Here is a 461,373-nt window from a genome sequence, read left to right as displayed (position 1 = left end):
CGCGATGGCTGGCTGCCCCGCGTGCAGGTGCTCGTCGCCCGCGAGACGGCGGGCACCACACACGGCCTCACCCTGGCCGCGAAGGCGGGCCACAACGGCGAACGACACAACCACCTCGACGTCGGCTCCTACTGGGTCGCGCTCGACGGAACACCGCTGGTCGTGGATGTCGGCCAGCCCACCTACACCTCGGGCAGCTTCGGTGCGGACCGCTACGCGGCCTGGCCGCTGCGCAGTGAATGGCACAACGTCCCCGAGCCCGGTGCGGGCCAGCTGCCCGGGGCCGCCCACGCCGCGCGCGAGGTCTCCGTCGAGCAGGCCGACCAGACCACCGCGCTGCACGCCGAGCTGACCGACGCCTATCCCGCAGGCCTGCTCACCCGGTGGTCGCGGACCGTGCGGCTGGTCCGGGCCGCCGAATGGGAACCGGCCCACGTCCTCATCGACGACTCCTGGGCTCTCGGCGATTCCCGGGCTCGCGGCGACGCGACGCCGGTGCTCGTGCGACATGTCCTCACCGGCACCGTCGAACTGGCCTCCGGGCGGGCACTCGTGACCCCGGCCTCGGGGCGGTCGCTGCTGGTGAGCTGGGACCCGACCTCGCTCGTCGCCGAACTCGAACACCGTCCACTGACCGATCCGCTGCTGCGCGGCTCCTGGGGTGCGCAGCTCACCAGGCTCACCCTCGCCGCCGTCTCCCCGACGGTGACCGCCGCCCGCGTTCGACTGGAGGCCGCGCCGTGACCCTGGCAGCTCAGCGACAGGACGCCATCCTCGCGTTCGTCCGCCGCTGCGGCGGCGCCCGGCTCTCCGAGCTGGTGACGCTGCTGCGCGTCTCCGCCGTCACCGTGCGGCGCGACGTCACGGCCCTGGCCGATCGCGGGCTGGTGGTCCGAGTGCACGGCGGGATCACCCTGCCTCGGCGCGGCGCCCAGGACGCCGGGCCGCGCGGCTCCGTCTTCGGCGCGACGGTGCTGCGCACCGCCGTCGGCATGGTCGTTCCCTCGGTGGAGTACTACTGGCCGCACGTCATCCAAGGTGCGCAGGCCGCCGTTGCCGCCGCCGACGGTCGCCTCGTGATGCGCGTGACCCACTACCAGCCCGGCGAGGACCGCCGACAGATCAACGATCTCCTCGATCGGGGAGTGAAGACCCTGCTGGTCGCCCCGGTCGTCTCCGGCGACGCGGGGCGCGAACTGCTGCGCTGGCTGGGCGGACTGGCCGCATCGGTCGTGCTCGTCGAGCGTCGTCCCCCGCCGGAACTGCCGATGCTGGCGCTCGACGCCGCCACCACCGCGCACGCCATGGGCGCCGGGCTCGCCGTCCGGCATCTCGTCACGCTGGGGCACCGATCCGTGGCGCTGGTGACCTCGCGATCCAGCCCCACCAGCCGAGCCCTGCGCACCGGCTGGCGGGACACCACGGCCGAACTCGGGCTGCCGAGGTCCGACCGGATCGACGTCGAGGTCCCCGCCTACGGCACGGCAGGCTGGCCAGCCACCTACGACGACGTGCTGCTCAGTTGTCGACGGGACGGCGTCCGCGCCATGCTGGTGCACTCCGATCGGGAGGCCGTCGGGATGCTGGAACGCGCCCGTGACCTGGGGATCGACGTGCCGGGCGACCTCGCGGTGGTGTCCTATGACGACGAGGTCGCCGCCGCGTCCGATCCACCGCTGACGGCCGTCCGGCCGCAGAAGCATCGGCTCGGTCGCCTCGCTGCCGAGCTGGCGCTGGCCCGCGCGGCTGAGGGCGGGATGCGCCCGGTCCATCGGGTCGAGCTGTGGCCGACGCTGGAGGTCCGGGAATCCTGCGGGGGACTGGCCTTCTGACGACGTGCGCTCGTCGCGGGCTCGTCGTCTCCGCCGGTGTCGCTTATGTCGATCGCGGCAGCGCCGACGTCGACGCGGATTTCGCCGGGGCCTGCCACCGGGTCGGCGACGTCGTCGCGGTAGACGAATCGATCCGGCCCGCCGAAGCCGGCGAGCTGCACGGCCCGCATGACATTCTCCTAGGTATACCGATCGGTATGTTTACTGACGGCGGTATGCGGTGTCGGGGCGCGCGAAATGTCGCGATGCGAGGGAGGTCCCGATGCGAGGGTGCTCGGCTGTCGGTGACCGGCCCATTCCGATGCGGCGGTCCAGCCCTCGAGCGTGTCGTGCTGCGGATTGGCCGCGATCAGCGCCGATCATGGGGCGGCGCGGTGCTCTCGCGTAGTACGAGACGGGTGGGTACCAGCGTCCGGCCTCGTTCGACGGCCTCGCCGCGCATCTGATGCAGCACTCCGGCGACGAGTCGACGACCGACCTCGGTGAAGTCCTGGTGGATCGTGGTCAGCGGCGGCAGGAACGAGCCTGCGTCCGGAATGTCGTCGAAGCCGACGACGCTGACGTCCGCAGGCACCGCGCGGCCCGCCTCGTGCAGGGCGCGGAGCAGGCCGAGGGCCATTTGGTCGTTGGCCGCGAAGATCGCCGTGCAGTCGGGTTCCGCCGCGAGCAGCAGGCCCGCGCGGTGGCCGGAGTCGGCCGACCAGTCGCCTCGGACCGGCGGCGGGACCTCGCGCCCCTGCTCGCGCAGCACCTGCTCCCAGGCGGCGGCCCTGCGCCGGGCCGCGAAGGACTCGTCCGGCCCCGCGAGATGCCAGACGGTGCGATGTCCCAGGTCGAGCAGGTGCCGCACCGCGTCCCGGGTGCCGCCGACCTGATCGGTGTCGACGATGCTGTAGAGGTCGTCCTCACCGGACTGGGCGACCACGATCGGCACGTTGCGCGGCAGGTCCACCGTCGTCGCATCCAGCAGATGCACCTCCATGATGACGATGATCGCGTCCACCGCCAGCTCGCCGAGCCGGGTGAAGGCACCGTGCATCCCCGCCTGCGTCGGCACGCTCACCGGCAACAGGGTCACGGCATAGCCCTCGTTGGCGGCCGATACGGAGATCGCCTCCAGCGTGCGGACGTTGCCGGTGCTGGACAGGGTGAACAGGATGACGCCGATCGTGCGGAACTCGCCGCGCTTGAGGGCACGGGCCGCGCTGTTGGGCCGGTAGCCCAGCTCCTGCATCGCCAGCACCACCTGGCGCCGGGTCGACTCCATGACGCTGGGATGTCCGTTGGACACCCTGGACACCGTCTGCGAGGACACGCCCGCCAGCCGCGCGACGTCGGCCATCGACACCCGTCGTACGCCCTCGACCAACCGCCTGCCCCCTCGCCATCCGGCTGCCGCCGAAGAACCTGTCCGGCCATCGCCGACGAACACTGTAAGCGGCGGGCCTCGACGGCGAGAACCTGTCGGAGCTCGAGTCGGAAGCCGCCTGCCCAGGGTGGCCGCCTGCCCAGGGTGCGGGCGGAGGCGGCGGAGGGCGGCTGCGATCAGCCAGGACGGGCCGGGTATCTCGCAGGGCGCCCCGGGGCGGCTCAGCCGTTCGTCAGGTCCTTCTCCGCGATGATCTTGGTGGGCGTGAGACGCACCGTCATCATGCCCTCGCCCGCATTGAGCCGCCCGTACTCCTCGGCCAGCTCCTCGCCCATGTAGCGGGCGGCGTTGCGCGTCGACCAGTGCAGGACGTCGGCGGGCTCGTCCTCGGTCGCGACGGTGCCCTCCACGACGGCGAAGGAGAACGGCGGGTCGTCGTCCTCGACACACACGGCCGCCTGTGCGGTGCGGATCAGGTCATGGCCCTTGGCGGAGTGCGCACTCGTGGTGAACACGAGGTCCGAGCCGTCTAGGACGAACCACACCGGCGTGACGTGCGGGCGTCCGTCGGCACGCACCGTGGCGACCTTCGCCGTGCGGGTGCCGTCCTGGATGAAGCTCTCGTACTCGGCAGTGGTCATCGTGGTCATCGCCGCCTCCTCGTCGCTGGCCGGGTGTGTCCGGCGTCGGATGTCGTTGCGTGCGCGGGGTGCGGTCGCGGTGGTCGTCGGCCCGTCGACGGGGGCTGCCACCGATGCGCTGTCACCCGCACACCGGAGGGGTGCCCGAGGCCGCAACGGCGAAAACCGAGTCTCTGAACAGGGGAGATGTGGAGGATCGCCTCGTAGTGACCCAATCTGATAATCTGGTCACTACGAAGGGGGGCGCCCATGCCGAGACCGCTGATCCCGAATCGCTCCGCCGTCATCCTCGACACCGCGGAGGACCTGATCCGGACGCGTGGCTACGACCGCACGACGGTCGCCGACATCGCCGAGCGCGCCGGGATCGCGAAGGGAGCGGTGTACCGGGAGTACCCGAGCAAGGAGGCGGTGCTCGACGCCCTGCTCGTCCGCAGCGTCGGCAGGCTCGTCGCCGACGTGCGCGCTCGAGTGGAGGAGGACGCCGAGCCGATGGGACTGGCGGCCGTGTACCGGTTCGGCATCCAGGCGCTGCGGGGCGAGCCGCTCGTGTACGCCTTCCTCTACGGCACCTCCGACGTACTCGGTTCCTACGCCCGCGATCGAACCGACGACCGCTACGCCCTGCGTCTCGCCTGGCTCACCGAGTACCTCGCCGAACTCCAGCGGGCGGGCGCGATTCGCGCCGACATCGACTCCGACGCCGTCGCCCTCGCCCTGAGCGCCGTGACCGTCGGCTTCCTGTCCGTCGGCCCGCTGATGGGCGGGTTGAGCGAGAAGCAGCTCGACGGCGCGCTGGACGTGATCACCGAACTGGTCGAGCGGGGGCTGGACCGGTCCGAGGCGGACGCGGACCGGCAGGAGACGCAGGCGGCGCAGCTCCGGCTGCTCGATCGGGTGGCGACCCAGTTGCAGGCACCAGAGAGAGGATCGGCATGACCGACCAGCAGGATCTGTACGAGAGCACCTACGTCGAGTTCCCGGAGGGCCGCCTCCGCGTCATCACGGCGGGCGACCACGGGCCGCCGGTGCTGTTGTTGAGCGGCGCGGGCCTGGACAACGCGATGCTCAGCTGGCGACACCTCATCCCCGCGCTCGCCGCCGAGCACCGGGTGTTCGCGCTGGACTGGCCGAAGCAGGGCGGCAGTCGGGACTGGGCGGGAATCGCCGATCACTCGACGATGCTGCGCTGCATCACCGGCGTCCTCGATCACTTCGGCCTGGAGACGGTGAACCTCGTCGGCATGTCCCAGGGCGGCGGGATGACCCTGGCCTACGCCATCGAGCACCCGGAGCGGGTGCGCAACATCGTTCCCATCGCGCCGGGGGGCATCATCTCCTTCCCGCCCGGCGTGCACCAGCTGTTGTGGCTGATCGCCAAGCTGCCGCTGCTGAGCCACGGCCTGTCGACGATGATGTTCCGCAAACGCAAGGCGGTCGCCTCCCTGGTCAGGAACACCCTGATCCCCGGCCCGGTCGACGACTTCGAGGAGATCGTCGACGAGGTCCACCAGCTGGTCCTCGACGGCGGCGCCGGGTCGTCGGACTGGCAGAACGGCTCGATCGGCTTCCTGAAGATGAAGCTCGATCTGCGGCCGAGACTGGCGGAGATCTCCTGCCCGACGCTCTTCATCCAGGGTGACAAGGACGTGGGCATCCGGCCGAAGCACACGGTGGCGGCGGCGGCCAAGGTGCCGGGCGCGCGACTGGAGATGCTGGCGGGCAATGGTCACTGGTCCAATCGCCAGTCGCCGGAGCGGGTCAACGGCCTGATCATCGACTTCCTCGCCGCCGACCGAGCGAAGTACGGCAAGGCGGCGGGCTGACGGCCTCCCCACCGCAACCGGTCGAAGACCGAGACCGGTTACGGTCGGGTTCGAGGCCGCCGCGCACGATCGAGGAGATCGGTCTCGCACCCGAGCGCTTACTCCGCCGCCGCGATCGAGCAGGACCTCCGACCGGCTCGCTGCCCGACGACGTGACGACGGCGGGTGGACCGTCGACCGGGCCTCGTGCTCGGCGGCAGGCGCACCGGAATGAGCACTGCTGGATCACGCTGAGCGCGCTGCGAGTCCTCCGGGCCGCCAACTCCCCGCAACGTCGACGGCCGCTCCAACGCCCACGTACGAACCGGACCGGTCGACGAGGACCGCGACCGGGGAACCGGCCGGGGAATGAGGCGCACGGCCGGGGCTGACCAGTCGGCCCGCCCGCGCGAATCGACCGGATGATCCTGCCTGCGTCGTCGGGCACGAGGGCAGGCGCGGCCCGTCGGCCGGATCAGGCCGCCGCATCGAGGAGCGAAAGCGGCGTGCGGTCGTCCCGCGACGGCTTGCGCGGTGTTGCGGCATCGGGCAGGGCAGGCCGGAAAGGCACTCCTTTCGGGGCGGGCGCGTCGCGACCGATCGGCGTGGGGAGGTGCCAGGGTGGCTTCGAGGCTCGCCTCGGTCCCGGTCGATGCCCTGATCCCGTCCGGCCTCGTCCGCCCGATTCCGCTACCCGAGAGAGATGAGTGGTCGATGAACCCGATGATCTTCGTGAACCTGCCCGTCAAGGATCTCGGGCGGGCGACCACGTTCTATCAGGAGCTGGGCTTCACCCGGAATCCGCAGTTCTCCGACGAGAACGCCTCCTGCATGGTGATCAGCGACGCCATCTACGTGATGCTGCTCGTCGAGCCCTTCTTCTCGACCTTCACCACCAAGCCCGTCGCGGACGCCACCCGAAGCACCGAGACGATCCTGGCGTTGAGCGCCGAGGACCGAGCCGCGGTGGACCGGTTGGCCGACGCGGCCCTGGCCGCAGGCGGGGTGTCCGACACCGAGACGATGGATGAGGGCTCGATGTATCTGCGCGGCTTCCAGGACCTCGACGGTCACCAGTGGGAGGTCACCTGGATGGACATGAGCGCGGCGCAGTAGCGACGCGAACGGCTCCTCGGCTGCGATTTCGCCCTCCGCGCGGTCCCCGACATCGGTCGAGCAGGCGGAGATCTCCGGAACTCGCGCCGAAAAGGGGAGAACCGGACCGCCGCCGGGTACGAACCTCATAGGGCCTTCGGTCGGGACGCGGCCGACGGCCGGGAATGCCTGCAAGGGACCGAGGACGTGCGTCGAGGGGAGCTGTCGAGATGACCGTGGCGGAACGGAGCGGCCTGCTGCTGGACACACTGCTGGATCGGACCGTGCTCGGCGGCTATCCCCGGTGGGGCCTCGCACTGCGCCGTCGCCTGCCCGGTTGGCAGCCCGACCCGGCCCCGGACGCCTTGGCGGGCCGCTCCGCGATCGTCACCGGGGCGAACTCTGGGCTCGGCAAGGCCACCGCCGCCGGGCTGACCCGGCTCGGCGCGCGAGTCCATCTGCTGGTCCGCGACCCGGCCAAGGGAGAGCGGACCCGTGCCGACCTGGCCGCCGCCGACCCGACCGCCCGGCTGCGGGTCTGGCGGTGCGACGTGGCCGACCTCGACGACGTCCGACGCTTCGTCGAAGAGTTCCGCCGGACCGAGTCGACGCTCGACATACTGGTGCACAACGCGGGCGTACTGCCGGAGCATCGGCGGACCACCGAGCGTGGTGACGAGCTGACACTGGCCACGCACGTCCTCGGACCGCTGCTGATGACCGAGTCGCTGCGTCCGGAACTGCGTGCGGCGGGGGCCGCCCGGGTGATCTGGGTGTCCTCCGGCGGGATGTACGCGCAGCCGTCGCCGGTGGTCGATCCGGAGTACAACCGGGGCCGTTATCGGGGAGCTGCCGCCTACGCGCGCAGCAAGCGCATCCAGGTGACCCTGCTGCCCGTGCTGGCTCGGCGATGGTCGGCGGACGGCATCGCGGTCTATGCGATGCATCCGGGCTGGGTGGACACCCCCGGCATCGCCTCGGCGCTGCCGGGCTTCCACCGACGCACCCTGCGAGTGCTGCGCACCGCCGAGCAGGGCGCCGACACGACGGTCTGGCTGGCTGCGGTGGAGCCACGGCCGGTCCTGGGCCGGTTCTGGCATGACCGGCGGGCCCGTCCGGTGTCGCTGCTGCCGTGGACGAGGGAGACGGCGGCGCAACGGCAGTCGCTGTGGGAGTTCTGCGCTCGGGCGGTGGATCTCGAACCCTGATCACCAGCGGACGGACCGCCGAGCACGCGGTCGGGACGGACCGCCGATCGACAGGAGCGGATGATGAGTGAGACGAGCACCACGGACGTCACTGACGGCGCCGCGCCACGACCGGCCGACTCGGTGCGCTCGGTCGCACTGCTGATCGCGATGGTCGCGCAGGTCGCGGCGGGGGCTGTCGGCGGGATCGGGGTGTGGGGCGAGCAGATCGGCACGGTCGCGAACTCGTATCCCACGCCGCTGCTGCCGGGCGGCGGCGCCTTCGCGATCTGGTCGCTGATCTACGTCTCGACCCTGGCGCTGGCCGTGCGGGCCGCGCTGCCTGCCCAGCGCGGCCGTCGGGTGTATCGCAGGGCGGGCTGGTGGCTCGTGGCAGCGGGCGTGCTCAACGCGGGCTGGGTGCTCGTGTTCGGTCAACGCTGGATCGCGTTCGCCGAGGTCGTGATCGTGGCGCTGCTGATCTGCCTGATCATGGCGTGGGTCCGGCTCACGGAGACTCCGGCACGCGACTGGGGCGACCGACTGCTGCTGTACACCCCGGTGACGTTCTACGCGGGCTGGGTGACGATGGCGACGGTGGTGGGGGCCGCCACCACGGTCACGGCGCTGGGCCTTCGGCTGTCCGCCGGGCTCACGGCGTCGGTGGCCGTGGCCGCTGTCCTGGCGACGACCGCCGTCGTCACGCTCGTGGTGATCAACGCCTTCGCGGTGTTCGGCTTCGTCGCCTCGGTGACCTGGGCGCTGGCCTGGATCGTGCTCACCACGTCGACGGGGCTGGTCGCGGTCGCGGCGCTGGTCGGCATCGTCGTGACGCTCTCGGCGGTCGCTGTGCGGTACAAGGGCAGCGCGGCCGCCGGGCGGCGCCTGCGGATCGGCTGGGGCTGAGGACGATTCGCAGGTCGGGTGCTGCGCCCGGCCAGGCCCTCGCCCGTCTGGAGCCGGTGCGGGCGGCGAGACCGACCTCGAAGGACCGGGCCTCGGCGCCGGGCACGTCACCTGGTCGAGCCCCGGGCCCGCCCGGCCCGGACCGTCAGCGCAGCCCGTCAGTCCACGATCGCCCCGCAGGACATGTTGACGGCGGCGGAGGTGATCGTCCTGGCCCGGTCCGAGGCCACGAAGACGGCGACCTCGCCGACGTCGGACAGCGTCGCGGCCCGGTCGAGCAGGCCGGACTGGACGATGCCCTCGGTGATCTCCGCCCGCACCGCGAAGTCGACTGGGATCGACTCCGGCACTCCGCCGGTGGTGAGGGTGACGACGCGGATGCCGTGTCTGCCCAGTTCGCAGGCCCACTGCCTGCGGAGACCCTCCAGCGCGTCCAGCGCGATCTTGAAGCCGCCCAGGCCCGGCAGGGTCTGGGGGCCGGAGCCGCCGAAGGCCAGGACCACGCCGGATCCCTGCGGGATCATGTGGCGGGCGGCGGCCCTGGTCGTGAGGAAGTGGGACCGCATCGCCGTGCTGATCGGCGTGAGGAAGTCGTCCACCGAGATCTCGGTGAGGGGCTGCTGGACGTCGCCGAGACCGATGAGATTGAACGAGACGTCGACCCGGCCCGTCCGCGCGACCACGCTGTCCACGAAGGAGTCGACGGCGGTCTCGTCGAGCGCGTCCATCTCGACCGACTCCGCCGTGCCGCCTGCCGTCCGGATGTCGGCGACGACCTTCGCCATCGGGTCGGCGGTCCGTCCGGCCAGGAAGACCTGGGCGCCGTTCCGAGCGAATGCGCGTGCCACCGCGCCGCCGATCGCTCCGCCGCCGCCGTAGACCACGGCGACCTTGTTCTCCAACAACGACATCTGCTGCCCCTATCCGACATCCGAGAACCGGCCCCGGCACCGCTCGCCGCTGATCGGAGCACACGCGAAGCCCGGGTTGTCGGCAAGTCCGCCGATCACTGGCGAACCTAGCGTCGATGACCGTCAGTTCTCGGGTCGACGTACTCCGTGGCGAGATGAATCGCCTGCCGGAGTCACGGCGGAACGGCGGGGCACCGCCGTGGGTGCGGCCTGCGACTCCGGCCTCCGAGGCGGATTTCGCGCTCTCGCGGTCGGTATGGCCCGAGCGTGCCTGCTCAGGTCCCGGCGGCCGGGCGCGTGGTGGACGCGCGGGGGATCAGCGTCGGCGTGCAGACGTGGACGGCCTGCTCCCCGGCGCGCGGGGGCGCGAGCAGCAGGTTCAACGCCTCGGCCGCGATGAGGTGGAACGGGACCTTGACGCTGGTCAACGGCACGGGAAGCCTGCTGACCAGCGGGATGTCGTTGTATCCGACGACGGAGAGGTCCTCGGGAACGCGCAGGTTCAGCCGGTGGGCGGCGGCCATCACGCCGATGGCGGTGTTGTCGTTGACGGCAAAGATCGCGGTGGGACGCGGTGCGTGGGTGAGCAGGGCGTGACCGGTGTCCTCGCCCGCGTCGATGCTGAAACCCGACTCGCGGACCAGTTCGGGACCGGCGTCCACGCCCTGCTCGGCCATGGCGCGGTGGTACCCGGCCCGCCGATTGCGGGCGCTGGAGGCGTAATCGGGACCCGCGACCAGCGCGACACGTCGATGTCCGAGGTCCAGCAGATGCCGGGTGGCGAGATAGCCGCCGAGTTCGTCGTCCCCGACCGAGGAGGCGCTGACGCCGTCGGTGCGCAGCGCCAGCACGTGGGGCACGCCCCTGGCCCGCAGCTCGGCGGGGAAGTCGTCGTCGGAACGGGCGGTGGTCATCACCAGGCCGTCGACCCGTCTGCGCAGCAGGCTCTCGGCGGCGGCGCGTTCCGCCGCGCGGTCCTCCTGGGTGGTGGCCACGACCGCGAATCGGGAGCGCTGTTCGCACGCCGTCGCTAGCTCCTCGTACAGGATCGCCATGACGGTGTCGCTGAGCCGGGGGACGAGGACGCCGATGGTGTTGGTCCCCTGTCGCCGCAGACTGGCGGCGTAGACGTCGCGGGTGTAGCCGAGGGTGGTGGCGGCCTCGCGGACTCGCTGCGCGGTGGCGCTGCGGGAGGGGGGCAGGCGTTCGTCGAGTACGCGGGAGACCGTCGAGGTGCTCACGCCTGCGGCTCGTGCCACGTCGTGGATCGTGACGGGTCGCGCGGGCCGCCCCGAGGAGCCGCCCGCTGCCCCGGCGGTGCCGTCCATCGTGTGATCCCTTCCCCGACTGCTCCGTAGCCTAGGCCTCTCGCGACGCTCGGCGTCGTCACGCGGTGCGGCCCTGTCCCCGCGCGTCGCAGGGGCCGTCCGGGCCCGCCGCGTTCGCGCCGAGCCGCCCGGCTGCGCCGCACGTCGCCTGCTGCCGCCGATCCGCCTGCGCCGTTCGCGCACGCGTCCGGTGAGCGGTCGGGCCGACGCACCGCTTGAAGGCCGGCAACGCCGCTGCCTGCCCTCGCCCAGCCGGACCTCCTTGACGTGAGCCACGACACGCCGCACACTACGGGAACGTTCCCGCAATCGTTATTGGAAGGATCACGGATGTCTTCGATCGACCTTCGCGGCCTGGTGCCCGCTCCCGTCACGCCCTTCACACCCGACGGCGCCGTCGACCACGCCGCCCTCGCCGACCTGGGCCGATGGCTCGCGGGCGTTGCGGGAGTCAAGGGACTGGTCTGCCTCGGACACGCGGGCGAGGGCACGTACCTGACCTCGGCGGAGCAGCAGGCCGTCATTCGCACGCTGGTGACGGCGGTGGACGGGGCGATCCCGATCATCGCGGGCATCACCGGCGAGGGCACGCACGTCTCGGTCGAGGAGTCCAGGCGTGCGGTCGCGGCGGGTGCGTCGGCAGGGTTGGTCTATCCTTCACACGGCTGGCTGCGGTTCGGCTTCCAGGCAGGCGCTCCCCAGGAGCGCTATCGCGTGCTGCACGAGGAGTCGGGTCTGCCGCTGATCCTCTTCCAGTACCCGGACGTCACCAAGGCCTCCTACGACCTCGAGACCCAGCTGGAGATCGCCGCGCAGCCCGGCGTGTTCGCCACCAAGAACGGGGTGCGCAACATGCGGCGCTGGGACACCGAGATCCCGGTGCTCCGGCGGGAGAATCCCGAGCTGCAGATCCTCACCTGCCACGACGAGTATCTGCTGCACACGATGTTCGACGTCGACGGCGCCCTCGTCGGGTACGGCAGTCTCGCCCCCGAGCCGCTCGTCCGGCTCATCGCGGCAGGTATGGCAGGCGACTACCCCGCCGCGCGGCGCATCCACGACCAACTGCTGCCGCTGACCAAGGCCGTCTACCACCGCGGCTCGCACATGGAGGGCACCGTGGCACTCAAGCTGGGCCTGGTCGCACGAGGTGTGCTGCCGAGTGCCACCGTCCGGTCGCCCCTGCTTCCCCTGGTCGCCTCCGCGGCGGACGAGATCACCATCGCGCTGAAGCACGCCGACCTGATCTGACTCTCGCAGGCCCCGTCGACCTTCCGAGCGCAGAGTGGCCTCGGGAGATGAAGGAGGTGTCGCGATGCACGACGACGCCCGCACCACGGCCGACGCGGCGGCCGAGCCGGGAGGCGGCAACCGCCGGTCCCGGCTGCTGCGCCGACTGGCACTGATCGGCCCGGCCTTCGTGGTCGGCGCCTGGCAGTTCGGTCCAGGCAATCTCACCTCGGCCGTCCAGGCGGGCGGCCTCTTCGGCTATCGGCTGATCTGGGTCATCGTCGTGTCCACGGCACTCATGATCATGTTCACCGACATGAGCGTGCGGATCGCGCTGTCCTCCGGCGAGTCCATGGTCGAGACGGTCAAACGAGTGCTCGGCAAGGTGACCGGTGTCCTGGCCGGGATCGGCGTCTTCGGGATCAGCCTGATGTTCTCCGTGGGCAACGCGGTGGGGTCGGGGCTCGGTCTGTCGCTGGTCTTCGGCGGTTCGCCGGTGATCTGGACCCTGGTCTGCACCGTGGTGGTGGCGGTCGTCGTGCTCGCGCGCGACTTCTACACGGTGGTGGAACGGCTGCTGCTCGCCATCGTGGTGCTGATGGCCGTCGGCTTCATCGCCAGCGCGGTCCTCACCCGGCCCGACTGGGGCGACGTGGCGGCAGGCTTCATTCCCAACCTCCCGCCGGGCGTAGGCCTGCTCCTCATCGCGCTGGTCGGGACCAACTTCTCGATCAACGCCGCCTTCTACACCGGTTATGCCACGCGGGAACGCGGACTGACCCGCTCGCAGTACCGCGACGTGACGATCTCGGACACCATCCCCGGCATCGTCGCGCCCGGCATCATGACGATCCTGGTGATCGTCGCGGGTGCCGCGGCACTGGGCGGGAGCAGCGGCGGGACCCTGCAACAACTCGCGGAGGTGCTCGAACCGGTCGCGGGTCCGGCAGGCCGGATCATCTTCGCCCTCGGCTTCTTCGGCGCGGCCTTCTCCTCGATGGTGGCCAACGCAACGGCGGGCGGCACCCTGCTCTCCGACGGACTGGGCTGGGGCAACCGACTCTCGTCCCGGCGAGTGCGGGCCATGATCCTGGTGGTGCTCGCCTTCGGCGCCCTGGTCGCGGTGCTCGCGCAGGGCTCCCCGGTCGAGTTGATCATCCTGGCCCAGGCGCTGACGGTCCTGGTCGCGCCGTTCCTCGGCGTGCTGCTCTTCCTGCTGGCCAACACCAGACGACTGATGGGCGACCTGCGCAATCGGTGGTGGCAGAACATCGTCGCGACGATCGGTCTCCTCTCGATCGCGGCGACCTGCCTGCGGCTGATCACCACGTTCAGCTGAGCCGAGGGGCCGCCGATCCACGGGGCGGCGCACTCAGAGCCTGTCCTTGATCCCACTGGGCCCCGCGCAACAGGAAAGTGGGGATCACAGACAGGCTTTCAGGCCCGCGCAGCCCCGTCGATGCCGCACTCCTCGACGAGCAGGGTGCGCACCGCCTGGACGGCGGGGGAGGCCCAGCGGCTCGCCTGGCGCGCCAGCCAGAGCTGCTGGGCCGCCATCGGCGGCGGTTCGAGTTCGACGAGCCGCGCCTGCGCCGACTCCGTCTCGACGGTGAGCGCGGGCAGCAGGGCCACCCCGAGGCCTGCTTCCACGCAGCGCTTCACCGTCTCGACGCTGCCGTAGCGGGGCGGACTGGTGGTCGGGTCGACGGCGGCGAGGAGCGCGGCCAGCTCGTCGCTGTATCCGCAGCCCTCTTCCAGCAGCAGAACGCCCTCAGCGGCGAGTTCGGCGATCGTCGGAGCGCGATCGCGCGGCAGCGCGGTGTCCGGCGGAGCGATGACGGAGAGCCGCTGCGGTGCGAGTCCGACGACGTCGATGCCCGCTGCGGCCACCGCCGGTTCCATGACCAGGGCGAGATCGGCCCGGCGGTCCAGGACCGCCGTCAGCGCCGCCTTGGTCGTCGCAGGCACGAGCGAGAGCCGGACGTCCGGGTACCGCCTGCCGAGCAGCCGCAGGACGGGCGGCAGGCAGTAGGCGCAGATCGACTCGGGCGCGCAGAGCCGCACGATGCCGGCGGGTCGGAGCCCCGCCGGGCCGAACTCGGCGAGCATTCGATCCTCTCGGTCGAGGATGTCGGCGGCGTGCCCGGCGAGTCGGCGGCCCGCATCCGTGGGCAGCGTTCCGCCGGGCAGTCGTTCGAACAGCGGCACCCCGAGCAGTCGTTCCAGCGACTGAACGTGGGCGGTGACGGTGGACTGCACGAAGGACAGTTCGGCCGCCGCCGCCGTGATGCCCCCGGTGCGGACGACCGCGAGGAAGCTCCGCAACAGTCGCGTCTCCATCGACATCCTCGATCCACTCGATCGGAATCCATCGTTGGACATGATGTCACGAGGCCCGCAGCATGGGCGGCGAAGGGAGTGCGAAGCCGAGAGCCAGGGCCTGCGCCGCCGACCGGCGAGCGTTGCCGATCGGGTCTCGATCGCCGTCAGCGGATCATCGAAGGGACCGGTCATGACCCGGGCACCGGACGGCGCCTCGGCCGTCGAATCACGCGGCGTCGAATCACGCGGCGTCGAACCACATGGCGTCGAACCACATGGCGTCGAACCGCCGCGCCTCGACGCGGCCTCCGCAGGCTTCTCGCCGTCCCGGCTCGCGCGAATCGAGAGCTTCCTGGCGGCCGAGGTGGCGGCGGGCCGGATTCCCGGTGCGGTCGTCGGCATCGTCCGCAGCGAGGGACTGGTCTGGTCGGCTGCGGTCGGCCACCGCGACCCGGTTCGCCGCATCCCGATGACGACCGACGCGCTGTTCTGGATCGCCTCGATGACCAAGCCGCTCACCACGGCGGCGGCACTGACCCTCGTCGAGCAGGGTCGGCTCGATCTGGACGCGGAGGTCGGGACGTACCTGCCGCAGTTCCGCGATCGGCGAGTCGCGGACCTTCCCGACTCGGCTGCCACGCCCGGCGGCCGGGCCGAGGGCATGCCGATCCCGACCCGGCGGGCCGAACGCCAACCGACCGTGCGTGACCTGCTGCGACACACGGCGGGGATTCCGGAGGGACTGCTCGACGACACTCCGGTGCACGCCCTCTACGCCGAAGCGGTCGGCGGCGGGATGACCGACCTCACCGGAGAAGAGTTCGCCGATCGCCTGGCGGCGTTGCCGCTGCTGCACGAGCCGGGACGTCGCTGGCACTACGGGTGGGGGCTGGACCTCACCGGCTTCGTCATCGAGTCCGTCACCGGGATGTCGCTCGGCGACTTCCTCCACGAGAGCATCCTGGACCCGCTGGCCATGCGGTCGACGACCTTCGGCGTGCCTGCCGGGCAGCGCGAGCGCTACGCGGCGGCCGCGCCGCTGGACCCGCTGACGGGAAGGCCGCAGGAACTGCCCGATCTGTCGATTGCCCGGTTCGACTCCGGCGGCGCGGGCCTGGTCGGTTCCGCCGGGGACTATCTGCGGTTCATCCGGCTGCTGTTGGGCGGTGGGCAGGTCGATGGGCGACGCCTGCTGGGTCGCAAGACCGTCGAGCACATGCTGTCCGATCAGCTCGACGAGACGACCGACGTGCGGCAGCTCCAACAGCCGGGATGGAGTCCAGGACACCGCTTCGGCCTCGGCTTGGCGGTGCGGACCGCCTCGGGCGGGGCGGCGGGACTCGGCTCGGTCGGCGAGGTCAGCTGGCCGGGAGCGGCGGGCACCACCTGGTGGGCGGACCCGCGCGAGGATCTGGGCGTGGTCTTCTTCACCCACACGCTGTCGGAGCCGCTCCAGACGCGGTGTCACCGGGCGATCCGGAGTCTCGTCCTCGCCGCGCTGGACTGAGCACGGCCGGTCGGCTCCGTCCGCCTCGGCTGGTCGCCGCGAGGTATGCGGCAGCCGGCGCCCGGCCGGACTTGCCCTCGACGGGCACGCGGCAGCATCGTGATGCCGGTGACGAGCACCACGAGGAACCGACCACGAAGACAGCGTGCCGCGGACGCGGCGATCGAGGTGATCGCCGAGGACGGGCTGCGCGGGCTGACCCATCGGGCCGTCGATGCGAAGGCGGGGCTGCCCGTCGGCAGCACCAGCAGTTGTTTTCGCACTCGGCTGGCCCTGCTGTCGGGGGTGCTGGACCGGCTGGTCGAGCTGGACGAGGCCTGGGCGGAGCAGATCCCGACCACCGGGTGGAGCGTCGCCACGGCCGAGGACCAGGCCCGCATCGTCGACGTCTACACCGACCTGCTCGCGCACTGGCTGGGTCCGGCGCGATCCCGCACGCTCGCCAGGATGGAGCTGTATCTGGACGCGATGCGACGAAGCGAGCTGTCCACCGAGTTGGAGGCGGCCAGCCGTCGATTCGTGGTCCGCGCCGCCGCCGGGATGCGGGAGGTGGGGGTCACCGAGCCGGAGGAGGCGGCGCGGGTGCTGCTCGCGGGCCTCGACGGAATCCTCTACTCCGCACTGGCCCGGCCGTTCCTCGGCGGCGCCGAACGAGCCGGCCTGCGCCGTTCGGTGGAGGTGATGCTGCGAGGATTCGTGCCCTGATGGCGAGGGCGACCCGACCAGGCCGGTCTCGGGCGTCCCCGGCTCATTCGGCGGGAGTTCGCCACGCAGGCGCCCTACTCCGTGCGTCGCCGATCGGGTCTCCCGCGCTGCCGCAGGCAGGGGCACGGCCTGCCGGCGTCGGGCAGGCGCTGATCGACTCGACGCCGGGAGGCGGTCGCTCCTGACCCCGACTGCCCGGCCGATCGACGCACAGCTCCGAAGAGGACAGCCCGCTCAGGGCTGAGCGCAACCGAGACCGCAGTGCGTTCCGGACCGGGCCGGGCCAACGCGTCGGCCCGGCCGCCAGCACTCCCCGGCGATCGGCCGCACGGCGGAGTCCACCGGTGAAACTCGGGTTCCCGTCCTCGGCGCGGGCGCCCTCCCGTATCGTGATTGCTACATCTGTAGCGGAACGGGCTGGGGGAATGCGTGATGTCGGAGATCACGGGGGCGTCGGGGCCGACGATCGGCTACCGGCCGGGAGACACACTGGCGGCCATGCATCGGCGCTTCGGACCGCTGATGCGGGCGGGCGTCGGTCGGCGGGGATTCGTGTATCTGATGGGACCGGAGGCGAACTCCTTCATCTTCGCCAACGCCGGGCTCTTCCGGACGCGGGAGGCGTTCGAGGTGCTCGTGCCGGTCAACGGCGAGAGTTCGCTGCTGCTCAGTGACGGTGACGTCCACCGCCGTCGTCGCCGACTGATGGCGCCCGCGCTGCACCACCGGCAGATCGACGGCTACCTGTCGATCATGGCGGCCCATGCGGACGCGACGCTGGACGCCTGGAATCCCGGCCAGACCGTGGACGCCTACCAGGAGTTCCGCGCGGCGATCCGGCGCACCACGATCGAGTCGCTCTTCGGCCGCAGGCTCGCCGCCGACGCCGACTTCTTCGGTCGGCATCTCCAGTCGCTGCTGTCGCTGATGAACGACCTGCCGACCGTGCTGGCCCTGCGGCGCCGGTTTCGGACGGCGGCGTGGCGCCGGGCGGTCGTCGACCGTGCGGTGGTCGACGAGCGCATCTACGCCGAGATCGCCCGGACCCGGCGCGGCGAGGTCGACGGTGACGACAACGTGCTGGCCACCCTCGTCAACGGCCGAGGCGAGGACGGCGACGCGCTGAGCGACGTCGAGATCCGCGATCAGACGGCCTCGCTGATCGCGGCGGGCTACGAGACCACCAGCGGCGTGTTCGGCTGGGCGGTGCACGCCATGCTGACCGTGCCCGGCGTCTGGGAACGGGCCGCCGAGGAGGTGCGCTCGGTGCTCGGCGACCGCGTCCCCACCCGTGACGACCTGCGCAGGCTGACCTACCTCGGTGGTGTCGTCCAGGAGACGCTGCGGTTGTGGCCGCCCGCCGTCATCTCGGCGCGCAAGATCGTTCAAGACTTCGAGTTCGCCGGACGCACGGTGCACGCGGGCCCGCTGATGATCTTCAGCCCGTACGTGACGCACCGGCTGCCCGAGGTGTGGGCGGAGCCGCTGAGTTTTCGTCCGCAGCGGTGGGACCCCGCGGAACCGGGACACCGCAAGCCGGGACCGCACGAGTTCCTGCCCTTCGGCGGCGGTGCACACCGCTGCCTCGGCTCCACGATGGCCACCACCGAGCTGACGGTCATGCTCGCTCGGCTGCTGGCCAGGACGACCCTGCGTCCCGTCGCAGGCCGCGTGCGCCCCGTCAGCTTCGCGGCACTGCGCCCCAGGGACGGCATCCCGGTCGAGGTGCTCACCAGGAGTTGACGGCATCGGGCGACGCGACCCGCAGGGGACGGACACCCCGGAAGGGCGCCGACGGGGTGGGATCGCGTCGCCGGCTGAGAGCCTGTTCTTCATCCTCCGCCGTGAGCGGGGATCGGCGTGGACGAGCTGCCAGGCGACAGGCGCGAGCCATGACTCCAGTCATGGTGAGGCGACGACGACGCCGCAGATCGCCACGCAGGCCCCGCGCAACTCCGAAAGCGGGGATGAGAAACAGGCTCCAAGGGGGAGTGGCGGCCCGAGGCGGGTCGACGCGGCTGGTCGGCCGGGCCGGGCCCGACGGCCTGGACTCCGCCGCGTCGCCACGGCAGGAGGAGGGCCTGCCGCCTCGGGCCGCCCGGGACGCCGCTCCTCGGTGCCCGGTATCGACCGTCTCGCGTTGTCCTGCGGCGGCAGACGAGTCTTCGTCGCGATCTCCGCGTGTCGGGCTCGACGGTCGATGAGGCCGCGTCGCGGTGCCGCTCGACGGTCGGCGGCAGGCCGATCGCCGCGGCCCGGTCGATGGGGGCTCTCTCGGCCTGCTATGGCCGATCACTGCGGGTTCGATCACTGCGGGTTCGATCACCGTGGCGACCGATCACTGCGGCGAATGTATGCGATCGCGATTGTGTTCATCTCTCGGCGGACGAGTGCGGCGGGCGGAAGTCGGTCGTACTCGGTCTTCGCCCGAACCCGTCGACCGGCGTGATCACGTGCCGTTATTCGCTGGTGGAGGGCCTTGGTGACCAGTGCGGGACCGCCTGCGGCCGGTCGTAGGTGATCTCATCGGCGGGCCAGGTGTCCGGTGCTCCACAATCGATCGAACGCAGGTCTGTCGATTGCAATGGAAACGCGGGCCCCCGATTCTCCCGATGTCCGCGTTCCAGTCGGACCGAGAATCTGCTGGTGAACCACGAATTCGGTGCATTTCACTTCGCAGGTGTAGACCATCGGCCGGTTGATAGGGCATACTCGGGGTGCTCGATTCCGGTCAGACTTCTCCGTGCTCTCTGGTGTGCCCTTCCTCGCGTGAACCCCGTGGCGATGAAGAGCGATCCCGCCGAGAGCGGTCTCTCGCCGGGTGATCGTCGTAGGCCCTCCTCAGCTTTGTGACACCGCCGCATTGTCGGCATCTCGAGGGCCGGACGTCCCGGTGCCCGGCCGCCCTCGTCCAGGGTCGCTGCTTGCTGCCCCTTCCCGCGTACGGTGTGGGTGCTCCAGAACTGAGTGCCGCCGTTTATCGGTAAAGTCTTCGCCGGTCGTCGAGTAGCGCTCCCGGCAGTCTCGCACGAGTCGACCTTACTTTCATCAGCGAGCCGGTCACGTCTGTGACCAGCGACGATGTTCTGATGAAACGACTGATCGACCGTTGTCGAGGCCGCTTCGGAGTACTTGTCGCGATTCATCGTGCCCGTGTGTCGAGCACTCGGTCGATGAACGTGGCTGCTTATCCGACCCCGCGTCACGATATTCAGGAGTTCGCATGGCTCCGGTAGATGATCTTCTCGATCAACTGATGAAACGCGGTTTCCAGTTCTCGCGTGCACCGGGGGACGCCGCCGTTCCCTTCACATTGGTCGCCACCTTCGGCTGGCCCGGTCATATCGACGCACTACATGTCCGATCAGAGGACGACGCCACGGCCTGGCGATCCGAGGACGCCGCCCAGGGCGGAATCGGACGGGTGATCTGGAGTTTCGACGGCACTTTCCAGGACGCGGTGCTGGAACTGCTCTCGCTGCCCGATCCGAGGACCAGGGGCGCGCCCCGCCAACCGACCCGTGCGCATGACGGCGTGTACCTGCCAGGCCAGTATCGGCCGCCACGGACGCGAGGCGGGCGATGGTGAGCCCCGTTGTGGTGCGCTCGGCCGCCCCGCCGAGGAGCAGGGACGGACCCGCGTCCGGCCGCCGCGCCGGATGGTGGCCCCGGCGCGGCCGATCGACGTCAGAGCAGCCGCCGGATCTCGCCCCTCGCGCGGTAGAAGCCGCCTCGATCCGAGGGCAGCACCTCGGTGACCAGGTAACGAGCGCCGGGAACCCGGATGTTCTTGGGGAACTGGACGCGCCAGGTGGGGTCGAATCCCGGGGAGGTCACCCGGATTCGCGTGCGGCTGCCGTCCTGCACGCACTCGACCTCGACACCGCCCGCGCCGCGGGCCTGCGCCACGGTCACCGTCTCGACCTGCGCTGCCGGGGTGACCCGTTCCCAGCCGGTCGCCTTGATGTCGGCGGCCATCGGCAGGTGGCCGTCCTCTGCGTCGCTGATGGCACTTTCGGCGGCGTCGATACAGGCCAGCGTGCCGTGGGTGGTGACGACGTAGAGACGTTCCTGGTGGTACTGCATGGAGAACGCCGAACCGCAGCCGGTGCCCAGCTTCCACAGGCGGGTGCCGTCGGCGGCGAAACAGTAGATGGAGGAGTGATTGTCGCCTGCGAAGACGAAGCGACCGTCTGGTGAGGTCGCGCAGGAGTAGACGGCGGCGTCGCAGCGGTATCGGGTGCGCTCGGCGCCGTCATGCTTGGCGATGGCGTGCACCCAGCCGCGTGAGGTGCCCGCGAACACCTCGGTCTCCTCCTGCCAGCCGAACAGCACCTGTCCGACGGTCGAGGTGTGCCAGATCTGCTCGCCGTCGCGCGATCCGTAGCGCGTGACGCCCTTCTCATGGCCGTGGTAGACGCCGTCGTCGTCGCAGCGCACCATCCAGCCGCCGCTGCCGAGGCTCCGGCGACGCCACTGGAACTCGTCCTCGTGGTCGACGGTGGTGATACCGCCGAGGCGGTCGGACACGCCGAGCACCCCGTCGTTGATGTCGAGCCAGTAGATGTCGACGTCGTCGGCGATCTCGTAGGCGACGTGCGGCACCTTGCCGCCGAGGTCGTAGACCCGACCGTCGTCACAGCCCGCGTAGATCCAGAAGTCGTCGGAGACGATGCACTTCACACCGTCGGGCAGGCCGAACCGGCCGGTCACGGTCCCGTCGTGGGCGAGGGTGTAGACGTCGCCGGACTGGTTGCCGACCCAGGCGTGATCGTCGTCGACGTAGATGCCGAAGGCGGCCGCTCCGGAGTCGAACCGCCACAGGACCGGCGCCTGGTTGGCCGATGACCTGGTGCTGACGATCTCGCGTCGGGTGACCGCGCGGCGCTGCCGGACACCGCGCACCGCAGGCCCGTAGCCCTTCCGCTTCTTCTCGGCGAGTTTGCGGGCCGCTGCGGCCAGGGCCTTCTCGTGGGAGGGGAAGGAGCTGGACCGGATCTGACCCGTGTCCCCGATCCGCCCGTAGGTGATCGTCACCTCGGTACCCGCGACGCGCACCTCGTAGAACTTGTGTGCGCCGCCGCCGTCCTCGGACAGTTCCAGGTAGGTGACCTGGTCGGCGTGCGCGGCACTGCTGGGCATGATGGATGCTCCCTCGCTGCTGTCGTTCCGGCGAGGTCGGCTGACTTCCCACCCCCTCGCGGTCGATGTGGCAAGAGAGTAGGTCTGGTGACCGACAGCGGTGATCAGTTCGAGTGAACCCGAACGGATGCCCACGTGCCGACACCCTCGCGCGTGGTGATCACACGAGGGTGTCGGGTGCGGCGGTGTCCTACGTGTCGTCGAGGCGGTCCGAGCAGGCCCGTCCTTTCCGTACGGGACTCTTCTCGTCCGGACGGGACCGACGGCCGGTCGTCGCGGTCACGCGCCTCGGCCGTCCTCGGTCGGCCGCCGGAGGGCTACGGGGCAGACTCCGCAGCGGCCTCGGCTGCGGGATCGACGATGGTGACCAGGGCGTGCAGGCCCAGCGCCGAGGAGATCCGGCCGGTCGCGAGGTCCGCTACCCAGCTGATGATCGCGTAGTCGCCCGGCGGCAGCTCCGCTTCGAAGGTCATCAGTCGGTCGGGGGAAAGCGGCGACGATCCGGTCCCGTCACCGATGAAGGGCGGCTGTGTCTGCGCAGGCCGGCTGTCGTCGAGGCTCCCGAAGAACTCGTCGAGGTCCTCCGGCGTGGTGCCGGGGCGCACTGGAGCCAGAATCGCCTCGTAAGGCTGATCACCCCGGTTCAGCATGATGATCGGCCGGTTCGCGACCAGCCGTTCCGGCACCCGGAATCGTGGGCCGTCCTCGGTGTCGACCATGGTGAGCAGCGCGGGGGCCTGCTGGGGCTGGGAAACGTCCTCCGCCCGCACCGGCACGACGCGCACCGGGCGCACTCGCTCGGCGAGGTCGGGTTCGGTGGCGTCCTGGATGTCCACCAGGTAGTGGACGCCCGGGGTCACGATCGTGGTCACCGACGCCGGGATGTCGGACAGGATCGCCCCGCCCAGCATCTGCACCCCCGCCGCGATCGATCGCCTGGCGACCAGGGCGGCCTCCTCGTCGTCTCCGTAGGCCGTCCGCAGGTTGTCGAGGTAGGTCTCCAACGGCATGTCCGGATTGAGCCGGACGAGGACCAGCCAGGCGCCGTCGGGATCGTTCGTGCTGACGTCGAGGGTGACGCTGCCGGTGGGCAGCGTGTCGGGCGCGGTGATGCCGGTGGGGCTCACCGTGATGTCTGCCGTGTGGCCGGAAGCGGTCTGCGCGGCGACAGGCGGAACCTCGATGCCTGTGACCGCGAGCATGAGCAGCGCTCCGACGAGCAGGAACCGTCGTCTCATCTGTTCAGCCTCGTGTCGGGCCGTCGTCGTCGCCGGTCGAGTCGGTCCGGCCGCCGCGTCGCCGGCTTGCGCGAGCTTCGGTGCGCGCGGCCGCCCGGTTCGACGGGACGTCCCGACCCGCTGACGCCGCGCGTATCCGAGATGTCCGCTGGTGGGCCGGGGTCTGCGGCCCGGTCGCACGGAGGGCCGCCCCGCCTGCCGACCGGCACGCGACTCAGGCCCGTGGCGACCGCCGCCGGGAGAACGACCCGCCGAACGCAGCGGCTGCCCCCGACGAACCGGTGAACTTCATCCCTGACCGGATGACCTCCCGTCGGGAACGGACGGCGCGCCGACCAGGAGTGAGGGGCGGGCCGAGGACTCGCCGACACCGAGGCGGCACGGTCACGAGGTCTCCTCGACGGGCAGATCCCGCACACCACGACGGCGATCAAGGGTCGACGCCTCACTCTCGGCACGTCACGACTCGGACTCCGCGCCCGTGGCACCGCCGCCGACCGCCTACTCTCCTTGGCGGTCAGCGTCCGTGCTGGTCACGATGCCCGGGGGTGTTTCGCCATGCGGCGCGGCTTACGGCGATCCGGCGGTTCGCTGCTCGTCGCCTGCCTGTTGCTCATCGGCGCGGGGCAGGTCTGGTGGTGGTGATCCACGGCCGTTGGCTGGAGGCAGCGGGTCCCGAACAGGCGGAGGTCGACGCTGCCCGGTACTACGCCCTCGGTCATTGGGAGAGCGGCTTCGCGCTCTGGGCGCCCCCATGGACGGGCTGCTCCATCAGTCCCTGCTGCGGCTCGGCGAACTCCGGGTCGGCGAGCCCTTCGGCAGGCCGCAGGTGCAGCCGGCCCTGACCAGGGAGGTGTTCGAGCGGCCTGCGCCGGGGGTCTTCGGACTCAGTGCCCTCGCGTTGGGCGGCGGCTCGCTGCTGTGGTGGGCACGGGCCGCGATGCGCCGTCGCCGATCCGAGGCGAGCGCCTTGCGGGCGCTGCGGGCCGAGGCACTGGCGGAGATCACCCGCCTCAGTGCCCTGCTGGTCACCGTCGAGATCGCCGCGCGGGACGCCGCCGGGACTCGGCTGCTCGCCGACGCGGCCGTCGCGGCGGGCGGCACTGATGGACCTGCTGGTGTGGGTGTCGGGTGGTGTCCTGCTGCTGCTCGGCGCTGTCGCGCCCGTGGCGGGCCGCTGGTGGGCAGGCCGGGGCACGGCGGGCGCCGAGGCCCGTGCTCGATCGCGCTATGAGCGGCTCGGCCACCAGGTCGACCTGCTGGCCGCCGCCGAGACGAGCGGTGCGGACCGCGCCTCGGCGGGTGCCGTGCAGGCCCGCCGAGCACGGGAACGCTGGAACAGCACCGGCGCGATCCTGGCCACGGCGTCGAGCACCGAGGAGTTCCGGCTCGCGGAGCGCACCGCGGAGGAGGGCCTGTCGTTGGTGGTCCAGGCACGGAACGCGGCTCGCTCGCGGCGGTGACGGCGTTTCGCCGGGCTCGACCTCGTGAACCTGTCGAGACCCGGCGCGGCGCCACCTGCCTGCGGTCAGTGGTCGTGGGCGGGCGGGGTGCCCGCCGAGCCGCCCTCCTCCACCACCACGAACTGGCCCATCATGCCCCGGTCCTCGTGCTGGAGCAGGTGACAGTGGAACATGTAGGGATAGTCCGGATCGGTGTAGTCCTCGAAGCGCATCACGATCCGGGCCGTGGTGTTCGGCCTGATGTAGAGGGTGTCCTTCCAGCCGCTCAGTTCGGGTGGGGGCGGTGTCCCTTCGAGGTCGAGCACTCGGAACTGCACGTCGTGCACGTGGAAGTTGTGCGGGGTCCCACCGTTGGAGTTGCTGACCTCCCAGATCTCGGTGTCGCCGACCGTGACGACCTCGTCGATCCGGTCCATGTCCATCCGCCGCCCGTTGATGTTGTTCCCACTGAGCCGGAACCGCCTGGTCTCGCTCGCGTCCTCCGCACGGAGATCGGGTGCGGGCGCCAGCTCGGCGGCGATCTCCGCCGAGGGTGCCAGCGACTCGGCCGCCCGAAGCTGCACGAGGTCGAACGTGTCCTCGGCCCCGGTGAATCGGCTGTCCCAGGCGCCCAGACCCAGGTCGGTCGGGTGGCTGCGCAGCACCTTCTCCTCGCCGGGCGCCATCTCGACGACGATCTCGGCGCGTTCACCGGGGGAGAGCAGCACCCGATCGATCTCCAGTGGAGCGGGCAGCAGCCCGCCGTCGGAGGCGACCATGGTCACCGTGCCGCCGTCGGCGAGGCCGAAGTCGTAGAACCGGCCGCCGGAGCCGTTGAGCAGCCGCAGCCGCACCTTCTCCGTGGTCACGTCGAGATAGCCGCCGACGGTGCCGTTCACCGCGACGGTGTCGCCGAGGAGCCCGCTGGGCGCGACCATGCCCTCGTCGGTGTCCAGCGTGCCGTCGGCCGCGAACTTCTTGTCCTGGACGACGAGCGGGAAGTCGTCGACGCCGTACTCGTCGGGCAGGCCGACCTGACCCGACCGCTCGTCGTCGAGCAGGAACATCCCCGCGACGCCCCGGTACACGTGCTCCTGGGTGGAGCCGTGCAGGTGCGGGTGGTACCAGAGCGAGGCGGCGGGCTGTTCGATCCGCCAGGTCGGCGACCACGTCTCACCAGGGTCGATCATCTGGTGCGGCCCGCCGTCCATCCGCGCGGGCAGGTGCATCCCGTGCCAGTGCAGGGTCGTGGGCTCGCCGACGTCGTTGGTGACGTTGACGAGCACCTCCTCGCCCCGGCTCGCCCGCAGCGTGGGGCCGAGGTAATCGCCGTTCACTCCCCAGGTGGGTGTCGATCGGCCTGCGGTGAACTCGTGGCTGCCCTCGCGAACCTCCAGGTCGAATACCCGGCGCCCCTCGCCGTCCACCGTGGACTCCGCCAGCGGCGGCACCGACAACGGCGTGTCGAACTCCATCTCGTCTGCGGTGTCGACCACGGCGGTGGACCACAGGACAAGGGCCCCCGCGCCCACCACGAGGCCCGTTACCAGGCTCAATCCGATGAGGATCTTGAGAATGCGAAACCGGCGCCGTCTCACGCGTGCGTTCATCGATCGACCTTCATCTCGTCGAGTCACTCCTGGATCACGGTAGAACGGATTAATCGGTATGGACTATCTTCCCGAACGATCCGCTCGGCGACCACGGGGAGTGTCCCCCAGACGACCCTGAGACGGCAGGCTGATCAGCTCAGGGCCTCCCCGGACCCGCGTACTCGGCCGAGCAGTGCCTCGGTGTGGGCCGCGAGCCTGCGGGCTCGTTCCGGATCGAGCGTCGGCAGGCTCGACGGCACCGTCTTGTGCCGGTCGCGCGCGGTGAGCGGCGCCTGCGGCGGCTCGTCCAGGAAGCCCAGCACCGGGGCGATCGCCTTGTCGACGGAGCGGGCCCCGACCATGGCGAGCACTCGAATCGCCGTCCTGGTCACCGGTCCGAGCACCGAGACATCGCCGCTTCGGGTGAAGCCCGGGTGATACATGACGAAACGTGCGCGGCTCTCCGCCTGCTCTGCGAAGGCGACGCCCAACAGGTCGTTCGCCCGACCTGCCTGCAGCTGAGCCTTGATCGCGTTGTACTTGCTGGTCTGCTGCAGGTCAGAGAAGTCGATCGAGCCTGCGGTGAGCCCAACCCCGGCGATGCTGACGATCACCGGGGCCTCCGCCTGCTCGAACTGGGGGCGCAGGCCGTAGGAGAGCAGATAGCGGCTCAGGTAGTAGAGCGCGAAGACGAACTCCAGGCCCTCGGCGGTCTCCTGCCGTCGTGGGCTCTGCCGGTTCGCGCACAGGACCAGCGCGTCGACTCGCCGATGATGGTCGGCGATGTTCGCGATCACCCGTTCGTTCTCGGCGATCAGGCTCAGATCGGCCCGAAGGAAGCGCAGCCTGCTCGCGTCGGCGCCTGCGGTCTCCTGGAGAGTCCGGCCCTTCGCCTCGTTGCTTCCCAACACCACCACGGTGTCACCGCGGCGGAGCCGGTCCAGCGCCACGGCACGCCCCATTCCGTCGGTGCCTCCGCTGACGACGACGGTCTTGCCGGTCGGTGCGACCACGAGATCCTCCTGAGGAATTCTGATGTGATCGCATCATCGGCAATCGTCGACGACCAGGGAAGAAGGCATTCTGATGTCAGTAACGCACACCGATGTGCCTGCTCACGAGCGATATGTGCCTGCCGAGGACGCGATGTCGGCGGCTGACGCGACGGGCGCCGCGCCGCTCCCGTGGGTCGGCGGGTTGACGGTCCCGATGGGCCCGGTGGAGCCCGCGGTGTGTCCGGTGGGCGACGTGCTGCGGCGGATCGGCGAGAAGTGGAGCGTCCTCGTCATCGTCCTGCTCGGCGATCGGCCTCGGCGGTTCAACGAGCTGCACCGTGCCGTCGACGGCATCAGCCAGCGGATGCTGACCCGTACCCTGCGCACCCTCGTCCAAGACGGGCTGGTGCACCGCGAGGTGACCCCCACGGTGCCGCCGAGCGTCGAGTACAGCCTCACCCCGCTGGGTCGCACCCTGCTCGTCCCGCTGTCGGCGCTGGCGGACTGGGCCTTCGAGCACGGCCCGGAGATCGCGGCGGCGCGCAGCCGAGGCGTCGACGACGAGGGCTGACCGGCCGCGCCCTCGGCCTGACGTCCGGTCGCCCCGCAGGCCGGGCCCCTCGTCCGCGCCCTTCGCGGGGGCGACGGGCCGACGGTGACAACCGCACCGGAGGGGTGTCCGCTCAGGTCTCGACGACCCTGACGACCCGGCTCTCGACGACCTGCCCCTCCACGATTCGGGGCGGCTCGTCGATCTCCGTCTCCCAGGCGCCGACGTCCTCGGGCTCGTCCCGCTCCCTGGCCCGTCGCCAGGTGGTGCCGCCGGGCCCGGACCGCGCCCTCGGCCCCACGTTCGGCGCGGTCTTCTGGGCGCCGCCCGGTTCCTGCGCGGCCCGGGCGGCGGCGTCCTGGTGAGCGGCCGAATCCAGCTCGGGGTCTGCTTCGGCGCTTGCGCTCCGGTCGGACTCCGTGCCTGCGGCGGGGGCGGGTTCGCCGCTCGCGCCGTCCGACGGGACCGGCCCGAACGGGGTGATCCCGAGCCGCTCCAGCTTCGCCCACAGCGGTTGCAGGGCGACCACCGGATCGAGATGGTAAGTGGACTCCCTGACCCGCCAGAACCGCCAGCCGCAGCGCTTCAACTCCTGTTCCCGATGCAGGTCGGACCGGCGCTGCTCCGGTGTCGAGTGGAAGGCGTCGCCGTCGCACTCCACCGCGAGCCTGCCTGCGGGACCGGTCACGACCAGATCGATCCGCTTCCCGTTGGTCTCCACCTGTGGGGTGACGTGGAAGCCCCTGGCCGCGAGGTCGAGATACACGCGCTGCTCGAAAAGCGAGTCGAAGGCGCGATGTCGATCGGTCCGGTCGACGTCGGCGAGCATCTCCTGCAGCGGCACCGATCCCGTCGACTCCACGTAGGTCAACAGGGAGCGTCGCAGGTCGACGCTCCGCAGCCGCTCCGAGGTGACGGAGTGGAACAGCCAGAGCTGGTCCTGCGCCCTCGTCGCGGCCACGTTGAACCGCTGCTGGAACTCCCGACGGGTCAGTGCCTTGAACCGCTGCTCCGGCGCGACCACCATCGACAGCCAGACGACATGACGTTCGTCGCCCTGGAAGTCCGGCGGAGTGCCCACTCGGAGCTGTCGCTCCTCGAAGTCCTCGGCGTCGACCCGGTCCAGCAGCATCGTGTTGATCAGCTCGGCCTGCGCGTGACCCTGCAACGCGATGACGCCGAAGGTCCGCCCCGCGTAGGCGGGGTCCTGCAGACACGCCACCACCGAGTCCACGACCGCCTCGGCCTCCGGCCGGTTGATCAGGCGCTGACCGGTGCCCTCGACCTGTCCGTTCTCCACGTGGGTGGACCGCAGCGGCGGAAGTCGGTCGGCGCCGAACTGCCGCACCGGCTCCAGCGGGGCGTCCTGGTAGAACTCGTTCGACGACCAGTCGACGATCTCCGGCATGGAGCGGAAGTGCTCCCGCAGCCGGATGACCTGGCTGAAGCGAGTCCGCAGCAGGGAGAACGCACTCGAGCGCGGCGTGAACTCGGTACGGAGGTAGTGCGGGAGATCCGGCAGCTCGGCGTCCAGCCGCTCGAAGACGGCGTCCAGCGCGCCGCTGCCGACCTCCGACGGCGTGCACTGCCGGTCGTCGCCGACCACGATCACCCTGGGCGCCAGCCACAGCAGGAAGAGACTGGTGATGCTCACCTGACTGGCCTCGTCGATGATCACCACGTCGAAGGAGTCCGGCTGCGCGGGCACCGAGTCGAGGACCTGCCGGATCGGCATCACCCAGGCGGGCACGGCGGCCTGCGAGATCTGCATGGCCTCGCGCGCCGACCGGCGATACCGCTCGGTGTACCTGCCGGTCCCCCTACCCACGCTGCCCATCGCCGATCGATACGACCGCAGCGCCTGTGCCTGGTGTTCGGTCATCCGACCGAGACAGGCCTGCCAGGCGCGGGCGGCGACCAGCCGGGTGGTCACCAGGGCGAGGTCCTGGTCGGCGGCGGTGAGCCCGTTCTCCAGCTCGGTCTCTCTGCCGGGGGTGGTCTGCCGGTCGATCCAGCTCCGCGCGCACGCCCGCGCCCAACCCGGCTCCCAACTCGACAGCCGATCGGTCCAGGCGGGGTCGCGCGGCGCGTCGCGCAACCGGGTGAAGAGCACCGGTGCGGAGTCGCGCAGCCGGTGGGACAGCTCGTCGCAGCGGAGCTGGGCGGCCTGCTGCTCCCGCGCCGCCGACAGCGCCCGCCTGGCGACGGCATAGCCCTCGGCGTCGACATCGGAGAGCGCCCGGCCCAGCCTGGTCAGCTCCGGCGGGCGCTGATCGGCCGGGACGGCGGCCGCGAGTCGCTCCACCGCCTCGTCGAGTTCGAGCCGGGCGGCCGCCCCACGTCGATGCTCGGCCACGGCCAGCACTGTGTCGCAGGTCCGCCGCACCCCGGCCAGGCTGTCCAGCCGGGGCCGCCGGACGACTGGGATGCCGCTCAGCAGGTCGATGAGATCGTTCCTGGCGCTCAGCAGCGCGCTGAGCCGCAGACAGGCGGTGCGCAGATGCAGGAGTCGCTGCACGGCGGCACCGGGCTCGGTGGGCACGACCAGGGTGAGCCCGATGGGGACGAAGGCGGCAGTGATCTCCTGCACGATCGCCAGCAGCCGCAGGTAGGCGGCGGCGATGCTCGCGGTGCGGGCGTCGGACACCGGTTCGCCCTTGACCAGGACCGAGGCGGCGTACTGCTCGACGGTCTTCTGCTCGTTGCTGCGCAGCAGCCGCTTGGGGCGGTTGCCCGCGCCGAGATGCTCGGCCCAGCGCTCGAACGCCGGTCCTGCGGTGAAGGGATCGACGCCCTCGGTGATCTGCACGGGCACGAAGTCGAGTCGCCGTTCGGCCTCCTCGGCCTTCTCGACGAGCGCCAGTCGCTCGGCGGCCCGCTGCCAGCCGTGCAGCGAGGTCCCGCTGAGCAGGGGGTCCACCTGCTCCAGCGCCCATTCTCGATCGGCGGGCAGCCTGTCCAGCTCGGCCCAGGCGTCCATGACCCGCTGACAGACCGGGCCGAGCCGGTCCAGCCGGTCGTCGTCGAGGGTGCCGAGGGTCTCGACCAGCGCCCCGGTCTCGCCGGTCTTCGCGGCCCGGCCGATCTCGACGAGATCGGACAGCTCCGCCACTCGCGCGTCGGCGGGCAGCATGTCCGCAGGCGGGAACTGCTGGGTGCGTCGCGACTCCCGCGTCGGATCGGCGGTGGCGAACAGGTCGATCAGCTCGCGCAGCTCGCCGGTGCTCAGCGGGGGCGGCCCCTCGGCGGGGCCGGGGACCCAGCGCACCCACTCGGGATCGGCGGTCAGCGTCCTGGCTATCGCGGCCAGGGTCCCGCGATAGCCAGGCGCGACCTCGGGATGTTCGAACAGCTCGGACTCCCGCAGCGCGCGGATCTGGTCGAGCAGGTCGGCACGGTGGCGGCGTAAGGCCTCTCGGAGGAAGGTCAGCTCCTCGATCTCGCTTGCCGACGCCTGCGGGTCGTGGTCGCTCTTGCGGCCCGCGATGGTGTTGACACTCCGGTCGAAGGCGGCGTCTCCGCGCGCGGTGTCGCCGGTGAGCGCGACGCAGAGATCCTGGATCTCCGGCGGCAGCTTGTCCCGCAGTACCCGCAGTGCCTGGTTCTTCTCGCTGGTCACCAGGACCCGCTGTCCCCTGGCGAGCAGGGCGCTCACCAGGTTGGCGATGGTGTGGGTCTTGCCGGTGCCGGGCGGACCCTCCACCACCACGCCGTCATCACGGGACAGACCGTCGATGATCTTGCGCTGCTCCGCGTTGGCGGGCAGCGGGAACAGCGGCTCCTCGACGGGATCGGACACCGGCGCGGCCGACTCGCCGAACCAGGTCACCCGATCCTCGGTCTCGATCGGCTCGATCAACTGCGCCAGTCCCAGCGGGATCGGCGTCGTGGGATCGTCGATCGCCCGGGTGATGCGGTGGTAGTACTCCTGAAGCGCGAACGCACCGCGTCTGCGGGCCAGCAGGGCGGGGGCCAATGACAGCAGCGGGGCCTGCCCGGTGGGCGGCTCCCACCTGTCGGACACGGACACCTCGATCTGCGCGGCCTGCTCTGCCCAGGACCGCAGGAACTCCGGCAGTGCCGGATCGAGCACCGAGCCGACTCCGGCGACGAGCTGATGCCGCAGCACCGGATCGCGGGTCTGGTCGAACCACCTCTCGCCGTGCAGGACCTCGTCGGCCTCCAGCCGGACCGGCGTCTCGACGTCGAGAGTGCACAGCAGGTCGCCGGTCTCCTGATCCCGCTCGATGCGGACCGGCTGGCTGAGCAGGTGGATGTGCAGCGGCGGCTCGTCCTCGACGCCGGGCAGGTGCAGCAGGCCGCCCGCGAGCACCAGTTCGATGGACTCCGGCTGGTCGTTGCTCAGCTGGTGCAGCTCGAACAGTCGAATGTGGAGCTGCCGCACCGCCTCCCGACTCGCCCACGGCCGCCAGGTGCGCTCCAACCACTTCACGAAGCCGAGCGGGACCTCTGGTGCCTGCGAGATCGGCACCGCCGCGGCCGAACCCGGCGGCCTGCCCTGCGAATGCAGCGTCGGCTCCGGCGGTGTCAACCCGGACGGAAGGGGCCGCTGCACCCACCCCTGGAGGTCGTCCGGCGTCGGCGGCTCAGGCTGCTGCGCGGTGTTGGGCACCCGCAGCAGCACCCCGCCCGGTCCGGCGTCGACGGCGACGGTGACGCCGCCGATGTCGCGGATCTGCTCCAGCCACAGCAGTCTCGGATGTCGATCGACATGGCGGACGGGTTGGGATCGGGCGATGGAGAGACGACGCATGAAGGCCATCAGCCGGGAGACCTTGTCGCGTAGGGCAGGGTCGTTCCGTCGATTGAGCAATGAGGTCATCCTCGAAAGCCGTGAGCTGATCGCGATGTGCGCGGACTGCTCGGTAAGCAGGACCGGCGGGCGATCGTCGAAGGAGACAGGGCCGGGCCTGCCGGTCGGTCGGTCGGTCACCCGTTCGGCGGAACAATGATCACGCAGGTGCTACAAGCTGGTCAAGGGTCGGCTGCGATGGTAGAGGGCTGTGGGATGGGCCTGGCGTCCGGCGGGCGTGGTGGGGACTTCCGGGGTGTGGTCTGTCCCTGTGGTGGTGGTTCGGGTTCGTCTGGTGTGGTCGTAATGATTCGGGTGCTCCGCGGCAGGGGGGCGACGGCTCTTGGTCGACCGGAGGCGGGTGATCGCGGGCCGAGGTCTGTCCCGACTGGACTCTGATGGAGCGCGGATGCTGGCCGGGGTCGTGGTAGTGCGGTGTCGCCTGGTTCGGGGTGAACTCGGCTACAGAGAAGGTGATCTACGCTTCCTTCGCCAGGTCACCCGCTCAACCGAGAGACACGCTGTGCCCCGGGTGACTAGGCTATGGCTCACGGTGAGATCGACGGGCGGGGCCGTCGACAGTGTGTGCATGGGGTGGACGTGACTGACGCATACGAGCTCGACCCAGAGAAGCTGCCTCAGGCAATCGCAGACCTGGAAGCGGCGTACATTGCGGCGCAGGCACTGCTGGAGCGAAGTCGAGATATGGCGCTGATCAGGCCTGGCAATGGCGTCGACGAGGTAAGTGATAACGCTGCCGTGCAACTGAATCGACTTGCCGATGACCCGACTGTCGGTTCTCTTGCGGCTACCGGGCGAGGGCTGACGGACGCCATCTCTGAAACACGTGCGAAATTTAAAAGAATGCTTGCCGACTACCTGGAACTAGAGGACGTCAATCAGCTCCCGGATTACGACCTTTCTGCGTCCGAGGTGCCCCAGGCTACTGGATATTGGGAGCGGCAGGCGGCGCATAATGGACGCCGTGACGGCAATAGGCAGACTGCGGTCTAATGAATTACTTGATCCGAATGGGAGTCGGATGAATATCACTTCGTTGCGACGGCTTTCCTTGGTGGGACTGTATTTTCTGATACTAAGTGCCTGTAGTGTGGAAAGTGGTGGCTCGGCATCGCCGGCTGTCACGAGTGCGGCCGATGAGACCGGCGCGACTGAGCCTGATGTGTCGGGACAGTCTGCTGACCCCTCTGTTCCTGTGGTGCGGGATCCGAAGGATGCCACTGGTTTGGACGTCTGTGAACTCGTCTCCCCCGCTGCTGCTGCTACTGCCGGATTCGATCCTTCGGGGCGGCGTGACGAGGCCGAGGGCTATGAGGCGTGCCGCTGGGCCCCGCTGGATGATTCGCTTGCTGGGGTCAGTGTGAACGTCAGGGACGATCGTGGCGGTCTATCCTTGTTTTACGACCAGGAAGAACTCTTCTCTGATTTTACCGAGTTCTCGGTCGGCGGAAATCCTGGGGTGCAGGCCACGATCGGCGGGTCGGACGACTCCTCTATCTGTGATGTGCACGTTGGTCTGTCTGACTCGCAGTACATCTCGTTCCGGTCGTCGCGCGGTCCGGATCAGCCAGATGATCTAGATTCTTGCGACCAGGCATTTCGTCTAGCTGAAGCCGTTGTTCCAGAACTTCCGGATGCGTGAGTGGAGGTGGATTGATGGATGGGCCTGCGGAGCGTCTAGAGACAACAGATGTCAATTTTGAGAGTCGAACTGCGCACCAGTTGAGGCAGCAGCTCGACGCTCCTGGAAATGGCGGTGATTTCGGCGAATTGTTCCGCCAGTGGAGTGATGTAGCCGCCGACTTCGATCGGATCGGGGAGTACCTCGACACGGCGATCAAGAAGGCGGCCGCCGCCCACACCGGGACGGCCGCCGATGCCTCACAGGCTGCGGTCACGCCGCTCGCCGAGTACACCCGACAGGCGCGGGAACAGGCATTGGCGATCGGCAGCACCGTCTCGGTGCAAGGCCTCGCCCACCGGAGCGTCCGCTGGGACACACCGGAGAACCCCGCTGCCGGACCGCCCGCCAAGGAGGGTTTCGAGAGTTTCCTGCCTTCCGAATGGACCGGACACTCCGATCGGGTCGACGTCTATGAGGAGGAGAACCGAGTCGCTCGCCAGGCGATGTCCGCCTACCAGGACGAGTCCAACGCGCGTCTGCAGAGCATCCCGGCCTTCGCTCCGCCGCCGCCTGCCGACTACGCATTGGGCAGTGATGCGATCGCGACTCCGCTGGAGAACGGCGATCCGTCGCTGAGCCCGAGTTCTCCTGGGGGTGGGAACGACGGCGGGCCGGGTGGTGGCTGGACGTCGCCGAACAACGCGCTCCCCGCTGGACCTGATGGTTCTGGCGGCTCCGGCGGCAGCGGCTCCGGCTTCGGCGGCGGCTCGGGAGGCATCGCCGGCCCCGACGGTTCCAATGGCGGTGGATCACGGCCCGGCGGATACGGACCGGCGCCCGCGCCGGGCATCGGCACGGATTCGAACGCCCCTGGCGGCGGCCCGAGCGTTCCCGTCGCACCCGGCGGCAACCTTCCCCATCCCGGCGGCTACCCACCCGGTGGACCACCGCCTGGTCAAGGCGGTTTCGCCCCGGGTGGCGGGTTCGGCGGTCCTGGAGTTCCGGGTGGCGGACGAGCGGGTGGACCTGGTGGGCCTCCTGGCGGCCGGCCTGGCGGTTTCGGCCCGGGCGGGGGCCCCGGCGGCAGGGTGCCCGGTGGCCTCAACGGGGGGCGGATGCCGGGTGGTTTCGGCCCGGGTGCTGGTTTCGGGCCTGGTGGTCCCGGTAGTCCCGGCGGTGGTTTCGGTCCTGGCGGGCCGAGCGGTGTCGGCGGTTCCTCGGGTGGCCGACTGCCCGGCGGCGGGTTCGGCCCGGCAGGCGGCGGTGCGGCAGGCGGTGCGGGCATGGCAGGCGGCGGCGCGGGTGGGCGTGGCGGCGACGGCGAGGAAGACAAGGAACACCAGCGCGCGGACTATCTGCTGGAGGACGCCGATGTCTTCGGTGACGACCGCAAGGTGGCCCCGCCGGTCTTCGGCGCCTGAGAGACAGCCGGACACCGTAGCCGCAGATCGTCGGGCGGCCGCCGGGTGACGACTCGCGCCCTGCGGCACCGAGACCGCCTTCCTCGTTCGGTGCGCGCAGGATCGTCGGAGGCCGTCTCCTCGCCGGACGCCGGTCTGGCTCGCCTGGTGGTCGGCGGGACGCCGTCCCGTGAGGCGTGTCGACCTCGCGGCGGCAGCGCCTGCGGTGCCGCCGCAGCCGCGCAAGTCCGAGGCGGGCGTGACCTCGCCGAGACTCCGCCCGCAGGGTCGGAATCCGGCCTGTCGTCCGCCCCGGACGGCTGAAGCCTCGCGGTGGGTTCAGTCGGCCGAGAAGGTGATTCGCCCCGCACAGACCGTCAACGTCACCCGGTGCGCGAAGACGCGGCCGATGAACGGAGAGTTCCGGGAGGCGCTGCGTGTCTCGTCCGCCCGCACTTCCCACGGCGTGTCCGAGGCGACCAGGCAGAAGCTCGCGGTTTCGCCCACGGCAGGCGGGCGGCCCGCGCGGTCGGCGATGTCGCCGATGACAGCGGGTCGGTGCGAGAGGACGCGGGCGACGCCCGTCCAGTCCACTCCGGACTTCTCGGTGAACACCTCGGCGACCACGGCCAACGCGGTCTCCAGACCGGTCAGGCCGAAGGCCGCCGCCGCCCACGTACCACGCTTGCGATGGTCGGGATGGGGAGCGTGATCGGTGGCGACGACGTCGATGACGCCCTCGCGGAGTGCCTGCCGCAACAGCGGCGGCACGGCGGGCGGGCGTAGCGGCGGATTGACCTTCACCGAGGGGTCGGCGGTGGCGCAGGCGTCCGTGTCGAGCAGCAGGTGGTGGGGCGTCACCTCGGCCGTGACGCGGGCGCCGCGTCGCCGTGCCCAGTCCAGCACCGCGAGAGTGCCGGGGGAGGAGACATGGCAGACGTGCAGCGGTGCGTCATGCTCCATCGCCAGCAGGACGTCCCTGGCCACCACGACGTCCTCGGCGACCATCGGCCACGGGGTCAGCCCGAGCGCGCCCGCGATGCTCGCATCGATCTGGCCGCCTGCCGCCAGCGCCTCGCTCTGGGCGTGCTGGGCCAGGACACCGCCCAGCGGCCCGAGCCGTCGCAGGGCCTGATCGACCAGACGCGTGTTGTCGACGCAGCGGCCGTCGTCGGAGAACATCCGCACGCCTGCGGCTCGCAGTGCCGCCAGGTCGGTGAGCCGTTCGCCGTTAAGCCCGACCGTCACGGCGGCGACCGGGTGCACCCTGGTCGAGGCGCCGTCGGCGAGGTCGGCGAGCTGCTCAACGCGGGCGACGGTGTCGGTGACCGGCGAGGTGTTGGCCATGGCGAACACGTCGGTGAAGCCGCCCGCCGCTGCGGACGCCGTACCGGAGCGGACGGTCTCGGCGTCCTCCCCGCCCGGCTCTCGGAGGTGGGTGTGCAGGTCGACCAGGCCGGGCAGCAGCACCGCGTCCCGACCGTCGATCTCCCCGGCCCCCAGCGGGCCCGTCGACGGCTCCCCGATCGCGCTGATCCGCCCGGCGGTGACCTCGACGTCCACGGCGGGGCCGCCCAACGGCCGTACTCGACGTAGTCGCAGGCTCGTCACGTCCGCTCCCCGTCGGTCAGCGCGAAGACCGGGCCGTCGGCGCAGATGAGCGGGCTCTCGCCCTCGGTGGTGGCTGCGGCGCTCGCGCAGCCGTGGCAGTAGCCCAGTCCGCAGGCCATGTGCGCCTCCAGGGAGACCTGCACCGTCGAGCCCCAGCGGGCCGCCAGCTCGCCGCAGAGCCGCGCGAGCCGATCCGATCCACAGACCATGATCTGCTGCGGAGGGCGCTCGTCGAGCAGCGTGCGCAGTCTCCTCGCCAGGCGGTCGACGTCGCTCGTCCCCGCCTCGTCCGTCACGGTGACCGCCTCGGTGACGCCGAGCTCCGCCAGGTCCGCGCCGCCCACCAGGGCCTCCTCGGTCCTGGCGCTGAGGACGCCGGTCACCGCGACCTCGTGTCGCACCGCGTCCTCGACCACCGTCATGATCGAGCAGACGCCGATGCCGCGTCCGACCACGAGCAGTCGATCCGTCTCCGGCGACAGCGTGAAGCCCTGCCCCAGCGGGCCGGTGATCAGCAGCGACTCGCCGGGGCGGACGGCGGTCAGCGCCCGCGTGCCCGCGCCGCCCGCCCGGTAGACGATCTCGAAGGAGTCGTCGGATGCCCGTCTGCGATGGACGGCCATCGGCCTGGGCAGCACCGAGCGGGCCGCCACCCCTGCCGGGATCGTGACCATCACGAACTGGCCCGCCCGAGTGCGTTCGGAGATCGTCGGAGAGCGGAGGACCAGCCGGTGATGCGCGTCCCCGAGATGCTCGTGGCGCAGCACCGCGCACTCGTCCCAGGTCGGCGTCGGCCGCGTCGCCTCGGGCAGGGCCGCGATCCGGTCCACGATTCCCCGGGGGGTCACGGGGCCCGTCATGATCCGCCGTCCTGGGCGGGTCCTGGTTCGAGGCCGTCTGCCGAGTCCATGCCGAGGACCGCCTCGGCGAGTACGGCGGTGCCCTCGACGATCTGCTCCACCGACGTCCACTCGGCGGGGGTGTGACTGAGACCGTCGCGGCTCGGCACGAAGAGCATCCCGGCAGGCACGACGCGGTTGACCATCTGGCTGTCGTGGCTGGCCCCGCTGGGCATGACGCGATACGCCGTCCCGGTGCGCTCCGCCGCGCCGATGAGCTGCGCCCGCAGCCCGGCGGGCAGGACGACGGGGGAGGTGTCGGCCAGCAGACGATGCGAGAAGCCGACGCCGCGCCGGACGGCCACACCCGCCGCATGGTCGAGGAACTCGCGGACGGTGGCCCGTTGCCGGACGCTGTCGACGTCGCGGACGTCCACGCCGAGGACGACCGAGCCGGGGATGGTCGTCAGCGCGCCCGGCAGCACCGTCAGCCGTCCGACCGTGGCCCTGGTGCCGTGATGCCGGGAGTCCCAGGCCAACGACTCCGCCGCCAGCACCAGTTCGGCGGCCGCCGCGAGGGCGTCCGACCGCAGGTGCATCGGCGTTCCGCCGGTGTGCGAGGCCACCCCGCTCAGCGTGATCTCCAGCCGGGTGCTGCCGGAGATCACGTCGACGATCCCCAACGGCAGGTCCGAGGACTCCAGCACGCTGCCCTGCTCGATGTGCAGTTCGAGGAAGGCCAGCCAGTCGGCGGCGTCCCACCGGGCCTCGCCGGCGCGGTCCGGGGCCAGCCCGACCGAGCGCATCGCCTCGGCCATCGTGGTCCCCTCGTGATCGGTGAGCCGATCGAGGTCGGCCGAGTCGGTCAGCCCGGCGACGATGCGGCTGCCGGTGCAGGCCTGGCCGAAGCGGGCGCCCTCCTCGGCGGCGAAGACGACCACGCGATAGGGGTGACGGAGTCGGATGTCGGATTCGGCCAGCAGCCGGGCCACCTCCACGGCGGCGACCACGCCCGCGATGCCGTCGAAGCGCCCGCCCGACGGGACGCTGTCCAGGTGGGACCCGCTGCCGATCGCAGGCGCCCCGGCCACGGAGCCCGGCAGCTCGGCGATCGTGTTGCCTGCGACGTCGGTGTGCACCCGGCAGCCCAGCGCCGCCAGTTCCTCGGCGGCGTACCGGTGCGCCGCCCGTTCCAGCTCCGTGAAGGCCAGCCTGGTCACGCCAGGTCCCGGCTCGCTCAGCGTCGCGAAATGCTCGAGGTCGGCGCGAATACGATCGGCTCGGGGGGCCAGGCGACGAGGCGTGCCGGTCGGCTCGCTCACTGCTTCGACGGCCGCCGTGGCAGGCGGCCCGACGGGGGTCACGACCGCTCCGATGCTGCGGCCAGCTCGTCGGACCGGACGGCGACCACGGTCGCGACGACCTCGCCGCCGCCGCGGGTCGTGATCGCGGTGAGCGGTCCCAGATCGTGTCGATCGTCCTCGGTCGCGAACACCACGCCGAGTCGTGCCCCGTGCAGACGGTGCGCCGCGACGATCACCTGGCCGAGATCCTCGTACACCGTCACCCGCGCCACGCCGAGTTCCCGCGCCGCGATGTGGCTCAGCACGGCGTCGCGGGCGTCGTCCCAGGCGACGACGAGGTCCACCGCGTGGCTGCGCAGTTCGGCGGCCGCGATCCGGCCGAGCCGCTCGGCTGCGGCGGGCGAGCGCGAGAGGTCCAGCGTGGCGCCGGTCTGATCCTCGGCGGTGTCGATCAGCTCGCGCGCCGCGGCCACGACGTCGGCGCGTGGGATGGGACTGTTCATCGGTTCTCTCCCTCGTACGGCGGCGCGATCTGTGGTGGGGATCGCGATACGGGCGGTTCTCGCGGTCAGCTCAGCGCGTGGAGGAGGGTCGACCAGCGCGCGACGGTGAGGCGCTGCCGGGCGACCCAGCTCTCCAGTTCGAACCTCGCGGGGGCGGGGACCGCTCCGATCAGCGCGACGGTCTCGAGCCCGTGCACCTCGCCGAGGATCACGACAGGCGCGTCGGCGGCCGATGGCGCCTGCTCGGTGCCGGTCGACGTCGGCGAACCGATCGCCGCCCCCGTGCCCAGCACCGCGAAGGGGAGACCGGTGTGCAGCGAGACGGCCGTGGCCAGTGCGGCGTCCGCCGGTCGCGGGGCGATGACGCGATCGACGGATCGGGGCAGCTCGCGCGCCAGCACCTCGGCGGCGCGGCGCAGCAGCGAGGGCCGGACCACCCAGCCGGGGTCGTCGAGGGTGCGGGCCAGGGTCTGCTCCGGGGTGGGGCCCGGGACGACGGCCGTGGCGAGCAGGTCTGCCCGGAGTTCGGTCAGGTCGAGCCCGTCTGATCCGCCGTGCGCGCCTGCGCCGGACCCGGCAGGTCCGATGGCGACGCGGGTCGGGGCGTCCGGTGCCGTTCGGGTGCTCATTGCCGTCCTCTCTCCATAGCCAGTGCCTCCTCGTCCGACCAGCCGAGGCCGAGCGACAGCTCCCTGGCCGTGCGCAGGGTGATCTCGATGGCGCGGGTCCTGGCCAACGGACTGGTCATCCGGGAGGACGCCGCCGCCAGGGTGACGCTGGATGTGACCGTCTGGTCGGCGGCGATCACCGGAGCGGCCACCGCCCACACGTTCCGATCGAGTTCGTCGGAGCAGACGTCGTACCCCTGTGCCCGCACCGTCTTCAGGTGGGCCATCACCTCGTCGACGGTGCGCGGGGTGTCGGTGGTGAAGCCGGTCAGGGTGGTCGACTCCAGTAAGGATCGAACGAGGTCCTCCGGCAGGAAGGCGAGGATCGATCGGCTCGCCGCCGCCGCGTGCAGTGGCATCTCCTGGCCGATGCGGACGAACAGCCGGAGCGGGTGGCGGGCCTCCACCAGCGCGACGCACACCGGTTCCCGTCCGATCATCTCGGTGGCGAAGACGGTCTCGCCGCTCTCGGCCGCCGCCGAGGCCAGTGCGGGCGGCGGCGCGACCAGGCTGCTTCCGCCGCCTGCGGCGAAGCCGCCCAGCTTCCGTGCGGCCGGGCCGAGGAAGTACCGCTTGTTCACGGGCGATCGGCTGACGAAGTACCGATCCACCAGCGTCGCGAGCAGCCGGTGCAGGCTGCCCAGCGGGATGCCCAGCTCCTCGTGCAGGTCTTGGAGGGTCTTCCCTCGGTCCGATTCGGTGAGCGACGTGAGTACGTCGAGTGCTCTCACGACGACCTGCATGGGCTTGTCGGCGGTCATCTGCGCCCCAGTCCTTGGACGTAGTCGGTGAGCCGTGTCGCGCCCGCCGCCCTGGTCATGGCGGCGAGCTCACGGATGATCTCCACCATGATGTAGGGCTTCGTGAAGTGAGCGGTGCCGATCTGGACGGCTGCGGCGCCCACTTCGAGGAAGTCGAGGGCGTCGTGGGCCGTCTCGATGCCGCCGCAGCCGATGACGGGGATGTCGACGGCCTGTGCCGCGGTCCAGGCGAGCCGGAGTGCGAGGGGCTTCACGGCCGGTCCGGACACGCCGCCGACCCGGTTGCCGAGCACGGGACGTCGGGTGTGTCGGTCGAGGACCATGCCGGGAAAGGAGTTGGCGACGGTCAGCCCGGCCGCGCCTGCCTCCTCGGCGGCGCGGGCCACCTCCTCGATGGAGGACACCATCGGGGTCAGCTTGACCAGCACGGGCACGTCGACGCGGGCCACGACTCCGGCGACCACCGCGGCGACCGTCGCCGGATCGGTCCCGATCTCCAGGCCGCCGCCCTCCAGGTTCGGGCAGGAGACGTTCACCTCGACGGCCTCGAACCGGCCGGGCGGCTCCGCCGTTCCCGTGTCGCCCTCCGCGTCGGTCAGCTCCTCCGCCACGGTCAGGTACTCCGCGACCGTCAGGCCGCCGAGACTGACCACGACGGGCACGCCGAGCGCCCGGTACCGGGGCAGCACGTCGCGGAGGAACGTCGGGGTGCCCAGGCTGGGGATGCCGACGCTGTTGATCATCCCCGTGCTGGTCTCGGTGAGTCGGTGGGCCGGGTTCCCGCCACGCCGCCCGGAGAAGACCGTCTTGGTGACGCTTGCGCCGACCTCGTGCATCGGGACCAGCGGCGCGAGTTCGGGGCCGAAGCAGCCGGAGGCGGGCATGACCGGATTGCGCAGCCGCAGCGGCCCGAGGTCCACCGACATGTCGACGTCGAGCGCAGCGGCATCGGCGAAGAACCGGTCGCGCGCGTCGCCGTGGTGCCCGGCGACGCCGTCCTCATCGGGCAGGACGTGTGCGGGGGAAGCACTCATCGGGCCTCCGTCGGAGCCCGGCCCAGCTCGCCTGCTGCGGTCACGGCGACGCGCAGCATCCGGAGCTGCGCGGGCTCGTAGTCCTCCAGCCACTGGTCGGTGGCTCGGGAGGCATGGGCGACGAGGATGCCGCCGACCCGGAGTCCGAGTGCGGCGCCGACGACGAGCACCGTCTCGCACTCCATGTCCATGCCGTCCACCGACCGGGACTCGATCTCGGCCAGCCGGGCGGCGGCTCGACCTTCCAGGCCGGGGACGGGCCTGCCCTCGCCGACGTAGTAGGAGTCGCAGGAGATCACGCCGATGTCGTGCGGGGTCTCCCCTGCGGAGGCCGCGGCGGCGCGCAGCGCCGCGCTCACCTCGGGCGAGGACTGTGCGGGCGTGGCCGGATCGGCGTAGCACGCGGCGGCGCCGCCGTCCCGTACCGCCGTGGTCACCACGCACAGGTCGCCGGGGGCGATGTGCGCGGCGAGCGCGCCCATGCCGCCGGTCCGGATGACGGTGTGGACGCCCAGCCTGGCCAGCTCGACGAGCGCGATCTCGGTCGACGGTCCGCCGATGCCGGTCGAGCACACCGCGACCTCGACGGCGCCGACGCGGCCGACACCGAGGCGGAACTCCCGGTTCTGGCCGAGCAGCCGGAAGTCGTCGAGCACCTGACCGGCGCGGTCCACTCGAGCCGGGTCGCCCGGAAGCAGACAGATCGCGGGCAGGCCCTCCTCCGAGGAGATCGGGAGGTGCGGGGGCCTGCCGTTCAGCCAGGGATCAGCGGCACTCCGAGTCACCGGTCATCCTTCCGTCAGATGGAAGAGCATTGTTCAGATCGCACAGTCTGCGGGTGGTCGAGGTCTGGAGTCAACCGCTCCCGACTCGTTCTTCTCCGTGACGGATCGCATACATTCCGCTCTGATCAGCCAAGACGTCGCGAGTATGTCGGAGATCCACCTCACGTGGCTGCGGGCATCTCGCCGGATCTAATTTCGGGCAAACACTTCCGTAACGCGGAAGCAATGCCTATCGTCGACGCTCAATCAGCACCGAACGCGATTTGTGACCAGGTTTTGCGACGATCCCCTGGAGCTGCACCGTGACGCACAACGCCTATGCGAGCCCACCGCCCTCGTCGCCCGACACCGGGCGCGGCCTGCTGGCGGTCCGGGGCGTCAGCAAGGACTACACGAGCCTGCACGGCGAGACCGTGCACGCACTCGACGACGTCAACCTCACGGTCGACGAGGGCGAGATCATCGCGATCATCGGCCCGTCCGGCTGCGGCAAGTCCACTCTGCTGCGCATGCTCGCCGGACTCGACGACGACTACGACGGCGAGATCGTCTGGGAACGGCCGCCCCGGCCCGGACGGGACATCGGCTTCGTGTTCCAGGAGCCCGCGCTGCTGCCCTGGCGCACGGTCGAGCGCAACGTGCGCCTGGGCATCGAGGTGCAGAAGGAACGGCTCGACCGGGCCGACGAGCGGGTCGCCACCCTGCTGGAACTCGTCGGACTCAGCGGCTTCGCCAAGTCCTTCCCCAAGGAGCTGTCCGGCGGGATGCGGCAACGGGTCGCGATCGTGCGTGCCCTGGCCTACGACCCGAGGATTCTGCTGATGGACGAGCCCTTCGGCGCGCTCGACGCCATCACCAGGGACCGCCTGCACGACGACATCCTGCGCATCTGGGAGGAGACCAGGAAGACGATCGTGTTCGTCACGCACAGCGTGGAGGAGGCCGCCTACCTGGCCGACCGCGTCGTGGTGATGTCGCCTCGGCCGGGACGGCTGCAGGCGGTGCACGACGTGCCGCTGGACCGGAACCGGTCCGCTGCCACCCGTGAGCTTCCCGAGTTCGCCCGCTTCGTCGGCATGCTGCGAGGTGAGCTGCGATGACCGCGGTTCGACAGCGCATCGCGGCCCCGCAGCGCAGGGCACGAGTCCGACGACCCGGCCCCCCGGTGAAGCGGTCCCCTGCGCGGCGCGTCGCCGTCGGCCTCGGGTATCTCGCGGTCGTCCTGCTGCTCTGGCAGCTCTACGTCACCGTCGCGGACGTGCCCGCCTACCTGCTGCCCGGACCGACGGCCGTCCTGGCCTCGATCGGCGGCCTGATGACGAGCGGCGAGCTGTGGCCGCACCTCTTCTACACCCTGCGCAACATCGTCATCGGCCTGGCGGCGGGCGTGGTCATCGGCTCGTTGCTGGGCTGGCTGCTCAGCTCCTTCCGCACCGTGCGGATGGTGCTCGCGCCGTACGTGGTGATCCTCCAGGCCGCACCCAAGATCGCGCTGGCGCCGCTGCTGGTGCTGTGGTTCGGCCTCGGTCTCGGTTCGCAGCTCACCCTGATCGTGCTGCTCGCCTTCTTCCCGATGATGATCGCGATGATGCTCGGGCTCGGTGAGGTCACCGACGAGCAGCGTGCCCTCGGGCGGGTCCTGGATCTCGGTCCTGGGCGCTTCTTCACCGTCATCCAGCTCCCCACCGCCCTGCCCGCCCTGTTCTCCGGGGCCAGGATCGCCGTCGTCGACGCCATGACCGGCGCCTTTCTCGCCGAGTACATCTCGGCGCAGCAGGGCCTCGGCTTCCTGATGGTGCAGGGCCGCAGCACCTACGACACCCCGCAGCTCCTGGCGGCGGTGGTCCTCACCGTGATCGTCGGACTCACCGGATTCGCCCTCGTTGCGGCGTGGGAGAAGCGAGCGCTGCCATGGCGATGACCGCACCGTCGTCGCGACCTGCCGGGCCGTCGCGACCTGCCGAAAGGACCCGACCGATGCACCTTCCTCGACTCGGCGCGCGCGTCGTGGCCGCGCTCGGCGTCGTCGCCGCGCTGGCGGTCGGCGCGTGCAGTCCCGCCGCGATGCTGCGGGACTCCTCGCTGGCGGGCGGGGGTGACACGACCGCCGTCACGATTCAGATCGACGGCTCGGCGGTGCCCTACTACGCCCCGTTGTACGCGGCGGTCGAGCAGGGCTACTTCGCCGACGAGGGGCTGGACGTCGAGTTCAGCTACGCCAACGGCGCGGACATCGTGCAGAACGTCGCGGCGGGCAACGTCGACTTCGGCTTCCCCAACGCCGACTCGGTGATCACCGCCCGCGCGAACGGCGTCCGAACCTCCGTCGTGCACACCACCTACCAGCGCGGCATCGGCGCGCTGCTGTTCGACAACGCCTCCGGGATCTCCTCGCCCGCCGACCTGGCGGGTCGCTCGGTGGCGGTCACGGACCTGGGCAGCCCGAACTATGCGCAGCTGCAGGCCATGCTCGCCCGAGAGGGGCTGAGCCTGGACGACGTCCAGCTACGCACCATCGGGACCGGCGCGATCGTCCAGGCGTTGCAGAACGGCGAGGTCGACGCGATCGCCTTCTCGCGACTCCGCTACTTCGCGCTGCGGACGGCGGGAGTGGACGTCGGACAGATCCTCAGCGACGAGTACCTGCCGTCCTTCGGGAACGTCCTGATCACCGGGCCGGAGACGGCCTCGCTGCGGCCGCAGGTGGCGGGCGGCTTCGCCCGTGCGCTCGACGCGGGCATCCAGCACACGATCGACAACGTCGAGGAGACCGTCGACATGGCGATCGAGAAGTACGCGCCGACCTTCGAGGGACAGAACGCGGAGATCGCCGACGTCGTGCGGGAGGTCTTCGTCGCCGAGTTGTGGCAGTCCGATCAGACGAGGGAGCACGGCCTCGGCCACGGCGACCTGGACCGGTGGCAGGCCGCCATCGACTCCCAGGCGGAGTTCGGCCTGATCGAGGAGACCTTCGACGCCGCCGACCTGGTGAGGAACGCAGATGACATCGACAAGTGACCGCGTCGACGATCGGCTGACGAAGCGGAGCGGCGGCCGGTCCGGCCGCAGCGGGCCCGCGCGCGACGCCCATCACGGCGGACCTGCTCCGGTGCTCGTCGGCGCCCTGTCCCTGGCAGGCGGCGTCGCACTGTGGTGGCTGATCGCCGCGTTCTCCGGCGTCCCAGACCACATGCTTCCGACGCCCGGAGCACTGCTGACGAGGACCGTCTCCCTCTGGCAGACGGGCGGCCTGGCGATCCACCTGCTGGAGACGCTGGCCGAGGTGCTCCAGGGCGTGGTCATCGGCGGGGTGATCGGCGTCCTGATCGCCGTGCTGTTCGTCCGGGTCCAGTGGGTGGAGCGCCTGCTCATGCCCGTCATCGTCGTGGTGCAGGTGACGCCGAAGATCTCCATCGCCCCGCTGATCGTGCTGTGGCTGGGGCTCGGCATCGGATCGAAGATCACTCTGATCGCCCTGGTGACCTTCTACCCGATCCTGATCACCATGGTCACCAGGCTGCGGGGCATGTCGGAGTCCCTGCACGACCTGGCCGACGTGCTCGACATCGGCGGAACCCGCCGACTGCTGACCATCGAGCTGCCCTACAGCCTCCCCGCGATCGCCGCCGGGCTGCGCGTCGGCGTGCTCCAGGCCGTCACCGCCGCCGTCATCGGTGAGTTCATCGGTGCCACCGCAGGGCTTGGCTACCTGGAGAAGCAGGCGCAGGACAACGACGACGTCCAGGTCGTGATGATCTGTCTGATCCTGCTGTGCCTGATCGGCTGGCTGCTCTATTCACTGGTCGGACTGCTGGAACGCCGACTGACCCGGCGTTTCGGCGGCTGAGCCTCGGCCGAGTCGCTGCCGTGGTCGCGTCGGAGCCTGCGCGCCGACGTCGGACGGTCGGCGACCACGGCAGCGGCGCAGGGACTCCTCCTGCGGGTGGAGAAGGCGGTCGAGTCTTCTCCCCCGTAGGGCCCGCCCGGGTCCGGCCTCGCAGGCGATGCGGGCTGTGCTCGTCAGCGGCACGATATCGGTCATGTCGAACACACCCGGGCCGACGCAGCCCGGCCGCCGGATCGACGCGGTGGACGCGCTACGGGGTTTCGCACTCTGCGGGATCATCTTCATCAACATCCCGCAGACGCTGGACATGCTGCCGGATCTCTCCTCCGCGCCCGACGGGCTGCGTGTCTTCGTCCTCGGCCGGTTCTACCCGATCTTCTTCCTGCTGTTCGGCGTCGGCTTCGGACTGTTCCTCCGCTCGGCTGCCCGGCGCAGCGACCGACCTCGCGTCCTGTTGATCCGTCGTCTCCTGGCACTGGCCGTGGCCGGCGCGGCACACCATCTGATGCAACCGGGGGAGGTGCTGTTGCCCTTCGCGATCACCGGTCTGGTGGTCCTGCTGCCCTTGAGCTTCGCGACGGCGAGGCTTTCGCTCGTCCTGGGGCTGCTCCTCACCGCTGTGGGGCTCCTTGCCGGTGTCGGCGGGCTCGCCCTGCTGCCGGGGCTGTTCGCCCTGGGTTTCGCGATGGCCACACTTGGCACTGCCGAACAACTGCCGAGCCGCACCGGCACGCTAGCCGGGGCGGCGGCGGTGTTCGCCGTGATCGCCGGGGCCTCTTACTGGCTCGTGGTGGGCGTCGTGCCCGCCGTGGTCGGCCAGCGACTCGGCCTGGTGTTCTCGCTGACGATGTCCCTGGCCTATGCCTCGCTGTTCCTGCTGCTGTTGCGCACCCCGGTAGGGCCGGTGCTCTCCGGACTGTTCGCCCCGCTCGGCAGGCTCGCGCTCACCAACTATCTCTCCGCGACCGTGCTCTTCGTGACGTTCGGCGCGCTGCTAGGCCTGCGTGGCTCCGACGACTGGGGCACGGCCGCGCTGCTGGGCACGGCCATCCTGGTCGTGCAAGCGGTGTGGAGTCCGCTGTGGCTGCGTAGCTTCCGCTACGGTCCGCTGGAGTGGGCTTGGCGCTGTGTCACCTACTGGCGGCTGCTGCCCATCCGGCCCGCCGTCTCCTCGGACGTCGACGAGATCCGGCCGCGGACAGACGTCGGCGCAGCATGAGAAGGCACGGCGGCAACGCAGCCGAGGCCCGGCGCGGCTCGGCGTCCGGTCACGGGGATCGGACCTGGACCTGCGTCGTCGAGGTGGACGGCTACGGTCGTCGTGCCGATGACCGGGTGGGCGGCGGGACGCCGTGCCGCACCCGGCACAGTGGTGGCCGTGCCCCACACCGCTCCGAGCCCGGTGAGCCCGCCGTCGAGCTGCGCGCCCAGTTCGCGTGATCCACACACTCCCGCTCGAACCGGAACGGCGCCGATGCCGATGATCGACTTCCTGCGCTGGCCGGGGAGCCTCGGCGGGCATACGCCGTGGGGTCGGGACACGGCGGCGGCCGTCGTGGCGATCGTGCTGGTCCTGGTGGTGCGCACGGTGTTCGGTCTGGTCACCGGCGGGGGGACCTTTCCCGGTTCGTGGCCGTTGTTCGTGGTGGCGAACCTGCCGACGGTCGCGGATCTGGCGACGATCGCGATCCGTCGGCGGGCTCCTCGCATCGCGTTGGGGCTGGCGACGGCCGTGGTATTGGCGAGCTCGGCGCTGCCGACGGCATTCGCCGGGACGGGCATCGGTGTGCTGGTGTGCGCCTATTCAGCGGGGACGCTGCTGTCTCGGCGGAGCGCTCTCACCAGTCTGATCGGGTTCGGTCTTGTCCACGCGGTCGGCGGCGCGATCACAGTGTCACTCGGCGGCAGTCTGTCGACTCTGATCACGTTCCTGGGAAACGATGGCAGCACGCCGACCGACCTGGTCCTCGCGTCGCTGCTCGCCTACGGCCTTCCTGGCCTGTTCGGCCTGTACATCCAGACCCGCCGTGTCTACATCGCCGAACTTGCAGCCAGGCTCGAGCGGTCGGACGCCGAGCGGGAGCTGCGAGCCTGGGAGGCCGTCGCCGAAGAGCGCCGTCGGATCGCTCGCGAACTGCACGACGTCGCCGCACACGACCTGTCGGCCATCGTCGTGCAGGCAGGCGCGACGGACCGGCTCGTCGAACGAGATCCGGCGAAGGCGAGGGAGTCGCTGCGGGCGATCCGCGCCCAAGGCAGGGAGACACTGACGGCGCTGCGGGGTCTGGCGGGCATCATGCGAGCCTCTGGACCACACGAGTCCGAGGACCCGGCGGAGCTTGCGCCGCAGCCGACCGTGTCCAGACTTGCGGACCTGATCGCCGTTGCCCGGCGGGCGGGGATGACGGTGGAGTCCACCACCGAGGGCGAGCCGGTGCCGCTGTCTACCGTGGTCGATCTGGCCGCCTACCGCCTCGTGCAGGAGGCACTGACCAACGCACGGCGGCACGCGCCGGGCGCGGCGGTGTCGGTGCTGCTTCGATACTCCGGAGCCGAGCTGCGTGTCGTGGTCCGCAACGGACCCGGCACCGAGCCCGTGGTACTGCCCTCGGTGAGTGACGGGCACGGCCTGGTGGGGATGCGCGAGCGGGTGGCCCATGCGGGCGGCAGGCTGTCGGCGGGCCGGACGGCGGCCGGAGAATGGCAGATCGACGCACGTCTGCCGTTCGGCGAATCGGGGGTGACATGACCCTTCGGGTGGTGCTGGCCGACGACCAGGCTGTGGTCCGCGCGGGATTTCGCACGATCTTGGAGGCCGAGCCGGACATCGTCGTGGTCGGTGAGGCGAGCGACGGCAGGCAGGCGATCGACGCGGCTCGAACGCTGCGTCCCGACCTGGTCCTGATGGACGTGCGGATGCCGCGCCTCGACGGGATCGCGGCCACCCGCGAGCTGGTGGGGGAGACCGGCATCCCGGTCCTGATCGTGACGACCTTCGACCTCGACGAGTACGTCTTCGCCGCACTGCGGGCAGGCGCGAGCGGTTTCCTGCTCAAGGACGTCGAACCCGACGACCTGGTGGCGGCCGTTCGCGTCGTGGCATCGGGGGAGGGACTGGTGGCCTCGCGGGTGACCCGCAGGCTGATCGCGGAGTTCGCCCGATCTCTGCCTGCACCCCAGCCTGCGCCGCCGCCGACGGAGTTGACCACGCGCGAGTACGAGACTCTGCTGCTGGTCGCCAAGGGTCTGTCCAACGCGGAGATCGCCGAGCAGCTCGTGGTGAGCCCGTCGACGATCAAGACCCACGTCGGCAGCCTGCTCGCCAAGCTCGGCGGTCGTGATCGCGTGCAGGCCGTGATCTATGCCTACGAACGGGGGATCATCACCCCGGGTGCGGGGGAGACGAGATGACGCAGCGGCGCGCGCCGGATCTGGCGTGTGCGCCGCCCGGCAGGCGTGCAGCCACCCCGGTCCGTACCCGCCCGGACCTCAGCGTGTGACGTCTGCGTACAGCCAGCCGCCGGGTGCGCCGGGGCGGCCACCAACAGCACGCGTTCTCCCGGACGAGGGAGCTGCAGCTTGGGCACGAGACTCTGCATCGCCAGCTGCCGGTCTCCGGGAGCCCGACGAGCCCGGCGATCGGATCGAAGTCGACCAGCCGCCCGCGTCGGTGATCGAGACGACCGGGGTGAGCATCGTCGGAGCGCTCATCGCCTCAGCCCGCTCGGCATCGGCGCCCGCGTGCCACGCGCCGACCGACTCCCGGACGGCGACGAATTCTCCGCGCCGAGGAACGACCTGCTCGGCCTGCCGCAGAATCCCCTGACCACCTTGTCGGTGATCTCGACGGTCTTCTTCGCACGGCTCTTCCTCCTGCCGAACAGTCCCATGCTGACTCGTTCCCTTCGCGGTGTCGGCGATGCGAGGGGGCCGCCCGCCCCCCGTCGCTGAGTAGGCCCGTCGCCGTCGATCCTGGGCTCGCTCGATCACCTACCGATCCCAGCTTTCGCGACCGGCCGCCCGCCCTGCGACGGCGGGCCGCCGGTCCTGTCGGCCTGCCATGGCCCGCTTTCCCGGGTGCGGGGAGGACTTCCGCGCCTGACCCGATCCCCGCCTGCCGTCCCTGGTTTCGGGGGAACGGCAGTGCTAAGAAAGCGTGTGACCACTGACCCCGGCCGGAATGAGCGCCCCGACACGCCCTTCGCCGACCTCGACGACTATCTGGACCTGCCCAGGCTTGCGGGGCTCCGCCTCGCCCCGGACGGCAGCAGGCTCGTCGTCGGCGTGACCACGGTGAACTCAGCCAGGACGCGGCATGTCTCCGCCGTGTGGGAGGTCGACCCGACCGGCGTTCGACCCGCTCGCCGTCTCACGCGCAGCGCCCAGGGTGAGTCGGCGGCTGGCTTCACCCCGTCCGGAGAACTGCTCTTCCTGTCCACCCGGCCCGGTCCCGACGACGACGAACCGGCTTCGGCGGCCGCCCTGTGGCGCCTGCCCGGCGACGGTGACGCACACGTGGTGGCCGCGCCGCCCGGCGGTGCGCACGACGTCGTCGTCACCCCGGCCGGGACGGTGCTGTTCGGCTCCTCGGTGATGCCCTCGGCCGCAGACCTGGCCCAGGATGCGCAGATCCGGGCGCTGCGCAAGGACACGACGGTGTCGGTGATCCTTCACGAGGAGTTCCCGATCCGGCACTGGGATCACCACCTCGGTCCGGATCGGAACCGCCTGATCATCGCCGACGGCCGCGAAGACCTCGCCGACGCCGACGGCCGGTGGCCGCTGCGTGACCTCACCGGACACGTCGGCCGTGCCCTGGGCGACGACGTGGTCTGGGACATCACCCCGGACGGGCGCACCGTGGTGACGGGCTGGGCGGTGGCGGAGCCTCGGGCGTCGCAGCGCTACACCCTGGTCGCGATCGACGTCGAGACCGGCGAGCGTCGCACCCTCGCCGACGACGCCGACTTCGAGTACGAGTCGCCGCTGATCTCCCCGGACGGACGGCACATCGCCGTGGTCGTCCACCGCCGCTCCACACCGGAGCGGCCCTACGAGTTGGCGTTGGGAGTCCTGCCCGTCGAGGGCGGGCCGCTGCGGATGCTCGGCGAGGACTGGGACCGCTGGCCGCGCTCGGCACAGTGGACGCCCGACGGCACCGCGCTCATCGTGGTCGCGGACGACGACGGTCGTGCCCCGCTGTGGCGGCTGGACGCGACCACCGGCACGCCCACCCGGCTCACCGACGACGGCTCGTACACCGACCTCCAGGTGTCACCCGACGGCCAGTGGGTCTATGCGCTGCGGTCGGCCGTCGACAGTCCGCCCACCGTGGTCCGGGTCCCGCTGCCGGGCGGACGGACGGTGGAGCCCCTGCCCGGCCCGGCGGAGGCGCTGGGCAAGGTCGCCCCGCTGCCCGGCACGGTGACCGAGGTCGTCACCACCGCGGCGGACGGCACGCGGCTGCGGGCCTGGCTCAGCCTGCCCACGGGCGCAAGCGAGGCGACACCCGCGCCGCTGCTGTTGTGGATCCACGGCGGACCGGTCATGTCGAGCAACTCGTGGTCGTGGCGGTGGAACCCCTGGATCGCCGCAGCTCAGGGCTATGCGGTGCTGCAACCGGACCCCGCGTTGTCCACCGGTTACGGCCTCGACTTCATTCGACGTGGCTGGAACGAATGGGGTGGCAGGCCCTACACCGACCTGATGGCCGCCACCGACGCGGCGGTGCAGCGCTCCGACATCGACTCCGATCGCATCGCCGCGATGGGCGGTTCCTTCGGCGGGTACATGGCCAACTGGGTGGCGGGCCACACGGACCGGTTCGCCGCGATCGTCACCCACGCCTCGGACTGGATGCTCAAGGACGCGAACGAGGTCGGCGACATCGCCTACGAGTTCGTCCGAGAGATGACGCCCGAGACGGCGGACGCCAACTCGCCGCATCACTTCGTCGATGCCATCACCACGCCGATGCTCGTCATCCACGGCGACAAGGACTACCGGGCGGTGGTCGGGGAGTCCCTGCGTCTCTTCCGGGACCTGCTCGTGCACTCGACCTCGGGCGACACGCCGAACCCGCACAAGTTCCTGTACTACCCGGACGAGAACCATTGGATCCTGACGCCGAATCATGCGAAGGCCTGGTACGCCACCGTCTTCGCGTTCCTCGACCAGCATGTGCACGGCAGGGAGTGGGTGCGGCCGACGCTGCTCGGGTGAGGGAGGGTCCCGCAGCCTCGCCGGCCGCCTCCTCCGCTGCCGGGTGACGCGGAGGACGTCACGTCGACTCCGGCGGTCGCGGTCGACGTGACGTTGATCCGTCCCGCGTCGATCTTGTAGTCAACGCCGGGGGAGCGGCCTGCACGGACCGATGATCCTCGGACGTGGGTCGACGTCTACGGCCGCCTTCTCGGCGCCGTGCCGGGTACTGCCCGCACGAATCCGGGCCCGCGCGGCCGTGAACTCGATCTCCAGCGCCATGAACCGCATTCCGATCTCGATCCGGCGGCGCAACAGCCGGGCCTCGGGGCCGTATGACCGGGCCGCCGTCAGCAGCGGCGCCAATGCGGCGCGGCGGTCGGCCTGCCAACGCCGGTCGCGATCGAGCCGATCGTGCGCGGCCCGAACCATTGCGGGGAACCTCGCAGACAGCAGGAAGTCGCACAACTCCCCGGCGGACTCCCGCAGCAGCCGATCACCGCCGAGCCGGGACTCGCTGGTCAGGAATCGGGTGATCAGCCCGTCCGGCAGCGCGGACTCCCCGTTCGATCCGATCGTCAGCCGGTCGACCGGCATGAGTTCGAAGGCCACCAACGCGTCGAGGTCCGCCAGGGCGTTCCGGAGGTCCCTACCCTCAGCGGAGCGCAGGCTCGCCAGGGAGGCGTCGCCGTTGAGTCGGGTGAGCCAGCCGTGATCGTGATCCTCCGTAGCGCCCGCCCCGTCGGCTGCGCCGGAACCGAGGTCATGCGGGCTGCGGAGGCCGTCGCCTGCGCCGTCATCGTTCTCCACGTTCATGCCCTGGCCGCGCTCTGTGTCCGTGGCGAGATCTCCGTAGCCGGCCGCGTTGCTGCCTTCGCGCGCACAGCCGTCGCCCGCCGGATCGGCGGGCAGGCGTACCGGAGCGCCGAAGATCGTGATCCGCCGGCAGCGGTGAATGCCGTCGCCGACGGTGACATGCATCGACGGTGGAGTCTGCTGCCGTTGCGGCGCTCCTGCCGCCACCTGCTTCGAATACCCGGCCGGCCGTTCCCATGCCGCGATCGCCGCCAGCGTCTGCCGCGCGATCCGGCGGGCCCGTTCTTCCAGATCACCCGCAAGCTGCGGCAGGGCGCGGGCCTCAGCGGCGAGGCCAGCCCGGAACCACCAGCGATCGATGTCGGTGTCGGCATCCGGCCAGGTCGGCAACGGCAGCGGGGGGACGTTCGGTCGGGCGTGACGACCGTCGGCCTGCGCCAGCGCGCGCCGCGCCTGGTCAGAACCGCGGTGGAACTCCGACAGCGCTTCCTGCGCCTGTCGTATCGACTCTTCCACCGCGGTGCGCACTGCGGTGACCGAGGGACCGAGCGCAGGCATCCCGGCCGGTCGGTCGCGGCCGTCACCGATCCGCCTGCCTCGATGCGCTGACGCAGGAGGGGCGAACCTCGACCGGCCCGAAGACACCGGGTACGTCGGGTCCATTCCCACCGGCTTGAGCAGACACGCCGGCGGCTTGTCCTCGGAGTGGGCTGCGGGACTCGGACCGGGCACCGGGCCGCCCGCCTCGGTGCGGCCTGCGGTGTCCGCATCGGCCCCGGGGGCGGCGTCGGCAATGCGGGCCGCAGCTGTGTCGTTCTCGGACAGTCTCGCCACGATGTCCAGCAGTCCGCGCCAGCTCTCCGGCGTCTCGTCGGCACGACACTGTGCTAACCGCTGCGTGATCGTCTCTCGCAGCACCGCGAAGGTGATCACGGGGAGGCCGTACCGGTCCGAACTCGCGTGTCGGGGTCCCGTCACGGGGACAGATTCCGCGTGCCGGGGCCTCCCTTCCGTCGACTCCTCGGCACAGGGGACGGACGACGTCTCCGGCGGGCAGGCCGCCATTGCCGTCATCGTCGGTCCCTGGCGCCGATTTCGACGCCGTCGTCGATTTCGTTCCACGTCATATCAAGTACTTCGTCCCCCGATCAGCCGTAGTCAAGTCGCCCGATGTGGTGATCATCTTGGGCGAATGTCGTGCTCCGGTCACGCGATGCCGTCGAATCCAGCTGAGGTCCGGAGACGACATCGGCAGCGGCGCCGTCCTAGAGGTCGTGGTCGGGCCGGTCGTCCGGGCGGAGGCCGGCGGGCCGACTCGGAGATGGCTTCGATCGGTTCCTGCCGTCCTGTGGAAGCAGGCCCGTCGCAGGCGCCGCCGCGCCCCCTCGGAGTCGGGCCGCAGCCTTTCAGTACAGCGGTACGGCGTCGATCACGGTCTGCTCGATGGTGCGACCATCCTTGGCCGTCGCCGCCACCCTGGTCGACACCGCATCGGCGTTGCGGAGTCGGAGTGCCGGGATCACCGTGTGCCTGGCTCCGTCCAGGCCCGGCAGCAGCAGCTGCTCATGCCACCGCCGACCGCCGTCGGTCGAGATCCACAGCCGAACCCGAGACATCGCGGGCCGTGCACGATCCGGTCCGCTCGAGTCGACCCGCAACGACATCGGCAGCGCCCGCCCTGATCTCGCGCGGCCGAATTCGTCGACGTCGGGGCGATAGTCGAGGTCCAGCAGCGCAGGACTGAAGCCGGTCATGGTGTCCTCGGTCGGTCCGTGTGAGCGGAACTCCCATGCGGTGCTGGTTCGGGCGCCTGCCGGTAGGACCCCGTCGGCGACCGTCGCGTCCAGCTCCAGACGGAACGATGCCTCCTCCGGAGAGGTGAAGAAATGCCCGTAGGTGCTCTGCCGCTCGCCGACCAGTTCCTCGTCTCGATAGAGCCGCAGTGTGGTCTCCTCGAGTTGCTCGTGCTCCAGCAGCCCGCCATGCGCACCGTTGCCGAAGTGGATGTCCGCGACGAGGGCGGCGTCGCCCTGCCACACCGACCTGGTCACCGGCGTCAACCGCGACCGCCACGTCGACGTACGCCATTCACCCTCCCGGTACGCCGGATCATGCCGATCGCAGACCCGCCGGGTCAGCTCGGCGGGATCGATCACACACTGCTGCCAGGTCACCGACGGGTCGACACTGATCAGCTCGGTCCGGCGCCCCGGCACCGGAAGATCGTGCAGCCAGATGATCGCCGTCCCGCCGAACGGGGTGTGGTACGACCGGTACTCCAGATACTCCGCCTCAGCAGGTGCCTCGAACACGGTCTCGACTCGCGCGAGCCGCAGCGACTCGCGCCAGGTCAGCACCGAGGAGGGCGGACTGGGATAGTGATCCTCCACCGACACCAGGTCGTAGATCTCCTGCCGATCGCCGAGCCGACGTTGGCTCTCCAACCGCCAGCGGCCCTCGGTGCGGAACATGCCGCTGGTCACGGGTCTGGTCGGCTGCGCGAAGACCTGCCCGCCCGCGAAGGCGCTCAACTCGGGGAACATCAGCGCGGTGTAACTGCGGCTGCCGTCGCCCCGGCTGTACCCGAGCATGCCCTCCAGCGGCGTGGTGGGCACGCCCTGCACCGTCATCGCTCTCATCCGCTCCGCACGCCGTGCGTCCACGACGTATTCGGTGTCCTCCTCGACGAGCAGTTCTGCCGTTCCGGCCACCGACAGCGTCTCAGCCTCGCCGCCGCGCGCCGGGGTGGTCACCCGTGCCATCACGCTGTAATGCCCCGGCACCACGTCCAGGACTGCCTGACCGTGCTCGTCGAGCCGGGCCGCCGGGAAGAATCCGCCCACGAAGTCCTCGCCCCGCAACACCTCGACAACGCCGCCCGACAGCGGCTCGCCGCGCCGATCCAGCACCGAGACTCGCAGCTCGTGACGCTCGGGCTCGATCAGGAACCCGGTCGGGATGTGCAGCATCGCCCCGTCGGCGCCCGACACGGTCACCGTGCCGCTGAACTGGCCCGCGCCGAGACCCTCCTGGGCGAGGGTGACGGTGACCTGCGTCGACTCGCCCGGTGCGAGTGCGACGGTCGCCGGGGAGACGGTCACCAGCTCGGCGGGGACGGCCACCAGGTCGGCATCGGCGATCTCGTCCGTCACCGTCAGTTCGGCAGGCTCCTCACCGAGATTGGTCAGCGTGACATCGACTCGAATCGGATCGGAGGACTCGGCCCGCAGCACGCCGAGATCGAGGGTGTCCACATCGGCGACCAAGGACGTCGTGACCGCCGATTCGAGATCGATCCGTCCGCCGCCCTGCTGCCAGCGGGACCCCCAGACCGGGACGGCGGTGCCCACCAGAGCGGAGCGAAGCTGTGCCCAGCCAAGGTGCGGATGTCGCTCCCGCAGTAGCGCCGCAGCGCCCGCCACATGCGGCGCGGCCTGCGAGGTCCCCGACATCGCGGTGTACGGCTCGGCCGTCCCGCCGCCCGCGCGAGCGCCGACGATCTCCGAGCCGGGCGCGACGATCTCTGGTTTGAGACGACCGGAGCCCCGCGTCGGCCCGGTACTGGAGAAGCCGGTCAGACGGTCGTCGGCGTCGACCGCGCCGACGGTCAGCGCGTGTGCGGCGATGCCCGGCGACTCCACGGTCCCCGCATCGGGACCGGAATTACCTGCTGCCACGACGAACAGCGTGTCGCTCTCCTGCGCAAGTCGGTCCAACGCCTGGGCGACCGGGTCATCCTCGTCGCCCGCCGGTGTGCCCAGACTGAGGTTGACGATGTCGGCGCCCTGGTCCACGGCCCACTGCATGCCCTCGATCAACCAGGAGACCTGCCCGCGGCCGTCATCCCCGAGCACCTTCCCGGCGAGCAGTTGCGCGCCGTGCGCAACGCCTCGCCGCGCGCCGTCCGCCGCGGCACCGCTGCCTGCGATCACCGAGGCGACGTGCGTGCCGTGCCCGTGTCCGTCCGCAGCTGAATCCGCGGCGGTGAAGTTCTCCGCTGCGGTCACCACCCCTGTCAGGTCGGGGTGCTCGATGTCCACGCCGGTGTCGAGCACTGCCACGCTGACACCCGTACCGCTCAGCCCGGTGTCCCAGGCGGTCGGGGCCGAGATCTGATCCAGGTTGCGGTCCCACTCCGCGACGTCGACTGCGGTGTCCAGCCATACCTTCTCGATCGCCGTGGCCGCCGAGACGGCCGGGTCAGAGGCTCCCGAGCCGTCGGCAAGGGCGGCGAGCGTGTCCCCGAGTTCCGGCGCAGTCGCCTTGGTGACCTCGGCGGCTACGGCGTCGATCACCGGCAGCGACAGTGTCGAATCCACAGCGGGGAGGACTTCGGCAGCGTTGAGCGTGTGAACGGCCCCTGAATCCCGGCCTTGCAGGATCAGCGGCAGCGTGTCGCGACTCGCGTCGTCATACCCTGCGGCGATCAGCCCACTGACGTTGAACAGGGCGAGATCGAGCACATCGGGGACGAGCGCGGCCACGTCATGGGGGATGACGAAGGTGTCACCCTCGTCGGAGTGCCAGGTCTGGAAGCCGACGCCGATGTCGGTTCGCGGTGCGGGATGGATCGTCACGGTGGGTTGCCCGGTGCCTGCGGAGTCGATCGCGACGACGTCTCCGGTGAGCAGGGTGACCGCCGCGTGGGTGATGCTCGGTTCCGAGATCGCGGTGGTAGAGCTCTCGGGCTGCGCGGCGGCCATGGCGGGCAGCGTCGAGACGGCGATGGCGGAACACACGATTCCGGCGAACAGTCGGCGTGGTGATCGGCCAAGATGCATGGGGTTTTCGTACCTGGCCGCCTATCGAATCTGATACGAAATCGGCTGGCGTGTTGTCGCCACGGCAGCTACTCGCCAGCATGTCGAGATGTTGGAAGCCGTGGGTGTCAGTCCGATCGAGGAGGCGGTCTACCGGGCCTTGTTGTCTGCGCCGAGACAGACGGTGGCCGAACTGGCGCGGCGCTGCGGGCACGGCACCGACGCGGTACGGCGCGCGACGACCGCCCTGGAACGCCTCGGGCTGGCCAGCCGAGTGGCCGGTCGGCCGGTCCGGCTGATCGCTGCCCGCCCCGACGTCGCCGTGGATGCACTGGTCGCCCGACGACGGGAGGAACTGGGCCAGGTGCGACTGGAGGCCCGGCGACTGCTGAGCGAGATGCCCGCCGATCAGCAGCATCGCCCCGATCAGCTCGTGGAGATCCTGGCGGGCCGGTCTGCAGTGTCCGCCCGGTTCGCCCAGCTTCTCCAGACGACTCGCGAAGAGCTGCTGGTGTTCGACCGGCCCCCGTATGCGGGTGACTATGATCGAAGCAATCGGCAGGTGGTCGGGCTCCTGAATGTCGGAACCACGGTGCGTGGCGTCTACACCCCGGAGTCGATGGAGCTGCCGGGCGCCCTAGAAGCGGCGCTGGCTGCGGCCAGGCTCGGCGAACAATCCCGGATGCACCCCGCGATCCCGATGAAACTCGCCATCTTCGACCGTCGGGCGGCCCTGTTGCCGTTGGTGATCGAAGATCAGATGGACAGTGCGCTGGTCGTGCACTCCTCCGCCCTCCTGGATGCGCTGGTCGCCTTGTTCGAACTGGTCTGGCAGCTGGCGGTGCCTCTGGCGGGGTCGGGGGCGGGCGCGCGGCGGGGGAGGGGCGACGCGGCTTCTCGGGTCACGGCGGGGATGTGCAGCCCGATCTCGGGACAGCGAAGGACAGTGGCGGGTACCGGGCCCCGGCCTGCTTCGGTGGTGAGTCCTTCTGTGGTGAACCGTCCTGTGGTGAGTGCGGAGGCGGATGCGGCGGGTCCGTTGAGGGGTGCGTCGGAGATCGGTGTCATGGCGAGCCTCGTCGGCGGCACGGGGACTCCAGGGGAAGTCGGCCGCCCGTGGGCGCACGCTGAAGTCCACGACGACTCTGCCGTCGTCATCGACTCCGACCAACGACTGTTGACGCTGCTGGCCGCCGGGCTGAAAGATGAGGCCATCGCTCGTCAGCTCGGCGTCAGCACCCGTACTGTCAGTCGCCGCGTCGCGGACATGCTCGACGTCCTGAACTCCCGCACCCGGTTCCAGGCCGGTGTCATGGCGCAGCGGCAGGGGTGGTTGGCGGGGGCGACTGACGAATGAGCACCCGTCGGGATCAAGGCGGTTCACCGGGTTGGTTTCTGCTGCTCTCACCAGGCTGCGAGTCTGATTCCGCCCCGTCATGAGCAGCCTGGTGAGAGCCTCACGCAGGCGCCCCTCTCAGCGGTGCGGCGCCCTCGCTGCTATTTCGAGGTAAAGGTCTGCTCTCCGCCCTGCTCGTATTGAAACTGTGGATGCCGTAGCTTCATTACCCATGAATTCTGGCCTCTTCTTCAGGTCCGTCGGGCCGGGAAAGAGGAGATTCATCGTCACCTTGAGCTGATCCTTTCTTGCGGCGGCGGCTGACGACTAGCCGGTCGTCATGGGCATCGAGGAGCCGTCGGTGCGCCAGGTGGTTCGCAAGACGACGCACGTCGGCAGCACGCTCAACGAGGCGGAACGCGAGTGCAGACACGCTCACCACGTGAACATGGCCCAGTGCGATCACGGTCGCGCTGCGTGGGCAGTCGTAACGGCCCCAGTCTTCTCGACGAGATCGCCGGCCCATGGAGACGGAGGATCAAATTCAGCGGGTCCTTGGCAGCTCGAACGATCTCCACAGCGGTCGGGATTCGTCTGGATGGTCCTTGGCCGGCGCAGATCTGTTCGGGGGACCACTCGGGCGGGACCCGAACGCCGAGTCGTCCCGGCTCTGTCTGCGCGTTGGAGCGAGGGGCTCTGCTGTCATCACCGGCTGCTCGCCCAACCATTCATCGCCTGCTCCGGTTGCCCTCAGGAAACGAGGTTTCCTGCGTCGCCCCCTCAAGCGAGATCGACGATGACTTCGGCGTATACACCCGGCGGGTACGCCGTGGTAGGGCTCGCAGGTGATCGTTGACGACGGAGACCCCCGGATGAGGACGGTGGTCTCCTCACCGAGGTCGATCGGGTGGCGTGCCGTGTCGTCGGCACGCTCTTCGTCGTACCCCCCAGGGATGATCACGGCTATGGGCGAATTCCCGTGGGCTGGGCGTCGCGACTGATCGACGCGGGGGGAGCAGTGAGGACAGTGGGATATGCAGTACTGGACACGGAGACGACCGGCTTCACGCCGGGCTGGCATCGGGTCGTCGAGATCGGCGTCGTGCAGCTCGATGAGGACGGGACGGTGGTGGACGAGTGGTGCACACTGATCAACCCCGAACGGGACCTCGGACCGCAGCATGTGCACGGGATCACCTCGGCGGACGTTCGGCATGCGCCGGTGTTCGCCGACATCGCCGGTGACCTGGCCGCCCGGTTGGCGGGACGGGTCGTCGTCGCGCACAACCTGTCGTTCGACGTGGACTTCCTGGCCGCCGAGTACGGACGGGTCGGGCTCGACGTTCCCTTGGCGGTGATGCCAGGTCTGTGCACCATGCGACTCGCCAATCGTTATCTGCGAGCCTCTGCCCGATCGTTGGCGGCCTGCTGCGCCGCCGCAGGCGTGCCCTTGACCGAGGCACATTCGGCATTGCACGACGCGTATGCGGCGGCCGGGCTGCTGGTCGGGTATCTCCAGGCTGCCGGAACACCCGAGCCTTGGCGAGATCTGCTCTCGGAGGCCGCCGCCTGGCGTTGGCCCCGGCTGCCGCCTGCGACCGGTCGGGTCGCCCGCCGTGGCGCTGCCGCAGGCCCACGCGAGCACTTCCTCAGCAGGCTGCCTGCCCTCGGCGGCCATCCTGCCGACCTGGGCTCTGTCGAGGACTACCTGACCATGCTGGACGCCGCGCTGGTGGACCGGCATCTCTCGCTCAGTGAAGAGGACTGCCTGGTGGAGTTGGCGTTGGCGGCCGGGCTCAGCCGTGTGGAAGCCCTCGGTGCGCACCGTCGGTATCTCGCCGTGGTCGCCCGCGCCGCCGCCTCGCAGGCGGACCGTACGGACCTGATGAGGATCGCCGCCCTGATCGGCCTTCGTGAGCCCGACGTGGACCGTGCACTGCGCGGCTCGATCGTGCCGCCTGCCGTGCCGCCGCCTACGCCGGAGGTGTTCCCGGATGGCGCGCCCCAGGACGACTCGGACGTCGTCGACGAGGCCAGGACCGGGCCGAGCTGGGGTCGGTTCCGCCTGTGTGCAGGCGACCGCATCGTCTTCACCGGACAGACGCGGGCACCGCGTGAACGGTGGACGTTGCGGACCACGTCCGCAGGCCTCGTGGAGGTGGGGCACGTGACGAGGAAGACGCGGCTCGTCGTGGCGGCCGACCCGGATTCGTTGTCGGGGAAGGCCAGGAAGGCCAGGAACTACGGCATCCCGATCGTCACGGAGGACGCCTTCGCACTGCTGCTGGACCGCATGATGTCCGCCGGGCAGCCTCGGCCTGCGGGCGGCGCGTGACGCCGGGTGGTCGTCCGGAGGAGCCTGCGGTCTGGCGACGGCTCGGAGCAGTTGCCGCATTGCGGCTCCCAGGACATGAATCGACCGTCGGCGGAGTTTTCGGAACCGGTCCGGCGGCGCGGCCAGGCGGCGTGCCACCGATGCGAGCCGTGCGGCGGGTTCGACGGCGAGGCGGGCGGGCCCGGCGGCGGCTGAGCGGAGCCGTGCCGGGACGTCGGTGCGGGCACCGGCAAGGGGCCTGGAGCGAGCGCGGGTGCGGTTGCGCACCGAGCTGACAGACGCCGTTCCGGGCCGCGCTTCGTCCGCCTGCCACGTCGGGCATGAGGACGGCTCACGGTCCGGGGGGCAGGGGCGGCCCTGTGAGCGGCGGGAGACGAGGGTTGGGCACGTTGCCGGGGTGCGGTGGATGACCATGACACGATGATCGAACAGGTGTTCGATCAGTGCAAGATATCGATCGAGTGGAGTGTCTTGGGCGCCGACGAGGACACCCGCCCGATGCGGGCGGGTGTCCTCGGCTGACCGGCGACGTCGACGGTCGCCCTGATCGAGTCGTCGCGGTCGAGTCGTCGCGATCGGGTTCGTCACGGCCGGGCCGTCACGGCCGGTCGGACCGGTCGGCTCACTGGTAGGTGATGTCCGACTCCTCGTAGAGGCAGTGCGTGCCGTCCGGACCTTCGCCGGTCTCGTCCGGCTCGTCGCCGTCGTCATTGCCCTCGTACCGCTGGCAGATGGTGATGTCGCGGTCGTCATCGCCGATGATCGTGATGTTCGACAGCGTCGCGGTGTCGCCGTAGTTCTCGTTGATGCCGACGAGGCGATCCCCCGGCGTGTTCACGGTGATGTCGTCGAGGACCACATGCCGCTCGTACATGCTGCTGCAGTTGCCGCACGATCGGTACAGCGCACCGAAGTCCTCCACCGTGAAGCCGGTGACGGTCAGGGTGCCGGGGCCGTTGTGCTGGAACACCTTGTCCTCGGCTGCCGCGGCGCTGCCGCCCTCGACCCGGAACTGCGCGGACGCCGAGTCGGCACGGAAGGTGGCGGCGTCCTCGCCGACGTCCTCCCAGACGACGTTGCGCAGGGTGCAGCTTCCCTCGCAGTGGACGCCGTCCGCCGCCGGGCTGCCGAGCACGACATTGCTCAGGGTGACTCCGTCTTCGAGCTCGAAGAGCGGGTCGCCGCCCTCACCCTGTCCGCCGTCACCGAGGTCGCCCTCGCCGTAATACCTGGTGCCACCGCCGTCGAAATCCTCGGTGAGCACGATCGTCTCGGACACCGGCTCGTCGAGGGCCGTCGCGCTCGGTTCGGCAACGCCTGCTGCCGGACTGAGGACCAGCGCGGCAGCGGCGAGCGGGGTGGTGATCAGCGCTGCCAGCACTGATCGTGTTCGATGAGAAGCCGTCGGAGAAGACCACATCGCTGGGGCTCCTTACTCTGCTCTCGTATCGGATCGATATCCGGAAAGCGCTTTCCCGCCGCCTATGTTAGACAATCGTTATTGGTCCTGTCAACACTGTAGGCAATATGTTGGTGACTAACTATCGGAAGCTTGGTATTCGACGACTCGTCGATGGCACTTCGACGAGGGATCATCGAATGAGCATTCGTCCGACGTTGTGGAGGGAGATTTTCACGATCGGTGGGGCGGCTATCTGAACGGCGTGGTCGGCATCGGCTGCGCCGTCGTGTGACGTCCGGCCAAGGATCACGGCTCCACAAGTACGACAAGATGCCCCCACCGACCTCTTTGAGCGCTACACCCCCTTCTTTTCGATGAACTCGGGCTACTCGCCTTCAATATGACCCAGCAAGGCCTGATCGACAGCGCGGGCGACCTCGAGTGTCGGGTCCTCTTCCGGTTGATCATTATTGGACTGATCGGTCCGACGCACAGAGTAGGAGATGGTCACATTAACGTTCGTGCGCCGAAAGTTGATGGAGCGCCCGCTGTTCTCAAGTGGCGTGGCGTATGCATCGTCACCCAGGTCGGCGATATCTACTGGCGGCGGATCTGCCTGATTATTCCGCGCTCTGTTGAAGGCGGAATCTGCGATCGCGACTGCGCTCAGATCTGATGATTCTGGTGGAGTGTGAATCAGCCAGGACACGTGTAGTCTGTTCCTGGTGGGGGTGTCTTCGGAACCGACCGCCGGTTTTGAAATGTAATCCCATCTGCATGAGTCCATGTTCGTCGTTCGACCCGGCTCGCTTGGCGCGCCAGGCACCAGCCGATCTCGCAGCTCTATCGGCACCAGATCACATGAAGAAGGCAGCTCCGAAAAATCGGCGGTCGATTGGTTTTGCGCTGGCATGGGGCCTGTCGTGCACGACACCATCAGAACTACCGAGAGGCCGCCGACGAGCGCGGCACGAGTTGTCCTCTGGCTTCTAGGGCGTGACTCGATCGCGGACATTCCACCCCCCAATGTCCACCGAAGATTGCGGAATTGTCTCTGGAACCCTGATGTCGGTGACGCCATGAAGCAGACTCTGGCCAGTCCTTCGATATTCGCTAATTGCAGTGTTGAGTACTGTTATGGTTTCTCCGCACTTTCGAACAAAATCTGCGATAGCATCGCAGATTACCTCGGCGACGCCGAAGAACAATTCTGTGATTCCGGAAGCGAACCCGCCCATCGCCTCGACGATGATTCCTGCACAGGTGTAGATGAAGCTGATTCCCTCATTGTATACGTCAGTCATGGTGCTGGCAATGTCCTTGAGGTGCTCTGACATTTCTTTGAAAACATCGACTGCGGTTTGGAAGATTCCTTCGAGGTGATCCAGATAGATGGTGAAGCTGTCGTATGCGCCACCTTGCCAGTAGGCGCTCAGGTCTGCTCTGCAATTCGATATCGAGTCAAGTGACTGATCGAGCTTCTGTTTTGCGTGAAATCCCCAGGCGTCGACTCGAGTTTCAATTGCCTCCGGGTGTCCGAAGGTGTCTCGAATTGTGTTGATCATGTCTTCGACTGCGCGTTCGCCGACCTTGTTGGCATACTCGATTATTTTATCGGCGTCCGATTCGGGGAAAGGGTCCAGAGATTCGTAACTCATGACAACCTCGAATTTCGTCGGCGTCCGGCGATCAGGGCAGTTCGTTGGTCAAGTAGTCGAACTGCGCATAGAACTCGGCGTCCCGACTCTCGTAATCGTCGGCCACGTCCTTGAGCGCGGTGGCCGCAGCCTCCAGTATCTCGGATCCCTCGCCGAGTCGACTCATCGCCTCGGTCAATGCTTCTCCGTACCTTCGGGTGGCTCCCGATTCGCTGCCGAGCAGACCGAGGCCCGTGTCGGAGAGTTCCTGCCCCGTGAGGTCGTCGCGTGCGCTCGCCCAGGAGTCCGCCGCCTCCTGAAGGAATCGCACGCTGTTGCGCAGTGCCTCCGGGACGACTTCGAAATCAGTCATCGTCGGTGCCCTTCCCTGGCATCGGTCGAAGTCTCCTGGCGAAGTGCTTCGGCCTTGGCCTCCGCTCGCTTGATGGATCGAAGCAACGCGGCGGACAGACCCCGGCCGTTGGTGTAACGAAGCTCCGCCGGATTGATCCGGATTTCGTTGAGCTGGCCATAACCACTCACCACGACGGCACCCAGGTCTCCTTCGAGGTCCTCGACAACAGTCGTTTTCGCGAGTCGGGCCGCCTTCTCTTTCGCCCTCTCATATTTCTGCTGGGCCAGGACAAGACGTTCCTTGATCTGTTCGGAGGAGTCCATCACCGGTCCTCGTCCTCGAGGAAGCCCGGCATGATCTCGGCCAGGGCCGCCCGACTCTCGTCGGCGGCCGCGCGACGGGCCTCCTGAATGACTGCGAGCACCCGACCACCGATCTTCGTGGGATGGGGGGTGCGGACCTCGGCGTCCTTGATGGTGATGTCGATGATGTGTCCGGCGCCGTCCACTACGACGGTGATGAGTCCGTCGGCGGTCGTCGACTCGTGCCGCTTCTCTGCTGCGCCCAGCCGAAGCTCTCGGACCTTGTCTCGTCGTTCCGCCAGCCGTTCCAGTACTGCCTGGGTATCCGCTACCGCGTCTACCATGTTCTCCCCCTGCGATCTATTGCACCATTCGATGGCAGCAGTATGCGACCGCGTGGCCGAACTCGCCGTGGCTGCATCGGTCGTCACTGGTGGGCAGCTTAGCGGTGTTGGTCAGCGCGCCGCGAACAGGTCGGGTTGAGAGCTCTTGTTTGCCGCAGGCTGTCGACTGTTGGTGTCGGCAGCCGATCGTGCATTACGCCAAGCGGTGCAATCGTGATTCGCCACTCACTCGAATGGCGCAGCAAAGGGAGAAGTCATTCTCCCGAACGGCAGTCCCGCGCATAGCGGGCAGGCGACTGGCCGACGGCGCGAGTGAAGTCCCGGGTCAGGTGTGCCTGGTCGCTGTAGCCGAGATCGCAGGCGAGCCGTGCCCAGTTCACGATGTCACCGTCGCCTGCTCGCTCGACGGCCTCGTGCACTCGGGAGCGCAGGAGCACCCATTTCGGCGGGACGCCCACGTACTCGGCGAACAGGCGTTGCAGGGTGCGCACGCCGATGTCGAATCGCTCCGCCACCGCGTCGACGCGGACCATGCCGGGATCCTCGACGATCGACCGCACCATCTCGGCGACAACCGGAGTCATCGGGTCCTTCTCGGGCAGTCGCGGGCGGAGGAACTCGTCCGCTGCCGCGACCAGCGCACTCGACTCGGCGACGTCGAGCACCGCCCGTGCCTGTTGGTCAGCCACAGGACCGAACGACTCCGCCACCGGCAGGACCCGGTCGGTCAACGCCGAGACCGGGCCGGTCAGGAACGGTCGGACGCCCGCCGGGCGGAATCGCACGCCCAGCACGTGGCCGGTGCCGGACAGCAGCCGGGAGTAGCGGCCGCGCATCACCCCGTACAACGCCGAGCCCGCCGGATCGAAGACGAGATGCACGGTGGGGTGCGGGATCACCCATTGCCGGTGGGACCGCCCGTCGGGCAGGTCCCAGTGAATCGTCCAGTAGTACTCGACGAACGGGGCGATCTCGGGCGCGGGCAGGTGCTTGCCGAGTCGGAAGCTCTCGTGGGCGACGGCCCGGTACAGCACGCCCGCACTGCGGACCGGCGCGGCGGGAGACAGACCGGGGCGCCCTTGGCTCGAGTGTCGCTGACCTGCGGTGATGGTCATGTCGGCAGCTTATGTCCCCGGTCGGACGGTTTCCCTGGGCCGCCGCGGTGCGGGATGCGTCCGGACACCGGTCCGGCTCTGGAGCGGTCCGGCGGCACCGACCCGGCGGCTGACGTCTTTGTTCAAGAATCCCGACCCCACCGGCTCCTACTGTCGCAGGCGCACCCCCCGTGCGATAGCGATGAGGAGAGACATGGAACTGCACCCCATGCTGGCGGCCGGCGCCGACGAGCTTCGTGGAGTGGCCGAGCGGATCGAGCCTGCCGACTTCGCGTCGCCCACGCCGTGTGCGGAGTTCGACGTGCGGGCGTTGCTCAACCACGTCATCTGGGCCACGCGAATCCTGAGCCTCGCGGGCCGGAAGGAACCGTTTCCCACCGACGTCGACTGGTCTGAGGACCAGATGACGGGCGACTGGCGGGCGCGGCTCTCCGACGGGCTGTCCGAGACGGCGAAGGCCTGGAGCGAGCCTGCGGCCTGGACGGGGACGACGGTGATCGCGGGGGGCTCCGAGTTCCCGGCAACCTTCGCGGGCGAGCTGGCCTTCGTGGAGCTGATCCTGCATGGCTGGGACCTCGCCCGCGCCGCGGGACTGCCGTACGACTGCGGCTCCGCGACGGCCGATGCCGCGTTGGCGGTGATGGGCAGGCTGGCCGAACAGGGCCGGGCATCGGGCTCCTTCGGACCGGAGATCGCCGTGCACGACTCGGCCTCGTCGTTCGACCGGGTCCTCGGACTCAGCGGGCGCGATCCGCAGTGGGCCGCCTGAGAGGACACCGGTCTGGGGCGGTGGACCGGTCGGCGCGTGATCTCGTCCTGGGCTGCGTCGTCGTCGCATCGGAACGTAGTCGGCGGTCGTGGTTGGTGCCCCGTCGCGGCACGGGAGCAGCAGCGAAGCGCGCACGACAACAGTCACGAGGGCGCAGACAAAGGCTCCTCATCGAGTCTTCGCGCCAGCTCGTCGTCGACCAGCAGTGCACGAAGTTCGCGCTCGCCGATGCTTATCGGGAGTTCGACGACGGTCGTGACGACGGGCTGGGCCTCCAAGGAGCAGGCTGTCGCCGAACCCGGAGCGCGGGCGAGCGGTGCGATCAGCACGCCATCGTCGTCGGGTCGCGCCCAGATGCCCGCCGCCCGATGACAGACGACGGAGGGCAGGTAGCGGATCACGACGCTGCGGTCGTCCGCGTCGACTGCGATCAGCTCCCACGGCATCGCCACCACGTCGTCGGGCGGGCTGTCCTCGCGCGCCTGGCTGCGGGGCAGCGACTCGATCTCCGTGGCCGAGAGTTCGATCGTGCCTCGGCGCGCCGCCTCGGTGGCCGCCAGGCTCAGCGTGGTGACCAGGGGTCCTGCGGGCGGCTCGGGACGGCCGCAGCCTGCGGCGGCGAGGACTAGCGCGGCGACGGCGAGCGCGGCGACGGCGAGCCGAGTGCTGGGGCGTCGTCTCATCGTCGTACCCCGATCTGGGCGAGCGTCCGGAGCTGCCCGGGGGAGTCGACTTCGATCGTTTCACTCGGTGATCCCGCCGGCTAGCGTCCGGTCCACGGGAGGCGACGGACTTCGCTGTCTCGCCTCGGCTGCCCGCTGGTCCGGAGTCCTGCTGACCCGCCTGCGCGTCTGGCCGCCTGTGGACCCGACCCGGGTCGTCGATACCTCGGACCGACGTCGGGAATCCGTGTCCAGGATGCTGGCGAGGTCGCTCAGCGAGCGTCGTGCGGCCGGCCGGTGACGCGAGGGCGCCCTCGGCTCCGCCGGGGCACGCGGACAGACCCGTACTGCCGGCCGTAATGGGTCGCTTCTCGCCCGGCACCCGGCACACGCTTGCGTGGTCCGAAGGTCGGCCGGTTGAATCCGACGGGGTCGACCGGGCCTGTCAGGACAGGCGTGCAGCCGGGACACGGCCGAGGTGAACAGGGGAGTGGTGCAGGTGAGCGAGGGTGTGACGCCGGTTCGCTATGCGGTCGTCGGAACCGGATCGCGGGCGGACATGTACGTCGACGCGTTGGCTACCCGCTTTCCCGCGAACGCACAGCTCGTGGCCCTGTGTGACACCAACGAGACGCGGATGCGGGTGCACAATCGTCGGCTCGGCGAGCAGCACGGGCTGGCCGCCCTGCCGACGTATGCGCCTGCCGACTTCACCGAGATGCTCACTCGTGAGCGGGTCGACGCGGTGATGGTCTGCACGACCGACAGCGCCCACGACGACTATCTCGTGGCCACCGTCGAGGCGGGACTGCGGGCGGTCACCGAGAAGCCGATGACCACCGACGTCGAGAAGGCCCGCCGCATCCTGGCGGCGCAACAGCGGACCGGCGGCCGGATCGAGGTCACCTTCAACTATCGCTACAACCCCGTCCACCAGCGGGTTCGTGAGCTGCTGGCCGAGCAGGTGATCGGCGACGTCGGCTCCGTGCACTTCGAGTGGCTGCTCGACGTGCAGCACGGCGCGGACTACTTCCGGCGCTGGCACCGCAACCGGGAGAACTCCGGCGGCCTGCTCGTGCACAAGTCCAGCCACCACTTCGACCTGGTCAACTGGTGGCTCGACGACGCACCCGACTCGGTGGTCGGACTCGGGAACCTCTTCTTCTACGGCGCCGAGGGCGGCGCGCGCAACGGCTACGCCAAGGACTACCTGCGGGCTGCGGGCTCGCAGGCCGCTGCGACCGATCCCTTCGCCCTGGACATGGCCGCGTCCCCCCGACTCACCGAGCTGTACCTGGACGCCGAGCACGAGGACGGTTATCAGCGCGACCGCAACGTCTTCGCCGGTGACATCGACATCGAGGACGACATGTCGGTCCTGGCCCGGTACCGGGGCGGGGCCTCGCTGACCTATCAGCTCACCGCCTATGCGCCCTACGAGGGATATCGCGTGTCGTTCAACGGCACCAAGGGCAGGCTGGAGCTCGACGTCCTGGAGAACGACTACGCCCGGTCGCCGCTGGAGCACGGCTCGCGGATGGGAGTGTCGCCCGGTTCGGTGGAGGAGGTCGCGCCAACGCGGACGGCGATCACGCTGCGTCCGCTGTTCCAGCCTGCCGAGGTCCTGCTGGACGAGCCGATGCGCCCCGGTCACGGCGGCGGCGACGACCTGATGCTCGACGCGCTGTTCGGCCCGCCCGCCGCCGACCCGCTCGGGTTGCGCGCGGACCACATCGCCGGGGCACGGGCGTTGGCGATCGGTCTGGCGGCGACGAAGTCCTTCGGCACCGGCGGACTCGTGCGGATCGGCGATCTGCTCCCGATCTGATCGACGACGGCCCGCCGCGACGACGGTTCGACCGTCGTCGCGGTCGGGCGACCGGGACACCTCGACGACACCGCTCGGCGATGACAGGAGCACTTCAGGCAATGAGCACGGATCTGACCGCGCTGCGTCGACGTCTCGGCGGGCCTGCCTACGGCTGTGACTACAACCCGGAGCAGTGGCCGGAGGAGGTCTGGGCCGAGGACATGCGCCTGATGCGGCAGGCCGGGGTCAACCTGGTCAGCATCGGCATCTTCTCCTGGGCGAAGATCGAGCCGAGGCCCGGTAAGTACGACTTCGGCTGGTTCGACCGGTTGATGGATCTGCTGGCGGCCAACGGCATCGGCGCGTGCCTGGCCACCATGACCGCCTCGCCTCCGCCGTGGATGGCCCGGCTGCATCCGGAGACGTTGCCGGTCACCTCGACCGGCGTCCGCCTCGCTCCCGGCTCCCGCCAGCAGTTCTGTCCGTCGAGCCAGGTCTACCGCGACTACGCCGTCCGGCTCGTCGAGCAGATCGCCACTCGATATCGGGATCATCCGGCGCTGGCGCTCTGGCATGTCAACAATGAGTACGGCTGTCACATGAACGCCTGCTATTCGGACGTCTCCGCCGCCGCGTTCCGTGACTGGCTGCGCGACCGCTACGGCGATCTCGATCGGCTCAACCAGGCCTGGTACACCGACTTCTGGTCGCAGGGCTACACCGACTGGGCCGACATCGGGGTGCCCAGCCTGGCGCCGTATCACCCGAATCCCGGGCAGAGCGTCGACTTCGCCCGCTTCACCTCGGATGCGTTCCTCGGCTGCTTCCTCGCGGAGAAGGAGGTGCTCTTCCGACTGACGCCTGACGTGCCGGTGACCACCAACTTCATCACCGACGGTCCCGCGATCGACCTCTTCGACTGGGCAGGCCATCAGGATCTCATCGCCTTCGACGCCTACCCCGACCCCTTCGAGGCAGACAGTCACATCGCCGCGGGTTTTCACTTCGACCTGATGCGGTCACTGCGCCATGGACAGCCGTGGTTCCTCATGGAGCAGGCCACTGCGGCGGTGAACTGGCGGGAGCGCAATGCCATGAAGCTGCCCGGCGCGATGCGGCTGGGCAGCTGGCAGGCCGTCGCACAGGGCGCGGACGCGGTGATGTTCTTCCAGTGGCGCGCCTCGCGAGGCGGCACCGAGAAGTTCCACGCCGCGATGGTCCCGCACACCGGCACCGACACCCGGATCTTCCGTGAGGTCTGCGAGCTGGGCGCCGAACTCGCCTCGGTGCCCGCGCTCGTCGACAGTCGGGTGCGCGCGGAGACCGCGCTGCTGCTGGACTGGTCGAACTGGTGGGCGTTGGAACGCGACTCGCATCCCAGCGTCGACGTCACGCGGCACGAGGCCGAGATGGCGCACTACGCCCCGTTGTTCGAGGCGGGGGTGACCTGCGACGTCGTGCACCCGGACCGGGATCTGTCCGGCTACCGGCTGGTGGTCGTGCCCAATCTCTACCTGCTGAGCGACGCGGCTGCCGAGCGGCTCCGTGACTACGTCCGGGGCGGCGGGCACCTCGTCGTCTCCTTCTTCTCCGGCATCGTCGACGAGAACGACCACGTCCACGCGGGCGGGATGTCTCCGGCGCTGCGGGAGACCCTCGGCGTCTGGGTGGAGGAGTTCTGGCCGCTGCCCGAGGCGGGCACCATCGCCGTCACCGGGCTCGGGGCGGATCGAGTCGGAGCGGTTGCGGCGGCCGACTCCGGCGCGACGAGTGCGCCCGTGACGGGGCGGATCTGGTCCGAGCTGATCCGGTTGGCGGGTGCCGAGTCACTGGCCGAGTTCGCCGACGGCGAGCTGAGCGGCTCGCCTGCGATCACCCGACACCGGTTCGGGGCGGGCACGGCCTGGTACCTCGGCACCCGGCTGGACGCGACCTCGATGCGCGGCCTGTTGGACGTCGTCCGCGAGGCGGCAGGCGTCGGGCCCGACCTCCCGTTGCCCGCAGGCGTCCAGGCGGTCACCCGGCACGCTGCCGACGGCACCCGCTTCCTGCTGCTGCTCAATCACGGCGGCGAGCCTGTGGAGGTGGCGCTGCCCGAGCCGATGACCGACGTCCTCGCTCGGACCGCCGGGCCCGAGGCTTCGCCCATGATCGAGATTCGGCTGCCCAGGCACGGCGTCGCGGTGCTGACGTCCTCGCCGGACTAGCGATTCGCGCGACTGCGGCGCGCCGCCCGCCACCTGACGCCGAGCCCCTCGGCGTCAGGGGCGGTGGCGGCGCGGGTGGCTGGAGTCGCGGACGACCAGTTCGGGGGTGAAGACCGTGTGCTGGTGGGTGTGCTGCTCCGGTGCCAGCGTCTCGGCGATGACCAGATCGGCGGCCGTGCGGCCGATCAGATAGCGCGGCTGCCGGACCGAGGTCAGCGGGACGGCCGCTGCGGCGGCGAAGTCGATGTCGTCGTAGCCGACCAGGGCGACGTCCTCCGGAACCCGGATGCCTGCTCGCATGAGCACCTGGAGCAGGCCCAGCGCGAGGAGGTCGTTCGCGCAGAACACGCCGTCGGGCAGGGCGGGGCCGGCGAGGAGCTGCTCGGCGGCGCGCTGACCCGAGACGACGTTCAGCGCGGGGACCTCGACGGCCCGCAGCGTCTCCGCAGGCCTGCCTGCTCGCGCCAGCGCGCGGCGGGCCCCGGCGAGCCGGTCGGCGCACTGCCGGATCGACTCGGGGCCGGTGACCATGACGAGGTCCTCATGGCCGCCCGCGAGCAGGTGGGTGGTGGCGAGATCGCCGCCGATCACGTCGTCCACCGAGACCGAACAGACGTCCTGCGAGGCGGTCGGGTGGTCGAGCAGCACCACGGAGACGCCTCTGCGCTGGAGTCGTCGTACCGGGTCGAGCGAGTCGCCGACCGGCGTGATCAGGACGGCGTGGGCCCGTTGCTCGGTCAGCAGGTCCAGGTAGCGGCTCTCGCGTGCGCTGGACTCGTCGCTGTTGCAGAGGATCACGACGTGTCCCGCCTCGGTGGCGGAGTCCTCCACCCCTCTGGCGACGTCGGTGAAGAACGGGTTGCCGACGTCGAGCACCACCAGGCCGATCGTCCGCGCGGTGCCGGAGCGGAGTTGTCTTGCGGACTCGTTACGGACGAAACCCAGCTCTTCGATGGCCGCGAGCACCCGATCCCTGGTCGCGGGCGCCACCACGGTGGGCCGATTGAGCACGTTGGAGACCGTGCCGACGGAGACCCGCGCGGCGGCGGCGACCTCCCGGATACTCGCTGTCGGGTTCACCGCGTCTCCCTCGATCTGAATCGTCGTGTCCTGGGCGGAGCGCGGCGCCCGATGTGATGTTGAAACGTGTCAACGTGCGGCGGATGCTCCGCGAGGAGTATGCCTCAGATCATCGTGACCAACCTGAAATCTGTCCGGTTCTTGTCGGAAAAGGTTGACGGTCCTCGCTCCCGTGCCGCAAGCTTGGCCCAAGATGACGGCTTGAAACGATTCATTAACCCGGCTGAAATCGCCGAGGGGCCGACACCGCCGAGGAGGAGTCGAGAGTGACCGAACGGGTGTGCTTCGTGCTCCAGGTGCGAGCCGATCGCCTGGAGGAGTACCGCGAGCGGCACCGCGATGTCTGGCCGGAGATGCGGAAAGCGCTATCCGAGTCGGGCTGGCACAACTACTCCCTCTTCCTGCGCCCGGACGGGATGCTCGTCGGCTACCTGGAGTGCGAGGACTTCGCCGCCGCCAAGGCGGCCATGGACGCCACCGAGGTCAACGCGCGCTGGCAGGCCGAGATGGCCGAGTTCTTCGTCGGCCTCGACGGTGGCAACGCCGACGCCGGGATGCAGGCGATCCCCGAGGTCTTCCACCTGCCGTGACCAGCCAGCCTTCTCGGGGGTCGACGACGATCCCCGGCAGTCCTTCGAGGAGAAGCACGATGACCGACATCGACCCGTCCCGGCGTGCGGCGCTGTTCGACGTCCTGCGCACCCAGCGGATCGAGACGCCCTCCTGGGCGTACGGCAACTCCGGGACCCGCTTCAAGGTCTTCGCGCAGGACGGCGTGCCGAGGAACCCGGTCGAGAAGATCGAGGACGCCGCCAAGGTTCACGAGCTGACCGGTATCGCCCCCAGCGTCGCGCTGCACATCCCGTGGGATCGGGTGGACGACTACGCGGCCCTGCGTGCCCACGCCGACGGCGTCGGCATCACGCTCGGCGCGATCAACCCCAATGTCTTCCAGGAGGACGACTACCGGCTTGGCAGCGTGTGTAGCCCGGACGCAGGGGTGCGTCGCAAGGCCGTCGACCACCTGCTCGAATGCGTGGCCGTCGCGGAGCAGACCGGCTCCTCGGTGCTGTCGCTGTGGTTCGCCGACGGCATCAACTACCCGGGGCAGGACGACCTGCGCGCGCGGCAGGACCGGCTCGCCGAGGCACTGCGCGAGGTCTACGGCCAGATGCCCGAGGGCATGCGGATGCTCCTGGAGTACAAGTTCTTCGAGCCCGCCTTCTACGCCACCGACATCCCCGACTGGGGGACCTCGCTGGCCCACTGTCTCGAACTCGGCCCCGCCGCGCAGGTGCTCGTGGACACCGGACACCACGCCCCCGGCACCAACATCGAGTTCATCGTGGCCTTCCTCCTGCGGGCCGGGCGGCTCGGCGGATTCCACTTCAACTCGCGGTTCTACGCCGACGACGACCTGATCGCGGGTGCGGCCGACCCGTTCCAGCTGTTCCGGATCATGCACGAGGTGGCGCAGGGCGGCGGGCTCGACCGGGCCACCGGAGTCGAGTTCATGCTCGACCAGTGCCACAACATCGAGCCGAAGATCCCGGCCATGATCCGCTCGGTGTGCAACGTCCAGGAGGCCACCGCTAAGGCGCTGCTGGTCGACTCCGCCGCACTGCGCGCGGCGCAGGCCGAAGGCGACGTCCTCGGGGCCAACGCCGTGTTGATGGACGCCTACAACACCGACGTCCGACCCCTGCTCGCCGAGCTGCGTCAGGACATGGGCATCGACCCCGACCCGATGGCCGCCTACCACCGCTCCGGTTACCAGCAGCGCATCGTGGCAGAGCGCGTCGGCGGGAACGCCGCAGGCTGGGGCGCCTGACCGAGCCGCCCGTCGGATCGATCCGGTGCCGCCGGACCTGACGTGACTCGCCACCGCGCCAGCGCCGCGCACGACGACCCGCCCGCCGATCCCGTGGACACGAGAGACGAGAGATGACCACACACCCAGAAGTCGAGAAGCTGCTCCAGCGCTGTCACGAGCTCGGCTCGGACCCGCGCAACACCAACTACGCGGGCGGCAACGCGTCGGTCAAGGCCGACGACGTCGATCCGGTGACCGGGCAGCCCGTCGAACTCATGTGGGTCAAGGGATCGGGCGGCGACCTCGGCACCCTGACAGAGGCGGGGCTCGCGGTGCTGCGCACCGACCGGCTGCGCGCACTCATCGACGTCTACCCCGGGGTGGACCGCGAAGACGAGATGGTGGCGGCCTTCGACTACTGCCTGCACGGCAAGGGCGGCGCGGCCCCCTCCATCGACACGGCCATGCACGGCCTCGTCGACGCGGCGCACGTCGACCACCTGCACCCGGACGCGGGCATCGCGCTGGCCACCGCCGCCGACTCCGAGAAGCTCACCGCCGAGTGCTTCGGTGATCGAGTGGCCTGGGTGCCGTGGCGTCGGCCCGGTTTCCAGCTCGGCCTGGACATCGCCGAGATCAAGCGCGCCAACCCCTCCGCCATCGGGGTCATCCTCGGCGGCCACGGCATCACTGCCTGGGGTGACACCGCCGAGGAGTGCCGGGCCAACTCGCTGGAGATCATCGACACCGCCGAGCGGTTCATCGAGACGCGGGGCACGGCCGAGCCCTTCGGGCCCGTCGTCGAGGGCCGGTCGGCGCTGCCCTCGGCACAGCGGCGGGAGCGGGCGGCGGCGCTGTTCCCGGTGCTGCGCGGGCTCGCCTCCACCGATCGACGCCAGATCGGCCACTTCACCGACTCGCCCGCCGTCCTCGACTTCGTCTCGCGCGAGCGGATGCCGGAGCTGGCGGCCCTGGGCACCTCCTGCCCGGATCACTTCCTGCGGACCAAGGTCCGGCCGATGGTGCTGGACCTCGGCCCGGACGCGCCGCTGGACACGGTGATCGATCGACTGCGTGAACTGCACGAGCAGTACCGCGCCGACTACCGCGCCTATTACGAGCAGTTCGCCACCCAGGACTCCCCGGCGATGCGCGGTGCCGATCCGGCGATCGTGCTGGTGCCCGGGGTCGGCATGTTCTCCTTCGGCGCCGACAAGCAGACCGCCAGGGTCGCGGGCGAGTTCTACGTCAACGCGATCAACGTCATGCGGGGCGCCGAGGCGATCTCCCGCTACCAGCCCATCGACGAGGGCGAGAAGTTCCGCATCGAGTACTGGGAGCTGGAGGAGGCCAAACTGCGGCGGCGGCCCAAGGCCAAGCCGCTGGCCACTCGCGTGGCCCTGGTGACCGGCGGTGCCTCCGGCATCGGCCTGGCCACCGCGCGCAGGCTCGTTGCCGAGGGCGCCTGCGTCGTCGTCGCCGACCGCGACGCGGACCGGGCCCGCGAGGCGGCCGAGGAGCTTGGTGCAGGCGCCTACCGCGCCGCCGACGTCGCGATCTCCGTGGCCGTCGACGTCACGGACTCGGTCGCCGTGGACGCCGCGCTCGCCGAGGCCAGCCTGGCCTTCGGCGGCGTCGACCTGGTCGTCAACAACGCGGGGCTGTCCATCTCCAAGCCGCTGCTGGAGACCACCGACGCGGACTGGGACATCCAGCACGGCGTCATGGCGCGCGGCTCCTTCCTCGTGTCCCGCTCCGCGGCCCGCGTGCTCATCGCGCAGGCGATGGGCGGCGACATCATCTACATCGCCAGCAAGAACGGCGTGTTCGCCGGTCCCAACAACGTCGCCTACGGCGCGGCGAAGGCGGACCAGGCTCATCAGGTCCGGCTGTTGGCCGCCGAACTCGGCGGACACCGGATTCGGGTCAACGGCATCAATCCCGACGGGGTGGTGCGCGGCTCGGGCATCTTCTCCGGCGGATGGGGCGCGCAGCGCGCGGCCGTCTACGGGGTGGAGGAGTCCGAGCTCGGCAGTTTCTACGCGCAGCGCACCCTGCTCAAGCAGGAGGTGCTGCCGGAGCACGTCGCGGCGGCGGTGTTCGCACTGACCGGCGGCGACCTGACGCACACCACCGGACTCCACATCCCGGTGGACGCGGGCGTCGCCGCGGCCTTCCTGCGCTGAATCAGGGATGCCCGCGACCGGGAACGGCACCGCAGCACGCCGGTCCCGACAGCGACATGACGACCGCAGCACGACGAACGGCGGCGAGGGAAGGCCCAGGACAAGGAGGTCCCCATGGTTGCGTTGGCGGTACGGCCGATCACGGCCGACTCGGATCGGAGCCAGAGCAGGCTCACCCGGCCCGAGCGGGTCATCGAGGTCCGGCTGACCAGGGAGGAGCGCATGATCCTCGCGCTGCTCGCGGACGGCTATCTTCTCGACGGCATCGCCAGGCGGATGTGCACGTCGAACCGGACCCTGCGCAGGCGGATTCGCGGGGTGTGCGATCGGCTGGGCGTGCAGACGCCGATCCAGGCGGTGGCGTGGGCGGCGCGGCGAGGTCTGATCTGAGGGCGGTTCTCGGTCGCTCCTGCTCGTCGCCGCTTCGGCGAGGCGGACGATCGAGCCTGCGGGCGACGGCCTCGGCCGTGCGGCCGCTCGTCCGAGGCGTCCGACGGCGTCGGGTCGGCGTCGATGCTCGTGGTGCGCTGCCCGATGGCGGCTCATCGGTGGTGCCGCGCTCGGCCTGCGGTGCGGGCCCGGCGGATGTTCCGGTCGGGCGCGGTGGTGGCAGGGCCGCGCGTGACGGCGCGGTGGCCGCGTAGACGGTCGTCGGCTCGACTCGATCACGTCGGCCGGTTCGCCTCGAAGGCGGCCGATGCGTGCGGCGGCGTCGATGCACTCGGCGGGCACGCGACGGCCGATGCCCACCGCATCGGCAGCGCGCGGCGCGCGGCGTCAGATCGTGGCGCGTGGCAGCCACCAGCTGAACGGCTTCCGGGTTCTGGGCACCGCAGGCGGAGGGCTCCGACGGCGATGTCGGTCGCCTGCCCTCGGTGCGGTCGGTACCGGCGCGGCGAGGACGACCGCCGTCGAGGAGACCGACCGGCAGCGCAGGGTCCGCGCGGCCACCCGGCGGCGGGCCGCGTGTACGACGACACGGCAGCAGCAGGCGAGCGGAAAGGATCAGGGGTGAGCACATCGGGTGCGGTCGGCGGCGCGGTGACGGCGACCTGCGCGGCAGTCGACCTCGGCGCGTCCAGCGGACGGGTCATCCTGGGGCGCGTCGGCGCCGGTGAGTTGAGCACCACCGAGGTCGCCCGCTTCGACAACACCCCGATCCGCATCGCGCGCGGCGCGGGACGGGATCGGCTGCACTGGAACGTCCTCGGGCTCTACCGCGACATCCTCGCGGGCCTGCGCATCGCGTCGGCGTCGGCGGAGCTGCACAGCATCGGCATCGACTCGTGGGCCGTCGACTACGGGCTGCTCGACGCGGACGGCGAGCTGCTCGGCAACCCGATCCACTACCGGGACTCCCGGACGGACGGCGTCCTGGACCAGGTGCGTGCCACCCTCGGCGCCGAGCGCATCTATGCGACGACCGGCATCCAGTTCATGCCGATCAACACGTTGATTCAACTCGTCGCCGCCAGAGACACGGCCGCCCTGACTGCCGCGTCGAGCCTCCTGCTGATCCCCGACCTGCTCTGCTACTGGCTCACCGGACAGCGTGGCGCCGAGGTCACCAACGCGTCCACGACCCAGCTGCTCGACGTGCGCAGGCGGGAATGGGCCTGGGAGCTGGTGCGCGCGGCGGGCATCGACGAGACGCTGCTGCCGCCGTTGCGGGAACCGGGGGAGCGCATCGGACTCGTCGACGGCACGGCTCGGGCCGAACTCGGCGGCGGGGAGCTGCCGGTGGTGGCGGTCGGCTCCCACGACACGGCGTCGGCGATCGTCGCGGTGCCAACCGTCACCCGGCGTTTCGGTTACGTCTCCTGCGGAACGTGGTCGCTGGTCGGACTCGAACTCGACGCGCCCGTGGTCTCCGAGGCAGGCCGGACCGCCAACTTCACCAACGAACTCGGCGTCGACGGCACGACCCGATACCTGCGCAACGTGATGGGGCTGTGGCTGCTCCAGGAGTCCCTGCGCACCTGGGCGGACGCCGGTCGACCCGCCGAGCTCTCGGGACTGCTCGCCGACGCGGCCCGCGCCGAGCCTTTCCGCTCGATCGTCGACCCCGACGACCCGAGGTTCCTCGCCCCCGGCGACATGCCCGCGCGCATTGCCCAGGCCTGTCGGGAGACGGGGCAGCCGGTCCCCGAGACCCAGGCTCAGCTCGTCCGCTGCGTGCTGGAGAGTCTCGCCCTGGCCTATCGCCGCACCCTGCGACAGGCCTGCGCACTGTCCGGTCGGGAGGTCGACGTCCTGCACATCGTCGGCGGCGGCTCTCGCAACGAGCTGCTGTGCCGGTTGACGGCCGATGCGTGCGGGATTCCGGTGGTGGCCGGGCCGGTCGAGGCCACGGCGCTGGGCAACCTGCTGGTGCAGGCCAGGGCGGCGGGCGGCTCCGGCGTCGGCGATCTGACGGCGATGCGTGCGCTGGTCGCCGCGACGCAGGAGGTGCGGGAGTACGCCCCGAGCGGAGCTGCCTCGGACTTCGACGCCGCGGCCCGCAGACTGGACTGAAACGTCCTCGGTCGGGGCCTCGGCGTCGTCTGCTGCCACCCGCATGGTTCCCGTGTCCGGCAGTCCCGGGATTCTGCCGCGGTGTTGACCGGCAGTCGGTTCAGTGGTCCGACCTCGGCGGCGGTGATCGATCCGCCAGGCCCGCCGTGCCGGTCCGGCCACGACGAGACACCGAGGCGTGCGGCCGGTGACTCCTTCAAGCCTGCCTCGCGGCAGCCACCGGTCGGCAGACCCGCCGACGTGCCGGTCCCGTCGCCGCCCGTCGCCCGCCCCACACTCTCGTGGGGCGGGCGACGGAATCGGCGATCAGCTGATCAGCTGCTCGGTCTCGTTCATCAGCAGGGCGGCGCCCTCGTCGACCGTGAGCTCCCCGAAGTTGATCGAGTCGTAGACCCGGGTGAAGGTCCGCTTCACCGAGCCCCAGCCCTGCGGCGGCGCGGAGGGCGCATCGCTCAGCTCGTCGGCCATGCTCTCCTCGAAGTCGAAGAGGATCTTGTCGACCCCGTCGAGGTCTTCGGCCACGGCCGCCCGGACCTCGCTGTTGGGCGGAGTGCCTCGGACGGTGCGCAGGATCTGGCCCGCCTCGACGTCGTTCATCAGGAAGTCGATCAGCCGGGCGGCCTCCTCGGGGTGTTCCGAGCGGCTGCCGATGGCGATCTGGATCGAGGTCGACGCATAGATGCCCGTCTCGCCCTCCTCGTTGCTCGGCCACGGGGCCAGCGCCACGTCCTCGCCCATGGTCGGGAAGAGCGAGGCCGAGCTGCCCAGATAGCTCAGCTCCGCCGCGGACCTGCCGGACACCAGCGGCGAGGTGTCCACCGAGCCGTTGACCTGGCTGGTCACCTCGGCAGAGGTCACCACACCCGCGTCCCGGAGCCCCTGGGTGAAGTTCCAGTAGTCCGCGACGTCCTCTTCGGTAAAGGCGATGCCCTCTTCGGTGTACAGCTCCCGGCCTTGCTGGCGGATGAAGAACTGGAACCAGTCCACCGCCCAGCCGGGATCGGTCAGGCCGACCACCTCGCCGTCGGTGCTGTCGCTGATGATCTCCGAGGCCTCGATGAGGTCGTCCCAGGTGAAGTCGCCGACCTCCGGCGCGTCCAGCCCCGCCTCGGCCCAGATGGTCGGGTTGTAGGCCATCGTCTGGGTGCTGCGACCCAGCGGCACCGCGAATCGGCCCGCAGGCAGCTCTCCCGACCGCAGGCCAGCCGGGTCGACGGACTCGATGTCGATCTCGGTGCCGACGTGCTCGTCGAGGTCCCGCAGCATTCCGCGCTCGGCATACTCCCGCAGGTAGCCGGCGTCCATCTGCACCACGTCGGGAACGTTGCCGCCTGCCACCTGCGTGGACAGCTTCTCGAAGTAGGCGTCGAAACCGGAGAACGACGTGTTCACCGTGATGCCGGGGTTGCGCTCCTCGAACAGGTCGACGGCCTCCTGGGTGGCCTCGGCGCGACTGTCGTTGCCGTACCAGGTGAAGTCCAGCGACACCGTGCCGTCGCCGGACCCGGACCCGCCGCAGCCCGCGAGGACACCGCAGGCAGCCAACAGCGACACCGCCCCGGTCGCCAGGGTTCGGCCGCGTACTCGGCTGTCCCGCGTTCTGGTCGGCATCATCGCCCTCCACGTCGTCGAGCGGTCTCGACGTCGAGACCGCTGCCCTAGCGCCTGTCTTTTATCCCCACTTTCCTGTTGCGCGGGGCCACCGCGGCGATCTGCGGCGTTGTCGTCAGTCAACATAACTCCGTTATGTCTCTTTCCTTCGCCTTGCAGCTCATCCACGCTGATCCCGCTCACGATGGAGGGGGACCAAAGACAGGCCCTTAGATGGGAGGACATCCGACCCCGGTCTGTCGAGCAGATGACCGGATGCGGTCGCGACCCGACGTCTCGCCACTGCGGAGCAGGTCGGGGAGGCACCATCGCGGGAAGCCTTGAGGAGGTCGTCTGTTGTCACTGCCCGACGAGGACCGCGCACTGTCGCCGTTCACCGGTTGGACCCGCACGCACTGGGCTGCGGCGGCCGATCGGATGCTGCTCGGCGTCCGTCCCCATGCCTCACCGACCCAGGCCCTTCTTCGGCTGCCGGGGTCGCCGTCGCGGTCGGGTGAGTGGAGCGACGGTCTGGAGGGCTTCGCCAGGACTTTCCTCACCGCGGCCTTCCGGGTGGCGGGCAGCGGCGGCGTCGATCCGCACGACTTCCTCGGTCGCTATGCGGCGGGCCTGGCCGCCGGGACGGACCCGACGAACCCGGAGCGCTGGCCGACGTTCGCCGAGGCCGGCCAGGCCAAGGTCGAGGCTGCCTCCATCGTGATCGGACTGCACGAGACACGACCGTGGCTCTGGGATCGGCTCGACAGCGGCGTTCAGGAGCGGGTGGTGACCTGGTTGGCGGGCCAGGTCGGCGAGCCCGCGATCGACAACAACTGGATCTGGTTCCAGAACGTCACCGAGGCCTTCCTTCGATCGGTCGACGGGCCCTGGTCGCAGGCCGACCTCGATCGCAACTGTGAGCTGACCGAGTCGTGGCATCGCGGCGGCGGCTGGTACACCGACGGCGGACTGCGCAAGCACGACTTCTACACCGCATGGGCGTTCCACCTCTATCCGCTGTGGTGGTGTCGGATGTCGCCGGATCTGCCGCTCGCGCAGGAGTACCGCCCGGTCTACCTCGACCGGCTCGCCGAGTTCCTGCCCGATCACGCCGCACTGTTCGGCGCCGACGGCGCCCCGCTGTTCCAGGGGCGGTCGCTCATCTACCGGTGGGCCGCCCTCGCACCGGTCTGGGCCGCCGCCGTGTTCGACTCCGGGCCGTTCGATCCCGGGGTGCTGCGACGCTGGGCCAGCGGCACGCTGCGGTACTTCCTCGACCGGGGGGCGCTGGACGGCGCCGACGTGTTGACCACGGGCTGGCATGGGCCGTTCCCGGCGCTGGCGCAGTGGTATTCCGGGCCCGCCTCGCCGTACTGGGCGAGCAAGGGGATGCTCGGGCTGCTCCTGCCAGAGGATCATCCGGTGTGGACGTCGGTGGAGGCGCCGCTGCCGGTGGAGCAGGGTGACTACGAACTCGACCTGCCGGGGCCGGGCTGGCTGGTCTCCGGCACGAAGGCCGACGGCGTCGTGCGGGTGGTCAATCACGGGACCGACCGGGCATCGGACGAGCGACTCGCGCCGGAGCTGCCGATCTACACGGCCTTCGCCTTCTCCACCCACACCGCGGTCCATCTCGACCCTGCGGTCGAGCTGCGGCGGGGTCGAGGACTGGAGGCGATCCCCACGGACTCGGCGGTGGTCTTGCTGGATGCGCAGGGGGAGCCCTCGATGCGTCCGCCGGTGCGCCCGCTCGGCGTGGTGGACGGCGTCGCCTTCTCCCGGCACCGTGCGCACTGGCCCGTCGACCCGGCCGCCGAGACCTTCCGGGTCGGTCCGACCGTGACGGTGGGCTCGGTGCTGCGCGGATCGTGGGAGGTCCGGCTGGTCCGGGTCGAGGAGCCGACCGGGAGCGAGGATCAGGCCGAGGAGTCCGTCACCTCGGCGGGACTGCGGTTACGGGTCAGTGGTTGGCCGTTGGCGGGCGAGACGCCACCCGAGATCGAGACCGCACCCGAGGGCGAGGTGATCCTGGCAGGCGGGCTGCTGGGCCGTGCCGTCGGTCTGCTCGGGCTGGTCGGCGGCGCTCCGCTGCGCCTGGAGGGCGTCTCAGCCGTCGGCCGGTTCTCCGCGGTGTCCACACTGGTCAGTGTCGGTCCGGTGGAGCCGGGACGGATCTATGCCGCGGCGTTCGGTCTGGCCGGGCAGCAGGCTGAGCCGGGGTTGTCGGTGGCCGGGGTGGACGTCGCGGCGGCAGGCGATTCCGGGGCGACGCCCGCCGTCACCGTGCGGTGGAGCGACGGCGTCGCGCAGTCCTTCGACTGGCCGGTGTGAGACGTCCGATGCCGCCGCGACCGCAGCCGAACCCGCCCTCGCCGAGAACCGCGCAGCGCGGGCGGCGACTGCGGTTCGACGACGGTGCCGCGCTGAGTGCGGGATTACCGAGGGCGAGTCGATCCGGTCCGATCGGCCTACTCGGAGTCACCTTTTCGCACACCCATCACACTAATTGTGACTATGGGTTATGAATGGTTGATCCATTCGGCGTAGGTTTCGGTGGGTTTCCCGCCGATGAAATGACACGAACGGGTTACATCCGCTCCCGGTCGTGGAACCCACATGGTCGCTGCTTAGCATCGGTGACCTTAGACAAAACGAATCGTTTTCGACTTTGTGTCGAGAAGGAGGTGCCGTGTCTCGATCACGATGGCAGCGGACTGGTGCGATGGTGATCGCGTTAGCCGTGGGGAGCACGTTGACCGCGTGTGGAGACACCGCCGAGGACGGCGCAGTCGAGATCTCCTTCCACTGGTGGGGAAACGACGACCGGGCTGAGGCCACTCAGGCCGCCGTGGATCTCTTCATGGCCGAGAACCCCGACATCACCGTCTCGGTGTCCTTCGCCGACTACAACGCCTACGTCGAACGTCTCTCCACGCAGGTGGCAGGCGGGAACAGCCCGGACGTCGTGCAGACCGACATGCCGTTCCTGCGTGAGTTCGCCGACCGAGGTGTGCTCGCGGACCTCGGTGAGCACGTCGGCAGCGAGATCGACACCGGCGACCTCCCGACCAGCCTGATCGATGGTGCCAGCATCGACGGCGTCCTCTACGCGATTCCCGCCGGGCAGAACACTCAGACGCTGCTGTACGACGTCGAGCAGTGGGAGGCGGCCGAGGTCGAGCCGCCTTCGGCGGGCTGGACGTGGGACGACTTCGAGGAGGCGGGCAGCCGCATCCACGAGGCGACGGACGGCGAGGTCTACGGCTACAGCGACTTCGGCGGATTCTCCGACTGGTTCGACTTCTGGCTCCGCCAGGACGGGAAGTCGCTGTACGACCCCGAAGGCGCCCTCGGATTCGAGGAGGCCGACCTCGTCGAGTTCTGGACCTGGACCAAGAGCCTCCAGGCGAGCGGCGTGGTGACGCCTGCCGAGGTGACGACCACCTTCAACGGCAGCATCGACACCTCGCCCCTGGTCCTGGGACGGTCGGCGGCCGAGTTCAACTACGACTCCTCGGCGCCCAGCTACCACGCCTCGTCCGACGGCCTGGTCGAGCTGGCCCCGTGGCCGACCGACACCGACAGCACCGGAATGCTCGCCGCCTCCGCCTCGATGTACAGCATCGGCAGCTCCAGCGATCACCCGGTCGAGTCGGCGATGCTGATCGACTTCCTGGTCAACGACGTCGAGGCTGGTCAGGCCCTGGGCGTGGTGCGCAGCATGCCGCCGAACGCGGCGGTCCGTGAGGCGATCGGCACCGATCTGGACGGCGCCAACCAGCAGGTCTTCGACTATCAGGAGAGCGTCGCCGACCTGATGGGCGAGGCGCCCAACGCGCCGCCCACGGGCGCGGGCTCGGTGAAGCGATCGTTCACGGTCATCTACGACTCGTACAACTTCGGCGGGATGTCCGTCGAGGATGCGGCGGCCCAGCTCATGAACGAGGCCCGCCAGTCCCTCGACGGCTGAGCCGGTCTGTCCTCGGCGGTCGGGTCCGGCCCGGCCGCCGAGGACGAGCGGCAGGAACTGATTCGACGAGCGGTCGAGTCAGCCACGACAGTGAACACCATCCGGGATCGCCGGGTGTCCGGAGTCGATCCGCGAACGCCCGGCCGTCTCGTCGAGCGAGAGGCGTGCGTCGTGTCGAACGGTCCAGGGTCGATGTCATCGGCTGCCGAGGAGGGCATCGCGGCACCGAGCGAGGACGACGGCCCGCCGTGGCAGGCCGATCAGGGCGACGGGACGTATCGCAATCCGGTGCTGTGCACCGACCTGTCCGACCCGGACGTCATCCGCGTCGGCGACGACTTCCACCTCGTCGCCTCCACCTTCGCGGCCGCGCCGGGACTGACCATGGCCACCTCGCGGAACCTCGTCGACTGGCGGCTGACCGGTCATGCACTGCCCGCCCAGGAACCGGCCGACGTCTTCGCGCGACCGCAGCCGGGGAAGGGCGTCTGGGCGCCGTCGCTGCGGTTCCACGCGGGCCGCTACCACGTGTTCTACGGCGACCCCGACTTCGGCATCCGGGTGCTCACCGCGACGCGGCCGGACGGCCCGTGGTCGGCTCCGCACCTGATCAAGGCAGGCCGGGGACTCATCGATCCCTGTCCGTTGTGGGACGCCGACGGCTCGGCGTACCTCGTGCACGGCTGGGCGGCCAGCCGGTCGGGCATCAGCAACCGGCTCACCCTGCACCGGATGTCCCCCGATGCGACCGAGCTCCTCGACGAGGGCCGGACGCTGATCGACGGCGACGAGATCCCCGGCTGCCACACCCTGGAAGGCCCCAAGCTCTACCGGCGAGAGGGCTGGTACTACGTCTTCGCCCCCGCAGGCGGCGTCGCCACCGGCTGGCAGTCGGTGTTCCGGGCTCGGTCGATCGACGGCCCTTACGAGCACCGGATCGTGCTGGCGCAGCGGGACACCGAGGTCAACGGGCCGCATCAGGGAGCATGGGTCGACACGCCGACGGGCGAGGACTGGTTCCTGCACTTCCAGGATCGGGGCGTCTACGGCCGGGTGGTCCACCTCCAGCCGATGAGCTGGGGTGCCGACGGCTGGCCGGTCATCGGGGTCGACCCGGATGAGAACGGCTGCGGCAGGCCGGTCCTGACCCATCCCAAGCCCGCGCTTCCCGCCGCCTCGGCCGGGGCGGACGCGACCGTGCCGAGTGCTCAGGACTCGGTGGACGAGCGCTTCACCCCGGAGGGGCTCGGCCCGCAGTGGTCCTGGCAGGCGAACCCGGTGCCGTCCTGGTTCTCGCTGACGGAGGAACCGGGAGCGCTGCGGCTGTTCGCCCGGCCGGACCGGGATGCAGGCGACCTGCGGGCCGTCGGACAGGTGCTCACTCGGCGCTGGCCCGCGGAGGAGTTCGCGGTCACCGTGGACCTGCGACCGGTCGGGCGCAGCTCGGACGAGCAGTGGCGCGGCGGACTCGCGGTCCTCGGCGACGACTACGCCTGGTTGGGCGTGGTGGCCGGGCAGGCGGGCCTGCGCCTGGTGCTGCGGCGCAGGCTGGCCGGGGAGGGCGCCGAGACCGAGCTGGCGGCCCGTGATCTCGGTCCGGTGACCACGGCGACGCTGCGGATGCGACTGGAGGTGTCGTCGGGCGGCCGCTGTCGGTTCGGCGTGGCCGACGGCGACGGCGTGTTCCACCGGCTCGGCACCGGGCCGGACGCGAGCTTCGCTGCGACGGCGGGCCGCTGGGTGGGGGCGAAGGTCGGCGTGTTCGCGGTGGCCGAAACTGGGGCAGGCGGCGCCGCCGCCTCCGCACCGGGTGCCGCCGAGGACTCGGCATACCTGGCCGTCGATCGGATCGTGGTCACGGCCCTGCGGCCTCGGTTCGCGGAGTCTGCCGACCGGTGATGGGAGTGAAGCGGTGACGGCCGTCGACCGGTGACGGCCTCCATCGCGACGGCCTGACGGGTTCGAGGTCCGTCGACAGTCGGCTGACCGGCAGCAAGCCGGCCCGCAACGCATCGGGAGCGTTGCGGGCCGGGTGTCGGACGCCTCAGATCACGAGACGCCCGCGCCGTTGCTCACGAGTGACGGGATGCTCGACGCCGAGGCCGGGCTGTAGGAGTACGGAACTCCGACGAAGCTGCCCCTGGTGTTGGGCGTGCCCGAGTTGGAGTAGATGTTGTTGCGCTCGACGAGGTCGCCGGGGTCGGAGCTGGCGTAGCCGACCTCGGTGGGCGTGTCCACGCCCTGGAAGTAGTTGGCCTCGACCAGCACCGACGCATTCTCCGTTGAGGCGATGCCGTACTCGTTGCTGTTCAGGTAGTAGTTGTTGAAGACGTGCACGCCCCGGCCGTAGCGGATGCGCGGGTTCCGGGTGTTGGTGTTGTCGTAGAAGTTGTGGTGGTACGTCACCCGCAGGTTGTCGGCGTCGGCGCTGAAGCTGTCGCTGTGGCCGAGCAGCGAGGTCTTGTCCGTCCCGTCGAAGTGGTTCCAGGAGACGGTCACGAAGTCGGACTCGCGCTTGATGTCCAGCGAGCCGTCGTAGCCGGGCAGGAACGTGTTGTGGTCGATCCAGATGTTGGTCGATGCGTCCTGCACGTTGACCGAGTCGTCGGTGGCGCCCGCGAAGGTGATGTTGCGGATGATGACGTTGTGCGCGCCGTCGACGTCGATGCCGCCGCCGTTGATCCGGGCGTTGTTGATGCCGACCAGGGTCTTGTCGGAGGCGATGTCGTTCATCCCGCTCAGATTGATCGTGCCGCTCACCTGCACGATGCGCGGGCCGGACGCCTGCATGTTGCTGATGAGCGCGGAGGCCGAGGTCACCGTGACGGTGGAGCCGCCCGCGCCGCCGGTGGTGCCGCCGTTCTGCGACGCCCAGCCGATCGGGCCGGACTGCAGGATGCCGGGGTCGGCGGCGGGCACGGCCTGGTCGGCTGCGGCGGCGGTCACACTCGTCATGGTGAGCAGCAGGGCGCCGGCTGCGGCCAACAGGGCCGTCCGATTCCTGGCGGACTTCGACGTATTCGTTGAGAAAGACGACATTGTCAATCCCTTCCCGGGTCGTGATTGGGGGCAGTGCTCGACCCACTTCGGCCGACGAGCGTCTGTGCGGGAGACTCGAGGTGGGTGAGGCGGACTTGGAAAGCGCTATCCAAGTGGTGTCATTCCTACCACCGCCCGCCGAGAAGCCTCAATGCGCCGAATAGTCCAACTTGGGCGGCCGCCGGGTGTAGCCGACGACGGATCGGTCCAGATGGGAAGCGGTCAGCTACCAGGGTAGTCAGGTGTTGACCAGGTCATCAACGCGGAATACCGTGTGTGGAAAGCGCTTTCTCATGCTGTGGCAAGCCGGATGAAGGAGTGATCCGACGGGGTGGAGCCGTTCTTCGTCGTCGAGTTCACGTCGCCTCGCTCCGGCGCGACGGCAGGCCTGGAGAAAACGCGGAAGGTGCCGGTCAATTCATCGTCGAGTTTTATCGTCGAAATGATTCGATGATTTTTCTCGAGAAATTCGATCGGCGGGTCGACGAGTAGGAGAGCAGAACATGCGAAGATCGATCGGCATCCTCGTCGCGGCGGTGCTCGCCGCCGGAACGGGCGTGGTCGCCGTCCAGCCCGCCGGCTGGGCCGAGCCTGTACGGGCGGCCCCGGCATCGGGGCCGGAACGGGCGGGCGGCGGTGCGGGTGCGGCCCCGGAGTCGGCGGGCGGTTCCCGCGGCCTCGCCCGACAGGTCCTCCCGGCTCGCGACGGCTGGGCCGCCGCCGACGGCGGCACGACCGGCGGCTCGAGGGCCGCCCGGGCCGACGTCCATCGAGTCTCCGATCACGCCGAGCTGGCCGAGGCGCTGAGCGCGAGCGAGGGCAGGCCCAGCATCATCGAGATCGACGGCGTGGTCGACGCGAACATCGACGCCGACGGCGCCGCGGTGACCTGTGCCGACGACGCCGATCCCGGTTACACCCTGGACGGCTACCTGGCGGCCTACGACCCGGAAACCTGGGGGGATCAGGACCCCAGCGGCCCGCTCGAAGAGGCACGAGTCCGATCGGCCGCCGCCCAGGCGCACCGGATTCGCCTCGACGTCCCCTCCGACACGACCATCATCGGCCTGGGCCGTCGCGCCGAGCTGCGCGGCGTGAGCCTGCGGCTGGCAGGCGTCGACAACGTGATCATCCGGAACATCGAGTTCGAGGCGCCGGTCGACTGCTTCCCGCAATGGGACCCCACCGACGGCGAACTCGGCGCGTGGAACTCGGAGTACGACGCGATCTCGCTGACCGAGACGACCCACGTGTGGATCGACCACAACACCTTCCACGACGGTCGCTACCCCGACAGCGCCCAGCCCGACTACTTCGGCGTGCCCTACCAGGTCCATGACGGACTCGCCGACATCACCAACGGCTCCGACCTGGTCACGGTGTCGTGGAACGTGTTCCGGGACCACGACAAGACGATGCTGATCGGCTCGTCGAACACTCGGTTCACCGATCGAGGTCGGCTCCGCGTCACGCTGCACCACAACGTCTTCGACGGCATCCTGCAACGTGCGCCGAGGGTCCGGTTCGGACAGGTGCACCTCTACAACAACCATTACGTGATCCGAGCGGGCGAGGGCTATGAGTACAGCCTCGGCGTCGGCGTCGAGTCTGCGATCCGATCGGAGCAGAACTTCTTCCGGCTGACCGGCGTCCCGTCCTCGGACGTCCTCTACGACTGGGGCGGCACCACCGTGCACAGTGCGGGCGATCTGGTCGCCGACGAGCAGGGGCGCCGCCTGGTCGATCTGCGTGCCGCGCACAACGAGGCCTACGACAGTGAGTTCTCCGCCGACGTCGGCTGGACGCCCACCCTGCACACCAGGATCGATCCGGCCCGTTCGGTGCCCGGTCTGGTCGGTGCCAAGGCGGGTTCGGGTCGGCTGCGCTGAGGTCCGCTGACCAGGGCTGCGGGAACGCGGCAGCGCCGTGAGCCGAGCCCTGGTCGTCCTCGGTCGACGTGGCGTCCGTGCTGTCCTCGCGGGACGGACGCCGCGTCGACGGGGCAGGGCGCCTCGACAGGGCAGGGCTGGGAGTTCGGCTGCGCGGGACTTGGTCGCGCCGGACTCGGCGTGCGCATCGCCGATCGTGGCCGACCGGCGGAGCAGCAGGGCCGGGCGCCATGAGCGAGCAGGCCTGCCTCAGCCCGGCTGCCTCAGCCCGCCGGTGTCAGCCCGGCCGCTTCGCACCCCAGGGCAGATCCAGCTCGGAGAACAGCGCGAGCCGCTCCGCACTGGCGAACACCGCGTCGTCGACGCCGGTGACGACCGGGTGCGCAGCGGTGCCCTCCCCGATCATCTGGTAGTGCTCGGGCGACAGTGCCGCCGCCGGTCCGTCGAGCCGGATCGCCTCCAGGACCGACATGAACGAGTGACAGCGCGTCGCGGGCGAGAGCAGCTCCACCGAGGGGTCGGCGACGTGCTCCGCCAGATTGCGCAGCAGGCTGGACCTCGGCCAGCTGCCGCTCTCCTGCTCGACACCGTCGATCTCCAGCCGCAGCTCGTCACGGGTGTACCAGAGTCGCACGATGCCCCGACTGCCGTGCAGCGTCAGGACCGGGTCCCGGCTGGTGGCCGCCGACAGGGTGACGGCGATGGTCACCGGCACTCCGGTCGAGGTCACCACTCGCACGCACGCGGTGTCGTCGGTCTCGATCGCGCGGGACCGAAACCGTTCGACCTCGATCGATCGGAGGCTGCCGCGTTCCTCGGCGCCCACGATCCGCAGCGCGGAGGCCACGGCATGGGCGAAGGGGTTGGTCAACGCGCCGTCGGTGACGGCGACGCCGTCGAGCACCAGCCTGCCCGCCCACGCGGAGCGGGCGTAGTAGGCGGCGTCTCGAATCCAGGTTCCCGCGCCGCCGACGCCGCGCAGCTCGCCGATGCTGCCGTCGGCGATCAGCTCGCGGGCGCGATCCAGCGCGGTGGAGCCCAGGCTCTGGAAGCCGATCTGGCAGCTGCGGCCCGTCTCCGTCGCGACGGAGAGCAGTTCCTCGAACTCGGCGAGCGTGGCGGTCGGCGGTTTCTCCACCAGGACATGCGAACCGGCCCGCATCGCCTGCACGGCCAGCGGGACGTGCGTGTGGATCGGAGTGGCGATCACCACGACGTCGGGGGAGTGCTTCGCCAACAGCGTGGTCGGCGAGTCCGCCACCTCCGGCCTGCCGAGTCGTTTGATCAGCTCGGGGTCCGGCGGCCTCGGGTCGGCGACGCCGACGACGCGCACGACGCCCTGCTCGGCCAGCTCGATCTGGTGGTCCAGGTGCACCCGGCCGTAGCCGTGCGCACCGACCTGGAGGACCGTCACCGTCTTGCCGTTCACGTCCGCTCCCGTAGGGACACGGCCACCGAGGCGAACAGCACCATGCCGGTCACCAACGGCAGCATCAACCAGGTCTGTCCGATGATCACGATCGCCGCCACCAGCGCGCCCACCAGCAGCGCGCTGCCGCCCGGATCGCGCAGCGAGGTCGTCGCGCCGTCCCGCAGCGCGGTGGTCCAGCTCGACCCCTCGGACCAGACCAGGGCCGCCCGGAGGCCGACCACCGCCCCGATCGCGGCGATGCCCAGCAGCAACGGCCGGTAGAACTCGGCTCCCGGCATGCCCGCCGCCAGGGCGAGCGTGTTCAGCAGGACCACGACGAGCACCGCAGGCGGGGCCAGCAGCACGGCCTTCTGCGCCCGGACGACCTCGCCCACCCGCCGGAAGTACTGGCCGATGGTGAAGGTGCTGTCCTGGCGGATCCGGTCGCGCAGCAGGCCGGACCCGGCGGTCACCGCGGCGAAGGCGGTGACCACGGGCAGGGAAGCGAGGAACACCAGTACACCGAGGTAGAGGACGTCGGCGAACAGCACGAACCGTCCGCCGAAGATCCCGGCTCGCCCACCCGTGGTCACGGAGGCCATGATCAGCCCTTCAGTCCGGAGGTCGCCAGGCCCTGGACCAGGTAGCGCTGGAAGGCGAAGAAGAACAGCGCGATCGGCACCAGAGTCAGCACCGACATGGCGAACATCGGGCCGTAGGCCGAGACGCTGGTCTGGTCGATGAACAACCGCAGCGCCAGCGGCAGCGTGTAGTTCGAAGGGCTGCTCAGGTAGATCAACTGGCTGAAGAAGTCGTTCCAGGTCCAGATGAACGTGAAGATCGCCGTGGTGATCAGCGCGGGCCGGGCCAGCGGCAGGATGATGTAGTAGAACAGCCGCAGCGGGCCGCAGCCGTCGATCGTCGCCGCCTCGTCCAGTTCGCGGGGCAGGCCACGCATGAACTGGATCATCAGGAAGACGAAGAACGCCTCGGTGGCCAGGAACTTCGGCAGGATCAACGGCCAGAACGTGTCGACCATGCCCATGTTCTGGAAGATGATGTACTGCGGGATCAGCACCACGTGGTGGGGCAGCATGAGCGTCATCAGCATGAAGCCGAACATCAGCTTGCTCAGCTTGAAGCGCAGCCGGGCGAAGGCGTAGGCGGCCAGCACGCAGGAGACCACGTTGCCGATGACCGAGCCGCCCGCGATGAACAGCGAGTTGTACAGGAACGTGCCGAAGCTGGTGCCGCCGATGCCCGCCACGGCGTCGACGAAGTTCTGCCAGGTCGGGCTCTCCGGCAGCAGCGCGAGACTGGTGATGACCTCGTTCGCGGGCTTGAACGAGGCGCCGAGCAGCCAGGCGATCGGGTAGAGCAGCACGGCGATGAACGCCAGGATCACGGCATGCCAGGCGACGGTGCGTACCCGGCCGGGCTTCTTGCGCTTCGGCGAGGTCACGGGTGTCTGACCCCGGTCCTCCGGCGCGGTGAGCGTCGCAGTACTCATCTACTTGTCCTCTCCGGCGTAGAACACCCACCGGCCGGATGTCTTGAAGACCAGTCCGGTGAACAGCGCGATCGTCAGGAGCAGCAGCCAGGCCATCGCCGAGGCGTAGCCCATCTGGAAGTCCTGGAATCCGCGCTGGTACAGGTACAGCGTGTAGAAGAGCGTGGAGTCGGCGGGTCCGCCCTGGCCGTTGCTGACCACGAACGCGCCCGTGAACGACTGGAACGACTGGATGATCTCCATCACGAGGTTGAAGAAGATCACCGGGGACAGCATCGGCAGCGTCACCGAGGTGAAGGTCTTCCACGTACTCGCCCCGTCCACGGCGGCGGCGTCGTAGAGGTCCTGCGGGATCTGCTTGAGGCCTGCCAGGAAGATGACCATCGGCGCGCCGAACTGCCAGACCGCCAGGATGACGATGACGTACATCGCGTAGTCGGGCTGGTTGATCCAGCCGCCGGTGTTGATGCCGACGGAGCTCAGCAGCGAGTCGACCGCGCCGTCGTCGGTGAACAGCGACCGCCACACCAGGGCGATGCCGACGCTGGCACCCAGCAGAGACGGGGCATAGAAGGCGGACCGGTAGAAGCCCTGGCCCTTCCTCGGGCGGTTGAGCAGCAGGGCGACTCCCAGTGCGGCCGCCAGCTTCAGCGGCGCCGACAGGAAGACGTATTGGAAGGTCACCCCCACCGAGGACATGAACCTGTCGTCCTGGGTGAACAGCCGGATGTAGTTGTCCAGGCCGACCCATTCGGGCGCGGTGAACAGGTTGTAGTCCGTGAAGGACAGGTACAGCGAGGCCACCATCGGACCGATGGTGAGCAGCACGGCGCCCGCGATCCACGGCGACAGGAACAGATAGGCGATGCCTGTCTGCTCCTTGCTCTTCGACCCCTTGCGGGCGCGGCCCGATCCAGTCCTGCCGGGCTGCGGCGATGCCACTTCGTTGACTTGTTGCGCGACCATGACCTTACCTATCCTGGGGGTGCGGCCGTTCTCAGGCGGCCGCACCCGCACAACGGACTCTCCTCAGAGTTCTTGCTCAGCGCGTTCTAGGAACTGATCCACTGCGTCGTCGATGGACAGTTGTCCGAATCCGATCACCGAGTTGAGGCGCTGCCATTCTCGTTTAAGTGCGCTGTTGCCCGGCGGTGGTGCGGACGGGGGTTCTTCGAGTTCGTCGGCGAGGGCTTCCTCGTAGTCGTAGACGAGTTGGTCGGGTCCTTCGAGTTCGGCGCCGACGGCTTCGCGGACGTCGTTGTTGACGGGCATGCCTCTCGAGGTGCCGAGGATGAGGCCCGCGTCGACGTCGTTGAGCAGGAAGTCGACCAGGGCGGCCGACTCCTCGGGATGCTCGCTGTTCGCCGCGATGCTGATCAGCATGCCCGGCTTGGCGAACTGGCCCACCCGGTCACTGCCCTCGATGCGCGGCATCGGTGCGAGGCCGACGCCGTCCGGCAGCACGGAGGAGAAGCTGACCGCCGTGCTGTCCCAGGTGAAGTCGGCGAAGGCCGAGCCCCTGGCCAGCGGCGAGTTCTCCACGGCGCCGTCGATCTCGGAGGTGATGTTGGCCGGGGTGGCGGCTTCGGTGGTGCGGAACTCCTCGAGGAGTTCCAGATAGGTGGTGAGGTCCTCGCGGTCGAAGTCGATCTCGCCTGCGTCGGTATAGAGGTCTTTGTCCTGTTGGCGGAGCCAGACCTGGAAGGTCTCCCAGGACCAGCCGAAGTCGGTGGTCCCGTAGCGCTCGCCGTCGGTGGACTCGGTCAGAGCCTGGCTGCTGCTCAGCAGGTCCTCCCACGTCCAGCCCGCCTCGGGCAGCGGCACCCCGGACTCCGTCCAGGCCTGTTCGTCGTACGCCCACGCATGGGTGTTCTGCGCCATCGGCAGCGCGTACATCCTGCCGTCGATCTCACCGGAACGCGCCAGCAACGGCGTGATGCCCTCGGTGCCCAGTTGATCCTCGTCGAACTCGTGGAGATCGGCAAGGACGCCCCGATCCCCGTACTCCCGCAGATACGCGTAGTCCATCTGGATCACGTCCGGCGCGTTGTTGCCCGCGACCTCGGTCGCCAACCGCTCGAAGTACCCCGAGAACGCCGCATACGAGGTGTTGACCGTGATGTTCGGATTCCGCTCCTCGAACAACGCGATCGCCTCCTCGGTGATCTCGGCGCGGTCGTCGCTGCCCCACCAGGTGAACCGAAGCTCTACCTGGCCGTCGGCGTCTCCGCCGCCGGCACCACCGCAGGCCGTCACCAGCCCGGCCACCATGGCCAGGGCCAAAACAGATCTACCCCGTTGTAACGGTGAGCGTCTCTGCGCACCCATCCCGGGCCTCCTGATCTGGACAGTGCCGGCCAGGGTGACCGAGCACTCACTGGAAAGCGTTTACCGAAAAGTAGGCGTCATCTCCGGTGGTGTCAATCACACGGCCGAAACCGGACGAACTCAAACGTCAGCGCTGGTGACGGGCCTGCCGAGCGGCTGTGAACTAGGGGCTTGGCGCACGGCCGCGCACAGGTTACGGTGGAAAGCGCTTTCCTGGTCGAGAGGTAAGGACGCATGGACAGTCAAGTGCTGGGTATCGCGATGAACGGGATCACGGGACGGATGGGCTATCGCCAGCATCTGCTCCGCTCGATCCTCGCCATCCGCGAGGCGGGCGGCGTCACGCTGTCCGACGGGACTCGGGTCATGCCCGAGCCGATCCTCGTCGGTCGCAGCGAACAGAAGCTCCGAGAACTGGCCCGACGGCACCAGCTGGATCGGTGGACGACCGACCTCGGCGAGGCCCTGGCCGCCGAGGACGTGTCGATCTACTTCGACGCGCAGGTGACCAGTGCCCGAGAGGAGGCGGTGCGTCGCGCGGTCGAGGCGGGCAAGCACGTCTATACCGAGAAGCCCACCGCGACCTCGCTGGCGGGGGCCGTTGCCCTGGCCAGGACGGCCGCCGAGGCAGGGGTGAAGACCGGTGTCGTGCAGGACAAGCTCTTCCTGCCGGGCCTGATGAAGCTCAAGCGCCTGATCGACGGCGGCTTCTTCGGCCGCATCCTGTCGGTGCGCGGCGAGTTCGGCTACTGGGTCTTCGAGGGCGACTGGCAGCGCGCGCAGCGACCGAGCTGGAACTACCGCGCCGAGGACGGCGGCGGCATCGTCGTCGACATGTTCCCGCACTGGCATTACGTGCTGGAGGACCTGTTCGGCACGGTCGAGGCGGTCACTGCCAAGGCGGTCACGCACATCGACCGGCGCTGGGACGAGCAGAACCAGGCCTACGAGGCGACCGCGGACGACTCGGCCTACGGCATCTTCGAGCTCGCGGGCGGCATCATCGCCCAGATCAACTCCTCGTGGTCGGTCCGGGTGAATCGCGACGAGCTGGTGGAGTTCCAGGTGGACGGCACCGAGGGCAGCGCCGTCGCGGGACTGCGTTCCTGTCGGGTGCAGCATCGCTCGGCCACGCCGATGCCGGTGTGGGACCCGGACGTCGCGCAGTCGGAGCAGTTCCGCGATCAGTGGCAGGTCGTGCCGGACAACGGCGAGCAGGACAATGGATTCCGCGTGCAGTGGGAGATGTTCGTCCGCCACGTCTGCGAGGACGCGCCGTTCCCGTACGACTTCCTCGCCGGAGCCAGGGGCGTGCAACTCGCCGAGGCGGGCCTGGAGTCCTCGCGCATCGGCAGTCGCGTCGCCATCGAGCCCATCACGACGTGACGGGCTGACCGGTCCGTTTCGTCAGCCACGAGATCAGGAGGTCGACCAGTGCGGGTGCTCGTCACCGGAGGCAGCGGCAGGCTGGGGCGCAGTGTCCTGGCGGCGCTGGCCGAAGCAGGCCATGAGCCCGTCTGCGTCGACCTCGTCCGTCCGCCTGCCGGGCAGGTCCCCTACGAGTCCTTCGCGGTGGACCTGCTCGACACCGGCGAGTGCTACAGCGTCGTCGGCCGCTACCGGCCGGACGCGATCGTGCACCTCGCGGCGGTGCCCGTGCCGTTCCTGCGCACCGACGTGGCGACCTTTCGCACCAACACGCAGATGGTCTTCAACGTCTGCCAGGCGGCGACGGATCTCGGCGTCGGCACGGTGCTCGCCGCCAGCAGCCCCACCGTGATCGGCTACGGGAATCCGGCAGGCTGGCAGGCGGACTACCTGCCGCTGGACGAGGCACACCCGACGCGGCCGTGGCACGCGTACGGGCTGTCCAAGGTCGTCGCGGAGGAGACGATCCAGGCCTTCGCACGCCGCTGGCCGGACCGGATCGCCTGCCACGCGTTCCGTCCGTGCTTCGTGGTCTCGCCGGAGGAGTGGGACGGGGCGCCGACCCAGACCGGGGACACGATCCTCGATCGACTCGATCGGCCCGAACTGGCCGCCGTGTCCCTCTTCAACTATCTCGACGCCCGAGACGCAGGCGACTTCGTCGCCGCGTTGCTGGGCAGGGCCAAAGACATCCCGCCGGGTGAGGTCTTCTTCGTCGGGGCACCGGACGCCATGGCGAGGGAGCCGCTGGCCGAGCTGCTCGTCGAGCACGCCGGGGTGCCCGCCGCGCAGGCGGCGGGGCTGACCGGGTCGAGCCCGGCCTTCGACAGTGCCAAGGCCGAGCGACTGCTCGGCTGGCGGGCGAAGCGGAGCTGGCGCACCGAGCTTCGGTGAGCCCTCGCCACCCCGCAACGGTGGGACGAGCGCTCGGCACCGGGCCGCCCACCGAGCCCGGCAGACGGATGTCGCGGACTGAGGAGGAGATCACGGTGAGGCTGGAGCGCGTTCTCTTCTTCCCGACGACCCCGTTCGACGCCGACGGCACGGTCGCGACCGAGCGACTCGCGGAGAGCCTGCGTGCCGGGCTGGCCCACCGACCAGGCGGGATCTTCACGGCCTGCGGTACCGGCGAGCTGCACGCGCTGACCGTGGCGGAACACGAACTCGTCGTCCGCACCACCGTGGCGGTGGCGGGCGAGGAACCTGCGGCGGCCGTCCCGGTCATCGCCGGAGCGGGCGGACCGCTGCCGGTCGCGATCGCTCAGGCACGCAATGCCGCGCGGGCGGGCGCCGATGCGATCCTGCTGCTGCCGCCCTACCTGGTCAAGGGCCCGGAGGCCGGTCTGATCGCCTACGTGCGGACGGTGGCCGAGGCCAGTCCCGTGCCGGTGATCTTCTATCAACGGGCCAACGCGGTCCTCTCCGTCGCCGCCTCGGTGACCGTCGCAGGCATCCCCGGCGTCATCGGCATCAAGGACGGGGTCGGCGATCTCGACCGGATGCACGGGATCGTCATCGCCGTCCGAGCGGCGATGGGACCCGACTTCCTGTTCTTCAACGGCCTGCCGACCGCCGAGCTGACGGCCGCGGCGTACCGGGGGATCGGCGTCGAGCTCTACTCCTCGGCTGCCTTCGCCTTCGCCCCCGAGGTGGCCTCGGCGTTCCAGCGGGCCCTCGCCGCCGGATCGGCCCAGGTGGATGCGCTGTTACGCGGCTTCTACCAGCCGTTGGGGCGACTGCGCGACGCCGTGCCCGGCTACGCGGTCGCCCTGGTCAAGGCGGGCCAGCGACTGCGCGGGTTCGACGTCGGGGGCGTTCGGCCGCCGCTGGTCGACCTCACCGAGGCACACCTCGAGGATCTGCGCGCCATCCTGGCCACCGGACTCGACCTGGTGGACGCTCGGCCGAGGCAGCCGGAGTGAGTCCTGGCACGATCCTGCCGCCTGGCCGGCTGCCGCTGTCTCGATGACCGGCGTGGCGTCGGCCGAATCCGCTTCGCTGCCCCCGAGGCTCGCAGCAGGCCGGGCCGTCGGTCCCGGCCGGTCGCCGGCGTGTCGGCAGCCGGCTTCCTCGACCGCCGCCGAGCACATGACGAAGCCCGTCGCACCGGGACGACGCCGGGCGGACGGGCCAGAAGAAGGAAGGGAACGCGATCCGATGCGCATCACCGAGCTGACCAGCGAGGCGTTCACCGTGCCGTTGGACCGGCCCTGGGGGCCCGGGGTCGACCAGCAGCACCTGATCGTCACGACCCTGCGCACCGAGGACGGCTCGACCGGCACCGGATTCAGCTGGACGCCGCTGGTCGGGGCGCACGCGGTGCTCGCCATGCTGGAGCACGATCTGCCGAGGCTGATCGTGGGTGGACAGACGGCTCCCGCCGGGGTGTGGTGGGACCGCCTGTGGGCCGGTCTGCACGAAGGCGGCTCGGGCGGCATCACCGGCATGGCCCTCGCGGCGGTCGACATCGCCCTGTGGGATCTGCGGGCGAAGGCCGCCGGACTGCCGCTGACCGACTTCATCGGTAGGCGTCGTGAGACCGTCGGCATCTACGGCAGCGGCGTCAACCTCTTCTACGAGCTCGACGAGCTTGCGGACCAAGTCCGCCGGTTCGTCGCGGCGGGCCATCGGGCGGTGAAGATCAAGGTCGGCTCCCCGGAACTGGCCAGGGACCTCGAACGGGTCGCCGCGGTGCGCGAGATCCTCGGTCCGGACCGCCTGCTGATGATCGACGCCAACCAGCGTTGGGACCACCCCACGGCGGTGCGAGCGATCCGTGCCCTGTCCGCCTACGACCCCTACTGGATCGAGGAGCCGCTGCTCGCCGACGAGCTGCCGGGGCTGGCCCGACTCCGCGCGGCCGTCGACGTCCCCATCGCGGTCGGCGAGAACCTGCGGACCGTGTATCAGTTCCGGGATGCGCTGACGGCGGGCGCGGTCGACTTCGTACAGCCCAACGCGGTCCGGGTCGGCGGCATCACGCCGTTCCTGCGGATCGCCGAGCTGGCCGCGACGTTCGGCGTGCCGACCGCCCCGCACCTGCTGCCGGAGCTGTCCGCGCAGTTGGCGATGTGCGTGGGCTCGGTGTCCATGGTGGAGGACATCGATCGCGCCTCCTTCGGCGCGCTCGGCGCGCTGGCCGAGCCGAGCGGGGTCCGCCTGGAGCCGCCGTCGGCGCACACCGCGACCGCACCGGGCCACGGACTCGTCTTCGCCACCGAGAAGCTCACGCCGCTCGTCGGCTAGCGCCCGGCCGGGTCGCCGCGTCGGGTCGCCGGGCCAGGTCGCAGACCACGGCGCAGTGCGCGCAGGTCGGTTCGCCCGCGGCGGGGCCTTCCCGCCGGACCTTTCCGCAGATCCGGCGAGGTCCGACGCGGGGCGTGGTGGCGCAGGCCGGGCCGGGGAAGCGGGCCGCCAGGAGACCGTCGTCGGCGGGTGCGTCCGGTCAGCCGTCCTGGCCTGCGGACTTCACCGCTGCCCGGAATCGTTCATCGCGGTCGTCGACCGTCGGATCCTCGAGGTCGCCGACGAACACCGCGATCGCCTGGCCGTCGTTGTGCGCCAGATCCGTTCGGATGTCGCGCCACGCGGCGAGATTGGGGTGGTCGTAGTCGGAGCAGGCCTCTGCGGGGCTCAGCATCATGATCGCCTCGTCCAGGCCGGCCGCGTCCAGTTCGTACACCGCGGTGCCCGCCGAGTGCCCGCACACCGTGGCCAGCACCACGGCCGGGAGGAAGTGCTCTCCGACGTTGACCACGGGGAACACGGCGTCCCCGTCGACCAGGTGGCCGAGGCCGTATGCGGCGGGGCGCCGCCATCCCGGTAGTGCCTGCTCCAGCAGGCCCCTGGCGGTCGCGATCGCGTCGGGAGTCGACCACTGCTCTGCCATGCCACGTCCTCTGCTCGATTGACGGCCCAGCCTAGGGCCGTCGTCGTCCGCCGTGGTGCGGAGCCCGTTCCCTCCGAGCTTGGCGGCCGTGACTCCGGCTGCGCTCGGGAATGATCTCGACGACCGGCGGCCTGCCCTGCCTGCCGGGACGCCGCGCGCATCGTGCGCCGCCTGCCGCCCTCACTCGTCACCGGGTCGGCGGCAGGCGAGAACGGGTGCGTTGACGGGGCCGTCGCGCCTCGACGATGATGGCGGCAGTCCTCGCGAGTCGTGGCGCGTCCGGTCCGCCCACCGCATCGGGCCACCGCCTGCCCGCCGTGGCGATCCGTTCTGGACCCGTCCGGCTCGCTAACGTAGGTGACGCGCAACCGGCTCGACGTCCGATCAGATGTGGTACAGGTAACCCTGGCCCGGCCCACCGGTCGTCGGTCCCGCGCGTCTAGTGCTTGTCAGGGAGATCGTGCTTTCGCTCGGGGGCGATCCACGATAGCGGCCTGCATGACCGGAATCCGGCCACTGCACGGCCTTGGCGATCCGGCTGTCGAGGAGAGGTCCACATGCGCATCGGAAGACGGACAGCGGTCCTGTTCGGGGTCGCGGTGCTGGCCGGCAGCAGCCTGGCCGCCTGTTCGAACGGCCGGGCGGCCGCCGAGGAGGCGGCGACGGAGTTCGCCCAGGCCTGGCAGTCGGGCGACCTCGGCACGATCTCGTATGCCGAAGTCTCGGGCGACGAGGCCCAGGAGTGGTACACGGGGATCACCGAGGGCGTGGCGGGCGAGGTCCGCGAGGTGACCGTCGGCGAGGTCACGGTGGAGGACGCGGCGGGCGAGGCCCGGCTCGACGTCTCCTGGGAGCTGGCCTCGGGCGACGAATGGGAGTACCAGACCACACTGGACCTGCGTCAACAGGGCGACCAGTGGCAGGTGGTCCTCGATCCCGGCGCCGTGCACCCCGATCTCGTCGAGGGCGAGACGCTGCGCAGCAGGCACACGCCCGCGCAGCGCGGCGAGATCGTCGACGTCGACGGCGAGCCCATCGTCACCGCCCGGCCGGTGGTCGTGGTCGGCGTGCAGCCGGCCAACGTCACCGACCCGGCCGGGCTCGCCCAGACCCTGGGCAGCGCGCTGGCCGACGACGGGGTGGACACCTCGGGGCTGCCCGATCGCATCGCAGCGGCGGGCCCGGACGACTTCGTCGAGGTCGTCACCCTGCGGGAGGAGCGCTATCAGGAGGTGCGCCCGCAGGTCTACGAGCTGCCCGGCACCGTCTTCCGCGAGGAGACCAGGGAGCTGGCCCCGACCCGCGAGTTCGCCAGGGCGTTGTTGGGCAGCGCGGGCCCGGTCACCCAGGAGATCATGGACGACGACCCCGGCCGATATCGGGTCGGGGACATCGTGGGCCTCAGCGGCCTGCAACGCACTCTGGACGACCGGCTGCGGGGGACCGGGGGCGTCGCGGTCGTCATCGACGGCACCGAGCGCGAGTTGTTCAGCTCAGAGCCCGTGCCGGGGGAGACGGTCACGCTGACGCTGGACCCCGCCGTGCAGAACGCCGCCGATCGCGCGCTGGCGGCGGAACCCCGAGCCAGCGCACTGGTGGCGGTGCGGATCAGCGACGGCCACGTTCTCGCGGTCGCAGGCGGGCCGGACGGCGGCAGCGGCGATGTCGCCCTCAACGGCTGGGTTCCGCCGGGCTCCACGTTCAAGATGGTCAGCGCGATGGCGCTGCTCGACGGGGGCGACGTCACGCTGGACCAGCCCGTCGACTGCCCGTCGACGATCGAGGTGGACGGACACACCGTCAAGAACGCCTTCCCCGAGGCATTGGGCGAGGTGCCGTTCCGCGAGAACTTCGCCCGGTCCTGCAACACCGCCTTCGTCGCGCTGGCGCCGAACCTCGGCTCGGACGGGCTCACCGATGCGGCGGCGAAGCTCGGCATCGGCGGCGACTGGGACATCGGGGTGGGAGTCTCCACCGGATCGGTGCCCCCGGCGGACGGCGCGTCGGCACAGGCGGCCTCGGCCTTCGGCCAGGGCCAGACCACGGTGAGCCCGATGACGATGGCCGCCGCCACCGCCGGAGTCGCCGCGGGACAGTGGAAGCAGCCGAGGCTGGTCGTCGAGCCGGAACAGGCCGAGACGCCGGTAGAGACCCGCGAGCCGCTGGACACCGACTCGGTGGACGCCCTGCACACGATGATGCGCGAGGTCGTCACCGACGGCACCGCGACGCGGCTGGCCGAGGTGCCCGGCGACCCGGTGCACGGCAAGACCGGCACGGCCGAGTACGGCACCGAGGACCCGCCGCGCAGCCACAGCTGGTTCGTCGGCTGGCAGGGCGACGTGGCGTTGGCGAGCTTCGTCGAGGACGGCGGCGACGCGGGCGGGCCCGCGACCGCTGCGGCGGAACGTTTCCTGCGCGACCTCAACGAATGACCATCGGGACGGGACAGCGGGACGCACCGAGCTGAGGGGACGGCCGGCCGCAGGCGCGGTCGCTGCGGTGAGCAGGCCACCCGGTGTCTGGTAGCGCCGGCAGTCGGGTCGAGAGGGCCTGCCGCCGTCCGCGCGGCGGGGCGGTCGGGCTCGGCGCGCTCGGATTGTCGGCTCCCGCCCTGGTACGACTTCGAGGCGGCTCGGACGCTCTGACGGTCGGCCGTGCGCCGCTGATTCGAGGGAGGCCGGTCCGCGGAGCGCGCACGGCGCCTGCGATCCAGGCCCGAGTCGCCGACCGGCTCGCGACCGGCCGCATCCACCGCCAGCCGCTCGCGACTCCGCGGGACGAACCGCCCGAGGACCAGCGGGGCCGCCTGCCTGCGGCCGACCCCCTGCCTCGGCCCGCTACCCGTCGGCTCCCCCCGACGCAGCGGAAACAGGTGCCCAGGATCAGGTGCCGAGACGGCGAGAAGCCCCGCCCCACCACGATCTCGGGCGGGGACGGGGCTTCTCGGCAGTCCGGCCGCCACCCGATCCGGGCGGCGACGGCGCGATGCGTGGGTCAGCCTGCGGCCGACGCCACCCCCGGCGCGTGGAAACGAGCCTGGTTGACCTGCTCGGCGATGCCGCTCCGGTCGAGATACGGCGTGATGCCGCCCAGCCAGAACGGCCAGCCCGCACCGAGGATCATGCACAGATCGAGGTCCTGCGCCTCGGCCACCACACCCTCGTCGAGCATGATCCGGGACTCCTCGGCCAGCGCGGACAGCGCCTTGTCCCGCACCTGTTCCTCGGTGAGCACCGTCGAGCCCTGCTGCCAGAGATCGGCGACCTCGGGGTCGATGCGCTGGGTGCCCTGCTCGTCCCAGGTCCACACGGCGGCCTTGCCCGCAGCCACGAGCCGCTGCATGTTCTCGCTGACGCCGAAGCGCTCCGGGAAGGCTTCGTGCAGGGTCCCCGCGACGTGAGTGGCCACGGCGGGACCTACGAGCTGCACCAGCACCAGCGGGCTCATCGGCAGCCCCAACGGCGCCAGGGCGCGATCGGCGACGTCGAACGGGGTGCCCTCGTCGATGGCCTTGATGACCTCGCCGAGGAACCGGGTCAGCAGTCGGTTCACCACGAAGGCAGGCGCGTCCTTCACCAGGACGCAGGACTTCTTCAGGTTCTTGCCGGTGGCGAAGGCCGTGGCCAGCGCCGCGTCGTCCGTGCGCTCGCCCCGGACGATCTCCAGCAGCGGCAGCACGGCCACCGGGTTGAAGAAGTGGAAGCCCACGACCCGCTCGGGGTGCTGGAGCTTGGCGGCCATCTCGGTGATCGACAGCGAGGAGGTGTTCGTCGCCAGGACCGCCTCGGGGGAGACGTGCTCCTCCAGCTCGGCGAAGACCTGCTGCTTGACCGACAGCTCCTCGAAGACGGCCTCGATGACGAAGTCGGCGTCGGCGAAGGCCGCCTTGTCCAGCGAGCCGGAGACGAGCGCCTTGAGCCGGTTCGCCTCGTCGGGGGAGACACGGCCCTTGCCGAGGAGCTTGTCGACCTCGGCGTGGACGTAGCCGACGCCCTTGTCGATCCTGGCCGCATCGACGTCGGTGAGCACCACCGGCACCTTCAGCCGTCGCACGAACAGCAGCGCCAGCTGGCTGGCCATCAGGCCCGCGCCCACGATGCCGACCTTGCTGACGTTGCGGGCCAGCGACTTGTCCGGCGCGCCTGCGGGACGCTTCACCCGTCGTTGCACGAGGTCGAAGGAGTAGAGCCCGGCGCGGGTCTCGTCGGACATCAGGACGTCGGACAGCGCCCGCGTCTCGGCGGCGAAGCCGGCGTCGAGATCGTTCTCCCGCGCCAGCGTGAGTAGGTCGACGGCGTGCTGAGGGCCGGGTGCGGCGCCCTGGGTCTTGCCCGTGACGAGGGCCTGCGCTCGCGCCACCGCCGCGTCCCAGCCCGCGCCCCGGTCGATCTCCGGCCGCTCGACCGTGATCTCGCCGCGTACCACCTGCGCCGCCCAGGACAGCGACTGCTCGAGGTAGTCGGCGGAGTCCAGCAGCACGTCCGCGATGCCCAGCTTCGCTACCTGGGCGGGCTTGAGCATCCGGTTCTGGTTGAGGGCGTTCTCCACCATGACGGTGACGGCCGCGTCCGGGCCGATCAGGTTCGGCAGGAGCTGGGTGCCGCCCCAGCCCGGGAACAGGCCGAGGAAGGTCTCCGGCAGGGCGATGACGCCCGCGTTGGAGGCCACCGTGCGGTAGTGACACGAGAGCGCGAGCTCGAGGCCGCCGCCCAGCGCCGCGCCGTTGACGAAGGCGAAGGTCGGCACGGCGGAGTCGATCAGCCTGCGGAAGACGGCGTGGCCGGTCTCGGCCATCCAGTTCGACTGCTCCCAGGCGGTGAGCCTGCCGATCCCCGAGAGGTCGGCGCCTGCGGCGAAGACGAACGGCTTTCCGGTCACCGCGATCGCGGCGGGCTCGGCGGCGAAGGCCGTGTCCAGCGCGTCGTTCAGACTGACCAGGCCCTGCGGGCCGAGCGTGGAGGGCCTGGTGTGGTCGTGGCCGTTGTCGATCGTGATCAGCGCGATCGGCTTCTCCAGGCCGGGTACGCGCACCAGGCGGGTGATCGCCCTGGTGACCACCTCGTCGGGCATCGCGGCCTTGAGGTCCTCGATGGACAGTGTGGTGCTCACTTGTCGCCCCCGTTCCAGGCCGGGTTCTCCCAGATCACGGTGCCGCCCATGCCGATTCCGATGCACATCGTGGTGATGCCGTAGCGCACGTCGGGGCGCTCGGCGAACTGGCGGGAGAGCTGCGTCATCAGCCGAACTCCCGAGGCCGCGAGCGGGTGGCCGCACGCGATCGCGCCGCCCCACTGGTTGACCCTCGGATCGTCGTCGGCGATGCCGAAGTGGTCGAGGAAGGCCAGCACCTGGACGGCGAAGGCCTCGTTGATCTCGAACAGTCCGATGTCCTCGATGCTCAGACCGGCACGGGACAGCGCCTTCTCGGTCGCGGGGACCGGCCCGACGCCCATGACCTCCGGGTCGACACCCGCGAAGGAGTAGCCGACCAGTCGCATCCCGACCGGCAGGTCCAGTTCGCGTGCGACGTCCTCGGCGGCGAGCAGGGCACTGGTGGCGCCGTCGTTGAGGCCTGCGGCGTTACCCGCGGTGATCCGGCCGTGCGGCCGGAAGGGCGTCCGCAGCGTGGCCAGCGCCTCCACCGTCGTGCCGGGGCGGGGCGACTCGTCCTCGGTGGCCAGGCCCCAGCCCAGCTCGGCCGAGCGGGTCGCGACCGGAACCAGGTCCTGGCTGATCGACCCGGCCTTGACCGCCTCGGCGAACCGCTCCTGACTCGCGGCGGCGTAGGCGTCCGTGCGGGCCTTGGTGATGGTGGGGAAGCGGTCGTGCAGGTTCTCCGCCGTCTGTCCCATGACCAGCGCGGAGGGGTCGACGAGCTTGTCTGCGAGGAACCGGGGGTTGGGGTCGACGCCCTCGCCCATCGGGTGACGGCCCATGTGCTCGACGCCGCCCGCGATGGTGATGTCGTAGGCGCCCAGCGCGATGCCGCCCGCCGTGGTGGTCACGGCCGTCATGGCCCCGGCGCACATCCGGTCGATGGCGAAGCCCGGCACGGACCGAGGCAGCCCGGCCAGCAGCGCGGCGGTGCGGCCGATGGTCAGACCCTGATCGCCGATCTGCGTCGTCGCCGCGACGGCGACCTCGTCGATGCGCTCCGGCGGAAGCTGGGGGTTGCGGCGGAGCAGTTCCCTGATGGCCTTGACGACGAGGTCATCGGCTCGGGTCTCCGCATACATGCCTTTCGGGCCTGCCTTGCCGAACGGCGTACGCACGCCGTCGACGAAGACCACGTCCCGAAGTGCACGTCCTGCGACGTTTGCGGCCACGGCGTGCTCCTCCTGAAAGCTCGGGGGTCGGCTGGGCGGACGGCACCGCGACCGAGGCCACCTGTGCTACCCGCCGGTAACAATCACTCTAGCCGCTGCTACCGACTGGTAACCAGTGGCTGGACCCGGGGCAGTCGAGATTCCACGACTCCCCGCGCCGACCACCGTGAGCTCTGAGGCTTTCCGCAGGTCGAACGAGGGTCCTGCGTGACGAGGGTCAACCTGGTGTCGAGACGTCGCCCACGGCCTCACCCCGTCTTGCCTCCCGGCGCGCCGTCTTCTGCTGATGATCGACCACGAGGAACACTCCCGCGCCGATCACCGGCACGGCCAGCACGACCAGCGCCCAGATCAACGTCTGCAGCACGTTCCATCGATCGGTCGTGATGACGATCAACAGCGCGAGGATGATCAGCGCGCCGCCTGCGCTGACCAGCCCTGCGATCACGAGTGCCGAGGTGTCCACGATGACTCTCCCGTCGACGTGTTCGGACACGGCATCGTCTGTGTACCGGACACCGTGGTCTTGACCTTGATGTCTACCCCGCTGAGACAATCATGAAACGGTCCGCGAGGTCCATGCCCCACCAGCGTGCAGGCCGCCCCGCTCGGAGGGGCCTGCCGGGCGGCCCCGTGCCGTCGACGGCGGTGCGAAGATCAGGCGGCGGGCGGTGCAGGGGCCGCCAGCGCTGTGCTCAGCGGCTCGGCGGCCAGCTCGATCTGCCAGGGGCGTGCGCCGCCCGCCCGCAGCGCGGCGGCGGTGCCCTCGACGGAGCGGTCCTCCTGCGGCGTCCAGCACGTCCGACGCACCAGGTCCGGCTGGAGCAGGTTCTCCACGGGCAGCGTGTGTCGTTCGGCCAAGGCGGTCAACGCCGCTCGAGCCGCCGACAGCCGCGCGGCGGCCTCCGGATCACGATCGGCCCACCGGTTGGGCGGCGGCGGGCCGTCGGAGGGCGGCGAGGAGGCAGGCAGCTCAGAGTTCGGCAGCTCGGCCGCCTCGCGCAGCGCCGCCATCCAGACGTCGGCCCGACGACGCTGGGCCCGGCCGCCGAAGATCGGCAGCGCCACCAGCGCCGTGGAGTCGGCGGGCTGGGTCTGGGCCGCTTCGATGATCGCCTTGTCCGGAAGCACGCGGCCCGGCGCGATGTCCCTGGTCCTGGCCAGCTCGTCCCGCGCCTGCCACAGCGCACGGACGGCGGCCAGCTTGCGAGGTGCGTGGAGCCGGTGGATGCCGGAGGTGCGTCGCCACGGCTCCGGCCTCGGTCCCGGCGGCGGCGCGGTGCGCACGGCCTCGAACTCCTGCAATGCCCAGCCGAGTTTGCCCTGAGCCACGAGTTCGGCCTCCAGGGACTCCCGCAGCTGCAGTAGCAGTTCGACGTCCAAGGCCGCGTAGTTCAGCCAGTCGGCAGGCAGTGGACGTCGGGACCAGTCCGCGGCGCCGTGGCCCTTCTCCAATCGGTACCCGAGCTGCTGCTCGACCAGTGCCCCGAGCGCGACCCTCGGATAGCCGGCGAGCCTGCCCGCCAGCTCGGTGTCGAACAGCGCGGAGGGACGAAGATCGAGTTCGGCAAGACACGGCAGATCCTGGGACGCCGCATGCAGCACCCACTCCTGGCCCCCGATGGCGTCGATCAGCGGCGCAAGCCTGCCGCGCAACGGGATCGGGTCGACCAGCACCGTGCCCGCGCCCGCCCGGCGCAGCTGCACCAGGTAGGCCCGAGCGGAGTACCGGTACCCGGACGCACGCTCGGTGTCCACCGCGATCGGCCCCGTGCCTGCCGCGAGGGCCTCGGCGGCCACTCGCAACGCGGCGGGGTCGGTCACCACCGGCGGCACGCCCTCGGCGGGCGCGGTGAGCTCGGTGACCCCCGGGACTTCCCGGACGTCCCGCCCAGGCTCGATCTCGGGCTCGGCGGCGGGTTCGGAACGGTGTGCATCCACGGCCGCTGACCCTACGTCGAAGTCGTCGACGACGGCGCGCAAGGTCGATCGACACGAGGTGCGAGCACCTTCTGGAGTCGCGTGACACCGCACGGACTCCAGAAGGCGCCGGACTTATCTGATGACACCTGCGCGCATTGCCAGAGCGACCATCTGCGCACGGTCTCCCGTGCCCAGCTTCCGGCCGATCCGCGACAGATGGCTCTTCACTGTGAGTGCGGACAGATTCAACGCCTCGCCGATCTCCTTGTTGGATCGACCGTCGGCGACTAACTGCAACACCTCGACCTCGCGTGCGGACAGCTCACGCGGCGTGTTGTCCGTGCCCGGCACACGAGTGCCCGCAGCAAGGACCGGTGCCACGCTCGGGTCGGCATAGACGCCGCCGTCGAGGACCCTGCGCACCCCGTCGGTGACCACCATCGGCGAGGCGGACTTCAGCAGGTACGCCTGAGCGCCTGCCTGAAACGCCGCCCGGACCGCATAGGGGTCGTCGGAGGATGCCAGGACCACGATCCGCGGCCAACCGTGGCCACGGAGTTCCGTGACCAGGTCGATGCCACTCCCGTCCGGGAGCCCGAGATCGAGGATCGCGAGGTCGCACGGACCTGTCGCCAGGGCTCGCGCCCTGGCCTCGGCCAGCGATGCGGCCTCGTGCACGGTGCCTGCGCCCATCTGCTGCAACCGAGCGGCAATCGCCTCTCGGAGTAGCGGATGGTCGTCTACCACCAATACCGAGAACAGCTCTTCCCGCGGGTGCGGGACCATGTTGGCCGGCAAAGCACCGGCTGGCGTGGTACGAACGGCCTGACCTAAGCCGACGGCAGCCACGTCACTACCTCCCTGGAGTCGGTCGTGCCCCCCGACCGGCACCGGGACTCTCGGACAATCAGCCGCGCCACTGATCGACCGAAAGTGGTGTCGACTGGGGCAGCGTAGCCGCCAAACGGCGCCAGCGGGACGATCAATGTGCGATCTATCCCGATCGGGTTGTCACAAGGGTGGCTTGTGATAACACGATCGGGGTACAAGCCCGTGGCTTGCTAACACCGAGCAGTGTTCATGCGACATTCAGGGTTTGGCATTGGTTCAGACCTGAGAAGAGAACGGTCCGCAGGGAGTCCTGGCGGCCACCCGATGAGCCCAGTCGGGCCTCCGCCGACCGGACCAGTGACCTCGGCGTCTGTCGTCGCAGCCCGTCCACTCGCGCCCTGTAGGAACCATCGGCAGCAGCAGGCTCCTTCGCTAGGCCGGTCGGCCGAGTGTGATGCAGCCGACTATCTGCCGCACGCAGGGCCGTCCGGGCGCCCGTGGCGGTCGGCCGACCGTCGATGACGGGGCACGGCGGGCCGAGCGGCTCTCCGCGTCGGGGCAGGGCGGCGTCCGAGGGGTCGCAGGCGGCAGGCATCGTCCACCGCTGCGGAGCCGTCGGGGCGTCCGCCGATCGGTCGCCGTCGTTGATCGGTCACTGTCGTTGATCAGCCGCCGTCGTTGATCAACCGCAGTCACTGATCACCGCAGTCGTTGATCAACGACGCCGATGGATCGCAGTCGGGAGGAGAACGGCCCGGTGCGGCAGCCCGGCCGAGCGATCAGAAGAGGCCGTCGGGATCAGGTCCGGGATCGATCCGTTCGGCCGCACCCGTCGACGTGTCGTGATTCTCGCGCGGCTGCGCCATCGCCGGTCGGGACCACCGCCATCCCGCAGATTCGACGCCCGAGCCTGCGCCGCGCGCTCGCGGATGCACCAGACGTCGAGCGATGTTCTCCGCCGCCTACCGGGGCCGGAGTTCGACCACGCCGATCGGCGGCAGACCTGCCGCACTGGCCAGCACCTCGCACAACGCCTCGCCGTGCGCGGCCAGTTCGGAGTCCGACGCCGTCCAGGACGCCCGCAGTTCCAGGTCGTGGGTGTGGGCGGGGCCGTCGATCTCGCCGAATCGCGCGGAGGACGTCACGGTGACCGTGCCGCCCAAGGTCGTCCAGCGGGCCCCGCAGCCTTCGAGCGCGTCGGTGAGCCATGACCAGCCCACCTGCGGCAGCAGCGGGTCGCTGGCGAACTCCGAGTCCAGCTCCGCCTGGAGGTACACCACCACGCGCAGCTCGCCGTTCCAGACGTCGATGTTGTCGGGATCATGGAGCACCACGAGCCTGCCGGAGGCGAACTCGTTGGTGGGACCCGTCACCTCGGCACTCAACGCATAGGCCCACGGTGCGAGTCGCTGCGGCGGCCGGACCTCCTCGAAGGTCAACTCCGACCGAGGTCGGACCGACTTCAAGGTGCTCACGGCGTGCCGGAACACCTCAGGTACTGGAGTCATCCCGGTCACGAATCGCGACTGTAGAGGCAATCGGGGATGATGCGGGGTTCGCCACGCCGAAGGGACCCAGTCGATCTTCGGCGGACCGCGGCGGAACGCCCCTCGCGATCTCATCGGCATCGGGTGGCCGAGAACCGCCGGTCCGCCCCGAATCGCCCCCTGGTCACCCGAACACGGTCGGGTCCGCCCGGCGCGGGCCTGCGCGCAGGCGCGCGGGCCCGCGCGTCACGCGGGTGAGCGCCCTACCTCACATTCGGTGCCGGTCGTGCCGCACGGCCTGGACGCCTCGTGGGAAAATGGTCGGCGAGATGACGAACGCTGCGCTGGTGCCCGCTCGTAGGGACCTCTCCGATGCCCCGTTTCTGATCGCCGCACAGGGCGGTCGTCCCAGCCGTACGCCCGTGTGGTTCATGCGGCAGGCCGGTCGATCCCTGCCCGAGTACCGCAAGGTGCGCGCGGGGATCCCGATGCTTGAGGCGTGCCTGACCCCCGAGCTGGCCTGCGAGGTCACTCTTCAGCCGGTCCGCAGGCACGGCGTCGACGCCGCGATCCTGTTCAGCGACATCGTGGTGCCGTTGTTCGCCGCAGGCGTCGACCTGGACATCGTGCCAGGCACCGGCCCGGTGATCGCCGACCCGGTGCGCTCGGCCGCCGACGTCGCCGCGCTGCCGGTCTTGCAGGACGAGCAGGTGGCGCCCGTCGCCGAGGCGATCCGGCTCGTCATCGCCGAGTTGGGCAGCACGCCGCTGATCGGGTTCGCAGGCGCTCCGTTCACCGTGGCCTCGTACCTGGTGGAGGGCGGCCCGAGCCGCAACCACGAGCGGACCAAGGCGTTGATGCACGCCGAGCCCGAGACCTGGCACGCCCTGCTCGACCGGCTTGCCGACCTCACCCTGAGCTTCCTGCGCACGCAGATCGCCGCAGGCGTGGACGCCGTCCAGCTCTTCGACTCCTGGGCGGGTGCGCTGAGCGAACGCGACTACCGCGAGTTCGTCCTCCCGCACTCGGCCAAGGTGCTCGGCGGGCTGGCCGAGGCAGGCGTGCCCCGGTTCCATTTCGGCGTCGGCACGGGTGAGCTGCTGCCCGCGATGCGCGAGGCGGGTGCCGACGTGGTCGGCGTCGACTGGCGGACGCCGCTGGACGCCGCCGCGCGCAGGCTGGTCGCCGCGGCTCCCGCCGAACCCGCTCCGGTGGTGCAGGGCAACCTCGACCCGGCCGTGCTCTTCGCGGGCGTTCCCGCGATTGAGAGCGAGGTCGACCGAATCCTCGCCGAAGGACGGCGGACCGGCGGGCACGTCTTCAACCTCGGGCACGGGGTCCTGCCCGACACCGACCCGGACATGATCACCAGGGTCGTCGAGCTGGTTCATGAGCGCGGCGTCAGCTCGGTCGAGTCCGACGGGGCGGGCGTGGAAGCCGAAACTCGGTGACCAGACCGCAGCAGGTACCGCACATCGCGGTGATCGGCGGCGGGGTGTCCGGCCTCACCGCCGCCTACGAACTGCGCAGGCTGCTCGGTCGAGCCGCCAGGATCACTGTGCTGGAGCAGAGCCGTCGTCTGGGCGGCAAGCTCTCCACCGCGCAGCTCGGCGGCGGCGCCTTCGACGTCGGGGCCGAGGCCTTCCTGGTGCGCAGGCCGGAGGTTCTCGATCTCCTCGGCGACCTGGGCGCCATGAGCGAGATGGTCCACCCCACGACGGCCGGACCGACGGTCCGGGCGGGCGGCCGCACCGTGCCGATGCCGGTCGGCGGCACCGTGCAGGGCGTGCCCGGCTCGGTGGAGGCGCTGCACGGCGTGCTGTCGGAGCAGGCGCTCGCGACGGTGGCCGAGGAGCCTGCCGCCCCGCCGCTGCGGCTGGGCGGCGGTGACGTCTCGCTGGGCAGGATGCTGCGGGCGCGATTCGGTGACGAGCTGACCGACCGTCTCGTCGATCCGATGCTGGGCGGGGTCTACGCGGGCGACGCGGACCGGCTGGGCCTGCGCGCGACGATGCCTGCTCTCGCCCGCGCCATCGACGAGGGCGACGGCTCGGTCCTGCACGCCGCCGCCACCCTGCTTCCGCCCGCCCTGCCGTCCGGCGCGGTCCGGCAGCCGGTGTTCGGCACGCTGCGCGGCGGACTGATCCGGCTGATCGACCGGTTGGCGGAGGCGGCGGGCGCGACGGTGCGACTCGGCCTGCCGGTGCACGCGCTGACCAGGGGCGACGTCGGTTGGCGGTTGGCGTTCGGCGCGGTGCCGAGCCCGGAGCTGCTCGAGGTCGACGCCGTGCTGCTCGCCGTGCCGCCGCCTGCGGCCCGGCGGCTGCTCGCGGTGACGGCCCCGGCGGCCGCCACCGCCTACAGCGCCATCGACGTCGCCTCCACCGTCGTGGTCAGCCTGGCGCTGCCGCCGAGCGTGCCGCTGCCCGACGCCAGCGGGGTCCTCATCGCCCGAGGCGAACGGCACGACGACGGGACCGACTTCACCGCGAAGGCCTTCACCTTCTCCAGCCGCAAATGGGGTCACCTCGGCGCCGACCGCGATCCCTCGGCGCCGCTGCTGGTGCGCGGTTCCATCGGCCGGTTCGGCGAGATCGAGACCATGCAGCGCGACGACGACGAATTGATCGGCGCGGTCCGGGCGGACCTCGCCGAGCTCACGGGCGCCCGTGCCGAACCGGTCGACACCCTGGTGACGCGCTGGGGCGGTGCGTTGCCGCAGTACGGCGTCGGTCACATCGACCTGGTGCGGCGGATCAGGGCCGAGGTCGCCGGGCTGGCAGGCCTCGAGGTCACCGGGGCCGCCTTCGACGGCATCGGCCTGGCCGCCTGTGTGGGGGGCGCCCGCCGGGCCGCCGCCGCGTTGGCGGCGGAGCTGACCTCCACGACGATCCTGCGCGACCCGGTGCGAGGATGAGCCCATGTCTGGCGTGAACGTGGCTGAGATCAACTCGTCCATCCGATACACCATGTGGTCGGTCTTCCGTATCGAACAGGGCGCGCTGCCCGTCGATCGGGCTGAGACGGCCCGTGAGGCGGAGGAGTACCTCGCCGGGCTCGAAGGACGGGGAGTGGTCGTCCGGGGCGTCTACGACGTCTCCGGGCTGCGGGCCGACGCCGACTTCATGATCTGGTGGCACGCCGAGGACGTCGAGGCCGTGCAGGCGGCCTACACCGGCCTGCGGCGCACGGTTCTCGGTCAGGCCAGCGAGCCGGTGTGGAGCAGCGTCGGGCTGCACCGGCCCGCCGAGTTCAACCGGTCGCACATCCCCGCGTTCCTCGCGGGGGAGGAGCCGCAGAAGTACCTGTGCGTGTACCCCTTCGTGCGGTCTTACGACTGGTACCTGCTGCCGGAGGACGAGCGGCGCACGATGCTCGCCGACCACGGCAAGGCGGCCAGGCCCTTCCCGGACGTGCGGGCCAACACCGTGTCCTCGTTCGCGCTCGGCGACTACGAGTGGCTGCTGGCCTTCGAGGCGGCCGAGCTGCACCGGATCGTCGACCTGATGCGGGAACTGCGAGCCACCGAGGCACGTCGGCACGTCCGTGAGGAGCTGCCCTTCTACACCGGCGTCCGCGTCTCCGTCGGCGAACTGGTCGACCGGCTGCCCTGATCTGCACCACGGAGTGGTCCCGTGCGAGTGCGGCACGGGGCTGCTCCGGCGGAGCGTTGTTCGGGCGGGAATGTCTGACGGGCGCCGCGGTCCGGCGGCGCTTCGCGCTCAGACCTCGACCAGCGTGTGCTCCTCGGTGACCCGAACCCCGGCGGCCGCGCCGCCGACGCCGCATTCGGGACCATTGGGGTAGACGTCCTCGACGGTCACCGTGATCCTCTCGGTCAGGACCTCCGTGCCTGCCTGGTCGAGGAGCGTCACCGACACCTCCGCGGGCCCCGAGACCAGCTCGGGAAGCTCGACGAAGCCGTGCAGTTCGCCGTTGGGCACCGAGGAGGCCGAGCAGACGCCGTCCGCACAGCCCTGGTCGACCGTGTCCGTGCCGGGCCGCAGACCGTCGAGCTCGCAGTCGTCCCCGCAGGCGGGCAGGTCGGTCTCCGTACAATCGTCGTCCTGGCAGAGCCGCACCGCCGCCGCGTCGACGTCCGGGGCGAGCTCGGCGGCGATGTCCAGGCCTAGGCCGGTGCGGGCTCCGATGGCCGTGCATTCCATCCCGATGCCCGAACCTGGCGCACCGCAGCCGGTCAGAACGATCAGGCCGAGCGCGACGAGCAGCGGCCGAGACGATCTCCTCATGGAGGTCAGACGTGGCCGCCGCGTCGATTCGTTGCATCGGGACCGGGTTTCGACCTTCGCGCTCGCCGGGCCTGCCGTCGAGCGGGCTCGTCCGGCCGGCGGCGGCGACCTGCGCTCGACGCGGCGTCGCGCCGTCCGGCGGGGTCCTACCCGGCGACTACTCGCCCTCGGGCAGCAGCCGCATGGACACCGAGTTGATGCAATACCGCTGGTCGGTCGGGGTCTGGTAGCCCTCGCCCTCGAAGACGTGCCCGAGGTGGCTGTGGCACGTGGCGCACAGCACCTCGGTGCGGCGGGTTCCGTGGCTGAGGTCCTCCCGCAGGATCACGTGGTCGGCGTCCGAGGGGGTGTAGAACGAGGGCCAGCCGCAGTTGGACTCGAACTTCGTCTCGCTGCGGAACAGCTCCGCGCCGCAGGCACGGCAGACGTAGACGCCCCTGGTCTTGGTCTCGGTGTACTCGCCGGTCCAGGCGGGCTCGGTGCCCGCCTGTCTGAGCACCGCGTACTCGACCGGCGTGAGTTCCTCCCGCCACTCCTCGTCGGACTTCACGACCTTGGGAGTGGTGCCCCGGACTGGTTCCATGCCTACAAAATAACCCTGTCCGGCCGCGGTCGGCGCGTGACGCGGCTGCGGTGGTCGTCACCCGAGGCAGGCCGAGGTCACCCGAGGAAGACGGTGGCGGCGAGCACCAGGATGTGCCAGACGAGCAGCAGGAACGCCGTCAGGATCAGGGTGACCACGACCACCGCGACCAGCCGTCTGCCGCCGCCGACCCGATTGGCCGAGTCGGTGAACTCCCGCAGCGCCGCCAGCGAGCCCTCGATCGTCATGCTCGGCCGGTCGCGTTCCATCCGGTCGAGATGTGCGGCGAAGGCCTTCGCCTCCGGATCGTGGGGGTCGAGTCCGATCAGGTCCTCCGTGAAACGGTCCGAGGGTGTCGTCGGGCCGCCCGCGCTCATCTCGCGGCGACCGCCGTCGTCGGAGTCCCTCGGCCGACTGCTCTCACCCATGCCTCCCACGGTAGCGGTTTCGCCGCTTCCCGCCCGCCACGTGCACCGGCTCCTCCGTTCCACGGCGGGGGACGCCCGCTCCGGGCGCGCGGTGCGCACACCGCACTTACGCTGGCCGGATGGCCGATGCCGTCGAGATCGTCGTCCCAGGGCCGCAGGGGGACCGACGCGTGCGGGTGACGAACCCCGACAAGGTGTACTTCCCGGAGCCGGGGATCACCAAGCGTGAGCTGGTCGACTACTACCTGACGGTCGCCGAGCCGCTGCTGGCCGCGCTGCTGCATCGGCCGACGACCCTCAAACGGTTCCCCGACGGAGTGGAAGGGGAGCCCTTCTACGCCAAGCGCGTGCCGAAGGGCGCGCCGAGCTGGATCGAGGGCGTGGAGATCACCTTCCCCTCGGGCCGTACCGCCGTGGAGGTGTGCCCGACGGAGCCCGCCGTGCTCGCCTGGGCCGCCAACCTCGGCACCTTCGACTTCCACCCCTGGCCGGTCCGCCGCTCCGACGTGGACCGCCCGGACGAGCTGCGCATCGACCTCGATCCGCAGCCCGGCACCACCTTCGACGACGCCGTCCGGGTGGCGCTGGTACTGGCGGAGGTGCTCGCCGACGCGGGCGTCGTCGGCCATCCCAAGACCTCCGGCGGCCGGGGCGTCCACGTGCTGGCCAGGATTCGTCCCGAGCACGACTTCGTCGGAGTCCGCCGCGCGGTGATCGCCCTGGCGCGCGAGGTCACCCGGCGGATTCCGAGCCTGGCCACCGTCTCCTGGTGGAAGGAGGAGCGGGGCCGCCGGGTCTTCCTCGACTTCAACCAGACGGCACGGGACCGCACGATCGCCTCGGCCTGGTCGGTGCGCGGCACCCCGCGTGCGACCGTCTCCACGCCGCTGCGCTGGGATCAGCTCGACTCGGTGCAGCCTGCCGACTTCACGCTGCGCACCGTGCCCGACTGGCTGGCCGAGCACGGCGACGCGCATGCGGACCTCGATGATCACCCGCAGGCCATCGACACCCTGCTGGAGTGGGCGGATCGTGATGCCCGAGACCACGGGCTCGGCGACCTGCCCTATCCGCCCGACCACCCCAAGATGCCGGGCGAGCCGCCCAGGGTGCAGCCGAGCCGGGAGCGTCGCCCGCCGAAGAGCTGACCCGCGCCCGAGGCCGAGCATGCGGCCGGGCCGGGCGGTCGCCGTCGTGAGCAGTCGCCCGCCTGCGGACCACGAGCGCCGCGCCGTCGGCGGCAGCCGGTGCATCGGGTCCGTCTCCCGCATCGCCTGCCCCCGCCCCGTCTCCGCCGACGGGCGGCCCGGCGGGTTCGGCAGGGTTCGGCGACCGCCGCTGCGTGCTCGCCACGGAGGGAGCGCCGACGTCAGGGCCTAGGATTCAGCGCGGTGCCCGCCCGGTGTCGCGGCAGGCGCCATGACCTGGTTCGTAGCGCAAGGATGATCGGTGAAATCTGACAACAGCCCCCCGAGGGGCACCCGTGACCTGCTTCCCGCCACCGTCGCCGATCGCGATCATGTGCTGGCGGCCATCACGGAGGTCTACCGGCATCACGGCTACCACCGCATCGAGACCCCGGCGCTGGAGGACATCGGCAGGCTCACCGGCGGGCAGGGCGGCGAGAACGAGAAGCTGATCTACCGGGTGCTGCGGCGGGGCCTCGCCGAGCCGCTCGCCGAGGGCGTCGGGCTGGCCGACCTGGTGGACCTGGGGCTGCGGTACGACCTCACCGTTCCGCTCACCCGCTTCTACGGCGCGCACCACGCCCAGCTTCCGCTGCCGTTTCGATCGTTCCAGTTCGGGCCGGTCTGGCGGGCGGAGCGGCCGCAGAAGGGCCGTTACCGGCAGTTCTACCAGTGCGACATCGACATCATCGGTGAAGAGAGCGTGCTCGCCGAGATCGAGCTGATCGAGGCGACCGTGGCGGCGCTGGACGCGATCGGCCTGGCGGGCACGACCGTCCGCATCTCCGACCGCAGGCTGCTCGCCGCCCTGGCCGAGCACGTCGGGCTGCCGCCGGAGACCTGGGACGGCTTCTTCATCACCCTCGACAAGCTCGACAAGATCGGCTGGGACGGCGTCACCGCCGAACTGGTGGAGTCCCGTGGCCTGGCGGCCGAGGCGGTCGGGGTGGTGCGCACCCAGATCGAGCGGCTGAAGTCCGTGCCCATCGACAGCGTGGTGGACACCCTGGCCGACGCCCTGCCGGCCCTGGCCGAGCAGACCCTGGCCGACCTCGGCACGACCATCGCGGGTCTGGCCCCGCTGGCCGAGTCGTCCGGCTCGACCTGGGAGTTCGACCCGACGCTGGTCCGGGGGATGGGGTACTACACCGGGCAGGTCTTCGAGATCGTGCACCCGGACAGCGCGTCGTCGCTGGCGGGCGGCGGGCGCTATGACCGGTTGATCGGACGGTCGCTCGGCCGGGAGGTGCCCGCCTGCGGCTTCTCCATCGGATTCGAACGGATCGTGGACCTGCTCGGCGGGGCCCGGCGTGGCGAGCAGGTGGCGGTGCTGCACGAGTCGGAGGTCCAGTCGGCCGAGGTGCTGGCCGTCGCGCGCGAGCTGCGGGCGGCGGGGAGACCGGCCGCTCCGGTCCGCAGGCGCGGCAAGTTCGGTGCCCAGCTCGACCGACTCACCGAATGGGGATTCACGTCGTTCGTGCACCTCGGCAGCCGTCGTGACCCCGATTCGCCGTTGGCGGAGCGGTCGCTCGGCGAACAGCAGAACCGGTAACTCGGCCCGGCCCGGCCCGCCCGATCCGCACTGTCGGGCGGGCCGGGCATGCCAGCCTTGGCGACCGGCGCGAGGCCGCCCGCTCGGCGCCCGGTCGCGTCGAGGTGGCCGGTCGCCTGTCCCGACAGTCCGGCGGAGCCGACTCGGCACGGTGCGACGCATCGAGGACAAGGCGGGTCGGGTCCGGCGGCCGCGAGTGTGGTGCCGAGCGTGGGCGGCCGCCTCGCGCTACACCTCGCCCGCACCGATCGAGCCTGCGACGACAGGTGTCGGCCCCTCCCGCCGCCCTGCCTCCTCGAACGCCGAGCCGGGTTCGCGGTCATCGGCAGGCAGGCGGAGGACGCTGCTCCGGCGCGTTCTGCGGCCCGGTCGGGCCTCGTCGCTGGCCCGCGACCCTGCCTGCCGAGGCCCGCGCGCTCGGTGATCGATCCCGCCCCGCATTCACTCATACGCATAAGCTGATGGCCCGTATCGCCACCCGGCCCGGTGGATCACGCTGACGCCGAAAGGCCAGTTCAACGCGCTGATCTGACATCGTGGCCTGCTTTGCGGCTCGACCTTGCGTCCGAATGGTGAGACGGCAGGGGCGGGGCGATGTCACGGTGTGTGGCAGGTTCGACGACTCCGACGTGGCACCTCTTCAATCTGGCGGTGGTGCCGGGGCCTTCGGTGCGTACAGCAGCATCGACAGGCGTCCGGCACACCAGCGTCCCCAGGAGGTCACCATGGAGAGTGTTCGAACCCTGCCGCCCGGTCTCGATGGATGCGGATGCTGCTCCGGGTGCACCGGACCCGGCTGCGGTTGCTGCAAGGGCTGCTGACCGGCCGGCCGACTTGTCTCCGACCGCGAGCCCGCGCCAGGCCTGCTGTCGGACCCGGACGAGACGTGGCGGCGGGCGCGGCCCTTCCCGCGCTCACCGCCTGCCCCGGTTCGACGGCGGTGAGCCTCGGTTCCGGCTTCGCCGCCCGCCGGGCGGTGTCAGGGCCGAGGAGACGGATCGCTCATACCCGGCGGCCTCGTGCCGTGCGGTGGTCTCGTTCCCGCCCGCTGCGACTCCGAGGTCCCCGATCTGCTGCGCGCCGGGTCGCGGATCGAGTGCCTTCGGGGGGACACCCGAAGGGCTCGACTGGACCACGCACGATGGTCGACGCTCCTCACCCGGAGCCGGCCGCCGACCGAGGCAGGCGATGTCGTGACCCGTCGTGGGCGCCGAACCGTCACGGCGGGCAGACCACCGTGTCCGCAGGCACCTCGCCGTGCAGGAGATAGTCCTCGGCGACCCTGGTGGCACAGGTGGAGACGCCCAGTGCGCCGTGTCCCGCGCCCTGCCAGTCCACCAGTACGGAACCCGAGAGCGCCTCGGCCGCCTTCGCGCTGCCCAGCCCCGGAGTGACCGGGTCGAGCGCCGTCGCGATCAGCGGGATCGGCGGCAGGCCGTCCACGTCCGGCGACTCGGGCTCGTCGGTGGGAATCGGCCAGGAGCTGCACAGCATGAGGCGCTGCGCCGCCAGACCGCCGAAGTACGGATGGCGCTGCGTCCACTCGGAGGCCAGCTCCGCCACCCGGTTGGGCGGAATGCGGTCCCGGGTGTCGTTGCAGCCGCTGATCAGCATCGCCTCGAAGCGGGGCTGATCGCCGCCCGCCGACGTCAGGAGCGGCTCGACCAGCGCAGCCAGGTCCTGTCCTCGCCCGTCGACCGCGCCTGCGATCCGGTCGGCCAGCTCGGGCCAGCTTGCTCGGTCGGCCAGCCCGAGCAGGATCGCGTTGGTCGCCAGACCTCGGGTCAGCGGCGCTCCCTCGGTCGGCGCCGGGCTCGCGGCGAGTTCGTCGAGCAGCGCGTCGAGTGTCTGCCGAGGGTCCGGACCCAGCGCGCAGTCCGGGCCGTTCGCGCAGTCGGTCAGGAAGGCGTCCAGCGCGGACTCGGCGGATCTGGCCTGTTCCTCGGCCAGCCCGACGGCATCGAGATTCGGATCCGGCACGCCGTCGAGCACCAGCCTCCCCACCGATCCGGGGAAGCGCTGGGCGTAGGTGGTCAACGTCTGCGACCCCTCGCCCCGGCCGATGGCGTGCAGTCTCTCCAGGCCCAGCTCGCCGCGCAGCTGTTCGAGATCGCCTGCCGTGCGAAACCCGTCGAACGCCCTGGTCAGCTCATCCAGGACGAGGGTGCACTCCTTGGCCGCGCTCTCGGTGGCCGACTGGAGAGCTCGCAGCTCCTCGGTGGTGGTCGCGGCGGGGTCGTAGGACAGCACGGTCTCCCGGTCCTGCGGGCGGACGCAGCTCGTGTCGAAGGACGTCCCGGTGCCGCGCCGGTCGACGCCGATGAGCGAGAAGGTCGTCAGCATCTCCGGAGACAGGCTCTCGGCCAGCTGTGCCGCGAACAGCGTGCCTGGCACGCCTGCGGCGTCGTTGACCACGACCAGCGGCGTCGGACCCGTGCCGACCCGCAGCAGGTTCACCGGGGTCGAGCCGAGACCGGGAACCCCCGGCGCCTCCAGCGGCGCCACCAGCTGGGCGCACTGGTACTCCGCCGAGGTGCCTGCGGCGGTGCCGAGCCGGTCGACGGTCGCGGCCGTGCAGTCCGACCACGCCAGCATGCCGGCGGGCGTCTCCAGCTCGGGGACGGGCACCTGGCCGTCCGGGCCTGCGGCGTCGGGCGCGTCGTCCGAGCCCTCGATCAACAGCGGCACCGGCGGTCGCTCGGAGCCGCCCGCCGTGCAGGAGGCGGCGGTGAGGATCACGGCGAGCGCGGCGCACAGCACGGCGACCGTCCGGTCGATGCGCGGCACGGCGTCTCCTTGCTCTCGAGGCTGTCGTCAAGGTCTGGGATCTCGGCGATGTCGGGAGGTGCCCGGACCTCGCCTGACGTCGGTCGGGTGTCGTCGTCGGTCTCGGCCGGTCGCACGGGGCGGCCGGACCCTGCGGCTGCTTCAGCCTGGCTGCGGCGCCGAGCTGCGGCACTCGGCCTGCCGACACCGCTGTCTTCCGGGTCGGCTCGGCGGGCTCGGACTCGTCCGAGCCCAAGGCTACGCAGTCAGCCTGCCTGTCTCCTCGTGAGGCGCGCATAACGGCCGATGGTCATGTGATCAGCGCCGCCGTCGAGCAGCCGCACGGCGGGCCGTCGGGAGGCTGGGCAGTCGGTGACGATGCAGGCGGAGTCCGCTCCGAAGTCCGACGCAGGCTCAGGGAGAACCCGGCTGCCGGACCTCGCCCGCGAGCACTCCGGCCAAGTCGTAGCGGACGGGCTCGTCGAGCTGATCGTATCGACAGGATGCCGGATCACGATCCGGGCGCCAGCGACGAAACCGGGCCGTGTGGCGGAAGCGGGCGGGCTGGGCGCCTTCGGTGTGGTCGTAGGCAACCTCCACCACGCGCTCCGGCCGCAGGGGCACCCAGTCGGCGCTCGCCTTGCGCCAGCGGCTCTCGCCCCCGGGCACCCGTTGCCCGTCGGCGGCCTGCTCGCCGAGCCAGGGATGCTCCTCGGAGTCGGCCACGTGCAGCTCGGCCAGCTCGGCGGCCAGCGAGCGCCGGACGGCGCCGGTGAAGGCGCCGACGACGCCGACGTGATGCAGGACGTCCCGATCGTCGTACAGCCCGAGCAGCAGCGAGCCCACCGAGGTGCCCGGTTCGGTCTTGGCGTGCCAGCGCAGCCCGGCCACCACGCAGTCGGCCGTGCGCTCGTGCTTGAGCTTGATCATGGTCCGGCGGCCGGGTGTGTAGGCGCCGTCCAACAACTTGCAGACGATCCCGTCCAGGCCTGCGCCCTCGAACAGGTCGAACCAGGTCATGGCGGTGTCCGGGTCGGTCGTCGCGGGCGTGATCCGCAGTCCGGCGGGTTCTCCCCGCGATCCGAGTTCCACGAGCAGTTCGCGGCGCTCATGGAGCGGAGCGGCGAGCAGATCGCGCGAGCCGAGCGCCAGCAGATCGAAGGCCAGGAACTCGGCGGGCGTCGTCTCGGCGAGCATGCGGACCCTGCTGTCGGCGGGATGGATTCGTTCGCCGAGCGCGTCGAAGTCGAGCCTGCCGCCTCTGGCCACCACCAGTTCTCCGTCCAGGACGATCTCCTCGGGCAGGATCTCGACGAGACGCCGCATCACCTCGGGGAAGTAGCGATTCAGCGATCGGCCGGTGCGAGACTGCAGGAGGATCTCGTCCGCCTCGCGGAACACCAGGCAGCGGAAGCCGTCCCATTTCGGCTCGAACAGCCAGTCACCGGCGGGCAGTTCGGCGGCGGGACTCGCCAGCATCGGCTGGATCGGCGACCTCAACGGCAGTGCCATCCCGACATCGTCTCCCGGCGGACGGCGCCTGGCATCTCGACTCGACGCCGTGGTCGACGACCTCGCCTCGTGCCTGGTCAGGTCACGCGGGCGACCGGCGCCGCGTCGAACTCCAGGTGGACGGCCGCAGGCAGGACGCTCACCCCCAGCGAACGGCGAGCCCGCTCGACGACGCCACGATCCAGCTCGGTCCAGACCGTCGGCAGGTCGCTGCCCTCGCGCAGCGCCAGCGTCAGGCGCAGCGTGGGACGGCGCGTGCTCCCGACGACGGCCGCGCGCGCCCGACTGACACCGGGGATCGCCTCTGCGTCGGCGCGGACGGCCTCGGCGACGGCGGAGGCGGTGATCACGAGCCGGTCCCGGCTGTCGTCGGTGAACACCAGGTCGGGATGGTGCTCGGGCCGCAGGGCGATGAAGACCGCGCCGACGCCGGTCAGCAGGAGCAGCAGTCCCAGCAGGATCGCCGCCGTCCTGGCACCGGTCGGGTGCGCGCCGAGCCAGTCGAGTGCCAGCGGATCGGCCAGCGGTCGTCGGCCCCGGAAGACGCCGAACAGCCCGCCGCCCGTGAGCAGAGCGATCAGACCGATCGCGACGCCCAGCAGTCCCGCAGTCCAGACGACGGCGCGTTCCCAGTCCGCCGACCGGGCGTCGAGCGGACCTCGTCGACGGCTCATCGGGGCTGCCGCTCGCCGCGCACGTCCACCGCGATCCGAGGCTGTTCTCGCAGCGGGAGGTCGGCGACCAGCTTGCGGGTCACGTCGAGGAGTCGGGGGCGCAGCTCGCGCGACCCCGGCCGGGAGCCGACGACCCGCACCCTGATCCGGCGGCGGTCGGCGTGCACCGCGACGTCCGCGACGTCGCCCTCGGCGCGGAGACGATGCACGATGAGCCGCGCCACCGACCGACTCGACGTGGTGACCGACACCTCCGGACACAGATCGGCCAGCGGCAGCTCGCGTCGCCGCGCGGCGGACGCCGCCGTACACAGCAGCAGACCGGCCGTGATCGTCAGCAGTGAACCGGCCAGCACCTCCCGATCGGCCCAGTCGAGCCGGGTGCCGTGCTCGAGCCAGGTCCGCCAGGGCACAAGCAGCGGCGCGCTGCCCGGCCGCAGCCAGGACCAGCTGACCTCGACGACGAGCAGCACGCCCGCGACGGCGAGCCCCAGCCCGACGAGTGTGGCGAGCAGTCGCACGAGCAGTCGCATCGACCAGGCCTCCCAGCGTCGAGGTCTTCGGCGGTGCACGGCCTCGTCCGACGTCGGCGACGGACGGAGGCTGGGCGAGTCGGCTCAGCGCACTCGGGGGACGGTCCTGCCGCGAAGGCCGTGGACGATGATGTCGACCGAATGAACAGGGGTTCCGGTGAGTCTGCCGACCTCGGCGATCACGCGTTCTCGGATTCGCCAGGCGGTCTCGCGGATCGAGCACGGATACCGCAGCGCCAGGCTCAGTCGAACTCGAACAGCGTCGGCTGCCTCGGTGCGCGGGCCGTCGCCGCCGCGCGACGGGGCGGCGGTTCGACGTCGATCACGCCTGCCGCCGCGTCGTCCACGGGAACCGGCCGCCGGGCCGCCGTGGTGCCGGACCCGCACGCCTCGACTCCCGTGGCGGTCGGGCAGGACCTCGGGGATCTCCTCGGCGGCGTGCCTGACCAGCTTGCGGAAGACGACCGGAGCGATCGTCAGGGCACCTCGGTCGCCGGGCAGGCCCGCCGACCCAGTGTCGTCGCGGCCAGCATCCCGGTGCACGGGGTGCCGGACCGGACGCCCGTCGCCTCGGCTCGCGACGGTGCTCACCGTTCTTCGCCTCGATCCCGACCGAGCATCTCCCGGAGATCCAGCTCCCCGTCGAGGGCCCGCCCCACGAAGAGGCCGATGGCCCCGACGACGAGGCAGATCACGAATGCCGAGAAGCCGCCGAGGGAACCGGCCAGGCCGAGGACCAGGCCGGCGATCAGCCCGGTATGGGTGGTGGTCATGGGGAGCCTCCTGACGGGCGGGACCGGATTCATCGGACGCGGGACGGGCGCCGTCGCCTGCCCGCCCAGCAGCGGAGGCGACGCATCAGCCTGGTGCCGGCCGTGTCGCGCCTGCGAACGACGATGGGGGCGTCGAAGCGATCAGCGGGCGAGGGCCTGCCTGCGGGGTCGGCGCGATGACGTCCGGACGCCTCGAGGCCGAGTTCGGCCCGGCGACGGGCCTCCTGGAGGCTGCGCAGGCCCTCGGCGAATCGGTCGGGATCGCCGCCGAGGTCGGGATGGTGCTCGCGGACGAACGCGCGGAGTGCCGCCCGCTCCGCCGACGCAGGCCGCCGGGCGGTCATCGGCGGCTCCGATCGGCTCTGGGCCTCTCGGACGGCGGCGCACCACCGGGACCGTCGTCCGCTCGTCGGCGCCGGGTCGAGCCGTCCGCTCGATCCGCGCGTCGCAGGTGCGATGCCGATGGCGCTGCAGCGGGCGGCCCGGCGGACGGCCCGGTCATTCGACTCGGGGAGAGGCGGGCTCCGGCCTCTCCTCCTCGGGGAGCCGGATGTCGTTCACCGCGATGTTGACCTCGATCACGTCGAGCCCGGTCATGCGCTCGACGGCGGTCACGACATTGCGACGCACCGCCCTGGCCAGTTCGGCGATGGACATGCCGTACTCGACGATGATGTCCAGGTCGACGGCCGCCTGCCGTTCACCGACCTCGACCTGCACACCTGCGGTGGCCGAGGTGCCGCCGCCGGGAATCCGCTCGCGCAGCGCCCCGAACGCACGGGACACCCCGCCGCCCATCGCGGCCACGCCTGCGATCTCCCTGGCCGCGATGCCCGCCACCTTCTGCACCACGGCGGGGGAGATGCTGGTCTTGCCCGCCTGTCGCTCGCCGGCCGCCCAGGCATGCGTCGGCCCAGACAGCAGGCTCACATCGATCGTGCCCGGCTCGTCGTTGCGAGTCACCCCGCTGCTCGCTGCCATGGCAGTGGTCCTTTCGTCGCCCGACCGTGCCCCGGTGCCGCCTCGCCGGGGCCGGGCTGACACCGGTCTTCCACCGAGGCAGGGCGCGCATGGTCTGTCCGCCCGTGGTGCCCGCGAGGGACCAGACCTACCCGACCCCACCCCATCGGGTGGTCCCGGACTCACCCGTCCGAAGGGCGCCTGCGAAGCGGCCGGCGGTGTCCCAGGGCGAGGCCGGCTGCCCGGCATCGGCATCGAGCCGCGCCGGGCGAGGCGATGAGCCGACGGCCGGATCAGCCCTGAGTCCGCGCGTGGCGGAGGAAAAGCTGGCCGTCGGCGTGCAGTACCGAGCGCAGGGTCATCGCGCTCGGCGGCCGGACGGTCGGCGCGGCGGCCGAGATCCGGGGCGCGGTGCCGCCCTCCAACAGCGGTGCGACGGTGAGGCACAGCTCGTCCACGACGTCGGCGGCGATCAACGAGCCGAACAGCCGAGGACCGCCCTCGCAGCAGACGCGGCGCAGGCCTCGCCCGTCCAGCTCAGCCAGCAGGGCGACAAGGTCGACGGCCTGGTCCCCGACGATCACCACGTCGGCGCCCGCGCTCGTCAGCGCGCGTCGGCGGTCCCGCCCGACGGCGTCCGTGGTGAAGACGATCGTCGGCGCGTCGACCGAGGCGTCGCCGAACAGCCCGCTCGCCGGGTCCAGATCACCGGTGGCCGTGACGACGGCGATCGGCGGGAGGGAGGTAAGCCCCAGCCTGGCGCGTCGCTCGGCCCGGCTCTCCTGCGGCCGCACCGCCCGGTACCCCTCGGCCACGGCGGTCCCGGCGCCGACCAGGATGACGTCCGAGAGGTCACGGAGCAGGGCGAGCATCCGGCGGTCGGCCGGGCTGGACAGCGAGCGGGAGCGGCCGTCGACCGCGCTGGCGGCGCCGTCGAGACTGGTGACGAAGTTGACCCGCAGCCAGGGCCGGTCCAGCGGCTCCGGATAGGCGTAGACGGCCTCGACGTCGAGTTCCGACAGTGCCCGGCCCGGCTCGGCGGCCTGGGCGGCGCCGGGCCCGACTGTGGTGCTGGGGGTCTCCGTCGTGGCGATGAAGAGGCTCTGCACGATTCCATCCTGGTGCGAGGATTAGGCTCAAGGGCATGCCCGCCACCCATCTGACCGACCGCTCCCCTGAGGTCGGACCGGACGAGCTGGTGGCGGCGATGTGTCCGCCGCCGAGATTCGACGGCGTCCGCTTCGACACCTACCTGCCCGACCCGGCGCAGCCGAGCCAGTCGGCGGCGCTGACGGCCTGCCGCGAGTTCGCAGGCCGAGTCGGTGCGGGCCGCGCGCGCCGGTCGTGGTGGCAGGCGCTCACCGGAGCCGACAGGCCACAGGCGGGCAGGCCAGGACTGTATCTCGACGGTGGTTTCGGCGTCGGCAAGACGCACCTGCTCGCGGCGATCTGGCACGAGGTGCCCGAGCCCAAGGCCTTCGGCACCTTCGTGGAGCTGACCCACCTGGTCGGAGCGCTGGGCTTCGGCGAGACGGTGCGCAGGCTCTCGGAGTACAGCCTGCTCGCGATCGACGAGTTCGAGCTGGACGATCCCGGTGACACGATGCTGGTCACCAGGTTGATCGCCGAGCTGACCTCGGCCGGGGTCTGCGTGGCGGCGACCTCCAACACGCTGCCGGACCGTCTCGGCGAGGGGCGCTTCGCCGCAGGCGACTTCCTGCGGGAGATCCACGCCATGGCGGAGCGTTTCGAGATCGTGCGGGTCGACGGCGCCGACTATCGGCACCGCGGCCTGCCCGACGCCCCGTCGCCGGTGTCCGATGCCGTGCTGCGAGAGCGGGCCGACGCCCTGGCCGGTGCGAGCATCGACGACTTCGACGAGCTGTGCACGCACCTCGGCACGCTGCACCCTTCTCGATACGGCAGGCTCGTCGACGACGTGAGCGTCGTCCACTTGCGGGGCGTGCGTCCCGCCACCGGCCAGGATGTGGCGCTGCGGCTGGTGTCCTTCGCCGACCGGCTCTACGACCGGGCGGTGCCGGTGGTGGTCTCCGGCGTGCCGGTCTCCGAGCTGTTCACCGAGGAGATGCTGCGCGGCGGCTACCGCAAGAAGTACCTGCGGGCGATCAGCAGGCTGATCGCGCTGTCTCGGGCCTCGACCGATCTGGATCAGGACGCGGCGCCCGCACTGGCCCGGCGGAGCAGGCCTGCCTGATCGGCGGATCGGCGGCCGCTGATCGGCGCGCGGCCGAGGCAGGGCGGCTCGGCTCGGCGATGCTGGTCGGGCGGGCAGCGGTCCGCCCGACTCGGCCGTCGGCGGCGGGCGGTGATCGTGACGACGGTCGTCGGAATGCGTTCTCCGGCGGGGCGGCGCTGTCGCGGTCGCGCCTCGGTGCGCAGCCGCACACCGCGACGCGCGAGCCGCCAGGTTGGCGATCAGCGCCGCCGCTGCAGCAGTCGTGGTGCGGAGGGTGTCGAACAGTCGAAGAAGGCGGCGAGCAGTCATGATTCGATGATCGAACAGGTGTTCGATCTTGGCAAGATATCGATCGAGTGGCATACCGGCTGCGCCGCAGCGCGGCAGTACTCGACCGAACCCGGCTTCGCCCGCCCGCCCCCACTCCCGCGATCAGCGCGACAGGACCTCGCCGACGGCGTCGACGCCCTCGTCCAGCTCCGACTCGGTGATGACCAGCGGCGGCGCGATCCGCAGGGTCGTGTCCTGAGTCTCCTTGCACAGCACGCCACGCTCCAGCAGCGCCGCCGTCGCCGCCCGTCCGGCGGGGCCCTCCGGGGCGATCTCCACCCCGGCCCACAGGCCTCGGCCGCGAACCGCGCTGACCCCGTGCCCGACCAGCTCGCCGAGCCGCCGATGAAGGTGCGCGCCCAACTCGCGGGACCGCTGCTGGTACTCGCCGGTGGCCAGCAGGCGGATGACCGCCCGGCCGACGGCGCAGGCCAGGGGGTTGCCGCCGAAGGTGGACCCGTGCTCGCCGGGGCGCAGGACGCCGAGGACCTCCCGGCGCCCGACCACGGCGGAGACGGGCACGATCCCGCCGCCGAGCGCCTTGCCCAGGGTGTAGAGGTCGGCGCGAACCCCGTCGGCGGAGCTGGCGAGCAGCTCGCCGGTGCGGGCGAGCCCCGACTGGATCTCGTCGGCGATCAGCAGCACGCCGTTGTCGTCGCAGATCCTGCGCAGCTCGGCCAGATAGCCCGCCGGGGGGACCACCACGCCCGCCTCGCCCTGGATCGGCTCCACCAGCACGGCGGCGGTGTGCTCGGTGATCGCCTCGGCCACTGCCTGCGCCGAGCCGTAGTCGACGACCACGAAACCCGGGGTGAACGGCCCGAAGTCGGCGCGCGCCGTCGGGTCGGTGGAGAAGGAGACGATCGTGGTGGTGCGGCCGTGGAAGTTCGACCCGGCGACGATGATCTCGGCCCGACCGTCCGGCACGCCCTTGACCTGATAAGCCCACTTGCGGGCGACCTTGACGGCCGACTCGACGGCCTCGGCGCCGGAGTTCATCGGCAGGACCAGCTCGGTCTCGGTGAGTTCGGCCAGCTCACGGCAGAACAGGCCCAGCTGGTCGTGGTGGAAGGCGCGGCTCGTGAGTGTGACGCGGCCGAGCTGCTCGACCGCCGCAGCGACGAGGTCGGGGTGCCGATGGCCGAAGTTCAGCGCGGAGTAGCCGGCCAGGAGGTCGAGGTAGCGCCTGCCGTGCACGTCGGTCACCCACGCGCCCTGTGCCTCGGCGATGACCACCGGCAGCGGGTGGTAGTTGTGCGTGCTCCACTGCTCGTCGAGGGCGATGTGCTCGGCGGCGGCGAGGCCTGCCTGGGCGGTGCCCGCTGCTGCGGAGTGTGTCTCGGCGGCGCCGGTCGCGGAGGGACTGATCGCCGAGTTCTCGGTGGTGGCCGTCATGCGCCTCAGGCTAGAGGCCGCACGGGCGAATATCAGTTCGCGAATCCCGGTTGACCTGCGCGGTCTGTTGCGTATCCATCCGTTTCAGCGACGCCTTGTTGTGTGATCGGCTCGTGCGGCGATGCAGATCGCTTCGGCGAGGTCGTCCGGTCCGCGGTGGGGGTGCTGTGGTGCGCTGCAGGCGATCCTGCAGGGCAGGCGCCTGCCGAATATCGCCGTGGTCCCGTCGGCGGGTGTCGCATGAACCGCTCGGCGTTCCCGATCCGGGTCCGCCGCAATTGTCATAATCTCTTCACATTGCCAACACATGGCCCAGCCAGGTAGCCCCTCAACGGGTGAGGCCTAGCGGGGCGGTGTCACCGACTGTCGGTCGATTCGCCGCCTGATCTCTGCCTGGCCGGGTGGTCCTTGGTCCAGACGGTCAGACATGGTGTCGGAAACTTCCTCCCCGAATAGGTGCGTGGTACGTAGTGATCTCACGTATCTACTCGGAGGTAACCGTGCGTTTTGCTCGCATAGCCAGCGCTTTTGCCGGTGCGCTGATCGCCGTCTCCTTGGGGGCACCGGCCGCGTCGGCCGAAGAGACGGCCCCTGCCGCCCCCGTCGACTACGTCGCCCTCGGCGACTCCTATGCCTCGGGAACGGGGATAGGCGACTACGACCCGGACAGCGGCTCGTGTCTGCGAAGCCCCGGCGCCTATCCCGAACTCTGGGCCGCGGCGAACGAGGTCTCCTCCTTCACCTTCGCGGCCTGTTCCGGCGCGGTCACCGACGACGTCGTCGCCAACCAGCTCGGCGGTCTGGACGCCGACACCGACCTGGTGAGCATCTCGATCGGCGGCAACGACGCCGGATTCGTGGAGGTGATCACCACCTGCACGATCCTTGGCACCGCAGGATGCCGCGACGCGGCCGCCGAGGCGAACGCCTACATCCAGACGGAGCTGCCCGCGCAGTTGGACGCCACCTACGCGGCGATCCGCAGCGCGGCGCCCAACTCCTCGGTGGTCGTGCTCGGCTACCCGCGCCTCTTCCACCCGACCGGGGCCTGCATCCTCTCCCAGGCGTCGCGCGCACTGCTGAACGACACGGCCGACCTGCTCGCCGACGTCACTGCGGCCCGCGCCGGGGCGGCGGGCTTCACCTACGCCGACGTGCGGACCCAGTTCGACGGCCACGGCGTGTGCGCGAGCACTCCGTGGATCAACTCGATCGCCTGGCCGATCAACGAGTCCTTCCACCCGAACGCGGTCGGACACGCCCAGGCCTACCTGCCCGCGTTCAGCAGTGTCGCGCCGAGTTCGACCGCCGTCCTCGCAGCGGGCTGACCCGGCGACGACGTAGCGAGAGGACGCACCGAGCGGACGGCAACGACCGACCTCGCCGACCACCACCGTCGTGACCGCCGGAACGTGCCGTCGGGCTCCGCTACCGGAGCCGACGGCACATTCGCGCGATCTACTGTGGGGCTCCGGCGCCATGGCCTCGGTGAACGCACCTGATGAGACGTCCGACGGGCGAAGGCGCCGCTGCCTTCAGATCTCGGCGAGGCTGATCAACCCGTCCTGTAGGGCCCTGGCGAGCAGGTCGGTCTTGGTCGAGGCAGGCCTGCCCGCGTGCTCGTACTTGAACCTGATCCGCTCCAGATAGGAGCTGACCGTTCGAGCCGAGAGCTGAAGTTCGGTGGCCACCGAGGACTTCGACCGGCAGCGCAGCCAGGTACGCAGGACGTCGACCTCGCGAGGCGAGAGCGCCGGGATCGCGACCACCGGCAGCTGCGACGTCGTGCCGCCGCGCGCCGCCAGCCGGGTGGCACTCACCAGCTGGCCCCTGGTCACCCTGCGCGGCAGACACCGCACGCTCGCCGAGTCCGTCTCGGCCCACGGCCAGGTGCCCGCGTGCAGCAGGACTCGCCGTCCCGCCTGTGCCAGTCGCCGCACCTCGGCCGCGCGTGCCGTCGGCTCGCCGTGCTGCAGGCCGAACAACACGACCTCGGCGCTGAGTCCCGGACCGGTCCAGGCGACCGACGGGTCGGGCCCGCCCGCCACCACCGAGATCGCGGGGCTCGCGAGCTGGTACCAGGCGGCGAAACCCGCAGTGATCGCGGGCTCGTCATGGATGATCACGACAGTGATCGGTGCATTCGTGTTGACGACAGCAGTCTCGGACACCCGCGCCTCCCGGCCGCATCGAATCGCGGCGTCCGAGGACTCCTCGTCCCCGCCTCGTCCGCGAACACGGCGTGAACCCGTGTTAGGCCCTGACACTAGGAAGCGGCGGTAAATAATCGGCTGGTGTCGGACGTATGCACTGCGCCTGACGGCGGCCAGATGTTCGGCCGTCGTTCCACGGCTCGGCGGGGGCAGGCCCGAGAAGCTGCTCAGACCGCGGGTGGACATCGTGTCGGGCCCGGTCGAAGGGCGCTGTCGGTGCGGGCCGGTTCGCTGGTCAGGCCGCGTCGGTCACGTCTCGACCGTCACCGACACCGCCGGGCCGGCGAAGCTCAGCATGCCCACAGCCGGTCGTGCCTCCGCGAGCGGCTCGGGATAGCTCCACGCCACGTCGTCGGCATCTCCCGCATCGGCCCGGAAGTGGAAGTAGCTCGCCTCTCCCTTGTACGGGCAGGTCGTGACGGTCTCGGAGGGGGCCAGGAGTTCGGTCGCCACGTCATCGGCGGGCAGATACCAGCGAGCGGGCAGTCCGGTCTCGAACAACACGACGGCATCGGTGCTCTCGCCCACCGGCACGTCGTGGATGCGCACCGTCACCCGTCTGCCTGACCTCCGTGCGTCCACTCGGTGGAACGGATCGCGCGGGTGTGCCGGGAGCCGCTCGTCCTCCTCGAACCAGGCGTCGAGCCGATCATGGTAGAAGGCGACCAGCCCTCGGAGGTCCGGGCAGCCCGGCACCGGCTCGGGGTAGGACCACACCGCGTCGTGGACCACCCGATCGCCGACACGCAGGTGCCAGTACCGGGCGTCGCCCTTGAACGGACACCGCGTCCGGTGCTCGCTCTCGACCAGCACCCCTGGAACGACGTCCTCGATCGGCAGGTACCACTGCGGCAGCAGCCTCGTCTCGTGCAGCATCCTGGCGCGGACGGTGTCCACCACGATCTGCCCGGCGAACTCGCCCCTGATCCGGCGATCCAAATCATGCACGTAGAGCACGTGTCCCGGCGCGGCGGCACTCAGATCGAAGTTCAACTCGCCTGCGAGGGGCTTCGCGAACGGACCGTTGCCCATAGTGAGTGACATGTGATCGACGATAGTGACCGAGGGGTCTCCTGTCCGGTTCGCGACGGGCGAATCGCCGGGACGACGCGGCTGCGGCGGTATAGGGACGACAGAAAGCCGCCGCACCTGCGGCGTCGACGGCCCGTCGTGAACCCGACAGCGGGGATCAGCTCTCCTCGGGTGCACTCCCGCTCTGCGCGTGAGCCCGCAGAGCCGCCAGCGCCTTGTCGGCATGCACCGACATGCGGATCTCGCTCTTCACCACGGCGATCACCCGCCGGTCGACGCCGATGACGAACGTGTGCCGCTTGATGTCCATCGGACCGAACCGGCGGCGGACCCCGAAGAGGCGCGCCACGTCGCCGTCGGCATCGGAGAGCAGCGGATAGTCGAAGGTGTGCTTCGCGGCGAACTCCTGCTGCCTGCTCACCGAGTCGCCGCTGATTCCCACCCGCACCGCACCCACCTCGCGGAACTCCGCCCCCAGATCGCGAAAGTGACAGGCCTCGGTCGTGCAGCCGCTCGACATCGCCGCCGGGTAGAAGAAGAGCACCACCGGGCCGTCTGCGAGCAGCTCGGTCAGGGAGCGTGCCGTGCCCTGTTCGTCGGGAAGCGTGAAATCAGGTACCAGGTCTCCGGTGTTCACCTGTCGACTCGCTTTCTCTTCGGCGGCAGCGGCAGAAAGCCGCTCGTGGTGGTGACGTAGTGGGCGTAGCCGGGACGACGCAGGCGAAGCTGTCGCTCCAGCAGCGGCTTGCCGGTCCCGCCGGCCAGGAGGAAGGTCATCAGCAACGGGGCGGGCAGGGTCAGCAGCGCGGGCCAGCCCTGGCAGGCGACGAGGAACAGTCCCCACCAGACGGTGGCGTCGCCGAAGTAGTTCGGATGTCGGGTGTACCGCCACAGACCGGTGTCCAGCACCTGGTGGGCGTTGGCCGGGTCTGATCGGAAGCGGGTGAGCTGGTGGTCGCCGACCGTCTCGAAGAGGAAGCCGATCAGCCACAGCACCACGCCCGCGACCAGCAACGGCGTCATCGGATCGGCCAGGAACTGCCCGACCTGAACCGGCGTCGAGACCAGCCACAGCACCAGACCCTGTGGCAGATAGACCACCCGCAGCAGATGCAGGCGCGGATCGCCCGCCGCGCGTTCGCGGATCTCCACGTAGCGCCGGTCCTCTGGCTCGCCTCGGGAGCGCCGCGCGATGTGCGTCGCCAGTCGCAGACCCCAGACGGAGGTGAGCACGGTCGACAGAACGCGGGTCAGCTCCTCGCCGTGCCCCCGCGACGATGCGAAGGTCACCAGTGCGATCACGACGAAGCCCGCGCCCCAGACGACGTCGATGCCGTCGTGGCGTCCGCGCCGCAGGCCGATCAGGAAGGCGCCGAGCATCACCGCCGCGATGACGGCCGCGTTCACCCCGAGCGTGAGGAGCAGCGGGCCCACCGCCTCCGGACTCATGCGGCGAATCCCCGTTCCAGGCTCGGCACCAGCTGATCGCGTCGATCGGCGGGCATCAGACCGTCCCCTGCGGGGGTCGGCCGCACCGCGAGGATCTGATCGACACCCATCTGGTTCTCGGCGAAGGCGAGGCCGTCGCCTGCGAGGTACAACCGCCAGACTCGGCAGCTCTGCGGCCCGATCAGTCGCGTCGCCCGAGCCCGGTCCGTCTCCAAGGTCCTGGCCCAGGCGTCGACCGTCGTGACGTAGTGCTTACGCAGCGACTCGACGTCGCGCACTTCCAGTCCGGCCCGTTCCAACAGTCCGATCGTGCTGCCCGACGGGCGAATGTGCATGTCCGGCGTGATGTAGGACTCGATGAAGGCACCGCCTCCCGGCGCGTTCGCGCCCCGGCTCATCTGTCGGAGGAGCAGCCTGCCGCCGGGCCGCAGCAGGCGATGCAGCGTGGTGACGTACACGGGGTATTGGTCCTCGCCGACGTGTTCACCCATCTCGATGCTGGCGACGGAATCGTAGGGCTGATCAGCAAGCTCCCGGTAGTCCTGGGGCCGCACAGTCACCCGAACGGTGATGCCCAGTTCGACGATCTGTCCCCCGACGTGATCGAACTGTGACAGAGACAGCGTCACGCCGGTCACGTGCACGCCATGCCATCGCGCGGCGTGCAGGATATGCGAGCCCCAGCTTCCGACAGGCCAGCTCCAGCTTGTCGTACTGGTCCTGCTCCAGCGCGGCCTCGGCCTGGTCGGGGGTAGGGGCGACGGCCGGTGCGGCGATGTCGCCGTCGGTCGTCGCCCGCGCGGCGGAGATCGATCCGGAGTCCCGGTCGGGCCGGTCTCACTGCCGTCCCAGGCGCGAATGCGCAGCGGGGGCACGGTGCCGATCAGCCGCTCGACCAGCATGCGGATGCGTCGTGCCGTGGAGTCCTGTCCAGTCGTCACCGCGCCGTTCACCACGTCGTCTCCTTCGTCTCGTCTCCAAGACGTTCGGGACACGACCCGGATCGGATCGTTCGGTGGCCACGGGGCCGAGCCGCTGAGGCTCTGTCGGCGGCGATCGGCTACGGAGGACAACACGACGTCGTCTCGGTGCTCTCGCTCTCGACGGTCCGTTGGCCAGCACTGAGCCAACGGGATCGCCTGGCAGCAGAAGACGATCTGCACGACGCAGACGACCGTAGGAGCCAGGCGGGGCCGCCGGACGTGTCGTCGCACGATGTCACGATGTGACGGTGCGGCGACGGACTGTGCTAGGTGGTGCTGCGGCGGTGGTCGCGGGGATGGTGACGGGAGAGGCGACAGGTATGGCGGTGGGCGAGACGACTCAGGTCGCGGGCGATCGTGGCTGGTGGTGGGGTGCGGCCTCGTCGTCTGTGCAGGATGAGGGGGCCTCGCCTCGGGACGACTGGTCTCGGTGGGAGGAGGCAGGGAAGGCCCCGGCGTCCGGGGCGGGCACCGGGTTCCGGGAGCGGTACCGCGAGGACCTGCGATTGATCCGGTCACTGGGGGTGACGCGGTATCGGACGTCGGTGTCGTGGGCTCGAGTGGTTCCGGAGCCGGGTCGGGTGGACCGGGCGGAGGTCGAGCACGTCCGGCGGGTCCTGACCGCGGGGCGGGAGGCGGGTCTGCAGATGTGGTTGACGCTGTTGCACTCGGCGATACCGAGGTGGTTCGCCGAGGAGGGCGGGTTCGCCGGGCCGACCGCGGCGGCTCGGTGGCGGGAGTGGGTCGAACTGGTCGCGGCGGACTTCGGCGGCGAGGTCGACGGCTGGATGCCGATCAACAATCCTGGCTCCTACGCGATGAAGGCATACCTGAACGGGACGTTCCCGCCCGGGGTGCGGGACCTGGAGGTGTTCGCGCGGGCGCTGGAGGTCATGCATCGATGCGATGCGCAGGCCGCGGTGATGTTGCGGGAGGCGACCGGACTGCCGGTGACCTCTAACCAGTCGTTGGCGCCGTTGTGGCCTGCGGACGACAGCGCGGCGGCCGTAGCGGCGACGGCGCGGTTCGACGCGTTGCTGTGGTCCTGGCTGCCTGCCGCTGCCGCATTTGATCAGATCGGATTCTCCTACTACTACGGTGCGGCGATCGCCGGGGACGGATCGCTGCGGCCGTGGCCCGCGGATCGGGCGCCGGGGCCACTGGGGTACGTGCCCTGGGCAGACGGGCTGGGGATCGTGCTGGATCGGCTGCACACCGCGCTGCCAGGTCGGGAGCTGGTAATGGCTGAAGTCGGGTACGGCGGGAACGACGACGCCGCGCGAGGGGAGTACCTGCGGGCCGTCGACACACAGCTGCGTGCGGCACGGGCGCGCGGCATGAATCTCACGGGCGCGTATCTGTGGACGCCGATCGACAACTATGAGTGGCTGGCGGGCTATGACGTGCCGTTCGGGGTGTTGGACGCTCATCGGCGGGAGCGATCGTCGGCGCGAGTGTTGCGCGAGCTGATCGGCTGAGCCCGGCCCGGACCACCGACGGGCGGGGCACCGGGTCGGTGGCGGCCGAGGCCAGGCCGCGCGAGGGGTGCAGCGGCGGCTGCGTCGGCGGTCCGCCAGATCGGGGGCCACGGGGAGCGCAACGCGGATGCGGATCGCCTCGACGGCCCGGGGCTCGGCGTCGGCGCTGAGGAGGATCTGGACGTCAGACGGGTCCGGCGCTCGGCTCGTTCGGGCCGCGGGCCCGGTCGAGCCCGATCACGGCTCCATACCGTGGGCGTTGACGAAGTGCAGCGGAACCTGCGGCGGGTCCGACGGTGGCGGCCGTCGGACCCGCCCAGTGCGCCCCTTTTCGGGCGTCGTCGGCCAGGCGGCGGATCAGAGCACGTGCTCGATGTACCTGGCCGCCGTCAGCTCCGCGATCTCGAGGGCGTCGGCATCCCAGATCTCCTGATTGAAGATCTCGACCTCGATCGGTCCGGCGTAGCCCGCCTCGTCGACGGCCTTGCGCATCCGACGCAGCTCGATGCAGCCGTCGCCCATCATTCCGCGACCGAGGAGCACACCCGCAGGCAGCGGCGTGATCCAGTCGCACACCTGGAACGCCGAGATCCGACCCGCGGCCCGCTCGATCGCCTGATAGACGGTCGGGTCCCACCAGATGTGATAGGTGTCCACGACGACGCCGACCTGCTCGGCGGGGAAGTGACTCGCGAGGTCGAGAGCCTGGGCCAGTGTCGCCACGACGCAGCGGTCGGAGCAGAACATCGGGTGCAGCGGCTCGATCGCCAGCCGCACCCCGCGCTCACCGGCGTACGGAGCCAGTTCGGCCAGCGAGTCCAGTACCAGCGACCGCGCCCCGTCGACGTCCCGGCTGCCCTCGGGGAGTCCGCCGGAGACCAGCACCAGTTCTGGCACGCCCAGTTCGGCGCACTCGTCCACCGCCGCCCGGTTGTCGGCGAGGTCCTTGATCCGCTGGTCGGAATCCGGCGAGGTGAAGAATCCGCCCCGACACATCGAGGTCGGCGTCAGGCCCGCCTGCCGGAGCAGCGCGCCGGTCTTGCGCAGTCCGTACTCGGCGACCGGCTCGCGCCACAGCCCGATTCCCGGGATCTCCGCGCGCAGGCAGGCGCTGACCGCCTGTTCCATTCCGGCGTACTTGATGGTCGCCTGGTTGAGGCTCAGTCGGCTCAGGTCGCTCATTGCGGCACTCCCGCCAGATCGAGGAACTGCCGCATCCGACGTTCCGCCAGCTCCGCGTCCGGCAGCAGTCCGGCCTCGTCGGCCAGCACGTACAGCCGGGCGAGGTGCGGGACCGACCGAGCGCTCTCCAGACCACCGACCATGCGGAAGTGCTCCTGATGTCCCGCCAGCCAGGCGAGGAACACGATGCCCGTCTTGTAGTAGTACGTGGGCGTGCCGAAGATGTGCCGGGACAACGGCACGGTGGGCGCCATGATCTGGTCGTAGGACTCGACGTCGCCTGCGTCCAGCCTGCGCAGCGCGGCGGCGGCGGCCGGGGCGATCGCATCGAAGATGCCCAGCAGCGCGTCGCTGTGTCCCTGGTCGTCGCCCTTGATCAGTTCGGGGTAGTGGAAGTCGTCGCCGGTATAGCAGCGGACTCCGTCGGGCAGCCTGCGTCGAACTCCGATCTCCCGATCGGCGTCCAGCAGCGACATCTTGACGCCGTCGACCTTGTCGGAGTGCGCCTTGATCACGTCGAGGAAGACCTCGGTGGCCAGGTCCAGGTCCGTCGAACCCCAGTAGCCGGTGAGCGCGGGGTCGAACATCGGGCCGAGCCAGTGCAGGATCGCGGGGGAGTCGAGCTGTTCTAACAGTGTCGAGTAGACCCGGTGGTAGTCCTCCGGCCCCCGGGCGACGGCGGCCAGCCGCCTGCTCGCCATGAGGATCACGGTGGCGCCCGCGTCCTGCACGACCGCTGCCTGCTCGACATAGCCCGCGATGACGTCGTCGAGGCTCGTGGTGTCCTCACGGACCTGATCGGTGCCGACGCCGCAGGCCAGCAGCCCGCCCAGCTCCTTGGCCTCGGCGCCACTGCGGCGGATCAGTTCGGCGGCGGTGGGCCAGTCCAGCCCCATGCCGCGCTGTGCGGTGTCCATCGCGTCGGCGACGCCGAGCCCGTGTGCCCACAGGTGTCGGCGGAAGGCCATCGTCGCCTCCCAGTCGGGCCGAGCCGGCCTGCCGGGAGTGTTGTCGGCGAGCGGGTCGGCCACGACGTGCGCGGCCGCGTAGAGGACCCGGCTCGTCGGACTCGGGCCTCTGGCGTCCAGGGCGCCCGTCGATCTGGGGACGTAGTCGAGGAACTCGCCGGTCGAGGTGGGCAGCTTCAGAGTCACAGGGTCCGCTCCATGTCCACGTCGTCACCACGCCCCGGGGCCTCCTTGGCGAAAAGGACCGAGACAAAGGCTATAGAAAGCGCTTACTGTGACCGTAAACTAAGCGCGCCAGTACGCGCTGTCAATAGCCTGCGCACCGCGTGGACGAGCGGGCACTGTTCGTGATCGGAGGTCGAGCGTGGCGCCGACGTTGGTCGATGTCGCTGCGAGAGCCGGGGTTTCCACCGCCACCGTCTCTCGTGTGCTCAACGGCAACTACCCGGTCTCGCCGGGGACGAAGGCTCGGGTGCTCGCCGCACTGCACGAGCTCGACTATGTGGTCAACGGTCCGGCCAGGGCCTTGGCCGCGGCCAGTTCGGACATGCTCGGCGTGATCGTCAACGACGTCTCGGACCCCTTCTTCGGAATCCTCTCCAGCGGGATCCAATGGGAGGCGGGCGGGGCCGAACTGCTCGCGGTGATCTGCAACACCGCAGGGTCGCCGGAGGACGAACTGAAGTACATGCAGCTTCTGCTGCGACAGCGGGCCAGGGCCATCGTCCTCACCGGCGGCGGCCGAGAGGACCCCGACCATGCCGAGCGCGTCGCACAGCTGATCCGTCAGTGTCACGAACGCGGCGCCCGCGTCGTCTTCTGCGGTCGGCAGGCCCCGCCGGACAGCGAGGCGGTCAGCATCCTGTTCGACAACAGGGGAGGGGCGCGGACACTCACCCGGCATCTGCTGGCGATGGGACACCGCAGGATCGCTTACGTCTCCGGTCCGGAGGCCAACACCACCACCAGCGCGCGGGCGGCCGGGCACCGCGATGCGCTGCTGGCCGCCGGGCTCGACCCGGCGGCGGGGGCGGCTCTGCGCGGCGACTTCTCGCGCGCCTCGGGTTTCGCCGCAGGCATGGAACTCGTGCGGCGGGGCGTGGACTGCACTGCGGTGGTGGCGGGCAACGATCTCACCGCCCTCGGCGTGATGGCCGCGTTGCGCGAGCAGGGCGTGCGCGTGCCGGAGGACGTCTCGGTGGCGGGCTTCGACGATCTGCCCGTCGCGCTGGACGCGGCGCCTGCGCTGAGCACGGTGCGGCTTCCGCTGCGCGAGGCGGCGGCGCGGGCGGGCAAGCTCGCCATCGGGGCGGACGACATGCCGGGTCCGGACGGGCTGGTGTGGCTGTCTTCCGAACTGATCGTCCGCGAATCGGTTGGCCCGCCGGGACGAGGACTCTCCTCGGCACAGCGGCCGTGATCCCTGCGGCACGACGGCGCGGCCCGGCTGCGGACTGTCGTGCGCGGTGTGGCGGTGATCCCCGGCCGTCCCGGTGCGTGCGGGCGGGGAACACGTCTCGTCCCGGTGCGAGCACGGCGTGCGTCGGTCGGTGTCCTGGCGGCGGAACCCGGTGCCCGCGCCGGGTTCCGCGAGCCTGCGCGCGCTGACGGGCCCGGTGTCTCCCGAGGCGTCTTGCAGGCGCTTCGCGGCCGGGCGGCAGGTCCCTGTGGGACTCGACCCCTGTACAAGGCGCAGTGCTCACCGCCTGCGAAGGCACGATGTTCACCGCCTGCGAAGGCGCAGTGCTCGCCGCGCGCCCGGCGCTCGGCCGAGGCGGGATCGCGATCGACGTCGGGTCGTGGGCCCGCGATCGTGTCTCCTGCGGCTGAACCCAACGGCCGGGCACTCGCGGCGACGGCACGCCGCCAGAGATGTCCGGCGTGGCGGCGAACCCGGTACGGATCGGCCTGTCGTCGAACCGGAGCCGATCGGCGGCCTGCACCCGGTATTGCCGGTGGTCCCGGCCGCGACGAGATCACTCGGGCGGGCTCGGGATTTTCCCAATCACCACCCGCCGCCGCCGATCGCGGTGGGTAGGCAATGCCTAGCCGATAGCGATCGGGCGGGCCGCGAAACCGGGCTTGTGTGATGTAGCACAAAGTCCGCGTGGGGTGGTGAACCGGTCACCGAGTCCGGTTATGAACTCGCGGACACCGGCCTGCAATGAAGATCGGCTTATCTCGTCCGCTTTGTCTGTGCCTACCTGTCGCTCATTTGGCTACTCGTCTTGGAGTAACGCTCGACTGCTCTACCCGCGCCGGATCATTGCCCGCAGGCGAGCGGATCAGCGTGATGCGGCGGAGCCGTTTGATCGTCACTCGATGCGCGCGACGCCTGTTACTCGCCCGCGTCCCGGCACTGGTGCTGGCCGAGCGATGTCCTACTGGTGCCGGGACGGGCGCTGCTGGAATCTGGTTCAGCTCTGCTTGTCGTATGCCTCGATGACCTCCGCCGGGATGCGACCGCGATCGGAGACCTTGAGACCCTGGGTCCGGGCCCACTCCCGAATAGCCTGGTTGCGCTCCCGGTCGGCCTGCCCGGACGGCGCGCCCGCGACTCGGCCGCGACCCGGCCGCTTACGGCCGCCGGTACGACGAGCGTTGTCCATGAACGGGGTCAAAGTCTCGCGGAGTTTGTCGGCGTTGGTGGTCGAGAGGTCGATCTCGAACTCCATGCCGTCAAGTCCGAACTTAACCGTCTGCTCGGCGACGGTGCCGTCGATGTCGTCGAGTAGTTGGACGGTGACCTTCTGCGCCACGGGGACTCCTTAAATGTTCGTCTGTCATTCGGATGCCTATGCGTTGACCGTGAGGTCCGCGCGCGTCAAGGTATCCCACTGGCGACAATCATAAACATGGTCGGGTGCTGATGTCGCTTCACCGCTTGTGTAAGCCCGCTATCGGGGTCGTCGCACGCTCGCCGGGCGGGTGTGCCTATAGGTCGCCGAGGCGGCATACTTCCACCCTGCTCAGCGTGGCGGCGGCGGTTTCGGTCGCCCCCGTCGATTAGGTTAGAATCAGGGACGTCGCCGCAGGTCGTAAGCGGCGGCTACGTGGTACCACGGGAAAGACTAGGTGATCATGGCCGAGCGTGTCTGCGTCGAACTGGTTGACGACCTCGACGGAGAGCCTGCCCAGCACACGGTGCAGTTCGCCTTGGACGGGGTTAACTACGAAATCGACCTCTCCGAACGCAACGCTACTTCGCTGCGCGAACTGTTGGCTCCCTATATCACGCACGGTCGTCCGGTCTCACACCGCGTCGAGACAGAGGACCCGGTGCAGGAGCGAGTCGAGCGCAAGAAGGTCACCGACCAGATTCGCGCGGTAGCCCAGCGTTCCAAGGAGCAGCACCGGGCTCGGCTGGAGGCGGCTGCGGCGGCCAGAGAGGCCGAGGTCAGGCGGGTGGCCGAGGAACGGGCGGCGGCACGCGGCGAGATCCCGCTGGACGTGTCCGCATTGAACCTCGAGGTCGCCAAGCCTGCGCAGGAGCCCGCACAGGTGGAGGAGTCCAAGCCTGCGGTGTCCCTCCCGCGATTCAGCTCCGCGAACAACTGACGTGGGGAACCGTGCCGGGAGGCCGCACCTCCCGGCACGAGGCGGCGCGGCGGCGTCGACCCGGCGGCACTTCGCGAGAGCTGTACTCGGTGATCTCCGGCACCGTGAATGATGGTCGGACGGCCTTCGGCGGGTTCTCGAGCCGACCGTGTGGAGTGCGTGCGGTATTGCCCGACGCGTGGCGAACGGCGCAAGCCGCCCGGCGCACATCTTCGGAGGCAGACTGATCTCCGGACGGAGAAGACCTCGGTGACCGCTCCGTCACTCTCTCACTCGATACGTGCGCTTCTTGTCACTCTTGTGTGGACAGGGTGTCCCGTAGCGCCCCAATGTCGGTTACTGCCGTCCATTCCGGACGATGGGCCGAGATCGACCGCCACCTGGGTAAGCGGTAGCCGTCCCGGTCCGTCTACTCCGGTTCTCCTGAACGGCGGCGCCGGGTTCGAGGCAGGACGGCATCGCCGGTCCGGCGGACGCGGGCAATGACCCGAACGGCCTCTGAACGGTGTGGCCCCGGCCGATCCGGCCTGTCGAGTGCCACTCGCACCGGGTGGGACGTCGTGCGTCGAGTCGGGGTCTGAGGAGGCAGACCGTGCGACTGTGGCGCCGACCGAGTCCTTCGTCGTCTGTGGCCGTCGCTGCCTGCGGAGTGCTGGTTCACCGGCCGTCGGCATGACGGTGGACCTATGCGGTCGATCGAAGGAAGTCGGTGTCTGAATCGCGCGGCATTCGAGCTCCGCCCCGCCGACTGGACCGCTCCGCGGCGGCCCGTGGATCACCGCCTCGGGGGCTCTGCGGCCAGTGGACCGACAGCCGCCGTCCGTCGAGAACCGATGAGACCCCGGCTGCCCGGCCTCACCCGCCGCCCGTAAGGAGACCAGGAAGGCCTCAGGCGACCTGGACGGCGCAGTCCGGGCCCGTGCGGCCGGAGTTCCATCGTGAGCAGGCTGTCGTCCTCTGCCGAGGCGCCTCACGCCTCGATGTCGGTGCCCGGACCGGCCTTCGGCGTGCTGGCCCGGATCACGACCTCGCCTCGGACTCGTCGAGTGCGAGGCTCGGCGGGTTCCGGATCGAGCACCAGGCTCACCGCCATGGCGCCCAGCTCCTCCAGCGGAACCCGCACCGTCGTCAGCGCAGGCGTGACGTCGCGCAGCGTGGCGATATCGTCGAAGCCCGCCACGGCCATGTCCTCGGGGAGCCTGCGGCCGAGGTCGCGCAGCGCCGCCATCGCCCCGACCGCCATCACGTCGTTGACGGCGAAGAGACAGTCCACGTCGTCTCGTCGGCTCAGCAGCTCACGAAGGGCGTGATAACCGCCGTCGCGGGTGAAGCCGCCGTGTACCACGAGTTCGTCGGGCAGTTCGGCGCCGTGATCGGCTAGTCCTTCCCGGAATCCCGCCAGGCGATCGCGAGCGGTGACGAGTTCCTCCGGCCCGCCGAGCACGCCGAACCTGCGATAGCCGCCTGCGTAGAGGGCCCGAGCCAGCGCACGTGCCCCGGCGTGGTTCTCCAGCGTGATCGTGTCGACCTCGATGCGTCGCTGGCTGATCATCGCGACTCGACCGCCTGCGGCCTGGAAGCGTGCCAGCTCGTCGCCGAGGCGATCCTGGAGCGCCTGATCGGTCACGCGGCTGCCCGCGAGCACCACAGCCTGCGCGCGTTGGGCACGCAGGGCGGCGACGTATTCCACCTCGCGCTCCGGCCTGCGCAGCGTGCTCGCCATCGTGACGATCAGGCCGTTGTCCTCGGCATGCCGCATCACGCCCGCCGAGATCGACGAGAAGTACGGGTCGGCGATGTCGTGGACCACGAGTCCGACCACGTTCGTGTGGCCGCGGGCCATCGCCTGGGCCTGCGCGTTCGGCGCGTAGTTCAGCGCCGCCGCCGCCTTCATCACCCGCGCCCGCAGGTCCTCCCTGACCTTGCGCGGGCTGCCGTTGAGCACCCTCGACGCGGTGGCCAGGGAAACCTCGGCCGCCCGCGCCACATCGACCAGAGTTGCGATGCCGGTCGATGGCTGATCGAACATCGAGACTCCTGCCGTGGCCGACCCTGCGCCGATCACCAGCCCAGACAGGCAGGGGTGCGCTTTTCATTCGCAAGCGTAAGCAGGCGCATCTGGATGGGTCAAGCCACGACCTGGTCGTGCCCGCGTGTCGTCGCCGGTGTGGTGTTACTTGGTGGTGATGCGGTGTCCGGTGGTGGGGTGGAAGAGGTGGGTGTGGTCGGGGGTGGTGAGGGTGGCGGTGACTTGTTGTCCGATGGTGGGTGGGGTGCGGGAGTCGACGCGGACGATGAAGCGTTCGGGGGTGTCGGCGGTGGTGGTGCCGTAGACGTAGGCGTCGGCGCCGAGTTCTTCGACGAGGTCGACGGTGAGGGTGATGCCGGGTTCGGTGGTGGTGAGGTGGAGGTTTTCGGGGCGGATGCCGATGGTGACGGTGTCGGTGTCGAGGGTGGTGCGGGTGGTGGTGGTGAGGGGGATGGTGAGGCCGTCGAGGTGGGCGCCGTCGGGGTGGAGTGTGGCGGTTTTGAGGTTCATGGCGGGGGAGCCCATGAAGCCGGCGACGAAGGCGTTGGCGGGGGCGTCGTAGAGGGTGCGGGGGGTGTCGCATTGTTGGAGGAGGCCGTCTTTGAGGACGGCGACGCGGTGGCCCATGGTCATGGCTTCGACCTGGTCGTGGGTGACGTAGATGGTGGTGGTGTCGAGGCGTTGTTGGAGGGCGGCGATGTTGGCGCGGGTTTCGACGCGGAGTTTGGCGTCGAGGTTGGAGAGGGGTTCGTCCATGAGGAAGACGGAGGGTTCGCGGACGATGGCGCGTCCCATGGCGACGCGTTGGCGTTGTCCGCCGGAGAGGGCTTTGGGTTTGCGGTCGAGGTAGGGGGTGAGGTCGAGCATGCGGGCGGCTTCGTCGACCTTGGCTTTGATCTGGTCTTTGGGGATGCGGCGGAGTTTGAGGGCGAAGCCCATGTTCTCGGCGACGGTCATGTGGGGGTAGAGGGCGTAGGACTGGAAGACCATGGCGATGTCGCGGCCTTTGGGTGGGGTGTGGGTGACGTCGCGGCCGCCGATCTGGATGGCGCCTTCGTCGATGTCCTCCAGGCCGGCGAGCATGCGCAGGGCGGTGGACTTGCCGGAGCCGGAGGGGCCGACCAGGACGAGGAACTCGCCGTCGGCGACCTCGAGGTCGAGCTGGTCCACGGCCTTGACCGGGGGCGTTCCCGCGAACACCCGAGAAGCACCCCTGTAAGCCACATCGGCCATCGCGATTCTCCCTTAGTCGGCACACGCCCGCGCGTGGCCCTGCTGGCAGGCCGGGCGACGCCGGAGAGATTCCTGCGCAGACCCGCCCTTGGGTTAGAAAGCGCTTACGACCGTAGGAGTGCGATCCGTCACTGTCAATGAGGGATGGCCGCACCAGGCCATCGTTAGTTCGGCGGTCAACGGAATGGGAGGCCCGTCCAGGGTGCGGACGGACCGGGCAGACTCACGGTGATCGACTGCACCGGACCGGCACGCCGCGCGTGTGAAAATTACTCACTGTAGCGAATATGGCGATAATTGGCTACCTTGGGTAATCGAACTGGAGGAGTGTGTTGACCACGATGACCTATGACCCCGCTGCCGGGGCACGATGAAGATCGCCGTGCTCGACGTCGGCTCGGTAGCGGCGAAGTTGGAGATGCTCGAGTGCAGCCCCGGTGTGCCGCCCGCGATGACCAGGATCGTCCGCGTCAGCACGCGCCTCGCCGAATCCACCACGCGGGACGGTGAGATCCTTCCCGCGGGTCTGGATCGCGTCGCCGAGGCGGTGCGCCGCTGTGTGCTCGCGGCACGCGAGCTCCGGGTCACCGCGCTGCTCGCCTATGCCACCTCGGCCGTGCGCGACGCGCTGAACCAGGAGGCGGCGAGCAGGCGGATCCGCGAACTGAGCGGCGTCGAACTCGCCTTCCTGCGTCCCGAGGACGAGGCGCGGCTGTCGTACTTCGCCGCCCATCGATGGTTCGGCTGGTCCTGCGAACAGCTCACGCTGATCGACATCGGCGGCGGCACGATGGAGCTGGCGCTCGGCGAGAACGAGGAGCCGAGCCTCGCCGCCTCGCTGCCGCTGGGCGCGGCGCGGCTCACCAGGGAGTTCCTTGCCGACTCGCCGTCGGCGCCGCAGACGGAACTGCTGACGGCCCATGTCCGCGAGGTGCTCGAACGTGCCTTGCGGGGCCCGCGCCGCAGGCTGACGGGACAGACCCGGTTCGTCGGAGCGTCCAAGATCCTCACTCAGCTCAACCGGCTCGCCGCGGGAGCGGGACACGACCGGGAGCCGCGACCGCTGCTGCGTGCCGATCTGCGCCGCTGGATTCCGCCGCTCGCCCGGCTGGACCCCAAGCATCGCGCCGTCCTGCCCGGCGTCTCGTCGTCACGTGCGGCGCAGATCCTGGCGGGAGCGGTGGTGGCCGAGACGGCGATGGAGCTGTTGGACAGCGACCGCCTCGACATCTGCCCCTGGGGTCTGCGGGACGCCATCCTGCTGCGGCTCGCCGACGCCCATCGCCTGGTTCCCGACCTGGTGGAGCAGTGGACGAAGGAGGACGAACTCGCGAGGGTGCTCGGGGTCCGCCTTCCCGTGGTCTCGCCGACCGTCGTCGGCGGCCCTCGGGAGTCGATGGAGGCCACCGGTTCGATGACGACGGTCTCCGTTCGGCAGGCGTCGGAGCATGCGGGTCGCGTGACCGAGAAACGCTCGTACTGACCTCGCCTCGGCGGCACCGGCTGCGGTGTTCGACCGGCCGAACGCCGTGGGTCGCGCGGCCTCGTCACTCATGCTCGGTCTGCGTCGGTGCTGGTCGACTGCCGCATCCCCGGCTGGACGGGCAGGCTGGCGGCGGGAATCCCACGGCTGCGGCCCGTCGGGGCATGCCGTGTCGGGATTGCCGTGGCGGGGTGGGCGCGGCCGGGAGTTCCGGTCAGCCGGTCGCCGAGGCCGCGTGCGCGGGCGAGGCCACGATCGACGCGAGCGGTTCGGTCGTCCTGCGCGGCCGTCGGTCAGGCGATCGACCCAGCGTCGTGACCGAGGCGCAGCGCCGTCCCGCCGGAGCCCGGGAGGATTCCTGGCCGCACCGGACGCTCAGCTGGCGCAACGATCGATCCGGGACACCGGATCAGCCCTTCGGACACGTCTCTCTGCCACGAGCCTCCCGCCCGCCCAGGGCGAATTCGCTTGCGAGCGGTGTGGCGGCGTCCCGCACAGCAGGCCTGCGCCTCGAGCCACCCGGCTCCTCGCGTGGTCCGTCCGGCCATTCCGGAGTGCCGCACGCGGCCGATGCAAGAAGGTCGGCGGACGACCTCGCTCCGGAGTCCGGTACCCGCAGAACGGGTCGGCACTCGAGAACAGCCGCCGCGTGGACCGCGCGCGGTCGGACCTCAGTCGAGGCCTCGGTACACGGTGGGCAGGTCGGCGCGTTGAATCTCGTCGTCGTCGGTCGGAAAACTCGTCTCCCCGCCTTCGGCGGAATCCGGGGAGGACCGACCTCCTCGGCCTGCTCCGCCGCCTTCAGCGGTGGGACGAGGCTGCGGAACTCCCTGCGAGGCATGTCCGAACATCGCGATCCCCTTCTGGTGGCACTCGCGACCTGCCTTGTCACGGTCGCCAAGGTCACCTGGTCGCGATTCTTCGCCGATTACCCCGTCATCGCCCGCTCAATCTCGGGTTGCGATGAGCACGCTCTCGACCTCGTTGACGACTCGAGGCTCGAGGACAGTGGACGCCGCAGACCCGCGATAGCCCAGGTCGTGCAGCACCTGGAGGACCTGGGAAGGGCACAGGCCGAGCCGCTCGGCGACGCAGTAGGCACGCTCTCCGCTCAGCCGGTCCGCGTCTTGACGGAGTTCGTCGGCGGACCGGGATCGAGCCTGCGAGTGGCGATCGGCCATCGCTGCCTCCTGACGGAATCGCGGCTGGATACCAGGACTGCATCGTCGCTCTTTCCAGACTGCATCGGTCGAGTGAGAAATCGCCACCGCCAGCTGGCTTCTCCGCCGATGTGATGACCCCCGTCCCTGAGCGTCACGCACCGTGTTCACGTACGGGGGCTCGTGCCTGGCGGGCGGCTGGTCCCCGGCCAGACACGGGGTAATTGGCGGCGAATCCGCCGGGGCCTGCGGCGCGCTGCGCGTCATCTTGCACTCTTTCGGGTAAATCGCTCCGTGACGGCGCGACAGAGCGTGCTGACGGAGGAGGACCCATGATCGGCTCCAACACGCCTGCCAAGGCGGCGGATCGGGCTCGGCGCAACACGGCGTTACAGCTCTTCGGCCGGATCGGCTCGGTCTGTCACGGGATCGTGCACCTGGTGATCGCCTGGCTGGCGGTCCAGGTGGCAGTCGGCGGCAATGACGATCAGGCGGATCAGGACGGCGCCGTCCAGGTCATCGTGGCCGGGCCCTTCGGTCGGGTGCTGGTCGGGGCGCTGGCCGTCGGGCTGATCGCCTTCGGTCTCTGGCAGCTGTCGTCCTCGGCGACGGGCTTTCGCTGGGCGGCCGGTTCGACAGAGCGCACCAGGCGCCGGATCGCCGCGGCGGGTCGCGGCGTGGCGGGACTGGCGTTGGCGGGCGTGGCGATCCGGGCACTGCTCGGCAGCGGCCAGTCCGGTGACCAGTCTCAGCAGGAACTCACCGAGGGACTGCTCGCCCTGCCCGCCGGCCAGATCCTGGTCGCCGTGCTGGCGGCGATCGTGCTGGCCGTCGGCGTGGCATCCGTCGCCAACGGCGTCACTCGCCGATTCCTTGCCGAACTCGACATCGGCCCACTCCCTCAGGGCAGCGCCCGGTGGGTTCGACGGGTGGGAACGCTCGGCCACGTCGCCAAGGGCGTCGCGGTAGGCGTGGTCGGCTTCCTCATCGGCCTCGCGGCACTCACTCGTGACCCGGAACAGGCGGGCGGCCTGGATGCGGCCCTGCGCACGCTGGCGAGCAGCCCGTTCGGGGCGACACTGCTCCTCGCGGTCGCCGCAGGCTTCGCCGCCTACGGCGTCTTCGCCGTCGTCCAGGCCCGCTGCCTGCGCAGCTGACGCCGGCTGGGCCGATCGGTGGCATCCGGCCCGCCGTTCGGCCCAATCGATCTCGCAGGACGTTTCAGCGCGATCGGGTTCGGGGACCAGACCGCGAGTCGAGAGACCTTCATCCCGATACCTAGGAGGCCGGTGTGACAACCGTGCTGACCGTCGCCGCCGTCGTCATCGCGATCCTGGTCGCCGTCATGGTGGGATTCGTGATCCGCGAAAAGCTCCGGCGAGATCGACTTCGTCGCCGATTCGGCCCCGAATACGAGCGGGAACTGTCGGAATCCCATGATCATCGTGCCGTCGAGCGCGAGCTGACCGATCGGGAACGGCGACACGCCGGATTGGAAATCCACCCGGTGCCCGCCGAAGTACGACACCGCTATGCGACCCGCTGGACCGAGGTACAGGGCCGTTTCGTCGACTTTCCCGGACCGACCGTCATGGATGCGGATCGATTGGTCACGAGCCTGATGGCCGAGCGGGGTTATCCGACGGAGGACTACCGGCAGCAGTTGGCGGACCTCTCCGTCGAACATGCCAAGAATCTTGATCACTATCGCGAGGCGCACCGCGTGATGGAACGCAGCGTCGCGGGCGAGGCGTCCACCGAGGATCTACGGCTCGCAATGCGGCACTATCGCGTGCTCTTCGAGGATCTCCTCGGCCCCGAGCCCGACCAGCGGGCCGCCGGTGCCGTCGACGGCGATGCGACCGGGGCTCGGTCGCCGGGAGCGGAATCGCCCGCGTCCGGCGGACGTCCAGCTCGCGCGGGCGCGGCACCTCGGCTGAATGGCACGCCGAACGCCGCGACCAGGCCGTGAGTTCTCAGAGCCTGTCTTTAATCCCCGCTTTCCTGTTGCGCGGGGCCAGCGCGGCGATCTGCGGCGTTGTCGTCAGTCGACATAACTCCGTTATGCCTCTTTCCTCCGCCTGGCAGCTCATCCACGCTGATCCCCGCTCACGACTGAGGGGGATCAAAGACAGGCTCTCACGGCCCCACCCGAATCGAACGGAGCTCATGATGCGCCGAATCCATGACAGGGAATCGCAGCCCGGGTCGACGAACGGGAGTACAGCTTCGTCGCCGGTCGGCCAGGACGGCGCCGACGGCTCCGCGTCGGCCGCCCCGATTCCGGACGAGAGTCGCATCGCGGCGAATCCGACCGGGACGCCTGCGGCCGAGGCGTCGACGGAGAAGTGGATCGAGGAGCCCAGGCCGCCTGGCCTGGGGCGCAGGCCCGTACGCGGCGGGAAGCCCGTCGTGGACTCCACCTCGCTGATCGGCGGCCCGGTCGGCGGCCCGGCGGCCCACGCAGGCCCGCCGGATCGGCTCGACGACGTGGCGGCCGAGATCCGGCAGCCCGGCGGCCCGCCGCAGCACGCTTCCGGCCGGGATGCGGACTCGCCGCACTCTGCACCGCAGGCTGTGCCGACGCACCGGCCGACCGGCGAACCGGACGCGGCCGCAGGCCTGCGGGGAACCGGCTCGGACACCGCGCGGCCCGGCGGTGTGGCCGACTCGTCGGTGCGGGGGAACGAACCGGCCGACACGGCAGACGTGGACGGTGCGGTGCCGCTGTTCGACCACGAGGAGGAACGACGTCGACATGCCCAGTGGCAGGACCTCCAGGTCTCCTTCGTCGACGATCCGCGGCGCGCCGTCGGCGATGCCGACGCCCTGCTGGCCGAGGTGCAGCGCTCGCTGAGCAACGCCGTCGACGAGCAGCGTCGCGAGCTGCGGTCCCGGTGGCAGCATGACGGCGAGGTGCCCACCGAGGACCTCCGGCTGACGTTGCGGCGTTATCGCTCGGTCGTTCATCAGCTCCTGCAACACTGACTCGTCGCCGGAGCCGGGCGCCCCGGCGGCCTCGAAGCCCTCTCGCCGCCGGACCCGCGCCGAGCCGGTCCGAGGCTGCCGCCCTGGCCTGGCCGAAGCCCGGCCGGGCCAGGGCTCCGAGCCCCTGGGCGCGGTGGGCGGGCTGACCGGCCACGAGAGGCGCCAGGCATGCGCGGAGCAGCCACGTGCGCTGCCCGCCGTTCTTGTCACCAGCCCGTCACATCGGCTCAAACGCCGGGCAACAGCACCGGGTCACCCTGACGGCACGGCCGAAGGGGGAGTCCCATGACGAGCAGCCTCATCACACCGGTCCCTGACCCGGCAGAACTCCTGATCTCCGGCGCGCTGGTCGACGCGCCGCCTGCGCACTCCGGGTTCCCCACCGACCTCGCCCTCGGCCCCGGGGTCGGCGTGGTGGCGCCCTTCGACTTCGCCCTGGACCGCGAGCTGTGGCGGTGGGTGCCTGACGAGATCTCGCTGTATCTGACTCGACTGCCGTTCACGCCGCTGCCGATGACCGTCGAGCTGGCCTCGGTCCTCGCCGAGCCCGACGCGGTGGTCCGGGCGACTCGCGATGTGCTGGTTCCCGAGCCGTCGGCGGTCACCTACGCCTGCACCTCCGGCAGTTTCGTGGCGGGCTCGGCAGGCGAGCGCAGGCTGCGGGCGGCCATGGTCGCAGCGGGGGCGCCCGTCGCCACCACCTCCTCCGGCGCGCTGATCGAGGCACTCGGCCTGCTCGGGATTCGACGGGTGGCGTTGGCGACGCCCTACGTCTGCGGCGTCACCGACCGGCTGCGCGAGTTCCTCGGCGAGCATCGCGTCGACGTGGTCGCCGAGCGGAGCCTCGGCCTCATCGATCGGATCTGGCAGGTCTCCTTCTCCGAGGTCGTGCGAGCGGTGCAGGCGGTGGACACCCCCGATGCCGAGGCTGTCTTCGTGAGCTGCACGAATGTCCGGACCTATGAGCTGATCGCCCCGCTGGAGGCCGCGCTCGGCAAGCCGGTCCTCACCGCCAATCAGGTCACGATGTGGGCGACCCTGCGCGCGATCGGCGTCGCGGCGCGCGGCCGGGGGCAGGCTCTCCTCGATCGCACCGCCGAGCCGTTGCCCGCCTGCTGAGCCGGTCGAGCCGTCCCGGGGCGGGCCGCCTGCCGCCGACCCGAGCCGTCCGCACCCGCCTCACCCGAAGCGCCGTCGGCGCCTGCTCGACCTCGCACCCCGTCCCAGGCCCGAGACCCTGTCCTGCCGTCACCGGCGGTGGTCGACCGTCGCGCTTTCGGGCGTGCCCCGCCCGGTTTCCCCGGAGGGTTGCTCGACACACGAGTGGGGTAGCCGAGTCGGGAGCCAACGAAAGGCGGCGATCATGAATCCTGATACGAAGCAGGGCTACGCACGACATCATGACGATCGTTCGACGGCGGAGCTCATGGGGGATCTCTCGACCCAGCTCTCCCGGCTCGTCCGCGAGGAGATGCAGTCCGCCACGGCCGAGCTGCGGAGCAAGGGCAGGCGGCTGGGTGCAGGCGCCGGGCTCTTCGGCGCGGCGGGCGTGCTCGCCCTGTACGGCGGCGGCGTGCTCATCGCCACGCTGATCATGCTTCTCGCCCTGGTCCTGACGCCCTGGATCGCGGCGCTCGTCGTGGGCGTCGTGCTGCTGGCGGCGGCAGGCATGTGCGCGGCGATAGGGCGAGGCCAGACCCGTCGGGCGACTCCGCCGGTCCCGGAACAGACGATGGCGAGCGTCCGCGACGACCTTCAGACGATCAAGGAAGGGACGCACCGATGAGCAGTCAGCAACGGCGGCCGGACTACGGCAGGCCGCTCGACGAGCGTACCTATTCGGCGTCGGGGGAGGTCCCCTCGACACAGGCCCGGCCGGACGGCCCGAGTGAACCGGGAGATCTCCGGCTGGACATCGAGCTGACGCGTGAGGAGCTGGGCGACACGGTGGAGGCACTGGCCCAGAAGTTCGACGTGTCCAACCGGCTCAAGGGCGAGTTCCACGGTCGCACGGATGCGATGCGTGCCTCCGCGACGCATCTCGGGGAGCAGGCCGACGAATGGGCAGGCCGAGTGTCCGAGAAGCTTCCGCCCTCGATGGCCCGCAGGTTCGACCAGGCGGTGAGCTCGGTGCGGGAGCATCCGGGGCCCGCAGCGGCGGCCACGCTGGTGGCGATGCTGATGCTGCGCCGGGTGACGAGGCGGCGGAAGCGATGATCGGCCGACTGCTCTACCGGCCGCTGGGAACGCTGCTCGGCATGCTCGGCGGATTGGCGGCGAGCACGATCTTCCATCGGATCTGGCAACGGTCGACCGGCCACCAGGACGCTCCCGAGGCGACGATGGAGGAGTACGGCTGGCGGGAGGTCCTGGCAGCCGCCGCACTGCACGGAGCGGTGTTCGGCGTGGTCAAGGCGGCGGTGGATCGTGGTGGGGCGGCGGGATACCGCCGAGTCACCGGAACCTGGCCTGGCAAGGCCCGCCGGACGGCGCAGCGTTGAGCCGTCGAGGCCGCCGAACCATCGAGGCCGCCGAGCCGCCCAGGCCGCTGAGGCGCTGAGCCGCTCCATCGACACCATGGCCGATCCCCCAGGGCGGGGGCGTCGCGTCCGACGACCACACCGGTCGAGCGCGATGTACTCCCGCCCTTTCTCATGCCCTCGACGTCTCGTCATAGCCTCGGCACGTTGACGTCGTCCGGCGCCGCGTTCCCTTCGAACAGCTGGGGTCGAGCACCGGACGGCGGCGACGGGGTCGGAAGCAGCGGAAGCGCACGGCAGGGGCCGGGCGCGAAAGCCGCCCGGATCACGCTCAGGTGGGTGAGGACTCCGGTTCGTCCTCGCCGCCGGTCGAGCCGCGATCCCCGGCCCTGCCCGCCGAGGTCCTCGCGTCGCGCGCCGAGGACTCCCCGTCCGGATCTCCCTCGTGATCGGCGGGATCGTCATCGCGTCTGCCGCGTCGCTGCCAGGTTCGGACCATCGCCCGCAGCGAGGTCAGCAGCGGAACGGCGAGCAGTCCGCCGATGATGCCCGCCTGCGACAGACCGATGGTCAGCGTCAGTGCCACGGCCAGCGGATGCAGTCGCATCGTCCGCCCCATGATCCAGGGATGCAGCACGTTGCCCTCGATCTGCTGGACCAGCAGCACGATGCCGAGCACGAGTAGCGCGGCCACCAGCCCTTCGGAGGCCAGCGCGACCAGGATCGCCGCGCCGCCGGAGGCCAGCGCGCCGATGAGTGGGATGAACGCCCCGAAGAACACCAGCGCGGTCAACGGCAGGGCCAGCGGGATTCCGAGGATGAGGAGTCCGAGCCCGATGCCGACCGCGTCGATGACGGCCACGATGGCGGTCGCCCGGATGTAGTCGGTCAACGACCGGAAGGCGTTCTGGCCTGCCTGGTCGGCCAGCGCGCGGCGACGCCTCGGGACGGCGCGCAGCATGAAGCGCCAGATGATCGGCCCGTCGCGCAGCAAGAAGACCAGGATGAACACCACCAGCACCAGGCCGGTGACGAATCCCCCGACGCTGGTGACCGTGGTCAAGGCGCCGGAGAAGACTCGTTGCTGATTGTTCTGCAGTGCCGTGCCGAGTTCGCTGATCGCGTTGTCGATCTGAGCGGACTCTAAAGCGAGCGGTCCGTCGGTGAGCCAAACCCTGATCGAGTCCAGGCCTTGGATCAGACTGGACTGGAGGTCCGCCAGACCGCCGACGAAGGTGGCGACGATGACCGTCAACGCCGTGCCGAGGACGGCCACGCCGCTGACCATGACGATCGCGGTGGCGGGTCCTCTGGCCATTCCTCGTCGGTGCAGCACTGCCATGGCGGGTTCGAGCAGCGCCGCGAGCAGCAGCGCGATCGCCAGTGGGATCAACACGATGCTGATCCGGGTGACCACCACGCCCAGCACGTAGAGGGCGGCCACTAGGACCAGGAGTCGCCAGCCTCCTGCCGCGCTCACACGGAGCCAGCGGGGGAGGGAGCGCGTCGCGTCGGCGTCGGGATCAGTACGTCGATCGGCGATGGTCATCACCCTGTCAAGGTCTACCCGATTTCCGAGCGGAACGGGCATGTGTGAACAGTGGACTACGAGCCGACCTGCCTGCGCCGACGGCAGACCGATGCCCTCGCCTGTTCCATCGTGCCCGCATCACCGGAGATCCGCTTGACGATTGACTCGGTCCCGACGACCCGGCCCTGGCCCGCCAGGCGGCCCGGTCTGCCGAATCCGGGCCCGACCCGGCGGGCCGGACGTCCTGATCTCGACGCGGTCCAGCCGCCGAGCGGACGTCCGCGAGGCGGATCGGCGTCAGATGCCGACGTTCTGCGCGGAGTCGGCTGCCTTGGCGAACTCGGCCACCAGCGTCGAGCAGAAGACGGGCAGATCGTGGGGGTTGCGGCTGGTGATGAGCCGCTGATCGACGACGACCTCCTCGTCCACCCACGTCGCGCCCGCGTTGCGCAGGTCGGTCTGCAGACTCGGCCACGAGGTCAGGGTGCGGCCCCGGACGGCATCCGCCTCGATGAGAGTCCACGGCGCGTGGCAGATCGCCGCGATCGGCCTGCCCTCCTCGACGAACGCACGGACGAAGGCCACGGCCTGCACGTCGGTGCGCAGGAAGTCGGGATTGGCCACGCCGCCGGGCAGCACCAGGGCGTCGTAGCGGTGCGCGTCGACCTCGCTCACGACGCGGTCCACCGGAAAGCGGTCGGCCTTGTCGAGATGGTGGAAGCCCTGGATCTCGCCCTTCGCGGTCGACACCAGCTCGGGCGTGCCGCCTGCGGCACGAACCGCTTCCCACGGCTTGGTCAGCTCGACCTGTTCGACGCCTTCCGGCGCGACCAGGAATGCCACGGTCTGATTCGTGAGTCGCTCGGCCACGGGTTCTCCTCTGTTCGACTCGTGTCGTGTTCTGGCGCGTGCTCTGCTCCGGCCCGGTCGGTCCGGGCCGTACGGGGTGGCGTACCCGGCTGCACGGCATCTCACTCGGCTGAGCCTCGGCCTGCCGCTGTTTGACTGATCGTCACGACGGGTACCTCGTCGCGGTCCGACCTTTCGCAAGGGCAGGGAGAGGAGGCGACGCATGCGGAACCCAGCGATGAGCACCTCCCGCACGCTCGACGTCTCCTGGCCCGACTCCGTTCCGGTGCATCGACCCGGCAGGTGCGCGGTCCGCCGAGCGTCCTCGACTGCGCGCCGCTGCGACCACGAGGGCGGCCGACGGTGACGGATCACGTGATGGTGTTCGCCCCCTCGCCTCAGCTCACGGTGACCGTGGAGGACCGAGGCGACGAGCCGGATCTGCATCTGCACGCGGGAGGCCAGGGCGTCTGGCAGGCGAGGATGATCGCCTCGCTCGGCGTCCGGGTCGTGCTGTGCGCGGCGCTCGGTGGGGAGACCGGCGCCGTGCTGCGCCATCTGATCGTCGAGGACGGTCTGGAGTTGAAGCCGGTCGATGTCAGCACCCGCAACGGCGGCTATGTGCATGATCGGCGGGGCGGCGTGCGCAGCGAGATCGTGGACGCTCCCGGTGAGCCCCTGTCCCGGCATGAGCTGGACGATCTCTACGAGCTGGCCTTGGTGCACGGACTGGACGCTCGGCTGTCGGTGTTGAGCGGTCCGGCGCGACTCGGCATCATTCCGGCGGACACCTACCGCAGGTTGGCCGCCGATGTGACCGGCAACGGCGGGCTGGTGCTCGTCGACCTGGCGGGGGAGCAGCTCGACGCGGCCCTGGCGGGCGGCGTGTCGGTGGTGAAGATCAGCCACGAGGAGCTGATCGCGGACGGCAGAAGCCGCGACGACGACCGGGACTCGCTGATCAAGGCCGCCAGGGAGCTGAGAGCGGCCGGACCGGGTGCCGTGCTCGTCTCGCGGGCCGCCGAGCCTGCGTTGGCCCTCCTGGACGACGTCGTCTACGAAGTGCATCTTCCGGTGCTGCAGGCTGCCGAGACGCGGGGCACCGGCGACTCGATGGCGGCGGGAGTCGCCGCGGCGCTGGTGCGCGGCGAGTCGTTGATGGAGGCGGTGCGGCTCGGTGCGGCGGCAGGCGCGGTGAACGTCGTCCGGCGCGGGCTCGGCACGGGCCGGGACGAGAGCATCGAGGTGTTGGCGGCGAAGGTGGAACTGCGGGAGATCTGAGGCAGCCCACTGCGGGCGCAGGACGGAGCGGAACAGGTGCGCGTGCTGATCACGAACGACGACGGTGTCGAGTCACCGGGTCTGCACGCCCTTGCGGCGGCGGCGTTGGAGCAGGGCTGGGACGTCCTGGTGGCGGCGCCCGCGCACGAGTCCAGCGGCAGCAGCGCCGCGATCACCTCGGTCCAGCACGACGGCCGGGTGGTGGCGGACCCGCGGCGGCTGCCGGGGCTCGCGGGCGCCCAGTGCTACGCCGTGCAGGCCGCGCCCGCCTTCATCGCCTTCGCCGCCTCGCGCGGCGCGTTCGGCGCGGCCCCCGACCTCGTCCTCTCCGGCATCAACCTCGGCGCGAACGTCGGCCGGTCGGTGCTGCACTCCGGCACCTTGGGCGCCGCCATCACCGGAGCGATGCAGGGCGCGCGGGCACTCGCGGTGTCCTTGGACGCGGTCGCGCTCGACGCTGCGACGACGCGGGTCTCCGGCGAGATGTGGCGTGCCGCCGCGATCGGCGCCGGACTCGCGCTGCCGCCCCTGCTGGCGGCGCCGCGCGGCACGGTGTTCAACGTCAACCTGCCTCCGACGGAGCGGCCCGCCGTCATGCTGCACCGCGCCACGCTGGCCCGGTTCGGTGCGGTGCAGGGCCACGTCGACGCACTGACCGACGGACGGCTGCGCGTGACCACGACCCGGATGGAGGCCGAGGGCGGCGACGGTTCGGACGCGAGCCTGCTGGCCGACGGCCTGGCGACCATCACCGAGGTGACCTGGATCAGGGAGGCCGACACCGCACGGCTTCCCGAGCGCGTCGGCCCGGCCGCTGCCGAGGCGGATACGGCGGCCGTGTCGTCCGAGACGGGCCCGGTCTGAGGCCGCCTGGGCCTTCCTGCCTGTCTGCGGTCGCCGGTGCACCGGTCCCGACGCCGTCGGGAGCGAAACCGTGGGCTCGGCCTGCGCGGCCCGCCGTCCCGGCTCGGCTCCGCGCCAGGCCGCCACGCCGGTCGCCGACCCTCCGTCGTCGACAGGCAGGCTGCTCGCTTCTGCGGCAGACGCCCGCCTCCCGGAGCACCGGGCCCGCCTTTAGAAGCGCGGACGGTTCCTGGGATCGGTGTAAGGCGGCGTCGGGCCCATCGGCGTGCCGGGGGTGCCCGGTGCCGCATCGGCCGGGTTGTCGTACAAGGAGGTCTCCGCCTGCGCAGGCCGGGCGGCGGGCACGTCTGCCTCGGTGGGCCAGACGGGTTCCGGTTCGGTCTCGTCGAACCTAGCGCTGCGGTTCACCGGTCCCCGCTCGGCCCGTTCGGCGAGCCGGTGGGCGGACTCGGCGAGGGCGGCAGCCACCCAGTTGTCGACCACGCCGAGATAGTGCGTGACCTGCTGGCCGACGGAGCGGGGACGCCAGGCCACGCGCACCCGTACCTGGCAGTTCTCCTCGTCGATCGGCTCGAAGGTCACGATGCCTGCGTGCTCCGGCGTGTCGTCGCCGGACCGCCACCGCAGTTCGCGGGCGGGCCTGCCGCCGAGCTTCTCGATCTCCCACTCGGTGTGCTCTCCACTGCCGATCGCGAGCCGCCACGTGCTTCGGCTCCCGCCGTCGGAGACGACCTCCGTGACGTCGGGAAGCAGTTCGGCCAGCCGTTGCGGCCTGGCCCACCAGCGGTAGGCGGTTGCTGCGGACACGGGAACGTCCGTCGACCTGTCGATGACGGCCACCTGCTGCTCCTCTGTCGGCGGGGCCCGGCATGGAGTGCGGTCCTGTCTCCTGGCACGCGCGCCATGCCTCGGCGTGATGGTGTCCGGTCTGTGAGCCTGTCCTTGATCCCTGCTCTCCTGTTGCGCGGGGCCTGCGTGGCCACCAGCGGCGTTGTCGTCGGTCACCATAACTCCGTCATGGCTTCCTCCTGTCGCCGTGCAGCTCATCCACGCTGATCCCCGCTCACGACGGGGCGGGACCGAAGACAGACTCTGAGCAGTGCCTGGCGACGCTTCCCTCCGGTGGTGATACCCGAGATCTCCTCACACTGCACCTGTGGTCGTCCGGGGCGGCTGTCGGGCCGAGAGTTCCTCGGGTCGGATCGCCTTCGCTCGCTCTCCGACGAACGGCAGGAGTCGTCCGACGGCGTGGCCTGCCCGGCCCGGTCGACGACGCACGCACGCCGCCTCGCGCTCGGGCGACCGGGGCATGGCCACTCTGCCGGGGGGTTTCCGCCCTACTGATCACGCACCGCCGGTCGCGGGCCAGGTCGCCGTCCGCCGCAGGTCGCCGCGTCAAGACGACTCCGGCGCCCCTCGCACGTCGCGGGGGCGGTCTCCGCGTCGTCGGCCGGCGCGGCCACGCCCGGCGTGCCGCGCTCTCGTCGAGGTGTACCGCGCTCGCCTGCGGGTATTCGGGGACCTCGACAGCAGGAGGCGCGATGCTCGACGGGTTGTCCGGCTCATTGATCACGACGACAAGACCGGTGCTGCTCGAACAGGCGGCGCGGGAACATCTGCGAGTCCACAGCCCGGTCGACGGAGCGCTGGTCGGTCTGCTCCCCGTCGCCGACGAACCTGAGATCACGCATGCCGTGCGCACCGCCAGGTCGGCCCTCGCCGCCTGGTCCCGAACCTCGGCCGCCGATCGGGGGCGCCGACTCCGCACCGCGGCGGCGGCGGTGCGTGCCTCGGTGGACGAACTCGCCGCGCTGCACAACGCCGAGACCGGCCGTCCGGTGTCCGAGGCCAGAGCGGGAGCGCTTGCGGGCGCCGACGTCCTGGAACAGTACGCGGAACTCGGCCCGGTCCATCGGGGCCGAAGTCTCCTCGGCAGGGATGCCGCCGTCGACCTGACGGTGCCGCAGCCCCGTGGCGTCGTGGTCGTGCTGACCTCGTGGCACGACCCGGTCGGCGTGTCCTGCGGGCTGCTCGGCGCCGCGCTGGTCACCGGCAACACCGTGGTGTTCAAACCAAGCGAGCGGGCGCCGCACGTCGGTCGGTTCCTGACCGAGACGCTGTCCTCGGTGCTGCCTGCGGGCGTGCTCATGATGATCTCCGGCGACGATCGCACCGGTGCCCGACTCGCGGCCGACCCGGGCGTCGACCTGATCGCCCACCTGGGCTGTTCCGAGGCGGGCCGCAGCATCGCCCGGTCGGCGGCGCGGACGGGCGCCGCGGTGCTGCTGGAGAACGGCGGCAACGACGCGTTGATCGTCGATGCGGGCGTCGACGTGGCCTGGGCTGCGGAACAGGCGGCGGTGGGCGCGTTCAGCGAGACCGGCCAGCGGCGTGGCTCCATCGAGCGGATCTACGTGCACCGGGCACTGGCGGATCAGTTCCAGCATCGCCTGGCCGCGCAGGCTGCCCGGCGGGTCGCACGGCCCGCTCTGCCTGGCGACGTCGAACTGGGTCCGCTGGTGGACCGGCGACGGCGCGACCAGGTGCACGCACAGGTCAGCGAGGCGATCGGCCGGGGAGCCTGGGCGCTGGCGGGCGGCCGGGTGCCGCGCGGGCCGGGGGCCTTCTACCCGGCGACGGTCCTCACCGGCTGCGTTCCCGACATGCGGGTGATGCGGGAGGAGACGTTCGGTCCGGTCGCGGCGATCCGGATCGTCGAGGACTTCGACCAGGCGCTCGCCGAGGCGGCCGAGGATCGCTACGGCCGGGCCGCCACCGTGCTCACCGCGTCGATGCGTCGCGCGCAGCGTGCCTGGCAGGAACTGCCGGTCGGCACCGTGCGGGTGAACTCGTTGGCGGGCGAGGTCGGGCGCGGTGCGGTGCGACATCGAGGAGGCTGCGACACCGGATTCCACTTCGGCCCCGAGCTGTTGGACGAGATGACTGTGGTGAAGGTGGTGCATCTGGGCCTCGCGGTTCCAGGTGGCCGTCGGAACAGAGGTCCTGACCAGGTGTACGGCGGCGAGGAGGAAGTCGATGCGTGACTTTGGGAGCGAGACCGTTCGATCCGGTGGCCCGCTCGTCGTCGAGCACGGCCCGCCGGGTGGTCCCGCCGTGCTGGTCCTGGACCCCGCAGGGGAGGCCAACCATGGCGGCCTGCCGGGCACCTGGCGCTCGCTGGCCGAACGGGTGCGCGTGATGTGGTGCAGGCTTCCCGCCACCGAGGCGGGCGTGGAGTCCAACGCGGAGCTGCTGGACGAGCTCGCCGAGTACGGCATGCCCGCCTACCTGGTCGCGAGCGGCACCGCGACGCAGGACGCCCTGCTCCTCGGTGCCGTGAAGTGGCGACTGGTCCGAGCCGTGCTCCTGATCGAGCCCGACCAGGAGGCGGCGGACCTCGACTCGCCGGTCCCGGAGGGCGCCGTCGACCGGCTCGTGCGGGAACTCGCCGCGCGAGGCGTCCCCACCCGGATCATCCGACGGGATCCGGCCCACTCCGGAGACGCGGTGGGCGCGCCGCTGCCGCTGGGACATCCCGAGGTGGTCGACCAGATCATCACCACGATGGCCGAACTGGAGTCGGCGGCGAGTGAGCTGGGCGGTCCGGGCGAACGACCGGCGCTGACGCCGCAGGACTGGAGTCGGATGCGGAGCGGCCTGGCCGACGAGCTGCGCCGGGTCCGCCGACGGCGACGTTAGCGGCCCCCTCGATGATGCGGGCAGGCGAGCAGGCCGACAGGACCGGCATGGTCGGGTGGCGATCCGGAGTCCGGGTCCGACCCGGCCCAAAGCCGACCGCCTCGGCCGAGGCGGTCGGCAGTTCCGGCCCGGCCCGCTCGGCCGAACCGCAGCCGACGCCCGCGCACCGGGGACGGCCCGACGCCGCCACGGCCGCCGACCATCCCGCCGTCCCGCCGCCGGACGGACGCCCCGGCCTGGTCACCGTCGGACACGGCACCCTCGATCGCACCGAGCTGGCAGGTCTACTCCACGGAGCGGCGGTACGGGCGCTGGTCGACGTGCGCACGGTCCCCGGCAGCCGCCGCAACCCGGACACCGCCCGCGACGTCATGGGCGAATGGCTGTCTGCCGAGGGCATCTCCTATCGCTGGGACCAGCGGCTCGGCGGCTTCCGGCGACTGGCCGACCACTCGCCGGACACGTTCTGGCGTAACACGAGCTTCCGGGCCTACGCGGGACACACCCGCACCCCGGAGTTCCTCACGGCGATGGCCGAGCTGCTCGAGGAGGTCCGGCAGCGCACGGACGGGCGGGTGAGCGTGCTCTGCGGCGAGACGGTCTGGTGGCGCTGCCACCGCCGCATCATCGCCGACTACGCCTGGCTCGTCGCGGGCATTCCCGCCTGGCATCTGATGCACGACGGCAGGCTCGTCGAACACCCGCCGACACCGGGGGCCCGCGTCCAGTCCGACGGACTGCTGGTCTACGACGCCGACCCTGGGTGATGCGGCCCGACTGCCCATCGCGACGGTTCTGGGGACCGCGCGGTCGGTCGCGCGCCTGTCCACACCACGCCTACCGGTCCGGACGCCTCGACGATCAGCCGTGGCCACCGTGCGGTCGATCGGCCGGGCCTGCTGCGCGATGACGTCTCACGCCGACTGCTCGGTGTCCGGCCGCGCGGCGTCGGGGCGCGCCCCGATCGACCCGTCCCGAGGCGGACCGGGCCCGTCCTGGCGGCGACGGCCTCGCGGACCGCTCGATCCCCGATCCCACTGCTCGACCAGCCCGCGATCACGGTCGAGGCGCTCCCGCCGATCGGCCGCCCCCGCCTTCGGAGCCTGCGGGTCGGAGGCTTCCGACCCGCCGTCCGGGCGCCTCGACGGCCGGGCGGTCTCCGAGTCCTGGGTGGTCCCCGAGTCCTGGGTGGTCTCCGAGTTCCGGGTGTGCTCCGGGTACCGACCCCCACCGTCGGGCGGCGGCTCGATCGATCCGTCTCGCCGACCCTCTGCCGACTCCCGGCGGTCGAACGCGGCGGCGAACTCGTGCAGTCCGCGCAGCAGGGCGGTCCGGCCCTGACGGCTCATCGTCGACAGCACCGCACCGAGATCGGCCCGGCGGGTCTCGCGCAGTCGGGACAGCAGCCGGACGCCGTCCGGGCTCAGCACCAGTTCGATCTCGCGTCGATCGAGGGCTCCGGAGCGTCGTTCCAGCAGTCCGGCCGCCTCCAGTCGATCACAGAGTCTGCTTGCGGAGGAGGGCATCGCGCCGAGGACCTCGGCAAGGCCGGTCAGGTTGATCGAGTGGTGCCACTCCACGACCTGGAGGGCGCGGAGCTGAGCGGGGGACACCTTCGGGCGGACCGTGTCGCCCGCCCTGCCCAACAACAGGGTGAGCGACTCGGCCGCGACATCCGTCGCGCGGGTCTCCACCGGGTACGCCCCCTCGGAGGGCGAGCCGGGAGGCTGTCGCTCGGCTGCCATACCCCACTGTGACATAGCCGGTGATTCGGTACCGAAAGCCTCGCCATGGGTACCGTCGAGTCGGCGGTCCTCCCCCGCCTGAGGAGGAACGATGACGGCATGGCCTGCTATCGCCCTGCTGGAGCAGGCGCTCCGCAGACATCCGGTGCATGATCTCTTTCGAGCGCTGCCCGGACTGCTGGCGCTGCACGCGGGATTCCTCGACGCCACCGTGCGCCTTGCCGATTACCGCGTCGAACAGCTGCTGCCGCTCGGCGGCCACGACGCCGTCGCCGTCCCCGTCACCGGCTCACTCGACGGTGCCGCCTTCCGCGATCAGCGGCCGGTGATCGCCGACGCGGCGGCAGGCCTGGTGCACGTTCCGTTGTCCACGCGCGGGAATCGGCTCGGGGTGCTCTCGGGACGCGTCGAGGAGGAGATCACTCCCACGGTGCTGGACAGGCTGGCGGAGGTGGCCGACGCCGTGGCGCACGCCGTCGCCATCGTCGAGACCTCCACTGATCAGCCTGCGCGGGCTCGCCGGGACCGGCGCCTGACCCTGGCCGCCGAGATGCAGTGGGAGCTGGTGCGCTCCTGGGGCCTGGAGTGCCCGGAGTTCACCATCGCGGGTCAGCTCGAACCGGCCTACGCGGTGCGCGGCGACAATTTCGACTGGAGCGCCGATCCGGGGCTGCTGAGCATCGCCGTCACCAACGGCCTCGGCGAGGGACTCGACGCCGCGCTGCTGACCAACGTCGGCATCAGCGCGCTGCGGAACAGCAGGAGGTCGGGCCTGCCCCTGACCGAGCAGGCCGCCCTCGCCGATCAGGCGGTCTGGGGCCAGCACGGCGGCGATCGACACCTGGCGGCCCTGCTGATCCAGGTCGAGCTGGCCACCGGGCGGATGACCATCGTCGACGCGGGATCGCCTCGGCTGTGGATCATCCGGGGTGATCACGTGCGGCGTGTCGAGTTGGAGGAGCAGCTTCCGCTCGGCATGTTCGACGGGACCTCCTACGAGACCCAGGAGGAGCTGCTGCTGCCGGGCGACCGACTGTTCGTGGTCAGCGACGGCGTCTACGACTCGTCCAACGGCACCCGCACGTACGGGGAGACGTCGTTGTCCCGCATCGTCCGATCCTCGCGCGGCCTGCCTGCGGGCGAGTCGGTCCGAGCGGTCCTGTCCGACCTCGCCGTCTTCCGCGAGCACACCGATCTCGACGACGACGCGGTGGTGGTGTGCCTGGACTGGCACGGGCCGACGTCGACGTCGGCGGGCGGTCGGACGGCGCCGGACGGAGGCTGATCGGGGCGGGTGCGGCCGAGCTGATCGGGCGGGTCTGAGCCGGTCGCTCGGAGTTCGTCCGAAGTGGTCAAGGAAGCCGAGTCGGTCCCGTGCGCGGCGGAGCGCGGGCGGTCGCATCGGAGTTCCGGCGGGATCGCGTCGGCGTCGGTGGGTGCGTGGAAGCACGGCGCCTGTCGTCGCGGCGGGCGGATCGACGTGTGAAGGAGGCGACGTCCCGCAACGGTCCGGGCGGTCGGACGACCTTGCCTCGGCAGCAGGCCGTCCTCGTCCCTCGCGGTGTCCGTGCCGGTCGTCGCCGCTCGCCCGCCGTGCCCCGCCAGAACGTCGGCGACCTCGTCGTGCGCGGCTGCCGTCGCCGTCGCCGTCGCCGTCGCCGTCGATCCGTCGCGCCCGCCCGACCTCGACGAAGGGCGCGTCATTCGATCATGCGGACCGCCGCCTAGGCGTCGGGCGTGCGGCGTGCCTGTGCTGGTATCTGGAACTCGGCCCAGACGCACTTGCCTGCGCCGTCGGTCTGGAAACCCCAGTCGGAGCTGATGGCGGCGACGATGAGCAGACCTCGACTGCGCTCGCCCAGCGGGTCCGACCAGGAGATCTGCGGTGAATCGAGACTTCGGTCATGGACGCGGAGCGTTATCCGCGTCGTACTGCGCTCGACCTCCAGGCGGATCGGTGCCGCACCGTGCTCCACGGCGTTGGTGACGAGTTCCGAGGTGGCCAGCAGGACGTCGTCCACCAGTTCCCCCTCCAGCCCCCATCGGCCCAGCGCCGTGCCCACGGTGTGGCGTGCCTCGCCTGCGGCGGCGACCCCGCCCGGCGTCTCCATTCTGATCAGTGCACGCGTCTCCATCGTCCGATGCCTGCCCACCCTCGCCGTCGTGCGGCCGGTGCCGCTCTGCCGCGACGACGAGTGCTCGATCAGGAGCACTCGTGCGCCGTGTGCGTCGGCCTCGCCACCGCTGAAACCGTGTCCGCCTCCGGTCGTTGCGCCGTCGAGGATCATCCGTCCTTCGGCTGCCTCATCGACGCATCCGAGCCGGCCGACCGTCGGCATTGCGGGAGACCAGCCGCGCATCGCGCTCGCTGGTCTCCACTCCGCCTCGTCATGGTGGCTCACGCCGGTTGGTTTACCCAGCCGTTTCGCGAATCAATCAGGAGACGATCAGGACTGGGTGCCGGTCGTTCCGGCTGCCCGCCCTCCTGACGACGACGCACCGAGACCCAGGACCTCGGCCAGTCCGGTGATCTCGATGATCTTGCGCAGCTGAGACTGCGGGTTCACCACGGTCAGGCGAACGCCGTGCTCCTCGGCCTGTCGGAGGCCTCCCACCAGGACTCGCAGGCCTGCCGAGTCCATGAACGAGACCTCGGCGACGTCGACGGTCACCTCCTCGGCGTCCGTGGCGGTGATCGCCGTGCCGAGTTCCTGCTCCAACTCCGGCGCGGTGCTCAGGTCCACCTCGCCCGCGACGCTGAGTCGTGTCGAGGGGTGTCCTTCGGCGGTGATGCGCAACATCACAATCCCTTCCTTGCCTGGATCGTCATGCCTGGTGGCGAGCCTGGCATGTCACGGTGAGCCCGCGGAGAACGGTCGTGCACGCATGATAGTTGTCCTGCGACAAAGAACTACCATCCGCCATCTCGCCTACCACGCAGCCTGCATATCACGATGCATGTGCCCCGGACGACGTGGAGTAGATCACTCTCAGGCCGCCGTTTCACCCCCGGCGGGTCGGGTACCTCACCGCTGCCGACGGCGTGTCGCCCAGGGCGGCGAACGACGAGATCACGTCCTGCCCTGCGCACGGACCCGTCGGCGCGTCCTGCTGTAACTACCTCGGGAGTCATCATGGCTGAGACCGGACGTCTGCCCACGCCGGTGACGGAGCACTGGGACTGGCAGCTCGACGGCGCCTGCAGAGGTGCCAACAGCAGGCTGTTCTTCCATCCCGAGTCCGAACGCGGCCATGCCAGGGAGAAGCGGGAGAGCCGGGCGAAGGCGATCTGCCGGTCCTGCCCGGTGCTCACCCAGTGCCGCGAGTACGCCCTGACCAGCCAGGAGGCCTATGGGGTCTGGGGAGCGATGGGAGAGGGCGAACGTCGGGAACTCCTTAAGAGCCGTCGCCGAGAACTGCGGATGGCGCTCTGAACTTGGTGGGGGACGAGGACGATCGGCACTTGGTGGGGGACGAGGACGATCGGCGGTAAGTCATTCGCCGCCGCCCTCGACGTCGCCGATGCCCGCGCGCAGCCTGCTGAGGATGCTCGCCAGCAGTCGCGAGACCTGCATCTGTGAGACGCCGACGCGCCGGGCGATGTCGGCCTGACTCATGCCGCCGAAGAAGCGCAGCACGACGATCTTGCGGTCACGTTCGGGGAGCTTGGCCAGCAGCGGATGCAGCAGCCTGCGGTTGTCCACCTCGTCCATCTCCGGGTCGGCCGAGCCTAACGGCGCATTCGGCGAGTCCTCCAAGAGTCGGTCCAGCGAGGAGCCCTGCCGTCCGCCACTGGCGACGAGTGCCTCGAAGACCTCCTCGCGGGAAATGCCGAGGTGTTCGGCGAGCTCGCTCGGCTTCGGCGTGCGGCCGAGCGACTGGGTCAGCTCGTTGCGGGCCCCGATCACGGAGGCGCTCAACTCCTTGAGCCTGCGGGGCACCCGGACCGACCAGCTCGAATCACGGAAGTGACGGCGCAGCTCGCCCATGATCGTGGGCACCGCGAAGGGCAGGAAGGCGGCACCCCGATCCGCGTCGAAACGGTCGACGGCGTTGATGAGGCCCACCGTCGCGACCTGCACGAGGTCGTCCAGCGGTTCGCCGCGACGATCGAACTTGCGTGCGAGGTTCGTGGCGAGCCGAAGGTGCCTGCTGACGAGTTCGTCCCGGACCGCCTTGCGTCGGTCGTCGTCTTGGTCGAGCGCGGCCAGCCTGGCGAACAGCTCCTCGTTGGCCGGCTCGTCCGTGCCTGCGGTCGGTTCGGTCTGCTGCGTCGTCATCGGTTCGCCTGCTCGCCTCTACGGCGGACCAGCTCGATCCGAACGAGATCATCCTCGCCCGCCTCCTCGACGTGATCGGTCACCTCGTCCGTCAGCGCCGACAGCACCTGCCAACCCATCGCCTCCTTGAAGTCGGCCCGGTCCCGGCGGGACCGAACCTCCGCGGTGATGGTGATCTCCTGCTCACTCGGCAGGAAGACGCAGGTCAGCCGAGCCTCGGGTGTGGCGATCGAGACGAGCAGCGAGCAGGCCTCGTCAACCGCCATCCGCAGGTCGTCGATCGCGTCGAGCTCCAGGTCTTCGCGCATCGCGATGTCCGCCGCCACGGTCCGCAGGATCGGCACCTGGGCGGCCACGGCGCCCACCTGCACCTCGACCAGGCCTGCGGACGCCGTTCTTGCGACGGTCTCTGGCTCTGTCACGGTTCATCTCCTCAGTAACCTGGCGACATCGCCGCCGCACCCATGTCGAGGCATCTCGCTCCTGGAACCTAGTGGCACGCGGGACTCCGGTGGGAACGGCGATGCCCGTCGGTTCCCATCCGCCTACGACGCCGACGGGTTCGCCGGAGACCGGGGACGCCGGTGTCCGGGGGCAGTGCAGGCCCACCTCAGTCGGGCCTGCCCTGCGCCACAGTAGGCGAGACGAGTGCTCAGATTCGATGGGCGGCGACATAGCGGGCCGGGTCGCCCGCGAGATCGCCCTCCCAGCGGGCCAAGGTCTCCTCCGCGAAGGTCCGGCCGCTCTCGATCACCTCGACGAGCGGATCGAGATAGGCCACCACCTCGGGGCGTTCCAGCCCGGCGCGCACCCGCGCCGCCAGACCGTCCGAGGCCAGCCGGAGCAGCTCCGCGCCGAGTTCGCGGACCGAGTCGCCCGCGATGCGCGCCGACAGGCCGTGCTTGATCAGGTCTTCGGACGCTGCGCGCAGATCGGCGGGCCGATAGGCCTTCAACAGGCTCCAGGCGGCGTCTCTGGAGGGACGGTGGTAGCTCAGTCCGGTCCACAGCGCGGGGATCGCCGGGGAGTTCGGCCAGGCAGGGCCGTCGGCCGCGCGCATCTCCAGGGTCTCGCGCAGGCGCACGTCGGTCCAGATCTGTGACAGGTGGGCCTGCCAGTCCGCGAGGTCGGGCAGCGTTCCATCGGCGAACCCGGCCACGAGCAGCTCCCGGAACGGCCGGTCGGAGCCCCGCTGGTAGTCGTCGTCGGTGACCCGGTGGTACATCATCGGCAGGGCCGCCGCCCAGTCGACGAAGTCCTGAACCCGCATGTCGTCCCGGAGGGCGGGCGTCAGCACGCCGCAGCGGGTCGGATCGGTCTTCTGCCAGCACTGCCCCCGACGCGACAGCACGCCGGTGGGCGCCCCGCCCTCGATCGGCGAGTTCACGAACATCGCCGCGACGACCGGGGACGCCGCCACCTGCATCCGGATCTTCTCCCGCAGGTCGTCCTCGTCGAGATAGTCCAGCGTCACCTGGGTGGACAGCGTCATGGTCATCACCGTCGGGCCCCACCTGCCGACCTCGCCGAGCGAGTCGAAGTACTCGGCCATCCGATCGCCCCTGGTCTTGGGCACTCTCCTGATCTGGTGGACGAGGTCGAACGGCAGATTGCCGCCCGGCATGACCGCCATGCCGAGCTGTGCGGCGACCTCGGAGACCCAGGTCAGCGACTCGCGCATCCGCCCGACCACGGCTGCCAGATCACTGCCAGGAGCCGAGGAGTACTCCAGCGCTCCGCCGTGCTCCAGGGTGATCGAGAGGCCCGAGGGCTGGGTGAATCCGGTGAGGTGGCCTCGATCGCGAATCGGCTCGCCGCCGATCTCGGCGAGCAGGACCTCCAGGAGACGTTCCATGCCGTACTCGCCGAGATAGGGGACCGCCCGGCCCGTGGCCGGGTCGACGACGGCGGTCTCGATCTCGACGCCGATCAGCTCGGCCGCATCGGGAGGCCTGCAGAACAGCGACCGCAGGTCTGTCTCGGTCAGCGGCTCGGATGTCGACACGCTCATGACCTCTCCTTTGCTCGCCCCAGCGGATCGATCGCCGTCGTCAGCTCCGAGTGGGTCCTCCAGATCTGTCCAGACCGGGGTCCAGGACTCGACTGCGCGGACGACGCCACGGCCCCCCTGTTCGGGGAACGCACACTCGTGCCTCCTCGCCTGGCCAGATCGAGATATCCCCACTGACAGTAGTCGGTTGACTGCGAATCACTCCTGTGGCGAGTCCGACAGTCGTCGTGTCGTCCAGTGGATGAGAGCGCGTGCCTGCTCCGCTGATCGGGTCCCGGTGACGCGGTGTCGATCAGCCTGCGGGGACGGTGTCCACGTGGTCGACACCGGAACTCCGGTAGCCAGCGACCTCGGCGAGGACCTGGTCGGGGCTCACGATCTCGTCCTTCGCGTGATACACCCAGTCGACCTGCTGCTCCCAGGTACGGGACTCGGAGCTGTCGAGGAGACCGGTCTCGATGAACCACTGGTTGAAGTGGATCGCCATCGGAGTGTCCGGATACACGGCACCGTTGTGCTCGGCCACCAGTCGACCGTCGAGGTAGTACCGCAGGCTCGTCCCGTCGGCCTGTACGACGAGGTCGTGCCAGCCCGCCTCGCTGCCGGGGACCGCGGTCGACTCGTTGAGCGAACCACCCGCCGGGTCGTAGGTCTCCCAGCTGGTGAGGAACAGTGCCGAGCCGGACTGCCCCCAGCCGCCGTTGGGCAGGTACTCGAAGTCGAGTTCCCCGTATTCGGGGTCGTACGGAAAGCGCAGCGGTGTGATCGTGAAGAAGGCCTGGACCAGCTCGTCACCGTCCGGACCGGCCACCGGCGTGTCGGAGAACCGCACCCTGGCCGCGTAGGTGCCGTGGTGGAACTTGCGCTGGTGCAGGATCTCCGCCTGTGCGGTGCCCGCCTGGGTGCCGTCGGTGGTGGCCGACAGCCGCAGGACGCGGCCGCCCTCGCCGTCGGTGAAGCCGACGTTCTCCGGCGCCCAGGTGTCGCCGCCCATGCCGGGCCCGCCGCCGTAGGAGCGGACCGTCCAGCCGCGTTGGCCCAGCCGCGAGTCGGTGTGGGAGGTGTAGTCGAAGTCGTCGAACAACACGGGAGTCTGGGCCGTGCCGTTCTCGTGTCCTGCGGGGAGCGCGGCGCCGGGCGTCGTGGCGGTGCCCGCCTGTGCGGTGCCCAACGGGACGAGTCCGACGACGGCGACGGCGAGCAGGGAGCGCAGCGCTCCACGTCGCAGGCTCACGGATTTGATCATGATCGTCCTCTCCTGCGGCCCGTCGGCGACACCGCGTCGGTGATGTCGCGGCCGGGCGACGAGCCTGCCCGACGCCCCTGGTCCGCGCTGCACGGAATTCCTGCGCCAGCCGTCGCCGGGTTTCGGTATTTCCGAGGAGGCCGAGAATGGCGACTTCGCGCCGACCCTAAAGCACCCGATCTTCGTTCGGCAATGCGCGCGGCCGAGGATTCCGGCGTCGAACAGCCCTCGATCCCGGAATCGGTCCTCGGGTGTTCCTGATCAGGCCGTGATCTGCGCAGCAGAGATTGCCGGTGACATCGTGGTCGATGGCCTGGGTCACGTCGGTCGATCGGCGGCGCGGCTGATGAGCGGGATCGGCAGGCGTCCGGACGTCGATGCTGCCGACGGCGCAATGCGATCGGCCATTCGGCGCAGCAGGAACGGCGGTCGTCGTTCCCGATGGTGCGGCGGTGTCCGACGAGACGTCTGCCGGGAAACTGCTCGACGTTCCATCGAACTACCGAGATTCGCCTGTGATCGTTCTCGCCGATGGCAGGGTGCCCATTGCCTGCGCAGCCGAACCGCCGGTTCGGCATGATCCGAGGCAGCCGCCGAAAAGATCGGTCCACAGTCGTGGCCGGGCGGCGATCGAAGGCCCGAGAAATCGCCTCGACGCCGCAGGCCTGGGCTGCGACACCGGTAGGACGACGCCCGGTTCGGCCGGGCCCCGGCGACCGGCCTGCTGCCGTAGGCGCGACCGAGTCGCGTCGGACGCCGAGATCGGGCTGCCGCGCGGGCCGCCGGCTCACGCTGCGTCGTCGACGGGCCCGGAGAGAGCAGAGCTGTCGAGTCAGCCGGTCGGCCTGCGTGTCATGCACCAGGTGCGGGGGCCGCCGTCGGGCAGCTCGACGTCGGCCGTGACGACGAAGCCGAGTTGTTGGTAGAAGGCCACGTTGCGCTCCGTGGAGGTCTCCAGGAAGGCGGTGACGCCTGCGGCCTCGGCAGCGTCGATCCCCGGCCGGAGCACCGCCCTCCCCAGTCCTCGGCCCTGCCGGTCGGGATGAACCCCCACGGTGCCGAGGAACCACACCGGCTCCGTCGGCCGATGCGGGGCCAGGGCGGCCTCGGCCGACGACGCGGCAGTCGCGCGCTCGCCTGCCAGCTCGGCGAGCTCCGGGCCGAGCCCGGCGAGGACCTCGCCTGCATCGGGTGCGTCCGGGACGGTCCATGCCGCCACCGCATCCCCGCCATCGGCCACCCACACCCGGCCGTGCGGCATTCCGAGCTCGACCAGGAACAGCTCCTGAAAGCGTGTCACCCGGCGCAGGTGGTCCCTGGCGTCGACGACATGTCGCAGGTACGGGTAGTCGCGGAAGGCGGCGCCGAGGGTCTCCACCGCACGAGGCAGATCCGCCTCGGTGATCGGGCGGACGTCGGGCGGCCTGGTCATGCACTTCCTCCGAGGTGACGATCTGCGGAGGCCAGATGTTACCTGCGGAGTGCGATTCGTTTGTTCGGAACCAGGGAGATGCGGGAGGACGGCTGGGTTGCAGCTTGTCTTCGACGATCTCGCGCCTTCTCGGGTTTCAACTGCGCCCTCTGGAAGGTCGAGGAGCATCGACTTGATAGCGTCGAGACGTCCGTCACATCGGAAATCGTGTTCGCGTTCGGGGGAGTGCGTTCGCGGTGCGAGTTCGCTACCCGCGCCTACTGGTGCGGGGCCCAGGAGACAGGGGACGTTGATGTACACCGCCGAGATCAGCCGGAAGCATCCGGCCTGCCTTCTGCTGCTCATCGACCAGTCGTACTCAATGGGTGAGACCTGGCCGGACGTCGGGGGGTCGAAGGCCGAATACCTGGCGCTGATCGTCAACCGGGTTCTCGGCTCCGCCTCGCTGTTGTGCAGCAAGGGGGACGACAGGTTCCACGACTACTTCGACGTCGGCGTCATCGGATATGGCGGAACCGTCGACTCCCTGTTGCACGGTGCGGACTTCGATCGTCCACTGCTGCCGATCAGCGAGGTGGCGAACAACCCACGGCGCATTGACCAGATCCTGAAGAAGATTCCAGACGGGGCTGGCGGTGTTGTCGAGCAGACGATCTCGAGTCCTGTCTGGATCGATCCGGAGACCAACGGCGCCACTCCCATGGTCGCGGCACTGGCAGCTGCGGAATCCGTCGTGACTCAGTGGTGTGCTGCCCATCCGGCGAGCCTTCCGCCGATCGTCATTAATCTCACCGATGGGGTGAGCACAGACGGCGACCCCGCTGAGGCCGCAGCACGGTTGCGGACGGTGATGACGGATGACGGCCCCGTGCTGCTGTTCAACGTGCACATCTCTGCTCTGTCGAACCACCAGGTTCTGTTTCCTGACTCTGCTGCCGGGCTGCCTGATCGGTACGCCGTGAAGCTCTTCGACATGTCCAGCGTCCTGCCCGCAGGCATGAAGGACGCTGCTGCAAGCTTCGGATACTCGATCGCTCCAGAGTCACGAGGATTTCTATACAACGCGCAAGCGGCCGTCGTCACGGAGTTCTTGGACATCGGCACGCGGGCGGCGACGCCGACCGGACTGCGGGAACTCACCGACGGCACGTCGGCAGCGGGCTGATCTCGATGAAGTCGGTGCATCGAGCGTTCTCCTACTCTGTGCCCAAGAACGGCAGGGAGGAGTCGGAGAACGAGGATCAGGTGGGCTACGACGAGGCAGCGGGCCGCTTTGCCGTCGCGGACGGGGCATCCACGGCCGCCCGATCCGAGGTCTGGGCGCGCATCCTCGTCGAGTCGTTTCTCTCGGATGGGACGGACCCGTCTGCGACGAACGTGCTGCCGCTGCTTCGGAAGAGGTGGGAAACGGAGACCGCTGCGCAAGCCACGTCCTGGGTCGCGCAGGAGAAGCTCCGGCAGGGCAGTGCAGCGGCGTTCGTCGGCCTGAGCCTCCGCGACGGTGGCTACCAGGTGATTGCCGTCGGCGATGCCTGCTACCTCCATCTGCGGAATAACCGAGTCGTCAGGTTCGGGCCCGTTGCCTCGGCGGCGGAGTTCACCCGGTTCCCGAGCCTGGTGCGCACCGACGGCGGGCCCCGATCAATCGACCAGCGCGGTGAGTACCGCACGGGCGACCGGTTTTTGCTGGTGACCGATGCGTTGGCGGCATTCCTGATGCGGCGGCTGGAACGGAGCGGTCCGAAGATCAGACTGCCCCGCTTCGCCAAGGCCGACTGGACGGGAGATCAACAGGCCTTTGCTGCGATCATCGCGGGTTATCGAGACGAGGGTCTCGCCAACGACGACACTACCGCGTGCGTGATCAGGACATGAACCTGCCCAGTTTGCTCGACTACTCCGAGGCCGTCCAGAATCCCGCGACCTCCTTCCTCGATCCAACGCTGAGGCGGGGGCGCGCGAGGTTGAATCCGCAGCAGGGCCCGACTGCGGCCACGGGCGGCTTCGCCGTCACCTTCGACATCACCTCGGGGGCGCAGCGCTACGCGGTCCGCTGCTTCCACAAGCATAAGCAGCACCTGCGAGAACGCTATGAACAGATCGCGGGATTCGTCGCCGGGGCGAGCGAGGCGGACTTCCTGGTCAGTGTGGAGTACCTGGCTCGGGGCATGCGGATCGGCGGAGAGACCTTCCCGATCGTGCGGATGCCCTGGGTTACCGGCAGTCCACTGCACTTCTGGCTTGAGGACAACCTCCGTGATCCCACTGCGATCGAGGCGGTTCGGCAGCGATTGGCGGAGGTGGTGCGGGCGCTGCGGCGACGCGGGGTTGCGCACGGCGACCTGCAACACGGCAACATCCTGGTCGGCGATCGAGGTGAGGTGCGGCTGGTTGATTACGACGGGATGTATCTGCCTTCGCTGCGGACGTTCGGCTCGCCTGAACTAGGTCACCGCAATTACCAGCACCCTGGGCGAGCCGAGCATTTCGACGAGTCCCTCGACGTCTTCGCCGCCGCCGTCGTGGATCTCTCACTGCTGGCGTTGCGGTGGCATCCGGAACTGTGGGACGAGTTCAACACCGGTGAGAATCTGATCTTCTCCGCTGTGGACTTCACCAGCCCCAGACAGTCGTCGCTGTTCGCGAGGCTGCTCGACATCCGGGAGACTGCCGCCGACACCCGCCGTCTGATGACGGCCTGTGAGACAGCCTTCGCCGACGCCCCTGCCGTGCTGCACAGCGTCGATGTCGTGCATCGATCTGCAGTCCCCGTTCGGTACGAGCCCCGCAGCGGGCCACATGTCCTGCCTGCTGCGAACGCTGCGGAACTTCGTCGTCGCCAGGGCGAGGAGATCACCGTCTTCGGGCGCGTCAAGGACTTCAAGTGGATGTCCCCGACCTTCACCATCGTCAATCTTGGGCGATGGCAGCATGCTGGCTTCGCGATCATCTGCTTTGGTCCGACCGGCGACGGACTGCGTCGGATGTACGGCGAGGACCTGGCCGGACTCGTGGGGAGCTGGGTCTCGATCACCGGAGTGATCCAGCTTTACCGGGGGAAGGGGCGTCCGGCCATGACGCCACAGATCCAGTTGCCGACGGCCAAAACGCTGCACGTCCTGACCGATGCACGGCTCGCCGAGTTGAGGGCGGCAGGAGATACCGGTTCCGCGGCTCCCGGCCGCCTGCCGCCGGCGGCAGGGCCGTCCATCACCGCGGCACCTCCCGCCGAGGTTCCCGACCGGACCGCCCCGGCGGTCGCGGCCGAAGGGCAGGCGGTTCGTGCACCGTCGGCTGCTGCGAGACCACCCGCCCCCGCTGTTCCCACGTCCGCTGCCTCGGCGCCGGGCACCTCGTCGAGCAGTGCACCCAGCAGGAGGCCCGGCGACGACAGCGACGAGCGGCTGAGCAGGCTCTACGGGTCGAGTGGCGTCGCGAAGAACGCACCGAGGGTCGCCGCGTCGCCGACCCCGGCGGCATCCGCGTCGCCGGGCTCCCGGCGGTCCGAGGCCGCCCCGGGCGCCAGGACCTCGCCTCGACCGGCCCGCTCCAATCCAGTGTCGTCGGAGACGGTCGCTCCGCAGAGCAGCGGCGCCGCCGCAGACGTGCCGTCGACCGCCGCCTCGCCTGCGCCGCCCGCCGCGCAGAGCGGTGTCTACCGACGACGCGCGGGTGAGCTGTCCCTCGAGGTACCGGGCCGACCGGTGTCGTCCGCGTCAGCCGACACGAGCCCTCCTTGGCATGCGTCGCAACCTCAGCCTGGCGGCTCGATCGAGCCGCCGCCCGCGGCGGCGAAACGGGGAGTCATCGACTGGATCAGGCGCCGTCTCGGCCTCTAAGCGCAGCGGAGGGAGACCTGGTCGCCCATCGCCGTTGATCGTGTCGGCCCGGGCGGACCGCGAGCGGGATCCGTTCGCCGCGACACCGTCCTGCGGCCGAGCCGACGTGGTGCCGCTCCGCCTCAGACGAGCGCCGCCGCACCACGGTCCTCCCTCACACGGCACTGTCCGAGTCGACCCGGGTGTGCAGGCCGGACAGCACGGCGGGCAGGTCGCCGGTGTGCAGGACGCCGAGCCGTCGGGTCGTCCTGGTGATGGCGACATAGAGGTCGTTGAGGCCGCGCGGCGACTCGTCGAGGATCGCCTGCGGTTCGACGACCAGGACCGAGTCGAACTCGAGGCCCTTGGCCTGTTCGACCGTGAGCACCGTGGTCTGCGCCGTCAGATCGCCGGACGCTCCCGGAGTCGACACCGCCGACGGCTCGTCCGCGAGTGCGGCCGTGAGCTCGTTAAGGTGTGCCGCCGGGACGAGCACGGCGATCCGCCCGTCGTCGACCTCGTCGACCTCGTCGGCCACCAGCCTGGTGAGTGCCTGGGGCGCCGTGCCCGGCGGTACTCGGAGCGACCACGGCGGGACTCCGGTGTCCCGGACCGACTGCGGTGCGCGGAGGTCGGGGTCGATCGCGGCGGCGACGTCGGCGGCGACGGCCATGATCTCGGTGGGCGTCCGGTAGTTCACCGTCAGCTCCTCCAGTCGCCAACGCTCGGCGACATAGGGGCCAAGGACCTGCGACCAGGAGTCGGCACCGCCCTCGGCGCCGGTCTGGGCGACGTCGCCGACCAGCGTCATCGACTTGCTGGGACAGCGGCGCATCAGCACCCGCCACGCCATCGCCGACAGCTCCTGCGCCTCGTCGACGACGACGTGACCGTAGGTCCAGGTCCGGTCGGCGGCGGCCCGCGCGGCCGTGGTCTCGTATCGCCGTTCCTCTTGGCGGGAGGCCAGCTGGGCGGCGTCGACGATGTCCACCGCGCGCAGCAGCTCGGGGTCGAGGTCTTCCTCCATGTCGAGGATGTCCAGCACGCCCTGCGCGTAGGCGATCTCGGCGCGACGGGCCTGCTCCTCCTGCTTGCGGGCCGTCCTGGAGTCCTCGCCGAGCAGTTCGTCGGCCTCGTCGAGCAGCGGGATGTCGGCGGCGGTCCAGCCGTCGCCGTCCGCACGCAGCATCGCCGCGCACTGCTCCTCGGTGTACAGCCGTCGGGCCGCCGTGGCCAGCCGCTTGGGCGAGCCGAACAGTTCACGCAGTAGTCGCTGCGGCGTGAGCGTGGGCCACAGCTCGTCGAGGGTGGCGCGCACCCCGTCGTCCGAGGACAGCTCCTCCTTGATGTCGTCGAGGTCGGCACGGTCCAACAGGTGCCTGCCGAGCCGGTCCGCGATCTGCAACGTCATCGCGGAGAACATCTCGCGGAGGAAGATCTCCTTGGCGTCGTTGTGCGGGCGTCGGGAGCGTCTGGCCCGGCCTCGGGCCTGAGTGACCATCGCGCGATCGATGACGACCGCCTCCCGATCGACCTGAATCTCGATCGGCTTCCTCGGCACGGTCTGGCGGTCCTTCACGGCGGCGGCCATGAGTTTGATCATCGCCGCGTCGCCCTTGAGCGCGGCGACGGCGGCCGACTCCTGCCGGGTCGCGGTGATGCCGGGATACAGCTCTGCGACGGTCGACAACACCACGCCCGTCTCGCCGAGCGAGGGCAGGACCTGACTGATGTAGCGCAGGAACGTCGGGTTCGGCCCGATCACCAGGGTGCCGCGCTTGGCGAGCTGATCACGGTGGGTGTAAAGCAGATAGGCGGTGCGGTGCAGTGCGACGGCCGTCTTTCCGGTGCCCGGCCCGCCCTGGACGACCAGGACGCCGCTGCGGGGCGAGCGGATGATCCGGTCCTGCTCCTGCTGGATGGTCGCGACGATGTCGGTCATCCGGCCGGTCCGGCTGCGGCTCATCGCCGCGAGCAGGGCCGCCTCCCCGGTGAGGGAGCCCGACCCGGCGCTCTCCGCGGCGGCGAGATCGAGCACCTCGTCGTCGATCGTGAGGACCTTGCGAGCCCGAGTCCGGACGTGGCGCCGCATCCGCACGTCCTCCGGTGACGCGGCGGTGGCCGTGTAGAAGGGGCGTGCCGCCGGGGCACGCCAGTCCATCAGCAGCGGCTCGTAGTCGTTGCCGTCGGAGGGGTCCTCGCTGTCGTCCGAGAGCCCCAGCCTCCCGATGTGCCGCCGTCCGCCGCTCGCCAGGTCCAGCCTGCCGAAGTAGAGGCCCTCTTCGACGTCGCGCAGCCGGGTCAGCTCCTCGGCGTACATGGCGGCGGCTATGTCGCGTTCCAGCCAGGCCTGCGGCGTCCCCGCGTGTTCCTGGCCGAGCACGGCGGCATGACGGGCGGTCGTCTCCTTGCGCAGTTCGTCGACGCGGCCGTAGAGCATCGACACGTAGTCCTGTTCGCGACGGATGTCTTCGCACTGCGAGCCATCGTTCGGACCATGCGAAGAATTTGACAACGGGTCCATCCCTTACTACGATCGAAATTACTCTTTGGCTCTCGTTACGCCTCTGTGTGCGGCCGGGAAGAGATTTTAGCAGCACTCCTCGCTGATTCCGTGCGTGTACCGGCAGCGGGCTCTCGGCATACCCTCGGTCCTCGTCGCACGCTGCGCAGCCGAGGAGGAGTCGGGTGTGGGTCGGGTCGTAGTCGTCGCCATCGCCTCGTCATGACGACCGGCGGGCGACGTTCATTCCCTCAGCTCAGAAGAGCCCGCCCCGATACTTCTTGTGCACTGCCTGCTTGCTGACGCCGAGCGCGGCCGCGATCTCCGCCCACGTCCGCCCGGCGACCCTGGCCCGCCGTACCTCGACGGCCTCCAGCCGTTCCAGCTCCTGCCTGGCCTTCGACGTCGCGGCCAGCGCCTCGATGGGATCGTCCTCACCTGCCTGGCGCAACAGCGACGTGATCCGGTCGAGGTCCATACGGTCAATATATTTTGACGGCCCTGGTCTTGTCGATCGCGCCGGGGGCCTGCGGCCGACCGCAGGCGCGGCCGACCGCCGTGCCGCCCGGTCTCGCCCTCCAGTCCGCTCGGCCACGGGCTCCGCCGTCCCGTGGCCCGCATCGTCGGCGGCGGCGACACCGAAGATTTGGCGGTCGGCTATTCGGGCTTCGGCGTGGCCTGCGCGTCGGCCAGGCGCTCCCGTGCCTCGGCGAGGTCGTCCTCGGTCGGGGCGTCGTCCTGGGTGCGGGCGAGCCGCCAGTGCCCGGTGAACTCGACGGAGTGCCTCGGCAGCCCGCGCTCACCGATGAGGTGCCTGCGTAGTGCGCGCACCTCGCTCGCCTCGCAGGCGAGCCAGGCGAGCAGTCGACCGCTGGGCAGCTCGGCGCCTCGGACGGCGTCGAGCAGCAGCCCGCTGCGTCCCGGTGGGGCCTCGCCCCGGTGCAGCCAGTGCACGGCCACCTCGCCGAGGGTGTCGAACCGCTGTTCCTCGGCCGCGTCGGCGACTTCGAGATACGCGACGGCGCGGCTGCCGCCGGGGAGTGATTCGAGCAGCGATCCGATCGCGGGCAGCGCCGTCTCGTCGCCCGCCAGCAGTACGAAGTCGGCCTCGGCGACGGCCGTGCGCAGCGGGATCGGCCGGGCGAAGTCGGCCGAGGGACCGAACATGGCCAGGGCGTCTCCCGGCCGGGCGGCCTGCGCCCACCGGGTGGCGGGGCCCGCGTGCTCGTGCAGGACGAAGTCGACGTCGACGAGCCGTCGATCGGGGTGGTGCGCGCGGAGCGTGTAGCTGCGCTGCCAGGGCTGTTCGTCCTCGGGGATCGCGGTGAACTCCTGATACCAGCGGTAGAAGTCGCCCTCGGCGCTCGAGTCGGGCAGTCGTGGCACGGTCTGGCCCGGCTTCGGGAAGTAGAGCTTCACCTGTTGATCGGGCTCGTCATAAGCGAGGTCGGCGAGGTCGTCGCCGCCGAAGGTGACACGGGCCGTCCTCGGGGTGATCTGCTGCACGTCGGTGACGTGGATGAATCGGATCGGCAGTGCTGCCACGTGGTGCCTCCAGCGAGGGTTCGGGAGAGGGCGAAACAGTGCAGGAAGCCTGCGGGCGCCGCAGGGCCCGCCGGGCGTGGGTCGTGGCGAGGACGCCTCGGCTGCTCCACCCGATGAACGGGTGCCTGACGCTGCTGGTCGCAGCGAATTCACACGGGCCCGGCTGATAGCTTTAGGCTGTAAGGAGATGTCGGGCGAGATTACTTTATGCCGTAAGGAGATGCAAGTGGTGGTCTTTGCCGGGCAGGGCGACGCGCGACGCTCGATGGCCCTGCTGTGGCGGACCGACGACGAGCCGCCGCCGCGTACCGGTCCGGGGCCGAGACCGGCGCTGAGTGTCGACGCCATCGTGGACGCGGCGATCGTCGTCGCCGACGCGGAGGGGATGACGGCGCTGTCGATGCGCGCGGTCGGGAACCGGCTGGGTCGGACGGCCATGGCGCTCTACACCTACGTGCCCAGCAAGAGCGAGCTGATCGACCTCATGTACGACCGGGTGCTGGCCGGGTTGTTCGTCGGGCCGAGCCCGGCTGCGTCGGAGGTCGGCTGGCGATCGGCGGTCACCGGGTGGGTCGACGACGTCCTCACGTGCTTCGTCCGCCATCCCTGGGTGTTGCAGGTGTCGCAGGCGCGGCCGGTGCTCGGGCCGAACGAGTACCTCGTCCTGGAGACGCTGCTGCGCATCCTCGCCACGACCGGCCTGGGCGCCCGCGAGGTGCAGGCCATCGTGGCGACGCTGTTCCACTTCGTCCGGGGCGCGGCGAAGACGATCGCGGAGGCCCGGCAGGCACCGACAGCGACCGGGGTGACCGACGAGGAGTGGTGGCAGGCTCGATCGACGCTGCTGCCCGAGTTCGCCCCCGACTTCGCGGAGCGCTTCCCCTTCGTCGCCCGGTTCCAGGCCGCGAGTGCGCGTGTGGCGCAGCAGTCCGGATCGGCAGCCCGCCCCCAGGCGGGGGACGAGCCCTACCTGGAGGGCGAGGCGCGCACGAGTGTCGCGGTCGGCCTCGCCGTCCTGCTCGACGGAATCGAGGCGACGATGCGGCGGGCGCGAACCGGCGAGGGTTGAGGAGCGAAAGCGCGTCATGCCACTCGGCCGGACGCGCGAGCGGTGGAGGCGAACCATGACCGCACACGGCGGCGGCCTGCTGTGACGGCCCAGCCTGCTCCCGGCGGAGCCGACTGGGCCGGACGGTCACTGCGGTAGTGCGTACTTGACCACGATCTGTCCGCCGCTGTAGGCGCGGGACTCGACGAGCTCAAGACGCCGCACACCCAGGTCGGGTGTGGTGAAGGTACGGCGCCCGCCTGCCAGGGTCGGCACGATTCGCAGGCGGAGGACGTCGACTTCTCCGGCGTCGAAGAGGCCTGCCGCCAGGGTGAGACTGCCCCACAGCACGATCTCGCCCGAATAGTGGGCCTTCAGCCTTCGGATCGTGGCGACACCATCGCCTCTTTCCACCGTCGCAGGTGCGAAAGCACCCCAGGGCGCCTCGGTGAGACTGTTCGACACGACGTGTTTCGGTCGCGTGTTGAGAATCGAGGCGAGGAGATCCTGGTCTTCGGTGACCTGCGGCCAATGACCGGAGAAGAGACGATAGGTATTCGCACCGAGGACGACTGCCTCGACATCGGCCAGTCGTGCGCGCTGGTCGACGTCGCAGCCGCCGTCGTCCACGGTCGAAGGGACATGATTCATGCCGCCGTCGGCGTCCTGCGCGGAACCGTCGGCCGACACGATCTGCTCGATGATCAGACGTCCCATGACGTCCTCCGTTTCAGCTGTCGTCCGTCGCGTCGGCCTGCTGGGCGGTCACGTGTTCCGCAAGGTTGGTGAGCGCTTCGTCCCAGCCGTCGTGGACGTCGCCGTCGCCTCGGTGCCCGGCGATGCCTCGCAGGTGAAAGGTCATCTCGGTGCGCTGATCCTGGGCAGCGAAAGTCACCGTCGCCACCGGCGACGCCTCGGGGAGGTCATCCGGCTGTGCCCACGTGAACACGAGTCGTTCGAAAGGCACGACTTCGAGGAACACACCGCCGACGGTATGCGCCTCGCCACTGTCGGAATCGACCATCGTGTATCGATAACGCTCGCCCTCGCGCGCGTCGAAAGAGATCGACTCCTGCGGCGTGTGCAAGCCGTTCGGATGGAACCAGTGTGTGAGGTGCGCTGGATCCACCCAGGCCTGCCATACCAGTTCTCGCGGTGCGTCCAGGGTGCGGACGATGGTGAACTCGGGAACGGTCCCGGTGCTATCCATTGTTCTTCTCCTCTTTCATGACGGCCAGGTGCTCATCGAGCAGGGTGAACCGCTCGCCCCATTCGCGTCGATGCCGCTCCACCCATTCCGACGCCGTGTCGAGCTGTTGGCGGCGAAACGTCAGTGTGCGCCACTGAGCACTCGTAGTCCGTTCGACGAGCCCGGCACCCTCGAGCACTTTCAAGTGCTGAGAGATCGCCGGTGCGCTCATCGCAAAGGGTTCGGCGACCTCGCCGACGGTCGCAGGCCCGCGGGACAGGCGCGTCAGTATCTCCCGACGCGTCGGGTCGGCGAGCGCGGCGAAGATCAGGCTCAGTGCATCCTTCGCAGTCAATGAACCCACTCCTTAATTAAGTATCTGTTTAATCGTAGCCTGCGATGCCGGGCTGTCAAGGACCAGGTCGCGGGCATGGCCACGGCCTCTGCCCGTGTCGCCGAGGGCTGCCCGAGGCGCGTGGTTCGGCTGTCCGGGCGCGTCCGATCCGCGTGCAGGCGTCAAGTCGGTCTCGTCGTCCTGCTCGACGGCGATCGAGACGGGGCTCCGGTCAGGCTCGATTCGGCAGCCCCCGAGTCGGCGCCGAAGAGAGCAACATTATCAAGGCGGTTTACTAAAATAACATTAATCTTTTTATCAAGTCGCCTGATTATTTCCTGATATGATGTTCCGAGAAATCGGTGGCGAGGAAGGTCGACGATATGAGCGCACCGGAGGCGAGCGCGGCGCGGCGACCGCCGATGCCGTTGCTGCTCGCCGGCGCGAAGGATCGGACACTTCGACTCCTGCATGAGCGGCTGGCCGAAGAGGGCTTCGGCGAACTGCGGTACAAGCACGGCGAGGTCTTCCGGCTCATCGACGAGGAGGGCTCCAGGCTGACCGATCTCGCCGATCGATCCGGAGTCACCAAGCAGGGCATCGGCGAGACGATCGGCGAGCTCGAGCAGTTCGGTTACGTCGAGCGCGTGCCCGCCCCGGACGACCGGCGCGCGAAGATCATCCGACTCACCGCCCGGGGAAGGCGGGCTCAGCTCGCCGCCGCCCGCATCCTCGGTGAGATCGAGCGGGACTGGGCGGCCCGCTTCGGCGAGGATCGGGTCATCGCGCTGAGGCACGTCCTACAGGAGATCGTCGGCGAGTAAGGCGTGCCCGGCGAGATCGCGGGCGCGCGGTGTCGCGACTGGGTGGCGGTCGTGGCTGTGGTGAAGGCCCGCTGATCGCATCAGGTAATCGGTCGCTCCCCGCGCTCAGCAGGAGTGTTCGGGCCCGAAGATCGGTCGCGGCCCGCTCGCGTGGGTGTCTGTGGAGCTGCGTGATCGTGGTGTGCCCGCGTCGTCGGCGGGGGAGGGCGTCGGCACACCGCCGCCGACGCCCTCCCTGCTCCGACTCGCGTCATCCCTGGACACTCTCTCATTTTAGTCAGGTGGCTTGATGAAAGTAGCCATTTGCTAGTAAAGTGACCTTACTAATAAGTGCTCGGTAGGGGAGAGATCATGAGCAGTGTCAAACCACCCGTCGAGGTCGCAGACATCGACGCCGCCGAGATCGCCGCCCTCGCCGCGCGGGTGAAGGGCCCCGTGCTCACCTCGGCGGATGAGGACTACGACGCGGAACGCACCGGGTACCAGCTGGCCCGCCGACATCGGCCCGACCTGGTGGTGGGCGCGACCGGAGCCGCCGACGTGCAGGCGGCGGTGGCGTTCGCGACCGGCCACGGGCTTCCGATGGCGGTGCAGGGCACCGGGCACGCATCGGCAGGCATCGCGGGCTCGGGCGGCGTGCTGATCAACACCTCCCGGATCGCAGGCGTCCGGGTGAACGCCGAGGCGGGCACCGCCTGGGTGGCAGCGGGGACGCGCTGGGACCAGGTGATCCACGAGGCGGCGCCCGCGGGGCTCGCGCCGCTTTCTGGCTCCTATCCCGGCCTCGGTGTGGTCGGCTACACGCTCGCGGGCGGGCTCAGCCTGCTGTCTCGGCGTTACGGCTACGCCGCCGACCATGTGCGCAGCCTCGACGTCGTCACCTCGGACGGCAGGCTTCGACACGTCACGGTGGACTCCGACCCGGACCTGTTCTGGGCTCTGCGTGGCGGCCGGGACAACTTCGGCGTCGTGATCGGGATCGAGATCGACCTCATGCCGGTCGGCACGCTCTACTGCGGAGGCCTGCAATTCCCGGGAGAACGGGCCGCCGAGGTCCTGGCGGCCTACCTGGACTGGACCGCCACCGTGCCGGACGGACTGAGCTCGTCGATCGCGCAGATGTCCTACCCGGACGCCCCGGTGTTCCCGCCGGAGCTGCGTGGCCGCGAGGCCCTCCACATCCGCATCGCCTACTCGGCAGACGTCCTGGCCGACGCCGATCGGCTGGTGGCGCCGCTGCGGGCGCTCGGCCCGACGGACGACACCCTCCGCGAACTGCCCTACACCGAGGCCGGGTCCATCTACAACGACCCGCCCTTCCCCGGCTCCATCGAGGCGGGGACCGCCCTGCTCGGCGAACTCGACGCCGACGCCGTGCGGGTGATCTGCGCTGAGGTACCGCCACAGACGGTGCTGCCGCACCTCTTCGAGCTACGCCACCTCGGCGGGCGGCTCGCGCACCCGCCTGCGGTGGCAAACGCGGTCGGCCACCGCGACGCACGGTTCCTGTTCAACGTCGTCTCCCGGCGGGAACGCGCTGACATCGCGGAGATCCGCCCCGCGCACCGACGCATCCTCGACGCGGTCGCGCCGTGGCGCACCGGCGGCCGGCTGCTGAACTTCATGAACGGCGAGGACGCAGGCGCCCAGGTGCGCTCGGCGTACGACCCGGCGGACTACCGGCGACTGACCGAGATCAAGGCGGTCTACGACCCGGGGAACACGTTCCGGCTCAATCACAACATCCCGCCCGCAGGCCCGCTCGACCCAGAGGCATCGTCTGGCTATTGCGATTAGTTTTTAAGCTATGTAGAGTAGCCGCATGGTCAGTTCGTCAGACGTGCAGTACCTGGAGCGCCCCGGTCAGGGGCGGTTGGCTTTCGATGTCCATGGGTCGGGGCCGCTGGTCCTCCTCGTTCCCGGAATGGGGGAGCTCCGATCGACCTATCGCTTCCTCGTCCCGGTCCTGGTGGACGCCGGGTACACCGTGGCGACCTGCGATCTGCGCGGCCACGGCGAGAGCGACGCCTCGTTCGCAGGCTACGGCGACGTCGACACGGCGGGAGATGTCGAAGCGCTGCTGCGTGAACTCGGGTCTCCTGCGGTGATCGTGGGGAACTCGATGGCCGCAGGCGCTGCGGTGATCGTCGCCGCTGAGCATCCGGAACTCGTCAGGGGGCTGGTACTGGTCGGTCCGTTCGTGCGTGACCCTGCCGCAGGCTTCGTCAAGAAGCTGCTGTTCCGAGTGCTGATGGCACGCCCGTGGGCCGTGGCCGCGTGGAAGGCCTTTCTGCCCACGCTCTACACCGGAGCCAAGCCCGCCGACTTCGCCGACTACCGGGCGCAGGTGATCGCGAGTATGAAGCGGCCTGCTCATCGGCGTGCGTTCAGCATCACCACGCGCACCGACCACGCAGCGGCGGCGTCGAGTCTCGCTCGGGTGACCGCGCCGTCCCTCGTGGTGATGGGCGAGCGGGACCCGGACTTCCCGAGCCCCGAGGCCGAAGCCGACTGGATTGCTCGAGAGCTGCGCGGGACGGCCGCCGTGATCCCGGACGCCGGGCACTACCCGCACGCACAACAGCCTGCACACACCGCAGACGTCGTCATCCCCTTCCTTGCCGGCTTGGACAGTCGTGCCTAGGGCCGGGCTGGACGCCGCTGCGGTCATCGAGGCGGCGGCGCGGATGCTCGATGACCGCGCACCGGAAGGGCTCAGCCTCGCTGCCCTTGCGGAGCGTCTCGGCGTCAAGCCGCCGTCGTTGTACAAGCACGTCGACGGCATGGCGGGACTCGAACGCGGCATCATGATCCGCGCCAAGTCGGGCCTGGCTCAGGCGATCGGCCAGGCTGCGATCGGACGGTCCGGGACGGAGGCGATCAAGCGGATTGCGCACGCCTACCGACGCTGGGCGCTGGCGCATCCGGGGCAGTACCCGCTCACGGTGCGTCCCCCCGCCCCCGGCGACGAGGCCGATCAGCAGGCGTCCTCCTCGATCGCAGTCGTGATCTTCACCGTCCTGGACGGCTTCGGCATCCGGGACGCCGAGGCCGTCGACGCGACACGTTTCCTCCGCTCGTCCCTGCACGGGTTCGTCGACCTCGAGACCCGTGGCGCGTTCGCGCTGCCGGTCGACCTCGAGCACAGCTACCAACGGCTCGTCGAACACGTCGCGACCTCGCTGTCCGGCTGGAGCAGGTCATGACCCGTGCGGTGACCGCGACCCCGACCCGGCAGCCGCCGGTCCCCTTCGCGCCGCTGGGCCTCGTTCACCGGGTCGAAGGCGGGCTGATCGCGGCGACGGCGGCCGTGTTCTTCGTCCTTGCCGGGTTCGACTGGTGGTGGCTGCCTGCGTTGTTCCTGGTCTTCGACCTGTCGTTCCTCGGGTACGCCGTCAGTAATCGGGTAGGAGCGTTCTCCTACAACCTCGTCCACAATTTCGCCGCACCCGCGATGCTGGTCTCGGTCTACGGAATCCTGATCGTCAACGGCATCCCGGCGGCGCCGCTGATCTTCATCGCAGGATGCTGGTTCTTCCACGTCGGTGCCGACCGCGCCCTGGGCTACGGCCCGCGCCCGTCACGCTGACGAACGCTCCGCCGTCGCCCGCCTCGGTGACCCTCAGGCCCGGCCCCGGTGAACCAGGTGTCCGGCGTCCTAGGCGGGGCGGGCGAAAGGAAGGCGTGGCCGTTGCGGGGCGAGGCGGGAGGACGGCAGGCGCATGGGCGAGGACCAAGGAACCGGTCTTCGTCACTCGGCTCCTGAATGCTGCGGCGTCTCCTACCCGTTTCGCGGCATGAATGCGCGCATCAGATCCGCACTCGGACTGCCGTCGGCATTCCGGCCCTTCTCGATCACCGCCAGGTTGTGGTAGACGTGCAGTGCCGTCACTTCTTGATCGGTCGGCACGGCGGTGCGGGAGTCCCCGAGAAACTCCTCGTGATGCAGCCCGTCGATGAACTGCTTGAGAAAGCCGAATGCGTGATCGGGCCGGGTGAGATCGTCCTCGCTGCCGCCGAACACGGGGGCCCACAACGCGGCCTGCAGATCCTCGATGAAGTACAGGCCGTCCTGCCGCAGCGAGGGGAACAGCGCCTGGAACGACGCGATGATGTGTGCACTCACGTGGCTGCCGTCATCGATGATGACGTCCGGCCGTCCGATCTCGTCGATGACGGCCAGCAGCGAGTCCCGATCGGACTGGTCCGCCTGGAAGATCGAGATCCGAGGCTCGGCCAGCGCGCGCTTGTCCACGATGTCCAGGCCGCACACGACGGCCCTGGGGAAGTAGTGCTTCCACATCCGCAGCGACTCGCCGCCGCTCTGAGGGTCGTCATAGCCGCCGACGCCGATCTCCAGGATCGTGAGTCGCCGGTCCCGCAACGGTCCGAGGTGCTGCTCGTAGCGAGGCGTGTACCGATGCGCAGCCCCCCACTTGTCGGTGCCGTAATAGACCGCGAGCCTGCCGAGATTCTCCTGGTCGCGGCGGTCGAGCACGTCGAGGATTCGCTGGGGTGACCCCGCCCACCGGCCCGGCAGCGGCTTCTTCGCCCACGCTCGCTGCGCCAGCTCGGTGCCTGGCCAGCACACGGTGCGGGTGTCGGCCGAGACCGATTCACGCGGGCCGTAGAGAGCGAGGATCGTCTCGGCCGCGTCCTGGGTGATGACCACGGCGGGCAGGTCGCCACCTCTGGGCTCCGCCTGCACGGTGAACTCCGCCTTGTGGCCCGCGTGGACGAGGATCAGCGTGGTGGCCGCGTGACCATGACCGGCGACCTCGTCGATGCGCGCCCGGAACAGGATCTCCTGGAACAGCAGATCCGCGACGGATTCGAACCCGATGGCGGAAATCGTCGCCGCCACGATATCGGCCGAGCGGGTCTCGGCGGCATCGAGCAGTGTGTCGATCCGATTCATTCGAGCGCCCTCTCGGCCCGGCAGCAGCAGAAGAACAGATTCGGCAGCATACAGACTGGCGGGTCGCCGGGAAAAAGCGGTCGATCGCACCGGCGATGCCGAGAAATAGGTGAAATTTCGCATTCTTTGGGGATCGGTTCGACACCGTTGCAATTCTCGGCTTGATCTCCCGGCGGACCACGCCGATATCTCGGCAGATCCGCCCCTCGCACCTGCATCCTCGACGCGGTCACGCCGTGGTGCACCGGCCGCATGCCGCTGAAGCTTCGCGACCGGCGAGGACGCGGCGCCGAGGTGCACTCGGCGTACGCCCAGCAGGACAACCGGCGACTGACCGAGATCAAGGCAGGCCACGCTCCGGGGGACGCCTGCCGTACTCCCGGAGACCGACGATCACGGAGCCGGGCCGCCCCGTCATTCCCGCCTGCCTGCCGTGGAGACGGACGGCGACCATCCGGGTATCGATCAAGCGAGCCCGAACGGGGCGGAGCAGTCCGTGCGACCGCTCCGCCCCGGCTCCGCAGCTCAGGGGTAGTAGATCTTCGGCTGCTTCGGGCGCTCCATGCCGTAGCCCAGGAAGTAGCTCGTGTGCGGCGGCTGGTTGTAGGCGACGTTCTGCCATGCGATGCCGAGGCGGTAGACCGGGTCGTGCATCAGCGTGGTCAACCGGTGCTCGGTCGGATACGGGGTCGCGAAGATCCGCAGCGCCGTGCTGTCGGTGGTCGGCCAGATCACCTCTTCCCGCCAGTCGCCGAGGATGTCGGCCTGGAGCGTCGGATTGCCCTTGGTGTCGTTGTTCGACCGCGTGCCCGTCGGCATCAGCAGGTTCGTCGTCGTCTCCGTCGCCGGGTCCCACTTGTCGATCCGGCCGACTCCCGTGCGGCCTTCCTCGGTGAAGTCGTGGTCGAGGATTTCCCGGCCGAGGTCGCCGTCCCACCACACCGCCGCGTTGGCCGCCGGGATGGTTTGGGAGATCAGCTCGCCGGCTGAGCTGTGCAGCCAGCCGGTGGTGCTGTTCCACTCGCCGTCGATCGCCCAGCTCTCCGCGCCGGGATGCCGAGGATCGATGTCGGCGGCGAGCCCCCGGCCGGTGTCCCGACCGGTGTGGACGCCCCAGATCGCCTCGCCGGAGCCCGCGTCGCGGAACTCGACGCCGAGCGGGGAACTGGCGCTCTCGTGCACGGAGAACACCTCGAGGCCCGGACGGTGCGGATCGAGGTCGCCGAGGTGCATCGCGTCCCCGTGGCCGAGGCGGGTCGTGTAGAGCCCCGTGCCGTCGTCGTCGACGGCCATCGCGCCGAAGACGATCTCGTCGCGGCCGTCGCCGTCGACGTCGCCGACCGAGAGATTGTGATTGCCCTGCTGGGCGTAGCCCTCATTGCCCGGTGTGTCGCTGTCGAAGGTCCAGCGCTCGGTCAGCTCGCCGTCCCGCCAGTCGTAGGCGACGAGCATGGTCTTCTCGTAGTAGCCGCGCGAGAAGATCACGCTGGGGCGCACCCCGTCCAGATAGGCCACCGCCGCGAGAAAGCGGTCACCGCGATTGCCGTAGCAGTCGCCCCACTGGCAGATGTCGCCGCGAGCAGGCGAGAAGTCGGTGGTGGCCAGTTCGGTCCCGGTGGACCCGTCGAACACGGTCAGGTACTCCGGCCCGGTCAGCACATAGCCGTTCTCGGTGCGGTGGTCGGCCTCGGCGTCGCCGACGACCGTCCCCGCCGCGTCGACCGAACCGTCACCGGTCTTCACCACGACTTCGGACCTGCCGTCGCCGTCCAGGTCATACACCATGAGCTGGGTGTAGTGGGCGCCCGCGCGGATGTTCGGACCCAGCCCGATCCGCCACAGGTTCTCGCCGGTCAGGGTGTAGGCGTCGAGGAACACCTCGCCGGTGTGACCGGCCTGGGAGTTGTCCTTGGAGTTCGTGGGGTCCCACTTCAGGACGATCTCGTAGCTGCCGTCGCCGTCGAGGTCGCCGATGCTCGCGTCGTTGGCCCGGTACTCGTAGGCCACCCCGTCGGGGGTGGTCCCGCCCTCGGGGCGGTTCAGCGGCACGTCCAGGTGTGCCTGCTCCCACGGCGTCGTCGTCTCGGCGTGCCGGGGGCCGCCGTGCGCCCCTCTCGGCACGAGGCGGTACTCCGAGGTGGTGGTGCCCTCGGCGTCCAGCAGGTTCGTGCGATCACGGATCGGACCGCGGTTGAGCTTGCGGCCGTCGCGGTAGACGTCGAAGCCGAGGTCGGCACGATCGGTGCCCAGCAGCCGCCAGCTCACCAGCACGCCGTCGTCGGTCGGCACGGCGAGGAGGCCTCGATCCAGTCGTTCCGCCTGCCTGCGGTGCTTCGCCGTCGTCGATGGTGCGGATTCCGCAGTGACCGTCGGCTCCGCAGTGACCGTCGGCTCCGCCGAGGCGACGCCGAGCCCGCCGATCGGCACGACGAGGGCGATGCCGAGACCGAGCGTCAGGGCGGTTCTTCGTGCGCGCCGCATGAAGGGCTCCTTTGTCCGGAGAAGGCACGTCCGGCGTCGGCCGTCCGACGCTGCGACGCGCGGTGAGGCGTCTGCAACCCTGGCAGGGCCGCACAGGACGTGTCACCGTCGGCGGCCGCTTCCGGCCGGCACCGGTCGGGCCTGCGCCGGTCGGGCAGCGAGCGGGTGCGCGGGGAACCGGCTGCGGGGGAGACCGACGCCGAGACGCAGCGCTCGCCGCCCCGGCTCGTCACTCGGCGTCCGTCCTTACCGGACTCTCGGCGATCCCGGCGCGCACGACAGCCGCGCATCGACGGCGATGCGGCTCGACGCGCAGGGTTCATGACAGTTGTCATAGGGATTGGTGACAACTGTCATGGCGAACTCGTGACAGTTGGCACTACCTGCGGCGTTGGTCGTCCGAAATGATCTGCGGCATGACCTCGCATCCTGTCCCGTCGCAGTCGCCTTCACCGCCGTCGTCTCCGCCACAGATGTTTATGCCGCCCGCCGCGTCGCTTCTGCCGTCGGGCCGGTTACGGCATCGGTGAGCGGGCAGCTCCGGGACGTCCGCCCGCCGTCGCGTCGGCCCAGCCATCCGTGTCCGCCGGCCGTCGTGTCCGCCCGCCGTCGCGTCAGTCGGTGGGCGCGGGACGGAGTCGGAGCACCGGGAGGTCGACGGGCAGACGGCCCGCCGTCGACGGTCTCGCGTCGTCGCGGTGGGCTGTGGTCCGCTGGGCGGGGGAGGGTGCCGGGCCTCGGTGGCCGGGTTCGCGGGTGCCGAGCGGCCGATGATCATCGACCGAGGTGAGGAGGCGGAGAGGGCCGGGGCCGCTGGTGTCGTGGACGGGGCCGAGGGGACTGGCCGCGCCGCCGTGCTCGGTCCGTCGGTGAACCCGAGGTCGCGTGTCGGCGGTGCGGCGCGGCCCCCGATGCTGCTCGGCCGCCGGTGGCAGGCCGCCCGTGGCCGGATGCGGCGGATCGGCCAGCACGATGAGTCCGACGTCCGGCGGCACCGGGCCGATCAGCGAGGCGGTCGTCTCGACGGGGGTCAGCTCGCCGGGCGCCGGCTCGGCCTGCGGATGCCACGAGGGCAGGGAGTGGAAGAGGAACTCGACCTGTTCCCGCCACTCGGCGGCCTCGGCGGCCTGCTCGACCGCGCCGGGCTGCCGTCCGATCCGGGCGGGGGAGGGTGTGGTGGAGCCGCCTGCCAGCGTGCGGCGCGGTCGGATCGCGGGCACCACCGAGTCCGGCTCGCCGGTCTGCCTGGCCAGCCACAGCGTCCGGCCCGCCGTGCGCAGTCCGGCGTACAGCGCGAGCAGGTCGCAGGCCTCGGGAGAACCGACGAACTCCGCATCCCGACCCGCGCCGAGCCGGGCGACGATCCAGTCCGTCTCCAACGGCAGCACGGGCTCGTCGAGCAGGACCGCGGCCTCACGGCGGGTCGCTCCGTCGGCGTGGCGCCGCCGCAGCGGCCAGTGCGGGAACAGCGGGCGCGGCCACACATAGGGCAGTCCGGTCTGCGCGTCCGGGAACACCGGGCGGTAGTGCTCCGGGTCCTTGCCGACCAGCGCGGAGCGATGGGAGACGTGCAGCGCGGGCATGCCGAGCCAGGGCGGCAGCATCCCGAACTCGGCCAGCGCCCACTGCTCGTCGCGAACGCCGCCGGTGAACTTCAACAGCTGAGGAAGGACGGTGTCCTGACCGCCGAGAGACCGCCAGTGCTCACAGATCGTGACGCCATAGCAGACCAGCGCCCTGGTGAAACCACGCCACATCCCGACCGCCGGATGGTTCTTCCAGCCGTAGTCCGGCCAGGTCAGGGCACGCAGGATCTGTAGCACCTCGACCCGTTGCCTGCCGAGCCGTCGCGTGTCCAGCACGGCGGCGCAGTCGTCGAAGTCCACGCACGGCAGGAAGGTCTGCACGGCGGCGGGATTCCCTGCTTAGGCCCGCTCCACGCCCGGCAGGGGTATTGCGCTGCGTTCGACCTGGTCACGTCGCTGTTCGGCAGGTGAGTCGGTCGCGGGCCAGCGCGGTGGACCTGGTGGCCGGTCGAGGCCGTCCTCCCGGTCGGGTGACGACGGCCCGCACGCCTGCGCCCTGATCGGCGCCGAGGAGGAAACTCGCGGCGGAACACGGCCGGCAGGTTTAGCCACCGCATCGGGTGAGGACTCTCCAGGGAGCGAACCCTGAGAGGCAGGTGCCTGCGGACATGTTGAACATCTTCGTCATCGGACTCGACGAGCCCAACCACGACGTACTTCGCTGCGTCCCGTCCGCCGAGCGATACCGGTTTCACCCGTTGCTGAGCATCGCGGAGCTGCAACACGGCGAGATTCCCATCGCCGACCTGCTCGCGGAGGCCGAGCGCAGGCTCACCGACTTCGACGGCTCGATCGACGCGATCGTCGGATTCTGGGACTTTCCCGTCAGCACCATGGTCCCCATCCTGGCCAGGCGTTTCGGCACCAGGGGTGCCGACCTCACCTCCGTACTCAAGTGTGAGCACAAGTACTGGAGCAGGCTCGAGCAGCAGAAGGTCATCGACGAGCATCCTCGCTTCGCCCTCGTCTCTCCTGCGGACGATCGTCCGCCCGCCGAACTGCGGTACCCGATGTGGTTGAAGCCGGTGAAGTCCTTCTCCTCCGAGCTCGCGTTCAAGGTCGAGGACGACGCGGAGTTCCGGACGGCCGTCGACCAGATCGCCAAGGGCATCGGGCGAGTGGGCGGGCCTTTCGAGCACGTCCTCGCGCAGGTGACGCTGCCGCCGGAGATCGCGGCGGTGGGCGGCCAGGCGATCCTGGCCGAGGAGGCGCTGCGCGGGGTGCAGGTGGCGGTGGAGGGCTACGGGTGGGACGGGAAGGTCGAGGTCTACGGGACGCTGGACTCCGTCGACTATCCCGACAGCTCGTGCTTCCTGCGGCACCAGTACCCGTCGCAGCTGCCGGACTCGGTGCAGCGACGGCTGGCGGACGTCTCCACGCGGGTGATCGAGCACATCGGCCTGACCGGCGCCACCTTCAGCATCGAGTACTTCTACGACCCCGAGACCGACGAGATCGGGCTTCTGGAGATCAACAGTCGACATTCGCAGTCGCACGCCGAGCTGTTCGCCCACGTGGACGGGGTGCCCAACCATCACTGCATGCTGGCGCTGGCCCTCGGTGAGGACCCGGCCCTGCCGCATCGACTCGGCGAACACGGCATCGCCGCGAGGTGGTACCACCGCAGATTCGCGGACGGGGTGCTTCGCCGATGCCCCACCCGGGACGAACTGGACCGCATCGAACGCGAGATCCCCGGCGTCGTGGTGTATCCGACGGCCATGGAGGGCGGTCGCCTCTCCGAACAGATCGGGCAGGACAGCTACAGCTTCACGCTGGCCGAGGTCTTCGTCGGCGCCCGGGACGAGGCGGAGCTGATCGACAAGTACGAGCGCTGTGTCGCGGCGCTGACCTTCGAGTTCGAGGACGAGGCCGTTGAGACGGCCCGGATTCAGGGGACCGACGGGGTCTGCACGACCGACGTGGTCCACGTGACGGAGCAGGTCCGAGCGGCAGGCCGGGCCGAAGAGAAGGATGAACGCTGATGCGGACGGTGACCTCACTACCGGCCACGGTCATGACCGATGACCACGTCTGGATTCCAATGTCCGACGGGACGCGGCTCTCGGGCCGAGTCTGGCGGCCGACGTCCTCGGACGGCAGGCCGGTCCCCGCGATCCTGGAATATATCCCGTATCGCCATCGCGACCTGACGGCGTTGCGCGACTCGATCAACCATCCCTACATCGCAGGCCACGGCTACGCCTGCGTCCGGGTCGACATCCGAGGCACCGGCGACTCCGACGGCGTGCTCGTGGACGAGTACCTGGAACAGGAGCAGATCGACGCCGAGGACGTGCTCGCCTGGCTGGCAGCACAGCCGTGGTGCGACGGACAGACCGGGATGATGGGCATCTCCTGGGGCGGGTTCGCGGCCCTCCAGGTCGCCGCGAGGCGGCCGCCCAGCCTCCGCGCGGTGGTCATCGCCAGCTTCACCGACGACCGCTACGGCGACGACATGCACTACATGGGCGGATGCATGCTCTCGGACAACCTCGCCGAGTCCTCGACGATGTTCGCCTACGCCACCTGTCCACCCGACCCGGCCGTGGTGGGCGACCGCTGGCGGGACATGTGGCACGAACGCATGGACAGCAGCGGCCCGTGGGTCGCGCAGTGGTTGGAGCACCAACGCCGGGACGACTACTGGCGGCATGCGTCGATCTGTGGCGACTATCAGGCCGTGGAATGTCCGGTGTTCGCGGTGTGCGGCTGGGCGGACGGCTACTCCGATGCGGTGTTCCGGCTGCTGGAGAACCTCGACGTGCCACGCAAGGGGCTCATCGGTCCCTGGTCGCACAAGTATCCGCACCTGGGCGAGCCGGGACCGGCCATCGGATTTCTTCAGGAGGTGGTGTGCTGGTGGGACCACTGGATGAAGACCGACGCCTCGCGGGATGACGAACTCGACTGCGTCTCCATGCCCGGCGAGCCGATGCTGCGGACCTGGATGCAGGACAGCGTGCCGCCGTCGACGTCCTATGAGGAGCGCCCCGGCCGGTGGGTCGGCGAACCGTCGTGGCCCTCGCCGCACATCCGGCAGGAGCGGTACCTGCTGGCGCCCCATCGCATCCTCCCGGTGGACGAGGAGGCCGAGGAGCACGAGCTGACGGTGCAGTCACCGTTGTCGGTCGGCCAGTTCGCAGGCAAGTGGTGCTCCTACAACGCGCCGCCCGACCTGCCCTACGACCAGCGGGAGGAGGACGGCGGTTCGCTGGTGTTCGACAGCGAGATCCTCGAGGAGTCGTGCGAGATACTCGGCGCCCCGGTCGCGGAGCTGGACGTCACGGCGACGCAGCCGGTGGCCATGATCGCGGCCCGACTCTCGGACGTGGCTCCGGACGGCAGCGCCACGCGCGTCACCTACGGGCTGCTCAACCTGACGCACCGCGACGGCCACGACGAGCCGACGCCGATGGAGCCGGGCAGACGCTACCGGGTGTCCGTGTCGCTCAACGGTGTCGCGCAGTCGTTCCCGCCGGGACACCGCATCCGCCTCTCGCTGTCCACCTCGTACTGGCCGCTGGCCTGGCCGCCGCCTCGGCCCGCGCTGCTTCGCCTGCACACCGGGTCAAGCGGGCTGCTGCTGCCGGTGCGGCCGATCACCGAGCCGGACGGCGTCTCGCTGCGGCCCTTCGACCCGCCGGAGGGCGCCCCGCCGATCGCCACCACGAGTCTGCGACCGCCGGATCAGCGATGGACCGTCTCGCGAGACCTCGTCACCTATCGCTCCGCGCTGGAGGTGCTGAAGGACATCGGGCTGGTTCATTTCGAGGGAGTCGATCTCGACGTGGGCCGTCGTGCCTTCGAGCGCTACGGCTGGATCGCCGACGACTTCTCCTCGGTGCGCGGCGAGACGGAATGGGTCATGGAGTTCAGTCGGGGCGACTGGCGGGTGAAGATCGTCACGCGCACGATCCTCACCTGCACGCCGGACGACTTCCTGCTGCACGCCAGGCTCGACGGCTATGAGGGCGACGAGCGGGTCTTCTCGCGGAACTGGCAGCACGTGGTGCCTCGCGACCTCGTCTGAGTCTCCCCAGGCGGCGGGCCCGCCGCCTGGGGACAGCCGGGCAGCAGGCAGCTCGGAAGATCGCACGCCGGGATCAGCTGCGTCGTCGTCGACTCCGCCGGTCGAGGTGCGGGCACGGCCTGGCGGGCGCGACCGGCGTTCGTGCTCGGCAGGAGGAAGCCGTCGCGGTCGGCGGGGCCGCCGACGGGGCCGAGAACGGGGCCGCCGCCGAGGCCCTCGTGCGGGACGCCTGTGTCGGACCGGGGCTCGGTCGCGTAGCCGCTTGGCGTCGACTCGCGGACCCGGACCTCCGGTGCCCGGTCGAGTTCGGCGCGCGTGCGCAGGTACAGGACGGCCGTGCCGGTCGCCGCCCCCACCGGGGCCAGGGTCAGCGGCAGGAATCGAAGGACGTACGGATCGATCGCCGCGCCGGTGGCCGAGCGCACCGCGAGGTCGACGACCTCGGCCAGCAGCAGGCCGACGAGGAAGCCGAGAAACAGACCGATCAGGACGGTCAGGGCCGTTCTCACGAGCGTGCCTCCCCTTCTGACGACGACCACGGCGCCGCGTCGTCGTGTGCCGAATGGCGACGGACCTCAGTCAGCCGGTGGCGACCGCCGGCCCGAACGCGGCGAACACCTCGCGGTAGGCCGCATCCCGTCCGACCAACTCCTCATGCGGGCCGTGCGCGACGAGCAGGCCCTCGTCGAGGACCGCCACGGCGTCGAACATGTCGAGACACTCGGCGCGATGGGTCACCACGATCGTCAGCCGGCCTGTTCTGGCCGCGAGGACGGCCGCCAGCACGGTGTCGGCCGCCGCACCGTCGAGTCCCTCCGTCGGCTCGTCGAGCAGCAGCAGCGGCGGGTCCGCCAGGAGCGCGCGCGCCAGCAGCAGCCGCTGCCGTTGTCCGCCGGACAGCCCGTGGCCGCCCTCGCCCACCACGGTGTCCCAGCCCTGCGGCAGTGCCTCGATCACCGGAAGCAGCCCGGTCCGCGCCGCGGCCGTCCGCAACGCCTCTTCGTCGGCGTCGGGGCGCGCGAGCAGCAGGTTCGCTCGCACCGTCGTGTGGAAGACATGTGCGTCCTGGGTCATCGAACGCGACTCCGGGGTAGTGACGACGCCAGCGGCCGGTTCGACCTGGCCCGCGAGGACGTCGAGCAGGGTGCTCTTGCCCGCGCCGCTGGCCCCGACCACGGCCGTGGAACGGCCCGGCTCGACGTGCAGACTCACCCCGGCCAGCGCGGGCCGCGCGGCGTCGGGGTACCTCGCCCATAGATCGGTGACCGTGACGCCCGCCGTGGGCGGCGCGGCGCCGCGCGGCGGCGACGCGGCGGGGGTCCGCAACAACGCGGCGACCCGCCGTGTCGACGGCAGCAGCTCCACGAACCGATGTGCCGCCTCGACCAGCGGCCCGACCGTCTCGAAGGCGGCCAGTGCGGTGAGGGCGAGCACCGCCACCAGCACCTCGTCGGCCCCCGATCGCAGTGCCGCCAACGCCACCAGCACCGCCGAGCCGCCCTGGACGATCAGGCAGGCGGCGGTGGCCGTCGTCGTCACCGCTGCGGCCCGCCGCTCCAGGGCGGACACCCGGGCCAGCCGCCGGTCGGCCTCGGCACCCGCCCTGGCGGTTGCGCCGAAGGCCGCGAGCTCCCGCGCGCCGTCGACGAGGTCCAGGGCATGTTCGGCCAGCGCCGCGCGGGCCCTCGCCACTTTGGCACCGGCCCGGCGCAGGGCCAGCGCGGCGCAGACCGGGATCACCATGCCTGCCAGCAGCAGCCCCGCCACCAGCGGAACCGCGGCCTCGGGCAGCAAGACGAGGAACACCACGACCGAGCCGCCGCCGACCGCCGCCGCGGAGACCGCCGGGAGCAGCACCCGCAGGAGCAGGTCTTGCACGCCGTCCACATCGGCGACCATGCTGGTCAGCGCGTCGCCGTCCCGGCGAACGGCGCCGCGCACCACCGCCTGGTAGACGCGCGAGCGCAGGCGGGCCACGGCCCGCAGCGCCACGTCGTGACCGGCGAGCCGCTCCACATAACGGAACCCGCCCCGGAAGATCGCGAACGCGCGGACCGCCACGACGGCCGAGCCCAGTGCGGCGAGCGGCGGCTGCTCGGCGGCTCTGGTGATGAGCCAGGCCGCCGTCGCGGTCAGGGCCACCGCGCAGACCTCGGCGGCGATTCCGGCGAGGGCGGCGAACAGCAGCCGCCAGGTGCGCGCGGTGCGCAGGATCTCGATCACGGGCCCGCCTCCGCTCCGCCGATTCGTGCAGGTGAACGATCGTCCCGGCCGGTCGCATCCGGATCAGAGCTGTCTGGGGCGGGTTCTCGGCCGGTCGTCTCGACTCGCCTGGTCTCGGCGCCTGCTCCGGCGGCCTGCGCCGTCTCGCCTGGTCGTGGCGTGGCGGCCTCCGCGCGGGGAGTTGCCGCTCCGTCGGCCGCCCGGCCGTTCGTCAGGGTGACGACCCGGTCGGCGATGCCCGCCAGGGCCGGTCGATGCGCGACGAGCAGTGCCGTGCGGTCGGCGAGCAGCCGGGCCGCCGCCGTGACCACCGCCGCCTCGCTGCGCAGGTCGAGTCGGGCCGTCGGCTCGTCGAGCAGCACGACCGGCGCGGCACGCAGGAACGCCCGTGCCAGGGCGATCCGCTGACGTTGACCCGCCGAGACGCCCGCACCCCGCTCGCCGAGCACAGTGTCGTATCCGTCGGGCAGGGCCTCGATGAAGCCTGCGGCCTCCGCGGTGGCGGCGGCCGCCCGGACCTGGTCAGCACCGGCCTCGGGGCTGCCGAGTCGGATGTTGTCGGCGACGGAGGTGGCGAACAGATGCGGCTGCTGCGGCGTCCAGGCGATCCGACCGCGCCACCGGGCGATGTCCTGGTCGGCGAGGTCGACCCCGTCGATCAGGACCCGCCCTTCGTCCGGGGTCACGAAGCCGAGCAGTAGGTGGAGCAGCGTGGACTTGCCCGCGCCGCTGGGCCCGACCACCGCCAGCCGTTCGCCCGGCGCGATCGTCAGCGACACCCGGTCCAGGGCGGGCCGATCCCGGCCGGGAAACCGGACGGTGACCTCCTCCAACCGGATCTCCGGCGGATCGTCGCGGTCCGACTCCCGGCGCTCGTCGGGGCGGCGGCGATCCGACGCGGTGATCCGCAGGCGATCGGCCGGTTGCGGCGGGTCGGCAGGCGGCGGATCGATGTCGTCGAAGCGGACCGGGTCGCCGACGCCGACCCGACCGGCGGCACCGGCCGCCGCGCCGTCCTCGCGCGGTGAGAGCCGCCCACTGCCTGCCGAGCCTGCCGAGACCGAGACCGCCGTGGCAGGCTCGTCCGCCCCGGCAGACTGGTCCGCGAGGACGGCCCGCACCTCATCGGCCACCGTCATCCCCTCCGCCGCCGCGTGGAACCGGGTGCCGAGCGCCCGCACCGGCAGCAGGGCCTCCGGGGTGAGCAGCAGGACCACCAGCGCAGGAGCCAGATCGACGTCGCCCGCGATGAGGCGCAGCCCGATCGGCACGGCCACCAGCGCCACCGTGATCGAACAGACCAGCTCCAGGACCAGGGAGGACAGGAACGCCACCCGCAGCGCGCCCATCGTCGCGCGGCGATGTCCCTCGGCGATGTCGCGGATCACCAGCGCCTGGTGGTCGGTGCGTCCGAAGACCCGCAGGGTGGACAGTCCGACGAGGACGTCGCGGAAGTGGCCGCCGAGCCGCTGAAGCTCCTGCCAGCGATGGTCGGTCAGCTCACGGGTGCGCAGACCGATCAACGCGCCGAACACCGGGATCAACGGCAGTGCCGCCACCACGATCACCGCCGAGATCCAGTCGGCCATGCCGATCCGGATCAGCACCAGCGGCGGCACGACGACCGCCGTCACGACCTGCGGGAGATAGCCGCTCAGATACGGGTCCAGGGCGGCGAGGCCCTGAGTGAGCAGGGTGCTGAACTCGCCGCCTCGACGCCGGGAGTCCGCGCGGCGTACCAGCCTGCCGCCCAGATCCTGGCGGACCGCGATGCTCGCCCGTCGGGCGGCCGCGCCGAAGGCGCGCGTCACCACCGCTCGCAGCGCGACGACCCCGGCCAGCCAGGGCAGCATTCCCGAGTCCAGCCCGGCGATCGTCCTGGCCAGCAGTTCGGCCTGCGCGATGATCAGCAGGGCCTGGGCGAGGGCGTACAGCGCCCACCTGCCGCGCTCGCGACGCGGCATCAGGTCGTCCTGTCGTGTCCTCACAGGTAGGACGGCCTGTCCACCCGGTGACGGAACAACCACCACACCCAGCCCTGCGCGGCGACCAGCAGCGGAGTCAGCACCACCAGCACCGGCACCAGAAACGCGAGGGTGGCCGCGTCGGCGGCGGACTCCGCCAGCGGAAGCCGCGCTCCGACGGCCAGCACCGGCACCGCCATCGCCGCCGAGGTCAGGATGAAGGTTCGCACCTCGCCGGACTCGCCGGACAGTCTGCGGGCTCGTTCCCGCTGAGTGCCCGCCAGCCGGAGGGCGGCGAAGGCGAGTCCGTGTACGGCGAACAACGCGGCGATGCCGACGGCGGCCAGCCCCGCGCCGGGGCCGGTCACGGGCCGGTCGATGATCCCGGCCAACAGGCCCGCGAACATCCAGCCCCAGCTCAGTGCGACCGCCCAGCTGCCGAGGACGATCGCCCCGTCACACAGCCCCCACCAGATGCGCCCGGTCTCCCTGCCCCGCAGCCACAGGCCCATGTCGCGGATCACCCAGCCCGCGAGCAGCATGATCACGACGGGGAAGAGACTGCTCAGCAGGGCGCCTTCCAACACGGGGAAGCCGCCGATCAGGATGCCCGCCGTGGCCACCAGCCAGACCTCGTTGCCGAGGAAGAACGGTGCGATGGCGGCGATCCCCACCCGGCGTTCGGCGGCGTCGCGCCCCAGGAAGGGCAGCAGCATGCCCACGCCGATGTCGGCGCCGCCGAGGATGAAGTAGCCGACGGCGAAGAAGCCGAGGGCCGCGATGGCGATGATCTCCATGGTCAGCTCCGCTTCTAGAAGGTCGCCGTCGGGGCGGGCTCTGGACGGTGCTCGGCCTCGGGCCTGCCGAGTGCGACCTCGTCCGGTCCTCGGGCCGCCTGCCGCGCCAACAGCCAGTAGTTGACGAGGATCAGCACGCCGAACAGCACCGAGAAGGTGATCAGCGACCCGAGCATCGCCCCAGAGGACACCGGGGAGACGGCGTCCTCGACGCGCAGCAGACCGTTGACCACCCAGGGCTGCCTGCCCATCTCCCGGAACACCCAGCCCGCGATCATCGCGATGAAGGGCATCGGGATCGCCGCGATCAGCAGCAGATGCCACAGCCGGAAGCGCAGCACGACGGGGCGGAACCACATGAGCAGGAAGCTCGCCGCCGACAGCATCAGCATGAGTCCGAACATCGCGAGCATCGTGGTGGCACCCGCCTGCACCCATCCCACGGGCGGCAGATAATCGCCGGGGCCGTACTGCGCGACCATCTCGGCCTGCAAGCGGTCCAGTTCGGCCTGATCCCCGGCGTAGGCGGCCATCTTCATCGGCTGCGACTCGCCGGTGGGGGCGAACTGGATGCCGCCGATCGTCGCCGTGAACATCAGCGCAGGCAGACCGACGGCCACTCCGATTCGCAGCGACCGACGGAAGAACTCCTGCTCGGGGGTGCGGCGGAACAGGTGGAACGCGCTGATCCCGGCCATGAAGAAGGCCGCGGTCACCAGCGCGCCGCCGAGGATGTGCCAGAAGGGCAGGATCGTGCTGTGGTTGGTCAGCAGCGCCCCGAGATCGGTCAGGACCAGGCTGTCGCCCTCGACGCGATAGCCGACCGGGTTCTGCAGGAAACCGTTGGAGACCAGGATCCAATAGGCCGAGGCGTAGGCGGTCAGGGTGACGACCCAGATCAACGCCAGATGCGCCCAGCGGTTGAGCCGATGCCAGCCGAAGATCCACAGGCCGAGGAAGGTGGACTCGATGAAGAACGCCACCAGCGTCTCCATGGCCAGGCTCGCGCCGAAGACGTTGCCCGCGAAGTGGGTGAGGCCGCTCCAACTCAGGCCGAACTGGAACTCCATCACCAGCCCGGTGACGATGCCGACCGCGTAGTTGATGACGTAGAGCTGCCCCCAGAACCGCGTCATCCTGGCGTGCACCTCGCTGCGCGAGAACGTCGCCCTGGTCTGGAGACACGCGACGATCGTCGCGAGACCGAGGGTCAGCGCGACGAACAGGAAGTGCGCACCCGCCGTGATCGCGAATTGCAGGCGCGCGAGTTCGAGGGTCTCGGCATTCACCCGATGAGGATCGTCGTGGCGTTCGGTCGCTGTCGTCACCCGCAGGCGGGTGATCGAGGTACCTCCGTGGATGTACGACCCCGACGACCCTGACACCGAGGGATGGCCGTCCCGGAGGCTCGAGTCAGGGTCGGGGCTCGCCTCGAGTCGGCTTCGACCGCCGCCGGAGTCGGCCGGGAGGGCGGGTCCTTGCGCGGCGCGGGCGGCCGGACGCGGGCGGCGCGGTGCGCCCTCGGTCTGCCGCCTGGCCCGCCGGACGGGGAGATCAGGCCAGCCAGCGCGGGGTGATCATCCCGGACTCGTAGGCCATCACGACGAGCTGGGCGCGGTCCCGCGAGCGCAGCTTGGTCATGATCCGGCTGACGTGCGTCTTGGCGGTGGCCGGGCTCAGCACCAGCCTGGCCGCGATCTCGTCGTTGGAGAGCCCCTCCGCGACCAGGGCGAGCACCTCCCGCTCGCGGTCGGTCAGTCCGTTCAGCACCGGACTCGGCTCGGGGGCCCGCCTGCGTCCTGCGATCTCGGCGATGAGCCTCCTGGTGACCGCCGGGGCCAGGAGCGCGTCGCCGCGCGCGACCACCCGCACCGCGTGAATCAGCTCCATCGGCTCGGTGTCCTTGACGAGGAAGCCCGCCGCGCCCGACCGCAGCGCGTCGTAGACGTAGTCGTCGAGGTCGAAGGTGGTGAGGATGACCACTCGGACCTCGGCGAGTCGCGGATCGGCCGCCAGCCGTCTGGTCGCCTCCAGCCCGTCCAGCTCGGGCATCCGGACGTCCATGAGCACCACGTCGGGCCGGTGCTCGGCGGCCAGCCGCAGCGCACCGTGGCCGTCGGCGGCTTCGGCCACCACCTCGATGTCGGGTTCGCCGTCGAGGATGGAGCGGAAGCCCGCCCGGACCAGATTCTGGTCGTCGACCAGCAGGACGCGGATCACCGGCCTGCACCCGTCGGAAGCCGGACGGTCACCCGGAGGCCGCCCTCGCGCCTGCTGCCCACGGCGAGTTCTCCGCCGAGCGCCCGCGCTCGCTCGTCCATGCCCCGCAGGCCGTTCCCCGGCACCGGGACACCGCCTCGTCCATCGTCGTCGACCGTCACGCGCACATCTTCGCGCTCGTACCCGATCGTCACGTGAGCCGTCCCCGCATTCGCGTGCCGGGCCACGTTGGTCAGTGCCTCCTGGATGATCCGGTAGGCGGCGCGATCGACCTCGGCGGGCAGTTCGCGCGCGGCACCGGTCACCTCGACGGTCACCGCCAGCCCTGTCGACCGAGCCTGGGCGGCGAGTTCGTCGACGCGGTCCAGGCTGGGCGAAAGGATCGCGGGGGCGGCCTCGTCGACCTGCCGCAGCATCCCGAGGGTCGCGCGCAGCTCCCGTAACGCCGAGCCGCTGGCCTTCTTGACGGCGTCGAGGGCGGCTCTGGCCTGGGCCGGGTCCTCGTCGAAGCGATGCAGCGCCGCGCTGGCCTGGACGTTGATCAGCGAGATGTTGTGCCCGAGAGCGTCATGCAGCTCCCTGGCGATCCGTAACCGTTCCTCGCTGGCCTGCCTTCTGGACTCCTCGACTCGACCGCGTTCGGCGACGGCGGCCCGCTGCTCGACCTCGTGGAGGTAGGCGAGTCGATTGCGCTGCACGGCGCCGATCGAGATCACGGCCACCAGCCAGCCTGCGAGCAGGAACATCGTGGCGTCGTCGACGTTGCGGTACTCGGCCCCCGCCTCGCCGTAGCCGACCGCGAGCATGGTGCCGACGGCCATGAGCACCGCCACCGTCAGGTGGCCGCGCGCGGCCACGGTGTAGAGGCCCACGGCGAAGGTCACCATCAACGGCCCGTCCACGGCGAACACCGGGTAATACACGCAGCAGGAGGCGAGGGCGAGCAGCGCGACCGTGACGGGGAAACGGCTGCGCACCAGCAGGGCCGCACAGGCCAGCAGGATCAGCAGCCACCCCCAGACATTGAGGGCGTCGGGGTGACCGGGGTCGTGATCGTCGAACAGGGTCCCGGTGACGACGATGATCGTGACCGCGAGGGCGATCAGCCCGTCGTCGTGCCGACCGCTCCGTTGTCCGCGGCGTCTCCCGCCGACGACTGCCATGCGCCGGAGTCTAGAACCCGCGCTCCGATGCTCGGCGATCTTCGGCGTCGGCCGTACGGCGGGAGCCGCGCCGGAGCGGCCCGTCGGGATCGATGTGCGCTAAACTTCCCTATCTATACCTATTCTGCGTCATTGAGGGACTGATGAGTGAGGATATGCTCTCGGTGGAACAGGTGGCGGATCGGCTCGGTCTGCACGTCCGCACCGTGCGCGGCTACATCCGCTCCGGCAGGCTGCCCGCGGTGCGGATCGGCAAGCAGTACCGGATCGCGCCCGCCGACCTGCAGGCTCTGCTGGGGCGTCCCGAGCCCCGGCCCGCCCGAGTCGCCGCCCCGGAGGTCTCCAGCATCGTGCAGATCGACGGGGTCTCGCCCGCCTCGGCCGATCGGCTGGGCACGCTCGTCCTGGCCTCGGTGAACACCGCCCGCGACCCGGCGCGCCCGCTGCGCCTCCAGACCGTCTACGACCAGGAGCGACACCGTATGAAGATCGTGATATTAGGTTGCCTCGCCGAGAGCGCCGAGGTGCTGCGCCTGCTCGACAGCGTCCTCGACGGCGACAACGGGCTGCTGACCTCGGAGGTGGACGGTGACTGACGTGCTGGAGCAGCGCGCAGGCGTCTCGGTCCTGGTGTGCGATCCGGCGGGGCCGACGGTGACCACGATTCAGGACGCCCTGGACCTGGTCGGCGCCGCCTTCCTCGGCGCCAAGGCGGTGGCCGTCCCCGCCGGGCGGCTGGACGAGAGCTTCTACCGCCTGCGCACCGGGTTCGCGGGCGAGGTCATGCAGAAGTTCGTCAACTACAACGTGCGGCTGGCCGTCATCGGCGACATCGCCGCGCACCTGGCGTCGAGTTCGGCGCTGCGAGCCCTGGTCGAGGAGTCGAATCGGGGTCGTCACGTGTGGTTCCTCCCCGATCTCGACGCGCTCGACGCCCGGCTGGCCGCCCTCGCCTGAGCCCGTCGCCGCCGGGTGCGGGCTGCCTGTGCGATCCGCCGCCGTCGAGCAGGAGCCGGGACGGCTCCTGACCTCGGCGGACCGGCCTCGCGCCTGACGCCGGGAGTCCGAGCGCCCGGCGGCTCTGCGGCCCGTCCTCGGTGCCTCGGCCGATCCTCGACCGAGTGGGCGACACCCGACGGGGTTCCGCTTCGACCCCCGACCGCGCACGGGACGGTCCTTCGCGACGGGCGGCCCGCTGCGTGCCATGTCAGGCTGCCTGCAAGACCGCGTCGACCACGCCAGGCGTGGGGCCAGCAGAAAGGGGGAGGCCGGTGTCCGGTCGTCGGGAGCATCCGCCCGCCATCGACCGTGCCGACGCCGACCTGGCCCTGATGGGCCGCTGGATCGTCGACGGACCGGAGAAGCAGACCCGCGCGGCGGAAGCGCTGCTCGCCGAGCGGTCCGGCTGGGGGTGGCTGGACGGCCTGATCTCCATCAGCTGCTACGCGAGCCTGGACGGCCGAGGGATGCTCACGTACTCCCAATGGGTGGACGAGAAGTCACTGCGTCATTTCATCGCCGTGGAGCGACCGTCGATGCTGCGCTTCGTCGATCGGGTGGTCCAGGGGATCGAACGGCCGGGGGCGGTTCCGTACCGGGTGTACCGGTCCGCTGTGCTGCGCGACCCGAGGCCGCACTTCGAACGGATCAGCATCACCGTCTACGAGACGGCAGGACCTGATCAACAGCACGAGTTCTGCGACATCGTGATCGGTGTGTTCGAGGAGAGCAGGCCTGCGGGCCTGCTCGCCGTGTACATGCACGCCAGCCTCGACGGGCACCGGGTGTTCCAGTACATGGAGTGGGCCGAGCACGGTGCCTATGACGAGTTCGTCGGCATGACCGCGAACCGGGAACAGCTGCGGATGCTGGCCCGGTTTCCCGGCGCCTGGCTGATCGAGGTGGGCCAGTACCGATTCCTGGGCGGCGTCGAGACGGTGGGGTGAGACCGACACACCGCCGGTTCGGTGCTCCAGTCGACGGACCGATGTCGTGTGAGGAGGACGTCCCCTCGGTTCCACGTTGGAGTGATCGGAATCGAGAACCGTCCGAGAGGAACGGCTCATGAACACGATCGATCCCCAGCCTGGTGTCGCGGATGCCGACGGGCCGGGACTGGCGCGATCGATGGCAGGCACGGGGGTTCGTGCCCGCTGCAGGCGGCGGCGATCCTGTGGCCGACACCGATGTCCGGCCCGGTCGAACGGTTGCCCGGGCTGTGTGTCCTCATGCTCGTAGCCCGGTGATGATCGCCGTCAGGACAACCCCGCCGCGACAGGTCAGCGCGAGTTCGTCGTAGCGGGTCGTGAGGCCGCGCCACTGTGGGGCGCTGCAGAATCCGCGTTCGACGAGGTGAGGGCCACGGTGGTCGATGCGGTCGACCGCCGGTGGCCGCCCCGCCGCAGCCCTGTAGGTAGCGTGATCAACAGTCGCGAACTACAGATGAGGAGCCGGATGTGACTGCAGTGTTCCTGCACGGGGTCCCGGAGACGGGCGTGATCTGGAACGGCGTGCGTGCGCGGTTAGCGGACGCCGGGGTGCCGAGCGTGGCCCTCGACCTGCCCGGTTTCGGTGCGCCGAGGCCCGCCGGTTTCGGCGCCACGAAGGACGAGTACGCGCAGTGGCTGGCCACGGAGCTGCGGGGGATCGACGGCCCGGTCGACGTCGTCGGGCACGACTGGGGAGCAGGCATCGTGCTGCGGGTGGTCACCGCGTTTGACGTCCCGGTGCGCAGCTGGGCGGTGGACTGTGCCTCGGTGACGCACCGCGACGTCGTCTGGCACGACATGGCGCAGATCTGGCGCACTCCCGGTCGCGGCGAGGACTGGATGGCGGCGTTCGTGGCCGCGTCCGCCGACGCAGGCGGTCGCCCCGGTGAACCCGGCTGGATGAAGACCGCGCTGCTGGCGTCCTGCCCGACACCGACGGACGCGGCACAGATCGAGAAGGACATCGACGACACGATGGGCGAGAGCATCCTCGCGCTCTACCGGTCGGCGACGCCCAACATCTTCGCCGACTGGGGTGCCGAGATGTCCCGGCCCACGTCGGCGCCCGGCCTCGTGCTGCGGGCGACCGCCGACGACTCCGACGACCCGGCCCGATCCAGGGAGATGGCCCTCGGGCTCGGCGCTCGTACGGCGGAGCTGGCGGGGCTCAACCACTGGTGGATGATGGAAGGGCCGGACGCGACGGTCACGGCTCTGCAGTCGTTCTGGGCGTCGTTGCCGTAGGCGCCGGGTCCGGTCAGAGGGGCCCTGCCTGCACTCGGGTGTCGCTCGGCTACCGGTAGAAGAACTGCGTCCGGCCAGGCGGATTCCGCTGGGATGTGTGGATTCGGCAGGCTGATTCGTGTCGACCGGTGCGGTCCTGCGCCGGCTGGAACGGCTGCTGCCTTCGTCGGATGGCCTACCGGGTCGGCCGTTCGCTGATCACCGCCGGGTGGCCGAGGGGATCATCTACCGGTTCTGGTGCGGGCTGGCCTGTCGCGATGTGCCGGTCGAGTTCGGGGGCGTGGCAGACGTGGTGGAAACGGCACCGCCGTTACGGTGGTGACGGCACGTGGGATTCGTTCCAGCAGGCCGCCGCACAGCAGCCGGTCGCGGACGGCGGCAGCACGCCGGACGCCGGACCCCGCCGATCAGCCGCCCGGACCGAGGGAGACCCGGGCAAGCGCCCCGGACTCCAACGCCGCCCAGAGCGCGCCGTCCGGGCCGAGGGCGATGCCGTGCGGCTCGGAGGCCGGAGTCGGCAGCGGGAACCGCTCGGTCCGGCCGCCATACTCGATGCGCCCGATCCCGTTGCCACCCCACTCGGTGAACCAGCAGGCGTCGTCCGGGCCCGCGACGACGGCATGGGGACGGGCGTTCGAGTCGGGCAGCGGGAACTCGGTGATCTCGCCGTCGACGCTGATCCGGCCGACGGCGCTCACCCCGATCTCGACGAACCACAGGGCACCGTCGCCGCCGAGGGTGATGCCGACCGGCGCGGCGGCGGGCGTCGGCAGCGGTCGAAGCGTGACGGCGCCGCGCAGGTCGATGCGGCCGATCGCGTTCGCCTGGTTCAGCGTGAACCACAGCGCGTCGTCGGGACCGGCCGTGATCGCCGAGGGCATGGCGTCCGGGACGGGCAGCGGGAACTCGGTGACCTCGCCGTCGACGGTGCAGCGACCGATGCGGTTCGCCGCCAGTTCCGTGAACCACAGCGCCCCGTCGGCCCCGGCGGCCACGCCGTACGGACCCGCCTCCGGCGTCGGCAGGTCGAACTCGGCGACCTCGCCTGTGGTGGTGATCCGGCCGAGCCGGTGGCCTCGATACTCGCTGAACCACAGGGCGCCGTCCGGGCCGGGGACGATGACGGTGGGGCCGCCCGTCGCCGAGGACAGCGGATGTACCCGGACCTCGCCGTCGGTCGCCACCCTCGCGATGGCGCCCGCGTGGACGAGGGTGGTCCACAACGCGCCGTCCGGCCCGGCGGCGACGCCGTACGGGCCCGCCGCCGACGTCGAGACCGGGAACTCCTCGATGACGACCCGCGTCGTCCCGTCGTCGGCCCGCATCCTGGCTCCCCTCGTCGTCGGCGATCGACTCCGCCGGAAAGGTAGCCGCGCGACCGCCCGCCCGCATCCGGATATCGCAGCCGACCCGACCACCCGCCGGACTCCCGTCGACCCGTGGTCTACTGCGGACCCGCCGCCTCGCCGCGCCCGAGGAGACCTTGCCCGTTGCGACGGGTTCGTTCACCGGGTCGTCGGCAAGACCCGGCCATGCGGTGACCGTCACGTGAGCCCCTTCGCCAGTCGTCGCGCCATCGCGCCGACCACGTCGGTGCCGGTCGCTGATTCCAACCAGTCGAACTGCGGTCCGGAATCGGCTTCCAGGAACACCCGTTCGCCGTCCGGGCGGACGATGAAGTCGGCTCCGGTATCGGTGCGCCCCATCCGGCGCGTGAGCCGTGAAAGTCCTTCGCGGACGCTGGTCGGCAGCCCGACGAACGAGTACCTCGCGCCGTTGGGGTCGGCACGACAGTCTTCCCGGCAGTCTTCCCGGCAGCCGTCCCGGCATCGATTCGGATCGGCAACCACTCCTCGCCGATCGGTGCCGGCCATTGACCTGAACCTTGGTTCGGCTTGCAGGATGATCGTGTTCCCCCCCCGACGTGATGAGCGGAGCTTTTGACATGACCACAGGACGCCAGTCACGACGCGTGGCGAGCCGATCTGACGTAGGAACGATCCTGATCAGTCCGTGGATCGTCGGATCGCCACAGCGGCAGCGCGCCGCATCCGACTCGCTGATCGGCGAATGGGAGCAGCCGCCCTGGCCTGCCGGGTTCCTTGCTCTCACCTGCCTGCTGAGCCTGGACGGCACCACGGTGCTCAACTACGCGCAGTGGCGGAGCGACCCGGATCATCTGGCCTTCATGCGAACCCGGCGTCCGGCGATGGTCCGGAGCATCGATGAGGACGTTCCCGGCATAGAGCGGCCGGGCGTGGTTCGCTACCGGCTGCACCGCGCCATCGGCGCGGGTGCGACGACGGCAGGCGTCGACCACCGTGCGGCGGGCAGCATCGAGATCACCACGATGCGGACCGAGGACGTCGAGGCACAGGCGCGGCTGCTCGACGCGTGGACCGACGCGGCCGCCAGACCGGTGCCGGGACGGACGGCGCTCTACCTGCATCGCAGTGTGGACGGCACCAGAGCACTCGCCTACTCGCAGTGGGTCGACGATGCGGCGCGCGAGGCGTTCCACGCGGGACCGCTGCCCGATCCGCTGTCGCCAGAGGAGATCGAGGGAACGAGTGGGTGGGAGAAGGCGGCCTATCGGCGGTACCGCGACGTGGTGCCTGCCGAGGTGCCGGGCTGACTCTCGTCGGCGGGCACCGCCTCGGCCGCGGCGTGGGCGGGGAAACCCGGGTCACAACCCACGCTGGATGGTCGCCGACTCGGGGCGCAGTCAGGCTCAGTGTCGGCGAACGAGAATCGACCTGACGATCACCGAGACTGATCAGCGCGGGGGACGCGGCGGCCTGATTCCACGGGTGCGCGGTGACCGCCCGGCCGCCGCCCCCCAACGTGATCTACTGCGGGCCGGACTATTGCGAAGCACGGCGGCACGATGGAGGGAGCACGCCCGATGGCACCGATTCGAGTGATCGTCGACACCGATCCGGGGGTGGACGACGCCGTCGCACTGCTCTATCTGGCCGCCCAGCGCGACCGGGTGGAGATCGTCTCGGTCGGCAGCGTGCACGGCAATCTCGCCGCTCGGCCCGCTGCGGAGAACGCCCTGCGCATCCTGGAAGTCGGCGGACTCGGCGCGGTGCCGGTCGCCGTCGGCGCCGAACTGCCGCTGGATCGGTCGGCCCTGTCCGGCGGCGGGTTCGTGCACGGCGACGACGGCCTGTCCGGCGCCGCCGGACCCGCCGCCTCGGCGCGGCCGGTCGACGAGCACGCGGCCGTCCGACTGGCCCGGCTCTGCCGCGAGAACCCCGGCGAGCTGTCGATCCTCGCGCTCGGGCCGCTGACCAACCTCGCACTCGCCCTGCACCTCGAACCGGCCCTGCCGCGCCTGGTCCGCTCGGTGATCTGGATGGGCGGCGCCTTCCATCGGCCTGGCAACATCACGGCCCACTCGGAGGCCAACGCCGCCCACGACGCGCAGGCCGCCGACCAGGTGTTGAGCGCCGGCTTCCCGCTGATGATCGTGCCGGTGGACGTCACGCTCCAGGTGTGGGCGGGCGCGCCGTGGTGGGAGACCGTCGCCGCCGCGCCCGGTGTGCGCGCCCGCGCCATGACGGCGTGGGCCCGCCGCTATCGCGAGGCCTACGCGGTGTACGAGGGCAAGGGCGAACTGGGCACCGTCATGCACGACCCGCTGGCCGCCGTGCTGCTGCTGGAACCGGACCTCGCCGAATACGAGGAGCATCCGGTCGTCGTGGAGCAGGCGGGCAGCCGGACTCGGGGCGCGACCCTGATCGACCGGCGCGGCTATACCACCGAGGTCGACCCGGGCCCGAACCGCCCGGCGGTCCGGGTGGTCACCGAGGTGGACGTGCCTGCGGTGCTGACACGCATTCAGGCGGCACTTCTGGTGGAATGACGACTAGGCGCCTGCCGCCGGGCCGCTCGGGCGGACCGCCTGTCACGACGTGGGCGTCGCTGGTGGTCCGCAGCGGTTCGGCCAGACCGTCAGTCGATACTCCGCGTACGGCTCGCGCCCTGTCGTCGCAGCGAAACACGACCGCATCAGGCATGCCAGGCCGCCCGCCTGCGGGTCGTGCGGGCGCCGGTCGGATCGTCGTCTGCCGTGCCCGCGACTCCGTCCGGCATCTACGGCATCGCCTCCTTGGTGGGCAGGCGGGGGACCTCGAACGCTGCCCGGTGGCCTGCCACACGGGGACCAGTCACCCGACCGCCGTGCGCCGCGACGGCTCCCACCACGATGGACCGACCCGCCCCGTCTGCGTCCTTTCTGGACAATGGGGCTGAGCCGCCGTGCCCACCCCGAACCGAGCACGGCCGGTGCCGAGCGGAGAGCCGAGTGCGGGCCGCGCACGCCGAGCTGGTGGGATGGGTCGATGGCTGAACTGAGTGTCGAGGCGTCGAAGCGACTGAACACCGAGCGCACCACAATGCTGTGCACGGTGCGTCCGGACGGATCGCCGCATGTCGCGCCCGTCTGGTTCGTCTACCGGGACGGCACCTGGTGGGTCAGCACCGGGGAGGGCAGCCGCAAGGCGCGCAACCTGATCGCCGAGCCGCGAGTGTCGCTGGCCCTGCCGGACGGCGAGGCCCCGGTGGTGGCCGAGGGACGGGCCGTCGTGCACCGGGTGCTCCACCCGGAGATCGTCGCGGCCTTCGCGGAGAAGTACGACGGCTGGGATCTCACCGAGCCCGGTTACGGCGTGGACACGACCGTGCTCGTCGAGGTGGAGGCGACCCGCTGGCTGTTCGGCGGCGCGGCGCACTGATCGACAGGAGGCCTCGCGACCGGGACGCGCCGACGGCGGGCGGCGCACCGGTCGCGGGCCGCAGCGCGGCAGAATGCACGGCGACCGTGACGCAATGGAGGCGGGCTCTAACAGTGACGACGTCCATTCATTCCAAGATCGCCGACGAGCTGGGTGTGCGGGAGACCCAGGTGCGCTCGGCGGTCGAGCTGCTTGACGGCGGGGCGACGGTGCCCTTCATCGCCCGATACCGCAAGGAGGTGACCGGCACCCTCGACGACGTGCAGCTGCGCAACCTGGAGGAGCGACTCCGCTATCTGCGCGAGTTGGAGGAGCGCCGGACCGCGATCCTGGACTCGATCCGATCGCAGGGCAAGCTCGACGAGGCGCTCGAGGCCAGCATCATGGCGGCGGACTCCAAGGCACGGCTGGAGGACGTCTATCTCCCGTACAAGCCCAAGCGGCGCACCAAGGCGCAGATCGCTCGCGAGGCCGGGCTCGAACCGCTCGCCGAGCGCCTGCTCGACGATCCGTCGCACGATCCCCAGGCCGAGGCGGCGGGCTTCATCGACGCGGACAAGGGCGTTGCGGACGTCCAGGCCGCGCTGGAGGGTGCCCGCTCGATCCTCGTCGAGCGCTTCGCCGAGGACGCCGATCTGATCGGCGGACTGCGCGAGCACATGTGGACCCAGGGCCGACTGTCCGCCCGGGTCCGCGAGGGCAAGGAGGACGCGGGCGCGAAATTCTCCGACTACTTCGACTTCTCCGAGCCGCTCACCCGGCTGCCCTCGCACCGCATCCTGGCGATGTTCCGAGGCGAGAAGGAGGAGATGCTCGACCTGGTCGTCGATCCCTCCCCGACGGACCCGGCCGAAGAGCAGGCCGGGACCCGACCGGGACCGACCGAGTACGAGACGCGGATCGCGGCCCGGTTCGGCATCGCGGACAAGGGACGGCCTGCCGACCGCTGGCTGAACGACGCCGTGCGCTGGGCTTGGCGGACCCGCATCCTGACCCACCTCGGCATCGACCTGCGGATGCGGCTGCGCCAGGCGGCCGAGGAGGAGGCGGTGCGAGTGTTCGCCGCCAACCTGCGTGATCTGCTGCTCGCCGCCCCGGCGGGCAGCCGGGCGACGATGGGACTGGACCCCGGTTTCCGGACCGGAGTGAAGGTCGCCGTGGTCGACGGCACCGGCAAGGTCGTCGCGACCGAGACCATCTACCCGCACGTGCCCGCGAGGAAGTGGGACGAGTCGCTGGCCGTCCTGGCCCGCCTCGCCCAGCGGCACGGGGTCGACCTCATCGCGATCGGCAACGGCACGGCCTCGCGGGAGACCGACAAGCTCGCCGCCGAGCTGATCACGCGGCATCCGGAGCTGAAGCTGACCAAGGCCGTCGTGTCCGAGGCGGGCGCCTCGGTGTACTCGGCCTCGGCCTACGCCACGCAGGAGCTGCCCGGCATGGACGTGTCCCTGCGGGGCGCGGTGTCCATCGCGCGGCGCCTCCAGGACCCGCTCGCGGAGCTGGTCAAGATCGATCCGAAGTCCATCGGCGTCGGGCAGTATCAGCACGATCTGGCCGAGGCTCGGCTCTCCCGCTCGTTGGACGCGGTGGTCGAGGACTGCGTGAACGCCGTGGGCGTCGACGTCAACACCGCGTCGGCGCCGCTGTTGACCAGGGTGTCGGGCATCGGGGAGGGCCTGGCGGAGAACATCGTGGCCCATCGCGACGGCAACGGGCCGTTCCGGTCGCGCAAGGCGTTGAAGGACGTCGCCCGCCTCGGCCCGAAGGCCTTCGAGCAGTGCGCGGGCTTCCTGCGCATTCCCGGCGGGGAGGACCCCCTCGACACGACCAGCGTGCACCCGGAGGCGTACCCGCTGGTCCGCCGCATCCTGGACGCGGGAAAGACCGAGATCGGCGCCGTCCTGGGCAACGGCCGGGCGCTCGCCGCCGTCTCCCCGGAGCAGTTCGTCGACGAGAAGTTCGGTCTGCCGACGGTCACCGACGTCCTCAAGGAACTGGAGAAGCCCGGCCGCGACCCCCGGCCCGCCTTCGTCACGGCCACCTTCAAGGAGGGCGTGGACAAGATCGGCGACCTCGTGCCGGGGATGCTGCTGGAGGGCGTGGTCACCAACGTCGCGGCCTTCGGCGCGTTCGTCGACGTCGGCGTCCATCAGGACGGACTGGTCCACGTCTCGGCGATGTCGAACGACTTCGTCAGCGATCCCCGCGAGGTGGTCAAGTCCGGGGACGTGGTCCGGGTGAAGGTCCTCTCGGTGGACGTGCCGCGCCAGCGGATCTCGCTGACCCTGCGCCTTCAGGACGAGGTCGACGCGCGCGGCGGCAACGGATCGGGCGGCAACGGCCGACGCGATCGGGACGGCGGGAACCAGAACGGCGGCGACGGCAGGCGCGGCGCCGGCCGTGGCCGGTCGGGCTCCGGCGGCCACACGGCTCGGGGCGGCAACGGGAACTCCGGCGGCGGGCGTGGCGGGAACGGCCGCGACCGGGATCGCGCGGGTTCCGGCGGCGGCGCGATGGCCGACGCCCTGCGCCGCGCAGGTCTGGACAAGGGCCTCGGCGGACGCTGATCCGGCGGAGGTGACCGAGAAGGCGGGCCGTCCGATCCCGGTGGGGATGGGGCGGCCCGCTCGTCGTTCCGGGTCCTGATTTCACTCGAACGAGTAGAGATCAGCCCACATGGTGGACATGGTGGACCGGCTGTTGGGAGCAACCTAGCCTCGCCGACAGGATGGCGACGACGTCACGACCGGTGGCGTTCGGCCGCCACCGTCGATCCCGGCCGCGCGCCGAGGCGGTGCGGACACCGGTCGATCCGGCGTCCGACCCGGCCTGACGTCGTGGCGGCCGCGTCCCCAGGAGGAGTCCACCGATGACCGTCGAGGCACCCGACACGACCCCCGTCCCCGAGCCGTCGGCACCGGACACCGCAGGCTGGTCCTTCGAGACCAAACAGGTGCACGCGGGCGCGGCGCCGGACCCGGCCACCGGGGCGCGGGCGACGCCGATCTACCAGACCACGTCGTTCGTCTTCCGCGACACCCAGCACGGCGCCGACCTGTTCAGCCTCGCCGAGCCCGGCAACATCTACTCGCGCATCATGAACCCGACCCAGGACGTCCTCGAACAGCGCATCGCCGCGTTGGAGGGCGGCGTCGCGGCGGTGGCCTTCGCCTCCGGCTCCGCGGCGACCACGGGCGCGATCCTGAATCTGGTGAGCGCGGGCGATCACCTCGTCTCCAGCCCGTCGCTCTACGGCGGCACCTACAACCTCTTCCACTACACGCTGCCCAAGCTCGGCATCGAGGTCACCTTCGTCGACGACCAGGACGACCTGGCCGCGTGGCGGGCCGCCGCCCGGCCGAACACGAAGCTCTTCTTCGCCGAGTCGCTGGCCAATCCCGGCAGCAACGTGCTCGACATCCGCGCGGTCGCCGACCTCGCCCATGAGGTGGGGGTGCCGCTGGTGGTCGACAACACCGTGCCCACCCCCTACCTGCTGCGGCCCATCGAGCACGGCGCCGACATCGTGGTGCACTCGGCGACCAAGTACCTCGGCGGGCACGGGACGACCATCGCGGGCGTGGTCGTCGACGGCGGCACCTTCGACTTCGGCGCGGGCGAGCGGTTCCCCGGCTTCGTCGAGCCCGACCCGAGCTACCACGGCCTGAAGTACTGGGAGGCCCTCGGACCCGGTGCCTTCGCCGCCAAGCTGCGCGTGCAGGTGCTCCGCGACACCGGGGCGGCCATCGCCCCGCTGAACGCCTTCCTCATCCTCCAGGGGATCGAGACGCTGTCACTGCGCCTGGAGCGGCACGTCGCGAACGCCCAGGCGCTGGCCGAATGGCTGGAGTCGCGGGACGAGGTCGCGACGGTCTACTACGCAGGCCTGTCGAGCAGCCCGTTCCACGACGCGGCGCAGACGTACCTGCCGCGCGGCGCGGGCGCGGTCGTCTCCTTCGAGCTGCGGGGCGGCGTCGAGGCCGGTCGCGCGTTCGTCGACGGCACCGAGCTGTTCAGCCAGCTCGTCAACATCGGCGACGTCCGCAGCCTCATCGTCCACCCGGCCAGCACGACGCACAGCCAGCTGTCCGAGGTCGAACAGCGCTCCTCCGGCGTGACGCCCGGCCTGGTCCGGCTGGCCGTCGGGCTGGAGGGCGTCGACGACCTGCGAACGGACCTGGAGGCAGGCTTCCGGGCGGCCGAGGCGCACCTGTGACCCGTGCCCCAGCTGGATCGCCCACCCCGGTCGGCCGGTTCTGGCGAGACGGCGACGATCCCGGCGGCCGGCGGTGGGCGGCGCTCGACACGGCACTGCGGTTGGAGTCCGGGGTGCTGCTGCCCGGCGTGCGGCTCGCCTACGAGACCTGGGGCACGCTGAATGCCGACCGCTCCAACGCCGTGCTCGTCCTGCACGGCCTCACCGGGGACAGCCACGTCGTCGGCCCGGCTGGCACGGGTCACCCCACGCCGGGCTGGTGGGAGGGCCTCGTCGGTCCCGGGAGGCCGCTCGACACCGATCGACGATTCATCGTCGCCCCCAACGCCCTCGGCGGCTGTCAGGGCAGCACGGGACCGTCCTCTCCCGGCCCGGACGGCAAACCGTGGGGGGCCCGCTTCCCCCGGATCACCGTGCGCGACCAGGTCGCCGCCGAGTCGCGCCTCGCCGACGCGCTCGGCATCGACGTCTGGGCAGCTGTCCTCGGCGGTTCGATGGGCGGGATGCGGGCCCTCGAATGGGCCGTCGGCCTGCCGGATCGCGTCGACGCGCTGCTGGCGCTGTCCTGCCCGGCGGCATCCTCCGCGCAGCAGATCGCCTGGGCGTCGACCCAACTGCACGCCATCCGCGCCGATCCGCACTGGCACGGCGGCGACTATCACCGCCACAGCACCAGCCCGGACGCAGGCCTGGGCGTCGCGCGGCGCATCGCGCACACCACCTATCGCGGCGAGGGCGAACTGGCCGAGCGGTTCGGCAGGCGGCCGCAGGCCGGGGAGGAGCCCGGCCGGGGCGGGCGGTTCGCAATCGAGTCCTATCTGGACCATCAGGCCGACAAACTGCTGCGACGGTTCGATGCGGGCAGCTATGTGGTGCTCGTCGAGTCGAAGAACTCCCATGACGTGGGGCGCGACCGGGGTGGGATCGACGCCGCACTGTGCAGGATCACGGCCCGGACGCTGGTGGCAGGCGTGGACACCGATGCGCTCTACCCGGTGGCTCAGCAGCGGGCCTTGGCCGAGGGCATTCCCGGCGCGGCCCTTCGGCTGATCCGATCGCCTTACGGCCACGACGGCTTCCTGGTGGAGACGGAGCAGGTGGGCGGGCTGGTACGGGATCTGCTGGGGGAGCCGTGCTGACGGGTCGCGCGGCGGACCGCCTGAGAGGACAGGGTGCGGTCTCCAGGCGAGGCGGCCAGCGCGGCCCCTCCGCCGTTCCCGTGGCGTTCTTCGGGCGCACGCATCGCATTTCCGACAGAAAGATGCGGCGACAATAATCGAGTCGATCAACGATTGAACCGACGATTCGCTGTTCAGCGCCGAACACCGCCGATATGCCGCGCGACGCCGCCGAGTCGTTGCCGATGAAGATCGACTTTTGACGGACTTCGGTGCCTGCCCGGCCATGATCCGGGCGGGTGATCTGCTTGGCCTATCACCTTGCTCCGAAATCCTCCTCCGCTACCTGCGATCGGATACGTTGAGCGGCGGGGAGCGGTATAGGGGGGCGGCATGAACACAGCCGGCGACAGTCCGAAGGCACCCGTTGATCCGGCGGTGTGGCACGAACCAGAGATGCGCGCGTCCTTGGCGGTCCGCGATATCGGCGCGGTCTATCGGCAGCTCAAGCGGCGCGGCGTCTCACAACGCAGGATCGCGGGACTCACCGGCCAGGCGCAGCCGGAGATCTCCGAGATCATGAACGGTCGGCAGGTGATGGCTTATGACGTGCTGTCTCGTATCGCCGACGGTCTCGGTGTGCCACGCGGATTGATGGGTCTGGCATATGACGGTGTGCAGGCCGTCGATCTGCGAGAACAGACGGAAGGAGACAGCGACATGGAGCGTCGAGGCTTTCTCGGCCTGGTAGCCAAGGCCGCCGTCGTGGGTTTGAGCGCCAGCGAACTGGAGAGTATTCGCGTGCTCCCCGAACCGGGGCCGAGGCCGAGCCGAGTCGGAATGCAGGACGTCGCGAATCTGGAGGCGACGATCGGCTTCTTCCGTGCTCAAGACGATCGATACGGCGGCGGTTCCGTCCGCTCGGCGGTCACCGCGCACCTGGAATGGGCGGACGGGCTGCTGGAGGCCGCCGCGAGCGACGCGGTGCGCACTCGATTACAACAGACCCTCGCGGACCTGCATTCACTGGCGGGCTGGGTGTCGTTCGACCTCGGGTCGACCAGACACGCGGTCCGCCATTTCGCCAACGCGCTGGTGCTGGCCAAGGAGAGCCGGGAACACGCGCTGGCGGCGAAGGTGCTCTTCCAGATGGGGCGGGTGTATCTGCACGACGGCGAGCCGGGGAACGCACTGAAGGTCTTCCAGCTCGGGCAGATGTCGGCCCAGGACGCGAACTCCCCGCGCGCGGTCGCCCTGCTGCATCTGAACGAGGCATGGGCCTACGCGGAGCTCGGCAACGCGGGGCAGACGAGGGTGCAGCTCACCAGGGCCGCCGAGGAGCTGGCCAGGGAGTCCGATCAGGACGTGCCGTCCTGGCTCGCCTTCATGAGCGAGGCCGAGATCGAGGGCATCGCCGGGATGGCCTACACCGCACTGTCGGCTCGGGACCGCTCGTTCTCCGGGGCGGGCCTCGAGCACGCCACCCGCTCCTTCGACATGAGAGCGGAGACGGACGCGCGGTCCCGCACGTCCGATCTGATCGCGATCGCGGTCAACCGGCTTCGGGCAGGCGAGGTCTCCGGCGGGGTCCGGGCAGGCGCCGAGGTGCTACAGCGGATGGACGGCGTCAGATCCTCGCGGCTGCTGGACCGCCTGGGGTGGGTGCAGCAGGCCGCTGAACTGCATGCCGGGCAGGGCGACGCCCGCGACCTGGCCGAACAGGTCTCCCGTCTCCGATCCGCCTGATCGTGCCTGCGGCGTGGATCAGGCCCGCCTCGACCGGCGCCTTCGGTCGCGCGGTTGGGTCGGGACTATCGGCTTCACTCCTCGCCCGCCCGAGCCCCAGACCGCCACGCTTGTCCGGCGTGGCGCCAGTGAGGGGAGTGATCGCGATGTCCTGGTCTCCGCAGCCGAGGGTCTCGCCGACCATGAGACACCCGGTGTCGGCCGCCCGAGTCTCCGGCCGGCGTCGGGTAGACCGAACCCGACATCGGTCCTGCCGGTGCGGGGGTCCTCGATGTCGATCCGCCTGCCACTCGGCACGGCCGTCGTCGACGATCACCGCTGCCCGGACCGTCGCCTGCCTGCCGATGCCCGGTGAAACCAGGCCGTCGCGTCGAGCAGTGCGCGGTCCGCGATGAACTCTGGGCGCGGCTCCGAGCCGGCCGGTGGAGGCGGTCGTCGTTGGATCGGCGTCTTCCGCAGCCTGGAACACCGGATGGACCCCAACTATCATTCGGTGACCGTGGCGGTCTGTGGTGCGGCATTACGTCCGGCGGACGCGGCGACCCCGATGTCCCCGTGTCCGCTGTGCTTCCCGCCCGGGGGCTCGGCGGGGGAATCCTCGACCGGGCAGTCCGGGAAGCCGCGTTCGCACCTGGGGCACGACCGTCCCGCTGCGCCCGCAACCCGTCCTGCGGCGCCTCCCCGGTCTTCGGCGGGTGTCGGGCTGCCGCGATCGACCCCGATTCGTCGGGCCGCACCGATCATCGACGGGGCTCTCCCGGCGTCGACCCGGTCGACCGGGTCGATCTCGGGCTCGCGCCGCTGAGCAGAGGAGACGACGTGCGATCACCGAGGGGGGACGGGTGGCCGTCAGATCGAGTCCGACAGACCCGCCGAAGGTCTGCGGGAGTGCCCACGACGGGCGAGCGATACCACCAGGACACGCTGCCGAGGTTCGGCCTGCTGCTGGACCGGCATGTCCTCCTCGGGTGCAGGCCGCCGCCCGGCGTCGAGGCGACCACGGTGTGCGGGCGGGTCGTGGCGATCCGGCCGGGGCCGTTCGAGGTCGAGCCGGGAGTGCCTGCCGTGGGCGTGCGGGACTGTCTCGAGTGTCAGGACGTGCTCTTAGGCCCGCCGCAGGAGGAACTGTCGGAGCGCAGCGGTGCGCCGCTGGTGTTGGCTCGGTTGACGAGCCGATCCGACGTCATCGGCATGGCTCGGCGGGTGGTGCATCTCTGCACACCCGAGGTGCCCGAGGGCTCGACGCTGCTGGCTCGCTGCGGGACCAGGCTGCCGAGCGCTCAGGCGGAGACCGTCGCCCCCGGCGAGGGGATGCCCTGTACCGCCTGCCTGCTCGCGGGCGAGTCGCCCGCCGTCTCGGCTGACGTGGCGGCCGAGTTCGGCCGGACCGCCTGCGGTTGAGGACAGGCAGCGGCGGGCCGGGTGCTGGCGCGGTAGCCGGCCCGCCGTCGCGAGGTGACTGAAGGCTCCGGTGGTCAGAGGCCGTATCGGCTGCGCAGATGTCGCCAGAAGTCCTTGAACATCCAGGCGTCGAACTCGGTGACCTGCGAGGCGGTGCCCGCCTTCATCAGGAACCCGCCCACGCCGGTGGGAGTCCAGTCGTAGAAGTCGTCCAGCCCGAAGGTGTGGCCGATCTCGTGCAACAGGATGTGGATGTTGTCCTGGCCGAGCGAGTTGACCATGTACTCGCTGCCGATGCGCTGCCCCCAGTCGCCGCCCGCGCCGCCGCCCATGCCTGCGGTCAGCCACAGCGACTGGTCGTAATGCCGCGCCGCGCCGCCGGGGCATCGTGAGTAGTCGCCGTTCTGGTTGAAGAACCGTCCGCAGACCTCGGCGCACTGCGGGGCGTTCTCGCGGATGTCGTTGACGTAGATGTCGACCGAGTCGTCGTTCCACTGCAGGGTCGACCGGTCGCGGACCGCCCAGCCGACGATGTTCACACCGACCTCGGCATAGGGCCAGCCGAGCACGCCCTGCTGCATGGTGCCCATCCACTTGGACACCTGTCGCCGCAGCGCGGTGTGAATCTGGTCGCGTAACTGCGCGGACACCGGCGCGGCGGAATCCCAGCGGACGCAGTAATTGATCTGACCGTTGTTCGCCACGAGTTGATCCCAGCCGTAATTGCGGAATCCGTACAGATCCGGGTAGGTGGTCTCCACGTGATTCCAGACCTCGGCCAGCGGCTGCACCAGATGACCCGGCGGATTCCAGTCCTGGGCGAGGTCCGCGCGATCGGCCGCGACCGCGCCGTCTGCTGAGCCCGTCGGAGCGGGAGTCTCGGCTGATCCCGTCGAGGTCGCGACCTCGACGGGCGATGGGTCCTGTTCGGCGTAGCCTGCCGGCGAGAGCGTGGTGATCAGCGCACCTGCGGCGACGATGCCGAGTAGTGGGCGAAGACGTCGATGGAGCATCTGCTGGACTCCTCACGAATCGTGCTCGGCGATGTCACGCGCCTGGCGATTCTCGGACGTCGGCACTGTCCCTCGCGTGACACGGCGGTCTGACCGGGGCGACGACCGCGCGTCGGCCGAGTCGATGAGCGCCCAGGCTAAAAGCGGTCGGTCGCCTGCGGCAATCATTCGGCTCGGTTTCCGGAATCGCCGTCGACACCGGCGTGATTCGACGACATGACGCGGCGCAGAATCGACGACGCCGAATTCGATCGCATCGACGGCGCCGAACCGGTGGGGCACCACTCCACGCGGGTGCGGAACGGTCTCGGACGTCATGCTGCGGCGTCGACCGAATCAGGTGACACCCCCACGAGCGTGGGGACATGGCCTCGGCTGCGGCGGTTCGGCTGCGCCCTCTGGCTCACCCTCACTCCTGGCGTGAGGAGCCGTCCGCATCGCTCGCAGTCCGGATCACGCCTGCGCCGACGGCCGCCTCCGGTGAGACCCCCACCGGCGTGAGGAGATGTGTCCTTCCGGGGAACTGACGCTCCCGCCGTGCGGAACACCCCCACTGACGTGGGGAGCGGCGAGCCGACCGTCGGCCTTGCTGTGTACCTCCGTGACACCTCCACCGGTATGGAGATGACAGTGACGAGACGCGGCGCGTCGCCGGGTGTGACGCGAGTTCGACCCGATTTCTTCGATCGATCTCCGTCCCGCCGCCGTCACCCTGCGGAGGAACCCGGTACTGGACAGGAGAACCCCCACGAGGGTGAGGAACGAGAGCTCGTCCGATGCTGGTCGCCGATGCGGACTGGGGTGCACCCCCACGAGGTGAGGAGACGACCGGACGGGAACGTCAGCGCGGACCGGTGCCCGACTCGGCCTCTCGGTCGTGCCCGGGCACCACCGGGATCAGGAACGCGACCTGGCCGGTACCACACTGAGCAGCCCGCAGCCGTAGGCCCGTGCCCGACCGATGCCGGAGAGCACCGCGTTGCGGAGCAGTTCCGCGTCCACCACCCTGGCGACGCCCTGGAAACGGGTGCGGGCATGGCGTATCGCCGTCCGGTCTCTGCTGCGCGGTGCCGTCACGGCGGTCGCCTCCGCCGACGCCAGTGCCAGGCCGTGCTCGGCGCTGCGTCGATGCCACCAGTCCAGGATCTCGTCCCCCTTGAGTGAGACGAGCTGTCCTCGACGATGTCGGTCGGTGTCCTTGGCCAGTCGTTTGCTGGTGTTGGCGACCAGTCGATAGTGCACGATCATCGTGTCCTCCAACGCATCGAGCAGCGCGGTCAGCTCGGTGGTCCGCAGCGTCCCGTAATCCGGCGGCAGGCGGGCGGGCTCCGGACGCAGGCTGCTCTGCACCAGCAGCTGATCACCGGCCGGGCCGGAGTCGACGCGGAACAACGCTCCCGCCTGCCTGCGGGGCATGTCGCCCAGCTCCTCCGGGAACAACGACATGACGGTCCGGTGCAGCCCGACGAAGTCGTGCAGATCCGCCCTGCTGCGCGAATTGCTCAGGTTCGGCTGGATTCGGGTGAGCCATGTGGTCATGGTGCGGAGATCCCAAGGTAGACGGCCAGGGTGTCGAGATAGTCGGCGCCGATGCCGCCGCACAGCTCGGCGGGCAGCGCCTCGGTACGGACCACGACTCGTCGGGTGTGGTACGTCCGTCGATGCGGATGGAACGAGATCGGGATGTCGTCCAGCTCCTCGCCGTGCTCCATGCCGGTCTGGTCGCCGTGGGCGGACCGGATGAAGTCGACGTCGACCCGTTCGACGGGATGGTCGGGCCGGGAGCGGGCCAGCGGCACGTGATACAGCTCGGCCTCGGCATCCTCGATCGGCTCTCTGGTCAGCAGCATCGGCTGATCGGCCGGGCACGAACGCCTGCCGAGATAGGGCGCCCAGTGCGGCACCCGGAGTGCGGCGGCGGCGCGGTCGGCCAGCTCGTCGGGGCCGTGAGCGGCCACGACGAATGCCGCGTCGCTGAGGTAGTGCCGCCGGGACACCAGGGTCGCGGTGGCCTCGGACCGTCGTCGACCCTCCGAGGTCGGCACGGTCCTGCTGCGTGGATAGCCGCCGCCGACCGTGTGGAAGTCGACCAGTCGGGTGCCGGGCCGGTCGACCCGCACGGTGAACTCCAACGCAGCCCAGGCCGGATCGAGGTCGTCGCCACGGGCCCGCCCCTCGGCGGCGAGGATCATGCCGAGCAGGGCCGATCTCGTCGGATGGCTTCTGGTGTCGCGTTCGGCGAAGGCGGCGGCGGTGCCCCAGGCCTGCAGCGGCCCCGCGAGTCGGAGCAGTACGCCGCTCATGCTGGCAGCCCGTTCACCGCACTCAGAGCGCCCGCGACCAGCTCCGGGAAGCTGCGCTGCCTGCTCCCCAGCGCGTGGAACGGCCCGTCGTCCAGGGTGGCGTGACCATGGAAGGCGATCTCGACGTCGCCGAGCAGCAGGCCGATCTTCGCGTTGTAGTCGTCCAGCCGCCGCCGGGAGGCCTTCGCGAAACCCGCGCCGTCGCGGGTGGAGACCGCGTCCTCGAAGGCGGCGGCCAGCGAAACGGGGCGGTCGCCGCGCACCGCGACGTAGGCGAGGTCCGGGACGGTGAACGGTGCGGTGCTGGTCTTCTTCGCGTTGGGCAGCGCGCTGAGGAAGGCGGTCACGAACGCCTCCGTCACGGCGGAGACCTCGGCCCGGTCGCCGCCGAGGTTCGAGGTCAGGTCCGCGAGGTTGAGGCTGGCATAGCGATAGAAGACCCCGGAGCTGAACTCGGCCGTGTTCAGATGTCCGCCGCCGGTGGCCTCCACGGGGTTGAGGTCGTCCACGGCGGTGAAGAAGTCGATCTCCGGCTCCGTGGCGTGCGTGGTGAAGGCGTGTGCGAGCTGCACCGCCCCGTCGACCTTGGACTCCGGCAGCTCGGCGAGCATGCGACCGAACAGCGCGGTGATGCTGTTGCGCCCGCCGATCAGCTCCTTCACCTGGGCGGCGGGCAGGACGCTCTCGCCCTTCTTCGCCTGCGGTCGCGCCCGACCTCTGAGCGCGATGAGCGCGGCGTCCAGGTCGCCGCGATGACGGACGCACAGCTCCACCAGCTCGTCGACGGCTCGAGCGGGCAGGAAGACGAGCACCGTCAGATCGTCCTTGTCGACGCCGAGACCCGCCGCCGCGGCGACGTGCCTGCCCGCGAACTCGGCGAGCTCGACGGGCCAGTCGTGTCGGTCGGCCAGTGCCCTGGCGACCTCGACGGGCAGCCGACGGGTGCGGACCGCCGCCTCACCGACGCCGCTCTCCACTTCGAGTCGCACCGCGCGCTTCCAACACTGACTGGACACCCTGGTGCGCGGCGTGCCGCCGAAGAGCAGCGACTTCGGGGAGCCGAGGTCGTCGCGGTTGAGATTGGAGTAGGGCAGCGTGTGCAGGATGTGGATGTCGAGATGACGGGGAGCGGACGCGGTCATCGCTCTGCCTCCTGGCTAGCGGGGTGGATGTCACGCGGGAGGGTCCGGTAGAACGACTGGAGCCAGCGACGCGCCACCATGCGTGGCTCGTCTTCCCAGGTGAGCAGGTCGGCGAGCAGTCGGGACCAGTCGATCTGCTGGTCGAGGTCGTGCAGCCGCCGGACCACGGCGGGCAGATGGCGGTGAATGCCGGTGAGACCCTGCCTGGACAGCAGGTGCAGGTGCTTCTCCGCGTTGCTCACCGGCATCGGTCGCCGTTCGCCTCGGCCTGCCACCGTGGCTCGGGCCAGGGCGTGACCGAGGTCGGGATGATGCGGTGCGGCCGGGTACGGTGCGGCCGACTGCTCGATGGCCGGGGCGAACGAGACCGGTTCGAATCGGACGTGGTCGAACGAGGCGGGGACGGCCCCCGGCCTGCGTGCGGCAGGCAGGAGAGCCGTCGCCGTCGCGTCGGCCACCCGCGCGTCGACGGTGCGGACGTCGAGGGCGCGCGGTTCGGTCGTGCCGCGCTCCGAGACCGCGACGAGGCCGATCGCACCGGGACTGCCGGGCCCGCCTGCCTGATCCGGAGTCGTCGTCCAGGGTCGGGCGGCGATGAGGCCCGCGATCGTGTAGAACGCCTGCTCGGTGCCGGGGGAGGCGTGCGGGGGCAGCCTCCTGGTCACGGCGGCGTGCACCTCGGGTGCCATCCGTTCCGGCCTGCGGCCCGCGCAGGCACGTAGGGCGGAACGGACCCGCGTCGACTCGGCGCACAGTCGCAGCACGTGCGCGACGAACTCCTCCCGTACCTCGCGACTGGGCTGGGTTCGGATCACCGGGTCTCCTTCGTGAGGACTCGGCTCAGTCGGCGCCGGGCGAGGTCGACCGCCCGCGCGATGCGCAGATCTGCCTCGTCGGTGGGACTGAGCGCGGCGTCGATCGCGCGATGGGCCAGCTGCTGGAACACCCACGGGTCGGCGTCGACGTCTCCGGTGCGCAGGCGGGACCAGAACTCGCGCTCCGCCGACGGCCAGTAGTGCTGCGCGGCGCGCACCGGCCAGGGACCACCACGGTCCTTCTCCCGAGACGCCGCCGACGTGACGTCGCGCCACGCGTCCCCGAGACAGTGCTGGAGCCTGCGGCCGACGGCCTCGGCGGCACGGCGCAGTTCACCGATGTGGATCGCCGTGATCGGGTCGTGCTCCTCCAGATGACGCAGAACGGGCGGTATCGAGGCGGAGAACCACTGCCGGTCGCGGGTCTGGCCGTCCTGGTCGAATCCGTAGGCGGCGAGACGCAGTCGGTCGCGCACCTCGCTCGGCAGCCTCGCCAGCCCGTCGAACAGCGCGGGCCTGCGCGGCGCCGCACCGGAGTCGACCGAGGCTCGCAACAGCAGGGAGTCCAGGTCTCGCCACACCGCTCGGTCACTGGACGCGGGGCGGGGGTAGGCCCGGCCCTCTCGGCTGGTGTCGTAGACGAGATAGGGATCGCGGGCCTCGACGGAGGGGGCTCGCCATGCCCAGGTGAGATAGGCGTCGGTGACGAGCGTGCCCGTCGCGTCGGGTACGAGCAGGACGGCGTGGCGACTGCGTCCGGTCAACAGGCCGCCGGGCCAGGTCGGCTCTGGCGGCGGACCGAGCGGGTCGAGGAGCGGCTGTTCCCACCCGCAGCGGTCGATACTCGCGTCCGCATTCGCCGGGGGGCCGGGCACGCCTGCGACGAGCGACTCGAACAGATTCGCCCCGATGGGGTGAAAAGAGGTTGTCGAGCGAAGCACGCCTTTCGTGCTGTTCGATTCGGCGTGCCCGGCGATCCGGCGGGCGGTGCACTTTCCAGCCGGTCCGTAATAAAGCTGTACCAGCAGGTGCAGGACTGCTTCGCCTGCGGGTATCGGTTGCGGTTCGACATCGCTGAAGTGGCCGAACCAGACCTGATTGTTGCCTGCGGGCCTGCCTGCCACGAGCTTGTTGACGCCGGACGCAACTAAACATTCCTCGATGAGTCGCGGCTCCTGCATCCAGGGACGATCCGCGTGAAAGAGGTAGAATTTTGAACGATTGCTCGTGAAGTGCTCCGCGACGAGTTCCGCACTCAGCGCACCCCGCTCCAGCACGGCGTTCCTGGCGGCCATCCAGCCGTCGACGTCGGGATCTGAGCTGTTTAACGCCGTGTTCAGCCCGGTGATCTGTGCCGTGATCGCATAGAGGACTCGCCAGAGCGCGGCGGCTGCGGGCGGGATGGGCACCGCCAGATCCTCGATCTCATGGGCTTTTTCGAACAGCTCTCGTAAACCGATACGGCGGACCGTTCCACCGGTACGTACCGGAATCCAGGGCTGTTCGGTCAGGTTGAAAGTCGACCGGTTGTCGACCATTACTCGACTCCTGTTCACTGCGTGCCGTTAGGTCGGCACGGTACATTCTGTTCGAGCATCGTCCGTCTGCGCGACCCCGTTACGGCGTCCGGGTGATTGTCGACCGGGTATTCCGCTGCCGCTTATTCGGCCGCAGGCTTCTGGCCGGCGTCGACTATTGCGGGTTCGCGGGCGGCGTGAACTGCTGTGACCCGTTCAGTGGCGGCCTTCGACCCTGCCGGGGGTTCCGGAGCCTGCCGAGTCGGCTGTTCTGTCGGCGGCCCGACCGACGCGGGCCCGGACCTCGGCGGCCCCCGGCCCGCAGGACGTGGGTTCGTCGCAGGCCGCCACGGCGGTGGGGTTCCCGCGACCGCGTCGCCCGACGGGCTCTGCGCCATTGCTCCTCGGCTGCGGAAGCCGGGCCAGGGCGGTGCGTCGAGGGGCCGAGGCGGCGAGGCCCGGGCCGATCGCCTCGACGCCGCCGCGCGGCGACGGCACCGTTCGACCAAGGGCACTGCCGGGGAGCGCGGGACGCGCAGGCACGACGGCGCCGACCATGGCGACGTCGATCGCGACGTCGATCGCGACGCACTCGGCGTCGCCGCCGTCCGCCACGCAGTGTTCGGGCACTTCGGAGCGGGCAGGTGCCTTCGGGCCGACGGTGCCCTCCGCGCGGACGAGGACCTCGCGACCGGCCTTGGGCTCGGGTTTCTCCCGAGTCTGGGGCCGCTCGGTTCCCGCTGGGCTCTCAAGGTGCTCCGCGACCGAGCGCGTGTCCTGCTCGGGGCCGGCAGCCGTCGGGTGAGAGGTCGTCTCGTCCTCGGCCCCGGCCGCGATCGAGAGGACGTCGGGCAGGCTGCGCCTGCCTGCCGGGCCTCGGTGCAGCCGCGGCAGCCTGCCTGCGGGCGGATCGGCGGCCTCGTCGTTCGCGGCTGGTGCGGGTAAGCGCCGAGAGATCGGTTCGACGGCCGGGACGGGCCGGTGCACGGTGTTCGACGACGTCCCGGTCGCGCCGGACCCGCCGACGGGTTTCGGTGCGACGGTGATCGCCGCCCGGTCCCTCCCCGACGGGGCGAGACGGAGATCGGTTGACTCAGACACCTTCGCTCGTGACCAGAGGACTGCCTCTGTCTCCAGACTCACGATGACTCCACCCTGCTGATCCATCTCCCCGCACACAGCTTGTTCACTGTGCTCACAAGATGCAGCAGCTTCGGCAGACATCACTCGATCAGGTGAGATTCCGTCGCTTCAGCCTGGTTCGCTCGGCGGCGTGACGCGGCGAACGTCGACCGGGGCAGGTCGTCGCCTGCCTGTCCCGGGGTGACAAGCAGTCAGCTGCTTGATGTACCGGGATCGCGTGCCTCGGTGACGTCCGTCCGGGCTCCTGCCGGGGCGGATCGGGGCGAACAGTGACGATCAGTGAGTTCTTCGGCCGTGTCGCCCAGCCTAATGTCACCTGATCGGCGGAGTCAGGTACGTCGAATGTGCGCCGATTTTCTGGGTACCTCCTTACCGGCCCCGGCACTGTCCATTCGTGTCGGGGCCGTGGCTTGTCCGGGGGCGGCCGTCCCTTGTGCACTCCGGCGCCTCGGCACTCCGGCGCCTCAGCCTCGCCCGGCCGCGTTGCTGCCGGTCGACCCGGCGTCCGGGTCGTCCCGTCGGCGCTCGACGTCCCGAGGTCTTGCGAGCACGAACGAGGCTGCCTGCCGTCGACGCGGCCTCCGACGGCCGCCGGTCGGCTGGCTCGCCCCAGAGCGCCCGGTCGATCCGGTGCTGTTCGCGGCGGTGATCCGTCGGGTCGTGGCCGACACCGCCCTGCCGCGCATCCGCCTCGCCAAGCAGCACGGCACACTCGCTGATCGCCCAGGCCGATCCGCAAGGCCCGCGCCCCGGTCGACGCGGCGCAGGCCTTGCGTGGTCTCAGCCTCGAATCCGCCCGAGGGCGGCGTAGGTGCCCGACCGCTCCGGCTCCTCGCTGAGCAGTTCCTCCGGGCCGTCCGGGCGCCACTGGGGCGTCCACACGATGCCCGGCTCGATCAGGTCCACCGGGGACAGCAGCGAGGTGAGGTCCGCGTGGCTGCGGTGGGTCACCGGACTGGAGGTCGAGGCGAAGAGCTTCTGCATCTCGGCGGCCTGCACCGGGTCGACGGCGTCCACGGTGGTGTGGGAGACGGCGAGGAGGCTGCCCGGTGCGAGCGGCTCCAGATACTTCGCGAGCAGCCCGGCCGGGTCGTCGTCCGGCGAGACGTAGTGCAGCACGGCGACCGCGAGCAGCCCGATGGGCTGGGAGAGGTCGAGCATCGCGGTCTCCGGGGCGCCGAGCACCGACTCCGGCTGCCGGATGTCGGCGGCGACCATCTCGACGCCGTCGATCGAGTTCAGCAATCGACGCGAGTGCGCGACCGCGACCGGTTCGTTGTCCACGTAGACCACTCGCACGTTCGGATCGACCGAGCGGGCGATCTCGTGGGCATGGCCCTGGGTGGGGATGCCGGAGCCCAGGTCGAGGAACTGGCGGATGCCTGCCTGGACGCAGTACCGCACGGCCCTGCGCAGGAACGCCCGGTTCGTCTGGCCGACCAGCGCCGCGTCGGCGTCGATGGTCAGGAGCTTGTCGAACGCCTCGCGGTCGACGGCGAAGTTGTGTGCCCCGCCCAGCGCGTAGTCGTACATCCGCGCCGGATTGGGCCAGTCCAGATCGATCCCGAGCAGCGGCTCTTCCTGGTCGGACATCATCGGCCTCCTGGCTGGCACGCTCGTTCGTCGGTACGGGGGCCGCCCGCCCGACCTTGCTGAGCAGGCTCGGGATGACGGAAGGCTCACCGTATCGGGTGATCGTGTGATCTGTTCGAGTGTAATGACCAGCGATGTCCGGGCTACCCGAGCCGCTAGGCTGATCCGATCGGATGACGGCGCTGCTTCCAGGCGGGAACTCCTCGAGGCTGCCGGCCCGCCGTCTCCCGCCGTGGCCGTCGGATCACGACTGATCTGCTCGTTTCCCTTTGTGCCGGCGGGCGACCAGGCAGGATGACTTCGTGGATCTTCCGCACACTCTCGCGGCTCGGCTCTACCTGCTCGCCTGCGACGTCGACCGCGAGCGGTTGATGCACCGGTCCCGGCTGGGACTCGTCCTTCGTGCCGCCGCGCTCGACGACCTCCTTCGCCGGGGACTGCTGACCACCGACAGCCGGGGGCGACCCGCGGTGGCAGGCACCGGGCGGACCGGCGACCCGCTGTTCGACGAGGTCCTCGGCGCCGTCGCCGCCGGGAAGCCACGCCCGTGGCGAGCCTGGGTGACGGAACGCGCGAAGGCGGCCGTCGGCCAGACCGGCCGCAGTCTGGCCGATGACGGGATGGTCCGGCAGTCGTCCCGCCGAGCGTTACTGCTCTTCCCGGTCCGTCGCGTCCGGGTCTCGCATCCCGAGGTCGTCGGAGAGCTGCGCCGCCGGGTGCGGCGGATTCTGCACGGCTCCGTGCGGGTGCAGCAGCTCGACCGTCGGGACGCGGCGATGGTGTCGCTCGCCGCCGAAGGCAGGCTGGCGGGCGTGTTCCACCCCGAGTCTCTCGGCAGCCACGACGTCCTCCTCCGGAAGCTTCGTGCCCGCGTCGGCCCCGTCGCGTGGGCGTTACGCGGAGCAGTCGAGGCGCGACGTCGGTCCTCGGGCGGCGGCGACGGCGGCGTCGGCGGAGACAGCGGGCACGGCGGTGACGGCGGCTGGGGTGACAGCGGTGGTGGTGACGGCGGTGGTGGTGGCGGCGGTGAGTGACCCGCCCGGACCGTCGACACCCCGCGCGGGGTACGGCGCAGTGGCGGCCGGTCGGGGCTAGGTGATCCCGGCCCGTTCCGCACGCCGAACCGGGGTGATCTGCGCTCTCCTAGACGAGGAGCCGAGAGGACGGGGCACCATGGGTGGTGTGGACGTGCGCGATGCTCTCGCCTCCCGGTTCTATCTGCTCTCCTGCGACCTCGCGGGCGAGCGCCTGACTGCGCGAGCCGAGCTGGGCTACGCACTCCATGCCGCCACGCTCCACGAGCTCTTCCACGCCGGACTGTTGAGGAACGAACGGGGTAAGCCCGCCGTGCGACGCTCGTGCCGGACCGGCGACGCGGCGAAGGACCGGTTTCTCACTGCCATCGGCCGACTGCCGCCCCGGCCGTGGAGCTGGTGGATCGGTCGCGGCCTGCCTGCGGCCGTCCGGCTCACGGGCGAGCGCCTGTCTGACGCGGGTCTGGTGCGGCACTGGTCCGGCCGAGCGCTGCTGATCTTCCCCACCCGACGGGTCCAGGTGCTGCGCCCGGAGGTCGTGGCGGACCTGCGGCGCAGGGTGCACGGCGTTCTCCAGGACGGCCTGCCGGTGCAGCGGATCGCCTGGCGAGACGTGGCGATGGTGTCGTTGGCCGCCGAGTGTCGGCTGCGGTCGGTGCTCTCCGAGCAGCAGTGTGCTCGCCACGACGCCCGGCTTCGGGAGCTTCGTGGACACGTCGGACCGGTCGCGTCGGCACTGCACGAGGCCGAACTCGGCAGGCAGGCTGCGGCAGCAGTGGCGAACCGGGTGGGCAGTGGTGGCGCAGGTGGCGGCGGCGGTGGCGGCTGCTGAGCACGGGAATGCACTGATCCTCGTGTTCTTCGGCGCCTGACCGGGAAACACGTCAGGATCGGGGCCGTGGATGCTCCAGAATCTCTCGCACCCCGCCTCTACCTGCTCGCCTGCGACCTCCAGCGTGATCGGCTGGTGAATCGGGACCAGCTCGGGCTGACGCTGCGGGCGGCCGCGCTCGACGACCTGCTCACGCACGGCCTCCTGACCGACGAGAACGGGAAGCCCGCCGTGGCTCGGTCCGGGCCGACCACGGCGGACCGACTCCAGGACGACCTGCTCGCCGCCGTCGAGGCGGAGAAGCCTCGGGCCTGGAAGTGGTGGGTGTCCCGCCGAGGCGGGGCCGCAGTCGATGCCGTCGGCGAGCAGCTGGCCGACGCCGACCTCATCCGGCACTCGACGGGCCGCACGCTGCTCGTCTTCCCGGCTCGGCAGGTCGAGGTGCTGCATCCCGAGATCGCCGAGGACCTGCGGCGCAAGGCGATCGCGATCCTGAAGGACGACCTGCCGATGGACCGGATCGATCGCCGGGACGCCGCGATGACCTCGCTCGCCGCAGAGGGTCAGCTTCGCACGGTGTTCTCCGGCGCGGAACGTCGTCGACACCGGGCCCGACTTCGGGAGCTTCGGGAGCACGTCGGCCCCGCCGCTGCCGCACTGCGCAAGGCCCTCTCGGAACGTCAGGCCGCCATCGCCTCCAGCGGTGGAGGCGGCTGATCCGTCGGGCGGGCGACGGCCGGTTCGGCGTGGTGGCGGCCGGAGCCCGCGAGACGGCGCGTGCTGTCGCGGCCCACCGGCGCCGATGGCTCGTCGGCAGCCTCGGAGTCTCCGAGAGTCGAGACCGGCGGCGACCGGTGGACCCCGCAGCCCGACAGCGCGGCGGTGCCTGCGGCCGGATCGTCCTGCCGCAGGCGGTCAGGAGGCGGCGTCGGGCAGATGCCACGCCGTGGTCAGCGACGACGGCAGCAGGTCGAGACTGAGCTCGATCGCCTCGCAGAGGCTGGTGACAGCCGTGCCGCCCCGGCCGCACCAGATGCCGTGCGCCACCCGGACTGCCGTGGTGAAGGCACCCACCGCCAGCCAGGCTCGCACCTCCACCTCCTGACTCGGCCTGCCGGTGCGTTCGACGATCTCGTCGACGAGCATCGCCTGTCGGTCGTCCCGCCGCCGAAGCTGCGCCGCGAGCAGCGGCGGGTTCTCCTCACCGAGCCGTGCCGCCAGTACCTGTCGCTCGGCGGCTGACTCGTTCAGGCTTCCCCAGGTCGCCAAGGCGGCGGCTCGCAGAGAGAAGAGGGGATGCTCCTCGACCGGGCGATCCCGGAACCGGTGCAGGAACTCGTCGTCCACCGCGTCCTCGACTGCGGTGACGACGTCTTCCTTGCTGTTGAAGTAGCGGAAGAAGGTTCGCTGGGACACCTCGCACGCGGCCGCGATCTCCTCGGTGGTGGTCGCGGCGAAGCCGTGCTGCGCGAACAGCCGCAGGGCCGTGTCGATCAGCGCCTCATGAGTCCGCGCCTTCTTGCGTTCCCGAAGGCCGAGGGCTGCGACCGAATCCTCCATTGGACATCGCCTCCTGGGTAGGAGCCTAACCCGTCGATCAAGATGTGGCATCCTGTGTCAAGAGTCAGCGATTGCCACTTCGCGCCTGACGGCTCTCGAAAGTGAGGACGTTCATGAGCCTGCCCACCACCGATGCGCACGTGCCGCCGAGGGCGTCCAAGGCCAACCCCTGGGCGACCCTGGTCGCGATCAGCTTCGGGGTGATGATGGTGGCTGTCGACGGCACCATCGTCGCCGTGGCCAACCCGGCCATCGGCGCCAGCCTCGGCACGACGCTCGCCGAGCTCCAGTGGGTCACCCATGGTTATCTGCTCGGGCTGGCCGTCTTCCTGATCACCTCGGGGAAGTTCGGCGACCGCTTCGGTCACCGCCGCGTCTACTTCATCGGCGTGATCGGTTTCGGTCTCACGTCCTTGGCGATCGGACTGTCGCAGGGCATCCCGGCCCTCATCGGGCTGCGCATCCTGCAGGGCGCCTTCGGCTCCGCGATCATCCCCTCCGCCCTGGGCCTGCTGCGAATGAGCTTCCCGAAGGAGAAGCTCAACCGGGCGATCGGCGTGTTCTCCGGTCTGATCGGCGCCTCGACGGCCGCCGGGCCGATCGCGGGCGGCGTCCTCGTCTCGGCGGTGAACTGGCAGGCCGTCTTCTTTGTCAACGTCCCTATCGCGGTGCTCGCCGTCACTCTCGGCCTGCGCCTGCTGCCTGCCAATCACGCCGTCGACCCGGACTCGCGGTTCGACGTCGTGGGCATCCTGCTGCTGTCCCTTGCGATGTTCGGCGTGGTCTTCGCACTGGTGAGCGCGCCGGAAGAGGGCTGGACGCATCCGATGACGCTCGGGTCGGCCGCCACCGGCCTGGTGCTGGCCGCTGTCTTCGTCTGGTGGCAGAGCAGGGTTCGCGAGCCGTTGCTTCCGCTGAGCATCTTCCGCTCCGCCTCGCTGTCGATCGGCACGATCCTGATCCTGCTGATGGCGCTGGCGATGTTCGGCTCGATGTTCTTCCTGACCTTCTACTTCCAGGGCGTCCAGGGACTCACCCCGCTGGAGACGGGGCTGCGGATCATGCCGCTGTCGGTGATGCTCGCTTTCGGGCCCCCCGTGGCGGGCCGCGTCATCGAGCGGTTCGGCATCCGGGTGCCTGCCGCGCTGGGCCTGCTCGCCACCGCCGTCGCGCTGTTCGGGATGTCCCTGGTGGACGCCGACACCGGTCCGGTCATGACAGGACTGCTGTTCCTGCTGCTCGGCGGGGGCCTCGGCGTGGTCATGGTCGCCGCGACCGATGCGATCGTGGGCAACGCGCCGATGCGGCTCTCCGGTGTCGCAGGCGGGATGCAGCAGGCCGCGATGCAGCTCGGCGGCTCCCTGGGTACCGCAGTGCTCGGTGCCCTGTTGGGCGGGCGGGTGGCCGCCACCCTCCCGGACCGTTTCGTCGAGGCCGGGCTTCCCGCGCCCAGCGGCGGGGAGATCGAGGGCATGCGCAGCCAGGTGTCCCAGGCGGTTCCGGTGATCCCGGACGGCGTGAGCGCCGACGTCGCCGCCGCGACGGCCTCGGCGAGTCACGCCGCCTTCCTCGACGGGATGGGCTTCGCCTTCACCGTCGGCGCGGCGGTGGCGCTGGTCGCGGCGGGCCTGGCGCTCTTTCTCAGCCGAGGCGAGACGGCGAACGGCCCGGTGGTGCACGTCTGAGCCGTGCGGCGGCGGATCGCCTGGTGGGGGAGGCGACCCGCCGCCGCGGTCTGAGAGCCTGTCTATTGATCCCCACTGTCCTGTTGCGCGGGGCCAGCGCGGCGATCTGCTGCGTTGTCGTCAGTCGACATGACTCCGGTTATGTCTCTTACCTCCGCCTGGCAGCTCAGCCACGCTGATCCCCGCTCACGACTCCAGGGGGATCACAGACAGACTCTGACACGGGCCACGGCAACCAGGACTCGGCGTGGGGCAGGGGTCGACGTCGAGTCCGTCGTGCTCAGCCGGTCCCGTCGTGGCCCGGCTGCGGCCGGCGGCCGCGCCCGGCAGGAGGAACGCTCCCGATCCGGTCACCGTGCCGATGCCGAGGTCGCCTTTGGCGTCGAGATCGCGGCCGTGAACGTGGTGACCATGGTGCCCAGCGTCGCCTCCACCCGCACCGTGCCCGGCATCGGCCCGCCCGTCAGTTCGACGGCGGCCTCACCCTGAAGGTTCGTGCGTACCACCGTCCGAGTGGATGCCGACTCGGTGAAGCGGGCGCCGGAGGTGGTGTCCCCGACGATCGCGAACGTGATCGGCGCGGCGAGCACCGGTCCTTCTCGCAGCGTGACCCGCACGACGAGCGGCCGAGGGAAGACGGCGGCGGGCGCGGGACGCTGGCCGTCGCCGCTGATCGCCAGCAGCCGGTCGAACAGCATGATCTTGCGAATGCGGTGGCTGCCGGTGTCGGCGACATACATGTTGCCGTACTCGTCCAACGCCACACCGTTCGGCGCATCGAAGGGTGTCAGCACCGCTCGTCCACCGACCCCGCCTCGTCCCGGCGATCCGGTGCCCGCGATCGAGTCGACGATCCCCGAGGTGACCTTGCGGATCCGATGACATCCGGTGTCGGCGATGTAGACGGCCCCCCGGCCGTCCACCGCCACGCCGTTCGGACGGCTCAACCTCGTACTGCCTCGATCCGAGGCCGCCCCCGCTCCGGCGATCACGGTGACCAGCCCGGTCGTCCCGATCCGGCTGACCCTGGCCGCACCACGCTCCGCGACGTAGACCGACCCCGCCCGATCCACGGCCACTCCGACCGGTTCCGAGAACCCGCCGCGCGATGTGCTGTCACCGGGTTCTGCGGCGCCTGCGACGGTGGTGATGGTTCCGTCGGTGTCGACTTTGCGGATGCGGTGGTTTCCGGTGTCTGCGATGTAGAGGGTGCCGTGGTGGTCGACGGCGACGCTGGTGGGTGTGGTGACGCGGGCTGCGTTGGCGGGGCCGCCGTCGCCGTCGAAGCCGGGATCTCCCGTTCCTGCGACGGTGGTGATGGTTCCGTCGGTGTCGACTTTGCGGATGCGGTGGTTTCCGGTGTCTGCGATGTAGAGGGTGCCGTGGTGGTCGACGGCGACGCTGGTGGGTGTGGTGACGCGGGCTGCGTCGGCGGGGCCGCCGTCGCCGTCGAAGCCGGGATCTCCCGTACCCGCCACGGTGGTGATCGAACCGTGGTGGACGCGACGAACCCGATGATTGCCCGAGTCGGCGATGTAGAGGATCTTGCGAGCCATATCGATCGTGACACCGGTCGGGTGGTGAAGCCGAGTGTGGACGGCTCGTCCGTCCGCATCCTCGCCGAACCCGCCGATGCCGCTCCCGGCGACGGTGGTGACCACCGCATCCACCGTGCCCGTCGATCCCGGCCTTACTGTCGTCGAGCTTGTCATGACTGACACTCCCGTTGCCTCGGCGCGTCTCGACTGGCGTGACGCGCGATGAACGGACGCGCCGAGTCGATCGGCGCGTCCCGGCGAGGAGCGCAGGGCCCTGGCAGCACCGAAGCCGCCGCCCGCGCTTCTCCTGCCATCGAAATCGTGGGGTGCCGGGACCGTCGACAGCAGGTTTCTCGGCCCAAGATCACCGCAACGAGTGGCGGACCCGCCCCGAACCGGGGGCCGAATTCGGCGTGGCGGCGGCAGTGGCGGTCGGTGCGACCGGGATCGCATCCCGCCGTTCGCTGTGGTGCGATCCCGGTCCGCGCGCGACGCGCCATGCTGCGGGAGACGGTGATGAGCCGATGCCGCCGAAGCCGCGAACGCCCCGACCGCTGGCGACCAGGGGAAGGGTGCTCGGCGAGCTGCACCCGCACACGCTGAGCGTCCGGAACAATCTGGCCCAGGTGCTCGCGGGCCTGGATCGACCCGCCGAAGCCGAACGGCACCTCCGGGTGGTGCTGGACGGGCGAGTACGCCTGCTCGGCGATGACGACCCCCTCACCGCGAGCACCCGGCACGGCCTTCGCCTGCCGTTGTCCTTGTCCTTGTCCTTGACGACGCCTCGCGACCGAGCCAGGCCCGCTCGCAGTCCGAGCGGCAGGCGCGCACCACCTCGGTGCGCGTCGGCATCGAGCGCCGCCTCGTGAGCGCGCTGCGGCCGAGCCGGACACGGAACAGACAGCGCACTGGCGGGCGTCGGGGATCGCCGACTCGGATGGGCAGGCGGCGCAAGAGAAGCAGCCGCTTCTCCCGTGCGGACCCAGGCTTCTCGGGTCGGTCACGACCAGGTTCGATCGGGAAAGACCTGCTTGGTGACCTCCTGGACACCGCGGGGAAACAGGCGACGAGATCGGCACAGCGTCGGGGAGCGCGTTCGCGCACCTCTTCCTGGTGGAAAGGGAAGGGCTGGACCCGAAGCGTTGAGGACACCGGTGGCAGCCGTGATGCTCCGTGAATTCGTCGTCCTGATCGTGGAGGTGGTGGCACCAGTGGCAACAGGCCGTGCGAGAACCTGGGCGAATGTGGACCTAGGTCACCCGGTGACGTATCGGGATGTCGTCACAGCTCACCTGCAGCTGTTGGCCGAGACGATCGATCCGACGATCGAGGCCGCCGCAAGTCAGGCAGCTGTCGCGGGTTCGCTGCTGGGGGAGTGGGCGGACGAGCCCGTCGAGCGGTTCGACGACCATCACTCGTTCGCGTCGAACGATGGCTCGCCGGTGGAGTTCTCGCTCGCGATGACCCGGTCCGCCGCGGAGGCGCGGGCGCTCTTCGAACCGCTGAACTCCGCGTCGGACCCGTCGTCCCCTCGGCGGGAGGGACGTCGCTTCGTGGAGCGACTGGACGAGGCCCTGAACGTCGACGTGCACCGGTTCCGCCTCATCGCCGACCTCTTCGACGAGACGAGCGGCACGTACTCGATGCTCGGCTCCGCGGCGCTGAAGACCGGCGGCACTCCGCTGTTCAAGGTGTATCTGAACCCTGCCGCTCGCGGGCTGCGGCCGCAGCAGGTCGTCGGCGAGGCGATGGGCAGGCTGGGACTCAGCACGCAATGGGAATTCCTCAGCGAGCGTCTCGGTCGCGATGGATTCGACCGACCACAGCAGGAGATCGCGTTGTTCGCGCTTGATCTCGGCGACTCGCCCGATGCCAGGGTGAAGCTCTACCTTCGGCACTCCGATTGTGGACCGGACGAGATCGAGCGGGCCGCGAGCCTGGCACGGGACTACCAGCCGGATGCCTTCACCAAGATCCTCGGCCGGTTCTACGACGACCCCGTCGAGCACGCGGCAAAGGCTCCGATCACCTGTCTCGCCTACCAGGGAGGCGGTCCGGAACCCGCCTCGGCCACGCTGTACTGCCCCCTTGACCCGAATCTCGACGACGATGCCGAGGCGCGCACGCGGGTCGTGGACGTGCTGACGATGTCGGGGATCGCACCTGACCTGTTCGACGACGTCGTCAGCGCGATCTCGGGTACCGACCCGTCCAGCGGGCACCGACTCAGCTGGATGAGCTGCAAACGGCCTGCCGATCCGGTGGTGACCGTCTACGCCGGTCTTGGCGGCACGCCGAGGTGACCGACATGACCACGGCGACGGATGACCGAGGAAACCCGGAACTGGTCGTTCTCCTCGACGATCAGTACGCACGGACAGGCACGGCACCGAAGGCGAGCATCCACACCAAGGACACGCCGCTGCACCTGGCGTTCTCCTGCTACGTCTTCGGGCCGGACGGCCGCGTGCTGCTGACCAGGAGGGCGCTCGGCAAGAAGACCTGGCCCGGCGTCTGGACCAACTCCTTCTGCGGGCACCCCGGCCCAGGGGAGTCCATACAGGACGCCGTCGCCCGACGCGGGCGACAGGAGCTCGGCATCGCGATCGCCGACCCGCGCACCGTGCTCCCAGACTTCCGGTACACGGCGACCGACGCGAGCGGGATCGTCGAGAACGAGTTCTGCCCGGTATGGACCGCCACCGTTGACTCGGACCCGAATCCCGAACCCGCCGAGGTGTGTGAATGGCGCTGGGCGGACTGGGCCGACCTGGTGACGGTCGCCGACCGCATGCCGTACCTCCTCAGTCCATGGGCTCAGCTGCAGATCCCTCGGCTGAGCCAGAACGGGACTCTCCCGGCGCCTCGGTGAGAAGCCGCGATCCGATCTGCGGCGACGGCCGGGCCGGGTCGGCGGCATCCGGCCTTCGCAGGTCCGGCCCGCTGTGTCCGGCCCGACGACCCGGACGACGGTGAGCGCGGCCGACCGGCGACCCGGTCGCCTTCGAGGCGCTGCGCCTCACGGATCGCCGGACGCACAATGGACCTGCGATCGACGTGGATCACCCCAGACGAGGGGGGAGCAGGCCGCCGGCCCGCTCCGCCCCGTCCGACCAGGTCAGCGTGCGTACACCGTCGGCCTCGGCGGGCTGCTCATGCCGTCGCCGATGAAGAAGCTCGGGTGCGGGGGTTGGTTATAGGCGGTGTTCTGCCAGGCGATCGCGACCCGGTACTGGGTGTCGTGCATCAGCGTCGTGATCCGGCGGTCGGTCTGGTGCGGGGTGCTGTAGATCCGCAGCGCCCGATTGTCGGTCGTCGGCCAGATGACCTCCTCGCGCCAGTCGCCGAGTAGATCGCCCGACAGCGCGGGCGTCGACTTGGTCCCGTTGACCGAGGTGACGCCGCTGCCGGTGAGCAGCCTGGTCTCGCCGGAGGTCCCGTATTTGTCGATGCGGGTCCCGTCGAGCAGCTCCCGCACCGGGTCGCCGTCCCACCAGGCCAGGAAGTTGATCGACGAGGGCTTGCGGCCCACGTTCTGACCTTGCGGATTCCGGATCTGGCCGTCGCGCGCCGACCACGACTCCGCGCCGGGGCTGCCCGCCCAGATGTCGCCGGAGACGCCGCGCCCGTTGTCGCCGCCGGACGCCGTGCGCCACAACGTCTGGCCGGTGCGGGCGTCGGCGAGCCAGGAGCCGGGCTGACTCGTTCCCTCGTTGACCTTGAAGTACTCCAGGCCAGGCCTGCTCGGGTCGAGGTCCCCGACATGACCTGCGTCGCCGTGGCCGGTGCCGTTGACCCACAGGCCGCGCCCGTCGTCGTCGACGGCCATCGCGCCGTAGAGGATCTCGTCCCGCCCGTCGCCGTCGACGTCGGCGATGGACAGGCTGTGATTGCCTTGGCCCTCCCACTGCGGGCCGTTGGTGGAGCTGTTGCTGTCGAAGGTCCACCGTCGGGTCAGCGAGCCGTTGCGGAAGTCCCAGGCGACGACGACCGAGCGCGTGTAATAGCCGCGAGCCATGATCAGGCTCGGCCGGGCACCGTCGAGGTAGGCGGTGCCCGCCAGGAATCGGTCGACCCGGTTGCCGTAGTTGTCGCCCCAGCTGCTGACGTTCCCTCTGGCAGGCACATAGTCCACGGTGGACAGGGCTCGCCCCGTGGTGCCCTCGAACATCGTGAGGAACTCCGGGCCCGCCAGCACGTAGCCCGAGGAGTTGCGATGATCGGCACCCGAGTTGCCGATCACGGTGCCCACGCCGTCGCGGGTCCCGTCGGCGGTCTTGGCCGCGACCTCGGCTCGGCCGTCCCCGTCATAGTCGTAGACCTGGAACTGGGTGTAGTGCGCCCCGGCTCGGATGTTGCGCCCGAGGTCGATGCGCCACAGGCGCGTCCCGTTCAGTTCGTAGGCATCGAGGTAGACGTTGCCGGTGGTCCCGGACTGCGAGTTGTCCCTGGCGTTGGTCGGGTCCCACTTCAGCACGATCTCGTACTGTCCGTCGCCGTCCAGGTCACCCACGCTGGCGTCGTTGGCCGCGTAGGTGTAGCCGCTGCCGCCTGCAGGCTGCTGGATCGGCACGTCCAGATAACCAGCGCCGAACTGGAGCGCGGGCGGGGATGCAGGCTGCTCCGAACCGTTGACCACGGCCCGGACCGTGTAGGTGCTGCCCGCCGCCGCACCCGCGTCCAGATAGTTGGTCGAGTTCGTGACGGGGGAGGAGTTGAGCCGGGTGGAGCCTCGATAGACGTTGAAGCCCACCGAGTCCGGATCGGTGGCCAGCCAGCGCCAGCTCACCAGGTTGCCGTTGCCGGAGCGCACGCTCACCACACCCCGGTCGAGCGCCTCCACCTGACGCCCCGCCTGCGACGGCTCGGGATCGGCGGCGGTCGAGGTCTCGGTGATCGTGTCGGACCGGGCGGCGTCCGCCGGGGAGGGCTGATAGGCGTTCGCGGTCGGGGCGGCCAGCGCGACCGAGGCCAGCGCGGCGAGCGCGGGGAGGGCGCTGCGGCGTAATCGTCGTGATCTCACGCAAAGATCTCCTTTGATCTCCAGTGGCTGACGGCGGCTCGTCGCGTGTGGGCAGTGCTGACTGCGTTGACGCAGCAGAAGTCCGCCAGATCGACGCATCACCCGGCTCGGCCTTGCACGCCGCTCCCTGCGCTGTGCTGTCACCTCATGTGCGGTGTCGACCCGAAGAATGATTACCACGACTATTCGGTCGGCGGGATGCGGCGACTGATCTTGGCCGATTCCGGCGATTCCTGTGGCGTCCGATCGGTGTTCGATGCGGTGCGTCAACGCCGTCAGGATCGGCATCGCCGCAGGTGAAGTCGATGGTTCTCGGGTCAGTGTGGCAGACGGTAGGGGGTAGACGTCATGTTTCTTCGTTCGACGGACTCCGCTCTGCTCGAGTCGGTCGTCGAATTCATCGAGCCGAATTCGACGGTCCTGGGCTGATCTGTCGAGCAGGATTCAGCCAAGTGGCGGAATCGAGGTCATCCTGCCGAAGTCGGCCCCGCAGAATCGGGAGAATCGACCGGCTCCGGTCCGCCGCCGGACGTCTTGTCCTCGCCGCGTCTGCGGAAGAAGGCGAAGCCGGGAATGCCGAGCACCGCCTGCCGAACCTCGTCCGCCACGCTCAGCAGTTCGTGGATGTCGGGGCCGACGCGGTCGAGCGTCGAGAGGATCGGCAGAATGTCGGTGAGCAGGTGTTCGGTCAGCGTCGGCAGCTGATCGATGAGTCGTATCGCCGCCTCGACCTCGCGATGCGAGAGCTCCTCGGTGAACTGCGTCGCCATCGGAGCGAGCCGGTGGGCGAGCGGCTGATAGAGCGCCAGGATCTGTTGCGCTCCCTTCGACGCCTGTTCTGCCTCGGTGACCACGGCGGCGGCCACCCCCGCCACCTGCTCCGCGTCGCCGACCGTCCCCGCCGCCCTCGTGACGATGCCGTCGGTTCGGCCCACGAGGGTCTCGGCCTCCGCGACCACGAGGCGGGTCCGCGCCAGCAGGTCGTCGGCGGAGTCCACGACCGTGTCGATCCGCACGACCAGCGACTCGACGGCATCGAGAAGTCGGATCACCCGGCCGGGCAACGCGACGACGGCAGCGGCCGCCTCGACGGCCCAGCCCGCTGTCCTGGTCACCGTCGTACTCAGCCGTTCCGCCATCGCCACCGGATCGAGTCCCCACGACACCATCTGGTCACTGTGCACCCCGCACGCCTGGGAGGCGACCCGATGGCCGGTCGCATCGATGCCGGGGACCACCGGCTGTCGTACTCCGTCGGAGACCCGGCCCCGTCGCTCCGGCCTGGTCGTTCCGGGCATGATGAGCCCATGCGCGACGTGGAGATCCAGGACGACAGCATCCGGCTGGGCCAGTTCCTCAAGCTGGCCGACCTCGCGGCCGACGGCGGCGACGCGCGCGAGCTGCTCGGCGCGGGCGAGGTGACCGTCAACGGCGAGCCGGAGTCCCGGCGCGGCAGACAGCTCGTCCCCGGGGACGTCGTCACGGTCGGCGAGGACGGCGTGCGGGTGTTCGCACCGGGGGCGTGAGGTCCTTCGCGACGGTGGATCGTGGTCCTGGTCGGGTGCACCCGGCCGGCGATCGGGCGCTGAGTTCGCCGTCCGGCCGGTCCGGGTCGTCGGGCCGAGCCGGTGGCGTCTGACGTCAGATCGCCGCGATCCGCCGGTGAGAACGGACCCGAGAACTGCTGCTGATCGACGGCGACTGTGTCCGATGATTCCGAAGTCCGAGGCCAGTTCGGATTCACGCCCTAGATTTCCTGCGGAAAAGGGACTGATCAACCGCTTTTCTGCGGAGGCTCACCGCTGGTGCGACCCTGATTGTGTGAGCAGGCAATAATCTCACTGGTCACTCGGATGGGTGACATTCTCGGTTTTGGATGGAGTTTCTCGAAATCCATCCTCGAACTGTCGGTCCGGCCCTCTAGCTTCCTCGGCGTGATCGATGATCCAGCCGATTCCCTGCCGAGCCGTCTGCTGGTGCGCAATCCCCGGCGCGATCCCGGCCGGGACCGCGACATCCTGCGACTCTGGGCCAAAGCAGGCAAGGAAGCCACGCCCCATCCGCTGATCTGCCACGCGGTTGACACGGCGTCGGTCGCATTTCGGCTGTTCGACCTGTTGCTGGGGCCGACGATCCGTGCGGAGCTGATCACGGCGTTCGGTGATTTCGAAGGCTCCGGTGATCGCGATGAGAACGCCCGGCGCTGGGTTGCCGTCCTCTGCGGACTCCATGACCTGGGCAAGGCCTCACCAGCCTTCCAGGCGTTACGACTGGACCTGGCAGTGCGCCTTCACCAGGACGATCCGGTGACGCGATCCGCGCTTCATCGCGCTGCCGAGAAGTGGCACGGGCGACGAGTGGAGGCGCCGCACGGCTGGCTCACTCAACTCCACCTGAGCCGAGCGCTGACGGCGGCAGGCGCACCGCATTCGGTCGTCGAGGCCGTGGCACACGGGCTGGGGGGACATCACGGCCTCATCCCCGACGGCTCTCGACGGCGGGCGACGGAACACTCGATCCAGGACCACGGTGGAAAGTCGTGGGCGCTCCGAGTCGACGAGCTGGTGGACCGGCTCATCGAGTTGTGTGAGTTGTCGGGATGGGAGTCGCGTCCGTGGCCCTCGGCCCGGATAGGCGTGGCGGGTGCGGTCGGTCTGGCCGGTCTCGCGTCGGTGAGCGACTGGATCGCCTCGGACTCGACGAACTTCGAGTGGGCTGGAACGGGCATCGACCTCGTCGACTATGCGAAGACCGTCGACGGACTCGCGGCCAAGGCGATCGACCGGCTGGACTGGACCTCATGGACTCCGCCTGCGGACACGCGGTTCAGTGCGTTGTTCCCGGGAACGCCCGCCGATCCGACCGTGCCGCGACCTGTGCAGACGGCGGCCGAGGAGCTGCTCGAAGACGTCACCGGTCCCGGTCTGTTCGTCGTCGAGGCGCCCACCGGCGAGGGTAAGACGAAGCTCGCCTTCCAGGTCGCGGCGGGTCTGGTTCGCAGGTTGAGTCTGTCGGGGATGTACATGGGGATGCCGACGCGGGCGACCGGGAACCAGGTCTTCGACGAACTCGACGATCTCATCAGCAGTCATCAGGCGGGCCTGCGTCTGCGGCTACTGCACGGCGCCGCCGAGCAGTACCTGAAGGCACGGGGAAAGCCGGTCGAATCGTCGAGCAGGCAGCCCGTCCGCCCTGCGGGCGTCGGCGAGGATCACCCCGAGGAGGACCTGGCCGAGGTTCGCGACTGGTTCGCGGGCAAACGCGGGATCATCGTGCCCGTCGGCACCGGCACGGTCGACCAGGCACTGATGGCGGCGATCCGTTCCCGGCATGTGTTCGTTCGCCTCGCAGGCCTGTCGAACAAGGTCCTGATCATCGATGAGGTACACGGCTACGACGTCCACACGTCCACGCTGCTCGACCGGCTGCTTCAGTGGGCAGGCAGGCTCGGCGTCCCGGTCATCCTGATGTCCGCCACGCTCCCCTCGGTGCGCAAGGGCGAGCTGATCCGCGCCTGGCGTGCCGGACGGCTGAACCTGCCGATCGAAGCGGTGTCCTCCGTCGAGCCGGGAGCGGCGTACCCGGAGCTGACCTGGGCCGACCACGCCGGGGTTCGGACGTGGAGCGATGCCGACACCGCCGCCTCGCATCGGGTGTCGGAGCTCAACGGCAACCGGATCATCACGGTGGACCTCACCGCGCTCGCCGGGGACGACGTGGCGGCCCGCGCGGAGTGGCTGCTGGACGAGATCGAGAAGGCCGACGGCATCGCGGTGATGCACAACCTGGTGCGCCGCGTGGCGGAGACTCGCGATGCACTGCTGCGGGCATTGCACAGGCGCGGCTCGACCCGGTTCGACATCGACGACCTCATCACGATCACCGGGCGGTTGACCATCGCCGAACGAGCCGAGATCGAAGCCCGACTCAAAGACCGGTTCGGGCGAGGTCGCAGGCCTGCTCGGCCCACGATCGTGATCGGCACCCAGGTTCTCGAGCAGGGCCTGGATCTGTCGTTCGACCTCGTCGTCAGCGATCTGGCACCGATCGACAGTCTCGTCCAGCGAGCAGGACGGATTCGGCGACACGAGGCGCACGGAACCGAACCTCTGCGGGTGCGGCTGGTGATCACGGGCGCGACGGTGGAACCGACCGGAGTGGAGCTCCCTGCCTACACCAGCCTGGTCTACCCGAGGCTTCTCCTGCTGCGTACCTGGCTGCTGCTCGCCGACCGGCCGGACATCCGCTGCCCGGAGGACCTGCGGGAGCTCGTGGACAGGCTCTACGACGACGAGTTCGTCCTGGACGTACCCGAGGGCTGGGCGACGACCTGGCGGGAGGCGGGCGCGGCCGTCGCCAGACGGCGGGCCGACGATCGGCGCCGATCCGAGATTCTCCGGCTGCCCATGCCGCACAACCCGAAGGCATTCCAACGGTTGACCTGGCAGCCGACCGCCGCGAATCAGACCCGCAAGAAGGGACGGCCGGATGACAGCCGTTGATCCGATCGACGACGACCGAGCGGAACCCGCGGAGATCCGGATCGTCGTGCTCCACGGTGTCGCATCGCCATCGGGCGGGACTTCCTCCGGGACCTATGCCGTGCCCCTCGAAGGGGACGAGCCCGTGGACCTGACGCGAACGGGCGAGCTGTCGGCGTCGATGGAGGCAGCACTGTGGAATTCCGTGGTCCGGCTCGTGTCGCCCTTCGAGATCCCGTCGTCGGTGGTCGATGCCCTGCTGGAGCTGTCACCGCCTCCCGCATTCGAGGGCTCCCCTCGGCTCGCCCGGCATCGGGCATTGGTTCTCGGCGCGGAGGGAACCGAGGTCGGCGGCGCCGTCCTGCGGTATCAGCGCGGAGTCGGGCTGGTGGTGCGGCATGACGAGGGCGCGGACCACTGAGCAGGTCGGCACCGTCGGCGTCTCCAGCCGACGTGTGGCACGAGAAGAAGCGAAGGAATTGGATTGGTCTTCGATCTGATCAGCGAGAAGTGGCTGCCGGTCGTGACGACCAGCGGCCAGACCGACGAGATCGGTCTGGCGACCCTGTTCTCCTCGGCAGGGGAGCTGCGGCGACTGGTCGGCCAGACACCGACGATGACCGCTGCGTTGCACCGCATGGTGCTCGCATTGGCGCACCGCGCGCTCGGGCCTGCCACCGAGGATGACTGGGCCGTGCTCTGGCGGCGGGGCGACTTGTGGACCGACGATGTTCGGCGGTATCTACGGGACGACCGAGAGCGTTTCGATCTCTTCCACCCGGACCGGCCCTTTCTGCAATGTCGGAGCCTGGCGACCCGGGAGCCGTCGGGCATCGCCAGGCTGGTCCCGTTCCGGGCCAGCGGAAGCAACGCGACCCTCTTCGATCACACCACCGCCGGGGATCGACTGCGGCTGACCCCCGCCGAGGCAGCGCGATGGCTGGTGACCTTGCAGTGCTATGACCCCGGCGGGCTGAAGACGGCTGCCTTCGCCGGTGCGGCGAGGGCCTCGGAACGTGCGCCTGCCAACAACTTCGGCTGTGTCCTGGTCGAGGGCGCGACCCTGAAGGAGACGGTGCTGCTCAATCTCCTCTGCTACGACCCCCTGGCAGGCGAACCGCCCCTGACCTACGCCGACGACTGTCCGAACTGGGAGGACCCCGGCTCGGCGCAGCCGAGGCCGGACGAACGCCACCCACGGGGCTGGACCGACGTCCTCACATGGCCTGCCAGGCGCGTGCTTCTGAGTACCGGTGACAGTGCCGAGACGCCGATGGTCGACGGTGTCGTGATCACGCCGGGGACGCGGCTCCGATCCGCTTCTGCGGATCAGCAGGACGAGCGAATGGCCGCGTTCCGGCGGCCGATCATGCGCGGCACCAAGCGAGGGCGGTTCGAGCTTCGGCCGGTCAAGCTGGAGGAACAGCGGGGCGTCTGGCGACATGCGGAGGAACTGCTGTTGCCCAGTGACCAGCGAAGCAGCATCGACCAGAGTGATCGGCGGCGGCCTGCGGCCCTCGATGCCATCGCCGATCGCACCGATTCCGGTCTTCTGCCTGATGACGCCGTGTACACGCTGCGGGTCTACGGCCAACAGCTCGACAGCAAGGCCGCCGTGGTGCAGTTCTGGCAGGAGGAGTCGGTGCCTGCCCCGGTCGCGCTGCTGCGGGCCGGTGTCGGGAGCGCCCGGATGGGCGACGTGATCGGCTACTCCTGTCGGCTCGCCGACGATGTGGGCTTCCTGTTGCGGCGTCTGGACAAGGGCTACCGCGAGGAGTTCAAGGCGACGCCGCCACCGGAACTAGAGCTGTCCTACTGGCCGCACCTCACCGGCCCGTTCCACACGTTCATCGTCGCGTTGGGCAAGGCAGTGGCCTTCGTGACGGGCGAACGGGAGCACACCGCCGTGGAGGCCTGGCGTGGTGCGGTTGCTCAGATCGCCCACGCGGCGGCCGATCGGTGGGTGTACGGCGCCGCTCGGCTCGGCGCTCGAGAGTTGTCGATGGCGGGAAAGCATGACGGCACCTTCCGCCACAAGCTCGACGAGCGGCTCGCGCTCCATCGCATCGAGGTGAGCCGGTTTCTGCGCCCGGAAGATGGAGAGATGATGTGACGACGGAATCGATCGCCGTACGGCCGCCCCGGAATCGGGATGTGTTCGTGGCCTCGTTGTATCGGCTGCACTCCGGGCTGAACTCGACCAATGCGCACCGGGTCGCGGATGCGCGCAGGGTGTTGGCAGCGCTCCGGCGAAGCCTGGTGAGTCCACATCAGGCGTCGGCCGCCTATGACCTGGTGTTCGGCGCCGAGCCTGCGCCGGGGGAACAGGATGCCTGGCTGTTGACGGCAGGTCTGTTCGGCATCCACCCGCAGGCGCGGGCATCAGGTCGCACTCTCGGTATCGCCATGCGAGACCTCAAGGGTGATGGCCAAGGCATGATCGATCGACGGTTCGAGCAGTTGCTCGCGGTCGATCGTCGGAACCTTCCCCACTATCTGCGGCAGGCCGTTCGACTGTTGAAGAGCAAGCAGATCGCGCTCGACTACGGGCGATTGTTGGACGACGTCGCCGTCCTGCTTGATGCAGGGGCCGCCGAGGAACAGAAGCGGCGCGTCCGTCTCGCCTGGGCGAGGGACTTCCACAAGCCACGCCACGCAGCGGTCGTGCCTGCGACAGGTGATGACTCCGCAGACGACTCCGAGGAATCAGCGCACGTGAACAACACGAACGACACGGAGAACTGAATGATCATCGAGCTGCACCTGCTCCAGTCGTTCCCGGTGAGCAATCTCAACCGGGACGACGTCGGCCAGCCCAAGACAGCCACTTTCGGCGGTGCCGTGCGCGGCCGGATCTCCAGCCAGTGTCTCAAGCGCTCTGCCCGCCAACTCTTCACGCTGCACGGCCTGAGCGAGGACGAGACCGGGGTGCGTACCAAACGGCTGCTGCATCAGGCTGCCGTGATCCTCGCCGATAAGGGGCTGGGCGAGGAGGAGCACACTCGGCTCGTCGTCGAGGAGGGCTTGGCCGAGCTGGGCTTCCACGTCGATCGCAACACTCGGCTCACCGAGTATCTGCTGTTCGTCGGTCGGGGCGCGACCACCTTCCTGGTCGACTACTGCATCGCGAAGTGGACCGACCTCTCCGCCAGGGCGGCCAAGAAGCTCGCCGCCGCCGCGAAGGCCGCCGAGAAGAAGGACGGTGCGAAGGCATCGGCCAAGGCGAGCGAGAAGGCAGCGAAGTCGAAGCCTTCGAAGGAGGTCCTGGCCGAGGCGGCACGAATCCTGGACGCGCGGCGTGTCGCCGACGTCGCACTCTTCGGGCGCATGATCGCCGACAACAAGGGCTTCAACGTCGATGCAGCCTCGCAGGTGGCGCACGCCATCTCCACCCACGCGGTGGCCACCGAGTTCGACTACTACACGGCCGTCGACGATGCCAAGCCGGACGACGCCTCGGGTGCGGACATGATCGGCACCGTCGATTTCAACTCCGCCTGCTACTACCGCTACGCCAACGTCGATCTCCACCAGCTCGACAGGAACCTCGACGGCGTCGAAGACCTGGTCGCGCGGACCGCGAAGGCCTGGCTGTACTCCTTCGTGCATGCCCGTCCCAGTGGGAAGCAGAACTCGATGGCGGCGCTGACCATGCCGCACACCCTCCTCGGCGTGGTGCGGGACAACGGGTCCTGGAATCTGGCGAACGCCTTCCTCAAGCCGGTCGACAGCCTCGACGTCATGGCCGACTCGACGGACCGGATGACACAGCACTTCGACTCGCTGCGGCGGTTCTACGGCAGCGCCGGAATCCGGTCCGTCACCGCGGCCGCCGTCGCGGGCACCCTCACCCACGTCGACCAGGAAGACGTCGTGTCCAGTCTCGACGACTTCGCAGGTCGCGTCCTCGCGTCGGCGAGCGTCGGCACCGGGGTCTCGGTGCCGTGAGTCTGTCGCTCGCCCTGTGTTTCGACGCGCCGATGCAGTCGTGGGGTGCCCGGTCCCAGCACATCCATCGGGATACCGCTCGGGAGCCGACGAAGTCCGGCGTCGTCGGTGTCCTCGCCGCAGCCATGGGTGTTCCTCGGGAGGACACCGAGAAGATCACCGCGCTCGCCGAGCTGAGTCTCGGCGTCCGCGTCGACCGGGAAGGTCTCGTGGAGCGTGACTTCCACACCGCGCAGAACGTGCCCAACACCGAGGGCCTCGGACATCGCACCGTGATCAGTCACCGCTACTACCTCTCGGACGCGGTCTTCCTCGTCGTGCTCGAAGCCGAGGGGGCCGACCAGGAGGCGCTGCTGCGGCGGGCGGAGGCAGGCCTGCGGGCACCGGCGTGGCCCCTGTACTTCGGCCGGAAGGCATTCGTGCCCGCACGGCCGCTGCTGCACGCGTCGGAGCCTGCGGACCGACGGGACCACCCCTCCGGATGGGGCCTGTCCGACCTGCCGCTCCGCACCGTCCTCATGACGCACCCCTGGCTGGAGGCCGATGACAGTCCACATCGGCTCGACGGTCGACCCCGTGGCGAGGATGCGCCCCGCCCACTCCGCGCCGTCATCGACTGCGACGCCACCGACGAGCGAGCCGAGATTCGATCCGACCATCCGCTGTCCTTCGCGCGAGGCGATCGACGCTTCGCCAGCCGATCATTCAAGACCCTCGACATCCCGCTCACCCCAGCCATGATCTCGCCGGGAGACCGCTCGTGTTCCTGAGCCGACTCACCGTCGACGTGACCTCGCGGAACTTCCGCCTGGACTACGCCGACGTCCATCAGATGCACCGCACCGTGATGTCGGCCTTCCCCGACCTCGACGCGAAGCGGACCGCGCGGGCACACTGCGGGGCGCTGTGGCGGCTCGACGAGCACGAGCGCGGCTTCGTCCTGCTCGTGCAGAGCAGGCTGGAGCCGAAATGGGCGGCGCTGCCCGCCGGTTACCTCACCGCTCCGCCGGACGTCCGCTCGCTCGATCCGTTCCTGCGGCTGATCGCCCCGGGGCGCAAGATCAGTTTTCGGCTGGTCGCCAATCCGACGCGAGCGATTCATCCCCCCGGCTCCGTACCGGGGACTCGGGGGCGCGGCAGGCCCGTGCCGCAGCGGCTGCCCGCCAAGCAGGTGGAGTGGCTGGCGCGGAAGGGCGAGCAGCACGGCTTCGTGCTCCCGGTGGGCCGCGACGGCCAGGCGGACGTCGCGCCCGCGCCCCGGCCGGGCCTGCGCGGTCGATCGGACGGCAACACGATCACCATCGAGCCCGTTCGCTTCGACGGGCACCTCGTTCCGACCGATGTCGAGGCATTGCGTGCCGCGGTGCTCGCCGGGATCGGGCGGGCCAAGGCCTACGGGTGCGGGCTGATCAGCCTCGGTCCCGCACGTGAGGCGGGGTGAGCCGAGGTACTCCGCCGGTGCCGTCGGGCGACACGTTCCGGCGGCACCGCTCGGTTTCGCGTCGACCATGATTACCACCGTGCTTGGCAATGTCGAATCGTCGTCGAAGACGCCCATTTGTTTTCCGGAGAACTCAATCGCATCGACGGTTCCCCCGCGTGTATCAACGACATCGTGGATTTCATCACTATGATCGTCAGCGCAGCCACGGTCGGGTGATGGGTGGCTGCGGCACGGTGGGCAGGCGGGTTCCGCCGGGCCCACGGGTGGTGGTTGGGGGGTCATGGAGGAGGATTCCGAGCAGCAGAGCATCGGCGTGGCGAATGCCCTCTCCGGCGCCGTCTTCGGCACCGCAGTGCAGGCCGGGCCGATACACGGCGGAATTCATCTGCACACCGCTGAAAGGCCGAATCGAGTCGCGATTCCCCGGCAGATGCCGTTCGGGTCGAGCCGCTTCACGGGTCGGGCCGAGGAACTTCGGCTGCTCGACAGAATGCGATCCGACAGTAGCAGTCGATCATTGACCGTCGTGTCCGGCCTGGGCGGCGTCGGGAAGACGACGCTGGCCGCCCAATGGCTGCAGCGCATCACCGAGGAGACACCGGACGGGCAGCTCTACGCCGACCTCGGCGGCTTCGGCGTCGACGCGGTCCTGCCCGAGCGGGTTCTCGCCGCCTTTCTGCGGGCACTGGGAGCCTCCGACCAGCAGATCCCGGACGAACTGCCCGAGCGAACGGCGTTGTTCCGGACGATGACCGCGGACAAGGCCGTGGCGGTGCTGCTCGACAACGCGGGCACCGCCGCACAGGTCCGGCCACTGCTTCCGACGTCCGCCCAGTCCATCGTGGTCGTCACCAGCAGGGTCCGGCTCATCGGACTGGGGATGGACGGCGCCCGGTTCCTCGCGCTGTCCCCGTTGGACGAGGAGAGCGCGGTCGAGCTGCTGGCCAGCTTCGTCGGCTCGGAACGGGCGGCGGCGGAGCGGGACTCCACGTCTCGACTGGCTCGGCAGTGCGGCTGTCTTCCGGTGGCCTTGTCGGTCGCGGGCGCCCAACTGGCCGCCCGGCCGAGGCTGCGGATCAGTCGCGTGGTGACCAACCTCGACGACCAGGAGAGTCGGTTGACGCGGCTGTCCGCCGAGGCGGTGTCGGTGGAGAGCATCTTCGATCTGTCCTATGGCGGTCTTCCGTCCGATGCCGCGCGGTTGTATCGCAGGCTGGGGTGGCATCCCGGTCGCGAGTTCGGCCTCGCCGCCGCGGCCGCTGCGGCGGGGGAGTCCGAGGACGAGACGGACGAACTGCTGGAGACGCTCCTGGAGTCGAATCTGCTGGAGGAACGTGCCGAAGGCAGGCTCCGCTTCCACGACCTGCTGCGGCTGCATGCGCGCTCGCGGTGTGCTGTCGACGAGGGTGCCGACGCGGCGCGGGCCGTCGTCGAGCACTATCTGCGCGCGGCGGTGCGGGCCGACCTGGTCCTGATGCCGCTGCGTCCGGCGGAGGGCCCGATGTTCGATGCCGTGCGTCCGGAGCCCGCCGCGTTCGCCTCCCCGACGGAGGCGCTCGCCTGGCTGCTCGTGGAGCACGACAACCTGACCTCGGCGCTGCGCCAGGCGATCGAGCGGGGCTGGGACGACCTGGCCTGGCAGTTCAGCCAGGCCATGTGGGGGCTGTATCTCAACACCCGGCGATTCCGCGAGTGGATCGACAACCACCGACAGGGGGTTGCGGCCGCCCGGCGGCTCGGCGATCCGCTCGTCGAGGCGCGGCTGCTCGTTCAGCTGACGGTCGCGTTGTCTCGCGCGGGCCGGTTCGACGAGGTCGTCGAGGAGGCTCGACGTGCGCTCCGGCTGGCCGAGGAACTCGACGCGCCGACCATTCAGTCCACGGCGCTGGCTCACCTCGGCGAGGCAGCCCGACGGCGACACGACGGCGAGGAGGCACTGCGGCTGCTGCGGCGGGCGCTGTCGATCGAGGAGCAGGCGGAGTCGGGAACCGAACGCGGGGCGGCCTTGCGTCGTCGACTGCTGGGCCGGGTGCTTCTCGACCTCGGCCGCTATGACGAGGCGATCACCGAACTGACCAAGGCGAAACTCGTGCTGATCGGCTTGTCCGACGTCCCGAATGCCACGCGGGCCGCCGTGGTTCTCGGTGATGCCCACGCCAGGGCTGGTGACTTCGAGGCCGCTCAGGCCGAACTGACCGCCGCGTTGGCGGCCGTCGACCAGACCAGTTCGGTGTTCGTCCGCGCCGAGGTGCATCGGGGCCTGGGGGAACTCCACCACCGTCGTGATGAGTTCCCCCAGGCCCGTGTGCATCTTCAGCGTGCCCTGGTGTTGCTCGGGGAGGAGAACCCCGAGGACGCCGCCGCAGTGCGCGAGCGGCTGTCCGCCATCGCCGCCGAGGCGGCCTTCGCCACCGGGTCCCCCGATGGCGAAGGCGCGCTTCCTGGTTCAGGACCCGAGCTCGGCACGTAATCGCACCGGTTCGCCCTGCTCGTTCCTGCGGACCACCAGCCGCGCCGAGGCGAGTGCACTCAGCGGATGCTCGGCGAGCAACCACGGATAGCCGATGGCCGCCCACGGCCGAGGCGTGGACGAACCGATGTCGGCCGACACCACGACCCGCTGCCGATCGCGGGCCGTGAGCTGGACCCGCCGCCCATCGAGCGAGACGACGACGAGCGCTGCCGCGCTGCTCGCGAGCAGTTCCTCCGCCAGCTCCGGCGATGTCGACTCCTGGCCGGAATTCGCGACGAGGACGTCTGCCAGCTGCCGTCCCCGTGCGGTCAGGTGGTCGAGGTCACCGACGACGAACCGGCCTCGGGTACGCGGCGGGACACCGGCCGTTCCGGGGATGCTGCACCCAACGAGGTGGATGCCAGGTTCGTCGGGGTCGTCGGCTCGCACCGGCCAGGCCGACACCGAGGCATGCGGCGGTCTCGACGGGCGAGTCGCCGGGTGATCCGGTAGTCCGGTCATCGCGGAATGCTCCCATCCTGCGGCAGCGGATCGGGTAGGGGCACCGGCGAGACGGGGACACCCCTGACGGGCTCGTCGAGGCCCAGCAGCCGGTACATCATCTGACGCAGGATGCCGCCTGCCTGGTCGGGGCGTGAGGTCACCTGAGCCGCGAGGCTGCCCGCCTGTCCCGCCGGATGTGTTCGGATCGCCTGCTCTACCTGGTCGCGAATCGGGCCGTCGAGCCGCAGTCGCCCGGCTCGTCTCGCGACGGACGCGGCGAGGCCGTCGGGCCTGAGCTGAAACTCCGGGCAGGCCGCGAGCAGCACTGGTCGATCAAGGGCGGCCCCGTAGACGGTCACCGAGCCGTGATCGCCGATCACACAGTCCGCCGCGATCAACGCCGCGTGCCACCCGCGCTCCGGCGGCAGCAGCACGAGCCCCGCGTCCAGCGCGTCACCGAGCCAGGCCCGCACCTGACTGCGGCCGTGCTGCGTCCAGGTGTTCGGATGCAGCACACCCACCACGAGGAATTCGTCGCGGGGCAGCCCGGCGGCCACCCGATGAAACAACTCGGCATGTTCGCCGAATCCGGACTGCTCGGTCCAGGTCGAGCTGACGACCACGAGCGTGCGACCGTCCTGTGCACCGAACGCCCGCCGGTACTCCTCGCGGAACGGCAGCGAGGCCCGCAGCCGGTCGAAGCACAGATCGCCTGCGACCACCGCCGTGGGCAGCGCCTCGGGGCAGGCCTCGGCCAAGGCGTCGAGTTCGTCGTCATGGGTGAGGGCGAGTCCGGCCTGGAGCAGTCTGCCGTTGTAGGTCAGATACTGGCGGGACAGCCCGTGTTCCGGATGGTAGCCCCGGCCGGGATCGGCCGGACGCAGTCGGGACTTCAGCAGGCTCGCGCCGTGCGGCAGTGCCAAGACGGGTCCCTTGACGTGTTCCAGATCCTCTCGGGTCGCCGCGAGGACCAGATCGAACCGGGTCTGCGTCGCCTGCTGCCACGGCAGCCGCACGAAGCCCTGCGCGTCGGCGAAATCCCTGGCACCCGGCCAGACCTGACTGTCGCCCGAGGCGGTCATGAACAGTTGAATCCGGTGATCGGTCTCCAGCAGCGGCAGGACGTCCAGCAGCCGGACACCCGCGACCAGCGTCGGGACCAGCACCAGGACCTGCTTGCAGCCGCTGCGGGTCAGCCACCGTTCGCCACCGAGGCTGACCGGCCCGCGAATCCACGCTTCTCCGAACATGATGATTCCCTTTCCTCCCCGACCGGCGCGTAACGCTCGGGTTCTCCGAGCCGACACACCCCGCATCCGGTCGACACCAGGTTCGGAGCCGATGTGGACACGCCGGGGGCACGGCGGGGGACGGTCGAGGGGACACAGCGGGGACAGGCCGGGGACACGGCTGGTCCGGCCCGGTGCGGAAGATCTTGAAAATCTCGGCAGGCCGGCTTGACAGGGTGGCGCGAGGGACGGCCTGTTCGCCGGTGCCCGATATCCAGCGACCACGTGAGTCTCTGCGGCGGTGGCCGTTCGCCCCGCGGGTCCCCAGACAGATTCGGCGGATCGACTGCACCTATCGAGGGAACGCCCTCCGCCGCTCGGGGTAATTCGGGCCGTTCGACCGAACCACTTCGGGTGAAGGTCTCGATTGTGATCCGTGTCTCGATGAGACTGGTGGCGAATCCGGTGCCAGCGGGAGGGCGGGGCTGGGTGACAGTCGAATTCAAGATCTTGGGGAAGACACGAGCGGTCGTCGACGGTTCTCCGGTGCTCTTGCCCAGGGCCAAAGTGCGGGCGATCCTGGGTCTGCTGATGTTGCATCCGAACACAAACGTCAGCAGGTCGAAAATCATCAGAAACGTGTGGAGGCCAGCGGAGTTGGGCAAGGCCGCAGCACACCCTGGTGGGCGAGAAGCTGGCCTCCGGAATCTCGTCGAGACGCATATCAAGAAGGCTCGGGGAGGATTGCGCGGGCAGCAGGCGGAGATCAAATCCGCTTCGGACGGCTATCAACTGCTGATCGACAAGAAGCTGATCGACTTCCATCGATTCCGCGCGGAGGTCGAGACGGCCAGAACCCGTGCATCGGCCGGTGAACACGCTATGGCACGTGGGCTTCTCGCGGATTGCGTCGAGCTGTGGAACGACCAGTTGCTGGAGGATCTGAACGGTGCGGAGGCAGAACGTACCCGGTCTCTGATGATTGCCGATCACTTCGTGCCTGCCTGCCTCGCTCTACTGGACAGTCGACTCGCCCTCGACGAGCACCAGGAGGCGTTCGGGCTGCTGAACAGGCTGGTGGACGAGCACCCGAAGAACCAGCAGGTGGCGATGCGCCGCCTGACCGTGCTCGCGGCGGTCGGCCGAGTCGACGAGGCGAAGGAGCACTACGAGCACTTGGTCAGGGTGCTCGTGCAGGAAGGAGTTCCTGTCCTGGCAGAGCTGCGGGGGTTGTACGGCCGGCTGAAATCTGGCGGGTTGAACCGGGCGGCCGTACCAGGAGAAGCGGGACGCACGCCGCCTCCATCGGCGCAGGACCTCACTCGCCCTTCGATACAGCAGTGGCCGCCGAACCTCCTGGTGGGACGAGAGCGGCTGCTGAAGCGGCTCGACTCGCTGTTCCCCGTGACGGATCGCCCGCAATCGGGTGTGGTCGTGCTCCACGGGGTGGGAGGGGTGGGTAAGACCGCACTGGCTCTCACCTGGGTCGCTCGGATGGTGGCGCGAGGCCGTTTCGCCGATGGTCAGCTCTTCGCCGACCTGACCGGTTACAGCCCTCTCGGGAAGAAGGAACCTGCGGAGGTGTTGCGCCGGTTCCTGCTTGACTTCGGGATCGAGCCGGACCGCATTCCGACGACCCTCGACCGGTCCGTCGTCCGCCTGCGAGAGTTGACCGTCGGACGCACGGTGGTCGTCGTCTTGGACAACGCGCTGGACGAGGAGCATGTCCGGCCGCTGCTCGCCGCGTTGTCCGGCTGCCTCGTCCTGATCACCAGCCGCAATCGGTTCGAGAATCTCATGGTGCACGGTGGCGCCGATGACGTCGAGGTTCCGCAGCTCGACCAGGAGGAGGCCGAGCGGCTGCTGCGGCGAGTGATCTCGGAGAGCCGGCCGGCGCTGGACAAGGACGGGCTTGCCCTGCTGATCGAACGAGGTAAGGGCATCCCGTTGGCGCTGCGAGTCATCGGAGCCAGGGTGAAGAAACAGAGCCGGGTACCGCTTGCCGTCATCGCCCGCGAGATGCGGGGAAACCAGTTGCTCGATGTGGGCGACAAGACCTCCCTGGCGGCGGTGTTCTCCTACTCATACATCGCGCTGGCCGAGGAGTCTCGCCGGGCATTCCGGCTGCTTGGCGGCCACCCCGGTGCCAGCTTCGGCGTCGGGGTGGCCGCAGCCGTGGTCGATCTGACGGCAGCCGAGGTGCGTCGCCACCTCGACGTCCTGGTGAGTGGTCATCTCCTCAGTCAGGGTGCCGACGATCGCTACGAGTTTCATGATCTGATCCGTGAGTATGCGATCAGTCGACTGGAACGAGATTCCCTCGCTCCTGAGCGCGGTTCCTCGTTACGAAGGATGTTGGACTGGTATCTCCTGACTGCGCGGAATGCGTACCGACACATTCATCCAGAGGAGGACCCGCCGCCTCCGCCGCCTGCATGTACCTACGTTGTTCCATCCGAGCTTGATGGAGTAGATCAGTCATTGTCCTGGTTCTCTCAGGAGTGGGAGAACCTGTCAGGCGCGGTCGGCCTGGCTCATCGAGAGCGGTTGAATGGTCACGCTTGGCGGATAGTGGCGACATTTGAAGATGTTTTGTATCGATTCGGTAGGGCGGCTGAACTGATTCCGGTGCTCAAGATCGGCATAGCTGCCGCCCGCGAAGTGCGGGAGATCGAGCCTGAGGCCGAGGCTGGACTGTTGAATAATCTGGCCTTCACGTACATGAACGAGCGTCGGTATGACGAAGCATTGGTCACATATCGTTCTTCTTATGTGCTTGCCGTAGAGCGTGGGGACCGGGTGAACCAAGCTCTGGTTCTGGGCAACATGGCATACTTCGAATTTCGACTCGACCACCCAGACCGTGCGGTTTCCTTGGCCGAGGAGTCGGTGGCGATCTATCGCTCGCTGGGAGTGGGGCCGAAGATCGGCAACGCACTCGTCGTACTCGGCGTCGCTCGCCGAGCGGCTGGTGACTTCCTGGGCGCTGCCCGGGCCTTCAATGAGGCAGCGAGGGCAGGCCGCAAGGCCCAGAGCTTGAAGATCCAAGGCGATGCACTCGCCGAGCTGGGGGCTCTTTATTATCACGTCGGCGATCTCGACGAAGCCATTCAGGCAGCACTTTCTGCAATTCCACTACTTGAGAAAGCAAAGCTTGACCACCGCTGCGGATACGCACACCTTGTCGTTGGGCGGTGCCATTATGCTCGACTGGAGGTCGACGAGGCGATCCGACATTACGGCGCAGCAGTGCTGTTGTATCGCCGCCGGCCTGATCGGGTCGCAAGCGCCGAGGCGTTGACGTTCCTCGCGCAGGCGTTGGCAGCGGCGGGTCGGAACTCTGAGGCGGAACATAGTCTGGTACTTGCCTCGGAGGTCCTGGATGGCCGGGACGAAGCGCTCGATACGCAGATCAACACACAGTTCTCGCTCCTCTAGGCCCGGGGTGCGCCGTATCGCGTTCGCCGCCGAGGAACTGCCGCACTAGCCCAAGCAGCTCCATATCACTCGTTCGGGTCGACTTTCGCCCATCGGATTGACGAGGCTTCGCGCTCGCGGTAACGGGCGCCGCCAGCTTGCTCGTACGGGCCACTCGTCCGTACTGATATCGGGCACTATAGAATGATCAACAGCGCGATCGTCGATCGCTCTTAGTGGCCAGAGTCTGGGGAGAAGGGTATTGGCTAGAGCCCCGTAACGAGATCAAGGACCCGAATATGCCTCACCCCGAATGGGGCGCGAGCGGGGTCATGGGAGTATTTTTCCTGACCGCGTGGCTGATCTTAGTTCACTTCCCGCTGTAGCGCTGTGGGGAGGAGAAACAACCCTGACGCCGCCTAAACGCCAGGGTTACTTCTCCTCCCCGATCCCTTGCGGGCGGGTCGGACTATGGGGCAAGAGTGGTCAGTGGCTTGCCCGGCCGATTTTCATTCTGGTCAGTGGATCAAGATCTGGCTAGGTCCGATCGGTCGAGTTCGGACCGCAGATGTCCGAGCTGACTGGTTACTGACGGTAATCATTTTTTGATGTGCGGGATGCAGAGTGCGTGAACTGCATATGTTGATGTTTCTGTTGCTTCAGTGCTGATTTTACTTTGTTCTGCCCGTGCAGTCAGGGCCGATGTTTCAGTCCAAGCTGTAGGCCCTACTTCTGTCAGCCCACAGTTGGTGCCCGTCCATCACGAGCCTGCGAAGTGCCTCCGAGTAGCTGAGGTCCTCGGCCTCGGCGCGGTCGGCGATGGTGGCGACCGTGGTGGGGTGCAGCAAGAGAGCTCGGGGTTGTGCCTCCGTCTCGGGGTCTCGGAGCGGGATGCAGTCGCCCGTGCCGGTGCTCGGTCGGCTGTCGACGCTGTCGAGTGCGCTCATCGTGTCCTCCTGATCGGGTTGCGTGGGCTCGTAGTCCTCTGTGGACGTCGGGGCCGAGCGTCGTGGTCTCACGAGGCGAGTGATCCGAACTGCGCCGGGCAACTCACGGGGTGATCCGGACCTGGCGCTCGCGGCAGCTGGGGTGGGCACACCGGAGTCGGCGCAGCCGCGTGTGGCCGATGGTCTCGGCGTCGACGACCTGCCAGGCGTGCCGGTGATCGGGTTCTCTCGCGTCATCGTGGAGCTGCGGAAGCAGCGAGGTCTCGTCGTCGCGGTGGTCCATTAGGCGCGATGCCTGGCCGGTGTCACCCCGATCGCCGGCCGGGCGGGTGACAGGGCCGGTGCGGTGTGAGAAGGGAGCGGGCCATCGAGGATTCCTTTCCTGGCAGGGAAGGAGAAGGACGGGCTGGGTGCCGGGTGCTCCGCCGGAGTCGGGGCGCGTCGGAGCACCCGGCGGTCGGTGGGCGCGGTGTGCTCAGCGCGGCAGCCAGAGCCGCGAGCGCAGGAGACGCGGTGCGCCGGGTCGGTCGGGATCGGGGAGTTCGCGGAGCGCGTCGACGCAGTCGGTGAGCCGGCCCTCGTGTTTCCGGAGAAACCCGCCGCGCTCTCCGTCGATCATGCGGACGGCTGCGGCCGATCCCTGGTGGTGACGTACAGGGCGTCGAGATGACCTCTCGGCCGTCGGAACCCGACCAGCGCGGTGAGTTCGCCGTCCTCGTCCCGATCAGTCGTCCAACTCCAGCCCGCGCGCCGCAACGCCAGCAGCCCGGCGAGTTCGGGATAGCGCCGCAGCGCCTCGGCCTCGGTGATCAGGGCAGGCCGCTCGCCTGCGGACGCCGTTGTCATGCCGCCTCCCGAAATCCGGCCACGGGCAGCGATCCGGCGAAGGCGAACACATAGCCGGTGGGTTCCGGCCGGGGCCGGTACATCGGCGCTGCCGACGGCGAGGGGTGCCGATGTCGGCAGCGCGCCGTGGTTGTTGCGCGGCGGCCCGGCGTCGTGCCGCGTGCCTCGCGGCCGACCGTGGCTTGCCCCGCCGCTTGGGACGTCGCCGCCACCCGGCGAGTACCTGTGTCATGGGTGACGGGGTGGTGCGTGGCGGTGGGGATTGGAGTGCGAGGGAGTGCGATCCACACCGCCGGAAGGCCGCCCGAGTGGGGGAGGACGGCCTGGCTTCGACGAAGTTCCTCCGCTGCGCAACGAGCCAGGATCGCCGCGACGGAGTTCGGCGACGAGGCGTCGTCCGGTTGCGACCGTGCACAACGGACCAACGCCAGGCCGGAGAGCAGCAGTAGCCCGCTCGCGTAGATACCTGGGTGCATCGGGACCTCCTCGGTGAGGGGACCCGCCCCGCGCCTATGCAGGCGAGCGAGCGGCGCGGAGCGGGCGGTGTCGGCAGGAAGCTGCCAACGAAGGAATGTTATCGAGGAATGTTCCTGAGATACATGACTCGTCTGGGTGATCTGTCTCGTCAGCAGGTTGAGTCGCGCGCAAGACTGTCCCGGAAGATCTACGTCGAGGGGGTATCGATGTCTCAGAAGCCTGGACGCACGGTGCAACGACGCCTGCTGGGTGGCGAGTTGCGACGGCTACGTGAGTCTGCGGGGCTCACGATCGAGGAGGTGGCCAGCTTCGTCCGGATGAGCACCTCGGTCATCTCGAAGATCGAGAACGGCAAGCAGGCCATCCTGCCGCGTAACGTCACACTGCTGGCGCTCTGCTACAAGCTGGATGAGGAACTGTCGTCGTCACTGATTCGGCGAGCCGAGGAGATGGAGAAACCGCCGGGCCTTTCGCGTGCCCTCGCTGACACCGTGCCTGGCTGGTTTGATCGGTATGCCGATCTTGAAGGCGACGCCAGCGCGATCACCAGCTACGACTCTGAACTGATCCCAGGGCTGTTGCAGACGGCCGACTACATCACGGCGATCACCCGCGCCTCACGGCCGAATGTGTCCGATGAGGAGGTCTCCCGAGCGGTTGAAAGTCGACAGCAGCGCCAACGCCGAATCCTGGTCCCAGGAGGCCCCGCGCTCCGAGTGATCATCAATGAGGCTGCCTTGCTGCGGTTGGTCGGCGACAGCGGTGTCATGCGGCGTCAAGTTCAACATCTGAGCACCTGCGCTGAGCAGGCTGACATCCGCATCCTGCCCTTGAGCGTCGGGGCTCACCCAGCCATGGGCATGACCTTCCTGCGGCTTGCCTTCACCGACTCCGATCTTGACTTCGTCTACCTGGAAGCCGATTGCGGAGCCTTCTACCTCGAGGATGCCAATGACGTCGTCCGCTACGACGCTCTGCTTGAGCGCGTCAGCGACATCGCGTTGACCAGGGAAGACAGTGCTTCTTGGCTCGCTACAGTGGTCAGGCAGGAGTGAAGGCGAGCGAAGGAGCATCAAGATGACCACTCTCCAACCATCGGGTTGGCGTAAGTCCTCGCGAAGCAACGGCCAGGGCGGAGCGTGCGTCGAGGTCGGGTCTGCGCCGGGCACGGTGGGTATTCGGGATTCGAAGAATCCCACGGGTGGGACGTTAGTCGTGGATCGCGCGGTGTTCACTGTGTTCCTCGCGGCGATCAGAGATCGATGACGGGGGGTCATGCAGTGGATCTTCCCCAGTGGCGCAAGAGCCGACGGAGCGGGAACAAGAACGCCTGCATCGAGGTCGGTTCCGCCCCTGGTGTGGTGGGCATCCGGGACTCGAAGAACCGGGACGGTGGGATGCTGGTGGTGGATCGTGCGGTGTTCGGCGCGTTCCTCACGGCAGTGAAGAGCCGCTGAGCCCTGGGCAGCCGGCGTCCGTGGCGCGTCAGCGAAGGGGCGCCGGCTGCTCGGCGCACTGCCTCAGCGTCCCAGATGGACGAACCGGTGTTGCCAGGTCAGTTCGATGTAGGTGTCGCGACAGTGATTCTCTGCGGAGCGCTCCTCGTGTCTCGGTGGTAACGGATGTCAGCGTTGGGGCGCGCGCCCCGTCGTGATCTTGCGGTTCCTTCCCAGGGGTGAGTCGACCGCTGGTCAACTCGATGTCGAGTCGCGGCAGATTCGTTGCGCCGACTACCGGGGGTCACGGTTTGCCAGGACAGCCGTAGACGTCCATCTTGGCTAGGCGGTAGCGGCTCAAGGTCGTCGGTCGAGAGCTGCCGTTGGGACATGGCGACCTGTCAACCCGGTAGGGCCGGGGGGATGACTCGGGTCGGAGTTGCTTCGGCGAAAGCGTTCCACAGCAGGTTGAGCGGGTGGTCGTAGGCGTATCGCTCCCGTTCGCCTTTCCGAGCGAAGATGCCGGTGACGATCTCTAGCCGAGGGGTGTAGTCATCGGCGAGCTTGATCTTACGAAGACCTTGGCCGGGTAGGCTGCCATCGAGTGCCGCCGCCGCGACGCGTTCGGTGGTGAGCAAGCAGCCGTGCAGTAGGTCGCTAGTGAGAAGGTTGAGTCCGTAGTTGAGAGAGTCGATGTCGGCGATGACGTCGAGCACGCCGCGGTAGTCGGGGCCGTACCAGCGGCTGAGGAACTGGGCGAGCAGACCGGAGGTCGGGGCGAGTAGCGGCAGACCGGGCAGTCGGTTGGCGGTAACCGGGTTGTCGGGAAGTTCGCGTGCGCTGAGATTGGTCAGTAGAGCGACGCCTTCGCGATGCCATTCCAGGAAGTCGTAGTCCAGTGTGGGTGGTCGGCCAGGTTCGGCGGCGAAGCTGCCGCATACCAGATCGACCTTCTTGCCGTCGAGCTTGCGCCATAGGTCTCGGGTGCGGACATGCTCGATCTTGAGGTGCACGTCGCGGCGCTCGAAGTCCTCGCGCATTGCGTGCCACACGACGCCGAGGAACTGCACGGTGAACTCGGTGGTGCCGAAGGTGACCGTGGAGCCGAGCCGACGTCGACTGCTGTGCAGGCTGTCGGTGACCGCCAGCAAGGTTTGCTTAGCAAGGGCGACGACCTCTTCGCCGGACGGGGTGAACAGGAAGTCTTTACTGCGGCCTTGTTTGACCACGAGCGCCTCGCCCACCAGGCGGGTAGCGGTCTTGTTTAGGCTGTCGAGTTGTTTCTGCACGCTGGACTGCTCCCGCCCCAGCACGCGGGCGGCGCGCTGCGCCGTGCCGGTGGTGCGTACGACGGCGAGGGTTCGCAGTTGATCGAGGCTGACGTCGAGCATTTCAGGCGGACAGCCTAGAAGCGTGGTCAGCACGTCCGCTGCGTCGGCGTCATCGTTGATGTCCGGCACCGCTCCTCCTAGCTTTCGGCCTAGGACGCCAACTGCGACATGGGAATTGTCTGGTCGGACAGTTGGGTTGTCGTTGATCGCAACTCCCCCCAGGTTGTCCAAGAAATGTTCGCTTGAACACTTCTAGTCACGATACTGTTCGGCCGAACATTTCTTGGTGGCTGGTCCGGGCCGAACCTGTGGTGATCGGCCGAGCCAGCCTGGTCCGTCTTGGAAAGCTTGGAGGTTCGATAGTGACCGCTCGCAGCATCGTGACCGGCGGCATGGCCGCGTCCTGCTACTTCCGTACGTCCGTTGAGCCGCCGTTTCGTAAGGCGCTGGTGCAGATCAACGAGGACTGCAACCTGCGCTGTGCTCACTGCTTCGTGTCCGCGACCAGGGTCGGCAAACAGATGCTGTTGACTGAGATAGTGGACAAGGTGGTCCCTCGTCTGGCTGCTGCCAGGGTCCAGCGGGTCACACTCACTGGCGGGGAGCCATCGATCCACCCGGATTTCCTGGACATCGTCCAGGCGTTCCGGACGGCCGGGATGGACGTCGGAATCTGCACCAACGCGACCACCCTGGACATGGTCCAGATTGCGACACTGGTCGAGCTGGGTGTGCATTGCAATGTCTCTCTGGACGGGTTCGCCGCCGACTCGCATGGAAGGTTCCGCGGTGACCGGGCCAGCTTCGCCGTCACCGTAGCTACCGTCGAACAGCTCGGCAGGGCTGGCATCCTGCAAGGGCTGCTATGTACGCCGAACACGTTGGCACAGAACGAGGAGTATGCACGGTTGTGTGCGTTCGCCCGTGAGAACGGCGCTCGCTACGTGCTGCTCAATCCGCTGGGGAGTATGGGCCGTGGGGTCAAGTCACGCGGCGTACTGGCCAAGACGACGTTGCACATGAGGGAGATATTCGAGCTGACCGCACCTTTCGACGGGCCGGAACTGGACATCGCGCACATCCGCTTTCCCAACACCCCGGGGCGGCCGTTGGCCGGATGCGAGGCTAGGACGATCATCTATGTATTCACCCCGGGCGAGGTGACGGTGTGTCCGTACCTGGTGTTCGCCGCTCGCACTCCGCAGTCGCGGCACGCCGCAGGCGAGTTCATCGTTGGCAACATCTTCACCGACATTGATGTTGCGCAGCGGCTCGATGACTATCGCTTCCATGATCGCTACCAGGTTGGCGACAATGCTACCTGCGGGGGATGCTCGATGAACTCCGGTTGCGGCAAAGGCTGCCCCGCTGCGGTGGTTGCTGCGGGTGGCCGGATCGGTGACGTCGACACAGAACAGTGCCCGGTCGTCGGTGAGACACACATTGAAGGGCGTCGGTTGCTGCCGCTGAGTCCCGCATGACCGGACCGGTCCTCGATGGGGGGCGCCGCCTGCCCGGCGTGTTGATCACGCTGGATGGGCCGGGGGGCGTGGGTAAGTCCACCACCACGTGCCTGGTCGTCGAGACTCTGGACATGCGCAGGATACCGGTGCACGCGACGACTCAGCCGTCCCGCGCGGCGGTAGGCGAACTGGCACGGCACGGTACGGATAAGTACCGTGGCATGGCCTTAGCCTGCCTATGTGCGGCTGATCGGCACCACCAGCTTGCTACCGAAATCATGCCCGCCCTGCGCGAGGGCAAGGTGGTGGTGTGCGACCGATACGTCGCCTCCTCGATAGTCTTGCAGGGTCTCGATGGTCTCTCCTCTGAGGTCGTGTGGCAGCTAAACCATGGCGTATACCGCCCCGATCTTTCGATCATCCTCAACGGCGACCCGAAGGTGATCGATGCGCGGCTACGGGCGCGCGGCGGGCACAGCCGCTTCGAGCGTGCAGAGGACAACAGCGACATGGAGGCCGGGCTGTACGTCCACGCCGCAGTCGACTTACAGAACAAGGGCTGGACTGTGGCCACGCTCGACTGCACCACTGACCCGCCCGCCAGGATCGCCGCCACAGTCGTGTCCCGCATTCAGCGCATTCTGACCGAGAAGAGTCCGACATGTCTCTGAGCCTGATTACCGTAAACGTCGGTGCACCCTCCCTCGACCGTGCCCGGCGCCAGCTTCGGTGGCTGGCCGACCGTCCCGAGGACGTTCTCATTCTCACCGAGACCAAAGCCACTGCGGGCAGCCAGTTCCTGGCCGATGCGTTCGCTGCCGCCGGCTACGATGTGACTTTCCCCCAGCATGCTTCCGGCGAGCTCGGCGTGATGATCGTCAGCAAGTCGTCCACTACACCCGACCCGCTCAGTGCGGCGATGGATTACCTGCCCTCGCGCGCTGTCGGAATCGTGGTCGACACCACCGACGGGCCGCTGCGTGTCGCAGGCGCCTATGTGCCCTCCCGCGACACCAGCGTGAACAAGACTGCGCGCAAGAAGACCTGGATTCAGCGGTTCCAGGAAGCCTTGGAGAGCACAGCGAGCGACGCTCCGCTGCTGCTGCTCGGCGATCTCAACGTTCTCGAACCCACACATACGCCCCCGCATTCCGGCCAGTTCGCGCCGTTCGAGTACGGCTTTTACACAGGCCTGACCGAGCGACACGGTCTGGTTGACCTGTTCCGCCATCTGCACCCCGGTCGGGTCGAACATAGTTGGGCGCGCCGCGCTGATCTGGGTTACCGCTACGACCACGCCCACGGCTCCCGTGCTCTGGCGGAGCGGCTCACCGCTTGCGAGTACGTCCACGAGACCAGGGATTTCGGTTCTGATGGCGCGCGGCTGACCGACCATTCCGGACTCACCGTGTGCCTGACGCTGACCGCGGCCTCGCCGCTGCTAACGTCAGACCCCGCCATGGCGGCCACGCACGGCGAGCCGGAGCCGACGCTGTTCTAGCTCGCGCGGCCTCCGCCCCGTCGTCGTCGGCTGCCGGTGCATCTGCCCGTCAGTCGACCGCGAGGACCCGCCGCAGGATGCCCACTCCGACCAGCACCGCTTCCCCGCGCATCGGTGCCCGCGTGCTGTTGCTTGATCCCACCGACCGCGTGCTTCTCATCCATGCCCTCGACCCCGGTGATCCCGAGCATCACTGGTGGGAACTGCCCGGCGGTGGCCTGGACGAGGGTGAGGACCTCCGTGCCGCTGCCCGCCGTGAGCTTGCCGAGGAGTCAGGGATCATCGTCAGCGACCTCGGCCGTGAGCTGTGGGTGCGCGAATCCCGGTTCCGCTATCGGGGCCGTGACCACCACCGCATCGAGCATGTGTTCCTCGGCCGCACCCCGAGTACAGCGCCGCAGGTCGCACTCAAGCCCACCGCGAACGAGAAGGCCGGTCTGATCGAGCGTCGTTGGTGGTCGGCGCCCGAGCTACGGCAGTGCCGCGACAAGCTCTTGCCTGCCGAGCTCCCCGGCCTGCTCGACGATCTGCTGGCGGACCGGTTCAGCCGCACGCCCCGGACGATCACCGGCTGATCGCAACGCCGATGATCTGTCGCGCCGCCGAATACCTCGTGTGGCTACGCGACGAAACCCGTCAGACCGAGTCTTAGCTTTTCGGCCTGGCGAGAAGTTGCTTGGTCAACTGACGGAATCCGGGAACCTCTGCACATCCCTACCGCGTTCTGCTATGGATGGTCGGACATCTCGGCCGATCCGAAGCGCCTCTTCCGATCCTGCGCCGCTCACGAGTGAGGACGACTCATGCCTCCCGTCCCGCCGCCCTTCGGTACGAGCTGGTCAGGTGCCCGACCGCGTGACTGATGCAGTCGGACGCTATCTGAAGCGTATGAATCTGGCCTACGCCGGGTTCGATTTCGTGGTCACTCCCAAGGCCGGATGGGTCATGTTGGAGGCCAATACAGGACCGCAGATCGGCTGGCTCGAAGCGGCGACCGGTGCACCGATCACGGCGGCGATGGCCGCCATGCTGGAGAAGGGACTGACATGACGACTTCGAGCAACGCCACGGGACTTCACGCGGTCGTCGACTGGCCTGTGCGTGCCGCCGCGCTTGCCGAGGAACTGGCCGCCGTGGGCAAGCTGGCCTCTGCTGCCTGGCGCGCTGCGGTCGAGTCGGTGCCTCGGCACATGTTCGTTCCGTCGTTCTACGTCCGCCGCGACGGTCGGATGGTCGCCGTCACGGCCGCCGATCCGGCCACCAGGACTGAATGGTCGGAGCAGGTTTACGCGAACACCGCGCTGGTCACCAAGATCGGTCAGGACGAGGCAGGCGGACCTCCGATGTTCCTGTCCTCCAGTTCTACGCCGGGGTTGATGACGCGCATGCTGGAGGCTCTCGACGTGCGCGACGGAGCTCGGGTCTTGGAGATCGGCACCGGCACCGGTTACCACGCCGCGCTGCTCTGTCACCGGCTCGGCGATGAGCAGGTGTTCTCCGTCGATGTGGAGCCGGACCTCGTCGACACCGCCCGTGCTCGGTTGGCCGAACTCGGCTATCGCCCCACCCTGGTTGCCGGGGACGGTGCCGCTGGACTGGTTGCGCATGCTCCATTCGATCGCGTCATCGCGACCTGCTCGGTGCCTGCTATCCCGTTGCCGTGGGTTGAACAGACCCGGAGCGGCGGGGTGATCCTGGCCGACGTCAGAGTCGGCCTGGCCGCTGGAAACCTCGTCCGGCTCACCCGCACTGCGCCCGATCGGGCCGAAGGCATGTTCGACGCCGGGCAGGCGGCGTTCATGGAACTGCGGCACGCACCCGGCGCGGGCGAACGAATGTCCTACGCCCGGCGCTCCGACGACCTGCCGGTCACCAGGTCTGTCACGACGCTGGACCCACGGACGCCGTGGTCGAACCCGGTAGTGTGGTTCCTCACTGCGCTGCGCATCGGCGGCCACTACCGGCTCGGCTACGCAGGCGTCGATTCCCGGAACGGTCCCGATGCGGTCAGTATCACCACCCCGGACGGCTCCCGTGCCGAGATCACCCTCGCTGTCATCGACGGGGAGCACATCGTGGCGGAATCCGGCCCGGTACGACTCTGGCAGCACCTTGAACATGCTCATCGGCAATGGGAACAGGCCGGCAGGCCGAGCTGGCCGCGCCTTGGTCTGACCGTCACCACCGATCATCAGTCGGTTTACGTCGACGAACCGGGCAACCGGCTCGCTGTGCTGACCGGCAGGCAATAGTTGGGCGCGCCGCGCTGAGCTGGGCTACTGCTACGACCACGCCCACGGCTCCCGTGCTCTGGCGGAGCGGCTCACCGCTTGCGAGTACGTCCACGAGACCAGGGATTTCGGTTCTGATGGTGCGCGGCTGACTGACCATTCCGGACTCACCGTGTGCCTGACGCTGACTGCGGCCTCGCCGCTGCTCACGTCAGATCCCGCCATGGCGGCCACGCACGGCGAGCCGGAGCCGACGCTGTTCTAGCTCGCGCGGCCTCCGCCCCGTCGTCGTCGGCTGCCGGTGCATCTGCCCGTCAGTCGACCGCGAGGACCCGCCGCAGGATGCCTACTTCGACCACGATCATCGGCTGACCACAGCGATACCGGGACCGCCCACCGGGCAGGCCGAATCACGCCATGCGGAACACCTCGCCGGGAGCGGCGTGGTCGACCCGGCCCGGGTAGTGGGCCGCTGCCCGCGTCACGGCCTCCGGCGGGGTCAGGAACGGGCTCAGGTGGGTGACGATCAGCTTGCCCACGCCCGCTTTCGCGGCGGTCTGGCCTGCTTCCTCGGGGGTGTGGTGGACGGGCGGCTCATCGGTCGACGCCGTCGCGCTGTCGGCCTCGCAGAGCAGGACGTCGCAGCCCTGCGCCAGGGTCGTGAGCGCCGCGCAAGGCGCGGTGTCGCCGGAGTAGACCAGCGACCGATCTCCGCTGCGCACGCGGAGGGCGAAGGCGGGCATGCCGTGGTCGACGGCGCGCGTGGTCAGCGTCAGACCGCCTACCTCCGCGTGGTGTCCGTCGGTCAGTTCGGTCACCGCGAACGCCGACTCGACGGGGCTTCGGGTCGGGCCGTTGGTGAGGAAGCCTGCCAGCCGGTCGGTGCTGCCCGGCGGGCCGAAGAGCGGGATCGGGGCGTCAAGCCGGACGTCGGCGTAGAGCAGGGCGTAGTAGGCGGTGAGCAGGTCGGCGCAGTGGTCGGCGTGCAGATGCGAGAGCCAGATTCCGTCGAGGTCCGTGAGCCGCGTGTGCCGTTGCAGTTCGGCCAGGGTGCCGGTGCCCGCGTCCACCCAGAGTCGCGTGTTCGCCGTGGACACCAGATAGCCGGAACACGGGTTGTCGGGGCGGGGATACGGGCTGGCGCTCCCGAGCACCGTGACGGCGAGGCTGCTCATCCGGGCAGCGTAGGAGTTCGTCGGCTGCCTCGGCCGGCCCCGCTGTCGCTTCGAGCGGCCGACGGACTGAGCATTTATCGGCCCCCGCAGCGGTTCCGTCGAGCAGCCGCCGGACCGGACGCCGGGCCGCAGGGGCCGACTCGCCGCGCTGATGCGGCTTCGGGAAGTGCGTCCGGCCGAGTCAGCGGGCTGTCGCGCCGCTTTCGAACCCGCATCGCCCGAGCCCCACCTCGACCATCCCCGTGCTCCACGCCGGATCGCGAGCCGATTCGCCCGCAGTAGACGCTCGACGCAGCGGCGGCGGCCGACGTGCCGCGACGCCGCGGTCGGCGCCAGGATGTTCAGTTCATCGAGACCCGGAGGAGACCGACGAAGCGACGCCTCTCGTTATGATAGTCACTGTTCGTGTAGGTTCCTATTCGGATAGTGACAGCATTTCAGGTCAATCCTGCGTGCATGAAGGAGCATTCCGTGGCGGTCCCTGTCCAGTTGTCCGTCGAACATGCCAGGCCGCTCCACGTGGATCCGGTGCTCCGCCAGTTACAACACCTGAGTCCCGTCCACCGGGTCCGCACCGCCTCGGGGGGTGAGGCGTGGCGAGTCACCGGTTATCGCCAGGTACGGCAGCTGCTGGAAGACTCCCGGCTCGGTAGATCGCATCCCGACCCCGACAACGCCGCGCGCACCGGCGAGGCTGCGATGCTGGGCAGACTCCGTACCAGCCACGAGACCGAGAAGGCCGACCACCTCCGGATGCGCACCCTGCTTCGTCCGCAGATGGCGCCCGGCCGAATGCGAGCCGCCCGGCCGCGCGTGGAGGAGCTCACGGCCGAGCTGCTCGACCGGCTCGCCGCGCAGGACCGGCCTGCCGATCTGCACGCCGCTCTCGCCCAGCCACTGCCCGGCACGGTGATCGCCGAGCTGCTCGGTGTGCCGCTGGCCGACCGGGACAGGTTCCAGGCCTGGACGCACGCCGCAGGCTATGTGAAGGATCACGCTCATTCCGAGCAAGGGCTCGCCGCACTGGTCTCCTACGGCCGTGAGCTGGTCGCCCGCAAGCGTCGCGAGCCCGCCGACGACATCATCTCCCGACTCTGCGCCGCCGATCCCGTCGACGGCGTCGACCTCGACGACGAGGCCGTGGCGGTGTTGTCCATGACGTTGCTGTTCGGCGGCGAGGCCACGGTGATGGCCATCGGCCTCGGCGTGCTGACGCTGTTGTCCAACCCCGCCCAGTGGCAGGCGCTGCTGGCCGAACCCGCCCTTATCCCTACCGCGATCGAGGAGATCCTGCGCGGAATGGACAAGGGCGGCGACGGGATCGTCCGCTATGCCCAGGTCGACGTCGAGGTCGGGGATGTCACGATCCTGGCCGGGGAACTCGTCCTGCTCGACACCGGCGCCGCCAACCACGATGACACGGTCTTTCCGGAGCCTGATCGGCTGGACGTCACCCGGCAGGTCTCGTCGCATCTCGCCTTCGGGCACGGCGTTCACTACTGCATCGGCACCGCCCTGGCCCGGCTCGAACTCCAGGTCGTCCTCGCCCAGCTGATTCCGCGCTTCCCCGCGATGCGACTGGCCGTTCCCGTCGAGGAGCTGCGGATCGACCGCGACATCCTGGCGGGCGGCCTCGTCGCGCTTCCGGTCACCTGGTGAGCCGGTGTCCGGCCTGATCGACGCTGCCCGCCTGCGTACTGCGGCGGACGTCGATCGCCGCAGACTCGCGGTACGGCGCGCAACGGCACGCCGGAGAAGGCTCGTCGCGCGCGGGGTCACGGGCTCCGACCCGCGTGCATCCTCGCGCCACGGGGCAGCGTCGGCTCACCGGCGGGCAGCGCGCGGAACACCGCTCGGTCGGGCGGCCGATCGCGGTCCGCAGCCGATGATCTCGGTGGGCCGGTGCGGCTGCCGGTTTCTCGGCAGGCGATGGTCGGTTCGGCTGCTCGACGTTCGAGAGTGCACATCGGAATCAGGCTCATCGGCGGGCGGATCACGGACAACTCGATGGAGTGACAAACGTCGGAATCGTGCCGAACGCGACGAATTCGTTGCTATCGACGATTTCCCGCGCGTTTCCTCGATCCCGGCGTGGTCGGTCGGCCTGCGGCGAGCCGCCATGCGTGAGAGGCGCGGTCGCCGAGGCCGTCGACAGACCCCGGCCTCGCGTGCCGGGCGCCAGGTCGGCACCGTCTGATCCGGGTCGGGCACCGGTATCTGCCTGCATGATCACCGGCCTGCGACCGCTACGGTCCGGCGCCCACCACCGCAGCGGCCGAGGCGGACGATCCCGGCTGGCCTGCTCGTGAGTCGCCGGTCCGGACCCGGAATCCGGGGCAGGCACGGGATTCCCCCGATCGAGGTGATCTGTCCTGCGATGACTGCGAGACCGCGCTATTCGGCGTCATCCTGCTAGTGTTGGCGCCATTCGCTGGTGAACCGGCGGTAGTATGCAGGCGCCGCCGAGGGAGATCCTCGTCAATAGGCGGGGCACCACGATCTGTCGATTCCGCGAAGCAGCGATCTCATGGCCCACGACGTCAACGGACATCCGTATTGTCCCCATCGGGACCCGTGCCGGCGATGGTGGTGCGTGCACCGATTCCTGGTCGTCCTGCTCACGATCTGGACGTTGATCATCGGCCTCGTCGCGATGACCGGCGGCCCGACCCGCAGTCTCGAGCGGGGCGCGATGATCTGCCGCGATCTCGACGGTGACGGAATCGTGGACTCGGCCTCCTGCCGACAGATCTGGTGACCTGCTCTTCGACCACCGCCGTTCGATGCCGTGCTCGACCGCGTGGGGCGACTGCGACGTTGCGGGCCGCTGTGACGTCTCGATCGACCGCGCTTGAACGCCCCACGCTCCGACGACGGACTCAGGGACGTAACGCGTCCGGCCGACAGTCGTCCGACGATTCTCGGCCTGATCGCCCGTCGTCGTGCCTGTCCGGCTCCTCGACCTCGTTCGCACCGACGAGGTCGAGGAGTCCGCCGGTCGTCGCAGCCGTCGAGGACCCGGCGTCGAGGACCCGGCGTCGATCCACCGGGCGCTCGCCGCCTGCCCGACCTCAGTGCGCGGCGATGGTCCGCCTCGCGGTGTCCACCACGTGCTCCATCAACGTGGTGAGCACCTTCTTGCCGGAGTCCCGCTCGCGGGCGTCGCACATCTCGACGGGAATGCCGGGATCGAGGTCCAGTGCGTCGCGGACCTCCTCGTCGGTGTAGACGTCGGCATCGTCGAAGCAGTTGACGCCGACGACGAAGGGAATCCGGTTGCGCTCGAAGAAGTCCACCGCCGGGAAGCAGGTGTCCAGTCTGCGGGTGTCGGCCAGCACCACGGCACCCAGCGCACCCATGGCCAGCTCTTTCCACATGAACCAGAACCGGTCCTGACCAGGGGTGCCGAACAGGTAGAGGATCAGCGACGGGTTGATGGTGATTCGACCGAAGTCGAGCGCCACGGTGGTGGTCGTCTTGTTCTCCACACCAGAGAGGTCGTCGGTGCCGACGCTCATCTCGGTGAGGTTCTCCTCGGTACGCAGCGGCGAGATCTCGCTGACCGCGCCGACCATCGTCGTCTTGCCGACCCCGAAGCCGCCTGCGATGAGAAGCTTCGCCGACGTCACGCCGATGGTCGAGGATGGGGGTCTGTCAGAGGTCACGGAGGCCATTCAGTACCGCCTGGAGTAGGTCCATGTCGGGGGTTTCCACCGGAGGTGGCGGGTCCTGGAAGATCAGGTAGTCGTGGTCGATCAGATCGCCGATCAGGACCTTCGCCACCGCGAGGAGCACGTCGAGTCGGGCGGAGATCTCGGCGATCGACAGCGGGCGTCGTTGGCACATCCGCACGATCTCGGCGGACTCCCGATCGAGTGTGACGGCGTCGGAGTCCGGCTTGATCGCGACCACCAGCGTGATCATATTCAGCTCGTGGCGACCGCTCGGCGCACGGCCTCGGGTCATCGCGAAAGGCCGGACCAACGGACCGGCCTCCTCGTCGAACCAGGACTCGCTCCCGTCCATGATCACGGCGTCGGGTCAGGCTGTAGATCCTCCAGGGCGTCCCGGCGTGGACTTGCCGTGAGATTCGTGCCGACCTGCTGCACCATCACGTTCATCTCGTAGGCCACCATGCCCATGTCCGCCGTGTCGGCGGCGAGCAGGGCGAGGCAGGCGCCGTCGCCCGCAGCGGTCACGACCAGGTAGGCCCGGTCGAGTTCGATCACGGTCTGCCGAACCTGGCCCTTGTCGAAGTGGCTGCCCACTCCGCGCGCCAGGCTCTGGAAGGCCGAGGCCATCGCCGAGAGATGCTCGCCGTCCTCGCGCGACAGGTTCTGCGAGCGGCCGATGAGCAGTCCGTCCGCGGACAGCACCACCGCCTGCTCGGCACCCACCAACCGCTTGACCAGGTCGTCCAGCAGCCAGTCCAGATCGTTCGTCTCGGGTTTGACCATCGTGTCCTCGTCCGCTTTCTTCATCGGCCCGTTCACAGATCGGGGTTGGTCGGGTTGTCTCGGCCCTCTTTGCTGCCTCGGACGAACGCCGACATCGCGGCGCGCGCCTCCTCAGGGGACCGAGCGGGGCGCACGTCGGTCGGGCCTGCCGGGCCTGGGGATCGGATCTCGCCGGTCAGCTGCGGGGCGAGGTTGCGCTGCCTGCGCCGTCGGGGCAGGGGGGCTCGGGTGTCCGTCGCCGACGGGGGTGTCCCCGTGGACGGTTTGCGCACCGGCAGCGCGGCACCCGGCTCCTCCCGGCGCGGCGTGGGAGAGTGGCTCGGCGGAGTCGGCTTCTCGGACGACATGTCCTCCTCGGGCCAGTGCACGGCCGCTGTCGAGACCTCGCCCTGCTCGGCCGAGGACGTTGCTGGGACAGGCCGGTCGGTCGAGGCCTGTGGGGACCCGGACTCCTTTGTACTCGCCGAGCCGTTCCGCGTGGCGGACTCGGCGGGCCGTCCGCTCACCGCCGCGCCCTCGTCCGCAGCGGAGGGGGCGGCCGCCGTTCCGTCGGTCGCCGGAGTCGACGCCGAACGCGCTCGGCCTCCCTCGCCGTCGCCGGCGGCCTCACGAGTCGTCGTGGCGTCGCCTGTCCCCGCCTCGCCGGGGGCATCCGCAGCAGGAACGACGGCTGCCGGGGAGACGATGGTGTCGGCGTCGCCTGGTTCGTAACGGGGACGCTGGTCGAGTCCCTGCCGGGGCAGTCCGCCCGGCAGCACGCGGCGCCGGGGCAACTCGCCGCGCTGATCCGCCTTCTCGTCCGTCCGCTTCGCCATCAGCGTGGCAGGCAGCAGCACGATCGCGTGGACTCCGCCGTACGCGGACTCCGCGAGGGTCACGGTCACGCCGTGTCGATGCGCCAGCTGGGCCACCACGAACAGACCCAGACGCATCCGTTCGGACAACGTCATGACCTCGAAGTTCGGCGGATCGTGCAGCGTGGCGTTGAGCCGCTCGCGTTCCTCCTCTGGAATGCCGAGGCCCTGGTCCTCGACCTCGACCACGACGCCCTTGCCGACGAGGTTGCCCCGCACCTCCACCCGCGAGTCCGGCGGGGAGAAGGACGTGGCGTTGTCCACCAGCTCGGCGAGCAGGTGGATGAGGTCGGCCACCACGCTGCCCTCCATCGGCACGTCGGGCAGCCGCAGCGCGTGCACCCGCGCGTAGCCCTCGGTCTCCGAGACGGCACTGCGGACGATCTCGTCCAGCGGCACCGGATTCCGCCAGCGGCGTCCCGGTCGCTCGCCGCCGAGGATCACCAGGTTCTCGGCGTTGCGGCGGGCGCGCGTCGCCAGGTGGTCGAGCTTGAACAGCAGCTCCAGGTGTCGGGGGTCTTCCTGCCTGCTCTCGGCCTCGTCGAGCACCTCGAGCTGACGACGTACCACGACCTGGCTGCGGTGGGCGATGTTGAGGAACACCGCGTTCATCCCGGTACGGGTCTTGGCCTCCTGGACGGCGGCCGCGACGGCGGCCCGCTGCGCGGAGTCGAAGGCCTCGGCGACCTCGCCGATCTCGTCCGAACTCGGGTCGGTCGGCGGGAGATCGGTCTCCGGCGAGATCTCCTCGCCCTTGCGCACCCGTTCCATCACCGCGGGGAGCCGGACCTCGGCGGACTTCAGCGTCTCGTCCCGCAGCCGGTGCAGTCGACTGATCAGCCGGTTGGACATCCGCGCGGCCACCAGCATGGCGGCGATGGCGGCGGCGAGCACGACCACGCCCGCGATCAGCGAGTTCACGAAGGTGCGCTCACTGCTGGCGCTGGCGAGTTCTTGTGCGTGTCGATGCTGTCCGATCCAGATGTCCAGCAGCGACTCGGACACCGTGCGGGCGGACTCCTGCCAGGCGTCGATGTTCAGCGGCAGGCCTGCATCCTGCGGGTCCGTCGCGAACGCGCCACGGTCGATGATCGCGTTCTCCACGGAGGTCAGCCTGTTCCACGGCTCGCTCGCGAGCAGTTCGGAGTGCGCGGCCCGGCCCTCCGGGGTCAACGTGGGCAGCACCTGGTCGATGCCGACGTGGTACGCGTCGACCTGCCTGCGGTACTCCTGGCTGTCCAGGACGGACATCCCGCCGGAGGCGACACCGCCGACGCCGAGGGCGTTCGATCGCGACATTCCCTCGAGGAGGTCGAAGAGGTCGGCGGCGGTCGCCTTCGCGCTGGCCGCCTCGGGGGCGCGCGCCGTCTGCGCGATGCCGTCCAGCACGAGTCCGCTGATGCCGATCAGCTGGTTGTAGAAGGCGTAGGCCTCGCGCTGGGGAAGCGATCCGTCGTCGACGCCCTGGCGGATGGCGGGCAACTGCTCCAGCGACTCGTTGTACCGCTCGCTGGCGGCGCCGATCGCCTCCGGGTTCGCCCGAATGAGACGTGCTTCCAGTTCGGGTCGCTCGGTGAGGACGTCGTCGACCTGCCTGCGCTGCCGTTCGAGACTGCTGAAGTCGTCGTCGCCCGCCAGTCGCAGCAGGCTGAGTCTTCGCTCCTCTTCCAACGTGGTGATGAAGCGCAGCTCCGGTTCGATCGACTCTTCGACGAGGTTCGACCACTGACGCTCGGAGTTGCCTTGGACCAGCAGGTAACCTGCGGCGCTGAATCCCAGGACGAGCAGTGCGATGCTGGGAATGAGGGCGATCGTCAGAACTCGAGACCGGATCGTTCGGCCTCTGCCCAGCCAGGTCGGAATTCGCGTCATTGATCAACTCCGGCTGCGCTTCGTTGGACGGCTACGGACCCGGGGGAGCGTGGTCACTCGCCCGTGGCCACCTCACCCGGCTGCCCATTCTGCATTACGCCGCAAGGGTGAACACCAGTAACCAGGTGAAGTGGTTGGCTTTGTCCGGTCGAACTGGACCCATGGCGGGGACCGGTGCATTCTCGGCGCCTCACACCGCGAGGAAATCGGTCCCTTGTGGACTTGCATACCCTCTTCCACGTCTAGTAAAGGGCTGGGCCCGTTCCCCGCCTGCGCACTGTCGCCGCCGGTCGGAGGGCTGTGGACCCTCCACGGCAGACCTGCGCTGCTGCTCGGCCTCCCGTCAGTGCAGCCAGGATGATCTACTCCTCGGCCGCCGATCCGCCGACTGCATCCCCGTTCTGTCACCGGGGCATCAGCGGCGTCCAGTACACAGTGGAGGGATGCGGCACGCCGAGACGAACACGAAGGAATGACAACCTTCTCGCGCGACGAGCGCGATAGCTCCGATCATTCGCTCGGGTGATCGCATCGCGAACCTCGGGAGGGCACACCCCGCCGCCGCGCGGTAGCCGAGGCCTGCCCGGCCGCCCGCCGGACCTGCTCAGCGGGGGAACTCCGTGAGTCGGTCGAGCTCCTCGGGGGTCAGCGTCACGTCGACGGACGACAGGAGCAGATCGAGCTGATCTCGGGTGCGGGCGCTCGCCACCGGGGCGACGACGCCGGGCTGCGCCCGAACCCAGGCCAGCGCCACTGCCCCGAGGGCGACGCCGCGGTCCCGTGCGACGGCGGCCAGCTCCTTGACCGCCGCTTCTCCTCGCAGGCTCGCCCGCCGATAGGCCCGAGCGACCAGGGCGTTCGCGCTCACGCCGTCGAATCGCGGATCACTGATCCGGAAACCGAGCGACAGGAGAGGTTCGTAGGGCAGCACCGCCAGCCCGTGTCGGGCGACCTTCTCGGCGAGAGCATCTTCATAATCCCTGCGTCGGACGAGGCTGTACCCGGGCGGCTGCACCGCGACATAGGCGGCCAGGCCGTCCCGTTCGGCGGCCGCCATCGACTCCGCGAGCCGCTCGGCCTCGATGAAGGCGGCACCGATCTGGCGTACCTTGCCTGCACGGACGAGCCGGTCCAGCGCGCCGAGGAGTTCCTCGACGGAAACACGCCGGTCCTCGGCCTTCTCGGCCTCCTCCGGGTCAGCGGTGACGTCCTCGGTATAGAGCAGGTCCAGGTGATCGGCCCGCAGCCTGCGCAGCGAGGCCTCGACCGAGGTGCGGACGGCGGCGGCGGAGAGCCCGTCGCCGTCGCGGAGGCCGTCGCCGCCGGGGAGGCCGCCGACCTTCGTCGTGAGGACGATCTCGCCCCGACGCCTGCGGGCCTGCCGCCATCGTCCGATGACCGTCTCGGATTCGCCGCCCACGATGCCGCCTGCGCTGCCGTGCCGGACGCGGGTGTCCACCATGGTGCCGCCGGAGCCGACGAAGGCGTCGAGCAGCGCGAAGGACTCCGCTTCGTCCAGACGCTCGAGGGCGGCTCCGCCGAGGGCGAGGGGGACCTCCCGCAGTGTCGTCGCACAGTGGAGGCCGTTGCCGCCGGGCCGGGAGCCCGTCGAGTCCTTGAGCATGACTCTCCTGACGTCCGCCTGCATCCGGCGGTTCCGGCACAGGACTCGTCGTGCCAGGCCCGCCCGGCCCCGGTGTCCGCCGAGCGGCCGCGAGACTCCCGGCGCGCTGCGGGGTGCACCGTCGAAGCGGGCGCGCGGACCGCACCCGGTCTCGGCGGCAGGGCCGTCGGCCCGGCGCGGCCTCGGTCAGTCGCTCGCCGCCGTGAGCAGCGAGACCTCGTCGGAGTCCAGGACCAGCGACACCGAGTCGAGCAGTGTCGCAAGCTGCGCGACGGTGCGGGCGCTGACCACCGGGGCGGCCACCGTGCGCTGCGCCCGCAGCCAGGCCAGCGCCACGGCCGTCACCGAGACCGCCCGCTTCTCGGCCACCGTGTCCAGGGCGGCCAGTACCTGCTGCCCCCGCGCCGAGACCAGGTGCTCGCCCGCCCCGCCGCTGCGCGGGCTGTCCACCTCGACCCCGGGCCGGTACTTGCCGGTCAGGAAGCCTGCGGCCAGGGCGTAGTAGGGCAGCGCGGCGAGGCCGTGTCGGGCGGCGCTGTCGGCCAGCGAGCCCTCGTAGGTGTCCCGGGAGACGAGGTTGTAGTGCGGCTGAATCGCCACGTAGCGGGCGAGCCCGTCGCGGTCCGAGGCGAGCAGCGCCTCCTCCAACCGCTCCGCGCTGATGTTGGACGCCGCGATGTGGCGCACCTTGCCCTCCCGGACGAGGGCGTCCAGCTCACCGAGGAACTCTTCGACCGGCACGGACGGATCGTCGAAGTGGGTGTAGAGCAGATCGACGTGGTCGGTCGCCAGCCTGCGCAGCGAGGCCTCGGCAGCTTTGCGGATCGCCCCGGCGGACAGCCCGGTGGCGTCGGGATGGCCGCCGACCTTCGTCGCCACCACGACCTCGTCCCGGTTGCCCCTGGCCGTCATCCACCGGCCGATGATCTCCTCGGACACCCCGCCGGGATTGCCCGGCGCCCACATCGAGTAGACGTCTGCGGTGTCGACGAAGTCGCCGCCCGCCGCCGCGTAGGCATCGAGGATCTCGAAGGACTGCTGCTCGTCGGCGGTCCAGCCGAAGACGTTCCCACCCAGGTTGAGGGGGAACACGGTGAGGTCGGAGTTGGCGAGCTGGATTCTGCTTTCCGCCGGGGAGGTCATCTTTCGCCCAACCTGTCCCGGACCGGTGGTATTCCAGGCCTGCCGCCCCCTCGCGGGCGGCGACGGTCCTGCCACCGCCGCCCCTTCGAGGTCGCCGCCTGCGGCCGGGCCCGTTTCCCGGCACGACACCGGGAGGACGTCGCCGAGGCGGTCGGTGTGGACCAGGCCGACTTCGCGGCTGTTCGATCACGCCCGCCGACGCCTCACCCGGCTGCGACCATGATCCCCGAGATGGCGTCTTGCTCGCCGCCGCCCGCGCAGCCAAGGTGATCTCTCGCGGCGGAGATCTACTCTCGCGAGGCGGATTCTTCCCCGCCGAGGCGGGCGGCTCTCTCGCCGGTCGGGCGAACAGTGAGGTGATGCGAGTGAACCGGGGCGACTGGCCGGTGGTGGTGACCGACCGCTGCGCGCACAGCTGCGCGGAGGCGATGGGCTTCGCCGACCAGGACGAGGCCAGGGCCTGGCTGCACGAGCAGATCCGCGCCAGGGGAGCCGTCACCGATCGGCTGCCCGCCGCCGTGGCGGGCCGACGCAGCCGATCCGGCTACTTCGTGGTCATCGAGGACGAGGTGCTGCTGCCGCTGGCCGAGGACCGCGACGGCGCCGCGCAGTGGATCGCGACCAACTGCGTGATCTTTCCCAGCCGACGCGGCTCCTCGGCGGCGCCGCTGTCGTTGTCCGGGAGACGCCTACTGGCGGAGATCGAACTGCTGCCGCACGCGGTCGAGCGGTTCCAGCAGTACTGCGGCGGATCAGCCGATCCGGCGGCGGCGCGTCGGGAGCTGTACGAGGTCCTCGCCCCGACCGCCCGCGCGACCAGCAGACCGCCGCGCTGGTCGGGCACCCGGCACGCCGATTTCTACCTGGTGGCGGGCGTCGAGGGCGAGTACGTGCTGCCGTGTCGGATCGGCGGAGGTCGACGGCCCTTCGACGCCACCACCTGCATCCATCGCTCCAGGGACCTGTTCGAACTCTCGGGTGACCGGCTGCTCGCGAGGTGTGGGCTCGGCGCGGACGCGGTTCCCGCCCGCAGCGCGGGCCGGGCACTGATCGAACGGGGCGGTGCGTGTCACGCGCGGCTGGCCTGGCATCGGCCGTCCTGGGCACCTGCGCGTTCGGAGGCCCGTTGGTGGCTGGTGCTGGCGCCTCGGCTGGCGGTCCCGGTGGCCTGGCGGCCGGAGCGGCGGAGTCGGCCCTTGATCGCGCTCGGCCTGATCGACCGGCGTCCCGTGCTGGTTCGGCTGCTCGACCGGCTGCGGGGTCTTGCTCGTCGCCGAACCTCGGCACCGAAGCGGCCGGGCGCCTCGCGAGGGCGCGGGAGTACGGGCGGACGTCCGTCTCGAACTCCCGCCCGGAGACGCTAGCGCCGTCGAGGTCCCGTCGACCGTGATGGTCGTCGTCGGTCTCGGTCCGGGCCTCGGAATCGGCCCGCTCATCGGCGCGGCACTGCGGGACGTCCCGCTGCTGGTCCCGGTAGTTCGGAATCACGACCGCCCGGGCCGTCAGCGGAAAGACGGACCGGTGTCGCCCGGAGCGAATCCCCGCCGGTACGTCGGTCGGCGGGCCGACCGTGCTGCGGCCCGGTATCCGCGCGAGATGCCGTCGAAGGGGTGTGCAGGAGAGCCTCGGCGGTGTAGATCAGTAACCTACGGCTCCCGCACCGACACCGAATGTCAGGCGAGGCGTCGGGGAGGGGAGCGTGGCCGATGGGTGTTGAGGTGGCGATCACGCCGGGGACGAGTCGGTACGACCCCGACGACCAGGGGTGGCACGGTCAGGTCGGGACGCTGTACGCGATGCTGCGCGAGGACGTCGGCGACGTCACGACTCGCGGCACCACGGTGCCTGGCACCAAGGGCGCCCTGGACACCACGCTGATCGCGCTGGCATCTTCTGGCGCGCTGACGGCCGCCGTGGCCTGCTTCCGGTCCTGGCTGACCCGCGACAAGACGCGGACGCTCACACTCACGTGGACCGACGGCTCCGGAGCCGAACAACGAATCAGTGTCGCGGGCGACAACATCGACCGGGTGTCCCTGCAGGCGCTGGTCCGCGCCGTCGGTGAGCGGATCGGCGACCCGAGACCCGACGGCGGCGATCCGGGTCATGCCAGGCAGGTCGACGACGGGGCCGCGTGATGGGGGCCGATCGGCGTTATCGCGCCCTGCTGATCGGCAACGGCGACTTCCCGAACGATCCGCACGGCCTGCCTGCGTTGCACGGCCCGGCGGCGGATGTCGCACTGCTGAGACGCGCCCTTGTGGACGGGGACGGGGCACTGTTCGCGCGGGAGGACGTCCTCGTGCTGCCGGACCGACGGGTGCAGCGGCTGCGGGAGAGCCTGGACGGGTTCTTCGCCTCGGCGGAGCGTGATGACGTCCTGCTGCTGTACTACAGCGGCCACGGCAGGCTCGATCTGGACAATCGGCTGCACCTGTGTGCGAAGGACACCCGCACGGCCAGCCTGCGGGCCACCGCGTTACGGGCCGAGGACGTCAACGAGATGATCAGCTCCTCGCCTGCGCGCAGCACCATCGTGGTGTTGGACTGCTGCCACAGCGGTGCGTTCAAGGGCGCGGACGTCCTGCGGGGGATGGAACCGCTCGCCGGTCCGGGCGGGGTCGGGGGCTCGGCGGGTTCCGGCGGCTGGACTTCGGGGGCTTTCCGCCCGGGCTTCGCAGCGTGGCTGGGCGGGCTCGGGGGACGAGCCGGCGGAGTAGGGGGGCGGACGTCGCGCTCGCCTCGCGGGGCCGATCCCCGTCGGCCCGCGTGGAATCCGACGGGCGCGGCCGACGCCGAGGGCAGTTCGTCGGGCCGGACCCCGCATCGCGGCCGGTACGTGCTGGCGAGCAGCCGGTCGACGCAACTGGCTCAGGACACGACCGAGCCGGGCCGGGCCAGCCCCTTCACCGCCGCGCTGGTGCGCGGGCTGACCGAGGTCGGCCCCGGCGAGGAGCTGACCGTGCCCGACCTCTACCGGCGGGTGCATCGCCGGGTCGGCGCCGGGAGCGGTCCGACGCCGCAGCTGCGGTTCTCCGGCGAGGGGGAGTTGGTGATCGCGCGGCGTCCGGGTCCGCTCGCGTCGGACGCGGCTCAGTCGCCGGATGGTGCCGGACGAGGCGGTGCAGGTCCGTCGGCCGCCCACGCGGCATCCACGCCGTTCGCCGGGACTGCGGCGGCGACCGACGGCGAGCAGGACACCGAACAGTGGCGATGCCGCCGCATCCGGGACAGCGGAATCGACTGCCTGCTGGAGGTGCGCCGGGGACTGCACCGCCACGTCGTCGAATATCGCTCGGTCCCGAAGCATCGCGGGCAGGTGTTCCTGGACGGGCGCCGAATCTATCAGGGGTCCAACCTGGTGGACTGCGAGTTCATCCTGGGCAGGCACGGCTCCCGAGCTCGGTTGGTGGTCGCCGAGACCGACATCCGGCTCGACGTGGACGGACAGGAGGTCTACGGCCTCGGCCGCGCCGCACCCGGCTCGCCCGATCATCTGGAGGAACGGGCGGCGGCGATCCGCGCGAGCCTGCTCGGCCGCTTCGGCGGCATCGTCAAGGAACCGGAGATGCGACTGCGGGTGACACCGAGGCTGCGGCTGTCCGATGTGAACGCGGTCCGGGTCCGGACGAGCCGGTCGGCGCGTGCGGCGGAGATCGCGCCGATCATCGCGGTCATCACCCATCGGTATGCGGGCGACACCACCGAGCACATCTGGTTCACCGATCGGGCGATGCACGTGCGCGGGCAGAACCGAACCCTCGTGGTCCCCTACCCTCGGCTCGCCGAGATGACGGTGTCGTATGGGAAGGCGAGGCTGACCCTCGGTGAAGACGAGGTGTCCTTCCGAGGTCACGAGTCGATGCGGCGTATCGGCGAGGTGATCGACACCGTGCGGGCCGCCGTGGTCTACCAGGACACCGGCCTGGGTGATCCGCCGCCGCTGGCCAGGCACAGCGGCGGGGACGTCCTCGGCGGCGGCACGCGGCAGTACGGGAACTCGGGTCCCGAGTCTCCCCGTGACCCGCAGTCCTGGCTGCTGGCGATGGCGATCGGTCTCGGAGTCGCCCAGGTGTTCTTCGCGTCCGGGTCTCGGGACGTCGAGCTGTTCCACTACGGCGTCGGGCTCGTCTCGGTCCTCGCCGGGCTGCCGTGGCTGATCGCCGCCCCGCTCCTCGCCCGGACTCGTCTCTTCCGGAGCTTCGGCGGCAACCTGACCCTCACTGCCTTGTCTGCCGTCGGCTACGCCGCCGCCTTCAACTGGGTGCCGGTCCTCGGGAACGCCTGGGCCAGGTCCGCCGGCGATGAGGAGATCCCCCTATACGGCTGGCTGATCCGCCTCGGCGACAGCGGCATCGCCATCGGCGGCGTGGACACCGGGGCGCTGGGGGAGTGGCCTCGCGTGTGGGGCACGTTGTTGCTGGCGGCCGTCGCCTTCGCGGTGGCGTGTACCGATCTCATCCTGCTGCACCGCGAACGACGCCGAGCGGAGCGGGAGCGGTAGGTCCGGGGTCCGTGCGGGTTTGCGTCACGAGGACGACGCCCTCCGCCGCAGCCCGAACCGCGTCGGGGACCGTGGGGAGAACTGCGGAAAAATTGCGGGGACGAACCTGACGGCCGGTCGTCGTCGCCGCGAGCCTGTCCGCGCCGGCCGTCGAGTACAACCGTGCGAAAGGCCCGGCACCGCCCACAGCGCCGGGCCTTTCGGTTCCGCACCGGACTCCGGCCTACTTGACCGCGCCCATCGACAGGCCCCTGACGAGCTGCTTCTGCGCGATCCAGCCCGCGAGCACCACCGGCAGGGAGGCCAGCGTGGCCGCCGCCGAGAGCTGCGCCCAGTACAGGCCCTCACTGGTCATGAAGCCCACCAGGAAGACCGGCACGGTGGCCGCGTTGGCCGCCGTCAGGTTCACCGCGAAGAAGAACTCGTTCCAGGAGAAGATCACGCAGATCAATGCCGTCGCCGCGATGCCGGGTGCCACCACGGGAAGCAGCACCCTGCGCAGCGTCTGCGGCAGCGTCGCCCCGTCCACGTGCGCGGCCTCCAGGATCTCGACCGGCACCTCCATCAGGAACGACCGCATCATCCACACCGCGATCGGCAGGTTCATCGCCGTGTAGAGGACGGTCAGCGTCCAGATGTTGTCCGCGATGCCGAAGGTCTGCGTGGTGACGTACAGGGGCACGATCACCGCTGCGGCGGGCAGCATCTTGGTAGAGATGAAGAAGAACAGCACGTCGCTGGTCTTGCGCACCGGGCGGATCGACAGGGCGTAGGCCGCCGGGACCGCCAGGACGATCACCAGCAGCGTCGACGCCGTCGTGGCCCACAGCGAGTTCAGCAGGTAGGGCCCGACGCCGCGCTCGAACACCCCGGCGTACTGCTCCAGGGTCGGCACGAAGAACAAGGTCGGCGGCGACTGGAAGGCCTCGGCCTCGGTCTTGAACCCGGTCAGCACCATCCAGAGCACCGGGAAGAAGAACGCGAGCCCCAACACCCAGGCCAGCGTGGTCAGCAGCACCCCGCGCACCGTGCGACCGGTGCGCGACGGCGGGCCGTCGGAGGAGGACGCCGAACGTGCCGCCGAGCCTGCACGCTGTGGGGACTCACCGGTGATGACGCTCATGCTTCCTCCCTGCCGAAGGTGCGGAAGATCATCCGCAGCGCCACGGTCGCGACGATGATCGTCCCGGCGACCACGACGACGCCGAGTGCGGCGGCCTGACCGACGTCGAAGCCGAGGAACGCCCGCTGGTACAGGTAGAACGGCAGGTTCGTCGTGTCGGTGCCGGGGCCGCCCTGGGTCATCATGTAGATCGTGTCGAAGGTGTTGACCACGTAGATCGAGCCGAGCAGCAGGCCCAGTTCGATGTAGCGGCGCAGGTGCGGGATGGTGATCAGGCGGAACGTCTGCCAGGCGGTCGCACCGTCGGTCGCCGAGGCCTCCAGCTGATCCTTGGCCTGGCTCTGCAGCCCGGCCAGCACGAGCAGCATCATGAACGGCGTCCACTGCCAGACCAGCGCCACGATGATCGAGGCCATCGGGAACTGGCTCACCCAGGCCACGCTGTCCACGCCGAAGGGGCTCAGCACGAAGTTCAGCAGGCCGAACAGCGGGTGGAAGATCGTCGTCTCCCACAGCAGCGCGCCCGCGACCGGCATGATCAGGAACGGCGTGATCAGCAGGGTCCGCACTACGCCCCGGCCTCGGAACGGCCGGTCCAGCAGCATCGCGAGTCCGATGCCGAGCAGCATCGCGATGATGACGCAGCCCGCCGTGATCAGCACGGTGTTCAACGCCGCGGTGCGGAAGGTGCTGTCGGTGAACACCGCGACGTAGTTGGCCAGTCCGACGAACTCCTGTGAGCCGGGCCGGACCAGGTTCCAGGACTGGAGGGAGTAGAAGATCGTCAGCAGGAAGGGAAGCTGCGTGACGATGATCGCGAAGATCAACGCGGGCAGCAGCGGAGCCCGCCGGACCCAGCCCTGCTTGCGGGCGGCCGCGCGGCGTTGCGTCGACGTCGGTGGTCTCGGTCCGGTCGCCGTCGTGGCGTCGAGAGTGGTCATCTCGGGACGGCCCTCAATTCTGGTAGGTCTGGCCGACGGTCTCGGCATAGCGCTGCGACTGCTCCAGCGCCTCGTCCACGGTCACCGATCCCGCGATGGCCGCCGAGATCTGCTGACCGACGCGGGTTCCGAGATCCTGGAACTCCGGAATCCGCAGGAACTGCACGCCTTCGTACGGCACCGGCGACACGCTCGGATTGCGCTCGTCGGCGCTGGCCAGCGCGTCCAGCGTCGGCTCCGCGTAGGCCTGGGCCTCCGCCGCGTACTCCGGGATCTCGTAGGTCGACTCGCGGGCGCCCGGCGGCACCCGAGGCCAGCCGAACTCCTCGCCGACCATGCGCTGGTAGTCCTGGTCGGTCATCCAGGACACGAACTCCCAGGCGAGGTCCTTGTTCTCCGAGGTCTCCGGGATCGCCAGCGCCCAGGTGAACAGCCAGCCCGAGGTGTCGGTGTCCACCACGGGAGCGGGGGCGTAGCCGCTCTCGCCGACCACGACGCTGTCATCGGGGTTCTCCACCGAGGCCACCATGGCCGAGGCGTCGTACCACATCGCGGCCTGCCCCTGGCTGTACCGCGTGATGCAGTCGGAGTATCCGCTGGTCGCCGCGCCCGGCTGACCGTGCTCGCGCACCAGGTCCACGTAGAACTGGACGGCCTCGCGCACCTCGGGCGAGGTGAGCTGCGCGTTCCACTCCTCGTCGAACCATCGGCCGCCGAAGGTGTTGATCACCGAGTTGAGCGGCGCCAGGTTCTCGCCCCAGCCCGCCAGGCCGCGCAGACAGATTCCGACACGTCCCTCCTCAGGCGCCTTGAGGATCTCGGCGAACTCCGCGATCTCCTGCCACGTCGGGTTCGCGGGCATCTCCAGCCCGGCCTCCTCGAACAGGTCCGCGCGGTAGGCGAGGAACGAGGACTCGCCGTAGAACGGTACCGAGTACATGTCGTCCTGATAGGACAGTGACTCGCGCACCGTGGGGATGAAGTCGTCGTGGTCGTACTCGGGCGAGGCGTCGATCGAGGGCTGCAGATTGGTCAGCCAGCCGTTCTCCGCCCACATCTTCGTCTCGTAGTTGCTGACCATCACGACGTCGTACTCGCCGCCGCCGGTGGCCACCGAGGCGGTGATCTTGGCTCGCGCCTCGTTCTCGGCCAGGCTGACGAACTCCAGGTCGACGTCGGGAAACTCCTCCTCGAATCGCGGAGAGAGCGCGATGGCGTCCTGCATCTGCGGGTTGGACACGATCGCGACGGTCAGCCTGGTGCGGCCGTCGCCGCCGCCCAGGTCGCCCGCGCCTGCGCAGCCTGCCAGCAGGGTCGTCGCGGTGAGCAGTGCCGCTGTTCTCATTCGGCGGCGGCGGGGGTCTCGCGGTGAACCGGCGGTGGACACCGATGTCCTCCTTCGCGTCAAGGTCTCTCGCGGATGCCTGACTACGGCTGCCTTGCTAGGTCGTCCCCGGAGTCAGGGAGCGATCTGGATCTTGACTCCCGTGCCCGCGCGCACCATCCCCACGGCCTCGGGAAACTCCTCAAGGGGGAGGGTGTGGCTGATGAGTCCCTCGCTGCTGACTTGCCCGGTCTCCAGCAGTCGCAGGGCGGGTTCGAAGCTGTCCAGGACGGCCATCGAGCCCACGATCTTGATCTCGTCGTTGTAGATGCGGAACGGGGAGAGGCTGATCCGTGCGGTGTCGGCGGCCACGCCGAAGATCTGCAGCCTGCCGCCGCGCCGCAGCGCGTCGAAGGCGTCCTCGATGGCCTTCGGCGCCCCGGTCACGTCCACCGATGCGTCGAACGGCGCGGCGTCCAGCTCCGCGACGCTGACGGCGACGTGCTCGGCACCGAACTTCGTAGCCAGCGGCAGGCGGGCCGGATTGCGGTCCACTACCGACACCCGCGCACCGCTGCCCGCCAGCAGCTGAGTGAGCAGCAGCCCCATCGTCCCGGCGCCGACGACGAGGATCCGCTCGCCGATCTGGGCGCCGAAGACGTCGAGCCCGTGCACCGCGCAGGACAGCGGCTCCACCAGCGCGCCCTCGCCCATGCTCAGCGAGTCCGGCAGCCGGTAGGCGTTGACGGCGGGCACGGCGACGTACTCGGCGAAGGCCCCGTCGACCGTGTCGCCGGTCGCGCCCCAGTTGGCGCACAGGTTCCCGTGACCGGTTCGGCAGGGCGTGCAGTACCCGCAGAACAGGGAGGGGTCGACGGCCACCCGGTCGCCGACGGCGATGCCGGTGCGGACGTCGGAACCGATCTCCACGACCTCGCCCGCGAACTCGTGCCCCGGCACCAGGGGGAACGGGGCAGGCGGGAACTCACCGTCCGCGATGTGCAGATCGGTGCCGCAGATGCCGCAGGCGCCGACCTTGACCACCACGTCCGAGGCACCAGGAGTGGGGTCGGGAACCTCGCCCACCCGTAGCTTGCCCGGTTCGTCGATGATCGCAGCTCGCATGACCACTTCCTTGTGTCGCTCATATGAGCACGGTTCTGCTCGTTTGTTTAGGGAGTGAATACCCTGGCGTATGCGCATGTCAACAGCTGACGGACAGGAGCATCGATGGACCGAAGCGGAGTGAGCGGCTGCGTAGGATGGCGCCGATGACCGAGCGCCCCGTGACCGTCGAGCCTGGTGACATCGGTCCAGTGGAACTTCTGCTGACGACCTCGGTGGCGCGACGCTTCTATCTGGAGTCCCGTTCGAAGGTGCAGATCGCCGAGGAGTTCGGCATCAGCCGATTCAAGGTGGCTCGGCTGCTGGACTCGGCCAGGGCGGCGGGCCTGGTCCGCATCGAGATCGGCAGACCGGCAGGCGTGGACCCCGAGCTCTCGGAGCGGCTGCGCACCGCATTCGGGCTGCGCACCGCCGTCGTCTCGGACGTCTCCGGACAGACCGATCCGGAACTGCGTGAGCACGTCGGCGGCCTGGCGGCCCGGCTGCTCGGCGAGGTCGTCGAGGAGGGCGACGTGCTCGGCGTGGCCTGGGGTCGGTCGCTGCAACGGATGAGCGCGCGGCTCACCGTGCTGCCGCGCTGCACGGTCGTGCAGCTCTGCGGCGCCGTGCCACAGCCCGACGTCGAGGACCATTCACTGGAGCTGACCCGCCGGGCGGCACAGGCGGGCGGCGGGACGGCGGTGACCTTCTACGCGCCGCTGGTGATGCCCGACGCCTCCAGCGCCGCCGCGCTGCGCGGCCACTCCGACGTCGCCAGGGCGATGAACCGCTGCGGCGAGTTGACCTCGGCGGTCGTCTCGGTCGGCGGCTGGTCGCCCGGCACCTCCACCGTCTACGACGTCCTCGAACCCGCCGAGCGGGCCGTCTTCGCCGAACGCGGCGCGGTGGCCGAGATCTGCGGAATCCTGTTGGACGCCCAGGGACGGCCACTCGCCGACGGGCTGCAGTCCAGGGCGGTCGGCGTGACCTTCGAGCAGCTGCACCGGACGCCGGACGTCGTCGCGCTCGCCTACGGCGCGGGCAAGGCCGCCGCCGTCCGCTCGGCGCTGCGTGGCGGCCTGATCACGACGCTGGTCACCGATGCGGCGCTGGCGAGGGACCTGCTGGCGAAGTAGTGCCGCCCGGTGCCCTCGAGGGCAGCGAAGTCGAGTCGTACGGGCAGGCTTGGGCTGCCCGAGATTCCCCCGCCGCTGACGCGGTCACGTGGCCCGGCGTCCGCGTTCCCCGGCGCATACGGGCGGGGCGACACCGGTCTGCGGGGGCTTTCTTCCCGGGGCCTGCCGGGTGGTGCGTGAGGTCGTCTCAGGTGCGGTGCGGCCGAGGCTCGGGCGGGCTCGGACTCGGCGGCCGACGTCGCAGGCCTGCGGGTCCGAGGCCGCCGCACGGGTCCGGCGTCGGCGGGCGGGCCGGCCCCGTGCGTCCTCGGCTAGCGGGCGCGCGCGATCACCCCGATCGGAACCCGGCCGTCGCCGGTGGCCGCGATGACCTCGGCCTGGACCTTCGGATCGATCCCGCCGTACAACTCGATCAGCCGGGCGCCCGCCGCCGCCTCCGACGCGGCGACCGTGACCGCCGCCGCCGCGTCGGGCACGGCGATGAAGTTCGTCCGGCCCGACTCGTCCTCGACGGTCATCCGGTCGGTTGTCGGGTCCGCGCCCGGCTGGAGGTAGATCATGGAAGCCGTCAGGTCCTCGCCGAGTTCGAAGCCCGCCTTGAAGCTCTGGACGCTGTCCAGCGACTCGAAGCCGTAGAGGATGACGCCGACCGACGCCCGATCGCCGACCGAGGCGAGCACCCGCGCCTGCCAGACCGGGCCGGTGGCCCCGCACAGCTCGATGGAGTCGGCGCCCGCCTCGACGAGCGCGACGGCCTTGCGCGCGGCGGCGTCGGGATCGGGTGCGGTGGCGATGGTCGTGCGATGGCTGCCCTCGCCGGTATGGACGTCGTCCTTCGCCGCTTCGTTGAGGATGATCCCGAGGTGCGACATGAGCTGCTCTCCTTCGTGTCCTGACTCGGCACCGAGCAGCTCCTGCGGGCTCCCCGGTGCCTGTCCGTCCCACGCAGTCTCAGACCTCAACCAAGATTGATGTCAAGCTCGGGGCGCCCGGGACGGCTTGTCGAGAGCGGCCCGGTGGCAGGCGGCGGCTCGACGAGAGGCAGTTCCGTCGGCGATGACGGCTCGCACCTGACCGGCGCGAGCGAGCCGGCGGGCGAGGCATCGAGCGACGGCGCATCCGGCTGGCCGCCTCGCGTCCTGTGGGTCAGGAGCCGCCCTTCGCCGCCTTCTTCGCCGCCTGTTTCGTGGCCCTGACCTCGCCGAGAGAGGCGGCGTCGACGACGTCGGCGACGCTGCGACGGGAGCCCTCCTCGCCGTAGGCGCCCGCCGCCTCGCGCCAGCCCGTCGGTCGGACATCGCGCTGCTTGCCCAGCAGGGCGAGGAAGATGCGGGCCTTCTGTTCGCCGAAGCCGGGCAGGGCCGTCAGCCGCGTGAGCACCGTCGCGCCGTCGGGCTCGTCGCGAGTCCAGATCTCCTCGGTCCTGCCGTCGTAGTGCTCGATCAGATGGTGCGCGAGAGCCTGGAGGCGCTTGGCCATCGAGCCGGGGAACCGGTGGATCGCGGGGGTGCGCGAGGCGAGCGCGGCGAACTCGTCCGGGTCGGCCTCGGCGATGCGGCGGACGTCGAAGCCGCCCATCCGCTCGGCGATGTCCCTGGGCCCCTTGAACGCCTTCTCCATCGGAACCTGCTGATCAAGCAGCATCCCGCAGAGCAGCGCGAACGGGTCCGAGGAGAGCAGGGCGTCGGCGTCGGAGTCCTGGGCTAGGCAGAGCGTGCGGGTCATGGCGGACAGCGTCGCACGGCCCGACCGCCCGGCGGGTCCGGCGGCGGGTCGTGTCGCGGCGGCGAGCCGCTGTCGGGCGGTCGCCGCCGTCGGCCTGCCCGGCTCGGCCCGGCGGGTCCGCCGCCTGCGCCGCTGTGGGCCGGACCCACTCCTCAGGCCTCGACCTGGTCCTGGTCGGCCTGCGGCTCGGGAACAAGCGCCCGGATGCCCGCGACGACGTCCTCGACCGGCGGCATCGACTCCGGATCGATCAACGCCTGCACGATGAAGCCGGTGACCAGCGCATAGACCACCGAGCCCAGACCTGCGGCGGCACTGTGCTCGATCTCGTCCGGTTTCTGATCGAGCATCATCGAGGCGAAGGCGCTGCGTCCCTCGCGGAACCCCTGGGCCAGGGCGCTGCGCATCGACTCGTCGAAGTCGGCCTGCGCGAAGGCCTGCACGCTCGCGACGAGCAGGTCGCGTTCGCCGGGGATTGCCTCGAACAGCTTCGTCACCAGGGTCGCGAAGCGGTGTGACGGCTCCTCGGCGTCCGCAGCGCGGACCGCCGACTCCATCGTGTCGCCCCATTCGCTGGTGGCCGCCAGCACGGCGGCGTTCATCAGCGCGTCCTTGGACCCGAAGTGGTACCCGATCGATCCGAGGTGAGCCCCGGAGGCCGCCACGATGTCGCGCGCCGTGGTGGCGCTGTAGCCCTTCTCGGCCAGGCACTTCTTCGCGCCCGCCAGGAGGTCGTCCCGCTGACTCATGCCGCCATCCTAGACGTCTTGAACGGACGTACGTATTGACAGTGATTTGAACGCACGTACGATCAAATCATGGCTTCTTCGACTCCGACCCCGGTCCGCGCGACCGCGCGAACGTGGTGGGCGCTGCCCTTCCTGCTGCTGCCTGCGCTGCTGACCTCGATGGACATCTCGATCCTGTTCGTCGCCTCCCCGGCGATCACCGAGGCGCTCGATCCCACGGCCACCCAGTGGCTCTGGATGATGGACGTCTACGGCTTCGTCATGGCCGGACTGCTCATCACGATGGGCAGCCTCGGCGACCGGATCGGCCGCAAGCGGCTGCTGCTCATCGGCTCGGTGCTCTTCGGCGCCGCCTCCGTCGGAATCGTGTTCTCCTCGACCCCGGAACAGCTCATCGCCGCCCGCGCCCTGCTCGGTGTCGGGGCGGCCACCCTGGCGCCCTCGACCTTGTCGCTGATCAGGAGCATGTTCACCGACCCGCGTCAGCGGCAGGCGGCGGTGGGTGCCTGGACGGTGGCCTTCACCGGCGGGGCCGTCGCGGGCCCGATCGTCGGCGGCGTCCTGCTGGAGTACTTCTGGTGGGGCTCGGTCTTCCTCATCAACATCCCCGTGATGCTCGTGCTCCTGCTGACCGTGCCGTTCCTCATCGAGGAGTCGCGGAATCCCGACGCGCAGGGCTTCGACATTCCCGGCGCGGCCACCTCGCTGATCGCGATCGTCAGCCTCGTCTTCGCCGTCAAACACCTCGTCGAGTACGGGATGGACCCGCTCGCGGGTGCGGCGCTGGCACTCGGCCTCGTCTTCCTCACGGTCTTCCTCTGGCGGCAGCGCAGGGCGAGGTACCCGCTGGTCGACCTCACTCTCTTCCGCAGCGCGCCGTTCAGCGCCGCTGCCTGCGCGAACGGCGTCGTCTCGTTCTCCGCCGCCGGGCTGGGGCTCCTCGCGTTCACCTTCCTGCAGACGGTGCACGGCCTGAGCCCGCTGAACGCCGCGCTCTGGGCCCTGCCCACCTTCGTGGGCACCCTCCTCGGCGCGACGCTGGCCGCCGTCCTGGCGGCCCATGTCCGTCCGGCCGTCCTGCTCGCCGCCGGACTGCTCATCGGCGCCGCGGGATTCGCGCTGGTCGGCGTCATCGAGCCGGGGACGACGCTGGTGCTGTTCATCAGCGGTTACGCCGTGCTCACTTTCGGCATCGGCATCGTGGGCACACTGGCGAACTCGCTCATCCTCACCACCGCGCCGCCCGAACGCGCCGGTGCCGCCGCGGGGATCTCCGAGACGAGCAACGAGCTGGGCGCGGCGTTGGGCATCGCCGTTCTCGGCACGGTGTCCACCGCCGTCTATCGCGCCGCGATGGACTCCTCGGCCGTCGAGACGACGCGCGCGGCGGAGGAGACCGTCGCGGGTGCGCTCGTCGAGGCGGGCGCGCGCGGCGAGCCTGTCGCAAGCGAGCTGCTCGCCGTCGCGTTCGCGGCCTATACCGACAGCGTCAACGCGGCGGGACTCGGCGGGGCGGTGGTGCTCGTGCTGGTGGCGGGCTTCGTCGCCGTCGCGCTTCGCCGGGTCCCCGCCTCGAACGGTGACGACGGGACCGAGCGAGCCGAGGCCGCCGAGGTCGAGGCTGCGACGCCGGCCCGCTAGCCCCCGCCGCGCCGCCGAAGGGGGACGGCGGCGCGGTGGCGGCTCGCCCGGCCTGCGGCGAGAGTCGGGACCCGGCGGCGGTGCCTGCCAGTCGCCCGGCCGGGTGAGTGGGTGGTCCCCTCAGCGTTCCGCCGCCCGTCCCTCCTCCTCCGTCGTGGGCTGTGCGTCGCCTGCGTGCGCCGCACCGGTCGGCGGCTGTCCCCGGAGCAGCCCGGACACGACGACGGCCAGGACGCCGAGCACGGCGGCAGCCGTGGCCGTCGAGGCGGACATCCCGTCGACGAAGGCGCGCCGGGCCAGTTCGAGCAGCGGTTGGCCGACCTCGGCGGGCAGCCGGTCGATCACGCCGACGGCGGCGCCGAGACCGGACTCGACGACCGAGACCGCCTCCGGGGGAAGCTCGGCGGGCAGCCCGTCCTGGACCCCGGACCGGTAGACCAGGGCGCCCAACGATCCGAGTATGGCGATGCCCACGGCGGCGCCCAGTTCGTTGGCCGTCTCGGCGAGTGCGGAGGCCGCTCCGGAACGCTCGGGGCTGACCGACGCGACGACGACGTCGGTGGCCAGCGTCGTGATGGGACTGATGCCGCCCGCCGCGAGGAAGGCTCCGATGACGAGCTGCGCCAAGCCGTCCTCGGCCGGGCTGAGGCTGATGACGATCATTCCGGCGGCGGCGAGGGCGGCGCCGACGCCGAAGATGGGGCCGGGGCCGACGCGGCTCGCCAGCACGGAGGTGACGGCGGCGCCGAGCGTGATCGCGGCCGTGATCGGCAGCAGCCATAACGCCGAGGTCAGCGGGGTGAACCCCAGCACGAGCTGGAGGTGCTGGCTGAGGAACATCGTGAGACCGGCCAGCGAGAACATCGCCAGCAGCCCGGCGACCACGGCACCGCTGAACCGTCGATTCCGGAACAGGGCGACGTCCACGAGCGGACTGGTGAGCCCGCGCTGCCGCAGCAGGAAGACGACGGCCGCCAAGACGCCGATCGCGGCGGCGGCGATGCTCGGCAGGGTGATCGCGAGCGCCTCGGCGGCGGACTTGACCGCCCACACGACCGGCAGGATCGCGGCGAAGGAGAGCGCCACGCTGAGCAGATCCATCGGTTCCGGGCTCCCGTGTCGGTACTCGGGGATCACCAGCGGCGCGACGGCGAGCAGCACCAGGATCACCGGCACGTTGACCAGGAACACCGAGCCCCAGGCGAAGAACTGGAGCAGGACGCCGCCGATGATCGGCCCCAGCGCCACGCCGCCGGCCAGTGCCACCGTCCAGACGGCGATCGCGCGGGTCCGCTCGGCCGGGTCGTCGAACATGTTCCTGATCAGCGACAGCGTGGAGGGCATCAGGGTCGCGCCGCCGACCCCCATCAGAGCCCGACCCAGGATCAGCAGCTCCGGCGTGGTGGCGAAGGCCGCCAGCACGGACGCGGCGCCGAAGGCGGCGGCGCCGATCAACAGCAGCCGTCGGCGCCCCATGCGGTCGCCGATGCCGCCCATCAGGATCAACAGGCCTGCCAGCAGGAACCCGTAGACGTCCAGGATCCACAGCATCTCGCCGGAGCTGGGCGCCAGATCCTCGGTGATGGCGGGGATCGCCATGTGCAGGATCGAGATGTCCATCGAGGTCAGCAGGACGGGCAGCGTCAGGACGGCGAGCCCCAGCCAACGTCTGGAGGCTGCCGTCGTGGTGTGCGGGTGCATCGGGCTCCTTATGCGTACGCCGTACTCATCCGAATGGGTACACCGTACGCCGGCTTTCGGGCCCGTGCGTGATCCCCCTGGAGTCGTGGGCCGAGACCAGCGTGGCTGAGCTGCGCGGCGACCGGATGAGGCCATAACGGAGTCACGGTGACTGACGACAACGCCGCAGATCGCCGCGTCGGCCTCGCGCAATAGGAAGGCGGGGATCAAGGACAGGTTCTTAGGATGGCGTGCAACGAGGAGGGCGGTGCACGCACGATGAGCAGGACGGCGCGGGAGGGTCAGGGGCTCAGCCGGGAGCGGATCGTCGCCGCGGCCATCGAGATCGCCGACGCGGAGGGGCTGGACGCGGTGTCGATGCGGCGGATCGCCGACCAGCTGGGCTCGGGCACCATGTCGCTCTACCGCCACGTCGCGGGCAAGGACGATCTGACCGTGGCCATGACCGACGCGGTGACGAGCGCCTACGCCTACCCGGCTGCCGACGGGCTCGATTGGCGCGAGCGGATGTACGTCCTGGCCAGACACGACTGGAACATGTACGAGGCGCACCCCTGGCTGCTCTTCGCCGACATGACCGCGACGCCGCCCTTCGGGCCCGCCGGTCTGCGGGCGATGGAGTGGGCGTTGTCCGCGCTGGAGCCGCTGGGCCTCCCGCTGGAGGAGTCCGCGCGCGCGATCATGACCATCAACAAGTTCCTCCAGGGCAGTGCTCGGTCGGAGCTGAGCGAGCGGACGGGCGGCACCCGGCCCGAAGCGGACCCCGTGGACCCCGGCTCGCGGTGGCAGGCTCGGCTGGCGGGCGTGGACCTGACCGACCATCCCCGGCTGCGCGAGCTCGCCGCCCTCCAGGGAGTCGGCGCCGGGCGGCCGTGGTTCGACTCCGGTCTGGAGCTGATCCTGGACGGCATCGAGGCGCGAAGCCGGGCCGTCGCGGGGCCCTCAGGCGCCACGGGTTAGCCCGTCGTCGGCGTTTCCCCTGCGATCGGAGTATTCGCCGGTGCTCCGCTCGTCCACTCGGTTCGTCTCATCGGCTTGCGGTGCTGCGCAAACAGGTCAATGACCTTGTCGGTTGATCGACAGCGCGAGAAGACTTGATCTCGCGCATCACCGCCGAGGGGAGTGCCGATGTCTGATCGAGTCGTGTCGCTGATCCGGACCGTGATCCCGGTGTGGTGGGGATCGATTCTCGCCTGGCTGGTGAGCCTCGGCCTGCCAGACGGCATCGCCGGGGCCGCCGCCGACCTCGGGCCGTTACTCGTCGGTCTCACCATCGCGGGCTGGTACGCCCTCGCGCGCTGGCTGGAGTCCCGGCTGCCGACCTGGCTGGTCCGGGTGCTCTTCGGCTCGAGCCGGGCCCCGTCCTACCCGGCGGCCCCGAGCGGTGCAGGGCCCGCGACTCCGGATGCGGTGCCGACTCCCGCCGCCGCGCAGCCCGCGACGGCGGGGAACGGCGCGCAGACCACGGATGCCGCACCGGGCGCGGACGCCGCCGAGGGCGGGAGCAGCACGGACGGCCGCGCGGGATGAACGAGCCGACGGAAGAGGAACTCGACGTCACAGGCGGCGTGCTGACGCCGGGCCTGTGGGAGTGGCGACGCAGACGGATGTTCGCCGACGTCGAGCCGGTGCGCATCGTCTGGATCGGCTCGTCCACCGTGGGCGGCGAGGGTGCGCGCACGCAGGAGGGCACCGCGGCGGCGCTGGTGGGCCGGACACTCGGCGAGGCAGGCACGCACTACCCGGTCACCGGGATCGGCGGCTGGACGATGCTCGGCCACCCGGAGATCGTCTTCGCCGATCTCGCGCTGCGCTCGGTGAAGCTGATCTCGGGCGACGAGATCCGGCGGACGCTGCCCGACTGCGATCGGATCACCGTGCAGTTCATGCAGGGCGTCGGTGCCACCGAGTTCACGGTGTGGATCGACGACAGCGCGTATTCGGTCGTTCCCGACGCCGCCGGATCGTCTCGGCGGGCCGACGGAAGCTGGCTGTCGCCGCTGCTGCCCCGCGCCGACCACGTCATCAGCATCAGCACCCGGGGCGCCGTGATCGTCAACGGCGCCTACGCCCATCGCGCCCCGCACGGCCGAGGCATCGAGACCTACAACGCGGGCCGAGGCGGGACCCGGGCGTCGTCCTACGGCCGGTCGCCGGAACTCGGCCAGATGTGTCGCAGGATCGGACGGCTCGATCCCGCCCTGATCGTGCTCGTGGTCGGCAGCAACGACTACTCCGTCGGAGTGCAGCCCGCCGACTACCGGGCCCAGGTCGCCGACCTGGTCGCGCGACTGCGGACGGCCTGCCCCCGCAGGCCCTCGATCCTGCTGGTCCATGCCGCACGGCGGTCCGACACCCAGGCCCCCTTGCATCCGTGGTCGGCCTACCGCGATCAGCTCCGCCAGATCGCCGAGCTGATCGACGACGTCGCCTTCCTCGACGTCTCGCCGCACTGGCCCGTCGGCCTCGACGCCGACGAACTGGGACTGCTGGTTCCCGACCGCATCCATATCGGCCCTGCCGGTCATCGCTGGCTCGCCGAGCTGGTCAGCGCCGCCCTGACGGCCTCGATCACACCTGCCTCGGCCCCGGTGCTCGCCGAGGAGCCCGTGCCGGGCGGTGATCCGGCCACCCTGCCCGGCGTGATCTCGGCGTGGCGGGCGAGCACCCTCGCAGGCGGCGCGGGGACGCCGGTCACGCGCTGGGCGCCCCATGCAGGCCGTGAGACGGCGCCGCTCGCCCAGGAGCTGCCCGCGTCCCGACCGTTGCTGCGGGTCGACGGGCCGGGCCGACAGCCCTATGTCGAATGCAGTCGGGCGGCCGGGCGTTGGCTGCGGACCGAGGACTGGGCGGCCGAATACGACCTGCCGATCAGCGTGCTCATGGTGGTGCGGCAGCCGAGGGACCTCCTCGGCAACGTCTACAGCGGCCGGTCCGGTCGGTATGTCTGGCTCGGACACATCACCGGGCAGGACACCGACGGATTCCAGACCACCGGCGCGGGCGGCACCGGTCCGCCGAACGCGGCTCCGGTCTGGACCGGCGGTTCACCGGGCTGGCAGCTCATGGCGCAGGTCCACGACGGCGCCGCCTCCCGACACCACGTCTTCGGGCTGCCGCCGGAGGGCTTCGCGGGCGGCACGATCACCGGGCTGCCGGGCCTCACCCTGGCGAACAGCTCGACGGGCGGGGTCGCGAGCAGCCATGACGTCGACCTCGCCGAGATCATCCTCGTCGACCGGGCCTTGACGGTCGTGGAGGTGGAGCGGGCGTTCGCCTGGCTGGCTCGTCGCTATCGCCTCGACCGGTCCGGACGCAGCCTGAGCTGACGCGCGTCGGAGCCGGTCCGGCTTGATCAGCCTGCTGCGCTGTGCGTGCGCGATTCGATCTCCGACCGGGGCCAGGCGACACAGCGGCGGGCGGGCGCGGACCGAGGACCCGTCCGGCGTGGCCGGGGCGGCCGACGCTCAGCTACTGGTGACGTCGTGGCGGCGGGCCTGCCCTGTCGAGCCCCTGCCGCCGGGGCGGCGGACGCGCCGCTCCGCCGCTGCCTGCCACTCGACTCAAGACTCGGGTGTGCGCGATCGGACCGCCGTCGGCGCGATCCTCCGAGACAGCGGGGCAGTCACCGACGCACCGATCCATCGGGACGTCGAGGGCTCGCGGCACGGCCGACGCGGACGGGACGGGGCGTCCCCGAGACCGACTTCCGGGGTGATTCTCCGCGTCGATTCTGCGCGGTGCGGCTGATCCCTTCGACAGGAGAAGTCCACCCGTTCGGTGCACAGTCTCGCGGCCGACTCCCGAACAGACACTTCCGACCTGCTGATCTTCGTCGCACGGTGCTCTGAGTCGGTCTCGCATCTGTTGCCGTCCGCAGCGGGCTCGGTGACGATGAGTGGCGAACCGCTGCTCAGAGCTGCGGACGCGAGGTCGCTCTGGAGCGAACATCGCGCCGGGTTGACACTCAGGAGACGTTGAATGGCACAGGGTTTCTCTCGCGAGCCGGGTACCGAGGGGCCGCTTTCGGGAATCTCTCCCGAAGGTCACCGCAAGGTCTGGCGATGGGGATTCATGATCGCCATCGGCGGTTTCCTTTTCGGTTATGACACCGGGGTCGTCTCCGGCGCGTTGTTGTTCATTCGGCAGGAGTTCGAGCTCAGCTCCTTCGAACAGGGCAGCGTGGTGAGCGTGCTGCTCATCGGCGCGATCGTGGGCGCACTGGTCGCCGGGCGCACCGCCGACCGGCTGGGCAGGCGGATGACGCTCGGCCTGGAAGGGGTCATCTTCGTGATCGGGACGGTGATCGCGACCTTCGCCGTCGACTACGAGATGCTGCTGGCGGCCAGGCTCGTGCTCGGCCTCGCCGTCGGGGCGGCCTCGGCGACCGTGCCGATCTATCTCTCCGAGGTCTCGCCCGCCGAGATCCGGGGCCGCATCCTCAGCCTCAACCAGGTCATGATCACCACGGGCATCCTCACGTCCTACCTGGTCGACCTCGCGTTCTCCTCGACGGAGAACTGGCGCGCGATGTTCGGTACCGGGCTGGTCCCGGCGGTGGCGCTGGTGTTGGCCGCGATTCTGCTGCCGGAGTCGCCGCAGTGGCTCATCCGGCGCGGCCGGGCGGACAAGGCCAGGAAGCTGATCATCTCGATCGCCGACGAGGAGGCCGCAGACCGGCTGGTCGAGCGGGTCGAGCATCGAGACCAGGCCGAGGAGCATCCCGAGGGCACGCAGACCCGACACGGCTGGCGGCTCCTGCTGGACGCCTCGGTCCGACCCGCGCTGCTCGTCGGTCTGACGCTCGCCGCCGTCCAGCAGTTCGGCGGCATCAACACGATCATCTACTACGCGCCGACGATCATCGAGCAGACCGGGCTGACGGCGTCGAACTCCATCTTCTACTCGGTGTTCATCGGACTGATCAACTTCCTGATGACCCTGGTGGCGCTGCGACTGATCGATCGGACCGGCCGCCGCGTGCTGCTGCTCGTCTCCCTGGGGGTCATGTTCGTCTCGCTCGTGCTGCTGGGGCTGAGCTTCGCCCTCGGGTTGAGCCCGGTGCTGTCGCTGGTGTTCATGGTCCTCTACATCGCCGCCTTCGCCTGCGGGATGGGGCCGGTGTTCTGGGTGCTGATCGGCGAGGTGTTCCCGCCGTCGGTGCGGGCGGTGGGATCGAGCGCGTCAACCATGGTCAACTGGCTGTCGAACTTCATCGTCGGGCTCAGCTTCCTGCCGCTGGTGGACGCGATCGGTCAGGGACAGGCCTTCTGGATCTTCGCCGTGATCTGCGCACTCGGCTTCTGGTTCGTCGCGCGGCGGGTTCCCGAGACGGCGGGGCGCGAGTTCGACGAGGTCGACGCGGCACTGCGGACGCGGTTCAAGCGGGGACGGCAGGCAGAAGACCAGGACTGACTCGCGCCGCCTACTGCGCGGTCCGTCGTCCCGGCGCCCGGCCGAGGACGGCGTTCGGAGCGGCCACTCGCGCGACGGCCCGGTCGACTCAGTCGGCCGCCGACTTCTCCGTCGGGAGCTGCCTGCGCTGGTAGTGCCGGGCGGCGCGAGCCCGGTTGCCGCACGCGGGCTTGCAGAACTCCTGTCGCCCGTGGGACTGGAGGAAGTAGCGCACGCAGCGCGGCGCCGGGCAGGCCCGGAGGCGCTCGCGATCCGGTCCGGTAAGGAAGTCGATCGCCGCCGCCGCGAGCGCTCCCGCCAGTCGGGTCACGGCATCGGGCTGAACCGGGCGGCGCCGCGCCGTGGGCGGTCCGTCGTCGGGCCAGCTCAGGGCCGGTGCGACGGGGGCGAGCGCCGCCGCGGTGTTGATGCGCTCGACCGCCTCGGCCACGGGGAGCAGCCGGTGGGCGTCGGCGCGAGAGGGCGCGCCGGGGACGCTGCGTGCGAGCAGGGCACCCGTCGCCGCGCGCAGGGCGACGACGGCCGAGCGGGCCCCTTCGTCGGCGCGGAAGCTCGCCGGGTCGACGACGTCGTGCAGGAGGTCGTGGTTCTCCGCGAGCCAGTCCGCCAGGCCTGCGGGCTCGGTCAGGTCGTCGGCCACCCCGCCCGTGCCGTCATGGCGGATGGTGCCCGCGAGTCGCAACGCCGATCCGCCGTTCAGCGCAGGGAATTCGGTCGAGTGGGCTATGCCACGAACGCATCACGACCGAGACGATCTGGCACTGCCGCGCTGGCCCGATCCCCGGCATGATCAGAGGTATCGGGCAACGAAGCCCGTCGGGCGACGGTCGTTCCTCATCGAGGAATGCGACCGACCCGAAGCTGTTCACGGATCGACGAGTCACTGCGTGGTGGCGGCCGGGCATTCCCGGCGGTGCAGGGCATGTCGATCCGACTGGGGTGCGGCTGTCGAGGTACGCGGTCTTCTCGCGTGGTCGACGGCTGCTGATTCACCGGCTGATGTCCGATCGGTGCCGAGAATCCATGGTGGACCGCCGATGAACCGTGCGGTTCATCGGATCTCCCGCCGTCCGTGCGCGAGACGATTCATCACCGATGCACTCCACACAGTGCATCGGCGATGTGACGTGTCAAGGAGTAGAAGAGATGGCCGAATCCGCATATAACCCTGCCCGAGATTCCGCGATCATCGGCGACACGGCGATTCCCGCACGCCGGGAGGCCTGCGTCGTCGGCGACCGATTCGTCGCGCTCACCAAGATCGAGGAAGTACAGACCGTCAGCCAGTTCGTGGCGTCGCTGCGTCGCGGCGGACCCGTTCCCGAGCGGGTCCTCGCGGTGCAGGGGGTGTCGCAGTTCGAACTCGACTACCTGCGGGAGGAGCTGAACAAGCGGCAGGCCGCGGGGACCGAGATCGTGCCGCCGGTCTCGCCCCGGTTGGGACGAGACATCGTCCACAAGCAGCGGGAACCCAACGTCCTGCTCGCCGATCTCACCCGCACCGGCTCCGACGCCTACACCGCCGGGCTGTGGCTGCACGCCGACAACGAGCTGTTCGGCGATCACCAGACCGGCCAGCACGTTCAGGGACTGGTGATCATCGAGGCGATGCGCCAGATGTTCATCGCCGTCTTCGAGACGGCCTATGGCCGACACAACAGCCATCGGGACTTCTATGTGGTGTGGGACTCGATCGACATCACCTTCCAGTCCTTCCTCTTTCCACTGCCCGCCTCGATTCATTGCGAGATCCTCGAAGAGGACCTCTCCGACGAATCGCGGGCCGGTTATCGGATGCGGATGCGGGTGTTGCAGAACGAGGTCTGCGCCGCCGACGCCACGGTGCGATTCGGCGGTTACGACCAGAGCCGCATCGAGGCGGCCGAGACGAAACGCGCCCGCCGTGCCGTGCACGAGTACCTGCGCGCCAGGGCGGCCGCGACCGAGCCGGTGGGGGTGACCTCATGACTCGGGCCCCGAAGATCGCCGCCGTCTACGACGTCGACGAGACCCTGCTGTCGGTCAAGAGCATGGTGGACTTCCTCCGGTTCTATCTCGCCGAGACCGAGATCCCACCGGACTCGGACCAGGCACGGCGGCTCGCCGAGTTCCAGACCGCACTCGGCGCGGACCGCGAGCCGCGCGAGCAGCTCAACCGGCGCTATTACCGGGTCTACACCGGGGAGCGGGCCGACCGGCTCGCCGAGCTGGGGCGCCGCTGGTTCGCCCTGCGCCGGGCCGAGAGCGGCTTCGTGAACGCGGTGGTCGTGGCAGGCCTCCTCCGGCATCGGCTGGCGGGCCATGTCGTCGTCGCGGTGTCCGGGTCGTTCGGCGCCTGTCTCGATCCGCTGCGGGAGGCGCTGGCCATCGACCACGTCCTGTGCACGGAGCCCGTGGTCGACGCCGACGGCATCCACACCGGGGAGATCACCCGGAGCCTGATCGGCGCGGGCAAACCCGCCGCGCTGCGTGAGCTGGCGGCGGCCGAGGGCCTCGCCCTGCCGTTGAGCTTCGGCTACGCCGACCACATCAGCGACGTCCCGCTGCTGGAGCTGGTCGGCCATCCGGTCGCGGTGCACCCGGACGAGAAGCTTGCCGAGCACGCCGACCGGGCAGGCTGGGCCCGGATGCAGCGCGCTCTGTGGTGACCGAGACCGAGCACTGCGGGTGCGGCTGTGCGGTGGCGGCCTGGTCGCTCGGCCCAGCCCGGTCGAGCCGCCGGAAGTCGGTGGCGGGTGTCCGACGACGGGCGGCGGGCTCGGCGGCGCTGCCGATCTCGATCCCGGCGCGATCGTCGGACGCCGACTCGGCGGGTGCCGCGGGCTCGGCTCGACGGCCCGGGGCAGGCGCCTCTCGGCGCACTGGTTCCGATGCTCCCCGACCGGCCGCCGAGCCGCCGCGACGACTCGCCGTCGTCCGTGCCGACCTCCCCGGGCGGCAGCATCCGTCGTTTCCCCACGATTACGGGCTCGATCCGCTCGCCTTCGACGAACTCGATGAGCTGGAGGACCACCGATGACCATGACCCTGCCCTCCCGAACCCTGCCCGATCGCCTCACGACGGAGATCGGGACGCTGGGCTGGGGCGCCTACCTGCCGGAACGGCTCGTCACCAACGAAGAGGTCGCCCTGCCCGCCGGAGTGGACGCCGGCTGGATCGAGCGCAAGACCGGTATCCGGCAACGTCGCCGCGCCGCCCCGCACGAGGCCGCCTCCGACCTGGCGACCGACGCCGCGCGCACGGCCCTGGCCCAGGCGGGCGTGCGCGCCGAGGACCTCACCGCGATCGTCCTCGCCACGTCGACCCCGGACCACCCGCAGCCGCCCACGGCCTGCCTCGTTCAGGAGCGGCTCGGCGCCACCTCCGCCGCCGCCTTCGACCTCAACGCGGTCTGCAGCGGATTCGTCTTCGCCCTCGGCGTCGGCCGGGACATGCTCGCGGCCACCGGCGGTCTCGTGCTGGTCATCGGCGTCGACGTCTACTCCCGCATCCTGGACCCCGCCGACCGCAAGACCGCCGTGCTGTTCGGCGACGGCGCGGGCGCCGCCGTCCTCGGCTCGGTGCCCGGCGGCCGGGGTGTGCAGTCGATCCGGCTGCTCAGCTCCGGGTCGGAGAACCAGCTCATCCGGGTGCCTGCGGGCGGAAGCAGGATTCCCGCCTCGGTGGACTCCGTTCGAGCCGGACAGCACTGGTTCACCATGGACGGACGCGGCGTCCGGTCCTTCGTGGAGGAGCGGGTGCCCTCGGCGTTGGCGGAGTTCCTCGCCGATGCCGGGGTGGCGCCCTCTGAGGTGCGGCATCTGGTGACCCACCAGGCCAACGGCCGGATGATGGACGACCTGTTCCCTCGGCTCGGGCTGCCCTCGGCGGTCGTCCATCAGAGTGTCCAGCGCTACGGGAACACCGGCTCGGCATCCATTCCGATCACCCTCGCCGAGGCGGCTCCGAAGATCGCCGAAGGCGACCTGGTGTTGATGGCGGGCTTCGGCGGCGGGATGGCGATGGGGTTCGCGCTGCTGCGGTGGTGATCGGCCTTCGTCGGCCGTGCCGGGGGCCCGCAGGCCTGCTCCGGCGTGGCCGAGCCCGACCCCGGGCGGGCCTCGGTGCCCGCCGACGAGCCCGCGATCCGGTTCGGCCGGGAACCGAGGGTCCGCCCGATCCGACGCGCCACGCGCCCCTGCGGCGTGGCACGGACTTCACGGTGCCGCGACCGGGCCGGAATGCCGAACGAGGTCGACGCGCGCCTGCCGAGGCGGCAGGCGTCCCGGCACCGGGCGCGCGTCCCGCCGCGTCTGGTGCGCGACGCCGTCTCTCCCCTGCACCCGGCGCGGGGGAGAGACGGCGCACCGCCTTGCGAGCCCGCCCGGCCGGATCGCTCGGCCGGGCCGCTCGGCGGCTCGCAGAACAGAGAAGTCACGACGAGCACCGCACGAAGGCGAGACTCGGCCGGCCGACCCGGCGGGAAGGAGATCCACGATGGACGTCTCTGCACACCCCGAGGTACTGGTGATCGGAGCGGGTCCGAGCGGCCTGCTCGCCGCCTGCGAACTGCTCCGGCGGGGCGTCCGGGTGCGGCTCGTCGACGCCGCACCCGCCCCCGTCACCTATTCGAAGGCCCTGCTGCTGTGGCCGCGCACCGTCGACGTCTTCGAGAACCTCGGAGCGGGTCCGGCGGTGGAGAAGCACAGCGTGCGCATCAACTCCTTCCGCTACTACTCCTCGCGACGGCAGCTCGCCGACGTCCGCTTCCCGTCGGAGCTGGCCGCCCGCGCGCTGCCCCAGCGCTACACCGAGGACATCCTGCGCGAGACCCTCGCCGGTCTCGGCGGCCGCATCGAGTACGGCAGCCGGCTGCTCGCGCTGGATCGGATGGACTTCTCCGGCGACCCGGCCGCCACCGAGGGGGTCACCGCCGTCTTGGAGCACGCCGACGGCACGGTGGAACGCTGCACGGCCGACTGGCTGATCGGCGCGGACGGGGCGGGCAGCGCGGTGCGCGCGCAGCTCGGCCTCGCCTTCACCGGCTCCACCTATGCCAGCCGGTTCGTCCTCGGCGATGCGCGGGTGGAGGGCGACCTGGCGTCGGACGAGGCGCACTACTTCCAGTCGCCCTCGGGGGTGCTGGTGGTGGTGGCGCTGCCCGACGGCCTGTTCCGCTTCTTCGCCAGCGCGCCAGCCGAGCAGCAGACCGGCGAGGTGGACCTGCCGCTGATCCAACGACTGGTCGACGAGCGCGGCCCCGGTGACCTGCGGCTCGTCGATCCGCAGTGGCTCAGCGGATTCCGCGTCCACCGCAGGCAGGCCGACCGCTTCCAGCTCGGCCGGGTCTTCCTGGTGGGCGACGCCGCCCACGTGCACAGCCCGGCGGGCGGACAGGGGCTCAACACCGGTCTTCAGGACGGACACAACCTCGCCTGGAAGCTCGCCTCGGTGATCCGGGGCGCGGCGCCGATGACGCTGCTGGAGAGTTATGGGCCCGAACGGCACGCGGTGGCGGCGCAGGTGGTGCGCGACACCGACATCCAGACGCAGGCGTGGATGGCGCGCAACCCGGCCGTGGTGGCCGGGCGCGACCTGCTGTTTCACGCGGCGGACCGGGTCGGACTCATCGAGCGCGGCTACCTGCCGATCATGGCGGGACGGCGGTGGCGGTACCGCCCGGCGGAGTCGAGCGCGCTGCTGCGCCCGGCGGCGAACGAGGATCGGGGAGCGCTGAGGGTCGGCACTGCGGCGGGGCCGATCCTGTTGTCGCACCGGGACGAGGAGCGCGACACCAGCTGGACGCTGCTGACCGAGGGCGTGTCCTGCCCGGCTCCGGCGCCCTCGGTGCGGGTGCTGCCCGCGCGGGGCGTGTGGTCGCGGCTGCCGGGCTGCGCCAAGACCGCGTTCGTGCTGCTGCGTCCGGACGGCGTGGTCGCGGCGCGCGGCCGGGTGTCGGAGCTCGGCGCGGCGTGCCGATGGGTGGCGGACCTGCTCGGCGAGTCAGGGCGGGTGGCGGCGGGCGGGTGAGGTGAAAGGTCGGCGGCTGAGCACCGCCGGGGCGCCCGGCGTGTCTTCGGCCTCCCGCAGCGATTCCTGAGTGGGCCGTTCGGTCATTCCCGTGACCGAACGGTCCACTCAGTCGTCTTTCCCGGTGTGTCGGCGTTCGGGATGATTCAGGCGGCGTCGGATTCTTCACTCTCGTCGTTCTCGTCGAGGGCGGTGACCCTGTCGGGGTCATGCCAGACGATCCGGGCGTCGACGTGGTCGTCCTCGCGACGGAAACCGCGCAGGGCGTTCTCCGGCCTCTCCAGGACCATGCGGCAGGTGTGGTCGGTGGAGACCAGCTCGGCATGGCCTGGAAAGGCGAATCCCCAGGCCGCGATGCGGGCGTCGGCGCGCTCGCCGTACTCCTGGACGACGGCGAACAGTCGCGGTGCCTCGTCGGCGACGATCTCGGTGAGGATGCGGGCGAACGTCTCCTCGTCGCAGAGGGGGCGAATTGACGTCGCTGCGCGGGAGGTGGTCGCGGCGTTGGCGGAGGTCTCGTCCTTCGCGTTGGGCTCGGTCATGTGCACTCCTTGATCGTGTGACCCGATCGTGTTAGCGATCTTCCTGATACGGTCGAGTTACCGTAGCTTGAGTTGGGAAACCCATAATTGGCAATGGGTAACCCATATCCTTCACTCCGATGGATGTAAAGCTTGATCAATTCGAGGAGGGTGGCCGACGTGAACTCGGGAGTCAGTCCTACGCTGCGGCTCTGGCAGGTCGCCGAGTCGTGCAAGAACTATCGAGACGCTGCGGGCCTGACCATCGAGGAGGCGGCCGATCGGCTGAAGCCGCGCTCACCACGCTGGTCGCGATCCAAGATCCAGCGGTTGGAGACTCGGCTCTACGCACCGCAGCCCGCCGAGATCGAGCAGCTCACCGCAGGCTACGGCGTGCCTGCGGACGAGGCGGCGGCGCTGGTGCAGATGGCTCGCGAGGCCCGGCAGAAGGGTTGGTGGCAGACCAGCGCGATTCCGAAGAAGTTCCAGACCTTCGTGGGGCTCGAAGCGGCGGCGACGGAGATCCGAGGATTCGAACTGGCCCTGATTCCTGGTCTGCTCCAGACCTCGGACTATGCCCGCGCCTTGATGTCGGCGATCGAACCTGCGACTCCGCCGGATGTCCTGGAGCATCTCGTCGCCGCTCGGATGGTCCGTCAACAGGTGCTTCTGCGTCCGGAGCCGGTGAAGTTCTCGGTGATCTTGAGCGAGTCCGTGCTGCGCTGTCAGGTCGGCGGCAGGCGGGTGATGCGTGGTCAGCTCGAACGACTGGTGGAGGTTGTCGACGAACTGGGTGTCGTGCTCCAGATCGTTCCGTTCAGCGTCGGACCGCACGCTGGGATGGAGGGCTCATTCATGGTCTTGTCGCTGCCGGACCTGGCCTCTGACGTGGGATATGTCGACGGCACGGTCGGTATCGTGTACCTGGAGACCTCCGACGACGTCCGCCGCTGCTTGATGCGCTTCGCCGCCTTGAGCTCGATTGCATTGTCGCCGGGAGACTCGCTCAAGATGGTGTCGTCAGCGCTGGCTGACTATCGATGAGCTATCGGATGAGGTGTGTCATGGCCGGACGGCGTTCGACGGCAGGGCAGTGGCGGAAGTCGAGCCGCAGCGGCGCCGCGAGTGGTGGTGGGCAGTGCGTCGAGGTCGCCTTATTCGGCGGGGACGATCTCGCCATCCGCGACAGCAAGGCCCCGGAGGCTGGGATGCTGTCGCTGACCAGCGTGCAGTCCGCTGCCTTCCTAGCCGGTGTCAAGGCGGGCAGATTCGACGTACGCAGCTGAGCCCGGTCGGTTGCGTACGCATGATGCGGTGCGGTCGGCGGACCCCGCCGACGAGCGTGTGCCCAGTGCTGTCGGTGCGTGCTCAGTCCTGCGCCGAGAATCGGTACTCCACGATGTAGGCGTTCGCGTCCAGCGTCATCTCGTTGACCTCGACTGCCTGGTCCGCATCCGTGTAGGCCGTGCGAACGATGACGATGACCGGCGTCCCCTGTGTCAGACCGAGCGCGGCTGCCTCCTCGCTGTCGGGCACCCGGGCACGAAGCTCTTCTCGGAAACGAACGGGTTCGTGGCCGAGGTCGCGGAGCCGGGCATAGGAGCCGCCGGGTCCGGTGTCGGCCTCGGTGATCGTCGATCCGTCGACGAGATCGGCCGGAAAGTACGAGGTTGCGAGTTGCACCGGTTCGTCGTCGACGAGGAACCGACGGCGACGCACCCACACCTGACGATCCTCGCTCAGGCCTAGGACATGAGCGACGTGGGCGGGTGGTGTCTCGCGAGAGGTCGCCACAGCTGCGACCACCTGATGTCGGTTTTCGTCCGTACTCCAGATCGGCTGTCCCGAACTCCAGACCGCGCTTCGTAGGCGGTCCGGCGAGACTCGGCGGATCGGACGGAACTCACCTGAGTGGATCGTATCGACGATAGCCCGGACTTCGGTCTGGTGATCTCGGCGCATCTGGCCTCTCCTACCGGTAAGCCTCGTGCAATGCACGTCGTCTGCGGCGGGCGTGCGACCTGAGTCGGTGAAGCGGACGCACGCCCTATGATGTCACGCAAGGTGAGGAGGCCGTCATTGTCCGTCGCTGAGGTGCTCGCTGCGCTTCGCCGTGCGCACGCTCGGCTGAGTGAGGCGCGCGTGGAAACCGGCATCGCCGCCACCGCGATCGCGGACGGGGCTGCGCACTTCGCCGCCGCGACCGCCGGTTCCGCGCAGTAGGAGGTCAAGCAAGCCGACCATGCTGTTCAGGCCGCAACTGAGGATGTGCGCGCTGCGCAGCTGCTCATCAGGCAGGCCCAGGACGTGATTGACGCCTATTGTCATGCTGTCGTCGGGCACGGCGTCGCCGACGTTTCGCCGCTCGTGGCGCCCGAACCTGACCGTGCATCTCCGCAGGCGCCTGCCCGTTTGCCGTCGGAGCCGCAGCAACAGCCGTCCGCCGAGCGTCATTACGCTGACTGCATCGCGGAACTCCGCCGCAACAAGGCCAAGATCAACACTGCTGAGGTCGTTCGCATAGCCAGGCATCGGGCGGGGCATCTTGTCTGGCTGGAGACGGGGGATTCGGAGATATCTGGGCAGGAGCACATATTGAAGTCGGGGCGGAAGAAGAGTTTCGAGGATATTGGAATCCCGGCCGATCGCATCATTGACTTCATCTTTAACAGAATTGAGAATGAAGAGCCGGTGGGATACTATGGAAACGGAGGCGAGGTGCATGAGATCGAGATTGGGGGCGCCAGTAGAAGGGTGGTCATCGTCATTGGAGGCAACGGCTACTTGGTGACAGCGTACCCGTTGAAGAAACGACATAAAATTCGGCCGCGACAGAAGAGAGAGTGAGGCGGCATGGGTAAGAAAGTGCTCCTGCTGGCGGGGTTCGTGCAGGGCCCCTTCTTCTATCATGATCAAGATGGCGACTGGATGAATCACCTGGTAGACGAGGCGGGGGAGGACCTCGGGCTCAGTGCGGAGCTGGTGGCAGACCTGACCCGGTGGGACGAGGAGTACCAGGACATCTACGATTCCGGCCATCCGCCGGACTCCGCATTCCCGACCGCCGAGGCGAAGCTCGCCTGGACCGAACGAGGCAGGGCGTTGGCGGCACGCATCAAACAGGAGTCCTCGATCGCGGTCGAGGTCGATTATCAGGCCAACGGATCGATCCCGGAGGGAACCTGCGTCTTCTGACTGGTGCGGTAGGCCGAACTCGAACCTCACCCCTGCCGCGCCCGCCCTCACTCCTCGAGCAGATGCCGCAGGAATCCTTCCGGCTGCGCGAGAAAGCCTCGGGTCAGGGCCACCGGCTCGGCCTCGTCGTAGGTGACCTCGTCGATCTCGCCGTCCGAGTCGATCTGGAGGATCTGCGCACCGGGCACGGCCAACAGGATCGGCGAGTGCGTCGCGATGAGGAACTGACAGCCCTGCCTGGTCAGGTCGCCGATGCGAGTGATCAGCGCCAGACAGCCGCGCACCGACAGCGCGGCCTCGGGCTCGTCTAAGACGTAGAGGCCGTCGGGTCCGAAGCGGTGGGTCATCACGTCGAGGAACGACTCGCCGTGCGAACGCTCGTGCAGCGGCACCCCGCCGTAGGCGTGCCCGACCTCGAGACGCTCGATCTCCGTTGCGACGTTGTAGAAGCTCTCGGCGCGGAGGAAGAAGCCGGTGCGCGGCTTCCTGATGCCCCAGCGCATGATCAGGTGATCGCCCAACGACGATTCGCTCGCGCGGGTGGCGAAGCGGAACGACTGGGTGCCGCCCTCGGCGTTGAAACCGGCCGCGACCGCGGCGGCCTCGATGAGGGTGGACTTCCCCGTTCCGTTGTCGCCCACCAGGAACGTCACCTGCGGATGCAGATCCAGTTCACGGCGGCGGGTGAGGTGGCGGACGACGGGGAGGGTGAAGGGGTAGCGGCCGGTGTCCGATGCCGGGTCGAGCTTGATCTGTTGGATGAACCCGCCCGTGCTGGTGCGGGCGGTTCCGTTGCGGCTCACCGGTTGTCGCTCCCTGCCTGCGTCGAGTCGGGGCGGTCCGTCGATCGCCGAGGCGGGCGGTGCGGAAGTCCTCCCTCGTCGGAGCAGCGTAGTGCGCCGGCCGCCCGACTGGGGGAGGGGCGGGCGACCGGCGCGATTCGAGGCGACGCGGGGTTCAGCGGCCCGCGATCACCCCGCTGGTGTGCCACGCCGCCGTGGCGGCGCGCACGGTCTGACCTGCGGCGAGTCCGCCTGCCGCTGCCGCACGGTTGACCGCCGACACCACGCCGTGCTGCCAGGTGTCGTCGGCGTCGCCGATGCGCGCGGTGTCGTTGTCGACGACCGCGCAGGCGGTCTCGGCCGCGTCGAGCAGGTCAAGGGCCGCCGCCCCCGCGCGGTCCTTGCCCATGCCCGCGTCGTTGAAGAAGATCAGGCCCGGCAGGAACCTGGTTCCCCACTCCGCCGAGCTGCTGCCGCCGTGCGAGCCGGTGACCGCCACCGACCCTCGGTCGTCGAGGCTCAGCGAACTCACCGAGTCCACCAGCACCACAGGCGATCCCGTGGCGTCCCGCACCGTCGTTCGTAGCATCGGACGTCCTCCTTGTTCGGCAGCAACCGGGTGTCGTGGGTGGAAGCGGGTGACACGGACTTGATCAGGCGGTATCGCGCTCGCCGTCCGGTGCGGCAGGCTTCGTGGCCGGACGGCGAGCGCGGGGGTCCGGCCGTTCGCCGCAGCGGCCGCCGCCGGACCCCGGCTCGGTGTCGGGTGCCGAGCCGGACTCCGGGATCGTCGCTGGTCCGGCGCCGATCAGAACCGGGTGCCCACCGGCGCGGGGAGGCCGTCCAGCTCGGCCAGATCGCCGGGGGTGAGTTCGATGCTCAGGGCGCCGAGGTTCTCGGTGAGGTGACCGACCACGGTGCAGCCGGGGATCGCGACGAGGTTCGGGTCCTGCGCCAGCACCCACGCCAGCGCCACCTGCGACGGCGCCGCGCCGTGCCGCCGGGCCACTGCCTCGACGCCGTCCAGGATGCGCATGTTCTGCTGGAGCGCCCCGTCCTGGAACCGGGGCATGGCCGCCCGGAAGTCGGTGTCGGACAGCACGCTCGTCTCCCGCACCGCACCGGCGAGGAAGCCCCGGCCCAGCGGCGAGAACGCGATGAAGCCGACGCCGTGCGCCACACACCAGGGCAGCACCTCGTCCAGGGTGTCCCGCGACCACAACGACAGCTCCGACTGGAGGCTGGCGATCGGCGCGACGGCCGCCGCCCGCTCCAGATCGGCGACGCCCGCCTCGGACAGTCCGATGTGGACCGCCTTGCCTGCCGCCTGGAGCTCGGCCATCGCGCCCCAGCTCTCCTCGATCGGCACCTGGGGGTCGACTCGGTGCAGCTGGTACAGGTCGACGTGGTCCACGCCGAGCCTGCTCAGGCTGCCGTCGATCGACTTCCGAATATGCTCCGGCGTCCCGTTCGGCGTGACCTTGACGGTCTGCGGGTACAGCGTCATGTCGGGCACCAGGCCGCACTTGGTGGCCAGGGTGATCTCGTCGCGCCTGCCGCGCAGCGCCTTGCCCACCAGCACCTCGTTGGTGAACGGCCCGTACAGGTCGGCGGTGTCGATCAGGGTGACGCCGTTGTCCACGGCCGCCTGGATGACGCGCACGGACTCCGCGTCGTCGCGCGAACTCTCGTCATAGACCCAGCTCATCCCCATGCAGCCCAGGCCGAGGGCGGTGACCTCCAGCCCGCTGCGGCCCAGGGCGCGACGGTGGGCGGGCGACCCGGCGGCGGCGGGGACGGTCTGCGTGCTGCTGTCCACGTTCACTGGTGTCCTCTCACTTCGATGCCGCGTGCTGCGGCGGTGTGCGGCGATGGGGGAGCGGGGCGCTCACGGTGCGTCGGGACCGGCGGTCACCAGGCCTTGCGCGGGACCCGTCGCGGATTCGGCCCCGTCTGCGAAGATGCGGCGCGGGTTCTCGACGAGCATCGTGTGGACGTCGGCGTCGGTGACCCCTAGGCGCCGCAGCGCGGGGATGACGTCGTCGTGAATGTGGGTGTACTCCCACCGGGGGAACAGCTCGGGTCGTCGGTCCGCCGCGAGGTAGTCGATGAAGCAGCAGGTGTCGTGGGAGAGCACCATCCGGTCGGCGTGGCCGCGCCGGACCAGTTCGGCGACGATGGCGATCCGCTGCTCCAGCGAGGCGATCGGGTCCATGCCGAAGCGGTCCATGCCCAGGTAGCAGCCGCCGTCGATCAGCCGAAGCAGGTAGTCGACGTCCTCGGTGTCCCCGGAGTGGCCGATGATCACGCGCGACGGGTCGACGCCCTCGGCGACCAGCAGGTCGAGTACCTGATTCCCGTTGCCCACCACCGAGTTCGTGTGGGTGGTGATCGGCACTCCGGTGGCGAGGTGCGCCCGCGCGCTGGCCCGCAGGATCTCCTCGGTCGCGGGCGACAGCTCGGGGTCCTCGTGCGCGGCCTTGATCACGGCGGCGCGGACTCCGGTGTCGCCGATGCCCTCGGTGATGTCGCGGATGAACATCTCCGTCATCGGGTCCGGGCCGCCGAAGAGGGTGCCCGGACCCTGGTAGAAGAAGTACGGCGGCATCTCGCGGTAGGCGTAGACGCCGGTGGCGACCAGGATGTTCACCGGGCTCTGCGCGGCGATCCTGGCGATGCGGGGGATGTAGCGACCCTGGCCGAGTGCGGTCACGTCGACCACGGTGCGGACGCCGCGCTGGTAGGCGGCCTGCAAGCGCGCGACGGCGTCGGCGACTCGTTCCTCCTCGTCCCAGTCGAGCTGGTAGTTCTGTTGAAGTTCGGAGCTGAGCACGAAGATGTGTTCGTGCATCAGGGTGGGGCCCAGTTCTGCGGCGGGAACTGACCCGCGCGCGGTGGGAACTGTGGACACGTCGCCTCCAGATCGGGGTTGTTCGAGAGTCAGTGCAAGCCGACGGCGCCGGCGTCGGGCAGGCGCCGGTTCGTCGGTGCCGTGGCCGTCGCCGACGAACCGGGAGCGGGAGACGCCGCCCGTGCGGTCGCGGCCGGGCCGGCCTGCGGGACGGCGTCGGGGCGAGCGGCGGCCCGCCGGTCGCCTGCGGAGCGGAAGCGGTCCACGAGCCAGACGGCGACCGCGACGGCGATCATCCCGGCGGCGACGGCGCATGCGCCGATCCAGCCCCAGTGCTGATAGGACAGCGCGCCCAGCGCGGTGCCTGCGGAACCGCCGATGAAGTAGCTGGTCATGTAGACCGTGGTCAGTCGGGCGGGCGCCTGGGCGGCGAGTCGGTAGACCTCGCTCTGGTTGAGCAGGTGGACGCCTTGGATGCCGAAGTCCATCAACACGATCCCGAGCACCAACGGCACCACGTGGAAGCCGCCCGCATAGACCAGGCCGAACGAGGCCAGCGTCAGCACCAGCAGGCTGATCGTCGCGGGTGCCTGGAGACCTCGGTCGGCGAGTCGTCCGACGCGGGCCGCCGCGAGCACGCCGCCCAGACCCGCGAGTCCGAGCAGGCCGATGCCGGTCTCGCTCCAGTTGTACGGCGGCCCGGCGGTGAGGAACGCCGACGACGTCCAGATGGCGTTGAACGCGCCGTAGCAGAGCGCGCCGTAGAGCGAGCGGCGGCGCAGCACGGGCTCGGAGGTGACGAGTTCGCGGATCGAACCGAGCAGCCGCAGATAGGGGACGGCGGAGTCCGCCGGTCGATCCGGCAGCGCTCGGTGCAGGGCCAGACCGCTGAGCAGCATCAGCACCGCCGCGACCGCGAAGACCGAGCGCCAGCCCGCGAGGTCGGCAAGCAGGCCCGAAACAGTTCTGGAGAGCAGTACTCCGGTGAGCATTCCGGTCATCAGCGTGCCGACGACGCGCCCGCGTCGATCCCCGCTGAGCACGGCGAGGTAGGCCACCAGCACCTGGACGAGCACCGTCGTCACGCCGACGGCCGTCGCCGCGACCGTGAGCACCGTGAGTCCGGGAGCCAGCGTCATGACCACGAGGCCCGCAGCAGTGAGGACGGTCAGCACGACGACCAGCCGCCTGCGACGCAGCACGTCGGCCAGCGGAAGCAGCAGGAGCAGGCCCAGCGCATAGCCCACGTGCATGGCGGACAGCGAGGATCCCGCCTGGCTCACACCGGCGTCGAACTCCCGGCCGATGGTGTCGAGCAGAGGTTGCAGGTAGTAGAGGTTGCCGACCGTGACACCGCAGATGACGGTCAGCAGCCACAGCATCGGGATCGGTGGGGCGCCGGTGGTCACCCCCGGGCCCGGAGGGCTCGCTCGACGTTCGTCTGCCATCACAGCATCCTGACTACTATAAGAACCTTGATTCGAATCAGAACCTATGGCAGTTCGGGCAGTCGGTCAACCCTTCTCGGGGTTGCGGGGACATGTCGGCGAGGTGTCGCAAACGCCGGCGCCGGATGGCTGTGGGCGGCGCTGGGCGCGGCGGCCCGCGCGGCCAGATTCGGGCTGAAAAACGCCGACCTGGCGTCACACTGAGTAGTATCACCTAGTCGTGCGTTGCTACGCGGCGGTAACAACGGTCCGGGTCGGCGCTCTCAACCGGTCGTCCTGGTTCATTCGGCGGCGCCCGGCGGCCAGCGGTGCCGGATTATCGACGGCGGGGTTTGTGGTGTCAATCGGCCGGTCCGGGGCTTGGCTGTCGACTGGGACTCACAGAAAGTGCGTCAGAAAGTCATCCGTCGCGAGTATTGTGACGTTACCGTGGCAACTACCCTGCGGAAGGAGTTCTGGTGGATCTGGAGACTCGGCATCTGAAACTGCTGCAGATAATCGCCGAGGAAGGCAGTTTTCGACGGGCCGCACAGCGCTTGGGGGCCTCGCAGCCCGCTTTGTCACGGCAGATCTCGCGACTGGAGAAGTCGTTGGGCGCCAATCTGCTCGACCGGGCTGCCAGCGGGGTGCGCCTGACCCAGGCCGGGCAGCTCGTCGTCGAGGCGTCCAGGAAGGTGCACTCCGAGATGGGCAGCCTGCTGACCAGCCTCGGTGCGCTGGTGGGGCGCGGTGGTCAACCGCTGCGTCTGGTGGCCTCGTTGAACCCGTCGGTCACGGTCGCCAGGCTGATGGCCGACGGCCATCAGCTGGAGATCATGCGGTATCCCGACGGCGACGCGCTCGACATGCTCGAACGGGGGCGAGCCGATCTGGCGCTGGTGGTCGAAGATCCGGTCTCGCGATTTCGACCGAAAGCCAACATCGGAATGACGACGATCATGCAGACGCCGTTATGGCTGTGCGCGCTGCGCGGCAGGCCGGAAACAGCGGTCGATTCGGTCTCGTTGGCCAGTCTGCGGAATGCGCCGTGGATTCTGCCGGAATCCGGGTCGTCGAGATCGATCGTGGAGAACCTCTGTCTGCTCGCCGGATATCTGCCTGCTCCGATTCTGGTCGGGGATGACGACGTCGTGTTGTCCGGATTGGCGGCCGGCGTCGGCGTCGCTTTACGCGGACCATTATTCGGGCTCTCCGCCAATCGGGACTTCGTCACCCGGCCACTCGAACAGGAGGCGCTGGAGCATAAAATCTGCGTGTGGCGGCGGGATCGAGTGCCGGAAAGCCTGGTGGGAACGGTCGTGGACGCCCTGCAGCAGCAGCATCTGGCACTGGCAGTCCGCCATCCGGAGTATTGGGACTGGCTGGAGAAGCACCCGGAGGCCGTTCCCGAGTACTCCACTCGGGTGCCGTTGCAGGCCGTCTCGGGGTAACGGCGTCGGCGGTGAGAACGGCCCGTCGGCATCGGCCGACGACGGGGGGAGGATCTTCGTCGATGTGTCGCGGACGTCGCAGGGAAGCGACGCCTCGGCGCCTCGACGTCACTCCGCCGCCATCCGAGGCGACGCCGTGCCGCCGACTCGTCGCTATGCGTGTCGACGCATGGGATGCTCAAGACGTGCTCGTGCCCTGATCGAGGCGGAGTTCGAGGATTGTCGCGAAACCGCCGATTCACCACGCTGCGCGTGCATTGTCGCTTCCGAGCGCAACGACATTCGAGCCCTGCTATTCCACCGGGCTCGAATGGTTATCACGACCCTGTGTGCGGCCTCTACACTGGAGCCATGACGCTGTCGATCAGTGACCGGATCGGACATCACCTGAAGCGGGTCGATCAGGAGCTGATCGCCGCCAAGAGCGCGGTCCTGAGCCCGCACGGCCTGACCGTGCCGCAGTACACCGTCCTGCTCGCCCTGTTTCAGGAGCCGGGCCTGTCCGGCGCTGCGCTGGCGCGGCGGTGCCTGGTCACCCCGCAGACGATGTCAACGGTCATCGCCACCCTGGAGGGCAAGGGCCTGGTCGACCGGCAGAGCCACCCCGTGCACACCCACGTGCAGGAGGTCCGGCTGAGCCGCAAGGGCCGCACGGTGCTGGCCAAGGCCGACGAGGCCGCCGTCGAGGTCGAACGGGAGCTGTCCGGGCGCTTCACCCCGGAGGAGAGCGCCCTGCTGCTGGAGTTCCTCGGTCGCTGCTCGAGTGCGCTCGGCGAGGTGCGCAAGCCCCCGCGCGGCACCGCTCGGTGACCCACGGGTCGGTCTCTCGGCAGGCTCGACGGCCGTTCTGGTGCAGAACGAAAGTCAGCGTGACGTCGACTCCCGGTGCGAAGGAGCGGACGCCACGCTGACTCGGTGGGCGGCAGCGGACGGGACTCAGCGCGTCGGCGTCACCGCCGCAGGCGGCAGCGGCTTGCGGACCTTGCCGAACACGGCCAGCAGGAGCGCCCCACCGACGGAGACGATCGACGCGACCGCGAAGGTCCCTGTCCAGCCCAACGACGAGTCGACCAGATACCCGGTGATCATGGGCGCGAGGATCGACGCCGTCGTGGCGAACATCTGGACGGCGCCCGACACCGAGCCGTACACCGGGCCCGGCACCGCCTCGCCGACGATCAGCCAGTACTGCGCGCCGGTGAAGTACAACAGGAACACCACCACCGTCATCAGCGCCACCGCGCCGAAGGTGCTGCTGACCAGGCCGATGCCGCCGAACAGCAGGCCGGTCGCGGTCAGGCAGATCACCACCGTCCACCGCCGAGGCCCCACCGAACGGCCGGTGCGCCGGACGAGGATGTCGGTGAAGACGCCGCCCAGCGCCAGACCGATGCAGCCGCCGATCCACGGGATCGCGCCCGCCACGGCCAACTCGCTCAGGTCGATGCCGCGCTCGTTGACGAGGTAGGTGGGGAACCAGTTCAGGAAGGTCCACAGAATCCACGCGTAGCCGAAGTACGCGACGGCGGTGGTCCACACCGCAGGCCGGGTCAGGTATCGCCACCACGGCGGCGCTTCGGCGACGGTCGCGTCGTCCGCCCCGTCGCCGACCTCGGCGGCGGGTGCGGCGTCCTGGCGGATGTAGGCCAGCTCGGCGGGCGAGACGCGGGAGTGCTTCTCCGGAGTGTCGCGGACGATGATGAACCAGCCGATGGCGAAGAAGACGCCCAGCACGCCGAAGATGATGAACGGCACTCGCCAGTTGCCCTGGGTGGCACTGAGGATCGCCACGACCGCCGGGGTGCCGATCGCACCGCCCAGCGGTGTGGCGGCGTTGGCGATGCCCACGGCGGTGCCGAGTTCCTTCTTCGGGAACCAGTTGTGCATGATCTTCGCCGTCACCGTGGCCTGTGGGCCCTCACCCGCGCCGAAGAGCAGCCGGATGATCAGCAGGCTGACGAATCCGACGCCTGCGGCGGTCAACGCGGTGAAGCAGGACCAGAAGATCGCCGCCCACCCCATCACCTTCGCCGGACCGTACTTGTCCGCCAGCCAGCCGCCGATGAAGCCGAACGGCGAGTAGGTGAAGGCGAACGCGGCGAGGATCAGCCGAAGGCCGCATTGGAGAACCCGAACTCGTTGATGATCAACGGTGCGGCGACGCCGATGACGGCGCGGTCGGCGTAGTTCAGGGAGAGGATCACGAAGTTCGAGGCGAGGATGGCGTACCGGGTCCTCGATCTCTTCTCGCCCGTCGGTGTGGCGGCGGTGGGGGTAGGGGCGGTCACGGGACGTCCTTGTCGACTTGAGGGATCAGAAGTAACAGCGGGCCACCGAGACGACGACGTCGTCATCCGTCGCGATGACGGCGGTGAGCCAGCGGTCGTGTGCGGTGCACGGATGGGAGATGCCCAGCCGCACCAGGTCGGAGGGCGCGAGCTGCGCCTCCGGCGGGACGGTGACGAAGGCGTGCTGGTCGTTCAGCGCGGTGACCGTCCAGCCCTCGGCGGGGCGTGCCGATCGGCCCGCGTGGTCTCGGGCCTCGATCGGCACCGGCATCCCCTGGTCGAAGTTCAGGTCGCGCCTGCCTGCACCGAGGATCGCCAGGCCGGGTTCCGGCCTGCTCAGCACCGGCGCCCAGACCTCGATGGACGGGGTCAGCCGCTGTGCGGGATCGACGGCGGTGCCGCCGCCGTCCAACGGAGACCGCGCCTCGTAGATACCGTTGTCGTGCGTGAGATAGGCCCCCGGCCTGGCGATCAGCCGTACCGGCCGCTCGCCGGTCACTCCGCCGAGTTCGGCGGCGACCACGTCGAAGTAGAAGCTGCCGCCCGCCGAGATGACGTGTTCGGCGAGTCGCGGATCAGCCTGCGGCAGCACCAGTTCCATGGCTCGACGCACCGAACGCAGGTACTCGGCGACGGCCGCCAGGCCCGCCTCGTCCCTGGAATGGCTCACCGAGCCCTCGTAGCCGGAGACCCCTGCCAGCGCGAGCCCGTCGGCGGCGGCGACCGCGTCCCGCACGGCGGCCACCGTGTCGAGGTCGCGGCAGCCCGCCCGGCCGCCCGCGTGTCCGATCTCGATCAGCACCGGCAGCGGACGGGCGGCGGGGGAGCCGTCGAGCGCCTCGGCCAGCACCGCGACGCCCGCCACGGAGTCGACGTAGCAGTAGAACTCCCTGGCCTCGTCCTGCGCGAGCCATTCGACGACCTGACGGGCGAAGTCGCGATCCACCAGCTCGTTGGCCAGCAGGATGCGGCGGTGACCGGCCGCCATGAACACCCGTGCCTGGTACGGGGTGGCGACGGTGACTCCCCAGGCGTCCTCGCGCAGTGCGTACTCGGCCAGCTCCGGCGAGGTGGTCGTCTTGAGATGCGGGGCGAGGGACATGCCGTGCTCTGCGGTGTACCGGGCCATCAACGCGGCGTTGTGTCGCAGTGCCGACTCCCGCAGCACCAGTTGCGGCCAGGAGAACCCGGCGTCGAACAGTCCTCGGCCCAGTGCGCTGAACTCGCCGAGGGTCTGCGCGGCGGCGTCGGCGGGCATTCCCTTGAGCCGCCAGCCGATCGGGCCGTCCTCGATCAGGCCGGGGGAGGGAGTCGGGAAATCGGATGTCGTGGTCACGTCGTCTCCTGAGTCAGGCGATGGACTGGCGCAGCAGGGCGTCGATCACCCCGCGTGCGGCGTTCAGTTCGGACAGTGGCACGAATTCCGCCGGGGTGTGGGCCTGCGCGATGGCTCCGGGACCGAAGACGACGCACGGGATGTCGTCCCACGCGATCTTGGAGGCGTCGGTGCCGTGCCCGACGCCCTTGGGCTCCGGGTTCTGGCCCGCCGCCGCCAGTACGCGGGCGACCGCTTGAACGAAGGGGGCGTCCGCGCTGGTCTCCAACGCGTAGTCGACGATGTGCGGCTCGGCGATCTCGACGCCCGCAGGCCAGCGGGCCAGCAGCTTCTCCCGCAGGTCCCGCCAGACCGCATGCGGGTCCTCGCCCGCCACGGTGCGTCGGTCGATCGTCAGCGTCGCGCTCTCGGGAAGCACGTTGGGGCCGGTCCCGCCGCTGAGCATCGTCACGGCCAGGGACGGGGGCCCGACGAGCGGACGGGCCTGGGCGTCCAGCGACGGGGCGTACTCGTCGGTCAGGTAGTCGACGATCCGGGCGGCGGTGGCGATCGCGTTGGTGCGGCCCCACGGCTCGGAGCTGTGACCGCCGGGGCCGCGAGCGGTGATTCGGCAGCGCATGCAGCCCTTGTGCGCGGTGACCATCCGCAGCGAGGTCGGCTCGCCGATCACCGCGCCGATCACCGGTCCCGTCGTGGTCACGCCCGCCTCGCGCAGCCCGAGGACACCCCGGTAGACGTGCTCCTCGTCGACGACGCCCGCCAGCGTGATGGTGTGCGGGCGGGGCTCGCCGCTGGCGGCCAGATCGGCCATCGCGGTCAGGAACACCGCGAGCGGTCCCTTGGCGTCGCAGGAGCCTCGGCCGTAGAGCAGACCGTCGACGACGGTCGGTTCGAACGGCTCGACCGTCATGCCCTCCGTTTCGACGGTGTCCAGGTGCGTCTCCAGCAGGATGGTCTCCGCGCTCTCACCGGGCAGTGTGACCAGGACGTTCTTCCGGCCGTCGAGCACCTCGTGCAGGGTCGCCGTCAGTCCGTGCGCGCGAGCCCAGTCGGCGATGAACTCGGCCAACGGCGTCTCGGCGGGCTCGGCGCGTCCCCTCGGATTGACGCTGGGAATGCGGATGAGCTGAGCGAGCAGCTCCTCGACGTCGGTCACGACGATCTCCTGACTCCGTGTGGCGGGTGGATGCTGGTTGCGGTCGGACCAGACGGCGAGCGTCGGCCCGACCGGGCGTTCGGTCGCTCCAGCTGGGCCTGCCGAGCGTGGTCGGCCTCGGCTGTGGCGCTCGTGCCGGTGGTGGCGACGGTGTTCGTGGCGGTGGTGCCTGCGGACCTGCTGTCCACGGCGGGTCCGCCGGACACCGGCCCTCCGTGGAGTTCGGGCTCTCCGTGGGGTGTCGGTCCGCTGTCGGTAGGGGAGCGGAGGTCCGCGACCGTCGCGACCTCGGGGCGACCGCCGATCGGCCTGCGGTGTTCGCCGCCGCGGCTGCGTCGGGGATTCACGGGCTCACCGCCCGGACGAGAGCCCGAGCCCGGTCGGTGATCTGCGACCAGTCCCCGGCGGCCACTGCTGGAGGCGACACCACATCGGCGCCCGCCGAGACCGCGACGGCACCTCGGGCGAGGTAGTCGGCGGCCGTCTCGACGGTGACTCCGCCGGAGGGCACCAGCCGGGCTTCGGGAAGGGGGCCGAGCAGGTCGGCGAGGTACTTCGGGCCGAGCCTGCCCGCCGGGAAGATCTTGACCGCGGCGACGTCGAGGTCCAGCGCGGCGAGCACCTCGCTGGGGGTGAAGGCACCGCCCAGCAGCGGCGTCCCGCTCTGGCGGGCAACATCGGCGACGTCCCGGCGCAGGCCGGGAGTGACGAGGAACCGGGCGCCCGCATCGACGGCCTGACGAGCCTGGTCACCCGTGCGCAGCGTGCCCGCGCCGACGACGCCGCCCAGCCACTCCATCGCCTCGGCCGCGACGGTGAGGTGCGAGAGGACGTCGGGGGTGGTGAAGGTGAACTCCACGGCGCGGATGCCGCCCGCCACCAGCGCGGCGCACAGCTCTGCCGCGTCCGGGATCTCCGGCGCGCGGACGACCGCCAGCAGCCGATCGGCCTCGATGACTCGCATCGCGGCGGCGTCGATGCTCATCGTCGGCCGCACCCTCGGACACCCTGAGTGTCGATCGCGTCCATCTGTCGCTCCTCTGCGGACTGGTCCGGTTGACCCGGCACCGGTCGGTTGTGCGCGTGGGGCCGGCCGACACTCGGCCGATTCCGCCACCCGAACGGCTTCGTTGCGCATTTTGCAACGGCCGTTGCGTAATTCGATGGAGAGGTTGTAGCATTCGCTCGCATCGAGGTCAATGACTCGGCGTAGTCGGCGCCCTCGACGTGATCCGGGTCTCTCGGCGCAGTCCCTCCGGTCGGCCCCGACTCGTAACCGTCTCCACGCCACGTGATCAGGGAGCTGCGCATGCCGACATCGCCGCCGGAGCCGAGGGCCGTCTGCCTCGGCGAGTCGATGATCGTGCTGGTTCCGGATCAGGTCGGTCCGCTGGAGGACAGCGCCGTGTTCCACCGGTCGGCAGGCGGCGCGGAGTCCAACGTGGCGGGAACCCTCGCCGGGTTGGGCATCGCCACGAGCTGGCTCTCCCGACTCGGCGCGGACGGCTTCGGTCGTTACGTGCTCGCCGACATCGCGGCCAGGGGAGTCGACGTCTCCGGCGTCGAATTGGACCCGCTGCGGCCGACGGGCCTCTACGTCAAGGAACGGGCCGCGCCGGCCGCCGGAAGCGGACTCGACACCGAGCAGGCCGGGGAGTCCGGCGGCACTGATTCCGGCGGCGGACGGCGGGCCGACGGTGACGGCGCGGCGGACGGCCCGGACGGTGTCGGCCCGGACCGTGATGGCCCGGACACTGTCGGCCCGGACGGTGTCGGCCCGGCGGCCGATGCCTCGGCGGGCGGTGTCTCGACTGGCGATGCCTCGGCGGGAGACGGCGCGGACGGGCCGGGCGCGGACGGCCGTGGCGCGAACCGCCGCAGTGGGGCGGGGCAGGGTGACGTCACGCGTCGCCGGATGCACTACTACCGTTCCGGCTCGGCGGCCTCGGTCATGTCACCCGCGTTGCTGGCAGGCGGCCCACAACGCGAACTGCTCGCTGCCGCAGACCTGGTGCACGTCACCGGCATCACCGCCGGGATCTCCGACTCGGCGGCGGAGCTGCTGTTCACACTGCTCCGCCAGCCTCGCGCAGACACCCTCGTCAGCTTCGACCTCAATTGGCGACCGATCCTCTGGCACGACCGCGATCCCGCGACACTGACCCGGCTCTGCGCGCTCGCCGACATCGTGCTGCTCGGCTCCGACGAGGCCGAGGCGGTGCTGGGCGCCGCCGATCCCGCGCGACTGCGGGAGATCCTGCCCGAACCGCGCACGCTGGTCGTCAAGAACGACGCACACGATGCCGTGGCCGTGGACCGCGACGGCGCTCAGACGACGGTGCAGGCCCTGCGTGTCGACGTCGTCGACACGGTCGGCGCGGGTGACGGCTTCGCTGCCGGATACCTCGCCGCCACCCTGCGCGGCCTGCCGCCGCGACAGAGCCTGCGCTTGGGGCACCTCTGCGCCGCGCTCGCGTTGACGGTGGCAGGAGACCACGGTCCACCGCCACCGCCCGAGAGCGTCGACGCGCTGTTGACCTGCACCGATCAGCAATGGGCGAGCATCGTGGTCGGCGCAGACGGCATCCGGACCTCGCCCTGACGGCGGTAGCGTACGGACGCCTCGGCGGCGACTGCCGAGGCGGACGAGCGCGTCATGAGGAGCGGAAGAAGTGAGTCAGAGCCTGACCAAGGCATTGCGCATTCTCGTCGAACTCGGTGAGCAGGCACGCTCGCTCACCGAACTCGCCGAGCGTCTCGACGTGCACAAGACCACGGTGCTACGACTGCTGCGGACGATGGAGGATGAGCGGTTCGTCTTCCGCGACGAGAGCCATCGCTACCACCTCGGCTCGCGGCTCTTCGCGTTGTCCAGCCTCGCCCTGGAACAGCGCGAGGTCCGTGGCATCGCCGCCCCGCACCTCGCCGACCTGAACCGGCGCACGGGACAGACCGTCCACCTCGCCACCTTCGAGGGCGGTGAGGTCGTCTACGTGGACAAGTACGACTCGCGTCATCCGGTGCGGATGTACTCCAGGATCGGGCTGCGGGCGCCGTTGAACTGCGCGGCGGTGTCCAAGGTGATCCTGGCGGCGATGCCTGCGACGCAGCGTCGCCAGGTGATCGACGGGATCGACTTCGTCCGCTTCACCGACCGCACGATCACCGATGCCGCCGCCCTGCACGACGAACTGGATCGCGTCGCCGCCCAGGGACACGCCGTCGACCGCGCGGAACACGAGTCGTTCATCAACTGCATCGGCGCACCAGTCCACGACGCGGGCGGCCGGGTCGCCGCCGCCGTGTCGGTCTCGGTGCCCGACGTCGTCCTGGGCTATGAGCAGGTGTTAGAGCTGCTGCCCGACCTGCTGGCCACCGCCGCGTCGATCTCCCGTGACTGCGGCTTCCATCCCTGACACCCGAACCGACCGTCGGTGCCGGGCTCGCCCGCACCGAAGACCGATCGAGAGGAACCCGTCCCATGTCGCACCCCAAGACCGCTCTCCGCACCGATGCCGCACCTGCGCCCGCCCACACCTTCTCGCAGGGCGTTCGCAAGGGCCCGATCCTCCAGGTGTCCGGGCAGGGGCCGGTCGACCCGGACAGCAACGCCTACGTCTTCCCCGGCGACGTCCGGGCGCAGACCACCAGAACGCTCCGCAACATCGAGGCGATCCTGGCGGCGGCCGGGGCGAGCTTCGACGACGTGGTGATGCTGCGGGTCTACCTGACCACTCGCGACGACTTCGCTGCGATGAACGAGGCCTATGGAGAGTTCGTCTCGGCCCGTGTCGCCGGGGGTGTGCTGCCTGCCAGGACCACGGTCTTCACCGGCCTGCCTCGGGAAGAGATGCTGGTCGAGATCGACGCGATGGCCGTGCTCGACTCCTGAGCGGATCTGCTTTTCTGAGCGTGCCTGCCTCCAGAATGGGTGTGGGTCGTCGGGGTCGTCGTCTGCGGGAGCCGCGCCGACCTCACCGCCGTCCGCCGCTCAGCCGGGGTGCCGCCCGCCGGTACGAGTACGGCTTTCTGAGTGCCTGATGCCGTGACTCGGCGCGGCGGCCCGCTCGGCGGGCGAGTCGGCCGGACCGCGACCCGACGGCCGAAACTGTCTTCGATTATGTCTGACGTCTACCCATGTGGACAGCGTCTGGTTAGACTGCACCGGTATCCATCGATCGCCGACGATCGCAGTCGGTCGACTCCTCGGAGGAGCCTTGGTGCCCGAGAGCGTGACAACCGAGCCGCATCGCATCCGCGAGGTCCGGGTGACCCCGGTCGCCTTCCGGGACCTGCCGCTGCTCAACGTCGTCGGCGTCCATGAACCCTTCGCGCTGCGCGCGATCATCGAGATCGTCACCGACTCCGGACTCGTCGGACTCGGTGAGACCTACGGCGACGCGGGTCACCTGGATCGGATTCGCCTGGCCGCCGCGCAGCTCATCGACGTCGACGTCTGGGACGTCAACGAGATCGCGCGACGAGTCCACGCCACCCTGGCCGCCGACACGTCCAAGGCGGGACACGGCATGAGCGGCATGGTGACCGGCAGCAGCACCGCCGACCGTGTGCTCTCTCCTTTCGAAGTCGCCTGCCTGGACATACAGGGCCACGCCATCGGGCGTCCGGTCAGTGACCTGCTCGGTGGTGCGGTGCGGGATCGGGTCGACTACAGCGCCTACCTCTTCTACAAGTGGGCAGGTCACCCCGGCGGGGCCGAGGACCAGTGGGGCGCCGCCCTCGACCCGGACCAGCTCGTGGCCCAGGCCCGCCGGATGATCGACGAGTACGGCTTCAGCGCGATCAAGCTCAAGGGCGGGGTGTTCCCTCCCGAAGAGGAGATCGAGGCGATTCGGGCGCTGCGCCGAGCCTTCCCCGACTACCCGCTGCGCATCGACCCCAACGGCGCATGGACGGTGGAGACGTCCATCCGCGTCGGCAAGGAGTTGGACGGGGTCCTGGAATATCTGGAGGACCCGACCCCCGGCATCGAGGGCATGGCCAGTGTCGCCAGAGAGGTCTCGATGCCGCTGGCGACGAACATGTGCGTCGTCGCCTTCGACCACGTCAAGCCCGCCGTGGCACAGGATGCCGTCGGCGTGATCCTCTCCGATCATCACTTCTGGGGCGGTCTCGGCCGTTCACGGGTGCTCGCGGGCATCTGTGACACCTTCGGGATGGGACTCTCGATGCACTCGAACTCCCACCTGGGCATCAGTCTCGCCGCGATGACGCATCTCGCAGCGGCCACGCCGAACCTCAACTACGCCTGCGACACGCACTGGCCGTGGAAGTCGGCCGACGACGACGTGGTGGTGCCCGGCGTGCTGCGCTTCGAGCAGGGCGCGGTGCCGGTGCCCACCGGCCCGGGCCTCGGCGTCGAGCTGGATCGTGATGCGCTGGCCAGGCTGCACGAGCAGTACCTGAGCAGCGGGATTCGGGAGCGCGACGACACCGGCTACATGCGCAGGGTCCAGCCCGACTTCGACCCCACGGCTCCGCGCTGGTGACGACGTGCCCTCGGCGCGTGCGGCGACCCGAAGGCAGGCCCGGCGGCCGGCAGCCCTGCGGCGGCCGCCGGGATCGGGTATGGGCGGCAGTCGGATCGGACGCCCACCCGATCGCGCAGGCCGGGAGGTGTTGACCGAGCCGGCGCATGGACTCCCACGGCGCGACCGGGAGCCCGGGCAGCGTGGTGTCGGCCGCGGCGCGCCCATATCGCCCGACCAGGCCGCCGAATGTGGTGCAGACGGCCACTGCGGTGAGTGCCGTGAACGCGGCCACTGCGGTGAACGCGGCTACTGCGGTGAGTGCGGTGAGTGCGGTGAGTGCGGTGAGTGCGGTGAGTGCGGTGAACGTGTGAATGACCATGACACGACTATCGAACATGTGTTCTATTTGGGCAAGATATCGATCGAGTGGAGTGTGGATCGCGCGGTCCGGCGGCGGCGCCTGACCCGGCGGCGCCTGACCCGACCGCCCTCGGCCTCGAGCGCGCCGAGCAGCCCGCCGGGCGAGCGTCGCAGGTCCGCATGCCGAAGCCGTTCAGCGGCGCCGCCGATCCCTGGCGATGCCGCGCCGTCCGCAGCAGCGAACGGGATACCTGCGGACCGACACACCAGGTCGGCTGGGCCACCGGCAGACGGCGGGTATGAACCGGCACCCGGACCACGGCCCGCCACCGCGACCCTGCCACCCAGCCCCTGCCCCTGCCCGAGAGTGCTGCCGAAACTCCGCACGAGACCTCGCCACCAGGAATCCATCCAGAGAGGACCCGTAACCGAGTTCCGTCCACTGAGGACCCGTCTACTGAGGACCTCACCGCCTAGACCCGCCGCCTAGACCCGCCACCCAGACCGGCCGCCGAACTCCGCGCGAGACCCGGCCGTCCAGACCCGGCCCGAGTCCCTGCCACCAGCACCCCGCCACCGACACGGCGATCCCGAGGAAGGACCCTGTAGGCGATGAAGATCGTCCTGACCGATCCGGTGCTGACCCGGTTCTTCACCCCCGAGCTGACCGCTGCGGGCGCCGACGGCCATGACTGGCGGCTGCTGGCCGGTCGCCAGGACGACGAGGTGGCCGAGGAACTCGCCGACGCCGACGTGCTGGTGGCCGCCAGGATGACGCCTGCGATGGCCGAGCGGGCCGAGCGGCTGAGGCTGGTGCACGTCACCGGCGCGGGCTACGACCGCATCCCGTTGGACGCGTTGGCCGCTGGCGTGACGGTCTGCAACACCTTCCACCACGGCCGATCCATCGCCGAGCACGTCGTGATGGTCACCATGATGCTCTCGCGTCGGGTCCTGCCCGTCGAGCGTCGGTTCCGTGCGGGCGAGTGGGAGTCCGTGGTGTTGGACTCCTCCGCGCCGTTGGGCCTCGGCCTCGCGGGCCGTACGGTCGGCGTCATCGGGCTGGGCGAGATCGGTCAGCAGGTGGTGCGGGCGACGACCGCGCTGGGAATGCGGGCCCGTGCGGTCCGCCGGAATCCGCAGGCCCCGCTACCAGCCGACCTGCGACTGGATCATGTCGGCGGCGACGATGACCTCGACACGCTGCTCGGCGCCTCCGACGTCGTGGTCGTCACGGTGCCCTTGTCGGCGGCCACCACCGGCCTGGTCGGCGCCGAGGAGATCGCCGCGATGCGTCCCACTGCGCTGCTGGTCAACGTCGCGCGCGGCCCGATCGTCGACGAGGACGCGTTGTACGAGGCGTTGGAGCAGCGGCGGATCGGCGGTGCGGCGCTGGACGTCTGGTGGTCGCATCCCAAGGACGGCGTCGGCACCCGAGGTCATACCCGGCCGTTCCACACGCTGGACAACGTCGTGCTCACGCCGCACCACTCCGGGCACACGGCGGAGACCTTCGGCGGCCGGGCGACCGAGATCGCGGCGAACATCGGGCGGCTGGCGGCGGGGGAGCCGCTGACGAACGTGGTGCGCGCGGGGCGGTGACGGGCAGGCCGCCGCGCCCGTCGACCGGAGAAGACGCCCTGCCCGGGTCCGGCAGGCTGGACCGGCCGACGAGAGCCTCACCGACGCGGTGGGAGTTCGTGGCGGCTCGGGAACGGCTGACGTACCGCCCCGCGTTCACCCCCGGCGGCGTTTCGGCAGGTTCTTCGGAGCAGGCTCGCAGGCAGGACAGGTCTCGGCAGCTCAACAGCTCGGCAGCTCAACGGTTCGGCGTGCGCCGGGTGATTGCGGCGTCGCGCCGCGCCAGTCGCCCCTCGCCGCCCTCGCCCGCGCCGATCGCCTGAGGACGCGGTCGGAACTCCCGAGCTCGCCGCGCGGCGAAACCCGCGCGATCATCCGACGAGAGCCTGTTGTGCTCCGGCGGGTCCATACTCAGGATCGAACCCGCAGGCGCGGCTGCGACGTCTCCCGAGGCGGCGTGTCCTCCCGACCGGCCGCGGCGGTGGAGGCGTTGCTGCGGTTCATCCCGTTGGGCCGGAACTGGATGAGCGCGGCCCTGGCTGCGGGCTGGTTCGGCCTGGTGAGCGGGTTTCCGCTGGGACGGGGGACCTATGACCCCGGGTCGTCCGGCCATCGCGCCGACGACGGGTCGGCGATCCTGATGCGAGGGCAGCCCGAACGCTGACGGCAGATCGGTGCGGCAGCGCACCCCGGGCGGACCGGGGCGGAACGGCCCGATCTCGACGACCCTGGCAAGGAACCGGCGAGCGACGCGGGGCTGCCGGGCGTCGATGTGGATCAGTCGGGTAGTGCCCTCCCCCGGTCGTCGAGCACGGCGCGTACCCGGCGGAGGCGGTCCCGCCACCACCGCACGCGCTCGGGATCGGTCGGCTCGTAGGTCGCCAGCAATGCCGGATCGGGCGCGACGGGCTTGCGGGGCACCGGAAGCCAGCCGCCGACGGGCCGCAGGGACGACGCCTCGGCGACCACGTCGCCGCGCAGCAGCGACAGCGTGCCCAACCCGCAGGCCAGATCCAGGGCGGGCAGCGCACCTGCGAGCGCGAGTTGGGCGCCGAGCCCGACGCTGGTCTCCAGCGCGGAGGAGATCACACACGGCAGCCCGGCAGCCTCGGCCACCCGCAGCGCGCGCCGGACCCCGCCGAGCGGCGTGCACTTGAGCACCGCGATGTCGGCCGCTCCCGCCACGGCCACCCGCAGCGGGTCCTCCGCACGCCGGATCGACTCGTCGGCGGCGATGGGGACCGTCACCCGGCGGCGGACGGCCGCCAGTTCCTCGATGGTCCGGCACGGCTGTTCGACGTACTCCAGGCCGCCTGCCGCCGTGTCGAGCAGGCGGATGCCGGTCACCGCGCCGTCGACGTCCCAGGCCGCGTTGGCGTCCACCCGGATCGCGCCGTGTGGGCCTAGGGCGTCGCGAACCGCTCGTACCCGAGCGAGGTCCTCGGCCGAGGAGTCGGGGTGGCTGGCCACCTTGACCTTCGCGGTCTCGCAGCCTGCGGCCTCGACGATCTCGCGAGCTCGCTCGGGGCCGACGGCGGGGACGGTGCAGTTGACGGGAATCCGGTCGCGTACCGGCTCCGGCCAGCCCTCGGTGCACTGTTCGACGGCGGTGGCCAGCCAGGCGGCCGACTCCAGGTCGTCATACTCCGGGAACGGGCAGAACTCGCCCCACCCCGAAGGCCCCTCGAGCAGCATCCCCTCTCGCACGGTGATGCCCCGGAAGCGGGTGCGCATCGGGATGGCGTAGACACGCGCGTTCTCGAAGTCGATCTCGTTGGTGCTCACCCTGGTGGCTTCCTCGGCTCGACGACAATGGCGGGCTGCGGATCTGGCGGGGGCGCCCTCGGTGCGGGACCTCGGAATCCGCATCGCAGTCCGATTCGGACGGACGATGAGGACGATGCCGGCAGGTGTATCGAGCTCGCCCCGACCGACGTCGTCCAGCGCGACCGAACTCGGCGTCTCGCGCGCTGAAACCGGCCTCGGCCTGCCACCGAAGTCCGTCGCCAGTGTGCCGAGCCTAGTGATCGACCCGGCGGAGCGGGTGCCGTGCCCCGCTCGATCCTGTCGTGCAGGCAGCGGCGTTCCCCGATGCGGACACCGACCGGCGGCCGCGAATCGGGGCGTCAGGACTTGGGCCGCCGGCCCCCGCAGGCAGCCCGCGGCAAGGCTATGGCACGACTACGGCGAGGCAGGCCGCAGCCGAACAAGCCGCAGTCGAACGGGCAGGCAGGTTCGCCGGACGCCGGTCACCGCAGCACCCGGTAGGTCAGGTGCTGCGCGGCGGGTGTGGCCGTCGAGTCGAGCAGCTCCAGACGCACGGCGGCGGCCGTCGACGTCGGGAACAGCGGGGTGCCCGCACCGAGCACGACGGGAGCGACGTGCAGTGCGAGGACGTCGACGAGCCCGGCGCGAAGGAACTCGTTCGCCAGCGCGCCGCCGCCCATGATCACGACGTCCCTGCCTGCGGCGACGGCCTGCGCCTCGTGCAGGGCCTGCTCGAGACCTCCGGTGACGAAGGTGAACCGGTCGGCCAGTCGCACCGTCTCCGGTACCGAGTGGGTCACCACGAACGCAGGCGGCGGGGCCGACTGGTCGCGCTCCCCGCCGTAGCCGAGGTCGCCCTGCCAGCCGTGCGGTCCGTCGACGACGTCGAAGGTGCGCCGTCCCATGATGGTCGCGCCGGTTCTGGCGACGGAGGCCGCGATCAGTTCGGCCGTCTCCTCGGTCTGCTCGCCCATCACCCAGGCGTGCAGGACCTCGCCGCCGATGCCGACTCCGTGCTCCAGGTCGGCGCCGGCAGCGGTGACGTATCCGTCCAGCGACATCGAGATGTCCACGACGACCCGACCGGCGGAGGCCGACTCGGGCGGCGTCTCGACCGGCAGCGTCTCGGCGAGCCGGTCCATCGAGTCCCGGACGCCGTGCGCCATGCCCGCGTCGATCGCGGCGTCGCGGGCCTCGATCGAGGGGAACACGGAGCGGGTGCGCAGCCGAGTGCGGCCGCCGAGGTCCTCGAGTTCGGTGGTCTCCAGGCTGACCTGGCCCGGGGCGCCTTCGTACTCGAAGGTCTTGATGATCAGGGTGTTCGCGACGACGGTGTGGAAGACGCCTCGGAAGGCGTAGTGACCGCCTGCCGCGTCGCGGTGGACATAGCGGTAGGCGCCCGCCTGTCGTGCGTCGTACTCCTCTACCCGCAGGTCCAGTTCGCGCGGGCCGAGCCACCGGGCGACGAGGTCGGGCTCGGTCGAGGCGCGGAAGACCTGCGCGGGCGTGGCGTCGAACTCTCGCTCGATGTCGATGAACGGGGTGTGGGGTTCGGACGTGATGGTGGTGGGTTCGCGGCTCGTCATTCCTGCTCCTTGAGGGTGTCGAGGACGGCGTCGAGACTGCGGTGGCGTCGCTCGACGACCAGTCGGTGCGTGTCGATCCAGCTCGTCAACGCCTCCAGCGCGGCCGGATCGAGGTGGCAGGGGCGGCGTTGGCCGTCCCTGCTGCGGGTGATCAGTCCGGCGGCCTCCAACACCTGGATGTGTCGCGAGACGGCCTGCTTGGTGATCGAGAACGGCTCGGCGAGTTCGTTCACCGTCGCGTCGCTGCGGGACAGCCGCGCGATCAGCGCCCGGCGGACGGGATCACCCAACGCGGTGAACGCCCGGTCCAGGCGGTCCTCCTCATCGGCAGACACGGTGAGATCAACCAATCTGTTGTTCAACAAGTTAGTTGACTATAAGCTCCGGCCCGGCGGCGTAGGCAACGGGGTTCGTCGCGGCGACCGCGCCGTCTGCCGTCCCACCGGCCTCGGCCGGGCCTCTGATCGGAGGGCAGGCTGGCGCGGACCCGCGTCCGAGGCGCTCAGGTCGTCGACGCGATTCGGGCGGTCGGGCGATGAGGGAACGGACGGCGATTCCCGAACACGATCAGCCGATGGTCAGCCGTCCGGGTGTCCCGGCCGTGCAGCGGCGTTCCGCATGCGGATGCCGCTGAACCCGAGCGTGCTCGTCACGACCGAGTCCCAGAAGCCCCACAGGTTGTCGAGCACGCGAAGTTGGATGCCCGCCGACCGGTGAAGTTCGAGGAGATCACCGACGAGTTCCGGCGGGCCGAGCGGCTCGACGGGCTCGACCGCGACCATCGCGCTCGGCTCGGGCTCGCCGAAGGGCGTGAAGTGCTGTGCGGAGAAGCGATAGGCGAACAACCGGACGCCGAGGAACTCGGCCACCCGGCTGTACTCGATCGCGTGGACGCGGTCCCCGCCACCGGGGCCGAGGATGCGCTCGCGGTCGGCCGCCGACGTCGTGGGCAGCGTCCATGCCATCGCGCGTGGACAGTCCCGGGGGAACCAGTAGGCCGGGGCGCGAGGGTCGTCCACCGCCCAGACATAGGCGTTCGGCTGCCTCGCCGTGACGGCGACGTGCGGCACGAACCTCCTGATCGAGGGGTCCTCGGAGAAGTGCAGCACCTGTCCCGGCTCGGGTCGCATGCCCTACTTCTAGCGCATCGGCGACCCGAGGTGCCCGCGAATTCCGGGCAGGCGGCGGCCCGACTCGGTCGGCGCAGGCAGGGCTCGACGCCGCGCCCCGCGGCCTGCGGACTCGCCGCCGCCGTCGATCAGACGAACTGCTGGACGATCAGCACCACGGACCCCAGCACCGACACCGTCAGCACCACGTATCTGATCCGGCGGACGTCGAGCCTGCGGGCCAGCGGGCGGGCCAGCAGCAACCCGAGTGCGGCGGCGGGCAGCAGCAGCGCGGTGTTGGTGACGATCTCGGCGGTGACCTGGCCTGCCACCGCCAGCGCGACCAGGCTCATCACCGAGCCGACCAGGAAGAACGCGCCCATCGTGCCGCGCAGCGCCGGTCCGACCTTGCCCTGCCACACCAGGGCCATCGGCGGGCCCCCGATCGAGGTCGCGGTGCCCATGAGGCCGGAGGCCGCCCCGGCGGTGATCACCGCACCCGTCGTCGGTCGTGGGGCGAAGCCTCGGATCGTGATGAAGACGCCGAGCAGTACGACACCCGCCAGGAACAGACTCAACGCCTGGGTCGGCAGCACGGCGACCAGCGCCGCGCCCGCGATCACGCCCGGCACCCGGCCCAGCAGGGCCCAGCCCGCGCCCCGCAGGTCGAGGTGTTCGCGCTCCAGCACCACGGTGGCGGCCGTGACCCCGGTGGCCAGCAGCATCACGCCGACCGGCACCAGACTCGGCTCCACCAGCGCCATCACCGGTCCCGCCAGCATTCCGAGGCCGAAGCCGATGGACGCCTGAAGGAAGGCGCCCACCAGCACGACCACGCCGAGCAGGACCAGCTCGGCGACGCTCACGAGTGAATGGGCGCACCCGAGGCGTCCAAGGGGAAGTGACAGAGACCGAGGTGTTCGACATGGCGTGGATTCACAGCAGCCGAACCTAGTCCGGCCGCAGCGGCCGACGTCGCGGTGGGCTGCTCGACGTCGTCGGCGACCGGCGTCGTCGGCGAGTCGACCGATCCCGACACCGATCCCGACACCGATCCCGCCACCACCGGCGCGGGCTCCACCTCGGCACAGCGTGCGGCCGCGTACGGGCAGCGGGTGCGGAATCGACAGCCCGACGGCGGATTCAGCGGCGAGGGCACCTCGCCCTCCAGCAGGATGCGCTTGCGGCCCTGCGCCGCAGGCGACCGGTCCAGCGTCGGCGCGGCCGACATCAGCGCCGCCGTGTACGGGTGCAGCGGGCGGTCGAAGACGTCTTCGGTGGGGCCCTGCTCGATGACCTTGCCCAGGTACATCACCGAGACCCGGTCGGCGACATGGCGCACCACCGACAGGTCGTGGGAGATGAAGACGTAGGAGACGCCGAGTTGCTGCTGGAGATCGGTCAGCAGGTTGAGCACCTGGGCCTGCACCGACAGGTCCAGCGCGGACACCGGCTCGTCGCAGACGATGATCTCCGGGTCCAGCGCCAGCGCGCGGGCGATGCCGATCCGCTGGCGCTGCCCGCCGGAGAACTCCTGCGGATAGCGCTCGGCGTCGCCCTCGCGCAGCCCGACCAGGTCGAGCAGCTCCCGAACCCGGGCGGCGCGGGCCGAGGCCGTCGGCATCACGTCGCGGTGGGTGCGCCAGGGTTCGGCGATGATGTCGGCGGCGGTCATCCGCGCGTTGAGCGACGCGTACGGGTCCTGGAAGACCATCTGCACCCGGCGTCGCCACGCCAGCAGTTCCCGACCCTTCAGCGCGAAGGGATCGACGCCGTCGAACCGGATCTCGCCGGAGTCCGGGCGCTCCAACAACAGCAGCACGCGGGCGAGCGTGGACTTGCCGCACCCGGACTCGCCGACGAGGCCGAGGGTCTCGCCCCGGCCCAACCGCAGGTCGACGCCGTCCAGCGCCGTCAGTCTGGTGTTGCCGGAGCTGTTCCTGGCGACGCGGAACGTCTTGGTGACTCCCGTCGCCGAGAGCAGCGGCCCCCGGTCGGCGGCGGAGCGGCGGGGGAGGGTGGCGGTCTCAGACACGGGCGAGCTCCTCCGAGAAATGGCACGCGGCGGCGCGGCCGGGGCCGGTGGGCGCGAGCACCGGACGTTCCTCGACACAGCGGTCCCTGGCCATCGGGCATCGGGCCTGGAACACGCAGCCGGTGGGCACGGCGCTGAGCTGCGGCGGACTGCCCGGCACCGATGGGAGCCGCTCGCCCTTGGCGACCCGCTCCGGGACCGAGTCGAGCAGGCCGCGCGTGTACGGGTGACGGGGGCTGGCGAACACCTCGTCCACCAATCCCGTCTCCACGACGCTCCCGGCGTACATGATCGCGACGTCGTCGGCGTGCTCGGCGACCACCGCGAGGTCATGGGTGATCAGCACGACCGCCATGTCCTGCTTGACCTGGAGGTCCTTGAGCAGCCGCATGATCTGGGCCTGCACCGTGACGTCGAGTGCGGTGGTCGGCTCGTCGGCGATCAGCACCGCCGGATTCAGCGCGACGGCCATCGCGATCAGCAGCCGTTGCCGCATGCCGCCGGAGAACTGGTGCGGATAGGACCGCGCGCGGACGTGCGGCTCCGGGATGCCGACGAGGTCCATCAGCTCCACGGCCCGCTTGCGTGCCTCGCGGCGGGACGCGCCCTCGTGGATGCGGAACGGCTCGCCGAGCTGGGCGCCGACCGTCTGCACCGGGTTCATCGCCGTCAGCGCGTCCTGGAAGACGATGGACAGCACCGGGCCGGCGAGCTTGCGCCTGCTGCGCCGATCGAGGCCGATGACGTCGGTGCCCGCGACGCGGACCGAGCCGCCGGTGACCTCGGCGACCGGATCGAGCAGACCGACGACCGCCTGGGCGGTGATGGACTTCCCGCAGCCGGACTCGCCGAGCAGGGCCAGCGTTCGCCCGGAGTGGGCGGCGAAACTGACCTGATCGACGGCGCGGACCTCGCCCGCAGCGGTGCGCAGGTCGACGCAGAGCCGCTCGACCTCCAACGCCGCTCCGTCCGTGGTGCCGCCCTGCTGGCGTGCGGAACGAGTCGTGACGCTCATGAGGTGACCTCCGGGGCGGCGGGGCCTGCACCGCGCTTTCGGCGCGGCAGGGTGAGTCGCCACCGCTGGCCGGGATCGGTGGCGAGCCGGACCCAGGCGGCGAGGATGGTGGCGGAGACGGTCGTGACCACGATCGCGACCCCGGGCAGCACGGCGATCCACCAGGCGGTCTGGAGATACTGCCTGCCCTGGGCGACCATCAGCCCCCAGCTCACCTCGGGCGGCTGGATGCCGATGCCCAGGAAGCTCAGCGACGACTCGGTGAGCATCACGAAGCAGAAGTCCAGGGTCGCGACGGTGAGCAGGGTGGGCAGCGCGATGGGCGCGACGTGCCGGACGAGCGTCGGACCGGTCCTGGTGCCGAAGGTGCGGGCGGCGTCGACGAACAGCCTGCTCTTCAACTCCGCCGCCTCGGCGCGGGCGGTCCGCAGATAGACCGGGATGCGGGCCACGGCGAGGATGGCCACGATGTTGGCCACGCTGGGCTCGAACACGTACAGCACGACCACGGCCAGCAGCAGCGACGGGAAGCTGAGGATGACGTCGGCGACGCGCATCGAGACGTTCTCCCGCCAGCCGCCGCTGTAGCCCGCCCACATGCCCCAGGACGAGCCGATCAACAGCGAGAGCAGCACGGCGGGGATGGCGACGGACAGGGTGGTGCCGCCCGCCTCGATCAACCTCGCCAGCACGCTGCGGCCGAGGACGTCGGTGCCGAGCAGGCCGAAAAAGCCGTGATCGAAGGACGGCGGACGCAGCGAGTCACCGAGGTCCTGCCGGACCGCACGGTCGCCAAGGAACAGCGGTGCGGCGGCCGAGACCAGCACGATCCCGCCGAGGAGCACGGCGGCGACGGCGGCGAAACGGTCCCGGCCGAGCAGGGTCCACCATCGCGTACGACGTCGGGTGCGGGGCGAGGCCGCCTCGGCCCGCGCCGGGTCGTCGAGAGACTGGGTCATCGAGAGTGGCTCCTTCCTCACGCGGGGACGGTCTGGCGGACGCGGTTGTCGAGCAGGGCGTAGCAGACGTCGATCACGATGTTCAGGACGAAGATCGTCACCGCCGTCAGCAGCACGGCGGTCTGGAGGACGGCGAAGTCACGTTGGAGGATCGAGTCGATCATCAGCTTGCCGATGCCCGGCCAGCCGAAGATCGTCTCGACCACCACGGCCCCGTTGACCAGACCGATCGTCAGGTCTCCCGCCACGGTCAGCGCGGGCACCGAGGCGTTGCGCAGGGCGTGGCCGAACACCACCCTCGGCTCGCTCGCTCCCTTGCTGCGGGCCACCTTCACGTACGGCGCGGACAGCGCGGCGACCATTGCGCCGCGCACGACCTGCACCAGCACGCCGAAGGGCCGGATGAGCAGCGTCGCGATCGGCAGGATCCACACCTCGAGGCCGCCGTCGACGCCCGAGGTGGGCAGCCACTCCAGACCGACGCCGAGGATCAGCACGCCCATGATGGCGAACCAGAAGTCCGGGATGCTGGCGGCGGTCATCGACAGGAAGCTGGCCGAACGGTCGGCGGGGGAGTTCGGCCGGTAGGCGGCCAGGCTGCCCAGCAGCACCGCGCCGACGATCGCGATGAGCATCGTGACGGCGGCGAGCTGAAGCGTGGCGGGGAAGGCCGCGAGCACCATGTCGCCCGCGGGCTGCCCCGTGCGCAGCGAGACGCCGAAGTCGAAGCGGATCACCTGGCCGAGGTAGTCCCAGAGCTGGACGTAGATCGGCTGGTCGAATCCGTTCGCGGCGGCGAACTCGGCACGCTGTTCCGCCGTCGCGCTGACCGGCAGGTAGAGGTTGGTCGGATCGCCGGTGAGCCGGGCGAGGAGGAAGACGCCGAAGACGACGACGACCAGCGGGATGGCGCTGGAGATGATGCGCTTGCGCAGGAAGGTCAGCATGGTGAGTCCTCTCAGCGCTCGGGCCGGACGTCGGCGAGCCGCAGCTCGTCGCCGGTGGCGGAGTTCGGCTCGTAGGAGACCCGAGGGGAGATGCCCAGCAGTCCCTGCATGTGGGCTAGGTAGGCGTACTGCGCAAGGGTGTCGTTCTGCTCCGCGAAGACCCCGGCGAAGGCGTCCTGCCGATCGTCGCCTGCGGTCTGATCGGCCTCGGCGATCAGCTCGTCGAGCTCCGGGGTCCCGAAGGTCGACTGTGGACCATCGGAGAGCAGGTACTGGCTGGTGGTGAATCCGGCGTCGCCCGCCTGGTTGCCGTGCATGATCAACAAGGCGACGGGGCCCACGTCCTCGGGGAGGGGCCGGAGCTGATACTCCAGGTGGGCGGCGGTGTCGGCCATCTGGATGCGTACCTGGAGGCCTGCCTGGGCCAGCTGGTACTGCAGGGCCTCGGCGGTCTCGGCGACCTTGGGGAACTGGCCGTTGCGGGCGATCAGCGTGATCTCGCGGTCGACCGGGACGCCGTCGGCGGCGGCCTCCTCGACCAGGGCGCGGGCCGCGTCTGGATCGGCGGCGCCCACGGTCAGCTCCGAGTTGTGGCCGACCACCCCCTCGGGCACCAGTTGCGCGGCGGGCACGGCCATGCCGTCGAAGAGCGCGTCGGTGATGCCGTGTCGGTCGATGGCCAGATCGATCGCGCGGCGCACGCGGATGTCGTCGAGCGGGGCCTCCCGGCCGTCCAGCCGCAGCGCGGTCGTCTCGTTGTTGGGGTAGGGCAGCGAGTTCTCCGGCGTGGCGTCCTCGGGGTTGAGGCCGGTGGCGATGTCGGCCTCGTCGGTGGCGATCATCGCCGCGCGCACGCTGGACTCCGTCCGCCAGACGTACCGGACGCGGGCGAAGGCGGGTGCCTCGCCCCAGTAGTCGTCGTGGCGGCGCAGGCTGATGGAGACGCCGGTGTCCCAGGCCGCGACGGCATAGGGGCCGGTGCCGATCGGCTCCCGGACCTTGGCCTCGGTGCTGGTGGTGCGCGGGACGACCTCGATGAAGCTCAGCCGCAGCGGGAGGATCGGGTCGGCCACGTCGGTGGTGATGGTGAGGGTCGTGTCATTGACGACCTCCAGGCCCAACTCCTGATCGCCGAAGACGTAGCCGTCCACATTGCACGCGAGCGCGGAGTTGTTGACGGCCCGGTCGATCGAGAACGCGGCGTCCTCGGCGGTGAAGGCGGCGCCGTCGTGGAAGGTGACGTCGTCGCGGACCTCCATTCGCCACTCGGTGTCGGTGACCTGTTCCCAGGCGGTGGCCAGCAGGGGCTCCAGCTCGCCGGTGGTCGGGTCGCGCTCGATGAGCGGCTCGCTGATGTTCGAGCGGGTGACCACGCCGGTGGACGTCAGCGACGCCTCACACGGCTCCAAGGTCGGCGGCTCCTGGTCGAGGACGATGCGCAGGGAGTCCCCGGCCTCACCCGCGTCGCCCGTGCTGTCGCTGTTGGCCACGGTGCAGGCACTCGTGGCGGCGGCGAACACCAACATCGCGGCGAGGCCGCTCCTGGCTCGGGACCGTCCGATGCGGACGGGGCGGTGCACGGAAGACAACATCGTCTCTCCGAGAGTCGTGGTGGGTGCTGAACGGGCCGATCTGGCGCCAGAGTGTCTACAAACGCGCACTTGGTCTGTATGGGTAGACAGACCGTAGGCCTGCCACCGGAGAGCGTCAAGACTTCGACGAGATCAGAGAGCGGTCAGCCTCAGCAGCGCGTCCAGCGCCGGATCGTCGTGGTCACTCCGCCAGACACAGTGCGCCTCCACCAGGTCCGGCGCAAGACCCGCGATCTCGGTGAACGCCAGGTTGGGCAGCCGGAGCCGGGAGGACGACCTCGGCACGAGCGCGACGCCCAGGCCCGCGTCCACTAGGGCCAACAGGCTCTGCACCTGCCCGACCCGCTGGACGTAGCGCGGCTCGACGCCCGCGTTGCGGAACACCGTGATGATGAGTTCGTGCAGGTAGCGCGCCTCGACGGGGCTGTAGGTGATGACGGCGTGCTCGGCGACGTCGGCGAGCCTGGGCGGGCGGCCGAGTCGGGTCAGCGGATGGTCGCCGGGACAGGCCAGGATCAGGCTCTCGGCGTGCACGCGCCGCACGCTGAGCACGTCGGTCGGGGTGACGCCCCTGGCCAGCCCGACACTGAGCTCCCCGGCCAGCAGGGCCTCCACCTGGTCCCTGGTCACCATCTCGGTGAGGGTCAGCCGGACGGCGGGCAGATGAACGGCCGCCGTCTTGATCCAGCTGCCGAGCACGGTCTGGGCGGAGACGGCGGTGAACCCGATGCGCAGCACACCCGTGGTGCCCTCGGCGGCATGCTGCGCGGCCAGCGGCGCGGCGTCGACCAGGCTCAGGATGCGCCTCGCCTCGGCCAGAAAGGCCTCGCCCGCCTGCGTGGGGATCACGGCCCGCGCGGCGCGGACCAGCAGTTCCACCCCGAGTGACCGCTCCAGCTTCTGCACCTGACGGCTCAACGGCGGCTGGGTCATCCGCAGGCGGGCGGCGGCCCGGCCGAAGTGGGCCTCCTCGACCACGGCGACGAAGCCTCGAAGCTGATCCAACGTGAACGGCGCGGCCACCGGGTCTCCTCTCGATGCGTTGAAGGTATCAATCGATGCGTATTTCGTGTTAGACAGGTATTGGTCGAACTCCTTAGCCTCGGCGGGAGTCCCTCGACACTGGAGCCTGAGCCATGACGCTGTTCACCCCAGAGGATCTGCGGTCCGTCCTCGGGACTGGCCTGCTGACCTTCCCGGTCACGCACGCGACACCTGACTTCGCCTTCGACGAGGACGGCTACCGCGAGCACGTGGCCTGGCTCGGCACCTTCGCCGCCTCTGGCGTCTTCGCCGCAGGCGGCACCGGCGAGTTCTTCTCCCTCCTCCCCGACGAGGTCGGCCGCGTCGTGCGCGCCGCCGTCGCGGCCACCCCCGACGGCAGGCCGGTGATCGCCCCGGCCGGCTACGGCACCGCGCAGGCCGTCGCGATGGCCCGCGACGCCGAGGCAGCAGGCGCGCACGGCGTGTTCCTGCTGCCGCCGTATCTCACCGAGCTGTCCCAGGAAGGGCTCATCGCCCACGTCAAGGCGGTCTGCGAGGCGACCTCGCTGGGCGTGGTGGTCTATCACCGCGCGAACGCCGCCTTCGGCTTCGACGCGGTGCGCAGGCTCGCCGACGAGTGCCCCACCTTCATCGGCTTCAAGGACGGCGTCGGCGACGTCGACCTGATGACGCGCATCTACTCGGCCCTCGGCGACCGCCTGCTGTCGATCGGCGGACTGCCCACCGCGGAGACCTACGCCCTGCCGTACCTGGAGATGGGCGTCACCACCTACTCCTCGGCGATCTTCAACTTCGCGCCGGAGTTTGCCGTCGAGTTCTACGACGCGGTCCGCGCGCGGGACGCCGCGACGGTCTACCGCAAGCTCGACGAGTTCGTGCTGCCCTACCTGGACATCCGCAACCGGCGTGCCGGGTACGCGGTCTCCATCGTCAAGGCGGGCCTGACCGCCATCGGGCGCGGCGCAGGCCCGGTGCGGCCGCCGCTGACCGACCTGACAACCGCCGAACTCGACGACCTCACCGCACTCGTGACGAAGGTGATCAAGGCATGACCTCCTCCGACTCCGCAGGCCCGCCTGCGAACCCCACGGCCGTCAGCGGGGCGATGCTGATCGGCGCCCAGGACGTGCACGGCGAGCACGGCGAGGTGCGCGGCGTCGATCCGCGGACCGGCGAGTCCCTCGAACCCGCCTACGGGCTCGGCGGCACGGCCGAGGTGGAACGCGCGACCCGGCTGGCCCAGGAGGCCTTCGGCGTCTACCGCCAGACCTCGCCCGAGGCCCGCGCGGCCTTCCTGGACAGCGCAGCGAGCAACATCGAGGCCCTCGGCGACGTGCTCGTCGGCCGGGTCGTCGCCGAGAGCGGCATCCCGGAGGCGCGGGTGCGCGGCGAGCTGGCCCGCACCACCAACCAGCTTCGCCTGTTCGCCGCGACCGTGCGGGCGGGCGACTGGCTCGGCGCCCGGCTGGACACCCCCGACCCGACCCGCGCGCCGCTGCCCAAGCCGGACCTGCGCCAGCGCAAGATCCCGCTCGGCCCGGTCGCGGTGTTCGCCGCGAGCAACTTCCCGCTCGCCTTCTCCGTCGCGGGCGGCGACACGGCGTCGGCGCTGGCCGCCGGGGCCCCGGTGGTCGTGAAGGCCCACAGCAGCCACCCCGGCACCTCCGAGCTGGTCGGCCGCGCGGTGCGCGCGGCGGTGGCGGAGCACGGTCTGCCCGAGGGCACGTTCTCGCTGCTGTTCGGCGCCGGTCGCGACCTGGGCACCGCCCTGGTTCGGGACCCCCGGATCGCCGCCGTCGGCTTCACCGGCTCCCGCTCCGGCGGCCTCGCGCTCGTCGAGGCGGCGGCCGGGCGCGCGGTGCCGATCCCGGTGTACGCGGAGATGTCCAGCGTCAATCCGGTCGTGCTGCTGCCCGGCGCGCTGGCCGAGAAGGGCGCCGCGCTGGGCGCTGAGTTCATCGCGTCGGTGACCACCGGAGCGGGCCAGCTCTGCACCAGTCCCGGCCTGGTGTTCGCCGTGGACGCCGATGCGGCGGCGACGGACGCCTTCCTCGCGGCGGCCGCCGCCTCGGTGGAGCAGGCGCCCGCTGCGGCGATGCTCACCACGGGTATCGCCCGCGCCTACCAGGAGGGCGTCGACCGCCTGGCCGCCCGACCCGGCGTCACCGCCGTGGCCGCCGGAGCCTCCGACGAGTCGATCGACGCCTGCGGCCGGGTGGGCCTCTACGTCACCGACGGCGCGACGTTCCTGGCGGACGAGTCGCTGCGCGACGAGATCTTCGGCGCCACCTCGCTGGTCGTCCGGGTGCGCGATCTCGACCAGCTCCGCGAGATCCTCGACGGGCTGGAGGGCCAGCTGACCGCCACCGTGCACGCGGTGGAGTCGGATCACCCGACGGCGGCCACGCTGCTGCCGACGTTGGAGCTGCTCGCGGGGCGCGTGCTGTTCGGCGGCTGGCCGACCGGCGTCGAGGTCGGCCACGCGGTCGTCCACGGCGGCCCGTTCCCGGCGACCTCCGCGCCGGCCACGACCTCGGTCGGCACCAGGGCGATCGAGCGGTTCCTGCGCCCGGTGAGTTACCAGAACGTGCCCGACGCCCTGCTGCCGTCGGAGCTGCGGGCCGACAATCCACTCGGGATTCGACGGCGGGTCGACGGCGAACCCGGTCGGGTCTGATCAGGGGCTCCGGCGGAGTCGGCCGTCTGCCGTGCTGCGGGGCGAACCCGCCCGCGCCGCTGCGCACGGCGTGACCTCGGCTCCGCCGGGCCGATGTCGACCGCGCCACAGGCGTGCCCTCGGTCTCGACCGGTTCGGCCGCCACGACTCGAGGTGGCGGCGGTGACCTCCGATCCCGCCGCCACCTCGCCCCACCCGCCTCGCCGAACCCCGCTAAGAGGAGGGTGCGGTGAACGCCGACGGACACCACCACGTGCCGCCGCAGGACGGGACCGCAGGCCCGAGACACGCAGGAGCAGTGATGAACCCCCCAGCACCGAACGGCACGGTCCTCCAGGTCAGCCCGCTGCTGCCCTCGCTAACGGCGGCGCTCGCCACCGGGCATCGCACCGTGGTGCTCGGTGAACAGCCTGATCCGGCGGCCTACCTCGCCGAACACGGCGCCGAGGTGGTCGCGGCCGTCACCACGGCACGCATCGGCGTCGGCAACGACCTGATGGACGCCCTGCCCAACCTGGGTGCGATCGTCCACTTCGGCGTCGGCTACGACACGACCGACGTGATCAGGGCACGCAGCCGGGGCATCGACGTGTCGAACACTCCGGACGTGCTCACCGACTGCGTGGCCGACCTCGCGGTGGGCGCGTTGATCGACGTGCTGCGCGGGCTGTCGGCGGCGGACCGCTACGTGCGGCGGGGCGACTGGCAGCGAGGTGCCTACCCGCTCACCACCAAGGTCAGCAGGAAGCGCGTCGGAATCCTGGGCCTCGGCCGGATCGGGCAGGCGGTCGCTCGTCGACTCGCGGGCTTCGACGTCGAGCTGAGCTATCACTCGCGTCGTCCGGTGTCGGCGGTGCCGTACCGACACGTCGAGTCGGCCACGCAACTTGCGGCTGACTCGGACATCCTGGTGGTCACCACGTCGGGAGGTGCGGAGACCACCGGGCTGGTGTCCGAGGAGGTCTTGGCCGCCCTAGGGCCGTCTGGTTACCTCGTCAACGTCGCGCGAGGCAGCGTCGTCGATGAGAAGGCGCTGGTCTCGGCGCTGGTGGAGCGGCGGATCGCCGGGGCGGCGCTGGACGTGTTCGTCGACGAGCCGAACGTTCCCGCCGAGCTGCTCGACCTGGACTCCGTCGTGCTCCTGCCGCACATCGCCAGCGGCACCCACGAGACCCGGGAGGCGATGGGCGACCTCGCCTATCGCAACCTGCACCAGTTCATGACCGACGGGACGCTGGTGACTCCGGTGCCGCGCGCCTGAGACGCGCGGTCGACACGGGCTGATCAGGCAGTGTGCCGGTGGAAGCCGGTGCTCGCTTCCGGCGAGTGTGCCGCGATCGGCCCGCCGCCGTCGGCTACCGATTCCGGAACTGATCCCGGGCGGCCGTTTCCGCCGGGTTCAGTTCCTCCAGGACGATCTGGATGGCGCCCGTCGCCGAACCCGTCTGCATGGCGAAGCGTGCCTGGGAGATCGGCCGGGTCAACGGATTGCGCAGATGGGCCTCCGCCGCCTTCTCCGCCGCCTGGATCGCCCGGACCGCGGATGCGAGACGCCGTTGGAGATGCTCCGCCTCGGGGTCGAGCAGCTCCACGGCGCAGGCGATGACCCTGTCGGCGGCGCCGTCCAGTTCGCTGGCGCGATGGATGCAGGCCGGGGTCTTGAAGGTCATGAGCAGGTCGCGGACCTCGCGGAGACTCGCTTCGGCATTCGTGGTCACCCGGCCAGTATGCCCGCGTCCGGCGGCCGGCGGTCCGGAGTCGTTCGCGGTCGGACGCCTGCTTCGGTGCAGGCGGCGGACTCGACGTCGTCCGATGTGGACGAACGCGTTCGTCGGTCCCGGCGGACCAGGACACGCCGCCTGCCGACGCCGACGAGCAGGCCCGGCAAGGGCCGTCGTCACGTCCGGTGCGTCCGCTGGACACGGGCCGGTCGGCCGACGACGGGTTCCGTCGTCGACTGGTGCAGCCTGCTCCGGGGCGGCCTGCGGCTCATCGTCGGACGAGGTCGTCCACCTCGGCGGCGAAGAGCTGTGCGGGGTCGAAACCCATGGCGGTGAAGTGGCCTGCGAGTTCCAGGGAGAGGACGCCGTGGAGTCGGGTCCAGAAGGTCAGGGCCCGATGCAGCACCTCAGGTGACGCCCAGTGGCCTGCCGCCCAGTGCCGATGGTCGTGGAGGTGGATGGCCAACGGTGTCGGGGGCCGTCTCGGCAGCGTGACATACGCGTCGAGCAGGACGCTCATGATCTCGCCGGAGATGGCGGTGGTGTCGGCGGGGGCGTGGTATCCCGGAATCGGGGTGCCGTAGATCAGCAGGTATCGGTGGGGGTCGGCCAACGCCCAGCGTCGCAGGGTGTGGGCGAGGGCCCTCGGGTCGGCGCCCTCGGTCGCGGCGGTCTGCTGGACGGCGTCGGCGAGGCTGCGGTAGGCGTCTCGGATGAGTTCGGTGATCAGCTCGTCGCGGCTGGCGTAGTACCGGTAGAGCGCGGGGCCGCTCAGGCCCATCTGCTTGGCGATCGCGTTGAGGGAGAGCGCGGAGGTGCCCGCAGCGGCGATCTGCTGCCGCGCGTGGTCCTTGATCTCCTCGCGTACCTGAGCGCGGTAGCGCAGACGGGGGGTCGTTGCCTCGGTGTCGGCCATGGCCCGCCTTCTCCTAGTCGGCTGATCGACGCTCCCGCCGCGCTCCCGGCTCATCACGCCTGGTGGGAAGCTATCAGGAAAGTTACTGGTTGTTAGGCAGGCGTGCCGATGCAACTCTTCTCAGGTCAGTGACGGCCTCTCACTATTGCTTGACTCCCTGACTGCTCCGCCCGCCAACCGGCCGCGCCTGCGCACTCCATCGGGAGACCGCGCCGGGGCCAGGTCGCGGGCCTCGAATCGCGGCTCGCCTGGTCGGCGGCGTGGTCGTCAGCTGGTTCGCGTGCCTGCCGGCCGGCTCGCGTCGGCGCTGCCGAGCTGCCGCCGCTCGACGGTGCGGGCGGGGGCGAGGTCCCAGGCGGCGGTGACGTAGTCGTGGTCGGAGACGGCCTCGGCATCAGAGGGACGATGCACCCGATACGAGCCTGCTACCAGCGTGCCGGGGACGGCCGTGGAGGCCATGATCCGGTCGATGCGCATCGAACAGTTCTGCTCGTGAGTCGTGGGTGTCGGATCGTCGGCCAGCTCGCCGAAGTCCCGGAACTGCAGGTCGTGGCGCAGGTAGTCAAGCTGGGCGGTGTCGACGACCCACCGCCCGGACGTGGTGTCGTAGCGGCCCTTCTGGAGGGGCTTCCACCACGATCCGCGCTCGAGATGCGCGGCGCCCCAGTCGGTGGGGCGGATGTCCTTCTCCCACGAGCTGGTGGCGTTGAAGTCCCCGGCGATGATCGTGGGCTTCACCGACCGCTCGGTCAAGATCGCGGCCTGCCGGTCGAACTCGGCCCGGCCGGCGCCGCCGGGCCAGTGGATCGACGACAGCCACATCGGCACGCCGAGCACCCGAGCACGGAGGAATCCGGCCACCGAGTAACCGGTGTCGGCGACCATCGGGTCGTGCCACTGCACGGGCTCCACGACATCCGAACTCACCAACAGCATCGGATGGTTCTTCCGTCCGACGCGCTGAGAATAGAACGGCAGATAGCGGGCCGAGCCGCCGAGGAGTTCGGACAGTCGGTTGGTCGCCTCCCACAGCGGCCGCTCCCCGTCACGGCGATACTGCGGACACTCCCCGAGCATCAACACATCCACCGGACATCGAGCAATCGTCTCGATCAACGGACCAAGCTCGATACGACCATCCTCCCGCAACCCACCGTTCTCATAATTGAACGTACCGATCGTGAACACACCACTCATGAACAGTCCTTTCGCGATGATGACGTACGAGTTCGCCGAGCAGGACGGCGCGGGCCGCAGGACGTCCCGCGCCGCCCGTCGGCCCGACCTACGCGGGGGTGCGCGTGGGAGGAAGGCCGGGCCGCCCGTCTCCGGGGAGTGCGATCGGAGACGGAAGAGGGGGCGGGAGGCCGACCGACGGCGACGACGCACCCAGACACGCACCGCAGAACAGCGCGCCGAGGCGCTGTCTGTCCAGCAAGGACTGCGCCCGCCGACCGCACCGCGTGCGAAGCAGGTTCGCCTCCGCCGAGGAGTCCTGGCAGAGGTGCGCCACCAGTGCCCCGTCCGCTGCGGCGGGCACTTCGACGAGCAGAAGGGGCGTCGGCTCGGTGGGCGCCGTTGGTGGGGGACGGTGGCCGGTCATGACGTCGTGGCAGTGCCAGCAGGGCCGGACCGCCTGGAATGCCACCTCGTCGACGTCGACCTCCGGTGGCGGTCCCACGAGCATCATCCGTCCGCACAGCGCCACGACCGGGCGTCCGTCTGCCGGCCGGTGCCCGACGATCAGATGTCGTTCCAGACAGAGACCGGCCTGCGGGCGGGTGTCCTGGGTGAACCACGGCTGGTCGTCGTCGTTCATCGCGCCACCGTCAGGGTCGGCCGCCGGGTGTGGGCGGGCCGGTGGAGTGTGGCGAGACAGTCCGCGCAGGACTGGTCGTCGTAGTAGAGGTCGTGCAACGGCAGGTGATTGAGCGGCGTGAACCGGGCGGACGGCTCGCAGGCAGGCCGGACCTGCCTGCGCCCGTCCCAGTCGGCGTCGCCGAGGTGGGTGTCACCCATGCGCACCGAGCGCACGAACCAGGCCGAGGCGATCATGGGGCGACCCCCGGCGGGAAGCACGCACGGCAGCGCAGCAGACGCAGGTTCTCGGCGGCGACGGTGATGACGCAGCCGCACACCGACACGGCCGTGTCCTGGTAGACGGGGTCGCGGCGATGCTCGATGCGGCGGAACCGACCCATCCACCGGATGTCGTGCTGCGCGGTCTCCGGCGCGGCCGTATCGGCTGCCACGGGCTTTTGCACGGCGGCGGGGGCGGCGGCTTCGGCGGTCGGCACCGTGGACGGTGTCGACGGTCGGCTTCGGCCCCGGCGCGTGTCGTTCATCGGGCACGTCCCCAGGTCCGATGCCATACGTACGGCCGGATTCGCGACGACCGCGCCGTGGGCACCCGCCAGAACGGGGACACCCGAACTCGGACGGCCGAATTCCCGCCCGTGGGCGGGGCGGCAGGCGGCCGACCCGCGCACGGCCTGCCGCTTCGCCGACAAGGCAGCAGGAAGACGAGTGTCTCGGTGATCGCCCAGATCACGGCCCGCCTCACCGCAGGCTCCCCGAGAGCACCCGAACCCACCCGTCGGCCGGCGCGGGTACGGCCACGCGGTCGGCGGTGTGGCGGCTGCCGGCTGTTCCGGAGCGCGTCGGGGTGGCGGGACGGCGAGGTGCCGCCTCGGCGAACCGCGTCGGTGTGCAGGGCTGCGGCAACGCGGGGGATGCGCCACTCGACACCAGACGCGGCGACCCGGCGACCGCCGCTGCTGCCGCCTCCGCGTGAACACGGGCGATCACCAGCCGCGCGGAGGAACGAGAGTCTGCCTGCGCAGCCCAGGGGCGGCGGGCTTGGGAACGTCGTTCGGCGGCGCGAATCCGTCGCCAGTCCTTTGTGGACGGCGGACGGCGTGGCGGATGTCGCGCGCGCCACCAGCGCCACGCCAGGTCGAGACCGCCGAAGATCATCAGGGAGGCGCCTACCCAGGTGAGCACCGACAACAGGTGTTCCTCCAGCAGGCTCCCGCCCCGAATGCTCGGACGGTCCGTGACTAGGATCGTCACGGATTGTGATGCGACGTTCATGGCGTCGCTCCTCTCCATCAGAGGGGGTCGGGCGGCCTGGCAGTGGCCCGGCCCCCTCGTCCTGTGTGGACGCAGGACGACTCAGCACTTCGATTTCGAGCACCGGGTGCTCCCACACCTGCGAAAGCCGGAAGCACCCGGCGGTCGGCTGGGCCGACTGTACGAAACCTACTAGACGAAATTTCGTTGCGCGATGACCTGATTGGATGAAGGTTCGTGAGAGCGGTTTCGTCCAGGATGCAGACTGTCGCCACGACTCTTCAGAAGGAGCAGCAGTGCCCGGACCAGCTATTCGCCGTCGTCAGCTCGGCGGAACCCTTCGGCAGCTTCGTGAACAGCGCGGCATCAGCCCGAAGGACGCGGCGAAGTACCTCGGTGTGGCGCTCTCGACGATCAACAAGATCGAGAAGGGCAAACAAGCCGTGCAAGTGGCGCACGTCCGGCTACTCGCGATCTTCTATGAGATCGGGTCGCCAGACCTGGATGCGCTCCTCCGGTTGACCGAGGAGGCGAACGAACGTGGCTGGTGGGCGACCTACGGAGACACTGTGCCGCAGTGGTTCCGCGACTACATCGGCCTCGAATCGGATGCTTCGGAGCTGCGCACCTGGCACCCGGACCTCCTGCATGGTCTGTTGCAGACGCCCGCGTACATGCGTGCGGTGATCACCGCGAGCCGTCCGGACCATCCGCCGAGCGAGGTGGACCGTCTGGTCGAGCTTCGCCGGGCACGGCAACGCATCCTTACCAGGCACCCGGCACCGCTCAAGCTGACTGCGGTGATCGGCGAGGGTGCTGTCCGGCGGCTCGTCGGTGGGGAAGCGGTGATGCGCGAGCAGTTGGAGCATCTGATCGAACTCGGAGACGGCGCTCAGATCGCCATCCGCGTGTTGCCTTTCACCGTCGGTGCGCATGCGGCGATGGTCTCGCCGTTCACACTGCTGGCCTTCCCTGCGGAGGACGGGGAGCCCGATGCGGGACCCGAAGCCGTCTATCTGGAGAACGAGCGCGGTGGGCTCTTCCAGGAACGGCCGGGTGACATCGGCAGGTACCTCACCATCTGGCGTCGGGTGGAGCAAGCAGCCCACTCGTCAGCCGAGACTCGCGAGCTACTGGCTAGCCTGACCGCACACCTGCGAAAGCACTGAAAGGAGCGAGGCATGATCGACACTTCAGCGCTGTCTCGCGCGAACTGGCGAACCAGCAGTCACAGCGGCGGCAACGGCGGCGAATGCGTCGAGATCGGCCATGCCTCCGGCCTCGTCGGCATCCGAGATAGCAAGCACCGCAAGGGCGGGACGCTCGCGGTCACGCTGGAGACGTTCGGCGCCCTGATCGTCTCGATCAAGGAAGGGCACCTGGACTGAGGCCACGGCATGTGCCCCGGACGCCAGTTCATGGTGTCCGGGGTTTGCCACTAAGTCTCGACTCATTCCAGGTGAATGCGAATCCTGTTACCCACCAGTAGGAGCCCAGGTCGGCAAGTGTCGTCCCCGCGTATGCGGGGCTGCGCCACAGCTCGCATCACGTTGCCCCCGAGTACGCGGGGTTTTGCTTGTCGCTCGATCAGGCGGCACCTGGTGTCGAAGCGCGCCGGATGAGGCGCACGTCACCTTCCTCCGCTGTCATATCTCGGCGGGCTGTCCGGTCAGAGAGGTGTCACCACGGACAACCACAGGGAGTGCACCATGAGTGCTCGCTTGAACCTCTTCGACAACCCGGTCTCGGCCAAGGCGCTGCGGCACATCGTCGGGGCAGGCAAGGCGGTCGCGGATTCGACGTTATCCGCCGAGACGCAGGAATTGGTGAAGATCCGCGTCAGCCAGATCAACGGCTGTGGCTTCTGCACCGACATGCACACCAAAGAGGCCGCGCACGCAGGGGAGACCGCGCAGCGCCTCCACCTGATCGCGGTCTGGCGGGAGGCGACGGTGTTCACCGACGCTGAGCGCGCCGCCCTGGCACTCTCCGAGGAGGCCACCCGCATCGCCGACGCGGCCGGTGGTGTCTCGGACGACGTCTGGGCGAACGCCGCCAAGTACTTCGACGAGGATCAACTCGCCGCACTGGTGTCGCTGATCGCCTTCATGAACGCCGTGAACCGGCTGAACGTGATCGTTCAGCAGCCCGCAGGCGACTACACGATCGGCCAGTTCGGCTGACGAGAGATCAGCTGATCAGACCGCCGGGGCCGTCGCGCACCAGGACTCTCCTCGAACACGCTGTCCTTTGCCGGGGAGGTTTTCTGGTGCGCAGGCGGTCCGGTTGATCCTTGCGGGTCGGTCTTAGCCGCTTCCTCCTGACGGTGTTCGCGGTGCTGCTGGCAGCCACGATGACCGAGACCTCGTCGAGCATGAGGATGGCGGCGCGTTTGAGCGGCATGGTCGGCGACAACCCCGCCCAGTCATCGTCCAGACCGACGAGGAAGGCTACGAGCCCCTCGGACATGCAGTCGATGGCGCGGTAGCTCCAGTCCAGCCCCAGCGCGATGTAAGCGGCGCGGTGCAGGGGAGAGGGTCTGTCCGATCGGGGAGCCATGGACAGCGAGCTGCTTCGGTTCCCTCACGTTGGGAGGTCGTGCTCGGCGAAGGCGCCGCCCATGAAGCGGTCGGTAAGCGGCCCGGTTTCGGGATGCTGGGCGGCGTTGTCGGCGGGCTGGTAGCCGAGGACGTCCCAGCCAGTGCGCGGCCACCAGGACTCCGTGTTACGCGAGGAGCCGTACACGGTAAGGAACGGGGAGTTCAGGGGCCGGGTGGCGGCGGAGTACAGCAGGGCGGTGGCGTCCCGAGAGCTGAGCCAGGTCGCCCGGTGGCGGGGCTCGGTGGGCTGGGAGCGGTAGCTGCCGATACGAACGGCGACGACCTGTATGTCGGTCTTGTGGGCGTAGAGGTGGCCCAGGGCCTCGGTGGTGACCTTGCTGACGGCGTAGAAGCTGTCTGGCGCCAGCAGCGCCGAACAGCCGACGGGGCTCAGGCCGGTAACGTGGTGGCTGCTGGCCAGCACCACCCGCAGCACCCGCTGTCGGCGGGCCGCTTCCAGCACGTGGTGGGTGCCGGTGATGTTGTGCTCGACCATCTCGGCGAACGGCCCCTCCTGAGTGACACCCGCGAGGTGGATGACTGCAGAGCACCCGGAGGCAGCCTGCTCCACCACGGACTGCTCACGCAGGTCGGCCTGGATGAACTCGGCACCCTCTGGCGGACCGGCGTCCGGGAGCCGCCGGTCCAGCAGACGCAGGGGTATCCCCTGGGCGGCGAGGTCGGCGGCCACGTGGCTGCCGATGGTCCCGCAGGCCCCGGTGATCAGCAACGTCACGGCCGGTGGTGCAGCATCGCCGCCACGCCCTCGTCACTCGGCACGTAGGACACGCCGCGCAGGACGGCGACCGGAGCGCCCCGGCCGCGCTGCCCGAGGATGAGCCCGGCCGCCGCGGCGATCAGGTCGGTGAAGGTCTCCTCCTGCCGCTTTCCGCCGTGCTCGGTCGTCCGCAGGGGGCCTACGCCAGCCGCTCCGATGGAGATGACGGTAGCGCCGCGCCGGTCGGCGCGGCCGTCCGAGTCCGCGACCACCACGGCGATGACCGCACCGGTGTAGGTGGTCAGGGCATCGCGCAGGGCGCGGGCGGAGGCGTCCGGGTCCACAGGCAACAGCCACGCGCCCTCGGTGCCGACGCGGTCGATCCCGGCGGAGGTGAGCTCGTAGCCCAGGGTGTGCCGGGCGATGATCGGGCCGCGTTCCGTGGCCAGGAAGTGCTGTGTTGAGTTGTCCAGGATCAATTGCACGATCTCGGGGGGCTTGCCGGTCCGGGAGGAGATGCCCAGGGCCTCGGGGCTGGGAGTGATGCCGGCCAGGTCGGCGTAGCGCTTCTCCGCGATGGACACCACCTTGCTGGCGACGACGACGATGTCCCCGTCGCGCAGTTCGGTTCCGGTGCGGGTAAGCACGTCGCTGATGGTGCCCGCCAGGTCGTCACCGGGTTGGAGCTCGGGGAAGGGCTCCAGCCCGAAGGCGGAGAAGCCGGAGGTCGGGACGGCAGTCATCGGCGGGCTCCTGCGGGAGTGCGGACGGCGGTATGTAGGTGGGCGTGCGCGGCGGCGAGTGTGCCGGCCCGCTGCCGAGTGGTGGCGTGTCGTGCGCCCGGCGACCCTGACCTGTCGGTCTCAGCCGGTTCCTCCTCGCGTCCGAGCCCGCACGTGCCGGCGTTCAGAAGACGCAGGTGCCGTTCTCGTAGCAGCCGTTGGCCTGGTAGTCGACGCTGGCCACGATCGAGGAATCCTGCTTGATCCGGGCGGCCAGTTCCTTGCCGCGCTCGATCCAGGCACGTTTCGCTTCGGGGCTGGGAAAGCGGGAATCGGGCGGATAGGTGTGATCCAGCGTGCGCTGGTACTCCTGATCCCAGTCCTCCAGGTCGGTGGCGGTGGCCTTGCTGAGACCGAGGTAAGAGGCTGCTTCAGCGACGGTGTGGTTGCACCGCATCGTGTCGTCCATGTCGAAGAAGAGCGGTCCCTCGCCGTAGCCTGCGAGCATGGACACTGTGATCGTCATCTGGGTCATCATGTCCGTTCGTGGTGTGAAGCGGATCAGAGGACGTAGGTGCCGTCCTGATAGTGGCCGTCGGCCTGATAGTCCACGCTGGCGACCAACGGGAACTCCTGTTTGACGCGGGCGGCGAGTTCCTTACCGCGCTCGATCCAGGTCGTCTCGGCTTCGGGGGTGGGAAGGCCGAGTCCGGCGGGTAGCTTCCGTCGTAGGTGTCGGCGTCCCAGGCCTCCAGGTCTGCGACGAGGCCGGCGCTGAGACCAAGGTCCTGCGCCGCATGCTGGACGGCGTGGTTGGTGGAGAACACGCCTGGCACACGGTAGAAGAACGGACCTTCGAAGAAGTCGGTCAGAATCGCGACTCTGAAGTGCCTCCAAGTGAAATGATGCCTGCGGAGTCTGCGGCGTGCGTCAAGATGAATGTCATCGCTGTGCCTGAAGCTCATCGAGGGCGGTGTTGATCAGTGATACGGCCGCCACCCCGGTGACTGCCTGCCGGGCGAGTTGCCGAAAAGCCTTATCGTAGAGTGCGATTTCTCGTGGCTGACTTATGCTCAGTTCAGCTGAAATCGTCTCCACTTGAATGAGGTGTCTGTCGAAGATGATGAATTGATTTGTCGGTGTCCGGTATTCGGCATTGTCTGGGATAATTCCGAAACTGACGCGAGGAAGTGACCGTGCGGTCAAAAGTCGATTCAGCTGGCCGATCATGGTCTCGGTGCTGCCCACCGTCGTCCTCAAGGCCTGTTGGCTGATGATGAAATGAAAGCGGCGATCGTCACGCCGGAGAATCTTTTGCCGTTCCATGCGTTCCTCGACACCCGAGTCGAGATCATCCGGGACTGCGTAGAACTCGATCACGGGACGCATGACTTCGCGGGCATACTCGGCCGTCTGTAGCAGTCCCGGTATGAGGACCGGTTCGTACCATCGCATTATCCTGGTACTCGACTCCAGTCGTCGCGACGCGCTTTGGCGGCGGCGCGTCCCAGTGCGCAGCACTCGCCGCCATTCTACGTACATTGACTCGATGTTGCGGACGGCGGCGATCAGATCAGGAATCTGGCTGTCGGCTGAGCTGTGCTGACACCAGGCGCGAATGTCTTCCTCGGATGGGGTCTGCCCGCCATGTTCGATCTTGGAGATCTTCGAGCTATGCCAACCAGCGAGGGCAGCCAGGCCTCGGCCGGTCAGCCCCGCGTCTTTGCGTAGATCACGTAGCTGCTGGCCGAGGGAGCGTCGTGCTTCGTGGAGGGCGTGCGTCACTAGACCGGGTCCTACGTCGTGACGTGATCGGTATCCCGGTATTGACGGTGCGGGATCGCTGCCTGCCAGACTCGATCGCGCACCGCGCGGCAATGGTCCACGATGACGGAGTCGCTCGTGGCCGCGCCGCCGCCGAACCGACCGCCGGGTTCGAAGACCGTGAACACCACGAGCGAATCGTCGAAGAGCCAGAAGTCGTCGGCCGACAATCTACCGGGGTCGATCATATGGCGAGGAAGCCACCGGATCTCCTCGCCGGCGGCGATATTGTGCTCGGCCACGGTGAGGCCCCACCTCGTGTAGTCGGCGTGCGGCACAGTCACCACTCGTGCTCGACGAACGACCCGCCCTGCTGCGGTCGCCGTGCGGACCAGGTCGAGCCATGGTTGAAACCAACCGAAGTCATCGGCCTGGCCGGTGAGAAACTGATGGAAAGGCCCCGATTCCTCCGGCGTGTGGTAGGCGTCCTGGACTTCCAGGTGAAACGCTTCCCGTGCGAAGTCGCGGAAGAGCGCGTCGAACGCCTCACCCTGTAGCAGCTCCACTGACCCAAACCTCCTTGCTCGTCGGAATCTCGACGCACGTCTCGTGTCCAGGGATGTCCAGCTGTGCCAACGTCTCGGCGTCGGTCACGGGCTCCCCGGAGAGGATGAAACTTCCACGGCCGGTGTCGTCGAGTCGGGTATCCAGGCATTTTCCCTTCTCGACGTGTCCTAGCAGGCGATGGGGGATCTCGACTCGTGTCGCGTGTCCGCTGACCTTCCATCCTTGCACCACGTAGGTGCCTCGGTCGGTCGCGTACAGGGCAGGAGAGCCTCCGCCCTGTGTCTCCTTGCCGAGGAACATCAGCTGCATGACTACACCTTCCACCAGGGACGTGCGCGGGGTGCTGGGTGACTTCATGGTCGTCGTGCCTGGGATATTCCGTCAAGAAATCACCCCAGGAGAAGGTATCGGCGAGCAAATCCGAGCAAACTTCTGGCCCCGTCGTCGCGCCGGTCGCTACAGTCGGCGCCAGCCATGGTGATCAGGGCATCGACTGGACGCGGAGCCTCGGTCAACCTCGCTGACCGAGGTCGGGCGAAACGGGGGTTCGGACGAACGGACAGGTAGACGGTCCGAAACTGGGCCGATGAGTGATCGGACGTCCTGGGCGCATCTCATATCTGGTCCCTCGGCTCAGCGGGTACGGACGCCGTGTGCATCGCGATGTTCGAGCGCTTGTGGTGATTTCCTGCAAGCAGGACAGATCGCAGTTGTCTCCACTACGGTGGGACGCCGCTCGACGCGATGCGAGATCAAGCAGGGTGCCGTACCTACGGATCGCCGTCGGCGAGGATGGATCAGCCCGTCGAGAAGTGTGACGGCGGGAGAGCATCAGCCTAGTGGCAGGTTCAGCGGACAGATAACGGATACAGGGAGAAGAGCACGATGTGGGACATCGGCCGGATAGAAAGTGAGGACTTTTTGTGAAATCTTCGATTGTGCCCTCCGGTTTGCCCGTGCGCCCGTCTGACCTCACGATCTCCGAGGATGAACCGAGTATCGGCGACGCGCGTCCGTTCGGCCTGACACGTGTGGAGGCGGCGGATGCCGACATGATCGCGGTGAACGGAATCACCTACGACCGGTCTCGGCAGCTCAACGTCGACGGTCGCGACCAAGCGGTTGTCAACGCCGATCGTCCGATTCACGCGGCCACTCATTACGATACAAAATTCGATATGACCTGGGTCACCGACAAGGACTGACCGGAGATGACTGCCGCTACCATCGCTGTGATCACCCGAGACCAGGACATCACGGCAGATCTGGTCATCGCCGAACTTGCTGCCCGTGGGGTTGCGGTCACCCGGTTCGACGTCGCGGCGTTCCCCGAGCGCCTCGAACAGGTTTCCTATCTGGAGCCCGGTCACCGGGAGTGGACGGGAACGCTACGTGACGATCTACATGAGCTGGACCTGTCGGTCCTCCGCGCGATCTGGTATCGGAAACCCGCGCCCTTCGTGCCTTACCACGGGCTGTCTTCGACAGAGCGGAGATGGGCCGTCGCAGAGGCTTTTCACGGCTTCGGCGGCCTGCTTGCCTCCCTCAACGTGCACTGGATCAGCAGGCCGGATCGCATCGCAGCTGCCGGCCACAAGCCGCTGCAGATGGCTCTCGCCGCAGCTGCCGGTCTGACGGTTCCCCCGTCGTTACTCACCAACAGCCCGGACGCGGCTCGGGAATTCTGCGTCGCGCACTCCGGAGGCGTGATCTACAAACCGTTGGATGGCGGACCCGGCAGCGAATCCGGCCGTCGTGTCGCTCTCCGCGCGGCGCCTGTCACTGCCGACGACATCACTGCAGGCGTCCGTCGCACCACGCATCTGTTTCAGGCGCGGGTTCCCTGTGCCTATTCGGTGCGGCTCGCCGTGGTTGGACGACGGTTCTTCGCCACCCGGATCGATCTGCCTGCTGGTACGGACACCGTGGATTGGCGTGCTGAGCACGCCCGTCTTCAGTACACGCCCATCGGCGTACCCGACGATGTGTCGGCTGGGGTCAGCTGCATGCTGAAGGCCCTCGGACTGAACTTCGCAGCGCCTGATTTCGTCGTCGACCACGACGGACGGTGGCACTTCCTCGGCGACCTCAACCCCAATGGCCAGTGGGCGTGGATCGATGCCCTTCGTGGACCCGTCACTGTCGCCATGGCCGACGAACTCATCGGAGAAGGACCATCATGACCACCCTTGACGACAACACCTCCCGGCTTCGGACTGGTCTCGCGGAGGACCTGTCGAGCGTCCTGACGTCTGACGTCTGGCGCAGTGCATTCCTCGCAGTTCCCCGGCACCTGTTCGCCCCGCGTTTCGCCGTGTACGACGCAGTCCACAACTCGTTCGACCAGCACGACGTCCAGGATGATGATCCGGTGCGCCGGGCGAAGGCGATGACTGCGGCCTACCGCGACGACACGCTGATCACGCGGTTCGACGACGACGGAGTCCCCATCAGTTCTTCCACCGAACCCAGCCTCATGGCAGCCATGCTGGAGCAGCTCGACATCGCTTCAGGCGGCCGCGTCCTTGAGATCGGGACCGGAACCGGCTACAACGCTGCCCTGCTCTGCGTCGGCCTTGGTGACGACGTCGTCACCACCATCGACGTCGATCCCGACCTGGTCGCCGATGCCAGGACTGCCCTCGCCGCCTGCGGCTACACACCCGACACGCGTTGCGGCGATGGGGCCGTGGGAGTGGGCGACAGAGCCCCGTTCGACCGGATCTTGGCCACGTGTGGGGTCGACCGCGTGCCGTCTGCCTGGCTCGCGCAACTGTCCGAAGCGGGTGCGATTCTGGTCAACGTCAGCAAGGGCATTGTGCTGCTGCGTCGTGACGGCAGCGGGGTGTCCGGCCGGTTCCTGAGTCAGGCGGGGTTCATGCCGCTGCGTTCACCGCACGCCGCCGATCCGATTTCGACGTCGCCCCGAGACGTGCTGGCGGCTACAGAGATCACGCCGGACAGCGTGGACTCGATGCCTGCTTCTGCCGTTGCTGGCCTGCCCTTCGTGATGGCCTCGTTCTTCGCCGCACTCGTCGCAGAACGCAGCAGGCTGGTCTCCTCCGGGGCGGAGGCAGACGCACCCGACGCTTACCACTGGACTCATGTCGCGTCGGGCTCCTGGGCCAGGGCGGATCTCGACGCCGACGGCGTGACCATTCGCCAGGCGGGACCGAGGCGACTCTGGACCGAACTCGTGCCCATCCTCGATGCGTGGCATGCGGCAGGCCGCCCCGGTATAGACCGATTCGGGCTGACTGTCACAGCGGGTGGGCGCCACACACTCTGGCTGGACGAACCCGCGAATGTCCTCCGCGATCTCGGCTGATCAACTGGGCCGACGCGCACGGGCCGACTTTGTAGCCTGTGTGTTCCCCGTGATCTTGCGCCGGTGGCTCCGGGCGATCGATGCAAGAGCGAGGGTCGCGAGGAAGGCCGTCGGCGATATTTCGGTGTCAGCGCCGCCGTTCCGGATGGCCCGTTAGACTCGATCCGAGTGAACGAGAATCCTGTTACTCGCGAGTAGAGTCCCAGGTCAGCAAGTGTTCTCCCCGCGCACGCGGGGCTGTTCCGTTGGCGTAGATCCGGTGGGCCAGGGCGCTGTCGTTCTCCCCGCGCACGCGGGGCTGTTCCCGTCAGGTCGTAGAAGCCGTTCGCCTGCGGCCCGTTCTCCCCGCGCACGCGGGGCTGTTCCCATTAGGAAGCTGCTCAGCGGCAAGCGCGACGGGTTCTCCCCGCGCACGCGGGCTGTTCCTCAGGAAGGAAGCTGCGGTGGCTGGCATGTGCCGTTCTCCCCGCGCACGCGGGGCTGTTCCGCAGAACGCGGGGAGCTGCCCCGCCGGTAGTCCGTTCTCCCCGCCCGCAGGGCTGTTCCCGCTGCGAAGGCCACCGGGATTGTTGAAGAGGATCATCCGCACAGCCAAGGCAACCCCGACCCGCCGGCTACCCCCAGCGGCGCGAATCAGGCCGTGCCGGCCAGGGAGCGGCCGACTCGCCCGGGCGAACCCCACGGCAGCAGCGGAACATCCGCCCTCCGGATCGCCCCGGCCTCAGATTCCGCCCGCGATGCCCATCGCGACCGACGTCGCCGAGCGTTCCATCTCCTCGCGGGCCCGGCGCATCGCGGCGACGATGTCGGCCTCGCGTGCGGGAGTCAGTCGGGCCAGGGGGACCGAGCAGCTGATGGCGTCCAGCGGCGGGGTCGCGTAGCGCATCGGCAGCGCGACGCAGTGCAGGCCGACGCTGTTCTCCTGCTGGTCGACGGCGTAGCCGCGTTCCCTCGTGTGGGCCAGGTCCTCGACCAGCGCCTCCCGGTCGGTCAGGGTGTGCGGGGTCAGCGCGGCCAGGGTCGGCGGCAGATGATTCGCCAGCTCCTCGGCGGGACGTTCGGCCAGCAGCGCCTTGCCGAGCGACGTCGAGTAGGCGGGCAGTCTGCGGCCCACCCTGCTGTACGGGCGGAGGTACTGACCCGATTCGCGGGTGGCGAGGTACACCACGTCGGTGCCGTCGAGCCTGCCGAAGTGGAAGGTCTCGTCGAGCTGCTCGCCGAGGTGGTCCAACACCGGCTTGGCGATCCGCAGATACGGATCGGTGTCCAGGTAGCTCGTTCCCGCGATCAACGCCCGGATGCCGATGCCGTACATCGTCCCGGAGGTGTCGGTGCGCACCCAGCCGTACTTCGCCAGCGTGCGCAGCAACGCATAACAGCTGCTTCGGGGCATCCCGAGCGCCTCGCTCAGCTCGCGAAGCCTGGCGGGCCGGTTCTGTCTTGCGGCCAGCAGTTCGAGTAGTTCTAGCGTGCGGGCGGCGGACTTCACGTCCCGCACGCCGCCTGGTCGCTCGCTGGACTCCGGCTCGGGCGCGCCCTCGGCCTGCCGTGCCTCGTCGGGAAGGTCGGCCGGTGCAGCCATGACGAGCCTCCTGATCGCGACTGATCCACCCGTGACGGTGCGGACCCCGAACGGACTGCCGAACGGTCGCACAACGTTACCTCTGAGTACCCGCACGCCTGGCAGGGCGGCTGGACAGCAGGCAGCAGATCGCGCACCGGGCGTCGGAAACCGATCGCCGTCCGGTGGCCGAAAGGTCCCCGTCCGGCTGGCGGAACTCCTCAGGCCCTCGCCTCGGCCGGGGCCGAACGGGCGTCGGACTCCTCCTGCGCGGCCAGAATCGCGGCGCCGTTGTCCTCCGACCAGCGGGTCAACACCCTGATGGGCTCGATCAGCGTCTGACCCAGCTCGGTCAGCTCGTACTCGACCCTCCTCGGCACTTCGCGGAACGCATGCCGTTCGACGAGGCCGTGCCGGGCGAGTCTGCGCACCGTCTCGGTGAGCACCTTCTTGGAGATTCCGCCGATCAGGTCGATCAGCACGCCGTGCCGCCGGGGGCCCTTGCTCAGGGCGTAGAGCACGACCACGGCCCATTTGTCGGCGATGATCTCCACGGCCAGCCGGGCGGGGCAGTCGGCGAGGAAGACGTCGTTGGAGGTGTCGAAGTCGTCCACACCAGGCAGGTTACCCAGCGGTGCCCATGGCGGTTCCTACGCTCGCAGGCATGACGAGCCTCGTGCTTCCCGAGAGCACCCACCGCCTGTTCGACCGAGCCCTCAACGTCGTCTTCATCACCATCGATCCCGACGGATCGCCCCAGGCCAGTCTGATGTGGGTGTCTCGCGACGGCGACGAACTCGTGTTCGGCGTCGAGAGCAGCAGGCGCAAGGTGCGCAACCTGCGTCGTGATCCGCGGGTCACGCTGGTGATCGAGGACGAGGAGGACTCGCCGGTCGGCCTGCGCCAGCATCTGGTCGTCCATGGCACGGTGCGGTTCGAGGGGCCGGGCATCGCCCAGGAGTTCGCCGCCTTCATGGACCGGCAGGCTCGGCGGTACTACGGCACCGACTATCCCTACCCCAACCGAGAGTCCGACACCACGCTGATCGGCCGGATCGGTCCGACTCGTATCGGCGGCATCGGCCCGTGGGCGGGCTGAGCTGCGCCCAGGGAGGTTCGACTGAGCGCACGAGATCGATGATCTGACGGAAGGGCAGGCAGGCGGAAGCCGACAGTCCTCAGTGGATGATGCGTCGCCTCGGCGGCGGGCGCGGCCTCGGATCACGATGCGACCAGGCGGTTCCGGCGTTCTGACCGGTCGCCATGCCGGGACGGACATCGCAGCCATCCACAATGGACATCTTCACCGGCGTCCATCCGCATCGGACGCGGATCAGGTCGGGCGACCCGACATGGGCCGCCCGGCCCGACGCTTCTCCTCGCCACGCACCGCCTTCGACGGGCTGCTCGGCGACGAGCAGCCCGGGTCGGGGAGATCGCCGGAACGCACCCTCGCCGCCGTCCTCAGCGGCACCGCGAGGCGAGACCTCGCCATCGCGGTGTCGGCCGTCCCGCAGGCAATCCGCCTACCGTAGCGTGCGCGCCCGCCCGCTCAGCTCGGCTGTGACGTCCGCAGCCTGGCCTGCTTCTCGCCGGCCTCCACGGCCACCGCGATGCGGTGTCCCGCAGGCGGCAAGGGGCAGTTGAAGTGCGCGGAGAACGCACAGGGCGGCAGGTATGCGCGGTTGAAGTCCAGCCGCACCGACACCGGTTCGCCCGGCGCCGAGTCGGGCAGCGCGACGCGGAGGAACCGGCCGGGGCGGTAGGTGCTCACGCCGGTCGTCTCGTCGGCGAACACGAGCAGCAGCAGGCCGCCGGAGAGCATCGGCGTGGTGGTGTACTCCTGCCCCGCCACGGTGAACCGCAGCTCGCCGGGCACGTTCGTCGGCGTCGGCGAGTCCTCCAGCATCTTCTCGTAGTCGACAGTGGTGGCCTCGGCGAAGCGGGTGAAGGTGCCGGTGAGCTGCCATTCGGGGGCGAAGTCGAAGGCCTCGACGTCCTCGAAATCCGCCACCGCCGGGGCCTTCGGGTCGAATCGGCGGATGCCGAGTTGATCGCCACGACGGACCACCGTCGCACTGCCGCCGGGGAACTGCACCCACGGCGAGGCCGTTCCGTCGGCGTGGGAGACGGGGATCTCGCCGTCCACGACCTCGTCGCCGACGCGCACCTCGTCGGCGGCCGTCGCGGTGAGCCAGACCCGATCCGCCCGCACGGTCCAGGTGCCCGGCAGCTCATCGAACACGGAGTCCGTCTCGGGCCAGTAGGTGTCCACGAGCGCGAGGTTGCCCTGCGGGCCCGTGAGCGATCGGCGACGCCCCGCGCGCCAGTCCTGCCAGTACCGCCGGGCGTCCTGGTCGCTGATCGTCTCCGTCATGTCGTGCTCCGTTCCTCGTCGGCCGGTGCGCCCGGCGCGATGGCGTCGCTGCGGGATGGTGCCCGCTGTCCGGCGGGTGCCTGCGCGGTGTCCTCGGCGGTGGCGTCCGGCGAGGTGGCCGGGACCGCCGCCCCGCCCTGCCCCGCGTCGTCGAGACCGGCGAGCACCCCGGCGGGCAGCCGGGGGATCGCCGCGAGCAACCGCCGCGTGTAGTCCTGCTCCGGCGTCGAGTACACACGTTCGGTGGGGCCGGTCTCCACCACCCTGCCCTGATGCAGGACCAGCACCCGAGGACACAGCCGTCCCACCACCGCCAGATCGTGCGAGACCAGCACCAGCGTCATGGCGTGCTCGGCCGCCAGACCCGCGAGCAGATCGAGGATCTGGGCCCGCACGGACACGTCCAGCGCGCTGACCGGCTCGTCACCCACCAGCACCCGGGGACGCGGTGCCAAGGCCCTGGCGATGGCGATCCGCTGCCGCTGCCCGCCGGAGAACTCGTGCGGGTAGCGGTCGGCCGCGTCCAGGCCGAGGCCCACCTCGCCGAGCACCTCCCGCACGCGCGCGGCGTGGTCGCCGGGGATGCGCAGGCTGCGCAGCGGCTCGGCGACGATCGCCGACACCGGCATCCTGGGGTTGAGCGAACCGCGCGGGTCCTGGAACACCACCTGGACGTCCCGCCGAAACGCCCGCAGGCTCCGCCGATCGGACCCGAGCGGGGCGCCCCGGTAGTGCAGTTCGCCCTCGTCGGGCCGGTCCAGGGCGAGCAGCAGCCGCAGGAGCGTGGACTTGCCTGCGCCGGACTCGCCCACGATGCCCAGCGCCTCGCCCTCGCGGATCGTCAGGTCCACATCGGACAGTGCGGTCCGCGTCGTTGCCCCTGCCCGACCGACCCCGGACGACCTCGCCGTTCGGGGCGCCCGGAATCGTCTGGTCAGGCCGCGGGCCTCCCACAACACGGCACCCGCCGCCGTCTCCGTACCTGCGGTCTCCGTCGTCGGACTGGTCATCGACCTGCCTCCCATCCCGGATCTCCCGGCAGCCTGCCCGCCGCCACCGCCGAGGTCAGCAGCTCCCGTGTGTAGGGGTGCTGCGGAGCGGCGAGCACCGGCTCGACCGCGCCCTGTTCGACCACGGCGCCGTCGCGCATCACGGCGAGTCGATCGCTCACCGAGGCGATCACCGGCAGGTCGTGACTGATGAACAGCAGCCCGGCCCCCTCCGCCGCCACCGATTCGAGGATCAGCTCCAGGATCTCGGCCTGCACGGTGACGTCGAGAGCGGTGGTCGGCTCGTCGGCGATCAGCAGCCGAGGCCGACAGGCCAACGCCAATGCCAGCCCCACCCGCTGCCGCTGCCCGCCCGAGAGCTGATGCGGGTAGGCCCGCGCCGACTCGGCAGGCTCCGGCAGCCGGACCCGGCGGCACAGCTCGACCGCCTCGGCGTCGGCCTCCCGACGGTTGAGACCGCGATGTCGGCGCAACGGGCCCGCGATCTGCCTGCCCACCCGCATCAGCGGGTCCAGCGCGGTCAGCGGCTCCTGGAACACCATCGCCACCCCGCTGCCGCGCACCCGCGTCATCGCCTGCTCGGACAGCTCCAGCAGCTCGACGCCGTCCAGCCGCACCGAGCCCGAGACGGTCATCCCCTCGGGCAGCAGACCGGCCACGGCCAGCGCGGTCAGCGACTTGCCGGAGCCGGACTCGCCGACCACGCCGAGGCGGTCGCCCTCGGCGAGATCCAGATCGACGCCCGCGATCAGCTCGTGGCCGTCGCGGCGCCGCACCGTCAGATCCCGCACCCTCAGCAGGCTCATCCTGACCTCCTCCTGCCGATCGAGTTCCCGGCGCCGACCTCGCGCGCGCTCATCGGGACAGCTCCGGATCGGCGTACTCACGCAGGCCGTCGCCGAGCAGATTCAGGCCCAGCACCGTGATCACGATCGCCAGGCCGGGGAACACCGCAGGCCACAGCTGCACGCCGAGCACCGCCTGTGCGTCGCGCAGCATCTGGCCCCAGGACGGGTTCGGCGGCGGCGAACCCAGGCCGAGATAGGACAACGCCGCCTCGGCCACCACCGCGAGACCGAACTCCAACGAGAGCTGCACCAACAGGATCGGATAGATGTTGGGCAGCACGTGCCGCAGCAGGATGCCGAGACGGCCGGTGCCTGACGCGGTCGCCGCCAGGACGTAGTCCTGCACGAGCACCCGACGGGCGGCGATGCGCGTCACGCGGGCCACCACGGCCGACGTCGCCAGGCCGATCGCCAGCACGGCGGTGAGCGTCGACGCGCCCCGCACCGCCACCAGCACCATCGCCAGCAGCAGCGTGGGGAACGCGATGAGCACGTCGATGCCGTGCACCACGGCGTCGTCGGCCTTCCTCGGCGCCAGCGCCGCCAGCAGCCCGAGGGTGATGCCCAGCACGGCTGCGATCAGCACCGACGCCGTCCCGATGCCCAAGGCAAGCCGAGCCCCGACGAGGAACTGGCTGAACACGTCGCGACCGAGTCGGTCGGTGCCCATCCAATGGGTCGCGCTCGGCGTCTCCAACCGGCCGCCCACACCGGTCGCGTCGTGGTCGAAGGGCGTCCACACCAGGGAGACCAGCGCGGCCAGGACGACGAGTCCCACCAGCACGGCGCCGGTGATCAGCGCGGGTCCGCGTCTGCGTCGAGTACGGGCCCGGACTCGGGAGGCGGCGACGCGCGGGGTGGGCTCCGTCCCGCCGGGAGCCGAGCGCAGCGCGGGGGTCATCGGGCCGCTCGCAGTCTCGGGTCCAGCGCGCGCTGCGCCACGTCGACCAGGAAGCCCACCACCAGCACCACCGCCGTCATCAGGAACACGGTGGCCTGCACCTTGACCAGGTCACGGTTTCCCACGTCGGTCAACAACATCCTTCCCAGTCCCGGCAGCGTGAAGACGCTCTCCACGATCACCGCCCCGAGCAGCGAACCGGCCAGCTGCACGCCGAGGACCGACAGCACCGGCACGCACGCGTTGCGCAGTCCGTGCCGCCACAGGGCCTGCGAGCGCGTCCAGCCCACCGATCTCGCGGTGCGCAGGAAGTCCTGATCGACCACGTCGAGCGTGGCGGAGCGGACATAGCGCAGCAGCGCGGAGGCCTGTGCCACCGCGAGGGTCACCACCGGCAGCACCAGTGACCGCACCGCCTCGCCCGGCTCGGCCCAGCCCGCGACGGGGAATCCGCCCGGCGGCGCCCAGCCCAGGTTCAGGGCGAACACCGCCACCAGCAGGATGCCGATCCAGAAGATCGGCACCGCCACGCCGAGCTGGCTGATCGCCGAGACGACCACGCCCACCGGGCTGCGGTGTCGCAGGGCGGCCCACACGCCCAGCGGCACCGCGATCAGCACCGACAGCACGAAGGCCGACAGCCCCAGGGGGACCGTCACCGTCATCCGGTCCAGGATCTCCGGCCCGACCGGCTGTTGACTGACATAGGACCGCCCCAGGTCGCCGGTCAGCAGATCGCCCAGCCAGTGCAGATAGCGGATCGGCGCGGGCTGGTCGGTGCCGAGCTGCCGACTCAGCTCCGCCACCTGCTCCTCGGTGGCCTCCACGCCGAGCATCGTCCGCGCGGGATTGCCGGGCAGCAGGGACAGCAGCAGGAACGTCAGCGCGCTCGCCGCGATCAGCGAGCCCGCCAGCAGCAGCACCCGCCGCAGCACGTACCGGATCATCGGCGGCGGACCTCCCGGCGGGCGCCCCGGCGCGTGGACGGCGTCATCGCTCAGCCCGCCTTGGTGATCTCGGGCAGGTACAGGCTGTCGGCCAGTGCGGTCTCCGGGTAGCCGGTGACGCCGTCGCGGGCGACCCGGACCAGCGGGTTGAGGAACAGCCAGTCGCTGGCGGCCTCCTCGGAGATCCGCTCGCCGACCTGCCGGAGCAGCTCGACGCGCTCCTCCTCCGTCTCGGCGACGTCGGCCTGCGCGACCCATTCCTGAACCTGCGGGTCGTCGTAGCGCCAGTAGAAGTCGGGGTTGGCGTACCAGAAGACGTCGTGCGGGTTGACGTGGTTCTGGATGGTCAGGTCGTAGTCGACCTGGGTGAACACCTTGTCGTACCAGGTGGCGCCCTCGATGGCGTTGAGGTCCACGGTGACGCCGACCTCGGCGAGCTGGTCCTGCACGAGCTGGGCGACGGTGAGCAGCTTGTCCTCGGAGGGGACGTCCAGGCTCAGTGTGAGGCCGTCCTCGTGGCCCGCCTCCGCGAGCAGTTCCCTGGCCAGCTCGGGATCGTGTGCCACGTTGGCGGTCAGGTCCTCATACCAGGGGTCGGTGGGCGGGATGCCGCTGCCGATCAGCTGGCCGTAGCCGTCCCACACCGCGTCCAGCACGGCCTGATGGTCGATCGCGGCCCGCAGCGCGCGGCGCACCCGCGAATCGGTCAGCGGCTCCCGCTCGTTGTTGAACGCCAGCAGCGTCTTCGTGTTGGACGCGCCTTCGGTGATCACGAACTGCGGATTGCCCTCGAAGGCCGCGAGCAGCTCGGGGGAGGGCACCGAGGCGAGCAGGTCGACCTGGCCGCCCTGGAGCGCGTTGCTCATCGCGGTCGCGTCGTCGAAGTAGCGGAACACCACCGAGGCCGAGGCGGCGGTCTCGCCCCAGTAGTCGGGGTAGCGGCTCAGCGTGATGCTGTCGCCGCGCTTCCACTCGTCGAAGGTGAACGGGCCGGTGCCCACCGCCTGCTCGGCCAGATCGGCGGCGTCCTCCTGGAAGATCAGCCCGGCCGAGGTGGTCAGGCCGAACAGGAACTCGTTGCTGCGCTCGCCGAGGCTGACCGCCACGGTGTCGGGGTCCTCGGCCGTCACCGAGGTGATGCCCGCCAGGCTCTGCTTCTTCGGGTTGACCGAGTCGGGGGCGATGGTGCGTTCGATGCTCCACACGACGTCGTCGGCGCTGAACTCCGTGCCGTCGTGGAAGGTCACGTCCGGCGCCAGGTGGAAGGTGTAGTCGAGACCGTCCTCGGAGACGTCCCAGGACTCGGCGAGCGCGGGCACGATCTCGCCCTCGTCGTCCAGGGCCACCAGGCCTTCGTAGACGTTGCGCAGCAGCACCTCGGACAGCCCGGAGGAGCCGCCGACGTTGGAGTCCAGGCTGGTCGGCTCGTTCTGTGAGCCGATGACCACGACGGCCTCCGGATCGGGTTCGCCGGTGGAGGTCGCGCCGCCGCCCCCGCCGCACGCGGCGGCGAGCAGCAGAGGCGGGACGGCGAGGGCGGTATACAGCGCGCTGCGGCGCATGGCGGCGCTCCTTGTCGCGGGAGATGCCGGGCGGGAAACCGGCCGGGAGTGGTGTCGGTCGGGAGGTGGTGTCGGTCGGGCACCGGGGGCGCCGACCGGGGGTGCTGCCGGACGGAATGACGCCGGAGTCTCGGCGGGGCCCGTGCAGCCTGCGCGGAGCGGGCACGCGGATCGGGCGATCAGCCCGCCGAGCCCGTGCGTGCCAGGGGGCGGCCCCGACTTACGCGGTACGAGACCACGGGACGGGGCGCGGGGACGGCGACGGCGCAGATCGGACAGCGATCGATCCGCCGCAGGATCGACGGCGCGGAGCCGGGCAGGAAGCCTGCCTGGTCGTCGCGGTCATCGTGGGGCGGGAGTCGAGAACTGCCGGGCGGCCGTCGTCCTGGCCGAGGCAGGGATCAGCGCGGGCCTGCGCCGGAGGTCGCGGCCCGCAGACGACAGGCGCTGCTGCACACCCGCAGCAGGTCGACGTGTCGCCGCGAGACGGCGTAGAAGTGTTGGCCCACGACGCGAGTATGCCCGTCGGCCCGCACCGTCGTCGCTCCTTGTAATGAGAATGACATTCTCGCTGGTGGGATGCCCTAGTTAGGGTGGCTAACGGTTGCCATGTCGACACTCTGCGTGAGATGTCGGGGCGTGGTGGTCCTCGGAGCGACACGATCGGCGAGGCCGGGGGCGCGCCCGGCTGCCCCGCGACCGGTCCGGCCGACGGGGGCTCGATGTCCGTCCGACGGACGCGTGCGCGTCCCGGCCCCGGCGCAGCGAGATCCGGCTGGGGCGGGGACGCACCGCCAGCCGGCCCGGCGCCGAGGCGGCGCCCTTCGTCCGACGGCCGGTGAGAATCGGCCGAGCCGTCGTCCGGACCGGTGTCGGGAATAGGTCGACCATCGAACCAGAACCGCGCGATGTCGCAGCCCGCAACGGAATCACCGTTCGTCCTTATCGGACGAAGATCGCCATTCTCCTTCGTCGCCGGAAAAACCACCCCCTCGATCGCGGAGGCGATAAGATCGAAATGCGCGCGGTATTCCTGAAAGAGTCCGACCTGTGGGGGCTGATCCGAGGACTCGAATGCCGTTCGCCGACGTCGAGGAGCAGCAGAGACCGTGAACGACTCCGCCGCGCAACGCCAGGCCAAGATCGACGCCCTGAAAGCCGTTCTCGGCGTCGACAGCCACGACGACGACGCCCGACTCCAACTGATCGAGGTGCTGATCGATGACGGCCGGACCGAGGAGGCGATGCGCGGGCTGGTGGAGATCCTGGCCCGTGACCCGTCCTCGGCGGCGGCCACCGACCTGATGCGCAGGCTGGTGAGCCCGACACCGGCCGCCCCGGAACCGACCGCCTCGACGCAGGTCCCTCCGGCGTCCGGTGCCGCACCGCCGCTCTCGACCGAGGCGGCCTCGCCAGGGCCCGGCGACGTGGAGCGGGTGCCGGTGACGGCCGCCCCGCCGGACGGAACCGACGCCGAGACTCTCGTCGACGTGCGATCCGAGGCCGTGCGACTGGCCGACGTCGCCGGGATGGAGAGCGTCAAGGAGCGGCTGGAGGCGGCCTTCCTCGCCCCGATGCGCAACCTGGAGGTCGCCCGCGCCTACGGTCACTCGTTACGGGGCGGCCTGCTGCTCTACGGCCCGCCGGGCTGCGGGAAGACGTTCATCGCCCGAGCCGTGGCAGGCGAACTCGGCGCGAAGTTCCTGTCCGTCTCGCTGGCCGACGCCCTGGACATGTGGATGGGCGCCAGCGAGAAGAACGTCCGGGCGATCTTCAACACGGCCAGGGCGAGCGCGCCCTGTGTGCTGTTCATCGACGAGATCGACGCCATCGGCGGCAAGCGCGCCGCCATGGCGCACAGCCCGATGAAGAACGTCGTCTCCCAGCTCCTCACCGAGATGGACTCGGTGGACTCCGACAACAAGGGCGTCTTCGTCCTCGGCGCCACGAACCATCCCTGGGACATCGACTCCGCGCTGCGCAGGCCGGGCAGGCTGGACCGGATGCTGTTCGTGACGCCGCCCGACGAGTCCGCGCGGCTGGCGATCATTCGGCTGAACATGCGTGGTCGTCCCGTCGGCAGTCTCGACTACGCCTCGCTGGTGCATCGGACCGAGGACTTCTCCGGCGCCGATCTGACCTATCTGTGTCAGGCCGCTGCCGAACGCGCGATGCTCGACTCGATTCGTACGAATCGGATTCGCGACATCGAGACGTCGGACTTCACCACGGCGCTGAAAGACGTGAAGCCGTCCACCAAGAGCTGGTTTCACGCCGCCCGGCAGGTCGCGCAGTTCGCCAATCACGACAACTCCTATGACGAGCTGATCAGCTATCTGCGTCGTCGCCGGGTGGTGTGACGAGATGGACGAGGATCAGGGCGAACGCGCGATGCTGCTGCTGTCGGCAGGCAAGCACGACGCGGCGATGCGGTTGATCGGCGAGGCGCTGGCCCGCGACCCCGACGACGGCGAGGCCTGGGCGCTGCGCACCTCGGTGCACCTGGCGCGCGGGCAGAACCAGGAGGCGCTGCACGCGGTCCGTGAGGCGCTCGCCGCCTTCCCCGACGACGGCGAGGCCCATGCGCTGCACGCGCAGGTGTTGGTGGAGACGGGGGAGTTCGCCGAGGCCCGGCTCGCCTCGGCCATCGCGGTGGGTCTGTGTCCGGAGGACGCCTGGTGCCACTCGGTTCGGGCGCAGACCCTCGCGCTGGGGATCGTCCAGGGCCTGGACGGGCACTCGGCGGCGGAGGTGATCGCCATGGCCGAGCGGGCCCTGGCGCTCGACTCGCCCGTGAGCCCGGTCGTGGCCGCGAACGTCGGCATGGCCCTGCTGCTGGTCGGCAGGCGGATGCAGGCCGTCGAGATCCTGGAGGCGGCCGTCGCGCGTCACCCGCAGTCGCCGCAGCTGATCACCGCGCTGGGCATGAGTCGGGACCCGGCCGCCCAGCCCGCCCACGCCTGGCGCCTGTGGGAGACGGCCAACTCGCTGGACTCCTCGGCGCTGCGCAATACCAGGGTGCCGATCGTCCTTCGGCTGATGCAGCTCGTGGCGCAGTATCTGGTGCTCGGCGGTGCCCTGCTGGTGACGGCGGGCGTGCTGAGCTGGTTACAACTGAGCGCGGACTGGTCGGCGGTGCCTCGCCTGGTGACCGGCGTCGTCGTCGCGGTGCTGCTGTCTCCCTCGGCCATCGGCCAGCTGACCATGCCCCGGCAGACCCGACGCTTCCTGCGCGACGCGGTCCCCAGGGAACCGCTGTACGTCTGGTCGGGCGGGCTGACGGCGGTGTGCGGGATCACGGCGTCCGTGGTGCCCGCCTCGGTGGTCTGGCTGCCGATCGGCGTCGGCGTGCTGGCCTACGTCACCGCCGTGTGGGCGCAGGTCCGGGTGCGACGCAGCCTGCTCACCGAGGTGCCTGCGAACGTGCTCTCGGTGGGCTCGTGGCGCCAGCAGGAGAAGTCCATGCTCTGGACGGCGGCCACCGTCGTCGTCGTCGTGCTGTTGACGCTGCTGGGCTGGGAGTCCGCCGCCGTCGCGGTGGGGGTGATGACCGCGGCGCCGGTCGCCCTCGTGCTGCTGAGCCTGCCCGCCAACCCCCGCGCCGAGGAGCAACTGCGCTTTCCCGGCCGGATCGCCATCGCCGCCGCGAACGCCTCGATGGCCACGGCGGCCGGGCTGCTGGCCTGGGGACCGGGATCGGGCTGGGGCATGGCGGGCGGCCTGCTGCTCATGCTGTCGTCGGTGTTCTGGGCCGTCGGCCGTCGACAGAATGCGCGGGCGGGCTCCGGCTGGCGAGCATCGAACCAACCGGGATCCTGACCATGCGGGGCATTGACCACGCGGGTCCTCTACTCGCCACGCACCCAGTCGGGCAGCTCGCCCCCGGACTCCGACCGCCAGGCCTCGGCCAGGGCGTCCGGTGCGGCCGAGTACAGCCGGGGCAGCTCCCGGCGTAACGCGGTGTGCGCCTGCTCGATCCCGTCGGCCGTCGCGAGTCGCCAGGCATGCGCCGCCATCGCGCTCGCCGCCTCGGGCCTGCCCACCGACCGCAGCACGGCGGCCCACTCGACGGCGAGGTTCGCCACGGCCGACCGGCCCCGTTCCGGGTGCTCGGCGGCGAGATCGGACCGCAGGAGAAAGGCCCGCTTGAACAGGGGCAGTGCGGTCTCGACCGTGCCTGCCGCACGACGAAGACGCGCCAGCTCGACCAGAGCGACGGCCAGCTCCTCCCGATGCCGCCCGAGCCCGCGATCGGACACGAGCTGCTCCCAGCAGGCCACCGCCTCCTCGGCGGTCTCGGCGGCCTCGGCGGACAGACCCGCCGCGCTGCGACACCGGGTCAGCAGGGACAGCGCATCCGCCAGCTCGTCGCGGTGCCGTCGGGGGCTTCGGCGGGCCAGCCTGGTGCTCAATGCCAGCGCCTCCTCGGCGGAGGTGAGGCCCGCAGGGCCCTGACCACCCGCGATCAGCCAGCGGACCATCGTGTTCATCGCCACCGCCAGTGCGGGCTCGTAGCGATCCGGCTCCCGTTCGCTCATCATCTGGAAGGACTCGACGGCGGCTGCCGCATGGGAGATCGCCACGTCGAAGCTGCCGGAGGCCCCGTAGCAGTCGGCGAGGTGCCTGCGCGCCTCGGAGGCCGAGGGCAGATGCGCCAGGATGTCGTCCTCGCCGAGTGCGTCGGCCAGCTTGCCTGCCTCCTCCGCCGTGTTCAGCGCGGTGAGCAGGTCACCCTGGCGCAGGGCGGCGGCGCTGTGGGTGAGCAGAGCCGACACCAGTCGCCCGCTGCCCGCCGATTCGTCCTGCTCGGCCGGCCGGAGGAAGGCGACGACGCGAGTGATGTGCTCTTCGGCCTCGGCAGGCCGGTCCGCGAGCAGCAGGGCGACGGCCTTGCGATGAATCACCCCGACGATGACGGCGTCGTACCGGTCCGGCCATTCGTCGCTCAGCACCTCGTACAGCGCCATCGCGGTGTCCAGATCGCGCACGGCGTCGTCGGGACTGCCGACCTCGCACAGGTGATCGGCCCGGTCGGTGAGGCACTCGGCGAGCGGCTCCCGGTGATCGCGCGGGTTCTCCCGGTACAGCCCCTCGTACAGGGCGACGGCGCGGTTCGACATGAAGGTGCTCAACCCGTCGTCCGGGGTGTCCTGGAGGATGCGGGCATAGCAGGCCAGCAGCCGAGCCGACACCGGACGATGTCGTGGACCCTGCTCGCCGAGCCCGTTGAACACGGCAAGGGCGCGCTGGATGGCGAGCATCGCCGCCGAGGTCAGCCCGACCTCGGCACAGCGAGCCGCGGTGACCGCGCCCGCCTCGACCAGGTCCACCGCGAACCGGGCCGGGTCGAGGGCGGCCAGGCTCCCGTAGACGGACTCCGCGCGGCCCGCGGCGTCCAGCGCCTCGGAGGCGCGATCGGTGTTGACGAGCTGGACGACCAGCTTGCGCAGCGACTCGGCCAGCACGGCCTGCGCGGCGATCGTGTTCGCGCCCGACGTGCCGCCTGCCGGTGCCGTGGCGTTCGCGGCGGCGGGGTCCGCGTCCAGTGCGTCGATCATCCGGCGGGTCGCCTCCACCGCCGGTTCCGCCAGCGCCAGCGACCGCTCCGGCATCGCCTGGTGCAGCGCGGCGATGAGCCCGTGGTCCGCCTCCTCCCGCAGCACGGCGCTGAGCGCCTCCGCGATCGGCCGGGGATATCGCGCGGAGGGGGCCACCGCGACGGCGGCGACGGCGAGTTCGTGCGGGAAGCTCCTGATCAGGTCGCCGATGCGTCTGCCGAGCCACGGGAAGAACTCCGGATGCTCTGCGGCCCGGGCGATCTGGGTCAGCAGCCGGACCGCCGAGGCGCCGTCGATGCCGGGGATGATCGCGGGCAACAGATCGTTCTCACTGGCGAGCAGCTCACCGAGGAAGTGCTCCATGAGCAGGTCGGGGTGGAAGCCGCCCAGATATCCGTCACTGGCGTCCTCCGGCGGATACAGCGCCCGTGCCCACTGGGCGATCTCCCGGCGGTCGCCTGCGTCGGGCACGTTCATCATCGCCCGTCCGACGAGCGTCATCGCCGTCTCGGAGTCGGCGGGGCGATGCAGCAGCAGTGCGGCGACGGCCCGTTCCCGCAGCGACGCATAGCCGATGCCGTGCTGCACGGCCATCCGATCCCAGTACCGCCGCTCGTGGTCGATGAGGCGCTGCGCGGGATCGGCCGCGCGCGAGTCGCCCGCGAGGACGAGCGACGCCTCGCCCGCTCGGCCGTCGGTCGTCGTCGCGGCGGATCGGGCGGTCGGGCGGCCTCCTGCCGTGCCGATGTCGTGCGCCCGGCCCGATCCGCTCGCGAGAGGATCGCTGCGACCCGGCCCGGCGGGGGCTGTCTCGGCTGCCGTGGCGGCGGGTCCGGACGAGGCCGTGCCGGTGGTCGACACGGCGGTGACCCGCTTCTGCGCCGCGCGCCCGGCGGCCGAGGCCGTCGTGTCGTCGCGCTCCGATTCGCCTCGGGCGGGATCGGCCCGCCCACCGGGGTACGCCGCCGGTCGGATCACCGGGCCGGGGCCGCGATCCGTCGTGGCGGGGACGGTGCGGCCGTCACGCAGCAGCGCCACCAGCGCGGCGATGTGGATCGTGAGCACGCGACCGTAGGCGTCGCCCGCGAGATCCGGTGTCCACTCGGAGGCCGCCGAGTCGACGGAGTGGTGCGGCAGATCCGGTCGATCGGACAGCCGGGCCGCCAGGGCCTGCACCGCCTCGTCGAACGCTCGGCGACGTCCTTCGACGGTCGGTTCCATCTGGGCCAGCGTGAACATCGGCCGGGCGGGCAGCGCGTCGCTGAGGAAGTCCTCCCGGCGGCGCAGGTGCAGCCACCAGTCTCCTGCGGAGCGCGCCAGCAGCAGCAGGCGGACCGGCCGGAGGTCGACGGTGTCCGTCAGTGCCCGGACGAACTCGTGCACGTACTCGACGCGGGTCTCCGCGTAGTCCAGGACGAGCAGCACCGGATGCGCCGTGTCGCGCAGTGCGGCGAAGGGCGTCCGTGCGGCGGGGACGGCGGTGGTGAGGACGCCGCAGACCCAGCCCTGTTCCCGCTGACGATGCAGCAGCTCGTAGGCCAGCCTGGTCTTGCCCTGCCCGCCGCCGCCGACGATCAGGGCGACCCGCTGCGCATCGGGATCGGCGCACCAGTCGGCGAGGTCGGCCAGTTCGGCGTCGCGGCCGTAGAAGGGCACCGAGGCGAACTCCGGGCGCAGCAGTGCCACGGGGGAGCTGCGCGCCGAGGGACGCCGCAGCGGCCGGAGCAGCTCGGCCAGCTCGACGGACTCCGCCGTGTCGTCGAGCAGCGACTCCCGCAGCAGCGCCGTGAACTCCTCGTCGGCCAGCAGCGTGGTGATCGGGGTCGCCGAGAGGCGGCGGCCGTCGAACTCCCGCTCATCGAATCGGATCACCCCGATCACCCGGCCGCCCGCGACGACCGAGGCGCCCGACATCCCGCTCCACGGCGACCGTTCCTCGGCGGCACCGCCCGGCCAACTCTCGACGTCGACGACCTGCCTGCCCCGCGTTCCCAGGGTGATCGGGTTGATCCGCCCGTCGAGCTGCTCCGGGGCAGGCTGTCCCGCCTCGTCGTTGAACAGCGGAAACCCGACGGCCGTGCAGCGGACCCCCGGCGCGCGGCCGGTCAGCCTGCCCCAGCGCACGGGCGCGGCGGCGGGCGGCTCGGCAAGCCGCACCACGGCCGCGTCGCAGCCCTCGTCCAGTCGCCGCCACACCGTCGAGCCGCTGCGGGTGCGCCCGAGCCCGCCGGAGTCGTCCAGCAGTCGCACTCGGACCGGCCGGTCGCCCACCACATGCGCGGCGGTGAGGACCAGCCCGCCGCCGACGGCGTAGCCGGAGCCCGCGAGCCGCCAGCGCCCGTCCGACCGACGAGTCCAGATCGCCGCGACGCGCTCCCCGACGACGGTCATGTGCGCGCGACTGCCTGCGGCGAAGCCCGGCGGCGGCGTGCGGCCCGGCCGTGGGGGCCCGCCGCCCGAGGTCGCCGCATCGGCCCGCCGTCGGGATCGAGGTGTCGCGGCGCGGCGGCTTCGGTCTCGCGGCGGGCCCGCATCGGCGGGCGGCGGTCTGTCGTCCGACGGCCGCCTGCTCGCTCATCCGGCGTCCGCGTCAGATCGGGTGTGCCGGTGCTGCCCGGCGGACGAGCCGATGCCGAGGTCCACAGTGGTCCCGAAGTCCACTGTGGTCTGTCGAGTACGACCGAACCCTCGCGCACGGCACGCCTCCCGACCTCGACGACGTCGACCGCCGGGCCGTCCGCGTCTCCTCGGCCGCCCACGGGGGTCGCGGTTCTCAGCCTAGCCGGCTGGCGGCGGTCAGCGGGTCCGCGCGCGGCGGCTAGAGCAGACCGGCCGCCGCAGCTCAGGGAGCGAGCCGCTCCGCCAGTCGATCCAGGAACACCCGCTGAGCCGCCACGATCCGTTCTGCGGCCTCGGGCAGCGTGAACCACTGGACGCGATCGACCTCCGGGAACTGCCGGACCCGGCCCGAACCCCGAGGCCATTCCAGGTCGAAGGTGCCGGGCACCACCCGATGCGGGTCCACCTCGCCCGCCACGGCCCAGGCGGTCACGATCTTCCCGCCGGACTGCCGCACCTCCCCGAGGGGGAGCAGTTCGCCGGTCGGGGCGGGCAGGCCCAGCTCCTCCTGGAACTCGCGTCGCGCCGCCGCCTCGGGCGGCTCGTCCTCGAGGTACTCGCCCTTGGGCAGTGACCAGGCGCCCGCGTCGCGGCGGGCCCAGAACGGCCCGCCCATGTGACCCAGGAGCACCTCGACGTCCGGCCCTGGCGTGCGGAACAGCAGGAGTCCGGCGCTGTGTCTGCCCGTCATCCCGCCGAGTGTGCCGCCTGCGCGGACTCGCCGCGCGTGCGGCGACCGCGTCGGGCGGGCGGGGCGCCGAGGGGACGGGCCGGGGCGTGCCGCCGGGCGGGTGCACGGTCGTCAGGAGGCAGCAGGCAGCCCGGTGTCCGACACTCGCCACGTGACTCTCACACCGTGTGAGGCCGTATCCCTGAGGTCGTCATGTTCACCATCGGAGACTTCGCCAGGCTCGGCCGCGTGTCGGTGCGGATGCTGCGGCACTACGACGCGATCGGGCTGCTTCGCCCGGCCCGCGTCGACGAGTGGAGCGGCTACCGCTATTACGACGCCGCTCAGCTCGCCAGGCTCAACCGCCTCATCGCACTGAAAGACCTGGGCTTCACGCTGGCACAGGTGGCCGCGATCCTCGACGAGAAGATCGACGTGACCGAGTTGCAGGGCATGCTGCGGCTGCGTCGCGCCGAGCTGGCGGCGGCGGTGGCGGCGGATCGGGCGCGGCTGGCCAGAGTCGAGGCGAGGCTCTTCGTGATCGAGAAGGAGGGACTCATGTCCGTCGACGAGGTACTGGTGAAGCACGTCCCCGCCGTCCGGGTGGCCGAGTTGAGCGCGGTGGCGGAGAGCTACGCCGCGCAGGACATCGGCCCGGTCATCGCGCCGATGTTCGACGAGCTCCACCGCAGGCTCGTCGAGGAGGGCCTGCACCCGATCGGGCCGGGCATCGCCTACTACGAGCCGCTCGGCGAAGGGGTGCGGGTGCACGCAACCTGCCCGGTCGCGGCGGCGGAACCGCGGCCTGCCGCTCCCGGCGCGCTCGCGGTGGTGGACCTGCCCGCAGTCGAGGCCGCGACCATCGTGCATCGCGGCTCGATGACGGAGGCCGACGCCGTGGTCCAGGAGATCGCCCGCTGGATCGAGGCGTCGGGACGGGTCGGCACCGGGTACGCCCGCGAGGTCTACCTGGAGACCTCGGCGGACGAGTCCGCCTGGGTCACCGAGTTCCAGGAGCCGTTGCTGGCCGAGGGCTGACGCCGGGCCGGACGCTACGCCTGCGCTCGACGACGGCAGGCGACCTGCCGTAGTGCGGCGCGATCACATCCGCCAGGGGACCCGTTTCGTCTGAGCGGGTCCCCTGCGCGTGTTCCGGCCGGCTCCGCCGGGAAGACATGACCCGTTTCACCGAGGACGCGACCAGCTCGGTCGAACCTGTCAGGTCGGGTGTCGGGTGGCACCGGCGAGCGGCAGGGCGGCGAGGGAGCCGCCGTGCGGCGCAGATCGAGTGCAACCTCGTTCTCCTGCGGACTCGTCGGAGCCCCTCCTTGTTTATAACCCCTAGTGGGGTTATAACTGGGGTCATAGTCTTCGAGAAGTGACGAGGGTGATCGTGATGCCGAAGATCAATATCTATCTGCCGGACGAGCTGGCCGAGGGGGTCCGGGAGTCCGGCATCCCCGTGTCGGCGATCTGCCAGCGGGCGTTGGAGACGTCGGTGCGGCGGGTGAACGCGATTCGCGGGACCGTGCTGGACAACCTGGACGGGGACGATCCGACGGCTCGGCTGTCCCGGTTCACCGATCGTGCTCGCACGGTGATCTCGCTGGCGATCACGCGGGCCCGCGAGCAGCGCGCCGCGACCGTCGGCACCGAGCACCTGCTCGGCGGAATGCTCGCCGAGGGCGGCAACCTGGCGCTGCCGGTGCTGCGGGTCATGGAGATCGAGCCCGATCGGATCGGGCGGGAGTTGGAGCGGGTCTCGGCGACGGTCGGCGACGGTGCCGAGCGGCCCGCCGCGCTGCGGTTCAGCGGTTCCGCCGCCAACGCCCTGGAACTGACGGTCACCGAGGCCATCGCGCTGGGACACGACTACGTCGGCTGTGAGCACCTGCTGCTCGGCCTGGTCGCCGAGTCCGACGGCGCGGCGGGGGAGGTCCTCCGGGGGCTGGGCGTCGATCTGCGGTCGACCCGCCGGGCGGTCACCGCCGCACTCACCGGGTATGTCCATCTGCGTGCCCAGACCGCAGCGAACGCGCAGGCGGCCCCGGCCTCGGCGGACGTCGGCGCCATGCTGGCCACGGCGGTCCGCCATGAGCTCCGGCCGATCCTCGACCGGCTCGACCGCCTCGAACAGCGGGCCGACGTTCCGGCGACGGAGGATTGATGTCTACTTCGGACAGGAGTGGACGCCGTCCAAGCTTGGTTCGATCGACTCGGACCGTTGCCACGCCCGGATGATTCGGCCGCCTGAAGTCGCCTCGGTCCGCCTTGACGCAAAATGCGGCGAGGCGCGGTTGGCGGCTGGATCGACGTCGTCGAAGACACGCTGGACTGCCGGAAGGCCGTCCCCGGTCCGTCTCGGCGCCCTGCGGCCGCGTGTCCTTCGACGCCGGGGCGGTCAGCCCGCCGCCGGGAGCTGCGGCACGTCGTCGCCGAGGACGGCGCGGAGGCGGTCCCGATCGGCCTTGCGCAGCCCGGCGACGACCCGCTGGTAGGAGTGCACGGTCATCTCCACCAGCTCGTCGTCGGGGACCGTGCCGTCCAAGAGGATCGTGTTCCAATGGCGCTTGTCCGTGTGGTAGCCGGGCGTCACGCTCGGGAACTGCGCGCGCAGCTCCACGGCGAGGCTCGGTTCGCACTTCAGGGTAATCCGGGACGGCTCCTCGGCGGGCCCGTCGGCCAGGATCGCGAACGACTTCTCGGCGACCTTGTAGACCAGTGCGCCGGGGCCGTAGGGCTGCGTCTCGGTCGACTCCGGGAACCACAGCGCGATGTCGATGAACTCCTGCGGTGTCATGTGCGGCGGCCCTTCGGCGACGGTCGATCGTGGACGGCGTCCTCGGTGCGGAGAGTACGGCGAGAACGCACGGCGTCGCCGGCGCCCTTGACGGCGCGACGGGCCGACCCTCACTCGCCGCCGCGATTGTGGATGATGAAGTCGTCGAAGCGGTGGACGCCGGGACGCCCGTCGATCTCGGCGACCGCGCGACGCAGGTCCCCCAGCTGATCGACGGTCATCGCCAACGGCGGCTCGGCAGGCTGGTGGGTGGTGCCGCGCGGATAGTCGACCCCCGGCGTGGTGGTCATCTCGATGTGACAGCCGAGGATGCCGCTCACCGAGCGTCGGGCGCAGAACTCCGTGAGCCGGTCGACGGTGGCCGCGAAGGCAGGCCAGTCCTCGACGTACAGCCTGCCGGGATAGAAGGTGTCCCCGGTGAACAACAGCCCGGTGTCGCGATCGTGGAACACGACGGCGGCTGCCTGATGGCCCGGTCCGGGGATCACGTCGATCAGTCGGTCGCCCAGGTCGAACTCGCCAGTGACGGCGGGCCAGTCCCGGAGCCCGAAGAAGCCGACGACGTCGGCCAGTTCCCGACCCACGATCGTGGTGTTCGGGCGGTCGACGAACTGCGGGTCGCCCGCCACATGATCGCCGTGGCCGTGGGTGTGCGCGACCACGAGGGCGTAGTCGGGGCGATGTCGGATCCGATCCGCCAGCAGGGAGTCGACCACCCGTCGCAGGGGGAAGTGCTCTGCCGCCTCGGTCGCCCCGGTGTCGAGGAGCAGGGCCCGGTCCGCCCCGAGGAGCAGGAACAGGAACGGGGCCTCGAAGTGCACCGACATGTTCTGCCGCAGGATGACGGTGCGCTCGTCGTAAGCGTGCACCTGGATCTCCGGAGCCGGATCGTGCTTGGGCGACGGCCAGCCCGCATGCCAACCGACGTCGAGGTCTCCGCTGGTCGACGCGGGCTTCGTGACACGGCTCATCCGCGCACGGTATCCCGCAGGCGCCCGGTTGCGGCACCGGACGGCGGCTCGGTCGGGCGGGACGACGGTCGAACCACCGGCAGGTCCGGCCCCGTGGCCGTCCCGGCCCGCCGTGGACCCTCTCCACGGCCGATAATCGCTGGTGCGGGCGATGGGCGGTATGACAGCCTCAGCCGCGTGGTCGATCACCAGTTCGCCGATGCCGGTCTCGCCGCGCTCTACGACCGGCAGTACACCTGGGAGCGCCGCGGCGACTTCGGCTTCTACCTGCCGTTGGTGCTGGCCGCCGATGCGGTGCTCGACGTCGGCTGCGGAACCGGCACCCTGCTGCACCGGGCGCGCGACGAGGGCCACACCGGGCGGCTCTGCGGCCTCGACCCCGCCGCCGGGATGCTGGCCCAGGCCCGCACTCGCGAGGACGTGGAGTGGATCGAGGGCGACCTCGGCTCGACGTCGTGGGATGGCGAGTTCGACCTCGTCGTCATGTCCGGCCACGCCTTCCAGGTGTTCGTCACCGACGAGGAGCTGCGCAGCTCGCTCGCCGCGATCCGCGCGGCGCTGACCGAGGGCGGCCGGTTCGCCTTCGAGACGCGCAATCCGTCCGCCCGCGCCTGGGAACGGTGGACCGACGAGTACGTCCGGGAGATCACCGGCCCGACCGGCGCGACGATCCGGACCTGGAACCAGGTGGACACCCCCGTCGACGGCCGGACGGTCAGCTTCACCACCACCTTCGTTTCCTCCGACCGTGCGGAGCCCGAGACGAGCCGGAGCACGCTGCGCTTCCTGGACGTCGAGGAGCTGGCGAGCTTCCTGACCGAGGCGGGGCTGGTCGTCGAGGAGCAGTTCGGCGACTGGGACCGCAGCCCGGTCACCGAGCAGAGCATCGAGATCATCACCTTCGCCCGCCGGGCGGGCTGAGGCGAGGCGGCGCCACCGGCACCGGGTCTTGCGGGCCTCGGGCGCCTCGCCGGTCTCGGCGCCCGTCGAAGGTCAGGCGGAGCGGTCGTGTCGCTCGGACCAGAACGCGGGCCGCGATCGGGACCGCAGCGTCGGATCGACCTTGGCCAGCACGGTGTCTCGGGTGATGACCACCGTGGACACGTCGGCTCGGCTCGGCACCTCGTACATCGGGTCGAGCAGGACCTCCTCCAGGATCGCCCTGGCCGCGCGGGCGCCGGTGCCGCGCAGCAGCGCCTGCTCGGCGACCGCGTGCACGGCGTCCTCGGTGAACTCCAGTGTCACGCCGTCGATGGCGAAGAGGCGTCGGTACTGCTTGATCAGCGCGTTGCGCGGCACGGTGAGCACGCGGGCCAGCGCGGCGGTGTCCAGCGGCTCGAGCAGCGACACCACCGGAATCCGGCCGATGAACTCGGGGATCAGCCCGAAGTGCTGGAGATCGGCGGGCAGCACCTCGAGAGGGGCCCTCGCCTGCCGGGGGCGGATGTCGACGCCGAAGCCGAGGCCGCCGCCGGACCGCGACTCGACGATCCGGTCCAGCCCGGTGAAGGCCCCGCCCAGGATGAACAGCACGTTGCTCGTGTCGAGTGCGACACGCTCGTCACCCGGCCGCCCGCGTCCGCCGTGGAGGGGGACCTCCGCGATCCGGCCCGCCAGCAGGCTCAACAAGGCCTGCTGGACCCCCTCGCCGGACACGTCCCGCGTGGTTGACGGATGCGCACTCCGCCGGGCGATCTTGTCGATCTCGTCGAGGTAGACGATGCCGCTCTCCGCCCGCTCGACGTCGTGATCGGCGGCCCGGATCAACGCGGCCAGCATGGTCTCCACGTCCTCGCCGACGTAGCCCGCCTCGGTGAGGGCGGTGGCATCGGCCATGGCGAACGGCACGTCGAGCGCGCGGGCGAGCGTCTGGGCGAGATGAGTCTTGCCGCAGCCGGTGGGGCCGATCAGCAGGACGTTCGACTTGCCGAGTTCGACGGTGTCCTTCTCGGCGGCATGACGTCCGACGGAGGCCGTCCTCGTGTCGATCCGCTTGTAGTGGTTGTAGACCGCGATCGAGAGGACCCGCTTGGCCTGGTCCTGCCCGACCACGTACTGATCGAGCAGCGCGTGGATCTCGTGCGGCCTCGGGCGGGGCGGCCGCGCACCCGCGGGCCTGCCGTCGGGCTCGACGGGTCCGGCGCCGTCGGGGGCGGACTCCGCGTCGTCGGCGACCAGCTCGGTGCACTGCGCGACACACCCGTCGCAGATCGCCACGCCGAGGGGTCCCGCGATGAGCCGCCGAACCTGTCGGCGGCCCTTTCCGCAGAACGAGCAGGTCGGCTCCTCGCTGATCTCAGGCACTCGGGCGCGTCTCCTCGGCTGGGCGGGTCGGGTGGGGTCGTGGGTGGTCGGGGCCGGTCCGGGGTGGACGTCGGCGCTACCGGCGCCGCCCGGGTACGACGTTGCGGGATCTGCGCGACCTCGGCCGTGTTCCGCGCCCCGCTTCGGTTCCCGGCTGTCGTGATCGACCCGACAGCGGAGTGCCGGGGCGGGCGTCCGTCGGGCACGACCGTCGACCGGCGGGCAGCACGCCCGCCGCGCCTCGGCGGCTAGAGAGGCTAGAGAGGCCGGCCCCTGCCCTCCTGTCGCGCGGGGGCCTGCACGGCGATCTGCGGTGTCGTCGCCGGTCGCCAGCACTCCGTCCTGGCTCCTGCCGGTCGTCGTGCAGCTCGTCCACGCCGTTCCCGCTCACGACGGAGCGGGATCGGCGACAGGCGCCCCGAGCGTCACGGGCAGGGCGGCCAGTCGCCAGTTGCCGGGATCGGGCACGCGCTGCGGGGTGCCTGCCGACGCCAGGTCGGGGAATCGCCGCAGCAGCGCGCCGAGCGCGACCTCGGTCTGCACGCGGGCGATCGACGCCCCGAGGCAGAAGTGCGGACCGTGCAGGAAGCCGAGGTGTCCCGCCGCGCCCGGCGTCCGCTGGAGGTTGAGCCGGTCGGGGTCGGCGTACACCCGAGGATCGCCGTTGACGGCCGCCAGCGCCGCCGTCACCCGGTCCCCCCTGCTGATCAGCGTGCCGTGGATCTCGACGTCCTCCCGTGCCTGCCGGGGGATCGCCAGCAGCTGCGGGCCGCACCAGCGCGTCAGCTCCTCGACGGCGCCGGGCAGCAGTGCGTCGTCGGCGCGGAGCGCGGCGAGCTGCTGCGGGTGGTCGAGCAGGGCCGCCACGGAGTTCGCCACCAGGTGCGTCGGGGTCTGGCCCGCGAGCACGACATTCCAGATCAGGGTGACCAGCTCGACGTCGTCCAGTCGGTCGCCGTCCTCGGACTGGGCACGGAGGAGATCGGAGACCAGGTCGTCGGCGGGCTCGGCGCGTCGCACCGCGACCGCCGCCGTCGCGCCCTCGACGATGCCGGGGATCGCCTCGGCCAGCCCGGCACCGTGACCGGCGGCGATGATCGCGCCGTACTCCCGCCACCGGGGCCGGTCCGACTCCGGGATGCCGACCAGCTCGCAGATCACGTCCATCGGCAGCGGCCGGGTGAAGTGCCGTTGCAGGTCCACGGTGCCGTCCGCGACGTGGTCCGGCAGCTCGTCGAGCAGACGGTGGACGATGCGCTCGATCCTCGGCCGGAATCGCGCCGCGCGCCGCGCGGTGAACGCGGGTGCCACCAGCCTGCGGAGTCGGTGGTGTTCCGGTCCCTCCAGCTCCTGCATGGTCCGCAGGTAGGGCAGGTATTCCTCGGCGACGGCCGGTCGATGGGCGAAACTGCCCGCATTGAGCTCGAATCGCGGGTCGCTCAGCATCGCCCTGGCGCCGTCGTGTCGCAGCAGGGCCCACATCGTGCCGAGTCCGGGGATCAGCAGTCGAGCCAGTGGTGATCGCTCGCGCGCCGCCCCGTACCGGGACCAGGGGTCCCGCATCAACTCCGGATCGGACAGGTCGATCTCGGGGATGCGGTCCTGGGCACTGACGGCTGCCATGCGCGCTCCAATTTCAGATGCTTCAATCAGATGTTCTCATCATATACATGCCGTCGGTATCTTGAACCGACGGGCGAACGACGGATCGTCGGGACGAGGAGCACGATGGCCAGGCTCAACCGGGCGGAGATGCAGGAGCGCAACCGGGCCAGAGTGCTGGCGGCGGCGCGCGAGGAGTTCGCCGATCGCGGGTTCCGCGACGCGAAGGTCGACGCCATCGCCGAGCGGGCCGAGCTCACCCGAGGCGCCGTCTACTCCAATTTCCCCGGCAAACGGGCCCTGTACTTCGCCGTCCTGGCCGAGATCGCCGGGCAGCAGCCCGCACCGTCCTATCAGGAGCCCGGCCGCACGCCCCGCGAGGCGCTCGGCGCCCTGGCCCGCGCCTGGGTCGCCCGACTTCCGCTCGCCGACACCGAGGAGCCCCACGGCTCGGCACGGCTCGGCATGGAGCTGTTCTCCGAGATCCTCGTGGAGCGGCGGACCAGGCAGCCCTTCGCGCAGCTCATGCAGCTGGACGCGCTCCTGCTGGGGCTGGCGCTGGAGAACCTGACCCGCAAGGATGTCGCCGCGCGACGACCGGCGCTGCGGGGTGCGCGACCGGGCAGGCTGGTGCGGGTGGCGGAGACGGTGCTGACGACCCTGCACGGCGCGAGCCAACTCGCCGCCGCCGCTCCCGGCTTCCTCGAACCGTTCAACGTCGTCAAGGCCTGTGAGCAGGCGGTGGATCTCGATCTCGACGACGGCTGGACGGTCCCGCCGTTCCTCACTCAGGCCGAGCCGGTCGACGCCTCGTGGTCCCCTCCTGCGTCGATCGACCTGGTCCGGGACGTTCCCGCCGAGTTCGGCGACGGGGTGGTGGCCGTGCTCGGGCTGCATCGCCTCGCCGCCGCCGAGGACGCCGTGCGTGCCGTGCCTGCCGGTACGCGCGTCACCGCCGTGCTGGTCACCGGGGAGACGGGCGAGTTGGCGCCGTTGGCCAGGCTGGTGCTCGCGGACCTGGCGGGCTGCCTTCGGCAGGCCTTCCCCGAGTCCGCGTGGCCCCGGCTCCAGGTGGTACTGGACGAGTCGGGCGCCCTGGCCTCGGCCGCCGGAGTGCCTGCGGTCAGCGACGGGACCGAGATCGCCGTCCGGATCGAGTCCGGCCGGATCGTCGCCCGGGCCGACGGCCGAGGCGCCTGCCACGTCGTCGCCGCGCCCGACGACTCGCGGCACGGCGGGCCGGGTGTCGAGAGTGGTCCGCCGTCCTGGCTGTGACGCTCTCCGTCGTCGTGATGACCGAGGGCGTGAGGCAGGCTGGGTCTGGTCGGGGTGGCGCTGTCAGCGGGGCCGGAGGCCGCGACCGTCGATGCTGGCCTCGGTCGCAGCGGATGACCTTGCCGCTTGCGATGACGTGCCTCCTGCGGGCTCGCCCCCGACGGGGTTTCGCATGACGGAATCCCCGCGCGAACTCCGCCCTGCGGTAGCCACGGCGGCCTGCCCGCATCTCGGCAGCGCACGCAACGGGGCCGCCACCCGCCCTCAGCCTCGGAGGAGGCCGAGCCCGGGAGTCACCTCGTAGGCCGGACCCCATCGGCAGGCACGGACGATGTCGAGCCCGGCCGACGGCGCTCACCGAGCCTGGAAGTGCTCCACCAGCCGCGAGTAGCTGTCGTCCGCGTGACCCGCGTCGAGCGCCCGGCCGACCAGGTCCAACGTGTACTCCGGCAGTTCGTGGTCGATGCCGCGTGCCCGGCTCTCCCGGACCAGGTCCTCGATCGACGGCAGGTGGTGCCGCAGCGCACCGTACGGCGTGGCGTACTCGCCCCGGTCTACCTCGGCGGCGATCGACGGCAGGGTGGCGAGCAGCGCGGACACGGAGGGTGCCGCCTGCTCGAGGAATCGGGTGACCTCGATGCCCTCGTTCGACAGCAGCGCCGCCGCGTGCAGGAATCCGTTGAGCGTGCCCCACATGGTGCCGTGCACGGCCATCCCGTACAGGGTCGGCACTCCGGCGTCGGCCGAGACCAGCGTTCCTCGACCGGCCAACAGCGCCAGCTCCGACCGATGCCGCTCGTAGACGGCCGCCGAGCCGCCGTAGAAGATCACCGACTCGGCCCGGCCGATGCCGGGTGCGATCGTCAGGATCTGTCCGTGCAGGTACTCCGCACCCTGCTCCGCAGCCCAGCCGGCGACCGCCCTGGCCTCGGCCGAGGTGCCGTCGGTCAGGTTCACCACCGCCCGACCCACCAGATCCGCACCCGCCGATTCCAGGATCTCGCGTGCGGTCGCGTTGCCCTTCACGTTGACGATCACCAGCGGAGCGGCCGCGACGGCCTCCCGAGGTGTCGCGGCCTGCCGTGCTCCCCGCTCGACGAGCGCCCGGGCCTTGGCCGCCGTGCGGTTCCACACCGTGGTCGGGTGCCCACCGCGCACGAACGCCTCGGCGAGCGCCGTGCCCATCTCGCCGAGACCGAGCACGGTCACGGACGAGAATGGGCCGGGCTGGTCAGCAGTAGTCGTCATGAATGGCGTGCCTCTCTGCTCCGCCGCCTACGGCTGTCGCCGCAGCGGCGTGGTGTGTCCGATGCGCAGAATCTAGAAGCAGAACCAAGGTTGAGGTCAAGGCTCGATCCTGGGCCTGCGCTCTGCCGAGCCACCCGGCGACTTCCGCGTCGCCGCGCTGGGCGGCAGGGCCGATCGCGGCGAGACTCGGTGCGGGGCGGCTCGCGTCGCCAGAGCCGGGCTCCGGTCGGGGCAGGCGTGAACATCGACAGCCGCAGGCGCGCGCAGCGCCGGCGGCCCGCCTCGGGGTATCGACGATCCGTCCCTCGGCCCGGTCTGCCCTTCGACTGCGGGCCGGGCGGGGCGAGCGTCGGCCGGGGCGCGACGACTGGCGGACCAACCGGATCAGACGACCTCGAAGTTGGCCATCATCATCATGTCCTCGTGCTCGAGGTTGTGACAGTGCAGGACGTACCTGCCTCGGTAGCCGTCGAACCGGATGAGCAGTTCGGCCTGCCCGCCGTTGTCGAGATTGACGGTGTCCTTCCACCCCTGGTTGTAGGGGCCCGCGTCGTCCTTCCCGCCGGTGTTGAGGACCTGGAACGGCGCGAGGTGAATGTGGAAGGGATGTTCGACGTTCAACGCGCGGATGGTCCATCGCTCGACGGTGCTCAGCCTCGGCCGCGCCGCGATGGCGTCCGTGCTGAACGGCTCGCCGTTCACCGTCCACAAGGTCATGCCGTGTGCCTCGGCGCCGCCCCTGGCGAAGACGAACTGTCGCTCCGTGACCACGTCCTCTTCGGACAGACGTTCCAGCTCCACGAGCTGATCCGGGATGGCGCTGTCGTCCGATTCCCGCCGCGTCACGACGAAGCGCATCACCAGGTCCGTGCCGTCGCGGCCGTGATCGTTGACCATGGTGATCTCGTCGCCGACGTCGTGCCCGGAGAAGTCGATGATCACGTCGAACCGCTCGGCCTGGGCGATGTCGATCGCCTCGTGTGCCGTCGGTTCGGCCAGCAGCCCCAGGTCGCTGCCGATCTGCACGAAGGGTCCGCCGCCTTCCAATCGCAGTCGGTACCGGCGGGCATTGGATGCGTTGAGGATGCGGAACCGGTATCTCGTGTCGGACACCGCCAGCACCGGCCACGGCGCGCCGTTGACCAGGATGCAGTCCCCGAGCACACCGCTCATGTATTCGGCGGTGACTCCCGGCGTTCCGTTGAGGCTGGGATCGACCGAGGGATACTGGAACGCCCCGTCCGAGGCGAAGGAGCGATCGGCGATCATCAGGGGCACCTCCCGCTCGCCGCGCGGCAGGGGCAGCGCCTCCTCCTCGTCGTCGCGGATCAGATGAAAGCCCGCCAGACCCCGATAGACCTGCGGGCCGGTGAAGTCCATCCGATGGTCGTGGTACCACAGGGTCGCGGCGGGCTGGTCCAGCTCGTAGACGTAGTCCCGGCTGCCGACGACGCTCGCCCCGGCGTGCTGCTGGTGCGCTGAGTGATCTCCCCCCATCGGGAGGATCAGGTCGGTGGGGTAGCCGTCGTGCTCCGGCGCGGTCCGGCCGCCGTGCAGGTGGACCACCACCGGCACCGTTAGCTCGTTGCGATGAGTCACCACGGTGCGCCGCCCGCGACGAGAGACGATGGTGGGGCCGGGGAAGAGACCGTTGTAGCCCCAGATCTCCGTCGACAGTCCTGGCAGGATCTCCATCCGCTCCGCGCGCTGCACGATCTCGTAGTGGTCGGTGCCGTCCTCGCCGCGCACCGGCTCCAACACCGGCAGGATCGGCAGCGGGACCTGGAAGGGCTCGGGCAGCGGCGCCTCGCTGCGGAGCAGGGTTCCCGCGCTGTTCTCGCTGCTGTTGTTGCCGCCGCGGACGAACAGGCCGTTGCCGCTGCACCCGCCGAGCGCGGTCGGCAGCACCAGGGCCGCGACGGCGGCGCCGCCGGTGGTCAGGAAGGCTCTTCTCGACGGCATCAGCAGGGAACTCCAGTCTCGTGCGGGGTGCAGGCCTGCCTACGGGCCTCGGCGGTGACCGACGGCGCAGGCTCGTGACATGTCGGGACGCGGAGTCTGCCTCGGCGGCTCGGGCGGCTCACCCGGCCCGCCTGACGCGTTGCAGGGCGGCGGCGAGTACACCGCACACCGCACCCCAGACGATGTCGGTGAGCAGGATTCCGAGCAGCGCGACGGGCGCGGCGACCGCGCCGCTGAACGGATCTCCGGCCACCACCATCGAGACGAGGGCATAGATCAGGCCTGCGAGGACGAGCGTGAGCACCGGTCGAGCAACCCCGGTGAGCCCGACGAGCAGAATCCACGCGATCGAGATCCCGGCGAACAGCAGGATCGGCGTCGCGGGCCTTCCGAACAGGTCCATCAGGCCGACCAGGCCGAACAGCGGCCTGATGAGCGCGATGGCGGCGAGACCGATGATCAGCGGCCAGTTGAGGGCGCGAGTCCGGGGCAAGCCTGCCTGCGACGCCGGTGAGTTCGACATGCCGGGAACGCTATGGCGGCCGGGCGGTCCGTCGCGTCGGTCCAGAATCGTCATCTCGCCGAGCGTCCCCGTACGTCGGGAGGCGACTCCGGATGTCGCCTCCCGGCTACTCCCGTCCGCGACGGCGGACGTGTCACGATGACTGCCGTCTCCGCCGAGGCGCTCGGCGGAGACGGGCGAACGGGGTGGAATGCGGCGAGCTGAGAGCGAGGAGAGCGACGAGGTCCCGGCGTGGGTCCTGCTCGTCCTCACCGCCGTCGGGCAGGCCGTCGTGCTCTCGCTCCTCGTCGCGATCGGCACGCCGGGCGGGGCTGCGGACGCCGGGGCGTACCTGTTCGCCTGCGGTCTCGGCGCGGTACTGCTCGCCCGTCGCCACGCGCCGGTCGCGGTGCTGCTGACGACGCTGGCGGCGATCTTCGGTTACTACATCCTGGACTACCCGCCGATCGGCATGGCCGTGCCCGCCGTCGCCGCGCTCTACTTCGCGGCCGAGAGCGGGCAGTTGCGCTGGGCGATCGGCGCGGGCCTCGTCCTGCTCGGCGTGTCCGGGTTCTTCCGAATCGCTCCCGAGAACGAGCCCGCGCAGGTCCTCGCCTACGACCTGCTCACCAACGCAGCGCTCGTCGGCTGCTCGATCGCCTTGGCCGTCACCGTCCGCAGCCGCAGACAGCTTCGGGAACAGCAGCGGCGGATCGTCCACCTCGAACGCGAACACGCCAGGGATCAGGCCGAACAGCGCATGCAGGAGGAGCGGCTCCGAGTCGCGCGCGATCTGCACGACACGGTCGGCCATGCACTGACGGTCGTGTCCGTCCACGCCAACGTCGCCCGCGAGGCGATCGGCGTGGACGAGGACGCCGCGATGCGGTCGCTCGGCAACGTCACCGACGCGACGTCGCGATCCCTGCGCGAGCTGCGCTCGACGGTCGCCATGCTCCGCGCGCCGGGAGCCCACGAGGACGATGCCCGCGCGCCGCTGAGGCTCGCGGGCATCGAGGACATCCTGGACAGCGCGCGTCAGGCAGGCCTCGAGGTGACGGCCGAGCTGATCGCCGAGCCCCCGCGGGTGCCCGCCACCGTCGCCGCCACAGTCCATCGCATCGTGCAGGAGGCCGTGACCAACGTGATCAGACATGCCGACGCGACCGGTGTCATCGTCCTGACCAGGATCGAGGACGACACACTCCGCCTGCGCGTTCAGGACGACGGCAGGCGGGGGACGCGGTTCGGCGGCGACGGCGGGGAGCAGCCGTCGGGTCGAGGCATCGCCGGGATGCGGGAGCGGGCCGCGCTGTTGGGCGGCACGGTGACCGTGCGGCCGCAGGCAGAGGGCCTCCTCGTCGAGGCGACGTTTCCACTGGCCGGACCGCCGCCTGCCCGACCGCCGCTCGGGAGGCCGTCGTGATTCGCGTCGTCATCGCCGAGGACGAGCCGCTGCTGCGCTCGGGTCTGCGTGCGCTGGTCGAGCGAGACGGCGACATCACGGTGGTGGCCGAGGCGGCGGACGGCGTGGTTGCCGTGCCACTCGTCCGCGAGCATCGGCCCGACGTCGTGCTGATGGATGTCAGGATGCCTCGTCTCGACGGCATCGAGGCGACCCGGCTGATCGTCGACGACGCGACGCTCGACGACGTCAGGGTGCTCATCCTCACCACCTTCGACGAGGACGAGAACGTGTTCGCCGCGATCAGGGCGGGTGCCGCCGGATACCTGCTCAAGGACATCGGACCGGCGGAGCTGCGCCACGCGGTGCGCGGCGTCGCGGCAGGGGAGTCCCTGCTGTCGCCGTCGATCACCGCGAAGGTCATGCGCGCCGCGGCCGTCGGCAGGCGGCGGGGCCGCCCAGAACTCGTCGCGAGCCTGTCGGCTCGGGAGCGTGAGGTCCTCGCGAGGATCGGACGCGGGCTGAACAATCAGGAGATCGCGGAGGTCTTGTTCATCAGCCCGGCCACCGCCCGCACGTACGTCAGCAGGCTGATCACCAAACTCGATGCCCGCGACCGGGCGCAGCTCGTCGTGCTCGCCTACGAGAGCGGTCTGGTGGACCTCTGAGGACGCCCCAGCGGGCCCCGCAAGGCTGCGGCCCCCGTCGGGAATCGCTCGGCTACGTCGGCGCGAAGGAGGATCGGGACGCCGGTGAGCGGATGCGGCGATCGGCGGGAACGGGGTCCGGTCGCCGTGGCGGTGGGCGGGCCCGCCGCGTGCCGGGCGGCGGCAGGCGCAGGTTGTACTCGGGTCGCGCGGCCGGAATCTCGGCGAATTCGCTGCGGGCCTGCCGGACACGCGTGCAGCGGGATCACTGCGTTCCGCCAGGCGAGGTCGGCCCGGCCTCGTGACCGGGGGGCGGGACGGCGCGCGATCCGGCCACCGAATCCGCTCCGGGGCCCGGCGCCTCGACGGGTGCAGGGCTGAACACACCGATCCCGCCACCGAATCCACCCCGCAGGACCGAAACAGGCATCGCAGGCGAGCATCCGACCCGAGACGGTCCGCACCGTCGAGGCCGCCCGGCTACTCCGCCATCCGGTGCAGGATGAAGACGCCGTTGACCAGCGGCCGGTCCCGGCGCTGGTAATCGGTCTCGATGTACTCGTGGAGGACTGCGTGGATGCGGGCGTCCAGCTCGTCGACCTCTTCCGGGGACAGGTGCAGCGCGAATCGCTCGTAGGCTCGGAGCGATTCGGGGCCCGCCTCCCGCAGCTCCTCCTGGAAGGCCTCGATCGGGGCGCCGACGGCGTCCGTGCCGCTGAGCGGACCCTCCAGCCACCAGACCGCGCCGTCGTAGGTGTACGGCTTCTCCAGGGCGCCGCTGGTGCCGGTGCGGACGGGCGCCGGTGTCAGCAGGCCTGCGGCGACGAGCTGACGGACGTGATACAGCACCGTGCCGGGATCGCGATCGAGCCGGTCGGCGAGCTCCTTGTTCGTCAGCTCGCGGTGCCCGCACAGCCGCAGGATGCGCAGTCGCAGCGGGTGCGACAGCGCCTTGACCTCCTCGGGGGTCGCCTTGCGCCGTCTCCGGTCCGCATTGGGCGCTCCGGGTTCGTCCGTGGCCCGACTTCTCGGTCGGCGGCGGTCGTCGTCGTGATCGCCCATGCCGGGCAGGGTAGTCGGCGCGAATCGATGGAGTTTACTCAATCGATTTGTGATACTCCATCGGTGACCGATGCCGTGACACCCGAGGCCCCCGACACCCCCGCTGGCCGTGACCCCGTTGCCGGGCCCGACCCGGCCGGAGGGCGCTCGCTCGGCCGGAGCTACTGGCAGCTGTGGACCTCCTCGGGGCTCTCCAATCTCGCCGACGGGGTCCTCAAGGTCGTCCTGCCGCTCATCGCCGTCCGCTACACCCAGTCGCCCGCGTTGATCGCGGGCCTGGCTATCGCGCTGACCCTGCCCTGGCTGCTGTTCGCCTTACCGGCGGGCGCGCTGGTCGACCGGCTAGACCGTCGCCGGGCCATGCTCGTCGCGAACCTGGTCCGCGCGGGGCTGCTCGGGGTGCTCTCGATCTGCGTCGGACTCGACATCGCGTCGATCTGGCTGCTCTACGTCGTCGCGTTCGGCGTCGGCATCACCGAGACGATCTATGACACCTCGGCGCAGTCGATCCTGCCCAGCGTCGTGGCGCGCGATCAGCTCTCCCGGGCCAACGGGCGGCTGTACGCCGCCGAGCTGACCACCAACCAGTTCATCGGCCCGCCGCTGGGCGGTCTGCTCATGGCGGCGGGCGCGGTGATCGCCGTCGTCACCCCTGCCGCGGCCTGGCTCGTCGCGGTAGGCGCTCTGCTGCTGGTGCGTGGTTCGTTCCGTCCCGTTCGGGAGCGGCGCTCCACGATGCGGGCCGACATCGCGGAGGGCCTGCGCTTCCTGTGGGGCAATCGGATTCTTCGCACGCTGGCCTCCATGACCGGGGTCTTCAACCTCGCCACGAGCGCGACCGGCGCCGTGTTCGTCCTCTACGCGGTCGGCCCCGGCTCTCCCATGGGGCTTTCCGAACCGATCTTCGGCTTGCTGTTGACCTCCACGGCGGTCGGCAGCCTGCTCGGATCGTTCATCGCCGAGCGCGTGGAACGGCGGCTCGGACGTGCCCGCTCGCTGGCCTTGTCCGTCATCGGCGGGACCGTGCTCGTCGGCATCCCCGCCGTCACCACGCATCCTGTCCTGATCGGGGCGGGCTTCGCGCTCGGCGGAGCCACGACCGTCATCTGGAACGTCATCGTCGTGTCGCTGCGGCAGCGGATCACCCCGGACCGGCTCCTCGGCCGGATGAACAGCGCCTATCGGCTCCTCGCCTGGGGGACGATGCCGGTCGGCGCGGTGCTCGGCGGGGTGCTCGCGGAGGTCTTCGGGCTGCGCACGGTGTTCGCGGTGATGGCACTGGTGCTGTTCACTCTGCTCGTCGGCATGCGGATCTTGACCGATCGGGCCATCGACGCCGCCGAACAGGCGGGCGCGCCGACGTGATGCCGGGCGGCGGCCCGGCCTGCCCGCCGCCCGCTGTTCCAGCGAAAGGCGGGCCGATTCGGCGTGCCGGAGTCGTGCGCACTCCTCGCCTTGGCCTACGCGCTCTGGTCGACGGGACGGAATCGGATGTCGTGCCTGCCCTCCTCGGCTGCGGCGAAGCGCAGCAGCCGCGCGCCCTCCTCGGTCAGCGCCGTCTCCTCCGCGCTTGTCACCGGGGCGAAGAGCCGAACGTCCAGCGTCGCGAGCCCGCCCTCGCGTCGGATGCTCCACACGCCCCGGACGAAGCCGTCCACGGTCACGGCCGCCTCGACGATGACATGTCGACGTCGATCGTCGGTCATCATCCGCGACCGGTCGGTGTGGGCGAGGACCACGTTGTCCAGGGCGGCGAGGAAGCGGACGGGGGCGGGCACGTCAGGGTCGGGGCGCGGTGCCTCGGGCAGGTCGAACAGCTCCCGGCCCGCCTCGTCGCGGAAGACGCGCAGCCGTGGGCGGAGGTCGTCGACCGGTTCGCGGAGTCGGGTCAGTCCGCTCCACGCCTGGACGTCCTTGACGGTGGCCGGGCCGAAGGCCGCCAGATAGCGCTGGATCAGGCGGGCAGGCTCGGGAGCGTCGGCCAGGCTGCGGCCGAGCCAGTGTTCGGCGAGGACGAACGGCGTCGCGCCGCGCCGCCGCCAGGTGCCGTCGGGCGGCGGGTGGATCACCGGCAACAGCCCCTGCACGGAGCGGGCCAGCCCGACCGGGTCGCGGCCCGGCCACTTCTCGGCCAATGCCCGACCCAACACGGGCCTGGTCACGACGTCGTGCCCGAGAAACACTCGTGCTGTGGCGGCCAGCTCGGCGAGATCGAGACCGGCGGTCGCCCGGCCGAAGGCACCCCGCTGCCAGCGCGCCAGCATCGGCTGCAACAGCGGGCGAAGCCACCGGTAGTCCTCGGCGGTCACCAGATGCTGGGTACCCCGGAACAGCGTCGCGCGGACCACGGTGCGCTCGTCGAGCAGCCGCGTCAGGTGGTCGAGCTCGAATGCGGTGAGTCGAGACCACAGACCGAGGTAGGGCGGATCGGGGTCCTGGGCCTGGAGGCCGACGAGGTGTTCGATCACCTCGGGCGCCGAGGCCGAGGTCCGCGCCAGCAGGAACTGTCGCGCCGACGTCGCCCGGTTGAGGGCGCGGCGGGTCAGGAGCGTCATGAAGTCCCCTCGACGGCGGGCGGGTGGCGGTCCGCGAGCGGCGGGTGAACGACGCCGCGCGCCGCCGCGATCCGGGCTCGCGAACCGATGTCGGCGTCGACGCGGTCAGCCGCCGAACGCCTCGGCGTTCTCCCGAACCCACTGCGCGAAGGTCCGCGCAGGCCTGCCGGTGACCTGCTCGACGGTGGGCAGCACGGTGCGGCCCGCCGCAGGCGTCTCAGTCCGCATGGCCAGGAAGAACTCGACGTCGGAGTCCGAGTATCCGCTCTGCCGCCACTCGGCGACGACCTCCTCCCGGCTCAGCTCGACATAGCGCACCTCGCGGCGGAGGACCTCGCCGATGATGCGCACCTTGTCGGGCGGCGTCAGCACCTCGGGCCCGGTCAGCCAGTGCTCCTGCGCGGAATGGGCGTCGTCGTCGCTGGTCAGCACCGTCGCGGCGACGGCGGCGATGTCCGCCTCGTGGATCATCGCGCTCTGGGACTCGGCGAAGCCCTCCCGGACGACGCCTGCGCGGCGCACCGACTCGGCCCATTCCAGGGCGTTGGACATGAACTCGACCGGAGCCAGGTAGGTCCAGGTCAGGCCGCTCGCCTCGACGGCCGCCTCGAACGGTCCCGTCGTGATGTCACCGCGAAGCACGGTCACTCGGCGGACGCCCGCCTGCTCCGCGAGGGCGACGATCTCCGGCCCGGTGGTGAGCGGGGAGAAGTCCGCGCCGTCGAAGCTGATCAGGTGCGCGGCGTCGACGCCGTCGAACACTCCGTCGAGTCCTGCGACGTCGGCGAGGTTGCCTGCCACCGCCTCGGCGCCTGCGGGCAGGTCCGCCTTGCGGGGGTCTCGGGTGAGGGCGCGGACGCGATGGCCTGCGGCCAGGAGCTGTTCGACGAGGGGACGCCCGACAGTGCCGGTGGCGCCTGCGACGAGAATGGTGCGGGAGGCTGCTTCGGTCATGGCGCAGACGGTAGGAGCCTTCGCGGTCAGCCTTCGTCCTCGATTGTTGCCAGACTGGCCGAATGTTGGCCACCTCGGCTCGGCTGCTGCGGCTGCTCGGCCTGCTGCAGACGCATCGGGACTTCTCCGGCGCCGATCTCTCGGCGCGCCTCGGGGTGAGCCCCAGGACGGTGCGACGCGATGTCGACAAGCTCCGGGGCCTGGGATATCCCGTCAACGCCGTCGGCGGGGTCGGCGGTGGCTACCAGATGGCCGCAGGCGCCTCGCTGCCGCCGCTGCTGCTCGACGACGACGAGGCGGTGGCGATCGCCGTGGGACTGCGGATGGCCTCGGTCGGGGCGATCACCGGCATCGCGGAGACCTCCGTCCAGGCGTTGACCAAGCTCGACAAGATGCTGCCGTCGCGACTGCGTTATCAGGTCAGCACGCTCAGCGCGGCGCTGGTGACGATGCCCTTGCTCGGCCCCACCGTCGACCCGGCCACGCTGACCGCGATCGCCGCTGCGGTGCGCGACCGGCAGCGGCTGCGGTTCGACTATGTCTCTCACCAGGGGACGACCACCCTGCGCGACGTGGAGCCCTACCGGCTGGTCCACAACGGACAGCGCTGGTACCTCTTCGCCTGGGACACCCGGCCTGCGGACTGGCGGACGTTCCGCGTCGACAGGTCCACGCTGCGCATCCCGACCGGCCCCCGATTCGTGCCGAGGGCACTGCCGCCCGGCGACCTCGCCGACCACGTCGCGCTGGGCACGACCACCGCCGTCCGGTACTACCAGGCGGTCCTCACCATGCACGGCTCCGCCCAGGACGTCGCCGACGAGGTGCCGCCCACCCTCGGCCTCGTCGAGCCGATCGACGAGGAGACCTGCACGCTGCGCATCGGCTCGGACAGCCTCGATCAGCTCGCGGTGTGGGTGGCCGCCTTCGGCTTCGAGTTCGAGGTCCGCGAACCACCCGAGCTGGTCGAGCACCTCCGCACCCTGACCGCCCGGCTGAGTCGGGCGGCCTGGCCGACGGGGCGTGAGGGGTGACGTGTGGGTCGATCGGGCCGGTCGATCGGGCGCAGGACGACATGTCGGCCGATTCCGTCTCCTCCTCTCGTCCGCCGGCCGGTCGGCCCCGGCCGCCTGTCTCGGACTGTTTCAGTCGGCGTGGTCGGCGGGCTCGGGCGACGATGGCCCGATGTCGGAGGGCAGCGGTGCAGGCAGGCAGGCGGAGCGTCTTCCCGTGCTCCGGCCCATGCTCGCGACCGGCGGGCAGCCGATGCCGACGGGTCCGGACTGGGCCTGGGAGTTCAAGTTCGACGGCGTGCGGGCCATTGCGGCAGGCGATCGGGCGGGCGTCCGCCTGACGAGCCGAAACGGGAACGACATCACGGCGACCTACCCGGAGCTGACGGTGCTCGGCGAGATCCTCGGCGCGCAGCGGGCCGTGCTGGACGGCGAGATCGTCGCCATGGACGACAAGGGCAGGCCCTCGTTCGCGCTGCTGCAACGTCGAATGCACGTCCAACGGCCGACCGCCCGACTGACCGGGGAGATCCCGGTCGCCTGCTTCGTCTTCGACCTGCTCCACCTCGATGGCGTCTCGCTGCTCGGCGAGTCCTACCTCCGGCGGCGGGAGCTGCTCGACGGCCTGGCGTTGGACGGTCGGTCCGCTCGGGTCCGAGTGCCGCCGAGCCACCGGGACGTCGACCCCCGGCGGCTGCTCGACATCGCCCGCGACAACGGACTGGAAGGCACGATCGGCAAGCGGGTCGCGTCGGGCTATCGGCCAGGAGTCCGCAGCCGCGACTGGTTGAAGTTCCCGCTGATCAACACCTATGAGGTGGTGATCTGCGGGTGGCAGCCGGGCGGGGGACGGCGGGCCGGGCGGATCGGCTCGCTGATGCTCGGCGCCCATGACTCGGCAGGCGAGCTGCGGTACGTGGGGCACGTCGGAACCGGGTTCACGGAGCGGATGCTCGCCGAGCTGCTCGGCATGCTCCAGCCGATCGAACGGCCGACGAGTCCGTTCGCCGGGCCGGTTCCGCGCGAGTACTCCCGCGCCGCGCACTGGGTCGAGCCTCGGCTCGTCGGGGAGGTCGTCTATCGGACGTGGAGCCCCGACGGCAGGCTCCGGCACTCGGCCTGGCGCGGCCTTCGCCCCGACCGGGACGCACGGGAGATCAGCCTGCCCGCCTGGTAGTCCGCCCATCGCGTGGTGCCTCGGTCGCTCTCGTCGGGGGCCAGGTTCGCGCGGCCGGGATCGCGGGCTCGGGCGCGTATCGCCACGTCACGGGGTGCCCTGGTGGCGGATCGAAGACCCGGGCTGCGAGAGCAACAGGCCTGGCTCGCCTTAATTTTGACAAGTCTGTCAAAGTTAATGTCGTTGGGTGGCCGAGCCGTGCTCGCCCACCGTGGAATCGACGACTGGGAGTGAGGCCATGCGGGCCGGACAGGACTTCGCGAGCTGGATCGCCGAGAACGCGATCACGTCGCACTCGCTGGACCCGGCGGCGCCGCCGGACGATCTCGAACCCCTGCGCGAGCTGATCGGCGATGCCCGCGTCGTCGCGATCGGCGAGAGCTCCCACCACGTCGAGGAGTACTACCGGCTGCGACACCGGATGCTGCGCTTCCTCGTCGAGCGCTGCGGGTTCACCGACTACGTCTTCGAGGCACCCCTCACCGCGTCGAAGGCCGTCGACGACTGGATTCGGGGCGGCGCAGGCACGGTGACGGCGGCCGTGGCGGATGCAGACCTGGACCTGTGCCGATGCGGGGCGATGCGTGACACCCTGGCCTGGCTGCGGGACCACAACCGGGACGCGGCTCGCCCGGTGCGATTCACCGGCGCCCTCGCCGGTTCCGGCGGCTCCTCGCTGGCGGACCTGCATGAGGTCGCCGCCTACCTGGGGGCGGACGATCCGGACGCGCTCCCGCTGGTCGAGCGGGCGATCGACGCGATACGGCACTATCACGACGACGTGCTGCTGCGGTCGATCCAGAACTACGCGAGCGTCGAGGAGCCCATCCGAGACGCGCTGACCGCCGCGCTGAGCAGGCTGTCGGCGCGGATGCTGAGCATGACCGGCACGCAGGCAGATCGCGGACGCGGTGCCGAGCATCGGGCGGCATCGTTACTGGTCCAGGGCGCCTGGCGCCTGGACCACCTGCATCGCGACGTGTCCGGGTCCGGTCTGGCGATCGGCAGCACGTCGCTGGACGCCTTCATGGCCGAGGTGGTCCTGCACCGCCTGGCCGAGGGCGGACCCGCCGCCCGCGTCGTCCTCGCCCTGCACAACGTCCACCTCCGCGCGACGCCCGTCGCCCACGACGGGCCCGCAGGCCTGCATCCGACGGGCCGCGTGCTGCGGGAGGCCCTCGGCGACGACTACGTGGCGATCGCCGTCACGACCGACGGCGGGCAGGCCGTGACCGGCGAACTCGACCCCGACGCGCCGCTGGGAATCTCGCTCACGGCCGGTGCGGTTCCACCGTTGCTCGAGGGCTCGATGGAGACCGCGTTCCGCGACGTCGACGCCCCGCTGACGATCGCCGACCTGCGGGCCGCCCGAGGCCGGGTCACCGACGTCGGTTCGTTCCACCGCATGCGCAGCGAGGACGGCTTCCTCGGCGTGCCCGTCTTCGAGGCCTTCGACGCCGTTGCCCGCCTGCACCGCACGAGCTGCACCGAAGACGTCCCTCTCGGCTGAGCGAGTGCCGGGAGGTCGCCGCCATCGCACCGAGGTCCGGTGCCCGCCCCGGACCTCGCGGCGGCCTCGTGCTCTCGACGGGCGGGCCGAGCGCGACCCCGGTGGCGGCGGTCTCGGGCGCGCATCCCGAGCGGCGCTCCGCCGTTGGCGCACCCGGCGGGGCGGCGTCGTTCGAGGCGGGACGCGATCACTCGGGTGGCGTGGTCGGGCCGGTCGCCTCGGTCGTGGGCTCGGGCAGCGGCGCGGATGCCGATTCGGCGGACGAAGGGCCGCCCGGTGGCGCGGTCGGGGACTCGGCAGGCTGCCCGGTCGCGCCCAGCAGCCGCAGCAGGCTGGTACGGAGCAGCGCCGACGCCTCGTCGGCGTCGAGGCGCCCGGCATCCACCTCGCTGCCCGCCGTGTGTCCGAGGCTGATGATCGCGGCGGCCGACCAGTCGGCAGGCAGCCGTTGATCGAACTCGCCTGCGCGCTGACCGCGCCGGATCACCCGGATCAGCCGGTCAGTCACCGGGGCGTGCCGTCGCCGATCGGCCGCCGCATCCGGTGCGGTCTGGTCCGCCTGGCGCAGGCCGGGATGCCGGTCGGCGAGGCGGCCCGCCACGTCGATCAGTCTGAAGAGCGCGGCCGTGGGCGGACCCGTGTCGAGATCGGCCGCGTCCATCGCGGCCACCGCCGTCCTCGTGACCTCGTCGAGCGCTGCGGCGAGCAGATCCCGGCGCGACGGAAAGTGGGCGTAGACGGTCTGGCGGGTCACGCCTGCCGCTGCGGCGACGGCCTCCACTCCCGCCTCCGGTGAGGCGGTGAGCACCTCGACGGCTGCGGCCAGCACGGCCGCCCTGCTGCGTTCCGCGTCGGCGCGGCGGCGTCGCGGTGCCTCGGAAGACGTCACACTCACCTCGTCGCATCCGCGCCCGGCCTGGGCTCTCCCGTGTCCGAGACCGTAGCGGGCGCTGCGGCGACCACGCGCGAGGCCTCCCCGAGGCGGGGCACGTGATCATCCCGCCACCGGGTACGAGCCCCGATGATTCTGGTACGCGTGCGGCACGCCGGTCGGCAGCCGCGCGGTCGCGAGCGGCCTCAGCCTGCCAGCAGGTCGCCGCAGAAGGACCGGATGGCGCGGTGGACCACGGCGGGCTTCTCCCACGGCATGAAGTGCCCGGCGCCCGACACCCAGAACGGGCCGACGGCCTGCGGATACGCGATCGCGCACCTCGCCTCGATGTTCTCGCCCAAGGTCACCTGATCCCGGCCGATCAGCACCAGGGTCTGCTGCTGCACCGGCCGGTCGATGAGTTCGGGAGCGGACAGGGGCCGGGTGCCCATCACCACCTCGTAGTCGGCGAAGGAGGCCCGCAGCCGGTCGGCGTCGGCGTAGGGCTCGGTGAGCAGTGCCAGGTCGGCCTCGCCGAAGGCGTTCGGCGGACACCACATCCGGTGACCGAAGAACTCGGCGATGTAGCGTCGCCGCCGCTCCGGGGTGTTCAGCTCGGCCACCAGTTCGTCGGCGTGCCTGCCCTGTCGGTCCTGGTAGTCGTAGAGGGCGGGCTTGGGCGTTCCCGGCGGGATGCCCGCCGCCGCGAAGGCGTCCGGCAGATCCGGCATCGAGTCGTCGAGGATCACCAGCCGGTCGATCCGGTCCGGATGGCGGTTGGCCAGGTCGACGGCCACCATCGCGCCGAGGTCGTGTCCCGCCACGACGACGCGGTCCCAGCCGAGGGCGTCGAACAGGCCGATCAGGTCGGTGTTGAACGCCGCGAAGTCGTAGAAGTCGTCCGGAGCGAAGTCCGAGTCGCCATAGCCGCGAAGATCCGGCGCGGCGACGTCGAAGCCCGCCTCGGCCAGCGGCTCGATGGTGTGCGACCAGATCAGGCTGGTGCACGGGAAGCCGTGCAGCAGCAGGAGCGGCACCCCGTCGGCCCGGGGTCGTCTGACCGCCAGTCGGTGTCCTTCTCGGACCGTGACCAGGGTGGGAGTGACAGTCATGGCTCATCCTGACACGCCCGGCCGACGGGATCGGGCGCCCTGCGGGGCCGACGGCACGACGGCAGCCGACGGCGTGCGGGCCGTCGGATGCCCGGCGTGCCGGGGTGTCGCCCGCCCGATCCGCAGACCGGCGTGTCAGCGGGGCGCCGGGCCGCTCGGTGCGCAGTCGACGAACTACACCCCGAAGGCCGCCGGATACCGGACGACGCCGGTCGGGGCGGGCCGGTCGGCGTCGAGGGTCAAGGCGAGGAAGGCCTCGTCGGGCGCCTCGAACGGGGCCCGGACGCCGAACCCGGAGGCCGGGGTGAAGCCGAATCGCGGGTAGTAGGCGGCGTGGCCCAGGACGATGACGAGGTTCTCGCCGAGGCGGCGGGCGGCGTCGAGTCCGGTGCGGACGGCGGCGGAGCCGACCCCTCGGCCCTGGTACTCGGGCCGGACGGCGCAGGGCGCGAGTGCGAGCGCCGGTGCGCCGTCGACGTGGCAGCGGGTGAGCAGGGCATACCCGACGACCTCGCCGTCCTCGGTCTCGGCCACGACGGCGAGACCGTCGATCCAGGCCGTCGGGTCGGCGCGCAGTGCGTCGACGAGGTCGGCCTCCTCCGCCGTCGGGAAGGCCGCGACGTTGACGGCGTGGACGGCCGCGATGTCGGCCTCGTTCTCGGATCGGGTGGTCCACATGGGCTGATCGTCCTTCTCAGTCGGGTGCACAGACGTGTCCCGCAGGCGGCGTGGTCGGCCGGTTGCCGGGTCGGAGGCCGCAGCCGTCGATGTCCGGGCGCCTGCACCGAGACGGCCCCGGCTCCGAGTCGTCTCGCCACGGCCCTCCATCGTGCCGCACGTCGGCACCCGTCCCGCGCCGTGTCCCCCGCGTCGACGTGCCCGGACGTGCTCCGCGAGCGGCGGGGCGGCGCCGGGCGCCGACGGTGGGAGACGCCGGAGATCGAGCGGGCCGCCGCTCCCGGCGCACGGAGAAGGTGACCGGTCCGCTCCCGAGGCAGCGCGCCCGGCGTTCGCTCGAATCGGCGTCCGTTCCAGTCCCGCAGTGTCGCCGGTCCACACGCTCCACCTGCGGCAGTCGCCACCCACACGCGCCGCATCGCTCCCTCACCACCCGCCGGTCACGCCAGCAGGCCGATGCTCCTCGGCCCGGCCATGCTGGCAGGTCAGGCGTGCCCGTTCGGCCTGCGGCGCTGTACCGGTTCACCGGCTGCGAAGGGCGGCAGAACCGCACAGCCCTCTTGCGCCGCGCGGGTTCGCATGGCTAGGTTTGCGGCGCCGAAGATGGAATCGGATTCCGCTCAGCGGGATTTAACTGGTCACGGGGATTCCGTCTTCGCTCTCGTAGGTCAGCGTTGATCGGCCAGGCGTACCTGGCACGCAGATGGAGGTGTGACTCATGGCGGAGTCTCCGACGGGAGCGAGCGCGGCGACCGCGTCGCCCGTCCCGAAGGCGAGATGGACACGGGTCGGCCTGCTGCTGTTCCTGATCTACCTCGTCTGTTACGCGGATCGCTCGAACATCAGCATCGCGGTGCCGGACATGGTCGAGCAGCTCCGCCTCTCCGGGACGGTCGCGGGCGTGCTCCTGTCGGCGTTCTTCTGGGGTTACGTCATCACCCAGATCCCCGGCGGCTGGGCGGCGAACCGGTTCAGCCCGAAGAAGGTCATCGTCATCTCGCTGATCGTGGTCGGCATCACGGCGTGCGCGACCGGTCTGACCAGCGACTACACCAGCCTGCTCGCGATCCGGTTCACCATGGGACTGGCCGAGGGCGCGGTGTTCCCGTCCTTCGCGGTGATGTTCCTGCGCTGGTTCCCCAGCCTCGAGCGCGGTCGGGCGGTGAGCTTCACCCAGTACGCCCTGCCGGTCTCCTCGGCCCTGATGGCGCCGCTGGCGGGCTGGATGATCGACGTCTGGAACTACCGCACGATGTTCATCCTGCAGGGCCTGCCCGCGTTCTTCCTCGCGCTGGCCTTCTGGCTGCTCGTCGCCGACGACCCGGTGGGCGACCGCAGGCTGGACCCTCGGGAGCGTGAGCTGATCCTGCGCGAGCGCGACGAGGAGACCAGCTCCGAGAGCACCTTCCTCGAAGGCCTGCGCAAGCCGGTGCTGTGGGCGCTGTGCCTGACGTACTTCCTGTGGATCACCGGGATGTACGCGTTCGGTCTCTGGCTGCCCTCGGTGATCTCGCAGTTCTCCGCCGCAGGCATCGGCGCGGTCGGCTGGCTCACCGCGCTGCCCTATGCCGTCGCCGCCGTCGCCCTCTACCTGTTCTCTCGCGCCTCGGACAAGTCGAGCCACTCGCGTGGCTGGTTCGTGGCGGGCGCGATGACCATCGGCGGCCTCGCCCTGCTCGTGCAGCACGTCGTCGGCGACGCGGTGTGGACCAACATGACGCTGCTGATCCTCACCGCGATCGGGATCTACGGCGCGCTGGGCACGTGGTGGACCTGGGCGCTGAGCAAGGTGCCGCGCAACCAGGCCGGTGCCTCGATCGGCCTGATCAACCTGTGCGGGAACTTCGGCGGCATCGTCGGCCCGATCCTCATCGGCGCGGTGTCCGCGCCGGGGGAGGGTCCCGGCAGCGGCTTCTACATCCTCGGCTTCGTGCTGTTGGGCGCGGCGGTGCTGGCCGCCGTGATCGCGGTGCGCAGCGACGGCCCCGCCGCCAGGTCGCGGCTCGTGGCCGCAGCGGAGCCCCCGACCACCCCGCGATGACCGGCCGGTCGTCGTCCGCTCATCGAGATCCGCAGGAGGTGCGATGCCCACGCTCGACGTACCGGGAGCCACGCTGTTCTACCGCGACAGTGGTCCGGCAGACTCGGCAGGCACGGCCGTCCTCCTGCACTCGCTGTTCTTCGACGGCTCGATGTTCGACCCGCTCTGCGCGGCACTCGGCGAGGACCTCCGGTTCCTGCGGCCCGACCACCGAGGACAGGGCCGGAGCAGACCGACCTCGACGGCACCGGACATGGATCGGCTCGCCTCGGACACGGTCACGTTGATCGAGTCCACGGGCGGCGGGCCCGTCCACCTCGTCGGCAGCTCGATGGGCGGCTATGTCGCGCTGCGCATCGCCGCGCGGCGGCCGGACCTCGTCGCCACCTGCACCCTCCTCGGCTGCACGGCGGCGGCGGAACAGCGGCCCGAGGTCTTCGCCGCGCTGGAAGGGCGGCTTCGAGAGCACGGGCCCGCGGCGAGTGTGGCGGAGCTGGCCTACACGATGTTCGGCGACGACTTCCTCGCCGACCCGGCGAAGGCGGCGGCGCGCGAGCACTGGGAGAACCGCTTCGCCGCCCGCGACACCGACGTCGCCGACGCCCTGCGCGGGGTCTACCAGCGAGACGGCGTCCTCGGCGAGCTGGCGGCGATCCGCGTCCCGCTGCTGCTCATCGCGGGCGAGCAGGACCATGCCAAGCGCCCTGCCGACCTGCGGGCGGTGGCCGACCGAGTGCCCGGCAGCCGACTCGTCGTGCTGCCCGGCGCCGGACACACCCCTGTGGTCGAGGAGCCCTCGACGGTCGCCGCCGAGCTGGCCCGCTGGTGGCGGCGGCCCACGCGCGACGTCGACCGCACCGACGCCGCTTCGGCCGGACTCTCGAACCCGTCGGCGGCTGCGCCGCAGTCGGGGCACCCGAACACGCCGGGGCCCGCCCACCGGCAGAAAGAGAGGTCGATCGTGTCCACCGCGCGTGAACAGGCCACGACACCGAGACCGCCCTGGCCCGATCAGGCTTCCGAGGCGGCGCCGGTGTCCCTGGCCGACGGCGCACTGATCGGAAACCGCTGCACCGCCTGCGGCCACCGCTTCTTCCCGGCCCGACGCCTGTGCTTCGGCTGCGGCGGCGACATCTTGGAGGAGGTGCTACTCCCCCGCGAGGGGACGCTGTACTCCTACACCCGCGTGCACGTCTCCTCCGCGATGCCGCCCCCCTACACCCTCGGCTACGTCGACCTGGCCGAGGACGTCCGGGTGCTCGCCCGCATCGAGGGCGACCCCGACGACCTGCGTTGCGAGCAGCCGGTGCGGCTGCGCATCACCGAGGACGGCGCCTGGTCGTTCGCCCCGACCGGGCCCGAGGAGGGCGACCATGCGTGACAGCTTCATCGTCGGTGCCGGGATGATCCCGATGGGCAGGCACCGCGAGTCGAGCTACCCGGGCCTCGCGGTCCCTGCGGTGCTCGACGCACTGGAGTCCGCCGGGCTGCGCCGCGCCGAGATCGGCGCCGTCTACTGCGGCCACGCCTTCGGCGGGATGCTCACCGGACAGCGCATCGTCAAGGAGATCGGCATCGGGGGCATCCCCGTCACCAACGTCGACAACGCCTGCTCCGGCGGAGCCACCGCCCTGCACGAGGCGCACCGGGCCGTCGCCGATGGGCACCACGAGGTCGTCCTGGTGATCGGCGTCGACAAGCTCACCCAGTTCGGCGGCGGCACGCTCCCGCTGGTCACCGAGGACTGGGAGGTCCAGCAGGGCATGGTGATGCCCGCGCTGTACGCGATGCGCGCCCGCCGCTACCTGCACGAGCGGGATGCCTCCGTCGAGGACCTCGCCTCGGTCAGCGTCAAGGCGCGGCGACACGGCGTCGCCAATCCCTACGCCCAGTTCCGCGCCGAGGTGACCGTGGAGCAGGTGCTGGCCGCCCGGCCCATCGCCGACCCGCTAACCCTGCTCCAGTGCTGCCCCACCGGGGACGGCGCCGCCGCCGTGCTGGTGGTGTCCGACGCGGTGCGGCGCAGGCTCGGCGGGCCCGCCCTGCGCATCGCCGCATCGGTGCTGCACTCCGGCCAGGTCATCGGCGGCTTCCGCGACATGCTCCGCCCCGAGATCACCTTCGAGTCCGCCCGCGAGGCCTATGAGCAGGCCGGTGTCTCCCCACGGGACATCGACGTCGTCGAGCTGCACGACGCCTTCTCCATCGCCGAACTCGTCTACTACGAGGCGCTGGGGCTGTGTCCGGTCGGCGAGTCCACCGGCTTCCTACGCTCCGGCGCCACCACCTACGGCGGCGAGGTCGTGGTCAATCCCAGCGGCGGACTGCTCGCCAAGGGGCATCCCGTCGGTGCCAGCGGAGTCGCACAGGTTGTGGAAGTCTTCTGGCACTTGACAGGCACTGCAGGCACCCGCCAGGTCGACGGGGCGCGGCTAGGCCTCACCCATGTGACCGGGGGCGGCATCTCCGGCCTCGACCACGGCGCGTGCACGGTGCACATCTTCGAGCACGTGGGGTGAGTCGATGACGAGCACGTCGAACAGGCAGACCGGGTCCGCCGAGAGCGTCGGAACGGTGGCCCGCACCGTCCGAGTCCTCGCGGCACTGGCCGACGCGGACGGCCGGGTCGGCGTCGGCACGCTGGCCGAGGAGCTGGGCCTGGCCACCTCGACGGTGCATCGCATCCTCCAACTGCTCAAACAGGAGGGCTTCGTCGCGGGCGAGTCCGACACCAGGCAGTACCACGTCGGACCGCAGTTCTACCGCGTCGCCGCCAGGGTGGTCGCCTCGCTCGACGTGGTGGACCTGGCGCGGCCGCACGTGCAGGACCTGGCCACCCAGTTCGACGAGAGCGTGCTGTTCGCGCTCTACCACCAGGAGTCCAAGTCGCTGTCCTTCGCGGTCCGCGCCGACGGCACCAAGGCACTCCAGTACCGCATCGACCTGAACCGGCCGTTGTCGCTGGTCTGGGGCGCGTCCGGCAAGGCCATCCTGGCCTGGCTGCCGGAACTGGAGGTCTTGGAGATCCTCCGACAGGAGGCGCCGTCCCCGGCCACCGGGGCGGAGGTGCCGTCGCGGGGCGAGTTGTTCGCCGAGCTGGAGCGGGTGCGCAGTACCGGCTACGCGGTCAGCGGCGGCGAGAAGCTGCCGGAGGCGCGCGGCATCGCCGCCCCGGTCTTCGGGCCTGCGGGCGTCCTCGGCTGCCTGTGCCTGACCTCCCCGAAGGACCGCACCCCCAACCGCAGCATTCCCGCGATCGGCGTGGCCGTGCAGGCCAAGGCCGTCGCGCTGTCCAGGGAACTCGGCACCAAGCCGCATCCCGAGTAGACGAAAGGGTGAACAGACATCGACTCGCGACCGTCTGAGAACGGCCCCGGCAGCTCCGGCGACACCGGCCCGCTGCACGGGATCACGGTGATCGACTTCACCACGTTTCTCTCCGGCCCGTACTGCACGCAGATCCTGGCCGACCTCGGGGCCAGGGTCATCAAGGTCGAGCCACTGACGGGTGATTCGAGTCGAGCGATTCCGCCGTACTTCGTCGACGGCGACAGCGCCTACTACCTCGGGAACAACCGCAACAAGGAGAGCGTCGCCCTCGATCTCAAGACGCCCGACGGGCAGCGACTGGCCCGGCAACTCGTCGCGGCGGGCGACGTCGTGGTGGAGAACTACCGGCCGGGGGTGGCTCGTCGGCTGGGCATCGACCCGGCGGAGCTGCGCGAGGGCAGGCCGGAGCTGGTCTGGGCGTCGATCAGCGGCTTCGGCCAGGACGGGCCCTGGCGAGACCGCCCCGCCTACGACATGATCGTGCAGGCCCTCTCCGGCGTCATGAGCCTCACGGGGGAGGCGGGCTCATCCGCGATGCGACTCGGCATCCCCGCAGGCGACCTGGTGGCCGGGCTGTTCGCCGCCATCGGCGTGCTCTCCGCCGTGATCGAGCAGCGCGGCACCGGACGGGGCCGCCACGTCGACATCTCGATGCTCGACGGCCAGCTCTCCATGCTGTCCTACCAGGCCGTCTACGCGATGATCAGCGGACTGGCCCCGCAGCCCCAGGCCGCCCGCCATGACTCCATCCCCACCTATCGCTCCTTCACCGCGGGCGACGGCCGCGAACTGGTGGTCACCGCCAACACCGAGCGGATGTGGCGAGGACTCTGCACAGTGCTGGGTGTGGACGAGCTGATCAGCGATGAACGCTTCATCGACGGCGGAGCGCGCCTCCGCCACCGCGACGAACTGTGGGAACTCCTGGAAGCGGAGTTCGCCCGCGACAGCGCACAGGCCTGGGTCGGCAGGCTCGTGGAGCACGGCGTGCCCACCGCGCTGATCAAGACCGTGCCCGAGGCCATCGACGACGCAGGTCACGCGGGCCGCGACATGGTCGTGGAACTGGAGTCCGATTCGGGAGAGCAGGTGCGGGTGGTGGGTAATCCAGTGCGTTTCACCGACGGCGGGCACATCCCGCTGCGGTATCCGCCGCGACTGGGCCAGGACGGTCCCGGCGTGCTGCGCGAGCTGCTCGGGCTCGACGAGCACGAGATCGGCAGGCTCCGGGCGGACGGCGTGCTCGGCGTGCAGGAGGCGGACCGATGACCGTGCCCCCGTCGTCGCCCACCCGCCGCACCGTGCGGCGCGGCGCGGTCGACATCGCGTTCTGGACCAGCGGCCCGCCCGAGGCGCAGCCGATCCTCCTGCTGCATCCGATCGGGCTCGATCACCATGCCTTCGACGCGGTGGCGGAGCGAGTGGTCGACCGCTTCCGGCTGGTGCTCCCCGACCTGCGCGGACACGGCGAGACCCGAGCCGACGCCACCGAGGTGCGGCTGCCCGCGATGGCCAGGGACGTGCTCGCCGTCCTGGACGCCTTCGCCGCACTCGACACGTTCGGGCCCGACCGGCTCGTGCACCTGGCCGGCCATTCGATGGGCGGCGTCGTGGCGGCGCTGGCCGCCGCGAGCGCCCCGCGCCGCTTCGCCTCCCTGCACCTCATCGCCACCCCCGCCGAGGGCGGACCGGTGTTCCGCGAGCGGGGGCAGGCCGCGCTGCGCTCGGGGATGCCGGGCGTCGTCGAGTCCACGCTCCGCCGCTGGTTCACCCAGGAGAGCCTGACCGAGGGGCTGCCGGGGGTCGAGTACGCCAGGAGCCGGGTGCTCGCCATGGCCCCGGAGGCCTGGGCGGCGGCGTGGAGTTCGATGGCAGGCTTCCCCGGCTTCGGCGAGATCGGCGCCCGGCTGCCGCGCACCTACTGCGTCTCGGCGGGCCAGGACGTCTCCACGCCGCCGTCGGTGCTGACGCAGGTCGCGGATGCCATCCCGGCCAGCGTCGCCCATCACGTCGTTCCGGGTGCCGGACATCTGCTGACGCTGGAACGGCCTGCCGCCGTCGCGAGCCTGCTCGCCGACGACTGGGAACTGTCCGGGCAACCCGCCGGAGGAACGGGAGAACTGGCATGACGGACTTCGCAGGCCGCGTCGCGGTCGTCACCGGCGGGAACGCGGGGATCGGAAGAGCGGTCGCCGAGGTCCTGCGCGCTCGCGGTGCCGTGGTCCACGTCCTCGATCGGGACGTCGAAGGCCCCGCCGAGGGAGTCACCGCGTGGCGGGCCGACGTCACCGATCAGTCCGAGGTGGATGCGGCGCTGGCCGGGATCGGCGATCGGGAGGGCCGGGTCGACGTCCTGGTCAACAACGCGGGCGTCAGCTTCGTCGGCACCGTCGAGGACGGCGGGCTCGACGAGTGGCAGCGGCTCTACGACGTCAACGTGCTCGGCTACGTCCGCACGATCCGCGCCGCACTGCCGTTGCTGCGCAGGGGATCCGACGCGGCGATCGTCAACGTCTCCTCGTGCACCGCGGCCAGCGGGCTGCGCAGCCGGGTGGCGTACTCCGCGACCAAGGGGGCGATCCAGTCGATGACCAGGGCGATGGCCGCCGACCTCGTCGCCGAGCGCATCCGCGTCAACGCCGTCGAGCCGGGCACCGTGGACACGCCCTTCATGACCGCGCTCGCCGAGGCGGCCCCGGACCCGGCCGCCCGCCGCGCCCAGTTCGAGGCCCGCCAGCCCACCGGCCGCATGGTCGACCCGCGTGAGGTCGGCGAGGCGGTCGCCTACCTGGCGAGTCCATGGGCCCACTCCACCGTCGGCACCGTGCTCACCGTCGACGGCGGGATGGCGGCCCTGCACCTCACCGAGGCCTGAGCACGCCGCAGCCCATCGGCCCGGCAGAACCGTCGCCGAGTCGGTTCGCCCGAACTCGGCGCCCGCCGCCACGGCAGCGCCGCCACCGCCCGACGGGCCTGATCGGCCCGCCTGCGGACCGGGGCCACGACATGGGCCGACTCGAACCGGGCCTCGCACCCACCGAGGTCCGACATCGCTGTCACCCGACAGTGCCAGAGGAAACGGGGCCCGAACCCCGACGAGAGACAGGAAGAGACAATGACGTTCTCCGATCGAGTCGCCGTCATCACCGGCGGCGGACAGGGCATCGGCCGTGCCTACTGCCTGGCGTTCGCCGAGCGCGGTGCGGCCGTGGTGATCGCCGACCTCAACGAGACGAAGGCCCGCGAGGTCGCCGAGGAGATCACCGCCGCAGGCGGCCGGGCCCTCGCGGTGACCACCGACGTCTCGGACAAGGCGAGCGTGGATGCCATGGTCCGACAGGCTGTCGCCGAGTTCGGCACCGTGGACATCCTCGTCAACAACGCCGCCGTTTTCTCCACTCTGAAGATGCGCCCCTTCGACGAGATCTCGGTCGAGGAATGGGAGCACGTGTTCGCCGTCAACACCCGGGGCGTGCTGCTCACCACGCAGGCCGTCGCGCCGGTGATGAAGGCGAAGCGCTACGGGAAGATCGTGAACATCTCCTCCAGCGTGGTGACGACCGGCCGGGCGAACTACGCGCACTACGTCGCGTCGAAGGGCGCCGTCGAGGCCTTCAGCCGGGCGGTCGCCACCGAACTCGGCGCCTTCGACATCAACGTGAACTCGATCCGGCCGCACGGCATCGTCACCGAGGTGCCGCGCGAGACCATCACCGAGGACCAGTGGGACGGGATCATCGCCCAGCAGGCCCTGAAGCGGAAGGGCAAGCCCTCCGACGCGGTCGGCGCCGTGCTGTTCCTGGCCTCCGACGAGAGCGACTTCATCACCGGGCAGTCGCTGCTGGTGGACGCGGGTCTGCGCTTCAACTGACCCCGACCGCACCACGCCGTTCGACGGCGGTGCGGTGGTTCGGCGGCCTGCTCCGGTGGCGGGCGGCAGGCCTGCCCGGCAGCGGTGGCGTGCTCGGCTGCGACGGCCGATCCTCCCGGGAGCGCCGACCGACGAGCCCGCCGCCGGACCACCGCGCCGCGCCGATCCTCTGCCCGCGGGCGACGAACCGCGAGAGACCAGGACACCCAGATCATTCGCCACGACGAGGAGCTGCCCATCATGACCGACGACGCTCACGAGTTTCGGATCGTGCGCCGAGGCGACCGCGATCATCGCATCGCCGTGATCGACGGACCGAACATGTCCAACCTCGGCGCGCGCAGCAGGAAGGTCTACGGCGACGTCGGCTCGCTCGACGACCTCAAGGCCTATGTGGCGGGCTTCGGCGAGCGCCTCGGGGTGACGGTGGAGAACTTCTCCTCCAACTACGAGGGCGCCATCCTGGAGTACATCCACGAGTCGGCCGAGCGCGTCGACGCCTACATCGTCAACCCGGCGGGCCTGACGACCGTCGGCGAAGGCGTGCGGCACGCGTTGGAGGAGACCGGGCGGCCGGTGGTGGAGGTGCACTTCTCCAACATCCAGGCAGGCGCGGGCCACGGACGCGGGCTCGGCGGCGGCCCCATTGCCTCCAGCTTCACCCACACCGCGACGGGCCTGACCATGGGCATGCGCCAGTACAGCTACATCGGCGCGCTGACGGCCCTGGTCGCGGCCCTGGACGACGGGTACTTCCTGGGCGAGGGCGTGGCGGGGGACTGAGCCGGGCGGCACGAGGAGATCGAGCCGGACCCGCTGTCTACTGGAGCGGGCCTGCTCGATCTCTGGTGTCCGCTCGCGCGGCGACCCGGCGACCCGGCGAGTCGCCGTCGAGTCCGGTGTGCGGCCGGGCGGCGATTCGCCCTTCTTCCGCCGGAGCCGACGCGGCGGGCGCGGTGCCGCCCGCCGCGTCCTGTTCTTCTCACCTGAGAAACGCCTCGTTGCACTCGCGCTGCAACGCGACGTCGGCCCACATCGGGTGCTGCGGCGCGGCGTTGGAGCAGACCACCGTGCCCAGGGCGCCGACCCGTACGGACTCCGCGACGGCGCGGCGGCAGAAGTTCGCGCCGATCGGGCCTTCCTCGAAGGTGCCGTACAGCGGCGTGTAGCCGATCCAGCCCTCGCCGAACACCAGTGGGATGCCCCGCTCGGCGGCCCAGTCGGCGGCGGCCGCGATCCAGGTGGTGAGCCGTTGCTCCATCGCGAGCCGGTGGACGGCATAGCGCTCGTACAGCCAGGCGTCGAAGGCGACCGGATCACACCAGTCGTGTAGGTAGACCTCGCGGTCGCCGACGACCGTCGCCTCCTGCCGCCACCGGTCCGCCTCGGGCGGGGCCCAGTCGGCGAGGCCTGGCGCGCCGGGGCGCAGCAGCTCGCGGCGCGCCCGCTCCTGCGGGAACGGGCGCGCCGCGTCGCGCAGCGCGAAGACCTCCAGCATCTCGTCGAGCACCCCGTACACATACGGGTGGAAGACGGCGATGTCGATGTCGCGGGGGATCCCGCGCAGCGAGCCCACCGGAACCTCGGCGTAGTTCACCGTGACCGGCCGATCGGGGTGACGCCGCCGGAATCGGGCGATGCCCCGCTCCAGCCGGGGCCGCAGCGCGACGACTCGGTCCACGGCGGTGTCCAGGCCGTCCGCGAGGTGCCCCGCCTGGACCTCGTTGTGCAGCTCGGTGAAGGCGATCCGGTCGTCGAGGCCGTGCTCGGCGAGGAAGTCCACGAGGTCGGCGAGCGCGTCGGCGAGTGCCTCGGCGCGATCCTCGGGGTCGACGGCGTTCACCGCGTCCAGCCAGGCCCGGTCGGCGGCGAAGGCGGGACTCTGCTGATACTCCCAGCTCGACAGGATCACGTGGCAGTCGTGCCGCCGCGCCGCCTCGAACAGGGCGAGCAGGTGCGCACGGCCGTCGATCTCGGTGGTCTTGCGGACGTCGTACCAGCGCACCCGCTGTCCGTACTCGCCGCCGAGTGGGCCGAACCGCAGCGCACTGGTGTCGAGGCCGCTGCCGAACAGCAGCAGCGGCATGGCGCAGATCCGGATGGTGTTGTACCCGCGTTCGACGGCCTGGGCGAAGGCGGCGTCGAGGTCGGCGAAGGGCTCGCCGGGGCCGGTGCGGGTGTACCAGCTGAAGTCCCACAGCGAGATGGTCAGGCGGGGCGGGAGGTTCGCGGGCAGTGGCGTCGGCACGGTCGGGACTCTCCTTCGTTCGATGCGTCGGGGATTGGATGCGTCGAATTTCTCGGCGCGGCGGGGATTCGTCGGCGGCGGAGGAGACTCAGCTCTTGACCGCGCCTGCGGTCAGCCCCTCCAACAGCTGCCTGCGCAGCAGGAAGAAGACCAGCAGGCTCGGCACGGCGGCGAGCACCGAGGCCGCGAGCACCAGGTCGTACTGCCGACCGGTGGCGCCGAAGAGCGCCTGGATGCCCAGCGGAAGCGTGTAGTCGCCAGGTTCGCTGATCACGATCAGCGGCCAGATCAGGCTGTTGTAGCTGTTGAGGAACGACCAGACGCCCAAGGCCCCGAGCGCGGGCCGCAGCAGGGGAAGCACCACCCGCCGGAACAGGCCGAACTCGGTGCAGCCGTCGATTCGTGCCGCGTCGAGCAGTGCGTCGGGGACGGCCTGCTCGGCGAACTGGCGCATCATGAAGATGCCGAAGGCGGGCGCGATCCAGGGCACGACGAGGGCGAAGTAAGGCTCGGTGAGCCGCGCCTTGGCGATCATGATGAACAGCGGCACCACGATGACCGCGAACGGCACGGCCAGCGAGCTGAACATGATGTTGAACAGGATCGTCTTGCCGCGAAAGCGGTGTTTGGCGAAGGCGAAGCCCGCGAGCGAGCACAGGCCCACCGCCAGCACCGTGGACAACAGGGCGACGACCGTGCTGGTGACGAACCAGCTCCAGAACGGCTGCTCGGCGAGCAGCGTCCGGTAGTTGTCCAGCACGGCGGGCGCGGGCAGCGGCTGCGGGGGATAGCTGAAGATGTCGGATCGGCTCTTGAACGACGAGGACAGCGCCCACAGCAGTGGCAGGGCGAAGACCAGCAGCAGGCTGATCAGGAACGTGTAGAGCAGCACCCGTCCGCCGGTGACCCGGCGGGGACGGTCATCGGTTGTCCCTTCCCACCCCGAGCGCGCGATTGGCGAGCAGCCCCAGCGCGAAGACGACGACGAACAGCAGAACCCCTGCGGCGGCGGCATATCCGAGCTGTTGTCGCTGGAATCCGGCGCGGTAGATGAACATCGCGACCGACAGCGTCGACTCGCCGGGACCGCCCTGGGTGAGCAGGAACGGCTCGTCGAAGATCTGCGCGGTGTTCACCAGGACGGTGACGGCGATGAACGCGGTCACCGGTCGCAGCGAGGGCAGCGTGACGTCGACGAACCGGCGGACCGGCCCGGCCCCGTCGATCGCCGCCGCCTCGTACAGCTCCCGAGGCACGTTCTGCAGCCCGGCCAGGAAGAAGATGGTCAGATACCCGGTCCAGCGCCACAGCACCAGCACGGTGACGCTGACCTTCGCCCACAGCGGATCGCCGAGCCAGTCGATGCCGCCGAAGCCGAACACGGCACGGAGCAGCCCGTTGACGATGCCGAACTCGCGCTCGAAGAACAGTCCGAACACCAGCGTGATGACGATCGGCGAGATCACCACCGGCATGAAGTAGGCGAGCCGGAACATGTCGCGGCCCCGAAGGCCGCGTGCGTTGAGCGCCTGGGCGATCAACAGCGCCGCAGGCACCACGACACACATCGTGAACAGCACGTACACGGCGGTGTTGCCCACCGAGATCCAGAAGCTCCGGTCGCCGAGGAGGTCCTGATAGTTGCGCAGGCCCACCCACTGCGGCGTGCCGAGCCCGGCCCACTCCGTGCCGCTCAGATACAGGCCCACCAGGATCGGGACCAGGAAGAACAGGCCGTAGAGGAGGAAGAACGGCGAGATGAACGCATACGGCGCCAGTCGCAGCTGGTTGCGGGACCACCAGGTGGCGGGCTTCTCGGGCTCCTCGGCCGTCGGGCGGGGGACGCTCGGCCGGTGTGCGGTCTGGTTCGTCATCGCTTGACCTGCTCTCGGTAGGCGACGATCGCCGCCTCGATCGCGGCGGCGGGCGAGGTGCGACCGCGTACCGCGTCCAGCACTGGGCCGCCGAGGACGTCGGTGAGGATCTGCATGGCGGGGGCCTGATGGAACAGCGGCAGGTCCTCGGCGGCGGGGGCGTAGACGTCGAAGACCCGCTGGCCGCCGAGATACTCGTCGCGGACCTCGACCAGTTCGGGATCGCGGTAGAGCGACCGCAGGGTGGGCAGGAAGCCGCCGGAGCGGTACCGCAGCAGCTGTCCCTCCCGGGTGAGGAAGACCCGGCTCAGCAGGTCCAGCGCGGCGGCGGTGCCGGGCTTGTCCTTGAGGACGGTGAATCCGGTACCGCCGAGCGTGGATGCCAGGTGCCCGCCCGCGTCGAATCGCGGGAGCGTGCGCATCCGCCATCGACCCTGCTGATCGGGGACGTTGGCCTGGAGGCCGTAGGCGTTGTACCAGTTCGGCATCGCGATGGCGGCCAGCCTGCCGGACTTCAGCGCGGCGGCGGCCGCACTGCTGTACGGGTCGGGCAGCCCGAGCAGGAACCCGCTCCGGACGCCCTCGGTCATGAACTCCAGCACCTCGACGGCCTCCGCCGAGTCCAGCGCGAGTTCGCCCGCCGCGTCGAACACTTGGCCGCCGCGTTGCAGGAAGAACTGGAAGAAGCTGTTGGCCACCGCGAGGTTGTCGCCCGTCGAGACCACGCCGAGGCTGATCTCATGGTCGCGGCTCAGCCGTTCGCCGTGCTCGGCCAGCTCCTCCCAGGTCGCCGCGTCCTCGGGAACCCCGTGGTCGGCGAACAGGTCCTGCCGGAAGTAGAAGACGGTGATCGAGTTGTCGGCGTCCAGGCTGTAGGGGCTGCCGTCGACGGTGTAGGGCGCCAGCTTGAGCAGCTCGTCGCCCAGCGGCGCCACCACGTCGGTGAGGTCGACGAAGAGGTTCTCCGCGATGGACGAGCCCATCACCCTGGCGAACTGATCGATGACCAGGCCGACCAGATCGGGCGTGTTGCCGTCCGCGATCGCCTGCGTGATCATCCGCGTGATGATGTCGGGCGGGGCGGCGTTGGTGACGTCGAGTCGGAACTCGAACTCGGAGTCGCCGACCAGGCCCGGCTCGCCGATCGCCGTCTCGAAGGTGGTGACGTAGCCGGGGTCGTGGGTCCACAGCCGGATGCCCACCGGCCCGGCGGTCAGCGGCGTGCGATCGGCCGCACCGCAGCTCGCCAGCAGCGGGGCGCCGAGCAGGCCGAGCCCGGCGACGCCCATGCCGCGCAGCAGCGCGCGGCGGTCGAGGTCAGGCATCGCGCCCCTCCCACTCTGGTCGTAACGTGATCCGGTGCGTCCGGCTGAGCCGGACATGCTGGATCTCGGGCCGAGCACCGGGGGCGGCGAAGCGGTGACGCACGGCGGGATCGACGTAGACCCGGGCGTCGGTCGCGCGTGGCAGCACCCGGATCTCGATGCCGTGCCTGCGGACCTCGGCAGCGATGCGACGCAGGCCCACGTCCCAGTCCGGCCCGAACCAGAAGTGATCGGCGACCAGTCGACCTCCGACGTAGGCGCGGGCCGCGTCCCCGGTGTAGGTCAGGCGGAGCAGCAGCTCGGCGGCGTCGTCGAAGGCCCGTTCGTCGACGGTGACGTGGAAGACGGCCGCGTGTTCGAAGTCCTCGTCCGTCGGGGCCGAGGCACGGCCGTGCGGGCCGCCCGTTCGGGTCTGCGGGGTGCGCGGCCCGCCCGCCGAGCGCACCAGTCGCGGTCGCGGCGGCGCACCCGCCGTCGTGATCCGCCAGGCGCTGAAGACCCCGTCGTCGTCGGTCCGCTCGGCGCCCGCCAGCGTGGTCGGGGCGGGCAGCATCGCCAGGGTGACGTCGTCGTCGGTCCCGTCGATGCGCAGGGCTTCCCCGTCGACGATCACCGGGTCGTCGCACAGGATGAGGACGTCCGTCCCGGCGATCTCCACCCGCTGGAAGCGCAGGGCGTCGACCTGGCCGAGCACGTGCACCGTCGCGGTGCCCCCGGCCTCGTCGGTCACCGAGAACCGTGCGTCGGTGCCCGGCTGCGACACGGTGGCGACGGTGCGGCCGTCGACCTCGGTGATCTCGGCGGCACCGTCCACGGAGACCGGGCCCGCGAAGGCGAACTGCGCGGGGATGCCATCGGCGGCGACGAAGACGGAGGTCGGGACGCCGTCGATCGCGAGTCGGGCGAGGGGCTGGGCACTCGCCCAGTCGAGCCGCTGCCCGCCTGCCAGCCCGAAGCCGATCGGCCAGACGAAGTGCGCCCCGGTGGAGATCGTCACGGGCTCCGCAGGCAGCCGGACCGTCCGATCGGCCAGCCGCACCTCGAAGCGGACGCCTGCGTGGTCGGGCAGCGGCTCGTGCGGCTGATGGTTGTTGACGAACAGGAAGCCGGTGCTGCCGTCGGACCGCACCGACCACCGCACGGTCTCGCGGTCGTCCAGACCCGAGGGCGAAGCGTCGGGCAGCTGCACGGGCAGCTCCGCGAGGTCGGCCCCGGAGTCGCGGAGGAAGAGATGCTGGACGCGCAGGGCATGGAAGGACGGCCGGACCTGGCCGTACTCGCCGAGCGGCGCCTGGAAGTCGTAGTTCACCACGGGCAGGTCGTTGGGGTATCCGCAGGCGTGCGACTCCTGATTGGGGGTCGGGAGGTCCAGCCGTTGCGAGCAGCCGTGATAGAGGTAGTAGCCCTGCCACACCGAGCCGCTGCCGAGCTTGGCCAGCGCCAATGCCGAGATGTCGGCGGCGGGCACCAGCGGCCTGCGGTGGTAGGCGATCGCCATGCCGCCGCCCAGTTCGCAGGTGGCGTACGGGTACCGGCGGTCGTCCGGCGGAACGTGGTCGATGCTCGCGCCCTCGGGGGTCGCGGGACGCAGATCGGCGCCGATGGCGTGATCGTCGCGGATCGACGTGAAGAAGTAGTGACACCGCATCTGCCGGGCCCACCCGTCGGTCGCGTCCGCCCAGAACGCCTCCGGGTAGCCGCCGTACAGCGGCAGCAGGACGTCCGCCGGCAGCTGCGGGGCGCCCCAGCCGGTCGCGGTCCACAGCGGTGCGGTGATGCCCGCGGCCTCGGCCATGGTGCGCAGCGTCGCCAGGTGGCCCGGCTGGTCGTACAGCTCGTTCTCCACCTGCACCGCGACGATCGGCCCGCCGTCGGCCCAGCTCAGGCCCGCGAGCTCCCGACCGATCCGCTCGTAGTAGGCCGCGACCAGGGCCAGGTAGGCGGGATCGTCGGTGCGGGGCACGCAGTCGACGTCGGCGAGCCAGTCCGGGAACCCGCCGTTGCGGCACTCGCCGTGGGACCACGGCCCGATGCGCACGGCCACCGCCAGGCCCGCCTCGCCGCACAGCCGGACGAATCGGCCGATGTCCCGCGAGGAGTCGAAGCGGAATTCGCCGCGCGTCGGCTCGTGGTGATTCCAGAACAGATAGGTGGCGACGACGTCGATGCCGCCCGCGCGAATCCTGTCGAGTTCCGTCCGCCATTCGTCTTCCGGATAGCGACTGAAATGAAATTCCCCCATGACGGGCAGCCAACGCCGACCCGCTCGACTGATGGCGCGGCCGTCGACCGAAATCGAGCATTCGGCGCCGTCCGGCGTGCCCATCGGCAGATGACCCGACAGGGGTGGGGCGTGGTCAAGCACATGCAGGGACAGCATGTCCGGCTCCTGAACTCCGATGGTCAGCGGCGGACTCATCTTGAGCAGCACTCCGACGGCTGTCAAGATGTATTAATAATTAATGGCCACGGCTAGGCTGCGGTGCGTTCTGGCGTCGATGATCTTCGAGGAGCGCTTCGTGGCCCGTTATTCCGGTCGGGGCCTGCACTACCAGGTGGTGCGGCACCTCGGGACCCGCATCGTCGACGGCCGCTTCGCCGAGGGCGAGGTCTTCGACCTGCGTGCGCTCGGCGCCGAGCTGGACGTGAGCCTGACCGTGCTGCGCGAGGCGTTCAAGGTCTTGGCGAGCAAGGGCCTGGTGGACGCGCGGCAGCGGCGCGGGACCTTCGTGCGGGCCCGGTCGGCGTGGAACCTGCTCGACGCCGATCTCCTCGACTGGCGGGTCGACGGCGGCGACGCCGAGACGCTGCTGCGCGACCTCGCCGACCTGCGGTCCGTCATCGAACCCGCCGTGGCGGGTCGGGCCGCGCTGCGCCGCACCGAGGCCGATCTCGCGGCGGCGGAGGCCGCGCTGACGGCGATGGCCGAGGCGGGTGACGACGCTGTGGCCGCCGCCGAGGCCGATGCCGCGTTCCACCGGGCGCTGCTGCTGGCCACCGGCAACGAGCTGTTCGCCAGGATGGATCTCTTACTCGAACCCGCCCTGCGGGCCAGGGATCGCCTCGTCCACGCGCACCTGAGCGCCGACGATCCCGTGCCCGCCCACCGCCTCGTGCTGGCGGCGGTCCGCGATCGGGACGCGCCGCGAGCGGAGGCGGTGATGCTCGAACTCCTGGCGAAGGCGACCGAGGATCTCCATCTCATGGGCACGATTCCGGCCGAGTCGCGCTGAGAGCCTGTCTTTGATCCCCACTGTCCTGTTGCGCGGGGCAGGCAGCGGCGATCTGCGGCGTTGTCGTCAGTCGACATCACTCCGTTATGTCTCCTTCCTTCGCCTGGCAGCTCAGCCACGCTGATCCCCGCTCACGACTCCAGGGGATCACAGACAGGCCCTGAGAGGTCGGTGGCCTGATTCGGCCGGCGGCGGGCACTGGCCGCCCCGCGGGACCGTGTCTCCGCGCCTGCGCTCGTCGTGGCGGAGAGCCGGGACCGGCCGGGGTCGGAAAGCGGCGTCGGAGCCGTTGAATTCGTTCCCGCTGATTCGGATTCGGCGTGATTCGATCCCAAGAATCGGCGTCACCGTGATTGCCGTGCCGCGGTCGAGACGGCTGAATTCGTCGCCCGCGATCAAATCACGACCGGTGGCCTGCGGTCAGCCCGCGCTCGACTCATCCGGCGTCGCAGCCGAATTCCGTCGTAGTCGTCGAGCGAGTCGGCCGAGGCCGCCGAAGACGAATCGTTGCAGCGAAGCGGGCAGACCGGCGACATACCCGTCCTGTAGCTCCCACAGCAGGCCGAGATCGAGCGGATTGATCGGCAGCCCGGCCCGGGTGGTGCGGCCCCGGCGGTCGAGCTGATGCCAGAACTCGAACATCCGGCGGTGCTGGAGCGGCGGGCGGGCCACGTAGTCGAGCACCAGGTCCGGTGCCTCACTCCAGAACTCATGGACCTGGCGCGGCAGCACCGTCAGCTCGTCGCCCGGCCCCGCGTGGTGGTCGCGGCCGTCGACGCGAAACCGCATCCGGCCCTGCACCACCCGGAAGTGCTCGCGCAGCACCGGATGCCAGTGCGGGCCCGCGAGCCGTCCACTGGTCGGCCAGCGATGCTCGATCCGTAGGAACTCGCCCTCGTCGTCGGTCCCCTGCTCCACGAACCGCACGCTGTGGCCGTCGCGGAACACCAGCTCGTCACTGTTCATAGATGAGAAGGTAGCCTTCCTAATTATGGATGCGCCAGTGGGTCACCCGACGTTGCTGCGACAGCTGGTCGAGACGGTGCGTGCGTTCGAGCAGCAGCTCCACGCGGGCCTGCTGGACGCGGCAGACGACCTCCGACCCGCGCACTACGCCGTGTTCCGTCACCTGGAGCCCGACGGCAGCCGGATACGCGACCTGGCCTCGGCCGCCGGGATGACGCCCCAGGCGATGGGGGAGCTCGTCGCGCACCTGGCTGCCTGCGACTACGTCGAGATGCGTCGTCATCCCACCGACGGCCGGGCGCGGCTCGTGGTGCCCACCGCGCGGGGGCATGCCGCGTTGTCGCGCGCCGCCGCCCGACTCGGTGATCTCGAAGGAGCGCTTGCGGCCCGGCTCGGCACGGAGCGCGTGCACGGACTGGGGCACCTGCTCGCCGAGATGCTGCCGCTGTTGTCCGACCCGGAGCTGGCGCCGGTCGCGGGCTCCTGCGGCGCGGCCGCAGACCGGCCCGCGCGGTCGGACTCGCGGTCGGCCGCCGGGCCGCCGAGGGAGCCCTGAGCCGGTGCCTTGGTCTGCGCGGCTCGTTCTGCCTGGTCGGCGCGGTGGAGGCCTGGCGAGGCCTGCCCGTGCCGGGACGAGGGAGAATGAGGCGTGGACATCGAGGAGGAGCTGGACGGCATCCGTCGTCAGCGGGCGCGTTTCACCGACTTCATGCTCGGTTACAAGTTCGCCATAGACGAGATGATCACGAAGATCAACATCCTTCGTGAGGACTTCAACAACACCAACGAGTACAACCCGATCGAGCACATCAGCTCTCGGCTGAAGACGCCGCAGAACATCGTCCGGAAGGTGCGCAGGAAGAAGTTCCCGCTGAGCTTCGACAGCATGCGGGACAACATCCTCGACATCGCGGGCGTGCGCGTGACGTGCAGCTTCATCTCGGACATCTACAAGATCCGCGACATGATCGCCGATCAGGAGGACGTGACGATCTTCGAGGAGCGCGACTACATCGCCCGTCCCAAGGCGAGCGGCTACCAGAGTCTGCACCTGCTCGTCGAGATCCCGGTGTTCCGCGCGCGCGGCACCGAGCGCATCCCGGTCGAACTCCAGATCCGCACCATCGCGATGGACTTCTGGGCCAGCCTCGAACACAAGATCTACTACAAGTACGACGGGCACGTCCCCGACGACCTGCAGCGCGAGCTCATCCAGGCCGCCGACGTGGCGAGCAGGCTCGACCGGACAATGGAGGGGCTGCACGAGTCGGTTCGACAGGGCGAGGTCGTCCACCTAGCCGACGAGGCGACTGATCGGGAGGCGGCTGATCGGGAGGCGGCTGATCGCGAGACGGCTGATCGGGAGGCAGAGGAGCGGTTACGGGACGCCGAGGCCGCCGAGTTCCTGGACCTGTTGGATCGCGAGACCGCGTCCGCGGCAGGCTGATCGGCTCGCGGTCCTCGACGCGGGGCCGCCGCGCTCAGACCGGCGTCGATGCGCGGTGGTTCGTCCGGGCGGAGCCCGAGTCCGGCGGCCCGAGGCCCATGCCCGAGTCCTATGCCCGGAGTCCGGCAGCCTGCGCCCGGCATTCGACGCAAGGAGTCCTCTCGGCGGGCGCGCGCCGGGGGGACGCCGGGTGCGGAGGGCGGCCGGGCCGGGTTCGTCGTCCGCACCCGGCATCCCGGCGCGCCGTCCGTCATCCGAGCGACGTGCTCCTCGTCAGCTGATGTTCACGTCGATGCACGCATAGAAGGCCATCGGCGTGTCGGCGATGTTCCAGACCGCGAGCACCTTCTGCCTGCCGCTCACGTTGCCGAAGTCGACCTGGTGCGAGACCGTCTCACCCGGCCGGGCGCCGCCGTCGTTGAACTCGGCGACCTTGGTGCCGCCCGCGTAGTACTGCCACGTGGTGGTGGCGTGCGAGACGGTCAGGGTCCAGTTGAAGCTGGTGGAGCGTCCGACCGGGGTGACCGTCCAGCCCTTGCCGTCGTCGTCGAGTTCGCTGAACCGGCTGTTGCCGCCGCTGCAACTCGTCAGGCCCTTGGGGCCTTCCACGCTCTGCGGCTCCCATTGGATGTCACCGCACGGCACCGTTCCGGCCGCGCATTGCGCCTGCCTGCTCGGCGGGTTTGACACGTATCCATGGGCGTTCGCCGTGCCCGCCGGAATGCTCACGAAGAGAAGTGGTGCGATTGCGGCGCCGATCACGGCTGCCGAGAACCTTTTCTTGCGCATGTCTACTCCCTCATCGAGGACGCCGCAGGCAACGGGCCGGACCCGACGTCATCGACACCGGAAGCCCTTGTCGGCGGCTGCAGGGGACGTGAGGAGGAGAGCTCCGTCGGAGCCGTGACCGAGGCATCCCGACGGCAGTCGACTGCCATTCGGCCTGTTCAGCCCCAACTCCGGGGAACTTGGTCTAGACCTTAGCAGTCGAATGGTCCGGGTCAATGGTTTGTTCGTGACGCATTCACGCCATTCGCCGACTCGGCTCGCGATGCCACTGATGATCATTGCGGGGAAGGCGCTTCCGGCCACTGTCGGCGAAATTTCGGACGCCCGGGCAGTCCGCATTCTCGGCGGCCATGACACGCCCGGAAGCCCGTCGCCGCCCGCTCGGTCGCCGGATCACGGGTCGATATCGGTCCGGTCGACGGACCAAGAGAAATCGGTGGCGGGCCGTCCGGGTCGGGGCGCGTCGGTGATTTCCGCGCGCCGCCCCGATCCGCGACGGGGCGCTCCGTCCGTCACGGTGCCGCAGGGCCGTCGACGGAGCCTCTCGTCTCGTCGAGACGGCAGGCGGGCCGTGCGAAACGCCGAGATGACGCGCCGAAACGGTCACTACCCAGAGATCACGATCATTGCTAAGTTGATAACGATAACCCTTGCCGAAAACTGAAGCATCATCGGGTATCGAGGTCACGACGAGAGGACGGATCTGTCCCATGTCGCATCCTGTGAGGCCAACCGCGCGGCGACGGGCACGTCACGTGCTCCTCGCCGTCGCGAGCGTCCTGACCGTCGCCGCGTGCGGCGGCGTCGCGGAGCCTGCTCCCACGGCGGCGGGCTACCCGCTGACGGTGGACAACTGCGGTCGCGAGGTGACCATCTCGGCACCGCCGAGCAGGCTGTACGTGATCGGGGGCGAGGCAGGCACCCTGGTGCACGCCGCAGGCGGCGTCGACCGGATCAGCACCTTCTCCCCGCTGATCGGCGAACCGCTCGGGGCCGCGGCTGGGCCGCTCGGTGCGACGGAGCAGGTACCCATCCAGAGTTCGCGGGACATCTCGCGTGAACTGATCATCAACGCGATGCCCGACCTGGTGGTGAGCTACGGCCTCAACGACTTCGACCCGTCGGACCTGGCCGCAGCGGGCATCCCGACACTGATCATCAGCGGCTACTGCGGCGGCTTCGGCGCCGGACAGTCCGAGGTCGATGACCCGCTGGCGGGCGTCTACGCCGACATCGCGCTGCTGGGCCGCGTGCTCGAGACCGAGGCCGAGGCGTCGGCCGCCGTCGCCGATCTGCAAGCGCGGGTCGACGCGGTCCGCGACGCGGCCGAGGCGGCCCCGCCCGACGAGAGCACGACGGCGGCGGTGTTCGTTGCGGGGGCGGACAGCCCGCTCGGGGCGTACGGCCGCCGCAGCATGATCCACCAGCAGCTCGACTACGCCGGGCTGTCGAACGTCTTCGAGGACACCGACGAGCGGCTGTTCGAACCGAACACCGAGGCCCTGATCGACGCGGCTCCGGAACGGATCATCGTGCTGTACGAGCCCGGCGACGTCACCGAACAGGTCGTCCGCGACACGATCACCTCGCGGCCCGAGCTGGCGGGCATCCCGGCGGTCGGCGCGGGCGAGGTCCTGACGCTGGACTTCTACCACTCCGGCCACGGCACCCTCGCGGTGGACGGGCTGGAGCGGCTCGGCGAGCAGATCGGGGGACGAGGCTCCTCGTGACCGTCGTGCCGCGAACCCCGTGCCGTCGCCCGGCTCTGCCGCGGCGCCCTGCCGCGCAGTCGTCCCCTCGCCCGCGCATCGACAAGTCGGGTCCGGCGGGCTCGATCGACCCGGAGGAACCGCGATGACGCAGGTGTCCGCTCGCGACACCCCACAGCAGACCGGCTCGGCTCCCGACCGCCTGGACCACCGGCGACGCGTTCGACGCTCCGCGCTGTGGATCGGCGGCCTCGGCGTGCTGCTGCTGATCAGCATCCCCGTCGCCGTCGGGCTCGGACCGGTCTCCGTCCCGCCGGGGACCGTCGCCCAGATCATCGTGGGCCACGTGTTCGGGTCCGGGGCAGGCTCCGGCCTGCCCGCCGACGACATCATCTGGCTGGTCCGCGTGCCGCGCGTGCTGCTGGCCGTCGTGGTCGGGGCGGCCCTGGCGATCTCCGGGGTCGCACTGCAGGCCCTGGTGCGCAACGTGCTGGCCGAGCCCTACCTGCTCGGTGTGAGCGCGGGCGCCTCCACGGGCGCGGCGTTGAGCATCCTGTTCGGCATCGGGGTCTCGACCGGGGCGACCTCGCTCACCGGCAGCGCCTTCATCGGGGCGTTGCTCGCGACGGCGGTGGTGTTCCTGCTGGCGGGCAGCGGCGGTCAGATCACCTCGGTCCGGCTGCTGCTCTCCGGCGTCGCGGTCGGCTACGTGCTCAACGCCGCGACCAGCTTCCTCATCTTCGCCTCCGACACCCCCGAGGGCGCCCGCGCGGTGCTGTTCTGGCTCCTCGGCTCGCTGACCAGGGCCGAGTGGAGTGCGGTGGCGATTGCCGGGCTGCTGGTGGCAGGCGCGTTCGTGACGCTGCTGCTGTGGGCCAGGAACCTGGACGCCCTCACCCTCGGCGACGACACGGCGCACGCACTGGGCAGTCCGCCCGCACGGGTCCGGGCTCAGACGCTGGTCGTCGTCGCCGTCTGCGTGGGAGCCGTCGTCGCCGTGTCCGGCGGGATCGGCTTCGTCGGCCTGGTCGTGCCACACGTCGCCCGGCTCTGCGTGGGCGGGGTGCACCGTCGGCTGCTGCCGGTCGCGGCGCTGATCGGAGCGACCTTCCTGGTCTGGGCCGACGTCATCGCCAGGATGGCCTTCGTGCCGAGGGAACTGCCGCTGGGGATCGTCACGGCGGTGGTGGGCGCTCCCTTCCTGCTGTTCCTCGTTCGTCGACTGCGGTCGGCTGCCTGACTCGAATCGGATCAGCGCGACGGGAGGCTCGAGTCCACATGGTCCATGCACCGTTGATCGTCCTGCTCGGCAACGATGACGACGACGACGATCACCGCGTCCTGTTCGACGAGATCCGGCGCATCGGCGGCGCGGCGCGGCGCGTCCATCCCGACGAGCTGGTGATCGAGGTGACCGCCGAGGGCACCCGGTTTCACACCGGCGGGGCCGAGCTGCGGCCCGATCTGCTGTTCGGCTGGGTGTACGAGGACTACCTGGTCCTCGGCATGAACCAGCTGGAGACCGCGCGGCTCGCCGGGATACCCGTGGTGAACTCGGCGATGACCCTGTGGCAGGGCCAGTCGAAGTACCTGAACTCGGCCCTGCTGCACCGCGCGGGCATTGCTCACCTCCCGGTGCTGTGGGGTCGGGACGAGGAGACCCTGGTCTCCTGGACGGCCCGGCGCGGCTATCCGATGGTGACCAAGCCGATGATGAGCTCCCGAGGTCGGGGGATGGCCTGCCTGACCGACGAGGCCGCCGTGCGTCGGCACGTCGCCGCGCTCGATCCCGCCCCGGAGCAGTACTACGTGCAGCCGTTCGTCCCCGCCGGGCATCGCGACACGCGAGTGCTCTGCGTGAATCACCGGGCCGTGGCGGCGGTGACGCGCACCGCGCCGCCGGGAACCTGGATCTCCAACGCGCCCGGCGGCGGCCGGAGCCTCGCCGAGCTGGATCGCGACGTCTGCGAACTGGCCGAGCGGGCCGCCGAGGCCGTGGGTGCGCTGTTCGCGGGGGTGGACGTCGCCCGCGACGAGCGGACCGGTGATCTGCGGGTGTACGAGGTCAACACCTGTCCGACCTGCACCGCGACCTTTCGCGAACTCGGGCTGGACCCGGTCCCCCTGACCGAGTTGGCCGCGTTCCTGGTCGCCGCCGCGCGTGACTTCGACGAGGCCCGCCGCCACTGGCGTCCGTCGGTGACGGTTCGGCCGGGCCTGACGGTCCGGCCGGACTCGCGATCCAGCAGCACGACGATCTAGCCGGACTCACTCTCTAGAAGGACACGATGCTCTCGATCCTGCGCAACCGGCGTTTCCGGCTGGCAGTCCTCAGTTACACCGTCTCCGGCGCGGCGACTGCGATCACCCCGGTGGCGCTGACCCTGTTTCTGCTCGACACCCACGGCGGCGTCGAGGTCCTCGGCCTGGTGCTCGGCGCCCGGACGGTGGGCTTCGTCGCGGGCGCGGTACTCGGCGGCGTCGTCGTCGACGGGTATCCGCGTCGGACAGTGCTGGTCCTGGCCGGTGCGGTGCGCGGGACGGCGGTCCTGGCCGCGATACCGGCGTTCAGCGGCTCGGTGGCGATGGTCTGCGCGGCCGTCCTGGTCGCGGGGGTCGGCGAGGGCATCTTCCGGGGCGCCTATCAGGCGCTGGTCGGCGAGGTGGTGGGCGAGGCCGACCGGCAGCGGGCGAACGCCTTGTCCACGCTGAGTTCCCGACTGCTGCTGGTCGGCGGCCCGACCCTGGCGACCTTGCTGTACCTGCTGATCGGCGGCGCCGCCACCCTGTTGGTGACGGGCCTGCTCTGGCTGGGCTCGGCCGGGGTGGCCCTGCGGCTCCCGCGCGGGGTGCGCCCCCCGTCCGACGCCGCCCGGCGCCGCCCGTTCGCCGACTACCGCGAGGTGCTGCGGGAGGCGGGTCGGCACCGCTGGTTCCTCGCCGGACTCGCCTCGCTGGTCGTCTGGCTCTCCCTCGGATTCGCCGTGCAGCAGCTTGCCCTGCCGCTGATCAGCCGCGATGAACTGGGCGGCAACGCCTTCCTCGGCGTGGCGCTGGGCTGCTACTCGGCGGGCGCGGTGATCGCCGCACTCGTGCTGGCGCGCTGGACCCCGAGAAGACCCGGCACGGTCGCCTTCGTGGGGCTGAGTCTCTATGGACTGGTGCCGTTGGCGCTGACCCTGCCCGCCGTGTCGCCCCAACTGGGCGCGGTGCTGGTGTTGACCGCCTACTTCCTCGGCGGCATCGGCATCGAGGCCTTCAACGTTCCCTGGTTCAGCGCCATCCAGCGAGAGGTGCCGCCGGAGCGGATGGGCAGGCTGTTCTCCTTCGACTTCATGGTCTCGCACGGTGTCGCGCCGCTCGGACTGATCCTGCTGCCGTATGCGCTCACGGAGATCGGCCGGACCCCGGTGCTGCTCGCCTGCGGCCTGCTCACCATCGGCGCCGCCCTGGCCGCCCTGGCCGTGCCGGGCGCACGCGATCTCGCCGATCCCGAGCCGCGCCGCCGGTCCCGGCCGGTTCCGGCCGCCGCGCCCGCGCCCGTGCTTCCTCCGATGCTCGCCGACCACGGTCACCCGGCCGCGCAACGGAACCCGAGCCGCAACCCAGCAGAGGACTCCTCCTCGCCCGTGCAGTAGGAGAGGTGTGACGTGATCAGTGCAGCGGACGTGTCCTTCGCATACGACGGAACCCCGGTGCTCGCCGACGTGGCGCTCGACGCCCGCTCCGGCGGCGTCGTCGGCCTGATCGGTCCGAACGGCAGCGGGAAGTCGACGTTGCTCCGCATCCTCTACGCGGCGCTCGCCCCGCGTCGGGGCACCGTGTTGATCGACGACACCCCCGTCGCCTCGCTGCCGCGTCGTGAGGCCGCCCGGCGGATCTCGGTGGTGGCGCAGGAGGCCTCGCCCGAACTGCCCGTCTCCGTTGCGGAGATGGTGCTGCTGGGGAGATCCCCGCATCGGTCGGCATTACAGGCTTACACCGCCGAAGACCACCGCATCGCCGCCACCGCGTTGACGCGCGTGGGCATGCGGGACCTGGCGGATCGCAGCTTCGCCACGCTGTCCGGCGGTGAGAAGCAGCGGACGCTCATCGCCCGTGCCCTCGCACAGGAGGCGGATCACCTGCTGCTGGACGAGCCGACCAATCACCTGGACGTCCGGTATCAGCACGAGGTCCTGCACCTGGTGCGCACGCTCGGCATCACCACGGTGGTCGTGCTGCACGACCTCAACCTGGCGGCTCGCTACTGCGATTCGCTGGTGCTGCTCGATCGTGGCAGCGTGGCCCGGTCCGGGCCGACCCCGGTGGTGCTCACGCCCGAGGTCGTCGAGCCCGTCTACCGGGTGGCGGTGCGCCTGGTGGACGACGGGGACTGCGTACAGCTGGTGTTCCGTCCGCAGGTCGACGCCGCGTCGCCGCAGGACGCCGAGCGACTGGTGGGGCCCGGCTGACCTGTCGACTGCGTGGGCGGCCACGTCTGCGCGGCTGTCCGCCGTGGTGGCTGCTCCGCCCCGCGGATCGGCGCCGCCGGAGCCAGGTCGGCTCTCGACGCGAACTGGCTCAGAAACGGAGGATCAGCTGAGGGAACGACCCGATCTCGGCTTGGTGCTGTTCACCCATCGCTTCCCCGGTCAGGACGATGGCGAAGTGCTGCACCTCGCGTTGGAGCTCGCCGACCTGGCGGAACAGGTGGAGTTCGACGCCCTCTGGACCACCGAACATCACTTCATCTCCTACGGGGTGAATCCCTCCGCGCTCACGTTGGCGGGCCACCTGCTCGGCAGGACTCGCCGACTACGGGTCGGCACGGCGGTGACGATCCTGCCCTCGCATCCACCGGTCTACGTCGCGGAGCAGACGGCGCTGCTGGATCAACTATCGGGCGGCCGCTTCGATCTCGGGATCGGCAGGGGCGGTCCGGTGGTCGACTACGCGGTCCTGGGCCGGAGCATGGACGACTGGCGAGACGGCCTGCCCGAGGCCCTGTCGTTGCTGCTGGACTCCTTCACCGGCACCGTCGCGAGCGATTCGGAGCTGTATCGCTTCCCCGAGGTTCGTCCCGGCCCGACGCCGCTGACTCGGCCTCATCCGCCGGTGTACGTGGCTGCGACCTCGCCGCCGTACGCTGATCTCGCGGCGCTACGCCGGCTGCCGATGCTGTTCTTCTTCCATCAGGACGTCGCAGCCCAGGCCGCGCTGGTGAGTCGACATGCCGAGCGATGTGGGCTTCCCGCGACCTCGTTCACCCACGGTGCTGCGATGATCGCGCAGATCACGGACTCGGCTGCCGAGGCCGACACGCTGATTCACGGGACCACGGTCCCCTTCTTCACCCACGCGCAGTCCGAGTACGTGATGCTCGAGGAGCGGCCCGGTGGGCAGCCGCCGCCGAAGGCGCTGGCGGAGCTGTTCCTCCAGACCCAGGCGATCGGGCCGGTCGAGCAGTGTGTCGACCGGGTGGTTGCGGTACTGAGCACGCCGGGGCTGCGACGGGTGCTGCTGCACGCGGAGTCCAGCGGCGACCACGATGCGATCCTGCACAACGTCCGGCGGCTGGGCACCGAGGTGCTACCGGAGGTGCGCAGGCGATTGGCGGCGGGCGCAGGCTGACCCGCAGTCGCCTGCCGAGCGCCTGATCAGGCACGTCGCCGTCTCACCTGGGGTGGCGGGTTCGCCTTCGCGCCAGCGCCGACGGTCGCAGCTCCTCGATCAGGAATCGGCGCGGCGTCCGGAGGCCAGGATGGTCGGATGCACGAGGTAGTAGCCCGCCTCGTCGAGGACGTAGCGCGGGCTGCCCGGTGTCAGCAGCGCCTCGGCCTCGGCGATCTCCTCGTCGATCATGCCTGCTGCACGTCCTCGGGACCGCGCCGATTCGAGCAGCTCCGGCCAGACCGCGCTCTCCAGATACGGCCGGACGGTCGGATCGTCGTCGATCGCCGAAGCCGATGCGGAGGTATGCGGCCTGCCCGAGTCGGGGAGTGACGGGGCGGGACGTCGCGGGCTGCGCTTGGCGCCCGTTCCGGGGGCGGTCAGTCCCGCCGGTACCGGGCGCGGAGGTGGAACCGTTCCCCCTGCGGGCCGAGGATGCTCAGGTACTCCACGGGCTCGGCGTCGGCATTGCCGAACCAGTGCGGGAGGTGGGTGTCGAACTCGGCGACCTCGCCTGCGGAGAGCACCAGATCCTGCTCGCCGAGCACCAGCCGCAGTCTGCCGTCGAGGACGTACAGCCAGTGGTATCCCTCGTGTGAGCGTGGATCGGGAGTGCGGTCGCTCGGCCCGCCCGGAATGATCTGTTTGTACACCTGGAGGCCGCCGGGCCTGCTGGTCAGCGGCAGGATGGTCATGCCGTGCCTGGTCACGGGCTGCGGGTACAGCCGTGGATCTCCCGTCGGCGGCGCGTCCACGAGCTTGTCCAGCGGAACCTGGTAGGTCTTGGCCAGCGGCAGCAGCAGCTCCAGGGTGGGCCTGCGCTGTCCGGACTCCAGCCGGGACAGGGTGCTGATCGGGATGCCGGTGCTCGCCGAGAGCGCGGACAGCGTCGCACCGCTGCGGCGGCGAAGCTCCCGCAGCCGGGGGCCGATCGCGCCGAGCACCGCGTCGAAGTCGTCGGTCATGCGGCTATTGCAGTTTCCGCAAATTAGTTTGTCAACTCGCGGGAGGGGTGAGCAGTATCGGATGCGGAGGCGGTCTCGACGGCCGGTACCGGGCAGTCGGCGGCGACCGGCCCGGCGCGCTGATTCCGCTGGTCCGAGACAGGCCGGCCTGCGGAGTGTCTCGTCGGCGATATCTCCGCACGCTGCCTGATCGGCGAGTCGGACCCGGGTGATCGGAGTCCTCGGAGGTTCTGCGGCGAGCGCCCGCCGAGGTACGCGCGTCCGCAGCCACCACCGCCGTGCCCTGCGCCGTCGACCCGGCACACCGAACTCTTGAGGAGACGAGATGAAGGATCAGCGGTTCTGGGACGACCTCTACGGCAGTCGCGAGCAGCTCTTCAGCGGCAACCCGAACGGCGTGCTGGTCACCGAGGTGTCGAGCCTGCCCGCAGGTCACGCGCTCGACGTCGGGTGCGGCGAGGGCGGCGACGTCCGGTGGCTGGTGGAACGCGGCTGGCGAGTCACCGCCGTCGACATCTCCCAGGTCGCGCTGGATCGGGCGGCCGAGGCCGTCGGCGATGACGACGTGCGGTGGGTCCGGGCCGATCTCGGCACCGCGCCGCCCGCGGCGGGCGCGTACGACCTCGTGTCGTTGCAGTACTTCCCGCTCGTGCGGGACGACGGGCACCGGGCACTGCGCGGCCTGCTGGCCTCGGTGGCGCCCGGCGGCACGCTGCTCGTCGGCGCCCACGACATGGCCGACTTGGCGGCGCACCACGAGGGCGCTGGGCACGGCGAGGGTGTCGGGCACGGCGAGGAGCCGGCGCGGGAGAAGCCCGACTTCGACCTGGACAGCATTTACCAGCCCCACGAGATCGCCGCCCTGCTCGACGACGACTGGGAGATCGTCGTTCACGAGACTCGGGCGCGCACCGCGCCTGCGCCCGAGGGCACGCAGCACGTCCGCGACATCGTGCTGCGGGCGAGGCGCCTGCGGTGACCTGATCTCGCGCGGGCTGTGCCGGTGCCGGACCGGCCTCGATACGGGGGCATCGCGTGACTCCGGCTCCGGCGGGGCCGTCGCCCGGGTTGCCGCGCTGCACGCTGTCGGCGACGGCGGCGCCCTTTCGGGCGGCTCGCGGCGGCGCGGGCGGGCGGTGTGGCCGCACCCGAGGCGGACCCGGCGCGCCACGATGCTGAACGCTCGTGCAGTATGGTGAACATGTGTTCAGCCAGGGTCGATGACCGAACGATGAAGGCCCGCATTCGCGACGCGGCCATCCTGCTGTTCGGCAGGAACGGCGTGCCGGGGACCAGCGTGCGCGCCGTCGCGGAGCAGGCGGGGGCGAGTCCGGCGCTGGTCATGCATCACTTCGGCACGAAGGATGCGTTGCGCGCGGTCTGCGATCAGCACGTGCTTGATGCCGTCTTCGATCAGAAGGACGACCTCGCCTCGGGCGGAGCAGACGCGGTGATCGGCTCCTGGCTGGCCGACCTGGACGGCTCCCGGCCCCTGCTCGACTACCTCGCCCGGATGCTCGTCGACGACACCGAGGCGGGCGCGTCGCTGTTCGACCAGCTCGTCACCCGCACCGAGTCGATGCTGGCGGCGGGGGTGCGGGACGGGACCATGCGGCAGAGCAGCGACCCGCCCGCGCTCGCCGCCGTGTTGGCCGTCCAGGGCGTCGCCCCGCTCCTGCTGCACCACCACCTGCGGCGCGTGCTGGGCGGGGTCGACTCGCCTGCGGACGTCATCCGCCGCCTGACGGTTCCGTTGGTCGAGCTCTACACCCGAGGCCTCCACACCGACGAGACGATCCTCACCGCAGCGCGGCGGGCGAGTGCCGCCGATGACTCCGCGCGCCCATCCGCCCGCGACCGTGCGACCGACGGGACGGCCTGATGCCGACACTGGAGACGAACGGCACCTCCCTGTACTTCGAGGTGCACGGCGAGGGGCCGCCGCTGCTGCTCATCCATGCCATCAGCGCCGGGGCGAACATGTGGCGCCCGCAGGTGGACCACTTCGCCGCGACGCACCGCGTCATCACCTTCGACGCCAGAGGGGTCGGCCGATCGGGGCCGATCCAGGGCTGGCGAGGCGTGCTGGCGACCATGGCGGCGGACGTCCGCGCCCTGCTCGATCACCTGGGCGTGCGACGGGCGGCCGTCTGCGGCGTGAGCTTCGGCGGCGTCCTGGCCCAGCAGTTCGCCACCGCCCACCCGGACCGGGTCGAGCGACTCGTCATCGTCGACTCCTACAGCGACTCGCGACCCACGAGCCTCGGCCGGGCGGCCTGGCTCGCCTCCGTCTACGCGGGTGCCTGGTCGAACCTGCTGCCCGCCGGGGTGCTGCGGTCGGTGATCGAGCGGCAGTATCGACGGTGGCCGGTCGCCGCGAACGTCCTCGGCGAGGCGGTCTCGCGACTCCGGGGGGTCGATGCGCTCAAGACCCGCCTGGCGATCAACCTGGTGAACTTCGTTCCCGGCCTGCGGGCGACGACCTTCCCGATCCTGGCGGTGGTCGGGGAGGACTCCTGGCCGCGCTCGATCACCTTCGTCGAAGAGCTGCGCCGCCGGGTGCCGCGCACCACCGTCGCACGCATCCCGGACTCGACCGACCCGAGTTCGCTGTGCAGGCCTGCGCTGTTCAATGAGGTGCTGGGGCGTTTCCTGCGAGACGAGCCCGTGGCGACGGCGCGGGGATGACGAACGGGATCTCCTAGTCCACAGTCGACGGTGTGGGCGCGGGATGTCCTGTGCGCGTCGGCTGCCTGCTGTGGGCGGACCTCCTCGACGGTTCCGCCCCTCCGTAGGCGCGCGCCGACACCGAGCGCGATGCAGCGCGGCTCGGGCGTCCCGGTTCGCGGCCGTCGCCCCCCTGCCGTACCCGCCCCGTCGTGATCAGCGACGGCGGGACGACGCATCGGCGCGGACGGTGCTGATCACCAATGCGGGGTGCCTCGCCGTACTCATCGGCGGGACTCCAGCCGGGATGACCGCCGCCTGCCTCCGGGTGCGTCTGCTGGGCCTCAGGCCCCGGTCATCCGGCGGCACGAGATCGCCGGGCCGCCGGACCTGCCGTGCCGACGGCGGGCGCCGCGCTGCCCGCGAGCTCCGCCGGCCCGCCGATCGCACCCGACGTGGCGGACGTCGCCCCGCACGGAATGACAGTGCTGCATGCGCTTGCAGTATGGTGAGACTCGCCGCCGGTTCGTCGGCCGAAGCGAACGTCTCAGGAGGATTCCCGTGCCCGAGCCCATCCGCCAGTTCACGGCCGCAGCCCTTCCGGTGGAGGTGTACGCCTCCGAAGCGGAGATGGGGCGAGCCGCCGCGCGCAGTGCCGCGCGGGTCCTGCGCGAGGCCGTCGCCGCCCGAGGATCGGCGCGGGCGGTGATGGCGACCGGCAACTCGCAGTTCGCCTTCACCGACGCGCTGCGCGCGGAGGACGTCCCCTGGGACCACGTCACCGTCTTTCACATGGACGAGTACGTCGGCATCGACCGCGAGCACCCGGCGAGCTTCCGTCGGTGGATCGGCGAGCGGATCGAACGACGCCTCGGTCCTGCCCTGGTGGAGTACATCCACGGCGACGCACCCGACGCCAAGGCCGAATGCGACCGCTACGAGGAACTGCTTCGCTCGGCCCCGATCGACCTGGTCTGCATGGGGATCGGGGAGAACGGCCACCTCGCCTTCAACGAGCCGTTCGAGGCCGACTTCGACGACGACCGCTGGGTCCGCGTCATCACGCTGCTGCCGGAGTCGCTGACCCAGCAGGTCGGCGAGGGACACTTCCCCGACATCGACGCGGTGCCGCCGACGGCGATCTCGCTGACCATCCCCGCGTTGCTGGCCGCCGCTCACGTCCAGGTCTGCGCCCCGGAGCAGCGGAAGGCGGCGGCCGTCGCGGCCGCACTGCGCGAGGAGATCAGCACCGCCTGTCCGGCCACGATCCTGCGCCGCACCCCCCATGCCACGCTGTACCTGGAGCCTGCCTCGGCCGGGGCGCTCGGGGCCGACACGCCGGTCGCGGGCTCGTCCTGACAACCGCTTGCAGGCTTGCGGTGGATCGGAGGCGACGGGAATGATCGAGTCCACCCGACTCGTGCTCATCGGCGGAGCCGTGGTGCTCCCGGACGGCGTGCGGCGCGGGCTGGGGGTCCACGTCGAGGGCGGCCGGATCGTCGACCTCACCGACCGGGAGCCGCCCGTCGGAGCGCGAGTGATCGAACTCGACGGTCGACTGGTCACCCCCGGCCTGATCGACCTGCACGTGCACGGCGGCGCGGGTTACTCCTTCGACCGGCCGAGCCGGTCCGTGGAGGGGCGTGCCGCCGAGGGGGCGGCGGCGTGGTCGGGCGGTGCGACGGCGGGAGCCGGGGGACCGGACGCTCACGCCATCTCCATGGGTTCGGGGTTCCCAGACGCTCATTCCATGGGGGACGGGGAATCCGACGCTCACGCCTTGGGTGGTGGAGGGCCCGATACTCACGCCTTGGGTGGTGGAGGGCCCGACGCTCACGCCTTGGGTGGCGGAGGGCCCGACGCTCACTCCATGGGCGTCGGGTTCCCCGACGCTCACTCCATGGGCGTCGGGTTCCCCGACGCCGTGACCCTCGTGTTGCGGCACCTCGCCCGCGCCGGCGTGACGAGTGCGCAGGCGAGCCTGGTCTCCTCGGACGTGCCCGACCTCGTCTCCTGGCTGGACGATCCGATCTGGACCGCCGCGCGGCCTGCCGACGCGGCCGAACTGCTCGGCGTCCACCTCGAGGGCCCGTTCCTCGCCGCCACCCAGTGCGGTGCCCACGATCCGGCCGTCCTGCGGGCGCCGAGCCGAGACGACGTCGCCGCGCTGCTCAGCCACCGCGAGCTGATCCGCATGATCACGCTGGCGCCGGAGCTGCCCGGCGCGATCGAGGCGGTCCGCCGATTCGCTGAGGCGGGCATCGTCGTCGCCGCCGGACACAGCGAGGCGACGGCGGCCGATCTCGCCGCCGCGACGGACGCGGGCCTCACCCACGTCACGCACCTGTGGAGCGGTCAGTCGACCACGACGCGACGCGGCCCGTGGCGGGTGCCGGGTCTGCTGGAGGCCTCCCTGGCCGCCACCGGACTCACCGCCGAGGTCATCGCCGACGGGCATCACCTGCCGCCGGAGCTGTTGGAGATCGCCCGTCGCTGTCTCGGCGACCGCCTGATCGTGGTCTCCGACGGCACGCCGGGAACCGGACTGCCGACGGGCAGTCGGTACGACCTCGGCACGGTGCGCTGTGAGGTCGGCGACGGGGTCGGCATGGTCGTCGGCGCCGACTCGTTCGGCGGCAGCACCGCCACGCTGCCGCGACTGCTCGCCCACCTGCACGACGAACTCGGCTGGCCGCTGACCGAGGTGGTCACGGCCGCGACGAGCAGGCCCGCCGCGGTCGCGGGCGTCGCCGACCGTAAGGGAGTCGTCGAGGTCGGCATGGACGCCGACCTCGCCGTCTTCGATCCCGGCTTCCGCCCGTGGGGGACCGTGCTGCGCGGTCGGTGGACTCCGAACGCGCCTACCGCACCCGATGACAGGAGATCCTCATGACGACCGGCACACCCCGGCTGCTGCGGCTGCGTCCGGACGACGCGGTCGCGGTGAGCCTCGATCCGCTGGCCGAGGGCACGCCGGTCACCGAGACGGTCGCCGCCCGGGCGCCGGTGCCCGCCGGGCACAAGGTGGCGCTGACCGCCGTCGCCACGGGCGGGGCCGTCACGAAATACGGTCAGGTCATCGGTTACGCGACCGAGGACATCGTGCCCGGCGACCACGTGCACCTGCACAACCTCGCCTTCGCCGACACCACCGAGGCGCCGACCGCGCTCGGCACCGGGATCGCCCCGGCGGCGCAGGAGCCCGAGACCTTCCAGGGCATCGTCCGCGCCGACGGGCGGGTGGCGACCAGGAACTACCTCGGCATCATCACCTCGGTCAACTGCTCGGCGACGGTCGCCAAGCTCATCGCCGACCAGGTGCGATCCTCGGGGATGCTGGCCGCGCACCCGAGCGTCGACGGGATCGTGGCCATCACGCACGGCAGCGGCTGCGGACTGGCCTCCGACGGCGAGGGCCTGGCCCTGCTGCGCCGGACGCTGTCGGGCTATGCCGATCACCCGAACTTCGGCGGCCTGGTGGTGCTGGGCCTCGGCTGCGAGGTCAATCAGGTCTCCGAACTCGACCTGCCCGCGCACACGCCGGTGGTCGGCATGACCATCCAGGAGGCGGGCGGGACGGCCGCCGCCGTCCGGGCCGGGGTGCGGGCCGTCGCGGAACTGGTGGAGCGGCTCGACGTCGAGCGCACGCCGGTGCCCGCCTCGGAACTGGTGCTGGGCCTCAAATGCGGCGGGTCCGACGGCTATTCGGGCATCACCGCTAACCCCGCACTCGGCATCGCCGCCGACCTGCTCATCGCCCAGGGCGGCACCGCGATCCTCTGCGAGACACCGGAGATCTACGGCGCCGAACACCTGCTCGCCGCCAGGGCCGACGACCCGGCGGTGGCCGAGGCGCTGTTGGCGCGCATCGCCTGGTGGCGCGACTACACCGCCCGACACGGCGGCTCGCTGGACAACAATCCCTCGCCAGGCAACAAGGACGGCGGCATCACCACGATCCTGGAGAAGTCCCTCGGCGCCGTGGCGAAGTCCGGGACGACTCCGTTGCGTGCGGTGCGGCAGTTCGCCGAGCCGACCGGCACCCGAGGTCTGATCTTCATGGACACGCCCGGCTACGACCCCGTCTCGGTCACCGGCATGGTCGCGGGCGGCGCGAACGTCGTCTGCTTCACCACCGGCCGAGGCTCGGTATACGGCTGCAAGCCGGTGCCCAGCCTGAAGCTCGCCACCAACACCCCCGTCTACGAGCGGATGACCGAGGACATGGACCTCAACTGCGGCTCGGTGGCCGACGGGGCGGTGACCTTGGCGGACATGGGGCGGCGCATCTTCGAGTTGATCCTGGCCACGGCGTCCGGCCGGTCGACGGCCAGCGAGCAGTTCGGCTTCGGCGACGAGGAGTTCGCGCCGTGGCAGCTCGGCGCGGTGATGTGATGAGCACGCTGTCCCGAGCGATGGCGGGCGACCTGCCGTCGGCGGCCCGGCCGCTGCTGTCCGGGCCCGCTCCAGAACCCGGCATCGTCCACTTCGGTGCGGGCGCGTTTCACCGCGCTCACCAGGCCTGGTTCACCGAGCGGGCCATGGCGGCCGACGGTGATCGCTCCTGGGGCATCGTCCTGGTGGCGCCGCGCTCGCCGGGCGTGGTCGGTGCGCTGACCGACCAGGACGGGCTGTTCACCGTCCTGGAACGAGACGGCCTGCGGCGCAGTGCCCGCGTGGTCAACGCGGTCAGCGCGGCCCTGCATGCGCCGAGCGCGGGACCCGCCGTGGTGGAGCGCCTCGCCGCGCCGACCACCGGGGTGGTGACCCTGACCATCACCGAGAAGGGATACCGGCGTGATCCGGCGACCGGCGGGCTGCTGATCGACGAGGCCGTGCGCGCCGATGCGGCGGCCGTCGGCGCGGGTCGGGTGCCGTCGACGGCGCTGGGACTGCTGACGGCCGGTCTCCAGAGTCGGGCCGCAGGCGACGGCACCCCGCTGACCGTGATCTCCTGCGACAACCTCACCGGAAACGGACGGCAGCTCGCCGCCCTGATCGGCGAGTTCGTCAGCCTGCTCCCCGGCACGATGGCGGCGGAGACGGCCGCCTACCTGGGCGAGGCGGTACGGTTCCCGCCGTCGATGGTCGACCGGATCGTGCCTGCCACCGCCGCGCGCGACACGGCAGCCGTGCAAGAGCTGATCGGGCTGCGGGACGACGCGGCCGTGGTGGCCGAGCCCTTCGGCCAGTGGGTGATCGAGGACGACTTCGCCGCCGCGCGCCCGGCCTGGCATCGGGCGGGTATCGAACTGGTCGCCGACGTCGCCCCGTACGAGACCGCCAAGCTCCGGCTGCTCAACGCGGCCCATTCGACGATCGCCTACCTCGGCGCGCTCGCGGGCCATGCGGGCATCGCAGCCGCACTCGCCGATCCCGACATCGAGGCGGCGGTACGCGGAGTGCAGGCCGAGGCCGCCGCCACGGTGACGCCGCCGCCGGGCTGGGACCTGGACGCCTACGGCGAGTCCGTGCTGAGCCGTTTCCGGAACGAGGCCCTGGGACACCGCTGTGATCAGGTGGCGGCCGACGGGTCGCAGAAGCTCCCGGTCCGGGCGATCCCGACGCTGCGCGCCGCGCGGGCACACGGTCGTAGTCCACAGTGGACGGCACTGCTCATCGCGGCATGGGTCCGCTTCGTCGTGCACGGCCGAGACGACGACGGTCGAGAGCTGACCGTCCACGAGCCGCTCGCCGCCGCGCTGCGGGCTGCCGCCGAGGGCGTCGGCGCCGCCGAGGTCGCCGGTGTCGTGACTCGACGGGCAGGCGTGCTCACCCCGGAGTCGGCCGCCGATCCGGTCACCGCCGAGCTGGTGTCCCAGGCCTATCTCGACCTCGACGGACACGGCGTCCGCGCCACCTGTCGCGCCCTGGTCCGGCGGGGGAGCTGACCGTCGGGCCGGGCGGGCTCGGCAGGCCTCGGGTCGATCGGCGGGCGACCTTCGGCGGGCGACCTCCGGCGGAATCCGACCCCGCGGCTCTCGCGGTGGGGCGCTGCGGGGGAGACCGTCCGATGTGGACTGTCCTCTGCGGCCGATCGAACTCGGGCGGCCGCAGCCTTGACCGGCCGAGCCGGGCCCGGTCGGCCGTGGCCCCCGCCGAACCCCGTCGAACCGAACCCGCCACTGCGGTAACCACCCGGCGCGGCGGGCCTGCCTCAGCCGGGCACCGGACTGGTCGACCCGCGCACGATCAGCCGGGTCTCCAGCTGGCGGACCGGCGGCGGCGCGTCGTCGGGGGCGTCGGCGAGATCGAGCACGATGTCCACCGCCGCCGCACCCGCCTCCGCGCCCGGCACGTGGATGGACGTCAGCGTCGGGTACGCCATGCCCGACATCGGGCTGTCGTCGATGCCGATGACGCTGATGTCGGGGCCCACGCGGATGCCGCGCTCGTTGAGCCGGGCCATCAGGCCGAGGGCGATCATGTCGTCATAGGCGATGACCGCCGTCATCCCGCTGGCGTGCACGAGGTCGGCGGCGCGGACGCCCGCCTGGATCTGCGGCTCGAACGGCCCGAACTCCACCAGCTCCGCGCCCTGATCGGCGCAGGCCTGCCGGACGGCGTTCTGCCGCTGGATGTTCGACCAGGAGCGTCGAGGACCGTTGAGATAGCCGATCCGACGATGACCGAGCGCGGTCAGGTGCTCGACGGCCTCCCGCATCCCGTCCGAGTTCTCGATGATGACGCTCGCGGTGCCCGGCAGTTCGCGGTTGACGAACACGATGGGCCGGAGCTCGGCGAGTGCGGCGAGCTGATCGTCCGGCGTGCGCGGCGAGACGACGATCAGCCCGTCGACGCGCTTGCGCATGACCCTGGCGCGGTGGAGTTCGTCGGCCGGATGCTCGTCGACGTCCGCGATGAGCACGGTCTTGCCCTTGCTGGTCGCCCGAGCCTGCACGGCCTTGATGATCGGCGGGAAGAAGGGATTGGCGATGTCGGGGACGATCAGCCCGACGATGTCGTTGCGGCCCGCCGTGAGCGAGCGGGCGAGGAGATTCGGCACGTATCCCATGTCGCGCGCGATCTTGCGGACGCGTTCGCGAGTGGACGGATTGACCTTGTCCGGGTCCGACAGCGCACGCGACACGGTGGAGGCGGACAGGCCGGTCGCCTTGGCGACATCGGCGAGAGTGACACTCATCTGTGGCTTCCTCCAGCAGTTCGTGCAGCAAACGCGCCGAGGCTACCGCAAGCCTCGACCTGGGCAATCGAGGCTTGAACCTGGCATGACCCGACCCATTCCATGGTGCTTGCGGCAACCGATTGCATCCCGTAACGTCGCTGCTCATGGTATTTCGGTCAGCAGGACCGCCGCTCCGTATCGGAGTGGTCGGCAACGGTAATCGCGGCATCATCGCGAAGACGGCCGCCGAGCTGGACGGCGATGCCCGCGTCGTCGCGGCGTGTGATCCGCTGCCCACGGCGCACGCGCGCGCGAAGGAGCGGTTCGGCCCCGACGTGCTGACCACCTCCTCGCTGTCCGAGCTGATCGCGACCGGGCTCGACGCCGCGTTCGTGACCTCGCCCGACCATCTCCATGCCGACCAGGCCTGCGCCCTGCTCGAAGCGGGCGTCGCGGTCTTCGTGGACAAGCCGATGGCGACCACGCTCGAGGACTGCGACCGGATGCTGGCCACCGCGCGTCGCACCGGCAGCCGCCTCTACGTCGGGCACAACATGCGGCACATGCCGGTGATCCGATTGATGCGCGATCTCGTCGTGGACGGTCGGATCGGCGAGGTCAAGGCGATCTGGTGTCGCTACTTCGTCGGCGACGGCGGCGACCGCTTCTTCAAGGACTGGCACGCCGACCGCTCCAAGGTGAACTCCCTGCTGTTACAGAAGGGCGCGCACGACATCGACGTCATCCACTGGCTGGCGGGCGGCTACACCCGCCGGGTCAGCGCGATGGGCGGCCTGTCGGTCTACGGCGGCATCACCGACCGGCGCGACCGCACCGGCGAGCTGATCACCGACTGGATCGACCGGAAGAACAACTGGCCGCCGCTGGCGCAGACCGGACTCAATCCCGTCGTCGACGTCGAGGACGTGTCGATGATGACCATGGCGCTGGACAACGGCGTGTACGCCACGTACTCGGAATGTCATTTCACCCCGGACTACTGGCGCAACTACACCGTCATCGGCACCGAGGGGCGCATCGAGAACTTCGGTCTCGGGCACGAGGGCGTGGTGCGCCTGTGGAATCGGCGCACCGAGTTCGACGCCGAGGGGCACGAGGAGTTCCCGATTCCCGAGGCCGAAGGCGGGCATCACGGCGCGGACCCCGCGCTGCTGCGGGAGTTCCTGGCCTTCGTCCGGACCGGCGTGCCGACCGACACCTCCCCGGTGGCGGCGCGGGAGGCCGTCGCGGCGGGCGCACTGGCGACCGAGTCGATGCGCACCACCGGCTCCGCGCTGGACGTGCCCCCGCTCGACCCGGAGCTGGTCCGCTATTTCGAGGAGGGACAGCGGTGAGCGAGACGACATCCGGATCGGACCTCGACGTCGGTGTGCAGCTCTACTCGGTCCGCGAGCTGCTGGCGACCGACCGGGCCGCGACCTTCGCCGCGCTGGCGGCGGGCGGGATCGGTTTCCTCGAGCCCTACGACGTGATCTCGGACCCTGGCGGACTCCGAGCCGACGCCGAGGCGGCAGGTCTGGCGATCCGCAGCGCGCATGTGAAGATCCCGGCCGACCTCGCGGAGCTGCCCGCGCTGGCGGACACCGTCGCCGGGCTCGGCGCCGACACCCTCGTGGTGCCGCGCTCGGAGCCCGCCGAATGGTCGACCTCGGCCGACATCGGGCGCGTCGCCGATCGGCTGGCCCTGGTGATCGACATCGCCGCCGGGGCGGGACTGCGCGTGGCCTATCACAATCACCACTGGGAGGCGGGCCCGCTCGCCGACGGCCGCAGCGGGCTGCTGGAGCTGCTGGCGGCGGCGCCGAGCGAGCTGCTGTTCCAGCTCGACCTCTACTGGGCCCACGTGGGCGGCGCGGACGTCGTCGAGCTGATCCGCGCGCTGGGTCCCCGGCTGCACTCCGTGCACGTCAAGGACGGTCCCGGCATCGTCGAGGGCGATCAGACGGTGCTCGGCCGGGGCGTGCTGGGGCTGGCCGCGATGCTGGCCGAGGTCCCGGCCTCGGCCGCGCGAATCCTGGAGATCGACCGGTGCGCCGATCCGGTCCTGGATGTGCTGGTGGCTAACAGGGCGGCGCTGCCCGCCATGGACTCCCGGGTGTCGGAGGTGTCGTCATGACTCAGGCAGGTGCGGATCGGCTGCGCGTCGGCGTCGTCGGCTGCGGCACGATCAGCCGGGCCTATCTGGAGAACCTGATCAGGATTCCGTCGGTGCGGGTGGTCGCCTGCGGCGATCTCCTGCCGGAACGGGCCGCCGAGGCGGCGGCCCTCGCAGGCGTCGACGTCTGGGGCGGGCCCGAGACCGTCGTCGGCAGTCCCGACGTCGACCTCGTCCTGAACCTCACGATCCCCGCCGTGCACGCCGAGGTGGCCGAGGCGGCGCTCGCCGCCGGGCAGCACGTCTACGGCGAGAAGCCGATCGCGAATTCCCGCGCGGAGCTGGCCGGTCTCGTTGCCGCCGCCGAACGGGCGGATCGGCGGCTGGGCAGCGCCCCGGACACGTTCCTCGGGGCGGGGGTCCAGTCCGCGATCCGCTTCATCCAGGCGGGCGGCATCGGCCGTCCACTGTCGGCGGTCGTCAGTTGCCAGGGACCGGGCCCCGAGAGCTGGCATCCGGCACCGGAGTTCCTCTTCGCGGCGGGCGGCGGCCCCTTACTCGACATGGGCCCGTACTACGTGACCGCGCTGGTCGCGATGCTCGGGCCGGTGGAGCGGGTCTCCGCGGTGGCGCGGCAGGCCTGGTCGGAGCGGGTCATCGGGTCGGGCCCGCGTGCCGGGACGAGGTTTCCCGTCGTCGCGCCCACCCACACCTCCGCGCAGATCGAGCTGGCCTGCGGCGCGGTCGTCACCGCCGTCTTCAGCTTCGACACCGCCCTGCGTCGGCAGGGGGTGCTGGAGGTGAACGGGACCGAGGGGACGCTTCGACTGCCCGACCCCAACCGCTTCGACGGAGTGCTGCGACTACGCAGGCCGGGAGCGCAGGAGTGGGAGGACCTGCCCACCGTCGGTGCGACGCTCGGGCGGGGGCTCGGCGTCGCGGAGATGGCCGAGGCGATCCGAGCGGGCAGGCCGCATCGGGCGGACGCCCGGCTGGCGGGGCACGTGCTCGACACGCTGTTGAGCATCGGCGAATCGGCGGAGCAGGCGCGGTTCGTGCCCGTTACGTCACGGTGTGCGAGCCCTGCGCCGCTCGGTGACGACTGGAGTCCGCTCGCGGGCGCGGACCCGACGCCGTAGGCAACGAGCCCGACGCCTCTTCGTAACGCAAGAGCCCGGTGCTGCTATTGCGGCAACCGTTTGCGGTCGGTAGGTTCACTGCATCGTCCGGTCATGGGAACCGCGTTTCTACTGCGAGTTCAGGAAAATCATGTGACTGCGGGCTTGCCGGGTGGCGACAAGGATTGTGCGAGCCAGCGCCGTGTCGACGTCGATGCAGCAATGGTTTGGCACAGGTATGGAGGAGTCTCGATGACAGAGCGGACCACGGTATCGCGCAGAGCGCTGCTGAAGTTCGGTGGCGGGGCGACGGCCGCCGTCGCACTGTTCGGGATCTCGGCGTGCACCGGCGATGAGGCCCCGAATCCATTCGGCGACACCGCAGGCGGCGACCCGGACGCGCTGGAGTCGCCGCTGCTGGCCGAGCGGGTCGCGGCAGGCGAGCTGCCGCCGCTGACCGAGCGGCTTCCGGTCAATCCGCTGGTGGTGGAGCCCTGGGAGAGCACCGGACGCTTCGGCGGCACCATCCGGCGGGCCCAGACCGACGCCCTGGACAACGGAATCCTCCAGGCCTTCGCGGGCGTCGGGCTGTTGGAGTGGAACAAGGCGGCCGACGCCTCCCAGCCCAGCCTCGCCGAGACCTTCGAGAAGAGCGACGACAACCGCGTCTACACCTTCGTGCTGCGCGAGGGCCTGCGCTGGTCGGACGGCGAGCCCTTCACCTCGGCGGATGTGCTCTTCACCGTGGACCGCTTCCTGAAGAACGACGTGTTCTGGCCGGGCCCGCCGTTCTGGTTCTCCGACGCGGGACAGCAGCGCCCCGAGGTGGAGACGCCCGACGAGCGCACCGTCGTCATCACCTTCGAGCGGCCCTTCGCGCTGTTCGAGAAGTTCCTCTGTCATCCGGCGGTGAGCTACCAGTTCATCAAGCCCCGCCACTACCTCGAGCAGTTCCACCCCGACGTCACCGACCGGGCGGTCGTCGACGAGGCCGCCTCGGCGGCGGGCTTCGACTCCTGGGACCAGTACTTCGCCGACCGGGACAACTGGTGGACCAACCCGGAACGGCCGGTCATGGGCGCCTTCATGGTGACCAGCTCCGCCTCGGGCGGCAGCGGCACCGCCGAGCTGGAGCGCAACCCGTACTACTACAAGACCGACCCGGACGGCAGGCAGCTGCCGTACGTCGACCACGTCCAGGTCCAGGTGCTCGAACAGGACGCACTCGACCTGCGCGCCGCCAACGGCGACCTGGACATGCAGGGACACTTCCTCGGTTACAACACCACCCAGGTGTACGTGCAGAACGCGGAGAGCCGGGGCTTTGAGGTCCTGCGCTGGCAGGCGACGGCCAGCCTGCTGTCGATCTGCCCGAACCTCTCGCATCAGGACCCGGTGCTGCGGGAGGTGCTCGCCGACGTCCGGGTGCGGGCGGCCCTCTCCCACGCGATCGACCGCGAGGAGATGAACACGACCCTGCTCGGCGGGCTGGGCGTCGCCCGCCATCCGCTCGCCACCGAGGACTCCGACTACTACGTCGAGGGCGGCGGGCAGCGCTTCCTCGACTACGACGTCGCCGAGGCGGAGCGGCTGCTCGACGAGGCGGGCCTCGCCGACCGCAACGGCGCCGGGACCAGGCTGCTGCCCGACGGCAGGCCCTTCGAGCTGGTGCTGCTGTACGTCGCGAACGACTCGGGCGTTCCGCAGACCGACGCCTTCGAGATGGTCCGGCGCAACTGGGCCGAGATCGGCGTCTCCATCGTCGTACGGCCGGTCGACGGCACCCTGTACACCGAGCTGCGGGCGAGCAACGACTTCGACCTGGACGGCACCACGATGCCGGAGAACGACTGGGACCTGGAACCGGTGTGGTTCATCCCCACCGCCAGCAACAGTCACACCGCACCCGGCTACGGCCAGTGGTACTCCAGCGGCGGCACGGAGGGCATCGAGCCGACCGACGAGATCAAGCAGCTCATGGACGAGTGGGACGCCCTGCGCACGGCCGAGAACGACGAGGCCCGCATCGAGTCCGGCCGCGCGATCATGCGGCAGCACGACGAGAACGTCTACGCGATCGGACTGCTCAAGCTGCCCTTCCAACCGATCGTCGTGAACAACGGGCTGCGCAACGTCCGCGACGACGATCCGGCGCTGTCGTTCTATTACGGCAGAGAGGGCATCTCGAAGCCGGAGCAGATGTACTTCTCCGAGCCGACCTCCTGAGCGGATCTACTGATGCTGCGCTTCATCATCATGCGGGTCCTGCATGTGATCCCGACGCTGGTCGCGATCTCCGTGATCGCCTTCTTCATCATCCAACTCCCGCCGGGCGACTTCCTCACCACGCAGATCGCCTCCCTGGAGGCGCAGGGACAGAGCCTGGACCCGGCACAGCTCGACGCACTGCGCGCCAGGTACGGCATCGGCGATCCGTTCTGGGTGCAGTACTGGAAGTGGATCAGCAACATCCTGCTGCACGGCGACTTCGGCCTGTCGTTCCAGTTCCAACGGCCGGTGTCGGCGCTCATCGCGGAGCGGTTGCCGCTGACCCTCGCACTCGGCGTCGCCACCCTGCTGTTCACCTGGGCGATCGCGCTGCCCGCCGGGGTCTACTCGGCCATGAAGCAGCACTCCTTCGGCGACTACACGATCTCGGGCATCGGCTTCATCGCCCTGGCGGTGCCGAACTTTCTCGCCGCGCTCGTGTTGGCCTACCTGGGCTTCGAACTGTTCGGGCAGAGCGTCGGCGGACTGTTCTCGCCGGAGATGGTCAACGCGCCGTGGAGCATGGCGAAGTTCGTCGACCTGCTGGAGCACCTGTGGATTCCGGTGCTGGTCATCGGCCTCGCGGGCACCGCAGGGGTCATCAGGGTGACCAGGGCGAACATGCTCGACGAGCTGAACAAGCCCTATGTCACCACGGCTAGGGCCAAGGGGCTCTCCGAGGGGCGGCTCGTGACCAAGTATCCGTTGCGGATCGCGATGAACCCGTTCATCTCGACGGCGGGCTGGCATCTGCCCTCGCTGTTCGACGGCGAGATCATCGTGGCCCAGGTGCTGGCCCTGAGCACCATCGGGCCGCTGCTGCTGACCGCGCTGAGGTCGCAGGACATGTACCTGGCGGGCGGCATCATCCTGATCATCGCCGTGCTGACGGTGATCGGGACGCTGCTCTCCGACATCCTGCTCGCGGCGGTCGATCCCCGCGTCCGATTCGGAAAGGCGTGAGGCCGACATGACGAGCGGACCACCGCCCGAGGACGTCGAGACACCGGACGAGATCGCGACCCAGACCGGCAGGAGCGCGGGAGAGGTCACCGCCGCCTCGCAGTGGAAGCTGATCTGGTGGCGCTTCCGCAAGCATCGGATGGCGATGGTCGGCCTGTACGTGATGGTGGCGATGTACCTCGTCGCCGCCTTCGCGGGCTTCTTCGCCCCGTTCTCCACCGACTCCTACAGCGCCGAGCACGCCTACCAGCCGCCGCAGCTGCCCAAGTTCTCCTTCTCGGAGGGCCTCTACGTCCATCCGACCTCGGGCTCCACCGATCTGGAGACGCTGGCCCGCGTGTTCGAGGAGGACACCAGCCGCGTCGTCGAACTCGGCTTCTTCGTCCGGGGTGACGAGTACTCGATCCTCGGGCTGTTCGACGCCGACATCCACCTCTTCGGGCCGACGGACCCGACCGAGCGCTTCTACCTGCTCGGGGCCGACCGCTCGGGCGCCGACCTCCTGTCGAAGATCATCTACGGCTCGCAGATCTCCCTGTCCCTCGGCTTGGCAGGGGTGGCGATCTCCCTGCTGCTGGGGCTGATCCTCGGCGGGATATCCGGCTACTTCGGCGGCTGGATCGACACGGTGATCCAACGGCTGATCGAGCTGATCATGTCGATTCCGACGCTGCCGCTCTGGTTGGGACTGGCCGCCGCCGTCCCGCCGCAGTGGGGGCCGGTCCGCACCTACTTCATGATCACGATCATCCTCTCGCTGCTGGGCTGGACCAGCCTGGCCAGGGTGATCCGAGGCAGGCTGCTCCAGACCCGCAGCGAGGACTACGTCATGGCGGCCCGCTTCGACGGCGTCAAGACCCGACGCATCATCTCCCGGCACATGCTGCCGTCCTTCGCCTCGCACATCATCGCGACGGTGAGCCTGGCCGTGCCGACGATGATCCTGGCCGAGACCTCGCTGTCCTTCCTCGGACTGGGGCTGCGGGCCCCGGCCGTCTCGTGGGGCGTGCTGCTTCAGGACGCCCAGAACGTGCAGACGGTCGCGACGGCGCCGTGGCTCATGCTCCCCGGCCTGGCGGTGGTGGTCGCCGTCGTGGCCTTCAACTTCGTCGGCGACGGGCTGCGTGACTCCGCCGACCCCTACGGCAGGAGAGCACCGTGATCTGGCGACGGAGATCAGCCGAGGAGGACCGTCGCGGCGGTCTGCGCGCCGCGACGGTGCCCGCGTCGGAACTACGCGACCCGGCCGCGATCCTGGACATCCAGGGCCTGCGCACCACCTTCCACACCGACGAGGGCGCGGTGCACGCCGTCGACGGGATCGATCTCCTCGTCCGGCGGGCGAAGACGACCTGCATCGTCGGCGAGTCCGGCTCGGGCAAGTCCGCCACCGCGCGATCGGTGATCCAGGTGGTCGACAACCCCGGGCGGATCGAGGCGGGCCGCATCCTGCTGCGCGCCGAGCCCGACGGCGACGTCGTCGACATGGCGGCACTGGACCAGAAGGGACCGGCGATCCGCTCGATCCGCGGCCGGGACGTCGGACTCGTCTTCCAGGAGCCGATGTCCTCGCTGAGTCCGGTGCACACCATCGGCAACCAGATCAGCGAGATGCTGGCGATCCACGAGAAGGTCAAGCCCAAGACGGTGCGGGACCGGGTCGTCCAGGAGCTGGAGCGGGTCGGCATCCCCCGCCCGGAGGAGCGGATCGACGCCTACACCTTCCAGCTCTCCGGCGGGATGCGGCAACGGGCCATGATCGCGATGGCGCTGGCCTGTCGTCCCTCGTTGCTCATCGCGGACGAGCCGACCACCGCGCTCGACGTCACGACCCAGGCGCAGATCCTCGACCTGCTGGCCGAGCTGAAGGAGTCGATGGGGATGACGATGATGTTCATCACCCACGATCTCGGCGTGGTCGCCGAGATCGCCGACGAGGTCGTGGTGATGCGGCACGGCAGGGTGGTCGAGCAGGGCAGCGTCGACGCGATCTTCCACGATCCGCAGGCCGAGTACACCAAGGAGCTGCTCGCCTCGCTGCCCGGCCGCTCGTCGGCCTCGGCTCGGCGTGCGGCCGACGGGCCTGCCGCTGGGGAGCCTGCTGCTGCGGAGCCTGCTGCTGCGGGGTCGGCTACAGCGGAGCCGGACGCGCCGGAGCGGGCGACGCGGCAGCCTGCCACGCCGGGCCCCGCGATCGTCGAGAACCGGGACGCACCGCAGGTCTCCGGTGCAGGCGGCGAGACGACGGACGTGCCGTTGCTGCGCATCGACGACCTGGCGATGGAGTTCGGCGCCGTCTCCGGCTCGGTGTTCGGCGGCAGGCGCCGCCGCGAGGTGGTACGGGCCGTGGACGGCGTCTCGCTCGACATCCCGGAGGGGACCACCGTCGGCCTCGTCGGCGAATCGGGCTGTGGGAAGACGACGCTGGGCCGTTGCGTCATGCGCGCGTATCAGCCGACCAGGGGCAGGCTGCTCTATCGCCAGGACGACGGCACCCAGGTCGACCTGGCCACGCTGAACGAGAAGCGCCTGCTGCCCTACCGGCGGCAGATCCGCATGGTCTTCCAGGACCCCTACGGCTCGCTCAACCCCCGGATGACGATTCGGCAGGTGATCGGCGAGCCGCTGCGCGCGGCGGGAATCGCCTCGGGTTCGGAGCTGTCCGACCGGGTCGAGGCGATGCTGGAGCGCGTCGGGCTGAAGCGATCGGTGATCAACCGCTATCCGCACGCCTTCTCCGGCGGGGAACGGCAGCGGATCGGCATCGCCCGCGCGCTGATCACCGAACCCCGCCTGGTCATCGCCGACGAGGCGGTGTCCGCCCTGGACGTGTCGGTGCGGACCCAGATCCTGGAGCTGCTGGCCGACCTCCAGTCGGAGTTCGGGCTGACCTACCTGTTCATCTCCCACGACCTCTCGGTCGTCGAGCGGGTCTGCGATCGCCTCGCCGTCATGTACTTCGGCACCATGGTGGAACAGGGCGTCGCCGCCGAGGTCTTCGAGAACCCGAGGCACGACTACACGCGCGCGCTGCTCTCGGCGGTGCCGGTGGCCGATCCCCGGCTTCGGGGTTCGCGGCAGCGGATCGTCTATCGGCCCGACGGAGCGGAGTCGGCGGCCTGATCGGCGCCGGACGGCCCCCCGGACCGGAGCGTGTCGATCAGGGTGTCGGCCAGCACGCGATGGCCCGCTCCACCGGGGTGGATCGGATCGGCCAGCCACTCGTCGAGACGCGCGGTCGGGGCCGTCCAGGTCGCGTGGTGGTCGACCAGCAGGCAGCCGTGCTCGGCGGCGAGCGCGCGCACGGCCGCCGCGTAGGCCGCGATCGACGGGGCCTGCACCGCCGAGGACGACACGCCGGGCGGCGTCTGGAGTACCACGGCGCCGCCCTGTTCGTGGATGCGCTGGATGACCGCGCCGTAGTCCCGGCGGAAGTCCGCGAGTCCGACCGCGCCCTCCCTGGCGTCGTTGGTGCCGAGGCCGATGACGACGACGTCGGGGGAGAACCGCAGCACGGCGTGGTCCAGGGCCGCGCGCAGCGCGGGAATCCGCCAGCCGCTGACGGCCGTGTTGATCACCACGTCGGCACGGCGCGCCGACGTGTACCGGAGCCACTCGGTGAACAACTCGACATAGCCGCGTTCGACTCCCGTCCAGTGGACGGCGGCGACGATGCTGTCTCCGGTGAAGACCCAGTCCAGCGGCGTGCCGTGCGCCAGCGCGGTCCTGATGCGTCGCCCGTCCACGCTCATCGGTCGGCCGTCCGCAGCCGGTCGCCGAGCATTCGCTCCAGCCTGCGGGTCGAGGCGATCCCGGCCAGGCCGGGCACGAGGGCCTGCCACCCGCCGCGCCCCTCGTCGTGCAGGCGCTCGGTGCGGATGCGGTCGGTGTCGACGATCGGGTCGGTCACGGTCACGGAGGCGACGGCGGGATCGACCACGGCCGCCAGCAGGGCATGAAAGGCGCCGAGGCCGTAGCCGTGCAGGTGGACGGGACTGTGTTCGGTGAGTCGGGGATGTCTGCGGCGCAACGGCTCCTCCCTCCGCAGCACGTCGACGGCCCGCAGCACGTCGAAGGTGCGGGCGGCGGCCAGACTGTCGTCGAGCCACAGCAGGTCGCAGCCGAGCTTGTAGACCGCGCTCGCCTGATCCTCGGCGGGCAGGCCGTCCCGGTCGTGGACGGCGAGCGCACCCTGTCCGCGCACGTCGACGACGACGACCAGGCCGGCCAGCCTCGTCACCGGATGGTCGGCGGTGAGTTCGGCGGTGCCCTCGTGCAGCAGCACCACGTGCAGCGGCCCCGGCGTGTCGGGCCGGGCCGGTAGTACCACCCCCGCACCCCAGAGGTCTCGCTCCGCTCGCCAGAAGACGTGGTCGGTGCCCTCGGGGCCGGGCAGCCACCGGGTCTGCGGTCGGGGCGGCACGTCGCGGTGCGCCTGCACCCTGGCGGTGAGCCAGTCGCGTACCTGCTCGTCGGCGAGCGGCATGGCCTGCGCCGGTGCCGTGGTCCGCGTCAGATCGGGCAGGAGCCGAGCAGCGCCGCCCGGCTCCAGTGCGAGTTGCCCGCTGTCCGTGCAGCGCAGCGACGCCGGCGGCAGGACGGCGGTGGGTGTGGGGAGCGGTGCGGGGTCCGTCGAGGTGACCTCGGGCCGGGAGTCGCGGGGCCGGGTCTCGTCGTCGCGGCCCCGCCCGGGTGCGCCCTCCCGTGCGGTGTCCGTCGCCGGAGCCGACAGCACCTCGGTGAAGAACGCCACGGCCGCTGCCGCCAGCTGCGACCCGTACCGGTGCGTCGTCGGCGCCGTGACCAGCCGCAACGCCTCGGCCGCACCGAGAAGATCGTAGATCCGCCGGGCGCGGGCCACCGACTCCACGGTCGCCTCGTAGGGGAAGAAGTCGTACTCGGCGGCCAGCACGCACACGGGCCGAGGCGCCATGACCGCCAGCAGGTCGTCGTGGTCGACGCCCGCCTCGGTGCCGCCGAGCAGGATCTGCTCGGCGTCCTGCCGCTGGCCGGACCACAGATAGCCCCGCCTGCCGCAGACGTAGGTGCCGGGCGCCGCCGCCGCGATCCGGGGTTCCACGGCCATCAGAAGCGTGCACAGCATTCCGCCGCCGCTGTTGCCCGTCACGCCGATGCGCGCGGGATCGACCTCGGGCAGCGAGGCGAGCAGATCGACGGCGCGGCGGGCGTCGTGGACGAAGTAGCGGGCGGCCGACTGGCCGAGCCACCAGCTCTGCACCCCCGCATAGGTGTGCTCGGCGGTGCCCGGCGCGACGGCGGCGGTGCCGTCCGGTCGCAGGTATCCGTGGCGCTCGCCCTGCCCGAACGGGTCGAAGATCAGAACGACGAATCCCGCGGCGGCCAGGCTGCGGCAGACGTGCTGATATTCGGGATCGGCCTTGGCGAGATCGCTGTGACCGCAGGTGACGAGGATCGCGGGCCTGCGGGCCGTCGCGGTCCCGCCTGCGGTCGTCGGCTCGGCCGCATCGACGAGCCCGGTCTCGGCGGGGCGGTACAGGGTGGCGGGGACCACGACGCCCGGCAGGCTCTCGAAGGTCAGCCGGTCGATGCGACACGACTCGGCGTCGACGGAGCCGAGCCACCGGACGCCGAGCGGATGCTCGGAGACGGGCAGTCCGCCGACGCCTCGGTGGACGGCCGCACGCACCCGCTCCTGATACGCGGCGACGTCGGCGGGCGTGGCGACGCCGTCGGTGACCGCCCGCCACTCGTCGATGCGGCGCTCGGTGCGGGCGTACACCTGGCGTAGCAGGTCCAACGAGGCGTCGTGATACCCGTCCAGGTTGGGTCTGAACCCGAGATCAGTCATCGCCGAGGACGATACCGCAACCGCTTGTTTAATCAATAGGACCAGGTAGTGTGCCATCCGTTGACGAACGGCACTGACATGCCAGCACGCGTTTGCAAGGGAGTGTCCTCAGTGGTGTCCCACCGGAGATACGTCGTCTGCGGCCTGTCCAACCGAGGCCTGGCCAGCTTCGTCCGACCCCTGCTCGGCGCGAGGGGAGGCAGCGACTCCGTCCTCGGCTTCGGCGCGGGCGACGAGGACTTCTCCGCGCACGGCGACCTGGTGGGCATCGTCGACCCCGACGCCGCTCGCGTGGCGGCCTTCAACGACTCCCTGCTGCCCGCCGGTCATCCGCCCGTACCGAGGTTCGCCCCGGACCGCTTCGACGAGATGGTGCGGCAGACCTCGCCCGACGTCGTCATCGTCACGGCACCGGACCACACCCACGTCGACTACATCGTGGCCGCGCTGGAACGGGGGATCGACGTCGTCGCGGAGAAGCCGATGGTCTCCACCGCCGCCCAGGCCGCGCGGGTTCTCGCGGCCGAGAAGGCGTCGTCCGCGACTGTCCTGGTCACCCACAACCTGCGCTACACCCAGCGGCATCGGCAGATCAAGAAGCTGATCCGCGCGGGCGCGGTGGGCAGACCGACCCACGTGACCCTGGACTACCACGTCGACGTCCGCCACGGAGCCAGCTACTTCCTGCGCTGGAACCGGCGCCGCGAGTACTCCGGCGGGCTCTCGGTGCACAAGAGCACCCACCATCTGGACCTGGTGTCCTGGTGGCTCGACGACACCCCCGAGCAGGTCTTCGCCCTCGGCGGGCGCAACTACTACGGGCCGGACAGCCCGCACCGGCCTCGGGACGCCGAGGGCCAGCCGTACGAGGGGGCGCAGCTGCGGGCACACGACCCCTACTACCAGGCCCAACTCGGCAGCGGCGCCTTCCACGCCGACGCCGAGTCGGACCGGCTCGGACTCTTCGGCCTCGGCTACGCCCACCAGTACCCGGCGGGCCGCGATCTCTACCTGTACGACGAGGAGATCGACATCGAGGACACCTACAGCGCGCTGCTCGCCTACCGGCGCGGGGCCAGCCTCGCCTACACGATCGACTTCTCCTCGCCATGGGAGGGATATCGGCTGGTCGTCAACGGCACCCACGGACAGCTGGAGACCACCACGGGACGGCTGCCCGGCGGCGAGCCGCTGCCGGGGTCCTCGGTCATCACCCACCGCCCGCTCTTCGGCCCGCCCTCGACGATCGACGTCGACACCGTGAGCGGCGGACATGAGGGCGCCGATCCGCTGCTGCGCCACGACGTCTTCGTCGGCCCGACCCGCGAGTCCGTCGAGCTGGGCCTGGTGGCCTCCGCCGAGGAGGGCGCCTCGGCGGTCGCAGCGGGCGAGGCGGTGTGGCGTTCGATCGCCGAGCGACGCCCGATCGCCCCTGCGGAGCTGCTGCGCACGGCGGGATAGTCCTCCTCGCGGGATCGGCCCCGAGCATCGTCGCGTCGACCGAAGTCCACACTGGACTGAGCAGGCGAACGAGCGGACGACGCCGAGGTCCCGGCAGCCGGGTGAGATCGATCGCGGGAGCCTGTCGATTTCGCGCCGCCCCGTTCGTCGTCGAAGTGGGACGACAATGAGGGAAGGACAGCCTGATGGCTCAGTACGCGGTACTCATCTACGAGCGTGAGACGCCGAACGGGGTCGCAGACATGCCGCCGGAGGTCATGGCGGCGCATGTGCGGGTTCCGGAGCGGATTTAGGAGCTCGGGGGCCGGATCGTCAGCTCCTACGCGACGCAGCCGACCGCGACCGCCACGTCGATCCGCGCCGACGCGGCTCGGCAGACGTCGGGAGGCCGCCGACTCCTCTCGCGCCGCGTGGGAACTGGCGGACAACGATGCGGAGCGGGACTATCTGGCCGCTCGCTGGGAAGCATGTCGACCCGGTGATCCGCGTGCTCGGCGGGTGCTCGTGGGCGATCCGCCGGGCACGGCGGCCCCGGCAGATCACCGTCACCCGACCTGCCTGCTGACGGCACCGACCCCGGTCGGCACCGGCGCCGATCTTCGTCGACGTGGCCGTGGGCCGCCGCAGGCGAGACCGGCTAGCCGACGGCCGTCGGCAGAGGTCGGGACCGAGGCCGGAAGAGCAGCAGCGCCGCCACCGCGCAGCCCAGGAAGAGCACCGCGCTCGCGAGGAAGGGCACGGCGAGCCCGAAGACGCCCGCGAGGACGCCGCCGAGCGCGCTGCCCAGCGCCAGACCGAGGAGTCCCAGCAGCTTGGATGCCGCGTTGACGCGGCCCCGGTAACGGTCGAGCACGAGCCGTTGCCGCAGCGAGCTGACGCAGACTCCCCACAGCACGGCATGCAGGATGTACGCGGCCAGCAGCACCGCCGCGAGCCAGGGTGACGTCGTCCCGGCCAGCCCCGCCATCGAGGCCGCGCCGAGCAGCAGGCTTCCGGCGATCGTCCATCGGTAGCCGATCCGGGCCCGGATCGGCGC

Annotated in this window: 412 protein-coding genes (2 of these 412 running past the window's edge); 206 read left to right on the top strand and 206 right to left on the bottom strand. The window is 70.3% G+C overall.

Features of this window, described 5'->3' with window-relative positions:
* Nucleotides 1-744 carry the final stretch of a heparinase II/III domain-containing protein gene (locus tag UA74_RS33805; protein WP_232237413.1) on the top strand. 1,407 nt of this gene lie to the left of the window's left edge, so the window shows 744 of its 2,151 coding nt (coding positions 1,408-2,151); the start codon falls outside the window, past its left edge; its stop codon occupies nt 742-744.
* Nucleotides 741-1,832 carry a substrate-binding domain-containing protein gene (locus tag UA74_RS24260; RefSeq protein ID WP_075742310.1) on the top strand — a complete coding sequence of 364 codons (1,092 nt, stop codon included), beginning with the start codon at nt 741-743 and terminating at the stop codon, nt 1,830-1,832. Before UA74_RS33805 ends, UA74_RS24260 begins: the two co-directional genes overlap by 4 nt.
* 349 nt (nt 1,833-2,181) lie before the next feature.
* Here the strand turns inward: UA74_RS24260 and UA74_RS24255 are convergent, their stop codons facing one another.
* Nucleotides 2,182-3,174, bottom strand: a complete 993-nt coding sequence (locus UA74_RS24255) for a LacI family DNA-binding transcriptional regulator (protein ID WP_075744176.1) — start codon at nt 3,172-3,174, stop codon at nt 2,182-2,184.
* 248 nt (nt 3,175-3,422) lie between these two features.
* Entirely contained in the window at nt 3,423-3,851 is a 429-nt protein-coding gene (locus UA74_RS24250) for a PPOX class F420-dependent oxidoreductase (RefSeq protein WP_075744175.1), read from the bottom strand.
* A gap of 240 nt (nt 3,852-4,091) precedes the next feature.
* Here UA74_RS24250 and UA74_RS24245 point away from each other — a divergent pair, with 240 nt between their 5' ends.
* The 5 genes from UA74_RS24245 (at nt 4,092) to UA74_RS24225 (ending at nt 8,835) form a co-directional block, all read left to right on the top strand.
* The gene (locus UA74_RS24245; RefSeq protein ID WP_075742309.1) at nt 4,092-4,781 is read left to right on the top strand and encodes a TetR/AcrR family transcriptional regulator; all 690 of its coding nucleotides are present in this window, start codon (nt 4,092-4,094) and stop codon (nt 4,779-4,781) included.
* A complete protein-coding gene (locus UA74_RS24240) occupies nt 4,778-5,668 on the top strand; it encodes an alpha/beta fold hydrolase (protein WP_075742308.1) in 891 nt (296 codons plus the stop codon). The genes UA74_RS24245 and UA74_RS24240 overlap by 4 nt, the downstream gene beginning before the upstream one ends.
* 693 nt (nt 5,669-6,361) lie before the next feature.
* On the top strand, nt 6,362-6,763 hold the full coding sequence (locus UA74_RS24235; RefSeq protein ID WP_075744174.1) for a VOC family protein: 402 nt from the start codon (nt 6,362-6,364) through the stop codon (nt 6,761-6,763).
* Nucleotides 6,764-6,972: 209 nt separating this feature from the next.
* The gene (locus tag UA74_RS24230; RefSeq protein WP_075742307.1) at nt 6,973-7,950 is read left to right on the top strand and encodes an SDR family NAD(P)-dependent oxidoreductase; all 978 of its coding nucleotides are present in this window, start codon (nt 6,973-6,975) and stop codon (nt 7,948-7,950) included.
* A gap of 60 nt (nt 7,951-8,010) precedes the next feature.
* Entirely contained in the window at nt 8,011-8,835 is an 825-nt protein-coding gene (locus UA74_RS24225) for a tryptophan-rich sensory protein (protein WP_232237409.1), read from the top strand.
* A 158-nt stretch (nt 8,836-8,993) separates the two neighbouring features.
* Here UA74_RS24225 and UA74_RS24220 read toward each other — a convergent pair whose 3' ends face one another.
* Together UA74_RS24220 and UA74_RS24215 are read right to left on the bottom strand one after the other, a co-directional pair.
* Entirely contained in the window at nt 8,994-9,746 is a 753-nt protein-coding gene (locus tag UA74_RS24220; protein ID WP_075742306.1) for an SDR family NAD(P)-dependent oxidoreductase, read from the bottom strand.
* A gap of 275 nt (nt 9,747-10,021) precedes the next feature.
* Nucleotides 10,022-11,074, bottom strand: a complete 1,053-nt coding sequence (locus UA74_RS24215) for a LacI family DNA-binding transcriptional regulator (RefSeq protein ID WP_075765550.1) — start codon at nt 11,072-11,074, stop codon at nt 10,022-10,024.
* A gap of 330 nt (nt 11,075-11,404) precedes the next feature.
* On the opposite strand from UA74_RS24215, the gene UA74_RS24210 reads away from it, so the two are divergent.
* Nucleotides 11,405-12,325 (top strand): dihydrodipicolinate synthase family protein, encoded by a 921-nt coding sequence (locus UA74_RS24210; RefSeq protein ID WP_075742304.1) that lies wholly within the window; start codon nt 11,405-11,407, stop codon nt 12,323-12,325.
* 64 nt (nt 12,326-12,389) lie between these two features.
* On the top strand, nt 12,390-13,643 hold the full coding sequence (locus UA74_RS24205) for an Nramp family divalent metal transporter (protein WP_075766330.1): 1,254 nt from the start codon (nt 12,390-12,392) through the stop codon (nt 13,641-13,643).
* Between the two features lie 98 nt (nt 13,644-13,741).
* Here the strand turns inward: UA74_RS24205 and UA74_RS24200 are convergent, their stop codons facing one another.
* Nucleotides 13,742-14,644, bottom strand: coding sequence for a LysR family transcriptional regulator (locus UA74_RS24200; protein ID WP_075766329.1), 903 nt, complete (start codon nt 14,642-14,644; stop codon nt 13,742-13,744).
* A 172-nt stretch (nt 14,645-14,816) separates the two neighbouring features.
* On the opposite strand from UA74_RS24200, the gene UA74_RS24195 reads away from it, so the two are divergent.
* The 4 genes from UA74_RS24195 (at nt 14,817) to UA74_RS24180 (ending at nt 20,427) form a co-directional block, all read left to right on the top strand.
* Nucleotides 14,817-16,133: a serine hydrolase domain-containing protein gene (locus tag UA74_RS24195; protein ID WP_198042851.1), complete on the top strand. Its 1,317-nt coding sequence runs from the start codon at nt 14,817-14,819 to the stop codon at nt 16,131-16,133.
* 108 nt (nt 16,134-16,241) lie between these two features.
* Nucleotides 16,242-16,838, top strand: coding sequence for a TetR/AcrR family transcriptional regulator (locus UA74_RS24190; protein ID WP_232237408.1), 597 nt, complete (start codon nt 16,242-16,244; stop codon nt 16,836-16,838).
* Between the two features lie 432 nt (nt 16,839-17,270).
* Nucleotides 17,271-18,581, top strand: a complete 1,311-nt coding sequence (locus UA74_RS24185) for a cytochrome P450 (protein ID WP_075742301.1) — start codon at nt 17,271-17,273, stop codon at nt 18,579-18,581.
* Between the two features lie 1,480 nt (nt 18,582-20,061).
* The gene (locus UA74_RS24180) at nt 20,062-20,427 is read left to right on the top strand and encodes a hypothetical protein (RefSeq protein WP_075742300.1); all 366 of its coding nucleotides are present in this window, start codon (nt 20,062-20,064) and stop codon (nt 20,425-20,427) included.
* 98 nt (nt 20,428-20,525) lie between these two features.
* Here UA74_RS24180 and UA74_RS24175 read toward each other — a convergent pair whose 3' ends face one another.
* Entirely contained in the window at nt 20,526-21,980 is a 1,455-nt protein-coding gene (locus UA74_RS24175) for a WGR domain-containing protein (RefSeq protein WP_075742299.1), read from the bottom strand.
* Between the two features lie 317 nt (nt 21,981-22,297).
* Entirely contained in the window at nt 22,298-23,218 is a 921-nt protein-coding gene (locus UA74_RS24170) for a hypothetical protein (RefSeq protein WP_075742298.1), read from the bottom strand.
* Between the two features lie 754 nt (nt 23,219-23,972).
* Between UA74_RS24170 and UA74_RS33800 the strand changes: the two genes are divergently transcribed.
* Nucleotides 23,973-24,452, top strand: a complete 480-nt coding sequence (locus tag UA74_RS33800) for a hypothetical protein (protein ID WP_232237406.1) — start codon at nt 23,973-23,975, stop codon at nt 24,450-24,452.
* Nucleotides 24,385-24,681 carry a hypothetical protein gene (locus UA74_RS24160; protein ID WP_232237404.1) on the top strand — a complete coding sequence of 99 codons (297 nt, stop codon included), beginning with the start codon at nt 24,385-24,387 and terminating at the stop codon, nt 24,679-24,681. The genes UA74_RS33800 and UA74_RS24160 overlap by 68 nt, the downstream gene beginning before the upstream one ends.
* 65 nt (nt 24,682-24,746) lie before the next feature.
* Here UA74_RS24160 and UA74_RS24155 read toward each other — a convergent pair whose 3' ends face one another.
* The gene (locus UA74_RS24155) at nt 24,747-26,270 is read right to left on the bottom strand and encodes a multicopper oxidase family protein (protein WP_157434419.1); all 1,524 of its coding nucleotides are present in this window, start codon (nt 26,268-26,270) and stop codon (nt 24,747-24,749) included.
* A 134-nt stretch (nt 26,271-26,404) separates the two neighbouring features.
* Complete coding sequence (locus UA74_RS24150; RefSeq protein WP_198042850.1) at nt 26,405-27,265, bottom strand: SDR family NAD(P)-dependent oxidoreductase; 861 nt, start codon at nt 27,263-27,265, stop codon at nt 26,405-26,407.
* 73 nt (nt 27,266-27,338) lie between these two features.
* On the opposite strand from UA74_RS24150, the gene UA74_RS24145 reads away from it, so the two are divergent.
* On the top strand, nt 27,339-27,818 hold the full coding sequence (locus UA74_RS24145; protein WP_269466408.1) for a winged helix-turn-helix transcriptional regulator: 480 nt from the start codon (nt 27,339-27,341) through the stop codon (nt 27,816-27,818).
* Between the two features lie 112 nt (nt 27,819-27,930).
* On the opposite strand, the gene UA74_RS24140 is transcribed toward UA74_RS24145, so the two are convergent.
* Nucleotides 27,931-32,631, bottom strand: coding sequence for an AAA domain-containing protein (locus UA74_RS24140; protein ID WP_198042849.1), 4,701 nt, complete (start codon nt 32,629-32,631; stop codon nt 27,931-27,933).
* 579 nt (nt 32,632-33,210) lie between these two features.
* Between UA74_RS24140 and UA74_RS32395 the strand changes: the two genes are divergently transcribed.
* The 3 genes from UA74_RS32395 to UA74_RS34135 all read left to right on the top strand — a co-directional run bounded on the left by UA74_RS32395 (nt 33,211) and on the right by UA74_RS34135 (nt 35,676).
* Complete coding sequence (locus tag UA74_RS32395) at nt 33,211-33,624, top strand: hypothetical protein (protein WP_157442320.1); 414 nt, start codon at nt 33,211-33,213, stop codon at nt 33,622-33,624.
* Nucleotides 33,625-33,652: 28 nt separating this feature from the next.
* Nucleotides 33,653-34,273, top strand: a complete 621-nt coding sequence (locus tag UA74_RS24135; RefSeq protein ID WP_198042848.1) for a DUF3558 domain-containing protein — start codon at nt 33,653-33,655, stop codon at nt 34,271-34,273.
* 80 nt (nt 34,274-34,353) lie between these two features.
* A complete protein-coding gene (locus UA74_RS34135; protein ID WP_157442319.1) occupies nt 34,354-35,676 on the top strand; it encodes a hypothetical protein in 1,323 nt (440 codons plus the stop codon).
* 318 nt (nt 35,677-35,994) lie between these two features.
* Here UA74_RS34135 and UA74_RS24125 read toward each other — a convergent pair whose 3' ends face one another.
* The 8 genes from UA74_RS24125 to UA74_RS24090 form a co-directional block, all read right to left on the bottom strand.
* Entirely contained in the window at nt 35,995-37,266 is a 1,272-nt protein-coding gene (locus tag UA74_RS24125) for a dihydroorotase (protein WP_075765534.1), read from the bottom strand.
* Complete coding sequence (locus UA74_RS24120) at nt 37,263-38,126, bottom strand: iron-sulfur cluster-binding protein (protein ID WP_075765532.1); 864 nt, start codon at nt 38,124-38,126, stop codon at nt 37,263-37,265. The genes UA74_RS24125 and UA74_RS24120 overlap by 4 nt, the downstream gene beginning before the upstream one ends.
* On the bottom strand, nt 38,123-39,427 hold the full coding sequence (locus tag UA74_RS24115; RefSeq protein WP_075766328.1) for a Zn-dependent hydrolase: 1,305 nt from the start codon (nt 39,425-39,427) through the stop codon (nt 38,123-38,125). Before UA74_RS24115 ends, UA74_RS24120 begins: the two co-directional genes overlap by 4 nt.
* A 38-nt stretch (nt 39,428-39,465) precedes the next feature.
* A complete protein-coding gene (locus UA74_RS24110; protein ID WP_075742287.1) occupies nt 39,466-39,912 on the bottom strand; it encodes a hypothetical protein in 447 nt (148 codons plus the stop codon).
* A 65-nt stretch (nt 39,913-39,977) separates the two neighbouring features.
* Nucleotides 39,978-40,541, bottom strand: a complete 564-nt coding sequence (locus UA74_RS24105) for a hypothetical protein (protein ID WP_075742286.1) — start codon at nt 40,539-40,541, stop codon at nt 39,978-39,980.
* Entirely contained in the window at nt 40,538-41,341 is an 804-nt protein-coding gene (locus UA74_RS24100; RefSeq protein ID WP_083683573.1) for an IclR family transcriptional regulator, read from the bottom strand. Before UA74_RS24100 ends, UA74_RS24105 begins: the two co-directional genes overlap by 4 nt.
* Entirely contained in the window at nt 41,338-42,375 is a 1,038-nt protein-coding gene (locus UA74_RS24095) for a dihydroorotate dehydrogenase (protein ID WP_083683571.1), read from the bottom strand. Before UA74_RS24095 ends, UA74_RS24100 begins: the two co-directional genes overlap by 4 nt.
* Nucleotides 42,372-43,160 (bottom strand): nucleoside phosphorylase, encoded by a 789-nt coding sequence (locus UA74_RS24090; RefSeq protein WP_083683570.1) that lies wholly within the window; start codon nt 43,158-43,160, stop codon nt 42,372-42,374. The genes UA74_RS24095 and UA74_RS24090 overlap by 4 nt, the downstream gene beginning before the upstream one ends.
* A gap of 302 nt (nt 43,161-43,462) precedes the next feature.
* On the opposite strand from UA74_RS24090, the gene UA74_RS24085 reads away from it, so the two are divergent.
* The 9 genes from UA74_RS24085 (at nt 43,463) to UA74_RS24040 (ending at nt 53,229) form a co-directional block, all read left to right on the top strand.
* On the top strand, nt 43,463-44,260 hold the full coding sequence (locus tag UA74_RS24085) for an ABC transporter ATP-binding protein (RefSeq protein ID WP_232237399.1): 798 nt from the start codon (nt 43,463-43,465) through the stop codon (nt 44,258-44,260).
* Nucleotides 44,257-45,081: an ABC transporter permease gene (locus UA74_RS24080; RefSeq protein WP_075742285.1), complete on the top strand. Its 825-nt coding sequence runs from the start codon at nt 44,257-44,259 to the stop codon at nt 45,079-45,081. The genes UA74_RS24085 and UA74_RS24080 overlap by 4 nt, the downstream gene beginning before the upstream one ends.
* Nucleotides 45,082-45,137: 56 nt before the next feature.
* Entirely contained in the window at nt 45,138-46,178 is a 1,041-nt protein-coding gene (locus UA74_RS24075; protein ID WP_075742284.1) for an ABC transporter substrate-binding protein, read from the top strand.
* On the top strand, nt 46,162-47,007 hold the full coding sequence (locus UA74_RS24070; protein WP_083683568.1) for an ABC transporter permease: 846 nt from the start codon (nt 46,162-46,164) through the stop codon (nt 47,005-47,007). Before UA74_RS24075 ends, UA74_RS24070 begins: the two co-directional genes overlap by 17 nt.
* A gap of 193 nt (nt 47,008-47,200) precedes the next feature.
* Nucleotides 47,201-48,226, top strand: a complete 1,026-nt coding sequence (locus UA74_RS24065) for a DUF418 domain-containing protein (RefSeq protein ID WP_075742282.1) — start codon at nt 47,201-47,203, stop codon at nt 48,224-48,226.
* Entirely contained in the window at nt 48,223-48,447 is a 225-nt protein-coding gene (locus tag UA74_RS33105; RefSeq protein WP_075742281.1) for a hypothetical protein, read from the top strand. Before UA74_RS24065 ends, UA74_RS33105 begins: the two co-directional genes overlap by 4 nt.
* 34 nt (nt 48,448-48,481) lie before the next feature.
* A complete protein-coding gene (locus UA74_RS24055; RefSeq protein ID WP_075742280.1) occupies nt 48,482-49,756 on the top strand; it encodes a sensor histidine kinase in 1,275 nt (424 codons plus the stop codon).
* A complete protein-coding gene (locus UA74_RS24050; protein WP_075742279.1) occupies nt 49,753-50,418 on the top strand; it encodes a response regulator transcription factor in 666 nt (221 codons plus the stop codon). The genes UA74_RS24055 and UA74_RS24050 overlap by 4 nt, the downstream gene beginning before the upstream one ends.
* Before the next feature lie 747 nt (nt 50,419-51,165).
* The gene (locus UA74_RS24040; RefSeq protein WP_075742277.1) at nt 51,166-53,229 is read left to right on the top strand and encodes a S9 family peptidase; all 2,064 of its coding nucleotides are present in this window, start codon (nt 51,166-51,168) and stop codon (nt 53,227-53,229) included.
* Between the two features lie 120 nt (nt 53,230-53,349).
* Here UA74_RS24040 and UA74_RS24035 read toward each other — a convergent pair whose 3' ends face one another.
* Both UA74_RS24035 and UA74_RS24030 read right to left on the bottom strand, forming a co-directional pair.
* Entirely contained in the window at nt 53,350-55,002 is a 1,653-nt protein-coding gene (locus UA74_RS24035; RefSeq protein ID WP_075742276.1) for a hypothetical protein, read from the bottom strand.
* A gap of 428 nt (nt 55,003-55,430) precedes the next feature.
* On the bottom strand, nt 55,431-58,805 hold the full coding sequence (locus UA74_RS24030; RefSeq protein WP_075765530.1) for a S8 family serine peptidase: 3,375 nt from the start codon (nt 58,803-58,805) through the stop codon (nt 55,431-55,433).
* An 88-nt stretch (nt 58,806-58,893) separates the two neighbouring features.
* Here UA74_RS24030 and UA74_RS24025 point away from each other — a divergent pair, with 88 nt between their 5' ends.
* Together UA74_RS24025 and UA74_RS24020 are read left to right on the top strand one after the other, a co-directional pair.
* Entirely contained in the window at nt 58,894-60,141 is a 1,248-nt protein-coding gene (locus UA74_RS24025; RefSeq protein WP_075742274.1) for a helix-turn-helix transcriptional regulator, read from the top strand.
* A 1,006-nt stretch (nt 60,142-61,147) separates the two neighbouring features.
* Nucleotides 61,148-62,455: an exonuclease domain-containing protein gene (locus tag UA74_RS24020; RefSeq protein WP_198042847.1), complete on the top strand. Its 1,308-nt coding sequence runs from the start codon at nt 61,148-61,150 to the stop codon at nt 62,453-62,455.
* Nucleotides 62,456-63,077: 622 nt separating this feature from the next.
* Here the strand turns inward: UA74_RS24020 and UA74_RS24015 are convergent.
* The 7 genes from UA74_RS24015 to UA74_RS23990 all read right to left on the bottom strand — a co-directional run bounded on the left by UA74_RS24015 (nt 63,078) and on the right by UA74_RS23990 (nt 67,610).
* Nucleotides 63,078-63,875, bottom strand: coding sequence for a pectate lyase (locus UA74_RS24015; RefSeq protein WP_075765528.1), 798 nt, complete (start codon nt 63,873-63,875; stop codon nt 63,078-63,080).
* Nucleotides 63,876-64,242: 367 nt separating this feature from the next.
* Nucleotides 64,243-64,566 (bottom strand): hypothetical protein, encoded by a 324-nt coding sequence (locus tag UA74_RS32390; RefSeq protein WP_157434416.1) that lies wholly within the window; start codon nt 64,564-64,566, stop codon nt 64,243-64,245.
* A 280-nt stretch (nt 64,567-64,846) separates the two neighbouring features.
* Nucleotides 64,847-65,515 (bottom strand): WXG100 family type VII secretion target, encoded by a 669-nt coding sequence (locus UA74_RS24010; RefSeq protein WP_075742272.1) that lies wholly within the window; start codon nt 65,513-65,515, stop codon nt 64,847-64,849.
* 31 nt (nt 65,516-65,546) lie between these two features.
* Entirely contained in the window at nt 65,547-65,867 is a 321-nt protein-coding gene (locus UA74_RS24005) for a hypothetical protein (protein ID WP_075742271.1), read from the bottom strand.
* Nucleotides 65,864-66,172 carry a YbaB/EbfC family nucleoid-associated protein gene (locus UA74_RS24000; protein WP_075742270.1) on the bottom strand — a complete coding sequence of 103 codons (309 nt, stop codon included), beginning with the start codon at nt 66,170-66,172 and terminating at the stop codon, nt 65,864-65,866. Before UA74_RS24000 ends, UA74_RS24005 begins: the two co-directional genes overlap by 4 nt.
* Nucleotides 66,172-66,495, bottom strand: a complete 324-nt coding sequence (locus UA74_RS23995) for a YbaB/EbfC family nucleoid-associated protein (protein WP_075742269.1) — start codon at nt 66,493-66,495, stop codon at nt 66,172-66,174. Before UA74_RS23995 ends, UA74_RS24000 begins: the two co-directional genes overlap by 1 nt.
* Before the next feature lie 254 nt (nt 66,496-66,749).
* Nucleotides 66,750-67,610, bottom strand: coding sequence for a helix-turn-helix domain-containing protein (locus UA74_RS23990; protein WP_083683564.1), 861 nt, complete (start codon nt 67,608-67,610; stop codon nt 66,750-66,752).
* 193 nt (nt 67,611-67,803) lie between these two features.
* On the opposite strand from UA74_RS23990, the gene UA74_RS23985 reads away from it, so the two are divergent.
* Nucleotides 67,804-68,379 carry a TIGR03086 family metal-binding protein gene (locus UA74_RS23985; RefSeq protein WP_075742268.1) on the top strand — a complete coding sequence of 192 codons (576 nt, stop codon included), beginning with the start codon at nt 67,804-67,806 and terminating at the stop codon, nt 68,377-68,379.
* Between the two features lie 143 nt (nt 68,380-68,522).
* On the opposite strand, the gene UA74_RS23980 is transcribed toward UA74_RS23985, so the two are convergent.
* Nucleotides 68,523-69,062: a hypothetical protein gene (locus UA74_RS23980; RefSeq protein ID WP_075742267.1), complete on the bottom strand. Its 540-nt coding sequence runs from the start codon at nt 69,060-69,062 to the stop codon at nt 68,523-68,525.
* A gap of 478 nt (nt 69,063-69,540) precedes the next feature.
* On the opposite strand from UA74_RS23980, the gene UA74_RS23970 reads away from it, so the two are divergent.
* Both UA74_RS23970 and UA74_RS23965 read left to right on the top strand, forming a co-directional pair.
* The gene (locus tag UA74_RS23970) at nt 69,541-70,869 is read left to right on the top strand and encodes a Gfo/Idh/MocA family protein (protein WP_232237397.1); all 1,329 of its coding nucleotides are present in this window, start codon (nt 69,541-69,543) and stop codon (nt 70,867-70,869) included.
* A gap of 101 nt (nt 70,870-70,970) precedes the next feature.
* Entirely contained in the window at nt 70,971-73,058 is a 2,088-nt protein-coding gene (locus UA74_RS23965) for a beta-galactosidase (protein ID WP_075742265.1), read from the top strand.
* Between the two features lie 54 nt (nt 73,059-73,112).
* On the opposite strand, the gene UA74_RS23960 is transcribed toward UA74_RS23965, so the two are convergent.
* The gene (locus tag UA74_RS23960; RefSeq protein ID WP_075742264.1) at nt 73,113-74,138 is read right to left on the bottom strand and encodes a LacI family DNA-binding transcriptional regulator; all 1,026 of its coding nucleotides are present in this window, start codon (nt 74,136-74,138) and stop codon (nt 73,113-73,115) included.
* Between the two features lie 266 nt (nt 74,139-74,404).
* Between UA74_RS23960 and UA74_RS23955 the strand changes: the two genes are divergently transcribed.
* The 5 genes from UA74_RS23955 (at nt 74,405) to UA74_RS23930 (ending at nt 80,651) form a co-directional block, all read left to right on the top strand.
* Nucleotides 74,405-74,728 carry an L-rhamnose mutarotase gene (locus tag UA74_RS23955; protein WP_075742263.1) on the top strand — a complete coding sequence of 108 codons (324 nt, stop codon included), beginning with the start codon at nt 74,405-74,407 and terminating at the stop codon, nt 74,726-74,728.
* Nucleotides 74,729-74,787: 59 nt separating this feature from the next.
* Nucleotides 74,788-75,969, top strand: a complete 1,182-nt coding sequence (gene rhaI, locus UA74_RS23950; protein WP_075742262.1) for an L-rhamnose isomerase — start codon at nt 74,788-74,790, stop codon at nt 75,967-75,969.
* A gap of 113 nt (nt 75,970-76,082) precedes the next feature.
* Nucleotides 76,083-78,137, top strand: coding sequence for a bifunctional rhamnulose-1-phosphate aldolase/short-chain dehydrogenase (locus tag UA74_RS23945; protein ID WP_075765526.1), 2,055 nt, complete (start codon nt 76,083-76,085; stop codon nt 78,135-78,137).
* 114 nt (nt 78,138-78,251) lie between these two features.
* Nucleotides 78,252-78,527 (top strand): helix-turn-helix domain-containing protein, encoded by a 276-nt coding sequence (locus tag UA74_RS23940; RefSeq protein ID WP_075742260.1) that lies wholly within the window; start codon nt 78,252-78,254, stop codon nt 78,525-78,527.
* Between the two features lie 621 nt (nt 78,528-79,148).
* Complete coding sequence (locus UA74_RS23930; protein WP_232237395.1) at nt 79,149-80,651, top strand: rhamnulokinase; 1,503 nt, start codon at nt 79,149-79,151, stop codon at nt 80,649-80,651.
* A gap of 306 nt (nt 80,652-80,957) precedes the next feature.
* On the opposite strand, the gene UA74_RS23925 is transcribed toward UA74_RS23930, so the two are convergent.
* Complete coding sequence (locus tag UA74_RS23925; RefSeq protein ID WP_198042846.1) at nt 80,958-82,265, bottom strand: ABC transporter substrate-binding protein; 1,308 nt, start codon at nt 82,263-82,265, stop codon at nt 80,958-80,960.
* 333 nt (nt 82,266-82,598) lie between these two features.
* Here UA74_RS23925 and UA74_RS23920 point away from each other — a divergent pair, with 333 nt between their 5' ends.
* The 3 genes from UA74_RS23920 (at nt 82,599) to UA74_RS23910 (ending at nt 88,110) form a co-directional block, all read left to right on the top strand.
* Entirely contained in the window at nt 82,599-84,572 is a 1,974-nt protein-coding gene (locus UA74_RS23920) for a DUF2264 domain-containing protein (protein ID WP_075765523.1), read from the top strand.
* Between the two features lie 358 nt (nt 84,573-84,930).
* Nucleotides 84,931-86,211, top strand: coding sequence for an ABC transporter substrate-binding protein (locus UA74_RS23915; RefSeq protein WP_157434415.1), 1,281 nt, complete (start codon nt 84,931-84,933; stop codon nt 86,209-86,211).
* A gap of 192 nt (nt 86,212-86,403) precedes the next feature.
* Nucleotides 86,404-88,110: a glycoside hydrolase family 43 protein gene (locus UA74_RS23910; RefSeq protein ID WP_083684143.1), complete on the top strand. Its 1,707-nt coding sequence runs from the start codon at nt 86,404-86,406 to the stop codon at nt 88,108-88,110.
* Nucleotides 88,111-88,260: 150 nt separating this feature from the next.
* Here the strand turns inward: UA74_RS23910 and UA74_RS23905 are convergent, their stop codons facing one another.
* The gene (locus UA74_RS23905; protein ID WP_075742256.1) at nt 88,261-89,250 is read right to left on the bottom strand and encodes a pectate lyase family protein; all 990 of its coding nucleotides are present in this window, start codon (nt 89,248-89,250) and stop codon (nt 88,261-88,263) included.
* Between the two features lie 331 nt (nt 89,251-89,581).
* Between UA74_RS23905 and UA74_RS34065 the strand changes: the two genes are divergently transcribed.
* Both UA74_RS34065 and UA74_RS23900 read left to right on the top strand, forming a co-directional pair.
* Nucleotides 89,582-89,704 (top strand): hypothetical protein, encoded by a 123-nt coding sequence (locus UA74_RS34065; RefSeq protein WP_257787486.1) that lies wholly within the window; start codon nt 89,582-89,584, stop codon nt 89,702-89,704.
* Between the two features lie 49 nt (nt 89,705-89,753).
* Nucleotides 89,754-91,139, top strand: coding sequence for a pectate lyase family protein (locus UA74_RS23900; RefSeq protein ID WP_083683557.1), 1,386 nt, complete (start codon nt 89,754-89,756; stop codon nt 91,137-91,139).
* Between the two features lie 277 nt (nt 91,140-91,416).
* Here UA74_RS23900 and UA74_RS23895 read toward each other — a convergent pair whose 3' ends face one another.
* The 5 genes from UA74_RS23895 to UA74_RS23875 form a co-directional block, all read right to left on the bottom strand.
* Nucleotides 91,417-92,568: a Gfo/Idh/MocA family protein gene (locus UA74_RS23895; RefSeq protein ID WP_075742255.1), complete on the bottom strand. Its 1,152-nt coding sequence runs from the start codon at nt 92,566-92,568 to the stop codon at nt 91,417-91,419.
* Entirely contained in the window at nt 92,565-93,143 is a 579-nt protein-coding gene (locus UA74_RS23890; RefSeq protein ID WP_157434414.1) for a hypothetical protein, read from the bottom strand. Before UA74_RS23890 ends, UA74_RS23895 begins: the two co-directional genes overlap by 4 nt.
* 11 nt (nt 93,144-93,154) lie before the next feature.
* Nucleotides 93,155-94,060 (bottom strand): carbohydrate ABC transporter permease, encoded by a 906-nt coding sequence (locus tag UA74_RS23885; protein WP_083683556.1) that lies wholly within the window; start codon nt 94,058-94,060, stop codon nt 93,155-93,157.
* Nucleotides 94,061-95,026, bottom strand: coding sequence for a carbohydrate ABC transporter permease (locus UA74_RS23880; RefSeq protein WP_083683554.1), 966 nt, complete (start codon nt 95,024-95,026; stop codon nt 94,061-94,063).
* 63 nt (nt 95,027-95,089) lie between these two features.
* On the bottom strand, nt 95,090-96,388 hold the full coding sequence (locus UA74_RS23875) for an ABC transporter substrate-binding protein (protein ID WP_232237394.1): 1,299 nt from the start codon (nt 96,386-96,388) through the stop codon (nt 95,090-95,092).
* A gap of 234 nt (nt 96,389-96,622) precedes the next feature.
* On the opposite strand from UA74_RS23875, the gene UA74_RS23870 reads away from it, so the two are divergent.
* The 4 genes from UA74_RS23870 (at nt 96,623) to UA74_RS23855 (ending at nt 101,062) form a co-directional block, all read left to right on the top strand.
* Nucleotides 96,623-97,774, top strand: a complete 1,152-nt coding sequence (locus UA74_RS23870; protein WP_075742252.1) for a Gfo/Idh/MocA family protein — start codon at nt 96,623-96,625, stop codon at nt 97,772-97,774.
* A 48-nt stretch (nt 97,775-97,822) separates the two neighbouring features.
* Nucleotides 97,823-98,710, top strand: coding sequence for an NAD-dependent epimerase/dehydratase family protein (locus UA74_RS23865; RefSeq protein WP_075742251.1), 888 nt, complete (start codon nt 97,823-97,825; stop codon nt 98,708-98,710).
* A 95-nt stretch (nt 98,711-98,805) separates the two neighbouring features.
* Nucleotides 98,806-99,738 carry a 5-dehydro-4-deoxyglucarate dehydratase gene (locus UA74_RS23860; RefSeq protein WP_157434413.1) on the top strand — a complete coding sequence of 311 codons (933 nt, stop codon included), beginning with the start codon at nt 98,806-98,808 and terminating at the stop codon, nt 99,736-99,738.
* Nucleotides 99,739-99,973: 235 nt separating this feature from the next.
* Nucleotides 99,974-101,062: a mandelate racemase/muconate lactonizing enzyme family protein gene (locus UA74_RS23855; RefSeq protein WP_075744156.1), complete on the top strand. Its 1,089-nt coding sequence runs from the start codon at nt 99,974-99,976 to the stop codon at nt 101,060-101,062.
* A gap of 199 nt (nt 101,063-101,261) precedes the next feature.
* Here UA74_RS23855 and UA74_RS23850 read toward each other — a convergent pair whose 3' ends face one another.
* Complete coding sequence (locus UA74_RS23850) at nt 101,262-101,705, bottom strand: hypothetical protein (RefSeq protein ID WP_075742250.1); 444 nt, start codon at nt 101,703-101,705, stop codon at nt 101,262-101,264.
* A 557-nt stretch (nt 101,706-102,262) separates the two neighbouring features.
* On the opposite strand from UA74_RS23850, the gene UA74_RS23845 reads away from it, so the two are divergent.
* On the top strand, nt 102,263-104,140 hold the full coding sequence (locus UA74_RS23845) for a penicillin-binding transpeptidase domain-containing protein (protein WP_075742249.1): 1,878 nt from the start codon (nt 102,263-102,265) through the stop codon (nt 104,138-104,140).
* A gap of 562 nt (nt 104,141-104,702) precedes the next feature.
* Here the strand turns inward: UA74_RS23845 and UA74_RS23840 are convergent.
* The 6 genes from UA74_RS23840 to UA74_RS23815 all read right to left on the bottom strand — a co-directional run bounded on the left by UA74_RS23840 (nt 104,703) and on the right by UA74_RS23815 (nt 112,305).
* Entirely contained in the window at nt 104,703-106,778 is a 2,076-nt protein-coding gene (locus UA74_RS23840) for a 3-hydroxyacyl-CoA dehydrogenase NAD-binding domain-containing protein (protein WP_075744155.1), read from the bottom strand.
* A gap of 35 nt (nt 106,779-106,813) precedes the next feature.
* Nucleotides 106,814-108,034, bottom strand: coding sequence for a thiolase family protein (locus tag UA74_RS23835; RefSeq protein ID WP_075742248.1), 1,221 nt, complete (start codon nt 108,032-108,034; stop codon nt 106,814-106,816).
* Between the two features lie 217 nt (nt 108,035-108,251).
* Nucleotides 108,252-108,530 carry a PLDc N-terminal domain-containing protein gene (locus UA74_RS23830; protein WP_075742247.1) on the bottom strand — a complete coding sequence of 93 codons (279 nt, stop codon included), beginning with the start codon at nt 108,528-108,530 and terminating at the stop codon, nt 108,252-108,254.
* A gap of 161 nt (nt 108,531-108,691) precedes the next feature.
* Nucleotides 108,692-109,936 carry a ribonuclease D gene (locus UA74_RS23825; protein ID WP_075766322.1) on the bottom strand — a complete coding sequence of 415 codons (1,245 nt, stop codon included), beginning with the start codon at nt 109,934-109,936 and terminating at the stop codon, nt 108,692-108,694.
* Nucleotides 109,937-110,089: 153 nt separating this feature from the next.
* Nucleotides 110,090-110,806, bottom strand: coding sequence for a response regulator (locus UA74_RS23820; protein ID WP_035272912.1), 717 nt, complete (start codon nt 110,804-110,806; stop codon nt 110,090-110,092).
* Between the two features lie 944 nt (nt 110,807-111,750).
* Nucleotides 111,751-112,305, bottom strand: a complete 555-nt coding sequence (locus UA74_RS23815; protein ID WP_075742246.1) for a DUF3000 domain-containing protein — start codon at nt 112,303-112,305, stop codon at nt 111,751-111,753.
* 299 nt (nt 112,306-112,604) lie between these two features.
* On the opposite strand from UA74_RS23815, the gene hemE reads away from it, so the two are divergent.
* The 3 genes from hemE to hemQ are packed head-to-tail and all read left to right on the top strand — an operon-like array spanning nt 112,605 to nt 115,889.
* On the top strand, nt 112,605-113,726 hold the full coding sequence (gene hemE, locus UA74_RS23810) for a uroporphyrinogen decarboxylase (RefSeq protein ID WP_075744153.1): 1,122 nt from the start codon (nt 112,605-112,607) through the stop codon (nt 113,724-113,726).
* Nucleotides 113,723-115,192, top strand: coding sequence for a protoporphyrinogen oxidase (gene hemG / locus UA74_RS23805; RefSeq protein ID WP_075765521.1), 1,470 nt, complete (start codon nt 113,723-113,725; stop codon nt 115,190-115,192). The genes hemE and hemG overlap by 4 nt, the downstream gene beginning before the upstream one ends.
* A 4-nt stretch (nt 115,193-115,196) precedes the next feature.
* Nucleotides 115,197-115,889 (top strand): hydrogen peroxide-dependent heme synthase, encoded by a 693-nt coding sequence (gene hemQ / locus UA74_RS23800; RefSeq protein WP_075742244.1) that lies wholly within the window; start codon nt 115,197-115,199, stop codon nt 115,887-115,889.
* 108 nt (nt 115,890-115,997) lie between these two features.
* Here the strand turns inward: hemQ and UA74_RS23795 are convergent, their stop codons facing one another.
* The 3 genes from UA74_RS23795 to UA74_RS23785 form a co-directional block, all read right to left on the bottom strand.
* A complete protein-coding gene (locus tag UA74_RS23795) occupies nt 115,998-116,525 on the bottom strand; it encodes a hypothetical protein (RefSeq protein ID WP_083683551.1) in 528 nt (175 codons plus the stop codon).
* A 157-nt stretch (nt 116,526-116,682) separates the two neighbouring features.
* Nucleotides 116,683-117,108, bottom strand: a complete 426-nt coding sequence (msrB, locus tag UA74_RS23790) for a peptide-methionine (R)-S-oxide reductase MsrB (protein WP_075742243.1) — start codon at nt 117,106-117,108, stop codon at nt 116,683-116,685.
* A gap of 77 nt (nt 117,109-117,185) precedes the next feature.
* Complete coding sequence (locus tag UA74_RS23785; protein WP_232237392.1) at nt 117,186-117,536, bottom strand: hypothetical protein; 351 nt, start codon at nt 117,534-117,536, stop codon at nt 117,186-117,188.
* Nucleotides 117,537-117,655: 119 nt separating this feature from the next.
* On the opposite strand from UA74_RS23785, the gene ligD (UA74_RS23780) reads away from it, so the two are divergent.
* Entirely contained in the window at nt 117,656-118,684 is a 1,029-nt protein-coding gene (gene ligD / locus UA74_RS23780; protein ID WP_075765519.1) for a non-homologous end-joining DNA ligase, read from the top strand.
* A gap of 301 nt (nt 118,685-118,985) precedes the next feature.
* Entirely contained in the window at nt 118,986-120,275 is a 1,290-nt protein-coding gene (gene hisS / locus UA74_RS23775; RefSeq protein WP_075742240.1) for a histidine--tRNA ligase, read from the top strand.
* 1,218 nt (nt 120,276-121,493) lie between these two features.
* Here the strand turns inward: hisS and UA74_RS23770 are convergent.
* The 9 genes from UA74_RS23770 to UA74_RS23730 form a co-directional block, all read right to left on the bottom strand.
* On the bottom strand, nt 121,494-123,062 hold the full coding sequence (locus UA74_RS23770; RefSeq protein WP_075765517.1) for an alpha/beta hydrolase: 1,569 nt from the start codon (nt 123,060-123,062) through the stop codon (nt 121,494-121,496).
* Nucleotides 123,063-123,455: 393 nt separating this feature from the next.
* Nucleotides 123,456-124,553, bottom strand: coding sequence for an ATP-dependent DNA ligase (locus UA74_RS23765; RefSeq protein WP_075742237.1), 1,098 nt, complete (start codon nt 124,551-124,553; stop codon nt 123,456-123,458).
* Nucleotides 124,554-124,630: 77 nt separating this feature from the next.
* A complete protein-coding gene (locus UA74_RS23760; RefSeq protein ID WP_075765515.1) occupies nt 124,631-125,227 on the bottom strand; it encodes an Asp23/Gls24 family envelope stress response protein in 597 nt (198 codons plus the stop codon).
* Entirely contained in the window at nt 125,224-125,760 is a 537-nt protein-coding gene (locus UA74_RS23755) for a DUF6286 domain-containing protein (protein WP_075765513.1), read from the bottom strand. The genes UA74_RS23760 and UA74_RS23755 overlap by 4 nt, the downstream gene beginning before the upstream one ends.
* Nucleotides 125,761-125,844: 84 nt before the next feature.
* Nucleotides 125,845-126,351, bottom strand: coding sequence for an Asp23/Gls24 family envelope stress response protein (locus tag UA74_RS23750; protein WP_075765511.1), 507 nt, complete (start codon nt 126,349-126,351; stop codon nt 125,845-125,847).
* Entirely contained in the window at nt 126,348-126,533 is a 186-nt protein-coding gene (locus tag UA74_RS23745) for a hypothetical protein (RefSeq protein WP_075742233.1), read from the bottom strand. Before UA74_RS23745 ends, UA74_RS23750 begins: the two co-directional genes overlap by 4 nt.
* A gap of 29 nt (nt 126,534-126,562) precedes the next feature.
* Nucleotides 126,563-126,877 (bottom strand): hypothetical protein, encoded by a 315-nt coding sequence (locus tag UA74_RS23740; protein ID WP_075742232.1) that lies wholly within the window; start codon nt 126,875-126,877, stop codon nt 126,563-126,565.
* Between the two features lie 154 nt (nt 126,878-127,031).
* Complete coding sequence (locus UA74_RS23735; RefSeq protein ID WP_083683549.1) at nt 127,032-127,514, bottom strand: Asp23/Gls24 family envelope stress response protein; 483 nt, start codon at nt 127,512-127,514, stop codon at nt 127,032-127,034.
* Between the two features lie 272 nt (nt 127,515-127,786).
* On the bottom strand, nt 127,787-128,602 hold the full coding sequence (locus UA74_RS23730) for a pyrimidine reductase family protein (RefSeq protein WP_083683548.1): 816 nt from the start codon (nt 128,600-128,602) through the stop codon (nt 127,787-127,789).
* A 35-nt stretch (nt 128,603-128,637) separates the two neighbouring features.
* Between UA74_RS23730 and zapE the strand changes: the two genes are divergently transcribed.
* Nucleotides 128,638-129,708, top strand: coding sequence for a cell division protein ZapE (gene zapE, locus UA74_RS23725; RefSeq protein ID WP_075765509.1), 1,071 nt, complete (start codon nt 128,638-128,640; stop codon nt 129,706-129,708).
* Between the two features lie 414 nt (nt 129,709-130,122).
* On the opposite strand, the gene rocD is transcribed toward zapE, so the two are convergent.
* Nucleotides 130,123-131,415, bottom strand: coding sequence for an ornithine--oxo-acid transaminase (rocD, locus tag UA74_RS23715; RefSeq protein WP_083683546.1), 1,293 nt, complete (start codon nt 131,413-131,415; stop codon nt 130,123-130,125).
* A gap of 500 nt (nt 131,416-131,915) precedes the next feature.
* Here rocD and UA74_RS23710 point away from each other — a divergent pair, with 500 nt between their 5' ends.
* On the top strand, nt 131,916-132,743 hold the full coding sequence (locus UA74_RS23710; RefSeq protein WP_075742229.1) for an SGNH/GDSL hydrolase family protein: 828 nt from the start codon (nt 131,916-131,918) through the stop codon (nt 132,741-132,743).
* Nucleotides 132,744-132,950: 207 nt separating this feature from the next.
* Here the strand turns inward: UA74_RS23710 and UA74_RS23705 are convergent, their stop codons facing one another.
* From UA74_RS23705 to UA74_RS23685, 5 genes are all read right to left on the bottom strand, one after another.
* On the bottom strand, nt 132,951-133,586 hold the full coding sequence (locus UA74_RS23705; RefSeq protein WP_075742228.1) for a helix-turn-helix transcriptional regulator: 636 nt from the start codon (nt 133,584-133,586) through the stop codon (nt 132,951-132,953).
* A gap of 291 nt (nt 133,587-133,877) precedes the next feature.
* On the bottom strand, nt 133,878-134,672 hold the full coding sequence (locus UA74_RS23700) for a DUF427 domain-containing protein (RefSeq protein WP_075765507.1): 795 nt from the start codon (nt 134,670-134,672) through the stop codon (nt 133,878-133,880).
* A 145-nt stretch (nt 134,673-134,817) separates the two neighbouring features.
* The gene (locus UA74_RS23695) at nt 134,818-135,297 is read right to left on the bottom strand and encodes a peroxiredoxin (RefSeq protein ID WP_075742226.1); all 480 of its coding nucleotides are present in this window, start codon (nt 135,295-135,297) and stop codon (nt 134,818-134,820) included.
* Complete coding sequence (locus UA74_RS23690) at nt 135,294-136,109, bottom strand: DUF1295 domain-containing protein (protein ID WP_075742225.1); 816 nt, start codon at nt 136,107-136,109, stop codon at nt 135,294-135,296. The genes UA74_RS23695 and UA74_RS23690 overlap by 4 nt, the downstream gene beginning before the upstream one ends.
* Nucleotides 136,106-136,738: a class I SAM-dependent methyltransferase gene (locus tag UA74_RS23685; RefSeq protein WP_404799949.1), complete on the bottom strand. Its 633-nt coding sequence runs from the start codon at nt 136,736-136,738 to the stop codon at nt 136,106-136,108. The genes UA74_RS23690 and UA74_RS23685 overlap by 4 nt, the downstream gene beginning before the upstream one ends.
* A gap of 680 nt (nt 136,739-137,418) precedes the next feature.
* Here UA74_RS23685 and UA74_RS23680 point away from each other — a divergent pair.
* Entirely contained in the window at nt 137,419-138,570 is a 1,152-nt protein-coding gene (locus tag UA74_RS23680; RefSeq protein ID WP_198042845.1) for a family 1 glycosylhydrolase, read from the top strand.
* Between the two features lie 357 nt (nt 138,571-138,927).
* Here the strand turns inward: UA74_RS23680 and UA74_RS23675 are convergent, their stop codons facing one another.
* On the bottom strand, nt 138,928-139,752 hold the full coding sequence (locus UA74_RS23675) for a sugar phosphate isomerase/epimerase family protein (RefSeq protein WP_075742222.1): 825 nt from the start codon (nt 139,750-139,752) through the stop codon (nt 138,928-138,930).
* Entirely contained in the window at nt 139,749-140,906 is a 1,158-nt protein-coding gene (locus tag UA74_RS23670) for a dihydrodipicolinate synthase family protein (protein ID WP_075742221.1), read from the bottom strand. The genes UA74_RS23675 and UA74_RS23670 overlap by 4 nt, the downstream gene beginning before the upstream one ends.
* Before the next feature lie 178 nt (nt 140,907-141,084).
* Here UA74_RS23670 and UA74_RS23665 point away from each other — a divergent pair, with 178 nt between their 5' ends.
* Nucleotides 141,085-142,140: a LacI family DNA-binding transcriptional regulator gene (locus UA74_RS23665; RefSeq protein ID WP_075742220.1), complete on the top strand. Its 1,056-nt coding sequence runs from the start codon at nt 141,085-141,087 to the stop codon at nt 142,138-142,140.
* Nucleotides 142,141-143,137: 997 nt separating this feature from the next.
* On the opposite strand, the gene UA74_RS23660 is transcribed toward UA74_RS23665, so the two are convergent.
* Nucleotides 143,138-143,479 (bottom strand): histone-like nucleoid-structuring protein Lsr2, encoded by a 342-nt coding sequence (locus UA74_RS23660; protein WP_075742219.1) that lies wholly within the window; start codon nt 143,477-143,479, stop codon nt 143,138-143,140.
* A 322-nt stretch (nt 143,480-143,801) separates the two neighbouring features.
* Between UA74_RS23660 and UA74_RS23655 the strand changes: the two genes are divergently transcribed.
* A complete protein-coding gene (locus UA74_RS23655; protein WP_075744148.1) occupies nt 143,802-144,278 on the top strand; it encodes a histone-like nucleoid-structuring protein Lsr2 in 477 nt (158 codons plus the stop codon).
* Between the two features lie 970 nt (nt 144,279-145,248).
* On the opposite strand, the gene UA74_RS23650 is transcribed toward UA74_RS23655, so the two are convergent.
* Together UA74_RS23650 and UA74_RS23645 are read right to left on the bottom strand one after the other, a co-directional pair.
* Complete coding sequence (locus tag UA74_RS23650) at nt 145,249-146,307, bottom strand: LacI family DNA-binding transcriptional regulator (RefSeq protein ID WP_075744147.1); 1,059 nt, start codon at nt 146,305-146,307, stop codon at nt 145,249-145,251.
* 144 nt (nt 146,308-146,451) lie between these two features.
* The gene (locus tag UA74_RS23645; protein WP_075742218.1) at nt 146,452-147,540 is read right to left on the bottom strand and encodes an ABC transporter ATP-binding protein; all 1,089 of its coding nucleotides are present in this window, start codon (nt 147,538-147,540) and stop codon (nt 146,452-146,454) included.
* 370 nt (nt 147,541-147,910) lie between these two features.
* Here UA74_RS23645 and UA74_RS23640 point away from each other — a divergent pair, with 370 nt between their 5' ends.
* Nucleotides 147,911-149,023, top strand: a complete 1,113-nt coding sequence (locus UA74_RS23640; RefSeq protein ID WP_075765505.1) for a Ppx/GppA phosphatase family protein — start codon at nt 147,911-147,913, stop codon at nt 149,021-149,023.
* Nucleotides 149,024-149,694: 671 nt separating this feature from the next.
* Here UA74_RS23640 and UA74_RS32385 read toward each other — a convergent pair.
* Both UA74_RS32385 and UA74_RS23635 read right to left on the bottom strand, forming a co-directional pair.
* The gene (locus UA74_RS32385) at nt 149,695-149,874 is read right to left on the bottom strand and encodes a hypothetical protein (protein ID WP_157434408.1); all 180 of its coding nucleotides are present in this window, start codon (nt 149,872-149,874) and stop codon (nt 149,695-149,697) included.
* 96 nt (nt 149,875-149,970) lie between these two features.
* Nucleotides 149,971-150,204: a hypothetical protein gene (locus tag UA74_RS23635; RefSeq protein WP_075742216.1), complete on the bottom strand. Its 234-nt coding sequence runs from the start codon at nt 150,202-150,204 to the stop codon at nt 149,971-149,973.
* Between the two features lie 311 nt (nt 150,205-150,515).
* Here UA74_RS23635 and UA74_RS23630 point away from each other — a divergent pair, with 311 nt between their 5' ends.
* The 7 genes from UA74_RS23630 (at nt 150,516) to UA74_RS23600 (ending at nt 155,672) form a co-directional block, all read left to right on the top strand.
* Entirely contained in the window at nt 150,516-151,340 is an 825-nt protein-coding gene (locus UA74_RS23630; protein ID WP_075742215.1) for a DUF1206 domain-containing protein, read from the top strand.
* A gap of 134 nt (nt 151,341-151,474) precedes the next feature.
* Entirely contained in the window at nt 151,475-152,155 is a 681-nt protein-coding gene (locus UA74_RS23625) for a hypothetical protein (protein ID WP_198042844.1), read from the top strand.
* Between the two features lie 197 nt (nt 152,156-152,352).
* A complete protein-coding gene (locus UA74_RS31160; protein WP_083683541.1) occupies nt 152,353-153,171 on the top strand; it encodes a hypothetical protein in 819 nt (272 codons plus the stop codon).
* A gap of 285 nt (nt 153,172-153,456) precedes the next feature.
* Nucleotides 153,457-154,290, top strand: a complete 834-nt coding sequence (locus UA74_RS23615; protein ID WP_198042843.1) for a maleate cis-trans isomerase family protein — start codon at nt 153,457-153,459, stop codon at nt 154,288-154,290.
* 244 nt (nt 154,291-154,534) lie between these two features.
* Nucleotides 154,535-154,957, top strand: a complete 423-nt coding sequence (locus tag UA74_RS23610) for a phage holin family protein (RefSeq protein WP_075765503.1) — start codon at nt 154,535-154,537, stop codon at nt 154,955-154,957.
* The gene (locus tag UA74_RS23605) at nt 154,954-155,388 is read left to right on the top strand and encodes a DUF3618 domain-containing protein (protein ID WP_075765501.1); all 435 of its coding nucleotides are present in this window, start codon (nt 154,954-154,956) and stop codon (nt 155,386-155,388) included. Before UA74_RS23610 ends, UA74_RS23605 begins: the two co-directional genes overlap by 4 nt.
* On the top strand, nt 155,385-155,672 hold the full coding sequence (locus tag UA74_RS23600; protein WP_075742212.1) for a DUF4235 domain-containing protein: 288 nt from the start codon (nt 155,385-155,387) through the stop codon (nt 155,670-155,672). Before UA74_RS23605 ends, UA74_RS23600 begins: the two co-directional genes overlap by 4 nt.
* A gap of 310 nt (nt 155,673-155,982) precedes the next feature.
* Here the strand turns inward: UA74_RS23600 and UA74_RS23595 are convergent, their stop codons facing one another.
* On the bottom strand, nt 155,983-157,242 hold the full coding sequence (locus UA74_RS23595; RefSeq protein ID WP_157434407.1) for an AI-2E family transporter: 1,260 nt from the start codon (nt 157,240-157,242) through the stop codon (nt 155,983-155,985).
* A gap of 237 nt (nt 157,243-157,479) precedes the next feature.
* A complete protein-coding gene (locus UA74_RS23590; RefSeq protein ID WP_232237389.1) occupies nt 157,480-158,052 on the bottom strand; it encodes a type 1 glutamine amidotransferase domain-containing protein in 573 nt (190 codons plus the stop codon).
* A 342-nt stretch (nt 158,053-158,394) separates the two neighbouring features.
* On the opposite strand from UA74_RS23590, the gene UA74_RS23585 reads away from it, so the two are divergent.
* Nucleotides 158,395-159,312, top strand: a complete 918-nt coding sequence (locus UA74_RS23585; protein ID WP_232237388.1) for a 1-phosphofructokinase family hexose kinase — start codon at nt 158,395-158,397, stop codon at nt 159,310-159,312.
* 36 nt (nt 159,313-159,348) lie between these two features.
* Entirely contained in the window at nt 159,349-160,176 is an 828-nt protein-coding gene (locus UA74_RS23580; RefSeq protein WP_075742210.1) for a 5'/3'-nucleotidase SurE, read from the top strand.
* A 210-nt stretch (nt 160,177-160,386) separates the two neighbouring features.
* Here the strand turns inward: UA74_RS23580 and UA74_RS23575 are convergent, their stop codons facing one another.
* Nucleotides 160,387-161,016: an SRPBCC family protein gene (locus tag UA74_RS23575; protein WP_075765499.1), complete on the bottom strand. Its 630-nt coding sequence runs from the start codon at nt 161,014-161,016 to the stop codon at nt 160,387-160,389.
* 701 nt (nt 161,017-161,717) lie between these two features.
* Here UA74_RS23575 and UA74_RS23570 point away from each other — a divergent pair.
* Genes UA74_RS23570 through UA74_RS23560 form a run of 3 tightly spaced genes read left to right on the top strand, consistent with a single transcriptional unit; the run spans nt 161,718 to nt 164,642 of the window.
* Entirely contained in the window at nt 161,718-163,220 is a 1,503-nt protein-coding gene (locus tag UA74_RS23570) for an aldehyde dehydrogenase family protein (protein ID WP_083683538.1), read from the top strand.
* Nucleotides 163,213-163,875, top strand: a complete 663-nt coding sequence (locus UA74_RS23565; protein WP_075742208.1) for a hypothetical protein — start codon at nt 163,213-163,215, stop codon at nt 163,873-163,875. The genes UA74_RS23570 and UA74_RS23565 overlap by 8 nt, the downstream gene beginning before the upstream one ends.
* 11 nt (nt 163,876-163,886) lie before the next feature.
* Nucleotides 163,887-164,642 carry a DUF488 domain-containing protein gene (locus tag UA74_RS23560; RefSeq protein ID WP_232237387.1) on the top strand — a complete coding sequence of 252 codons (756 nt, stop codon included), beginning with the start codon at nt 163,887-163,889 and terminating at the stop codon, nt 164,640-164,642.
* A 147-nt stretch (nt 164,643-164,789) separates the two neighbouring features.
* On the opposite strand, the gene UA74_RS33100 is transcribed toward UA74_RS23560, so the two are convergent.
* Nucleotides 164,790-165,620, bottom strand: a complete 831-nt coding sequence (locus UA74_RS33100; protein WP_075742207.1) for a MarR family winged helix-turn-helix transcriptional regulator — start codon at nt 165,618-165,620, stop codon at nt 164,790-164,792.
* Between the two features lie 91 nt (nt 165,621-165,711).
* Between UA74_RS33100 and UA74_RS23550 the strand changes: the two genes are divergently transcribed.
* Nucleotides 165,712-166,905, top strand: a complete 1,194-nt coding sequence (locus UA74_RS23550; protein ID WP_075742206.1) for a PP2C family protein-serine/threonine phosphatase — start codon at nt 165,712-165,714, stop codon at nt 166,903-166,905.
* A 439-nt stretch (nt 166,906-167,344) separates the two neighbouring features.
* Here the strand turns inward: UA74_RS23550 and UA74_RS32380 are convergent, their stop codons facing one another.
* Together UA74_RS32380 and UA74_RS23540 are read right to left on the bottom strand one after the other, a co-directional pair.
* Nucleotides 167,345-167,908, bottom strand: coding sequence for an ATP-binding protein (locus tag UA74_RS32380; protein ID WP_198042842.1), 564 nt, complete (start codon nt 167,906-167,908; stop codon nt 167,345-167,347).
* 159 nt (nt 167,909-168,067) lie between these two features.
* Nucleotides 168,068-168,421 carry an STAS domain-containing protein gene (locus tag UA74_RS23540; protein ID WP_075742205.1) on the bottom strand — a complete coding sequence of 118 codons (354 nt, stop codon included), beginning with the start codon at nt 168,419-168,421 and terminating at the stop codon, nt 168,068-168,070.
* A gap of 333 nt (nt 168,422-168,754) precedes the next feature.
* Here UA74_RS23540 and UA74_RS23535 point away from each other — a divergent pair, with 333 nt between their 5' ends.
* Nucleotides 168,755-169,054, top strand: a complete 300-nt coding sequence (locus tag UA74_RS23535; protein WP_075742204.1) for a WhiB family transcriptional regulator — start codon at nt 168,755-168,757, stop codon at nt 169,052-169,054.
* Nucleotides 169,055-169,114: 60 nt separating this feature from the next.
* Here the strand turns inward: UA74_RS23535 and UA74_RS23530 are convergent, their stop codons facing one another.
* The 5 genes from UA74_RS23530 to UA74_RS23510 form a co-directional block, all read right to left on the bottom strand.
* Nucleotides 169,115-169,900: a SigB/SigF/SigG family RNA polymerase sigma factor gene (locus UA74_RS23530; protein ID WP_075742203.1), complete on the bottom strand. Its 786-nt coding sequence runs from the start codon at nt 169,898-169,900 to the stop codon at nt 169,115-169,117.
* Nucleotides 169,897-170,322, bottom strand: coding sequence for an ATP-binding protein (locus UA74_RS23525; protein ID WP_075742202.1), 426 nt, complete (start codon nt 170,320-170,322; stop codon nt 169,897-169,899). Before UA74_RS23525 ends, UA74_RS23530 begins: the two co-directional genes overlap by 4 nt.
* A gap of 230 nt (nt 170,323-170,552) precedes the next feature.
* Nucleotides 170,553-171,911, bottom strand: coding sequence for a glutamate-cysteine ligase family protein (locus UA74_RS23520; protein WP_075742201.1), 1,359 nt, complete (start codon nt 171,909-171,911; stop codon nt 170,553-170,555).
* Between the two features lie 292 nt (nt 171,912-172,203).
* Nucleotides 172,204-173,157, bottom strand: coding sequence for a glycoside hydrolase family 16 protein (locus UA74_RS23515; protein ID WP_075742200.1), 954 nt, complete (start codon nt 173,155-173,157; stop codon nt 172,204-172,206).
* Nucleotides 173,158-173,989: 832 nt separating this feature from the next.
* The gene (locus tag UA74_RS23510) at nt 173,990-174,589 is read right to left on the bottom strand and encodes a GNAT family N-acetyltransferase (RefSeq protein ID WP_075742199.1); all 600 of its coding nucleotides are present in this window, start codon (nt 174,587-174,589) and stop codon (nt 173,990-173,992) included.
* 292 nt (nt 174,590-174,881) lie between these two features.
* Here UA74_RS23510 and UA74_RS23505 point away from each other — a divergent pair, with 292 nt between their 5' ends.
* The 3 genes from UA74_RS23505 to UA74_RS23495 are packed head-to-tail and all read left to right on the top strand — an operon-like array spanning nt 174,882 to nt 178,428.
* Nucleotides 174,882-175,754, top strand: a complete 873-nt coding sequence (locus UA74_RS23505; protein WP_075742198.1) for a vWA domain-containing protein — start codon at nt 174,882-174,884, stop codon at nt 175,752-175,754.
* Nucleotides 175,755-175,759: 5 nt separating this feature from the next.
* Complete coding sequence (locus UA74_RS23500; protein WP_075742197.1) at nt 175,760-176,464, top strand: protein phosphatase 2C domain-containing protein; 705 nt, start codon at nt 175,760-175,762, stop codon at nt 176,462-176,464.
* A complete protein-coding gene (locus UA74_RS23495) occupies nt 176,461-178,428 on the top strand; it encodes a protein kinase family protein (RefSeq protein ID WP_075742196.1) in 1,968 nt (655 codons plus the stop codon). The genes UA74_RS23500 and UA74_RS23495 overlap by 4 nt, the downstream gene beginning before the upstream one ends.
* Before the next feature lie 154 nt (nt 178,429-178,582).
* Here UA74_RS23495 and UA74_RS23490 read toward each other — a convergent pair whose 3' ends face one another.
* The 3 genes from UA74_RS23490 to UA74_RS23480 all read right to left on the bottom strand — a co-directional run bounded on the left by UA74_RS23490 (nt 178,583) and on the right by UA74_RS23480 (nt 182,455).
* A complete protein-coding gene (locus UA74_RS23490; protein ID WP_232237386.1) occupies nt 178,583-180,847 on the bottom strand; it encodes a HelD family protein in 2,265 nt (754 codons plus the stop codon).
* A gap of 319 nt (nt 180,848-181,166) precedes the next feature.
* Nucleotides 181,167-181,388: a hypothetical protein gene (locus UA74_RS23485; protein WP_075742194.1), complete on the bottom strand. Its 222-nt coding sequence runs from the start codon at nt 181,386-181,388 to the stop codon at nt 181,167-181,169.
* Between the two features lie 179 nt (nt 181,389-181,567).
* Nucleotides 181,568-182,455 (bottom strand): siderophore-interacting protein, encoded by an 888-nt coding sequence (locus UA74_RS23480; protein WP_075742193.1) that lies wholly within the window; start codon nt 182,453-182,455, stop codon nt 181,568-181,570.
* Nucleotides 182,456-182,681: 226 nt separating this feature from the next.
* On the opposite strand from UA74_RS23480, the gene UA74_RS23475 reads away from it, so the two are divergent.
* Nucleotides 182,682-183,524, top strand: coding sequence for a TetR/AcrR family transcriptional regulator (locus UA74_RS23475; RefSeq protein ID WP_075742192.1), 843 nt, complete (start codon nt 182,682-182,684; stop codon nt 183,522-183,524).
* Between the two features lie 126 nt (nt 183,525-183,650).
* On the opposite strand, the gene UA74_RS23470 is transcribed toward UA74_RS23475, so the two are convergent.
* From UA74_RS23470 to UA74_RS23460, 3 genes are read right to left on the bottom strand one after another with little or no spacing between them, the layout of a single operon-like run.
* Nucleotides 183,651-184,220, bottom strand: a complete 570-nt coding sequence (locus UA74_RS23470; protein WP_075742191.1) for a dihydrofolate reductase family protein — start codon at nt 184,218-184,220, stop codon at nt 183,651-183,653.
* Between the two features lie 13 nt (nt 184,221-184,233).
* Nucleotides 184,234-184,713, bottom strand: a complete 480-nt coding sequence (locus UA74_RS23465; protein WP_075742190.1) for an SRPBCC family protein — start codon at nt 184,711-184,713, stop codon at nt 184,234-184,236.
* On the bottom strand, nt 184,706-185,047 hold the full coding sequence (locus tag UA74_RS23460) for an ArsR/SmtB family transcription factor (RefSeq protein WP_075742189.1): 342 nt from the start codon (nt 185,045-185,047) through the stop codon (nt 184,706-184,708). The genes UA74_RS23465 and UA74_RS23460 overlap by 8 nt, the downstream gene beginning before the upstream one ends.
* A gap of 362 nt (nt 185,048-185,409) precedes the next feature.
* Here UA74_RS23460 and UA74_RS23455 point away from each other — a divergent pair, with 362 nt between their 5' ends.
* The 5 genes from UA74_RS23455 to UA74_RS23435 all read left to right on the top strand — a co-directional run bounded on the left by UA74_RS23455 (nt 185,410) and on the right by UA74_RS23435 (nt 189,439).
* Nucleotides 185,410-185,850, top strand: coding sequence for a MarR family winged helix-turn-helix transcriptional regulator (locus UA74_RS23455; RefSeq protein WP_083683535.1), 441 nt, complete (start codon nt 185,410-185,412; stop codon nt 185,848-185,850).
* 351 nt (nt 185,851-186,201) lie between these two features.
* Nucleotides 186,202-187,647, top strand: a complete 1,446-nt coding sequence (locus UA74_RS23450) for an FAD-binding oxidoreductase (RefSeq protein WP_075765495.1) — start codon at nt 186,202-186,204, stop codon at nt 187,645-187,647.
* Nucleotides 187,648-187,672: 25 nt separating this feature from the next.
* Entirely contained in the window at nt 187,673-188,494 is an 822-nt protein-coding gene (locus UA74_RS23445; protein ID WP_075742187.1) for an alpha/beta fold hydrolase, read from the top strand.
* Nucleotides 188,487-189,056: a TetR-like C-terminal domain-containing protein gene (locus UA74_RS23440; protein ID WP_075742186.1), complete on the top strand. Its 570-nt coding sequence runs from the start codon at nt 188,487-188,489 to the stop codon at nt 189,054-189,056. The genes UA74_RS23445 and UA74_RS23440 overlap by 8 nt, the downstream gene beginning before the upstream one ends.
* Nucleotides 189,053-189,439: a DUF4260 family protein gene (locus tag UA74_RS23435; protein ID WP_083683533.1), complete on the top strand. Its 387-nt coding sequence runs from the start codon at nt 189,053-189,055 to the stop codon at nt 189,437-189,439. The genes UA74_RS23440 and UA74_RS23435 overlap by 4 nt, the downstream gene beginning before the upstream one ends.
* A gap of 192 nt (nt 189,440-189,631) precedes the next feature.
* Here UA74_RS23435 and UA74_RS23430 read toward each other — a convergent pair whose 3' ends face one another.
* From UA74_RS23430 to UA74_RS34210, 3 genes are all read right to left on the bottom strand, one after another.
* Nucleotides 189,632-191,122 (bottom strand): hypothetical protein, encoded by a 1,491-nt coding sequence (locus tag UA74_RS23430; protein ID WP_157434405.1) that lies wholly within the window; start codon nt 191,120-191,122, stop codon nt 189,632-189,634.
* Nucleotides 191,123-191,293: 171 nt separating this feature from the next.
* Nucleotides 191,294-193,249 carry a rhamnogalacturonan lyase gene (locus UA74_RS23425; RefSeq protein WP_198042840.1) on the bottom strand — a complete coding sequence of 652 codons (1,956 nt, stop codon included), beginning with the start codon at nt 193,247-193,249 and terminating at the stop codon, nt 191,294-191,296.
* A 614-nt stretch (nt 193,250-193,863) separates the two neighbouring features.
* Nucleotides 193,864-195,156: an MSMEG_6728 family protein gene (locus tag UA74_RS34210; RefSeq protein ID WP_075742184.1), complete on the bottom strand. Its 1,293-nt coding sequence runs from the start codon at nt 195,154-195,156 to the stop codon at nt 193,864-193,866.
* Nucleotides 195,157-195,443: 287 nt separating this feature from the next.
* Here UA74_RS34210 and UA74_RS23415 point away from each other — a divergent pair, with 287 nt between their 5' ends.
* Nucleotides 195,444-196,820: an ATP-grasp domain-containing protein gene (locus UA74_RS23415; RefSeq protein WP_083684137.1), complete on the top strand. Its 1,377-nt coding sequence runs from the start codon at nt 195,444-195,446 to the stop codon at nt 196,818-196,820.
* On the top strand, nt 196,820-198,868 hold the full coding sequence (locus UA74_RS23410; protein WP_075742182.1) for a CocE/NonD family hydrolase: 2,049 nt from the start codon (nt 196,820-196,822) through the stop codon (nt 198,866-198,868). Before UA74_RS23415 ends, UA74_RS23410 begins: the two co-directional genes overlap by 1 nt.
* Here the strand turns inward: UA74_RS23410 and UA74_RS23405 are convergent.
* The 7 genes from UA74_RS23405 to UA74_RS23375 form a co-directional block, all read right to left on the bottom strand.
* A complete protein-coding gene (locus tag UA74_RS23405; protein ID WP_157442317.1) occupies nt 198,802-199,377 on the bottom strand; it encodes a DUF5957 family protein in 576 nt (191 codons plus the stop codon). The genes UA74_RS23410 and UA74_RS23405 overlap by 67 nt on opposite strands.
* A 70-nt stretch (nt 199,378-199,447) precedes the next feature.
* Nucleotides 199,448-201,091: a thiol reductant ABC exporter subunit CydC gene (cydC, locus tag UA74_RS23400; RefSeq protein WP_157434403.1), complete on the bottom strand. Its 1,644-nt coding sequence runs from the start codon at nt 201,089-201,091 to the stop codon at nt 199,448-199,450.
* On the bottom strand, nt 201,088-203,055 hold the full coding sequence (locus tag UA74_RS32375) for an ABC transporter ATP-binding protein/permease (protein ID WP_157434402.1): 1,968 nt from the start codon (nt 203,053-203,055) through the stop codon (nt 201,088-201,090). Before UA74_RS32375 ends, cydC begins: the two co-directional genes overlap by 4 nt.
* 20 nt (nt 203,056-203,075) lie before the next feature.
* Nucleotides 203,076-203,852: a cytochrome d ubiquinol oxidase subunit II gene (locus UA74_RS23390; protein WP_075742179.1), complete on the bottom strand. Its 777-nt coding sequence runs from the start codon at nt 203,850-203,852 to the stop codon at nt 203,076-203,078.
* 14 nt (nt 203,853-203,866) lie between these two features.
* The gene (locus UA74_RS23385) at nt 203,867-205,141 is read right to left on the bottom strand and encodes a cytochrome ubiquinol oxidase subunit I (protein ID WP_075744134.1); all 1,275 of its coding nucleotides are present in this window, start codon (nt 205,139-205,141) and stop codon (nt 203,867-203,869) included.
* Between the two features lie 265 nt (nt 205,142-205,406).
* Nucleotides 205,407-206,072, bottom strand: coding sequence for a response regulator (locus UA74_RS23380; RefSeq protein WP_075742178.1), 666 nt, complete (start codon nt 206,070-206,072; stop codon nt 205,407-205,409).
* Nucleotides 206,069-207,235 (bottom strand): sensor histidine kinase, encoded by a 1,167-nt coding sequence (locus tag UA74_RS23375; RefSeq protein WP_083683532.1) that lies wholly within the window; start codon nt 207,233-207,235, stop codon nt 206,069-206,071. Before UA74_RS23375 ends, UA74_RS23380 begins: the two co-directional genes overlap by 4 nt.
* Nucleotides 207,236-207,378: 143 nt before the next feature.
* On the opposite strand from UA74_RS23375, the gene UA74_RS23370 reads away from it, so the two are divergent.
* The 4 genes from UA74_RS23370 (at nt 207,379) to UA74_RS23350 (ending at nt 210,468) form a co-directional block, all read left to right on the top strand.
* The gene (locus tag UA74_RS23370; protein WP_198042839.1) at nt 207,379-207,831 is read left to right on the top strand and encodes a helix-turn-helix domain-containing protein; all 453 of its coding nucleotides are present in this window, start codon (nt 207,379-207,381) and stop codon (nt 207,829-207,831) included.
* Nucleotides 207,824-208,192: a DUF4180 domain-containing protein gene (locus UA74_RS23365; protein ID WP_075742176.1), complete on the top strand. Its 369-nt coding sequence runs from the start codon at nt 207,824-207,826 to the stop codon at nt 208,190-208,192. The genes UA74_RS23370 and UA74_RS23365 overlap by 8 nt, the downstream gene beginning before the upstream one ends.
* A gap of 314 nt (nt 208,193-208,506) precedes the next feature.
* Nucleotides 208,507-209,181 (top strand): hypothetical protein, encoded by a 675-nt coding sequence (locus UA74_RS23360; protein WP_075742175.1) that lies wholly within the window; start codon nt 208,507-208,509, stop codon nt 209,179-209,181.
* Between the two features lie 510 nt (nt 209,182-209,691).
* Entirely contained in the window at nt 209,692-210,468 is a 777-nt protein-coding gene (locus UA74_RS23350) for an alpha/beta fold hydrolase (RefSeq protein ID WP_075742174.1), read from the top strand.
* Nucleotides 210,469-210,875: 407 nt separating this feature from the next.
* Here the strand turns inward: UA74_RS23350 and UA74_RS23340 are convergent, their stop codons facing one another.
* On the bottom strand, nt 210,876-211,793 hold the full coding sequence (locus UA74_RS23340) for a Vgb family protein (protein WP_075765489.1): 918 nt from the start codon (nt 211,791-211,793) through the stop codon (nt 210,876-210,878).
* 219 nt (nt 211,794-212,012) lie between these two features.
* The gene (locus tag UA74_RS32370) at nt 212,013-212,174 is read right to left on the bottom strand and encodes a hypothetical protein (RefSeq protein ID WP_157434401.1); all 162 of its coding nucleotides are present in this window, start codon (nt 212,172-212,174) and stop codon (nt 212,013-212,015) included.
* 239 nt (nt 212,175-212,413) lie between these two features.
* On the opposite strand from UA74_RS32370, the gene UA74_RS23330 reads away from it, so the two are divergent.
* From UA74_RS23330 to UA74_RS23295, 8 genes are all read left to right on the top strand, one after another.
* Complete coding sequence (locus tag UA74_RS23330) at nt 212,414-213,103, top strand: antibiotic biosynthesis monooxygenase (protein WP_198042838.1); 690 nt, start codon at nt 212,414-212,416, stop codon at nt 213,101-213,103.
* Between the two features lie 270 nt (nt 213,104-213,373).
* Entirely contained in the window at nt 213,374-214,339 is a 966-nt protein-coding gene (locus tag UA74_RS23325; RefSeq protein WP_198042837.1) for a nucleoside hydrolase, read from the top strand.
* Nucleotides 214,340-214,817: 478 nt separating this feature from the next.
* A complete protein-coding gene (locus UA74_RS23320; RefSeq protein WP_075742169.1) occupies nt 214,818-215,210 on the top strand; it encodes a pyridoxamine 5'-phosphate oxidase family protein in 393 nt (130 codons plus the stop codon).
* A gap of 113 nt (nt 215,211-215,323) precedes the next feature.
* Nucleotides 215,324-217,780: a Tex family protein gene (locus UA74_RS23315; protein ID WP_075742168.1), complete on the top strand. Its 2,457-nt coding sequence runs from the start codon at nt 215,324-215,326 to the stop codon at nt 217,778-217,780.
* Between the two features lie 302 nt (nt 217,781-218,082).
* Nucleotides 218,083-219,429: a bifunctional o-acetylhomoserine/o-acetylserine sulfhydrylase gene (locus tag UA74_RS32365; RefSeq protein ID WP_075765485.1), complete on the top strand. Its 1,347-nt coding sequence runs from the start codon at nt 218,083-218,085 to the stop codon at nt 219,427-219,429.
* Entirely contained in the window at nt 219,426-220,568 is a 1,143-nt protein-coding gene (gene metX / locus UA74_RS23305; RefSeq protein WP_075765483.1) for a homoserine O-acetyltransferase MetX, read from the top strand. Before UA74_RS32365 ends, metX begins: the two co-directional genes overlap by 4 nt.
* Before the next feature lie 372 nt (nt 220,569-220,940).
* Nucleotides 220,941-222,293, top strand: a complete 1,353-nt coding sequence (locus tag UA74_RS23300) for a helix-turn-helix domain-containing protein (RefSeq protein WP_075742165.1) — start codon at nt 220,941-220,943, stop codon at nt 222,291-222,293.
* A gap of 888 nt (nt 222,294-223,181) precedes the next feature.
* Nucleotides 223,182-223,694, top strand: a complete 513-nt coding sequence (locus UA74_RS23295) for a hypothetical protein (protein WP_075742164.1) — start codon at nt 223,182-223,184, stop codon at nt 223,692-223,694.
* A 74-nt stretch (nt 223,695-223,768) separates the two neighbouring features.
* Here UA74_RS23295 and UA74_RS23290 read toward each other — a convergent pair whose 3' ends face one another.
* From UA74_RS23290 to UA74_RS23250, 8 genes are all read right to left on the bottom strand, one after another.
* Nucleotides 223,769-224,707 carry a hypothetical protein gene (locus UA74_RS23290; protein WP_232237385.1) on the bottom strand — a complete coding sequence of 313 codons (939 nt, stop codon included), beginning with the start codon at nt 224,705-224,707 and terminating at the stop codon, nt 223,769-223,771.
* An 897-nt stretch (nt 224,708-225,604) separates the two neighbouring features.
* Nucleotides 225,605-226,246, bottom strand: coding sequence for a type I-E CRISPR-associated protein Cas6/Cse3/CasE (cas6e, locus tag UA74_RS23285; protein ID WP_075742163.1), 642 nt, complete (start codon nt 226,244-226,246; stop codon nt 225,605-225,607).
* Nucleotides 226,243-227,010 carry a type I-E CRISPR-associated protein Cas5/CasD gene (cas5e, locus tag UA74_RS23280; RefSeq protein WP_075742162.1) on the bottom strand — a complete coding sequence of 256 codons (768 nt, stop codon included), beginning with the start codon at nt 227,008-227,010 and terminating at the stop codon, nt 226,243-226,245. Before cas5e (UA74_RS23280) ends, cas6e (UA74_RS23285) begins: the two co-directional genes overlap by 4 nt.
* Nucleotides 227,007-228,152 (bottom strand): type I-E CRISPR-associated protein Cas7/Cse4/CasC, encoded by a 1,146-nt coding sequence (cas7e, locus tag UA74_RS23275; RefSeq protein WP_075742161.1) that lies wholly within the window; start codon nt 228,150-228,152, stop codon nt 227,007-227,009. Before cas7e (UA74_RS23275) ends, cas5e (UA74_RS23280) begins: the two co-directional genes overlap by 4 nt.
* Nucleotides 228,149-228,967 (bottom strand): type I-E CRISPR-associated protein Cse2/CasB, encoded by an 819-nt coding sequence (gene casB, locus UA74_RS23270; RefSeq protein ID WP_075742160.1) that lies wholly within the window; start codon nt 228,965-228,967, stop codon nt 228,149-228,151. Before casB (UA74_RS23270) ends, cas7e (UA74_RS23275) begins: the two co-directional genes overlap by 4 nt.
* Nucleotides 228,964-230,505, bottom strand: a complete 1,542-nt coding sequence (casA, locus tag UA74_RS23265; RefSeq protein WP_075765481.1) for a type I-E CRISPR-associated protein Cse1/CasA — start codon at nt 230,503-230,505, stop codon at nt 228,964-228,966. The genes casB (UA74_RS23270) and casA (UA74_RS23265) overlap by 4 nt, the downstream gene beginning before the upstream one ends.
* A gap of 195 nt (nt 230,506-230,700) precedes the next feature.
* Nucleotides 230,701-231,585 (bottom strand): hypothetical protein, encoded by an 885-nt coding sequence (locus UA74_RS23260; protein WP_157434399.1) that lies wholly within the window; start codon nt 231,583-231,585, stop codon nt 230,701-230,703.
* 822 nt (nt 231,586-232,407) lie between these two features.
* Nucleotides 232,408-233,223, bottom strand: a complete 816-nt coding sequence (locus UA74_RS23250) for an SAM-dependent methyltransferase (RefSeq protein WP_232237384.1) — start codon at nt 233,221-233,223, stop codon at nt 232,408-232,410.
* A gap of 299 nt (nt 233,224-233,522) precedes the next feature.
* Here UA74_RS23250 and UA74_RS33090 point away from each other — a divergent pair, with 299 nt between their 5' ends.
* From UA74_RS33090 to UA74_RS23235, 3 genes are all read left to right on the top strand, one after another.
* Nucleotides 233,523-234,254: a GOLPH3/VPS74 family protein gene (locus UA74_RS33090; protein ID WP_075742156.1), complete on the top strand. Its 732-nt coding sequence runs from the start codon at nt 233,523-233,525 to the stop codon at nt 234,252-234,254.
* 139 nt (nt 234,255-234,393) lie between these two features.
* A complete protein-coding gene (locus UA74_RS23240; protein ID WP_083683527.1) occupies nt 234,394-235,086 on the top strand; it encodes a GOLPH3/VPS74 family protein in 693 nt (230 codons plus the stop codon).
* A gap of 66 nt (nt 235,087-235,152) precedes the next feature.
* Nucleotides 235,153-235,803: a GOLPH3/VPS74 family protein gene (locus UA74_RS23235; RefSeq protein WP_075742154.1), complete on the top strand. Its 651-nt coding sequence runs from the start codon at nt 235,153-235,155 to the stop codon at nt 235,801-235,803.
* Between the two features lie 198 nt (nt 235,804-236,001).
* On the opposite strand, the gene UA74_RS23230 is transcribed toward UA74_RS23235, so the two are convergent.
* Nucleotides 236,002-236,646, bottom strand: coding sequence for a TetR/AcrR family transcriptional regulator (locus UA74_RS23230; protein WP_075742153.1), 645 nt, complete (start codon nt 236,644-236,646; stop codon nt 236,002-236,004).
* A gap of 113 nt (nt 236,647-236,759) precedes the next feature.
* Between UA74_RS23230 and UA74_RS23225 the strand changes: the two genes are divergently transcribed.
* Complete coding sequence (locus tag UA74_RS23225; RefSeq protein WP_075765479.1) at nt 236,760-238,331, top strand: MFS transporter; 1,572 nt, start codon at nt 236,760-236,762, stop codon at nt 238,329-238,331.
* Between the two features lie 350 nt (nt 238,332-238,681).
* On the opposite strand, the gene UA74_RS23220 is transcribed toward UA74_RS23225, so the two are convergent.
* A complete protein-coding gene (locus UA74_RS23220; protein ID WP_198042836.1) occupies nt 238,682-240,043 on the bottom strand; it encodes an NHL domain-containing protein in 1,362 nt (453 codons plus the stop codon).
* A 350-nt stretch (nt 240,044-240,393) separates the two neighbouring features.
* On the opposite strand from UA74_RS23220, the gene UA74_RS31140 reads away from it, so the two are divergent.
* The 3 genes from UA74_RS31140 to idi all read left to right on the top strand — a co-directional run bounded on the left by UA74_RS31140 (nt 240,394) and on the right by idi (nt 242,741).
* Nucleotides 240,394-240,738, top strand: coding sequence for a tetratricopeptide repeat protein (locus UA74_RS31140; RefSeq protein ID WP_083683521.1), 345 nt, complete (start codon nt 240,394-240,396; stop codon nt 240,736-240,738).
* A gap of 393 nt (nt 240,739-241,131) precedes the next feature.
* On the top strand, nt 241,132-242,172 hold the full coding sequence (locus tag UA74_RS23210) for a tryptophan dimethylallyltransferase family protein (protein ID WP_198042835.1): 1,041 nt from the start codon (nt 241,132-241,134) through the stop codon (nt 242,170-242,172).
* A 5-nt stretch (nt 242,173-242,177) separates the two neighbouring features.
* Nucleotides 242,178-242,741 carry an isopentenyl-diphosphate Delta-isomerase gene (gene idi / locus UA74_RS23205; RefSeq protein WP_075744130.1) on the top strand — a complete coding sequence of 188 codons (564 nt, stop codon included), beginning with the start codon at nt 242,178-242,180 and terminating at the stop codon, nt 242,739-242,741.
* A 246-nt stretch (nt 242,742-242,987) separates the two neighbouring features.
* Here the strand turns inward: idi and UA74_RS23200 are convergent, their stop codons facing one another.
* Both UA74_RS23200 and UA74_RS23195 read right to left on the bottom strand, forming a co-directional pair.
* Nucleotides 242,988-244,892 (bottom strand): rhamnogalacturonan lyase, encoded by a 1,905-nt coding sequence (locus UA74_RS23200; protein ID WP_157434398.1) that lies wholly within the window; start codon nt 244,890-244,892, stop codon nt 242,988-242,990.
* 467 nt (nt 244,893-245,359) lie between these two features.
* Nucleotides 245,360-246,190 (bottom strand): hypothetical protein, encoded by an 831-nt coding sequence (locus UA74_RS23195; protein WP_198042834.1) that lies wholly within the window; start codon nt 246,188-246,190, stop codon nt 245,360-245,362.
* A 9-nt stretch (nt 246,191-246,199) separates the two neighbouring features.
* On the opposite strand from UA74_RS23195, the gene UA74_RS23190 reads away from it, so the two are divergent.
* The 8 genes from UA74_RS23190 (at nt 246,200) to cas6e (UA74_RS23155) (ending at nt 254,762) form a co-directional block, all read left to right on the top strand.
* Nucleotides 246,200-246,418 (top strand): RNA-binding S4 domain-containing protein, encoded by a 219-nt coding sequence (locus UA74_RS23190; protein ID WP_075742148.1) that lies wholly within the window; start codon nt 246,200-246,202, stop codon nt 246,416-246,418.
* Between the two features lie 408 nt (nt 246,419-246,826).
* Nucleotides 246,827-249,394: a CRISPR-associated helicase Cas3' gene (cas3, locus tag UA74_RS23185; RefSeq protein WP_198042833.1), complete on the top strand. Its 2,568-nt coding sequence runs from the start codon at nt 246,827-246,829 to the stop codon at nt 249,392-249,394.
* Nucleotides 249,381-249,794 carry a hypothetical protein gene (locus UA74_RS23180; RefSeq protein WP_075742147.1) on the top strand — a complete coding sequence of 138 codons (414 nt, stop codon included), beginning with the start codon at nt 249,381-249,383 and terminating at the stop codon, nt 249,792-249,794. The genes cas3 and UA74_RS23180 overlap by 14 nt, the downstream gene beginning before the upstream one ends.
* Before the next feature lie 63 nt (nt 249,795-249,857).
* Complete coding sequence (gene casA / locus UA74_RS23175) at nt 249,858-251,486, top strand: type I-E CRISPR-associated protein Cse1/CasA (protein ID WP_075742146.1); 1,629 nt, start codon at nt 249,858-249,860, stop codon at nt 251,484-251,486.
* A complete protein-coding gene (gene casB, locus UA74_RS23170; protein WP_075742145.1) occupies nt 251,483-252,118 on the top strand; it encodes a type I-E CRISPR-associated protein Cse2/CasB in 636 nt (211 codons plus the stop codon). The genes casA (UA74_RS23175) and casB (UA74_RS23170) overlap by 4 nt, the downstream gene beginning before the upstream one ends.
* Nucleotides 252,119-253,321 carry a type I-E CRISPR-associated protein Cas7/Cse4/CasC gene (gene cas7e / locus UA74_RS23165; protein WP_075742144.1) on the top strand — a complete coding sequence of 401 codons (1,203 nt, stop codon included), beginning with the start codon at nt 252,119-252,121 and terminating at the stop codon, nt 253,319-253,321.
* Nucleotides 253,318-254,091, top strand: coding sequence for a type I-E CRISPR-associated protein Cas5/CasD (gene cas5e / locus UA74_RS23160; protein ID WP_075742143.1), 774 nt, complete (start codon nt 253,318-253,320; stop codon nt 254,089-254,091). Before cas7e (UA74_RS23165) ends, cas5e (UA74_RS23160) begins: the two co-directional genes overlap by 4 nt.
* Nucleotides 254,082-254,762: a type I-E CRISPR-associated protein Cas6/Cse3/CasE gene (gene cas6e, locus UA74_RS23155; RefSeq protein ID WP_075742142.1), complete on the top strand. Its 681-nt coding sequence runs from the start codon at nt 254,082-254,084 to the stop codon at nt 254,760-254,762. The genes cas5e (UA74_RS23160) and cas6e (UA74_RS23155) overlap by 10 nt, the downstream gene beginning before the upstream one ends.
* Nucleotides 254,763-254,958: 196 nt before the next feature.
* On the opposite strand, the gene UA74_RS33085 is transcribed toward cas6e (UA74_RS23155), so the two are convergent.
* Nucleotides 254,959-255,150, bottom strand: a complete 192-nt coding sequence (locus UA74_RS33085; protein ID WP_198042832.1) for a hypothetical protein — start codon at nt 255,148-255,150, stop codon at nt 254,959-254,961.
* A 132-nt stretch (nt 255,151-255,282) separates the two neighbouring features.
* Here UA74_RS33085 and UA74_RS23150 point away from each other — a divergent pair, with 132 nt between their 5' ends.
* Nucleotides 255,283-257,235: a tetratricopeptide repeat protein gene (locus UA74_RS23150; RefSeq protein ID WP_198042831.1), complete on the top strand. Its 1,953-nt coding sequence runs from the start codon at nt 255,283-255,285 to the stop codon at nt 257,233-257,235.
* Here the strand turns inward: UA74_RS23150 and UA74_RS23145 are convergent.
* Both UA74_RS23145 and UA74_RS23140 read right to left on the bottom strand, forming a co-directional pair.
* Nucleotides 257,212-257,739 carry a hypothetical protein gene (locus UA74_RS23145; RefSeq protein WP_157434397.1) on the bottom strand — a complete coding sequence of 176 codons (528 nt, stop codon included), beginning with the start codon at nt 257,737-257,739 and terminating at the stop codon, nt 257,212-257,214. The two genes, UA74_RS23150 and UA74_RS23145, sit on opposite strands and share 24 nt — an antisense overlap.
* On the bottom strand, nt 257,736-258,971 hold the full coding sequence (locus UA74_RS23140) for a hypothetical protein (protein ID WP_075742139.1): 1,236 nt from the start codon (nt 258,969-258,971) through the stop codon (nt 257,736-257,738). Before UA74_RS23140 ends, UA74_RS23145 begins: the two co-directional genes overlap by 4 nt.
* 468 nt (nt 258,972-259,439) lie before the next feature.
* Here UA74_RS23140 and UA74_RS23135 point away from each other — a divergent pair, with 468 nt between their 5' ends.
* Entirely contained in the window at nt 259,440-262,388 is a 2,949-nt protein-coding gene (locus tag UA74_RS23135) for an AfsR/SARP family transcriptional regulator (RefSeq protein WP_198042830.1), read from the top strand.
* A 686-nt stretch (nt 262,389-263,074) separates the two neighbouring features.
* Here UA74_RS23135 and UA74_RS23130 read toward each other — a convergent pair.
* Nucleotides 263,075-263,314, bottom strand: coding sequence for a hypothetical protein (locus UA74_RS23130; protein WP_075742137.1), 240 nt, complete (start codon nt 263,312-263,314; stop codon nt 263,075-263,077).
* Nucleotides 263,315-263,393: 79 nt separating this feature from the next.
* Between UA74_RS23130 and UA74_RS32355 the strand changes: the two genes are divergently transcribed.
* Nucleotides 263,394-263,600, top strand: coding sequence for a hypothetical protein (locus UA74_RS32355; RefSeq protein WP_157434396.1), 207 nt, complete (start codon nt 263,394-263,396; stop codon nt 263,598-263,600).
* A gap of 329 nt (nt 263,601-263,929) precedes the next feature.
* Here UA74_RS32355 and UA74_RS23120 read toward each other — a convergent pair whose 3' ends face one another.
* Complete coding sequence (locus UA74_RS23120; protein ID WP_075765477.1) at nt 263,930-264,160, bottom strand: hypothetical protein; 231 nt, start codon at nt 264,158-264,160, stop codon at nt 263,930-263,932.
* Complete coding sequence (locus tag UA74_RS32350) at nt 264,157-264,636, bottom strand: hypothetical protein (RefSeq protein WP_157442316.1); 480 nt, start codon at nt 264,634-264,636, stop codon at nt 264,157-264,159. The genes UA74_RS23120 and UA74_RS32350 overlap by 4 nt, the downstream gene beginning before the upstream one ends.
* Before the next feature lie 207 nt (nt 264,637-264,843).
* Here UA74_RS32350 and UA74_RS23115 point away from each other — a divergent pair, with 207 nt between their 5' ends.
* The 3 genes from UA74_RS23115 to UA74_RS23105 are packed head-to-tail and all read left to right on the top strand — an operon-like array spanning nt 264,844 to nt 266,094.
* On the top strand, nt 264,844-265,692 hold the full coding sequence (locus UA74_RS23115) for a helix-turn-helix domain-containing protein (RefSeq protein ID WP_075744127.1): 849 nt from the start codon (nt 264,844-264,846) through the stop codon (nt 265,690-265,692).
* Nucleotides 265,693-265,714: 22 nt separating this feature from the next.
* Nucleotides 265,715-265,903: a DUF397 domain-containing protein gene (locus UA74_RS23110; RefSeq protein WP_075742134.1), complete on the top strand. Its 189-nt coding sequence runs from the start codon at nt 265,715-265,717 to the stop codon at nt 265,901-265,903.
* Nucleotides 265,900-266,094 carry a DUF397 domain-containing protein gene (locus UA74_RS23105; RefSeq protein ID WP_075742133.1) on the top strand — a complete coding sequence of 65 codons (195 nt, stop codon included), beginning with the start codon at nt 265,900-265,902 and terminating at the stop codon, nt 266,092-266,094. The genes UA74_RS23110 and UA74_RS23105 overlap by 4 nt, the downstream gene beginning before the upstream one ends.
* A 380-nt stretch (nt 266,095-266,474) precedes the next feature.
* Here UA74_RS23105 and UA74_RS23100 read toward each other — a convergent pair whose 3' ends face one another.
* Nucleotides 266,475-267,533, bottom strand: a complete 1,059-nt coding sequence (locus tag UA74_RS23100) for a LysR family transcriptional regulator (protein WP_075742132.1) — start codon at nt 267,531-267,533, stop codon at nt 266,475-266,477.
* 233 nt (nt 267,534-267,766) lie between these two features.
* Here UA74_RS23100 and UA74_RS23095 point away from each other — a divergent pair, with 233 nt between their 5' ends.
* The 6 genes from UA74_RS23095 (at nt 267,767) to UA74_RS23075 (ending at nt 272,620) form a co-directional block, all read left to right on the top strand.
* Nucleotides 267,767-268,885 carry a radical SAM protein gene (locus UA74_RS23095; RefSeq protein ID WP_075742131.1) on the top strand — a complete coding sequence of 373 codons (1,119 nt, stop codon included), beginning with the start codon at nt 267,767-267,769 and terminating at the stop codon, nt 268,883-268,885.
* Nucleotides 268,882-269,538, top strand: a complete 657-nt coding sequence (tmk, locus tag UA74_RS23090; RefSeq protein ID WP_075742130.1) for a dTMP kinase — start codon at nt 268,882-268,884, stop codon at nt 269,536-269,538. Before UA74_RS23095 ends, tmk begins: the two co-directional genes overlap by 4 nt.
* Nucleotides 269,529-270,368: an endonuclease/exonuclease/phosphatase family protein gene (locus UA74_RS23085; RefSeq protein WP_075742129.1), complete on the top strand. Its 840-nt coding sequence runs from the start codon at nt 269,529-269,531 to the stop codon at nt 270,366-270,368. Before tmk ends, UA74_RS23085 begins: the two co-directional genes overlap by 10 nt.
* Nucleotides 270,369-270,445: 77 nt before the next feature.
* Complete coding sequence (locus tag UA74_RS23080) at nt 270,446-270,943, top strand: NUDIX hydrolase (protein ID WP_075742128.1); 498 nt, start codon at nt 270,446-270,448, stop codon at nt 270,941-270,943.
* A gap of 280 nt (nt 270,944-271,223) precedes the next feature.
* Nucleotides 271,224-271,418, top strand: a complete 195-nt coding sequence (locus UA74_RS32345) for a hypothetical protein (RefSeq protein ID WP_157434394.1) — start codon at nt 271,224-271,226, stop codon at nt 271,416-271,418.
* Nucleotides 271,415-272,620, top strand: a complete 1,206-nt coding sequence (locus UA74_RS23075) for a methyltransferase domain-containing protein (protein WP_075742127.1) — start codon at nt 271,415-271,417, stop codon at nt 272,618-272,620. The genes UA74_RS32345 and UA74_RS23075 overlap by 4 nt, the downstream gene beginning before the upstream one ends.
* A gap of 389 nt (nt 272,621-273,009) precedes the next feature.
* On the opposite strand, the gene UA74_RS23070 is transcribed toward UA74_RS23075, so the two are convergent.
* Nucleotides 273,010-273,774, bottom strand: coding sequence for an MBL fold metallo-hydrolase (locus UA74_RS23070; RefSeq protein ID WP_075742126.1), 765 nt, complete (start codon nt 273,772-273,774; stop codon nt 273,010-273,012).
* A gap of 471 nt (nt 273,775-274,245) precedes the next feature.
* Here UA74_RS23070 and UA74_RS23065 point away from each other — a divergent pair, with 471 nt between their 5' ends.
* Nucleotides 274,246-275,433 (top strand): cytochrome P450, encoded by a 1,188-nt coding sequence (locus UA74_RS23065; RefSeq protein WP_232237383.1) that lies wholly within the window; start codon nt 274,246-274,248, stop codon nt 275,431-275,433.
* Between the two features lie 934 nt (nt 275,434-276,367).
* Nucleotides 276,368-276,532: a hypothetical protein gene (locus UA74_RS23060; RefSeq protein WP_157434393.1), complete on the top strand. Its 165-nt coding sequence runs from the start codon at nt 276,368-276,370 to the stop codon at nt 276,530-276,532.
* A gap of 313 nt (nt 276,533-276,845) precedes the next feature.
* Here UA74_RS23060 and UA74_RS23055 read toward each other — a convergent pair whose 3' ends face one another.
* The 6 genes from UA74_RS23055 to UA74_RS23030 form a co-directional block, all read right to left on the bottom strand.
* Nucleotides 276,846-277,448: a GTP-binding protein gene (locus UA74_RS23055; protein ID WP_075742123.1), complete on the bottom strand. Its 603-nt coding sequence runs from the start codon at nt 277,446-277,448 to the stop codon at nt 276,846-276,848.
* On the bottom strand, nt 277,429-277,800 hold the full coding sequence (locus tag UA74_RS23050; protein ID WP_075744126.1) for a DUF742 domain-containing protein: 372 nt from the start codon (nt 277,798-277,800) through the stop codon (nt 277,429-277,431). Before UA74_RS23050 ends, UA74_RS23055 begins: the two co-directional genes overlap by 20 nt.
* Before the next feature lie 2 nt (nt 277,801-277,802).
* Nucleotides 277,803-278,231, bottom strand: coding sequence for a roadblock/LC7 domain-containing protein (locus UA74_RS23045; protein WP_075744125.1), 429 nt, complete (start codon nt 278,229-278,231; stop codon nt 277,803-277,805).
* A gap of 32 nt (nt 278,232-278,263) precedes the next feature.
* Nucleotides 278,264-280,957, bottom strand: coding sequence for a sensor histidine kinase (locus UA74_RS23040; protein WP_075742122.1), 2,694 nt, complete (start codon nt 280,955-280,957; stop codon nt 278,264-278,266).
* 604 nt (nt 280,958-281,561) lie between these two features.
* Nucleotides 281,562-282,581 carry an aldo/keto reductase gene (locus UA74_RS23035; protein WP_075744124.1) on the bottom strand — a complete coding sequence of 340 codons (1,020 nt, stop codon included), beginning with the start codon at nt 282,579-282,581 and terminating at the stop codon, nt 281,562-281,564.
* Nucleotides 282,582-282,767: 186 nt separating this feature from the next.
* Complete coding sequence (locus UA74_RS23030) at nt 282,768-283,724, bottom strand: aldo/keto reductase (RefSeq protein ID WP_075742121.1); 957 nt, start codon at nt 283,722-283,724, stop codon at nt 282,768-282,770.
* Nucleotides 283,725-284,083: 359 nt separating this feature from the next.
* Between UA74_RS23030 and UA74_RS23025 the strand changes: the two genes are divergently transcribed.
* From UA74_RS23025 to UA74_RS33080, 3 genes are all read left to right on the top strand, one after another.
* Entirely contained in the window at nt 284,084-285,088 is a 1,005-nt protein-coding gene (locus UA74_RS23025; protein ID WP_157434391.1) for a hypothetical protein, read from the top strand.
* A gap of 342 nt (nt 285,089-285,430) precedes the next feature.
* Entirely contained in the window at nt 285,431-285,862 is a 432-nt protein-coding gene (locus UA74_RS23020) for an effector-associated constant component EACC1 (RefSeq protein ID WP_198042829.1), read from the top strand.
* The gene (locus UA74_RS33080) at nt 285,862-288,228 is read left to right on the top strand and encodes a caspase family protein (RefSeq protein WP_075765475.1); all 2,367 of its coding nucleotides are present in this window, start codon (nt 285,862-285,864) and stop codon (nt 288,226-288,228) included. Before UA74_RS23020 ends, UA74_RS33080 begins: the two co-directional genes overlap by 1 nt.
* A gap of 223 nt (nt 288,229-288,451) precedes the next feature.
* On the opposite strand, the gene UA74_RS23010 is transcribed toward UA74_RS33080, so the two are convergent.
* The 4 genes from UA74_RS23010 to UA74_RS22995 form a co-directional block, all read right to left on the bottom strand.
* On the bottom strand, nt 288,452-289,351 hold the full coding sequence (locus UA74_RS23010) for a carbohydrate ABC transporter permease (RefSeq protein ID WP_075742117.1): 900 nt from the start codon (nt 289,349-289,351) through the stop codon (nt 288,452-288,454).
* A complete protein-coding gene (locus tag UA74_RS23005) occupies nt 289,348-290,292 on the bottom strand; it encodes a carbohydrate ABC transporter permease (RefSeq protein ID WP_075765473.1) in 945 nt (314 codons plus the stop codon). The genes UA74_RS23010 and UA74_RS23005 overlap by 4 nt, the downstream gene beginning before the upstream one ends.
* Nucleotides 290,293-290,305: 13 nt before the next feature.
* The gene (locus UA74_RS23000; protein WP_075765471.1) at nt 290,306-291,637 is read right to left on the bottom strand and encodes an ABC transporter substrate-binding protein; all 1,332 of its coding nucleotides are present in this window, start codon (nt 291,635-291,637) and stop codon (nt 290,306-290,308) included.
* A gap of 114 nt (nt 291,638-291,751) precedes the next feature.
* Nucleotides 291,752-292,741 carry a zinc-dependent alcohol dehydrogenase family protein gene (locus tag UA74_RS22995; protein WP_075766314.1) on the bottom strand — a complete coding sequence of 330 codons (990 nt, stop codon included), beginning with the start codon at nt 292,739-292,741 and terminating at the stop codon, nt 291,752-291,754.
* A 146-nt stretch (nt 292,742-292,887) separates the two neighbouring features.
* Here UA74_RS22995 and UA74_RS22990 point away from each other — a divergent pair, with 146 nt between their 5' ends.
* A complete protein-coding gene (locus tag UA74_RS22990; RefSeq protein ID WP_075744122.1) occupies nt 292,888-293,856 on the top strand; it encodes a sugar-binding transcriptional regulator in 969 nt (322 codons plus the stop codon).
* 311 nt (nt 293,857-294,167) lie between these two features.
* Here UA74_RS22990 and UA74_RS22985 read toward each other — a convergent pair whose 3' ends face one another.
* The 3 genes from UA74_RS22985 to UA74_RS22975 all read right to left on the bottom strand — a co-directional run bounded on the left by UA74_RS22985 (nt 294,168) and on the right by UA74_RS22975 (nt 296,330).
* A complete protein-coding gene (locus tag UA74_RS22985) occupies nt 294,168-294,818 on the bottom strand; it encodes a DUF6506 family protein (protein WP_157434390.1) in 651 nt (216 codons plus the stop codon).
* Between the two features lie 184 nt (nt 294,819-295,002).
* Complete coding sequence (locus UA74_RS22980; RefSeq protein ID WP_075742113.1) at nt 295,003-295,581, bottom strand: HhH-GPD-type base excision DNA repair protein; 579 nt, start codon at nt 295,579-295,581, stop codon at nt 295,003-295,005.
* Nucleotides 295,582-295,733: 152 nt separating this feature from the next.
* Entirely contained in the window at nt 295,734-296,330 is a 597-nt protein-coding gene (locus UA74_RS22975; protein WP_075742112.1) for a TetR/AcrR family transcriptional regulator, read from the bottom strand.
* 69 nt (nt 296,331-296,399) lie between these two features.
* Here UA74_RS22975 and UA74_RS22970 point away from each other — a divergent pair, with 69 nt between their 5' ends.
* Nucleotides 296,400-297,971, top strand: coding sequence for an MFS transporter (locus tag UA74_RS22970; RefSeq protein WP_075742111.1), 1,572 nt, complete (start codon nt 296,400-296,402; stop codon nt 297,969-297,971).
* A gap of 120 nt (nt 297,972-298,091) precedes the next feature.
* Here the strand turns inward: UA74_RS22970 and UA74_RS22965 are convergent, their stop codons facing one another.
* Nucleotides 298,092-299,672 carry an MFS transporter gene (locus UA74_RS22965; RefSeq protein ID WP_075765469.1) on the bottom strand — a complete coding sequence of 527 codons (1,581 nt, stop codon included), beginning with the start codon at nt 299,670-299,672 and terminating at the stop codon, nt 298,092-298,094.
* Between the two features lie 225 nt (nt 299,673-299,897).
* Here UA74_RS22965 and UA74_RS22960 point away from each other — a divergent pair, with 225 nt between their 5' ends.
* From UA74_RS22960 to UA74_RS22940, 4 genes are all read left to right on the top strand, one after another.
* The gene (locus UA74_RS22960; protein WP_198042827.1) at nt 299,898-300,632 is read left to right on the top strand and encodes a TetR/AcrR family transcriptional regulator; all 735 of its coding nucleotides are present in this window, start codon (nt 299,898-299,900) and stop codon (nt 300,630-300,632) included.
* A 168-nt stretch (nt 300,633-300,800) separates the two neighbouring features.
* A complete protein-coding gene (locus UA74_RS33075; protein WP_198042826.1) occupies nt 300,801-301,202 on the top strand; it encodes a hypothetical protein in 402 nt (133 codons plus the stop codon).
* A complete protein-coding gene (locus UA74_RS22950; protein WP_075765465.1) occupies nt 301,199-303,001 on the top strand; it encodes an SGNH/GDSL hydrolase family protein in 1,803 nt (600 codons plus the stop codon). Before UA74_RS33075 ends, UA74_RS22950 begins: the two co-directional genes overlap by 4 nt.
* Nucleotides 303,002-303,653: 652 nt before the next feature.
* Nucleotides 303,654-305,087: a sugar porter family MFS transporter gene (locus UA74_RS22940; protein ID WP_075765461.1), complete on the top strand. Its 1,434-nt coding sequence runs from the start codon at nt 303,654-303,656 to the stop codon at nt 305,085-305,087.
* Between the two features lie 88 nt (nt 305,088-305,175).
* On the opposite strand, the gene UA74_RS22935 is transcribed toward UA74_RS22940, so the two are convergent.
* A complete protein-coding gene (locus tag UA74_RS22935; protein WP_198042825.1) occupies nt 305,176-305,769 on the bottom strand; it encodes a CGNR zinc finger domain-containing protein in 594 nt (197 codons plus the stop codon).
* A 464-nt stretch (nt 305,770-306,233) separates the two neighbouring features.
* Between UA74_RS22935 and UA74_RS22925 the strand changes: the two genes are divergently transcribed.
* From UA74_RS22925 to UA74_RS22905, 5 genes are all read left to right on the top strand, one after another.
* Nucleotides 306,234-307,055, top strand: a complete 822-nt coding sequence (locus UA74_RS22925; protein WP_075742103.1) for an AfsA-related hotdog domain-containing protein — start codon at nt 306,234-306,236, stop codon at nt 307,053-307,055.
* Entirely contained in the window at nt 307,052-307,735 is a 684-nt protein-coding gene (locus tag UA74_RS22920; protein ID WP_075742102.1) for an HAD family hydrolase, read from the top strand. Before UA74_RS22925 ends, UA74_RS22920 begins: the two co-directional genes overlap by 4 nt.
* Nucleotides 307,732-308,106, top strand: a complete 375-nt coding sequence (locus tag UA74_RS22915) for a hypothetical protein (RefSeq protein WP_157434389.1) — start codon at nt 307,732-307,734, stop codon at nt 308,104-308,106. Before UA74_RS22920 ends, UA74_RS22915 begins: the two co-directional genes overlap by 4 nt.
* Nucleotides 308,103-309,116: a 3-oxoacyl-ACP synthase III family protein gene (locus tag UA74_RS22910; RefSeq protein ID WP_075742100.1), complete on the top strand. Its 1,014-nt coding sequence runs from the start codon at nt 308,103-308,105 to the stop codon at nt 309,114-309,116. Before UA74_RS22915 ends, UA74_RS22910 begins: the two co-directional genes overlap by 4 nt.
* Nucleotides 309,117-309,564: 448 nt before the next feature.
* The gene (locus UA74_RS22905; RefSeq protein WP_075765457.1) at nt 309,565-311,097 is read left to right on the top strand and encodes an FAD-dependent monooxygenase; all 1,533 of its coding nucleotides are present in this window, start codon (nt 309,565-309,567) and stop codon (nt 311,095-311,097) included.
* Between the two features lie 146 nt (nt 311,098-311,243).
* Here the strand turns inward: UA74_RS22905 and UA74_RS22900 are convergent, their stop codons facing one another.
* A complete protein-coding gene (locus UA74_RS22900; protein ID WP_232237381.1) occupies nt 311,244-311,639 on the bottom strand; it encodes a hypothetical protein in 396 nt (131 codons plus the stop codon).
* 159 nt (nt 311,640-311,798) lie between these two features.
* Here UA74_RS22900 and UA74_RS22895 point away from each other — a divergent pair, with 159 nt between their 5' ends.
* Nucleotides 311,799-312,662, top strand: a complete 864-nt coding sequence (locus UA74_RS22895) for a helix-turn-helix domain-containing protein (RefSeq protein ID WP_075744119.1) — start codon at nt 311,799-311,801, stop codon at nt 312,660-312,662.
* 20 nt (nt 312,663-312,682) lie between these two features.
* The gene (locus UA74_RS22890) at nt 312,683-312,904 is read left to right on the top strand and encodes a DUF397 domain-containing protein (protein ID WP_232237380.1); all 222 of its coding nucleotides are present in this window, start codon (nt 312,683-312,685) and stop codon (nt 312,902-312,904) included.
* 82 nt (nt 312,905-312,986) lie between these two features.
* On the opposite strand, the gene UA74_RS22885 is transcribed toward UA74_RS22890, so the two are convergent.
* Entirely contained in the window at nt 312,987-313,412 is a 426-nt protein-coding gene (locus UA74_RS22885; RefSeq protein WP_075742097.1) for a GntR family transcriptional regulator, read from the bottom strand.
* Nucleotides 313,413-313,694: 282 nt separating this feature from the next.
* A complete protein-coding gene (locus UA74_RS22880) occupies nt 313,695-314,342 on the bottom strand; it encodes a hypothetical protein (protein ID WP_157434388.1) in 648 nt (215 codons plus the stop codon).
* Between the two features lie 129 nt (nt 314,343-314,471).
* Between UA74_RS22880 and UA74_RS22875 the strand changes: the two genes are divergently transcribed.
* Nucleotides 314,472-314,813 carry a hypothetical protein gene (locus UA74_RS22875; RefSeq protein WP_157442314.1) on the top strand — a complete coding sequence of 114 codons (342 nt, stop codon included), beginning with the start codon at nt 314,472-314,474 and terminating at the stop codon, nt 314,811-314,813.
* A gap of 47 nt (nt 314,814-314,860) precedes the next feature.
* On the opposite strand, the gene UA74_RS22870 is transcribed toward UA74_RS22875, so the two are convergent.
* From UA74_RS22870 to UA74_RS33780, 5 genes are all read right to left on the bottom strand, one after another.
* Nucleotides 314,861-315,616 (bottom strand): AAA family ATPase, encoded by a 756-nt coding sequence (locus UA74_RS22870; RefSeq protein WP_157434386.1) that lies wholly within the window; start codon nt 315,614-315,616, stop codon nt 314,861-314,863.
* 154 nt (nt 315,617-315,770) lie between these two features.
* Entirely contained in the window at nt 315,771-316,184 is a 414-nt protein-coding gene (locus tag UA74_RS22865) for a hypothetical protein (protein WP_075742094.1), read from the bottom strand.
* 219 nt (nt 316,185-316,403) lie between these two features.
* Entirely contained in the window at nt 316,404-317,414 is a 1,011-nt protein-coding gene (locus UA74_RS22860) for an aldo/keto reductase (protein ID WP_232237379.1), read from the bottom strand.
* Between the two features lie 69 nt (nt 317,415-317,483).
* On the bottom strand, nt 317,484-318,506 hold the full coding sequence (locus UA74_RS22855) for a phosphotriesterase family protein (protein WP_075765451.1): 1,023 nt from the start codon (nt 318,504-318,506) through the stop codon (nt 317,484-317,486).
* Between the two features lie 29 nt (nt 318,507-318,535).
* The gene (locus UA74_RS33780) at nt 318,536-319,894 is read right to left on the bottom strand and encodes an MFS transporter (protein WP_232237377.1); all 1,359 of its coding nucleotides are present in this window, start codon (nt 319,892-319,894) and stop codon (nt 318,536-318,538) included.
* Nucleotides 319,895-320,352: 458 nt separating this feature from the next.
* Here UA74_RS33780 and UA74_RS22845 point away from each other — a divergent pair, with 458 nt between their 5' ends.
* The gene (locus UA74_RS22845) at nt 320,353-321,324 is read left to right on the top strand and encodes a LysR family transcriptional regulator (RefSeq protein WP_075765447.1); all 972 of its coding nucleotides are present in this window, start codon (nt 320,353-320,355) and stop codon (nt 321,322-321,324) included.
* Between the two features lie 351 nt (nt 321,325-321,675).
* A complete protein-coding gene (locus UA74_RS22840; RefSeq protein ID WP_075742090.1) occupies nt 321,676-322,134 on the top strand; it encodes a MarR family winged helix-turn-helix transcriptional regulator in 459 nt (152 codons plus the stop codon).
* Between the two features lie 126 nt (nt 322,135-322,260).
* On the opposite strand, the gene UA74_RS22835 is transcribed toward UA74_RS22840, so the two are convergent.
* From UA74_RS22835 to UA74_RS22815, 5 genes are all read right to left on the bottom strand, one after another.
* Nucleotides 322,261-323,376 (bottom strand): MFS transporter, encoded by a 1,116-nt coding sequence (locus tag UA74_RS22835; RefSeq protein ID WP_232237869.1) that lies wholly within the window; start codon nt 323,374-323,376, stop codon nt 322,261-322,263.
* 53 nt (nt 323,377-323,429) lie between these two features.
* On the bottom strand, nt 323,430-323,612 hold the full coding sequence (locus UA74_RS33775; protein ID WP_232237376.1) for a hypothetical protein: 183 nt from the start codon (nt 323,610-323,612) through the stop codon (nt 323,430-323,432).
* A gap of 25 nt (nt 323,613-323,637) precedes the next feature.
* The gene (locus tag UA74_RS22830; RefSeq protein WP_075742088.1) at nt 323,638-324,948 is read right to left on the bottom strand and encodes an alanine racemase; all 1,311 of its coding nucleotides are present in this window, start codon (nt 324,946-324,948) and stop codon (nt 323,638-323,640) included.
* A 13-nt stretch (nt 324,949-324,961) separates the two neighbouring features.
* Nucleotides 324,962-326,104, bottom strand: coding sequence for a M20 family metallopeptidase (locus tag UA74_RS22825; RefSeq protein ID WP_075742087.1), 1,143 nt, complete (start codon nt 326,102-326,104; stop codon nt 324,962-324,964).
* Between the two features lie 343 nt (nt 326,105-326,447).
* Nucleotides 326,448-327,089: a bifunctional 4-hydroxy-2-oxoglutarate aldolase/2-dehydro-3-deoxy-phosphogluconate aldolase gene (locus UA74_RS22815; protein ID WP_075742085.1), complete on the bottom strand. Its 642-nt coding sequence runs from the start codon at nt 327,087-327,089 to the stop codon at nt 326,448-326,450.
* Between the two features lie 324 nt (nt 327,090-327,413).
* On the opposite strand from UA74_RS22815, the gene UA74_RS33770 reads away from it, so the two are divergent.
* The 6 genes from UA74_RS33770 to UA74_RS22775 all read left to right on the top strand — a co-directional run bounded on the left by UA74_RS33770 (nt 327,414) and on the right by UA74_RS22775 (nt 334,201).
* Nucleotides 327,414-328,706, top strand: coding sequence for a sugar kinase (locus tag UA74_RS33770; RefSeq protein WP_232237375.1), 1,293 nt, complete (start codon nt 327,414-327,416; stop codon nt 328,704-328,706).
* 70 nt (nt 328,707-328,776) lie between these two features.
* On the top strand, nt 328,777-329,520 hold the full coding sequence (locus UA74_RS22805) for an IclR family transcriptional regulator (protein ID WP_075765443.1): 744 nt from the start codon (nt 328,777-328,779) through the stop codon (nt 329,518-329,520).
* A 65-nt stretch (nt 329,521-329,585) separates the two neighbouring features.
* Nucleotides 329,586-329,996, top strand: a complete 411-nt coding sequence (locus tag UA74_RS22800) for a RidA family protein (RefSeq protein ID WP_075765441.1) — start codon at nt 329,586-329,588, stop codon at nt 329,994-329,996.
* A 328-nt stretch (nt 329,997-330,324) separates the two neighbouring features.
* Complete coding sequence (locus UA74_RS22795; RefSeq protein WP_232237374.1) at nt 330,325-331,614, top strand: glucarate dehydratase family protein; 1,290 nt, start codon at nt 330,325-330,327, stop codon at nt 331,612-331,614.
* Nucleotides 331,615-332,568: 954 nt separating this feature from the next.
* Entirely contained in the window at nt 332,569-333,558 is a 990-nt protein-coding gene (locus UA74_RS22780) for a 2-hydroxyacid dehydrogenase (RefSeq protein ID WP_075765435.1), read from the top strand.
* Nucleotides 333,559-333,994: 436 nt separating this feature from the next.
* The gene (locus tag UA74_RS22775) at nt 333,995-334,201 is read left to right on the top strand and encodes a hypothetical protein (protein ID WP_157434385.1); all 207 of its coding nucleotides are present in this window, start codon (nt 333,995-333,997) and stop codon (nt 334,199-334,201) included.
* Between the two features lie 113 nt (nt 334,202-334,314).
* Here the strand turns inward: UA74_RS22775 and UA74_RS22770 are convergent, their stop codons facing one another.
* From UA74_RS22770 to UA74_RS22720, 11 genes are all read right to left on the bottom strand, one after another.
* A complete protein-coding gene (locus UA74_RS22770) occupies nt 334,315-335,322 on the bottom strand; it encodes an o-succinylbenzoate synthase (protein WP_075765433.1) in 1,008 nt (335 codons plus the stop codon).
* Between the two features lie 464 nt (nt 335,323-335,786).
* Entirely contained in the window at nt 335,787-336,890 is a 1,104-nt protein-coding gene (locus tag UA74_RS22765; protein ID WP_075765431.1) for a dihydrofolate reductase family protein, read from the bottom strand.
* Entirely contained in the window at nt 336,887-337,255 is a 369-nt protein-coding gene (locus UA74_RS22760; RefSeq protein ID WP_232237373.1) for an ArsR/SmtB family transcription factor, read from the bottom strand. The genes UA74_RS22765 and UA74_RS22760 overlap by 4 nt, the downstream gene beginning before the upstream one ends.
* A 213-nt stretch (nt 337,256-337,468) precedes the next feature.
* Nucleotides 337,469-338,020, bottom strand: coding sequence for a DUF6886 family protein (locus UA74_RS22755; RefSeq protein ID WP_075765430.1), 552 nt, complete (start codon nt 338,018-338,020; stop codon nt 337,469-337,471).
* Between the two features lie 128 nt (nt 338,021-338,148).
* Nucleotides 338,149-338,865, bottom strand: coding sequence for a sulfite exporter TauE/SafE family protein (locus UA74_RS22750; protein ID WP_075765428.1), 717 nt, complete (start codon nt 338,863-338,865; stop codon nt 338,149-338,151).
* Nucleotides 338,862-340,034: an ABC transporter ATP-binding protein gene (locus tag UA74_RS31130; RefSeq protein WP_404799948.1), complete on the bottom strand. Its 1,173-nt coding sequence runs from the start codon at nt 340,032-340,034 to the stop codon at nt 338,862-338,864. The genes UA74_RS22750 and UA74_RS31130 overlap by 4 nt, the downstream gene beginning before the upstream one ends.
* Complete coding sequence (locus UA74_RS22740) at nt 340,027-341,049, bottom strand: ABC transporter ATP-binding protein (protein WP_075742073.1); 1,023 nt, start codon at nt 341,047-341,049, stop codon at nt 340,027-340,029. Before UA74_RS22740 ends, UA74_RS31130 begins: the two co-directional genes overlap by 8 nt.
* Nucleotides 341,046-342,008, bottom strand: coding sequence for an ABC transporter permease (locus UA74_RS22735; RefSeq protein ID WP_075766306.1), 963 nt, complete (start codon nt 342,006-342,008; stop codon nt 341,046-341,048). Before UA74_RS22735 ends, UA74_RS22740 begins: the two co-directional genes overlap by 4 nt.
* A 17-nt stretch (nt 342,009-342,025) precedes the next feature.
* The gene (locus tag UA74_RS22730; protein ID WP_075742072.1) at nt 342,026-342,955 is read right to left on the bottom strand and encodes an ABC transporter permease; all 930 of its coding nucleotides are present in this window, start codon (nt 342,953-342,955) and stop codon (nt 342,026-342,028) included.
* Nucleotides 342,956-342,966: 11 nt separating this feature from the next.
* Entirely contained in the window at nt 342,967-344,547 is a 1,581-nt protein-coding gene (locus tag UA74_RS22725) for an ABC transporter substrate-binding protein (RefSeq protein ID WP_083683506.1), read from the bottom strand.
* 132 nt (nt 344,548-344,679) lie between these two features.
* A complete protein-coding gene (locus UA74_RS22720; RefSeq protein WP_075742071.1) occupies nt 344,680-345,570 on the bottom strand; it encodes a LysR family transcriptional regulator in 891 nt (296 codons plus the stop codon).
* Nucleotides 345,571-345,683: 113 nt separating this feature from the next.
* Here UA74_RS22720 and kdgD point away from each other — a divergent pair, with 113 nt between their 5' ends.
* The 3 genes from kdgD (at nt 345,684) to UA74_RS22705 (ending at nt 349,490) form a co-directional block, all read left to right on the top strand.
* Nucleotides 345,684-346,604, top strand: coding sequence for a 5-dehydro-4-deoxyglucarate dehydratase (gene kdgD, locus UA74_RS22715; protein WP_075742070.1), 921 nt, complete (start codon nt 345,684-345,686; stop codon nt 346,602-346,604).
* Nucleotides 346,601-348,229, top strand: coding sequence for an aldehyde dehydrogenase (NADP(+)) (locus UA74_RS22710; RefSeq protein WP_075765426.1), 1,629 nt, complete (start codon nt 346,601-346,603; stop codon nt 348,227-348,229). Before kdgD ends, UA74_RS22710 begins: the two co-directional genes overlap by 4 nt.
* Before the next feature lie 301 nt (nt 348,230-348,530).
* Nucleotides 348,531-349,490 carry a 2-hydroxyacid dehydrogenase gene (locus UA74_RS22705; RefSeq protein WP_075744113.1) on the top strand — a complete coding sequence of 320 codons (960 nt, stop codon included), beginning with the start codon at nt 348,531-348,533 and terminating at the stop codon, nt 349,488-349,490.
* 94 nt (nt 349,491-349,584) lie between these two features.
* Here the strand turns inward: UA74_RS22705 and UA74_RS22700 are convergent, their stop codons facing one another.
* The 7 genes from UA74_RS22700 to UA74_RS32325 all read right to left on the bottom strand — a co-directional run bounded on the left by UA74_RS22700 (nt 349,585) and on the right by UA74_RS32325 (nt 353,938).
* Entirely contained in the window at nt 349,585-349,947 is a 363-nt protein-coding gene (locus UA74_RS22700; protein WP_075765425.1) for a hypothetical protein, read from the bottom strand.
* A gap of 271 nt (nt 349,948-350,218) precedes the next feature.
* Nucleotides 350,219-350,866: a TetR/AcrR family transcriptional regulator gene (locus UA74_RS22695; RefSeq protein WP_075765423.1), complete on the bottom strand. Its 648-nt coding sequence runs from the start codon at nt 350,864-350,866 to the stop codon at nt 350,219-350,221.
* A 267-nt stretch (nt 350,867-351,133) separates the two neighbouring features.
* A complete protein-coding gene (locus UA74_RS22690; RefSeq protein ID WP_157434384.1) occupies nt 351,134-352,063 on the bottom strand; it encodes an endonuclease/exonuclease/phosphatase family protein in 930 nt (309 codons plus the stop codon).
* Between the two features lie 88 nt (nt 352,064-352,151).
* Nucleotides 352,152-352,685 carry a hypothetical protein gene (locus tag UA74_RS22685; protein ID WP_075742065.1) on the bottom strand — a complete coding sequence of 178 codons (534 nt, stop codon included), beginning with the start codon at nt 352,683-352,685 and terminating at the stop codon, nt 352,152-352,154.
* Nucleotides 352,682-352,921, bottom strand: coding sequence for a hypothetical protein (locus UA74_RS22680; RefSeq protein ID WP_075742064.1), 240 nt, complete (start codon nt 352,919-352,921; stop codon nt 352,682-352,684). Before UA74_RS22680 ends, UA74_RS22685 begins: the two co-directional genes overlap by 4 nt.
* A complete protein-coding gene (locus UA74_RS22675) occupies nt 352,918-353,118 on the bottom strand; it encodes a hypothetical protein (RefSeq protein ID WP_157442313.1) in 201 nt (66 codons plus the stop codon). Before UA74_RS22675 ends, UA74_RS22680 begins: the two co-directional genes overlap by 4 nt.
* Nucleotides 353,119-353,425: 307 nt before the next feature.
* Nucleotides 353,426-353,938 carry a hypothetical protein gene (locus UA74_RS32325; RefSeq protein ID WP_157442312.1) on the bottom strand — a complete coding sequence of 171 codons (513 nt, stop codon included), beginning with the start codon at nt 353,936-353,938 and terminating at the stop codon, nt 353,426-353,428.
* A gap of 296 nt (nt 353,939-354,234) precedes the next feature.
* Between UA74_RS32325 and UA74_RS22670 the strand changes: the two genes are divergently transcribed.
* The 3 genes from UA74_RS22670 to UA74_RS22660 all read left to right on the top strand — a co-directional run bounded on the left by UA74_RS22670 (nt 354,235) and on the right by UA74_RS22660 (nt 356,121).
* Entirely contained in the window at nt 354,235-355,107 is an 873-nt protein-coding gene (locus UA74_RS22670; RefSeq protein ID WP_083683505.1) for a helix-turn-helix domain-containing protein, read from the top strand.
* Nucleotides 355,108-355,119: 12 nt separating this feature from the next.
* Nucleotides 355,120-355,326: a DUF397 domain-containing protein gene (locus UA74_RS22665; RefSeq protein ID WP_075765419.1), complete on the top strand. Its 207-nt coding sequence runs from the start codon at nt 355,120-355,122 to the stop codon at nt 355,324-355,326.
* A gap of 321 nt (nt 355,327-355,647) precedes the next feature.
* A complete protein-coding gene (locus tag UA74_RS22660; protein ID WP_075742060.1) occupies nt 355,648-356,121 on the top strand; it encodes a carboxymuconolactone decarboxylase family protein in 474 nt (157 codons plus the stop codon).
* 7 nt (nt 356,122-356,128) lie between these two features.
* On the opposite strand, the gene UA74_RS22655 is transcribed toward UA74_RS22660, so the two are convergent.
* The 7 genes from UA74_RS22655 to UA74_RS22625 all read right to left on the bottom strand — a co-directional run bounded on the left by UA74_RS22655 (nt 356,129) and on the right by UA74_RS22625 (nt 360,618).
* Complete coding sequence (locus UA74_RS22655; RefSeq protein ID WP_075742059.1) at nt 356,129-356,497, bottom strand: hypothetical protein; 369 nt, start codon at nt 356,495-356,497, stop codon at nt 356,129-356,131.
* Between the two features lie 24 nt (nt 356,498-356,521).
* Entirely contained in the window at nt 356,522-357,274 is a 753-nt protein-coding gene (locus UA74_RS22650; protein WP_075742058.1) for an NAD-dependent epimerase/dehydratase family protein, read from the bottom strand.
* Nucleotides 357,271-357,999: a coenzyme F420-0:L-glutamate ligase gene (locus UA74_RS22645; RefSeq protein ID WP_075742057.1), complete on the bottom strand. Its 729-nt coding sequence runs from the start codon at nt 357,997-357,999 to the stop codon at nt 357,271-357,273. Before UA74_RS22645 ends, UA74_RS22650 begins: the two co-directional genes overlap by 4 nt.
* A gap of 163 nt (nt 358,000-358,162) precedes the next feature.
* Nucleotides 358,163-358,504: a hypothetical protein gene (locus tag UA74_RS22640; protein WP_157434381.1), complete on the bottom strand. Its 342-nt coding sequence runs from the start codon at nt 358,502-358,504 to the stop codon at nt 358,163-358,165.
* 416 nt (nt 358,505-358,920) lie between these two features.
* Entirely contained in the window at nt 358,921-359,763 is an 843-nt protein-coding gene (locus UA74_RS22635; protein ID WP_075742055.1) for a helix-turn-helix domain-containing protein, read from the bottom strand.
* Nucleotides 359,764-359,774: 11 nt separating this feature from the next.
* Nucleotides 359,775-360,308 (bottom strand): DUF6879 family protein, encoded by a 534-nt coding sequence (locus UA74_RS22630; RefSeq protein WP_075742054.1) that lies wholly within the window; start codon nt 360,306-360,308, stop codon nt 359,775-359,777.
* A complete protein-coding gene (locus UA74_RS22625) occupies nt 360,289-360,618 on the bottom strand; it encodes a hypothetical protein (RefSeq protein WP_075742053.1) in 330 nt (109 codons plus the stop codon). The genes UA74_RS22630 and UA74_RS22625 overlap by 20 nt, the downstream gene beginning before the upstream one ends.
* A gap of 614 nt (nt 360,619-361,232) precedes the next feature.
* Here UA74_RS22625 and UA74_RS22620 point away from each other — a divergent pair.
* From UA74_RS22620 to UA74_RS22610, 3 genes are read left to right on the top strand one after another with little or no spacing between them, the layout of a single operon-like run.
* Nucleotides 361,233-361,514 carry a hypothetical protein gene (locus UA74_RS22620; protein ID WP_157434380.1) on the top strand — a complete coding sequence of 94 codons (282 nt, stop codon included), beginning with the start codon at nt 361,233-361,235 and terminating at the stop codon, nt 361,512-361,514.
* Nucleotides 361,515-361,520: 6 nt separating this feature from the next.
* Nucleotides 361,521-362,492, top strand: a complete 972-nt coding sequence (locus UA74_RS22615; protein ID WP_075765417.1) for an MvdC/MvdD family ATP grasp protein — start codon at nt 361,521-361,523, stop codon at nt 362,490-362,492.
* On the top strand, nt 362,489-363,637 hold the full coding sequence (locus UA74_RS22610) for a methyltransferase domain-containing protein (protein ID WP_075765415.1): 1,149 nt from the start codon (nt 362,489-362,491) through the stop codon (nt 363,635-363,637). The genes UA74_RS22615 and UA74_RS22610 overlap by 4 nt, the downstream gene beginning before the upstream one ends.
* Before the next feature lie 721 nt (nt 363,638-364,358).
* Here UA74_RS22610 and UA74_RS22605 read toward each other — a convergent pair.
* Together UA74_RS22605 and UA74_RS22600 are read right to left on the bottom strand one after the other, a co-directional pair.
* Nucleotides 364,359-365,219 carry an IclR family transcriptional regulator gene (locus UA74_RS22605; RefSeq protein ID WP_083684129.1) on the bottom strand — a complete coding sequence of 287 codons (861 nt, stop codon included), beginning with the start codon at nt 365,217-365,219 and terminating at the stop codon, nt 364,359-364,361.
* A gap of 200 nt (nt 365,220-365,419) precedes the next feature.
* Complete coding sequence (locus UA74_RS22600; RefSeq protein WP_075765413.1) at nt 365,420-365,812, bottom strand: winged helix-turn-helix transcriptional regulator; 393 nt, start codon at nt 365,810-365,812, stop codon at nt 365,420-365,422.
* Nucleotides 365,813-365,862: 50 nt separating this feature from the next.
* Between UA74_RS22600 and UA74_RS22595 the strand changes: the two genes are divergently transcribed.
* Both UA74_RS22595 and UA74_RS22590 read left to right on the top strand, forming a co-directional pair.
* Nucleotides 365,863-366,297: a TIGR03618 family F420-dependent PPOX class oxidoreductase gene (locus tag UA74_RS22595; protein WP_075744111.1), complete on the top strand. Its 435-nt coding sequence runs from the start codon at nt 365,863-365,865 to the stop codon at nt 366,295-366,297.
* A 253-nt stretch (nt 366,298-366,550) separates the two neighbouring features.
* Nucleotides 366,551-366,733: a hypothetical protein gene (locus UA74_RS22590; RefSeq protein ID WP_075742048.1), complete on the top strand. Its 183-nt coding sequence runs from the start codon at nt 366,551-366,553 to the stop codon at nt 366,731-366,733.
* A gap of 17 nt (nt 366,734-366,750) precedes the next feature.
* Here the strand turns inward: UA74_RS22590 and UA74_RS22585 are convergent, their stop codons facing one another.
* Genes UA74_RS22585 through UA74_RS22560 form a run of 6 tightly spaced genes read right to left on the bottom strand, consistent with a single transcriptional unit; the run spans nt 366,751 to nt 372,843 of the window.
* Complete coding sequence (locus UA74_RS22585) at nt 366,751-367,575, bottom strand: DUF1684 domain-containing protein (RefSeq protein ID WP_075742047.1); 825 nt, start codon at nt 367,573-367,575, stop codon at nt 366,751-366,753.
* Nucleotides 367,572-368,585, bottom strand: a complete 1,014-nt coding sequence (locus tag UA74_RS22580; protein ID WP_075742046.1) for an ATP-binding cassette domain-containing protein — start codon at nt 368,583-368,585, stop codon at nt 367,572-367,574. The genes UA74_RS22585 and UA74_RS22580 overlap by 4 nt, the downstream gene beginning before the upstream one ends.
* Nucleotides 368,582-369,391: an ATP-binding cassette domain-containing protein gene (locus UA74_RS22575; RefSeq protein ID WP_075742045.1), complete on the bottom strand. Its 810-nt coding sequence runs from the start codon at nt 369,389-369,391 to the stop codon at nt 368,582-368,584. The genes UA74_RS22580 and UA74_RS22575 overlap by 4 nt, the downstream gene beginning before the upstream one ends.
* A 49-nt stretch (nt 369,392-369,440) precedes the next feature.
* On the bottom strand, nt 369,441-370,334 hold the full coding sequence (locus UA74_RS22570) for an ABC transporter permease (RefSeq protein WP_075765409.1): 894 nt from the start codon (nt 370,332-370,334) through the stop codon (nt 369,441-369,443).
* Nucleotides 370,331-371,281, bottom strand: a complete 951-nt coding sequence (locus tag UA74_RS22565) for an ABC transporter permease (protein WP_075765407.1) — start codon at nt 371,279-371,281, stop codon at nt 370,331-370,333. The genes UA74_RS22570 and UA74_RS22565 overlap by 4 nt, the downstream gene beginning before the upstream one ends.
* A 50-nt stretch (nt 371,282-371,331) precedes the next feature.
* Nucleotides 371,332-372,843, bottom strand: coding sequence for an ABC transporter substrate-binding protein (locus UA74_RS22560; RefSeq protein WP_075742042.1), 1,512 nt, complete (start codon nt 372,841-372,843; stop codon nt 371,332-371,334).
* A 1,109-nt stretch (nt 372,844-373,952) separates the two neighbouring features.
* On the opposite strand from UA74_RS22560, the gene UA74_RS22555 reads away from it, so the two are divergent.
* Together UA74_RS22555 and UA74_RS22550 are read left to right on the top strand one after the other, a co-directional pair.
* Nucleotides 373,953-375,203, top strand: coding sequence for an AAA family ATPase (locus UA74_RS22555; RefSeq protein WP_198042823.1), 1,251 nt, complete (start codon nt 373,953-373,955; stop codon nt 375,201-375,203).
* Between the two features lie 4 nt (nt 375,204-375,207).
* Complete coding sequence (locus tag UA74_RS22550) at nt 375,208-376,662, top strand: tetratricopeptide repeat protein (protein WP_075742041.1); 1,455 nt, start codon at nt 375,208-375,210, stop codon at nt 376,660-376,662.
* A gap of 29 nt (nt 376,663-376,691) precedes the next feature.
* On the opposite strand, the gene UA74_RS22545 is transcribed toward UA74_RS22550, so the two are convergent.
* Together UA74_RS22545 and UA74_RS22540 are read right to left on the bottom strand one after the other, a co-directional pair.
* Nucleotides 376,692-380,792, bottom strand: a complete 4,101-nt coding sequence (locus UA74_RS22545; RefSeq protein WP_075765405.1) for a S1 family peptidase — start codon at nt 380,790-380,792, stop codon at nt 376,692-376,694.
* Nucleotides 380,793-381,243: 451 nt separating this feature from the next.
* Complete coding sequence (locus UA74_RS22540) at nt 381,244-381,711, bottom strand: NUDIX domain-containing protein (RefSeq protein ID WP_075765403.1); 468 nt, start codon at nt 381,709-381,711, stop codon at nt 381,244-381,246.
* A gap of 192 nt (nt 381,712-381,903) precedes the next feature.
* Between UA74_RS22540 and UA74_RS22535 the strand changes: the two genes are divergently transcribed.
* Nucleotides 381,904-382,728, top strand: coding sequence for a MerR family transcriptional regulator (locus tag UA74_RS22535; protein WP_075765401.1), 825 nt, complete (start codon nt 381,904-381,906; stop codon nt 382,726-382,728).
* A gap of 340 nt (nt 382,729-383,068) precedes the next feature.
* On the top strand, nt 383,069-383,857 hold the full coding sequence (locus tag UA74_RS22530) for a Clp protease N-terminal domain-containing protein (protein WP_232237372.1): 789 nt from the start codon (nt 383,069-383,071) through the stop codon (nt 383,855-383,857).
* Between the two features lie 234 nt (nt 383,858-384,091).
* Here UA74_RS22530 and UA74_RS22525 read toward each other — a convergent pair whose 3' ends face one another.
* Nucleotides 384,092-384,490 (bottom strand): MmcQ/YjbR family DNA-binding protein, encoded by a 399-nt coding sequence (locus UA74_RS22525; RefSeq protein ID WP_075742037.1) that lies wholly within the window; start codon nt 384,488-384,490, stop codon nt 384,092-384,094.
* 110 nt (nt 384,491-384,600) lie between these two features.
* Entirely contained in the window at nt 384,601-385,461 is an 861-nt protein-coding gene (locus tag UA74_RS22520; RefSeq protein ID WP_075765399.1) for an MBL fold metallo-hydrolase, read from the bottom strand.
* A 177-nt stretch (nt 385,462-385,638) separates the two neighbouring features.
* Between UA74_RS22520 and UA74_RS22515 the strand changes: the two genes are divergently transcribed.
* On the top strand, nt 385,639-386,382 hold the full coding sequence (locus tag UA74_RS22515; protein ID WP_075765397.1) for a class I SAM-dependent DNA methyltransferase: 744 nt from the start codon (nt 385,639-385,641) through the stop codon (nt 386,380-386,382).
* 72 nt (nt 386,383-386,454) lie between these two features.
* Here UA74_RS22515 and clpX read toward each other — a convergent pair whose 3' ends face one another.
* Both clpX and UA74_RS22505 read right to left on the bottom strand, forming a co-directional pair.
* Complete coding sequence (gene clpX, locus UA74_RS22510) at nt 386,455-387,765, bottom strand: ATP-dependent Clp protease ATP-binding subunit ClpX (RefSeq protein WP_075765395.1); 1,311 nt, start codon at nt 387,763-387,765, stop codon at nt 386,455-386,457.
* 387 nt (nt 387,766-388,152) lie between these two features.
* Nucleotides 388,153-389,388, bottom strand: a complete 1,236-nt coding sequence (locus UA74_RS22505; protein ID WP_075742033.1) for a cytochrome P450 — start codon at nt 389,386-389,388, stop codon at nt 388,153-388,155.
* 105 nt (nt 389,389-389,493) lie between these two features.
* Between UA74_RS22505 and UA74_RS22500 the strand changes: the two genes are divergently transcribed.
* Entirely contained in the window at nt 389,494-390,642 is a 1,149-nt protein-coding gene (locus UA74_RS22500; protein WP_075742032.1) for a TetR/AcrR family transcriptional regulator, read from the top strand.
* A gap of 354 nt (nt 390,643-390,996) precedes the next feature.
* Here the strand turns inward: UA74_RS22500 and UA74_RS22495 are convergent, their stop codons facing one another.
* The 3 genes from UA74_RS22495 to UA74_RS22485 form a co-directional block, all read right to left on the bottom strand.
* Complete coding sequence (locus UA74_RS22495) at nt 390,997-391,851, bottom strand: NAD(P)-dependent oxidoreductase (protein ID WP_198042822.1); 855 nt, start codon at nt 391,849-391,851, stop codon at nt 390,997-390,999.
* A 423-nt stretch (nt 391,852-392,274) separates the two neighbouring features.
* Nucleotides 392,275-393,852, bottom strand: a complete 1,578-nt coding sequence (locus tag UA74_RS22490; protein WP_075765393.1) for a multicopper oxidase family protein — start codon at nt 393,850-393,852, stop codon at nt 392,275-392,277.
* A 118-nt stretch (nt 393,853-393,970) separates the two neighbouring features.
* The gene (locus UA74_RS22485; RefSeq protein ID WP_075742029.1) at nt 393,971-394,375 is read right to left on the bottom strand and encodes a hypothetical protein; all 405 of its coding nucleotides are present in this window, start codon (nt 394,373-394,375) and stop codon (nt 393,971-393,973) included.
* 190 nt (nt 394,376-394,565) lie between these two features.
* Between UA74_RS22485 and UA74_RS22480 the strand changes: the two genes are divergently transcribed.
* Entirely contained in the window at nt 394,566-395,780 is a 1,215-nt protein-coding gene (locus tag UA74_RS22480) for a sensor histidine kinase (protein ID WP_075742028.1), read from the top strand.
* On the top strand, nt 395,777-396,427 hold the full coding sequence (locus UA74_RS22475) for a response regulator (RefSeq protein WP_075765391.1): 651 nt from the start codon (nt 395,777-395,779) through the stop codon (nt 396,425-396,427). Before UA74_RS22480 ends, UA74_RS22475 begins: the two co-directional genes overlap by 4 nt.
* A gap of 459 nt (nt 396,428-396,886) precedes the next feature.
* Here the strand turns inward: UA74_RS22475 and UA74_RS22470 are convergent, their stop codons facing one another.
* A complete protein-coding gene (locus tag UA74_RS22470; RefSeq protein ID WP_075765389.1) occupies nt 396,887-397,468 on the bottom strand; it encodes an ArsR/SmtB family transcription factor in 582 nt (193 codons plus the stop codon).
* Nucleotides 397,469-397,531: 63 nt separating this feature from the next.
* Between UA74_RS22470 and UA74_RS22465 the strand changes: the two genes are divergently transcribed.
* The gene (locus tag UA74_RS22465) at nt 397,532-398,833 is read left to right on the top strand and encodes an MFS transporter (protein WP_318533265.1); all 1,302 of its coding nucleotides are present in this window, start codon (nt 397,532-397,534) and stop codon (nt 398,831-398,833) included.
* Nucleotides 398,834-398,928: 95 nt separating this feature from the next.
* On the opposite strand, the gene UA74_RS22460 is transcribed toward UA74_RS22465, so the two are convergent.
* Together UA74_RS22460 and UA74_RS22455 are read right to left on the bottom strand one after the other, a co-directional pair.
* Complete coding sequence (locus tag UA74_RS22460) at nt 398,929-400,023, bottom strand: winged helix DNA-binding domain-containing protein (RefSeq protein ID WP_075765387.1); 1,095 nt, start codon at nt 400,021-400,023, stop codon at nt 398,929-398,931.
* A gap of 105 nt (nt 400,024-400,128) precedes the next feature.
* Nucleotides 400,129-400,977, bottom strand: a complete 849-nt coding sequence (locus UA74_RS22455) for an NAD(P)H-binding protein (protein WP_075765385.1) — start codon at nt 400,975-400,977, stop codon at nt 400,129-400,131.
* A gap of 62 nt (nt 400,978-401,039) precedes the next feature.
* Between UA74_RS22455 and UA74_RS22450 the strand changes: the two genes are divergently transcribed.
* The 3 genes from UA74_RS22450 to UA74_RS22440 all read left to right on the top strand — a co-directional run bounded on the left by UA74_RS22450 (nt 401,040) and on the right by UA74_RS22440 (nt 404,677).
* Nucleotides 401,040-402,011, top strand: coding sequence for a helix-turn-helix transcriptional regulator (locus UA74_RS22450; RefSeq protein ID WP_075742017.1), 972 nt, complete (start codon nt 401,040-401,042; stop codon nt 402,009-402,011).
* A 151-nt stretch (nt 402,012-402,162) separates the two neighbouring features.
* Entirely contained in the window at nt 402,163-403,167 is a 1,005-nt protein-coding gene (ligD, locus tag UA74_RS22445; protein ID WP_232237371.1) for a non-homologous end-joining DNA ligase, read from the top strand.
* A 238-nt stretch (nt 403,168-403,405) separates the two neighbouring features.
* The gene (locus UA74_RS22440; RefSeq protein WP_075742016.1) at nt 403,406-404,677 is read left to right on the top strand and encodes an erythromycin esterase family protein; all 1,272 of its coding nucleotides are present in this window, start codon (nt 403,406-403,408) and stop codon (nt 404,675-404,677) included.
* A 187-nt stretch (nt 404,678-404,864) separates the two neighbouring features.
* On the opposite strand, the gene UA74_RS22435 is transcribed toward UA74_RS22440, so the two are convergent.
* From UA74_RS22435 to UA74_RS22425, 3 genes are all read right to left on the bottom strand, one after another.
* Nucleotides 404,865-405,566, bottom strand: a complete 702-nt coding sequence (locus tag UA74_RS22435) for a TetR/AcrR family transcriptional regulator (RefSeq protein WP_075742015.1) — start codon at nt 405,564-405,566, stop codon at nt 404,865-404,867.
* A 188-nt stretch (nt 405,567-405,754) separates the two neighbouring features.
* Nucleotides 405,755-406,660: an alpha/beta fold hydrolase gene (locus UA74_RS22430; RefSeq protein WP_075742014.1), complete on the bottom strand. Its 906-nt coding sequence runs from the start codon at nt 406,658-406,660 to the stop codon at nt 405,755-405,757.
* A 174-nt stretch (nt 406,661-406,834) separates the two neighbouring features.
* Nucleotides 406,835-407,338 carry a GNAT family N-acetyltransferase gene (locus UA74_RS22425; RefSeq protein WP_075765383.1) on the bottom strand — a complete coding sequence of 168 codons (504 nt, stop codon included), beginning with the start codon at nt 407,336-407,338 and terminating at the stop codon, nt 406,835-406,837.
* A 718-nt stretch (nt 407,339-408,056) separates the two neighbouring features.
* On the opposite strand from UA74_RS22425, the gene UA74_RS22420 reads away from it, so the two are divergent.
* The 9 genes from UA74_RS22420 (at nt 408,057) to UA74_RS22380 (ending at nt 417,363) form a co-directional block, all read left to right on the top strand.
* A complete protein-coding gene (locus UA74_RS22420; protein WP_075742013.1) occupies nt 408,057-409,379 on the top strand; it encodes an MFS transporter in 1,323 nt (440 codons plus the stop codon).
* 43 nt (nt 409,380-409,422) lie between these two features.
* Entirely contained in the window at nt 409,423-410,760 is a 1,338-nt protein-coding gene (locus UA74_RS22415) for an alpha/beta fold hydrolase (protein ID WP_075742012.1), read from the top strand.
* The gene (locus UA74_RS22410) at nt 410,753-411,898 is read left to right on the top strand and encodes a thiolase family protein (RefSeq protein ID WP_075742011.1); all 1,146 of its coding nucleotides are present in this window, start codon (nt 410,753-410,755) and stop codon (nt 411,896-411,898) included. Before UA74_RS22415 ends, UA74_RS22410 begins: the two co-directional genes overlap by 8 nt.
* 4 nt (nt 411,899-411,902) lie before the next feature.
* Nucleotides 411,903-412,706 carry an IclR family transcriptional regulator gene (locus UA74_RS22405; RefSeq protein ID WP_075742010.1) on the top strand — a complete coding sequence of 268 codons (804 nt, stop codon included), beginning with the start codon at nt 411,903-411,905 and terminating at the stop codon, nt 412,704-412,706.
* An 18-nt stretch (nt 412,707-412,724) separates the two neighbouring features.
* On the top strand, nt 412,725-413,978 hold the full coding sequence (locus UA74_RS22400) for a CaiB/BaiF CoA transferase family protein (RefSeq protein ID WP_075765381.1): 1,254 nt from the start codon (nt 412,725-412,727) through the stop codon (nt 413,976-413,978).
* Nucleotides 413,975-414,838, top strand: a complete 864-nt coding sequence (locus tag UA74_RS22395; RefSeq protein ID WP_083683503.1) for an alpha/beta fold hydrolase — start codon at nt 413,975-413,977, stop codon at nt 414,836-414,838. The genes UA74_RS22400 and UA74_RS22395 overlap by 4 nt, the downstream gene beginning before the upstream one ends.
* The gene (locus tag UA74_RS22390) at nt 414,835-415,584 is read left to right on the top strand and encodes an SDR family NAD(P)-dependent oxidoreductase (protein ID WP_075765380.1); all 750 of its coding nucleotides are present in this window, start codon (nt 414,835-414,837) and stop codon (nt 415,582-415,584) included. The genes UA74_RS22395 and UA74_RS22390 overlap by 4 nt, the downstream gene beginning before the upstream one ends.
* Nucleotides 415,585-415,824: 240 nt before the next feature.
* On the top strand, nt 415,825-416,580 hold the full coding sequence (locus tag UA74_RS22385) for an SDR family NAD(P)-dependent oxidoreductase (protein WP_075742006.1): 756 nt from the start codon (nt 415,825-415,827) through the stop codon (nt 416,578-416,580).
* Nucleotides 416,581-416,820: 240 nt separating this feature from the next.
* Nucleotides 416,821-417,363, top strand: coding sequence for a type II 3-dehydroquinate dehydratase (locus UA74_RS22380; RefSeq protein ID WP_075742005.1), 543 nt, complete (start codon nt 416,821-416,823; stop codon nt 417,361-417,363).
* A gap of 199 nt (nt 417,364-417,562) precedes the next feature.
* Here UA74_RS22380 and UA74_RS22375 read toward each other — a convergent pair whose 3' ends face one another.
* The 5 genes from UA74_RS22375 to UA74_RS22355 all read right to left on the bottom strand — a co-directional run bounded on the left by UA74_RS22375 (nt 417,563) and on the right by UA74_RS22355 (nt 424,473).
* Entirely contained in the window at nt 417,563-418,828 is a 1,266-nt protein-coding gene (locus UA74_RS22375) for a cellulase-like family protein (protein ID WP_075742004.1), read from the bottom strand.
* Between the two features lie 88 nt (nt 418,829-418,916).
* The gene (locus tag UA74_RS22370; RefSeq protein ID WP_198042820.1) at nt 418,917-419,720 is read right to left on the bottom strand and encodes a carbohydrate ABC transporter permease; all 804 of its coding nucleotides are present in this window, start codon (nt 419,718-419,720) and stop codon (nt 418,917-418,919) included.
* 28 nt (nt 419,721-419,748) lie between these two features.
* On the bottom strand, nt 419,749-420,702 hold the full coding sequence (locus UA74_RS22365; RefSeq protein WP_083683499.1) for a carbohydrate ABC transporter permease: 954 nt from the start codon (nt 420,700-420,702) through the stop codon (nt 419,749-419,751).
* Nucleotides 420,699-422,027 carry an ABC transporter substrate-binding protein gene (locus UA74_RS22360; RefSeq protein ID WP_075742002.1) on the bottom strand — a complete coding sequence of 443 codons (1,329 nt, stop codon included), beginning with the start codon at nt 422,025-422,027 and terminating at the stop codon, nt 420,699-420,701. Before UA74_RS22360 ends, UA74_RS22365 begins: the two co-directional genes overlap by 4 nt.
* Nucleotides 422,020-424,473, bottom strand: a complete 2,454-nt coding sequence (locus UA74_RS22355; RefSeq protein WP_198042819.1) for a beta-galactosidase — start codon at nt 424,471-424,473, stop codon at nt 422,020-422,022. Before UA74_RS22355 ends, UA74_RS22360 begins: the two co-directional genes overlap by 8 nt.
* Before the next feature lie 16 nt (nt 424,474-424,489).
* Here UA74_RS22355 and UA74_RS22350 point away from each other — a divergent pair, with 16 nt between their 5' ends.
* Nucleotides 424,490-425,260, top strand: coding sequence for a FadR/GntR family transcriptional regulator (locus UA74_RS22350; RefSeq protein WP_232237370.1), 771 nt, complete (start codon nt 424,490-424,492; stop codon nt 425,258-425,260).
* Nucleotides 425,261-425,680: 420 nt separating this feature from the next.
* On the opposite strand, the gene UA74_RS22345 is transcribed toward UA74_RS22350, so the two are convergent.
* Nucleotides 425,681-426,226: a cupin domain-containing protein gene (locus UA74_RS22345; protein WP_075742001.1), complete on the bottom strand. Its 546-nt coding sequence runs from the start codon at nt 426,224-426,226 to the stop codon at nt 425,681-425,683.
* 25 nt (nt 426,227-426,251) lie between these two features.
* On the opposite strand from UA74_RS22345, the gene UA74_RS22340 reads away from it, so the two are divergent.
* A complete protein-coding gene (locus UA74_RS22340; RefSeq protein ID WP_083683497.1) occupies nt 426,252-426,782 on the top strand; it encodes a MarR family winged helix-turn-helix transcriptional regulator in 531 nt (176 codons plus the stop codon).
* 93 nt (nt 426,783-426,875) lie between these two features.
* Nucleotides 426,876-427,673 (top strand): GTP pyrophosphokinase, encoded by a 798-nt coding sequence (locus UA74_RS22335; protein ID WP_075741999.1) that lies wholly within the window; start codon nt 426,876-426,878, stop codon nt 427,671-427,673.
* A gap of 273 nt (nt 427,674-427,946) precedes the next feature.
* Here UA74_RS22335 and UA74_RS22330 read toward each other — a convergent pair whose 3' ends face one another.
* Nucleotides 427,947-428,462, bottom strand: a complete 516-nt coding sequence (locus UA74_RS22330) for a lytic polysaccharide monooxygenase auxiliary activity family 9 protein (RefSeq protein ID WP_075741998.1) — start codon at nt 428,460-428,462, stop codon at nt 427,947-427,949.
* 710 nt (nt 428,463-429,172) lie between these two features.
* On the opposite strand from UA74_RS22330, the gene UA74_RS22325 reads away from it, so the two are divergent.
* From UA74_RS22325 to UA74_RS22300, 6 genes are all read left to right on the top strand, one after another.
* Nucleotides 429,173-430,192, top strand: a complete 1,020-nt coding sequence (locus tag UA74_RS22325; protein ID WP_083683496.1) for an ABC transporter substrate-binding protein — start codon at nt 429,173-429,175, stop codon at nt 430,190-430,192.
* Nucleotides 430,193-430,316: 124 nt separating this feature from the next.
* The gene (locus UA74_RS22320) at nt 430,317-431,411 is read left to right on the top strand and encodes a FecCD family ABC transporter permease (protein WP_075741996.1); all 1,095 of its coding nucleotides are present in this window, start codon (nt 430,317-430,319) and stop codon (nt 431,409-431,411) included.
* Between the two features lie 38 nt (nt 431,412-431,449).
* Nucleotides 431,450-432,433 carry an ATP-grasp domain-containing protein gene (locus UA74_RS22315; RefSeq protein WP_075741995.1) on the top strand — a complete coding sequence of 328 codons (984 nt, stop codon included), beginning with the start codon at nt 431,450-431,452 and terminating at the stop codon, nt 432,431-432,433.
* Between the two features lie 26 nt (nt 432,434-432,459).
* On the top strand, nt 432,460-433,809 hold the full coding sequence (locus UA74_RS22310; protein WP_075765376.1) for an MFS transporter: 1,350 nt from the start codon (nt 432,460-432,462) through the stop codon (nt 433,807-433,809).
* Nucleotides 433,810-433,821: 12 nt separating this feature from the next.
* Nucleotides 433,822-434,625: an ABC transporter ATP-binding protein gene (locus UA74_RS22305; protein ID WP_075741993.1), complete on the top strand. Its 804-nt coding sequence runs from the start codon at nt 433,822-433,824 to the stop codon at nt 434,623-434,625.
* 154 nt (nt 434,626-434,779) lie between these two features.
* A complete protein-coding gene (locus tag UA74_RS22300; protein ID WP_232237866.1) occupies nt 434,780-435,784 on the top strand; it encodes an LLM class flavin-dependent oxidoreductase in 1,005 nt (334 codons plus the stop codon).
* Nucleotides 435,785-435,883: 99 nt separating this feature from the next.
* Here the strand turns inward: UA74_RS22300 and UA74_RS34060 are convergent, their stop codons facing one another.
* Nucleotides 435,884-436,015: a hypothetical protein gene (locus UA74_RS34060; RefSeq protein ID WP_257787485.1), complete on the bottom strand. Its 132-nt coding sequence runs from the start codon at nt 436,013-436,015 to the stop codon at nt 435,884-435,886.
* Between the two features lie 188 nt (nt 436,016-436,203).
* Nucleotides 436,204-436,788: a helix-turn-helix domain-containing protein gene (locus UA74_RS22295; protein WP_075741991.1), complete on the bottom strand. Its 585-nt coding sequence runs from the start codon at nt 436,786-436,788 to the stop codon at nt 436,204-436,206.
* A 325-nt stretch (nt 436,789-437,113) separates the two neighbouring features.
* On the opposite strand from UA74_RS22295, the gene UA74_RS22290 reads away from it, so the two are divergent.
* The 7 genes from UA74_RS22290 (at nt 437,114) to UA74_RS22260 (ending at nt 445,346) form a co-directional block, all read left to right on the top strand.
* On the top strand, nt 437,114-437,767 hold the full coding sequence (locus UA74_RS22290) for a class I SAM-dependent methyltransferase (protein WP_075765374.1): 654 nt from the start codon (nt 437,114-437,116) through the stop codon (nt 437,765-437,767).
* 252 nt (nt 437,768-438,019) lie between these two features.
* Nucleotides 438,020-438,670: a TetR family transcriptional regulator gene (locus UA74_RS22285; protein ID WP_198042818.1), complete on the top strand. Its 651-nt coding sequence runs from the start codon at nt 438,020-438,022 to the stop codon at nt 438,668-438,670.
* Nucleotides 438,670-439,476: an alpha/beta fold hydrolase gene (locus tag UA74_RS22280; protein WP_075741989.1), complete on the top strand. Its 807-nt coding sequence runs from the start codon at nt 438,670-438,672 to the stop codon at nt 439,474-439,476. The genes UA74_RS22285 and UA74_RS22280 overlap by 1 nt, the downstream gene beginning before the upstream one ends.
* Before the next feature lie 540 nt (nt 439,477-440,016).
* Nucleotides 440,017-440,814 carry a 6-phosphogluconolactonase gene (locus tag UA74_RS22275; RefSeq protein ID WP_075741988.1) on the top strand — a complete coding sequence of 266 codons (798 nt, stop codon included), beginning with the start codon at nt 440,017-440,019 and terminating at the stop codon, nt 440,812-440,814.
* 40 nt (nt 440,815-440,854) lie between these two features.
* A complete protein-coding gene (locus UA74_RS22270) occupies nt 440,855-442,348 on the top strand; it encodes an N-acetylglucosamine-6-phosphate deacetylase (RefSeq protein ID WP_075741987.1) in 1,494 nt (497 codons plus the stop codon).
* Nucleotides 442,345-443,850: a UxaA family hydrolase gene (locus UA74_RS22265; protein ID WP_075741986.1), complete on the top strand. Its 1,506-nt coding sequence runs from the start codon at nt 442,345-442,347 to the stop codon at nt 443,848-443,850. The genes UA74_RS22270 and UA74_RS22265 overlap by 4 nt, the downstream gene beginning before the upstream one ends.
* Nucleotides 443,850-445,346 carry a mannitol dehydrogenase family protein gene (locus UA74_RS22260; RefSeq protein ID WP_157442311.1) on the top strand — a complete coding sequence of 499 codons (1,497 nt, stop codon included), beginning with the start codon at nt 443,850-443,852 and terminating at the stop codon, nt 445,344-445,346. The genes UA74_RS22265 and UA74_RS22260 overlap by 1 nt, the downstream gene beginning before the upstream one ends.
* 266 nt (nt 445,347-445,612) lie before the next feature.
* On the opposite strand, the gene UA74_RS22255 is transcribed toward UA74_RS22260, so the two are convergent.
* Entirely contained in the window at nt 445,613-446,599 is a 987-nt protein-coding gene (locus tag UA74_RS22255; RefSeq protein WP_075741985.1) for a LacI family DNA-binding transcriptional regulator, read from the bottom strand.
* A gap of 146 nt (nt 446,600-446,745) precedes the next feature.
* Between UA74_RS22255 and UA74_RS22250 the strand changes: the two genes are divergently transcribed.
* The 7 genes from UA74_RS22250 to UA74_RS22220 all read left to right on the top strand — a co-directional run bounded on the left by UA74_RS22250 (nt 446,746) and on the right by UA74_RS22220 (nt 456,169).
* Entirely contained in the window at nt 446,746-447,936 is a 1,191-nt protein-coding gene (locus UA74_RS22250) for a Gfo/Idh/MocA family protein (protein ID WP_075741984.1), read from the top strand.
* Nucleotides 447,933-448,718 carry a sugar phosphate isomerase/epimerase family protein gene (locus UA74_RS22245; RefSeq protein WP_075765372.1) on the top strand — a complete coding sequence of 262 codons (786 nt, stop codon included), beginning with the start codon at nt 447,933-447,935 and terminating at the stop codon, nt 448,716-448,718. Before UA74_RS22250 ends, UA74_RS22245 begins: the two co-directional genes overlap by 4 nt.
* Nucleotides 448,715-449,836: a Gfo/Idh/MocA family protein gene (locus UA74_RS22240; protein ID WP_075741982.1), complete on the top strand. Its 1,122-nt coding sequence runs from the start codon at nt 448,715-448,717 to the stop codon at nt 449,834-449,836. The genes UA74_RS22245 and UA74_RS22240 overlap by 4 nt, the downstream gene beginning before the upstream one ends.
* Nucleotides 449,837-450,067: 231 nt before the next feature.
* A complete protein-coding gene (locus tag UA74_RS22235; protein ID WP_075741981.1) occupies nt 450,068-452,041 on the top strand; it encodes an ABC transporter substrate-binding protein in 1,974 nt (657 codons plus the stop codon).
* 12 nt (nt 452,042-452,053) lie between these two features.
* Nucleotides 452,054-453,046 carry an ABC transporter permease gene (locus UA74_RS22230; protein WP_075741980.1) on the top strand — a complete coding sequence of 331 codons (993 nt, stop codon included), beginning with the start codon at nt 452,054-452,056 and terminating at the stop codon, nt 453,044-453,046.
* A gap of 7 nt (nt 453,047-453,053) precedes the next feature.
* Entirely contained in the window at nt 453,054-454,208 is a 1,155-nt protein-coding gene (locus tag UA74_RS22225; protein ID WP_083683487.1) for an ABC transporter permease, read from the top strand.
* Nucleotides 454,205-456,169, top strand: a complete 1,965-nt coding sequence (locus UA74_RS22220; RefSeq protein WP_075765370.1) for a dipeptide ABC transporter ATP-binding protein — start codon at nt 454,205-454,207, stop codon at nt 456,167-456,169. Before UA74_RS22225 ends, UA74_RS22220 begins: the two co-directional genes overlap by 4 nt.
* Here the strand turns inward: UA74_RS22220 and UA74_RS22215 are convergent.
* The gene (locus tag UA74_RS22215) at nt 456,136-456,798 is read right to left on the bottom strand and encodes an SGNH/GDSL hydrolase family protein (protein ID WP_083683485.1); all 663 of its coding nucleotides are present in this window, start codon (nt 456,796-456,798) and stop codon (nt 456,136-456,138) included. The genes UA74_RS22220 and UA74_RS22215 overlap by 34 nt on opposite strands.
* Nucleotides 456,795-458,876: an alpha/beta hydrolase family protein gene (locus UA74_RS22210; RefSeq protein ID WP_075741977.1), complete on the bottom strand. Its 2,082-nt coding sequence runs from the start codon at nt 458,874-458,876 to the stop codon at nt 456,795-456,797. Before UA74_RS22210 ends, UA74_RS22215 begins: the two co-directional genes overlap by 4 nt.
* A gap of 114 nt (nt 458,877-458,990) precedes the next feature.
* Between UA74_RS22210 and UA74_RS22205 the strand changes: the two genes are divergently transcribed.
* Nucleotides 458,991-460,337, top strand: a complete 1,347-nt coding sequence (locus UA74_RS22205; protein WP_198042817.1) for a Gfo/Idh/MocA family oxidoreductase — start codon at nt 458,991-458,993, stop codon at nt 460,335-460,337.
* Nucleotides 460,338-460,974: 637 nt separating this feature from the next.
* On the opposite strand, the gene UA74_RS22200 is transcribed toward UA74_RS22205, so the two are convergent.
* Nucleotides 460,975-461,373: the end of an MFS transporter gene (locus UA74_RS22200; protein WP_075765368.1), read on the bottom strand. 819 nt of this gene lie beyond the right edge of the window; only the last 399 of its 1,218 coding nucleotides appear in the window; the start codon falls outside the window, past its right edge; it ends in the stop codon at nt 460,975-460,977.

This window comes from Actinoalloteichus fjordicus, assembly GCF_001941625.1.
In the GTDB taxonomy this organism is placed as follows: domain Bacteria; phylum Actinomycetota; class Actinomycetes; order Mycobacteriales; family Pseudonocardiaceae; genus Actinoalloteichus_A; species Actinoalloteichus_A fjordicus.
The sequence above is the reverse complement of the archived record's forward strand: the minus strand, read 5'-3'. Positions and strand labels throughout refer to the sequence as shown.

Bases quoted from the DNA above. Each gene is read 5' to 3' on its own strand.
- UA74_RS23005 (WP_075765473.1), bottom strand. From the start codon at position 290,292: ATGACCACTCTCGACGCCACGACGGCGACCGGACCGAGACCACCGACG.
- UA74_RS22235 (WP_075741981.1), top strand. From the start codon at position 450,068: ATGACAGAGCGGACCACGGTATCGCGCAGAGCGCTGCTGAAGTTCGGT.
- UA74_RS23940 (WP_075742260.1), top strand. From the start codon at position 78,252: ATGGTTGCGTTGGCGGTACGGCCGATCACGGCCGACTCGGATCGGAGC.
- UA74_RS33080 (WP_075765475.1), top strand. From the start codon at position 285,862: ATGGGGGCCGATCGGCGTTATCGCGCCCTGCTGATCGGCAACGGCGAC.
- UA74_RS22440 (WP_075742016.1), top strand. From the start codon at position 403,406: ATGCGGGCCGGACAGGACTTCGCGAGCTGGATCGCCGAGAACGCGATC.
- UA74_RS23045 (WP_075744125.1), bottom strand. From the start codon at position 278,231: ATGGTCAAACCCGAGACGAACGATCTGGACTGGCTGCTGGACGACCTG.
- UA74_RS22780 (WP_075765435.1), top strand. From the start codon at position 332,569: ATGAAGATCGTCCTGACCGATCCGGTGCTGACCCGGTTCTTCACCCCC.
- UA74_RS23180 (WP_075742147.1), top strand. From the start codon at position 249,381: ATGACAGCCGTTGATCCGATCGACGACGACCGAGCGGAACCCGCGGAG.
- UA74_RS24180 (WP_075742300.1), top strand. From the start codon at position 20,062: ATGGCTCCGGTAGATGATCTTCTCGATCAACTGATGAAACGCGGTTTC.
- UA74_RS23515 (WP_075742200.1), bottom strand. From the start codon at position 173,157: ATGATCAAATCCGTGAGCCTGCGACGTGGAGCGCTGCGCTCCCTGCTC.
- UA74_RS22315 (WP_075741995.1), top strand. From the start codon at position 431,450: ATGGTCCATGCACCGTTGATCGTCCTGCTCGGCAACGATGACGACGAC.
- UA74_RS22290 (WP_075765374.1), top strand. From the start codon at position 437,114: ATGAAGGATCAGCGGTTCTGGGACGACCTCTACGGCAGTCGCGAGCAG.
- UA74_RS23450 (WP_075765495.1), top strand. From the start codon at position 186,202: ATGAGCAGTGTCAAACCACCCGTCGAGGTCGCAGACATCGACGCCGCC.
- UA74_RS24105 (WP_075742286.1), bottom strand. From the start codon at position 40,541: ATGAGCACCCGAACGGCACCGGACGCCCCGACCCGCGTCGCCATCGGA.
- UA74_RS22455 (WP_075765385.1), bottom strand. From the start codon at position 400,977: ATGACCGAAGCAGCCTCCCGCACCATTCTCGTCGCAGGCGCCACCGGC.
- UA74_RS23980 (WP_075742267.1), bottom strand. From the start codon at position 69,062: ATGAGACGACGCCCCAGCACTCGGCTCGCCGTCGCCGCGCTCGCCGTC.
- UA74_RS22685 (WP_075742065.1), bottom strand. From the start codon at position 352,685: ATGAACGACGACGACCAGCCGTGGTTCACCCAGGACACCCGCCCGCAG.
- UA74_RS24000 (WP_075742270.1), bottom strand. From the start codon at position 66,172: ATGGACTCCTCCGAACAGATCAAGGAACGTCTTGTCCTGGCCCAGCAG.
- UA74_RS23985 (WP_075742268.1), top strand. From the start codon at position 67,804: ATGGAACTGCACCCCATGCTGGCGGCCGGCGCCGACGAGCTTCGTGGA.
- UA74_RS22640 (WP_157434381.1), bottom strand. From the start codon at position 358,504: ATGACGATCACAGTGTCCATGCTCGCAGGCTACGGCGAGGGACCGCTC.
- UA74_RS22280 (WP_075741989.1), top strand. From the start codon at position 438,670: ATGCCGACACTGGAGACGAACGGCACCTCCCTGTACTTCGAGGTGCAC.
- idi (WP_075744130.1), top strand. From the start codon at position 242,178: ATGACCACGGCGACGGATGACCGAGGAAACCCGGAACTGGTCGTTCTC.
- UA74_RS23055 (WP_075742123.1), bottom strand. From the start codon at position 277,448: ATGGCCTCCGTGACCTCTGACAGACCCCCATCCTCGACCATCGGCGTG.
- UA74_RS23795 (WP_083683551.1), bottom strand. From the start codon at position 116,525: ATGAGGAGATCGTCTCGGCCGCTGCTCGTCGCGCTCGGCCTGATCGTT.
- UA74_RS23870 (WP_075742252.1), top strand. From the start codon at position 96,623: ATGGACAGTCAAGTGCTGGGTATCGCGATGAACGGGATCACGGGACGG.
- UA74_RS24015 (WP_075765528.1), bottom strand. From the start codon at position 63,875: ATGTGGTCTTCTCCGACGGCTTCTCATCGAACACGATCAGTGCTGGCA.
- UA74_RS22815 (WP_075742085.1), bottom strand. From the start codon at position 327,089: ATGAGCATCGACGCCGCCGCGATGCGAGTCATCGAGGCCGATCGGCTG.
- UA74_RS22395 (WP_083683503.1), top strand. From the start codon at position 413,975: ATGACCGTGCCCCCGTCGTCGCCCACCCGCCGCACCGTGCGGCGCGGC.
- UA74_RS23990 (WP_083683564.1), bottom strand. From the start codon at position 67,610: ATGACCATCACCGCAGGTCAGCGACACTCGAGCCAAGGGCGCCCCGGT.
- UA74_RS24240 (WP_075742308.1), top strand. From the start codon at position 4,778: ATGACCGACCAGCAGGATCTGTACGAGAGCACCTACGTCGAGTTCCCG.
- UA74_RS22560 (WP_075742042.1), bottom strand. From the start codon at position 372,843: ATGCGCCGCAGCGCGCTGTATACCGCCCTCGCCGTCCCGCCTCTGCTG.
- UA74_RS23240 (WP_083683527.1), top strand. From the start codon at position 234,394: ATGGGTGGTGTGGACGTGCGCGATGCTCTCGCCTCCCGGTTCTATCTG.
- UA74_RS23415 (WP_083684137.1), top strand. From the start codon at position 195,444: ATGTTGAACATCTTCGTCATCGGACTCGACGAGCCCAACCACGACGTA.
- msrB (WP_075742243.1), bottom strand. From the start codon at position 117,108: ATGGAACCAGTCCGGGGCACCACTCCCAAGGTCGTGAAGTCCGACGAG.
- UA74_RS23910 (WP_083684143.1), top strand. From the start codon at position 86,404: ATGTCATCGGCTGCCGAGGAGGGCATCGCGGCACCGAGCGAGGACGAC.
- UA74_RS22925 (WP_075742103.1), top strand. From the start codon at position 306,234: ATGGCCGAATCCGCATATAACCCTGCCCGAGATTCCGCGATCATCGGC.
- UA74_RS24225 (WP_232237409.1), top strand. From the start codon at position 8,011: ATGATGAGTGAGACGAGCACCACGGACGTCACTGACGGCGCCGCGCCA.
- UA74_RS23010 (WP_075742117.1), bottom strand. From the start codon at position 289,351: ATGAGCGTCATCACCGGTGAGTCCCCACAGCGTGCAGGCTCGGCGGCA.
- UA74_RS23250 (WP_232237384.1), bottom strand. From the start codon at position 233,223: ATGATGTCCGACCAGGAAGAGCCGCTGCTCGGGATCGATCTGGACTGG.
- UA74_RS22865 (WP_075742094.1), bottom strand. From the start codon at position 316,184: ATGCTACGAACGACGGTGCGGGACGCCACGGGATCGCCTGTGGTGCTG.
- UA74_RS23370 (WP_198042839.1), top strand. From the start codon at position 207,379: ATGAGTGAGGATATGCTCTCGGTGGAACAGGTGGCGGATCGGCTCGGT.
- UA74_RS22655 (WP_075742059.1), bottom strand. From the start codon at position 356,497: ATGGCTCCCCGATCGGACAGACCCTCTCCCCTGCACCGCGCCGCTTAC.
- UA74_RS22285 (WP_198042818.1), top strand. From the start codon at position 438,020: ATGAAGGCCCGCATTCGCGACGCGGCCATCCTGCTGTTCGGCAGGAAC.
- casA (WP_075765481.1), bottom strand. From the start codon at position 230,505: ATGGTCGACAACCGGTCGACTTTCAACCTGACCGAACAGCCCTGGATT.
- UA74_RS22585 (WP_075742047.1), bottom strand. From the start codon at position 367,575: ATGACGGAGACGATCAGCGACCAGGACGCCCGGCGGTACTGGCAGGAC.
- UA74_RS23565 (WP_075742208.1), top strand. From the start codon at position 163,213: ATGCGTGACTTTGGGAGCGAGACCGTTCGATCCGGTGGCCCGCTCGTC.
- UA74_RS22265 (WP_075741986.1), top strand. From the start codon at position 442,345: ATGACGACCGGCACACCCCGGCTGCTGCGGCTGCGTCCGGACGACGCG.
- UA74_RS24050 (WP_075742279.1), top strand. From the start codon at position 49,753: ATGACCCTTCGGGTGGTGCTGGCCGACGACCAGGCTGTGGTCCGCGCG.
- UA74_RS23340 (WP_075765489.1), bottom strand. From the start codon at position 211,793: ATGCGGGCCGACGACGGGACGACGCGGGTCGTCATCGAGGAGTTCCCG.
- UA74_RS23510 (WP_075742199.1), bottom strand. From the start codon at position 174,589: ATGACCAGGCCGCCCGACGTCCGCCCGATCACCGAGGCGGATCTGCCT.
- UA74_RS23540 (WP_075742205.1), bottom strand. From the start codon at position 168,421: ATGTTGCGCATCACCGCCGAAGGACACCCCTCGACACGACTCAGCGTC.
- UA74_RS23850 (WP_075742250.1), bottom strand. From the start codon at position 101,705: ATGGCAGAGCAGTGGTCGACTCCCGACGCGATCGCGACCGCCAGGGGC.
- UA74_RS24250 (WP_075744175.1), bottom strand. From the start codon at position 3,851: ATGACCACGATGACCACTGCCGAGTACGAGAGCTTCATCCAGGACGGC.
- UA74_RS23945 (WP_075765526.1), top strand. From the start codon at position 76,083: ATGACCACACACCCAGAAGTCGAGAAGCTGCTCCAGCGCTGTCACGAG.
- UA74_RS22900 (WP_232237381.1), bottom strand. From the start codon at position 311,639: ATGACCGAGCCCAACGCGAAGGACGAGACCTCCGCCAACGCCGCGACC.
- UA74_RS22990 (WP_075744122.1), top strand. From the start codon at position 292,888: ATGACCGAGCGCCCCGTGACCGTCGAGCCTGGTGACATCGGTCCAGTG.
- UA74_RS22330 (WP_075741998.1), bottom strand. From the start codon at position 428,462: ATGCGCAAGAAAAGGTTCTCGGCAGCCGTGATCGGCGCCGCAATCGCA.
- UA74_RS22340 (WP_083683497.1), top strand. From the start codon at position 426,252: ATGGATGCGCCAGTGGGTCACCCGACGTTGCTGCGACAGCTGGTCGAG.
- UA74_RS23550 (WP_075742206.1), top strand. From the start codon at position 165,712: ATGACGGCATGGCCTGCTATCGCCCTGCTGGAGCAGGCGCTCCGCAGA.
- UA74_RS23025 (WP_157434391.1), top strand. From the start codon at position 284,084: ATGCGAGTGAACCGGGGCGACTGGCCGGTGGTGGTGACCGACCGCTGC.
- UA74_RS22605 (WP_083684129.1), bottom strand. From the start codon at position 365,219: ATGGCTGCACCGGCCGACCTTCCCGACGAGGCACGGCAGGCCGAGGGC.
- UA74_RS23760 (WP_075765515.1), bottom strand. From the start codon at position 125,227: ATGAGCCGTCGACGAGGTCCGCTCGACGCCCGGTCGGCGGACTGGGAA.
- UA74_RS22525 (WP_075742037.1), bottom strand. From the start codon at position 384,490: ATGACACCGCAGGAGTTCATCGACATCGCGCTGTGGTTCCCGGAGTCG.
- UA74_RS34060 (WP_257787485.1), bottom strand. From the start codon at position 436,015: ATGATCGACGAGGAGATCGCCGAGGCCGAGGCGCTGCTGACACCGGGC.
- UA74_RS23690 (WP_075742225.1), bottom strand. From the start codon at position 136,109: ATGAGTCCGGAGGCGGTGGGCCCGCTGCTCCTCACGCTCGGGGTGAAC.
- UA74_RS22890 (WP_232237380.1), top strand. From the start codon at position 312,683: ATGGCCGGACGGCGTTCGACGGCAGGGCAGTGGCGGAAGTCGAGCCGC.
- UA74_RS22705 (WP_075744113.1), top strand. From the start codon at position 348,531: ATGAACCCCCCAGCACCGAACGGCACGGTCCTCCAGGTCAGCCCGCTG.
- UA74_RS23925 (WP_198042846.1), bottom strand. From the start codon at position 82,265: ATGATGCCGACCAGAACGCGGGACAGCCGAGTACGCGGCCGAACCCTG.
- UA74_RS32385 (WP_157434408.1), bottom strand. From the start codon at position 149,874: ATGTTCGGACATGCCTCGCAGGGAGTTCCGCAGCCTCGTCCCACCGCT.
- UA74_RS22740 (WP_075742073.1), bottom strand. From the start codon at position 341,049: ATGAGCGTCACGACTCGTTCCGCACGCCAGCAGGGCGGCACCACGGAC.
- ligD (WP_075765519.1), top strand. From the start codon at position 117,656: ATGGCCGATGCCGTCGAGATCGTCGTCCCAGGGCCGCAGGGGGACCGA.
- UA74_RS22320 (WP_075741996.1), top strand. From the start codon at position 430,317: ATGACGCAGGTGTCCGCTCGCGACACCCCACAGCAGACCGGCTCGGCT.
- UA74_RS22625 (WP_075742053.1), bottom strand. From the start codon at position 360,618: ATGCAGCTGATGTTCCTCGGCAAGGAGACACAGGGCGGAGGCTCTCCT.
- UA74_RS22590 (WP_075742048.1), top strand. From the start codon at position 366,551: ATGGGCCGCCCGGCCCGACGCTTCTCCTCGCCACGCACCGCCTTCGAC.
- UA74_RS23375 (WP_083683532.1), bottom strand. From the start codon at position 207,235: ATGGCAGTCGTCGGCGGGAGACGCCGCGGACAACGGAGCGGTCGGCAC.
- UA74_RS23505 (WP_075742198.1), top strand. From the start codon at position 174,882: ATGTACACCGCCGAGATCAGCCGGAAGCATCCGGCCTGCCTTCTGCTG.
- UA74_RS22270 (WP_075741987.1), top strand. From the start codon at position 440,855: ATGATCGAGTCCACCCGACTCGTGCTCATCGGCGGAGCCGTGGTGCTC.
- UA74_RS24005 (WP_075742271.1), bottom strand. From the start codon at position 65,867: ATGACTGATTTCGAAGTCGTCCCGGAGGCACTGCGCAACAGCGTGCGA.
- UA74_RS23410 (WP_075742182.1), top strand. From the start codon at position 196,820: ATGCGGACGGTGACCTCACTACCGGCCACGGTCATGACCGATGACCAC.
- UA74_RS23560 (WP_232237387.1), top strand. From the start codon at position 163,887: ATGATGCGGGCAGGCGAGCAGGCCGACAGGACCGGCATGGTCGGGTGG.
- UA74_RS23700 (WP_075765507.1), bottom strand. From the start codon at position 134,672: ATGTCACTCACTATGGGCAACGGTCCGTTCGCGAAGCCCCTCGCAGGC.
- UA74_RS23290 (WP_232237385.1), bottom strand. From the start codon at position 224,707: ATGCTCCATCGACGTCTTCGCCCACTACTCGGCATCGTCGCCGCAGGT.
- UA74_RS23020 (WP_198042829.1), top strand. From the start codon at position 285,431: ATGGGTGTTGAGGTGGCGATCACGCCGGGGACGAGTCGGTACGACCCC.
- UA74_RS23325 (WP_198042837.1), top strand. From the start codon at position 213,374: ATGGCACCGATTCGAGTGATCGTCGACACCGATCCGGGGGTGGACGAC.
- UA74_RS23320 (WP_075742169.1), top strand. From the start codon at position 214,818: ATGGCTGAACTGAGTGTCGAGGCGTCGAAGCGACTGAACACCGAGCGC.
- hemQ (WP_075742244.1), top strand. From the start codon at position 115,197: ATGTCTGGCGTGAACGTGGCTGAGATCAACTCGTCCATCCGATACACC.
- UA74_RS22545 (WP_075765405.1), bottom strand. From the start codon at position 380,792: ATGACCGTCGTCGGGGAGCGCGTCGCGGCGATCTGGACTCGTCGGTCG.
- UA74_RS23220 (WP_198042836.1), bottom strand. From the start codon at position 240,043: ATGACAAGCTCGACGACAGTAAGGCCGGGATCGACGGGCACGGTGGAT.
- UA74_RS24145 (WP_269466408.1), top strand. From the start codon at position 27,339: ATGTCAGTAACGCACACCGATGTGCCTGCTCACGAGCGATATGTGCCT.
- UA74_RS32370 (WP_157434401.1), bottom strand. From the start codon at position 212,174: ATGGGGCGCACCGATACCGGAGCCGACTTCATCGTCCGCCCGGACGGC.
- UA74_RS22910 (WP_075742100.1), top strand. From the start codon at position 308,103: ATGACCATGACCCTGCCCTCCCGAACCCTGCCCGATCGCCTCACGACG.
- UA74_RS32380 (WP_198042842.1), bottom strand. From the start codon at position 167,908: ATGATCCTCGACGGCGCAACGACCGGAGGCGGACACGGTTTCAGCGGT.
- UA74_RS23495 (WP_075742196.1), top strand. From the start codon at position 176,461: ATGAACCTGCCCAGTTTGCTCGACTACTCCGAGGCCGTCCAGAATCCC.
- UA74_RS24065 (WP_075742282.1), top strand. From the start codon at position 47,201: ATGTCGAACACACCCGGGCCGACGCAGCCCGGCCGCCGGATCGACGCG.
- UA74_RS23115 (WP_075744127.1), top strand. From the start codon at position 264,844: ATGTCTCAGAAGCCTGGACGCACGGTGCAACGACGCCTGCTGGGTGGC.
- UA74_RS23425 (WP_198042840.1), bottom strand. From the start codon at position 193,249: ATGCGGCGCGCACGAAGAACCGCCCTGACGCTCGGTCTCGGCATCGCC.
- UA74_RS31160 (WP_083683541.1), top strand. From the start codon at position 152,353: ATGATGCGCCGAATCCATGACAGGGAATCGCAGCCCGGGTCGACGAAC.
- UA74_RS22365 (WP_083683499.1), bottom strand. From the start codon at position 420,702: ATGACGAACCAGACCGCACACCGGCCGAGCGTCCCCCGCCCGACGGCC.
- UA74_RS23000 (WP_075765471.1), bottom strand. From the start codon at position 291,637: ATGAGAACAGCGGCACTGCTCACCGCGACGACCCTGCTGGCAGGCTGC.
- UA74_RS23845 (WP_075742249.1), top strand. From the start codon at position 102,263: ATGCGCATCGGAAGACGGACAGCGGTCCTGTTCGGGGTCGCGGTGCTG.
- UA74_RS22950 (WP_075765465.1), top strand. From the start codon at position 301,199: ATGAACGAGCCGACGGAAGAGGAACTCGACGTCACAGGCGGCGTGCTG.
- UA74_RS22730 (WP_075742072.1), bottom strand. From the start codon at position 342,955: ATGCTGACCTTCCTGCGCAAGCGCATCATCTCCAGCGCCATCCCGCTG.
- UA74_RS23195 (WP_198042834.1), bottom strand. From the start codon at position 246,190: ATGCCCGGAACGACCAGGCCGGAGCGACGGGGCCGGGTCTCCGACGGA.
- UA74_RS24195 (WP_198042851.1), top strand. From the start codon at position 14,817: ATGACCCGGGCACCGGACGGCGCCTCGGCCGTCGAATCACGCGGCGTC.
- UA74_RS22500 (WP_075742032.1), top strand. From the start codon at position 389,494: ATGGCCAGGCTCAACCGGGCGGAGATGCAGGAGCGCAACCGGGCCAGA.
- UA74_RS22580 (WP_075742046.1), bottom strand. From the start codon at position 368,585: ATGACCAGTCCGACGACGGAGACCGCAGGTACGGAGACGGCGGCGGGT.
- UA74_RS23130 (WP_075742137.1), bottom strand. From the start codon at position 263,314: ATGAGCGCACTCGACAGCGTCGACAGCCGACCGAGCACCGGCACGGGC.
- UA74_RS24170 (WP_075742298.1), bottom strand. From the start codon at position 23,218: ATGAGACGACGGTTCCTGCTCGTCGGAGCGCTGCTCATGCTCGCGGTC.
- UA74_RS23455 (WP_083683535.1), top strand. From the start codon at position 185,410: ATGAGCGCACCGGAGGCGAGCGCGGCGCGGCGACCGCCGATGCCGTTG.
- UA74_RS22430 (WP_075742014.1), bottom strand. From the start codon at position 406,660: ATGACTGTCACTCCCACCCTGGTCACGGTCCGAGAAGGACACCGACTG.
- UA74_RS32375 (WP_157434402.1), bottom strand. From the start codon at position 203,055: ATGCCGCGTCGCGAGCGCGGCAGGTGGGCGCTGTACGCCCTCGCCCAG.
- UA74_RS22295 (WP_075741991.1), bottom strand. From the start codon at position 436,788: ATGACCGACGACTTCGACGCGGTGCTCGGCGCGATCGGCCCCCGGCTG.
- UA74_RS22905 (WP_075765457.1), top strand. From the start codon at position 309,565: ATGGACGTCTCTGCACACCCCGAGGTACTGGTGATCGGAGCGGGTCCG.
- UA74_RS24230 (WP_075742307.1), top strand. From the start codon at position 6,973: ATGACCGTGGCGGAACGGAGCGGCCTGCTGCTGGACACACTGCTGGAT.
- rhaI (WP_075742262.1), top strand. From the start codon at position 74,788: ATGACCGACATCGACCCGTCCCGGCGTGCGGCGCTGTTCGACGTCCTG.
- UA74_RS22345 (WP_075742001.1), bottom strand. From the start codon at position 426,226: ATGAACAGTGACGAGCTGGTGTTCCGCGACGGCCACAGCGTGCGGTTC.
- UA74_RS22735 (WP_075766306.1), bottom strand. From the start codon at position 342,008: ATGACCCAGTCTCTCGACGACCCGGCGCGGGCCGAGGCGGCCTCGCCC.
- UA74_RS24210 (WP_075742304.1), top strand. From the start codon at position 11,405: ATGTCTTCGATCGACCTTCGCGGCCTGGTGCCCGCTCCCGTCACGCCC.
- UA74_RS22410 (WP_075742011.1), top strand. From the start codon at position 410,753: ATGCGTGACAGCTTCATCGTCGGTGCCGGGATGATCCCGATGGGCAGG.
- UA74_RS33105 (WP_075742281.1), top strand. From the start codon at position 48,223: ATGAGAAGGCACGGCGGCAACGCAGCCGAGGCCCGGCGCGGCTCGGCG.
- UA74_RS24070 (WP_083683568.1), top strand. From the start codon at position 46,162: ATGACATCGACAAGTGACCGCGTCGACGATCGGCTGACGAAGCGGAGC.
- UA74_RS23535 (WP_075742204.1), top strand. From the start codon at position 168,755: ATGGCTGAGACCGGACGTCTGCCCACGCCGGTGACGGAGCACTGGGAC.
- UA74_RS32365 (WP_075765485.1), top strand. From the start codon at position 218,083: ATGACCGTCGAGGCACCCGACACGACCCCCGTCCCCGAGCCGTCGGCA.
- UA74_RS23735 (WP_083683549.1), bottom strand. From the start codon at position 127,514: ATGGCAGCGAGCAGCGGGGTGACTCGCAACGACGAGCCGGGCACGATC.
- UA74_RS23050 (WP_075744126.1), bottom strand. From the start codon at position 277,800: ATGGACGGGAGCGAGTCCTGGTTCGACGAGGAGGCCGGTCCGTTGGTC.
- UA74_RS24075 (WP_075742284.1), top strand. From the start codon at position 45,138: ATGCACCTTCCTCGACTCGGCGCGCGCGTCGTGGCCGCGCTCGGCGTC.
- UA74_RS24205 (WP_075766330.1), top strand. From the start codon at position 12,390: ATGCACGACGACGCCCGCACCACGGCCGACGCGGCGGCCGAGCCGGGA.
- UA74_RS22680 (WP_075742064.1), bottom strand. From the start codon at position 352,921: ATGATCGCCTCGGCCTGGTTCGTGCGCTCGGTGCGCATGGGTGACACC.
- UA74_RS22230 (WP_075741980.1), top strand. From the start codon at position 452,054: ATGCTGCGCTTCATCATCATGCGGGTCCTGCATGTGATCCCGACGCTG.
- UA74_RS23520 (WP_075742201.1), bottom strand. From the start codon at position 171,911: ATGAGCGTGTCGACATCCGAGCCGCTGACCGAGACAGACCTGCGGTCG.
- UA74_RS22725 (WP_083683506.1), bottom strand. From the start codon at position 344,547: ATGTTGTCTTCCGTGCACCGCCCCGTCCGCATCGGACGGTCCCGAGCC.
- UA74_RS32350 (WP_157442316.1), bottom strand. From the start codon at position 264,636: ATGCACCCAGGTATCTACGCGAGCGGGCTACTGCTGCTCTCCGGCCTG.
- UA74_RS24155 (WP_157434419.1), bottom strand. From the start codon at position 26,270: ATGAACGCACGCGTGAGACGGCGCCGGTTTCGCATTCTCAAGATCCTC.
- UA74_RS23885 (WP_083683556.1), bottom strand. From the start codon at position 94,060: ATGAGTACTGCGACGCTCACCGCGCCGGAGGACCGGGGTCAGACACCC.
- UA74_RS24055 (WP_075742280.1), top strand. From the start codon at position 48,482: ATGCCGATGATCGACTTCCTGCGCTGGCCGGGGAGCCTCGGCGGGCAT.
- UA74_RS22840 (WP_075742090.1), top strand. From the start codon at position 321,676: ATGACGCTGTCGATCAGTGACCGGATCGGACATCACCTGAAGCGGGTC.
- UA74_RS22380 (WP_075742005.1), top strand. From the start codon at position 416,821: ATGACCGACGACGCTCACGAGTTTCGGATCGTGCGCCGAGGCGACCGC.
- zapE (WP_075765509.1), top strand. From the start codon at position 128,638: ATGCCCGCCACCCATCTGACCGACCGCTCCCCTGAGGTCGGACCGGAC.
- UA74_RS22665 (WP_075765419.1), top strand. From the start codon at position 355,120: ATGATCGACACTTCAGCGCTGTCTCGCGCGAACTGGCGAACCAGCAGT.
- UA74_RS22595 (WP_075744111.1), top strand. From the start codon at position 365,863: ATGACGAGCCTCGTGCTTCCCGAGAGCACCCACCGCCTGTTCGACCGA.
- UA74_RS24095 (WP_083683571.1), bottom strand. From the start codon at position 42,375: ATGAGTGCTTCCCCCGCACACGTCCTGCCCGATGAGGACGGCGTCGCC.
- UA74_RS22565 (WP_075765407.1), bottom strand. From the start codon at position 371,281: ATGATCCGGTACGTGCTGCGGCGGGTGCTGCTGCTGGCGGGCTCGCTG.
- UA74_RS23300 (WP_075742165.1), top strand. From the start codon at position 220,941: ATGAACACAGCCGGCGACAGTCCGAAGGCACCCGTTGATCCGGCGGTG.
- UA74_RS23120 (WP_075765477.1), bottom strand. From the start codon at position 264,160: ATGACAACGGCGTCCGCAGGCGAGCGGCCTGCCCTGATCACCGAGGCC.
- UA74_RS22615 (WP_075765417.1), top strand. From the start codon at position 361,521: ATGACTGCCGCTACCATCGCTGTGATCACCCGAGACCAGGACATCACG.
- rocD (WP_083683546.1), bottom strand. From the start codon at position 131,415: ATGACGGCCACCACCGAGAACTCGGCGATCAGTCCCTCCGCGACCGGC.
- UA74_RS22535 (WP_075765401.1), top strand. From the start codon at position 381,904: ATGTTCACCATCGGAGACTTCGCCAGGCTCGGCCGCGTGTCGGTGCGG.
- UA74_RS23445 (WP_075742187.1), top strand. From the start codon at position 187,673: ATGGTCAGTTCGTCAGACGTGCAGTACCTGGAGCGCCCCGGTCAGGGG.
- UA74_RS22800 (WP_075765441.1), top strand. From the start codon at position 329,586: ATGTCGCACCCCAAGACCGCTCTCCGCACCGATGCCGCACCTGCGCCC.
- UA74_RS23675 (WP_075742222.1), bottom strand. From the start codon at position 139,752: ATGAGCGACCTGAGCCGACTGAGCCTCAACCAGGCGACCATCAAGTAC.
- UA74_RS22485 (WP_075742029.1), bottom strand. From the start codon at position 394,375: ATGTCGAACTCACCGGCGTCGCAGGCAGGCTTGCCCCGGACTCGCGCC.
- UA74_RS24120 (WP_075765532.1), bottom strand. From the start codon at position 38,126: ATGACGGGCCCCGTGACCCCCCGGGGAATCGTGGACCGGATCGCGGCC.
- UA74_RS23140 (WP_075742139.1), bottom strand. From the start codon at position 258,971: ATGTTCGGAGAAGCGTGGATTCGCGGGCCGGTCAGCCTCGGTGGCGAA.
- UA74_RS23645 (WP_075742218.1), bottom strand. From the start codon at position 147,540: ATGGCCGATGTGGCTTACAGGGGTGCTTCTCGGGTGTTCGCGGGAACG.
- UA74_RS24220 (WP_075742306.1), bottom strand. From the start codon at position 9,746: ATGTCGTTGTTGGAGAACAAGGTCGCCGTGGTCTACGGCGGCGGCGGA.
- UA74_RS23605 (WP_075765501.1), top strand. From the start codon at position 154,954: ATGAGCAGTCAGCAACGGCGGCCGGACTACGGCAGGCCGCTCGACGAG.
- UA74_RS23075 (WP_075742127.1), top strand. From the start codon at position 271,415: ATGACGACTTCGAGCAACGCCACGGGACTTCACGCGGTCGTCGACTGG.
- UA74_RS33100 (WP_075742207.1), bottom strand. From the start codon at position 165,620: ATGGCAGCCGAGCGACAGCCTCCCGGCTCGCCCTCCGAGGGGGCGTAC.
- UA74_RS23855 (WP_075744156.1), top strand. From the start codon at position 99,974: ATGCGCATCACCGAGCTGACCAGCGAGGCGTTCACCGTGCCGTTGGAC.
- UA74_RS23040 (WP_075742122.1), bottom strand. From the start codon at position 280,957: ATGACGCGAATTCCGACCTGGCTGGGCAGAGGCCGAACGATCCGGTCT.
- UA74_RS22690 (WP_157434384.1), bottom strand. From the start codon at position 352,063: ATGAGTGGTGTGTTCACGATCGGTACGTTCAATTATGAGAACGGTGGG.
- UA74_RS23905 (WP_075742256.1), bottom strand. From the start codon at position 89,250: ATGTCGTCTTTCTCAACGAATACGTCGAAGTCCGCCAGGAATCGGACG.
- UA74_RS23610 (WP_075765503.1), top strand. From the start codon at position 154,535: ATGAATCCTGATACGAAGCAGGGCTACGCACGACATCATGACGATCGT.
- UA74_RS22755 (WP_075765430.1), bottom strand. From the start codon at position 338,020: ATGCGACCCGAGCCGGGACAGGTGCTGCACTTCTCCGAGGACCCCTCG.
- UA74_RS22385 (WP_075742006.1), top strand. From the start codon at position 415,825: ATGACGTTCTCCGATCGAGTCGCCGTCATCACCGGCGGCGGACAGGGC.
- UA74_RS24025 (WP_075742274.1), top strand. From the start codon at position 58,894: ATGTTGGAAGCCGTGGGTGTCAGTCCGATCGAGGAGGCGGTCTACCGG.
- hemE (WP_075744153.1), top strand. From the start codon at position 112,605: ATGACGAACGCTGCGCTGGTGCCCGCTCGTAGGGACCTCTCCGATGCC.
- UA74_RS23530 (WP_075742203.1), bottom strand. From the start codon at position 169,900: ATGACGACGCAGCAGACCGAACCGACCGCAGGCACGGACGAGCCGGCC.
- UA74_RS23630 (WP_075742215.1), top strand. From the start codon at position 150,516: ATGATCGGCTCCAACACGCCTGCCAAGGCGGCGGATCGGGCTCGGCGC.
- UA74_RS33770 (WP_232237375.1), top strand. From the start codon at position 327,414: ATGCCGACATCGCCGCCGGAGCCGAGGGCCGTCTGCCTCGGCGAGTCG.
- UA74_RS22995 (WP_075766314.1), bottom strand. From the start codon at position 292,741: ATGCGAGCTGCGATCATCGACGAACCGGGCAAGCTACGGGTGGGCGAG.
- UA74_RS22325 (WP_083683496.1), top strand. From the start codon at position 429,173: ATGTCGCATCCTGTGAGGCCAACCGCGCGGCGACGGGCACGTCACGTG.
- UA74_RS23640 (WP_075765505.1), top strand. From the start codon at position 147,911: ATGAAGATCGCCGTGCTCGACGTCGGCTCGGTAGCGGCGAAGTTGGAG.
- UA74_RS33800 (WP_232237406.1), top strand. From the start codon at position 23,973: ATGGACGGGCTGCTCCATCAGTCCCTGCTGCGGCTCGGCGAACTCCGG.
- UA74_RS23465 (WP_075742190.1), bottom strand. From the start codon at position 184,713: ATGGATAGCACCGGGACCGTTCCCGAGTTCACCATCGTCCGCACCCTG.
- UA74_RS24255 (WP_075744176.1), bottom strand. From the start codon at position 3,174: ATGGCCGACGTCGCGCGGCTGGCGGGCGTGTCCTCGCAGACGGTGTCC.
- UA74_RS22420 (WP_075742013.1), top strand. From the start codon at position 408,057: ATGGCGGAGTCTCCGACGGGAGCGAGCGCGGCGACCGCGTCGCCCGTC.
- UA74_RS22645 (WP_075742057.1), bottom strand. From the start codon at position 357,999: ATGACTGCCGTCCCGACCTCCGGCTTCTCCGCCTTCGGGCTGGAGCCC.
- UA74_RS24135 (WP_198042848.1), top strand. From the start codon at position 33,653: ATGAATATCACTTCGTTGCGACGGCTTTCCTTGGTGGGACTGTATTTT.
- UA74_RS22310 (WP_075765376.1), top strand. From the start codon at position 432,460: ATGCTCTCGATCCTGCGCAACCGGCGTTTCCGGCTGGCAGTCCTCAGT.
- UA74_RS22960 (WP_198042827.1), top strand. From the start codon at position 299,898: ATGGCGTGCAACGAGGAGGGCGGTGCACGCACGATGAGCAGGACGGCG.
- UA74_RS22415 (WP_075742012.1), top strand. From the start codon at position 409,423: ATGCCCACGCTCGACGTACCGGGAGCCACGCTGTTCTACCGCGACAGT.
- UA74_RS22360 (WP_075742002.1), bottom strand. From the start codon at position 422,027: ATGCCTGACCTCGACCGCCGCGCGCTGCTGCGCGGCATGGGCGTCGCC.
- UA74_RS23490 (WP_232237386.1), bottom strand. From the start codon at position 180,847: ATGCTCTACGGCCGCGTCGACGAACTGCGCAAGGAGACGACCGCCCGT.
- UA74_RS22425 (WP_075765383.1), bottom strand. From the start codon at position 407,338: ATGTGGACCACCCGATCCGAGAACGAGGCCGACATCGCGGCCGTCCAC.
- UA74_RS24175 (WP_075742299.1), bottom strand. From the start codon at position 21,980: ATGCCCAGCAGTGCCGCGCACGCCGACCAGGTCACCTACCTGGAACTG.
- UA74_RS23615 (WP_198042843.1), top strand. From the start codon at position 153,457: ATGACGAGCAGCCTCATCACACCGGTCCCTGACCCGGCAGAACTCCTG.
- UA74_RS23595 (WP_157434407.1), bottom strand. From the start codon at position 157,242: ATGCCCGTTCCGCTCGGAAATCGGGTAGACCTTGACAGGGTGATGACC.
- UA74_RS24235 (WP_075744174.1), top strand. From the start codon at position 6,362: ATGAACCCGATGATCTTCGTGAACCTGCCCGTCAAGGATCTCGGGCGG.
- UA74_RS23435 (WP_083683533.1), top strand. From the start codon at position 189,053: ATGACCCGTGCGGTGACCGCGACCCCGACCCGGCAGCCGCCGGTCCCC.
- UA74_RS31140 (WP_083683521.1), top strand. From the start codon at position 240,394: ATGCCGCCGAAGCCGCGAACGCCCCGACCGCTGGCGACCAGGGGAAGG.
- UA74_RS22970 (WP_075742111.1), top strand. From the start codon at position 296,400: ATGGCTTCTTCGACTCCGACCCCGGTCCGCGCGACCGCGCGAACGTGG.
- UA74_RS23745 (WP_075742233.1), bottom strand. From the start codon at position 126,533: ATGACCACCACCCATACCGGGCTGATCGCCGGCCTGGTCCTCGGCCTG.
- UA74_RS22550 (WP_075742041.1), top strand. From the start codon at position 375,208: ATGGACGAGGATCAGGGCGAACGCGCGATGCTGCTGCTGTCGGCAGGC.
- UA74_RS33780 (WP_232237377.1), bottom strand. From the start codon at position 319,894: ATGGCAGACGAACGTCGAGCGAGCCCTCCGGGCCCGGGGGTGACCACC.
- UA74_RS22965 (WP_075765469.1), bottom strand. From the start codon at position 299,672: ATGCACCCGCACACCACGACGGCAGCCTCCAGACGTTGGCTGGGGCTC.
- UA74_RS24030 (WP_075765530.1), bottom strand. From the start codon at position 58,805: ATGCATCTTGGCCGATCACCACGCCGACTGTTCGCCGGAATCGTGTGT.
- UA74_RS22490 (WP_075765393.1), bottom strand. From the start codon at position 393,852: ATGCCGTCGAGAAGAGCCTTCCTGACCACCGGCGGCGCCGCCGTCGCG.
- UA74_RS22350 (WP_232237370.1), top strand. From the start codon at position 424,490: ATGGCCACGGCTAGGCTGCGGTGCGTTCTGGCGTCGATGATCTTCGAG.
- UA74_RS22210 (WP_075741977.1), bottom strand. From the start codon at position 458,876: ATGACTGATCTCGGGTTCAGACCCAACCTGGACGGGTATCACGACGCC.
- UA74_RS23330 (WP_198042838.1), top strand. From the start codon at position 212,414: ATGACCACAGGACGCCAGTCACGACGCGTGGCGAGCCGATCTGACGTA.
- UA74_RS22940 (WP_075765461.1), top strand. From the start codon at position 303,654: ATGGCACAGGGTTTCTCTCGCGAGCCGGGTACCGAGGGGCCGCTTTCG.
- UA74_RS23190 (WP_075742148.1), top strand. From the start codon at position 246,200: ATGCGCGACGTGGAGATCCAGGACGACAGCATCCGGCTGGGCCAGTTC.
- UA74_RS23485 (WP_075742194.1), bottom strand. From the start codon at position 181,388: ATGGACCTCGACCGGATCACGTCGCTGTTGCGCCAGGCAGGTGAGGAC.
- tmk (WP_075742130.1), top strand. From the start codon at position 268,882: ATGACCGGACCGGTCCTCGATGGGGGGCGCCGCCTGCCCGGCGTGTTG.
- UA74_RS22460 (WP_075765387.1), bottom strand. From the start codon at position 400,023: ATGACGCTCCTGACCCGCCGCGCCCTCAACCGGGCGACGTCGGCGCGA.
- UA74_RS23470 (WP_075742191.1), bottom strand. From the start codon at position 184,220: ATGGGACGTCTGATCATCGAGCAGATCGTGTCGGCCGACGGTTCCGCG.
- UA74_RS23105 (WP_075742133.1), top strand. From the start codon at position 265,900: ATGACGGGGGGTCATGCAGTGGATCTTCCCCAGTGGCGCAAGAGCCGA.
- UA74_RS23650 (WP_075744147.1), bottom strand. From the start codon at position 146,307: ATGTTCGATCAGCCATCGACCGGCATCGCAACTCTGGTCGATGTGGCG.
- UA74_RS23070 (WP_075742126.1), bottom strand. From the start codon at position 273,774: ATGAGCAGCCTCGCCGTCACGGTGCTCGGGAGCGCCAGCCCGTATCCC.
- UA74_RS22520 (WP_075765399.1), bottom strand. From the start codon at position 385,461: ATGAGCCGTGTCACGAAGCCCGCGTCGACCAGCGGAGACCTCGACGTC.
- UA74_RS22610 (WP_075765415.1), top strand. From the start codon at position 362,489: ATGACCACCCTTGACGACAACACCTCCCGGCTTCGGACTGGTCTCGCG.
- ligD (WP_232237371.1), top strand. From the start codon at position 402,163: ATGTCGGAGGGCAGCGGTGCAGGCAGGCAGGCGGAGCGTCTTCCCGTG.
- UA74_RS24245 (WP_075742309.1), top strand. From the start codon at position 4,092: ATGCCGAGACCGCTGATCCCGAATCGCTCCGCCGTCATCCTCGACACC.
- UA74_RS33085 (WP_198042832.1), bottom strand. From the start codon at position 255,150: ATGAATTCCGCCGTGTATCGGCCCGGCCTGCACTGCGGTGCCGAAGAC.
- UA74_RS24010 (WP_075742272.1), bottom strand. From the start codon at position 65,515: ATGAGTTACGAATCTCTGGACCCTTTCCCCGAATCGGACGCCGATAAA.
- UA74_RS22980 (WP_075742113.1), bottom strand. From the start codon at position 295,581: ATGACCCGCACGCTCTGCCTAGCCCAGGACTCCGACGCCGACGCCCTG.
- UA74_RS23110 (WP_075742134.1), top strand. From the start codon at position 265,715: ATGACCACTCTCCAACCATCGGGTTGGCGTAAGTCCTCGCGAAGCAAC.
- UA74_RS22575 (WP_075742045.1), bottom strand. From the start codon at position 369,391: ATGAGCCTGCTGAGGGTGCGGGATCTGACGGTGCGGCGCCGCGACGGC.
- UA74_RS23500 (WP_075742197.1), top strand. From the start codon at position 175,760: ATGAAGTCGGTGCATCGAGCGTTCTCCTACTCTGTGCCCAAGAACGGC.
- UA74_RS33075 (WP_198042826.1), top strand. From the start codon at position 300,801: ATGTCTGATCGAGTCGTGTCGCTGATCCGGACCGTGATCCCGGTGTGG.
- UA74_RS22695 (WP_075765423.1), bottom strand. From the start codon at position 350,866: ATGGCCGACACCGAGGCAACGACCCCCCGTCTGCGCTACCGCGCTCAG.
- UA74_RS22450 (WP_075742017.1), top strand. From the start codon at position 401,040: ATGTTGGCCACCTCGGCTCGGCTGCTGCGGCTGCTCGGCCTGCTGCAG.
- UA74_RS22765 (WP_075765431.1), bottom strand. From the start codon at position 336,890: ATGACGAGCCGCGAACCCACCACCATCACGTCCGAACCCCACACCCCG.
- UA74_RS22570 (WP_075765409.1), bottom strand. From the start codon at position 370,334: ATGACCCCCGCGCTGCGCTCGGCTCCCGGCGGGACGGAGCCCACCCCG.
- UA74_RS23230 (WP_075742153.1), bottom strand. From the start codon at position 236,646: ATGGAGGATTCGGTCGCAGCCCTCGGCCTTCGGGAACGCAAGAAGGCG.
- UA74_RS22660 (WP_075742060.1), top strand. From the start codon at position 355,648: ATGAGTGCTCGCTTGAACCTCTTCGACAACCCGGTCTCGGCCAAGGCG.
- UA74_RS22240 (WP_075741982.1), top strand. From the start codon at position 448,715: ATGACTCAGGCAGGTGCGGATCGGCTGCGCGTCGGCGTCGTCGGCTGC.
- UA74_RS23880 (WP_083683554.1), bottom strand. From the start codon at position 95,026: ATGGTCGCGCAACAAGTCAACGAAGTGGCATCGCCGCAGCCCGGCAGG.
- cas7e (WP_075742161.1), bottom strand. From the start codon at position 228,152: ATGACCGCGTCCGCTCCCCGTCATCTCGACATCCACATCCTGCACACG.
- UA74_RS22260 (WP_157442311.1), top strand. From the start codon at position 443,850: ATGAGCACGCTGTCCCGAGCGATGGCGGGCGACCTGCCGTCGGCGGCC.
- UA74_RS24200 (WP_075766329.1), bottom strand. From the start codon at position 14,644: ATGGAGACGCGACTGTTGCGGAGCTTCCTCGCGGTCGTCCGCACCGGG.
- UA74_RS23030 (WP_075742121.1), bottom strand. From the start codon at position 283,724: ATGACCTCCCCGGCGGAAAGCAGAATCCAGCTCGCCAACTCCGACCTC.
- UA74_RS23785 (WP_232237392.1), bottom strand. From the start codon at position 117,536: ATGGGTGAGAGCAGTCGGCCGAGGGACTCCGACGACGGCGGTCGCCGC.
- UA74_RS23740 (WP_075742232.1), bottom strand. From the start codon at position 126,877: ATGACCGCCCGGCGGCCTGCGTCGGCGGAGCGGGCGGCACTCCGCGCG.
- UA74_RS23965 (WP_075742265.1), top strand. From the start codon at position 70,971: ATGAGCACGGATCTGACCGCGCTGCGTCGACGTCTCGGCGGGCCTGCC.
- UA74_RS22975 (WP_075742112.1), bottom strand. From the start codon at position 296,330: ATGAGTCAGCGGGACGACCTCCTGGCGGGCGCGAAGAAGTGCCTGGCC.
- UA74_RS22710 (WP_075765426.1), top strand. From the start codon at position 346,601: ATGACCTCCTCCGACTCCGCAGGCCCGCCTGCGAACCCCACGGCCGTC.
- cas7e (WP_075742144.1), top strand. From the start codon at position 252,119: ATGATCATCGAGCTGCACCTGCTCCAGTCGTTCCCGGTGAGCAATCTC.
- UA74_RS23765 (WP_075742237.1), bottom strand. From the start codon at position 124,553: ATGGCACTGCCGTTGAGGTCGCCGATCCAGCCGATGCTGGCGAGTCCC.
- UA74_RS22920 (WP_075742102.1), top strand. From the start codon at position 307,052: ATGACTCGGGCCCCGAAGATCGCCGCCGTCTACGACGTCGACGAGACC.
- UA74_RS22505 (WP_075742033.1), bottom strand. From the start codon at position 389,388: ATGGCAGCCGTCAGTGCCCAGGACCGCATCCCCGAGATCGACCTGTCC.
- UA74_RS22255 (WP_075741985.1), bottom strand. From the start codon at position 446,599: ATGAGTGTCACTCTCGCCGATGTCGCCAAGGCGACCGGCCTGTCCGCC.
- UA74_RS23035 (WP_075744124.1), bottom strand. From the start codon at position 282,581: ATGCTCAAGGACTCGACGGGCTCCCGGCCCGGCGGCAACGGCCTCCAC.
- UA74_RS24100 (WP_083683573.1), bottom strand. From the start codon at position 41,341: ATGACCGCCGACAAGCCCATGCAGGTCGTCGTGAGAGCACTCGACGTA.
- cas6e (WP_075742163.1), bottom strand. From the start codon at position 226,246: ATGACCACATGGCTCACCCGAATCCAGCCGAACCTGAGCAATTCGCGC.
- UA74_RS23225 (WP_075765479.1), top strand. From the start codon at position 236,760: ATGAGCCTGCCCACCACCGATGCGCACGTGCCGCCGAGGGCGTCCAAG.
- UA74_RS23145 (WP_157434397.1), bottom strand. From the start codon at position 257,739: ATGACCGGACTACCGGATCACCCGGCGACTCGCCCGTCGAGACCGCCG.
- UA74_RS22480 (WP_075742028.1), top strand. From the start codon at position 394,566: ATGCGGCGAGCTGAGAGCGAGGAGAGCGACGAGGTCCCGGCGTGGGTC.
- UA74_RS23655 (WP_075744148.1), top strand. From the start codon at position 143,802: ATGGCCGAGCGTGTCTGCGTCGAACTGGTTGACGACCTCGACGGAGAG.
- UA74_RS22540 (WP_075765403.1), bottom strand. From the start codon at position 381,711: ATGACGGGCAGACACAGCGCCGGACTCCTGCTGTTCCGCACGCCAGGG.
- UA74_RS23840 (WP_075744155.1), bottom strand. From the start codon at position 106,778: ATGCCCGACGAGGTGGTCACCAGGGCGATCACCCGCCTGGTGCGCGTA.
- UA74_RS22470 (WP_075765389.1), bottom strand. From the start codon at position 397,468: ATGGGCGATCACGACGACGACCGCCGCCGACCGAGAAGTCGGGCCACG.
- UA74_RS23900 (WP_083683557.1), top strand. From the start codon at position 89,754: ATGCGAAGATCGATCGGCATCCTCGTCGCGGCGGTGCTCGCCGCCGGA.
- kdgD (WP_075742070.1), top strand. From the start codon at position 345,684: ATGACGCTGTTCACCCCAGAGGATCTGCGGTCCGTCCTCGGGACTGGC.
- UA74_RS23085 (WP_075742129.1), top strand. From the start codon at position 269,529: ATGTCTCTGAGCCTGATTACCGTAAACGTCGGTGCACCCTCCCTCGAC.
- UA74_RS24080 (WP_075742285.1), top strand. From the start codon at position 44,257: ATGACCGCGGTTCGACAGCGCATCGCGGCCCCGCAGCGCAGGGCACGA.
- UA74_RS23755 (WP_075765513.1), bottom strand. From the start codon at position 125,760: ATGCGACTGCTCGTGCGACTGCTCGCCACACTCGTCGGGCTGGGGCTC.
- UA74_RS22880 (WP_157434388.1), bottom strand. From the start codon at position 314,342: ATGCACCTCGCCTCCGTTTCCATAGTATCCCACCGGCTCTTCATTCTC.
- cas5e (WP_075742162.1), bottom strand. From the start codon at position 227,010: ATGAGCGGCGTACTGCTCCGACTCGCGGGGCCGCTGCAGGCCTGGGGC.
- UA74_RS23390 (WP_075742179.1), bottom strand. From the start codon at position 203,852: ATGGAGATCATCGCCATCGCGGCCCTCGGCTTCTTCGCCGTCGGCTAC.
- UA74_RS23635 (WP_075742216.1), bottom strand. From the start codon at position 150,204: ATGGCCGATCGCCACTCGCAGGCTCGATCCCGGTCCGCCGACGAACTC.
- UA74_RS24110 (WP_075742287.1), bottom strand. From the start codon at position 39,912: ATGAACAGTCCCATCCCACGCGCCGACGTCGTGGCCGCGGCGCGCGAG.
- UA74_RS22225 (WP_083683487.1), top strand. From the start codon at position 453,054: ATGACGAGCGGACCACCGCCCGAGGACGTCGAGACACCGGACGAGATC.
- UA74_RS24215 (WP_075765550.1), bottom strand. From the start codon at position 11,074: ATGGACGGCACCGCCGGGGCAGCGGGCGGCTCCTCGGGGCGGCCCGCG.
- UA74_RS24185 (WP_075742301.1), top strand. From the start codon at position 17,271: ATGTCGGAGATCACGGGGGCGTCGGGGCCGACGATCGGCTACCGGCCG.
- UA74_RS22390 (WP_075765380.1), top strand. From the start codon at position 414,835: ATGACGGACTTCGCAGGCCGCGTCGCGGTCGTCACCGGCGGGAACGCG.
- UA74_RS22405 (WP_075742010.1), top strand. From the start codon at position 411,903: ATGACGAGCACGTCGAACAGGCAGACCGGGTCCGCCGAGAGCGTCGGA.
- UA74_RS23600 (WP_075742212.1), top strand. From the start codon at position 155,385: ATGATCGGCCGACTGCTCTACCGGCCGCTGGGAACGCTGCTCGGCATG.
- UA74_RS23995 (WP_075742269.1), bottom strand. From the start codon at position 66,495: ATGGTAGACGCGGTAGCGGATACCCAGGCAGTACTGGAACGGCTGGCG.
- UA74_RS22215 (WP_083683485.1), bottom strand. From the start codon at position 456,798: ATGAGCGTGGACGGGCGACGCATCAGGACCGCGCTGGCGCACGGCACG.
- UA74_RS23875 (WP_232237394.1), bottom strand. From the start codon at position 96,388: ATGGGTGCGCAGAGACGCTCACCGTTACAACGGGGTAGATCTGTTTTG.
- UA74_RS23570 (WP_083683538.1), top strand. From the start codon at position 161,718: ATGCTCGACGGGTTGTCCGGCTCATTGATCACGACGACAAGACCGGTG.
- UA74_RS23080 (WP_075742128.1), top strand. From the start codon at position 270,446: ATGCCCACTCCGACCAGCACCGCTTCCCCGCGCATCGGTGCCCGCGTG.
- UA74_RS22875 (WP_157442314.1), top strand. From the start codon at position 314,472: ATGGGTAAGAAAGTGCTCCTGCTGGCGGGGTTCGTGCAGGGCCCCTTC.
- UA74_RS22250 (WP_075741984.1), top strand. From the start codon at position 446,746: ATGGTATTTCGGTCAGCAGGACCGCCGCTCCGTATCGGAGTGGTCGGC.